The following is a 461,373-nucleotide window of genomic DNA, read 5'->3' on the forward strand; positions in this document are numbered from 1 at the left end:
GCACAATGCAACGGTGGCCAGCAAATCAACCTGGGATGGGTTAAAAGCAGCCGTTGATGCCGGAACCTCTTTGGAAAATCCTTTGACGGCGTTTAATGATGCATACAGTGGATCGAGTTCGCAGTATGCCTCCGAAGTTAACTGGGGCACTAAGTCTGAAGCCATGTTGGCTGGGGCATTCGGTGCGGCAGTTAACAATCGATACGGTGAGTTTTTAGAACAGTACGCCGATGATTTTAAACAGGAAGCATACAGCGAAGGGCAGAGAATGGGATTGACCCCGATTCAAAGTCAAGTGTTCGCTCAAGCTTTCAATGAAGGTTTGGCGGGGCGCGTATTCAACTCTGAAGACTCATCGAGTTGGTCGCCTGAAATGCTAGGTCTAAGGGAGCAAATGCTAAATGAGTATCGTCAAAAGGATGAGAGTGGCGCTTACATTTCTGACAGTGTGTCCGAAGAAGATAAAGCATTTGTGGATAAGCAGATAGCGGTGATCTCAAATGCATCGCTTGCGGGAGATTATGCTCAGAACAACTTGATCGATATTAGGGCTTATAACCAGGCATCAGGAAGGAACTGAAAATAGAAGGTAGCCAGCTTGTGGTTGGCTGGCTATTTTTTTGGCTTTTTGGGATACCTTGGATAAAAGCCATCAAAAAACGAATAGAGCTTATACCAATACCATTTTTCTTCAATGCTCAAAGTTCTACCCGAATCTTTAACTTGGCTAATCAAGAATCTAATTCCAGTGCAAATAGCTAAGAAAAAGAGTCCCAAGCCAACAATTGTCCAACTCGCTTGCCAATATGCGATTGCTAAAAGCATAGTGGTGATGGTTATAAGTCCGATAGGACTAGCAGTTGCTTTAAATCCCAGGTAGCTGAAAAAAAACATGGTGCAGAACAGAAATGGCAAAGCCGCGAACTTGGCAGATGCCGTTAATATTTCTGATGGAAAAAAATGAGCCGCAGCCAAAGTCGCCAGAAAAAGCCCCAGTGATATAACCCAGCAGCGTGCTGGTAAAGATTTAAGTAAGTTTGTCATCTTAGTACTCTCAAAGTACACGGGCGGTGCACAATCAAATCATGCATCAGCATGTTAGTTCTCAAAAAGTGCTCTAGTGGTTTGCTCGGCCATAATCTCGCACACAGGACATTTAAGCTGAATGCGCTGTTGAGATACCGTCAAATACAGACTGCCGCATCGACACCGGCGTAAGGATGCTAGCTGTGATCTTAAATCACGAGCTAGAACCCAACCTTCATTAATGGTTAGTTTTTTCCAGGGGATCTCAGATGGAAGATCTGCTTCTTCCCTTGCAACCAAGTACGCATCGTAAGCCTTCATCAAAGCATCAATATTTAATTGCTTGTAGACATTATCACCACCAATATTGACATAAAGCGCCATCAGCAGGGAGCCTTCAACTAGGGCTCTTCTGCTTTTAACAATGGCATCAGATTCTGGTAATTGACCAGGACAAGGTGACTTGCCAGTCACTTCTTTGTGCAGCCTTCTGATAATGTGGATTGGCAAACCAGTATCGAGCGCGATGATCGTTGTTCGAAATCCGTATTTAATAAGCAGTGAGGCTCGGGTAAACAGCTCACTTTTGGACAGGTTATCAATCATGCATCCCCCTTGTTGTTTAGGGTTGATAATAAATAAGCGATTCTTGGGATACCTGTGCCTTTGCTCTTCACCATCTCAATCAGTTGGCTTTGGTTACCCCTTGGTTGAAACAGCATGAATGATGAGGTCGCCACTCGTTGCAGGTCGTCAACACCGGCATTAATCAGTGCATCCACCACATCGCGTGTAAGTCCAAAGCGCAAGACAGCCTCTTGCGGATCAATGCGCGCTAATTCGCGTGCTGCGTGCAGGTACGCCAAATTTAATTGATAGAAGTCTTGTTGATTGGTTGTCATTGACGGACCTCCAGTTCATGTAAAATATTGCGATAGATAGAAAGCACTCTTTGCCCATACCAGCGTGCACGCTCTTCGTTCCAACTGTGATAGCGGCCTATGCCAAGCTCTAAATCATTTGGTGAAGACTTGATTGCTTCGGCCAAAATACTGGAGCCGACCGTAAGGTTTGTGATGGGGTCTAGCAGTTCCGCTGCTGAGCTCACCCGATGCCCATGCCAATGCAAATTGATTTGCATAAGGCCAATATCGAGCTGATATTTTTCAGTCTCTTGCAGTGCTTGGTTTAACAGTTTCTCTGCTTCTGTCTTAGATTTGGCGTAGGTTGCGTTTGAACCATTGCGAATTGCGTATGGCCATGGACTGGTCATGTTGAGACCACGATGTGAGGCCGACTCAGCCAAGGCAACGGCGTAGAGCATGACTGGATCAATACCAACGCTTTGTGCTGCTTTTTCCCACTGATAGCCCGGAAACGCATAGACTGAAGTGCTTGCGGACATGGCTATCACTAGGGCAATGGTTTTTGATTTAATCGTTTTCATTTTTGTCCTCTAATTGATTTCCGAGAAGCGCCTGAATGGCTTTCGGGCTTATTCTTTTCAAAGGCACTGCGATAAAGTCGGTGATGCCTCTTGTATAAACTTGTGCTGCTTTTGACCAGTCGCCCACGGCAACCGGCGCTTGCATATCAAACCCTTTTTGCTGGTTCTGATGGTCTGCAATACCTTGTAATAGCCTTGGGTATTCACCCACTTCGTCCCGCAACAAGTAAGCCTGGTAGCGTGTTAAAAACTCTTTTTGTTTAAAGGGGTATTCCCTGTCATCTACCTTGCAGAGTTCAACCCATCCCCCCATGTCTGAAATAACGCGGTGAATAAGCGCATCGTCAAACATCACGGATGTCCAAGCGCCAACCTGACGAACAGCCTTGTCAACTTTGTTCCAAGCAACCATGGCTCTTGAACCCGAGTTACCATCGATATGCTTGATGACGTCAGCGGGCTTTGGAAAAAATTGCCCAGTATCCGGTGATTGAATATGCCGAGTCAGACCGATTCGCACTTCTTCAATGCTATAAGCACGAAGGGCTTCAAATGCGATGGATAGCAATTGTGGTGATACGCTTTTGCCATACATGGCCCAAGCAGCTCCCCAAACTTCAGCAAACTCGCGTTTATCAACCTCCTGCACTTGAACGAACCTCCCGAATACCTGGTCCGGCCCAGCTTTCAGCAATGCGGCGATTGCTTTCTTCAATGTTCAACTGGTGATTGCTGCCCTTTAGGCTCGTCGATGATTGCTGTACTTCATCAATGCGAACGTACTCGTCTTCCCATTGGCGGTTTAAAAGCCAGTTATGTGGCATAGGGGTCTTAGTCCGATCTTGATACTGCAATCGGTTGTCTCGTTGCTCTTTCCAGCGTGTTAGCACTTCCAAGGCGAGTTCATGGTCTTCATTGAGGCCCATGCGTAGCCATTCTTCTTTGGCTTTCGCTTTTTTTTCTTTGCGTATTTGTACATCCCAGAAGTCTTCAAACTGTATGTAGTCAACAGTTTTAACTGTTGGTTTATTGCTTCTCTCAGAGTCATCCGACCGTTGAGAGTCCCTTACCGGGTTGCCATCAGGCATAAACAATGATGAAAATTCTTCTGGTAGCCGAGCTTGAAAAGCGGCAAGAGATTTCAAAAGCGATGCCATACCAATGAAGTCGGCAGGTACATCTTTAAGCAACCGAAAGGCTGCTTTACCTTGGTTCGGGTTTTCGATTGGGTTGTGCTTCAGAAAGCTCCGAATCAAAGTCCAACCGGATTCCTCGCAACGAATGAGGAACTGATCTTGTTCTAACTCCTTTAGAGCCTTGGCAACCTGTTGCTCATCCCAGTTCAAGTCAGAAGCAACGTAACCAATCGGCAGTCGAAAGCAGCCAAGCAAATTACAATGTGGGCATGTAAGCAAATACAGTCCTAGCAACTTCGCTGAGTCACTCCAGGACAAAACGTTTTGCTTTAGCCAAAAGCGGGTATAGACCTTGCCATAGTCACGCATGGAGGAACTCGCTTTTGTGTTTACGTAAAATGCTGACCATTATTTGCCCTTAATCCTACTGGTTACTGGCTTTCAGCTCGCTTGGGCATGCGGGATAGATGTCCGGTCTTAACTGAGATCGGGTTACCTGTCCTTGCGTAGCTTGTTCGATGGATAAAACGAATTCAGCGGGAACACGCCCTGATTTATTCAACCAAAACCAGACGTTTTGCTGTTTTGAGTTGATGGCTCGTGCTAATGCTGATTGCCCGCCGACCAAGTCAATGGCACGGCGGAGATGTTTTTGTGTCGTGTTGAACACTTCCATACCGTCTCCTGTTACAATAATAACTGTTACAAGATTGAATGTTACAGTTTAAACTGTAGATTAGTCAACAGTTAAAATTGTTGAAAGGCTACAGTTTTATTTGTAGAATACGGGCTTATGAAAACTTTATCCGAACGACTAAACCATGCCTTGCAGCTTACTGGGGTGACTCAGTCTGAGTTGGCTCGTCGCATTGGTATCAAACAGCAGTCGATCAGCCAGATTTGCTCTGGTAAATCGGCTAGGTCTCGTTACACCATGCAGATCGCGGAGGCGCTTCGCGTGAATGCTCATTGGCTCGCCACAGGTGATGGCGAGATTGGCTTGGGAGTCGGTAATGTAGAAGTCGGGCCTGACATTAAGGGAAGAATTCCTCTCATTAACTGGGTTCAGGCCGGTGATTGGACTGAAATAGCGGAGGGATTTGCCCATGAAGATGCTGAGGAGTGGCGTGAAGTCACTGGGAAAGCACATGAGGGTTGTTTCGCACTTCGCGTAAAAGGCGACAGTATGGAAAATCCAAGCGGAAAAAAATCCATACCTGAGGGGGCAGTGATCGTTGTTGATCCTGAGTTACCTTATTCTTCAGGTTCATTGGTTGTTGCGCGTTTGGATGATTCGAAAGAAGCAACCTTTAAGCAGTTAGTTATTGATGGTGAACAGAAGTACCTAAAACCTTTGAACCCGCAATACCCTGCAATACCGATCAACGGCAACTGCACCATCATCGGTGTAGTACGACAAGCTATCATCGATTTCTGGTAGCGAAGGAATTTGTGGTTTAGCCACAGCTGTTCATGAGCTGAAGAAGCAACGATTGCAAACAGCTACAACTGAGCATTGGCGCACGCTGAGAGTAAATGATAGCCGATTAGATAACCATTGATTGTTTATAAAGTCAAGATCAGCGAAAATAGCGGCCAATTACGATTAACACGACGGATTTGACAAGCGAAGAACTGAAAAGAGAGTACTTCCAAAAGTGTGTACAAATCCGTGTACAAACTAAAAGAATTTATACATGGCAAACCAAGATTTTCTCAATGAAATCAATAAGCGAAGGACCTTTGCTATCATCTCCCACCCTGACGCAGGTAAAACCACCATTACTGAAAAAGTATTACTGTTTGGACAAGCTATCCAGCGTGCAGGGACGGTAAAAGGTCGTGGCTCAAACCAACACGCCAAGTCAGACTGGATGGAAATGGAAAAGCAACGTGGTATTTCGATTACAACGTCGGTGATGCAATTTCCTTATCATGATTGTTTAGTTAACTTACTGGATACGCCAGGCCATGAAGACTTCTCTGAAGATACCTACCGTACATTGACGGCGGTTGACTGCTGCTTGATGGTCATTGATTCAGGTAAAGGGGTTGAGGATAGAACACGTAAATTGATGGAAGTGACGCGTCTACGTGATACACCTATCCTGACTTTTATGAATAAACTTGACCGTGATATTCGCGATCCAATGGAATTGATGGATGAAGTTGAAAATGAACTGAATATCGCGTGTTGTCCAATCACATGGCCTATTGGTTGCGGTAAATTATTTAAAGGCGTTTATCACCTCTTACGTGATGAAACCATCTTATATCAAACAGGTCAGGGCCATACCATCCAAGAAGTCCGTATTATTAAAGGGCTAGATAATCCTGAATTAGATAAAGTGGTCGGTGATGAGCTGGCGGCTCAATTACGTGATGAGTTAGAGCTGGTAAAAGGGGCTTCTCATGAATTTGATCATGAGGCTTTCTTGGAGGGTGAGTTAACCCCAGTCTTCTTTGGTACTGCATTGGGTAACTTTGGTGTTGACCATATGCTTGATGGCTTAGTGCAATGGGCGCCAGCCCCTCAGCCTCGTCAAACAGATGTGCGTAAAGTTGAAGCGACCGAAGAGAAATTTACAGGTTTCGTCTTCAAAATTCAGGCGAATATGGATCCAAAACATCGTGACCGCGTGGCTTTCATGCGTATTGTTTCAGGTACTTATGAAAAAGGCATGAAGTTGCGTCAGGTACGCATTAAAAAAGATGTCGTCATTTCGGATGCATTGACCTTTATGGCGGGTGATCGTTCACATGTTGAAAACGCTTATGCAGGTGACATTATTGGTTTGCATAATCATGGAACGATTCAAATTGGTGATACTTTTACACAAGGTGAAGATCTGAAATTTACCGGTATTCCAAACTTTGCACCTGAATTATTCCGTCGCATTCGTCTGCGTGATCCATTAAAGCAAAAACAGCTGCTAAAAGGCTTAGTCCAGCTATCTGAAGAAGGTGCTGTTCAGGTTTTCCGTCCGCTAACCAATAACGATTTAATCGTTGGGGCTGTCGGTGTGTTGCAGTTTGACGTTGTTGTTGCACGCTTAAAAAGCGAATACAACGTTGAAGCTATCTATGAGGCGGTCAACGTATCAACAGCGCGTTGGGTCGAGTGTGATGATGCGAAGAAATTTGAGGAATTTAAGCGTAAGAATGAGCAAAACCTCGCACTTGATGGCGGCGATAACCTTTCTTATATCGCACCCACAATGGTAAACCTCAATCTGACCAGCGAACGCTACCCAGATGTAAAATTCCGTAAAACTCGCGAGCATTAATTTTTCCTAATCGCTCAGCCCACTACGAAAATGCCTTTTTTTGTAGTGGGTTTTCCCAAACTAAGCATCTATTTTCGAATACTCTCCTGTTTTTTTATCTAAATATTGCAGATTGCTCTGTCTTTTACGTTTATCTACTTTATTTAAAGGTGTTTTTCCCATAGTCTATAGTTATCAATTGTAATATAAGTGTCGTTAATTGATTTAATGGCTTGTCTGCCATATTTGACGATAATGCTTTTATTTCAATATTTAAAATCGCAGTAGAGTCGATAAGGAAGGTTCCGATGAAAAATTTAGCACTGTTACGTTCTTTCATTGTCATTGGATTAAGTGGTGCTCTGTTTGCATGTAGTTCATCAGCAAACTCTCCATTAAAAGAGCAGGCCTCTGAAACGTGGGATAGCGCGGTGAAAACGGCTGATATAGCAGGAAAAGACACCAGTGAAGCGATTTCTAGTGGTGTGAATAGTGCCGATAACTACATGGATGACTCCTCTATCACTGCTCAGGTCAAAAGTAAGCTACTGACAACCAGTGGCATAGACAGTAATTCTATTTCAGTGAAAACCGTCAAAGGGGTTGTTTACCTTTCTGGTTTTGTCAAATCCGCTGACCAGATTGATAAGGTTGTACAAGTCGTATCAAGGGTTAATGGTGTAAAATCGGTACAAAACGGTTTAGTCGTAGCAAATTAATGGATATATAATTGGCGTAAATCACTCAAATAGTCGTCTATTGAGTTCATTAATCCGCTAACATTATTCGCTAATAGTCGAAAACTGGATCTCTTGGTGAGGTTCAGTTTTTGTATTATTGATAAGTATAAATTGATTTAATTAGCGATAGTGCCGAAGTGTATTGCAGTATTGGGATGCAGAGAGGATCTGTCAGGAGACATATATGGGAAAACATGTATCAGTGACACTTGGCAGCATTGAACCTTTAGCTTTTTACGATGAACTCAATAAAGGTAAGACTGCCCTTATTTGTGAGGGAGGCGGTCAACGTGGTATTTTCACCGCAGGTGTATTGGATGAGTTCTTAAAAACAGGCTTTAATCCATTTGATATCATGATTGGTACTTCGGCAGGGGCGCAAAACCTTTCTGCGTATATTTGTGGTCAATATGGCTACGCTCGGCGGGTTATTACCCGTTATACAACAAGCCCACTCTTTTTTAATCCCTTACGTTTTATTCGAGGTGGTCATCTTATTGATTTAGATTGGCTGGTTGAAAGCACCTCGAAAGAGCTACCATTACAGATCAAATCTGGGATTGAATTGATGGAAGCGGGGCGCGAATTCTATATGGGAGCCAGCCGTAGTGATGACTTTGAAGCCGAATTTTTGAAACCTAACGCTGATACATGGTTAGATATCATTCGTGCTTCTAGTGCTATTCCGGGCTTTTATCGGATGGGCGTCGAATTTGAAGGCACTCTCTATCATGATGGAGGGATTAGTGCGGCGATCCCTGTTGAAGAAGCATACCGTCGTGGCGCTGATACGATTGTGGTGATCCGTACTGTTCCTTCTCAGATGTATTTTACCCCCGAATGGGTGAAGAGAATGACGCGTTGGCTGGAGGGTGAAAAATATGGCTTACAGCGAATGGCTGCTATGCTAAAAGTTCATCTAAAAAGCTATCGCCGGACACAGGAGTTTATTGAAAACCCACCGGGAGACTTACAGATTTTTGAAATCTATCCTTCCACGCCACTAAAAAGTAGTGCATTAGGGAGCCGGTTGTCAGCGCTTAATCAGGACTATCATTTAGGGCGTCGCTGTGGGCGCTACTTTATTGCTGCATTAGGCCATTGTTTTACAATGAATAACAATGGATTAAATCGCTTTAGCTTTGAAAGCGCCGCCCATGAAGAAATACAGATTGCAGAAGATTACGCGGAAGCGATCTTTGATGCTAAACATGATGTTGAGTTAGTTGCTCAACGTAAAGCCAAAAAGGCAACGGATACGGCACAGGCGATGATGACGGGAGCCATGATGGCTGCAAACGAGGAGTCGGAGCAACCGCTGAATAAAAAAAATGACTAACCGATTTATTGATACCCATTGCCACTTTGATTTTCCACCTTTTGTTGGTGCGATTGATGAAAGCCTCTGCTTAGCGGAAAAGGCAGGGGTTACGGATATTATTATTCCGGCGGTCAGTGTTGATAATTTTGAGCGAGTTTGGCATTTAGCTCAGCGATACTCACAGCTGCATGCGGCTATTGGCTTTCATCCTCTGTACTTGAATCTCTTCCAAGAACAACATATGGAGACAATGATAGGTTATTTACAACAGAATCACGCTAAGTGTGTTGCTATTGGCGAGATTGGTCTTGATCTCTATATGCAAGAACCGTTGTTTGATTTACAGCAGCAAGTGTTAATCGCCCAACTAAAATTAGCTAAGCAGTTTGATCTGCCAGTCATCTTACATTCGCGTAAAAGTCATGACCCGCTGGCTGCATTGTTACGTCGCTACCCTGTACCTGCATGCGGTGTTATTCATGGTTTTGCAGGCAGCCTATCACAAGCTCAAGCATTTATTAAATTAGGCTATTTCATTGGTGTTGGCGGTACCATTACTTATGAAAGAGCAAATAAAACACGTCAAGCGATCGCCAAATTACCCCTAACCTCATTGGTATTTGAAACCGATGCCCCAGATATGCCTGTGTCTGGCTTTCAAGGTGAGCCAAATCGTCCTGAGCGTATTCAACAGATTTTTCAGTCGTTATGTGAACTACGCCACGAAAGTCCCGATGAAATTGCGCAGCAACTTTACATAAATAGCCTATCATTATTTAATCTGTTCAAATAAAAGCCAGATGCATTCACTGTTTTTATGAGAGGTAAATTTTATCTGGCTAGCTTATTCCCTGCATTTTTTCACCTCATTATTCTCTCTTTTTGTGCTTTTCAGATTATGTCGATAACTAAATGTGATTTTAATCACAAGAATTGAATTTTTGTTACTTATTACACTATGTATTTGTGACGAAGATTGCGGGTTCTTGGAAGGGACTAGGTATAATCATCGCACAAAGAGTCAAGGGAACTTACCAGTTTCCTTTCTACATCAATCTAGCATTAAGTGAACAGGGATACTTCCATGCAACTCATTATGAGTCTGGTTGGGATGGCAGTACTGATTGGTATTGCCGTACTATTCTCCAGCAATCGTCGAGCGATTAAACTCCGTACTGTTGGCGGGGCTTTTCTTATACAGATCGCTATCGGTGCATTTGTACTTTATGTACCAGCAGGTCGTCGCGTATTACAAGGGATGTCAGATGGCGTTTCTAAAGTTATTAGTTACGGCCAAGATGGCATGAATTTTATTTTTGGCGGCCTTGTTTCCGACAAAATGTTTGAACTGTTTGGCGGTGGTGGATTTGTTTTCGCTTTACGTGTTCTGCCAATCATTGTGTTCTTCTCTTCATTGATCGCGGTTCTTTATTACCTCGGTATTATGCAACTAGTCATCAAAGTATTGGGTGGCGGCTTGCAAAAAGTGCTTGGTACCTCCAGAACGGAATCTTTATCTGCTACAGCGAATATCTTTGTTGGGCAGACAGAGGCACCATTAGTTGTACGTCCTTATATCTCGACCATGACCAATTCCGAATTATTTGCGGTTATGTGTGGTGGTTTGGCTTCTGTAGCAGGCTCTGTATTGGCCGGTTATGCGCAAATGGGTGTTCCAATGGAATACTTGATTGCTGCATCGTTTATGGCGGCTCCGGGAGGATTACTGTTCGCTAAATTGCTTGTACCCGAAACTGAGGAAGTGCGTGATAACGTTAATGCGACAGAGTTGGTTGCTGAAGATGAGCGCCCAGCAAACCTGATCGATGCAGCTGCTTCAGGTGCTGCTTCGGGGATGCAATTGGCCTTGAACGTAGGTGCAATGTTATTGGCATTTATCGCCTTGATCGCTCTAATTAACGGTATTTTAGGCGGTGTTGGTGGCTTGTTCCATTATCCACAACTTTCTTTGGAATTAATTCTGGGATGGGTATTTGCGCCGATAGCTTATTTGATTGGTGTGCCATGGAGTGAAGCAACAGTTGCCGGTTCGTTTATTGGTCAAAAAGTGGTTGTTAACGAATTTGTTGCCTTTATGAATTTCGGTGAATACATGAAACCGGATGCAGATGTTCTTGCGGCAGGCAAACAGGTACTTTCCGATCATACTAAAGCGATCATTTCATTTGCACTGTGTGGTTTTGCTAACTTATCTTCGGTGGCTATTTTACTTGGTGGTTTAGGTGGTATGGCACCAAATCGTCGTAGTGATGTCGCCCGTTTAGGAATGAAAGCTGTTCTGGCGGGTACGCTCTCTAACTTAATGAGTGCGACTATTGCGGGCTTCTTCTTAACACTTGCAATAATTTAATCTCTCGTTTTTTGAGGAAGGGCAAATGCCCTTTCTCTTTCATTATTTTCAGTTATATTCTTTCTTCTTTTTATTTCATACCGTCAATTTTGAACTACGCTTAATCAAGTGTATTGATGGCATTGGAAGGCTAAAAAAGACATAAAAAAGCCATTTGAGAGAATAAAACTGAGACTAAATAGCGTATAATTGCGATATTGTTCACATATTTGTATTTAACAATGTAACGTTCAGGCAATTAATGTGATTTGTAGCACACAAAATAGCCGAGTTCCATGGTCAAATAGCGATAAATTAGCTGCTATGGACTGCTAGTTCTCAGAGTGAATGTGCTCTAGGGTATTGTGCGGTGAGAAGGAATTCAGCTGCTACATTCGGGTTTTCGAGTAGCATCTTTAAGGAACCAAGCCCGCTCGCCAACAAAGAACGTGTTGTTCTGACAGAATTCACAACGTTGGAGAGTTTTTTATGACTGATTTAACTGCTGCTGCGCAACGCGCGCTGAATCTGATGGATTTAACCACCCTCAATGATGACGATACCGATGAAAAAGTGATCGCGTTGTGTCATCAAGCAAAAAGCCCAGCAGGCCAAACTGCGGCTATCTGTATCTACCCTCGTTTTATTCCTGTTGCACGTAAAGCACTGCGTGAGCAAGGTACGCCCGAAGTGCGTATCGCAACAGTCACTAACTTCCCGCATGGAAATGATGACATCGAGATAGCGTTGGCGGAAACACGTGCTGCTATTGCTTATGGTGCAGATGAAGTTGATGTGGTTTTCCCTTATCGAGCGTTGATGGCTGGTAATGAAAAAATTGGTTTTGATTTAGTGAAAGCGTGCAAAGATGCTTGCGCGGCAGCCAATGTCCTTCTGAAAGTGATTATTGAAACCGGCGAATTAAAAGATCCTGCACTGATTCGCAAAGCTTCTGAAATCTCAATTAAAGCGGGTGCGGACTTTATTAAAACCTCCACAGGTAAAGTACCGGTGAATGCCACTCTTGAAAGTGCTGAAATCATGATGCAAGTGATCCATGATATGGGCGTAGCGAAAACCGTTGGTTTTAAACCGGCGGGTGGCGTTCGTACTGCTGAAGAAGCTGCTCAATATTTAGCATTAGCAGATAGAATTTTAGGTAAAGACTGGGTCGATGCTCGCCATTTCCGTTTTGGCGCATCAAGTTTATTAGCTAATCTGTTGAATACACTTGGTTTTGAGACTAAAAAATCAAGCAGTAACTATTAATAATAGTGTGATTAAGCGATTACCTAGATTCTGTTTGAATTAAGGAGCATACCGTGTTTCTGGCACAAGAAATTATCCGTAAAAAACGTGATGGTAAAGTACTGAGTGAAGAAGAAATTCGTTTCTTTATCAATGGAGTACGAGATAATTCTGTTTCTGAAGGTCAGATAGCCGCATTGGCAATGACCATCTATTTTAATGATATGACAATGGCTGAACGTGTTGCATTAACATTGGCAATGCGTGATTCAGGCACTGTACTAAACTGGAAATCACTCAATTTAAATGGCCCTCTCGTTGATAAACATTCAACTGGCGGGGTTGGTGATGTGACCTCTTTGATGTTAGGCCCAATGGTTGCTGCGTGTGGTGGCTATGTGCCGATGATTTCGGGGCGTGGCTTGGGCCATACCGGAGGAACGCTGGATAAGCTTGAAGCGATTCCTAATTTTGATATTTTCCCAGATGATGAGCGTTTCCGTGACATTATCAAAAATGTTGGGGTTGCGATTATCGGGCAGACAAACTCACTGGCACCCGCTGATAAACGTTTTTATGCAACGCGTGATATCACTGCAACAGTTGATTCTATTCCACTGATTACCGCATCTATTTTAGGCAAAAAATTAGCTGAAGGTCTTGATGCCTTAGTGATGGACGTCAAAGTGGGGTCAGGTGCCTTTATGCCAACTTATGAAAAATCAGAGCAGTTGGCTGAGTCTATCGTACAGGTGGCTAATGGTGCGGGTTGTAAAACAACGGCTTTATTGACCGACATGAACGAAGTACTTGCTTCAAGTGCGGGTAATGCCGTTGAAGTCCGCGAAGCGGTGCAATTTTTAACCGGCGAATACCGGAACCCTCGTTTGTACGAAGTCACGATGGCGCTGTGTGTTGAAATGCTTGTATCCGGATCCTTGGCTGCAAATAGAGAAGAAGCTCGCCAGAAATTGCAGGCGGTGTTGGATAATGGACAAGCCGCAGAGATTTTTGGTCGTATGGTGGCGGCTCAAAAAGGCCCAACTGATTTCGTTGAAAACTATAACAAGTATTTACCAACAGCCGTATTGCACAAAGCCGTGTATGCGGAGAAATCCGGTATTGTGACGGCAATGGACACCCGTGCGCTGGGTATGTCTGTGGTGACATTAGGTGGTGGTCGTCGTAAAGCAACTGACTCGATTGATTATAGTGTTGGTTTAAGCGATATCGCGGCACTGGGAACTTCCGTTGATAGCCAAACGCCATTAGCGATTATTCATGCAAATAGTGAAAAAGCATGGGAAGATGCAGCAAAAGAAGTACGTGCTGCTATGGTTATTGGTGATAAAAAACCAGAAGTTTCACCAATGGTTTACCGCCAAATCAGTGAATAATTGACAAATAAGTTTTATCAGTGGCACTTCCCTATAGGGAATGATGACGCAGGAGAGAAGTTATGAAACGTACATTTATTATGGTGTTGGATTCTTTTGGGATTGGTGCAGCAGGTGATGCGCACAAATTTAATGATGAAGGTTCAAACACATTAGGCCATATTGCAGATGCCTGTGCGCGTGGTGATGCAGATAAAGGCCGTAAGGGGCCGCTGCATTTGCCTAACTTAACCAAACTGGGTCTGGGTAAAGCAGCTGAAGAGTCTTGCGGTAAATTCCCAGCAGGCCTTGATCCTAATGCAGAGATCATCGGTGCTTACGCTTATGCGAGTGAAATTTCTTCAGGCAAAGATACACCATCCGGTCACTGGGAAATCGCGGGTGTGCCTGTACTCTTTGACTGGGGGTATTTCGCAGATGAAGAAAACAGCTTCCCACAAGAGTTGTTAGATATCATTGTGAAGCGTGCTAACTTGCCTGGTTATTTAGGTAATTGCCACTCTTCAGGTACCGTGATCTTGGATAAATTGGGTGAAGAGCACATGAAAACGGGTAAACCGATTTTCTACACCTCAGCTGACTCCGTATTCCAAATCGCCTGTCATGAAGAGACTTATGGTCTAGACAAACTGTATGAGCTATGTGAAATCGCTCGTGAAGAGTTGACAAATGGCGGCTACAACATTGGTCGTGTTATCGCGCGTCCATTCATTGGCGACAAAGCAGGCAGTTTTGAGCGTACGGGTAACCGTCATGACTTAGCCGTTGAGCCACCATCACCAACCATATTGCAAAAATTAGTTGAAGAGAAACAAGGTGAAGTTGTTTCTATCGGTAAAATTGCGGATATCTATGCACATGTAGGTATCACTAAGAAGGTGAAAGCAACAGGTATTGATGCTCTGTTCGATGCCACCGTGAAAGAAATGCAACAGGCGGGTGATAAGACGATTGTGTTCACTAACTTTGTTGATTTCGACTCTGCTTATGGACACCGTCGTGATGTACCCGGTTATGCAGCAGCATTAGAACTCTTTGACCGTCGTTTACCAGAACTGATGGAATTGGTCAAAGAAGATGACATCTTGATCTTAACCGCGGACCATGGCTGTGACCCAACTTGGCATGGTACTGACCATACTCGTGAGCACATTCCCGTTCTCATTTATGGTCCGAAAGTCAAACCCGGCTTTTTAGGTCATCGCGAAACATTCGCGGATATCGGTCAAACCGTCGCTAAATATTTCGACCTCTCACCGATGGAATACGGCAAACCAATGCTGTAATTGGTTAACATAAATATAAATAAGGCAGGAAACTGCCTTATTTATTGTTGATGGTATTGGGTCATTTGCCGTAGACAGCGAGTATTATCAGTCGCTACTATTATCAGGTAATGATGTTAAACTTTTCAATTTAATGATTTATAAGGAATAATAATAATGGCAACGCCTCATATTAATGCAGAAATGGGTGATTTTGCTGACGTCGTATTGATGCCAGGAGACCCGCTGCGTGCGAAATATATCGCTGAAACTTTCCTCGAAGACGTGCGTCAGGTGAATAATGTTCGCGGTATGTTAGGCTTCACGGGCACTTACAAAGGTCGTAAGATCTCCGTGATGGGTCACGGAATGGGTATTCCTTCTTGCTCTATCTATGCGAAAGAGTTAATCACTGATTTTGGTGTCAAAGTGATTATTCGTGTTGGTTCATGTGGTGCAGTAATGGATGATGTGAAACTGCGTGATGTCGTTATCGGTATGGGTGCCTGTACTGATTCAAAAGTGAACCGTCAACGTTTTAAAGATCACGATTTCGCGGCGATTGCAGACTATGAACTGGTGCATAATGCCGTTGAAGCGGCGAAGGCGAAAAATGTCAATGTTCGTGTCGGTAACTTATTCTCTGCTGATCTGTTCTACTCGCCAGATCCCGATATGTTCAAAGTCATGGAAAAATACGGCATTTTGGGTGTTGAGATGGAAGCTGCTGGTATTTATGGTGTGGCAGCGGAATTCGGCGCGCGTGCATTAACAATCTGTACCGTTTCCGATCATATCAAAACCGGTGAGCAAACCACCTCTGCGGAGCGTCAAACAACGTTCAACGAAATGATTGAAATCGCATTGGATTCCGTTCTATTAGGCGATAAATAATCATCCAGTGATTTCTTATTGGATCATGCCACGTCTATCACGTGGCATTTTTTTGGGGAAAGAGCAAGAGAAGTGTATGACATTCAAATTGGCGTGATTACTTGCGGTTTTTATTAATTCTACTCATCATAATTGCGTCGACATACTGTCCATCGCGAAAAGCGTAATCACGCATCACACCTTCTTGCTCAAAACCAAATTTTTTATAGAGCCCCAACCCATTGTCGTTAGTCGCATAGACTTCTAATTCAATGCGATGAATATTTAACCAGTTATCACAATAGTCGACCATCACTTGCATCAGCGCAGAACCAATTCCTTTTCCTTGATGCATCTCACTGACGGTAATGCCAAAACTGGCGACATGTTTACGTCGTTGCTGACTTGGTTGATGGATGGTGAGGATCCCAACGACAGTATTATCAAGAGTCGCAACAAAATGAGTGACGAGAGGATCATTTGCAGTTAGACGAGCTTCCCATGTTTTGAGCGAAGGGTAAGGGAGCTGTAATGTATTAGCGTACGCTGAATAATCAGCATGCATTTGTGTGACGGCTGGAATATCGTCTAAGGTTGCTCTACGGATCACGATGTCATTCATAATGTTATGTCTCTTTTTTATTGGAAAACAATACCATTAATCATATAAGCCGTCAGAGAGTCAAACGGTTATATGTAAAAACTTTTGTAAGACAATGTGTTGGGTAAATAAAGGGGGAACAATCCCCCTTCAATAGCTACGGTGTCATCGTAAAGACTTTCGGGTTTTTCCCCAGATATTGGTTGGCGATACGGTTAATATCGTCAACTTGTAATTGGCGAATAATCGCTTGCTGTTGATTTAAGCGCTGATATTGTCGGTCATCAGAGGCAATTTGCGCTAATGCTTCAGTCCAATAACCTGAGCTATCGGTTATTTGGGCGTGTTCTGTGAGCCAAATATTTTTTGCTTCAGTCAGCTCTTGGCCGGTGACACCTGATTGGCGTAACTGATGAATGGTTTTTTGGGCGATTTGATTCATTTCCTCAGTACGTTCTGGGGAGGTGGTAAAATTAAGCCGCGCAAAATAGTAGGGTTGCGGTTTTTTGGCAAGCAGTTGTGAGAAACCGAGAGCATAGATACCACTGGCTTTTTCGCGCAGTTCACCGCGTAGGCGTTGACTCACAATGGTATCTAACAATTGCATGGCAAGTTGATCTTGCTGTGTCCATTGTGCAGGAGCCGCAAACTGGATGCTGACCATACTCTTATCGCTACTACTAATTGGATAGCGTTTATTAAAGCTCTCCATTTTGGGCATGATCCCTTGGTCTCGCCAAGCCAGTTTTTGATTGCTGGTGGGAATTGATGCGACCCATTGTTCCAACGATGATTTTAATTCTCGCTTATTGATGGCACCACTGATGATGAGTGTCATATCGGCAGTAGAATCCAACAGTTGGCGATTAGCCTGTTGCAGCTGACCTGCGGTAAAATTTTTCCAGCCACCTTGTGGATCAATGACTAATAACGCGCCATTTTGATAACTTTCTTTATTAATGTTATCAAGGAAAGTACGTTCAACAGGGGTTTTAGTGAGATTCAAAGCAAAAGACTGTTTTTGTTGTTCTAATTTTTCACCGCTAAACTGTGGTGAAGTCAGTTTTAGATGTAGTAATTGCAGCGCGGTGTCTAGGTTATCAATAGGTGTTTTGCCTCGAAAACCGTGGGTCAGTAATTCGCTATAAGGGCGAATTGAGATTTGGTTTTGTTTGGCGAGTAAGGCTAAATCGCGCGCACTGTATTCAGCATAACCACTGCTTTCAGGGAGCTTTAACGCCCAATCAGTCAACCCTGCCGTTTGAGGCGTTTCGAGAGAACGGCCACCGGGTAGCTGTAAGTTGAACTGAATATCTTCTTTAAGGTGATTATCTGCTTTAACAATGACCTTAATGCCATTGCTCAGTTGCCAGTGCTCAGTTTTAGCGACGGGGAGGTCACTTTGCTCGAGGATAGAGCCTTTGGGAATTGGCGGTAGTTGCAGTGTGATGGCTTGAGAGCGTAGGGTGAATGGCCCCGGTGAACTTAGACGAGTATTTTGCCACTGCTCACTAAAGTCCGCATGATTGACTTTCGTTGCGTCAGTATCAGGACCAATGAGCGCTAAGCGTGGTGAGGCTTCATTTAAAAAGTTCGCCACGTGCAGCTGTAAATCTTGCGGTTTAACTTTCCCAATAAGCTGGTAGCTTTTATCCAATTGTTGGCGTTTATTCCACATTGGCATGTCATATTCAAGTGCGGTGGTTAATTGACCCGCTAAATAGTCGTTGCCATAGCGCTGTTCTGAAGCGGCCTGCTGGCTAAGTTTTTTTAAGATATTTTGTCGAGCGCTATCAAGCTCCTCTTGGGTCACAGGCTCAGTTGCTAATCGCTGTAGCTCGGTAAATAAAACCTGAGTGGCCCCCAGATAATCCTCTCCTTTAGGGTGGATAATCATTAATTGTTGTAAGCGCTGGTTATCTAGCATTGAGCCTTGTTCATTGATACTAATCGCAGGTAATACGCCATTATCCACTAAAACAGAGAAACGCTGATTTAAAATGGCGAGCCATAGGCTGTCCAGTAAATCTTCGTATTGCCCTTCTCGTGTATTGAGAGGTGCGATAATGTCTTTCTGCAAAGCAAACTGGACATAACGGGCACCTTGCTCTTTATCAAACACCGGTTGGACGAGCAGAAAATTAGCGTGAACAAATTGTTTCCACTCTGGATTATCTTGAGACAGGCTCTTTGGTTTTGGCATGGCGAAAAGCTGATTGATTTCGTCACGTACGGTGGATTGATTGAAATCGCCAATCACCAACAGGGTCATACGTTGTGGTTGATACCAAGTTGTATAATACTCTTTTGCCAGCGCGATTGGAGCTTGGCGTACGATATCCAGTGAACCGATCGGATTGCGTTCGGCGTAGCGGCTGCCGTGGTAGCGTAAATGTTCGAGACTATTATTGATGCGATAGCCCATCCCTTGACGCAAACGCCACTCTTCAATAATCACGGGGCGTTCCTTTTCAAACGCGTCTTCATCAAATGAGATATTGGAGGCCCAATCCGCCATTACCTGTAGGGCGATTGAAACTTGTGCTGGTGTGGCCTCGGGTAAAGACAACTTATACAGTGTTGAGTTGAGGCTCGTGATCGCATTGACATGACTGCCCAGTTTCAGACCCTGTTGCTCTAATTGTTTAAAACCGGTAGTGCCCGGAAAATGTTTGGTGCCTTTAAAGGCCATGTGCTCAGTAAAATGCGCAAGTCCGAGTTGTTCTTCATTCTCTTGCAAAGAACCACTTTTTACTAGCAAACGCAGTTCAACACCCGGCTGAGAGCGTTGTAATAAATAAACGTTGAGACCATTATCAAGCTGATAATGGTGTAAATCCGTTCGAACAGGTAATAAATCGTGTCCGCTGAGATTGGAAGCTGCGGGCATCCCACAACCAATGAGGCTTAGGCCAACAAACGTGATGAGTACGATGTTACGAAGCATATTCAGGGGTTCCTGTGGTTATGTTGGCGCGAGTTGGCGCTTCTTGCAGAGGAATAATCTGTTCAGCAACTTGTGACAGAAAACGTTGATGAGTGACGAGTACAATCGCGCTGTCTGGCAGCTCATGCTTAATGAGTTGAATCAGCTCAAGAGCACTGTTTTCATCAAGGGCTGAAGTTGTTTCATCCAACAGCAGTAATTTGGGGCGATTAAGTAACAAGCGTGCAAACATAAGGCGTTGCTGTTCACCACCCGATAATCGGTTGTGCCAATCGGTTTCTAAATTTAACTGATAATGCAACTTGCCTAACCCGACCTTACTGAGTACTTGCTTAAAGTCGGTTTCAGTGAATTGAGCAATATCTTGAGGGTATGCCAGTAAGCAGTCCAATCGGCTAGTAGGAAGATAAAGGCGTTGGGGGATCCACATTAGGCTGTTTGTGCGTTTAATTGTGCCAGTAAAGAAGGGCCAATGACCACTCAACGTGCGTAGCAACGTTGATTTACCAATACCGGAGCGACCTGAAATTAAGGTCAGTTCACCTTGTTTAGCGGTTAAATTAACCTGCTCAATTAAGGTGCGATTATCTGAGGTGGTCACTTTAACCGCAGCATTAAGCGCCGGTTGCTCTTCGATAAGCTGAACATCTGCTGCTTTGTCATTTTCTAATAGGATCACAAAATTGTATAAACGTGATACCGTCGCTTGCCATGCCGCTATCTCTTTATAGGCAAAAATAAACCAGCCTAATGAGGTCGCCACACTGCTGAAGGCTTGGCGTAATTGCATCAAGCCACCTAACATAATTTCGCCAGCAAGAAATTTAGGTAATGCGAGTAAGACTGGAGCCAGTGCTGTCACCTGTTGATAACCAACGGTATAAAACGAAAGATTGCGTTCACAGCGGATCAATCGGTTCCAGTTACGCATAATTTCACCAAAGCGATGCATTAACTCTTTTTTATCTTGTTGTTCACCACGTTGTCCCGCGATAGCATCGCCGTGATGGCGGCAATGAATTAACGCGCTACGGTAATCCGCTTCACGGCGTTGTTTATCCATGTTTAAACGACGCAAAGGGAAGCCAATCCATTGTGTTAAGGCGATACCAATAAGCGTGTAAATAATACAAGCCCAAAACATATAACCGGGAATAGACCAATCCGTGCCCACTAAGTTGAATGAGAGGCTGCCTGACAGTGTCCAAAGAATGGTGGCAAAGGAGACCAGTGTTAACATTGAATGCAGGAAGGTGACCAGCAAATTCAGTGTCGACTCAATCAGTAAACGAATATCTTCTGCAATACGTTGATCGGGGTTATCTGGCTCTTGTGAGGTTAACCGTAGCATATAGTGTTTACTGTTTGGAGACAGCCAGCGATTGAGAACGACCTCTGTCATGCCTTTACGCCAACGGATAATCAGCATTTGCTTGAGATAGTTCCCCATAACGACGACGAAAATTAATCCGCTGACTAACACCACAAAATATTGCAAGAGGCCATAGAGCGCCTGGCCATCAAATTTTTGTAACGCATTATAGAAATCACCGTTCCACATGTTCATTTTGACATTGAACCAGACCGATGACAGGGTTAGCCCCAGTGAGGCGGCAAGCAGTAGCCAGCAGAAAAGGGCAGTACGCTGCCCCCAAAAAGGTTTAACTAAATAGAAAAATTGTTTCAGTGTCTTCATGACGTTCTTCGTATTGTTGTTGTAATTGGCTCACATAGCTAACAAGATTTAAAGGTCGTAATTGATTTGTAGCCAGAACTGGCGACCCGGATCGTAAGATTTCAACACCCTATCTTCGAACACAAAACGGTCCGCGATATTTTTGTTGTTCAAGATATTGTTCACTTCCACAGAGAAGCCAAATCCATAGGCAAAATCAGGTTTCCAGCCAAGACGGGTATCCCATGTATATTTACTAGCAAAATGCTGTTTGCTGTATTTGCGAACTTGCCCATATTCAGGATCAAATGCATAGGCATTGTCATAGCGAACGGCTTGGTCGCGAGCTCCCCACCATTGCAGGCGGTTATACCAAGTGAGATCATAATCATCCCAAACACTGGTCAGTTCTAGGTTAAACTTAAATGGAGAGTTAAAGCTGGTTGACGGTAATTTTGAAGCATCGATGACTTTACCGTCATACCATACTTTGTTGAGATTAACTTTATTGGCTGGGTCAAACGAGTTATAGCCCGCATCTTTTGGCGTATTACTTTCACTTTGCTGCCATGTCAGTGAGGCAGTCATCACATGAGAAGCTTCTGCCCACTCCCAAGGTTGGCTGTTATTAACGGAAAGTGTCACGGTGTCGTGTGAACTACGACCGCCATTATCAAAGGTACGAATGCTACGTTTATCAAAGTCGCGAGTATCGTATTTGGTGCGTGTTCTGACCTCATCATAACCTTCACGGTGTACATACTGTAAACGCCATGTGGTTGATAGGATCTCCTGTTGCAGCGCAAGGGTTAGCTCATCGTTATAAGGGGTTTTAAGTGAATCCAGTCCTTCATAATCTTTTTTGTTATCCCAATCGTTTTTATTCGGATCAAGCGAGCAGGGGGCAAACTCACCATAGCTATTACATAATTGCATACCATCATTTTGTGCACCATATAAGGCATAGGTTAGCATTGAGCGGCCGTAATAACGGTTTGCACCTGCAATAATCTGTGTTTTGCCATCGCCAAAAACATCATAGTTACCGGATAAGCGGGGCGCTATATTGGTACGATTAACGAAGTCGTCGCGATCTAAACGGATCCCTGGACGAATGGTTAACTTGCCATATTGAATATTGTCATCAAGGAATAAGGCGTAATTAGTGTAGTCGGCAGCGTGGTTTCCTGCTTGGAAACGAGTAACATTGCTGAGGTAACCGTTATACATGCCATTGTTATCTATGCTACCCGTGTAGGTATAGCGGAAGTAGTCTTTATCTCGTCGATAAGTGCCTTTGGTGTAATTGAGCTCTGCGCCTAAAGTGGGTTTATGAGTGAGGCCTAACCCATCTTCCATAGCATTAAAGCGCATCACACTTTTTAAGCCATGATTTTTCTGTTTTGAGGTGAGATCGCCTAAACCACCGCTGCTACTTTCCGCGGTTTCATAGGTGGTATAATCAATAGCACGGACGGTGAGCGAATACTTCTGGTCATCTGTACGATCATCTTTGAGTGTTTGGGTGTTAGCGGTTAACTCGAATTGGCCAATATCAAATTGATGTTTAAAAACCGCAGTAAAACCAAGACCATCATGGGTTGAATCATAACCTGAATTCATCACTGAGGCTGAAAATAGGCGGCTATCGTAAGAAGCATAGTTAGCTGAGAGATCCAACGTACTTTTATCGGAGAGATCGAGTGAATATTTCAGGAAGTAGTTATCCGATGTGCGGTGCTGCTTCTTCTCACCTGAAGCGAAATCAACCATTTTCACTTGATTATTTTCATCAAAGATAACGGAATCCCCTCCCGTTACCGTCATTGGTATCGTGGAACTGCGGCGTGATGCTGAAAATACAATCCCTGAATTTTCACTGACACCTAATTCAAACCAACCCCCAAAATCATCTTTATCGTAGCGATTCTGGAAACGAGCAGGGTTAGCGGTATCATTTTTGGTCGTATCGATTCCGAGTGCGGGGTCATGGAATAAGTTGTTCCAGCCTGAACGTGTTAACCGGTAATAAGCGTGAGCGCTGTTTTCACCTTGCCAGCGGCGGCTATTCACCTCAACGGTTCCTCCCGTAAAGCCCCCAAATTCAACAGGAATGTTATTATCATACACCGCCATGCTATCGATAAGACGGCTATCGATATAGATCCCTTGATCGCTACTGCTTAAGCGAGTGGCTGTTTCACCAAGGCCACTATCTGCGGGATCAAAATCATTGTTGAAGCTCACACCATCAAGGCGATAAGCGTTTTGATAACTGCTCGAACCATGAATTGAAATACGTGAAGGCTTGATTTCCCCTTGGTTCATTGAGTTGCTGTCATTATTGGCAAATTGCACTGCTGGGTTGGTTTTCATCAGATCCGTAATATTGCCATCACCCGTGTTACGCTGGCTGATCTCTTCCGAGGTCACATATTGTGGGGCAGACATCACATCGGTTGCTGGGTGATTTTGCACGACACCAGAAACTTGTGTTTCGGGAAGCACTAAGGTGCCTTGATTCAGGTTTTGTGGGCGAATAACAAACACCCCGTTATCACTAACCAACTCTAATCCACTACCGATAAGTATTTTTTGTAATGCGGTTTGTGCGGTGTATTGGCCTGATAATGATGGAGCACGTAGCCCATTGAGTTGGCTTTTGTCATAGAGGAGTTGAAGGTTTCCTTGCTGACTAATTTGTGCGACGGAAGTTGCGAGAGGTTGTTCCGGAAGTGAAAAAACAACTTCTTGAGCAATAGCGGAATGACAGCTTATCGCACTACTGATAGCGACAAGTAGCGCAACAGGCTGAAACCGTTTGTGGGTGAATCGAGTAGACATGCATATCCCTTATTCTTAAGCGGCACCAAAAAAGTGCTAAAAATGGCAAATAGTGCGTATTTGCTTAAGAAGAGGGTGAAATGAGAATTATCCTCACCTGTAAATCGAAATAATTTTCATTTATTTTTTTTGTTCTGAATAATCAGTATGTTATTTTTATCTTGATAGATAACCTGCACGGGTAAAAGTATAGGCAGAGCTTGGAAAAATTGTTCCGGTTGACGTAGATTGATCCTTCCTGAAATTTTGCTCTGTGCGAGCGTTGAAGGCGAAAGTTCAACATTCACCGTTGAATAAGCTTTCAGCTCAGTGAGCACGTCAGCTAAGGGTTTATCGGTAAAACTCAGTTCACCGAAGCGCCATCTTGCAACGTCTAAAGGGGATATTTTCTGGACAGTGATTGTGCTGTTTATCGTTGGACTTATTGCGCTATCTCCCGCAAATAAGTAAGTGGCTTCTTGGGCTTCTCCTGTTTTCAGACTCACGATGCCTTTACTGACGCTCACGGTGACTTGTTGGTGATGTCTATCCACTTCAAATTCCGTCCCGACGACTCGAATGCGCCTTTCATCGGCCAAAATCACAAAAGGGCGATAGGGATTAGATTTAACCTTGAAGTAAGCACGCCCTTTTTCTAAATAAACTTGGCGAATTTCGGTTTCATAGGCCACACGCACCTGGGTTTGACGGTTTAAAAAGAGTGTTGAGCCGTCTGATAATGTCACTTCTTTTGGCTCATTAGTGGCTGCAAGTGTCATATTGTTGAGCATCATTGAAGGTAAGTGGCTATAAGGCAAGAATAAAATAGTCACAATAAACAATGCGGCGAGTGTATTGCCCAATGGACGCCAAAGGCGAAAGAAAGGGCGTTTTTTAGGTGATACCTCCACAGATGCAGGACGAGGCATCGAATCAAACTCACGCCAAACCTCTGCCATTGCCTCATAGGCTTTTGCATGCTCAGGGGATGCATTTAACCAAATAGTAAATTGTTTTACCTGCTCGGCACTCATTTGTTGACTATGCTGGCGAGTAAACCACAGTGCTGCTTGCTCATCAACAGAATCCAATGCATCCGGTTCGGAGGGGGATGTGTGTGTCATTAATTATTATTGCTCTGATTATCAAGGTGCTTTTTACAGTGTAGCAAAGCCGCGGCGATATGCTTTTCAACCATACTGATGGAGATCTCCATACGCTCAGCTATTTCGCTTTGCGATAAACCATCAAATCGATAAAGCAAAAAGGCTTCACGTCTTCGCGGAGGAAGCGAGTCGATTGCTTCACTAAGCCGTTGTATACGCTGTTGATGCTCCAATATTTCACTAGGATCATCTTGGGTCGCCTCAAGATTATGCTCCAGTAAGGCTTCATCGATATCAGTTTCTGATTTTGCTAGCCGTTGATGACGTCGCCAATGATCGATCAACACATGATTGGCGATTTTAAACAAGTAAGCACGGCTTTCTTTTATCGGAGATTGCTCTTTTCGATTAAGCCATAGTGTAAACACATCCTGTGATAAATCATCAGCATCATTGCTATTACCGAGTCGATTGCGGAAAAAGCGGACAAGCTGGCTATAAGTTGACTGATATGCCCCGCTAATTTTTCGGGCAAGAGATTTATCGATAGTCATTTTTCGCTGGTGTCAAAAAGTTAACATTACGCATTTATACGTAATAAAGGATTTGCTCAAATTACTTTATTGTATTAATTCAAATAGATATTTTAATTATGAGTTATTATTAATAATAATGAATATCATTTTTGTTTGTATTATGCCTATAATCTGCAAAAAATAAAGTCGTGAGGCAGAATATGAGCAGTATCGCGGGCAATCTAGAGCGCCCGATTTTCCGTCCACTGGGCGGTTTGTTTTTAAGTCTTTTTTTCCACGGAACACTTGCAGTGATTTTTATAGGTTGGTTAACGACAACCCTTCCTAAAACGGGGGTGTTACCACCAGCAATATCATTGCAATTAGGGGTTTATCAGCTTGAGCAGCACTCAGAGCCTGAAGTGAACCATGCACCTAAACAGCAAATGGTGACGCGTGAGGAAGTTTTACCGGAACTTGTTGAAAAAACGGAAAAACTACCTGAAACCCCTTTAGTCGATAATGGCACCTTGACCAAGGTGAGTGAACAAAAACGCCCACCCAAAAAGCAGCAGCCACAAGTTAAAAAAGTGGTTGAAGAAGCACCGTTAAATACTCAAGAATCCGCAGTGACGTCAATGCCCACAGCCGGCAGTGCATCCAATAGTCGTGCTAATTTTTCGAGTAATGCTTCTGCCGCGGTGAGTGGACACCAAGGTTGGCACAGTGAAGTTCATCAGCGTTTAGCGAAAGCAAAACGTTATCCAAGGGCGGCCTTGCGCTTTCGCTCAATGGGGGTGTCTCAGGTTAAAGTGACGGTTGACCGTCAAGGTGAAGTGATTAGTGCCAGCTTGATTAATTCATCGGGAACCAAAATTCTCGACAAAGAAGCGTTGGCAACAATTAATCGTGCAGCGCCTTTTCCTGTACCACCAGAAACTTTACTGATTGATGGTAAAGTTGAATTCATCGCCCCTATCGTATTTGATACTAAATCCATTTAATCATTTCGCTGAGGAAAACGCCCTCAGCGATTTGTATGATCGAATTAATGTTCGGGGGGTTTAGGTTTATTGGGTTTGCTTTTAGCCCGTCGCTTCTTAGGTCGATAAGGCCTATGTTCTGGTTTCTTTTTCTCTGAGTGAGCTCTTTTCGATGCAGTTGGCTGCATGTTATCGTCCTCTTCAGTACCACTGTCTTCATCAACCACTAACTGTGGTGGGGTATTCTTTCCTTTCTTTTTCTTGGAACGGAAGAGTGTGTTGGCGAGCACAAACCCAATGCATAGCGCGAATAAAATGAAAAAACGTAACACGTTAGTGCTGTTATCTGCCTGCTGGATTTCTGTGGTTAAAAGTTCTGTATCGATAGTAAGACGTAGGTAGCCTTTCGGTTCTTCTTGACCAAGAATAGGTACCACTAATTGATATTGAAAAGGTTGAGTAGATTGAGCGCTATCGATAGCGAGGCGTTCTCGTACAGAAACGGATTCTCCTGCACTGGCGATTAATGTGCCTCCAGCCGAATAAATACTGGCATCCAAAATATATTTGTCTTTCGTCACATTCTTTAAATTGGCGATAATTCGTTCTCGATTAAAATCTTTGCTGCCGGAAACGATATAATCGGATAAGCTGAATGCCACTTGTTCAGCCAAAACACGCGTTAATTGTTTAAACTGTTCAACTCTGCTTTGATTTTGGCTAGTACCTAAATAGGATATGCCTTGCATTAATAGGGCTATTAATGCCACGCAGATAACGATGATCACTGTTTTGTGAAGCTTAAATGTTAGTTTCATAGAAATCACTAAGGGCTCTTTATCTATTCTCTGGCATCATGTTGCCAGAGCTTACACAGATAGGGTAGTTTTGGAACGTATTTTTATTATAAAAAGTTGAGTCGATTACAGGAGCTAATTTTCATGTCAACGAGTTTGACCTATTGCTATTTACCCGATGAAATTCAGAAGTGGCCTGGATTGCCACTGTCGCTGAGCGGGGAGGAAGTGATGCCTTTAGATTACCGTGCAGGCGATAGTGGTTGGTTATTGTATGGGCGTGGCTTGGATAAAGCGCGGATCAGTGATTTTCAACAGCGCTTAGGAATAGCAATTGTCATTGTTTCATCATGGCGAATTGATGACTATCAAGTCGTCAGAATTGCAGGAAGCATCACTCCTCGTATCAAAAAATTAGCCGATGAAAGCTTATTGGATGTCGTGCCTCTTGGACAAATTCCACGTTTACGTTCACCGGGGTTGTTATTGATGGATATGGATTCCACCGCAATCCAAATCGAGTGTATTGATGAAATTGCTCGTTTATATGGTGTCGGTGATCAAGTTTCTGAGGTCACTGAACGTGCAATGCAAGGCGAACTCGATTTCACTGAAAGTTTAAGGGCGCGGGTTGCGTTACTTAAAGGGGCTGACGTGATGATTTTGCAACAAGTCATGGACTCCCTGCCATTAATGCCCGGCCTAACAAGCCTTGTGCGTAAATTACAGGCAATGGATTGGCATGTTGCAATTGCATCCGGAGGGTTTACTTTCTTTGCGGATAACCTACGCCAGCAACTCAAACTGGTCGCTGCCGTGGCTAACCAACTGGAAATTAAAGATGGTAAGTTAACCGGTAAAGTGAAAGGGCCTATTGTTGATGCGAAATTTAAGGCTCAAACATTAGTTAAATTGGCTGAGCGCTTAGACATTCCGATAGAACAAACTGTGGCTATCGGTGATGGTGCGAATGACCTAAAAATGTTACGTAAAGCAGGTCTGGGGATTGCTTATCATGCAAAACCTAAAGTCTATGCGCGTGCCAAAGTGGCTATCCGTCACGCCGATTTGATGGGGGTGATGTGTGTGTTAAGTGGTGGGCTGAAGCATGAGGAACGCTAATATTCGCCCTATTTAGCGTCGTGGTACGGTTATCCACACCCGCCTAGTCGCATACTTAAATAGGTGGCTAGGGGGGAAGAACGTTTGATACCTATCCACAACATACACTATTTAGAAAAGATGAGTTGTGGGGGAACACATACTGATAACTTAAAATGCAATGTGTGATGGCGGTATAGCATCGACGATTAAGACGGTTATCTGTGAAGGTAAAAATAAGTTGATGATTTAGCGTACTATCGGCTTAAAAGGACACGTTTTTAGGTTGTTATAAGTCGTAAACAGGCTAAATATGTAGGGTACAGACTTTTGAATTAAAAGCAGTTGGTTAAAAGGGATAATAGGAGCAATATTGTGGCAAAAGGTGCAAAAAGGGCGTTTGTCTGTAATGAATGTGGTGCGGATTATCCACGCTGGCAAGGGCAATGCAGTGCTTGCCACGCATGGAATACCATCACAGAAGTGCGCCTCGCCTCAAGTCATTCATCTCCACGTAATGACCGCTTAACAGGGTACGCTGGCAATGCCGCGGGTGTCAGCCGCGTGCAAAAGCTATCCGAAATTAGCCTTGAAGAGTTACCTCGTTTTACCACGGGTTTTAAAGAGTTTGACCGTGTGCTTGGTGGTGGTGTTGTGCCTGGTAGCGCGATTTTAATTGGCGGAAACCCAGGGGCTGGTAAAAGTACCTTGTTGCTACAGACAATGTGCTTACTATCACGAGAGATGAAAACGCTTTATGTGACGGGAGAAGAGTCTCTGCAACAGGTTGCCATGCGTGCCCACCGTCTAGGGCTACCCACTGACTCCCTGAACATGCTGTCTGAAACCAGTATCGAACAAATCTGTTTAACTGCCGAACAAGAACAACCCAAATTGATGGTGATTGACTCAATTCAAGTGATGCATATGGCAGATATCCAATCTTCTCCGGGCAGTGTTGCACAGGTTCGAGAAACCGCAGCTTACCTTACCCGTTTTGCCAAAACCCGAGGTGTCGCTATTATTATGGTAGGCCATGTGACAAAAGATGGCTCTTTAGCGGGACCGAAAGTGTTAGAACACTGTATCGACTGTTCGATTATGCTGGATGGTGATGCCGATAATCGTTTCCGTACCTTACGTAGCCATAAAAACCGGTTTGGTGCGGTGAATGAACTCGGTGTGTTTGCCATGACGGAACAAGGCTTAAAAGAAGTGAATAACCCTTCTGCCATTTTCTTGAGTCGTGGTGATGAAATTACATCGGGTAGTTCAGTTATGGTTGTGTGGGAAGGCACTCGCCCATTGCTGGTGGAAATTCAGGCGTTGGTTGATCACTCTATGATGTCAAACCCTCGTCGAGTGGCGGTTGGGCTTGAACAAAATCGTTTAGCCATTTTATTAGCGGTTCTGCATCGGCATGGTGGTTTACAAATGTCCGATCAAGACGTGTTCGTTAATGTGGTTGGTGGCGTTAAGGTGACAGAAACCAGTGCAGACTTGGCATTACTCCTTTCTTTAGTCTCCAGTTTTCGTGACCGGCCTTTACCAAGAGATTTGGTGGTATTTGGTGAGGTTGGGCTTGCTGGTGAGATCCGTCCAGTACCCAGTGGGCAGGAGCGAATTTCTGAGGCGGCAAAACACGGTTTTAAACGCGCGATTGTGCCTCATGCCAATATGCCTAAAAAGCTACCTCCAGATATGAAAGTGTATGGTGTGAAAAAGTTGTCCGATGCTTTAAGCGTGATGGATGAATTTGAATAAGAGATTAAGCATCATTGACATTTTTACGTTGTTAAATAGAACGTTATCTCGCAGTAATACTGTCGTAATACCTAGTTGTAGGCCGTGTTATTGAAAGCATATAAGGAAATTAAATGGCTGAATTTGACTATCTTAAGAATGCAATTAAGCAAGCGGGTTATACTCTACAGCAAGTTGCCGATGCCTCTGATATGACCAAAGGTTATCTCAGCCAGCTTATCAACAATAAAATTAAAAGCCCAAGTGCGCAAAAAATTGCGGCACTCCATCGTTTTCTGGGGTTGGAATATCCCAATAAACAAAAAATCATTGGGGTCGTCTTTGGTAAGTTTTATCCTTTGCATACAGGTCATATCTACCTGATACAACGTGCGTGCAGTCAAGTCGATGAACTGCATGTTATTCTTTGTCATGATGAACCGCGCGATAAAGATTTGTTTGTGAATAGTTCTATGTCACAACAACCTACGGTGAGCGACCGCCTACGTTGGTTATTACAAACATTCAAATACCAAAAAAATATTCATATCCATTCATTTGATGAGCAGGGGATAGAACCTTATCCACATGGTTGGGAAGTGTGGAGTGAGGGCATGCTCGGGTTTTTGAAAAAACAGAATATCCACCCAAGTTTTATCTACTCAGGTGAAAAAAATGATGCGCCAAGGTACAAAAAATATTTAGGCATAGAAACGATTTTAATCGACCCTGAGCGTACCTTTATGAATATTAGCGGTAATCAGATCCGTCAGGCACCTTTTCGCTACTGGGATTATATTCCAACAGAAGTCAAACCCTTCTTTGTGCGTAAAGTTGCCATACTCGGTGGAGAATCGAGCGGCAAGTCCACATTAGTGAATAAATTGGCTAATATTTTTAATACGACTAGCGCATGGGAATTTGGACGAGACTATGTTTTTTCCCACCTCGGTGGTGATGAGATGGCATTGCAATATTCTGACTATGACAAAATTGCGTTAGGTCATGCTCAATATATTGATTTTGCTGTTAAATATGCCAATAAGGTCGCATTTATCGATACCGATTTTATTACGACACAGGCTTTTTGTAAGCGCTACGAAGGAAAAGAACATCCTTTTGTTCAGGCTCTAATTGATGAATACCGTTTTGATTTAGTCATCTTATTGGAAAACAACACTCCATGGGTGGCCGATGGGTTACGTAGCTTAGGCAGTGAAAAAGATCGGCAAGAATTCCAAGCATTGCTGATTGAAATGCTAAAGAAAAATCATGTTGAGTTTGTTCGAGTTGAATCACCCGACTACGACAGCCGTTTTCTAACCTGTATCTCGTTAGTTCAGCAATTATTGATGTTAGATGAGTGAGCCTATTCATCGCTAAGTTAGAGTAATGACACAAATACCCCATTATTGAGGTATTTGTGTTGGTCAATCATGCGTGACTATTTGCTCATACGCTTGTATTTCATACGATGAGGCTGTAGTGCTTCTGCACCTAAGGTGCGTTTTTTGTAATCTTCATATTCAGAGAAGTTACCTTCAAAGAAGGTGATGTTGCCTTCATCTTGATAATCAATAATATGTGTTGCAATACGGTCAAGGAACCAACGGTCATGCGAGATAACCATGGCACAGGCAGGGAACTCTAACAGGGCGTTTTCTAACGCACGCAATGTTTCAACATCGAGGTCGTTGGTTGGTTCATCGAGTAACAGGACGTTACCGCCAACTTGTAGCAGTTTCGCTAAGTGTAGACGACCACGTTCCCCGCCGGATAACTCCCCAACACGTTTTCCTTGGTCAACGCCTTTAAAGTTAAAACGGCCAACATATGCACGGCTTGGGATCTCAAAGTTGCCGATACGCATAATATCTTGCCCGTTAGAGATCTCTTCCCAAACCGTTTTACTATCGTCCATTGCATCACGGAACTGATCAACGGAAGCAATCTTCACCGTATCACCAAGCGTGATAGTCCCTGAGTCAGGTTGTTCTTGGCCTGAGATCATGCGGAATAGGGTTGATTTACCCGCACCGTTCGGACCGATAATACCGACGATTGCACCTTTAGGAATAGAGAAACTCAGATTATCGATGAGAACTCGGTCACCATAGGATTTGGATAAATTCTCAACATCGATAACTTTATCCCCCAAGCGTGGACCAGGTGGAATAAAGAGTTCGCTAGTTTCATTACGTTTTTGGTATTCAACACTGTTAAGCTCTTCAAAGCGAGCCAAACGTGCTTTTCCTTTAGCCTGACGGCCTTTTGGATTCTGGCGGATCCACTCGAGTTCTTTCTCGATCGATTTACGGCGAGCAGCTTCAGTAGAGGCTTCTTGTGCTAGACGTTGATCTTTTTGTTCCAACCAAGATGAATAATTGCCTTCCCATGGAATACCTTCTCCACGGTCAAGCTCAAGGATCCAACCTGCAACGTTATCAAGGAAGTAACGGTCGTGGGTGATCGCGACGACGGTGCCTTCGTAGTCGTGCAGGAAACGTTCTAGCCAGCCGACGGATTCAGCATCCAAGTGGTTAGTTGGCTCATCAAGGAGCAACATATCGGGTTTTTCTAGCAGCAGTCGGCAGATAGCAACACGGCGACGTTCACCACCCGATAAGTTTTCAATTTTTGCATCCCAAGCTGGTAAACGTAAAGCATCGGCCGCACGTTCCAGTTGGTTATCTAAGTTATGCCCATCGTGTGCCGCGATAATGGCTTCTAATTCGCCTTGCTCTTTAGCTAATTTATCAAAATCAGCATCAGGATCCGCATAAGCGGCATACACTTCGTCTAAACGCGTCAAGGCATTTTTGACTTCTGAAACGGCTTCTTCAACCGCTTCGCGAACAGTATGCTCAGGATTGAGCTTAGGTTCCTGTGGAAGATAGCCAATTTTAATGCCTGGTTGAGGACGTGCTTCACCTTCGATATCGGTATCAATACCTGCCATGATACGCAGTAATGTAGATTTACCAGCACCATTGAGACCTAAAACACCAATCTTTGCTCCAGGAAAGAAGCTTAGAGAAATATTTTTCAAAATATGACGCTTCGGCGGAACAATTTTTCCAACCCGATGCATTGAGTAAACGTATTGAGCCAATTTATTTTACCTATTGTTTTATAAATGAAAGTTCAATATTCGATAGCGCTTTTCGCATACAAATAACGCTCTTATACCCTTATTATACCTTAGGTAGCGTTTGCTGCCGTAAGCTTTACGTCCTATCTGCAAATTTTTCTGAGTCTCACTCTAATTGTTCCTCACTTTAAGTCAATAGTTGTCTATTTCTAGGCTAAAAGTGTGCTTCAACAAGGGGGAATTTGGTTAGGCGTTAGATAACGGCGCATTGTGAGTAAACAGTTTATGTCCAGAAGTGAACTGACGTGAAATTTAAGATAAGTAAAGTTAAAACAGCCATTACTTAATTCTTTTATCAATATAGAAGAGAGATCTTGAAAATATAATTTGAGTGTATCACGACTATTTATACAGAGCAGTGATAAGCGTTTGATGTATTTCAGCCAAGCGCAATAAAGCTATTTGGTAATAAGTTCTAAATATAGCTAGCCTGTATTAATTATCATTTTATAGCGGAATGATTACCGCTATAAAATAAATGTTTGATAGGTTACTTATCGAGTAGGCAGGGAAGATGAAGGCACACCTAAATTAATCACATCTGATTTTTTTTGTGTAAGTTCATTTTTAACATCATGGCTAGATATTTTTTTATCGGTTCTTTCTGAGGTACCTGTAAATACGCCACCTTTCTTGATTGTTAAGTTTTTAGTTTGGCAGATACCATCTAACTGGCCATTCTCTAAGATATCAAGATCTTCAGATACGCATAACCCTTTCATTTTGCCATTGATTGAGATCGTTTGAGCATAAATTTCGCCTTCGACAACCCCTTCTTTTTGGATGGTCACAACACCATTATTACTGCGTATACTGCCTTTTATATGACCAAATACTTGAATGTCATCATCCAAAATAAAATCGCCAGATATTTTACAACTACTTGAAATGGAGGTGCTTTTTCTTGGTGCGGGTGTTTGAGGTAATTTTTCTTCTTTTGGCTCAATAACCTCTTTCTTGTAGGCGATTTCATCAGTTTTCACTGGTTCGACTAAATTATCTTTATTTTTTTTTGTAAACATCCGTTTATTCCTTGTAGAGAGTATATAAAAAATAATGAAGAATATGATTAAAAAAGGCAAAGATACAATAGACCAATAGACATCCATTAATGTATATATTAATAGATAGGCCCATCCGCACCCTAAAATAGAAAAAAATAAGTTTTTGAAGTCCATATCCCTATCCCATTTTAAAAGGGTAATTGATTATTCTAAATGAGCCTCGCATTGTTAAAATTGAATCATTTTCTGTCTAACGACTTAGATTATTTAACAACAAAGTCTAATGTTTGTCCATTTTTTACCAAAAGTAATACTCTTTTTTAGAGTATCGTGTATCTTGTGTTTAGCGTTAAATTTTGTGTTAGGTTAATTTTTTTATTAATTATTTGTTTGTATGCGTTTTTTCAGTATTTTACAGTATTAGATGTTTATGCTAATAGAAATAATTTTTTACATAAAATCTGATTGAGTATACATGACTTTATTCTAATTAATTCAGTTGATTAGATTATTTTTTGATGGGTATTTGGGCTTATCAAAAGATCATTTATATGGGTGATCGTGACTTCAGGAACACTCTGGTTGTTTTTAACTCTAAGATTTTGTTTGATAAGAGTAAGCTTAACAGGTTTATATCAGTTATAGTTATCATGGTCAAAAACTCAGCGTGTTGCAGGAATAGGGAAGTATTAAGCATGAAAAAATTGTTGATGGCAGCCCCGATTGCCATGATGTTGGTGTCCACAACAGTATGGGCAGACTCTCTACAAGCACAAAGAGAGCGTTACCAAGCCATCAAACAAGCTTGGGATGCTAAACAAATGGATGAGGTAGAGCGTCTATTGCCTACGCTACAAGAGTATCCATTATATCCTTATTTAGAATATCGAGAGCTGACCCAAGATCTCGATATTATTTCACCGAGCCAAGTGCAGGCTTTTATTGATTCACACCCAACGTTGCCAGTCGCAAAAACATTAAAAAATCGTTTTGTGAATGAGTTGGCTCGCCGTCAGGAGTGGAAGTCCTTGCTGGCATTTAGCCCCGAGGAACCAAAACCCGCCGAGGCAAAATGTAATTATTATTATGCGAATTGGGCTACGGGGAATAAAAGCCTAGCATGGCAAGGCGCTGAAAAATCTTGGTTAAATGGGCGTTCGATGCCCGCCGCCTGTGATAAGTTATTTAATGAGTGGGAAAAGGCAGGCTATTTAACGCCAGAAATGATCCTTGAGCGGATCCACCTAGCGATTGATGCTGGGAACACATCAATGGCCGCTTATCTCGCTAAACGGCTTCCCCTAAACTATAAAACAATTGGTGATGCATTAGTTAAATTACAAAATGATCCTGCTTCAGTGACTCAGTTTGCGAAAACGATGACGCCAACAGATTTTTCTCGTCAGGCAACAATCGCAGGTTTTAACCGTTATGCTCGCCAATCACCGGATGAAGCACGCGCTGCATTAAGAGGGATCAGCAGTGCGCAAAAAATGAATATGGCGGAAACACAAAAGCTGAAAGATAGTATCGCTTGGCAATATATGGGGGATGTTACGCCAGAACAAGCCAATTGGCGTGATGAAGTGATCAGTGAAACTGATTCAACGGCTTTAAAAGAGCGTCGAGTGCGTTTAGCGCTTGGTACGGGTGATAAAGCAGGGGTCGCTAAATGGCTAAAACAGCTACCTACTGATGCGAAGAATAAAGAAGAGTGGCAGTATTGGCAGGCGATCACACTCATCGATGAAGGTAAAAAAGCCGAGGGTGAAACGATACTGCGTCAGCTCATGGATGGGAGAGGTTTCTATCCGATGGTCGCTGCTCAAAAATTAAATACAGAATATCCTCTGTATATTAAAACGGCGGAAAAACCAGACAGTAATCTCGATAAGTTAGCTGAGATTCAACGGGTTAAAGAGTTAATGTATTGGGAGATGGATAATCTAGCGCGAACCGAGTGGGTTAGCTTAGTCGCTTCACGCCCCGTGAATCAGCAAGAGCAACTTGCGCGTTATGCTTTTAATCATAATTGGGCGGATTTAAGCGTACAAGCGACGATCACAGGCAAGTTATGGAATCATTTGGAAGAGCGTTTCCCATTAGCATGGGAAAAAGAGTTCGAACGCCACACCAAAGATAAAACGGTCTCTAAGAGTTATGCGATGGCCATTGCCCGTCAAGAAAGTGCTTGGAACCCACAAGCTCGCTCGCCAGTTGGCGCAACGGGCCTTATGCAGTTGATGCCCGCAACCGCTAAGCACACCGTACAAAAACAAGGTATTAGTGGCTATGTGAATACAAGCCAACTGACGAACCCAGTGAAAAATATTGAGATTGGTACGGCTTACTTAGAGGATGTTTATCAGCAATTCTCTAACAACCGTATTTTATCGAGTGCGGCTTATAATGCTGGCCCATCAAGGGTGACTCGCTGGTTAGGTAACAGCGGTGGGCGTCTTGATGCTGTTGCCTTTGTAGAGAGTATCCCTTTCTCTGAAACACGGGGCTACGTGAAGAATGTATTGTCATACGACGTTTTCTATCGTTACTTTATGGGGCAAAGTGGTCCTGTATTGACCGATAGTGAGTGGTTAATGAAGTATTAAGAGGTTTTACAGGTGATTTGCTGAATAATGTGTTATCATTTGTACTAGTTAAATAGTATGGTTGGATAACATGACTGCAAATCACCTGAATGACCCCGCACTCACGACTGATGAGAACGATGATTGGCAACGCTTCGTTAAGTTACTTCAGCTCGCGTTTGAGCAAGACTTGCAACATCCTATTTTACAGTTGTTGCTGACCCCTGATGAACGCACAGCGCTTGCCACCCGAGTACGCATTGTTCAGGAGTTGATGCGTGGTGAAATGAGTCAAAGAGAATTAAAAAATGAACTCGGTGTTGGTATTGCAACCATAACACGAGGTTCAAATAGTTTAAAATCTGCGCCGCAATCGGTGAAAGTGTGGCTAGAGGAACAATTACTTAAATAATCAAAGAGCTAACTAATAATACCAAATTAAATAATTTGGCCTGCATGAGTTATGTATGCGTGATGAAACCCTGTGTTGCCACAATCATTTATTTAATTTGTGTTATTCATCATATCAAATAGGGGCAAAGACTGCCCCTATTGTTATTTTTTCGTTATAATTAATCTTCTATCTGGTTTAGCTCTTTATAAATTTCATGCTTAATGGGAACCAGCGCCAGTATCAGTGCTTGTTGGTAGACACTTGTGCGTGTTAGCACCCCGTTAGTAAAGAATCCGATAGCACCACCTTGCTGCTTAATGTTATCGATGCCCGTTAAATCGGCCATTTCTTCACCAAGTTCACGTCCTTCTCGAATACCCGCAAGAATTTTTTCTGGGATCATAATACTTGCTGAACGTGATTCTCCACGGATTTGTTTATGTTCAATAACAATCCACGCAAAAGTCATGTCCTCATCAATTCCCGCTTCAATGCCGACCCAAAAATCGGCTTCAGGGCGGACTTGTCTTGATGCCATTACGCGTTGCCTTGCTCCAGTACGGGTTTCATTATTACCGATAGGTTGCTGTGGAACGCTGCTATCAACGTTAATATCTTCTATCTGATAACTGCCAGGCCCAAAAACAGCATCGAAAGCAAGATGAATCGCTTTAATTTTGGCAGGATTAGTCGTTGCAGCTATAACTTGGTACATTAATTATTTTCCTTTGAACACATAATTCGCAAAGTAATAACGGAACACATCTATGTTACAGGTTTATCTTGTTCGCCATGGCGAAACTGAATGGAACGTAGCTCGCCGTATACAGGGCCAATCTGACAGCCCTCTCACGGCCACTGGACGTCTGCAAGCAAGGCAAGTTGCCGAAAGAATTAAATCAGAAGGCATTACCCATATTATCACTAGTGATATGGGACGCACACGCGAAACTGCACAAATAATTGCGGATGTTTGCGGTGGGGAAATTATCATAGAACCGCGACTTCGTGAACTCAATATGGGTGTTCTTGAACAGAGAAAAATAGATAGTCTGACGGAACAAGAAGAGCAATGGCGTAAAAGCCTGATTGATGGCACTGAAGGCGGGCGCATTCCTGAAGGTGAATCGATGGAGGAACTCTATCAGCGCATGTTTGCTGCGTTGAATAGCTGCCTTGAGCTGCCAGAGGGCAGTAAACCTTTATTAGTCAGTCATGGTATCGCATTGAGTACATTATTAAGTCGTATTTTAGGTGTACCAGCCTATTCAGAACGCCGGTTGCGTTTACGTAACTGTTCCATCTCACGGGTCGATTATCAAAACAGCCCTTGGCTCGCGAATGGATGGATTGTTGAAAGCACGGGAGAAATCACTCATCTTACTCAGCCAGCTTTAGATGAGCAGCAAGCCTAGCAAAGAGCGTCAATATTTGGAGTTTCAACAAGGAGATACTCTGAACAATTCAAATCGTAGCTAGCGTGATATCAAAAAAGCTACAGTTTGAATAATGATGATGAGTACATTGAAACTCCAAATAATTAGCGTTTTATTGGCACATAATAATCAAAAGCCGCGACATGTGATTTGGGGTCATCATGGTGATGGTTTAGATCACGGAGTTCGGCATTTTTAATTTTGTAATGTTCGATATCATAGCCAGGTCGACGTGTGATATTGAGTTTAGGCAGATAAATGCCATAAATTTGATATAAAAACTCTTGCATCGCCGAACGTGTTGCTTCGCCACTAAAGCTAAATTTGACATATTCCCCCGCGGGGATAGTCAGATGAGTATATTCTGCATTATTAAAGCTGGCATCTTCGGGTTTAACCGCGGTTGTGTAGAACACCGTTTGCTCATCTTCTTTTTCAGTATTATGGATAGCATGGTGCAAGCCAAAAACTTCTGAAGCGATAGATGTAGTATGCTCTAAATAATAATGCCAAAATGTTTGACGCATTTCTGAACAAGCCGTTGACCACTCTTCTAAAGAATAAGAACAACTCTGCTCTAGTCCAACTAAAGGTTGTTCAGGCATAACGACAAATTCATGATCTAAATGCTTATGCTCATCTAAGATAATTGGCGGGCAAATGCCTGTCGCGCACCATTCATCACTGCGGCGATAGTAGGCTGGAGTGATATTAAACTGTTTCTTAAATGCTCGCGTAAAGGTTTGTTGTGAGTCAAAACGATACTGTAAAGCAATATCAAGAATTGGACGGCTGGTGAGGCGTAACGCAACGGCAGCGCGAGAGAGTCTACGGGCACGAATGTAGGCACCAATCGCTTGGTCGGTAACGTCTTTAAACATCCGTTGTAAGTGCCATTTAGAATAACCGGCTTTTGCAGCAACATTATCGAGTGATAGAGGTTTATCTAGGTTATCATCGATCCAGCGTAGAAGGTCACGAATAATATTTGTTTGATCCATGTATATCCCTAGTCAGTAAGACTTAAAAAACAGATATAGGTTATCAAGGAACGCCTATTCTATATCAAGTTAACCCTTTCGTTTATAGTAAAAGAGTTGTATTTGCCATTTAGTTGCAAAGAAAATGATTAACTTCTTTTATAGTTGTCATATTTCATACCGCAAGTCCGTTGATAATAATCTATCTGCAATTCAAATCAGTTAGAGTATATAATAAGCGAGACTAAGCCTTCTGGTTGATAAGGAAACCTGTATGCATTTTTGCAAGCTGAAACACCTATTATTGGCATCACTGCTGTCGACATTGCCTTTCGCGTCATTCGCGGAAGAAATTGGTTCAGTCGATACCGTTTTCAAAATATTTGGCCCTGACCATAAAATTGTTGTCGAAGCTTTTGATGATCCCGATGTTGATAATGTCACCTGCTATCTCAGCCGCTCGAAAACGGGAGGCATCAAAGGTGGGCTAGGTTTAGCTGAGGATACTTCTGATGCGGCAATTTCTTGTCAGCAAGTAGGCCCGATTGAGTTGAATGAGCGTATCAAACGTTCTCCGAAAAAAGCGCATGTCGTATTTCAAAAACGAACCTCATTAGTGTTCAAAAAACTCCAAGTGGTACGTTTTTATGACCCTAAGCGTAATGCGCTAATCTATTTAACGTATTCGGATAAAATGATCGACGGATCACCTAAAAATGCACTCAGCGCAGTGCCAATTATGCCGTGGTAAATACCGGTTAAAATATTTGGGCTTAAAAAACAAAAAACCGGCGATTAAGCCGGTTTATTTTTTCTGTGCAGGGTGACTTATTCGTCTAAATCACCACAGAAGCGGTAACCTTCACCATGAATTGTTGCGATAATTTCTGGTGTATCAGGTGTTGATTCGAAATGCTTACGAATACGACGAATAGTCACGTCAACAGTTCTATCATGGGGTTTCAACTCACGGCCGGTCATTTTTTTCAATAAATCGGCACGAGTTTGAATTTTTCCTGGGTTTTCACAGAAATGCAACATCGCACGGAATTCACTACGCGGTAACTTGTAGTGCTCGCCTGCTGGGCTAATCAGTGAACGGCTATTAATGTCAAGTTCCCAGCCATTAAACTTATAGCTTTCAACTAAGCGACGCTCTTCCGTACCCCCCGCTAAATTCATAGTGCGAGAAAGTAGGTTACGCGCACGAATTGTTAATTCACGCGGGTTAAATGGTTTGGTGATGTAATCATCGGCACCAATTTCAAGGCCAAGGATCTTATCGACTTCGTTATCACGACCGGTTAGGAACATTAGCGCAATACTTTCTTGTTCACGTAATTCACGAGCAAGAAGGAGGCCATTTTTGCCAGGCAAGTTAATATCCATGATAACAAGATTGATGTCATGTTCGGACAGAACATTGTGCATCTCTTCGCCATCAGTCGCTTCATGGACAACATAGCCTTCAGCTTCAAAAATGCTTTTTAGTGTATTGCGTGTGACAATCTCATCTTCAACAATCAAAATGTGTGGGGTCTGCATATTTGCTACCTAAAGTTTTAAAATAAAATAGTGAACTCATAGAACGCTTCCAAATTAGGTGGTTTTGATTTTGTTTTTGCTGGAAAAACGCGTCTATGGGTTATAAATATGTCTTTGAGTCAACGTTATTTTGTCGCCTCTGTTGTTATCAGATTCAAAAATGAATCAAAATTTAGGCACTTTCCCAACGTTGGGCTGTTAACAGCAATATAACAGCTAATACTTCATTTACCACCTAAAAAAATAACTTTTGTTGATACATATCAAAATCAATTGTAGCACGTTAACAAAATTTGTTAGGAAGAAAATCTTACAAATTCAGTAGATGTTTAACTATCAGATAAAGAGCAAAATACGCCCCGTTTTTATTTTTACTCATTGAGTGAATTAATCCAATAAGTCACCATCTGTCCTGATATTTCTTTAAAATAACGCATAAATATTTTATATCGCCAATTGTTGGTTTTTTGGATTTAAAAATTGACAAAATGTGGTATTGAGTCGTGTTGTCATTAAGTTTTGTTGAAGAGATAGCATAATTTTTGATAAGTAAAATAACCAGTAATCTGTTTTTTGGGTAAATAAATTTGACATTTCTTTATAATTGCTTTAACCGTATAGGGAGAAAGTAACGAATCAAGAGACAGACAGAAATTTATGCGTAACATCAGCCTGACTACGATTATTATTACCACCACCGTAACCACAGGAAACGGGGCGGGCTGACGCATCCAAAAAATAAAAAATGAAAAAGCCCGCGTCCAATCAGATGCGGGCTTTTTTTTGGTGTTAAATCAGGAGAGAAATACCATGCGTGTGCTTAAATTTGGCGGTACTTCGGTTGCAAATGACGAACGAGTACTTAATGTTGCTGACATCGCTGAGAGTAAATTGGCCGATGGGCAGGTGGCTTTGGTGTTATCCGCACCAGCAAAAATCACTAACCATTTGGTCGCAATGATTGATAAAACGGTTGCAGGTCAGGATGTCATCACGCATGTGAATGATGCAGAAATGATTTTTGCAAACTTACTAAAAGGATTGAAAGAAAAACAACCCGGTTTTGATTACGACAGACTGAAAAAACTCACCGAACAAGAATTTGCACAAATCAAACAAGTACTGCATGGTATTACTCTTCTAGGCCAATGCCCTGATAGCATTAATGCTTCCATCATTTGTCGTGGTGAAAAACTCTCCATTGCTATCATGGAATCTGTGTTAAAAGCACGCGGACACAAAGTGACAGTGATTAACCCTGTCGAACGTTTATTGGCAGTTGGCCATTACCTTGAATCAACAGTTGATATCAATGAATCAACTAAGCGTATTGCAGAATTAAATATCCCGAAAGACCACTTTGTATTGATGGCGGGTTTTACCGCGGGTAATGATAAAGGCGAACTGGTGGTATTAGGACGCAATGGTTCTGATTATTCTGCCGCTGTTTTAGCGGCTTGTTTACGGGCGGCCTGTTGTGAGATCTGGACCGATGTGGATGGGGTGTATACCTGTGACCCTCGTTTAGTGCCTGATGCGCGTTTATTAAAAGGGATGTCTTACCAAGAAGCAATGGAACTGTCCTACTTTGGTGCAAAAGTTCTTCACCCACGCACCATCGCGCCAATCGCACAATTCCAAATTCCTTGCCTGATTAAAAATACCACTAACCCAAGTGCTCCGGGGACTTTGATTGGCGATGGTCAAACGGATGAAAGTACACCAGTTAAAGGGATCACGAATCTTAATAACATGGCAATGATCAACGTTTCGGGTCCTGGCATGAAAGGGATGGTTGGCATGGCAGCTCGTATTTTCTCAGTCATGTCGCGTAAAGGGATCTCAGTGGTCTTGATTACTCAGTCATCATCCGAATACAGCATTAGTTTCTGTGTGCCACAAGGTGAATTAGTGCGAGCACGCGCAGCACTGGAAGAAGAGTTCTATTTAGAATTAAAAGACGGTGTCTTGGATCCTCTTGATGTCATGGAGCAGCTGGCGATTATTTCTGTAGTGGGAGATGGGATGCGTACCCTTAAAGGGATATCAGCACGTTTCTTTTCAGCTTTAACACGCGGAAATATAAATATTGTTGCGATTGCGCAAGGTTCATCTGAACGCTCCATTTCAGCGGTCATCGCGAATGAGGCGGCAACAACGGCAGTTCGTTTATGCCATCAAATGCTATTTAATGCAGAGCAGGTGATAGAAGCCTTTATCATTGGGGTAGGGGGGGTTGGAAATGCATTGATTGAACAGATCCATCGCCAACAACAATGGTTAAAGCAAAAACATATTGATTTACGTGTGTGCGGAATTGCTAACTCAAGAGCCATGCTAACCAATATGCAAGGCATCTCTCTTGATAATTGGAAAGAAGAACTTGCACAAGCGACAGAACCCTTTAGCTTAAGTCGTTTGATCAGACTTGAACGTGAATATCACTTTCTCAATCCTGTGATTATCGATTGTACCTCTAACCAAGAGATTGCCGAGCAGTATGTGAATTTCTTAAAAGATGGTTTTAACGTGGTCACGCCTAATAAAAAAGCCAACACGTTATCGATGGATTATTACCGCCAACTACGTTCAGCGTGTGAAGTATCAAAACGTAAGTTCCTTTATGACACTAACGTTGGTGCAGGTTTGCCGGTGATTGAAAACTTACAGAATCTTCTGAATGCGGGTGATGAGCTGGTGCACTTTAGTGGAATTCTCTCTGGCTCACTATCCTTTATCTTTGGTAAGTTAGATGAAGGTATGTCTCTGTCTGAGGCAACAACATTAGCGAAAGAGAAAGGATTTACTGAGCCTGACCCACGTGATGACTTATCCGGTATGGATGTTGCTCGTAAACTGTTGATCCTTGCTCGTGAAGCGGGCTATCAATTAGAGCTAGACGATATTGAAATTGATGCGGTATTACCTGCTGAGTTTGATAGCAGTGGCAGTGTTGCTGAATTTATGGCTCGTTTACCACAGCTCAACCAACAATTTGCAGAACGTATAAAAGCCGCAGAAGCGGAAGAAAAAGTGTTACGCTATGTTGGGTTGATAGAGGAAGGACGTTGCCAAGTAAAAATTGTTGCCGTTGATGGCAATGATCCACTCTTTAAAGTCAAGAATGGCGAAAACGCATTGGCTTTCTATACACGCTATTACCAACCAATACCTTTAGTTCTAAGAGGCTATGGTGCAGGTAATGATGTTACCGCTGCCGGCGTATTTGCAGATATGTTGCGTACCCTATCATGGAAATTGGGAGTCTGATAAGTGATTAAAGTTTATGCGCCCGCTTCAATTGGTAATGTTAGTGTCGGGTTTGATGTATTAGGGGCGGCAGTATCGCCAGTAGATGGAACTCTGTTAGGCGATTGTGTCACTGTTGAAGCAGCCGAAAGCTTTTCTTTGACCAATAAAGGACGCTTTGTTGCAAAATTACCCAAAAAGAGTGAGCACAATATTGTTTACCAGTGCTGGGAATTGTTTTGTGAACGTCTTGGTAAACCGCTTAATGTTGCGATGACGCTCGAAAAAAATATGCCTATTGGCTCTGGTTTAGGTTCAAGTGCATGTTCTGTTGTTGCTGCACTGATGGCATTGAATGAGTTTGCAGGGCAACCTTTTGATGAGACCACCCTATTAAGCATGATGGGCGAGTTGGAAGGACGTATTTCAGGCAGCGTACATTACGATAACGTCGCCCCTTGCTTTCTTGGGGGACTACAGCTGATTATTGAGCAAAATGGAATAATTTCTCAGCCAGTTCCTGCATTTGATAACTGGTATTGGGTCATGGCTTACCCAGGGATTAAAGTCTCTACCGCAGAGGCTCGTGCTATTTTGCCTAATAGTTATCCACGTCATGATATTGTGAATCATGGCCGTTACCTATCTGGTTTTATTCACGCGTGTCATACTCATCAGCCACAGCTGGCTGTAACGATGATCCAAGATGTGGTTGCAGAGCCTTACCGCACTCAACTGCTTCCTGGTTTCGCTGAAGCACGCAAAAATGCGTATGAGATAGGTGCATTAGCCTGTGGTATTTCCGGATCAGGCCCCACACTATTTGCTATCTGCGATGACAAAAATATTGCCGAGAAAATGGCAGATTATCTACAACAACATTACGTTCAAAATGATGAAGGCTTTGTGCATATCTGCCGTTTGGATCTCACAGGGGCAAGGACAATAGGGTAAAGAATGAAACTGTATAACTTAAAAGATAATAGCGAACAAGTTAGCTTCGCACAGGCAGTAAAACAGGGACTTGGCAAACAACAAGGCCTATTTTTCCCGCAAGATCTACCTGAATTTAGCGCCACTGAAATTGACGAGTTACTAAAATTAGATTTTGTCACTCGTAGTAGCCGCATTTTGACGGCATTTATTGGTGATGAAATCCCAGAAGCTGAGCTCGCGTCCCGAGTGAAAGAGGCGTTTACATTCCCAGCACCTGTGACGCAAGTTGAGCAAGATGTGGCAACACTTGAGCTCTACCATGGTCCAACATTAGCATTTAAAGATTTTGGTGGGCGTTTTATGGCTCAGGCGTTAGGTCAAGTTGCAGGCGATCAACCTGTCACTATTCTAACGGCCACTTCAGGTGATACGGGGGCTGCGGTTGCACACGCTTTTTACCGTTTAAATAACGTCCAAGTCGTTATTTTATATCCTGAAGGCAAGATCAGCCCACTGCAAGAAAAGCTATTTTGTACACTGGGTGAAAATATTCATACTGTTGCAATTAAAGATGACTTTGATGCTTGCCAAGCGTTGGTTAAACAATCTTTTGATGATGAAGAGCTAAAAAAAGCACTGCACTTAAACTCTGCTAACTCAATCAATATTAGTCGTTTGCTAGCACAGATTTGTTATTACTTTGAAGCCGTGGCTCAGATCCCTGCGGAAAAACGTGAGCAATTAGTTATCTCCGTGCCAAGCGGTAACTTTGGTGATTTAACCGCGGGGTTACTGGCGAAATCGATGGGGCTACCGGTTAAACGCTTTATTGCTGCAACGAACGTGAATGATACGGTTCCTCGCTATCTTGAAGAGGGGCAATGGAAACCACATCAAACGGTTGCAACCTTATCGAATGCGATGGATGTTAGCCAACCTAATAACTGGCCTCGTATTGAAGAGCTATTCCGTCGTAAAGGCTGGTCGCTTCAACAACTTGGCCATGGTGTCGTGACCGATGACGTGACAAAAGACACTGTCCGTGAATTAGATAAAAAAGGCTATGTATCTGAGCCTCATGCTGCTGTTGCTTATCGCGTATTGCGTGATCAGTTACAAGATGGGGAGTATGGCCTGTTTTTAGGTACTGCACATCCAGCTAAGTTTAAAGAAAGTGTAGAAGAGATTTTGAATAAACCGCTGCCTTTGCCACAAGCCTTGGCTGAGCGTGCAGAGTTACCTTTGTTATCCCATTTCTTGCCTTCAGACTTTGCTAAGTTGAGGGCCTTCTTAATGGAACGTGCACCTAAATAATCGCGTTATGATGAAGCGGAAGCTATTAGCTTCCGTTTCTATTTTTATTCGTCTCATAACGTGATAAAGATAAATTGAAATCAACATAAGTTACAAAGGTCAGGCGATTGAGTGAGCCAGCTAACTCGCCGGTTAAAGGATTTAATTGATAGAACGACGGGCGCTAGCACCATTCAAACCATCTCGACCACCGTTTGGTCCACCGAGGCCACCACGTCCGCCTTCACCACCTTCAGGGCCAGCATCACCGCCGTTACCCCCATTCCCACTCCCTGAGCCATTTCCACCGTTACCCCCATTCCCGCCATTGCCGCCATTCCCGCCATTACCCCCATTGCCATTTCCAGTGCCGTTGCCGCCATTGCCACCGTTACCGTAGCCATCGCCATTTCCTCCTCGGCCACCATTACCCCCATTAATACCGCCGCTCCCGCCATTTCCGCCGTTACCATTGCTGCCTAGTTGTGCATTACCGCCATCGCCGCCATCACCATTTCCTAAACCACTGCCACCATTCCCGCCATTGGCACCGTTTCCGCCATGTCCGCCATTTCCTTGTTTACTGCTATTAAGGTAAAAAATATTGTTATCGCTTGAGATAGCATGTTGAGGGTGAAAGAGCAGCTGTGAGGACACGCGGTTAAAAGAGTGGCTTGGTATTGAGGTTGATACAACAAAAGCAGTGCAGACTATGAGAAATAATTCTTTGGGCATAATTATCCTCCAATCCCCCTTCGTTATTGAAGGGGGATGATCAAGTAAAGTTAGGTCGTCAGCAGATTAGTTGCCATTACCGCCATTACCACCGTTGCCGCCGTTGCCACCATTACCGCCATTGCCACCACTTCCGCCATTACCCCCGTTACCGCCATGACCACCATGGCCACTTTGTCCTAAATATTGACTTGATCCAGAGATTGGATCTGAAAGCATCTCAAGAGCGTTATATTGAAAAACCGAGGCCAAAGATAAAGTAGGGATAAATACAGAAGCAATAAGGATACATTTTATTTTCATATAATTTTCTCTTCGTTAAATGAATTAAATAAACTGCTAACTCAGTTTATGTGTTCATTTATATTTATCAATTTTAACTTGCCATTATGATGGTGTGTTTTTATATTTCTTTGATTTTTATGTTTTTTAGTTTTTAATTAATAGTTTGGTTGAGTATTTTTATTTAAATGATATAAATTATATTTATGTTTTATTGGGTGATAGCATTTTGCGGAAGGGCATTTCTGTATTTGACAACGATGGTATTGTCAGGGCATTGAGTTTAATGAATGGGGGCATTTCTTGAAATAGAATCAGCTGTCTCTGGGCTGTATTTGCAACAAGAGACAGCAAGATGGAAAGCGCGATTTAAATATCGTTTTCTAAGATAAGCTCAATCGTTTTTAGCTCGTCTGCGGTGAATTGGCGGTTTCTTATTATGCCAAGAGCATCATCAATTTGGCTGATTCGGCTAGCGCCAATGAGCACTGAGGTGATGCGATCGTGACGTAAAAGCCAAGCAAGTGCCATTTGGCTCAGTTTTTGCTGACGACTCAACGCTAATTCATTGAGTTTTTTCACCTTCGTTATTACCGCGGAGGTGAGCCTTTCAGGTGGCAAAGAGGGGTTGTTCGCGGCGCGAGAATCAGCAGGGATACCGTTTAAGTAACGATCTGTCAGTATTCCTCCAGCTAAAGGGGAGTAAGCTATAGAACCGACCCCTTCATCTTCCAGTACATCAAGTAGCCCTTCTTCCGGATCTCTGACGAGCATGGAGTACTTGGGTTGGTGAATAAGACAAGGGGTACCAAGCTGATTCAGAATATCAATGGCGTCTTTGGCAAGATCGGCGGGGTAGTTGGAGATCCCGACATACAATGCCTTACCTTGACGCACGATCAAATCTAATGCGCCCATGGTTTCTTCGAGTGGGGTGTCTGGATCAGGGCGATGATGATAAAAGATATCAACATAATCTAAGCCCATGCGTTTTAGGCTTTGATTGAGACTGGCGATTAAATATTTTTTACTTCCCCAATCACCATAAGGGCCATCCCACATGGTAAACCCAGCTTTAGATGAAATGATCATCTCATCTCGGTAAGGTAAAAAGTCTTGTTGGAGAAGGCGGCCGAATAGGCTTTCTGCCGACCCAGGGGGAGGACCATAATTATTGGCGAGATCGAAATGAGTAATGCCATGATCAAATGCATGCCTTAGCATGGCTCTGCAATTATCTGGGGATTTATTGTCGCCAAAATTGTGCCAAAGACCTAAAGAAATAAGAGGAAGCCTTAAACCGCTGCGGCCACACAAGCGATACTCCATATCAGTATAACGATCTGTATTTGCAATATAAGGCATACATCACCTCCAAAATGGTTGGCATAGAGACCAAAGCCATATTGTCACAAAAGATATCAGCGCTCTGGTGAATCAATGCTAATTTTTGAGCAAAGTGAAAGTTTTTAGCAAATCTGTGATGGAGGATGAAAAATACACAATATTGGCGATAAGTTGCACAAGGTGATCAGGACTGGTGACCACCTTTGCTTTGAGGAATTAGTGCTGTTCAGGGCGAGTAAAGACTAGCTCATTCCCTTTAGATTGGCTTTCATCGAATTGATAGCCTTCAAGATTAAAATCAACCAATTGTTCTGTTTTGGTGAGTTTATTTTGGATAATAAAGCGGCTCATCAAGCCACGTGCTTTTTTAGCATAGAAACTAATGACTTTATATTTGCCATTTTTTTCATCGAGAAAGACAGGTTTTATCATCGTCGCGTCTAATTTTTTGACGTTGACTGATTTGAAGTACTCATCAGAAGCAAGGTTAACCAAGACCTGATCACCTTGGGCTGAAAGCGCTTTATTGAGCTGATTTGTGATGATATCACCCCAAAATTCATACAAGTCCTTACCGCGAGGATTTTTCAAGCGAGTGCCCATTTCGAGCCGATAAGGTTGCATTAAATCGAGCGGACGTAGCAGTCCATACAGTCCAGATAAAATACGTAAGTGTTGTTGTGCAAAAGCGAAGTCTTGCTCAGAGAATGTTTCGGCCTGCATACCCGTATATACATCACCTTTAAATGCTAATATCGCTTGGCGTGCATTATCTGGCGTAAAATCGGCATGCCACTCACCAAAACGTGCCGCATTTAAGCCTGCAAGTTTATCACTAATTTTCATTAAACTTGAGATATCGGCAGGGGAAAGCTGACGGCAAACGTCAATCAGTTGCTGAGATTCATGCAGTAACTCAGGCTGGGTGAAAGTTTTTGTTGCTAGTGGGCTTTCATAATCTAAAGTTTTGGCGGGTGAAATCGTGATGAGCATGACAAGTTCCCTATAATAAAATGACTATTACCACTTTAGCAAAAATTGATCTTAAATGGCTAATTGATGAGATAAGTAAAAACAATTTTCCTATTTCATCGGGCTATGATTAGCTGGATAAGAAGCTAAAAGGATTCAGTTTTAATTTTTGAAGCGAAAACGATTGCATATCAGTTAGTTGCTTTATAATAGTTTTAGTCGCTTGCAGCAACTCGGATGCGTGATATTATCATTGTACGGTGCGGCGTTTGCCTCAATTCCTTTATAACAACGAGATTAAAGAAATGACCGATAAATTAACCTCCTTACGTAGTCTAACCACCGTTGTTGCTGATACTGGCGATATTGAAGCGATGAAGCTTTATAAACCACAAGATGCGACAACTAACCCTTCTTTGATTCTGAATGCAGCACAAATTCCTGAATATCGTAAGCTTATTGACGAAGCTGTCGAGTGGGCTCGTAAGCAAAGCAATCACCGCGAACAGCAGGTTATTGATGCTTGTGACAAACTAGCCGTTAATATCGGTTTGGAAATTCTAAAATTAGTTCCGGGCCGTGTTTCAACTGAAGTTGATGCACGTCTGTCTTACGATGAAGAAGCGTGTATTGCTAAAGCGCGTCGCCTGATCAAGTTGTACAACGAAGCGGGTATCAGCAATGATCGTATTCTGATTAAACTGGCTTCAACTTGGCAGGGTATCCGTGCCGCAGAGAAACTGGAAAAAGAAGGTATTAACTGTAACCTAACATTGTTATTCTCTTTTGCTCAGGCTCGTGCGTGTGCTGAAGCTGGCGTTTACCTGATCTCTCCATTTGTGGGTCGTATCCTTGATTGGTACAAAGCGAATAGCGACAAAAAAGAATTTGCGCCACATGAAGATCCAGGCGTTATTTCAGTCACTGAAATCTATAACTACTATAAAGCACATGGCTACAAAACAGTGGTTATGGGTGCTAGCTTCCGTAACGTAGGGGAAATTCTGGAATTGGCAGGTTGTGATCGCCTAACGATTTCTCCAGCATTACTGAAAGAGCTATCAGAAGCACAAGGTGAGGTGGTACGTAAACTTGTTGATTCAGGTAAAACTGCTGAGCCAGAAGCTAAACTGACCGAATCTGAGTTCTATTGGCAGCATAACCAAGATCCGATGGCGGTAGATAAACTGGCTGAAGGTATCCGTAAGTTTGCCATTGACCAAGAAAAACTGGAAAAAATGATCGCAGACTTGCTGTAATTCTGCTGTTATTTTAACGAAACCCAGCCATAGGCTGGGTTTTTTGCGTTATAGGGGAAAACGGCATTGATGCTTTGTTACTCGCAGCGGTATCCGTTCCAACATATAAGGGAGAGTGACTCGTGAACAGTTGCGTTTGAATATGGTGAGGATTTCATTTTTATCGGCATAACAAGCAGTACTACAACCTTTAAGCATTTTATTATTGCTATCAATTCCACATTTTCTTTTAACTTTACCATTATAGCGATATGTAGCACTGAAACCTGTTACCTCACGTGATATTATAGGTCCATCATGGGTATCATGATGACTATTCACGTTATGAGAATAAGCATTTTATAGGTTATTTATTGAGGTTGGTATGGATGAATTGCGCATAGGTTTGGTTTCGGTTTCTGACCGTGCTTCAAGTGGTATTTATGAAGATAAAGGTATTCCCTCTTTGGAAGCATGGCTTGCAAAAGCGTTAACAACGCCTTTTCGTATTGAAACTCGCCTGATCCCTGATGAGCAAATCATGATTGAGCAGACGTTGTGTGAGTTGGTGGATGAATTTGCTTGCCATTTAGTTTTAACGACCGGAGGAACTGGACCTGCTCGTCGCGATGTCACTCCCGATGCCACATTAGCGATTGCGGACCGTGAAATGCCCGGCTTTGGTGAGCAAATGCGTCAAATTAGCTTGAAGTTTGTACCAACAGCCATCCTTTCCCGCCAAGTCGGGGCGATACGCAATCAAGCATTAATTTTGAATTTGCCTGGTCAACCGAAAGCGATAGCAGAAACATTGGAAGGATTGAAAGATGCTGAAGGGAATGTGATGGTATCAGGGATTTTTGCTAGCGTTCCCTATTGCATTCAACTTCTTGATGGGCCATATGTGGAAACAGACCCTGCGGTTGTTAAGGCTTTTAGGCCGAAGTCAGCGATCCGTAGTGAATGATTGCTAGGTCAGGTGAGGCTAGCTCACCTGACAGCTATTCCTTTAAAATCAGTGACGTTGCCCTATAGGCAAAATGGTTTTGCCATATTGCTCATTCAATACCTCAGCCATGGCCAAGTAAAATGCACTTGCGCCACATATTATCCCTTCATAACCCGCAATGGTTAACAGCGTTGCATTATTCGTTAAATTACCGATTGCGAGTAATGCAAACAGTACGGTGAGGCTAGCAAAGATGAATTGCAGGGCGAAATTAGCTCTGAATGTTCCAAGGAACATAAAGAAGGTAAAGATACCCCAAATGAGTAAGTAAATACCTAAGAAGTCTGGAGACGTTGCTTCAGCTAAACCCATTGTTGGCAAAAATAGTAAGCCAACTAATGTTAACCAAAACATGCCATATGAACTAAATGCAGTTGCGCCAAACGTATTTCCTTTTTTATATTCAATAAGTCCGGCAATCACCTGAGCAATACCACCATAAAAAATTCCCATGCTCAAAATAACCGATGAGAGAGGGAAAAAACCTGCATTATGGAGATTAAGCAGAATTGTTGTCATACCAAAGCCCAATAAACCAAGTGGACCCGGATTAGCAATAGCGCTAGATTGCATATAACCTCTGGTTAAAAATCATTAATATTCAATAAGATATAAAGTAACTCCGCCAGCTGTTCTCAGTTGGCGGCGAATAATACGCAGTTTTTATTGTTGAAACAATGATCAAAAGACAGTTTTTTTTGCAAAAAATATGAAATTTTTTTAAGTCGTCCCCTTGATGAATGAATTTACGACCCCATCTTTACAGCATCACTCGTGATCAATCGAATTATTGCATAAAGCAAAAAAATTGAGTCTCGGAGTAAAAACTCCCTTGAAAATGAAATATTGAGCCTCATATAGATTGATATCGAAATTGAATAGAAAGAATTCCTTTGGAGGCGTTTTAGATGGGTAAAATTATTGGTATCGACTTGGGTACAACTAACTCATGCGTTGCAATTATGGATGGCACAACTGCTCGTGTTCTAGAGAACAGCGAGGGTGATCGTACTACTCCTTCCATCATTGCGTACACACAAGACGGTGAAATTTTGGTCGGTCAGCCAGCAAAACGTCAGGCAGTGACCAACCCAGAAAATACATTGTTTGCGATCAAACGTTTGATCGGTCGTCGTTTCCAAGACGAAGAAGTTCAGCGCGACGTTTCTATCATGCCATACAAAATTATTGCGGCAGATAACGGTGACGCTTGGTTAGATGTGAAAGGCCAAAAAATGGCTCCACCACAAGTTTCAGCTGAAGTTCTGAAAAAAATGAAAAAAACAGCAGAAGATTACTTGGGTGAACCAGTAACAGAAGCTGTTATTACCGTACCAGCCTACTTTAACGATGCTCAGCGTCAAGCAACTAAAGATGCGGGCCGTATCGCTGGTTTAGATGTTAAGCGTATTATCAACGAACCCACAGCAGCTGCATTGGCTTATGGTTTAGATAAAGAAATCGGTAACCGTACTATTGCGGTTTACGACTTAGGTGGTGGTACCTTTGACCTGTCAATCATTGAGATTGATGAAGTTGACGGCGAAAAAACGTATGAAGTGCTAGCGACCAATGGTGATACTCACTTAGGTGGTGAAGACTTTGATAACCGTTTGATCAACTACTTAGTTGAAGAGTTCAAGAAAGAGCAAGGTGTTGACCTACGCAATGATCCGCTGGCAATGCAACGTCTGAAAGAAGCGGCAGAGAAAGCGAAAATCGAACTTTCTTCAGCACAACAAACAGATGTGAACCTGCCGTACATTACTGCGGATGCAACGGGTCCTAAACACATGAACATTAAAGTGACTCGTGCAAAATTAGAGTCACTGGTAGAAGATTTAGTTAAACGCACCATGGAGCCGGTTAAAGTTGCTCTACAGGATGCGGGTCTGAATGTGAATGATATCAGCGATGTTATTTTAGTTGGTGGTCAGATTCGTATGCCAATGGTTCAAAAAGCTGTTGCTGATTTCTTCGGTAAAGAACCACGTAAAGATGTTAACCCAGATGAAGCAGTTGCTATTGGTGCCGCTGTTCAAGGTGGTGTATTAGCTGGTGATGTTAAAGACGTTCTGTTACTTGACGTGACTCCACTGTCTTTAGGTATCGAAACGATGGGTGGCGTGATGACGTCGTTAATTCCGAAGAACACCACTATCCCTACTAAACATAGCCAAGTGTTCTCAACAGCGGAAGATAACCAAGCAGCGGTGACTATTCATGTTCTGCAAGGTGAGCGTAAACGTGCAAGTGATAACAAATCATTAGGCCAGTTTAACTTAGATGGTATTCAGCCTGCTCCACGTGGCATGCCGCAAATTGAAGTGACATTTGATATCGATGCTGATGGTATCTTGCATGTATCAGCAAAAGATAAAAACAGTGGTCGCGAGCAAAACATTACCATTAAGGCTTCTTCTGGTCTAAATGACGAGGAAATCGAAAAAATGGTACGTGACGCGGAAGCGAACGCAGAAGCTGACCGTAAATTTGAAGAGTTAGTTCAAGTTCGTAACCAAGCTGACCAGTTGATTCATGGTACTCGTAAACAAATCGAAGAAGCTGGCGACAAGCTGCCTGCTGAAGATAAAGAAAACATTGAAAAAGCAACATCTGAGCTGGAAGCGGTAAGTAAAGGCGAAGATAAAGCAGAAATCGAAGCGAAGATTCAAGCTTTGGTCACTGCTTCTGCTAAACTTCTGGAAATTGCACAGCAACAAGCTCAGGCTGGCTCAGCGAATGCAGGCGCAGAAGCTAAGAAAGATGACGATGTCGTTGATGCGGAATTCGAAGAAGTTAACGATAAAGATAAAAAATAATGCCCTTAGCGGGCGCAGTGACCTTGCTAATGGTTATTAATGGTTACTGATACCGAACACGGGCGTCGAGGAAACTCTACGCCCGTGTCGGCATGTTAAGGGTAAAATAAATGGCAAAAAGAGATTTTTATGAGGTATTAGGCCTCGAAAAAAATGCTTCTGATAAAGATATCAAACGCGCATATAAGCGTTTAGCGATGAAGTATCATCCTGACCGTAATCAGGATAAAAAAGATGAAGCAGAAGTTAAATTTAAAGAGATAAAAGAAGCTTACGAAGTCCTTTCTGATGAGCAGAAACGCGCAGCCTATGACCAATATGGTCATGCAGCCTTTGAACAAGGTGGCTTTGGCGGCGGCGGCGGCGGTGGTTTTGGCGGCGGTGCGGACTTTAGCGATATCTTTGGTGACGTCTTCGGTGATATTTTTGGAGGCGGCCGCAGACAGCAGCGCCCAAGCCGTGGTTCTGATTTACAATACAACATGGAACTGACTCTTGAGGAGGCTGTCCGTGGAGTGACCAAAGAGATCCGTATTCCAACGTTGGAAACTTGTGATATTTGCCATGGTAGTGGTGCTAAACCCGGAACGAGTGCTGATACTTGCCCAACTTGTCATGGTATGGGACAAGTCCACATGCGTCAGGGATTCTTTTCGGTACAACAGCCTTGTCCTACGTGTCATGGCCGCGGTAAGGTCATTAAAGATCCGTGCAACAAGTGTCATGGTCATGGACGTGTTGAGCGCTATAAAACATTATCCGTTAAAATTCCAGCGGGTGTAGATACTGGCGACCGTGTTCGTTTGTCTGGTGAAGGTGAAGCAGGCGAAAATGGTGCACCAGCAGGCGATTTATTCGTTCAAGTGCATGTATTACCACACAATATTTTTGAGCGTGAAGGTAATAACCTGCATTGTGAAGTTCCGATTAACTTTGCAATTGCGGCATTGGGCGGAGAAATTGAAGTCCCAACTCTTGATGGACGTGTAAAACTCAAAATCCCTGCGGAAACGCAAACGGGCAAGATTTTCCGTATGAAAGGTAAAGGCGTGAAATCCGTTCGTGGTGGGTTACAAGGTGATTTGATGTGTCACATTGTGGTTGAAACGCCAGTTAAGTTAAATGAGAAACAAAAAGAGTTACTCAAAGAGTTTGGTGAGTCACTAGGTGGTAGCAGCGGTGAAAAAAATAGTCCGCGCACAAAAAGTTTTTTAGACGGTGTTAAAAAATTCTTTGATGACCTGACTAATAAATAATTGAAAATGCCCGCTAGCTGCGGGTATTTTTTTATCAGTGATTATAATTGCTGATTAGCTAGCCAGCTTTGCAAGTAATACACCGGATAGAATGACTAAGCATGCAATAATTCGCATCATATTAAATTTTTCTTTTAAGAAAACGATGGATAAAAACATTGCGAAAAGTACGCTGGTTTCTCTGATGGCTGCCACTAACACAATAGAGGCTTGGCTCATAGCCCAGATGGCAATGCCATAACTTATCAGCTGCATTAGCCCTCCCATTAGTCCAGAACGCCAATACTGCCTAATACCTTGAAATAATGTTGTTTTGTATTTTATTATGCCGGGAATGATGAGCACTATCCCATTGAGTAAAAATAGCCATAACGTATAAATAATCGGATCTTCACTGGCACGAGAGCCTTGCCCATCTGATAAGGTATAACAGGCAGTGAAAAACGCGGTACATAATGCGTAAAATAGTGCTTTTCCCTTGATATTAAAGGTAAATTTTTTACCTGCAAATGCAATAATCACCACACCACTTATAATCAATAAAATACCTAGAAAACCAGATAATGAAAGCATCTCATTAAAAATGATGAGGCTGAGTAATGCGGTAATCAGTGGGGCGGAACCACGGGAAATCGGGTAAATCTGCCCTAAATCACCATGTGTGTATGCTTGGCTCAAAAAATAGGTATAGCCAATATGAAAAATGACAGACAAAGTTAACCAAGGTAGGGCATTAACGGGAGGCAGTCCAAGTAGAAATAGGGCCGGTAGCGTTAATACTCCTGAAAAAAAGGCGACCATGACGAGGCCAAAAAAACGATCGTTACCAAATTTAACTAAAGCATTCCAACACGCGTGACAAAATGCGGCAAATAATACAGCCAGTAAGATAGTCGTCGTCATAAGAAAATAGCATTTATTTAAAATAGTTACCCAGTATTGCGTAATGGAACATTTTTGTGAAGCGCTTCGAGAAGCTTCTCTTTTTTTTGCAAACCAAAATACAGGTTTACGAGCCTATACGCACAAAAACAGTCTTGTCTAAAAATCGCCTCGTTACACAGCAAAAGTCGTTTATTTTAGCTAAAGAAACTGAATCGAGTCTGCTGCTGAAAAAAGAAAAAGATAAAATCAAAATAATTTATTTATACTTAAATTTAACGATAATTTAGCAAAAAGAGTGAGCAATTTCGCATATTATTCGGTAATGTCGATCTATTATTGATAAATAAACGACTTTTTACGAATTAATGATTAGCATAATATTAACACTCTATTTATTTTGGGGTTAAACATATGACAGCAATCATCCGTAAATTTTTAAGGTTAGAAGCAGCAGGAGGGCTACTCCTAATTATTGCTGCCATAGTCGCATTAATTATGGCGAATTCGCCAGCTCAGGGGCTATATCAGCAATTTTTAGATATCCCTATTTCCGTGAAAATTTCATCACTAGAACTAGATAAACCGTTAATTTTATGGGTTAACGATTTTTTGATGGCTATTTTCTTTCTCGTTGTGGGCCTTGAAGTTAAACGAGAGTTACTTGAAGGTTCATTAGCGGGGAAAGACAAAGCGATTTTTCCCGCGATTGCAGCATTAGGGGGAATGTTAGCTCCTGCGTTAATTTATTTATTATTTAACGGTGCAGATGAGGTCACTCGCCAAGGTTGGGCAATACCCGCAGCAACAGACATTGCTTTTGCATTGGGTGTAATGGCTCTATTAGGGAAGCGGGTACCAACAGAACTGAAAGTCTTTTTGTTAGCTTTGGCGATCATTGATGACCTTGGTGTCATTGTGATTATTGCTTTTTTCTACACGAGCTCATTATCGCTAGTTGTGCTTGGCCTAGCCGCTTTGTGTGTTGCCTTATTGGTCTTCATGAATTGGCGAAGAGTTGAAAATACCGCAGCATATTTAGTCATTGGACTGATTCTTTGGGTATGTATTCTCAAGTCTGGAGTTCATGCAACGCTTGCTGGTGTTATCGTTGGATTCTTGATTCCGCTGCGTGGTACTAACAATACCAAACCATCAGAAGAACTCGAACATGTGCTACATCCATGGGTCGCTTACATGATTCTACCTATCTTTGCTTTTGCAAATTCAGGAGTACAATTAAACGGCGTCACATTCGATGGATTAATAAGCACATTACCTTTGGGGATCGCTGCGGGCTTATTATTTGGTAAACCATTAGGTATTTTTCTGTTTAGCTGGATTTCGGTAAAACTTGGGTTTGCGAAGTTACCTGAGTCTATCAATTTAAAACAGGTATTTGCCGTTTCAGTCTTATGTGGAATCGGTTTTACTATGTCTATTTTTATTACAGGACTCGCATTTGACGGGCTCGATGATAGCTATAGCACCTATTCAAGACTGGGAATTTTGATTGGATCAACACTCGCTGCGTTTTTAGGTTATTTTTTATTAAGAGTAGTCTTACCGAAGATTCAACAAAAGTAACTATTGTCTGAATTCCGATAATTTCAGAAATAAATAGTAAGAATTCCCGAGTTAATGGACTATGATATACCCACAACACGCATTGTTCGTGTTGTGGGTATTTCCATAATAACTCCTGCAAAAGGGGCAGAGAAAAACAGTATGGTCAGTATTGATTATTATTGGCGGTACAGAAGGAATCGATATGCGGGTTTCACATCTTAATTTTAATCATCTTTATTATTTTTGGCATGTATGTAAAGAAGGTTCTGTCGTTGGGGCAGCCGAAGCGCTGTATTTAACGCCTCAAACGATTACCGGACAGATAAAAGCATTAGAAGAACGATTAGGTGGCAAGTTATTTAAGCGTCAAGGGCGTGGATTAGTTCCATCGGAGCTTGGGCAACTCATTTTTCGCTACGCAGATAAAATGTTTATGTTAAGCCAAGAGATGCTTGACATAGTTAACTACAGTCGAGAATCAAACCTTTTGTTTGATGTTGGCGTTGCCGATGCGTTATCAAAACAATTAGTCAGTCGCGTTTTAGAAACTGCTGTCGTTGAACATGAACAGATTCATCTACGCTGTTTTGAATCGACGCACGAAATGTTACTCGAACAACTGAGCCAACATAAATTGGATATGATTTTATCGGATTGTCCAGTGGACTCATCACAGCAGGAAGGTTTATTTTCTGTGAAGTTAGGCGAATGCAGCGTCAGTTTCTTCTGCCGTCAACCCATACCTAAGAAACCTTTTCCTGAATGTCTAGAAGAACGTCGTTTATTAATACCGGGTCGCCGTTCAATGTTGGGACGCCACTTATTGACTTGGATCCGTAATAAGAATTTGCAAGTTGAAGTACTGGGTGAATTTGATGATGCTGCGTTAATGAAAGCCTTTGGTGTGTCTCATAATGCAATCTTTGTGGCGCCATCATTATATGCCGCGGATATTTTGGAAGGTGAGGATGTTATCGAACTAGGCAGGTTAGATAGCGTTAAAGAAGAGTATTTTGTGATTTTTGCAGAACGTATGATCCAACATCCAGCCGTTCAGCGTGTCTGTAATAAAGATTTTTCCAATTTATTCTCTGCACCATTTGATAAACTTGAGAAAAAAGTATGACAGACAAAAAAACCGGCAAGAGCCGGTTTTTTTAGCTAATCAAGAAGCAATATTACATCGCTTTGATTTGAGCTGCTAAGTTAGCTTTATGACGAGCAGCTTTATTTTTGTGGATCAGGCCTTTAGTGGCGTGACGATCAACAATAGGTTGCATGTCATTGAATGCTTTCTGAGCTGCTTCTTTATCGCCAGCTGCGATCGCAAAGTAAACTTTCTTGATAAAAGTACGCACCATAGAACGACGGCTAGCGTTATGCTGACGACGTTTCTCAGATTGTATAGCGCGTTTCTTAGCTGATTTGATATTAGCCAAGGTCCAACTCCCAAATGTATTCTATTGAGGACAATTCAAAGGTCGAGGAATATGCCCTTTCGGCCTTCATTTGTCAATGGATTTGTGCAAATAAACGTCGTGTACATCGACGCATGTGCGGTTGTGAATGGTGCAAGATTCTACCAGCAAATGCTAGAGGAATACAGATCTTCACACGAAAAAAAGCGTATTTGATGACACATAATAAAAAAAATTTTTACTGAAAAAATTTTTGAGGTGAAGATAATAGCGACGGGTATGATTATTGAACAAAAATTGGTTATTTGTTATCCATTGATAACAATAGGTTGCATAAGTCTGTACGAAAGTCAGAAAAATTTACGATTTTTCGAGACCTCAGCGCAATTTTGTTGTATTGATAATCCATTGGTTATCCCTATATTTTGATCTTTATATTCGCGATAGAGAATTTTGACCAGTTAAAAGTCATTAAGCAGTACGGTTTATCTGGGCCAAAAGCTCCCTTTAAGTGATATTTTGATCAAAAAATGGCGATTGAATGCAACCTTTTACGAACTTGGGTTAACCTTAAGCGTCGTACAAGGTATAATCCAGCAATTTCCTCGGTATTGAGCCTGTTATGGAGCTAATTCGCGGTATACAAAATATCCGGGCGCACCATCATGGTTGCGTGCTGACTATTGGTAATTTTGATGGTGTCCATCGTGGGCATCAGGCTTTACTTCAAAATTTGAAGCAAAAAGGTGAGCAGTTGGGGTTACCCACTGTTGTGATGATTTTTGAACCACAACCTCTTGAGTTTTTTATCGGTGACAAAGCACCTGCTCGTCTGACTCGTTTACGAGATAAAGTGAAATACTTGGCTGATAGTGGGATTGACTACCTACTATGTGTTGAGTTCAATCAACACTTTGCCTCTTTAACACCCGATGAGTTTGTTGCAGAGTTACTGGTAAAAAAACTGGGCGTGAAATATCTCGCTATTGGCGATGATTTTCGTTTTGGCAAGAATCGCATGGGAGATTTTGCTTTCCTACAGCAAGCAGGCGATCAGTATGGATTTGAAGTCGCGGATACTGAAAGTTTTTGTGATTCAGGGCTACGTATCAGTAGTACTGCGATTCGCAAAGCAATACAAGATAACGATCTGGCATTAGCGGAAACGTTATTAGGCCACCCATATCGTATCAGTGGACGCGTTGTTCATGGAAATCAACTTGGGCGTACTATTGGTTTCCCGACGGCTAATTTGCCGTTAAAACGATTAGTCACACCAGTGACGGGTGTGTATGCTGTAGAAGTTTATGGTTTAGGGGATAAGCCTCTACCCGGCGTGGCAAATATTGGTACTAGACCAACAGTATCTGGTAAAGGCCAACAATTAGAAGTTCATCTAATTGATGCCAATATGGATTTATATGGACGTCATATTGATGTCGTGTTACGTAAGAAGTTACGTGACGAACAGCGGTTTGCTTCATTAGACGCGCTTAAGGAGCAAATTGCTAAAGATGTGATTGTGGCTAGAGATTACTTAGCTGCAACGAATGTCAGATAATTTAGCGGAAAAATGGAACTGAGAATCGATGAGTGACTATAAAAATACCCTGAATCTACCAGAAACAGGGTTTCCAATGCGTGGCGATCTCGCTAAACGCGAACCACAAATGTTAGAACGTTGGTACAAAGAAGGTTTGTATCAAGCTATCCGTCAGGCAAAATTAGGTAAGAAAACGTTTATTTTGCATGATGGCCCTCCGTATGCTAACGGTAGTATTCATATTGGTCACTCAGTTAACAAAATTCTCAAAGACATTATTATTAAATCCAAAGGGTTGGCGGGATATGATTCCCCATACATCCCTGGTTGGGATTGCCATGGTTTACCTATTGAACATAAAGTTGAGCAAATAGTCGGTAAGCCAGGGGAAAAAGTTTCCGCCGCTGAATTTCGCGCACAATGCCGTCAATATGCGAAAGAGCAAATTGAAGGCCAAAAAGCTGACTTTATTCGCCTTGGTGTTTTGGGTGAGTGGGATAAGCCGTATCTGACGATGGACTTCAAAACAGAAGCAAACATTATCAGAGCCTTAGGGAAAACTATCGCGAATGGTCATCTAGTGAAAGGGGCAAAACCTGTTCACTGGTGTACAGCTTGTGGTTCTTCACTCGCCGAAGCAGAAGTGGAATACTATGATAAAACGTCACCCTCTATCTTTGTGCGCTTCCCTGCGATAGATAGTCATGCGGTGTACGAAAAATTCGGTGTGGCGGGCGATAAAACGCCAGCGTTAGTTATTTGGACAACAACGCCTTGGACGTTACCCGCGAACCGCGCTATCTCACTGAACCCTGAGTTTAAATACCAGTTGGTTGAAGCCAATGGCGAAGTAGTTATCCTTGCTGCTGATCTCGTTGAAGATGTCATGAAAACAGCGGGCATTGAGTCTTGGAAGGTGCTGGGTGAATGTGAAGGTAGTGCCCTTGAATTATTGCGCTTCCAGCATCCATTTATGGGCTTTGATGTTCCTGCTATCTTAGGTGATCACGTAACCTTAGATGCAGGTACAGGGGCAGTACATACTGCGCCGGGACATGGTCCTGAAGACTATGTCGTCGGTCAAAAATATGGTCTAGAAACGGCGAACCCAGTCGGTCCCGATGGTTGCTTCCTTGCGAACACATACCCAACATTAGATGGTGTGTTCATCTTCAAGGCTAACGATGTCATTGTTGAATTACTCAAAGAAAAAGGCGCATTGCTGTATAAGCAAGCAATTTCACATAGCTATCCATGCTGCTGGCGTCACAAAACGCCGGTTATTTTCCGTGCTACACCACAATGGTTTATTGGCATGGATAAAAACGGTTTACGTGAGCAATCATTAAAAGAGATTGATATCGTTCAGTGGATCCCTGGTTGGGGTCGTGCACGTATTGAAGCCATGGTTGAAAATCGCCCTGACTGGTGTATCTCTCGTCAGCGTACTTGGGGTACCCCGATGTCGCTGTTCGTGCATAAAGACACTGAAGAGCTACATCCTCGCACGTTGGAGTTGATGGAAGAAGTCGCTAAACGTGTTGAAGTGGATGGTATCCAAGCATGGTGGGATCTGGATCCAGCAGAACTATTAGGTGATGAAGCTGAAATCTACCGTAAAGTGCCAGACACATTAGACGTATGGTTTGACTCAGGGTCGACCCACTTTGCCGTTGTGGATGCGCGCCCAGAGTATCATGGTAACTCAGCCGACATGTACCTTGAAGGTTCAGACCAACATCGTGGCTGGTTTATGTCGTCATTAATGCTGTCAACAGCGATGAAAGGTAAAGCACCTTATCGTCAAGTACTGACGCATGGTTTTACTGTCGATGGTCAAGGCCGTAAGATGTCCAAATCTTTAGGCAATACGATCAGTCCACAGGATGTGATGAATAAACTGGGTGCGGATATTTTACGTTTATGGGTAGCATCAACAGATTACACTGGTGAAATTGCAGTGTCTGATGAAATCTTAAAACGTGCCGCTGATTCTTACCGCCGTATTCGTAACACCGCGCGCTTCTTACTTGCTAACTTAAATGGCTTTAATCCTGAAACGGATATGGTGAAGCCTGAAGAGATGGTGACGTTGGATAGATGGGCGGTGGGACGTGCGCTAGAAGCACAAAAAGAGATCACAAAAGCGTATGATGAATATGATTTCTTATCCGTCATTCAGCGTTTAATGCATTTCTGTTCTATCGAAATGGGCTCTTTCTATCTGGATATCATTAAAGATCGCCAATATACTGCGAAAAGTGACAGCTTAGCGCGTCGTAGCTGCCAAACTGCACTATTCCATATTGCGGAAGCGCTTGTTCGTTGGATTGCACCTGTGCTTTCTTTCACCGCGGATGAAATATGGAACGAATTGCCGGGTGAGCGTGCTAAGTTTGTATTAACTGAAGAATGGTATGATGCCTTGTTTGGCTTAGCGGCATCTGAAGAGATGAACGATGACTTCTGGGCTGAATTGCTCGCTGTTCGTGGTGAAGTGAACAAAGTTCTTGAACAAGCTCGTGCGGATAAACACATTGGTGGTTCGTTAGAAGCCTCTGTTGTCTTGTATGCAGATAAAGATCTAGCCGCTAAACTGAACAGTTTATCAGATGAATTACGCTTTGTTCTTTTGACCTCTCAAGCTTCCGTTGTTGATATTGCGTCAGCGCCAGCGGATGCACAGGCGTCTGAACTGAGTGGTTTAAAAATTGGCTTTAGCAAAGCTTCCGGTGAGAAATGTCCTCGCTGTTGGCATTATGCTAATGATGTAGGTTCCGTTGCGGATCACCCTGAACTGTGTGGTCGCTGTGTCACTAACGTAGCCGGAAACGGTGAAATACGTAAATTTGCATAATGAAGAAACCTATTTGTTCTACTGGATTGCGCTGGCTGTGGTTAACCGTTGTATTGATAGCATTGGATTTAGGCATCAAACAGTTAGTCTTGAAAGAGATGACGCTGTATGATGCGCATCCAGTCATGCCTTATCTCAATTTAATGTATGCACAGAACTTCGGTGCTGCATTTAGCTTTCTCGCTGATGAGGGCGGCTGGCAACGCTGGTTCTTTGCTGGGGTAGCCATCGCGATATCTATCATCCTAATGGTGATGATGTATCGCCAAAGTGCGCAAAAACGCTTAAGCAATATTGCGTATGCGCTAATTATCAGTGGAGCAATTGGTAATCTTAGTGACCGGTTGATGCACGGTTTCGTTGTCGATTATATTGATTTTTATATTGGTAATTGGCATTACCCAACATTCAACCTTGCAGATATTACGATTTGTATTGGTGCTGCTTTAGTGATCTTAGAGGGTTTCTTACCGGATAAGGACAAAAAGAAAGCAAATTAACTGATATAATAACCCTCAGCCCGGTTTTGCCGGGCTGATTTTTATCATAGCAAAATAGGTTCGATTTATGTCTACTCAGGTACAACCGCACAGTGCCGTATTACTGCATTTCACCTTGAAATTAGAAGATGGTTCAACGGCGGATTCTTCACTTAGTCAGGGGAAACCTGCATTATTTAGTTTAGGTAATGGCTCGCTTTCTCCTGAATTAGAAGCGCAGCTATTGGGGCTAAATGTCGGTGAGAAGAAAAGTTTTTCTTTGCCAGGAGATACCGTATTCGGTAAGCATAATCCTGATTTAATTCAATACTTTTCATTACGTGATTTCACTGAAACAGGGATACCTGAGATAGGGACTATTATGCTTTTTTCTGCAATGAATGGCAGTGAAATGCCAGGGGTAGTAAAATCAATAGAAGGTGAGTCAGTCACTATTGATTTTAATCACCCGTTAGCAGAGCAAGAAATCACTTTTGATATTGAAGTACTTGAAATTGACCCGCAATTGGAGAGTCAAAATGCAAATATTAATGGCTAACCCTCGTGGCTTTTGTGCAGGGGTAGACCGCGCAATCAGTATTGTAGAAAGAGCACTTGAGCTTTATGGTGCCCCTATTTATGTACGTCATGAAGTGGTTCATAACCGTTATGTGGTGGATGATCTACGTCAGCGCGGTGCTATTTTTATTGAAGAGATCTCTGAAGTACCCGATGGTTCTATCCTTATTTTTTCCGCTCACGGTGTTTCACAAGCGATCCGCCAAGAAGCACGTTCACGTGATTTAACGATGCTATTTGATGCTACCTGCCCATTGGTCACGAAAGTGCATATGGAAGTAGCGCGTGCGAGCCGAAAAGGCAAAGAAGCCATCTTGATTGGTCATGCAGGTCATCCTGAAGTTGAAGGTACCATGGGGCAGTATAACAACCCTGAAGGTGGAATGTACCTTGTTGAGTGCCCAGAAGATGTTTGGAAACTACAAGTGAAAGATGAAAACAACTTGTGTTTTATGACGCAAACAACGCTTTCTGTTGATGATACCTCAGATGTTATCGATGCTTTAACACAACGTTTTCCAAGTATTGTTGGACCACGTAAAGATGATATTTGCTATGCGACAACTAACCGACAAGAAGCCGCCCGTGAACTTGCCGAACGTGCTGACATTGTGCTGGTTGTTGGCTCGAAAAACTCATCGAACTCAAACCGCTTGGCAGAGTTAGCCTCTCGGATGAAAAAGCCGGCTTATCTAATTGATGGCGCAGAAGATATTAAAACTGAGTGGCTATCTGATAAAAATATTATCGGTTTAACAGCGGGAGCTTCGGCGCCGGATATTCTAGTTCGTCAGGTTATCGATAAGCTTCAAGAACTTGGTGCGAATGAGGTAGTGGAACTACAAGGCCGTGAAGAAAACATCGTGTTTGAAGTGCCTAAAGAGCTACGTGTTGAAGTCAAACAAATTAGCTAAGGCGAGTGATCTTAGCGACTAATAATACCTCTGATCTGCTGATTGAAAGCAGCTCAGAGGAAGGCATCGTTTTGGAGTCTTCAGTCGTGTCTAATAATACCGACCATTCAGTTAATGTACTCTCTGTTTTTGATTTTGATGGCACATTAACGTACCACGATAGTTTTATCCCATTTTTGAAGTTTGTTTTTGGCAAATACCGTTTTTCTCGCAAGATTATTAAATTAGTTTTACCGACTCTGCAATGCGCGAGAAGAAAGCTTACCCGTGATGAATTAAAAGAAGTGCTAATTAAAACCTTTCTGACTGGGGTTGATGAAAAATGGCTGAGAGAAAAAGCAGAGCAATTTTGTGAAATTTATTGGCCTAAACTAATGCGCCCTGAAGGGGTGTTAGGTGTTGCCGCTGAAGTAGAGAGCGGTGCTGAGGTGACGATTTGTTCTGCCTCCCCTTCTTTGGTGCTTAAACCTTTTGCCAGAAGACTGGGAATAAAACTGATTAGTACCGAACTTGAAATTGTCGATGGGAAATTAACCGGTAACCTTGTTGGACAAAACTGTCGTCGAGAACAAAAAGTTAAACGCTTAGAACAAGTGTATGGTGATTTAACCCAGTATCATTTACGCGCTTGGGGGGATACTCGTGGGGATTTTGAATTATTGCAAGCCGCTCAAGATGCGCATTGGCGTCATTTCCATAAAAAGCATTATCACTACAAGCACCGACAGGTAGTCGCGAAAGATTAATGGCACTACTTACCAGCCTATTGAGAAGTCATTTTCAACAGGCTGATAATTTTGCTTCAAAGTGATTACACTAGAGTTTCTTCTTCTTTGGCAATAGCACACTGGCCATCACGCCTAACGCTAACACACCAAGCACAACCCATAAGCTCATGTTTGTTGAAATGCTATAGCCATGCTGCCACAAGTGATCTGTTGCATTTAAGCCCAGTTTAATTGCGATAAAAAACAGCAGTATGACAACGGCTTTTTCGAGATAGACCAAATATTGTTTTAGTGCTTCAAGCACAAAATAGAGTGTACGTAGACCGAGTATGGCAAACATCATCGCGCTGTAAACAATTAATGGCTCACGGCTGACTGCAATAATTGCAGGCACAGAATCAAAGGCAAACATGACATCCGATAATTCAATAATCGCGACACACAACAGTAGTGGAGTCGCGTAATAGGTTGCTTTACTGTTTCTCCCTATCATGATGTCTTTATTTTCAGGTTTACTGAGCTCAGTATCGACCTCTTTTTGGGTGAGTAAAAAAGCATGCCCTTGAATTTTAGGCCATAAAGGAAAAAAGCGTTTAACCAAACGATAGGCAAGATGTTGGGAGTAATCTTCGATCTTCTCTTCCACTTTTTGATTTTTTAGCATCATTACAGCTGACCATGCAACAACGAGTGCAAAAATCATTTCAACATAAGGCCCTAAGCTGAGAAGTCCTGTACCGATGGCGACAAAAATACCTCGAAAGACCATTGCCCCGATAACTCCCCAGTACAAAATGCGATGTCGATAATGATCTGGTACCGAGAACCATGAAAAGATAGCCATCATTAAAAATAAGTTATCTATAGAAAGGACTTTTTCTAGTACGTAGCCGGTAATAAATAAACTAGCGGTTTCTGAGCCATGATGAAAATATAAGAATGCTGCAAAAGCCATCGCAATCAGAATCCAAAAAAGGGACCAGAAAATGGCATTTTTGAGTGTAATGGGGCGGTCGGAACGGTGCATGAATAAATCGATCGCAATCGCTGCGATGGCTAATATCACAAAGACCGTAACGGTTTCTGTGGGAAAGCCAATATGTGTGGAAACCATAATAATCCCTAAACAATGGTAATACCTAATAAGCTTAATCCTGTTATGACAAGATGCACAACCATTTTTCTATCTAGCTCACATTTTTAGCATGTCTTGCCGAAACAGGAGTGACAACTTTTTCTGATAATTTCTCGTTGTTATACGCTTTTGTTAATAATTCATGATTAGAACTAGCACAGTATCAAGAGGCTCGTTAAGCTATGTCACAATGATTTTTCAAATGACCATGCTGTGAGAAGATGCGATGGCTTATCGAGCCATACAATCACAGCGAAACGGCTAAAAAGGATATGAAATGACGCATTCGACGGTACGAGTTGCAATTGTTGGTGCAGGTGGGCGTATGGGACGCCAGCTGATTCAAGCTGCACAGAATCAAGAAGGGATACAGTTAGGTGCTGCAATTGAGCGAGAAGGTTCATCTTTGATTGGAACCGATGCGGGTGAACTCGCGGGAGTGGGTAAATTGGGTATCTCTGTTGTTGATAGCTTGGATAAAGTGGTCAATGATTTTGATGTTGTGATTGATTTCACTCGCCCTGAAGGAACATTGTGTTATTTGGCATTTTGTCGCACACATCAAAAAGCCATGGTAATAGGGACTACGGGGTTTGATGAACAGGGTAAACAAGCGATAGCAGATGCCGCTAAATCTATCCCTATTGTTTTTGCCGCAAACTTTAGTGTTGGGGTTAACTTAGTGCTGAAATTGCTAGAAAAAGCGGCGAAAGTGATGGGAGATTACACCGATATTGAAATTATAGAAGCGCATCATCGACACAAAGTTGATGCTCCTTCAGGGACTGCACTCGCAATGGGGGAATCGATCGCTACCGCACTGGGTAAAGACCTTAAGGATTGTGCTGTGTATACCCGAGAAGGCTATACAGGTGAACGTGAAGCAGGAACAATTGGTTTTGCGACCGTGCGTGCGGGAGATATTGTTGGAGAACATACTGCAATGTTTGCTGATATTGGCGAGCGTGTGGAGATTACTCACAAGGCATCCAGTCGAATGACTTTTGCTAATGGGGCAATTAGAGCTTCTGGATGGGTAGTGTCTCAAAAATCAGGGTTATATAACATGAAAGATGTGCTTAACTTGGAAGATTTGTAGTTTTATATCGCTATATATTGATTGCAAATCATGGTGTTATTGTTATATGTGTTATGATTTGCAATCTATGATTCTATTTTGTCTTATTTGTTGTGTTTATCTCTGTTTTCCTACCTAAGTTTCTGTCTTTTGTTTAAAAAATAAACTTTTATTATCTTTCTTTCAGTATTACCATAACTTATTCAGTTAATTTAGTTTGCAACCGTTTACGTTGTTATTATGGCTGCTGGTTTTAATGCTCATTCCAGTAAAAATCAGGCTGATAAGCAAAAAAGTAAGAAAAAAATGAAAAAAATGTGTTTTTTTCTAGACAAGACTCCATCTCATCATTAGAATGCGCGCAATTTGCCAAAAATTTGCTTAAAAACGCATTTTGGCATTGATTTAGATCCTCAAATCTGAATTAATATGCACTAATTGTGATTTATTATTCCCTGGAGGGTGTTTTGATTAAGTCAGCTATACTGGTTCTCGAAGACGGAACCGAATTCCACGGGCGCGCCATTGGTGCTGAAGGGGCCGCTGTTGGAGAAGTCGTTTTCAATACGTCAATGACCGGATATCAAGAAATAATTACCGACCCTTCCTATTCCCGCCAAATTGTTACTCTCACCTATCCCCATATTGGTAATGTCGGCACTAATGCCGATGACGAAGAATCCCCAGAAGTTCATGCACAAGGTTTGATAATTCGTGATCTGCCATTGGTTTACAGTAACTTTCGCGGTCAGGAAGGCCTATCAGAATACCTGAAACGTCATAATGTCGTTGCGATTGCCGATATTGATACGCGTAAACTGACACGTTTACTCAGAGAGAAAGGTGCTCAAAACGGCTGTATTATCGCGGGGGATAACCCTGATGCGGCACTGGCATTAGAAAAAGCTCGCGCATTTTCGGGTTTAAACGGTTTAGATTTAGCAAAAGAAGTCTGTACCAAAGAGGCTTACAGCTGGACTCAAGGCTCTTGGACGTTAAAAGACGGGCAACTCAGTGCAAAAAGTGAAGATGAGCTGCCATTGCATGTTGTTGCCTATGATTTCGGGGCTAAGCGTAATATTTTACGTATGCTAGTTGACCGCGGTTGTCGATTGACTGTCGTGCCAGCAACAACTCCAGCGGACGTTGTATTAGCGATGGATCCAGATGGTATTTTCTTATCAAATGGACCTGGTGACCCTGCGCCTTGTGATTATGCTATCAAAGCGATTCAAGATTTCTTAAACACAGAAATACCTGTTTTCGGTATCTGCTTAGGACATCAGTTACTGGCGCTTGCGAGCGGTGCAAGCACCATGAAAATGAAGTTTGGTCATCACGGTGCTAACCATCCTGTTAAAGATTTAGATCAGAATGTCGTGATGATCACGGCGCAAAACCACGGTTTTGCCGTTGATGAGTCAACATTACCCGATACATTACGCGTGACACACAAGTCATTGTTTGATGGCACTCTGCAAGGTATTCATCGTACAGATAAGCCTGCTTTCAGCTTCCAAGGGCACCCTGAAGCAAGTTCTGGTCCTCATGATGCGGCTAAATTGTTCGATCACTTCATTGAATTGATTCATGAATATCGCCAGAACCAACCTCGTCATAACGCAAAATAATCGGGAGCAGAAAAATGCCAAAACGTACAGATATAAAAAGTATTCTGATTCTAGGGGCTGGCCCGATTGTTATCGGCCAAGCATGTGAATTTGACTATTCAGGTGCACAAGCGTGTAAAGCACTACGCGAAGAAGGCTATCGCGTGATTTTAGTCAACTCAAACCCTGCCACCATCATGACTGACCCTGAAATGGCCGATGCAACCTATATTGAGCCGATTCATTGGGAAGTTGTGCGTAAGATCATCGAAAAGGAACGCCCTGATGCTGTCTTGCCTACTATGGGCGGGCAAACGGCGCTTAACTGTGCACTTGAGCTTGAGCGCAAAGGTGTATTAGAAGAGTTCGGTGTGACAATGATTGGTGCAACCGCGGACGCGATTGATAAGGCGGAAGATCGCCAACGTTTTGATAAGGCAATGAAAAAAATTGGCTTAGAGACGGCGCGTTCAGGTATCGCACACAATATGGAAGAAGCCTATGCAGTGGCTGAAGATGTCGGATTCCCTTGTATTATTCGTCCTTCATTTACGATGGGGGGAACCGGTGGAGGGATTGCCTACAACCGTGAAGAATTCGAAGAAATCTGTACGCGTGGTCTTGATCTCTCACCAACCAATGAGCTACTCATTGATGAATCGCTGATTGGCTGGAAAGAGTACGAAATGGAAGTTGTACGTGATAAAAATGATAACTGCATTATTGTTTGTTCGATTGAAAACTTTGATGCAATGGGGATCCATACCGGTGACTCAATTACCGTTGCACCAGCACAGACGCTAACGGATAAAGAATACCAAATCATGCGTGATGCATCGATGGCAGTGTTGCGTGAAATTGGTGTTGAAACAGGGGGATCTAACGTTCAGTTCTCTGTCAATCCCAAAAATGGTCGCTTGATTGTTATTGAAATGAACCCTCGTGTGTCACGTTCTTCTGCATTGGCTTCTAAGGCGACAGGTTTTCCTATCGCAAAAATCGCAGCCAAACTTGCGGTTGGCTATACTCTCGATGAACTCATGAATGATATTACTGGTGGCCGTACACCGGCATCATTCGAACCTTCTATTGACTATGTTGTGACAAAAATACCTCGCTTTAATTTTGAAAAATTTGCGGGTACCAATGACCGTCTGACAACGCAGATGAAATCAGTCGGTGAGGTCATGGCAATTGGACGCACATTCCAAGAGTCTATGCAAAAAGCATTACGTGGCCTTGAAGTCGGTGCGACGGGCTTTGATCCCAAAGTCAGTCAAGATGACCCAGAAGCGTTAACACGTATTCGTCGCGAACTGAAAGACGCTGGCGCTGAGCGTATTTGGTATATTGCAGATGCCTTCCGTGCAGGTCTTTCTGTTGATGGGATCTTTAATTTAACCAATATCGACCGCTGGTTCTTAGTCCAAATCGAAGAGTTGGTTCGCTTAGAAGAACAAGTCACCGAACAAGGCGTGAATGGGCTGAATAAAGACTTTTTACGTGTGCTTAAACGTAAAGGTTTTGCGGATGCTCGACTAGCGAAACTGGTTGGTGTCTCTGAAGCGGAATTACGCAAATTACGCCAAGGTTATGGCCTACATCCTGTTTATAAGCGTGTTGATACCTGTGCGGCTGAGTTTGCGACGGACACGGCTTATATGTACTCCACGTATGAAGATGAGTGTGAATCGAACCCGAACACAGATAAGCCAAAAGTGATGGTGCTGGGGGGCGGTCCAAATAGGATTGGTCAAGGGATTGAGTTCGATTACTGCTGTGTTCATGCCTCATTAGCACTGCGTGAAGATGGCTATGAAACCATTATGGTTAACTGTAATCCGGAAACTGTTTCAACGGACTACGATACGTCAGACCGCTTGTATTTTGAGCCTGTCACATTAGAAGATGTGCTGGAAATTGTCCGTATTGAACAGCCTAAAGGGGTGATTGTTCAGTATGGTGGACAAACGCCACTCAAACTGGCTCGTGCGTTAGAAGCGGCTGGTGTCCCTGTAATTGGAACAAGTCCAGACGCGATTGACCGAGCAGAAGACCGTGAACGTTTCCAGCAAGCCGTTAACCGTTTGAATCTGAAACAGCCGCAAAATGCGACCGTTGTGACGATCGAACAAGCAATTGAAAAAGCAGCAGGTATCGGTTATCCGCTGGTGGTACGCCCATCTTATGTCCTCGGTGGTCGTGCAATGGAAATTGTTTATGATGAATCGGATTTACGTCGTTACTTCCAAACGGCGGTTAGCGTTTCTAACGATGCACCTGTGTTACTTGACCGTTTCCTTGATGATGCGGTCGAAGTCGATGTCGATGCAATTTGTGATGGCGAAACCGTTTTGATTGGCGGCATCATGGAGCATATCGAACAAGCGGGTGTTCACTCTGGTGATTCAGCATGTTCACTACCTGCTTATACGTTAAGTCAAGAAATTCAAGATGTGATGCGTGAGCAAGTACGCAGCCTAGCCTTTGAATTGCGTGTTCGTGGTTTGATGAACGTACAGTTTGCAGTCAAAAATAACGAAGTCTATCTAATAGAAGTTAACCCTCGTGCTGCTCGAACCGTACCGTTTGTATCTAAAGCGACGGGCGTTCCTTTGGCAAAAGTGGCTGCTCGTGTCATGGTTGGACAATCACTCACAGAGCAAGGTGTGACTAAAGAGATTATTCCTCCTTACTATTCAGTGAAAGAAGTGGTTTTACCTTTCAATAAATTCCAAGGCGTGGATCCTATTTTAGGGCCAGAGATGCGTTCAACGGGTGAAGTCATGGGGGTTGGTCGTACATTTGCGGAAGCCTTTGCTAAAGCGATGTTAGGCAGTAACTCAACGATGAAAAAATCAGGTCGCGCATTGTTATCCGTTCGTGAAGGTGACAAAACTCGCGTGGTGGATTTAGCCGCTAAATTGCTGAAGCATGGTTTTGAGCTCGATGCAACTCACGGTACAGCGATTGTATTAGGGGAAGCGGGCATTAATCCGCGCTTGGTAAATAAAGTACATGAAGGCCGCCCACATATTCAAGACCGTATCAAAAATGGCGAATATGATTATATTGTTAACACCACGGCTGGCCGACAAGCGATTGAAGATTCTAAATTAATCCGTCGTAGCGCATTACAATATAAAGTGCATTATGACACAACGTTAAACGGTGGTTTTGCAACAACCATGTCGTTAAGTGCTGACCCTACAGAGAAAGTTATCTCAGTTCAGGAAATGCACGCGTTGATTAAATAAGACGAATCAACTTAGTTTAAAGCCCTGTACTTGAAGTGACAGGGCTTTTTTGTTGTTGGTATAACGTTATTGTGTCGCGTTTCTGTGCTTTAATATTTTGTATTCAATATCTTTTATCCATGAAAGCTTGAGATCATGGAATTGTTGGTCAGCGGCATAGAGCGCAGCGCCTCGTAGCGATAACTCTCGTAGGTCATTTTGTGGGATATTAGCGACACTCATTTCTCGGTTATATTGGCGAAATGATTCTATTTTATTATCACAATAGCCCAGTGCGGCCTCGGCGATTTGGTTGGCAGGTTGATTGTAGTGACTTGCGATCGTAAAAGCGTATTGGTCAATGCAAGCTTTCGCTTCTTCTGCTTTCTCATACCCTGGCGTGCTTGGTTCTCCCGTCTCTAGAGTATTTGCGAATACCAGCGTAGAAGGTAGTAAAAGCAATCCTATCAATATTGCTTTCAGGCTCATTAATTTCACCATTATTATTCAATGTGGGTCATTTGGCAGAAATTATAATCAGTGCGTTTGTGAAGATAAAGAGAATCCCAAATACACCAACAGATAAAATTATTTTCAAAAAAGATTGACTCTCACGTTACGTGAGGCACTAACCTGCACATCCATCACAGGAGAATTGATATGCTATTTCAAGTGGGTGAAATTGCACAAAAAACTGGGCTAACCATTCGCACGCTTCATCATTATGAAGAAATAGGATTATTAGTTCCAACTGCGAGAACCGATGCGGGTTATCGACTCTATAACGTACAGTGTCTCGAACGTTTGACGCAAATTCAAATGTTAAGACAGGTGGGCGTTAAACTTAAAGACATCGGTGAGATCTTAGATGGCCAGAGTGGGGATATGGCGCAAATGCTTCAGGAGCGTATTTGCTCTCTTTCTGAACAAATAAAACAGGCAGAGAAGTTACGCTATCGACTAGAGCAACTGCAATTACAAATGCGGACAGGTAATGTGCTCACTCAGGCTGATTGGTTTTCTATTTTGGAGATGATGTCTATGTACGACAAATATTTTACACCGAAAGAGTTAGAACAAATGCCTCTGTATACGGATCAGACGCTAAAAAATCAAGCGTGGCAGCAACGTGTAGCAACCGTTAAAAGCCTTATGCAAGAAGGTGTTGCCGTTGATTCTGAACAAGTACGCCAAATATCAGCAGAGTGGATGGTTGCCCTAGAACGTGATACTGGGGGTAACCCTGAGTTTTTTGCAAGATTGAATAAAATTCATTTATCCGATAATGAATTTGCAGCGTCATCCGGTATTACTGAAGAGATGATTGACTATGTCGCGAAAGGCTTTAGTGAGCATCAGTTGGCTATTTTTAAACCTTATCTGACAGCATCACAATTTGCTTTTGTGGAAGAACATTATTTCGAATCAGGAAAAGTATGGCCTGAGCTGATCGCTGGACTATATACTGCGAAACACGCAGGAATATCGCCAGAATCGCCAGAAGTACAGGCATTGGCACAAACATGGCTAACGATGTTTAACCAATTTACGGGAGGAGATCCTGAACTACAGGAGAAAATTCGTCAAATCTATCGAGAAAATCCGGTTATTTCACAGGGAACTTGGATGACTCCTGAAATTGGTCAGTACCTATTTGAGGCTTTAACCCGTTCTTTTACTCAAGCATAACCCTCTTATTATTTACCGCCTCATGATGAGGCGGTTTTTTTGATTATTCGGACTTATTATTCAGGGCCTTACGATGTTTCCAATACATCATAATTGACCCTATGAGCCCGCCAACCAACAAAAGCACAGGGAGGATCATGAGGGCACTGAGAACGATCTGCTCATGTTGTTTCACAAAAGGGATCTGATTCAGTACATAGCCTAATGTCACAATAATACCAACCCAGAGCAATCCACTTAGCCAATTAAAGAGTTGAAAACGTCGATGGCTTAACTCAGATAACCCTGCTAATACAGGTAATAATGTGCGCACGAAAGCTAAAAATCGGCCAATCAGCAAAGCATAAAGCCCTTGTTTATGAAACATATGGTTGGCTTTATGGTGATATTCTTGAGGGATTTGCGATAACCAACGTTTGACAACGTTTGTTTCACTCAACCATCGCCCTTGAAGAAAACCGAGCCAGCAACCGAGGCTTGCCGCTGTTGTGAGCAGTAAAACAGTTGGAATAAAGTGCAGTACACCCTTTGCGATGAGGGCGCCCGAAAGAATTAACAGGGTGTCACCGGGTAAAAAAGCGGCAGGGAGTACCCCATTTTCTAATACAATGACAACGAAGAGAACGGTATAAATAACCCAAAGTACTTCTGGATTGGAGAGTTTAAGGAAATCGTGATGCCAGAGTGCCAGTACGATTTCGCGTAGTACTTCCATAATAGTTCCTGTCTATCTGCGAAAAAGCGAATTCTTTTCTATATTACAGGAAAAAAACGTAGCCAGTTTGATTTGTTTACTAAATTAAGCAGATTAGTGGATAAATAACCGCGTTGAATATGCACACTTTCATGTAGAAATAAGCATCATGAAAGTGTGAAAAATAGTTATAGGCTACGTTCAAACGCTTTTTTTAGGTCTTCAATTAAATCTTGAGGATGCTCAAGGCCAACATGAATACGGAACAATGTTCCTTCATTGAAATTGACATCATATTGGCGCATACCGAGTAAATCTTCTTTTTGATATCCGAGAATCAGTGATTCATAGCCACCCCACGAATAACCCATCTTAAAATGGTTAAGATGATTCAAAAAGCTCTCGAACTGTTCTTGAGATAAACGTGATTTTAATTGAAAAGAGAATAAGCCATTACTGCCATTAAAATCACGTACAAAAAAGGTGTGTCCAGGACAAGAAGGCAGAGCAGGATGGAAAACACGATCAACTTCTGGCTGTTGTTCTAGCCACTGAGCGATAGCGAGACCATTTGCCTCATGTTGTTTTAGCCGAGTGGCTAATGTATGTAAGCCCCGACCCGCCATATACACCGTATCAGGGTCAGCAGTTTGCCCGAGTAAATAGGAGTTTTCACGTAAGGTATCGATACAGCGTTCATTGGCAACCGCAACACCTAACATGCCATCAGAATGGCCATTGATGTATTTAGTGGCGGATTGTATTGAGATATCGATGCCTAACAAAAGCGGTTTCAGTAATACGCCAGCAGCCCAAGTATTATCAATCATAATAATAATATCCGATGATTTCTGGCGAACTGCGTTCACGATAGCGGGAAGATCATGGATTTCCATCGTAATAGAGCTTGGCGCTTCGAGAAAAACAATGCGTGTATTAGGGCGAATGAGTTCAGCGATATTCGCCCCGATCATAGGGTCGAAATAGTCTGTATCAACATTGAATTTAGTGAGTATCTTATCACAAAAGTTTTGTGTTGGATCATAAGCAGAACCCGTCACTAGTATGTGATCGCCTGAGGAGATAAAGGATAAGATCGCATTGTTGATCGCCGCGGCACCAGAAGGATACAACACGGCACCTGCACCACATTCTAGCTCAGTCATAGCTTCTTGGAAGGCAAAGTGAGTTTGTGTGCCTCGACGACCATAGAAAAGCACCGATTTTGCCCTATTGCGCGTCGCGTGCTGCTTTTCTTCAAGTGTATTGAAGATGACGGAGGAAGTACGCTGAATAATAGGGTTAACCCCTTTTTGCGTATAAGTCGGATTTCTGCCTAGATGCACGAGTTGTGTTTCAGGTCTAATCTTTGCCATATTGAGTCCTTTAACTTGTACTGAGCGATAGGAAACTAAAAAGATTCATTGAACTTAAATGATTTTGTTGAAGATGTACAAGCGTAAAGACTGAATCGGATTTTTTTTCATGTCAGTGCGTAATAGTCTTGTTCTTATTAAGGGCTTTTTTGTGAAAGGACAAAGAATACGAAAAAAATATTGAATAGTAATGATAATTACTATCAATTCGCGCTGTGTTTGATATTATCTGCACCGTCTTTTGAAAAAAGAGAACAATTGGGCGAGTGAATTTCGCTTTTATAGGTTAGTCGGTGAGCGTGAAATCATCGGCACGAATTTATTAATAGAACACAGAAAAAGAGAGTATAAGGCCAACTGATGCGTAAACTAACAGCTTCTATTCTATTGGCGATAGGCCTGATGGGAACAGCAAGTGCTGAAACCACACCAGCAACAACCCCAACGTCTGCCCAAACGACACCAGCCGCTGCGGCGCCTGCGACAACGAATCCATCGTCTTCAACGCCAGCAAATAATGCACCGGAAACACAAAATCCAGCTACGGCAGAAAATACAACAACACCGACCGTGAGTGAAAGTGTTGAAATTACTACGGATAACCAAGGTGGTTTTGATAAAGACTTATCAGTTTGGGGAATGTACCAAAACGCCGATAATGTTGTGAAAACCGTTATGATTGGTTTGGTATTAGCGTCAGTTATCACATGGGCGTTATTCTTTTCCAAAGGAATAGAACTGCTGGCGGCACGTCGTCGTTTAAAAGCTGAAGTAAAACAGTTAAGAGAAGTGAAATCTTTAGATGAAGCAATGAGTGTTGCTAAAGACTTTAAGTCGAACAGCGTAACACTTTTCCTGCTTAAGCAAGCGGTTCTAGAAAGAACATTGTCAGCTCAAAGCACGGATCTCGCTGGAATTAAGGAGCGCACAGGGTTCCGCCTTGAGCGTTCTATTGCGGCGGTTAGCCGCCATATGGGACGCGGGAATGGTTATTTAGCAACAATAGGGGCCATCTCACCCTTTGTTGGACTGTTTGGTACTGTTTGGGGGATCATGAACAGCTTCATTGGTATCGCTCACTCACAAACTACTAACCTCGCTGTTGTTGCTCCAGGGATTGCAGAAGCACTATTAGCGACAGCAATCGGTTTGATCGCCGCAATTCCAGCGGTTGTTATTTATAACATTTTCGCCAGAATGATTAATAACTACCGTGGCCAAGTTGGTGATGTAGCTGCCCAAGCTGCTCTACTCTTAGGCCGCGATCTGGATCTGGCAAATAGCAAAGCAAGGTAACGATTATGGCAATGCGTTTAGGTGACGAACAAGACGATAGTGGTGAAATGCACGAGATTAACGTAACACCATTTATTGATGTTATGTTAGTCCTGCTGATTATCTTCATGGTTGCTGCACCACTAGCAACAGTAGATATCAAAGTTGACTTGCCTGCTTCGACAGCGAAACCGCAACCGCGCCCAGAGAAACCGGTATTCCTCACGGTAAAAGCGGATAGCCAACTATTTATTGGTGACCAAGCTGTTAGCAAAGAGCAGTTAGCATCATCACTTGATATCGCAACGAATGCGAATAAAGAAACCACGATCTTCTTCCAAGCGGATAAAAGTGTTGATTATGAAACGATGATGGATGTGATGAATGCATTACGTCAGTCAGGGTATCTGAAAATTGGTTTAGTTGGGATGGAAGCCGCATCTCCTAAATAATCAATGAGTAGGCATCCTTCAAAATGCAATGAACTGAGATTGCTAACAAAGCGGGAAAACGTGATTTTCCCGCTTTGTGCTATCAAGCGAACACCATAAACTGATTTTCATTATGCGTAATGGTCATTTTTGACGTGCTGCTTGCATCTGACAGGGTTATTAACCCGCTGGCAGCGCTATCAGTATGATGTTTTTATCATATCAGCTATCACATGACGGTTAAGCTTAAAGCTCACAACGAGTCCTTATCCAACATCACGATACTCACCCACCGCTTTTTATCTTAGCAACTACCAACCCTATTTACCTACCGTATAAGAAATAAGGTGAAGGAGGAATGGTAATAAGGCTCTGTTAGAGCCTTATTTATACACTGGATAGTTAATTCGTTGCCTCATGTAAATGAGCAATAATGAGATCCGCAATTTTTGGATTGAGTAGAGGGGGCGTTTCATGACCCATACCCTCAATAATGACTAGTTTTGCATTAGCAATATTATTAGCAATATCTTGGCCAGCAGCTAACGGAAATAGCGGATCAATAGAGCCATGAATAACTAAAGTTGGTGTGTCAATGTGCTGAATATAAGGTCGCAGATCGCCAGTTACAGCAACTGCGACAATTTGGCGTTTAGTGCCTTCAGGTGAATAGTTGCGTTTCAGAGCCTGTAGCAAATAGTCACGGTAATAGTTTTCATCGAATGGGCAGATCGAGGAACTGACCCGCTGGAAAAATGCCAGTTGCCCAGATAAATAAGCGTCTAAATTTTCTTGAGGGTTGGCACTTGGGCTAATGAGCATCTGCATGACATCAGGCTCACTTTGTGGGAGTTCTGGGTTACCTGTTGATGACATAATTGCGCAGAGGGATAATGTACGTTCAGGGTATTTAGCTGCAACCAGTTGCGCGATCATTCCTCCCATTGAGCGTCCAATAATATGCGCTTTATTAATAGATAACTTATTGAGTAATTGGACAATATCCTCAGCCATATCTAGCAAAGTATAAGGAATAGCAAATTGTTCCTTATTTTGCATTTTTTCAATGAGTGCGCCGAGATTAATAGAGGGAAAGTTATCCAAATGGGGGGATAAACCGGCATCTCGATTATCAATACGCAAGATATAAAAACCCGCATCGGCAACTTGCTGGCAAAAGTCATCCGTCCAGCTAATATTATGCCCCCCTAAACCAGGAATTAGTACGACAGCAGGGTTTTTGGGAATGCCAAATGAATCATAAAAAAGTACTGTTTCAGCGTTTGTTATCATTTTATTTCCAATTTTGTGAATTTTGTACTGCTTATGCCGTAATTTCACTGAAAATACTAGCCATAATAATGAGTAAAGATTATCAAGAATTAAAGGTAAACTCTATCGTAGTCATCTTTTAAATCAGGATAATATTTTTAGTTAATGGCCTTTTTGACGATGTGAGTTAGTAATATCAAAAGGACGCTGACGAATAACAATGCAGAAACAATAAGATTTGTATCTAAGCTATTTAATAGAACAACGACACCGCCTAAAGCAGAACCTAGTGCAATACCCGCATTAAAAAATGAAATGTATAAGGAACCTGTAATTTCGATAGGGTGAAACTATGCACTATCATCCATGTCATTAAGGTGGCGGAAACACCACCATAAGCAACACCCCATATGATCACTGTTGCTCCTCCAGACTTAAAATATTATACGAAATTGCAAATATATTGGGTCAAGGGCAGCAGCGACCAAAAGGGTTACTAAGGTCGACAGTACCTGTTGCATTCGGAAAACGTTTTATGATGCCAATAGTGCGATGTTATTTAGAACGATGGGCAGAAGTGGAGGTCGATATCGATTTTAATGATGACAATCGTTTAGTTAGAAAAGTACTCGCTCCGCATCGTCTGATAACTTGTGCTAAACCTCATTACATACAAGAACATGGTATGCCAGAGGACTTACAACCACTAAATACCATAACTGACTAATTTTTCGACATAAGGGATATAACGTTCCATGGCAATTTAAAATTAATTCAAATTTACAATCATATATGCCTAAAGGGCGTTTGGTTTTAAATGATACTGAGGCCATTTTATCTGCCTGGATTGAGGGACAGGGTATTTGCCAACTAGGGGCTTTTCTTGCCAGTGAGGAGATTAAAAAAGGGCGTTTGCTTCCTGCTCTAAACGAATTTTGCAAACCTGAATCCCCTATTTGTGCGTTATACCCCACAAAGCGCTATCTGCCTCCCAAAGTTAGCCAGTTCTTATCATTATTTGACGAGTATTGGCAAGGTAGAGCGATTTGGGAGTGATAGAGGAGCAAAAAACTAAGCTATTTTTTCTGTTAACACGCATAACGTATTGCGAGTAACGATTAGTTTTTTGAATTAATACTCCAGCTTTATAACAAGTTAAATATTGAGATGAGTGTCTTTTTTTGTGTATTAAATCTCATTTTTTGGTTCGATTTTTCACTAAGTGATTATTAAAAATAAACTATATCTTTATTATGAGGTTATTTAGCTTTGTTTAAATTTAAGTGATAACACTTAAGTTTTTATTATTGGCTGATTATTAGTCTTTATGGCAATATTGTAACCTTATGTTTTTTATGACTAAAAAAAATCTACTCTTATTGTTTTTGATATTCACTATATTTATCCATGACAAGTGTTATCAAGTAGAATAAGTAATAAAATAAATTAGATTAATATTTGTGCACATGATGATATATGGATAAATAAATCTAACAATTAAATTTAAAACTATTATCTATATAAGAAGAGTTAATTGAATAATTAGCTTTGTAACATTTTCAAGAAATGGATAATTATGTAAATTATTTTTAAAAATATATATTTATTTTTTTATTTTGAAATTGATTTATATAACCTATTGATTTAAGTATAAAAAATATGACTCCCACAAAATTTAAGTTAAATGAAAAAAACACTTGCGCAACAATTATGTTGGGTTATAATGCCTTCAATAACATTTAGAAATACTTTTAAACACTTTTCATGATTCAATTTTTTTATTTCTATTCGCCAAACTAGGGAAAAATAAAATAAGATTGATATCTTGAGTTTATAAAAATGATTTATATAGCACTATTTTTTGACTTATCAATGAATCGTTTTTTTAAGTAGATAAATGTTATTACTGAGGTCAAATGGGCTGACTTCAGACTACGCATAGCATGCAACGCCGGTAACACGGCAATTTCATATTATACTCCTCTATTATAGATAAAATAAGACTACACATTCCTGCGTTATCTCTGATAACGCTTTTTTTTTCTTAAAATACACATATAAAACAACAGGGTAGCTATTATTAATCTGTTGTCTGCTATATTGATGACTCACTGAAGGCGATGGCATCGGCGTGTCCATGAAGCGGTATGTCACTTGTTGAAAAGCGGTTTCAAGTCGCAAAAATCGAACGCGTGCAGGCCTATAAGTAGTGCAAATTATTTGTAACATATCACTTCACGAATTCAATTATCGGAGTATGATGTGATCCATATCTGCTGTGGGGACGAGGCGTTATTTTCTTACTGCTGCTGGCGTAGCTTTAAGGGATAGTGTGCATACAATACAACAGCGGAATTCTCTGCCAGGTACTGGCGCGAATGATTTGGAAGTTAAAATGACTTGGTCTGAGTTTAAATCTCACTATCTCATCCGTTTTTGGAAACCTCTACCGGCAGTTATTGCTGCGGGTATCTTATCGACATACTACTTTGGATTAACAGGAACATTTTGGGCCGTCACAGGTGAATTTACCCGTTGGGGTGGACATATTCTACAGTTATTTGGGGCCGAACCTGAAAACTGGGGATATTTTAAAGTGATCGGTTTATCGGGTAGCCCATTAGAGAGAATCGATGGCGTTATGATTATCGGGATGTTTGCTGGTTGTTTTGCAGCAGCATTATGGGCAAATAACGTTAAATTACGTATGCCACAACATCGTATTCGTATTTTTCAAGCGATTATTGGTGGCATCATTGCTGGTTTTGGGGCACGTTTAGCAATGGGATGTAATTTAGCCGCATTCTTTACAGGCATTCCCCAGTTCTCGCTGCATGCATGGTATTTTGCCATTGCAACGGCGGCAGGATCTTACTTTGGTGCGAAATTCACTTTAATGCCAATGTTTAGGATCCCAATTAATCTGAAAAAAGTATCGGCTGCTTCACCACTCACTCAGCGAGCAGATGTTGCCAAAAAACGCTTTAAGTTAGGCATGATAATCTTTTCCTTAGCGATCGCATGGGGCTTCTATACCTTATGGGATTCTCCTGTATTAGGCATTGCTATCTTATGCGGTATCGGTTTTGGTTTGCTGATTGAACGAGCTCAAATTTGTTTTACTTCCGCTTTTCGTGATTTATGGATCACTGGAAGAACCCATATGGCAAAGGCGATCATTATAGGTATGGCCGTAAGTGCAATAGGTATTTTTAGCTATGTACAATTAGGTGCAACGCCAAAAATTTTATGGGCAGGACCTAACGCCGTCATCGGTGGGTTATTATTTGGATTCGGTATCGTGCTAGCAGGAGGGTGTGAAACGGGATGGATGTATCGTGCCGTTGAAGGACAAGTTCACTATTGGTGGGTCGGTTTTGGCAACATAATCGGAGCCACGATCCTTGCCTACTATTGGGATGATTTAGGCCCTTGGTTGGCAACCGACTTTGATAAAGTGAACCTATTGGAAACCTTCGGCCCACAAGGTGGGTTAGCGGTGACTTATTTATTATTAGCAATAGCGTTTATCTTAATGCTGGTGTGGGAAAAGTACTTTTTCCGTAAGCGCGGGCAAAAACAGGTTGCAGCATCAGCGGAGGTTGTATGAGCCATAAAGAAATCATTCCAGATTATCGATTAGATATGGTGGGAGAACCTTGTCCCTACCCAGCTGTCGCGACGTTAGAAGCCATGCCATCGCTAAAAAAAGGGGAAATATTGGAAGTGGTCAGCGATTGCCCACAATCCATCAATAATATTCCTTTAGATGCGAAAAATTATGGTTATACCGTGCTGGACATACAACAGGATGGACCGACTATTCGCTATTTAATCCAAAAATAGCCATACTTCAAGTTGCAGCGTTGTAGGTTGCTTTGTGACCCTAGCCATCTATTTATAGGTGTGACTAGGGTTACCACGGGTAGGCGGCCTTGCTGCAACGCGAATTATTGAGACCTCGCACTGCTGACTTCAGTTTTTGACTCCCTCACACTGAGATTATAAGTATTCTGAGTTAGGTTATTCATCGCGCATTCGCTTATGACAACTCTTCCTGCCAGCTAGTTAAATCAAGCACTAATTCACACTCATCATCGACATAATCCCCCGTCGGGATAAAGCCAAGTTTCTTATAGAATTCAAATGGGCTTTCTTCACCTTCACCACAACTATTATAAAGTCGTGGATAGCCTTTCTTTTTTAAATAGCGGATCACTTGGATTAAGGCTTCACGACCAAATCCAAGTTTTTGATAAGGTTCAGCTATCATAAAACGCCATAGCATAATTCCATCATATTCAAGCTCATCATCGTCTAACCCTGAATGCAACATAATAAAACCCACAGGGACATCATCAGCATAAATGCCGCGATACCACGCACAGTCTGAAAACTGAGCTTCAACAATGGAGTAGGCATTATCTGCCACCATGCTGCGTTGCGCTTCACTCAGTGTATGGCTGAGCAGGCAAATTTCAGAAAAATTATCTGCCGTTATTTTTTGCAGTGTGACAAGTGAATGTTCATCCACTTCCGGTTCGATGTGCTCTTTCATAGCAATTCCTGCGATTGATGTTTAACCTTATTCAATAGCTTGCATTATTTGTTTAATTATTTTTTTTTAACAAATAAAAATGTCAGCTATTTTGTTATCAAGATGTAATTCAATTCACCAGAGATTCGGTAGGCAGTCAATGACTTAATGATGGCAATGTTAGCGAGGTCTAAAAAGTGATGGCAACACAGTGTGATATGTGATGCCATCAGTTGATATGGCGTCGATTAATGCTCTGCTTCACCACCAAGAACATCAATAAGGCGTGCAATGAGCGCACTGAGTTCCCCAGTCATTAGGACATAATCGGCGTCAAAACGTTGGGCATAATCTTCTTTACCGATATCATCGTTTTGTTCTTTTAATGTATCACTGAATTTTAGCCTTTTCAGAGAGCCATCATCAGACAGCATAAACTGAATGCGCTCTTCCCAATCTAAAGCCAATTTGGTGACTAGCTTTCCGGCTTCAATATGTGTCGCAATTTCATCTGAAATGAGCTCTTGCTTTTTACAGCGAATGATACCGCCTTCTTCTAAGAGCGCTTTTAATTCAGCTTCATCCATAACAGCAAAGCCTTGAGGAAGTGAGCCTGAGCGGATCCACTCGGTTAAAGTCAACTCAATAGGATCTTTGAATGTTAATGGTACAACAGGTAATGAGCCTAAACTTTTACGGAGCAAGGCTAAATTATCTTCAGCACGTTTGGCACTAGCAGCGTCAACGATGATGAGTTGATTGACCGTATCAATCCATATATAGGTTTTATTGTATTTGCTGAATGCTCTAGGCAATAAAGAGTGGACGACTTCGTCTTTAAGCGCGTCTTTTTCCGTTTTTTTCAGTTTTCGCCCTTGGTCGGCTTCAAGCTTTTCAATTTTTTCTTGTAATTCTTGCTTGATCACAGGGGAAGGCAACATTTTTTCTTCTTTTTTAGCACAAATCAGAATTTGATTGCCAGCAGCATGGGTCAGTGAATCTGAGCCTTTCATAGGTGACACCCAGCCTGTTTTCATCATGTCTTGGCTACCACATGGATGATAGGCGAGAGGGGCAAGTTGTCTCTCTAGATCGTCAGCACTTAGCGCCAAATCACGATTCAGACGATAGACCAATATATTCTTGAACCACATGAAAAACCTACCTTTGTTGATGGATGACCTATTTTAGCCGGTGGCTATGATAACGAATTGTCGATTATTTAGCGAAAAAAAATGCTTTTATGCATCATTTGTTATGTTATTAGGCCTCAATTTTATAGCTAATCGCTTGAAATTGATAATGTATACAGGCAATGATACAGAAAACAGCTAAGCAGTGAGGGTGAAGATGAGAATTGGCATTGACCTTGGTGGCACCAAAATTGAAGTGATTGCATTGGAAGATAATGGTGACACACTTTTTAGGAAGCGAGTTGCAACGCCTAGAGGTAATTATCGTGCAACATTAGATGCGATTGCGGGATTAGTGAATGACGCAGAAATGGCAACAGGAAAGAGAGGTCGCGTAGGGGTCGGTATCCCAGGCACCTTATCCCCTGTCACTGGAAAAGTGAAAAATGCCAATTCCACTTGGCTTAATGGCCAATTTTTTGATGCCGACCTCGCGAATATCCTTGAAAGGCCAGTTAAAGTTGCCAATGACGCTAATTGCCTTGCTGTCTCAGAGGCGGTGGATGGCGCCGGAAAAGGCGCGCCTGTTGTATTTGCTGTGATTATTGGTACCGGATGTGGAGCGGGTATCGCAATTAATGGACAAGTGCATTCAGGGGGAAATGGCGTTGCAGGAGAGTGGGGGCATAACCCATTACCTTGGCAGAACAGTCAAGACTTCGCGTTTTTGCAAGACGAGCAATGTTATTGCGGATTAACAGGTTGTACTGAACAGTTTGTATCCGGTACTGGGTTTATGGCGGATTATCGCAAGCTCTCCGGCGATACGAAAACAGGCGCTGACATTATCACATTGATGAAAGCAGGTGACCCACATGCCATAACGGCAATGGATAACTACCAATCTCGTCTAGCTAGGGCATTAGCACAAGCCATTAATATGTTAGACCCTGACGTGATTGTTTTAGGTGGTGGAATGAGTAATGTTGAGGGGTTATATCACTCATTGCCTACACGAGTGAAAAATTGGGTATTTGGTCGTGAATGCGATACGCCGATTCGACAAGCGATTCATGGTGACTCAAGCGGTGTCCGAGGCGCCGCGTGGCTTTGGCCTAAGTAGTGACTATCGTCATTTATTCTGTGACTTATCTAGAATTAAACACGTCTAATTAAGATAAACGGTGACTTCAATTTATAAGAAGGGCATTGTTGATTATCACTTATCGAAATACGAACTGGTTAGCCTATCGACAAGTATGAAGATGTGCTAGCCCTATTTTGGCACACAGCACTGGCAACGATTATTTTACATCAATCAACGTAAGGGGAATTACGGTGAATAACATTTTTAAATTATCTGCTTTAGCATTGTTCGTGACATTGAATGTCAATGCCGCGACAGTCGATTTACGTGTGATGGAAACTTCCGACATACATAGTAATTTGATTGATTTTGATTACTATAAGGATAAGCCGACTGAGCAATTTGGTTTAGTACGAACAGCAAGTTTAATTAAAGCCGCAAAAGGCGAGGTGACGAATGCGGTATTAGTGGATAACGGTGACCTGATTCAAGGTAGTCCTTTAGCAGATTATATGGCGGCCAAAGGGCTTGAAAATGGAGAGTCTCACCCAGCTCATAGCCTGATGAATACGATGGGATACACCGTCGGTAACTTTGGTAATCATGAGTTTAACTTTGGCTTAGACTATCTTAAAAAGGCGATTGCAGGGGCTAAGTTCCCTTATGTTAACGCAAATATTATTGATGCTAAGACAGGCGAAAATTACTTCACACCTTATATTATTGTTGATACGCCCGTTAAGGATCGAGACGGTAAGCGTCATAATTTAAAAATCGGTTATATTGGCTTTGTTCCTCCACAAATTATGATTTGGGATAAGCCAAACCTGACAGGCAAGGTGACCGTCAATGATATCACTGAGACCGCGAAAAAATTTGTGCCTCAGATGAAAAAGGAAGGGGCGGACTTGGTTGTGGCAATTCCGCATTCAGGCTTTTCACAAGAGCCATATAAAGCGATGGCAGAGAACTCCGTTTACTATCTCAGTGAAGTGCCGGGTATCGATGCCATTATGTTTGGTCACTCTCACGGTGTATTCCCAAGTAAAGATTTTGAAAATATCAAAGGCGTTGATATTGAAAAAGGAACCGTTAATGGTATCCCAGCCGTTATGCCTGGTCAGTGGGGGGATCACCTTGGCGTCGTTGACTTGGTGTTAAGCAATGATAAAGGACGTTGGGAAGTGCTTAAAGCAAATGCTCATGCCCGCCCTGTCTACGACAAAGCCAATAAAAAACCGCTAGTCGAACGAGATGACGAGTTGGCTAAAATTATCGATAAGCCTCACAACGATACACGTCAATTTGTGGGGAAAATGATCGGTAAAGCTTCTGATAACATGTATAGCTATTTGGCATTAGTACAGAGTGATCCGACGGTACAGATTGTCAATGATGCTCAAACTGATTATACAAAGCATTATATTCAAGGTGACCCTGATTTAGCGGATCTTCCTGTACTTTCTGCCGCCGCGCCATTTAAAGTTGGTGGTCGTAAAAATGCGCCAGATGAATTTGTTGAGGTTGAAAAAGGGGACCTTACTTTCCGCAATGCGGCTGACTTGTATCTATATCCAAATACTTTAGTCGTAGTGAAGGCAACAGGCGCCGAAGTCGTTGAGTGGCTAGAATGTTCCGCTGGGATGTTTAACCGTATTGACCCTCAATCAACCTCACCTCAAAACTTGATCAATTGGGAAGGATTCAGAACTTATAACTTTGATACTATCAGCGGGATTAATTACCAAATCGATCTTACCGAACCTGCAAAATATGACGTAGATTGCCAACCAGTTAATTCACAGGCTAATAGGATCAAAAATGTTACTTATCAAGGCAAACCCATTGATCCAAAGGCCACTTTCTTAGTCGCAACCAATAACTATCGTGCATACGGCGGTAAGTTTGCAGGTACAGGTGATAGCCATATCGCATTCGCTTCCCCAGATGAAAATCGTTCAGTATTGGCATCTTACATTGCTAAAATTTCCAAAGAACAAGGTGAGGTGAAAAGTAAAGCCGATAATAATTGGTCTTTCTTACCGATTAAAAGTGATAAAGCACTCGATATTCGTTTTGAAACATCTCAAAGTGATAAAGCCGCAAAATTTATTCAACAGACGGCACAGTATCCTTTAGAAAAAGTAGGAAATGATGATATTGGTTTTGCTATTTACAAAATTAATTTAAATGGAAAATAACTAAGTATCGATTTTAGTATTATTATTAAAAACTAATCATCAAAACCCCCTTTATTATTAAACTGGATTTAATAATAGGGGGTTAATATTTTTGTTTGCTCAATAAAAAGAAGAACATTCAAATAAACTAACTGAGTCATACAAACTTGGTAACTAAATATTGATATACGACAAAATGGTTAGTCTAATTATGTATTGTCATACATATTATATCCAGATAAAAATGAATAACGTAATTTTGTTCATGTTGTTTATAGATAAATAAAATTGATTTGTTATTAAAGTCTAGCTCTGACAAGATTAAATAATTAATCATGTTAGTTATTATTGATATATCTTTATGGCGATTGTTTTCTCTAAAAAATAGATCGTAAAAAGAATGTGCTTTATTGATTATCTAAAATAAAGGAATAGAAATTATCGTCTGATAAAGGTTCTATTTTTGTCAGTAGTTATATTGCCTTGCAGTATTTTCCACTTATTAAAGGCATTTTTTTGATTTTTACTGTCAATAAATGATGGTTATATTGTGATGTTGTGTTAAAGGAGGGGGGTTATTTGAAGTAAGATAGTGATGAGGATAATCTAAAAATGTAATTAAGATAATATATATTAAAGTATAAAATTGATGTTTTATGATAAAAATGTCGTTTTTTCAATTTAAATCGGAATTATAAACCTTTAGTTGGGGTTTAAAACTGAGTGTTTAGATGTTAATTCTGGATTGTTTGCAAAGGTTAACATTATGTTTTTATTGTGGTTGTTTATTTTAGAGTGGGGTTAATAAAATATATTACTCGCAAAAATCCACCTACTCTTTAGTGAGTGATGTTATTTGTTTTTAAACTATGAATGCGTAATATATTAGTCAAGCACTGATCTGAATCAAAGCATGAATAATAAATTCTAAATTCAGAGGTACTCTTACATGGAAATTGAAAAATACAAATATTCATTGTCTGTTGGACAACGAATTAAATCGTTAAGATTACAAAATGGTTGGAGCGGTGAAACGCTTGGTAAAATAACTGGAATAAGCCAACAACAAATTTCACGATTTGAACGCGGAATAAATAGAATAGATGTTGAATCATTAGCAAAATTTGCTAATGCATTTAATGTGGATATCGTAGTTTTATTATCTGATTACGACAAGACAATTTACGATAAGAATATATTTATTGCGAACACTTTAATTATCTAATTTTTTGGAATGTAGTTCTAAATGGATTTAGCCCTATATGTGTAGTTAGTCATCCTTATTTTTAATAATCAAGGATTGGAATTGTTTTATCTTACAAAGGTTAAATATGAAAAAATCACTTTTAGTTTTATTCATTGCATCGTCAATTTCAGCATCAGCATTAGCTGCGGATGGTACTATTACGTTCAACGGTGAAATTACATCTACAACCTGTGATGTGACAACAGGTAATGGTGGTGACTTCACTGTAACGCTGCCAACTGTATCAACAACAGCATTGAATGCAGCAGGTGCGACAGCAGGAAACACCTCATTCACTATCGACTTAGCTAACTGTAGCGTTAGTGGTGTTGATGTTGCTGCTAACTTCGAAAGCCTAAGTTCTGGCGATGCTGTAACAGGTAATCTTATTCCTACCGTTGCACCCGCTAACGTACAGATTGGTCTAGCTGACCAAGCAGGTAACTTAGCGAAAGTAAATGGTGCGCCAGTTGGTAACCAGCCAATTGTTAATGGTGCTGCAACACTGGCATACCAAGCATTTTACTATGCGAAAGATGTTGTAACCGCGCCAGGTGCGGTAACAGCACAAGTTAACTATACATTGACTTATCCATAAGAAGTTAATTCTGTCAGAGGAAATTATTCCTCTGACAGATCAATAAAAAATTAAATTATTACAATTTTAAGTAGGATTAGGTCATTATGATAACTAGGCTGCCTATAATAAATAAATTAATTTTATTTATTTCATTATTCATTGTATCAACATCACTTTATGCCAGCGTTATTATCAATGGAACGAGGGTTATATATAATGAAAAAGCGAAAAGTAAAACAGTACAGTTGGTCAATGATAATAAATGGCCTGCTTTAGTACAAGTTTGGTTAGATACTGGAGATCCTAATGAGTTACCTGAAAATATTAAAACACCATTTTCAATTACTCCACCAATATTTAAAATGTCTCCAGGTGCAGGTCAAAATTTAAGATTAACTTATTTGGGAGGCGCATTACCTAAAGATAGAGAATCTATTTTTTACCTCAATGTGTTGGAAGTTCCTCCAGAAAATGAAGAGACAACTTCACTAAATAAAAACACAATGCAAATTGCAATTAGGTCTAGAATTAAATTATTTTATCGACCTACAGATGTTAAAGTACCAGCACAGATAAATGAAAAACTTTCTTTCTCATTAAAGAAAACATCAAAAGGTAATGAGTTATTGATAAAGAATAATTCTCCATGGTTTATTACATTCCAAACTGTCACTTTATCTGATGGGAATAGAAAGCTAAATTTAGAAGGTAATATGGTTGCGCCATTCTCTGATATTTATCTTAATCGTGGAAATGGTGTGGCAATACCCAATGAGTTTATGAATGCAAAAAAAATTAGCTACTCAGTCATTAATGATTATGGTGGCTTAGATTCCTACGAGTCTAATTTATAATAAATGGTATTGCTATGAAAATAAAATTAATTTTTATAATGGTATACTTATCCTTAGGGTATGGTAGGGTTGCATTAGCGGTAGAAGAAAACCAAAGTGAAAAGAAATATTCTTATAATGAAGGTTTCTTAATTGGTAATGCTAAAGATATATCAATAGATAAATTATCAGAAGACCAGATCACGCCTGGAGACTGGTTTGTTGATGTGTATTTAAATAACGAGTTTATTTATAATAAAGAAGTTAGATTTTATGAAAATAGCAAAGGACGAGTGGTTCCCTGTTTAACCAAAGAAGATATTGATAGCTTTAATATAAAACCTGAATATTTAGGTTTAATAACCACTGATGGTGCATGTGAAGATTTAAATGCGTTGTCAAAAGATGTCCAAGTTAATTTAAAGCAAGAAGTCCTACGCTTAGATATTTTAATTCCTCAAGTCATGGTGGAGCATTCTGCGCGCGGCTTTGTGCCTATCAGTGCTTTGAATGAAGGTATCCCTGCTTTCTTTATGAACTATAACCTGAATGGATATAGTAGTCGTAGTCATGGGGAAGATGAACATTCTGCTTATGGAAATATATCAGCAGGGCTTAATCTAGGTTTGTTTAGAATTCGCCATCAATCTAACTTGCAATACAATCAAGATGATAAATTTCAACACGAAAGCATTAGGACTTATGTTCAACGAGCAATCCCACAAATAGAAAGCGAATTAACTATTGGCCAATCATTTACAGATGGAAGCTTATTCGATAGCTTTTCATACACAGGCGCTGAATTAGCGACTGACAATCGAATGCGCCCACAGTCAATGCAAGGTTTTGCGCCAACCGTCAGAGGGGTGGCGAATAGTAACGCTAGAGTTAGAGTTATTCAAAATGGTTTTGTGATATACGAAACAAATGTTTCTCCGGGTGAATTTACGATCAATGATCTCTATGCAACGGGTTATGGCGGCGATTTAACGGTTGAAGTTACAGAGGCTAATGGCAGTGTTTCTACATTTATTGTTCCGTTCTCTACGGTACCTGGATTATTAAGACCTGGGCAAATCGACTACAGTATTGTGAGTGGTAAATTACGCGGCGATAATACTTCTTCTGATATTTTTGTTCAGTCTACCCTGAAATATGGTTTGAGTAATATTTTCACGCCATTTGCTGGAGTACAGTACAGCAATAAATACCAATCTGGATTATTGGGTTTTGCTGTTAATACTCAAATTGGTGCCTTTAGTTTTGATATGGCAAGCTCAAAAGCTGAATTAGATAATAATCATACCTATAATGGCGCACGTGCACGTATAACATGGAATAAAGACATTAATGCGACAGGCACAAATATCGCTTTAGCAGGTTATCGCTATGAGTCACAAAACTATTTAAGTTTATATGAAGCGAGTTCTTATCGTGATAGCTATTTATATAGCGGTGGCACGATTAATCCAAGGCGTTCTCAATATATATTAACGGTTAATCAGAATTTAGCTGATTATGGAACGATGTATATCAGCGGCTCTTTGCAAACTTGGCGTGATGATTTGCCTGATACTAAGCAATTGCAAGCCGGTTATATGAATAACTTTAAAGGTATTGGCTATAGCTTTACCTATATCAAAATGTACCGAAATAATGAAGAGGGTGGTGATAATAACTACATGTTTAACGTGTCAGTGCCATTCTCACTTTGGTATCCAGAACAGAATACGTTATTGAGTAGTTCAATCACTCGTTCAGACTCAGATAATCGTTGGGCAAATAACACCACGATTAGTAGTTCTTTTGGTGAAGATAATTCTATTTCGTGGAATGCTACAGCAAGCAATGTTGGTAACTCAAATAGTAGTTTTTCAGGCAATATTCAAAAGGATTTTTCTTCTGCATCGGTTAATGCCGGTTATTCTCAAGGACATGATTTTAAATCCCTCTCAATGGGCGCGAGTGGTGCACTCGTTGTATATGAGGGCGGGGTTATTCCGTCTCGTTATTTAAGTGATACTTTTGCTATTGTAGAAGCTGATGAAGCGGAAGGTGCGGCAGTATCTTCATGGAGTAATATTGTGATTAATGGTAATGGGCAAGCAGTAGTCCCTTCATTAGTCCCTTATCAATACAACACACTTTATCTTAATACTGAAAATATGAGTACGGATATTGATCTTGATAATAACTTAATCAAAGTTGCTCCTTATGCCGGATCTGCTGTTCTCGTGAAATTTGATACGAAGAAAGGTAATAACATTACTTATCGAATTACATTGCAAGATAAAAACGCAGTACCCTTTGGCGCTGATATTTATGATGAAAATAACAATAAAATTGGTTTAGTTGGACAAGGCGGTTTAGTTCATTTTAATTCTCAATCTGAACAAGGCACTGTTTTTGTTAAATGGGGTGAAGATAGTAATCAACGTTGTAAATTTGATTATCGTATCTCGGATAATAATTCTATTTCAGAATCCATTTGTTATTTCTATTGAGGTTAACATGAATATTAACCGTAAATATAAAGTTGCGTTGCTTTCAAGTTTAATGTCTACTCCTTTTGTTGCTAATGCAATTTGTACGATGGAGACTTATATTAGACCAAATCCTGCGATACATGTTGGAACATCAGATCCAGTTTCTATTTATGGTTTACAGTTTCAACCAGCAGGAACAACGTTAGCAACAAGTTATATATCAGCGGCACAAATGGCAGCAACGCATGGCTTGAGTCCTGAGCAAGTTCTATTTCGTTGTGCGGCCGCTGATGCGACTAGGATATTCGAAGGTTATTATATGTTTAGAGCATATTATTCGAATTTAACACCTGCGCAAAATATTAATGGTATTCCTTATTGGCCAATATCAGTTGTTTACGCCAATAATACTTATACTGCAACTTCAGGGGTCGATTATGAGTTTTTTTTAGGGAATGGAATTAGCGCGACGACGGCATTCCCTAACCAGCCTAATTGGTCAAAAAGAATCGGTTATGATGTTGACCCAGCAAACCCAAATTTTATTCTTGTTAAAGCAAAACATTTTTCGGGTGTGACCAACCATCAAATTCGTTCTAAAGTGCCCATCACTGCTAATGGATTTGATGCTACGATCCCAAATGAATCAAGAGCCTTTGTCTTTTTTAAAGGGCCAGGAATCAATGATACCATGGTATCGAATGGAGGGAATGGCGCTCCACATACGCCGGGATCATTTTTTAATATTGGACAAAATGCAGCCAGCACAACAGCGGTTAATTCGTGTACCGTAGAAAGAAATACGTCAAATGTGAATTTAGGGAGCCACGCTGGAAATTCGCTTCCTTCAACCCCTGTCAATTTCTCTGTGACAGTAAAATGTGATACCGGCGCTGCAAATATTCGATATGGTTTTGCTCCCGGTATGGAAAATATAAATCAAAATATTACCGATGTATTACTGCTTGATCCGAATATTGGTTCAACAGCGAAAGGTGTTGCTATTGAAATTTTAGATGCAAACACGAATAGAGTCCCTTTATTGAGTTTATCCGCAAATGGTGGGCAAATTTCAAATAATAATAATTGGAAGCCATTACCCATTCCTCCTTCGGGTACTTCAACATCGACTGTGGATGTCAATTTTTCAGCCCGTATTGTAAAACATGGTAGTGAAGAAATAACACCGGGTATTGTAAGAAGTAAAGCGACTTTTATGCTGAATCAAAATTAAAATTTTTCTTTTACTGATGAACACACTTTTATTTTGGCTTTATTTATGTATTTAAACTTATAGCATTAGGGAGGGATTGTGATGGGGCTTAAACGTATATTTTTATTAATAGGTATTACATTATTATTTTTTACGGGGCTGGCGAATGCCGCTTGTGTAAGAATGAATGGTGGTATCTCAGGTGGACCCATTATTCTTGGTTCTAAAGTGGATTTATATATTTATGGATTGGAATTTCAACCAGCAGGGACGCAACTTTATATTGAGTCATTTTCCAATGCCAATATGGCCTCTTTAATGGGAAAAACATTAGAAACCGTCGTGTTTCAATGTGATATAACGGATGCAGATAATATATTTGAAATGTATTACTTGCCTAGTGGAGCTATTGATAATGGCAACTATCTGTTTATCGCTAATGGTATTAAATATTGGGCCGTAAGGGCACCTGAATTAAGCTTTCAAATGTTTTTAGGAATGAATAAATCGGTTGATAATCAGTATGATAATAGAGTAAGTAGACGAAAAATAGGCTATGAAGTCGATCCTGTCAATAGCAATAAAATAAATATCAAAATGAAACATTTTTCAGGCGTGACCTTGGAACAAGCCCGTTCGACTGCTGCTGCCAACTCGAACTCATATACATCAATTGCAGGATTTGATCGCGGCGCAATAGGCTTTTCTGGGCCGGGTATCAATGCCGCTCAAGGGAATGCTGGGTTTCCTAGCGCTGGGAGTTATTTACCTATTCGTATGAGGCCTGTTGGGGCTCGAGTCGTATCAACATGTGGTTTGAGTGCCGTACAATCGACGGTGAATTTAGGAAGGCATTCTGCTGCTGATATTCCTTCTATTCCTGTGCCATTTTCATTTACATTAAAATGCCAAAGAGGCGCAAGAATTAGCTATGGATTTGCACCTGGGGAAGAAAATAGAGTAAAGAATGAAACGAACTATTTGTTATTAGATCCTAATTTAGGTTCAACAGCAACTGGCATAGCCATTGAAATCTTAACGTCTTCAGGGGTTCGTAATAATTTACTAAATTTAGGTGTTGTAGGAGGGCAAATTCCGGCGACTAATAATTGGACTCGCGTGCCAATTCCAACGACAGGGGCTGCAACGCATGAAGTTCAACTGAATTTTTTAGCTCGCTTTGTTCCCTACGGTGGTGTTCCAATTACACCCGGTAGAGCGAATAGCAAAATGACGATAATGTTAAATACCAATTAGTTAAGATGATGAATTATAACGATAAAATAATGTCGTCAATAGAGTTGAAAGAGTTAGCCAACTATCGCTAACTCTTTCAAAAAAATACTACGTTAATCATAAGTAATATTGAGGGTCGGTTTATTGTTAAATTGGTTATATTCCACTTTGACATAATCAGAGCTAAGTTGCTTGGCGTTCTTGAGTGAACTAGTTTTAGTCAAGTTTTTACCATTGCGATAACATTCTAGGTTAATTTGCTCACTATTTGACACGGTGACTTCACAGAGCGGTTCATAGACATAACCCACAAAGGTAATCGTGCCTCCACCTATTTTGTTTGTTGCGGCATGAGAGAAAGTGAAACTAGAAATGAGTACAGCAGTAACAGTAACAATTAAAGATAAACGTTTCATTAGCATCTACCCCCTAGTTGGAACTAGCGCTACTTTAATAACACGGATAGCGCGTTACGAATTCTCATCTCTAAGTTTAGTTCAGTTACGAGTAAAAAATATGACATGTACTAAAGAAACATCGATTTTCTTTAGCATATTTTGTTTTTGAGTGATTTCTAACCGAGATAGGCAGGCGGGAGTGATATATAAAAATTCGTAAAATGAATCTTAATTGGATTTTTAATCTGTATGTATCCCGTATTTAGTGGGTTTGACGAGGCTTGGTGGGCGGTTTTTGCTTTTATATTTGGGCGTAAATATTCAGTGATAAAAGTTATTGATGACAACATTTTGAGTATTAAATAGAAACCGCCCAAATTTTATCATTTTTGAATCCCTTGGTGTTGGTTGGCATTGCAAAGTTGTAGCGATTTAATGTAGAAGGTGATTAGCCCCTATTTATAACAAATAGGGGCATTTTTTATTATCGTTTTATAATGAATTACTTGAAGATTTTGAAGCGTTCTTCATCATCCATAAAGTCTTTATCACCTGCTGGGGCATTGATTGAACCAAATACCATTTGAGCACGTAATACCCAGCTATCCGGTGTTCCCCATTCTTTTTGAACTTGGTTATCAATTAATGGGTTATAGTGCTGTAGTGATGCACCGACATTTTCTTGTGCTAATGCCGTCCAGACCGCAAATTGCGCAATACCACTTGCTTGTTCAGACCAAATAGGGAAGTTGTCAGCGTAGAGTGGGAACTGCTCTTGCAGGCTTTTAACGACATCCATATCTTCAAAGAATAAAATAGAGCCAGCACCCGCAGCGAAACTGTCTATTTTTTGTTCTGTTGCCGCGAAAGCTTTTTCAGGAACAATTGTACGCAAGATTTCTTTGGTGAGATTCCACAATTTTTTATGCTCTGCACCAAATAAAATGACGACACGTGATGTTTGAGAGTTAAAAGAAGAAGGTGAATGTTTCACTGCTTCTTTAATTAATTTTGTAACGTGTTCCTCAGAAACAGGTAATGCATCGCCGAGGTTGTAAATAGTACGGCGGTTTTTAATCATTTCGATAAATGCATTTGACATTTGAGTCTCCTAGCTATTTGTTAGCGCACGGCATTATATTAAACGTTTCAGAAGCCGTTATTCGTTAGTTGAGTATTACTATAGCGTTGTGGCGAAAAAATCATAGAAAAAAAAATTAACGATAAGGTTCAAATTTTTCGCTCTAGTGTATGCTGGATTAATGATGTTTTAAATCAATATGATATGTTTTGTTGCTTTGGTTTGAAACCCTATTTTGGAGAGTGCTTTGAATGTTCGGTGAGTGAAATTGAAAGAGGTTTATGCCGTCAGGAATAGGTATAACCATATGTAATCTATCGTTATACCTGACATTTTTTATTTGAGAGTAGATAAAGGCTGAACAATTTGTATTTTTGTGCCACCAAAATTGTCCTGAATATAATTTTTAACCGCGTCGGTATGATAAAGTTCAGCTAGTTTATTAAAGGCTGGGTTATCTTTATTTTCTGTTTTAACGACGAGTACATTGATCATATTGTTAATACTACCATCATTTTGTTCTCTAAATAATGAATCTTTAAGTGCATTTAAGCCACCTTCTTGTGCAGCGGTATTTCCAATAACAGCAATATCGACATCAGGTAATGCTCGTGGACCATGAGCATACTTAATTTGTTTAAATTCGAGTTGTTTAGGATTTTCAACAATATCATTAACTGACCCTGTGGCTTGGTTAAAGTCTGGTTTTAATGTAATAAGTTGAGATTTTTGCAACAATAATAATGCTCTAGCATGATTTGCAGTATCATTGGGAATTGCAACTAATGCTTTATTAGGTATCTCTTCTAGCGTTTTATATTTCGAGGAATAAATGGCCATAGGTTCAAAGTAAGTAGTTGTAATCGCCGCGAGTTGATGGTGGTGATTTTGATTGAAATCTTTTAAAAATCCCCAAGATTGAAAGGCATTAACATCAACATCGCCATCAATAGTCGCTATATTCAGTGTGACACCATCATCTATAATCTTAACATCGATATCTAATCCCGCATCTTTAGCTGCCTGAGATTGAGCGATAAATCGCCAAATATCAGCATCGCTTCCATGGCTACCAATAATGATTTTTTGCTTCTCTTGTGAATTCGTTTTATCAGTTTCTGTCGTTTTATTTTCATCTGAACAAGCACTCATGATGGCAACAGAAAATGTTAACAACAATACAGCGAGCTTTTTCATTTTTTTACCCTATTCGTTATTTATTTCTTTATCTAATCAGAATAAATAAGTGTTTTTGAAATAACATTTTATAAAAATAAACAACTTTTAGTTATATGAAATTAATTAAGATAGGTTATATCGATATGTTTTTAAGTTATTTTTAGCCTTTTTTATATATGGTATTTATTTATATCAGTGTGGATGAAAAAACCACTATTATGATAATTAAATATTAATAGGAATTATTATGTCATCATATCAATTACCCATTATCGATCTTCGTGAGTTAGATAATCCGGAAACACAAAAACATTTTTATCAAAAGCTACGTTTTATCGCTCGTGAAATAGGCTTTTTTTATCTTGTTGGTCACGCTATTCCAGTCGAACAACGAGAGGATTTGCTTGTTAATATGAAACGGTTTTTTGCCTTACCGAAAACAGAAAAAGACAAGATAAACATGAGCCACTCAAGGCATTTTCGTGGTTATACGGCCTCAACGCAGGAGAATACCCGAAACCAGCCTGATTATCGGGAACAAATTGATATTGGGGAAGAACTGCCAGCATTAGCACTCACAGAGCAGGACCCTATTTGGTGGAATTTACAAGGCCCTAACCAATGGCCTGAAACACTACCTGAATTGAAAACAGCGGCGTTAGCGTGGCAATCAGCCATGAGAGACATTGCTGTGAAATTAATCAGAGCGTTTCTTGTGGCATTGGAATTACCTGAGAATAGTTTTGATCAGATTATTGCCGAGCCTGCTCAACATTTATTAAAGTTGATTCATTATCCGGCACGGGATGACCAAAATGAAGGTGGGCAAGGAGTTGGAGCGCATAAGGATGCGGGAATACTCACATTATTATGGCAAGATAATATTGGGGGATTACAAGTCGAAACAGATAATGGTTGGGTCGATGTTGCTCCGTTAGAAAATGCTTTCGTTGTCAACATTGGAGAAGTGTTTGAATTGGCAACCAACGGTTATTTACGCGCAAACGTACATCAAGTTGTTAGGCAAAAGAATAGTGTTTCACGTTATTCGATTGCTTATTTCATCACGCCAAGTGTTTTTGCCGATGAAGTACCATTATTGCCATTACCCCATTATCTTGCTCAACAAGCATTGGGGCCAGAGAGTGATCCCTTGAATCCAATGTTTACCAATCTAGGAAAAAATGCAATTAAAGGGCGATTACGCTCACATTTATCGGTCACACGTCAGTTTTATCCGGAAGAATACGAGCAAATTGTTAAAAATAGCAATATCTTATGATGTACTCAGTATAAAGCTGTAGATTGATCTTATTGGAGTACAACGATGTCAAGTCGCTATTATAAAAAAGAATTAAATGGACACACACTGTCACCAGAAACATTGATGATGAGTTATGGATATGATCCTGAACTATCCGAAGGGGCCATTAAACCTCCTGTTTTTCTAACCTCAACTTTTGTATTTAAAACAGCTCAGGAAGGAAAAGACTTTTTCAATATGGTTAGTGGGCGCACACCTACACCCGATAACCAAAAACAGGGGCTAGTCTATTCACGCTTCAATCATCCTAATAGTGAGATTGTTGAAGATAGGCTTGCCTTATATGAAGGTGCTGAAAGCGCTGCGCTCTTTTCGTCAGGCATGTCTGCAATTACAACGTGTTTACTGGCATTTCTCAAACCAGGCGATGTGTTATTACATTCTCAGCCCCTGTATGGTGGCACAGAAACCTTATTTTTGAATACGCTAGCTCGATTTGGGATAACGCCAGTGGCATTCCAAAATGGGTGCGATGCGGAGTCTATTCGAGAGGTGATTAACGGTATCGATCCTGAAAAAAGGATTGCGGCGATTTATATCGAAACGCCGTCTAATCCATTAAATACGTTAGTTGGTATTCACTTACTTAGTGAGATAGCGCAAGAAATTGCTCAAACACGACAAAGTGAAAAACCGCTACTGATCTGTGATAACACGTTATTGGGACCTATATTTCAGAAGCCTTTAGCGCTGGGTGCCGATTTAAGTGTGTATTCACTCACTAAATATGTCGGCGGGCATTCGGATTTGGTTGCGGGGGGCGTCGTTGGACGCCGTGAATTACTTGATAAAGTGCGAGCACAACGCAATGCAATTGGCACTCAACTTGACCCTCATTCAAGTTGGATGATAGGACGTTCATTAGAAACGTTGCAATTAAGAATGGAAAAAGCCAATGACAATGCTCAGCAACTTGCTACTTTTTTACACCAGCATCCAAAAGTAAAAAAGGTGCATTACCCTGCGTTTCTGGCCGAGGAAAGTGCGGAGTATCAAGTTTACTCGGCGCAATGTTCGGGAGCCGGTTCAACGTTTTCTATCAATGTTGGGGATAATGAGGAAGATGCGTTTAACTTTCTGAACCACCTTGCGTTATTTAAATTAGCGGTGAGTTTAGGTGGCACGGAGTCGTTAGCATGCCATCCTGCTTCAACGACACATTCAGGTATTGCGGAATCTGTTCGTCGCTCCATTGGTATTGAGAGTAATTTAGTACGCTTATCTGTCGGTATTGAAAATGTGAATGACTTAAAAGAAGCATTATCACAGGCATTAGAGGCGATTTAAACGTAACGGCAGCAGAGGCTATTGGCCTCTGCTGAGATAGTGATGTTGCGCACTACAGCTGTGCGATCAGTTAACTCTAAATTGACTCGGTAATTCACTAAAGCCAAACCCATTGGTTTTCTTCACGGTGATTTGAACTGGGATCCGCTCTTTCATCGCTTCGACATGGCTGATCACCCCAATCGTTTTTCCAGAGGCATTGAGACTTTCTAATGCATCTAACGCAATATCCAACGTTTCTGGATCGAGAGTACCAAAGCCTTCATCCAGAAATAGCGATTCGAGTTGTGTTTTGCTACTCACCATATCAGAGAGCGCGAGTGCGAGCGCTAGGCTGACAAGGAAGCTTTCCCCACCTGAAAGCGTTTTAATATCTCTCACAGTATCAGCTTGCCAACCATCAATGACTTGTAACTCAAGATCAGCATTATGATTGCGCTTTAGCAAATAGCGGCCATGCAGTTTATCGAGTCGTAAATTAGCCAGTGAAATGAGACAGTCGAAGGTGAGCCCTTGAGCGTAACGACGGAACTTATCACCGTCAGCGGAACCAATAAGTTCGGTTAGATAGCCCCAATCATCGTAGCGAGATTGGCTGTCTGCAATTTCTTGCAGCAAACCTCGTTGTTGATGACGTTGTTGTCTATCAGCCTCAAGCTGACTGAAAATTTGCCCTTGTTGTTTATTGAGGTTTTTGATCTCTTCATCAAGTTTGGCTATCTCTTGTTGCCATTTTTCTGGGCTGGCCTCGGTAAATGTTTCAGGTTTCTGATTTAAATGTTCTGATAACGTTAGTTCACCTTCTGTATAGCGTGTTTGCGCCTGTAGTCGTGACTGCTCTAGCTTCTGTTGTAACTGTTCAAGTTGAAGTTTTTCATCAGAAGATAATAAGGCGCCTAAGAATTCTTGTTGTGTCGCGAATGGACTCATGGAGAGCACAGTATCGAAAGCCTGTTGAGCGTTGGCTAATAGAGGCTGATTTTTAGTGATTGCGCCTTCAATTTCAGTTTGGCTACCTTTGAGCGATGCAATCGCTTTTTCACAGTGGCTGATTTGCTCTGTGAGCTGTTGCTTATGTTGAGTCAGTTTGTCTTGCTGTGCCTGAAGTTGGGCGACAAACGTTGTAATGGGCTGCCCATCTAATAATTGTTGGCGCATAGCTTGCTTTTGTTGTAGCGTTAATTTTAATTGTTGTAGCTGCTGGCAGGTGCTCTCTAGTCGTTTATTTAAGTCAGCCTGCTGTGCCATTTGCGCTTGTAAGGTTGCTGCATTGACGGCAATTTTCTTTGCTATCTCTTGAGCTGCTTGCCTTTGTTGTTCATACCGTTGGCCTCGCTGTTCTAATACAGCAAAACGGTTATCAAAACTTTCGTTGATGGGCAGATCAAAGTCAGCCAGTGCAATGTGTAATTGCTGCTTTTGCTCATGTTGACGTTGCTGCTGTATGTTCAGCTCGGTTTGTGTTTCATTGATAAGTTGATGTAAGTGCTTAATACGTTCGATAACCAAGGCAAGTGCCGATTGCTGTTGTTTATTTAAAGACTGTTTTTCATGTAATTGATATTTTAGTTGTTGATATTTGCGTTCAAGGACAGCGAAATCCTGCAACAATTGTTGTTGTATGGCGAGTTGTTGCTGAAGCTCAGCAATGAATTGTTCAACAACAACATCTGTCATCTCTAATTGAGGCGCTAAGGCTTGTTGGCAAGCGGTTACCCATTGCTGGTGTAAGTTGCCTTCTTGGGCAATTAATTGTTGTTGTGATCTTTGGTTCTCAGCTTGACGCTGGATTTCTTGTTGTTTCAGTGAATGCTGGGCCATCTGCGTTTGCTTTAACTCTTCCAATTGCTTGGTTAGCTCAGCTAATCGCTGTTCCGTTTGCGTCGGCGCAATGGCTTGATACTGTTCAATGGAAGGATGCTCAGTCGACCCGCACAAAGGACAAGGCTCGCCCGAGAGTAATTGCTGCCGTTCCTTTTCCAAACTGACGATTTTTTGTTCTAAGCGTAACCGTGCAGTCAAGTCTGCTAAATGTGGCTGAAGATGATTAATTTGTGTTTCAGTGAGTTGAATTTGTTGTTCAGCTTGAGAGATAGACTGAGTAATTTCATCTTGTTGGCTTTGTTTTTGCTTTAATTGTTTCTGTTGTTCCTGCCATTGCGATAATAATAAAGGCAATAGTTGGGCATGTTGCAATCTTGTTCGCAGCTGTTCTATTGCGTGATTAAGCTGCTCAACGTCGTGTTTGTTCTGCCACGCTAAATAGTGTACTTCAACTGCTTGATAGGTCATCGTCTCTTGTTCGAGCTGTTGTTGAGTTTGCGTATTTTGCTCAACTTGCTGCTGTTGCTCGGCGGACAAGGTTAACTGCTCTTGCGTTAAAGCTTGATGTTTTTGTTTTAATGCCAGTACGCGTTGATTTAACTCATCAATAGAGTGGCCTTGTTGGCGCCATAATCCAATTTGTTGCAGAATGCGGGCATCTTGTGCATTTTGTTCTAGGTAATGCTGAATGTGTTGTTGTTCTGTATTTGCCAGTTTAGCCTGCTGTTGGGCATCGGAAATTAAGGCCTGTTTTGAACGATATTCAGCTTGATCTTGTGCTTGTTGCTCTGAAACTTCCCTAATCTGCTGATGTAAATGAGCGATCTCATTGTCCAGAGGGCGAACTTGACTATCGATCAACAAGGTTTGTTGCTGCACGTAAGCTTGATGTTGCTTGTCTTTATCTTGTGCCTGCGTGAGCTGCATTTGCAACGGGGTGAGTTGTTGGTGTTGATGTTCGATATGCTGTAAAAGCTGGCGCTGTTTTTCAGTGAGTTCATTCAGGGATTGTTGTTGGCGCTCTAAATCTAGCCATAGCGGTCGCATACTCTCTGCTGGTAAGTTGTTTGCCAGTTTTTTTAGTTTAGGCTGTGCATCGTTGTAGGCTTGTTCTGCCTGTTGTTTTTCATATTGTAATTGGCTCAAACGCGCCGCCAATTGTTGCCGACGTTGCTGCCAATATAAGGCCTGTTGATATTGGGCGCGTGTATCATTTAGCTGGCTTTCTTGGCTAGCCAAATGCGTTTGCTGGGCGACGAATGCTTGATGTTCACTCTCGGTAAGTAAATGAATGCTTTGTGCGCGAGTTTTTAACAGCTCTAAATCATGTTTAACTTGCTTATGCTGACGGTAGATATAGCTGGACACTTGGCTATAAATCTCGGTTCCTGTGATCTCTTCTAATAAGTCAGCGCGTTCTTTTTCGCTAGCATTTAAGAAGGCGGCAAAATCACCCTGTGATAATAAGATCGATTTGGTAAAACGTTCAAAATCGAGTCCTGTCACCTGAATGATTTTTTCTCTTACCTCACTGATTTTCTCAGCAATAATTTTACCGTCATCGCTAGTTGCTAACTCCGCTTTTGGAGATTGCAGCTTACCTTCAGGTTTATTACCCGCTCGGCGTTGACTCCAAAATGCGCGATAAGCAATACCTTTTACTTCAAATTCAACCTCAGCCAAGCAGTCACCAGTATGACGTGTCATGAGTTCGTTTTGGCTGGCAGATAAAGTGCTCAAGCGAGGCGTTTGATGGTAGAGCGCCAAACAAATAGCATCCAGCAATGTTGTTTTGCCTGCTCCTGTTGGGCCAGTAATCGCAAACAGTCCCTGACTAGCAAACGGTTCTTGGGTAAAGTCTATTTTCCATTCGCCTTTAAGGGAGTTAATATTTTTTAAACGTAAGCTCAAGATTTTCATGCGTCTCCCTCTAATTCAGCGCGTAGTGCTTCGCAGGATTGCCTAAAGAGTAATAATAGGCGTTGTTCCTTCTCTTTATCGTCCAACGCTTCCTCTGCTAAACGACGTAAAAAAACCTCTTCTACAGTGAGCTCATTTAAGGTTTCATTGGCTATCGTCACAGACTGACCTTGTTGTTTACGCGCACGGCGTAATAAAACCACCTCAACAGGCAAATCCTTGACTAAGACCTCTATACGTTGTTGGATATCCGCAAGATAGTCTTGCGATGCGACTTCAATATCTAACCAAATAGGTGGGGTGTCAGGCGTATGTTTTAATGTCTTTAATTGCTTTTCAATGTCAGCAAGTGAGCCTTTTAATGTTTGTAGTGGCTGAAATAGAGGAATAGGGAGCTGACAAATTTGTGAGATTTGATGGCCGTCAAACTCCACCATACAGACACTTTTTTGTTGCTGAGCCTCATCAAAACTTAGAGCAATAGGAGAGCCAGAGTAACGGATATGTTGCTGTCCCCCAATCGTTTGTGGGCGGTGAATATGCCCTAATGCGATGTAATCAGCAGGAGGAAATGCGCCGGAAGGGAATGCATCCAAGCTACCAATATAGATATCGCGCACAGAATCGGACACTTCGGCGCCGACAACCGTTAGGTGGCCAGTGGCAATAATAGGGATATCTAATCCGAGTGATGCCCGTTGTTGTACTGCTAGTTGATAGCTATTTTGGTAATACTCGCTAATCGCGGTCTGTAGTGATAGCTGTTTTTCTTCGCTGCTTTGTCCTGCCACGCTCAATTGAATATCTCTTGGTCGTAGAAAAGGAATGGCACAAAGTAGTGCCCCAGGTTGGCCTTGTGCATTTTTTAAGGTGATCACCTGTGGATGGCTGCCAGAGGTGACAACCTGGGTATTTAAATACGCAAGCAACGAGCTGGTTTCGTTTAAGACCGAAACGGAATCATGATTACCACTCAGTATGACTAGCTGGCAGCCAGTTTGTTGGAGTGACACAACGAATTGGTTGTAAAGTTCTCTCGCATAGCTAGGCGGGGAGCCTGTGTCAAAAATATCTCCGGCAACGATCACGGCATTCACTTGGTATTGTTTAACTTGCTCAATCAGCCAAGTTAAAAAGTGTTGATGCTCAACAGCTCGGTTTTTGGTGAAAAAATATTGGCCAAGGTGCCAGTCGGAGGTATGAATGATACGCATAAGGGCTGATTCCTGCTGCTTGATAGAGTTGCGATGATGAGTATACCTTATTAGAGGTCGTTAATGGCAATATCAGAACAAATAGCGAATTGAGTGGGAAGAGATGTTAGGCATATTGCCCAGTAGATGATGATGCCGTATGAAGATAAATCCATTCACGGCATTATGTATGACAAGTTTATTTCACTAAAATGACAATTTACCACTAATATAGAAAAGAGTCGTGTCATTGGATGACAGGATTCATAATTCTGTCATAAAAGTGACGCATAATGGTTTCACTTTTAATAATCTCTTCTTATTTACAGGATTAATCATGGCAAGACGCATTCTAGTTGTTGAAGATGAAGCGCCCATCCGAGAAATGGTTTGTTTTGTACTGGAGCAGAATGGTTTTCAGTCTATTGAAGCTGATGATTATGATTCCGCGATTGCGCAGTTGGTTGACCCATTACCTGACCTAGTTCTATTGGATTGGATGATCCCAGGCGGATCCGGTATTCAAGTGATTAAGCACATGAAACGTGACAGTGATACTCGCGATGTTCCTGTGATGATGCTAACAGCAAGGGGAGAAGAAGAAGATCGCGTAAAGGGATTGGAAGTTGGTGCAGATGACTATCTAATCAAGCCTTTTTCGCCTAAAGAGTTAGTCGCGCGAGTAAAAGCCATTTTACGCCGTATTTCGCCAATGGCGACTGAAGATATTATTGAAATGAATGGGTTAACACTCGACCCAACGTCTCACCGCGTTAGCAGTAACGATGTGCCTATTGATATGGGGCCAACGGAATATAAATTATTGCATTTCTTTATGACTCACCCCGAACGCGTATATAGCCGTGAACAGTTACTCAATTATGTGTGGGGGGCGAATGTGTATGTTGAAGATAGAACGGTTGATGTTCATATTCGTCGTCTCAGAAAAGCATTAGAGACGGAAGGGCATGATAAAATGGTTCAAACGGTTCGTGGCACTGGCTATCGCTTTTCAGTGCGCTACTGAGAAATAACAGGAGATTCCAGTTTGCTTGAACGCTTATCATGGAAGCAGCTAGTTTGGGGGCTGTTTTTATTTATCTTACCAGCCTTAATATTGTCTATTTTCATCGGCCATCTAGCATGGCTTTTAGTGATTTCATTGGCGGCGGCCTTAATTTGGCATAGCTATAACCTGATGAAGCTTTCATATTGGTTATGGCTTGATCGCAGTATGCTTCCACCTGATGGCAAAGGGGGGTGGGAACCCATATTTTATGGCATCTACCAACTTCAACAACGAAACCGTAAACGCCGTCGTGAATTAGGCCAATTGATTAAACGCTTTCGCAGTGGGGCAGAGTCTTTACCGGATGCGGTTGTGATGATGACTCTTGAAGGTAACATTTTTTGGTGTAATCGGCATGCCCAGCACCTATTAGGTTTTCGTTGGCCGGAAGATAGCGGGCAACCTATTTTTAATTTATTGCGCTATCCTGACTTTAGTCGGTATTTCACGTTACAAAATTATGAGCAAGCGTTAACGATAGAGTTAAACAGTGGCGCTATTGTCGAATTTCGTATCTTGCCTTATAGCGAAGACCAGCTCCTAATGGTGGCTCGTGATGTCACTGAAAAGCGTCGCTTAGAAAAATCGCGTAGAGATTTCTTTGCGAACGTTAGTCATGAGCTACGGACACCGTTGACAGTCATTCAAGGTTATCTTGAAGTATTGGAAGACCAAGAAAATACTTCTCCGGCAAATAAAAAAGCCTTGATGGTGATGCAAGAGCAAGCACATCGGATGGATAATTTAGTGAAACAATTACTGCAATTATCTCGTATTGAAGTCGCGCCTCATATCAATTTAGATGAACAAGTGAATATTCCGGTCATTTTAAAAATGATAGAGCAGGAGGCAATAAGTTTAAGCCAAGGCCGACAGCAATTGGTATTTTCAGTGGATGAAAAGTTACGTGTTTATGGTAATGAAGAGCAATTACGTAGTGCGGTAGCGAACCTTGTCTATAATGCCATTATGCACACACCGGAAGGGACGACAATTCGTGTAGGTTGGCAAAAAACACATAATGGCGCGCGCTTTAGTGTGACAGATAATGGTGCAGGGATCCCCGCAGAGCATATTCCTCGCTTAACGGAACGTTTTTATCGTGTTGATAAAGCGAGGTCTCGCCAAACTGGTGGGGGGACGGGATTAGGTCTTGCTATCGTTAAGCATGCTTTGCAGCATCATAACAGCCAGTTAGTGATAACCAGTCAGTTAGGCAAGGGGAGTGAATTCTCATTTACCTTACCGCCAGTGTTAATTGTCGTAGATAAAAAGGCGAATAAAACAGCATAAAGAGGTCATGATTACCCGACTAAAAGCGGCATACAGCCGCTTGAGGTTGTTGACAAAGTGGGATAAAAACGTAGTTTTTCCCGCTTTGTGTTATCAGCCGAAAATCAATAAATTGATTTCCTCGTTTATTTTCAAAACCTACTCGACTTGTCGCCAAACATCATAGGTTTGTCAGCCGTCTGAAGCGGCATACAGCCGCTTTTACTGTTCTTGTACTCTAGAAAGCCAGTCTTTATATATTAGGCGTTCTTTCGGTATATGAGGCAATGTTTCTATATTCCATTGATTTATATTAAAAACATACTCAATTACTACAGAAATGCCTATTTTTATCTAGCAATCTCGAATTAGATATCATTAAACTCGAAGGAGAGTTGAGTGTTTATTGGTTGTTTTTTATTCAAATCATATAGCGCATATTGTTACTTTACTGACAGTAATCACTAGTTATAAAAAATACTTTAGAGTTTTATTCTTGTTTTTCGCTTTGCTCTTGCCTTTTTTCCCTATAAAAGTTTTACTTGTAGCCAGTTATTGGCGATTTTTTCTGTTTTTTGATTTTTAATCTTGCCTGATGTGATAAAACATACAGATTGTATTGTTTATCATCTTGTTAATTAGAATTCTATACCGCCACTTATAATTCAAAGAGTTACTTATTAGTGACTCTATATTTATTAACATTGTTACATAGATTCAACATAAAATATGGCTCATCGTTTAACATCCAGAGATATTCTTGCTTTAGGTTTTATGACCTTTGCGCTTTTTGTGGGGGCTGGAAATATCATATTTCCGCCTATGGTTGGTTTACAAGCAGGTGAACAAGTTTGGACGGCTGCATTAGGGTTCCTTGTTACAGGTGTCGGTCTCCCCGTTTTAACGGTCGTGGCATTAGCCAAAGTTGGAGGGGGCATTGAGGCACTGAGTACTCCAGTAGGAAAAACAGCAGGCTTATTGCTAGCGGTTGTCGCTTACCTCTCTGTGGGACCTTTATTTGCCACGCCACGTACTGCTACAGTGTCTTATAAAGTGGGTATTGCACCATTATTGGGTGGTGAATCTGACATCTCATTATTGATTTACAGCGCAATTTACTTTGTTTTGGTTATTGGTATTTCACTGTATCCAGGCAAGTTATTAGATAGTGTTGGGCATATATTGGCACCGGTCAAAATGCTTGCTTTGGCCATTTTAGGGGTTGCGGCAGTATTGTGGCCAGCGGGTCAACCAATACCATCAACGGATGAATATCGAGAGATGGCATTTTCGAATGGTTTCATTAACGGTTATCTAACGATGGACACATTGGGTGCAATGGTGTTCGGTATCGTTATCGTTAATGCAGCCCGTTCACGCGGTATTGAGAATTCGTCGTTGTTGACGCGCTATACCATGTGGGCAGGTTTGATTGCGGGTCTATTGTTGACACTGGTTTATCTATCCCTATTTAAATTGGGCGAAAATAGCGCTTCTATTATCCCAAACCCACAGGATGGTGCGGATATTTTGCATGCCTATGTTCAGTATACATTTGGTAATTACGGTAGCTTTTTCCTTGCGGTACTGATTTTTGTTGCCTGTATGGTGACTGCTGTTGGGCTGACTTGTGCTTGCGCAGAGTTCTTTAGTCGATATGTCCCCATTTCTTATCGCACATTAGTACTCATACTGGGGGTGTTTTCCATGGTGGTCTCTAACCTTGGTTTGAGTAAATTGATTGCCTTTTCAGTGCCTGTGCTTGTCGCGATTTATCCTCCATGTATTGTTTTGATCTTACTCAGCTTCACATTGAAATGGTGGCGTAATCCAAGTGTGGTCATTGCTCCTACGATGTTAACCAGTTTTATTGTTGGGTTAGTGGGGGCTGCCAAAGCTTCTGAGCATTTGAAAACCTATATTCCTGATTGGATGACGGCTATCCCACTATATCAGCAAGATTTAGCGTGGCTGTTGCCCTCTGTGATTGTGTTAGCTGTCGCGGCAGTGTGTGACCGAATGATTGAGCCAAGTAAGGCGCATAAACCTGTTTAATGACGAAAGGATTCACAGTAAAAAGGAGCCATTAGGCTCCTTTTTACTGTTAAATATAAGCTATCGGTAAAATTGACTTACACGTCAGTTATTTCATCATATTCCCCATGAATACCGTATGTTGAGAACTGAAGCTGTGTTGGTTGAGGAATATTCGCTGTTGATTTTGTTGAGGCGCAAGGCGCTAGATGATTGAGCTGTTCTTGGGTGACCTCTGAAGCGTACTGCTTAATTTTATGAAGATTGAACACCTTACCGTTTTCAAATTCTGTCATCACATGGTTGATAATGTTATTGCCAAGGGTTGTGATGATGGTATTGATCTCTTTTGTCATATTTTGTGCATTTTCACGCTTTTGGCTTTCTGTGAGCCCTTGTGTATTAAAATCGATGGTTTTAATCGCCTTATTATATGAATTCATTGCGACATGATATGCGGTGTAGGGAGAACTATCTTTTAAATTAATATGTTCATCGGTTAATTCAAATTTGGTTATCACCGCATCTAACACTTTACTTTTTATTTGTTCGATTTCTACGGGTGTCAGCGTAATGGCCGTAGATTGGTGATTGGCTCTCCATTCTTCAATCGTAGCACACACTGCTGTATTGATAGTCCTAGCTATAGCGAGTGATCTTTCCAGCTGAGCATGTTGCTGACGTCCTTCTTCCATCAGGATTTGAACGATTTGGTTGTTTGATTGATATCGCGAATGAATTTTTCCTTCTTGATGACTCTTCGGTTGTTTTAAGTGTGAGAGTATATCCATCATTCTAAGGGTTCTTTGCGGGTGTTTAAGTCTATCTAATTTATTGACACTTTTAAGTTGTGCCTTAAGTTCACGTCTAACACCTTTTATTAATTCGGAATTGCTATGCTGTTGATAATCAGTCAGTAATTTTTCTTTATTAAAATGAATAAAACGGCCATTTAATGGGAATGTATAAGATTCATTTGTATTGCTGATACTGTCAACGTGGTTGGGCTGTAATCTCTGAGGGGATGAGTCTGCTGAACTTTTCGTTGAGCGAGTATTATGATTAGTGAAAACAAGGGCGGAAGGAGCCTCGTTTTTTGGAAATGTGTTGATCATAATAATTCCTTTGTTAATTGTATATTATGGAATTATATGAAACGCTGAATAAGCGTCTTTCAAAAAAAGAGACACGTTCCTCTTGGAAGATGAATCAATAACCGCAAAGGGATGTTCTGATCTCTAATATTAAAAAGCGGGATGGCTCCCGCTTGAGGTTGTTGACAAAGTGGGATAAAAGCGTGGTTTTTCCCCACTTTGTGTTATCAGCCGAAAATCAATAAATTGATTTTCCTCGTTTATTTTCAATAACCTATTCGACTTGCTGCCAAACATAATAGGTTTGGCAGCAGTCTAAAGCGGGATGGCTCCCGCTTTTTTGGAGAAGATTAATTCACGCCAACAGCACTTCCTGCTGGACGGCGAACATCGTTGGAACCGTAAATATAGCCTTGGCGAACTTTACCTGAGACGGCTGCGTCATTACCTGAGGAGTCTGTTTTAGCGCCTTTCGCATCCGGCACAGGCACCATAATTAGCTCAGCAGCTCCCCATGGCGTTTGTTCAACCATTTTATAGCCCATTTTATCGAGTAAGGCTAAGCTATCTTTAGATACTCCTCGTTCTTCATAGTAAACCTCGTCTGGTAACCATTGATGATGAATACGTGGTGCATTAACGGCTTCTTGAGGAGGCATGCCATGGTCGATAATGTTCAATGCAGTTTGTAATGTGATGGATATGATCCGTGAGCCGCCAGGAGAGCCTAGCACAAGGTATACATTGCTATCTTTTGTCACGATGGTTGGGCTCATTGATGACAATGGTCGTTTACCCGGAGCAATCGAATTTCTTTCCCCTTGGACTAATCCATACAGATTTTTTTCACCAACTTTAGTCGTGAAATCATCCATTTCATCATTTAAGAAAAAGCCCGTACCCGGTGGGATGACTACAGAACCGAAGCGACCATTAATGGTATAAGTCGTGGATACCGCATTGCCTTTATCATCGACCACAGAGTAGTGAGTGGTTTCAGGTTTTTCGTGAGGCCCGACACCCGGCTGCACTTGTGTTGATGGTGTCGCTTGACCTGGTTTGATCTCTTTGCGTAGCTCGTCAGCGTAGGCTTTACTTAACAATTTATCCGTTGGATTCTTAACGAAGGCAGGGTCGCCTAAGAAGGTATTTCTATCCATATAGGCATGGCGCATCGCTTCAGTTAGTGTATGGATATATTCTGCCGAGTTAAAACCCATTTCTTTGAGGTCATAGCCTTCTAAGATGTTGAGCGTTTGGCAGATCGTCACTCCCCCTGAGCTTGGTGGCGGTGCTGAAATGAACTTATAGCCGCGATAGGTACAGCTAACAGGGGTGGTATCGGTGATTGTATAATTAGCGAAATCTTTAGCGGTGAGTATTCCGCCGTTCTTTTTCGATGCTTCCTCAACAATTTTCGGGATCTCTCCTTCATAAAAGGCGCTAGGGCCTTCTTTAGCAATTTTTTCGAGGGTATTTGCTAGGTCAGTTTGAACGAGCAAATCACCGGGTTGGAAAGGGCTACCATCCGGTTTTAAAAAGATACGCGCGACTTCAGGGTCCTGCTTAAATCGTTCAGTGGTTGTATCGAGAACATCGGTATCCGCCCGTGTTAAAACAAAGCCCTCTCGGGCTAATTTAATGGCGGGTGCCATCACTTGCTGGCGGCTCATTGAACCGTATTTTTCGAGCGCGTAATCAAGCCCTTTTACTGTTCCGGGGACGCCAGATGCTAAGTAACCGTAAAGACTTGCGCCTTCTATTAAGTTGCCATTGTTATCTAAGTACATATTGGCGCTAGCCGCATCAGGGGCAGTTTCACGGAAATTGATAAAAATATCTTTACCATCAGCAAGGTGGAGAGTCATAAAACCGCCTCCACCAATATTACCGCAGCATGGGTTTACGACCGCTTGAGCGTAACCTACAGCCACGGCAGCATCGACAGCATTCCCACCTGAATTAAGAATATCAGCGCCAATTTGAGAGGCTAAGTGCTGGGAAGATACCACCATCCCTTTTTTGGCTTCCACTGCTGGCTCTGAGGCTGCAAACAGCTGAGGTGAGATAAGTAGCGAAAGTAATAAGGCAGAAGGGCGCCATGATGTTTTTATCATTCGTATCTCCCGATAATTAAAATAGTATAGGGTTATTATGATGTTGTGTAACACAAATGACTAAATGGGTCGATTTGTTAATCAATTGTGTATTTTATGTATAGCACAAAATAGATGAGCAGGCCGAGAGATCGGTATGAGAATATGATTAAAATGAGAGGAAATAAATTTTATTCTCGAGCCTAGAGAAGGGAAGAGTAGAGCCCTAGGCGAGAGCTCTACCGAAGTGAGTTAACTTATTTTGCATTGAATAATGCGATGTGGATCCAACCATTGTTCGTCAGCACTAGTGGTGATTGCTGCGATTTTTCAGCGCGTTCTTGGGCTGATTTGATTTGTGGGTATGCGGCGATGACTTTTTCATTTTTAGCCCATGGCGCAACATCTTCAATTTTTTGTTTGAAGTTAGCGATAGAAATTTTTTGCCCGCCACGTTCAGCTGGCTCAGTAAAGTTGGTCACTTCCGTTACAACGAGTTTACCTGTACAGAAACTCCCGCGTCCTGAAAATTCAGCCTTGGTTTCATCAAAGAATTTTTGACCTTCATTAGTCAGTGTAAATTCAACGCCCTCACCTGATTTTTCTTTGCCCCACATATCCTTGATGACAATTTCTTTTTCTGATTTATTTAATAGCCCAGCATCAACTAAACTGTTTAATTGTTCTATTTTTGTCGCATTTGATTGTGCTAAAAACCCCGCAGGAAAGGCTCCTGTATTAATACAAATAGCCGGTTTAGTATCGAGATAATCTTGAATAGACTTTTTGAAATTACTTTCAGAAGCAGTTTGGTTATTATCGCAGCCAGCGAGGAAAGTCGCTGCAATAGCAAGAGAAGCTAACATTTTAAATTTCATTGTATTCCTATCCTAATCGACTTACGTATATTTATTGCTGTTATAAAGATCATTATAACGACTATGATGACGATATTTTTGTAACTATTTGATATAAAAATAATTTACGTATCGAGATATAGATGATTAACAGACTTACCCCAAAAATATCATTAAATTCAATAAGGCTTATTCAATAGTGAATGTAACTATTTGTTGATAAATGTAACCATATTATAAATATTCACCACATGAAAGTATGAGGCGCTATATATCATTTGATATATGGTTTTTTATCTTCAATTGAGAATTTTCTGGTCTGAGATATTTAAAAAAGGAAGAAAAAACAGAAGGAAATAACAGGGAAAATGAGAACGATACCTAAAAGGCCAGCATAAAATTATGCTGGCCCATAAAAACTGAAAAGATCTAATTACAGACCCGTTGCGTTTTTAGTCAGGTAGTCTGCAACACCTTTAGGAGATGCATTCATACCTTCTTTACCTTTTTCCCACTGAGCTGGGCAAACATCACCGTGCTCTTCGTGGAATTGCAGCGCATCAACCATACGCAGCATTTCATCGATGTTACGGCCTAGTGGCAGGTCGTTAACGACTTGGTGGCGAACAACACCATTTTTATCGACTAAGAAAGAACCACGCAGAGCAACACCTGCTTCTGGGTGTTCAATGCCGTAAGCTTTCATAATTTCGCGTTTGATATCAGCAACCATTGGGTATTTAACTTCACCAATACCACCGTTATCAACCGGTGTTTTACGCCATGCGTTGTGAACGAATTCAGAGTCAAAAGAAACACCAACGATTTCAACGCCGCGTTTTTTGAATTCATCATAACGATGATCGAATGCGATCAACTCAGAAGGGCAAACGAAAGTGAAGTCCATTGGCCAGAAGAAGATCACTGCTGGGCGGCCGTTTAGGTGTTTTTTCAGGTTGAAGTTATCAACAATTTCACCGTTACCTAGAACAGCTGCTGCGGTAAAATCAGGGGCTTGACGTGTTACCAGAACCATAATTTACTCCTATGAGTGTTAATTAAAGGTTTTATACCCATAATAATGTAAACTGCTTAGGTGTGGGGTTCACTAAACTCCCTGCGCACTCAATGGTGCTGTTAGGGGGCGTGGTTATTTTCCGCCTACAAGCAGCTCAAAATATTTGGGCTATATCTCAAGAGAGAATATGAAATTCCCTACAAAGAATAAAGGTATAAATACCAATCGTTGTGATAGTTTTTACCTATTGATTGTAACAATTTATCAGATTAATAACAATAAGATAGTTTGATTGTTGTGAAGTGCAAGCTTAAATTTTGCATTGATATTAATAGGTTTTTTAATTTATTGATCTTTATAACTAAATTAATATTGATAGATGATATTTATTGATGTTGTGACTCTTTTCTACTCTTGAATTACGTCATAGCCGCGTTTTATGAAATCATTCAGTTCTTGATTGCTTCTACTATGTCTGATGCTGAATTTATTAGCAGTTTAATTTATTGATAAAAATACATTAGCGAAGCATAGAGGTATACGAATGATTGGTAAAATAGTCTCAGAGTCTGTTATGACGCCCAAAAGCGCCCACATCGCTCAGACAAAAAGCCACCGTCCAACGGCTAAACCTGTGAATCAGGTGAGTCAAAACGCGACCGTTAGGAGCCGCGGATATCACAATACTATGGTGGTCAGTAATACCTTATCCGTCGCGCCGAATATCATTAAATTAAAAAATAATAATGAGACGTTTAGTTTACCCTCGAAGAATGCGGTTATTTATAGTCCATTTGGTCATCAAGATATGATTTGCCAAGCATTGAGAATCAATACACCTAGAGTTTTGAAAAATAAAGCCGCATTACCCTTATTGAGCTCGAAATTATTGCGTCCGATGCTGCAAGAATCGGTGAGGGAATTTAAAAAAAGTGAGCTACAGGGAAAGTTAAAGAATGGGGCTGTTTATGACCAAAAATTGACTCCTTTAATTGCAGAGCATGGGCTTGCAACGATACATGATGCGATTTTACAAGGTGGTATAGCGCTCAATAAGAATGCAGTGACTGTATTGGGGGAATATAAGGCATTGAACCAATTGCAGTTAGAGTTAAAGTCATCACAAAAAATAGACACAATTTATGTTATTGGGCATGGTGAAGCAGGGCAGCCTTATCTCTATGAAACGAGCAAAATAGGTTGTCGGCAAAAACATATTGCAGATGTGATGAAGGAAATCTATGCATCACTAGGCAATAAAATCGCCAGCAATGTAAAAATTAAATTGACTGCTTGTGAAAGCGCCGATGCTGAGAGACTTGACTCATTTAACCAATTAACACAAAAAAAGCGAATTGATAAAAATCATACTCATTCACTAGCTGCTCACGCCAAAATAGAAGCCCAAAAAGTCGTGCCAGAAGCTCGCATCTATGGCTATCACGGTATTGGGATCTCAAGAGGCAGTGATTACCTTTCTAAGGCTCAATGTTTAGATTCTGATTTTGATAGTAAAACGGGGCAGGTAACTCATTGGGTGAATGCAAAATCCGTTCGGGAAACGTTTTAATCGAACATTCATTTATGGCTATTATTTTTGCGAAATCATGTAACGGCTTGTCATGGCATGAGGGTGTCTAAGAAAAGCGTGAGTTTTTCACAAGCGCCATCATTTGCGGGTAAAACTGGAAAAAAATTTTTTCAAGTTGCGCATATTGCAATAAAAAATCGTCATATGAACCACTAAGTGCTTGTAATTTTGGTCGTCTGCGAGCCATACCATTTAATGATTTACCAATGTAGGCTTTATCTGCATAGCGCGTTAGCCAGTGCTGCGGCCAAAGAAACTCATTCAGCTCCTGAAACTTTTCAGGAGTATGGGAGAGGTTTGGCTCTATTTGATGGCGAGCATAATGAATAAAGTCAGTTAGGTTAATATGCGGTTCAACCTTAGACCAATGCAAAGACAGAAAATGATCCCATACGAGATCTAACGTGATTGGTGCGACTCGCCGGTAATCCGTTCTGAATAGCAGACGCGCCTCTTTGACCAAAGGGTGCGAATCCGTTGCCTTATCAACAGCTCGGTGCATCATGATACCCGCAACAACATCTGGCGCATACAGGCCTTCAGGGTTGCCACGTACAAAATCAGCCATGATATTGCCGAGTAATGAGGAGTTAGCGGTATAAGCCAAGTGTAAATGAGCGAGAAAGTTCATGATCCTTATCATATACCTGATGCTTAACAAATTATAGTGATGTTCGTTGTTTAAACATTGTTTGAGCTACCTACGGTTATCTGTTTTGCAGTGTCAATGAGTGGTAAGCCGCTTTGTCATTAGGTATTGACGAACAAAAGAGAACGATAATAGCCCCTTTAGAGAAACAGGGAATAGGGCTACTTTGCTAAATATTTGTTAAATGTGGGGAGTTTTTTCAGCAAAAATACGCTTATTTCTTGCGCCTTTGAGTGCTCAGCACTAGACTAGTCGCCTGTTTTTTTAGATTGAAGTTAAGACAATGCGTGTTTCTGATTTTACTTTTGAGTTACCTGAAGAATTAATTGCCCACTATCCTCAAGCGCAGCGAAGCGCATGCAGGCTGCTTAGCCTTGATGGCCCAACGGGGCAGCTCACGCATGGCATTTTTACCGATATTCTTGAGAAATTGGAGCCGGGTGACTTGCTCGTTTTTAACAATACTCGTGTTATTCCAGCAAGGCTATTTGGCCGTAAGGCGAGTGGTGGTAAAATCGAAATGCTCGTTGAAAGAATGTTAGATGAGCACCGCGTGCTTGCGCATATCAGAGCTTCTAAAGCACCAAAAGAAGGTGCTGAGCTGATTTTAGGTGAAGACGAAAGCGTCAAGGCGACCATGGTCGCTCGTCATGATACATTGTTTGAAGTGCAATTTGATGATGAGCGTGACGTGCTGAGTATCCTCAATCAAATTGGTCATATGCCGTTACCTCCTTATATCGATCGTCCAGACGAAGAAGCCGATAAAGAATTATATCAAACTGTTTATAGTCAGCGCCCTGGTGCTGTTGCGGCACCAACAGCGGGATTACATTTTGATGAGCCTTTGCTGGAAGCATTGCGTGAAAAAGGTGTGGAAATGGCGTTTGTCACATTGCATGTAGGTGCAGGTACGTTCCAGCCCGTGCGAGTCGATACCATTGAAGATCATGTCATGCATTCAGAATATGCGGAAGTTCCCCAAGATGTTGTCGATGCGGTATTGGCTTGTAAGGCCCGAGGTAATCGCGTTATTGCGGTAGGAACGACATCCGTCCGCTCATTGGAAAGTGCGGCTCAAGCCAGTAAAGACACTTTAATCGCACCTTTTTTTGATGATACGCAAATCTTTATTTATCCAGGTTATGAATATCAAGTGATTGATGCGTTGATTACTAACTTTCATCTACCAGAATCGACATTAATTATGTTGGTTTCTGCCTTTGCAGGATACCAACATACTATGCAAGCTTACAAAGAAGCGGTAGCACAACAGTACCGTTTCTTTAGTTATGGTGATGCTATGTTTATCACCCGTAATCCCGATGCTCGTTTAGAGCAGATTGGAGAGTCGTTTGATTTAGGCGATGGCAACGCCACTAGCCTGTAAAGTTAATATCAGCATCGGACTGTTTTTCTGGTGCTAGGAGAAATAAACGTGAAATATGAATTACACACCACGGATGGCAATGCACGTCGTGGTCGTTTAGTGTTTGAACGCGGAGTCGTAGAAACGCCGGCATTTATGCCTGTGGGTACCTATGGTACGGTCAAGGGAATGACGCCTGAAGAAGTACAAGAAACGGGCGCTCAAATCCTACTTGGGAATACCTTTCATCTCTGGTTACGCCCAGGGCAAGAGATTATGAAATTGCATGGGGATTTACATGATTTCATGCAGTGGCAAGGGCCGATCTTGACAGATTCAGGCGGCTTTCAAGTCTTTAGTCTCGGCGCTATGCGTAAAATTAAAGAGGAAGGTGTGCATTTTCGCAATCCAATCAATGGCGAAAAAGTCTTCTTAAGCCCAGAAAAATCGATGGAAATTCAGTACGATCTTGGCTCGGACATCGTCATGATTTTTGATGAGTGTACGCCATATCCCGCGGATTGGGATTATGCAAAAACATCCATGGAGATGTCTTTACGTTGGGCCGCGCGTAGCCGTCAACGTTTTGACGAATTAAACAACAAGAATGCGTTGTTTGGCATTATCCAAGGGAGTGTTTACGAAGATTTACGTGATATTTCGGTTAAGGGGCTGGTAGAAATTGGTTTTGATGGGTACGCTGTAGGCGGCCTCGCGGTGGGTGAGCCAAAAGAAGATATGCACCGTATTTTAGAGCATGTATGTCCACAGATTCCAGTTGATAAACCCCGTTATCTTATGGGTGTCGGTAAACCTGAAGATTTAGTCGAAGGTGTACGCCGTGGTATCGATATGTTCGATTGTGTGATGCCAACTCGAAATGCACGAAATGGACATTTATTTGTCACTAATGGCGTGGTAAAAATTCGTAATGCGAAGTATAAATCAGATACTTCAACACTCGATCCGGAATGTGATTGTTATACTTGCCGCCATTATAGCCGAGCTTATTTACATCATCTCGACCGTTGTAATGAAATTCTTGGCGCAAGACTAAATACCATTCATAATTTACGTTATTATCAGCGTTTGATGGCTGGCATTCGTCAAGCGATTGAAGAGGGTAACTTTGAACTGTTTGCCCAAGATTTTTACCAGAAGATTGGCAAAAGCCAACCTTCTTTAAATATGGAATGAATTTAAGTGCCAAATAGGCTTAATCTGTGTAGCATATTAAGCCTTGCTGTACTTATGTTTTAAATAGCGTTCAATAACAATGAGGAAAGTTGAATGAGTTTTTTTATTTCTGAAGCAGCGGCATCTGCAGGCGCTCCAGCACAGGGTAGCCCGTACACGATGGTCATTATGCTCGTCGTTTTCGCCCTGATCTTCTATTTTATGATCCTACGTCCACAGCAAAAACGTGCTAAAGAGCACCGTAAGCTGATGGAATCCATTACGAAGGGTGATGAAGTTTTGACAACGGGTGGTTTGATCGGACGTGTAACCAAAGTTTCTGAAACAGGCTATGTTGTTCTTGAACTCAGTGAGAACACTGAAGTAACTATCAAACGTGATTTCGTTGCTGCTGTTTTACCTAAAGGCACAATGAAAGCTATTTAATTTCTGATTTTCCCGAAGGGAACTGCCGTGCTAAACCGTTATCCTTTGTGGAAGTATCTGATGCTGATCGCTGCGATCCTCATCGGTCTGCTTTATGCGCTTCCAAACCTATATGGTGAGGATCCGGCTGTTCAGATCACTGGCGTGCGGGGAACCGCCGCCAATGAACAAACGCTGATCCAAGTCCAAAAAACGTTAGAAAAAGACAATATCCAAAGCAAGTCTATTGCCTTGGAAAATGGGGCTGTATTAGCCCGATTCAACAACTCAGATATTCAGTTGCGCGCTCGTGAAGCTTTAGTTAGCGCCTTGGGTGATCAATACGTTGTTGCATTAAACCTTGCACCTGCAACACCGAAATGGCTTGAAATGATCGGTGGTGAGCCGATGAAACTCGGCCTTGACTTGCGTGGTGGGGTTCACTTCCTAATGGAAGTTGATATGGACACTGCATTAGGTAAATTGCAGGAACAAAACATGGACGGTATACGTAATGACTTGCGCCAAGCAGGCATTCCGTACTCTTCTATCCGTAAAGGCGACAATTACAGCGTTGAAGTCCGTTTCCGTAACGCTGATGACCGTAGCCTAGCAGAGAAAACATTGGCTCGTAAATTCCAAGACTTAGTGTTTTCTGATGGTGGCAATAATACCATGACTGCTGTCATGACGGATGAGCGTCTACGTGAGGCTCGTAACTATGCCGTATCTCAAAACATTACTATCATTCGTAACCGTGTGAACCAATTAGGGGTTGCAGAACCTTTAGTTCAGCGTCAAGGTGCGGAGCGTATTGTTGTTGAGTTACCGGGTATTCAAGATACCGCCCGTGCTAAAGAAATTTTAGGTGCAACAGCAACCCTAGAGTTCCGTTTAGTCAACCAAAGCGTTGATCCATCGGCTGCTGAAAGTGGACGTGTGCCTGGTGATTCCGAAGTTAAGTATGATCGAAATGGCGTGCCTTACGTGTTGTATAAGCGTGTTATTTTGACCGGTGACCATATCACTGACTCAACTTCAGGCGGTGATGAAAACGGTGCACCTCAAGTTAGCATCGGTTTGGATAGTGCTGGTGGCTCTATCATGTCTGATTTTACTCGTGATAATCAGGGTAAACTCATGGCAACCCTGTTTGTTGAATATAAAGACAGTGGTAAACGAGATGCCGAAGGCCGCGCTATCTTGATGAAAGATGAGAAAGTGATTAACGCTGCGAACATTTCAGCGCGTTTCGGTAGTCAATTCCGTATCACCGGTATCAATGATCCAAATGAAGCACGCCAGTTATCATTGCTGTTACGTGCGGGTGCGTTAATTGCACCAATCCAAATCGTTGAAGAGCGTACCATTGGTCCAACGCTTGGTTTGCAGAATATTGAACAAGGTTTGAAAGCGTGTTTGGCAGGCCTATTAGCATCAATTCTATTTATGATTATTTACTATCGTAAGTTTGGTTTGATTGCCAGTACTGCACTATTTGCAAACTTGATCATGATTGTTGGTGTGATGTCGCTGTTACCGGGTGCAACACTGACAATGCCTGGTATTGCGGGGATTGTGTTGACCCTTGCCGTTGCCGTTGATGCGAACGTTTTGATTAACGAACGTATCAAAGAAGAATTGCGTAATGGGCGTTCCGTCCAGCAATCTATTCATGAAGGTTATAAAGGCGCATTCTCAAGTATTATTGACGCAAACCTGACTACGCTTATCACTGCCATTATTCTGTATGCAGTGGGAACCGGGTCAATCAAAGGCTTTGCAATTACGACAGCTATCGGTGTCGCCACCTCTATGTTTACAGCCATTATCGGTACACGTGCTATCGTGAACCTGCTATATGGTGGTAAGCGTATCAACAAGCTGTCAATTTAAGGAGCACGTTGTGGCACAGGATTATACTGTTGAACAATTGAACTATGGCCGTAAAGTCTATGACTTTATGCGCTGGGACAACGTTGCCTTTGGGATTTCTATCGTACTGCTGATCGCATCTTTTGTGGTCATCGGGGTTAAAGGGTTCAACTGGGGACTTGATTTCACGGGGGGGACGGTAATCGAGATCAACCTGAGTCAGCCTGCTGACTTGGATAAGATTCGTGATAGTCTTTCTAATACGGACCACAAAGACCCTCTGATCCAAAACTTTGGTAGTAGCCGTGACATTATGATCCGTCTACCCCCTATCGAAGGTGTGGCGGGTCAAGAAGTTGGTAAAGAGATCATCACTATCATCAATAAAAATGTTGATGAACAGGCGACAGTTAAGCGGATTGAGTTTGTGGGGCCAAGTGTTGGCGCTGAATTGGCTCAAACAGGCGCACTGGCATTGTTAACCGCGCTTATCTGTATTCTGATTTATGTTGGTTTCCGCTTTGAATGGCGTCTTGCTGCGGGTGCGGTATTAGCACTTGCCCATGACGTTATCATTACATTAGGTATCTTATCGTTATTCCATATTGAGATCGATATGACGATTGTTGCGTCATTGATGTCTGTTATTGGTTATTCACTGAACGACAGTATCGTAGTATCTGACCGTATTCGTGAAAATTTCCGTAAGATCCGTCGCGGTACACCTTATGAAATCATGAACGTCTCTCTTACCCAAACATTAAGCCGTACCATTATGACATCTGCAACCACATTACTGGTGGTTTTGATGCTGTATATATTTGGTGGCGCAATGTTAGAAGGCTTCTCATTGGTAATGTTGATTGGTGTCACTATTGGTACTATCTCATCTATCTATGTTGCTTCTGCATTAGCATTGAAGATGGGAATGAGACGTGAGCATTTACTTCCTCCTAAAGTTGAGAAAGAAGGTGCAGACCAAGAGTCTTTACTGCCTTAATCTGATTTAGCAGAAGGCCTATCATGCTAGTAGGCCAATTAACGCTATCTTTTGGATTTTGAAAAGCGAGCTAAAAACGTGAAACACCCCGTTAGACTGCAAATGTACAGTCTGCGGGGTGTTTTTTATTGAGCTCTGGGTTACACTGTTTACCCGAAATAAGAATCAGGAAACACTATGCACTGCCCATTTTGCTCAGCTGTAGATACGAAAGTAATTGACTCGCGTCTAGTTGGTGAAGGCTCTCAAGTGCGCAGGCGCCGTCAATGTCTGCTTTGCCATGAACGCTTCACCACCTTTGAAGTGGCTGAACTTGTTATGCCACGGGTAATTAAAAGTGATGAAATACGTGAACCGTTTGATGAAGAAAAACTTAGCCGAGGCATGCAAAAAGCCTTGGAAAAACGCCCTGTAAGTGCAGATGCGGTTGAACAGGCGATTATTTCTATCAAATCACAACTCCGTGCAACGGGTGAAAGAGAAATCCCTTCTAAATTGATTGGTAATTTAGTGATGGATGAGTTGAAAAAGTTGGATAAAGTCGCTTATATCCGTTTTGCCTCGGTTTACCGCAGTTTTGAAGATGTGCGGGAATTTGGCGAAGAAATCGCTAAATTACAGGATTAATAACATGATTGAACAAGACCGCATCTACATGGCGCGGGCGCTTGAGCTTGCCCAAAAAGGTCGTTTTACTACGTCACCAAACCCAAATGTTGGCTGTGTTATTGTACGTGATGGCGAAATTGTGGGTGAAGGCTACCACCAGAAGGCTGGGGAGCCTCACGCTGAAGTTCATGCTTTGCGTATGGCAGGGGAAAACGCAAAAGGTGCAACCGCCTATGTCACATTAGAGCCGTGTAGCCATCATGGTCGCACACCACCTTGTGCTGAAGCTTTAATTAAAGCCGGTGTTAGCCGTGTTGTGGCCGCTATGCAAGACCCTAACCCACAAGTTGCAGGTCGTGGCCTATATATGCTGTCTCAAGCCGGTATCGAAACGGCCAGTGGGGTTTTGATGGAGCAAGCTGAGCGATTAAATCAAGGCTTTCTCAAGCGCATGCGTACAGCATTCCCTTATGTTCAATTGAAACTGGCAGCCTCTCTTGATGGTAAGACAGCGCTTGCCTCTGGCGAAAGTAAATGGATTACCTCTGCCGCTGCTCGGCAGGATGTTCAAGTATTGCGAGCGCAGGCAAGCGCCATCTTAAGTACCAGCAGTACCGTATTAGCAGATGATCCTTCTTTGACTGTTCGATGGAATGAGTTACCAGAAAATATACAAACTATTTACCCAGAAAAGACGGTACGTCAGCCTATTCGAATTGTGTTGGATCAGCAGAACAAAGTCACGGCAGAGCATAAGGTGACTCAATTATCAGGTGAATGTTGGCTTGTACGCCCACAACCTGACGTCGATGCCGTATGGCAGGGGCAAGTTGAACAATTAGCGATACCCAGTGACGACAATGGCATTGATTTAGTGATTCTGATGATGCAGCTCGCTAAGCGTAATGTGAACAGTATATGGGTAGAAGCAGGACCAACACTAGCCGGATCGTTACTTAAGCTCGGTTTAGTGGATGAGCTTATTGTTTATATTGCACCTAAACTGCTAGGCGATACCGCGCACGGATTAGTCAATTTTCCGGCCCTTGCGCATTTGTCTGATGCGCCAAAATTTGCATTTACGGATGTGCAAAAGGTTGGTGATGATCTACGTGTTAGACTACGTCCCGTGTGGTAATAAAAGTTTTTTATCGTTTTGCTAAAATTCAACCACGCGATTAATGAAAGAATGTGATAAAATCCGCGCCCCACGGGTTGTATACTGTTCATCATTCGAGGTGCAGCTCGGTAATAAGTGAAAGCGTCGCTAGATGTATAGTTCGCTGTATGACTAGGGCGAATGGGGTTCTTACCGTAGGTAAGGTAAAACGCTGCAACCTGAAGCATGACGAGTATAATTAATATTAAAGGAAGGCTATGAACGTAATTAAAGGTGTTGTTGCCGCGCCACAAGCGCGTGTCGCCATTGCAATCGCTCGTTTTAACAACTTTATTAATGATAGTCTGCTGGACGGTGCTGTTGATGCTTTAGAGCGTATCGGCCAAGTTTCTCAAGACAACATTACTGTTGTGTGGGTACCGGGGGCTTATGAGCTACCACTAACAGTTAAGGCGTTAGCTGAAACGAAAAAATATGATGCAGTCATTGCGTTAGGCACGGTTATCCGTGGTGGAACCGCCCATTTCGAGTTTGTTGCAGGAGAGTGTAGCTCAGGCCTATCTCATGTAGCAATGAACAGTGAAATTCCTGTCACTTTTGGTGTTCTGACCACAGAGAATATTGAGCAAGCGATTGAACGCGCTGGCACTAAAGCTGGTAACAAAGGTGCTGAAGCAGCACTGACAGCATTAGAAATGATTAATGTACTTAAAGCTGTAAAAGGCTGATTTAGTTTTTATTTAAGGGGAATCTTGTGAAACCTGCTGCTCGTCGCCGCGCTCGTGAGTGTGCTGTGCAAGCCATCTATTCATGGCAATTATCCGGTAATAACGTTTCCGATGTGGAATATGAATTTATTGCTGAACAGGACATGTCTGACGTTGACGTTATTTATTTTCGTGAACTGTTATCTGGAGTAGCGAATAACGCTGCGAAATTGGATCAACTCATGGCTCCTTTCTTATCTCGCCAACTCGAAGAGCTGGGACAGGTAGAGAAAGCGATTTTACGTGTTGCTATGTATGAACTTAGCTACCGTGAAGATGTCCCTTATAAAGTTGCTATTAATGAAGGCATTGAACTTGCTAAAGTATTCGGTGCAGAAGATAGCCATAAATTTGTTAATGGTGTACTTGATAAGGCTGCGCCAGCTGTTCGTCGTAAAAAATAAACATTGATCAGGGTTCCCTCCTGTAATACTACAGTAGTAATGAGGTAGGCTGGGTTCCAGCCTATCTTTATATTTTATGCGTATGTATCCATGATAAATATGATACTAGGCATAGCGAAAATGGAAAAGCTACCATGTCATATGGCGAATTTGACCTCATCGCACGTTTCTTTAACCGTCAAACTACCAATCGACGGGATGTGAATATCGGTATTGGTGATGACTGTGCGTTGATGACCATACCAGAAAAACAGCAGCTTGCTGTCAGTACTGATACACTGGTTTCTGGTATTCATTTCCTACCTGAAATTTCCCCTGCGGATCTAGCCTACAAATCATTAGCCTCTAATTTAAGTGATCTTGCTGCGATGGGGGCGGATCCTGCTTGGGTTTCACTGGCGATTACATTACCTCATGTTGACCTCCATTGGTTAGAGCAATTCAGTGATAGCTTGTTTGAGCAGATTAATTATTACGGTATGCAGTTAATTGGTGGAGACACCACGCGTGGCCCGATGAGTTTAACTTATACGGTACATGGCTTAGTGCCACATGGAAAAGCGTTGTCACGGTCAGGGGCTCGTAATGGAGACTGGATATATGTGACGGGGACACTGGGTGATAGCGCTGCCGGTCTAGCAATATTGCAGGGCAGGTTAGATATCCAAGATGAAAAGCAAAAAGCATGGTTACTGGGACGCCATTTGCGTCCTCAGCCACGTATTTTGCAAGGCCAAGCATTACGCAATCTGGCCTCTTCCGCCATTGATATTTCAGATGGATTAATTTCCGATCTAAACCATATCTTGAAAGCTAGCGGCTGTGGTGCACGTATTAATCTTGATGCATTACCACTTTCTGAAGCATTACAGCAAAACTGTTCCGTAGAGCAAGCGCGTATTTGGTCTCTCAGTGGCGGCGAGGATTATGAGCTTTGTTTCACAGTTCCTGAGATAAACCGTGGTGCACTCGAAATGGCACTAGCGCATACCGGTGCCAACTTTACTTGTATTGGGCAGATCAAACCGCAATCTGAGGGGATCAGTTATTATTGTGATAATCAGGTTGTAGATGTGGCATTAAAAGGATTTGATCATTTTGTATTAGAAAATATTGATAATTAATCCTAGATAATAACGCATAAAAAAATCAGCCCGTGTCAGTCATTGTCACGGGCTTTTTTATTATTATTGATCGCAATAGATCGTTATAAAGGGATCTTGAATCCATAAAATATTTTATTTTATATTTTGCTGGCAAAATAATGCTGAGATAATTTATATAAAAGAATAAACAGGCTTATTAGTATAAATACTTACATATGAAGAGGGGGATTAAGTATTCTTTAAGTGTATGAATAAAAAGTCATTTTTTATTCATAAAAGAAAGCTGCCAAAAGGCAGCTAAAACAAAAATGAGGCGTAGATCTCATATAAATATGAGATATTTATGTCAATATTGACAAAATTCTTATGAGGGTAAATAGATGTTAAATCCATACTGAACTTTATTTGAGATAAAAGCAAGATCCTTTTTAAAAGAAATTTGCTTGAAATTGATCTAACTAATGATCCCGCTAATTTTATACTGAGATATTAAAAAATATGAGTGCAATTCAACATTAAATCACAGAGGGAATAGGATGAAGTACCAAGAAAAAACAGGTATTGCTTGTTACCCTAACAATACCTGTCTATTTTAGACACTACAGTTTTTGTTGATACTGCTCGATAGCGTTCAGAATGCCTTGGCTATCTAAACCGAGATCTGCAATAAGCTCATCTTGACTACCTTGAGGAATAAAGAAGTCAGGTAATCCAAGGTTTAATACGGGGATCATCTTGCGCTCGCGCATCAGAAATTCGTTAATACCACTACCCGCACCACCCATGATGGCATTCTCTTCTAGCGTCACTAACATTTCATGACTATTTGCCATTTCCAAAATTAATTCTTCATCCAATGGTTTCACAAAACGCATATCAACCACGGTTGCATTAAGTTCTTCAGCGGCAACTAATGCATGCTTGAGCAAAGTACCAAAGCAGAGGATCGCCACCTTCTCACCTTGGCGTCGAATGACTCCTTTACCAATCGGCAGGGTTTCGAGAGGTTGAAGCTCAGCACCTGTTCCTGTTCCTCGAGGATAGCGAACAGCACTTGGGCCTTCTTTATAGTGGTAGCCTGTATGCAGCATTTGACGACATTCATTTTCATCACTTGGCGTCATGATCACCAATGTTGGGATACAACGGAGATAGGAGATATCAAAAGCACCTTGATGAGTCTGACCATCTGCACCAACAATCCCAGCACGATCAATAGCAAATAAAACAGGCACTTTTTGGATCGCGATATCGTGGATCACTTGGTCGTAGCCGCGTTGTAGGAAAGTGGAGTAAATTGCAACAATAGGATTGTAGCCTCCGATAGCTAAGCCAGCAGCAAAGGTCACCGCATGCTGTTCGGCGATAGCAACGTCAAAGTACTGGTCGGGGTACTCTTTTGAAAAACGCACCATACCGGAACCTTCACGCATTGCAGGTGTGATCGCCATGAGTTTGCTATCATTCTGTGCTTCATCACACAGCCAATCGCCAAAAATTTTAGAGAATGTAGGCCCCGTTTCTTTACTTTTAGGTAAAGTAAAAGTGCTAGGGTCAAATTTAGGCACAGCATGCCAGCTAATTGGATCTTTTTCGGCTGGTTCATAGCCACGACCTTTTTTGGTCATGATATGTAAGAACTGAGGGCCTTTTAGATCGCGCATATTTTTCAGCGTCTGTACGAGCGCAACAACATCATGACCATCAACTGGACCGATGTAGTTAAAACCAAGCTCTTCAAACATGGTGCCTGGAACAACCATACCTTTGATATGCTCTTCGGTTTTCTTTAAGAGCTCTTTAATCGGCGGCATGTTCGAGAACACTTTTTTTCCACCTTCACGTAAGGTGGTATAAAGCTTGCCAGAAAGTAAATGCGCAAGGTGATTATTAAGTGCTCCAACATTCTCAGAAATAGACATTTCATTGTCATTAAGAATGACTAACATATCCGGCGCGACATCACCAGCATGGTTCATCGCTTCAAAAGCCATGCCGGCAGTAATTGCGCCGTCACCAATCACACAGACGGTTTTACGATTCCTATCTTCTTTTTCAGCGGCAATAGCCATACCTAAGCCGGCACTGATTGAAGTTGATGAGTGGCCGACACTGAGTACGTCATATTCACTTTCATCACGCCAAGGAAAGGGATGTAAGCCATTTTTTTGGCGAATGGTATCGATACGATCGCGGCGTCCCGTCAAAATTTTATGTGGGTAGGCTTGATGACCGACATCCCAAACGAGGTTATCGAAAGGGGTTTTATAGACATAATGTAATGCGACGGTGAGTTCAACGGCGCCTAAACCAGAGGCAAAATGACCGCTAGATCGACCAACACTACTAAGTAAAAATTGCCTGAGTTCATCACATAGCTTAGGCAGGCTTTCTTTCGGTAGCAAACGAAGCTCTTCCGGTGTTTCTGCCAGCGCTAGTGTTGGATACTTAGCGATATCAATACTCATTAGGGGCTCACTACTATTATAATTGTTAAAAGGTAATATACTCGTCATATATCCAGTTGCCGCATTGTTGACTAGGCCCAACCCTATGGGGCATCTAGTTTGCGGTGCTGTTAGCGACTTATTGGTTGTTCGCTCAGCGGTACTACGAATTATTTAGAGTATAACGCTGGGTAATCCCAGCGTTCGAATTCAGCTATTATGCCACTTTTATCATCATACGTCTGAATGTAAAGTGGCTTTATATAAGATCAGCTTTTACGCTCGATAATGAAATTAGCTAATGCGATTAAGGTTTGCGTATTATAGCCTTGTGCTTCAATGACTTTTAAGGCTTCAAGGGCATTAAAATAAAGTTCACGCGCTTTTTCTTGAGCTGCTTCAAGCCCCAGTAATGAGGGATAAGTGCTCTTTTCATGCTCTGCATCTGCACCTTGACGCTTACCTGTGATTTCGCTGTCACCAATGACATCTAGAATGTCGTCTTGTACTTGAAATGCCAGACCGATAGCTTCAGCATAATGATCTAAAGCAGATAATATTTGATAGCCGTTATCTCCAGCGGCATAGGCGCCCATGCGAATGGCCGCTCGTATGAGTGCACCTGTTTTATGTTGATGAATTTGCTCTAGTTCCGCAAGGCCGACACGTTTACCTTCAGCTTCAAGATCAAGGGCTTGTCCACCGCACATGCCTGCTAAACCACTGGCATAAGCCAGCTCTGACAGCATGGCAATCCGATCTTTATCAGTGACATCTGGCATGGGGGCGGAGGAAAGTAATTGGAATGCTAATGTTTGTAGCGCATCGCCGGCTAAAATCGCATTTCCTTCACCAAATTTTATATGGCATGTCGGTTGCCCACGGCGTAAATCATCATCATCCATCGCTGGGAGATCATCATGAATGAGTGAATAGGCATGAATACATTCAACCGCCGCCGCTGGTGCATCAAGATTAATGGTCTCGACACCAAGCATACTTCCTACAGTATAGGTTAAAAATGGGCGTAGGCGCTTACCACCGAGCAATGCGCCATGCTTCATCGCAGCAGCAAGCGGTAAATGTGAGAAAGGAAGCGCATCCAAAGCATCTAATAGATATTGGTTAACTCGCTCATACGCTTGTTGTTGTTGTACTATGAAGCTATTAAGGTGTTGTTCAGACATAATTTATTCGGTATCTGGTGAAAAATCATCAAGTGCTTTATTTTCATCATCGCTAAGGAGAATTTGAACGCGTTGTTCAGCCTGTTGGAGGACTTTTTGCCCTTGTTTAGCGATTTGAATGCCTCGTTCAAATTCATTGAGAGCATCTTCAAGTGGTAGTGAGCCAGACTCAAGGCGAGAAACAATTTCCTCAAGTTCTTTGAGTGAGTTTTCGAAGCTAACTACTGGTACTTGTTGAGATTTTTCTTTAGCCATCTTTCTTCAACCACAAATATTCAATCATTCAATCAAGGGATTATATTCATTTAGCAGACTAGCGTAGTCTCGCTACGGATACAATTTATTCTTAGTGTTTTTAGATTCAACACACAAGATAGTGCTATAATACGCTTCTTTATTGACAATTGGTAACCTGTACGTGTGTCACTTTTAAAATACGTGCGCTGGCCCCTATAACATTAACATGCTGCTATTATGAAGTTTATCATTAAGTTATTCCCAGAAATTACGATTAAAAGCCAAACCGTTAGGCTACGTTTTATTAAGATCCTCACCAGCAATATCCGTAATGTCCTCAAACCATTAGGCGAAGAAATCGCGGTTGTCCGTCATTGGGATAACATCGAAGTGCGTGTTAAAGGGGAAACAAAGCACGACGAAATTTGTGACATGCTGACTCGAATCCCTGGTATTCACCATATTTTAGAAGTTGAAGAAAAACCGTTTACTAGCCTACATCATATTTATGAAATGGCGCATGAGGCATACGGTGCATTACTAGAAAACAAAACCTTTTGTGTTCGCGTAAAACGCAGAGGGAAGCACGAATTTACATCGATTGAAGCGGAACGCTACATCGGTGGTGGCTTAAATCAACATATTTCATCTGCAAAAGTGAAATTAACCGATCCTGATCTCACCGTGCATTTGGAGATCGAAGACGAAAACTTGATCCTCGTGAAAGCGCGTTATGAAGGTATTGGCGGTTTCCCAATTGGTACTCAAGAAGATGTACTGTCGCTGATTTCAGGTGGTTTTGACTCAGGCGTTTCCAGTTATATGTTGATGCGCCGAGGCTGTCGAGTGCACTACTGTTTCTTTAACTTAGGCGGTGCAGCCCACGAAATTGGCGTTAAACAAATAGCCCACTATTTATGGAACCGCTTTGGCAGTTCACATAAAGTTCGCTTTATTGCGGTTAATTTTGAACCTGTTGTGGCAGAAATCCTTGAAAAAGTTGATGATGGCCAAATGGGAGTGGTACTGAAGCGCATGATGGTACGCGCAGCTTCTAAAGTCGCCGAACGTTATGGTGTACAAGCGATTGTCACTGGCGAGGCATTAGGACAAGTATCAAGCCAAACACTGACCAATTTACGTTTGATTGATAATGCTTCAGATACGTTGGTATTGCGTCCTCTGATTTCTCATGACAAAGAGCATATCATCAAACTAGCTCGCCAAATCGGTACTGAGGATTTTGCTAAAACGATGCCTGAATATTGTGGCGTGATTTCGAAAAGTCCTACCGTTAAAGCGGTTAAAGCGAGAATTGAAGCAGAAGAAGCAAATTTTGATTTCAGTATTTTAGACGATGTGGTTGAACACGCACAAAATATTGATATCCGCCAGATTGCACAAGAAAGTCGCGAACAAGTGACAGAAGTGGAAATGGTGAGTGAGCTTTCACCAGACAATGAAATCATTTTAGATATTCGCTCTGTGGATGAGCATGAAGATAATCCATTGTCGATCGAGGGAATTGAAATTAAACATATTCCATTCTATCGACTGGGAACGCAGTTTGGTGATTTACCAAAAGAAAAGACTTATTTACTGTACTGTGATCGTGGTGTGATGAGTCGCTTGCAAGCGCTGTATCTGCAAGAACAAGGCTTTAGTAATGTGAAAGTCTATCGCCCGTAACTCGCTACGTTCTATAAGATAAAAGCCGATCCCGCTACGCTGTTTCGGCTTTTTGTCATTACTGCTCTAAGTAATCATTAATCCCATTAGGTAAAATTAATTGAGATGCAACCTTGCCAGCGATATCACGGCCAACTAGCAACTCAATCAATTTTAAGGCGAAATCAAAGGTAGTTGCAGGACCTTGACTGGTTAATAGATTCACTCGCTCATCAAAATACACTCGTTTATCAACCCATTTATTGGCTGCAATCTGATCTTGTAGGGTTGGGAAACATGTCATATTCCCCATGGGAAATAATTGATGATATTCCAATACCAGCGCAGGTGCGGCGCAGATTGCGGCAACAATTTTGCCATCAAGATGCATACGTCTTACTTTTTCAATGACGAGAGGGCTATTTTGGAAGGCCTCTGCACCTTTTAATCCACCCGGAAGCACAATTGCATCGAAAGGATCATCGGCAACCCTAATTAAAGGCGTATCAGCGATGATTTTGAGTCCTCTCGACGCTGTTATATTAACAGAGCCATCATCAGTCACGCTGGCTAAAGTTACTTTAATACCTGCTCTAACTAATAGATCGGCTGTAGTGACTGTCTCTATTTCTTCACTACCATTGGCGATGCATATCAGCACGGAAACCGTCATTTTTTTCTTCTCGCTGTTTAACTAAATGGTATAAACGATCGTTCTCAGGAGTATGAAGCCCGTGAGCTCTCGCTTGTTTAATCAGGTAGCCAGTAATGTAATCAATCTCTGTACGGCGTTTATTACGGATATCTTGCAGCATTGAAGAGTAGTTATTGGCTGTATTGTGAATGATGCCATAAATATAATTAACGAGCTGAGTTTTATCGGTATGTAGCCCTTCAATTGCCATCACTTGGCAAATCTCATCGATGAGCGTATTGATTTGTTCTGGATGATTAAGTAAATCACCATTTTTACAATCATAAAGGATGGTTAATGGGTTAATAACACAATTTGCAGCCAGTTTTCGCCAACACGTATTTAAAATTTGGTTATGCCATGCAACATCCGGTAGGGCTTCATGCAAAATATCGGCAATCGGATAGTAATTTTCAGCAAGTGAATTGATGGCACCAATATGGGTTATGCCGTTCGCAACATGAAAAACCTGATTATTTTCTTGCCACGCAGCGTGGGTGGTCACGCCCGATAAAAAAGGATGCCGTAAAGGGCCTAATTCCTCAAGCGTTCCCATGCCGTTATGCAGTAATAAAATTGGACAGGACTCGGGGATATTATGAAGCAAAGGGAGTAAGGCATCGGACACTTGCCATGCTTTTAAACAGACAATAACGAGTTCACTATTATGTAAGTGATTAAGGTTGTTACAAGGGATTAATTCACGAAAAATACGCCCGTCAGGCTCATTAACATCAACAAATATATCGGATTGAGCGATACGTAACCATCCTTGAATATCATGCCCTTGTTCAGCTAATGCGGCAACCCACAGCTTGCCGATGGCACCACAACCTATAAGCGTTATTTTCATATTTCCCCTATGAATCATTTCTTCTAAGCTTGTAAGAATATAACGATATAGACATATGTAAACTCATATTTCCAGTATAGTACTTTTGCTGTCAATAGAAAGCAGCTATCATGCATCGCATTGATTATCAGGAGGTCATAACTATGCCATCATTTGATATTGTATCTGAAGTAGAAATGAATGAAGTCCGCAATGCGGTTGAAAATGCTAATCGTGAATTAACCACTCGCTGGGATTTTAAAAATGTGACGGCGAGCTTCGAACTTAATGAAAAAAGCGAATCAATTAAGGTCACTAGTGAGTCAGACTTTCAAGTTCAGCAGCTATTAGACATTTTACGTGAAAAAATGGCAAAACGTGGTATTGATGGTGCTGTATTGAATGTCCCTGATGACATTGTGCATAGTGGTAAAACATACAGTGTTGAAGTGACCCTAAAGCAGGGAATTGATACTGCCACAGCCAAAAAAATCGTGAAGCTAATTAAAGATAGTAAATTGAAAGTACAGGCACAGATCCAAGGGGAGCAAGTGAGAGTAACCGGTAAATCACGTGATGATTTGCAATCGGTAATGGCGCTCGTCCGTTCTGGTAATTTAGGCCAGCCATTCCAATTTACTAACTTCCGAGACTAACACGTAAAAAAGCCCACAGCATTTATCGTTGTGGGCTATAGCGATTATATTTGGTCTTTGATGATAGACTCGAGTTGTTCTCGGGAGGTCAATTTTCTATCCACTTTCACATAGACGCCCATTTCATCAGGGATAATCGCGGCCTCAAGTACACCGGGTTGAGATAAGAGCAGTGCTTGTAACTTAGCGGTATTTTTAAATTGAGGTGGTAACACAAGGCGAATACTGCTGACATAAGGTGGTTGCTTCATGGTTAAGCTAACAACAAACCAAATGGCTGTTACTGCTAATCCACCGATAAATACCGCGGCTGCGCCATCTATATCATATAACCAACCGCCGAGTATCCCTCCGATAGCGACACCTAGAAATTGGCTGGTGGAGTAAACCCCCATTGCGGTACCTTTATAACCTGCGGGAGCTTCTTTACTGATTAAAGAAGGAAGGATCGCCTCCATAATATTAAAGGCAACAAAAAACAGTTGTAAGCCAACGAAAATCACCCACAAATGGCTTCCTGACAGCCATAAGGTTATTTCAGCTAAAGCCAGTATCACAATACAGAATAAAAACACTTGCTTCATTTTTCGGTGTTTTTCAGCGTAGATGATAAAGGGAAGCACTGAAACAAAAGCGACCAGCATGGTGATAAGGTAAGCTTTCCAATGGTCTTTGGCTAGGTATCCCGCATCGCTCATCATTAAAGGTAAAGCGACGAAGCTGGACATGAGCAAGGTGTGTAAGCTTAAGATGCCTAAGTTGAGTTTCAATAATTGCGGGTGAGTAATGACCGCCCGTAAATTTCCTTTAACAAAAGCGGATTCTCGGTTAGTAATATGCTGGCGGCTATTCGGTACAACAAACAGGGTAACGATGATAGCGCCTCCTGCTAATAGGGTGATTCCCCAAAATAGCCCGCTTAAGCCAATCCAATGAGTGATGATCGGGCCTAATACTAAGGCAATAGCGAAAGTGATACCAAAGCTAATTCCTAAAAAAGCCATTGCTTTGGTTCGATTCTGCTCACGCGTTAAATCGGAAAGTAATGCCATAACGGCGGCAGAAATAGCGCCAGCACCTTGCAAGGCTCGGCCAATAATAATGCCCCATATGGAATCACTGAGAGCGGCAATCACACTACCAATAATAAAGATAACTAGCCCAATAATAATTAAGGGCTTACGACCAATTTTATCCGACATTAAACCAAACGGTATCTGAAAGATAGCTTGGCTTAAGCCATAAATACCAATCGCTAGGCCTACCAAAAATTCTGATGAGTCCTTAAGATGAATACCATAGCTGGTCAAAATGGGTAATACCATAAACATCCCTAACATACGTAGGGAGAAAACTGAACCCAACCCCCATGTAGCACGGAGTTCGGAGGTGGTCATTTTGTTATCTTTCATAAATACTCGTCATACTTCAAGCTGTAGCTGTGTTGGCTTCATTCACTAACCCTGGTCAGTTATGAATGTATTTATCTAGGAATTAGTCACATTTTGCCTTATTACAACAAATTAGAATATTGTTAGTTATTATTTTGAGCATAGAAAGGCATTATCTCGCTATGCTAGGCGTGAATAAGCGGGTATTAAAACATAAAAGTTATTCGATAGGGTAGGTCGATTCGTCAAATAAAAACGTTCGAAAACATGGTGACTAAATGAAACGGCAGGACTAGCCTGCCGTTAGAGTAACTGCGTGTTAGAATTTATCTAACTAAAGCTATAACAGTATCGGTTGAAACTGTTGGATCAACTGACATCATGACACTCAACGATGTGATAGCCACAATGGAGAAGATAAACAGTTTGCGAGCCCAAACACGGTCATCATTTTCGGTTTTAAATCCGGAGATTGCCATGCCAAGCCACCAAAGACTAACAGCCGCACCAACAACTAAATATTTATAACCAGCGTATCCGCTGATAGCTAACATCAGTGTGGCGACCATAAATGCCAAGATATATAAGAAGATATGGGTTTTAGCCACAGAGATCCCCTTAATAACAGGCAAAACAGGAATATTGGCTGCTTTATAGTCTTTAAAACGGAAAATCGCGATAGCATACGAATGTGGCATCTGCCACAAACTGAAGATCAATAACAGAATCAATGCACCGGTATCGAACTCATTTGTGACGGCACAGTAACCAATAACAGGAGGTGCTGCACCAGATAAACTGCCAATTAGCGTGCCATAGACTGATTTACGTTTCATATATAGGCTATAGATACCTACATAAACGATGAAACCAATCACCGCAAGGAGCATTGCCAGAGCATTCGCTGCTACAAGAAGTAGCAGCATGCCAGCAATACCTAATGCAGCGGCGTAAATCAGGCTAATCTTCGGGTCAATCAGCCCTTTAACTAAAGGGCGATTCTTCGTTCTTTCCATGATACGGTCGATATCACGGTCGATATAGTTGTTAAAAACACAACCAGAAGCCACGACCAGTGATACACCCAGCAAAGTCGCAATAAACAGCGGATAATCAATCGTGCCTTTTGAGGCAAGTAGAAAACCGCCGATCACAGAAATTAGATTTCCGAAAATAATTCCTGGCTTGGTCACTTGCAGGTATTGCTTAAACATATCGGCAACTCTTTAGTCGAGCATCATATTGATGTTCAGGTTGTACATAATCCACAGAGAGCCAACAACAACGATACCGATGATTAGCATAGTGAACAGAAATGCAATCAGGTTCCAGCGCTCATCTGATGATGTATTCATGTGCAGGAAACAGACTAAGTGTACAAGGATCTGCACAACTGCCATACCGACAACAGTCCAAAGGATAGCGGCTTGTGATGCAGTACCTTCCATCACCATCCAGAATGGGATCACTGTCAGGATGACGGATAGAATAAAGCCAATCAGGTATGTTTTAACGCTACCGTGGCTTGCTCCAGTGTGAGCATCTTTTGCATGACTCATTTAAATAGCCCCCAGAAGATAAACAACGGTAAATACACAAATCCAAACAACGTCTAAGAAGTGCCAGAATAAGCTAAGGCAGTTCAAACGCGTTTTGTTCACGTCAGTTAGGCCACGACGAGTGACTTGAATCATCATAACGATAATCCAGATCAAACCTGCTGTTACGTGCAGACCATGTGTTGCAACTAAAGCAAAGAAACCTGATAGGAAACCGCTACGGTCAGGACCCAGTCCTTCAGCGATCAGTTCATGGAACTCGTACACTTCCATGATAACGAACCCAAGGCCTAGCAGGAAGGTTGCGAATAGCCATAAGTTGACTGCTGGGATTTTCCCTTTATGCATCGCAATCATTGCGAAGCCATAGGTAATACTACTGAATAAAAGTAAGAATGTTTCACCCAGAACGAATTTCAGGCTGAAAATATCTTTACCTTCAGGACCACCAGCGGTGCCATCGGCTAGAACAACATAAGTTGCAAACAAGCAAGCAAATAGAATCAGGTCGCTCATTATGTAGAGCCAGAAACCAAATACCTTTGTCCCACCTGCATCATGGTGCCCATGCTCTGCATGGGCTAAGTTTTGATTAGTCATTGTATTAGTTGACATCGTTCACACCTGCCTTACGTAAGTCTTCAAAGTGCTTATTCTCGATTTCTTCGATTTCAGCCACAGGTACGTAATAATCAACATCTTCGTCGAAGCTTTTTGCAATCCAAGTAACAATCATGCCAGCGAAACCAACGATTGCGAGCCACCAGATGTGCCAGATCATCGCGAAACCTAAAACCAAGCTAAATGCCGCGATAATCACGCCAGCGCCGGTATTTTTCGGCATATGAATTTCTTCATATGAAGCAGGTTTCTTATGAGCGATGCCTTTTTCTTTCATATCCCACCAAGCATCACGCGTTTGAACGTTAGGTTCAATAGCGAAGTTGTAGAATGGTGGTGGAGAAGAAGTTGCCCACTCCAGAGTACGTCCGCCCCATGGGTCTCCGGTTAAGTCACGGTTAGCATGACGATCACGGATACTCACGATGATTTGGATAACTTGGCATGCAATACCAATTGCGATTAGACCTGCACCGCAAGCCGCTGCAACCAGCATACCGTGGTACGTTGGGTCAATGTTTTGGCTTAAACGACGAGTCATACCCATAAAGCCAAGGATATACAACGGCATAAATGCTAAGAAGAAACCAACAATCCAGAACCAGAAGGCACGAACGCCCCATTTCTCATTCAGCGTGAAGCCGTAAGCTTTCGGGAACCAGTAAGTCATACCAGCGAAACATCCGAATACCACACCACCAATGATAACGTTATGGAAGTGAGCAATCAGGAATAAGCTGTTGTGTAGAACGAAGTTTGCACCAGGTACAGCAAGTAGAACCCCAGTCATACCACCAACAGAGAAGGTGATAATGAAGCCGACAGTCCATAGCATCGGTGATTTGAACTCAATACGACCTTGGTACATGGTAAACAGCCAGTTGAAGATCTTAACCCCAGTTGGGATTGCGATAATCATCGTAGCGATACCGAAGAAGGCGTTGACGTTTGCCCCCGAGCCCATCGTAAAGAAGTGGTGCAACCATACAATGAACGACATAACGGTAATAACGATAGTTGCCCATACCAGAGAGGTATAGCCAAACAAACGTTTTTTCGAGAAGGTTGCTGCAATTTCTGAGAATACACCAAATACAGGTAGAACAAGGATATACACCTCAGGGTGACCCCAAGCCCAAATCAGGTTGATGTACATCATCATGTTGCCGCCCATATCGTTAGTGAAGAAATGGGTACCTAGATAACGGTCTAAAGTCAGTAGTGTGATGGTGACTGTTAAGATAGGGAATGCTGCAACGATCAGTACGTTAGTACAGAGTGCTGCCCAGCTGAATACTGGCATTTTCATCATCGACATACCCGGTGCACGCATACGGATAATTGTCGCGATAAAGTTAACCCCTGTTAATAGTGTACCAATACCGGATATTTGGAGACTCCATATCCAATAATCGACCCCGACACCAGGGTTGTACTCCAAGCCAGATAAAGGCGGATAAGCTAACCAACCTGTCTGTGCGAATTCACCCACCCCTAAAGAGATGTTAATCAGCACAACACCGACAACGAAGAACCAGAAGCTCAGTGAGTTCAGGAATGGGAACGCAACATCACGTGCACCAATTTGCAGAGGAACAACAAGGTTCATCAGACCGACAACAAATGGTGTTGCCATGAAGAAAATCATGATAACGCCGTGTGCGGTAAAAATTTGGTCATAGTGATGAGGATTCAAGAACCCTTCTTGACCAGCAGAAGCAAGTACCTGCTGACCACGCATCATGATGGCATCCGCGAAACCACGGAACAACATGACCATTGCAACAATGATGTACATGACACCAATTTTTTTGTGGTCAACAGAGGTTAACCACTCTTTCCACAACCACTTCCATTTACCGAAGTAGGTGATCGCACCTAGAAGCGCAAGGCCGCCGAGAATGATACAAATCAATGTCACGACGACAATTGGCTCATGGAGCGGAATAGCATCTAGTGTTAATTTTCCGAACATGCCCTTATTCCTCAGCGCCTGTATGAGCATTATGGCTCATATGCATAGATTGACCTGCGGCTTCATCTTTCTTGTCCGCAGGAGCGTGACCTTTATGGTGCTCATGACCAAACTTGAGAATGATGTCTTCATACAGATTTGGTTTCACGCTAGAGAAGTAGGTAACAGGAACATTCATGCTAGGCTTAGCGACTTCGTCGAAAGCTTGCATTGTATCCATAGTTTTAGGTGAAGCTTTTACCTTTTGTACCCACTCATCAAAACCTTGACGATCAGGTGTTGCAATAGCATTAAACTTCATGTCAGAGAATCCATGACCACTATAGCTTGCTGAGAAGCCTTTGTAGGTACCAGGTTCGTTGGCAATTAAGTGAAGTTTAGTTTGCATACCTGCCATCGCATAGATTTGGCCACCTAAAGATGGAATGAAGAACGAGTTCATCACCGAATCAGATGTGATTTTGAAGTTGATTGGCACACCGGTAGGGAATGCTATTTCGTTAACTGTTGCAATACCTTGCTCTGGATAGATGAAAATCCATTTCCAGTCAGCGGAAATAACTTCAATTGTGACAGGTTCCTGATCACTGACTAATGGCTGATATGGATCAAGCTCATGAGTCGTTTTCCAAGTGATTGTACCTAGAATAATGATAATGATGATAGGAACAGTCCAGCAGACTAACTCAATTTTATTTGAGTGAGCCCAGTTAGGACGGTAAGTTGCTGATTTATTGGATTCACGATATTTTCTAGCAAAAATAAACGCCATGAAAATAACGGGAATGACAACAACCAGCATTAAGCCGATTGCAATAAGAATCAGCTCTTTTTGTTTAACGCCAACGGCGCCTTTAGGGTCCATCAACACCATATCGCAACCACCTAATAATAAGGTAGCGACAACAAGTGAGAGTGCCCCAATGCTTTTTTTGTAGTTCATAAGTCTCATCCACGACCCCAAATGACAAAGATTCTAATTGTCGTTTCATCAGTGGGGGCATTCTACGGTAAGGTTATGTGAGTGTAAACAATTGTAAGGTAAAGAAACGGGATTGTTAGCTCTTTATGTTAATATGATCACATGTGAAGAACTTATGATTAAATAGTTAAAAGTCATGCAGATTATAGGTATATTTTGCTAAAACAGGACTAATACTAAAATATCTTTGTCTTTTTTCAAAGAAAAATATATACAAAAATGAGCAAAAATTAAAACAACTGATCTGATTGTTAAATAAAATGGTAGGTGAAAATACGGCTTTTAACGCCGATAAGAGGCTTGAGGCCATCTTATCGGCTAAAACAACTAAGAAAAATTGTTATTTTCTTGAAAAGAAAAGAGAGTTTTTAAATTTTTCTACAGTTAAATATAAACACTTAGAATGTATATTTTAATGTATAAATGATTGCGTCTTGATAAAAATCATCGCCTAGCTTATTGTCAGCATAGCGGTATTGCACACCCGCAGCTAAGTGTGGTGTTGCATTCCACCAAAAGGCGAGAGCACCATTGACGCCGTCACGCCCACCGTTGCCGTAGCGCTTATGACGAGCAAATTCCATTTCATGCCAGTTAGTGATCATGAAATCTTCTTCAAACATCTTGAAGCCATAACCTGCAACCCAACCAACCACATAGCCGTTATTGCCTGAGTAGAAAGTTTGGTCAACATAATGTAATGCAACGAATGGTTTGAACCACAGATCACCGAATGAAGTGTTGTAGCCTAAGCCATATAATGTGTTGACTTCATGGAAATTGCCGCCATATTTAGCACCTGGCATTGACCAAGTACCGTAAACATGACCATAAACGTTAAAGCCACTATCGCCTAGATAGAAACGACCTGTCGTTTTGATGGTGTAACGTTGGTTACGGCCAGGCTCAGTACGACGTTTGTGGAATGGATTTTCGACATCAAAAAATCCATACAATTCACCCCAATTAAAGTTAGCTCCGCCTTCTAACTCAATGTAGGCAAAATCTTTTTTGCGAGTGGTGTTTTCTGATTTAGTTTCGGTGCGGTGAGACCAGTCTAAATAATTGACATTGATGTCCGCGAAACCATTCTGATAGCCAAGAAAGTCGTCAGCATTTGCCGTCCCAGCTAAAGACGCAAGTGCAGCGACGCAGAGAAGTTGTTTTTTCATGATATATTATTTTCGTTTGAGTATTAACGATATTTATTTGTTATTCAGCCATAAGGCTGATTAGCCCTTAACGTGTGAGATATTAGGCTTTTAATTTGTAATTAAAAAATATATTTCATTAAATAGGTGATATGCATCACGCTATGAAGGTAGGGATATCAATATTTGCTAGTCAGATCTAATTTAAAAGGTCAAGAAAAAACCCGAAATGAATTAATTTCACTTCGGGATGATTGATTGAGTTAATAATTTATTTCTTAACTATCTTGCGTACTGCAAAGAAGTCGAGACAGCCACCAATGATTAAACTGAGTGCGCCAATACTTGCGCCTGTATTGAAAATGAAATTCTTATATTCAGGTAAGGCAAGCCAAAGGGATATTTGATTGGTGAATAAGTAAATTTTGACTGTAGCAAACGAGGTAACTAATAGTGTTAATAGCCATAGCGCTAATATAGCAATTGCGGTTAAGAGGATATAAACGGCAATTTTATAAGCTTGTGGATACAGCTCCCTGCGTTGGAATAACCCAGTGGTTTGCGTATAGCTCAACGAGGTTTTACAGGCAAGTAAGAGCAGAATACTGGGCACCGAAACAACAATAGAAATCAGATAGAAGGTTGGCCAGCCGTAAGAAAGAACAACAATACTGGCAACAGGGCCTATATACACTCGAGCAATAGCCGAAAGTGCAGAGAGTAAAGCGAATTGTGTTGCAGATAATGACTTATTACATAGAGTCATGAGTAATGCCACGAACGCCGCGGTTCCCATTCCTGAAAAAATATTTTCGATAACAATGATTGAACCCATACTGATAATGTTTGGTGGTGTGACCGCAAGGAACCAATAGCCGATATTTGAGGCGCCTTGCAAAATACCAAACACCAATAAGGCGTTAAATAGGCTCATGTTCTTCATTAGGTAACCGCCAAACAATGCCCCGAAGATGGTTGCTGCCATACCGACAGTTTTATTGACCGCAGCAACTTCACTTAAGGTAAAGCCAAGGCCACTCAATAAGAAGTTAGTACTAAGCGCCATCACAAATGCATCACCCATCTTATAGAATACTAATAATAAGAGGACTAGCCAGGCATTGTTGCGGCTAAAAAACTCGGCAAGCGGTTTATAAATCGCATCTTTCAGTGAGGTTGGCGGGGTACCACTATCTTCTGGTTCTTTGGCGAGCAGAGTCGCAAAAACACCAATGAGCATCAGCCCTGCCATCACCATATAAAGTTGTTGCCATGTGAGGAATTTATCTGCCATCCATAATGCTAGCCCACCAGACACCAGCATACTGATGCGATAACCCATCACTGAGACTGCGGCACCAAAGCCTCGTTCTTCCGCGCTGAGCAGGTCCGTCTTATAGGCATCAAAGACAATATCTTGTGAGGCAGAACAAAAAGCGACCATAACAGCCAGCGCTGCTAGCCACCATAGATGGTCTGATGGATTCATAAAACCCATTGCACCGATACTGAAAATAAGCAGGATTTGTGTGGTCAGTAACCATCCTCTACGCCGGCCAAGAAAGGGCGGGGTATACCGATCCATCATTGGAGACCAAAGAAACTTTAATACATAAGCTTGACCAACCAGTGAAAAAAAACCAATCGTTTTAATATCGATATTTTCAACCGTTAACCAAGCTTGTAGCGTGCCAGCAGTCAGTGCTAACGGAAGGCCGGATACAAAACCTAATAGGATTAAAATGACTGAATTGGGTAAAAAAGCACGGGACATAATCTTCCTATGATTGGTTATGAGCTAAATAAAAGGCTTTCCGTTATTGAATAATGGTGAAGGCGCTATTCACCGTTTCATTAAGTGCCTATTCTATAGAGATAGGCACTTAATGTATGACAAAACATCGTCTCGAATCATTATCGAGCGTTTTGTTTGATAAATTGGGTCAATTCTTGATCATTAGCCATATCGTTGATCAGATCAGTGAGTGCAAGATTGATCGCTTTTTCAATTTTATCGTTGCTAGCACCCAGTAATTCTTGGTTATTGTAATTACGTGTGAATGTCCGTGATTTGGTGGAACCATTCGGTGCCGTTGCGGTAACCGTTACGCTAGAATTCACGGTAATATTATGGCGTAAACTGCCTTCACTGACTTGGGCGTTTAATTGGTTCAGTTGAACGACCAAGTTGACATTGGCAGGAGATGACACCATGAAGCCGCGAGCAGCCATTTGTTTTTCAACCGCTTCTTGCATTAAATAGCGTGGATCACGGGAAGGGGACAGTACCACCAAACTTCCATTACGGTTGATTTCTGTCAGTGCTTTTGAAGGCCGACTATCTACGCTGCTAACACTAATTGCGGTTGCATTCAGCGTCGGATTTCGTGCTGGCAAAGTAATCTTGGGTTCGAGTGATAAAGTATTACTGCTTGTTGCACAACCAGCTAGAAGAAATAGTGCAAAAAGAGGAAAACAAAGTTTTCTTAACATAATTTTTTCCAGTTCATCTTTCCTAATTGGGGTTGTTCCGTTATGGTGCAACCTAACGAACCCTTATACATTTAACTAGGGTTATAGTTTCACCCTGACGGGTTTTCTGAAAGGTTAGACAACCATTTCGAGAAAAATTCGTCAAAGTGGTAGTTATCATATCATTGTAGCGCGATTGTCCTCTATCACTACAAAAAAAGATAACAAAACGTCAATGGTGGTTGAACAAAGGAGTGATTTTTATGGGGATTGATGCACCGCTAAATATGCAATCACATATTCAGCAAAAGCTGCATGCAGCCTTTGAACCCGCTTATCTTGAAGTGATCAATGAAAGCGATCAACATAATGTTCCTGCGGGCTCAGAAAGCCACTTTAAAGTGGTTTTGGTCAGTGAAAAATTTGAAAACAAACGTATGGTTGGCCGTCATCGTGAAATTTATGCTATTTTGGCAGATGAATTAGCGGGAAGTATCCATGCTTTAGCGCTACATACTTATACCCCTTCAGAGTGGCATAATTTAGCGGATACGGCACTGAATTCTCCTGCATGTCGTGGTGGCGGTAAAATAAACAGCTGATTGATTCGCTGTTTGACTGTTATTATGATGAGACGATTTATGTCATTTTATGAATGTTGGCATTAATATCGATGTATGTTTTTTCCCCAATTTGCTTGGGGAGTGCTTTTTTTAGTCGGAAAAGTCACAAATAAAGAGGAATAATCGCTTCTTTTATCAGCTTTTCTCGACTCGGGGCATCTGCATCGGTATAATGTCGCGTCTAATTTTCAGTAAGGTTTCGGGACGCTTCTGATATCAGGGATGACCGTTGTGTAAGCAACGCCCCCGGTTCTGGAAGGGAGAAGGTCATTATGATTTAATGGCTTAACTCTGGAGTAGACCGATCACTAAGATTTTTTTTGAGGTAAGAAGATGCAAGTTTCTGTTGAAACGACTCAAGGCCTTGGGCGTCGTGTAACAATCACCGTTCCTGCTGCCGATATTGAAAAAGCAGTAAACAGCGAGCTGGTTAACGTCGCGAAGAAAGTACGTGTTGATGGCTTCCGTAAAGGAAAAGTGCCAATGAACATCGTTAAACAGCGTTACGGCGCGTCTGTTATGCAAGACGTTCTGGGCGATGTGATGCAACGTAACTTCATCAACGCAATCATTGAACAAAAAATCAATCCAGCCGGTGCACCTAGCTACAAGCCTGAAATGCTGGAAGATGGTAAAGATTTTGTTTACTCAGTTGAATTCGAAGTCTATCCAGAAATCGAACTAAAAGGTCTGGAAACTATCGAAGTAGAAAAACCAGTTGTTACTGTTAAAGATGAAGATCTTGAAAACATGCTGGAAACGCTACGTAAACAACAAGCTCAGTGGAAAGAAACATCTGAAGCCGCAGCGGCTGATTCGCGTATCACAATTAACTTCACGGGTTCAATCGATGGTGAAGAATTTGAAGGCGGCAAAGCAGAAGATTTCGCACTAGTTATGGGCGAAGGTCGTATGATCCCTGGTTTTGAAGATGGCATCGTTGGCCACAAAGCGGGTGAAGAATTCGATATCGAAGTTAATTTCCCAGAAGATTACCACGCTGAAAACCTGAAAGGTAAAGCAGCGAAGTTTGCTATCGTTCTGAAGAAAGTTGAACAGCGTGAACTGCCAGAATTCACTGAAGAATTCATCAAGCGTTTCGGTATTGCTGACGGCACTTTAGACGGTCTGCGCGCGGAAGTGCGTAAAAACATGGAACGCGAACTGAAAAATGCGGTACGTAACCGTATTAAAGCTCAGGTTCTGGATGGTTTGGTTAATGCGAATGACATCGAAGTTCCAGCTGCGGTGGTTGATGGTGAGATCGATGTTCTGCGTCGTCAAGCTGCACAACGTTTCGGTGGTAACGAGAAACAAGCGATGGAACTGCCTCGTGAGCTGTTCGAAGAACAAGCGAAACGTCGCGTTGTTATCGGCCTACTGTTAGGTGAAGTGATCAATTCGAACGAACTGAAAGCTGATGAAGATCGCGTTAAAGTTCTGATTGAAGAAATGGCTTCAGCTTATGAAGATCCAACTGAAGTTATCGAATACTACAGCAAAAACAATGAGCTGATGAATAGCGTTCGTAACTTAGCTCTTGAAGAACAAGCGGTTGAGAAAATTCTGGAAGTGGCTAAAGTGACTGAAAAAGAAACTAACTTCAATGAACTGATGAACCAAGTTCAAGCTGGTTAATTTCGTTTTATCCGCGTTATAAATAAAAAACCCGTGGCGTATGCTGCGGGTTTTTTGTCAATGATATCGGCGTCATCTCTCAGATTAGGTTGATAGCGTGGTACGCTTATGTTCAAGGTATACCGTGATTTTTGTTCCTCGAGCACCTGAGTATCTACCTTAATATCGAGCTAATTTTTAGAGGACAAGCGAAGATAGTCTTGAAAATAACATTTTCGCCCTAATTTTATTATAAATGTTGCTGTATATTCTAATTATATCGGCTGTTAGGCTGGGTGAATCTTACAGAACAAATCCGTGAATCCTTACAGACTTGTGTTAAACTATTTTACAGTGAGTCTTGTTTTCTACAGCATAATTCATCTCATTAATGCACACTTCTTTGAGGGTCTTTAGGCTAAACACAAAGAAATAATCAAATGAGATAGCAGTGAAAATATGTGAGATAGATAATTTTTAAAGACAAACTGTTTGTTTGCTGCTTAGAATGCGTAAAAGTCGAACAAACAGCAAATTTAGGCGCAAGCACCAGAAAGTTTTTAATAGGAGATTTCGATGTCATATTTTGGCGGTCAGGAAAATCTAGCATCCCAAATGGCACTCGTGCCAATGGTCATTGAGCAGACCTCTCGGGGTGAACGTTCATACGATATTTATTCACGTCTGTTAAAAGAACGTATTATCTTCCTGACAGGTCAGGTGGAAGATCATATGGCGAACTTAATTGTCGCACAGATGCTATTTTTGGAAGCAGAAAATCCAGAAAAAGATATCCAGCTTTACATCAACTCCCCAGGTGGCGTGATTACAGCAGGTATGTCCATCTATGACACAATGCAATTTATTAAACCTGATGTTAGTACGATCTGTATGGGACAAGCTTGTTCTATGGGATCATTCTTGCTAGCTGCGGGGACTAAAGGTAAACGCTTCTGCCTACCAAATTCTCGCGTGATGATCCACCAACCACTCGGTGGTTATCAAGGACAAGCGACCGATATCGAAATTCACGCTCAGGAAATTCTGAAAGTGAAAGCGCGCATGAATGAGTTAATGGCATTGCACACTGGTAAGCCTGTCGAAGAAATCAATCGTGACACAGAGCGCGATCGTTTCTTGTCTGCAAATGAAGCTAAAGAGTATGGTTTGGTTGACCATATTTATACTAGCCGTTAATTAACTAAGGTTTATACATACTTAATTAATATCAAAGAAATTTATTCCTCCGTTTTATCGCGCAAGATAGTGAATAAACGGGGGAAAATTGACGATAAGTGAGGTCAACTGATGACAGATAAGCGCAAAGAGGGGTCAGGTAAACTGTTGTACTGCTCTTTCTGCGGAAAAAGTCAGCATGAAGTCCGCAAGCTGATTGCCGGTCCGTCAGTCTATATTTGTGATGAATGTGTCGATTTATGCCTCGATATCATCCGTGAAGAGATCAAAGAACTGGCTCCTCATCGTGAGCGTAGTGCATTACCTACCCCACATGAGATCAGAGAGCATCTTGATGATTATGTGATAGGTCAAGAACAGGCGAAAAAAGTATTGGCTGTCGCCGTCTATAATCACTACAAGCGATTACGGAATGGTGATACAACCAGCGAAGGTGTTGAGCTTGGTAAAAGTAACATTTTGCTGATTGGTCCAACAGGCAGCGGTAAAACATTGCTGGCTGAAACCCTTGCTCGTTACTTGGATGTGCCTTTCACGATGGCAGATGCCACCACCTTAACCGAAGCGGGTTATGTTGGTGAAGATGTTGAAAACATCATCCAAAAATTACTGCAAAAATGTGACTACGATGTAGAAAAAGCGCAACGTGGTATTGTTTATATCGATGAAATTGACAAAATTTCACGTAAATCTGATAACCCTTCAATTACCCGTGATGTTTCAGGTGAAGGGGTACAACAAGCGTTGTTGAAACTGATTGAAGGGACAATTGCAGCCGTTCCACCTCAAGGTGGTCGTAAGCATCCTCAGCAAGAGTTCTTACAGGTTGATACCTCTAAGATCTTATTTATCTGTGGAGGTGCTTTTGCGGGGCTCGATAAAGTGATCGGTCAGCGTTTAAATACGCGTTCAGGTATTGGTTTTGCTGCTGAGGTTAAAGGTGAATCCGAGAAAATTACTGAAGGTGAATTGTTAGCACAAACAGAGCCTGAAGATCTGATCAAATTTGGTTTGATCCCTGAGTTTATCGGTCGTTTGCCAGTGGTGGCAACTTTAACGGAATTGAGTGAAGAGGCGCTTATTCAGATCCTTCAAGAACCCAAAAATGCGCTAACTAAACAGTACCAAGCGCTATTTAGCCTTGAAGGGACAGAATTAGAGTTCCGTGAAGAAGCGTTAAAAGCGATTGCTAAAAAAGCAATGGCTCGTAAAACGGGGGCTCGTGGTTTACGTTCTATTGTTGAAGCGGCATTGCTAAATACAATGTATGACCTGCCTTCTATGGATAATGTAGAAAAAGTCGTTGTTGATGAAAATGTCATTAATGAACAATCAGAACCATTACTGATCTACAGCAAACCTGATGCTCAAGCCTCCGGTGATAATTAACGCCTAGGATTTAGCAACGACAAGTTATGAGTGAAATGAGGGTTCCTCCCTCATTTCATTTTTATCTTCAAGTACCCATTGAATGCTAAAATCTTATCCCCATATAGTTTATATTCTGAGTGTGGTTTCTTTGCTTTTTAAATACACTTTTTTAAGCAATAGTTGGAAACCCTTAAACTAGCGCAAGCTAAACGAAGAGAGAGCTTTATGAATCCTGAGCGTTCCGAACGCATTGAAATACCTGTATTGCCTCTGCGTGATGTAGTGGTGTACCCACATATGGTGATCCCACTGTTTGTTGGACGTGAAAAATCCATTCACAGTCTGGAAGCAGCGATGGATCATGACAAGCAAGTAATGCTGGTAGCCCAAAAAGAGGCCTCAACTGATGAGCCTGGGGTTAATGATTTATTTTCTGTTGGTACCGTAGCTTCAGTTATTCAAATGCTGAAATTGCCCGATGGGACAGTTAAAGTATTAGTTGAAGGCTTAAGAAGAGCGCGTATAAGCAGCTTAACTGACAATGGCGAGTATTTCTTAGCACAAGCAGAATATTTGCAGCCTGAAGCTGTGAAACAAGCTGAAGATGCAGATGATTTTTACAATGAAGATAGCGCTCAAGCTAAAGTCGCAGAACTTCTTGATGAAAAAGAGCAAGAGGTTCTTTATCGCACTATTGTCAATCAGTTCGAAAGCTATATTAAACTGAATAAAAAAATTCCACCTGAAGTTTTGACATCGCTGCATTCGATTGAACAAGATCAACTCGATAAATTAGCGGATACCATAGCGTCTCATATGCCACTTAAATTGGCAGATAAACAACGTGTGTTAGAGATGGCGAATGTTGCTGAGCGTGTTGAATTCCTGATGGCCATGATGGAATCTGAAACTGAGCTGTTGCAAGTTGAGAAACGCATCCGTAACCGTGTCAAAAAGCAGATGGAAAAAAGCCAACGCGAATATTATTTGAATGAGCAAATGAAAGCGATTCAAAAAGAGCTTGGTGAAATGGATGATGCGCCCGATGAATACGAAGCGCTGAAACGCAAAATTGAAGAAGCAAAAATGCCAAAAGAGGCTCATGAGAAAGCTGAAGCAGAATTGCAAAAGCTAAAAATGATGTCTCCAATGTCAGCAGAAGCCACAGTAGTGCGTAGCTACATTGATTGGATGGTTCAGGTACCATGGCATGCTCGTAGCAAAGTGAAAAAAGACCTTGTTAAGGCGCAAGAAGTACTAGATACAGACCATTATGGCCTAGAGCGTGTTAAGGAACGTATCCTAGAGTATCTGGCGGTACAAAGCCGTGTCAGTAAGATTAAAGGCCCAATCCTATGTTTGGTTGGACCACCAGGGGTAGGTAAAACCTCACTTGGTCAATCTATCGCAAAAGCAACAGGCCGTCAGTACACTCGCATGGCATTAGGTGGCGTACGTGATGAAGCGGAAATTCGTGGTCACCGCCGTACCTATATCGGTTCTATGCCGGGTAAACTGATCCAGAAAATGGCAAAAGTTGGAGTGAAAAACCCGCTGTTCCTGTTAGATGAGATTGATAAAATGTCTTCTGACATGCGAGGTGATCCTGCTTCTGCATTACTCGAGGTGTTAGATCCTGAGCAAAACGTCGCATTTAACGATCATTATTTGGAAGTTGATTACGATCTTTCTGATGTGATGTTTGTGGCTACGTCTAACTCGATGAATATTCCTGCGCCATTGCTCGATCGTATGGAAGTTATTCGTCTGTCTGGCTATACAGAAGATGAGAAATTAAATATCGCTAAGCAGCATTTGCTGCCGAAGCAAATCCAACGCAACGCATTGAAAAAGAATGAGCTAACGATTGATGATAGTGCACTCATTGGCATTATCCGTTACTACACTCGTGAAGCGGGTGTCCGTGGTTTAGAGCGTGAAATTTCGAAACTGTGTCGTAAAGCGGTTAAGTCCTTATTAATGGATAAGAAGCTGAAACATATCGAAATTAATGCTGATAACCTGAAGGATTTCTTAGGTGTTCGTAAGTTTGATTATGGTCAAGCCGATACGGAAAACCGTGTAGGTCAAGTCACCGGATTGGCGTGGACCGAGGTCGGCGGTGACTTGTTAACGATTGAGACAGCTTGTGTACCTGGTAAAGGTAAGCTCACTTATACTGGTTCATTAGGTGAAGTGATGCAAGAATCTATTCAAGCTGCGTTGACTGTTGTTCGAGCTCGAGCAGAAAAACTGGGCATCAATAGCGATTTCTATGAGAAACGCGATATTCATGTTCACGTACCTGAAGGTGCGACACCGAAAGATGGCCCAAGTGCAGGTATTGCTATGTCAACGGCCTTAGTTTCCTGCTTAACAGGTAATCCTGTTAAAGCGGATGTCGCAATGACAGGTGAAATTACGCTAAGAGGTCTTGTATTACCAATTGGTGGACTGAAAGAAAAATTACTTGCAGCACATCGTGGTGGTATTAAAACGGTATTAATTCCATTTGAGAACAAACGTGATTTGGAAGAAATTCCAGAAAATGTGATTGCTGATTTGGAAATTCACCCTGTTAAAACTATTGAGGAAGTCCTCTCTTTGGCATTAGCGAACCCGCCATTTGGTGTGGAAATCGTAAAAAATAAGTCAAAAAGAGTGAGCTGAATCAAGAAGTTTGCATAAAAGTATGGCTGATAACCTATTTAGGGGTTGTCAGCCTTTTTTTTCGTCGCTAATTTAACGATGATTCTGATAATTATTTGGATGTAATCTGTTCTCTTGCCATTGGCATTCAGGATTGATATAACGGCTGCATCATTAATTAGCTTAATAGCCTAATTAAGATCATAGTCAAAACTAATATGGGGATGATAAGAGTGAATAAGTCTCAACTGATTGATCAAATCGCTTCTGAAGCGAATATTTCTAAAGCTGCAGCTGGCCGTGTTGTTGATGCGTTTGTTGCATCAGTCACTAGTTCACTGAGCAAAGGTGATGATGTTGCTTTAGTTGGCTTTGGTACATTCACCGTTCGTGAACGTGCCGCTCGCACAGGACGTAACCCACAAACAGGTAAAGAGATTAAGATCGCTGCGGCGAAAGTACCTGCTTTCCGTCCGGGTAAAGGTTTAAAAGACGCAGTTAATAGCTAATTCAGTTTTATTTTGGGATTGTTTTATTTTTTTTCAAAACACTCACTGACTGAAAATTATTAATCAGCTAATATAGAGGCGCATCATGGAAATGGTGCGCTTTTTTTTCAATCTGAGTTAAGATTAGCGTATTATTAGGAAATTGAATTTAACAAAGCGGAGTTAAGCCTTTTTATGATGGACAATCTACGCACGAAGGTGAACAGTCCTTTTATCAAACTGATACTGGCTATCATTATCCTGTCATTCGTGCTGACAGGGGTTGCTGGTTACATGATTGGCGGTACAAGTAATGATGCTGCTGAAGTAAATGGGCAGCCAATTAGCAGGGAGCAACTACAACAGGCTTTCGCACAAGAGCGTCAATCTTTACAAGAATATTTGGGAGATAAGTTTTCTGAAGTTGCGGGTAATGAAGAAAGCATGAAATTATTACGCCGACAAGCTTTGGATAACTTGATTAATAACGAATTAATCAATCAGTACGCTAATGAGTTAAATCTGTCAGCGAGTGATGCTCAGATAGAAAGAGCCATTTTTGCTATGTCGATTTTCCAAACGAATGGGAAATTTGATAGTGAAAAATACCGTAATATTTTAAGCCAGTACAATGTCAATGCGGATAATTTCGCGGCGCAAATTCGTACTGACTTAGTGCGTGCTCAATTGGCTAAGGCATTTACTGGTAGTGACTTTGCTTTACCTTCAGAAGTGAAAAATTACGCTGAATTATTTTTGCAAGAACGTGAAATTCGTACAGCGACCCTGTCATTAGCTGATATTGAAGCTAAACAGACTGCGACTGAAGATGAATTAAAAGATTACTACAATGCGAATCAGAACAGTTTTATCTCTCCTGAAAAAGTTCAGGTCAGCTATGTTGAGATTGATGCCGCTTCTCTACCTGAACTGACCGTTTCTGATGCAGAAATAAAAACTTATTATGATCAAAATCTGAAAAATTATACTCAGGCTCAGCAAAACCACTACAGTATGATTCAGGTTGCTTCAGAGAAAGAAGCGAATGAAATCCTTGATCAGCTAAAAGCGGGGGCGCAATTCGACGTGTTAGCCTCTGAGAAATCAACGGATAAGTTTAGTGCCGGCAATAAAGGTGTGATCGGGTGGATGGAAGAAGCCTCAACACCCGCTGAGATTGCGAATGCGAAATTAACTGAGAAAGGGCAACTTTCTGCGCCGATCAAGTCTGGCTCAAACTTTGTTATCTTCCGTTTAGATGATATTAAGCCTGAAAGCACGAAACCTTTCGATGAAGTCAAAGATTCGATTAAGACGACGTTAACGCAAGATAAAAATGTTAAACAGTTTTATGACTTGCAACAAAAAGTCAGTGAAGCAGCGACGAATGACAATGAGTCTTTAGCGTCAGTAGAAGAGGTATCAGGCTTAAAAGTGGTAACCACCGACTGGTTTGATAAAAATAATCCACCGGCCGCTTTAAACTTCCCTAAAGTCATTAACGAAATATTTAGTGAGCGTTTAGTGGATAAAAATGGTTCAACGGGGATTAACTCGGATGTGATTAATGTTGAAGGTGACCGTGCGTTTGTCGTCCGTGTTACCCAATATAAGCCGGAACAAACTGAATCATTCGAAACCGTTAAATCTCAAATCGAAGCATTAGTTAAACGTAAAAAAGCAGATGCTGAGCTGAAAGCAGAAGGCGATAAATTAGTCGCTGCACTGAAAGAAGGTAAAGGCGAGGCTGCATTGAGCGCTGCTAATGTTAAGTTTACTGCTCCTGAAACCGTTTCTCGTATGATGCCTCAAACACCAATTATTGGTGCAGCAATGGCGATGGCGAAACCAAGCGAAGGTAAGGTGACTTATACGACGGCTCGAGATGCACAAGATAACTTAGTCATTATTCAGCTTGATAAAGTGATCCCAGGTAAAGCGTCTGATGAAGAGCTAGCCCAACTGACCAAAGAGTACCAAGGTATGATGGGCAGTGCGGTAAATGAAGCGTTGATGCTTAACTTGCGTGAGAAAGCCAAAGTTGAAGTATTGAACCTCGAGTAATTTGAGACGCTGTTCGCAATTACAATTGTAATTGAATCTATCTTAAGGCCACCTTTGGGTGGCCTTTCTTATTTCTGTTAAGCGAAAACAGCGTTTGTCTTTTGATTTTGGCATTGTGCTATCTCAATTTAAAACAGGAGAAAGCCAATGACATGGATGAAATCTATAAAGCAGTCACTAGGGAGTATCGTCGTCATTTCCTCGATGTTGATGTGTTCACACGCAGTATTAGCTAAAAAAATCGAGCCTGATAAGACGATGACAAACAAACATTTTCAAGAAGAAAAAACATTACCAGCGGGTGTCGATGACATCGCCCAAGTTAATATTAATCAGGCTAGTGCAGAAGAATTAGCAAAAAAGCTTCATGGTATTGGTATACAAAAGGCAAAGGCAATTGTTGAGTATAGAAATACATATGGGGCATTTAATACTATTGAAAATATTTTAGAGGTGCGTGGAATAGGGCCTGCATTTTTAGAAAAAAACCGAAGTAAATTGACCTTATAACAAGTGGAGTGCTCACATTAATATGTGAGCACTTCATACCGTGAAATGGGTGATATGAATCATGTTTATGAACAGGCTCTTTTTGTATTACTCATATTTTGTTAAATAAATAATTTGATGTGTATCACATAAAATAGATTATTTCAGCAAGAGCCATAATTATTTGTTATGTTTTTGTAAACAGAGGCAACTGGTCGGAGTAGTTATGGCAACGCAAATTAAAGTTAGAGGTTACCACATTGATGTTTTCCAGCATGTTAATAATGCACGCTATCTTGAGTTCTATGAGTCAGATCGTTGGGCTTGGATGGAGCAACATGATTTCATTGGATGGGCCCTGAAGAAAAAGCTGACAATGGCTGCGGTTAATATCAATGTGAACTATTTTCATGGTGCAGTCATTGGTGATGAATTAGTCGTGACTACACGTATTGAGAAAATTGGTGCTAGAAGTGCGGTATGTTATCAGCAAATAATTCGTGAACGACAAGGAAAGAAAGAGGTTGTTTCTGATGCAATGGTGACTTTTGTATTTATTGATTTATCGTTAAATAAAGCCATTAGTATTGATGGTGAGTTACTCGAAAAACTTGAATTGTTGTCACAAGCTAACGCTGAAGCGTTTGTTGACGCTTAACGCATTCAAGGGGGCCGGAAAGAGTACTCTTTTCTAGCCCCCTTATATTCAGGTAACTAGATGAGTTTAGTCATTTTTTTGAGTGAAGATAACACAGTTTCTTTATCGCTCAAGTAGTCGTTTAAGCCCTTACTGCGAAGATGGCATGCAGCGCACTCTCCACAGCCGTCTCCTTGTATGCCGTTATAGCAAGTCAGAGTTTCTTGTCGTATTGTGTCTAAATGACCATAAAAATCAGCTAAAGCCCAAGTTTGCGCTTTATTTAACCACATCAACGGTGTTTCAAAACGAATGTCTTTCGCCAGTCCTAGATTGACGGCATGATTAAGTGCGGTGACAAATTCATCTCGACAGTCAGGGTAGCCCGAGAAGTCCGTTTCACAAACCCCGGTGATAACGGCTTCCGCTTGCACTTGGTAGGCATAGATGGCAGCTAGCGTTAAAAAAAGAATATTTCGCCCCGGAACAAATGTACTGGGTAACCCGCTAGACTCACTTTCTTGATAGTCAGGCACTGGAATATTATCACGAGTTAGACTGCTCACTGCGAGTTCATTGAGGAGAGTGACATCAAGCACCTTGTGTGCAGTTGCTCCAAGTGAATGGCTGAGCTTTTGGGCCACTTCAATCTCAAAGCGATGACGTTGCCCATAATCAAAAGTGACACAATGGACTTCATCATAAGTTTTTAACGCTTGGATGAGGCAAGTCGTCGAGTCTTGACCACCACTGAAGACAACAACAGCGCGTTTCATAAATATTCCTCTTACTCCAACAAAAATGAATATACAGGTTGCTATAGCGCCATGTTAATGGTGCTAGCCTTTGATGGATAGCGGTATTTTTGTCTTTTAACACAGATTGATAAATTATTTATGCTGTTGTCAGTCTATTTAGGTAAAATAATTCTATTATATAGCCGTAACCGTGACATTTTTTTATAAATATTAAGAGAGCAAATATGTTAGATAAGATAGATAAAAAGTTACTTCGCTTGCTGCAAAATGACAGCAGTCTATCTTTGAATGCACTTGCAGAAGCGGTGAATTTAACATCAACACCTTGTTGGAAAAGGCTAAAACGCTTAGAAGATGAGGGATATATTCGGAGTAAAGTCACGTTACTCGACGGCGAAAAGTTAGGCTTGGGCTTAACCGTTATCGTGATGATCAAAACTCAGCATCACAACAGCGAGTGGTATGAGCAATTTGTTTCTTTTGTTAGTCAGCTTCCAGAGGTACTTATGTTTTATCGCATGGCTGGGGAGTATGACTATCTTATGCAAGTTGAAGTCAAAGATATGAAATCCTATGACTTATTTTATAAAAAGTTAGTTAATGGTGTTCATGGGCTTATTGATGTAACCTCTAGTTTTGCAATGGAAAAAATCAAGTATACTACGGTGTTACCTATCCCTGATTAATGGTATTACGCCTATTTTTCTTAAGCATTTGCACCATTAGGATGCCACACCATGGCAAATATTAAATCTTATTCAAGGCAGTAATTCAGTGCGATTATTTTCACAACTTGGCTGGTATTTTTTGAGTGAATGGCGACGCTATATTGGTGCGGTTTGCTTTTTAATCATTATAGCTATCTTACAGCTTGTTCCACCGCGACTTGTGGGTATCGTTGTGGATGGGATTAGCAATCAAACCATGGCTACAACTCAGTTAGTGTCGTATGTGGCATTGATGTTATTCATTGCTGTTGTTGTATACGGTCTTCGTTATGTCTGGCGTATTTGGTTATTTGGTGCGTCTTATAAGCTAGCGGTGCAATTACGACAAAAATTTTACCGTCAATTAAGCCTACAAAATCAATCTTTCTATCAAAGATACCGAACAGGAGATTTGATTGCTCGAACCACTAATGATGTTGACCGAGTGGTATTTGCTGCGGGTGAAGGAGTGCTCACATTTGTTGACTCATTAGTTATGGGCTGTGCTGTATTGGTCATGATGAGCGTGGAAATTAGTTGGCAACTAACATTATTAGCATTGATTCCAATGCCTATTATGGCGTTAGTGATTAAACGTTATGGTGATCAATTACATCATCGATTTAAACATGCTCAAGGTGCATTCTCTTCATTAAATAATCATGCACAAGAGAGCTTAACCAGCATTCGCATGATAAAGGCTTTTGGCCTTGAGGATCATCAATCAAATCAGTTCGAACAAGTCGCGACTGAGGCGGGTCGACGCAATATGCATGTCGCTAGAGTTGATGCCCGTTTTGACCCGACGATTTTTATTGCTATCGGTATGGCAAACCTCTTGGCTATCGCTGGGGGGAGTTGGATGGTGCTGCATGACACGCTGACTCTCGGTGAACTCACTAGCTTTGTCATGTATTTGGGATTAATGATTTGGCCTATGCTAGCGTTGGCATGGATGTTTAACATCGTTGAACGTGGTAGCGCAGCCTATAGCCGTATCCGTGCTTTACTGGATGAACCTATAGACATTGAAGATGGTCAGCAATCTCTTCTAGGCGAAAGAGGAGAATTACAGGCGCATATTAAGGCGTTTTGTTATCCAGAAGCGGAACGGGTCGCGCTTCATGATATTCATTTCACACTCCCACCCGGTCAGTTTTTGGGAATTTGCGGACCAACAGGTTCAGGCAAATCAACACTACTTGCATTAATTCAGCGTCAATTCGATGTGACTGAAGGGGAAATCCACTACCAAGGTAAGCCGCTGCCTGAGATTCGCTTAAATGAATGGCGAAGTCGATTAGCTGTTGTGAATCAATCTCCTTTTTTATTTTCTGATACTGTGGCAGGGAATATCGCATTAGGTAGTCCACAAGCAACAATAGAGCAAATTGAGGAAGCGGCACGTATTGCTTGCGTGCATGATGATATCCTGAGGTTACCGGAAGGTTACCAAACACAGGTTGGTGAGCGAGGCGTTATGTTGTCTGGGGGACAAAAACAGCGGCTCTCGATTGCACGAGCTATTTTGCAAAATGCAGAAATTTTAATTTTAGATGATGCTCTCTCGGCTGTTGATGGGCAGACGGAACATGCTATTTTACAAAACTTGAGCCGTTGGCGTGAAGGCAAGACATTGATTATTACTGCACATCGTCTATCTGCATTAGTTGAGGCTGATAATATTTTAGTCTTGTCCCAAGGAAGTATTGTGTCTGAAGGTATTCATTCAACACTCACTGTTCAACCGGGTTGGTATAAAGATATGTATCATTATCAACAAATTGAAGCGGCTTTGGATGGTGATTTATGAGTCAGAAAAAACCACTATGGCCAGCCTTAAAACGTCTACTAAGCTATGGAAAAGCGCATCGTAGTACGATGACATTGGCTATTATCATGCTATGGGTTGCTGCGGCCGCCGAAGTGAGTGGACCTTTGTTGATTAGTTATTTCATTGACAACATGGTTGCCAAGAAACAAATCATTATGCCACTCACAATATATCTAGCGGTTGGCTTTGTGCTATTGCAGGTTATTGCAGCACTTCTTCATTATTATCAAACTATCTTATTCAATAAATCAGCGGTAGGTGTTGTACAGACTTTACGTACCGATGTTATGAATTCGGCGTTAAGACAACCGTTGAGTGCTTTTGATAAACAGCCTGTAGGACAAATTATTTCTCGCGTGACTAATGACACAGAGGTCATTAAAGATCTATTTGTGACCGTCGTACCCACTGTGTTTCGTAGCTTAGCGCTAATTTGTGCCATGTTAGTTGCTATGTTTACTCTGGAATGGCGTATGGCTTTGGTCGCCATTATGATCTTTCCTGCGATAGTGGTCGTGATGCTTATCTATCAAAAATTGAGTACACCCATTGTCCGTCGAGTGCGTTCTTATCTTGCCGATATTAATAATGGATTTAATGAAGTGATTAATGGCATGACGGTTATTCAGCAATTTCGCCAACAAGCTCGATTTGGTGAGAAAATGCTTGAAGCAAGCCAAGATCACTATCTCGCGAGAATGAAAGCACTAAAACTCGATGGGGTGTTATTGCGTCCCCTATTAAGTTTAATTTCCGCGTCAGTGCTTTGCGGATTGCTACTTTTATTCGGTTTTGATGGTACAGCGACCATTGGGGTGGGGGTGCTCTATGCCTTTATCAACTACCTTGGCCGCTTAAATGAGCCATTAATTGAGCTGACTTCCCAGCAATCGATGTTGCAGCAAGCTGTGGTCTCAGGGGAACGCGTATTTGAGTTAATGGATAGCCCGAAACAAGGTTATGGCGAGAATGTACAGCCATTACAGGGAGGGGCTATCGATATTCAAGATTTATCATTTGCTTACCGCGAAGATAAAAAAGTCTTAACAGATATTAATCTTCATGTGCCTGAGAATAGCTTTGTTGCGCTTGTTGGGCATACAGGAAGCGGTAAAAGTACCATCGCAAACCTAATTATGGGGTATTACCCTTGGCAACAAGGTGAAATCCTACTCGATGGTAGACCGTTACACTCTCTATCTCACCAAGTTTTACGTAATGGCATCGCAATGGTGCAACAAGATCCGGTCGTACTCGCGGCTTCCTTCTTTGATAATGTTGCGTTAGGGCGTGATGTAACACAAGAAAAAGTTTGGCAAGTATTAGAAACTGTACAGCTAGCTGAGCACGTTCGTTTACTTCCTGATGGCTTGGATTCATTATTGGGTGAACAAGGAAATACACTGTCAGTTGGGCAAAGACAGCTGTTAGCCATGGCGCGAGTATTAGTGGTAACACCGAAAATACTGATCCTTGATGAGGCAACAGCGAATATTGATTCAGGAACGGAGCAGTCGATCCAAAAAGCACTGCGTATTATTCGCCAGACAACTACGCTAGTTGTTATTGCCCATCGATTATCCACGATAGTCGATGCCGATCAAATTGTTGTGCTTCATCGTGGTGCAATTGTTGAAAAAGGAAAGCACACTCAATTACTGCAACAAAAAGGGCGCTATTACCAAATGTATCAACTTCAGCAGGTTGGTGAATCGCTCAATTTACATGATGATGTTGAGCCTGAAACAATATTGAACTGATTATTTTGCACACTTTTAATGCATAAGAAAAAAGCCACTCGAGAGAGTGGCTTTTTTTTTGCCATTACTGTTTGAATTATAAGCCTAATTAATTTTGGCATGTTATTTGCCTTAAGGTTTTTGCAATCAGTGATGTTGCTATCGCGCACCTTTAGCTGAATCGGCAGGGGATCATATTATCCGGAGGGAAAATGAAATATATCATCGCAATCATTAAGCCTTTTAAGTTGGATGAAGTAAGAGAAGCGCTTTCAGATATAGGTATACAAGGTCTGACTATTACTGAAGTCCGTGGTTTTGGTCGTCAAAAGGGGCATTCTGAGCTGTATCGTGGCGCAGAATATACGGTGGATTTCTTACCTAAGGTGCGACTCGAAGTCGCTGTTTCAGATGAATTTTCAGAACAGGTCATTGAATCGATAGAAAAAGCGGCGAATACAGGCCAGGTTGGCGATGGGAAGATATTTGTATTCGACCTTGAGCAAGCCATACGTATCCGCACGAGTGAGAAACAAGACGATGCACTATAGGAGAACAGCGATGAGTAAATTGTTTCAGGTTTTATGTTGGTTATTTATAGCGAGTTTTCCTGTGAATGTGTTTGCTGCTGAGGACGGTGTAGATAAAGCCGACAATGCATTTATGATGGTTTGTACTGCATTGGTCTTATTTATGATCATTCCTGGTATCGCTTTATTTTATGGCGGATTACTGAGAAGCAAAAACGTATTGTCACTTATGGCTCAAACGATGGTTATTTTTGCTCTCGTTTCGGTCATTTGGGTGATATATGGTTATAGCTTGTCCTTTAGTGAAGGAAATGATTTTTTCGGTGGATTAAGCCAATTTATGCTTAAAGGAATTAGCGTCGAAAGCTTAGCAGCAACGATCCCACAATTTGTTCATGTGGCATTCCAAGGGGCTTTTGCCAGTTTAACGGTTGCGCTGGTGGTTGGTGCTTTAGGCGAAAGGGTTAAATTTTCAGCCATACTGATATTTGCTTTTATTTGGACAACCTTTGCTTATTTACCTATGGCTCATATGGTATGGGGCGGGGGATTACTTGCCCAAGATGGCGCACTGGATTTTGCGGGGGGAACGGTTGTTCATATTAATGCAGCAGTCGCTGGGCTTGTTGGTGCTTACTTACTTGGAAAAAGAACGGGTTTCGGAAAAGAAGCCATAAAACCCCATAACTTGCCGATGGTATTTATGGGAACGGCGATCTTATTTATTGGTTGGTTCGGTTTTAATGCTGGGTCTGCTGGAAGTGCGAATTCTATTGCAGCTTTGGCCTTTATTAATACCGTTGTAGCGGCATCCGGCGCAATTTTATCTTGGGTACTTGCGGAGTGGGTGTTTAGAGATAAACCGTCATTATTGGGGGCTTGTTCTGGCTGTTTAGCTGGATTAGTCGGCATCACACCGGCAGCCGGTACGGTTGGAATTGCTGGCGCATTGGTAATAGGCCTAATATCTGGGGTTGCTGGATTATGGGGGGTGGTCGTTTTAAAACGTTGGTTAAAAGTCGACGATGTATGTGATGTTTTTGGCGTACACGGTGTTTGTGGCGTAGTTGGTTGCTTATTAACAGGCGTATTTACCTCTGCAACATTAGGGGGGTTAGGTTATGCCGAGGGAGTGACAATGCTTAAACAAGTTGGTGTTCAGGCATTTAGCATACTAATCTGTGTGATTTGGACTGCAATTGTCGCTTATTTGGCATTTTTGATAGCGGATAAACTAACAGGTTTACGTGTTGAGGTTGAACAAGAAAGAGAGGGACTCGATATTACCTATCATGGTGAGAGTGCTTATAATTAACTTGTATTTATATGATGTTAGTTAGTACTCACATTATATATACCCAATAAGAATGGCAGATCAATAGATTCTGCCATTCAAACATGGAAAATACTCTTCTCACAATAATAATGAAGAGCTGTGACGCATGAACGAATAGGGTTTTAATATAAAAGGATAAGATAAGAGGTGAGCTTTCTATCTTACCCTATTTAGTTAGTGAGTACTTGCGTTGGTTTACCTGCCAATTAACGCGGCTTTCTTTTACGGATCACCCCTTCTTGGACCGCTGTTGCTACTAGCTCCCCACTTTGGTTATAAATTTGTCCTTTAACAAACCCACGGCCTCCAGAGGCTGAAGGACTCTCTATAGCATAGAGTAGCCAGTCATCAATTTTAAAGGGGCGGTGGTACCACATAGAATGGTCAATTGTGGCAACCTGTAAGTCTCTCTCCATAAAGCCACGGCCATGTGGTTGGAGCGTTGCGGGGAGAAAATTATAGTCAGACGCATAGCCCAATAAATAATTATGTAATGATGGAATATCAGGCAATTGCCCTTTCGCTTTAAACCAAATATAGCGAAACGGTTCCTGTGGGGGAGTGTCGAAAGGACTATAAAACTCGATTGGACGAAACTCAAAAGGGTTTGGGCGCAAAGCATACTTTTTAACAGATTCGGGTAACTGAGTAGCCAAACGCTGAATGATGTCATCTTGAGAGATTAATGTTTCTGGTGATGGGACTTCAGGCATTAAATTTTGATGGTTAAATCCATCCTCTTGGGATTGGAAAGATGCCGTCATAAAAAAGATAGGCTTACCATGTTGTATTGCACTGACTCGTCGTGTGCTAAAACTGCCGCCATCTCTTAATATCTCTACATCATAAACAATTGGGCGCTGGCTATCACCTGGGCGTAAGAAGTAGCTATGGAATGAATTAATTAAGCGATCTTCAGGAATGGTTTGTTCTGCCGCATACATGGCTTGGCCAACGACTTGCCCACCGAAAACTTGAGGTAGTCCGAGATCTTCACTTTGACCACGAAAAATACCTTCTTCAATCTTTTCCAATTCTAATAGGCTGATTAAATTTTGTAATTCTGGACTCATAGCAACCTTGAATATTGATTAATAAATATCAGATGATTGTATTTTCCCATTAATACATAAAAATAGGTAGACTGTTTTTGTGTTATCGATTTTACGTCGCAAAGTGATGAGGATAGCGGCTTGCGACTTGAAACACCTTATTGCCTAGGCTGAATATGACTTTTTTATGAAATTTATATCTTGATATGCGCAGTTACATTTTGAGATAGTATTTTATTGATAGTTATTTTTGGCTATAATCTGATCTTTGGTGGTTAAAAATTACAACTAAAATGAAATAATGTAAATATCCTCTGATAACAAATTGTTTTTTAGGCAATTATTATGAAATTAAACCTATTTATCATTAGCTTTATCGCGTTGGCTTTTTTAGGGGGGTGTGAAGGTAATAATAATAAAGCGAATGAGACAAAGTTAGGTCATCACAGTCATCCAACGAAAAAGAGTGTGGATGCGAAGGTTATCAAGGGGCAAATGGTTATCCCGCAACAAGCGGTATTGCCTGGAAATGCATTAATTACGGTGACCTTAGCTGATATTTCTATCGCTGAGTTACCTGATTTGATTTTGGCGCAAAAATATTATCAAGTAAAAGAGAAGCAATTTGTCTTTCCTTTTGAACTGAGCTACCAAAAGGATGAAGTACGTCAGAATGCACATCTTGCGCTAAGAGCTACGGTGTCTGTTGATGGTGATTTATGGTTTGTTTCAAAGGCTGAAAGTATAGTGATGAATGATGGCGTCACAAATAATATTCAATTAGTACTTGAGCCTACGAAATAATTGAGTCTATTTTTATCAAGCTTAATAGTGATTTGCTATTGTGTAATAAACCAGCACTTAACAGCGCTTTCCTTGCTATTTTAGTCATCATCAAGCATAATGCCACCTGCTTTTTAGGAAGCAATCAATGGGGGCTCTGTTGGTTCTCCCGCAACGCTAACTTGTTAACTAGGTCAGGTCCGGAAGGAAGCAGCCATGGCAGGGGATGTGTGTGCCGGGATGTCGCTGGCAGGGCTCCCACCCAATCATAAGCCGTTCACTTATCTTTCTTCCATTTATCCCTTATTATTTTTTAGTCTTATATACAACTAAAAATGATATTCATAATACAAGTGTAAGTTATGGATTATTCATTTTGGCGACGAATGGGATAGCTCGACCATTATTTATAGGGCGCTACAAATTTTTATGAATAAACATTGCACTATTGTTTAAGCATTAAAAGCTAAATCTATCTAGTGGGCAACGATTATGTTTAGATAAGTAAAGTCTATGTAGAATGGTGATATTTTTTTGTAATAATTAATAAATTAAAGTCAATACACACATTAAGCCGATAAAATAAATTACCGGCTATAACCAGTTATTATCTGAGCATATTAATAAGTAGTTATCTAACAAATTTCCAAACAGAGGCTGGAATTTTGTCATAAAGTTTATTCATAGTGAGTTCTGCAAGACGGTGATCTGCGGCTGAGTAAAATAGTTCCAGCTCGTCTTCAGAAAGCTCATACTTATTTTTTTCAATAACACGCTCAAGTGTATCGATGGTTGTGCATTTTCTTAAACGCATCAGATAATCAGTTTTGGTCATAATACCCTTTCTTTTATTGATAATTAAAAATCTTTATAACATGCTATGTTATAGTTTATTTAGTGGTGAATAATATCTTTAGGTCTTGCTTGCAGGGCATTTTAAATCATCATCAAGTACAGCGACAAGATTTTGATTCATACTCTGCCAGTCAATAATTTCACTTAACGTTATTACCGGACTACCGAATAAATCGTAAGTCTCGTCAAGATACTCTTCTACTAATGATATAACGAGATTATCTTTTGGATGTTTGATCTTATATTGCCATACAAAGGCGGCTATATGTTCAATAAGCTCATTGAGCCGTACACTTTGTGGTGAGCTTAAATCATTTATCCAATGTGTATTTGTTTTCTGTAAGCTTGAAATTGCTTCTCTATTCAAACTGTTACACAAGTATTTTAACTCTGATATATCATAATTTTTGGGTGAATATTCATCCATAATCACCTCCGCAGGCGAGACTAACCTTTGCTATGTGTATTTCTATATCAAAATAATCGAGTACAAACTAAATAACACACCTTGATAATTAACTTAAGTATTTATTAATCAATATCTTAGGTTATATAAAATTGTAAAAAATAGGTGTAGTTTTTTAGAATTATCAATAATTATATCTGTAATATTCAAATACGGGCTAGCAGCGCTAACAGTTTTCGCTGTGCTAATAATATAGCACTTTTATTACATAAGTCACCACCTGACTGGTGTTTTTTTTCAAAAATAAAAGTATCCCTAGGCCTTTTTGTGCTATTTATATCGATTAAACACAATTCTGGGGGAGTTTTATATCAGATTAGCAGTACTTTTCGTTTGTTTACAAAAAATCACGATCAATTTAACTTAAAAAGCGATCTGCAAAATAATCTTAAAATATTTTTTTAACAATATAGGTTTGGTATTAACGGCTATTGAATATGATATCAATATTGATAAGTATAATTAATTTTTGGTACTAAATAAGTAATACCTACCGATTAATCGGTAGGTACATAAAGAAAAATTATTTTATAGGTAAAGATTCAATGTAACGCCTGGCTTTAGATCTGCCATTTTGACCCCAGAATTCCAACTCATTAAATCATTGAGCTTAATTCCATGTCTTTTGGCTATACTATAATAAGAATCGCCTTTCTTTACTTTATACGTTTTGGATTTACGCTTATTTGATGCAGGTGCACTGCCTTTTATCTTAAGGGTTTGTCCTGGATAGATATTCGCCGTTTTCATCCCATTAAGTTGTTTAATACTCTTACTGGTGGTATTGAACTTTTTAGCAATACTTGCGATCGATTCTCCTTTAACAACTTTATGAGTAAAGCCATTAGTTTGTGGTGCTGATCGTTTAAGTTGGTTTTGAGCAACAGCAGTACGAATATTATTTAAAACGGCTTGGTCAGAAAGCGATAATTTAAGTTGCTCTGCTTTTGCCGTAGGCAACATAATATAATGAGGACCATTTGGTGATGTTACACCACGCTTATAACCTGAGTTATATGTTTTTAGTGATTCCTCTGAGATACCTGTTAATTCTGCTGCTTGGGTTAAGGTAATTTGTTGCCCTACATCAACCTGAGTTAATGCGCGACTTCTATTACTGCGTGGTAATTTGACTTGATATCTTTCAGGGTTTCTTAATACTTGGCTGAGCGCTAATATTTTAGGGACATACTGTTTAGTTTCTTTTGGTAAGGACAACGACCAAAAATCCGTCGGTAATCCAGCGGCTTGGTTCTTTTTGATCGCATTCAACACACATCCTTCACCACAGTTATAAGCAGCCAGTGTGAGTTCCCAATCATGGCCAAACATAATATTTAAATTTTCGAGCAAATCAAAAGCAGCCTTAGTCGATGTCACGAGATCACGACGCTCATCGACCCACTGGTCTTGTTTTAATCCGTAAGAGCGGGCAGTGATAGGAACAATTTGCCAAAGACCTGCTGCTTGTGCCGGAGAGGTTGCTTTTGGATTGAAGGAACTTTCTATAATAGGAATTAAGGCCAATTCCATTGGTAAGTTACGTGCATTGACTTCGTCTACGATCCAATACATATAAGGTTCTGCCCTTAATGTGACATCGTAGAGAAAACTTTGTTTTGTATAATAATTGCTGGCTTGTTCCCTGATGATTGAATTATCAGGTATATCCATCTTCAGCTCATCACTGATATAACCCCAAAGATCACTATCTATTGTTGAGGTTTGTCTACTTGCTGCCTGATTATGTGGAGCAACGCTTTCTATAGTGTGGTTTGCTGAAGACTTGTTCTGCTTGGTTTTTTGTGGTGAAGCTTGGCATCCGGCCAGCAGAACAATGGCGATAATCGTCGCTATTGTCTTCATTGTGTCAATATTCTTTGTTTTATGTGTAAAAGTCGAACAATAATACTTATCCGACACAAAGAAGACAATAATTAAACGTTAATAATGATCTTTTAATTGACGTAAAACGGTAAAAACGGCCCTAAGTGGTGGGTTTGCTTGATTTATATTTAACTTGTTTTGCAGCTCGGCATTATCGCACTGTAGAAAAATATTTATTTTTCGTTCAGTTTTGAGTGTGGTTGGCACAGTAGCTTGCTGTTTACTGCGTTTAGCTGCGACTTCTTCTTGGTATTGGCTAATTTGTTGGTTTTCAGGCCAAATATGATGCGCAAACTTAAGGTTAGATTGGGTGTATTCATGTGCACAACAGATGAGTGTTTCATCGGGCAGGGCGGCTATTTTTTGGATTGATTGATACATTTGCTCTGGTGTACCTTCAAATATTCTGCCACAGCCACCTGAGAACAAGGTATCCCCACAAAAGAGATAAGGAGCGTGATAAAAAGCAATATGACCAAGTGTATGTCCCGGTAGACCGATAATTTTAAAATCAAAATTATCGATTTTGACACTATCACCATCACTGACTAATTCTGTCGCTCCTTTTACTTGCGTTTCTTGGGGACCAAAAACAGGAAGATCACGAAATACTTTCAGAATACCTTTTACACCGCCAGTATGGTCATTATGATGATGGGTGAGTAAGATAGCGATAGGAGTCAACTTTTTTGCTGACAATATTTCGAGGACGGGTTCTGACTCTGAGGGGTCAACAATGATACACTGTTGATTAGCATCCGTAAGAATCCAAATGTAGTTATCGTTTAAAGCAGGAACTCGTATTAACTCCATAATGACCTCTACTCTATATTGTGATTAAGGGGAATTTCGATGAAGCCAGCGCGTATTGAAAAAAAACGCCAGATGCCTGTAAGTTGGTCTGATATCCCATTCGGGAGGCAATACCGCCAAGCCCTACAATATCAGCTTCGTCCTTGGTGGCCAAAAATGTTTGGCTTTCATTTGCTTAAGTTAGGACATCTAAGCACTGAGATCGATACTGAAGAGTGCATGATATCGCATCAGTTTAGTGTAGGGAATGATGACCCTCGTTTCCATGTTCTTGCAGAATCCCAAGCTCTTCCTTTTATTAATAAATCTATTGATGCATGCTTAATGTCACATGTATTGGCCTATAGCCATGACCCTCACTGGATGCTACGTGAAGTGGATCGCCTATTAGTTGATGATGGTTGGTTAATTATTTCAGGCTTTAATCCATTTAGCTTATTAGGCCTTGGGAAAATGGTGCCATTTCTTCGTAAACAACAGCCTTATTGTAGTCGTCTATTTCCAACGTTAAGGGTATTCGATTGGCTTAGTCTATTAAATTATGAAGTGCTTTATCATTGTAATTGTCAGGTATTTCCGTGGCACAGCCCTAACAATTGGTTGAATCAACGTATTGGGGGGATTGGGACATTGAATGTGATTGTGGCACGAAAGCGTACTTATCCATTAACGCCAACATTACTAAAATTTAAACAGCCCAAAGTGAAAATAAGTACCGCATTAGGTGCCACAAAACGTATGTCGGATCGCTCAAAGAACTCATAGCATGCAAAAGAATATAATGTATGCGCTGAGCTGTATTTCGTCCAAATAATATAGGCGAGTTAACATTTAACTTTGAGCTGGTTGGTAACCTGTATCTTCTTGAGTTGGTGACTCTGCTGCTTGTCGAGCGAGCTCATCACATTTTTCATTTTCAGGATGGCCTGCATGGCCTTTTACCCAACGCCAGTCGATCTTATGGCGAGTGATAGCCGCATCTAGGCGTTTCCAAAGGTCTACATTGACGACAGGAGATTTATCTGCTTTACGCCATTGACGCCGTTTCCAATTATGTATCCACTGAGTAATCCCTTGGCGAACATATTGGCTATCGGTGGTTAAAATGATATCGCATGGGCGTTTTAAAGATTCGAGGGCGACAATAGCAGCCAGTAGCTCCATACGGTTATTCGTCGTTAAAAAAAAGCCTTCACTGAGCGTTTTTTCATGTTGTTGGTAACGAAGAAGAACACCATACCCCCCTGGGCCTGGATTACCCAGACAAGAACCATCCGTGAAAATTTCTACCTGCTTTGTCATTTCTGTTAAACTCTACCTTATTCATCAATCTCTAGTTTGACACAAAAACCCATTATGAGCACGGCGATAACAAGACAAATTGTCCTCGATACCGAAACCACCGGTATGAATAAGTTAGGCGTTCATTATGAAGGCCATAATATTATTGAAATTGGTGCGGTTGAGGTCATCAATCGTAGGCTGACTGGCCGTAATTTTCACGTCTACATTAAACCAAATCGGTTAGTGGATCCTGAAGCGTTTGAAGTGCATGGTATCAGTGATGAATTTTTGCAGGATAAACCGACTTTTGCTGATATTGCTGATGAATTCCTTGAGTTTATTCGCGGTGCTGAACTCATTATCCATAACGCTCCCTTTGATATTGGTTTTATGGATTATGAATTTGCTAAATTAAATAGAGGCATACCACCTACCGCTGATTTTTGCCAGATAACCGATAGTTTAGTGCTTGCTCGACAAATATTTCCAGGTAAAAGAAATAATTTGGATGCTTTGTGTGATCGTTATTTGATTGATAATACTAAGCGTACACTGCATGGCGCTTTATTGGATGCTGAGATCCTTTCCGACGTGTATTTAGCGATGACGGGGGGACAGACATCTTTAGCTTTTTCTATGGAAGCAGACACATCGAATGAAAGCTATGTTGAAGAGGTACAACGCATCGAGCGTCCAACGAGTGGCTTAAAAGTGCTTTATGCGACCGATGAAGAGCTTATTGAGCATGAAAAACGACTTGATATCGTAGATAAGAAAGGGGGGAAACCTTGTCTTTGGCGACAATCTCCAGATGAGGAAGAGACTATTCATTAGTCTTTATTCGCTTTTGAGGCTAAAAACTGTTCAACTGTACGATTTTTCAAGAAAAAGTATTGACTGGCATGGTAAGTATTCGTAATATGCATCTCGTTCCCTAGAGGGACATTCGGAGCGGTAGTTCAGTTGGTTAGAATACCTGCCTGTCACGCAGGGGGTCGCGGGTTCGAGTCCCGTCCGTTCCGCCAAATATCGAAGCCCTGACTCTTAGAGTCAGGGCTTTTTGTTTTTATGCTTTTTAACCTTTTAAAAAAACACGTCAAAGAAAAATCCGTCATAAAAGTAGTGATAGGAGTACTCTTGATATCTCAATCTGTGTTCATGACGATTTCTCAGCTAGTCAGTAATAAAGTTTATGAAACAGAGAACGAAGCCTTGAGATAAGACTGTTATTACGCGTAAGCAGTTTATAAATCTAAATAAACAGATGAAAGCTAATATGACATTAATGATAGCTGTTGAGGTATGACTATAACTAAATTAATTAGATAATTTTAATTCCCGTCCTTTTGTGTGGGTCATTTGGCTTTACAATCTATGAGTACTTCCCATCCTGAATAGCTTAAATCGATTTAATTCTCTTTTTGTTGGCGATATAAACTATCTCGTTAAATAATCTATAAATCACTTACTCATCTCCTTATGACTTTAAGATTACTTTTTTGTTATTGATAATAATAATAGTTTTCAATTTAAATTATTTTTAAAATTCAAATTTTACTTTTCGTTTAATTTTGTCTATTTTTGATGCTCGCTATGAGTATGTTTAATTTTCAAATAACAAATAAACACAATCAGGTATATTCACTTTTTTTGCATATTTATATTATTTGAATTAATAGTGATTTTTCAATATTTAGAAATTAACTAAAAATTAACACGTTTGTTTTTAATTATGGTGATTGTTATTTTAAAAGCGACGATGAAATCGTGGTGAGTATTATTAGTATAATCAAAAGATAAAGTTAACTATTGAAGGTGACTTATCTGATATTTGAAGATTTGTTATTATTTTTAAAAACAGACCTGGTTTTGTATCTATATGAAAAATATGTTATTTTTTCTTTCCAGTTACTTTATTAGAGATATTTAATTAATTAATTAATTTATATTTTTACTAAAAATTATGACTATTTGTTAAATTTAAAACTTTCATCTTTATTTGCGTCTTAATTGGTGTTTTTGTGGTTAAAAAAACCATTTTATATGGATGCTCATAAAAAGGAATGCAGTTAAAGCCAGCTATATAGCTAGCTTTTATGATATTTAATTTACTCTCCATTGGTGTATCTGGTGGTTGTTTGTACTGCTAGCTGGGATGGATTAGGTTTGATTTTGCGTGAATGCTCAAGTAAATTAATGGGCATTGATTCAGTGGTAACGCATAATACAATATTATTTATTCATATATCCTTAAAGTTGCATAAAATGTCTAGAGAATAGGTTTTTTATTCGATTTTTAGTCGGTTTTTAAATGAATTGGTTTTCTAAGGGTATCAGTTTTTATTAGTTATCTTCGTTCGTTATATTTATTTTAATACTGTTTGAGTAGTAAGGTTAATTAATTTAATGCATGGAGAAAAATAGTGAGAGTAGGTGCGGTGCAAATGCCGAAAAATAAACTCAATGATTCAAAAACTGTTTTTACCAAAGCGATTGGAGAAGAAATACATAAATTACGTAAAGAACGTTTGATGACCGGAAAGGAGCTAGCTAAGGTAGTTAATGTCTCCCAACAACAAATATCACGCTATGAATGTGGGGTTTGTAATATAACAATAGATACATTGATTGTTATTTTAAACGCATTAAATGTTTCATTAACTGATTTCTTTAATCAGGTCTTTTTACGGGTATTCGAAAAGGAAAAGAAAATCAGTGTACAGTACCACAATGTATTTAGTTCTTCTGAGCAGTCTGAAGAATTAAAAAAACAGCTAGAAACTTTTTCTCGGTATGATCAAACTAACTTATGGGGTTAGTTATTTTCTATTAATTATTTTATATCACCATTCTTTTTTATTTAAAGTTTTTTAAATTATTTATCTTTAAATAATTAGGAATAAACACGTCTGAAGGATTGTGAATACATTCCTATTTTTTAAGTACGATATATTTATATTGCAGAGGCAATCATGAAAAAAATTATTTTAGCAACCTTAATTTCTGGCGCAATGAGTGCATCCGCTTTTGCTGTGGATGCAGGAAAAGGGACAGTAACTTTCACGGGGGCTATCATTGAAGCACCATGCTCAATCGCTCCAGGAGATGAAAGCCAAACTATTGATTTAGGACAGGTTTCTAATGTTACCCTACAGAAAGGTGGTATGTCCGCAGCTCAGCCTTTTGAGATCCATCTCGAAGGTTGCACGTTGAACGCAGAATATAAAGATAAAGATGGCGTTACCCAAAAATATAACAATATGGTTGAAGTGAAATTTGAAGGTACAGAGTGGGTAAACAATGGTAGCAATACTGGATTAATTCAAATTACAGGTGATGCGTCTGGTGCAGGTATTGTATTGATGAATAAATCAGGTGCAAAAATCAATATCAATGATTCAACCGTTGAGCGTGCTTATACCTCAGGTAATAACATTTTGAGTTTTCAAGCTGCGCTACAAGGTATGTCAGATGCGACTGTTGTTCCGGGTAGTTTCCAAGCTGTGACCAACTTTACATTGGCCTATAACTAATCGTTATTGTCAATGAAGTATTCCCCTAAGTCACTTCGTGATTAGGGGAAATATAAAAGAGGGGGAACTCGGTTATGAAAGCTATTTTAGTTATGTTACTTGTTAGTCAATTTGCCACTTTACCGAGTGTACAAGCACAAGCTTCCACACTATGGGGAAGTGTCAACATGAATGGCAGTATTGTCGATTCTGCATGTGCTATTGATACCGGTTCTTATGAACAGGTTGTCGACATGGGAATATTACCCGTTGGAACAATACGCCAACAAGGACAAGGTCCTGTTCACCCTTTCTCTATTACGCTAATTGGTTGCACTTTAGTGCCATATACCGGTTCTCCTTGGCAAGCTTTTACGGTGACTTTTGACGGTCCTGCTTCTGGTAATTGGTTTACGGTGTCGGGAGATGCGCGTGGCGTTGCTCTGTTATTACAAGATGCAGATGGGAAGCCTATTTATCCAGGGAAGTCCACAGAGAAACAAACTATCGCACCGGGAAATACTGTACTGAATTATGGGTTAAGGCTAGTTGCCGATAAAGAGCCTTTACGTCCGGGGCAATATCAAAGCGCACTGCGTTTTAAGCTGGATTATTACTAATAATAAAAAGTCATTTTTTCTTTTTAGCTTACGTTTTTCCTGAACCTGATTTTTAGGGATGTTATTTATGTCTTCTTCACGACCTGTATTTTTTCGCCTTAGTCGCTTAGGCCTAGCCATTGTTTTTTCATTCTATGGTCTATCAACGCCATTGTGGGCAACTGAGACAATTGAATTCAATACGGATGTGCTAGATCTAGAAGATAAAAATAACATTGATCTAGAGCAGTTCTCTCGTGCGGGTTACATCATGCCGGGGACCTATTCTTTAACATTAAAGGTAAATGGCGAGCAGTTTTCAGAAGTATCAGTGCCTTTTTATCCCCCTGAAGATGATCCACAAGGTAGTACAGCTTGTATATCGCCAGAGGTAGCGGATCAATTTGGATTGACTTCATCGGCAAAAAAAGAGTTGGCATGGTGGCATGACGGACAGTGTCTGACAGCAAGTAGTTTACCAGGGATGCAAATCCATGGTGATTTAGCTACCTCGTCATTATACGTGAGTATCCCACAAGCTTATCTCGAATTCACTGCGCCTAACTGGGATCCACCATCGCGTTGGGATGAGGGAATTGCTGCGTTGATGCTGGACTATAACATTAATGGTAATGCCAATAATTCATATAACGGTGGTCACGATAGTTATGCGTTAAATGGAAATGGTATTGTAGGGGTGAACTTAGGGGCTTGGCGCTTTCGCGCTGATTGGCAAGGTCGTTTAAATCATGCGACTGGTTCTGGTGATTCGGTTAATAAAGACTTTGACTGGAATCGGTTTTATGCCTATCGCGCATTGCCGTCACTCGCTGCTAAATTGGTATTAGGGGAGGATTACCTCGTTTCTAATATCTTTGATTCATTTCGTTTTATTGGCGCCAGTGTGCGTTCTGAATTGAATATGCTCCCGCCAAATTTGCGTGGTTATGCACCAGAAGTGACAGGTATCGCAAAAACAAATGCGACGGTAATAGTTAGCCAGCAAGGGCGAGTGTTGTACGAAACACAAGTCGCTCCTGGGCCGTTTCGTATTCAGGATTTGAGTGATGCTGTTAGTGGCAAACTCGATATCACAGTTAAAGAACAAGATGGTACAACTCAAGACTTTCAAATAGATACAGCTAGCTTGCCTTATTTAACGCGTCCGGGGCAAATACAATACAAATTAGCATTAGGCCAGCCAACTAATTATCAGCGTCACAGTGAAGGGGATTCTTTTGTCACGGGTGAATTTTCGTGGGGAGTCAACAATGGCTGGTCACTATTTGGCGGTAGCCTGAATAGTAAAAATTACAATGCCGTATCGCTGGGTATTGGGCGTGATTTATTGGCATTTGGAGCTTTATCTTTCGATGTTACTCAATCTTTTGCTCGATTACCAAATATGGGGAATTTAAGCGGAGGTTCTTACCGTATTAATTACTCTAAACGTTTTGAGGCGATTGATAGCACTATTCAATTTGCAGGTTATCGCTTTTCCGAGCGTGACTTTATGTCGATGTCTGATTTCTTAAATGCACTGAAAACCGGTGAGCGTTATGGAGGGAGTAAAGAGTTATATACGATATCGCTGAATAAAAATTTCGGCGAGTTAGGAATGTCGTTATACCTCAACTATAACCACCAAACTTATTGGGATCAGCCGGATAATGATTATTACAGCATTATGCTGTCGAAATATATGGATATTGGTTCACTTAAAAATATCAGTGTTAACTTATCGGCAAACCGCAGTGTTTATAACGGTGTCAAGGATGACAGTATATATCTATCGACCTCATTCCCCTTAAGTAACGGCGCCAACGTAGGGTATTCGCTGAATAGTAGTCGCTACGATACGACAAATCGGGCGACCTATTACGACCGAATCAATGATCGAACGACATACCAGTTGAGTGCCGGGAGTAGCAAAAAAGGAGGAACGGGGAGTGCATTTATCACCCATCAAGCTGATATCGCACGTTTAACGGCTAATGTGAGTTATATGCATAACCAATATAGTGCATTTGGTCTATCAATGAGCGGTGGAATGACTTTTACCCCAGAGGGAAGCGGACTTCATCGTGTTAATACATTAGGAGGAACGCGAATGTTAGTCGATACCGATGGTGTTTCGGATGTACCGATCAAAGGGATAGGTGCACCGATCACCTCGAATATGTTTGGTAAAGCCATTGTTGGTGATGTGAGTAGTTACTACCGTAGTAAGGCTCAAATTGATTTAAATGCATTACCAGACAATGTAGAAGCACAGCAGTCGGTAGTACAAGCTACGCTCACAGAAGGCGCTGTAGGTTATCGTCATTTTGCTGTGGTATCAGGACAAAAAGCGATGACTGTACTGCGATTGCCTGATGGTAGCCACCCGCCATTCGGCGCTCAAATACAAAACAGTAAAGCGCAAAACACAGGAATTGTGGGTGATTCTGGAAGTGCTTATATCAGTGGTATTAACCCTCAGAGTGTGATGACTGTGACATGGGGAGAAGATAAGGCTTGCCAGATCACTTTTCCTATTCAGTTAGGTTCTTTACAGGAAGCATTACTACTGCCGTGTATTCCGACAACGTTACCAGCATCAACAGTGATAGCGAAAAGATAGTTTTATTCAGCACAAGAATAGCCTAATTCACGAAAAGCATGGCTCAAGAGAGAACACAGAAATAAAAGGTAAATAACTATGCAATTAACGATTTCTTATCGTACAACCATGGGGTTAATTGGTTTGGCATTATTTAGCAGCACAGCTTATTCCGCGGTATCGATGGATAGGACTCGGGTTATTTTTGATGGTGGACAAAAGTCAATCTCACTCAATATTTCAAATAACAACAAACAGTTACCATATTTAGCGCAAGGGTGGATTGAAAATGCGGAAGGGCAGAAGATCCAATCGCCATTAGTTGTATTACCGCCCGTACAGCGTATAGAGCCAGGTAAATCAAGCCAAGTAAAAATTGAAGCATTACCTGCTATTAATTCGTTACCTCAAGATCGTGAGTCTTTATTTTAATTTACGAGAAATACCGCCAAAAAGCGATAAACCAAACACATTACAAATTGCTCTGCAAACACGAGTGAAGCTGTTTTATCGACCTAAAGCGATAATACCTGAAAAAAACGGTGCGCCATGGCAAGACAAATTAACCTTAGATAAACAAGGTGAACGTTATATCGTGAAAAATCCCACACCGTATTACGTCACGATTATTAATGCGACAACTAATGGCAAAGCATCGGATGGTAAAGATTTTACACCAGTCATGGTGCCACCGTTTGGACAGGATGATTTAGGCATCAGCGCTAATCAATTAGGAAATAATCCCGTACTGACTTACATCAATGATTATGGTGGACGCCCTAATTTGACCTTCCGCTGTCAGGTGTCGAGCTGTCAGGTTGTTCCAAATGGTAAAAGCGAATAATTCGAGTAAGCACCCGACTGACGGTGCCCATATTGAAGGAGTGCGCATGACAGACTTACAAAGAAAAAACGTTTTCCGATACGGCTTACTTCTAGCGATGTTTAGCAGCACCGTCAGTTTATCAGGCATGGCGGCGGATAATAATGGCAATCTCTATCGGCCAGTAGATAACTGGAATGTCGATGGACAGCATGGTGTGTTGTACGTGTCTGGTTCATTAACGGAAAGCCCATGTCGGCTAGCGATGACATCTAGTTACCAATCAGTTGAGATGGGGAATTTGGATACCAGTACCTTGCAGCATAATGGTAGAGGAGCACCCGTACCGTTTCAGATTGAGTTAGAGGACTGTTTAGAAACAGAGACTCGTTTAGATAATGTACAAACGGGAATGACAGCATGGAGCTCCAGTCAACCAGCAGTCAAAATTCGTTTTTTAGCAGATAGTGTGCCATCAATGCCGGATATCGCTCGTGTCAATGGGGTAAAAGGATTGGGGCTGGCTATCACGACACCAAATGGTTCACTGCTACCTTTGGGGTTAGAAAGTGAGCCACAGTTATTGCCTTCAGGGCAAAGTCAGTTGACCTATTACGTGACGCCGGTGAGAACGGGGCAGCTTGTGCCGGGGGCGTATTCGGCGCTGATTGCATTTGAAATGTTGTACGAGTAGGAGTGGTCATCATTATGACAATGAGACGATGTCGACTGCCGAAAGTGCTGGCAACCAGTCTGTTGATGAGCAGTTTGATGCTGTGTTCAGCGGCGACCCTTGCAGAAACCTATACCTTAACCGTGAAGGTCACGGTAGTTGAGAAGACCTGTGATATCTACGGGCCTGACGGGATTGGACAGCCCATCAATGTGGCGATGGGCGACCTGATCATAAAAAACATCGATGGGGTTAGCTACGGAAAAACTGACATTCCGTATACTCTAAGTTGCGACGATGCAGCAAGTAATCCAGCCTTAAAACTGAAATTTGATGGCCCCCGCATGAGTGGCCAAGCGGCGAATGTGTTGTCCACCTCGGACCAGAACTTAGGATTACGCCTTATGGCGGGTAACAGTAATCTGAATTTAGGCGTCTGGCGTCATTTTAATTATAGCACTCAGCCAACCCTTAGTGTGATACCGATTGGCAGTGGGACTGGGGGGATTAATGACGGTCAGATGACTGCATCCGCGACGTTGAGTGTGGAGTATCAATAATGATGAACCGACAAGCTAAGATATCTGCAATGGCATTATGGCTAAGCGGCTTGATGCCGCTGACGACGTATGCGGTAGATGTGAACTTTACCGCCAACTTAATCCAAAACCCGCCGTGTGATGTGGCGGGGCCGGACGGGGTTGACCAGCCGATCCGCGTGCCGTTTGGCGAGGTGGGGATCACCAAGGTTAATGGCGAAAACTATCGCCAAGACTTTACCTTGACGCTGAGTTGCGGAACAGGGCTTGGGAATGCCGTGGCGTTATATCTTGAGTATCGCGGGATGGTCGCGGAGAGTTTTGATAATAAAGCCTTGCAAGCTAGTCAGACCGGGTTGGGGGTTCGATTATACCATCAAGGGGTCGTCATACCACCTAACACAGGGACACCGATAACGATGTCGGATAATGGCGTTGCAACTTTACCCTTGTATGCGGTGCCAGTGAAGGATACTGACCCGTCTGCAATGTTATATGAAGGGAATTTTACCGCGACGGCCAGTGTGGAGATGAATTACCCATGAGGATATTCAATCACAAGAGAACTTTCTGGATGTCGATGAGTGCAATACTGTGGTGTTGCAGTTTTCTACCGTCAGTGGCTCAGGCGGCGAACAGTAATGATATTCAGTACAGTGGAACGTTGATTGCGTTGCCGTGCACGGTTGACCCGAATTATGAGAACTTCGGAGTTGACTTTGGGGGCAATATTAATTCAAAGGATTTGCTGAATGGACAACGTCGTTATAGCAAGGAAGACATCCAATTTCATTTGACGGATTGTGATACTTCTTTGGGAAATAGTATTGCAGTGAAATTTAGCGGTGTTTCGACGACCGACAATGGATTACTGAATGTGGATGCTGGAAGTCAGGCTAGTGGGATTGCGATAGGTCTTGAAACCCCGAGTGGTGTAGCGTTACCCATTAATAACACTCAGGTAGAGCCTTTAATGCCGATAAAAAAAGGGGATATGACGATACGGTTACGGTCATATATACAGGCAGTGGAAGACGCAACGGTAGAGAGCATTCAGCCGGGTTTTTTTACGGCGACGCTGACGTATATGTTGATATATCAGTGAAGCGATGCTCCATTTTACGGGGTAGAGACGGGGTGTTTTCTATCAGGCTAGTGCAAGACTATATACGTCAATGCTCGCTAAGGTTTAGTAGTGATTTATTTGCCATCTATTGCTTAGTATTTATCTCACAATAACAGTTTAAGCGGTGGCAAATTTCTTGGTATTCAATTTCAAAATAGATTTCGTTGATGAGTATTCATTATCAAGCGACACAAGGAATCCATAAATGCGCATTCAGTTAGCTCTTTTGCTATTCACTTTTCCATTAACTTCTATTGGGGCATCTTACTTCAATCAGAACAATACTCCGCAAAGAGCAATAGGATATAGTGAAGGGTCTTTTTCAATATTTGGAACAGTATATAAAATCCAAGATAATATTGATCGGCGTCCTATAACCGATTCTGTTGGGTATGATTCTGGAGTTATGTCCGCTGAAAGTTATGGCTACTCCGGTGGAGCAGTGACTATTGATGCTAAATACAATACGCTTTCTAACGTATCAGGAGGATCATCATGTTATTTGTATGGAACTCTATACTTTTCTGAGTCTGACGGCTGGTATGATTACAGTTACGGGCATATGCGTTGGGATATGTCTGGTGATGTATTTTATGATCCCAATCTGTATATAAAGGTTGATAAACCATGTAATCAAGCTATTTTATCCGATTTACCGACAGTTAATATTCCATTACCAAGCATCAACAAATTTTATATTTGGCGGGGTATATCTGGTATATGTGCCAATCGGTCTTGCACTAATGGAAGTTATAATCATACTCGGGTTTTACCTCGTAATGGGTCTATGACTGCTTTGGCAAATGTAATCGCTTGCACATCAAATACAGTCAACAGTTCTACTTGCCGGTCTTTATTTTATAATACTGTACGTGGCACTGATATTCCTTCTGGGTTAATTCCTGACATCCCAGCTGTATGTAATGTGAATTTACCTGATCTGAACTTTGGAACTGTAGGCATGAATGACTGGGCTGGAAACATGGCTCAATCTATAGGCTCAGTATCTTGTACAAAGGATGCATCTATTACCTTTACTGTGGTTGGTGGAGATTCAGTTAAACTGGGCCCTTTTAATGCTTCTATTGGTATAAATGGGAAATTAGGCGGGTCATCGATCGTTAATACGGGGATAGGGGAAGTGACATTCACAATTGATGGACAGCTAAAATCGTCTACAGGGAGTGTTACAGCAGGGGAATATCAAACAAGTGTTGTAGTAATAGGTACAATTAATTGAAATGCATCTTACAATAAATAATAAAGCGACATCAATTTCATTGCTATTTACAAATTGAGTGATGCCATTTGCTCTAATTTTGGATATGCAGGTGCTATCAACGGTATTTTTATTTAGAGAAATGAGTGCATATTAGGCTAATCTTATAAGTAATAGCTACAGAAAGTGAATATGTTCCCATTTCTCAGAAAGTTACTGGACTTATGAAAATTTGGAGTAGTATAGTTAATTTGGTTACCAAGTCATAGGTGATATATTACCTCATAAAAAAACAGGTGACATTTATTGCAAAACGTATAAAACGATTTTTAAGTGCTGAACTTAAACTTGAAGCGACTCAATTTGTCATTGATTAAAATTGTTCCGCGGCCGAAGCTGCCAATGCCATGGGCGTGGGTAAATCAACCATTGAATAATGGGGTCGGCAACTCAAAAACGAGCGTAAAGGTATTTCGCCAAAAGCATCGGCAATGACACCAGAACAAGTTGAAATTCGTGCACTAAAAAAGAAAATTGCTCATCTCGAAAAGCATGACGAGCTCTTAAAGAAGGCTACTTTTCTGGTGATGTCAGACTCCCTGAACAACTTGCGATAATTAAAAAACTGAGCCAAAGCTACCGTATTCAAATATTATGTAGCGTGTTTAGTATTAAACTCTTTTCATATCACAATCCAGTGAATCGGTAAAAATACCCCCAGCGTAATTATTTTTAGCTTCCATAAAAGCGACAAAATATCATTGTGTACTTTTAATTAAACTAAAGTGATGGAAATATAATTTATATATTGGGAATTAGAATGGTTATTTCACTTTGTTAATGATGTGAATTATTTAAATTTGTATATTTTATGATGCTATTTTTATCGGTAATTTAATGAGCTAATAAATTATTAATGATTAATATAATTAAATATAAGTCAATGTAACTGAAATATGCCATGGTTATTTTAAAGGAAATGATTAATTTACTTTTATCTTGTTTGATAAAAAACGTATTCTTCCCTAAAAATAAACTTGGAGGTTTATGTATGTCATTGAATATAGAATTAAAAAACCAATTGGAATCATCTATACTTGATTTAAATCTGCCTGAAAATCCCTATTTTAAATCTCTGACTTCTGGTGAAATGACCCATGAACAATTTTTAAATAGCCAATTAGAATTTGCACCGATGGTTTATTTTTTCAGTAGGCCAATGGCACAAATTATAGCCAATATATCCGATCCTATTTCACGAATTGCCTTGGTGGGGAATCTTTGGGAAGAACACGGTCAAGGTGTTAAGGAAAATGTGCATGGAAATACAATCATAACTTTAATCGAACGTTTAGGTGGTGATATATCCAGTATTGATTTACAGAACCCCCCACCTAATGCTCGGATCTTTAATGAAGCATTACGTGGAGTTTCTTCTTTTTGTGATTTTCGTTTTGCTGCTTCTATGTATGCGGGTATTGAGAGAACATTTGTTGATGTATCGTGCATGATATTTGAAGCGATAGCTAAAGAGGGTTGGCTTCCAGAAGATAAGATCACCCATTATGGCTTACATCGAGAACTGGATATTGAACACTCGGAAGATTTTTTGAAAGTTGTCAATCAATATTGGGATGAACCAAAATATCAATTTATGATTAAAGAAGGTATCAAATTTGGCTGCCAATTATTTGCTAATGCGTATGTTGGTTTTTATCGGAGCATGAGTAAGTAGCTCCAAGGATATTTATTATGCTTAGTAATATAGGTTAAATGTAGAATCTGGCTATTTATGAGCATGGATATTTATTATCATAAATAGCCGATTTTGGTTTGTATATGGCTAACCACTAATATAGTGAGGTTCTGTGCTCATGATATTTCTCAATGAGAACTATATTGGTGGTATTTTGTTTTAAACTCCCCATATAACAATCCACTGAATCGGTAAAAAGATGGAATAAACACCCCACCGCAATTGCTTTTAATTTCCATGATGGCAGTAAAAATATCATCACATACGCGATAGCTGCCCAACCAGTATGTAACGGATGGAAACCAATACCGCAGCGATTAGGATCAAAAATCGGATCGGCCAGTAAATGATCTAAATCGATCGCCATGGTTGCTATCATCAATAATGCCGCTAATTTCCAATTTTTTCGCCAAAATAGATAGCCAAATAAGATTGGCACTAAAAAATGAAAACCGTAGTGCACGATATTGCGAAAAATTTCAAATGCCACAATTAAACCTCTAATGCATTATTTTATTTATTAGCAGATATCTCTTCTTCATGCTTATCTGCCTTGGATTATTCAGTGCGTTTGAGCTAAATGTACTCATTTTCTGGTGGCTAGTGGGCTGCTATTGTATCGAGATTATAACCAAGTCGTATAACGAAAGGGGATTTTTTGTTTCGATATGTAGAGTACATGTTTATCTCCTATCTAATCAGCCAATTTTTCATAGCAAAATTTGTCAATAATCACTATTGTTATCTCTAAATGCATAAGAAGCATAAATCACCTTGATCCCTGATGGTAAACTCAGGTTTAATAAGGGTAATGAATTGCGCAAAAAACTCATCTTTAAGTGATATTTTGCGCAATGGAAAGGATTCAGCTCTGAAATGGCTTAATTTATTGACGATTCGCGGGCACAAATGTAGCGAATAATTGCTGTATGGAGCAAATTGCGTTAGTTTCATAGTTTGCCTATGAAAAAGTGCAATAATTCCGTATTGCGTTGTGAAAATTGGTTTAAGTACGTTTTTATCCGACCTGGAGTATACTAATGACGACTCGTAAAACCCTTGCTAATGCTATCCGCTTTCTAAGTATGGATGCGGTTCAAAAAGCAAAATCAGGGCACCCTGGCGCGCCTATGGGCATGGCCGATATTGCTGAAGTTCTGTGGCGTGACTATATGAATCATAACCCAGCAGATCCACACTGGGCTAACCGTGACCGTTTTGTTCTCTCTAATGGCCATGGTTCAATGCTGATCTATAGCTTGCTGCATCTGACGGGTTATGACTTATCTATCGATGAGCTAAAAAACTTCCGTCAACTCCACTCTAAGACACCAGGCCACCCTGAATATGGCTATACTCCAGGCGTTGAAACCACCACAGGTCCATTAGGGCAAGGTATTGCAAACGCAGTCGGTTTTGCTATCGCTGAACGCACTTTAGCGGCGCAATTTAACCGCCCAGGCCATGACATCGTCGACCATCACACTTATGTGTTCATGGGTGATGGTTGTATGATGGAAGGTATCTCACACGAAGTGTGCTCTCTAGCAGGGACACTGAAATTAAATAAACTGATTGCGTTTTATGATGACAACGGTATCTCTATCGACGGTCATGTACAAGGTTGGTTTACTGATGATACCGCAGCACGTTTTGAAGCTTATGGCTGGCATGTTATTCGTGATATCGATGGTCACGATGCCGATCAAATTCATGCTGCTGTCACAGAAGCACAGCGCGAAACAGATAAACCAACGCTGATTATGTGTAAAACCGTGATCGGTTTTGGTTCCCCAAATAAAGCAGGTACAGAATCTGTTCACGGTGCACCATTAGGTGATGCCGAAATTGCGGCAACACGTAAAAATCTAGACTGGCAGTATGGTCCATTCGAAATCCCACAAGATATCTATCAAGCATGGGATGCCCGTCAAGCTGGTAAAGAAAAACAAGCGGCTTGGAATGATAAGTTCGCCGCTTACGCAAAAGCCTTCCCTGAATTAGCTGAAGAATTTACTCGCCGTATGGCGGGTGAATTGCCTGCTAATTTTGATGCAGAAGCGAAGAAATTTATTGAAAATCTGCAAGCAAATCCTGCCAACATCGCTAGCCGTAAAGCGTCACAAAATGCTTTAGAAGCCTTTGGTAAAGTCTTGCCTGAGTTCTTAGGTGGTTCTGCTGACTTAGCACCAAGTAACTTGACTATGTGGTCTGGCTCTAAACCATTGAATGAAGACAAAGCGGGTAACTACATCCATTATGGTGTACGTGAATTCGGTATGTCAGCAATCATGAATGGTATTGCTTTACATGGTGGATTTGTTCCTTATGGTGCAACATTCCTCATGTTCGTTGAATATGCACGCAATGCTGTGCGTATGGCTGCATTGATGAAAGTGCGTAGTATCTTTGTTTATACTCACGACTCTATCGGTCTGGGTGAAGATGGCCCAACTCACCAACCTGTTGAGCAATTAGCTAGCTTACGTGTAACGCCTAATATGAATACATGGCGTCCATGTGACCAAGTTGAATCTGCTGTCGCATGGAAATACGCTATCGAGCGTAAAGATGGCCCAAGTGCGCTGATCTTCTCTCGCCAAAATCTGGAGCAGCAACCACGTACTGCTAAGCAATTAGCGGAGATCGAGAAAGGGGCTTATATCCTGAAAGATAGCGATGGCCAGCCGGAGCTTATCTTTATCGCGACAGGTTCAGAAGTTGAGTTAGCAGTGAAAGCCGCTGACCAACTGACTGGCGAAGGCCGTAAAGTACGTGTTGTTTCAATGCCTTCAACCGAGGTATTTGATAAACAAGACGCGGCATACCGTGAAGCCGTTCTACCATCAAGTGTGACTAAGCGTGTTGCTATTGAAGCAGGCATTGCAGATTACTGGTTCAAATATACAGGTCTCAATGGGGCTATCGTTGGTATGCATACATTTGGTGAATCAGCACCTGCTGAAGAACTATTCAAAGAGTTCGGTATCACTGTTGAAAGCGCAGTGAAAGCTGCTAAGTCATTGCTGAAGTAATTATTTTACGACCTAATTACGGGTCGTAAGAAAGAGTGAAATACGCCCTTACATCAATTTTGCTGTAGGGGCGTTGTTTTTTTGTGCATTTCATGTGTTTTGACTATTGCGTTCTGTGCCTATATCCCTTAATCTAATTCTTAAATAGCTGAACCGTTTCAGTTGCTGTGGTCAATAAGCTAAAAAATTTCAAAAGTGTCGAGTGAAGCACATTTTTGATGTTTGACCGTTAAAATCAGCAGTAGAGTTTGTGTGAGTCAGTTATCCTTATCAGCCGTGTGATTTTGTTGAAATTCAAGGTGTAGGATGCCAATAAAAGTGGCGATTAACGGCTTCGGTCGGATCGGACGGAGTGTACTAAGGGCTTTATATGAGTCTGGGCGACGTGCTGAAATTACGGTTGTCGCGGTTAATGAGCTGGCAAGCCCTGAAGGGATTGCGCATTTGCTGAAGTATGACTCAAGCCATGGTCGCTTTGCTTGGGATGTCCGCCTTAGCGGTTCGCTGTTGCAGGTCGGCGATGACAATATTCGTCTCTTTCATCAACCTGATATCAGTTCGCTACCTTGGAAAGAACTTGGAGTTGATGTTGTGCTTGACTGTAGTGGGGCATTCGGTTCTCGCGCAGATGGCTTAGCTCACCTCGATGCGGGCGCTAAAAAAGTGCTCTTCTCCCATCCTGGCTCGGATGATCTTGATGCGACAGTTGTCTATGGCGTTAATCATGATAGTCTAACAATTGACGATAAAATTATTTCAAACGCATCTTGTACCACAAACTGTATTATTCCGATCATTAAACTGTTAGATGATGCGTTCGGTATTGAGTCAGGCACGGTAACAACAATCCATGCATCAATGAATGATCAGCCTGTTATCGATGCTTATCATCATGACCTAAGAAGAACGCGAGCTGCCAGCCAATCAATTATTCCGGTTGATACTAAGCTAGCAGCGGGTATTACGCGAATTTTTCCAAAATTTCAAAATCATTTTGAGGCGATATCGGTACGTGTACCGACAACCAATGTGACAGCCATTGATTTGAGTGTTACCGTGCACAGTGATGTTAGCGTAGCAACGGTAAACCAACTCTTGCGAAGCGCCGCGCATGGACATTTTCGTGGTATAGTAGACTATACTGAATTACCGTTAGTCTCGATGGATTTTAATCATGATCCGCACAGTGCGATTGTTGATGGCACACAAACGAGAGTGAGCGGTAAGCATTTAATTAAAACCCTTGTTTGGTGTGATAACGAATGGGGGTTTGCTAACCGGATGCTAGATACAACTTTAGCGATGGCAGCAACAGGTTTCAACTAATTAACGGCTGACAGACGGTAGGGTAGACTATGACCCACACAGCCATTAATGAAAACTTTATAGAGAATCAACAAGAGGATTCACCATGTCTGTAATTAAGATGACCGATTTGGACCTAGCGGGTAAACGCGTTTTCATCCGTTCTGACCTAAACGTTCCTGTAAAAGATGGCAAAGTTACTTCTGATGCACGTATCCGTGCTTCATTACCAACAATTGAAACTGCTCTCAAGCAAGGTGCTAAAGTCATGGTCACATCTCACCTCGGTCGTCCGACTGAAGGCGAGTATAATGAAGAATTTTCACTGCAACCTGTTGTTGACTATCTGGCTGAAAAGATTGATTACCCGGTTCGTTTAGTCAAAGACTATTTAGGTGGCGTGGATATCGCGGAAGGCGAGTTAGTCGTTTTGGAAAACGTTCGCTTCAATAAAGGCGAGAAAAAAGACGATGAAACGCTGTCAAAACAGTATGCTGCACTGTGTGATGTTTATGTCATGGATGCTTTTGGTACCGCTCACCGTGCTCAAGCGTCAACGCATGGCGTTGCTAAATTCTCGCCAGTTGCTTGTGCTGGTCCTCTACTCAGCGCTGAACTTGAAGCATTAGGTAAAGCACTGGATAACCCTGCTCGCCCAATGGTGGCGATTGTCGGTGGTTCAAAAGTATCGACAAAACTGACCGTTTTAGATTCACTCTCTAAAATTGCCGATCAATTAATTGTGGGTGGTGGTATTGCAAACACCTTTATTGCCGCTGAAGGTAATAATGTTGGTCGCTCTTTATATGAAGCGGATCTGATCCCAGAAGCGAAAAAATTATTGGCAAACTGCCATATTCCAGTACCGACTGATGTCCGTGTAGCAACGGAGTTCTCTGAAACTGCGGAAGCGACATTAAAATCAAGTACTAAAATTAAAGATGATGAGCAGATCCTCGACTTAGGTGACGAGTCTGCTGAGCGTCTGGCTGAAATTCTGAAAAATGCTAAAACCATTCTGTGGAATGGCCCAGTTGGTGTTTTTGAATTCCCTAACTTCCGTAAAGGAACCGAAATCGTTGCACGTGCAATCGCTGATAGTGAAGCTTTCTCTATCGCGGGTGGTGGTGACACATTAGCGGCTATCGATTTATTCGGTATTGCGGATAAGATTTCATACATTTCAACAGGCGGCGGTGCATTCCTTGAATTCGTTGAAGGTAAAAAACTGCCGGCGGTTGTGATGCTGGAAGAACGTGCTAAAGCGTAATTAATTTGTCATGAACAACAGGCTGCGTAGGCAGCCTGTTTAACACAGGACCTTTTCAAATGTCTAAAATTTTTGATTTTGTAAAACCGGGTGTTCTCACAGGTGATGATGTACAGAAAGTTTTCGCAGTTGCCAAAGAAAATAACTTCGCATTGCCAGCGGTGAACTGTGTCGGTACAGACTCAATTAATGCCGTACTTGAAGCGGCAGCGAAAGTACGTGCTCCAGTTATTGTTCAGTTTTCTAACGGCGGTGCGGCTTTTATCGCGGGTAAAGGCTTGAAAGCAGAAGGGCAACAAGCGGCTATTTTAGGTTCCATTTCAGGTGCTCAACATGTCCATCAAATGGCTGAGCATTATGGTGTTCCTGTGATCCTGCATACTGACCACTGTGCACGTAAATTGCTGCCATGGATTGATGGTTTGCTAGACGCAGGTGAAAAACACTATGCGAAAACCGGTAAGCCTCTGTTCTCTTCACACATGATTGACTTGTCTGAAGAAACTCTGGAAGAAAATATCGAGATCTGTGCTAAATATCTGGCTCGTATGGCGAAAATCGATATGACGCTGGAAATCGAACTGGGTTGTACTGGTGGTGAAGAAGACGGTGTTGATAACACCGGTATGGATAGCTCTGCGCTGTACACTCAACCAGAAGACGTTGCTTACGCGTATGAGAAACTGAGCGCAATCAGCCCTCGTTTCACTATCGCCGCTTCTTTCGGTAACGTTCACGGTGTTTATAAGCCAGGTAACGTCCAGTTAACGCCAAAAATTCTACGTAACTCACAGGACTATGTTTCTGAGAAATTTAATCTGCCTCACAACAGCCTAGACTTTGTTTTCCACGGTGGTTCTGGCTCAAGCGCTGCTGAAATCAAAGAAGCGGTTAGCTACGGTGTTATCAAAATGAACATCGATACAGATACTCAGTGGGCAACTTGGGAAGGTATCCTGAACTACTACAAAAAGAACGAAGGTTATCTGCAAGGTCAGTTGGGTAACCCAGAAGGTGATGACAAGCCTAACAAAAAATACTATGACCCACGCGTATGGCTGCGTAAAGGTCAAGAATCCATGGTTGTTCGTTTAGAGCAAGCGTTCAAAGAACTGAACTGCGTTGACGTTCTATAATTGTGCTTAGGCTTGGTTAACCAAGCTAATCGCTAAATCAATCCCTCAGTAGGGTTATCTTACTGGGGGATTTTTGTATTTTTGAGCACTGAAACTAAATGTATAACAAGCTAAGATGGAAGTTATTATTTTTTATTTGTTATAAAGGAGATATTTGAGTGAGTCGATGGATCCAGAATTTTTTAATCGCTATTGTTGGTGTCTTATCAATAGGTTGTTCAGTGGCAGGTAACAACGATAGGCTCGTCTATAAATTTGAAAATGATGAGTTTATTTTAGAAAAAGAGTGTGTTTCTGTACTTCAATTGGGACATTCACAGTTAAAAAATGACTATGTTTTGAATATTGAGATCAATAGAACACCTAAATGTTCGGAAAGATTTAATTCTCTTCTGAGTAAAAATATTGGTAAAAAGGTATCTCTTTACTTCGGTGTAAATAAAATTTCTCAAACGTATATCGCAGGGGAAATACAATCTGAAAATGGATATAGACAGGCATTTTCGGATAAAAAAGTAATAAATAATATTTTAGAAAGTTATGGACGAAATGCTAAAAACTAAAAGAAATCACGTTGTACTTCTTTTAGTTTTATATAGTTAAATAATGAATTATTTAGGGAAGCTTATACTGACCGTGATAGGTACTGAATGTGATTTTATGCGTATACTTGCAGTTCCACCACCAGTAGCTTCAATAAGATAAGCTCCTGGTCCCACTGTATTAACCGTTTTCATTCCACTAGATATTGGATATTTAATCTCCACATCAAATGATGACTCTAAGTTTGATGAATTATTAAAATTAACGGTATACGAATGGGGAGTATTGGTAATTTCATTTGGCATACTTGTGAGGAGATCTTTCCACGCACTCCATATCCCTGGCATTGCAATAATACCTGTTGACCGTATAGGCCCTGAATAACCACATGGACTTTGTCTTTCCCTTGCGACTCTGGCTCTATCTAAACTCGCCATAATCATGCTTTTTTTCATATTCCTGAATTGCGCAAATCTTTGACTGTAAATTCTTAAAGCATCCGTCTTATCACCACTATTGATCGCTTTCATTTATTCTTGAAAATTTTTCTCTTTAAGGTACGGACAATTCTTTTCACCACAAACAAGATAAACATTGTTCTTTAATGCATCCTTGACTTCAGGCGGCCAGCTTGCTGGGATGAAGTCATGATTAACTTGTACATCATTGAACTCCCATGCTTTTGAATGTGGATCCCAGTGTGTATCAGGTATATGAGGTATACCACTATTACAATTATAGGGGGCGTAGCTAGGTCGAATAGGGTGTCTTTTCATTTGAAATTCCTTTTATTTATTCCATTAACTATTTAAATTTATTAGATATTATTTTTAATAAACAAATAAAATAGTAGCCATGAAATTGCATAGAGTAAATAAACGAAATTTGTTTATATGTCATAGGAAAGCTGCATCGTAATGACGTTTACGATGCAGCAAAAAAGCATTTATAACGAACGTGGTGTTCCTTGGTGGAAACGGAGCTGCCATTGGTTGTGCTGATTTTTGCTCCAAATCGATGAGCGTAGTGTTTGTTTAATAGGTATCCCATTATCAAGTTGAAAACTTAAATAGGTGATGAGCACTGTATTCGCATCTATCTGTGCACATTGGAAATTTTCGGAGTGAATTTCCAATAAATTATTAGCTTGAGTGAGGGCTAAAAGTGTCTCTGTTTTATCGGCGCTCACACCAGAGCGGCAAAATTCTAAAAACGCTGGGTGCAGAATATTTTCAAGAAATTCTAAATTATCTCTATTTGAATAATGGTGTAGCTTTTTTTCTAGTGTGATTAGGTGATCAAAGAGTTTCTGCATATCATGTTCTTTATCAAAGTTGTTCAAATTGTCGTGCTAGGCGTTCAGCTAGCGTTAAAACCACTTCTGAATTGCCATGGACATGCAGAGCAATTTCCATCTCCTCTGCATCTGGAAAGCCTTCTTGTGCAGTCAGTATACGATGCTGTGGTAGCTTAGCTCGCAGTGGTAATAAACTGATGCCAAGGCCATCGGTAATGGCGCTTTGAATACCAGCAAGGCTTGTGCAAGTATAGGTAATATGCCAAGGGCGCTGTTCAATATCCAGTAAGCGGAACATATCGTTACGATACAAGCCATTTTCAGGGAAAACAATCAAAGGCAAAGAATCGGCATTAACATGTTGATTATTAGCGCTTGTTAGCCAACATAAAGGTTCTGGCCAATGATAATGGCTCTTAAATTCACCTTTTCGTTGCTTCACGATAATTAAATCGAGTTCACCTTGCTGGTATCGTTGATGAAGTTGGCGGCTTAAACCACTGGTAACCTCTAAACGAATGTTCGGGTGGTCACGCATAAACGTCGCAAGGGTTGGTGTAACTTGCCCAGAAGCAAAATCTTCAGGGAAACCAAGACGTAACGTTTGGATCACCGCATTGCCTGTAATTTTCATAAAAAACATATCATTGAGTGCGATAATTTTTTTGGCATAACTGAACAGGATTTCACCTGTTTCAGTTAATGTGAGCATTCGATGGGCGCGTATCAATAAAGGCTGGCCCACTAAGGCTTCTAAGCGCTGGATCTGTTGGCTCAGAGTGGATTGAGTCGAGTTTAAATGTTGTGAAGCTACAGTGAAGCTGCCGGTCTCTGCCACCGCAATAAAAGTTTTAAGTAAGACCAAATTTAATAACGTATTCATTTTATAGATACCTGGAATTTGAATATTTAATTTTTAAATAGCATATATTTTCAGTAGATTAAATAGATTGCAGAGGAGGGGTACAATGAAAACACTATTTTTGCCAGCCAAATGGCTAGGCTATATGTTAGTTATTCTTAGTATATCATTGATATTTATTGTTAAATCATTTGCACAGGCAAATTCATCATCTCTAGTCGCTTTGGCTGAAAAAGGGGATTTGCCGGCGGTTACCCAAGCTATTCAACAAGGAGCAGATATTGAGCAACGAGACTTACGTTTGCGTACTCCCTTAATGGCGGCAACACATGCTAATCAAATCGAGGTGGCTCAATTTTTAATTGAACAAGGTGCCAATGTGAATGCACGCGATGCAATACAAGATTCCCCTTATTTGTATGCAGGGGCTAGGGGATTACAGGAAATTTTAGAAATGACCCTAGCCCATGGCGCGGATTTGAAAAGCACTAACCGCTATGGTGGAACAGCATTAATTCCTGCCGCAGAGCGCGGGCATGTAAAAACGGTACAAACTTTAATTGATGCGGGAGTCGACGTTAATCATGTAAACAGATTAGGCTGGACGGCTCTGATAGAGGCAATCATACTGGGTGATGGTAGTGAAAAATATGCGGCTATTGTGACTCAATTGATCAAGGGTGGCGCCGATGTCAATTTAGCGGACGCTTCAGGAAAATCTCCGTTAGCGTTGGCCAAGCAAAAGGGTTATGACAATCTAGTTGAAATTCTTGAAAATTCAGGAGCTAAGTAATGTTAGATAAACAGTTTTTGCGACAAGCAATTTCACTGGCTAAAGAAAATGTTAAAACGGGCGGCCGTCCCTTCGGAGCCGTGATTGTTTGTGATGGTAAAGTCATTGCAACAGGGGTTAATCAGATGCTTGAATTGTGTGATCCCACAGCGCATGCAGAGCTAATGGCTTTAAGACAAGCAGGGGAGATCCTTCAGCGCACTCGATTAGAGGATTGTGTGGTCTATGCGAGCGGACAACCATGCCCAATGTGTTTAGCGGCAATGCGTATGGCAGGGATTTCACGAATTATTTACGCTTATTCAAATCAAGATGCAGAGCCATTTGGCTTATCAACAGAAGCAATTGCACAGGCACTTAGAGTGGAGCCACAACAGCAAAGCGGACTGACTTTTGTACAATTAAAGCCAGAAAATGAAACGCAATCAGCACTTTATACTTTTTGGCGGGAACAACAACATTAATGAGTGAACGTCAAACAGCATCGCTGGGTTTAGTACTGACAATCGTATTGGTCGGGATTAATTTAAGGCCGTTTATGACCGGCCCCGGCCCACTGATTGATGGCATTATGCAAACGACGGGGATGACTTATCAAGGTATTTCATTACTCACCTTATTGCCTATGCTATTAATGGGAATAGGAGCCTTAATTGTTCCTGCGCTTAACCAAAGGCTGGGAGAGCGCTTAGGTATTAGTCTGGCAATGTTATTGTTGTTCATCGGTTCCTTATGCCGCTTATTTGTTGCTGACAGTGCGCAATTGCTCATAACGGCTTTTATTTGTGGTGTCGGAGCCGCTTATATTCAAGCCGTTTTTCCTGGATTAATTAAATTACGTTTTCCACAAAAAATGGCCGCAATGACAGGGCTTTATTCGGCGATGTTGATGGCAGGGGGAGCAATAGGTGCACAATTAACTCCCCTTATTGCTAATTTCTCATGTCATGAAGCGATACCATCTTGCACTCATGAGTCTGGTCATTGGCAAGCCGCTTTAGCGTGGATGGCATTACCCGCTTTATTTGCTTTATTCGCCATTATTGCCAATATACGCTCTTCAGCTTCTCATCAACATGCTGGAAAAGGGGCAGTTTTGCAGTTTTTAACAAAACCAAGAGCATGGTTGCTTATGGTTGGCTTTGGTCTTGTTAATGCGGGATATGGTTCAGTCGTAACATGGTTAGCCCCCTTTTTTATTGAACAAGGTATGAGTAGTGCAAAAAGTGGTTCACTTGTCGCTTTATTGAGTGTATTTCAAGCATTATCGGCTTTGTTAATCCCTGTTTTAGCTTCCCATAATATTGATCGTCGATTTTGGTTGGTGGTAACGCTATGTAGCCAAGCAATTGGTTTTGCAGGTTTAGTGGTATTTCCTCATTCAGTGCCTTTTTTATGGGTTTGTTTAATCGGTATAGGGCTGGGTGGGTGTTTTGCACTAAGTATTATTACGTCTCTTGATCATTTGCCTCATCCTGCAAGCGCTGGCGCGTTAACCTCTCTGATGCAAGCTGGTGGATTTATTATTGCGGCCTTTGGTCCTTTCTTTGCCGCATGGCTACATGAAATCAGCCAAAGTTTCGCTTGGGTATGGGGCGCACATATCTTAATGATATTAATAACATTATTTCTTTTTTTGCGTCTTAATCCAAAACATTACGCTAAGCTATTCAGTATCAAATAGGTTTTAATGCACAAATTGCAAATGATAATGATTGTTATTTTCTTGTTTCTTTGACAAGATAGCAGGCACATAGCCTTTGTTTCGAAAAAGATCATGCAGCAGTGTTCTGAAGACAAACTTAATCAAGCTCATTCCCATCGTGAAGATTACTCGATTGGTGCTTTTATCAGGATCAGTCGTGGTGAGTTTGTGATCCCGCATGATCTTGGGATTGATGAAGAACAACAGGCAGGCCTGAAGTTAGTGGCCATACATCAAGGTGCAATGGGTTGTCGTAGCAGCTCTGGACATAATGTCGAAGTGAATTCACCCTCATTGATACTCTCTGGCAGCCAGAAAAGCTATCAGTTATGCAACCTGTTTCGCGCCTGCCAACCAATGAAATATACAATGATTGATATTTCACCTGAGTGGCTTGAACAGCATCAATTAGTTTTGCCTGATAGCTGCTATCCCTCTCATAAAGCTCAACTACGCCATTTCGCGATCCCTGCGAGTGTATTAGCGATGACGCAGCAGCTATTTACTTGTCCAACCCATCCTTCGTTACACCAACTTTATTTAGGTGCCAAGGTAACTGAAATTACTGCGCTGTGTTTACATCATTTTTTACATGAGCCAGTACAAACAGCCCCAAAATTACGCCAACGTGAGATTGATAATCTACACATGGCAAAAGCTATTTTGATGCAAGAGTTAGAATCCCCTCCAAGTTTGGATGTATTAGCTAAGCGTGTTGGCATGAATACGCGTAAGTTGACCCAAGGCTTCCGCCAGTTATTTGGTAATAGTATTTATGGTTGGTTACAGGAGTATCGTTTAGATACCGCGTATCAATTGTTAACGGTGCATGACGCCAACATTTCGACCATCGCCTATCAGGTTGGTTATACCCCAGCCCATTTCTCTGTTGCATTTCGTAAGCGTTTTGGTCTCTCGCCAAATCAACTCAAAAAACGTTAGTTGTTGCCGGATAGCGATAGACAAAATCCGGCATTCGAAAGTAACCAATCCCATAAATTGCTAAATTGATAACAATTATCATTTAACTTTTTAGGGTAGAAAATGTTGTCTGTTCATCACTCTCAGCGCTTATCAGGGCTCAAATTAGCGCCCTGTGCATTGTTTTTGGCAACTGCACCGTGGGCCTTTTCAGTCGGGGCAGAAGAAAGCTCTCAATCTAAACATGATGTTATGCAAGTCACTACCCTATCGAGTGTTGATGATGACTATGTTGAGCCGGGTGTCACTACATTAGGAAAAATAGCCTTAAAGCCAAGAGAAGTGGCGCAATCGGTCAGTGTGATTGATCGTGAACAAATCGAAAAACAAAACTTACAAACGCTTGATGACGTTATGCAAAGGGCGACAGGGGTGACAAGTGCCCCTTATGTGAAGTTGACTACCGCTTATTATGTGCGCGGCTTCCAGATTGACTCTTTTGAAATTGATGGTGTTCCGGCATTGCTCGGTAATATGGCCAGCTCTCCACAGGATATGGCGGTCTATGAGCGTGTTGAGATTTTACGTGGCTCCAATGGGTTGCTTCACGGTATGGGCAACCCTGCTGCGACAGTCAATATGGTACGTAAGCATGCGCCAAAAGAGGACATGGCAAAACTCAGTTTAACGGCCGGGAGTTGGAATCGTTATCGGGGTGAGGCCGATGTAGGTGGCTTGCTTAATGAGTCGGGGAGTGTTCGCGGACGCTTTGTTATGGCATGGGAAGATAAAGATTTCTTCTATGATGTTTCCGATCAGAAGACGCGTTTAATGTATGCCACTGTTGATGCCGACCTAACGCCGGACACGTTGCTGCGGGTAGGAGCGCAATATCAAACAATCGATTCAGTAACCAATATGGCAGGAGTGCCGATGGGGAAAGATGGTAGCGATTTACATCTACCTCGTAAAACCTATCTTGATGTGGATTGGGATCGTTTTAAATGGGATACCACCCGTACTTTTGCCGCCATTGAACACCAAATCAACGATGATTGGCAGTATAAGCTCAATACCGAATATCAGCACGTTAATGCAAGGCTTATTTATGCGGGGGCATGGGGAAATATCGACCCTGAAACAGGGGATGGAGCCATGCTAATGGGAGGCGCGTATAAATTCCGCAACGAACAAATCAGCCTGGATACAAGCTTAAATGGCAAGGTTGAAGGTTGGGGGCAAAAACATGATGTGATCATGGGCGTGAATTATTCTCATGCGAGTGAAAAACAGTATAGCGCTGAGTTTGACCCTGCACTGAATGTTCCGGTGAATGTTTATCGTTGGGATCCCCATAGTGTGCCTAAGCCTAAAATAGGCCAATACAGTTCACCCGGAGCAACCAAGACGACCCAAAAAGGCGTATATGGGATGGGCAGAATTAAGGTTGTGGAGCCTGTAACGGTGATTATTGGTGCGCGTGATAGTTGGTGGGAACTGAAATCACCAAGCGCTAAATTCACGGAAAATGGCCGTATCACGCCATACGGTGGTGTGATTTGGGATTTTGCAAAAGATTGGTCTTGGTATAGCAGCTATTCAACCGTGTATCAGCCACAAACGGCGAAAACGTGGAGTGGCAAAATGCTTAAGCCTGTGGAAGGGCAAACGTTGGAAACAGGGATTAAGGCGGGGTTGCTTAATGGCAGCGTAAACTTATCTGGTGCGGTGTATCAAATAGATATTAAAAATAACCCTCAAATAGATCCGGATCATCCAACTGGTGGTTTCGATAACTACTTTATCAGCGGTGGAAAGGTTCGTAGTCAGGGTTTTGAATTAGAAGGTGTTGGCTACATTACCCCATTTTGGGATGTCTCTGTTGGTTATACTTACACCGATACCAAGTATCGTGATGATAGCCAAAATAAAGGGAATGCTTATAACACCTTAACCCCACGTCATATGCTACGGGTTTGGACAAATTATGACCTTCCTTGGGATGAGCGTAAATGGAGCGTTGGTGGTGGTATGCAAGCACAAAGTGCCTATAGCACGACCAACGGCAATGTCACCTTACGCCAAGGGGGCTATGCGCTGTTTAATGCACGTTTAGGTTATCAAATTGATGAAACGTGGACAGCAGCCGTTAATCTAAATAACATATTTGATCGTCGCTACTATTCCGGGTTGTTCTCACCGCAATGGAATAACCGTTATGGCGACCCTCGCAATGTGATGTTGACGGTAAAGGCTGATTTTTAATGAAATTAGTCAGTGTCATCGCAGTCATTGGTACTTTGATTGGGGGAGTCGTGCTCTCCCTATCATTAGCCCAGCTATACCCTTCCGTTGATCCATTAAACCGCCTTTATGGCGCTGTTTTCCTTTCGGTTTTTATCACTATAGGCATGTTTGTCTACAGTTTAACGGCCCAAGGGTGGCAGCAAATGTTGTTGCGCAGTTATGGATGGTGGCCAATTCCATTGTTAATACTGTTTTGGCAGGGGGGATTATGACGGTACCTCTTATACGCCGGATGTCTAATTTGCATCGTAGTGCGGGGGCATTTTTAGGTGTTTTTTTATTTGTGATCATGTTGAGTGGTACTTGGAGCTTAGGCAGCGACGCCTTGCGTCTTTGGTGGAATAAAGCCCCGCTTTCGGGCGAGCACTTACCATTATCGCAATTATTAGCACGACAGCCTGACTCAACATTAGTGCAGCTACCTCAACCTGCTAATCCGACGATCACGTTTTGCCTTGGAATAGGGCAATGTGATAACAGCTATAGCGCAATATCTGGCCAGCCTTTAGTGCAAAATACACCCGCAATGTGGTTGGTAACTTTGCATAAGAGCCTCTTTATGGATTTCCCCGGACGCATTTTTGTCAGCCTATTTGGTTTTGCACTAGCAGTACTCTTAATCAGTGGCTTTATTATTAACCGACGTAAGCTAGCTTCCATGATGCAGATACCGCGTCGGCGAAATTTACGTTTATTGATCCATGATCTCCATAATGGGTTGGGGTTATGGTGTTACCCATGGCTAATTCTGTTTGCTGTCACGGGAGCATTATCAGGGGTAGGCGCTTTAGGTACCGTTGGGCTGGCAAGCAGTGTCAATCCTGATCATCCTCAATTAGTGATGCAACAATTGATGGGGGATTTTCGAGAGATAGCCAGCCAGCCGCCTACACAAGGCCGCTACCAACCCGAGCAAGTTCTCACATTGCTTGAACAATCCTATCCATCATTCACACCTCAAATATTAATGCGCCGCGATAACGTGTTGATTGTGGGGGGCGTGCGGGCAGGGCAACCCAGTAGTGCGAATTTTGAACAATACCGTTTCGATTTGCATAAAGGGCAGCTAACGGGCATTCGAGACTCTTCTGAGCAGGCATTTTGGACTCGTGCTTTTATCAGTATCCAGCCACTGCATTATGGTCAATATCAATGGCTACCGAAACTCGACATGGTGTTGAGTGTTTTACATTTTATTGCTGGCTTTAGCGGCTGTGTATTGGTCGCAAGTGGGTTGGCAATGTGGTGCTGGCGACACTCAGATTCACCTATTTCAGGGGTAATAGTGGGATGTTGTGGCGGATTGTTGTTGTCAACGAGCGGATTACTTGTCGTGATGTCCTTGTCATTCTCATTGCCAATGCGTGTATTTTTTCTATTTTGGGGCGCCATTTGGGTCATGTGTATGGTGGTTAAGCATAGACGCCAGATGTTGATTCTGATTGCCTCATTATCTGCTTTGCTATTTTTCATCGCGTTAGCTTGTTCCCTATGGCAACAGCCGGCCTACTTGACTCGAATTAATTTCATCTTGCTGTTTTGTGGCGTATTTTTGTTATTAGCACTTGTATGTGTTGCGAAATTGTCCGCACCACAAAAAAGTGATCGGAGTGGATATGAAAGATCTATTACAGAATAAACAGTTAGTCGTGACCTTAGGGTTATTATATCTTGCACAAGGCATTCCAATGGGCGTTGCAATGGATGCGTTGCCGACATTTTTACGCCATGATGGCAGTGAGCTGAGTGTATTAGCTTTTTTACCCTTAGTTGGACTACCTTGGGTGATTAAATTCCTCTGGGCACCTTTTGTTGATAACCATTGGGGAAAGACATTAGGACGTCGTAAAAGTTGGATCATTCCAATGCAAGTGGTGGTCACTGTGAGCATGTTTTCACTCAGTGTGATTGGGTTTTCTGTGGAAAATGCTATCGCGTGTGTAGCATTACTTTGTCTTTCCTCTTTAGCGAGTGCAACCCAAGATATTGCCACAGATGGAATGGCGGCAGAGCAAGTCAATAGCGCAATGCTATCTAAAATTAATGCGATACAGATAGCGGGGGTGATGGCTGGCTTTTTTATTGGCGGCGCAGGCTTGATGATGATGAGCGACTCTTTAGGCCAACATATGTCATTGGCAATTTTGGCGTGCGTACCATTATTGAGCTTATTGTTTATTGCGGTATGCCCACTGAAAAAAACACAGACAAGCGTTGTCGCTGAAAAAGCAAGTCTGTTAAACACCTTTAAACGGCGTGGTGCTCCTCGATTATTATTATTAACACTGCTATCCGCTGTCACTGCTGTTTCAGGGTTTGGATTGGCTAAACTATTCCTCAATGATGCAGGCTGGTCTTTAGCGGAGATCGGCAAAATGGGGATGGCTGGTGGAATGGTAACCTTGATATTAGGATGCGGCGGTGGCGCATGGCTGATTGGTAAGATAGGTGTTTGGCGGGCCTTTTCATTCGGTTTACTGTTTGCACTGCTATCCTCTTTACTTTGGATGGTGCAATCAGTGAATGGTGTGATGATGGGGTTAGTGGCGACATGTATCGTTCTTGGTTCCTTGTCAGCAGGTATTACCTCTGTTGCTATCATGACCGCAGGCATGCAGTTTGCATCACGTTACCATCAAGCAGGCACAGATATGACCGCAGTGCAAAGCACTCGTGATATTGGTGAATTAGCGAGTTCAATGATGCTCGTGGGGTTGACCGCTGCAATAGGGTATTCAGGCGGCTTTATGTTGGGGGCTGGTATCGCTTTTGTCGCATTGCTGGTTACCTTTTCACATTACCGTTATATGCAACGATTGAAAACAGAAGAAGCCGCTTAAGTCAGGCTTAAAACTCTCCTGCCTATAAAGGCAGGAGAGGGACATTAAAATCGATAAGTAAAATCTACCGTGAAGGTTCGTCCAGGAGCAGGCATTAAACTCAATGCCATTGGATCAACATAATATTCGTTGGTTAAGTTAGTTACCGTTAAATTAATATCTGCATTTGGATTAAACTGATAGTTCGCATAGGCATCGTAGGTGACTGTCGACAAATAAATTAATTGTGTTCCTGTCATACCCACTGTATGCCAATTCTGGTTCAATTTATGCGTTGGTCCACTATTATAAATACGGCGTACGCCAATATCTAAGTTACGCTCCTCTAATAATCTTACGCCAAGTGTAGTGTTAATCGTGTATTTGGGGGGATTAGTCAAATTAACTAATGAAGTACCAAAGCCACCATTGACGCAATTAGGTGTGTTTGGGTCACCATAGGCATAACCACGAATACGACTCGCGGTTGTGGCGTCACAAGTCTTTGCTTCTAAGTAGTAGTTTCCAGAGACATCCGCATAGAAGCGACCCTGATCGTAAGAGAGGTGATATTCGATCCCTGAAGTTTTATACAGGTCGACGTTTTCAATAAGCCATGATGAATTATTTGGATGGTAACCACGCGTGATCATATTGTGCAAATCACTTTTAAACCAAGCAACTTTCGCAGCCATCTTATCATCACTTGTTAGCATTGAATGTTGGACGGTGGAAGCCCCGATCTCCAAAACTTTATTTTTTTCGGGTTTTAAATCAGCCGCAGGAACAGAAGTCCAATTGCCAAGAGTTGATTCAAAAATACTTGGGTTTTTAACGGCCTCGCTATATTTCACATATAACTGGCTAGTGTCATCTAAATGAAATGCAATACCGACTTGTGGGCTAAAGTCGCGTCCATGACGTTCCATTGGTTTGGTATAAGCGTATTCGGTTGTGACTTCTTTTTTCAAGATAGCTTGCTCTGGTGGACGAGGATCGCGCTCAAAGTCATCGAAATCATATTTATCGCCTAGGGTACTATTGGCATAAGGTGTATTTTTTAATGAGTCCAAGGTGTAATGACCTTGTTCATCAGGCCACCATTCCATATACCAACTTTCGGGCCATTTTTGGAAAAATTCCCCATTCTTTTTCAGGCGGGCAAACGTATATTCTTGAGTACGTGATTTTGCCGCGTAAGCGGTACTATTTCTATCTCGCACATTATATTCGGTATAGCGACCACCAACTTGAAGTGTTAGCCAGTTTACGGGTTTATATTCCAACGAACTGGAAAGACTGTACTCTTTGCGAACGCCGCTACGTAAGAAACGGTTTTTCTGCAAGTTTTCTTTTAAAATAGGGGAGTTAGGTCCTGTATCTTCATGTTGAAAAGAACCGCCAAGGGTTAAATTAAATTCACCAAAACGGCTTTCAAACGTAGAGCGATTGGTTAAGTTAACGCCATAGCGATCAGCTCGAATATCCGATAATAAGCCTTGTTTGTACTCTTCATTTTGTGGATCAGGTAGCTGTTCTGTTGATAAATCAAACACAGGAACATTACCGATGTTAGCATTGTACATACGGCTCACTGAGCGTGTATACCAAAACTCCGATGTGAGGTTGAGCCAGTCATTATCAGGGTTAAAATTGTGTTTTGCCGATAAAGCATCAATGGTTATTTTACTAGGAACAAACTGTGTTGATTCACCTTTGCTGTTCGGGGCCATAATCATTGAAGGCATAATTTCCCCCCAACTTGCGTCATAACGGCGATAAATCAGCTCCAGTTTTTGATTTTCAGTTAGCTCTCCCATCCCTTTGAGCAGCCAAGACTCACTTCGGCTATGTGTATCAAGTACCTCTTTACCAGCAGGAAACGCTTCGATCACTGCGGCTGTCGTCATTCCTGTGCCGCCGGTTGTCGAATAATGTGCTTTTTCGTAGCGATCAGCACCATGCTTACCAGCAAAGTAGTTACCCTGTTTACGATAAGCGTAAGCTGCAAGGAGTTGGTAGCGATCTTGGTCAGTTGCCATCGCTACACTGCCGAATCGACTGTTCATATTCGGCCATTGATTTGCATCGTCGCTATCTTTGATTTTTGTATAAAACCCTGAGCGTTCTGAAACGGTATTATTTGCCATCCCACCTCTTAAACGAACACCAAACGTTTCGCCTTTAGGGATCACGTCAGCGGGTTGTAATGTGGTTACACGCACTGCTCCACCAATAGCGCCAGCCCCATCAGTGGCAAGCGTAGGGCCTTTGTCGATGCTAACTTGACTAATCAAATCGGGGTCTAAATAACTCCGCTGCTGTACACCCGCATAGCCTCGATAAACATCGATTGATTGTTGTGTTCCATCAACAATAATAGGCACGCGGCTTTGACCTTGTAGACCCCGAATATTAACATCAAGGGCGCCACCGTTACGAATATCACCTAGATGCACCCCACTGACGCCACGTAAGAAATCAGCGGAGGAATTCCCTCGAAATCTTTCAACTGTTTTTCCATCGATATAAGAGGAAGAGCCGAGCTGTAAATAAGGGAACTCGGCATCCAACTCTTTTTGTGATTTTGCTGAAACTTTTAGTGGGCCTAATTGCGTTATGTCTTGAGTTGAGACTTGGGTTTCAGCGTAAGCAACCATCATTCCGCTTGCCATAAACGGACTAACACCAATAATTAATTTAAGAAGCCGAGAAACAGGCCTCATGGAATGTTTATTCATGACGATTATTATTTAAAGTTAATTGGTAATACGATTGTAAATAATAATTATTATCATTCAATTAATTAACTAATCATTAACATTAAAAGGCGAGTTTGTACTAACATATTGATTATAAAAAATTATAAACATAGGTAATTTACATTTAGGCAGGCGATATAATTACATAATTTTTGTTGGGATATTAAAAATATAGCTAGGCACAATGAATAATGGACGAATTGATTGCGAATTAGCGTGTATCCCCGACCGATAGAGGGGTGACAGCATTAATTCAGAGGTAAGGAACTCGCATAGGCATGGTTAAATGCGTAAGGGAGAGGGAGGAGGGGGAATGTGAATCATATAAAAAAGGCACCGTGCTATACGGTGCCTCGTTGATTCATTATTGTAATAAAGGTTATGCAGTGACTGCTAGTACTTGGTGCATAACAGGGTGGAATTTACGCTTGAAGTAAATTAACCCATGACCTTCTTCTCTTACAATAATCTGCTTTATCTCAACCAAGTAAACAGAATGCGTACCAATATCTTGCACTTGGGTAATTTCGCCTTCTAGATTCGCTAGAGCATCTTTCAAGAGTGGTTGCTGCAAAATACCTCTATCCCAGACACTCCAAGCAAAACGCTCTTCCATCGTCGAGCCTTTCATTCCAGCGAAGTGGCAAGCCATTTCTTCTTGTTCATGGTTAAGCACGTTGACACACAGGCGGCCATTTTCTTGAAAGACCGCATTCATAGCACTGTTGCGGTTAACGCATACCATCAAAGTGGGTGGCGTGTCCGTGACGGAACAGACTGCTGTTGCCGTAATACCGCAACAACCGGCAGTACCATCCGTGGTGACAATGTTAACGGCTGCACCAAGACTTGCCATCGCATCTCTGAAACGTAGGCGATGTTCATTTTCTAAAGACATATTGACCTCCTGCTGCCGATTACTTCAGCAGCGAATCTAACTGATTAATATCATTGTTGTTATGTAAATGTGGGCGTTTCCAGCCATGCTGATCGTAATCAGACAGACAGCGGTCAACCATATCGGTCATTGCCTTCATGTTACCTGAACCATATGCATGTCGTAGACATTGCAGACGAATTTCGTCTTGGCTACCTGCATAGTTAATTTCGTACAGTTCATGACGTCCACCGAACTCACTACCAATCGCATCCCACATGAGTTTTAAGATCTTGATACGTTCTACATGATCCATGCCGTTAGAGCCACGCACATATTTTGCCAGATACTTATCAATTTCTGGATTGTTCATGTCTTTCACGCTAGAAGGTAGATATATCAAACCACTCGTTACGTTACTTTCGATGATATTCTTAATTTTTGTATAGGCCATTGGTGCCATTACTCGATACGTTTGAATCGCTTGAGTATCTGGTAAATATGCACCGCCTTCCCACGCTTTTGCTTCTGAAGTCATTGCATCGGTCAGTGACCAGAATAAATTACGCCATGCAACCACTTCACCTAAGTCTGCTTGTACGCCTCGGAAATCGATAACGCCTGTACATTCAAGGCTTTTTTGTAATAAACCAGTGATAAAATCTAGTTTGACAGCTAAACGTACACAAGCTTGTAATGGGAATAAACGTGCAAAACCACCTTGTACAGCCCAATTACGCGCACGATCGAAATCACGATAAATTAAGACGTTTTCCCAAGGGATCAGAACATGATCCATCACTAATATCGCATCATTTTCATCAAAACGACTTGATAATGGGTAGTCAAAAGGTGCGCCTGTTGCACCTGCAACTAATTCATAGGATGCGCGTGAAATGAGTTTCACTCCATCGGCATCCATTGGCGCGACAAACATCAATGCAAAATCAGGGTTATCTCCCATAACTTGTGCGGAACCAAAACCGATGAAGTTATAGTGAGTCAAAGCCGAGTTGGTCGCGACCACTTTTGCGCCGCTGACGATGATACCTGCATCAGTTTCTTTTTCCAGTTTGATGTAGACATCTTTTACTTCATCGGCGGGTTTATGGCGGTCGATAGGTGGATTTACGATCGCATGGTTAAAATACAGCCCACTTTCTTGAATACGTTTGTACCAATGACGCGCATTGTCAGCAAATTGACCGTAATACTCAGGGTTAGCGCCTAAACAACTGGCGAATGCCGCCTTATAGTCTGGAGTGCGTCCCATCCATCCATAGCTTTGGCGTGACCAATCGGCAATTGCATCGCGTTGTTGGCGTAATTCATCGGCACTTTTGGCGAAGCGGAAGAATTTGTGGGTATAGCCGCCGTTTCCGGTGTCGGTTCCCCAGCAAAGCTGGTCATGAGTTGCTTTATCATGGAGTGCATCATATAACTGTCCTATCGAAGCGGCTGAATTACGAAATGCAGGATGAGTGGTGACATCTTTTACACGCTCACCATAAATATAAATCTCGCGGCCATCTTGCAGGCTTTTTAGGTATTCTTGGCCAGTGAATGGACGTTTGGCATCTGAGCGAAAATCTTCTGGTTTCATGTCTACCTCGTTATCTCACAAAGAGCGCCGGCGTATAATTGGGTACATAGGTTCGCTGGCATCTAAGTTATGTTAATTTTATGTTTATTTTGTGTTTCTTAATTGAAGCCTGTTCTTTGAAGATAGGAAAGAGATTTTAGAAAGAATCACTGGTACTTTTCGTTGAAACTGAAGATTTATGATAATAATGTGATCATTGTAGTGTTTTTTATCTTAATGAAATAAGCTTTATTTTTATAATTATCTTTATATTCATGTAGTTAGAATTCATTAATTGTTTAATAAATTTAAAAATTACATTAATTTTTGATAAAATTTTATACTACTTAGGTTCCCTTTTATCCCATAAAATAGATATAAAAGTACTTTTCCTATATTTCAAATAGGCTTGTTTGTTGAATAGTGGGTAAGTGAGAATAACGAAATAGGCTAACAAAAAGTTGCTAATGTGTGGTTAAAAATTATTCGAATATTTTCAGTTAAAGCGTACTTAATATCGAAATGTCATGTTCGATATTAAGTACGCTTCTTTTAAATAAAAGGGGTTAGGCGATATGATTCTTTTTCGATAAAGCGTCTATAGATTCATTGATTAAGTTGCCAATGTGTAAGTAATTATCCATATTTTTATCTCCATTTCTAAAACAAATTTTAGATTTGATTTCCGAGTATGAGCCTAGAATGCTTGTTGGCTGTTCATTATTTGCTTTAAGAATTGCCATTTGATGGCTCACGGGAAAATTAATCAATGAAGCTGAGATAAAGTTATCAGGGCATTTTGTTGATGAAACAATCAGTAAATTTAAAGACATAGATTCCAATTGTGAAAAAAGTACTTCAGATTTATCAATAGTTAAGTTTAAGTTGATGCTAGGATCACTACTTAAGACGGCTTCGGTAATATAAGAAATAAAATACTCTGGTAATGAATCAGAAATACCAACATGGAATATTTTTACATTATTGTTTGTTGATTGTTGAGCGATTTTTTTAATTTCCTCTATTTCTTTCAAAATAATTTTACTGTGCTCTAAAATTTGTAATCCTAATGGTGTGAAATTAACTCGACGTGTTGTTCTTTCTAATAAAAAACACCCTAGATAATGTTCAAGCTTTCCGATTTGAATACTTAGTGTTGGTTGAGCAACATTGCAGTATTGTGCGGCCTTTTTAAAGTTAAGAAACTTTCCTAATGCATCTAAATATTCAAGATCTCTAATGTTCATTTTTTGCCTCTGCTGTCATTTAAAATAAAATATGATTTGTTATTTTATGAATTTTTTAAAATAGTCCATTAATAACATTAAATGAAAAGTTGTTAACTTAACGACACAATGAGATAACCACTTTTATGAATTATTGTTGACTTAACTGATAACTAAACTTATTCATTATGAAATCTCAAGCTAGTCTATTTACTTTATAATAAACAAGATTTTCACTCATTGGCGTGCTTATTTATCTGGTAACAAAACATATCTCTTATAATTAGCAATAGTTTGCACTAATAGAAAAAATAAACTCTATCATTAATAAGTTAGTTATTCTTTTATGATGAAAATCCAATCCTGATTTTATGAAAATATAGTTTTTAAATTAACTATCAAAAAAATAGAAAGTAATATCTATACTCGCACGTTAAATTGAAAATCAGACTGCTGATTGGATTTAGTTGATTCATAAAAGAGTTATCGTATGAATATATTCATATAACTAGATAACTTCCACATGATCTTTTATCCAACGATGAAACTGATAACCAAAAGTTTGATGCTGTCGACTATATTCAAAGAATGCTTTCATATACCCCATTTTGTCACCACAATCATGAGAACGTCCTTTTATATGATAACCTTCAATCGCGTGTGTTTTCAGTAACATTGAAAGCGCATCTGTTAACTGGATCTCACCACTTACCCCAATAGGTGTTTTTTCTAATAATGGCCAAATATGTTTACTTAAAATATAACGACCAACAATAGCGAGATTTGATGGAGCATTATCTTTTTTTGGTTTTTCTATAATTGCGGAGATATCATGAAAGCGGTCACTCTCGTCACCGTTTCGGTGACAATCGACAATACCATAACTTTCCACATGCTCTATATTGACTCGCTCAATTAATATCTGACTTTTGCCTGTTGAGTAAAAACGGTCAATCATTTCAGGTAAATTATCAGATTCATAATTACAGTCATATTCATTAATAATGACATCGGGCAATACAACGATAAAGTCGTTATCACCAATCAATGGCTTTGCGCATAATATTGCATGTCCTAAGCCACTTGAACAGCCTTGTCTCACATGCATTATCTTTATACTTTTGGGGCAAATGCCCTCGATTTCATTTAATAATTGCTGCTTTCCTTTTTGTTCTAACAATGATTTCAACTCAAAACAAGTATCAAAATGATTCTCAATGGAATGTTTAGATGAATGAGTAACAAAGATAATTTCATTGATACCGGCCATATAACATTCTTTTATTATGTACTGTATAATAGGTTTATCTACAAGGGGTAACATCTCTTTAGGTATTGCTTTTGTTGCAGGCAGCATGCGAGTACCTAAACCCGCAACAGGTATTACTGCTTTTAACATAAATAATCCTTAGTAAATAAAATATTTATTATAATTTGTTCTGGTTGAAATGGTTCTCAACGAGCACAGTTTTTTAGCTTTCTAATAGCAATAATTAGATAGCGGGTTTAAAGATATTTTTTTGTTTGATTGCCTCCTAGTTTTTTGGCTTGATATAAAGCAATATCAGCATTTTTCAATAATACCTTTAAATGGGACCCATGTAGTGGATATTGAGCAACACCGATACTAATACTTATATTGGATATCTTTATGGCTAAGTAATGGTATGAATAGCAATTCATACGATTAACTAGGTTTAAAAAGATGTAATCGGCATTTTGATGACTATTAATCATTAATGCAAATTCATCCCCACCAAGCCGAGCTAAAATGGCGTCGCTAGGCAAAAGTTTTTTAATATTTGTGGCCATTTTCTTTAATAAGTAATCACCGTACTGATGACCTAACGTATCATTTACACGCTTAAAGCCATCAATATCAATAATTGCTAAGTAAAAGCTTTCTATGTTATTTTTTATTGATTTTATCTTTTCATTTGCCTTTTTATAAAATCCATATCTATTGAGTACCTTTGTTAAAGAATCATGATTAACTTGGAAAAGTAATTTATTGTTGTTCGCTATTAATCTAGTCACTTCAACGAATGTTATGCAATATCTAAATTGGCTATCTCCCTTTATATTTGTTTTTATTAATTTCGTGATAAACACTAGCTTTTTATTGTTTTTGTTTATAAAAAACAGTTCCTTTTCAAAGTCGTTATAACGGAAAATATCATAACTATTATTCTTTTCTAATATAAGATGGTCCGTTTTTATTTTTATTTTATATCCCATGATTTCATCATGGGTATAGTGGTTATGCGTTAAAAAAAGTTCACTAGCGTAAACTATTTCTCCATATTTATTAATCAGCAGCATCATGACTGCTTGATTTGTGATTGAATTTAATGGAATAGCTTTGTTTTTAACTAATAGGTTTTTTTTAATGTCAAACATAACGATGAGCGTTTTTCTTTATTTAAATAAAGCATAACGAAATATAAATATATCCTCAGTGGCATTTTCATTCCATAAAACGGGAACTGATTTATTACCACCTTGGGTTATTAACCACTGAGTATAAAGCCCTTCTAAAATGCTAGCACTAGCTCTTCGCCATTTTTTATTTACAGATGTTGGTGCATGAGGCCATGCACAATGCATAATTAATAACTCGCTATTTGCGGGGGCCATCTTCACAAAGCCCCAATTAAACATCTCTAAAACAGTATTAATGTTTTTCTCAAGCTGACTTAATGTATTTGAGTTTTCAATAGTATGTAACTCACCAAGTTGTTGTCCTATTTTTCTTAATGTTTTACAACCTTCATTGGTTTCTCCAGATGAAAATTCAATAAATAAAAAATTAATTAAATCATGCCAGCCTGTCTTATAACCGCGCTGTAGATAACTATCTTGGTCAAAGATCATTTTTATTTTCCTAGTATATCGTTGTCGAATAAATATTTAAAGTAAATATTTGCTTTTGTTTCGTTGTAATTACCAAAAGTATTGTAGCTTACATTAGCGCCGATAAATGACGATGGTGAAACTTTATAATTAGTGTCAAAATTAATGGAGTAACTGAATCCTTTTTCACTGGATTTTTCATATACGTAATCTATATATTCATCATTCTGAGAATAATTTTTTAACTCTGCCTGATATCGCTTATCAGTGGGATAATAATCCGCGCTATTAGAAGAATATGATTGATAGCCTAATGTAGAGTTTAATTTTAATGATAATTTATCTATCGTTTGTTCATAAGAAACGGGTAAAGAAATCGCAATATATCTTTGAGGACTAAAGTAACCTGCTTGCCCTAAGGTATAGTGATTTAGGTTTTTATCAAATCCCATATAATGAACGTTCGCGCCAAACTTTAATGATTTATCCTTTTTATTTATGCCATAAATGTAAGTGCCCGTATTTAAATCAATGGATTGGTTATTAGGCACTTGTGTACCAATATATTTATTAATGGCCACTTTTGCATATGCACCATATTGGCTGTCATCCCAAGCATATTGTGTTGAAACGGCGTTACGGGTGACTGCTCCCCACTTTCTCCCTGTTGTGCTATCTATGAGTCCACTATAGGAAAGGAGACTGTCTGTAACGGCTCTTCGCTCTGCACCAAAAGTTAATCGACTGTTTGGTGACGTTTCGAGCATCCATTCTGCCCCACCCACCAAAGAAACAATTACGCCATCGCTATTGGTATGCCCGAAATCGAATTGGAAGTTATCACCTTTGAGCATCATGCTTGATTCTAAGCCTTGTATTGCACGCTCATTAATCTCATCGGCATGTAAATCATTTCGCAAATCACTTTCTACCAAGCTACGTCTATTCGCACGCGTCAAAGCACCACTCCCCACGAGACTGGCATTTTCTGCGGGGGTTTTACCTGAGCTCATCATCGAGGGCGAAACATTTAGCGCTAATTTCACATCATCAAATAATGGTAGTGAGAGTGTGACTGTTTCTTTGAGCTCAGTTAATTGACTTAGCCCCGACTCCCCTGAATGACGGGTAAACTGTACTTCACTATTTATCGATACAGATGTTTTTTGCCGCAAATCTGCCAACAACGTTTCGATGTGATTGAGTTGCTCTTTTTGCCGATTATTTTGATAGCGATAAGTCTGCATTTCCCCAGATAAGGGATGATTGATAGGCAAATAAGTGAGATTTTTTTGTGGTTGAACTAATCCCCATTGTGCGGTTTTTAATAATTTTATAGCTTGGTTATTATCCCCTGTAAGTTGCGCGAGACGTGCAGATAGAACGATATAATCGGTATGGTCCGTCGGCTTGATATCAGCAAAGTATTTCTTCGCTTCTGTAATGTTTTTATTGCTAATTGCTAAGTTGACTAAACCAATTAATGCTTCTTGGTTTTTGGGGGAAATGGACAAAATATAGCGATAAATATCGGTTGCTTGGTCTGATTGGCCATTGGCTTGATAAATACGCGCTGTACTTAGGAGTAACTTGCTGTTATTAGGGTCATTTTTTATTTCTGGTGCTAATATTTGCCAAGCTTCATTCAAATAGCCATTTTCACGAAATGAGTCCGCTTGTTCACTGAGATAGCTTATTCTGATATTGCTGATTTCTTTTTCACTCATCGCACTCAGTAAAGCAGGGGTATTCATTAAGCTTTCTGCTTCAGAGTAGTAACCTAAGCGACGTAAAATAAGAATCTGCTGTGTATAATCTTTTAAGTTTCCCTGGGGGGTTGCCGATAAATTTTGACGAATAATATTAACGGCTTGTTGGCTGTCGCCGGCATCCATATATAGCTGAGCAAGACGGCCAATATCACTGGGATTATCTGGTAATGTATTGATATTATGTCTCAATGTATTTAAAGCGGCATTATAGTTGCCATTATCAATGTAATGTTGAGCAATATCGATTTGCTTATTTAATGTAGCCCGTTTTTTGAGTGTGATGATTTCATCGCTCTGAAATTCAGTCGGAATTTTATTAATTAAAATGAGTACATTATTCCACTGGTTCTGTTCAGATTCCCAAATGAGAGCGCTATGCCAAGTTGCTGCTGACGGATAGTTAGCAACTAGATTATTCATCATGGCATTGGCTTTTTCGAGCTCACCTTTTTTCATTAACACTCGAGCATAGTCTAAGGTTAGCCAAGCATTTTGAGGTGCTTTCACAAGGGCGTTCTTAAGAATATGTTCAGCCTCACTGATTAAACCGTTATCGAGCGCCTTTGCCGCACTTTGTCGGTGTTGTTCACTGGTATCTATTTTTTGTTGGTAAGCATGACGCTCAGCAGGCGGTAATGACTGTAGTAATTGTTCAAATTCAGCATATTTTTTTTGCTCTGCAAACACCCAAATTAACTGCTCTTTTATTAATTTGTTATTAGGGTATTTTTTATCAAGCTGCTGATACAGTGATTCTGCACTGGAATAATCTTTTTTTGCTCGATAAAGTTGTCCGCGAAATAAATCAAGGGTGATGAGTTGTTGTGTATCACTGGCATGAGTTTCATTGATTAATATCAATGCCTTATCATACTGCTTACTGCGTATTAATTGTTTCACAGTATCGATTGCTGAATAATAGCCCATATTTTGAGCATCTTTTAGCCATTGTGTTTTCTTATGTTCTTTTGTGTTATTTGCCGCTTCAGTCAGTAGTTTTTCTGCTTGTTGGTAATCTTTTTGATGTAATGCCACGTAACCAAGTCCTGCGATAGCATCAACTTTTTTAGGATCCTTCATCAAAACAGCGGTAAATTTCTGTTTAGCTTGAGCAATGTGCCCTTTATTTAGTAAGGAAAATCCTGAAAGGGTCTCGTTATTTCCAACACGACTGTGATAATACTCCATTACGCTATCATCCTTTGGCGATAAACTAATAAAATTCTGATACAGGGGTAAATCCTGTTCATTAGGTTGCAGCCAAAGTAGAGCCTGCTTAAGTGAATGAATCACAACTTCATTTTTATTTTCAATTTGAAAGAGTTTTTGTATTCCTTCGCGTCGTGTTTTTTCCTGATAGGTTAATACAGTCGCTAGAATACGTTGCGCTTTAAAATCAGAAGGGGAGTGCTGTACTCTTTCGGTTAATGCTAAAATCGCTTTATCTAAATGCGCTTTACTGCCAGCGAGTGTTTCATAGTATTCTAATGCAAGATCACCAGTAGGTGGATGATTGGCAAATAGCTTATCGTAAGCTTGTATAGCTTGCTTGATATGACCATTTTTCGCCCATTCACGAGCCTGTTGTAAGGATTCAGGCGAGATATCTTTATGGGGATCGAGGCGCATGAGCTTGACTATTCTCTGATCATTCGGAGAATATTTTTTAATTTATTGATCCAGAGGATAGCTTCTTGTTTTTTTCCCTGTTGAATTTTGTAATGGGACATTAAATATAATGCCTCGATGTTATATTGTTCAATGGCAAAAACTTTGTATAAAGCATCGTAAGCAAGAGGATAATTCGATTTGCTATGCCAATAATTTGCTTTTTCTAAAAGCATTTTGATGGCGACTTCATTTTCTAATGAATTAGCCAATATTGATAATGAATATGTTCCACATAACAAAGTGATAAGTGTGTTTATTAATAAATTAACTTTCATATTCCCTTTTCACCTTTGTCAGACGTTTGGATTCATGTTGTTTAAATTTATTATATAAATATAAGCTAATGAATAATAATGAACTAAACAATATAACCATTAATAAGAATAAATGTTGGCTAAAAAACCATAGAACTAATCTATGCGGAGGAAGTTCTCCAGATAAAAATGATGGATTAATGCTTAAGTTTTTAATACTGTCAGCGTCACTGAATAAGAGAATGTCACCCGCATCGAGCGGCTGTCTTTCCGATTTTTTGATATCATTATAAAGCTTATTTAACTGTTCTGTATTTGTTGCAGTCAAAATTGTCACAACTTTATTTGAAGACCATGGGGATTGAAAACTGAGTATGCCTCGCCACTGATGAGTATTTGATAGAAAATCACTCACTATTTCGAATTGATTTTTCCACTCACCTAAAAGCAGTAGTTTTACTTTTTTGAATAACGAAGGTGAAATAATATTTAGATTTCCATTGCTATAGTGATAGGAGGTTCCTTTCATGAGCGATGTTACTGCTGGAATGTCTTTTATTTTAGCAATAACAATGATATTTGAATTTTTTAATTTACTATGTGATTTTTGAGTATCACTCAGTATAGTTAAATGACTAACGGGAAAACCAGTAATACGACCTGATTTCTCCATGAGTTGTAACATTAAAACAATATCTTCTTTTTCCGGTTGTCTGTTCAATAACAGAACGGTATCTGAGAGATCTGCATATTTAGTGTATGGAAATAATCCATTTAAAAACCAATGTGTATTAGGTAACTCGCCAAAATGAGATGCATCGCTAAGATCAATAGTTGAGTTTGTGAGTATTTGATTAACAAAACTCGCATTATTGATAATGTCACAAGCGATATTTTCATCGGTCTTAATATTGAAGTAAAAGCTGAGTTTATTTTCACCAATCAAACCTGAGTTATCAAGGTAGAGCATAGTACTGTTTTTTTGATTATGACCGAAGAAATCAGTAATTGCAGTAATGACACTATTTTTATGAGCAGAAATATTTTTTAAAAATTGATAGTTTAGGGCAATTGTTAATATCGAATTATTCATATCTACCCAATTTTTTTTATCGAAAGAATAATTGATTTGTACTGGGATTTTATTCCCCGTTAACATGAAGGTATCAGGAGGAACTTGAAAAGTAATATTCTTTTCCTCCAGTAAAAACAGTCGAGATTGCAACGCATCATTCGTTTTCATTATTTGGCTAAAAGGAATAGATTTTTTGAGTGGGAGCCAATTAGGGGCATCATAAGCTAATCGATTTTTAGAACGATAAGCGGGAACGTGTAAATGGTCGCTATCGCCATCGGGTAAATCCTCAGTGAAAAGCTGGTAAGCTGCTTGTCGTAACTCTTCTGCATTACGCCCACTTACGACTAAAATTTTATATTTTTGATTGATAGGATTATCAATAATTTTTAAATGCGGACCATCGGAATGCGCAAAGGATAAACCCGCAATCATTTCATTGGTTGTTGTAAATAAAACAGCATGCTTTTCAGGGATTTGGTCCAAATAAACATGAAAGTGATTCTCTTTTTCTTCGCTTTTGATCCCAAAAATAGAAGCAACGATTGCTGAGGCGGCTAAAATATCTGGATTAGGCGAGGCGGAATAAACAAACGCAAGTTCGTTTTTATTAATTTTTAGCGGATCTAAAAAGGGTCGAGGGAAGTCCATTAGGGATTTTCGTGTATTCATGAGTATCCCTTGCATCGCCATAATGCTTGAAGGTGATATTTTGAGAGTTACATTTTTTAGATCTGGGCGCTGACATGTCCATTCGTTGTTAATAATGTCATCATTACTAATGATTTGAAAATTAAGGTTATTTTTTGAGGATAAAACCGTGTTTGCTATTTTAAAAGTAAAAATAGCCTCATCTTTGCCAATTTGAGATAGCGGTATTGCACCTAACGATTGATCATTTAAAGTGACCTGTAAGTTATCTTTTTCAATATTCTCAGCGCTATCGATGGAAAGGACGAGCTGCATTTCTGCATGAGTTGCAATAAAATCATAAGGGAGCGTGAAACTGATCCCTGATTGCAGAGTATCGCCATTTAAAGTGACACCATGCGTTAATCCCATTTTTTTTAATGAAATTTCTTCTGCTGTAGTCTCAATCGCCTCTGTGTTATTCGCTAAATTATCATCTAATAAAAATGCTAATTGAGAGGGCAATTTATTATTTTCATCACTAAGTTCTACAGCAAAAATAGCCGTAGTATGGGTCAGTAATGTATAGGCGATAAGCAAAAGCTTAAGATAGTTAAACATGTTGCCGCTCTTCATTATTCTGTTTTGAAAGAAGAATCGAGTTATCCAATATTTTTTTATTTCTGCGGATAATAAATAATTCAAATGCGCATTGCAGGACATCTATAAACGATCTTAATGGCTTATCAGTAGGACTAAGAGGGGAAAACCAAGCATCTGCACGAGTTAAAACAACACGTACAACATCTCGCCGGACCGTATTGGTTAAATGATCAAATTCTAGACGTAGTTTTTGCTCGTCAACCCAAGCTTTTTTAATGGGAATTAATGCACTTTCCTTACCGATTCCAATTGCAATTTGTGTGATAACCCCTCGTTTATGGTGATGCTCAAGGGGTAAATGAAGTCTTGCGCCACTCATGGATAAATCTATTGAGTGAGTTTCAATATGACTGCCATCAGCAAAGCATACAGTAACAGGAATTGATGCTGGAACCCGAGTAGCACGACGTAATTGTTTCGTTTCTTTTGCCACAGAGATTGATGCTAAAACAATCAGCAAACTATAAATAGCCCAGGTAAGATTGATAATGATGACGCCATCGTCAATGTCTTTATAGATACCTACAATCCATTTAAAGGAGGCAATACTAATTCCAGATAATAGGAGTAAAGCGACAATAATCAGTGGACGGACAGCACGATGATCAAAGTAATTTTTATCTGTCAGGTCGCCTTTATCTGTGACGTTAAATTTGCCCAGTTTAGGGGATATTAAACTCATTAAGGTTGGTGGTATTAAATGAAATGCCATGACTGTTTCATAAATTTCCCCCCAAAATGAATAACGATAGTGACCAACCAGTTTTGAATTCACGTAGTTTGATGTGATCAAATGAGGTAAGGCGTAGGAAAATATTAAAGTAGCCGATGATGAAATGATATTTAGGCTAAATAAAATGAAAACGAGTGGCGATAAGAGGAAGATAGCTCTAGGTAATCCATATTGGAAATGTAGCATTGCGTTTAAATAACAAATGCGTTGTACAAATGTTAGTCCTCTGCCAAGCAGTGGATTATCAATACGAAATATTTGTGTCATTCCTCTAGCCCAGCGGATACGTTGATTAATATGTAAAGTTAATCTTTCAGTCGCTAAGCCAGCAGAAAGTGGAATATTTAAAAATGCCGTATTCCAGCCTTTACGCTGTAATTTAAGGGCGGTATGAGCATCTTCAGTAACCGTTTCAACTGCAAATCCGTTTGTCTCTTTGAGTGCACTACGGCGAATAACTGCACATGAACCACAAAAGAACGCAGCATTCCAATTATCATTACCCTGTTGTACTGGCCCATAAAAAAGGGCACCTTCATGTGGGACTCTTTTGGCTGCTGTTAAATTACGTTCAAAAGGATCTTTAGAATAAAAATAATGCGGGGTCTGTATTAGAGCGAGTTTTTCATCTGCTAAGAAGGCACCTACAGTTGCTTGTAAAAACACCCGAGTTGCAACATGGTCGCAATCAAAAATACAGATCAGTTCACCGCTGGTTTTTGTTAATGCGTGGTTTAGGTTTCCTGCTTTTGCATGGCTATTATCAGGACGGATGATATAACCAACATTAATATCCTCTGCGAGTTGGCGGAATTCACTTCGTTTTCCATCATCTAATATATAAATATTTAATTTGTCTTTAGGGTATTCGATGCATTGAGCAGCAAGTGCCGTATCTTTAACAATATCAATGTGTTCATTATAGGTAGGGATAAACAAATCAACAGTTGGCCATAATGAAGTATCCTTTGGCAATGGCACTATTTTTCTTTGTAATGGCCAATATGTTTGAATATAACCGAATAATAAAATGGTGAGTGAATAAAGCTCCGCGATAAATAGCAATGAACCTAAAAATAATTCTAGATATGAATCAAAATAGAGTGTTGTTGTCGCTCTCCACCAAACATAACGTGAAGTGCAAAGTAATGAAACTAAGATCATCATGAGTTGCGTTTTTTTGTTTTTAATTCTGCCAATACAAAATATAAATGCAACCAAAACTCCACCTAATATAAATTGCTTATCACTATCTAGAGGGATAATGATTAATAGAAAAAATAAAACTATAAAAAATGCAGATATTAAGAGGTTGCGTATTTTTTGCATATAGCTAACTCATAATGAAGTTATATTATATTTAATGTCTTTTATTTCTTGCTAATGCTTGAAAAAAGGTCACTAAGAATAACTATTCGCTCAAGGTGTGGCTCTGATGCTACAGGATTATGATAATAGTTATGCTTATAATCCATAAAGTGATCAAGTTCAGGTTGTGCGGACTGATTGCTATCTGTTTTTTCTTGAGTAAGAGATGTGGCTTCCTCTTTTATATTCTCAGATAATACAGGTTCTTTTTTTGTCGTTATATTTGATAATGTTTTCTCATTGTTGGAATGATTTTTCTCCTCTATTTCAAGAAAGGCGAAATTATCCATTTTAAGTTGGCGGCTTAATGAATTTAGATCATCGTACATAGTTAACCTTACCCTAAAAATAACCAAAGCAATTACTCATTTAATGGATGATTTTTACCATGGTCTTTTAGGTAAATCATCTTATTTTGATATAATATTTAGTTATAATATTGGATAAATTGCTTTGATTGATAATATGTAAACAATCTATAGAGATACATTATAGAATTCGGAGACTTGATTTTTAAATATGATGTAATTGTGAAATTTGGATAAATAGTATTTATTGGTTCTTTTAAAATCAATAGCTATTTTGAATAAATAAAATAGCTGAAAATATATATTGAAAAAATCTAAATTATGATTTATATACGACAATAATTGATAATTTAATATTAGATTAATTATTAATCATCTTTGATTGTTTTTATGACGATATATATAAAATGAAAATATCAAGATTTTTTTGTTATAGACAATCTATCTTTCTCGTTTGTTAAGTCATGGATTGGCTAATGAATGTTTTTATCACGCCATTGGCTTGGTGAATCACCCACTAAGCGATTAAAGAAACGCGCAAAGTAGGCGGGATCTTTAAAGCCTAATTGGTAAGCAATTTCTGATACAGGACTGTCACAAAATAATAGCATGCGTTTCGCTTCTCGTAATATGCGGTCAAAAATTAATCGCTTAGGCGGTCGGTTAGCGAATCGCCGACACATATCTTTGAGTCGAGACTCGGTAACACCGAGTTTATTTGCGTATTCAGGAATAGAAAGATGCTCATGGTAGTGTGAGTCAATGAGTTGATTGAAACGTTGAAAGAGATGATGCTCTCCTCTCACTCCACTGATAGGGTGATCGTCAAGTGGGATCGAACGTAAGAGAAAAGTAAATAAAGCTTGTGCTAAAGAGGATAAGACTTGGTCTCGGCCTGCGTAACTATTTGCGGATTCGCGAGCCATCAATGCCCAGTAATGACGAAAAGTTTCTAGATCATCCGGTTTATCAGCAACAGATAAACAAATCGCTGGTATTGCAACGATATCTGGATTTGCGGGGTAGAGGGACTCTAATAATGGCGTTATGAGATCTTGCCTAACAGTAAGCACATGTCCGTCAGTATCTTCTTGAGTAAAAAAAGCATGGGGTACAGAAGGGGGCGTGAGAATAAATAATGGTGCTTGAACAGAATAACGTTGTTCATCAAGCTGTAATGTAATATGACCTGTTTCCAGATAATGGAGTTGGAAAAAGCCATCATGTCGGTGAGCTTGCATATCGCGGCCAAAAAACGCCGCCATATTACCGAATGTTTGGTAATGAACATCATCATTCCCTTGTGTCTCATCATAATCTTTGCTGATATCGATATTAGTTATTAATGATGACACGACCATGTTCTCCCATTGTTCTGTTCAATTAGAGCCGCACGGTATCATCGCGCGGCTCTAATCTTTTTCGTTATCTTAAATATTAAGGTGTTGCTCTAGGGCGTGAATTTTTCATTGGTATCAATACTACCAGTATAGCTCCGATTACCAGTAAACCCGCGACAAAATAGAGTCCGGAGTTGAAGCTACCTGTTTGATCCTTCAACCAACCGATTAAGAGTGGGCTAACCGCGGAACCAATATTACCTGTCGCGTTAATAACGGCAATACCAACAGCACGCGCGCGTAAACTAATAGATTGATCTGGGGTTGTCCAGAATACTGCCATAGCTGTAAATGACCCCGTCGATGCCATGATGATACCAATAAGTTGAATGACGGGATGATGCGTTAAGGCTGCCAATACCCAACCTGCTGCGGCAAATAGGTAAGGAAGTGCCGTGTGCATTTTACGCTCTTGTAACCTATCAGAGCGCCGACTCCAATAAATCATTCCCAATATGGTACAGAACTGAGGAATCGCAGTAAGTAAGCCGATCATGGCATTACTACTACCTTCGTTAAAGCTCTGCATAATTTGTGGTGTCCAGATATTAATTGCGCTGAGTGTATTCGTCAGGCAGAAATAAGCCACAGTGTACATCAGAACGACAGGCGTAAAAATCTCTCTCCATAAGCTTTTATTTTGCAATGCAGTATGGCTTTTTGAACCATGTGGTTGGATAAGCTCTAACTTATCTTGTTCCATCATCTCTTGGAGGCTTTCTTTGTCTTCTTTGGTCAACCATTTGGCTTTTTCTGGTGAATCATCCAGATAGAACCAAACAAGTACACCTAAGATGACAGATGGGAAACCTTCTAGTAGGAACAGCCACTGCCAGCCTTTGAGGTCAAAGATGCCATCCATTTCGAGAATATAGCCAGATGCAAGGGAGCCAAATGCCATTGTGACAGGCATTGCGACCATGAATAAGGCGTTCGCTCGCGCACGGAAGTAAGCAGGGAACCAGTAGGTTAGATAGACCAGAATACCCGGTAAGAAGCCTGCTTCAGCCACCCCTACTAGCATTCGTAGGATATAGAGACTTGTCGGTCCGGTTGCAAACATGGTGGCTGTTGATGCGATCCCCCACAGCACCATAATGGTTGCGATCCAACGACGTGCACCGACAATACCCAACATAATATTACTTGGGATGCCAAATATGACATAGGTTGCATAAAACAGTGTGGCTGCAAGACCAAACATGGTGGATGTTAGGCCAATATCTTTCCCCATGGTTAAGCCAGCAAAACCAATATTAATACGATCGAGGAAAGAGAAAACAAAGAGTACGAATAAAAATACAATCAATCGACGGAATAACTTTTTAATAACGCGTTGTTGTGGCTCAGTCAAATTCTTATGCTGCTCAGCAGGGTTTGGTTCAGCAACGTTGGATAATTTGCTCATTTGTAAATCCCTCATTTATATGCATTTTATGCTGTTATGGGTACAAAAGGCTCTGAGGCAGCCATTAAATATGTCTGCCCTGTCGGCACATTGGTTGTTAATGTTGTTTTTCTTATGCCATTTATTGTGTATTTGTAGGGTAATAAAAATTACATCAATAAAATGACATAAGAAGTCTTTACTACTGTATTAGCACTCATTAATACACGCTTGGTGTATTGGATGTAACCTCAGTAACGGTATTGCCAAAGCGAGCTGCGAGTGCTTCTGCACCACGAGCTAACAATGTTGTATCAACACCCACCGCAACAAATAGTGCACCTAATTTTAAATAATGTTCAGCAACATCAGGTGCTGCCATTAAAATACCGGGTGCAATGCCCGCTGCGCGAATTTGTACGATCGCTTTTTCGATCACAGCTTTAACATCAGGGTGGTTTGGATTACCTGAATAGCCCATATCAGCGCTAAGATCAGCAGGGCCGATAAAGACACCATCAATGCCTTCAACTTGCAAAATTTCTGACAGGTTATTGATCGCTTCACGAGTTTCAACCTGTACAATGACGCACATCTCATCATTGGCACGTTGCAGGTAATCAGGAATACGATTCCAGCGAGATGCCCGTGCTAAAGCACTGCCAACGCCACGGATCCCAGCAGGCGGGTAGCGTGTTGCACGCACAGCTTGCTTGGCTTGCTCCGCATTCTGTACCATTGGCAGTAATAACGTCTGTGCACCAATATCTAATAGCTGTTTAATGATCACCGGATCATTCCAAGGCGGACGAACGACCGGTTGTGATGGATAAGGGGCAATCGCTTGTAACTGAGTTAAGATGGTTTGCACATTATTAGGTGCGTGTTCACCATCAATCAGCAGCCAGTCGAAGCCAGCTCCCGCAACAAGCTCTGCACTGTATGAACTGCATAATCCCAGCCATAAGCCAATTTGTGGTCGACCTTCTTTTAGGGCATGTTTAAATGAATTTTGTAGGATATCCACGGTATCTCCTTAGACAAATCGGCAACTAACAGAACCCATCACACCATAATCCACATGAAATACATCCCCTTTACGAGCAGGCACTGGGCGAGTAAATGAACCACCTAGAATGATTTGTCCTGCTTCAAGTTGCACATTATGCGGAGCCAATTTATTCGCCAGCCAAGCCACACCATTTGCTGGATGGTTCAGTACTGCGGCAGCGACACCGGATTCTTCAATGACACCGTTACGATAGAGTAACGCGCTGATCCAACGTAAATCGAGATCACGTGGTTTGATCGGTCTGCCCCCTAAGATGACCGCGGCATTTGCTGCGTTATCTGAGATCGTATCAAACACTTTGCGTGGGCGTTTTGTTTCAGGGTCAATACCATGGCAGCGAGCATCAATCAGCTCCAGAGCCGGTATGACATAGTCTGTGGCGTTATAAACATCAAACAGCGTACAATTGGGTCCACTTAATGGTTTCGCTAAAACGAAAGCTAATTCAACCTCAATACGTGGAACAATAAAGCGATCGGTTGGAATTTCACAGCCATCGTCAAAAAACATATCATCAAGAAGTGCACCGTAGTCTGGCTCATCAATCTGAGAGCTAGCCTGCATCGCTTTAGATGTTAAGCCGATTTTATGGCCTTTTAGAGAACGTCCTTCAGCGATTTTTAAGCCAACCCACTCACGTTGAATCGCATAAGCATCTTCAATCGTTATTTGTGGGTGATCCAATGATATCTGACGGATCTGTTCACGTGTTTTCTCAGCCTGATTAAGTCGCTGTGCAACTTGCGATATGATATCTTTTTGTAACATGCGAGTATTGCTCCTGTTGAACTCTGCTTACCACGCAAGCAATGTAGGGCGCTTTCTAACCCGCACTGCCCTTATGGCAGTGCGGTAATCTGTCAAAATTCAATTAGTTAGTCGACAGCCCACCAAAGCAGAGATATTTCACTTCCAGATAGTCTTCAATTCCGTAACGTGAACCTTCACGCCCCAGTCCTGACTGCTTAATGCCACCAAATGGGGCAACTTCATTTGAAATAATGCCTTCATTAATACCGACCATGCCGCTTTCCAGTGCTTCTGCAACACGGTAGATACGGCCGATATCTCTAGAATAGAAATAAGAGGCTAGGCCAAATTCGGTATCATTTGCTAAATCAATAGCGTCTTGCTCATCGCGGAACTTAAACAATGGTGCTAAAGGCCCAAAAGTTTCTTCTTTGGCGACGACCATGGCTTCAGTGACATCAGCTAATACAGTGGGTTCAAAGAATAAACCGCCTAGTGATGCCGGTTTTCCGCCTGTGAGTACACGAGCACCTTTCGAGACGGCATCGGCAATGTGTTCAGTCACCTTATCGACAGCCGCTTGATTAATCAGAGGGCCTTGCTGTGAATCGGCTTGATTGGCTGGGCCTATTTTCAGCTCATTGACAGCTTTTGCGAGGCGTTTGGCAAACTCATCATAAATGCCTTCTTGGACTAAGATACGGTTAGCACAGACACAAGTTTGTCCACTATTACGGAATTTAGCGGCTAACGCGCCTTGTACAGCGGCATCTAGATCAGCGTCATCAAAGACAATGAAAGGCGCATTTCCACCGAGTTCTAATGAAAGTTTTTTGACGGTATCGGCACATTGTGCCATCAACAACTTACCTACGCGGGTTGAACCCGTGAACGTTAATTTGCGAACGATTGGACTGGATGTCAAAACCCCACCAATGGCTTTTGCATCAGTACCAGGAACAATATTAAACACCCCAGCAGGGATACCGGCTTCCTCACCGAGTGCAGCTAGCGCTAATGCAGATAACGGTGTTTCAGCGGCAGGTTTAAGTACCATAGTACAACCCGCTGCCAGTGCTGGGCCGACTTTACGAGTGATCATGGCATTTGGGAAGTTCCATGGCGTTATCGCGGCGACCACACCAACGGGTTGTTTAATCGTGACTAAACGGCGACCGGGTAGTGGTGATGGAATGGTTTCACCATAAACGCGTTTACCTTCCTCAGCGAACCATTCAATAAAGCTTGCACCATAGGCAATTTCACCCATTGATTCAGTGAGGGATTTGCCTTGCTCCCAGCTAAGTAATTCAGCAAGTTCTTTTTGATTATCCATCATCAATTGGAACCATTTATTCAGAATTTGGCTACGTTCTTTGGCGCTTTTAGCTCGCCATGCTGGCAGGGCTTTTTCAGCGGCATCAATGGCTTGTTGGGTTTCCGCTGCGCCTACATTACTGACTTTTGCAATGATTTCACCGTTTGCTGGGTTAGTGACATCGAATTGGCTATTATCGCTGGCATTAACCCATTGACCGTTGATGTAAGCCTGCTGGCGGAATAAGGTAGAATTGACATTAATACTCATTTTTCTTTTTTCTCCGAAGGCACTGATATTAACTGTGAGCGGACATTTTTGGCCGAAAAACGTTGGCTTGTGAAACTTAATCCGGCACAGACAGCCATAACCAGCGCCATAGCAAATGGGGATTCATCCTGTAGAACAGAAACAGCAACACTCGCTAGCGCCGCCAATGCAAATTGTATTGAAATAGCAAGAGCACTGGCGCTGCCAGCAATCTTTCCTCGATGCTGCAATAACAGTGACAAACTGTTTGTACCGATAGCATTCACCATCGATAAGAACAGCACGACCAGAATAACAATAATAGGCAGGCTTTGCTGGTAGAAAATGAGTAGAAATAACCCAAACAGCAATTGAGCTCCACTTTGTAGACAGAGTATGCGAGTTAAACTGTAAACCTTGAGTAATCTTACATTCAGCAGTAATACCGCTATCATGCCGAGAATATTACAGCCAAATAATAAGCCGTAATGCTGTTCCGAGACCCCAAAATAATTAATATAGACAAAAGGGGATCCACTAATAAAAGCGAACATGCCTGCAAAAGAGAAAGCCATAGTGCCAATAATGCTTAGCGCTTCTCTGTCACTCAGCACTTGCGCATAATTATGGAATGCAACGCGGAGTAAGTTTTGAGATGCCTCTTGATGCGGCAGTGTTTCAGGGAGTAAGAAAAAAATACAACAAGTGGAACAAAGTCCTATCAGCGCAAGAAGATAGAAGATCACTTGCCATTGATAGTGAATTAATAAAAAACCACCGAGTAGCGGCGCTAGCAGCGGGGCGATCATGGTGACTAGCGTCATCAGCGACAAGACTTTAGGGAGTTCAGCCGTAGGATAAACATCTCTTGCGATCGCTCGAGCCATGACAATGGCGGCTCCACTTCCAAAGGCTTGTAATGCACGGAATGCAATTAAGGTATTAGCCGATGAAGCTTGCGCACAGAGTAAACTCGCGAGTGTAAAAATAATGAGGCCACTTAACAGCATCTTACGACGACCGAGAAGATCACTGAGTGGCCCATAAAACAGCATACCAATACAGAAGCCTGCAAAAAAAGCGCCGAGCGTATATTGCATCTGTCCTTGAGTCGCATGGAGATCATTCCCCATTTGCGGTAATGCGGGCAGATACATATCTATCGATAATGGTCCAAATGCTACTAATGAACCTAATAATGGAATTAAGTAGCGAGGAATCTGTCTATCGAACGCAGCTGGCATCATGCTTCCTTATTTAAAGAGAGCGTGAACATTGTTTTGTTTGTAATTCAAAACAGGATCAAGCTCTTCCATAGTCAATGACAAAGCAAGATATCTCTCATTCATAAGCTGAGCGAAGTGCTCTTTGATGAGTGAAAATAACATCTGGCCTGTTTTCTCTCGATCTTCAAGTGAACGTCCAGCGCCAATCTTGAGTGTCATATGGACGAAAGCGTAGTCATGCTGACCATCGGCCATCTGCCAAGTATCTAACCAAATAGCACGGCTACGGATCCCGCCTAAAGGGAAAATACCTGTTCCAGCTAATGCACTGTTTACCTTAGCAAATAGCTCAGGTAGATTGGCTTGATCACGAATATTGTCTGTACATTCAGCAATAAAATGCGGCATGATCACTCCTTACGCATTCGCTTCTTGTTTATCAGTGATATAACTTGGCAGAGGGAATATGGCATTGATTTGCCCAGTTCCTGAACTTGCAAACAAATCAGTTAACACTTCCACTTTTTCAGCGTATTTATCCCAGCCCAGCATGCCCAATAGCATTACGGTATCGTGCATATGGCCTTCGCCATAACAGTAGTCGGCATATTCAGGCAACATTTTACAGAACTCTTCAAAACGGCCTTCACGCCATAATTTGACAACGCGCTTATCCATCTGCTCATCAAATTCACGGGTATAATTATTCATGCCTTCTTCTGCACGATGGTCATCAATAAAACGATGGGATAGTGAACCACTCGCAAATACTGCAACAGTACCATCATATTTTTCGATGGCAGTGAGTACCGCTTCACCTAACTTACGGCTGGATTCAAAACTATGGGAGGTACAAAAGGCAGAAATAGAGATCACTTTAAAATGACGATCGCTATTCATATAACGCATAGGAACTAACGTTGCATATTCCAATGTTAAGCTTGGAATTTCATGTGATTGAGCACGAACACCTAATTTACGCGCCTCTTCACCGATCATACGTCCGAGCTCTGAGTTACCATCGTACTCATATTCCATATCGCGAATGAAATGAGGGAGCTCATTACTGGTGTAAATCCCTTTAAAGTGATCAGCACAGTTAATATGGTAAGCGCTGTTTACTAACCAGTGAGTATCAAAAACAATAATAGTATCAACACCAAGTTCGCGGCAACGACGGCTGATTTCTTTGTGACCATCAATAGCGGATTGACGGCAGCCGTGGTGTTTGCCGGGTAATTCTGACAAGTACATGGATGGAACATGTGTTATTTTTGCCGCAAGTGCTAATTTACCCATAAGTTTTTACCTCCCCCGTCGTATTTCGAGCTGTAGCAAAAAAATGAATTTGCATAACTACAGCTCGAACTATTTAGGGCACAAGTTAAATTAAATATTTATTATTGAATTACCAATAATTTAATTATCTCAATGAATTAAACACCCCAACGAGGAATATTATGATCCCCGAAGGAAATACAAACGTTCTTCATTTCTGCAAAAACTTCAAAGCTATATTCACCGCCTTCACGGCCTACACCTGAGGCTTTAACGCCACCAAATGGTTGACGCAGGTCACGTACGTTTTGGGTATTAACAAACACCATACCGGCTTCAATGCTGCGAGATAAACGTAAGATCTTGCTGACATCTTGTGTCCAAATATAAGAGGCTAAGCCATACTCAACATCATTAGCCATGCGTAAACCGTCTTCTTCTGACTTGAATGGAATTAAGCAAGCGACAGGGCCAAATATTTCTTCTTGAGCAACACGCATACGGTTATCGACATCGGCCAATACAGTAGGTCGTAAGAAATTCCCATTTTTCAGATGAGCAGGTAGATCGGTTGGCTTATCAGGGCCTCCTGCTAATAAGGTTGCACCTTCTTCCACGCCAAGACGGATATAGCCAGAAACCTTGTTCCAATGCTGTTCGCTGATCAGTGCACCCACTTGAGTTTTGGGATCGGTAGGGTCACCAACGATAAGGCGGTTAGCGCGCTCTGCAAAACGTTTAACAAATTCTGGATAGATACTTTCTTGGATAAAGATACGTGAGCCAGCAGTACAGCGTTCACCATTAATTGAGAAAATGGTAAATAGGGCAGCATCGAGTGCACGTTCGATATCAGCATCTTCAAATACGAGAACAGGAGATTTACCACCCAGTTCCATGGAGTATTTTTTCAGACCCGCATTTTGCATAATTAAACGGCCTGTCGCTGTGCCACCAGTGAAGGAAACAGCACGAACATCATGGTGTTTGACCAACGCATCACCGGCAGTGCTACCATAGCCTTGTACCACGTTAAGTACGCCAGCAGGAATACCCGCTTCTAGTGCTAATTCACCCAAACGGTTTGCAGATAAAGGTGATAGCTCCGACATTTTCAGAACGGCGGTATTCCCTAAAGCTAAGCAAGGTGCGGTTTTCCATGTGGCCGTCATAAATGGCACGTTCCATGGTGAAATTAATGCACATACACCGACAGGTTGAATCAGCGTGTAGTTCATCATTTTATCGTCAACAGGATAGGTGCGACCGTTCATCTGTTGGCAAACTTCAGCAAAAAATTCAAAGTTATGTGAAGCTCGTGGGATCAATACGTTCTTAGTCTGATGAATTGGTAGACCTGTATCCTGTGTTTCCATTTCTGCAATTTCAGGCACGTTTTGATCGATTAATTCACCTAAGCGGCGCATTAAGCGAGCGCGCTCTTTCATCGGCGTATTAGCCCATTTAGGGAATGCTTCTTTGGCGGCAGCAACGGCTTGATTGATTTCATCTTGTCCACCTGAAGCAACTTCTGCTAGTACTTCACCTGTTGCTGGGTTGGTGGTTTCGAAATAGTCTTTGCTGGCAACATTTTTGCCATTAATCCAATGATTAATCTTAGTCATTACAACGTTCCTCATATTCTTTCTCGCTGACAATATAATTAATCAGCCGGCCTACACCCTCAACTTCAACGATCACTTCATCACCAGGCACAACATCGGAAAGTCCTTTTGGCGTTCCTGTTGCTATCATGTCACCCGGTTGAAGTGTCATAAAATCACTTAGGTAGGAAATTAAAAATGGAATATTGAAAATGAGATCAGCCGTCGTCCCTTTTTGACGCAGTTCTCCATTAACATAGGTATAAAGCGCAAGATTGTGCGGATCTTTAATCTGATCTTTGTCGATAACCCATGGTCCAATTGGCGTTAAAGTGTCACGACTCTTGACGCGAAGATTTGGACGGTAGTAGTTTTCTAAATAGTCACGGATCGCATAGTCGTTACACACGGTATAGCCTGCAACATAATCCATCGCGTCTTCTTGCGATACCTTATGTGCCGCTTTGCCAATCACGACAACGAGTTCTGATTCGTAGTGCATGTATTCGACATTATCAGGGCGAACTGAGACTTGACGGTGACCTGTTAACGTATTGTCTGCTTTGATAAAAATGAGTGGTTCTTCAGGTGGCTTAAAGTCTAATTCAGTCGCATGGTCAGCATAATTCAGGCCAAGGGCGAACAGTGTTCCTCTGACCGGTGGTAGCCATTCAACATGTGCGTCATCACCTGCAATGACTTGGCCATTGGGTAATGTGATCTCTTCATTATCGCCAACAGTGACTGAATACTCAGTACCTTGATAACGGATTTTAGCATGCTTCATTATTGTCCTCCCGCCGCGACAACTTTATTGCGTAAGCTTGGAAAGCCCTCTGCTTGAACAGTAACTTCATCACCTGGTTGGATAGTGATACGTTGATGAGGGGTTCCCATCAGAATCACATCACCTTCTTTTAAAGTTGCAAATTCGCTGAGTGCGGCAACTAATTCACTGGCATCGCGAACGAGATCTTTGGTTGACCAACGATCGGCTTCTTTACCATTGATAAGCGTGATGATGTCTATTGGTGCTGCTAAAGCGGTTTGAATCATTTCCCCAATAGGGCAGAAACTATCACAGCATTTTGCTTTGATAGCTGGGCGATAAAATGACTCCTCTGGGAGACTAACTTCGTTCGCTAGCGCAAAGCCTGCAATATAATTTTTGGCTTCAGATTGACTGACTTTACGTGCATTTTTACCAATAATGAGTGCCAGTGTTGCACCACTTTGCACCACTTCACCCGCAGGATGTAAAATATTATCCCCTGAGTTAATTCGAGTATTACGCGGTTTTATAAACCACACCGGTGTTTTTGGTGGGGTTTTATAAGGGGCTTGCCCGAATGCCTCATGCCAGTGTTCCACTTGGCTTTGATGATTGAGGGCAACGGCAAAAACGGTGCCTTTCATTGACAACTCCTTATTAGAAAAACAAAGATTTTGAATGATTGTTAATATATTAATAATGTATTAATTTGGAATTGGCAATAGGTGAACTGAATTGTTAATTTTAATTGTGATCTCTTTAACATATTCGGATTTTTTTCATGTAACCCTTTAATATTCAGGGTTTTGATATTTTTTTTGATTTTTTATTGTAACTTTTTATTAACTTTTTGTGAGTAAGGTGGATTATTTACTCATTAATATTTTAGGGTTTTTCTTTGTGATTGTTATTTTACCGTGCTAACCTTGGTTCTAAGTAGATAGAATAGGCTATCACTGAAAAAATTTGCGGTGTTAAGGCGCAATATCTAGTCCAATACCAACCTATTGGTATTAAATAAACATTTTAGAGTGGTGAGTTTTAGACTTATGCATGAATCATTGACAATTGCATTATTACAGGCAAGAGAGACCGCGATGGGGTTCTTTCGACCTATTTTAAAGTCATATAATTTGACTGAACAGCAATGGCGTATTATCCGAGTACTTGCTGATAAACGCTCTATCGATTTCCATGAGTTATCAGTTAAAACCTGCATTCTGCGTCCTAGTTTGACGGGTATTTTGACTCGTATGGAGCGAGAAGGCTTAATTTTTCGCTTAAAACCACTCAATGATCAGCGCAAACTCTATGTTTCTCTGACGCCTGGTGGTCAGACGCTATATGACAAAGCACGGCAAGAAGTGGAAGAAGGTTATCAAAAAATTGAGCAGGCATTTTCTCATGAAAAAATGCAGCAATTAACGGCCCTGTTAGATGAATTAATTGCTTTAGAAAGCCCTGATTACAGTAATATGGCTGATAAAAAAGAGAGTGCCTAAAATCGTCGTGTCGCTCTACTTATGGTAGCGTGTAAAAATCACTAGCCCCTTAATCAAGTTATGCTCGATTAAGGGGCTATTTTTAGTTATCTAACGCACGTAGCGATTATTTGCCTAATAAATGCAAGAAGTGAATGTGTTTTTCGTACTGGTCGAGAATATCATGAATAACCTGTTCTTTGGTCCAGCCCATCACATCATAATCCTGCCCACCTTCTTTAAGGTGAACTTCAGCGCGGTAATATTTTTGCTCTTCGCTTTTCTCATCATCACTATCTGTTCCCATGCCAGAAAGCGCAAAAGAAGGTTGGACATAGTAGCGCAAGCGAACTTCATATAGGAAATTCATGTCTTCGCCTAAATCAACTTCAAAGCCAATTCTGTCATCTTTATCATCATAGATATGACAAGTTGTATTCTGTTTCGCAAGCTCTTCAGAAACCATCTCCATTGAAGGATGAACGACCTCACCAAGGAAACGTTTAACCTGATTACGTTTTGGGAAATAAGCGATATTACGCAAACGGCGTTGCCATGGAATAGGGTTACGGCTTGCGGTTGGTGCGATTGTCGCAAGTTGCTGGCTATCACGCTTATAAGCACCAACACGTAATGCTTTGAATAGACCATAGATTGCCACTAAAAGTACCATCGCGAAAGGCAAGGCACTTGCAATGGTTAAGGTTTGTAAGGCTTGTAAACCACCTGCGAGTAATAACGTAATGGCCACGACGCCCATTAACCCAGCCCAGAAGATCCTCTGCCAAACCGGTGTATTTGAATCCCCACCTGACGCTAAAGTATCGACAACCATTGCACCTGAGTCTGCGGATGTGACGAAAAACACAATGACCATCAGCATGGCAAAAAATGATAATACGGTAGAGAATGGGAAGTAAGTTAAAAACTCAAATAGTGCGAGGGATACATCCGACTGCACGGTTTCTGCTAATTTAACTGCATCTTGGTTTTTGATTAGATTGATCGCAGAGTTACCAAAGAATGTCATCCACATCAATGTAAAACCAGCAGGAACGAATAAGACGCCGGTGACGAATTCACGGATAGTACGTCCACGTGAAATTCGAGCAATAAACATCCCAACAAATGGAGACCAAGATAACCACCATCCCCAATAAAGTAATGTCCAGCCACCAAGCCAATCGCTCGATTTAGGTTCATAGGCATATAAATTAAAGGTTTTATTTACAATTTCGGATAGATAGCCACCCGTATTTTCTACAAATGATTTAAGTAATAAAACCGTTGGTCCCAGAGAGAGTACCAGTAGCATCAATATAAAGGCTAAACCTAAGTTTAATTCAGAGAGAATACGGATCCCTTTATCAAGACCAGAGACTACTGAAAGTGTTGCAAGACCAGTAAAAAGAACAATTAAAACAACTTGTACTGTCGGATTAACAGGTAAACCAAACAAATGATTCATACCCGCATTAACCTGCAACACACCAAATCCTAGTGATGTTGCGACGCCGAAAACGGTCCCCACGACAGCAAAAATATCAACAAAATGGCCGATCGGTCCATAGATACGCTCACCGATAATTGGATATAACGCAGAGCGTAATGTTAGCGGTAGCCCATGGCGGTAACTAAAAAAGGCTAAGATCAGCGCAACAATGGCATAGATTGCCCATGCATGTAGACCCCAGTGGAAGAAGGTCAAGCGCATGGCTTCTTTTGCGGCTTCGACGGTTTGAGGGTCACCAACAGGCGGATTGAGATAGTGCATTACAGGTTCTGCAACGCCAAAGAACATCAATCCAATCCCCATCCCCGCAGAAAAAAGCATAGCAAACCATGAAACATAGCTAAAATTGGGCTGCGCATGATCAGGTCCCAGTTTTATCTGTCCATAACGAGAGAGTCCCAGATAAGTCACACTCAAAAGAACGATAGCTACGGCTAAAATATAGAACCAGCTAGCATTATTGAAGAGGTTTTGTTGAAGATGACTTAGATGAGATTCTGCTATTTCAGGCATGAGGGCAGCAAAGCCGACAATCACCAAAATAACGAAAGCAGAGGTATAAAACACGGGAGGACTAATTTTTGAGCGAAATTTTTTCGAATCAGTACTATTTTGACTCATAACGACCTTCTTTGATTTTATTTTTGGCATACCAATAAATGAGCTGAGTATGCGGTGAGCTGTCCTTCTTAATGAACCAATGAAATTACGAAAGGGTCCCAATTGGGAAACGATAGAAAGAACAATAATGAAACAGTTTATAGAGATAGCGAAATGACAGATAGTTGACTGAGTTTGCTATCGATATTTTTTGACAGTTAATACCCCATTTGCAAAAAAACAGGCAGATATACTGCCATACGCCAAGATTAATTTCAAATAAACAGAAAATAGTGCTATTTTTCATGACAAATATAGTCTTATAAATCACATTATTAACTGTAATCATTGTTATGTTTTTGACTATTTAACAAAAAGTTAGATAAAACCCTCAGAAACGTTAATTAAGTTAACGTTGTTCATCCGATAATATGCAAAAAACAGCAAGATGAGCGAATATTGCGACCCCTTTATAGGGAATGGGGAGCAAACGTTTTTAACGTAGCTGGCTATCTTTACTCCCTCGACGATTATATCCGCTAAACGTTGCAGTTTTATTATCGAATATATTTTGGCAGGTTATACACAATTGAACGCCAGGAAGAGCCTGACGACGTGCAATAGGGATAGGTTCCCCGCATTCTAGGCAAAACTTAGCGCTTTCCCCTGTATGAAGTTGATTTCGTGCCTTAGTAATAGCGTCATTCAGTGTTGCGTCGATTTGTTCTTGAACCGCATTTTCATTAGCCCAACCATTAGCCATAATCGCCTCGTACAAAAAAGCATCACTTCAACTAATCATAGAGGCGAAAATAGAAAATTCAAGGGAGTAGAAGCTATGTTAATGATAGAACCATATAGATATGTGCCATTCCGTCCTCATCATAGCTATCTCCCTGAGTGTGGTAGCCTAAGGCCTCATAAAAAGCGATCGCAGTGTGCTGTGCGGATAACTCAATAGATTGGAACTGGTGCTCTTTGGCATATTGCTCAACAAACATCATGAGCTTACGACCAAGGCCTTTACCTCTATGTTGCTTGAGAACAGCGACTCTACCCACTTTGATGACCTTATGGGGGTATAAAATACAGCGCAGCACTGCAACGGGAGTATGGTCTATATAGAGTACGACGTGTAGCGCGTTGTCATCATATTCATCAACATCAATGTCAGCTGGGAAACCTTGTTCATGAGTAAACACCTGTTGACGTAGCTGAAAGGCATGATTGACAAGTTCCGGATAGGCATAGCCAACGCTATATTTTACTTGCATATTGTCCTCTATTGCTAAATGAGTCGTTTATATTATCGAGATTTGAAGCGTTATAGCAGTATGGAGATAGAATACATACGATTTTTGTGCTCTCTATATTACAAGACTAGAGCACATAAAAAGCAGGCCGATGGAGGCCTGCTTTGAGGAAATAGAGTCAATGAGTAGATGATTACTTATTTTCTGATTTTAACTCTTCAGTCTTACTTTTAGCATCAGTGGCTAGCTCATCGGCTTTATTAATTGCATCGGTTTTCAGTTGTTGACTTTTTTCGGTGATTTTATCATTTGTTTCTGAAATTTTGTCTTTTGTTGACTCAGTGATTTCATCTGCTTTTTTGTCGGCAGCTTCTTTTAGCTCTTTGGTCTTATCTGACAATTCATTTGCTTTTTCTGTCGCTTGTTTTTCAAGTTCATCGGCTTTCTGTGTAGCGCTATCTTTGAGGTCAGCGGCTTTTTGTTCACCTGACTCTTTTAGTTCTTTCGCTTTGTCGGACAGCTCATTCGCTTTTTCTGACGCTTGTTTTTCAAGTTCATCGGCTTTTTCTGTTGCCTTTTCTTTGATTTCAGCGGCTTTCTGTTCACCTGACTCTTTTATCTGCTCTACTTTTTCTTCAGCTTGCTTCATCGTTTGGTCTTTTTTTGATGAATCATCACAACCCGCTGCCATAGTGATAATACCTGCTAGAATAAGAGAGCCAAGCATTTTCTTTTTCATAAACATTTCCTTTAGCATGTGTGAGTGGATACGGACTGACTATAAGTAGCATGATATAAATATAACTCATATTTTTAAAAATTAAAAATCAGTTGGTTCTGAATGTTTAAATTAAAGAATTAAAAGAAAAATTATAACGAAAAATAAAATGAAAGCTTTAATGTCTCATATCAATATTTTTCTTAATATTAGAAATGCGATTGGTGATTTAGCTATAATTGAACTCTAGTATTAATCGGCAGTTAGAGAGTTATCTTTTTATTAAACGAAAATTAAGACAACCATAGGAATGCTAAAGGAAGTATTATATGAGTTATTACTATATGCTTGTTATTGTTAAGTTTATGATTGGTTTTGCTATTGTTCTTACTCATATGAATTTGTCGGGGAAAACCCAACTCTCTCAAATGACACCGATCGATTTTATTGGGAACTTTGTTTTAGGTGGGATCATCGGCGGTGTGATTTATAGCGATACGATCCCACTGTATCAGTATATTATTATACTGCTTATCGGCGTTTCATTTATTTCAGGGCTAAATTATTTAACCAAAAAATTTAACTTTATTCGTAATGTGACTATAGGTAATCCGATTCCCATTATTAGCAAGGGAAATTTCATCATGGAAAATATATTAGAAAAGGGAAATAAAATTGATATCTTGAATATATCATCAAAAATTCATGCACAAGGTGTGCACTCATTTCAAGAAATCTATTATGCACAGATTGAACCGGATGGGCAGTTAACCGTCATTTGTGATCCTACCAATATGCCATCTGTTATTGTTATGAAAGACGGTATTGCCAGAATCAATGAATTGAAGTCAGTAGAGAAAGATGAAGATTGGTTAGCCCAGCAAATGGCTAAGCGGGGAATTGAACATCCAGAATTGGTATTTCTTGCTGAATTTTGGCAAGGGGAAGTGAAATTCATCTTACAAGATGGAAAAATAAAGTAATCAGAAGAAACGCAAACATAAACATGAAGAGCCTTATGGCTCTTCATGTTGTGTACGGCTATTTTTTCAAATCATCATACAACATTAAAGATGACTTTTGCTCTGGATCGCCAATGTAGCGTGGCTGTGGTACAAACTCATGACTAAATAGACTTCTTTGCGGTATATAACCCTGATAGTTAAAACCAGCAAGATCAGACCATGAATAAATAAAATCCATAGTACTATAAGGCCTATCGGTTTTATCGTTTAAATTAAATTGATGATTTTGTAACCATTCTGGTGATTGCCATACTAGGAAAGGTACATTATAGATAACACGAGTTGGCTTACCTTCACTGCGCCCTAAAGTTTCATGAGGCGGTGTATCAAATACATCTTCACCATGATCAGAGAAAAAGACTAAAAACCCATTTTCTTTTGATGAGTCGAAATCCTTAATTAAAGATGAAACAATGTAGTCATTATAATGCTGTGCATTATCATAAGCATTGTAATCAGCAACCTCATTCTCTTTTAGGTTACTAGGAACTAGATTATCTCTATCTTTAAATACCGCTTTATCTTCAGGGTAACGGAATTCATAACGCATATGAGTGCCGAGCAAGTGAACAACGATAAATTTCTTTTCTGCGGGATCTGCCAGCGCTTCTTTAAATGGCGCTAGCACCACTTCATCATAAATACGTGAGCTTTGAGCCATATCGTTATTCAAATAATATTGCTTATCGGTTTGGCGAGAAAAGGCGGTTAGTAACGTATTTCGCTCAGTCATCGTTTGCTGGTTAGTAATCCAGAATGTTTTAAACCCTGCTTGTTTCATCATATTTATGATTGAAGGGCGTGAATTAAACAGTTCAGGTTCAGTCTGAGAAGCAAAGGTCAAAATTTGTTGTAGAGCTTCAATAGTATAAGGGCGAGAACTCACAACATCTGTAAAGACAGATAAATTATCTGGATAATGTTGTTTTAATTGTTCTAGCTCTGGGGTTGTTTGGCGTGGGTAGCCATATAAACTCATCCTATCACGGCTTGTTGATTCGCCAATAACGAGAACAAACGTTCTTGGGGTATTTCCGTTAGCATCGATGAAGTTTTCCAATGGTGGGATTTTGCTATTATCACGAATCAGCTCTTCCATATTGGCTAATTGGTTTTTATAGAGGAAATAACCACTAACAAACTGCCAAGGTGCAGCATAAGCAAGTTTGCTATTGACATAAGACATCACATTTGCGATTGGCCTATCTTGCTTAATTCCTTTGTTATAATAAGGAATTGCAAATAAGACTGTCAGCACCAATAACGAAACTAATAATCTCGCCGGTACAGGCATTGAGACTGGTTTAAGTCTCGTCCATAAGAAAATAGCCACAAGAGTGTAGAGAAGAATAGCGGCAATAACTTTAAAGCTAATGTACTGTTGTAAAAATTCACCGGCTTCGTTGGTATTTGTTTCAAACATAACGAACATCACGCTTTGTGATATTTGATGTCCATATACAACAAAATACGCCAGTGCGACGACAGATGAAAGCCAAAGAATAATACCGATAAGACCAGCAACTAATTTGATGCGTTGTGGAAAGAACAGGGCGGGCACTAACCAAAGCGTACTGTACAGTAAAGAATCTCTTAATCCGATGGTATTGCTTTGTCCGGTGATAACAACATAAATTTGCAATAAAGAGGAGAAGTACCAAAAATAAATAAGCAGCCAGAACAAGGCTGACCAACTAAATTTTTTCGTGTGCGTAGAATTAACCATATTTAATTGAACTCTTATACTCGTTATGCTGGGCGATTGAGAAGAAATGTCAAAAATCGTTTTTTAGATATTATCTTCGAATTTAAGTTCAATAAAATAATTAGCTAATAATTGATTTAGACTTGGTTGATGTTTGGTTATCAATCATCCAAAAAACACTATCAAAAAAAGAATAGCTTCATCGATTACGCTTATGTTTAACGGGGTGTTGATTGATGATTTCGTTTAAGAGGGGGATAGGTGCGGGTACAAGGAAGAATAAAAATGAATAGATTGAGCTAAAAGTTAAATGAAGCACGCCATTCAAACTAACATCATTGACCAACATGTGATATATAGGAGTTTATGTAATTCTAGGTGATCAGAGGGTGAAGGAAAAATGTCAGATAACGCATTTATTGTTTTTCTGAAATCATCCTTATTTATTCGATTAGTCATATCAATACTCATCATTGTTGATGGGTATATGATCATTAAGCCTGTGTTAGGTGCCTATACATACTATATTGATTGGCGAACCAATGGCTTCACTGAGTGGCTTAAATCTCTCGGCTTTATGAAATTGTTGGATATTCCCCGCTTTCTATTAGGAATATCTTTAGTCTTTTTATCATTTTTTATGATCAACGGTGCGCGAATAGCCTGGGTTTTTTCACTGTTGCTATTAGCCATTATTTCATTTGTTGATTTAAAAATTGCAACGGAAAATGTGCATCAAGGCTACTTCTCATTAGCGCTATTTATCGCTCTTAGTGTATTTTGGAAACGCTATCATCATCACAGCTTAACGAGTGCAGGCTTTGTCGCAATAACCTGTATTATCGCTTTGTTGCTCTATTCTATTTTTGGCACGCTTTATATTGGTGATGAATTTTTGCCTGTGGTTAAAGATGGATCGACCGCATTTTATTTTGCTTTAGTCTGTATGACGACGGTTGGTTTTGGCGATATTGTTCCTGTTTCAACAGATGCTCGGGTATTTACGGTCACTGTTATTATTCTTGGTATTACCATTTTTACAACATCAGTGGTTTATGTGGTTGGGTTACTCGCTAAGGGAACAAAGGAAATTGTTCGTAAGAGGTTTTCTTATATGAAAAATCATTATGTTGTTATCGGTAGTACACCGATGGCGGTAAGTGTTTATCAAGGACTCAAAAGCCGAGAACTGCCTGTTGCGGTTATTTGTCAAGAGAGCCATCGAACACACTATCCTGAGAAGGATAATATTGTGACGGGGGATCCGACAAGCACTGAGCTATTAGCTGAATCCAATGTTAAACAGGCTAAATACGTTTTAATCATGACGGATAGTGATGCTTTGAGTACTTTCGCTTTATTAGGTGTGAAACAGCTAGCGAAGGAAGGGGTAAAAACCATTGTATTGGTTAACCAAGAAAGCAATATGGATAAAATTCGTCTACTTAACCCTGATATGCTGTTTTCATTATCTTCACTCGGGGGAGAAGTTTTGATGAAGGTGCTTTGCGGTGAAACAATATCGAATGAAAGTATTAGTGATATTCTGTTAAATAAAGTGGTGAAAAGCCAATAGCACCGAGCAACTAACAGGAACAATATACTATGCTAACTGCCGAGAAAATCAGTTGTCAGCGGCAAGATAGAGTGCTTTTTCAGCAGCTTAATTTTACTGTGCAACCAGGGCAAATTCTCCAAGTCGAAGGACCGAATGGCGCAGGAAAAACGACGTTATTACGCATGATAGCTGGACTTTTAAAGCCCGATGAAGGTGACATCTTATGGGAAAAGCAATCTATTCATCAGTTAAAAGAAGATTTTACTCGTCAATTACTCTATTTAGGGCATAAACCCGCCGTCAAATCATTACTCACTCCTTATGAAAACCTTCAGTTTTACTATCAAATGCATCATAAACATGCTGCGGGAGAGGGTTTATGGTCTGCTTTAGAAGAAGTGTCTCTGATAGGCTATGAAGATATTCCTGTCGGTCAATTATCTGCTGGGCAACAGCGTCGAGTTAATTTAGCAAGACTATGGCTAAGTGAATCCCCTTTATGGGTATTAGATGAACCTTTTACAGCGATTGATGTGGCGGGAGTAAAACGCTTAACGGAACGCTTTCATCAACATGCAGAGCAGGGGGGAATAATTCTATTCACTTCCCATCAAGCGATGTCGGGACACTTTGGAACGTTAAAACTGACAGGCGGGTATGAATAATGTTTTGGTTAGTCTTCAGAAGAGAGCTAAAAATAGCGTTTAGAAGTTTTTCGGAATTAGTGAACCCTCTATGGTTTTTCCTTATTGTGATTACATTATTTCCTTTAAGTATTGGGCCTGAGCCTCAGTTACTTTCACGTATTGCCGTAGGGATCTTTTGGGTCGCAGCCATCCTTTCCTCATTACTTTCACTTGAGCGTCTATTTAAGGATGACTATTTGGATGGTTCATTAGAGCAACTATTGTTAGCCCCCCATCCACTTTTTATAACGGTACTCGCGAAAGTGATTGCACACTGGTGTGTAACGGGGGTTCCCTTAATTTTATTATCACCTATTGCTGCATTGATGCTCTCTTTTGATGCGAGCACGCTATTAGTACTCGCAGGAACCTTATTACTTGGTACGCCTATTTTGAGTTTTATTGGGGCGATCGGTGCCGCCTTAACGGTATCTCTGAAAAAGGGCGGGGTGCTTGTCAGTTTACTTGTGTTGCCTTTATATATTCCCGTGCTTATTTATGCAACCGGAACAATGGAAGCTTATAGTTTTAATATGCCACTAAATAGCTATTTAGCTATTTTGGCTGCTTTGTTAGCCGCGAGTGTCACCCTTTCTCCCATCGCAATTGCCGCGGCATTAAAGCTTAATGTGAGTAATAGCTAATAGCCCAGTTAATATATCAAGTCGTCAACATATGCTAGGTCATTGGAATATTTTTATTTATCTAGCATGTGTTGTTATATCTAATTTGTAATAAGTTGTGTCTTTTATATATATTCTTAAGTTAACGTTAACATTTGCAATGCGTTATTTTTTATCTAATTGAATATTAATATATTTTCATTGTTTTATCTCATTGTGCTCGCTTGTGAAAAAGACTTTAAATATTGCGGGTTAGATGTATAATTTAAAGTGTGTTAAAAATATAAAGGATATATCAATGGATAATAGAGAACTAAATAGTATTGTTTCGTTATATTTTAAAAATTTGAGGAAAAAAAATGGAATGACTGGCTACCAATTAGCGAAAAAGCTTGGTTTGAGCCAGCAGCAACTTTCTCGTTATGAAACGGGTAAAGTGAATTATAATATCACGTTGATTAATCAATTAATGATAGAGTTAAACGGTGATTGGGCTGATTTTATAGCTAAAACTGTTAACGTTAACAATCAGATTGTGACTGAAAAAACGATAGAAGAGAATAATATATATCTGAAGGTTCTTAATAAAACACCGAAATACTATTGGTCATAACGTTATATCATTAACTAATTTTATCTTTGCTTGTCTTCTTAAATGGGTAATACTTTGAATGCAGTTTTCAGTACCGCATTATGGCAATAATTTATCGGATTCTATCGGGCATTAATTTTAATCTAGAGTGCATAATCACATGGATTAAAATACGTTATTTACGTGAGATGTATAAATACTGTTGAATTTCACATTACCCAACAGCTCATTCATTACAACAAAGTAAGAGTGGTTTTTTATTCGTTACATAATGGATGAGCTGAAATTTTTTATAGAACAGTTAATCTAATCTCATTTCTATTTGATGCACATCAAGCTAAACCTTTCTTATAAAAAGCAAACATAAAGTAATCTTAACTAATCAAAAGAAATGATAAGCACATAGCTCAAATGTAACGGCTATAAACTAATTTTGATTTATGCCGCCATTGTATTATTAAAAGGAAGCGAGTATTTCGCCATTCAAACATTTTTATCTTATCTTTCTTTTGCACACGTCACGCTTTTCAAACCTTATTTATAAAAATTAAGCCAATCAGTCTCTGTTCTTCCTGAGTGCTCATCTGCTCTATTGGACTTTCCGTGCTCTATCTTTTTAGTAAGCAAGTATTAGCCATGAATTATGGCTAATATATTGTTGTAGGGGATCGCGGGAAAACTTAACGCGCTTTCTGTTGTACATAGGTTATGGTCAGAAAAATCCTAAAAAAATGTTTGAATATGAGTAATAACACCTATAAGGAGTACTTTTACTGAGCAAATAGATAATTACTAGGTTTATTTTTGAACAAATTAATCATTATCGGAGTAATTTTTCTGTTTGAATATTGTTGTTTATGTCTAAATGTAAATATAAAACCTTATTTTTAAAAAGGTTATACATATATCTTCTTGTTAATGTTGATTTTTTTGCTTTTTTGTCTTCTGTCTTTGTTAAGAATACTTATTTTAATAGCTTTCCACTTTCTATTTATGGGTTTTGATTATCGAAATCGATTATACAAATTTACATGTTAGTTTTACTATCTCCCCACAATAAATTTTGAGCGTGAATTTGATTTATCCATTAAAGTATTTCAAAAATCATATTTATTCTTATATAGGGTAAGGTTTATGGATTATCTGGCAGATGAAATAAATAAAAAAATCGGGGCGTATATAAGAAGAATAAGGAAAGAAAAAAACTATTCGGGTTACCAGCTAGCTACAATGTTAAATGTTAGTCAACAGCAAGTTTCTCGTTATGAAACCGGCCAGACAAAACTTACTTTTGAAATGGTAGATGGCATACTGCTGGCATTAAATAAAACATGGAAAGATTTGTTTAATGCAGTAATGGATGAGCATGATAACGAAAGAATTAAAGATGCGATAAAAAAAGATAGGGTTTACTATCATATCTTAAATAATGTCTCCAATAAAATTTGGAACTGATTATAACTATTAGGTTTTTCAAATCATATATTTTTTAATAATGACCTTAGGGTAGATGCTTATTTTTATATCCTATGTGTTTTGATCCATTAATCGTTTAGTAAATAGAATGATTATCATGGTTTTTTATTGTATTTAATAAAGAATCCTGATGACAGTATTCTTTATGCTATGCAATTAATTTTTTTGTGTAATAGATAAAAATAGAGAGAATAATATGTTTAATAAAAAAGTGACGTCAATCGTGCTTTCATCATTAATTGCAGCTTCTTTTGCCACAGTGGCGAATGCTGAGACTCGTACTGCTCAAGCAACTGCAACTTGGCAAGCAACAGCGATTAAAGATACAACGAGCATGTTAGTTGTAACTCCATTAAAAAGCCTAACCTTTAATTATGCTGAAGGTCAAAAAAGCTTTAACCAACAAAATGGTGCGTTCGACATTGCTATTCAAGGGCAAGCAGGCGCAACAGATTTTAAATTAGCATCAAAGATTGTTGCTAATACATTAGCAAGAACGACGGATGATTCTAAACTCACTGTTGGTGTTAAATGGAATGGTGAAGACCTTAGTAAAACAACAGACACAGTATTGATTGATACTTCAAAAAATCTGACATCTGGATTAGATAACTTAGCTGCTGATGGTATTTTCAATGGCTCTGAGCGTGCAACTGACCGTGGTGAATTTACATTCGTTATCGCGGGTGCTGAATCAGAAGGTGCAGCAGCTGACTTTAATTCACTCACTGATGGTACTTGGGATGGCGATGTAAAAGTTCAATTTACTGCTACGTGGGATGGTGATTTTTCTCCTGTTGAGCCGGCTCCAGAAGCATAATTGTTGATTCGCTTAGTCTATTAATTAACTGACACGATAAAGATAATATAAGGATATAGTATCTTTATCGTCTTTCTTTTTAAATTATTTATTATGATAAAGAAAACAACTGTAGCCGCAATATTATTATCATTATTACCATTGAAAAATAGTTTGGCTGTTAATGTCGGTAATATTACTGAAATTATTGACTCAAGCCAAGATACATTAGCCAAAGAAGTCGAAAATACAGTTAATACAGCAAGATTAGTGAATTTAACTATCGAAAAAATAGATTCGCCTTTAGATAATGGAAAAGTAGTATCAGTAACTGATCCTAATGAAATATTATCAACACCTGCCAATTTAATTTTACCAGGAAATGCTAAAGATGTATTTAAAATTATTTATCAAGGGCCAAAAGACGATAAAGAACGTTATTATCGCTTAAATTGGAAAGACGATCCTATTGGAGAAAGCACGGCAACAAAAAGCGCGAAATCTGCATCGGCGACGACTTCAGCAACAATTAGTACCATACTTGTCGTATCGCCTAGAATAGAAAAATTCAATTATAAATATGCAAACTCACAGATTTCTAATACAGGAAATAGTACGTTTCGAGTTGTTGCATCTGGTCCTTGTTTAGCATCAAAACAAAAAAGTGGTGTAGATGGGATATGTCGAGAGCGTTATTACTTGATGCCTAATTTAGCGGTGAAATTACAATTTGTCGATCTCACAAATAAGAAATCTAGTGTAGGTATTTGGCACAAAGGAGAGTTCATTGTTGTCAAATAATGAATAATAGGCTTTAATCATGCGTAAGAGTGTTCTTGCTATATCAATAATGAGTATTATTTTTTCCAATCCTATTAATGCTAATGACATAAAAAGCATTAAAATTGGTGGGTATATTATTCCTCCTGCATTTGTTATGGCCTTAGAGGAAGGCATGTCTGTGCCAGTATTCTTACGATTAAACGATGCGGCTAGTAGCAATCAAAGCGAAGATAAAATTGCCGATGCAGTTATTGTTATTGAACATGATAAAATAAAATTAGCAAGTATTCATCTTATTGATTCAACACAAGGACCACAATTAAATAGCTTACTTATCGAAACATTAGAAAAGAAGAATAATGTATTTTTTGACGAAAACAGTGATATTTCTATTGATAGTAATGCGACTTTGAAATTGAATATATCTTCATTTAACTTATCTCTAGATGTAGATAAAGCAGCATTCTCCCCTAAAGAGCGCGTTAGACGATTTTCACTTGGTGATTCGTCAGTAAATAGGTTTTCAGCCGTTGCCAATTATGATTTGGGGGTTTTCCAAAGCCATGTAAAGAACGCAAAAAACTCATCCAGCAGCTATTTCAATTTAGATACGTTATTTGCCGCTGCCGAGCATCATATAAATATTAATGCTTCAGCTTATAGTATTGGCAAGTCAAATTCTAACGTAGAGCTTTATCGGGCTATGTATGAGCGTGATTTTAATGGTCTTCGCTTTGCATTAGGTCTGATGAGTACATGGAATTTACAGTCTATTGCCAGTTTAACAACGCTAAGTAGTAGTAAAATTTATGCGGCATCAATTGGTAATCACTCATCAAGTGTTGTGGCAAATAAACAGCAATCGCTAACACCGATATATGCGTTTTTAAATAGTCCTGGTGAGGTTCGAATTTATCGGCAGGGCAAGTTATTAAATATCCAAAATTTCCCGATGGGTAACTATGAGGTTGATACGAGTGTATTACCTTATGGTATTTATGATGTCACCATTGAAACGGTTGTAGATGGCAAAGTGGTAACGACACAGAACCAAACGATTAATAAGTCATTCGGAGCGATAGGACGAAATTTCGATAAAACAAACTGGGAATTATACGGCGGCTATGTTGATTTTGATAAAAAATATTATGTCAGAAATGAAAATTCCCATAGCCAATCACCAGAAAAGAGTTATTTATTAGGTATCTCTATTGCTAGAAGTTTTCCGGTACTGTCCGGTTTAAGCTTAACGATGTCTAATTATGGTTTTGACAAATTTTTTGTTAATGAAACCAGTATCAATGTGGCTTTAAATGAGTACATCTCTCTTTCATGGCAAGGCATGATGGAAAATCATGGTAGCCATAGAAATATTGGAACTGTTTCTCTGACGATACCTGAAGGATACGGTTCTCTATGGGCATCAAGAGAAAAAACAGTTATTAAAGGCGATTTACCCCTTTATGACGCGGATAGCTATTCCTATGGTGGTACTTTCAATTTTGACAAAATTATTGATCGAGCAGGGACTTTTACTATCAGTAATACCAAAGACCGTCGTGTAGGCAGCGATTCAATTAACTATGAATATGGCAATACATTATTTTCTGGTCGTTATGGTACGGTTGGATTAAGAGCTGGCGTTCAACGTTATCATTATGATAACCAAAGCAGTACAAACGAAAAATACATTAATCTCGATTTCTCATTGCCCCTATCGACTTGGTTAAGCACGGGGGGTTCATCGACCAATGGTAATATCAAAGCTAATATTTATGCGAATAAGAACTTTGAAGATTCACCAATTACAAATGCAGGGCTTTCTGTTTCGAAGTTAGTCCGTGACAAGAATAATGGCGAGTCTGATTTTTCTACATTAGCTTATGCTTCTTACGATATGAAATATAACTCAGGAACGATCACAGTTAATCGTCCTGATGGTGATAGGCTAAATGGTAATTTAACATCTAGAGGTTCTATTGCTTATAGTGATGGCACGATCATGCCTAGTGGTCAACAAGGTAAATCAGGGATCATTATAAATTCAGCGATCACGGGTAATGGCAGCATGGTTGCAAAAGTTAACGGTCAAAATTATCCAATTAGTGGGAAAAATACGTTTATTCCACTATCGCCATATTCAGATTATGAGATTCAATTAATGAATGATGGGAAATCTAAAGATAGTTTTGACATTATTTCAGGAAGAAATAAGTCTGTGACATTATATCCGGGTAACATCGCTTTCTATCAACCCGAAGTTAGGCAACTCGTCACCGTCTTTGGTCGACTCAAATCACCTGACGGTGAATTTATTAAATATGCTTCAATTCGTAATCATATTGGTAGAACAAGAACCGATAAGAACGGTGAATTTTCAATGGATGTCGATGTTCGTTATCCTGTCATTTCTCTCTTACAAGATGATGAAAAAACAATTTGTGAGGCAGATTTAAATTTAGAAGGTGCACGCGGTGCTTTGTGGGTTGGTGATGTCACCTGCGAACCTCAATCATCTCTTGCAAAAAGATAGTGAGAATTTTAAATGAATAAAAATATACTTTTTATATTTTTCATTTGCTCCATATTAAATGGTTTAACAAGTGTGACTGCTATTGGGGCGAATGTGTCTAATAGCTATGTTTTTATAGAAAACAACGTTGACAATGAATTTTTTATTACCCCAAGAACAACAGACCCGCGTTTCTCGGGATCGAATAAATATACTCGATATTCTGGTGATTCACAGCGAAGTTTAGGGTATATGGGATATGTGAATACTGGAATTGTCGCGAATCGTAATATTGATATTTGGTTAGAAAACTCGCAAATAGATAGACCTTTTACGGGAAACCGATGTATGCGGGGTTATTGCAATGATAATAGCGGGTATTGGCCAGCTCAGTATCTTGGTAAAGATGGCGCGTATAAAATCGTACAGAGTAATACGAATGGCCAGTCCAATTATGCTCGAGGCATATTCAGTGATTCTGCATATCAATATTTTCTCACATTACCTGTTGGTTCAGCAGAGACATACAGTTATCGAGCTTGTATGACCACGACAGATTACGATCCAAGTAAGGGGGAGTCTTGTCGAAGTGTTGGGGGGAACATTATTGCTTCTCATGAATTTAATATTACGAAATCAGGTCATATCAAATTAACGTCAACGGGGGCGTTACAAGAAATTTTTATTGATAGTAATGGTAACCCAAGCATTGGTCTTGGTTCTCAATTTTGCCGTATAGGTATTATTGGTAATCAAAATGGGATTATTTGCCAAGTTATAGATCATGAAACAAAAGGCGATATATTTAATAATATTCGTCTGAGTTTAAAAATAAATTCAACACTAATACCGTTTACACCAGCCGCAAACAGTATTCTGATAGGCCCTGATGATGGGACAAATCGGTGGTATAATTATAATACAACATATCAAGCAAACTATTATTTTCAAAATAGTAATAAGCATGTATCTATTTTTTTATCGAACACTTTTTTGAAATTACTAATATCTAGAGGTATTGATTTTACTAATAGCCAAGAGTTTTTTACCTTTTCATTTACAAATACTGCGGTACCTGAATCAGGCTATTATGAATTTACACCTTCCAATATGCTAATTATTAAACCTAGAGATTATGGAATTAGCATTATACCAACAGATTTTAACCCGAAGCAGTCTAAAACAGGAAAGGTTGGAAATGATGAACCTCCTATTGAATTTAATTACATTGTGACGACAAGTGGCCCAAGACAGGCGGATTCAATTACAGCAAAAGTCGATGGTCCAACGATAACCTTAAAAGGACGAACATATTGCCTTTTCTCTTCGGATGATGACAAATTCAAAGTGCCTTTTTCTGCTTATTTATCATTTAAAAATGAAAATGGCTCACAGTCTTCTTATCGAGCAAATTGCGATAGTAATGAAATATCACTGAAAAATGCATTTTGGGAAGAAACGCCATGGGATAAACCTAATCAAGATTTAGGCTCTTTTTATAGAACTCATTTAGATCTATCGTTTCCCATGAATGATTCCAACTCATTTTTTACATTAGATGGTATTGATTGGCTCGGAACAGTGTCTGCTAGCGGAACGGTAGTCGTGAAAGCCATTTGGACAGGTCCAGATATTCAATAGTACTGTTCGAGAATCGTGTTATCTCTTATGTTTGAATAAATACACTGACTTTAATTTAGTGTGGTCAATGATATGCTAAAAAACAATGGTCATTCTTTACTGGGCAGCCTATTTTTTATGGCGTTACTCTTATTCTATAAGCAGGCTTATGGGCTATACATTGATGCTGATATTTCCTCTATAGAATCAGGTGAGACGTTTTTGTCGAAGTCATATGTTAATGATACAAAAACAACTAACTTATATAGCTTTAGTGCATATAAGATTGATAAACCAGGGAACGATGAAGTTGGAGAAGAAATCAGTAATGGAGAGATTATTTTTACACCCTTAAAGAAAATTTTACTACCGGGAGAACGGGAGTTTTTTAAAATATTTTATCGTGGAAAAGAAGATGACCAAGAACGTTATTACAAAATTATTATCAGTGAAACGCCATTTGAAGTAAAAAATTCTGGGGCACAAAAAAAGCAGCCATTATTCTATCCAACGATAAGCTTAGAAACCTATCTAGTAGTAAGGCCTAAAAATCCTAATTTCAAATATGACTTTAGGCAAAATGAAGGTGTGTTAAAAAATACGGGTAATACCTATTTTAGAGTCATTTTACATGATAATTGTGAATCTAATGAAGATGATATTCCTTATGTACTCTACTTGTTACCCCAACAGGCGTATCGGGACGCAAGATTAAAAAAGAAAAGCCATAAATACATTGTTGCTTTTGATAAATATTATCCAATAGGCAATTGTGATTAATATTAAACTCACCCAAACATTGCAATTTATGGGAAAGTTAGTTTGGAGATCGCCATATATTAAAACAAATAATACATGGCGTTCATACTCACTCACTTTCATTTGTTCGATAACTAGGCGCCAAAATTGGGAGTAATGATATCAATCGCGTCTGTACAGATAGCATCGACACCCCATGCTAAAAGCTGAGAGGCACGAACAGGAGAGTTAACCGTATATACTAAAATATATAATCCAAAGTCTTTTAGTTGCTTAATGCGTTTTTCATCGAGTAATTCGTGATTTAAATGGATTGATAGACAATCAAGGTGTGTTATTAGCGCTTGCCAATCTTCTCGCCATTCATCTAATAACAATCCTCTTGGTAGTTCAGGTGCTGCTTGCTGAGCGGCTTCTAATGCTTCAATGGAAAAAGAGGAAAGTAAAGGCGCTGTTTGTTTTTGCCATAATTGACGTGCGGCTAGTGCAACAACTCTTCCTGTTTCTGATTCTAAATTTTCGGTTGGTTTTATTTCGATATTTGCCATCATTCCATATTGCTGGCAACGTGCTGCAACCTGAGAGAGTAATGGTAATGGCTCACCTGCAAATATTTGACCAAACCAACTTCCTGCATCAATTTTTGACAGTTGTTCCCAATCTAACTCACCCGCGATACCTTGGCCATTGCTTGTACGTTCAAGCGTATCATCATGGAGTAAAAATATTTGTTTGTCTTGAGATAGTTTTGCATCAAATTCAATCATTGTATGACCGAAACTAGCACCAACATCAATAGCTGCAAGGGTATTCTCTGGTGCTAGCATACCACCACCACGGTGAGCGACAATTTTAGGATAGGGCCAAGATTTCATATATTTTGTCCATCGGCTATTAAAGGTGAAAAAGAGAATTGCTTTTCAGGTAAGTATAATCATAACGTTTAGTTTATTAACTAACGAACAATCTTTTAGACTCGATATATGATATTCATGAAAAGCACAGATGAATAGTGCATCTTTTTGCGAGTGTATTCAAAGGCGAATGAGTATATTTTGGTTAAAAATAGCTAAAAATAAGGTCGTTGCCATCATCCGCGTGTCGCGTTATTTTAAGTGCTCATTTATATTTGTCTAAGTTGGAAAATTAGATGCATTTACTATCAAGTCACTTCAAGTATTCATTATTGCCCTCTGATTTCCTTTTGCCAAATGAGCATGTGTACTGTAGGCAGATAAGTTTCGAGATAACCGACATTGATGAAACAGATTTTACTTTTCATCAAGTCGCATTGCCATTAGCCTTCAATAATATGGTTCCTAAACGCAGGTGTGAGTATTTAGCAGGGCGGATCTGTGCAAAAATGGCATTAAAGCAGTATAAAACGGAAGAGCATTACGAAATTATCAGCAATCCTGATAGAAGTCCTTGTTGGCCAAATGGGATCATTGGTTCAATTACCCATACAGAATCGATAGCAGCTGCCTGTATAGCGAGTGAGTCTACACATACCAATATTGGTATTGATTGTGAAAAAGTTATAAGTTCTGATTTATGTAAAGAAATTGAGCATCAAGTTTTGGTCGCTCATGAATTCGATATCTATAGAAAAATAAAATTTCCAAAGGAATTATTTGTTACATTAATTTTTTCTGCAAAAGAGTCAATATTTAAATCTCTTTATAAAGACGTTAGGGAGGTTTTTGATTTTAATACAGCCATGTTGATTGAATTGACCCATGATAATTTGAAATTTGTTTTAACAAAAAAGCTTGCTAAGAGATGGAATGTGGGAGATGAAATAAATATTCAATATAGAGTTATCGATAATCATGTTTTTACATCGAATAATATCAAAATGGTAGAGTAGCTAGAGTAATAAAAAGATAAATGAAAGAGATAATTCGAGCCTATGATAACCTAATAGCTGTAATTAATAAGGTTTATTATTTTTGTTGATAAACTGTTTCTTTAACGAAAATTTTCCTGCCTAAGAATAGATAAACATTTAAAATTAACGCTTAAGAAATCCCACACAAACATAAAGTATATTTTATGTTCTTATCTACACCACTTTTATTTTATCAGATCTAGATCTGATTTTTTTCACTCTAAGATAATTCCTAAACAAATCCCCGTCAAATCCTCAATCTAAATTAAACTTATAAATCAACTAGTTGTAATGATGGTGCTTAAAGGTAATACGCACTTATTGCTAATTTGACATAAGTTTACAAGCATGCTAAAAGAAATGAATGTGATTATCATTATTATTATCATTTGCAAAAACATTAATAAAAGTGCTGATTTTAATGAGGGGACTATTGGATTATTTTGGGCGGTAGCTAGGTTTTTCGTTGTAACATTTCATTAACAATAATAATAGTTTCATCATGTTTATATGGATATGATGGAACATAAAAATAAAAAATTTAGCGCGTTATACGCAAGGATATGTCAAATCATTAATATTAATCTGTTAGATGTATTTACTTGTTCCGCTTATATATATATTTAAACTCTATTATTTAATTAAGTCTTAAAATATAAAGATAGCCTTTGCAGGTGAGTTTTTATATATAACTATAATATAGCATTTTGAATTTACTATATAATTTATCAACTACATATTAGGTGTCTATTAAAAATGAATAAAGTTAAATTTAAATTTAAATTAAGCTCTCTTAGCTTACTTCTCATTTGTTGTTCTAGCTCATTGAGTGTCGCGAATGAGATAGATAAAAAAAACAATACAGAAAATACGGATAACCTAGAAAATTCTGATGAAATAGTTGTAATAGGTGAAAGGTTTAATCGTAGAGCTGTTGAGACCGGTGCTAGTATTAATATCATCACAGCTAAAGAATTAGAGAAACGTCCCGATTTATATTCGCTAACACAAATACTTAAACAGACACCAAATATAATTGATACGGGGTTAGGTAATGAATTACCGACCATTAGAGGTATCGATGGCTCAGTATCTCCTGGCGCGATGGCGTTTTTTACTGGTGCAAGACCACGTATAAATGTCCAAATTGATGGACGGACTTCAAACTACAATGAATTGGCTTTTGGTACCAAATCTTTATGGGACATGAAGCAAGTGGAAGTGTATCGCGGTCCTCAAAGTTATGCTCATGGGCGTAATGCTATTGCAGGTGCAATAGTGATGCAAAGTAAAGATCCGATAAATGAATATGAAAGTGCGGTAAAAGTAGATTATGGAAATCAGCATCGTCGACAATATGCTGCCATGGTCTCTGGGCCTGTTGTTGATGAAGAGTTATTATTCCGTCTAAGTGTTGATAGGCAAGAGAGAAAATCATATGAAAAATTGGCTGATTACTATCCTGCTGGTGATTCGAGTAAATTCGAAGCGACAACGACTCGAGCTAAATTGGTATGGTTACCTTCAGCATTACCTGATTTCTACACTTCTTACACTTTTTCCCATATTGACTCTCGGGCACCGCAAGGCGAATTTAAATCTAATACGGTAGCGGATACATACCGTGCTGTATTCCAAATTAGATCGGCTACAAACATTTGGGATATGGGATACCAAATAAACGATAACTGGAAATTTGAAAATAAAGCAATTTATACAAATTATATTCAGGACCGTTATTCACTACCCACAGGGGGACCTGCAAGGGTTGAAGGCCATGAAACACAAATTGAGCCGATATTAAAATTTGATAATGGAAGCTATAGAGGGCTGCTTGGGCTATTTTATTTTAATGCGCCTCAGGATGAGCGAGTATTACTCGTGGTTCCAAATTCATATAAAGATAAGACGACGACAAAGGCAGTTTATGGTGAGCTAACATTTGAGCCAGTACAAAATATTGAAGTAAACATATCTACACGTTATGAGCAAGAAGAACACTCACGAACTGGGGGAAGTCTTTTTGCCGTGAACTACAAAGATAAAGAAAATATCTTCTTACCAAAATTTGATGTTGCATATTTAATCAGTAATGATCAACGTGTCGGGGCTAAGGTTGCAAGGGGATATAATCCTGGGGGAGCCGGCATTTCATTTCAACCTCCATTTGCAACATATGAATATGATGCTGAATATGTATGGAACTACGAGCTCTACCATAGATGGATCTCTGACGATAAGCGCCTTAGTGTCAATACCAATATATTCTATAATGATTATAAAGACTTACAAGTGCCATACTATAATATTTCAGGCAATACGGTCGTTGATAATGCGAATAAAGCGATAACATATGGAGCAGAACTAAATATTAATTGGTTAGCTACCGATGAACTAAATTTATACGCAGGTCTTGGGTTACTCAAAACTAAGATCAAAGAATATAAAGAAAATGAAAGTTATGAAAATAATAAATTAAGTCGCTCACCAAGTTATACATTAAATTTAGGGGGGAGTTATGAACTACCAAGGGGATTTGAGGTGGGGGCTAACGTAAATTACACAGGCGATTATTATTCCTCTGTATCAAATAGTAAAGAGTCAAAAATTAATGCCTATTCACAGGCTAATGCATATTTAGCTTATAATTTTAAATATGGAAGAGTAGCACTTTACGCTGATAATACTTTTGATTCAGATAAAAAAGTGAAAGTTATTACAGGTGGATATACAACATATCAACAGCCGCGAGTCGTAGGTATTACGGCTGAATTAAAATTCTAACTCATTAAGAAAAATGGTGTGATTTAAAATCACACCATAAAATAAATTCTTATTTTCATAAATCACACATTACTGTCAACTCTATAAGGTTAATATAGATGGATTACCGTTCAGATTCTAGGGATACCTTTCCTATGTCTGATATGCAAACAGCATATTGGATGAGTATAACTGATTATACACAAAAGAATAATTCAAGAATCCAATACTATTGTGAGTATAATCTAACAGAATTGAATTTAGAAAAATTTAAGCAGTCATGGGACAAGGTGTTAGAAAGGCATGACATGCTTAGTGCTGTAGCACTAAATAATGGACAGCAAACAATAATAAAATACCCTAAAGAAATTCACTATATTGATATTAGAGATTTAAAAAAGGATGAGAAAATAAATTATTATATATCATTAAGAAATGAAGTTTCACATAAGAAATTTAATTGTTGTGAAGGCCCACAGTATAATATTTATTTAATTGAGGATGATGAGTTCACAAAATTCATACTGCATTTAAATATGTGGGCTATAGATGCTTACAGTGTGAATATTATACTTTCAGATTTGGCTAGGTTTTATTTTTCAGAAGAGAATATGGCTAATATTAGCTATAACTATAAAAGTTATCTACAAGACTTTTATTCTAAAAAAGAAGATGTTGTTGATAACGAGATTTTAGATTACTGGTATAGCCGCCTAGGTCACACAAGTTTCCCACCTAACTTACCTATCAAAACCATTCAAAATAATAAAGGTCAAATTAATAACTTTTCACAATTAGAAAAAAAACTTAGTAATAAAGATGTCGATATTCTAAAAAAAAGAGCACGCGAGCTTAATACCAATATAGACATTTTGTTACTAAGTATTTTTTGTGAAGTCATTAATTATTGGAATGACTCAAATAAATTTTGTATAAATATTCCCACATTTTCACGGCCATTTTATAATAAAGAAATAAATGATATAGCTGGAGAGTTCTCATCATATCTAATATTAAATCTAGACCTTCCTACAGGAACAGCCTTTAAAGATAGAGTTAATTATATACATAAACAGTATATTGATGACTTAAATTTTTCCCAAGTGTCGAGTAATAAAATATTAAGACATATATCACAAAGAAATAATCAGTCATCTATCAACATATATCCCGTCGTATTTACATTGAGTCATGGGCTAGATAAATTAAGAGATGATATTAAATACAAGTTATTTGGTGATTTAAAATATGATATATCACATACACCAAATGTAAAGTTAGACTGTCGGCATGAGTTTTATCAAGGTGCATTGACCATTAAATGGGATTACGATAAAAATCATTATGCCGATAATTGCATAGAGAGCATGTTCGAAATATTTATTAATCTAGTCACTGCTATTATTAGTGATACTTATGAAGAATATATCCATAAAGAAAATGTTGTCGGTCTCCCGATTAAACAAAAAGAAAAAAGATATGAAATAAATAATAATAGAGTAGGCTATTCAAGTAATTCTATTTTTAGACAATTTTCAGAAATGATGGAAAGCTCATCATGTCAAGATGAGGATGCACTTATTTGTGAAACAAAAAAAATCACCTACCAAGAAATGTACAAACAAGTATGTGTATTAGGTGGACATTTAAGTAAACTGATTAATCAGAACAAAAATAGTAAAAAGATAATTGCAATATTATTACCAAAAAGTTGCGAGCAGATAATTTGTGTTTGGGGAATATTAGCTTCAGGGTGTACATATCTACCATTAGATCTTGAGCAGCCTAAAAGTCGAGTTTTTGATATTTTAGAAGATGCAAAACCAGACCTCATTATTATAAATAATGAAACAGAAGACTTAATAAGTCAGAGTATAAATATAAAAACTTTCAATATCGAAAAAAATAAAATGGTTATTGAAAGTGAGTATATACCATTGGCAGGAACACTACCGGGCTATTCTGTATCAGAAGAAGATCTTATTTATATCATGTATACATCTGGTACTACAGGTGTGCCCAAAGGGGTAATGGTAAATAATAAAGGCGTTAATAATGCGATAGATTACTCTATAAAAAAACTAATAAATTTTTCTGAAAGGCCGATCGTATTAGGGGTATCAGCATTACATCACGATATGTCAGTATTTGATACATTGGCAACTTTTATACAAAAAGGTGTACTAATACTACCTAAAGAAAATAAAAGAAAAGATCCTGAAGAGTGGTCTAATATTATAAAAAAATATAACGTTAACTATATTGTTTCAGTTCCCGCGATTATTGATATGCTATTTACCTGGTGTGAATTTAAAGGATATACATTAGATAGCATAAAAAATATTATAATGGGAGGGGATTGGATACCGACTAATATTCTAAAAAGAATAGAGAAATATTGCTCAACTAATGTTGTTGCATATAGTGTAGGTGGTCCTACAGAAACAACTATGTGGAATATCACAAACAGAATTAAAGATGAAGAAAGCTGGTTAAGTGTACCATACGGATATCCAATTCAAAACTGCTCATATTATATATTAAATGAGCAATTGATAGAAGTTCCTGATTGGGTTATCGGTGAAATGTATTGTGGAGGAGTGTCATTGGCACAAGGCTACATGAATGATCCCAAACGTACAGCAGAAAAGTTTATTATTCACCCAATAACGAAAGAACGACTATACAATACCGGTGACCTCGGGCTATATCATCCTGATGGCAGAATAGAATTTATAGGAAGAAAGGATGGGCAGGTAAAAATAAAAGGAGTCAGAGTTGAATGTGGTGAAGTACAGAAAAAACTAGAAGAGTTTATCGAAGTTAGCCGAGCTATTGTCTATTTATATAAAGGAAGTTTGACGGCGGCATTAGTATTGCGTCCTAATATCCCGAAAATCAATGATAATGAACTATATCAACGTAGCAAAGAAGTATTGCCAGTAAGTATGTTACCTTCATTATGGATTCAGTTGTATGAGTTGCCGTTAACTAAGAATCAAAAAGTAGATTATCAAAAGTTAACTCTCATCACCGAAGATTATTTAAAGTCAGCGAAGGGGAAGTTAAAAAATAAAGATGAAAGCATGAAAACAAAACAAGAAGTCATGCTCTGTGAGATTTGGGAAGGATTGTTAAATAAAAAAATAGAAAATAAAAATGATAGTTTCTTTTCACTTGGTGGAGATTCGTTATTATTAATAAGTCTTTCAACAGAAATATTTAATCACTTCTCTGTCCAAATACCTTTCGCTAAATTATTAATGAACCTAAAAATAGATGAACAAATTCATTTAATCAAAGAATTGCAAAGCAAAACGAATGATAAAAATAAAATAGCACATATAGATTTAAGTGAATATCCATTACTTCCCAACCAAGAAGACATATGGTTGGCAGAAAAATTGTCATCGGGAAAAATCAAGTTCAGAATTGTTTTTGGGTTAAAATCTAATAAAAAACTAGAAGAAAATAAACTTAAAAATGCGTTAGAATACTTAAGAAGTCATCATATTGCGCTTTCACTACTCTTTTCTCTAACGTCTAAGGGATTGAGCCAATATGTTGATAAAAACAAACCTTTACCAATTTATTATGAGAAGGTTATTGATGAATCATCTTTAATAAGTAAAATTCGAGAAATTGAAAATAGTGAATTCGATTTGTTTAATGAATATGCTTGGCGAGTACACCTGATTCCTTTATCTAATGGAAAACAAATTTATCTTTTTAATTTCCATCATATTATTTTTGATGGATGGTCTGTAAAACTGTTTTTTAATCAACTTGAAAATGTCTACAATAATATTAACAAAGTGATAAAGCTTGATATAAATTATGTTGATTACGTTTATTGGAAGAAAAATAAGCTATTAAAAGAAGAGAATGAAAATATTAAATATTGGGAAGGTGTCATTAAGGATGGTGTGCACTTAATTGAGGTGAACAATCAGGATAAACCTGAGTCAATGATAGAGGAATCAACAATACCCAAAGATATTTCTGAGTTATTAAATAAGTTTTGCCACCAGAAAAATACGACTCCATTTATTGTGTTATTTAGTATCTTTCAATTAACTCTTGCTAGCATATACCAAAAAGAAAATTTCTTTGTAGGCATTTCTGATTCGGGAAGAGACCATCCGGATACAGAGTCTATGTTAGGACTTTTTATACATAATCCTATATTTAAAGTGAGTGGAGTCTCAAGAATATCCCTTAATGATATGGTTAAAAAAGTACAAGAAGACTATTCAGATGTCATTAAGTATCCAATGCCATCACTTTCTAAGATTATAAAAACATTAGGGGGGATAGGAAGAAGAAATGGATTCAATGATTTCTGTCAAGCATGCTTTATCATGCAACCAAATTATAGTGACGAACTATTTTTTGGTGATGCTAAAATGGAAAAACTAAATATCGTGAGTAATGAAGTAAGATTAATTTATGAAATGTCGTGTTGGCAGGGTAAAAGCAATGAACTTACTGTAATGTTAAATTACGATAAAACAAAATCAACCTCCCATGAAGCAAAAAAATTATTAGCTACCTATGTATTAAATATCCAAAAGCTACTTGTAAATCCTGATAGTACTACTGTGTGGATTAAATAAATATTAACTCATCAAATTGTGTTACTCCATAAAGGGGATAAACGGATGTCATACTTATATACTAAAACAGAAAAAATAATATCAGAATTGTGGGAAGAATTAGAGGTAGCGAATAATGATAGAGAAAACAACTTTTTTGCCAGCGGTGGTGATTCAATTTCACTCATCAGATTAAGCATTCTCATAAAAGAGAGATTTGGTGTTGATGTTGGAATTAGTGAGTTATTACAGTATCCATTATTGCATGATATGGCTAATTATATAGATTCACAGATAAAAACAATTATACCCGAATGTCATAAGCAAATATTCAATAAAGATTCTGTAATACCATTAAGCTCATCACAAAGAGGTATTTGGTACCAAATGGAATTAGATTCAGAGAAAGAAAATAAACATTTTAATATTCCATTAGTGTTTAGAGTTTTAGGAAGAGTAGACATCACTAGATTGAACTATAGCTTTAAAGAAATAATTAAAAGGCATAGAGTAATAAACTCATCTATTAGCGATACTAATGGCTATCCAGGTATCTTACTGAAAGAGAATGAGATAAAAATAAGCGTTATTGATGTTTCCGAACTTAGCAATAATGAAAAAGAAGAAAAGTTCAGTGAAATAAAATTCAAAGAACAAAATAAAGTCATAGACATAAAATCTGGTCCTCTATTTTTTGTGTCAATAATAAAGTATTCTGAAGAACTTTATTATATGTTTATAACAAGCCATCATATGATATTTGATGGTGTTTCATATGATATTTTATTAAAAGAATTAATTGAGATTTATCAAGGAAATCAATTAGAAGATCTAAAGTTAGATTATTTAGACTATGCTATCTGGGAAAATAGTGATGAATATCAATCTTACTTAGAGGATGGATTAACTTACTGGCAGTTAAGACTTGATAGCTTTAGGCCAATGGAGTTACCATATAAATATATAACATCATCAACTGAAAAAGATAATTCATCACTATTTTTTGACTTAACGGCTGAGCAAGTGAGTGAATTAAACGTGTTAGCTAGAAAGCATAACACAACATTATATACAGTATTTGTAGTCGTATTGCAGATTGTTTTAAATGAATTTAAAACAACAGGTGATATCGCTTTTGGTACCTATGTTTCCAATCGTCATTTAGCTGAATTTAACAGTGTCATTGGTAACTTTGTAAATCCTTTATTATTAAGATTTGATTATAATGAAGAACACACTATCTCTAATGCGTTAAGAGCAACTCATGATCAAATAACACAGGACTTTATCAGACAACATATTCCATTTGAATCAATAGTGAAAAAAATGAATCCTGACAGAAAAAAAGGTGAACACTCACTATTTGAGTTTACTTTTATTTATAATAATTCTATTTTTGAAGGTAAATATGAAAATGAATACTTATCAATTGAGTCTTGTAACCATCAACTTGAAGAGCTTGAAACGAATAGAACAGATATCGAGTTTTGGGTAAGGCCCAACTTAAAATCTGGAGGCTTTCAGTGTGAATTAAATATACAGGTTAATAAAGTTAATAAACGATTTGCAAAAATACTCTTAGAGAGTATAAATCATATTTTAATTAATTTTATAGAGCAACACAGTGACACTACTTTAAATGAGTTAGCACTTTTTCCTAGCTCATATGAATATTCTGAATTACATAGTTCTGCCTATGAATTTAATAACTATCCATTAACTCAGTTAATTAGAGATAATGCAAGTAAAAGCCCCAACAAGATAGCTATTGTTGATGGTGATATCGAGTATAGTTACGCTTACCTTGAGGAGAAAAGTAATTGTATTGCGAGAGGTTTAAATGAATTGAAATCTACGCCTTCTCCTATCATTGGTGTACTTTTACCTTATGGGATAGATTTGGTCATCAGTTGTTTATCGATATTAAAATGTGGTGGTATTATATTTTTATTAGATATTAATGAATCGTCGGAGAGAATTGAAAGTATATTAGATGAATCTGAGTGTAAATTTATTATTACCAATAGTGATTTATTAGACGATATTAATAATGATACGCCTTGCTTATTAATCAATGAGTTGCTTTCAAATTGTAATAGAAATGCAGAAGAAGCCTTTAATATTAAAGAAACATTGGTTACATATATGATACATACATCAGGCTCTTCAGGTAACGCTAAATTATTATTAAACAAACGATATGGTTTGCTTAATAGAATATATTGGTTTAATGAACTTAACCCATTTTATGATGATGATAAGTTTTTATTGAAAACATCGGTTAGTTTCGTTGATTTTTATGCTGAACTCTTTTTGCCTTTAGTCTTGGGGAAAATTCTATATATTGCTAATGATGATATAAGAAGACACCCAGAAGATTTAATTGCTTATATCATTAAGAATAACATTAATAATATTACATTAACGCCGTCAGTTATTTTGGAAATGTATAGAGTACTGCAAGAAAACAATATTTATATAATGGCAATAAGGAAACTTATTTCTAGTGGTGAAGTACTTAGCTTAAATGTTGTAAATAAAATTAAAAAATACATTCCTAAAGCTAAGGTTTTTAATATATACGGTTCTTCAGAAATGAGTGCCGATTTAACCTGCTATAATGTTATTGAGAATGAAAAAAATGAAATTATTCCGGCAGGTAAGCTTGTTTTTAATAGTAAAGCTATGATTGTTAATAAAAAAGAAAAGCCTATAGCTAAAGGGTTAGTTGGAGAATTGTGGGTAACAGGCAGTATTTTATGTGACGGATACTTAAAAGCTAATGCTAAACAAAGAGATAATTTTTTTTATAACAATGATGAGTTATGGTATAAAACGGGGGATTACGCATATTTGAATAGTAAAAATGAACTCGTTATTATAGGCCGCAAAGATGATAGGAAGAAAGTTCGTGGTATTTTGATTGATTTGAAAGAAATTGATCGTGTTCTATTATCATGTGATGGTGTTAGGCAATGTTTATCTTCAATAGTAACAGATTCTAACGATGAAAAAATATTAGCTGTTTTACTGGAATTATCAGATGGACGGGATAAAGAATATGTTTACGCTCAATTAAATAAAAAACTACCAAAAACACATATTCCTAGTTTAATGGTATCAATAAATAAAATTCCCACTTTACTAGGCGGCAAGATAGATAAAATAGCATGTACTACAATATTACAAGATTCACGTTACAAAAATGAGTTAACAGCAAAAGATATTATTCCTGAAACTCTAATAGAACAAGAATTAGAGCAGATATGGAAATCGCTATTAGGATTTGATGGCAGAATAAGTATAGATCAGAACTTTTTTAGATTAGGCGGTCATTCATTATTAGCAAGTAGATTGTTAAGTATTGTTAGAACAAAATTCAGTATAGATATAAATTTATCAGATATATTTGATTTTCCGACAATAAAAGGGATAGCAAGCTTAATATCTGAAAGCGAAAAGGATAGTGTCAATATCGATAAGATTCACTCTGAAAATAATCTATATGACTTATCATTTAATCAGCAAAGGCTATTCTACTTGCAAAGTATAGAACCTAAATCTATTAGCTATAATATGACTTTTTCATTAACTATGATAGGTCATGTTGATTTATCAAAATTGACTTTCTCATTAAATGAGCTAATTAATAGGCACGATGCGTTGAGAAGTCGTTTTATTGAAGTTGTTGATGATAAAGGTATTAGTGAATTTAAAGTTTTCGTTAATGACTCTGGATATATTTTTCCTATTTATAAAGTTGTAGGACAGCGTGATTTTGAGCAGGCAATAAAAGATGAACTGTATGAACAGCATCATATTCCTTTTGATTTATCACAATCACCATTAATGCGAGTCACGTTAATAGACACTAAACAGGAAAAAAGTGCAATTGTCATTTGTATGCACCATATTATAGCAGATGGATGGTCTATCGCTATTTTGTTTAAGGAGCTAAGTGAGTTATATAATGGAAAAATCTTAAAATCATTACCTTACCGTCATGTTGATTATGCTAATTGGTTAAATAATAGGATTAGCGAGGATAGTCGAAAATCAACTTTAAAAAAATTCTGGAAAAATTACCTTCAGAATGATAAAGGCGGCAAGCTTTTTAATAAAGATATAAGTAGTGACCGTAATATCTCTAAAGTAGTTAGAAGACGTTGTTCATTAAATATTAATGAAATAATAGATTCGAATTATAAAAATTTAAATATTGATCCTTATGATATTATACTGACGACTTTTGCTTGTGTACTGGCAGTCTGGAAAAACGTTAATCATTATTTTATTGGTACGGTTTCCGCTGGGCGACACCTACATTCAGAAAGCGAAAATATTCTTGGTTTTTTAGCTAATACTATTCCAGTTAAAATTGATATAGATCCGAATCTAGGATTTAATGAGATATTATTATCTTTAGTCTCTGAAAGAAGAAACTTATTAAAGTATCAAGATCTACCTTTTGATGAAATTGTGAATAGTGCAAGCACAAGAAAAATGGGAGATGGAATATCTTCTTTAATGCAAGTTATGTGTGTTCACCAAAATATAGATTATAGGGATTTAGATATACAAGGTGTTGATACTCATGTTGAAGCTTATTTAGGTGAAAGTGAAGCTAAGTTTGAATTGGTTTTACAAACAGCTCAGATAGATAGTCGCACTTTAGATATTCTTGTCGAATATAATGATTCATTTTTTAAAGAATCTGAACTCGTTAAGCTAATTGATATGTTGTTAATGTTACTGAATAGCATTTCTAAAAATGAAAAATTGATAGATATTAAATTAAATAAAAGAAATGCAGCATATCAAAAGACAGGGGATATTGATATACCTAAATGCTTTCCTAAAACATTACCGGAATTTCTCAAATTAACGGCTAAAAATCACTCAACAAACGGAATTACTATTATTGATGACTACGGCACGACTTTTATATCGTACAATGAATTATATGAAAAAAGTTTTCAGTTTGCTAAAAAACTAAATAATTCAGGACTTAAAAGTGGTGATGTGATTATTTTAATACCTGAAAAATATAATGAATATTTTTGCTTATTGTGGGGAGCTATATTAGCTAGAGTTATTCCTATCACGGTTGCTAAACCACTTGATTTTGAAAGTGATGATAATTGCTATAAATTAATAGATGCTTGTAGACTATTTGATTACTCGCCGATAGTCACTAATGGTGAATTGGTGAGTGAAATGACAACGCTATGCCAAAGACATAAGAAGATTAAATTTTTAAATATTCAGTTATCTGCTCAGAATAAAGATTTTAAATTAATAGAACCATTACCTGAAGATACAGCATTCTATCAACTGACGTCTGGGAGCACCGGAAAATCTAAAGCGATTAATCAACGTCATGAAGCGTTAGCTTCATACGTATTTTTAAGTGGCCATGCTCGTGACTACAATGAGAAGAATATTTTATTAAACTGGCTACCAATGGATCATATCGGTCCTCTTTGGTTATATCATATGAGAGCCGTTTGCGTTGGTAGCAACCAAATCCATATCTCAACGCCACTAATCCTAGAAAAACCATTGTTATGGTTAGAATTGATATCAAAATATCAAGTGACTCATAGCTGGGCACCGAATTTTGCATATAAGCTCGTTATAAATGAGATGAATAAATCTTTTGATTCTAATTTATCTATTGATCTTTCTAGTTTGAAGGAGCTAGTCACTGGGGGGGAAATGGTTTCTGGGCTAACACTGAAAAGTTTTAGTCAATTGCTTAAGCCATTGGGATTAAATTCAGGTGTGTTAACTCCAAGCTTCGGGATGGCTGAAAGTTGTACATGTATTACGTATGGACATGAAGATGATCCTGAAATATCAATTAACTGTCTCAATTTTAATGAGCAGCATAGTATTCAGGCTGGCTCAAGCTTATTTACATCTTTGGGAAAGGTCATTCCGGGCGTAGAAATAAGAATTGTTGATGATACAAATAGTGTATTAGAGGAATTTCAGGTAGGCCATTACCAAATCAGAGGCCCAAATGTGACGAATGGTTATTATAAGCAGAAAGATTTAAACAACTCTGTATTTACTGAAGATGGTTGGTTTGATAGCGGTGATAATGGCTTTATTGCAAACGGTAATTTGTATCTTGTTGGGCGAACAAAAGAAATGTTAATAGCTAATGGTAAAAATTATTTTTGCCACGAGATTGAAGAACAGTTGGAGCAAATAAAAGGAATTGAAAGTACTTATATTGCAGCATTTAGCATAAAAAAAGATGATCAAGAAGAGATAGTTGTCTGTTATGTTCCTAATGGCCGAGTGGCAGTAGATGTCATTAATACTGAAATCTCACAGTTATTATTTAAGAGTATAGGATTATATATCAACAAAATTATACCTCTTCAGAAGCGTTTCTTTCTGAAAACAACAAGTGGAAAGATTCAAAGAGCCAAAATGGCTCAAAAATATGTTGATGGCGAGCTAACAGCAATTACTCAATCTAATTCTGATAGGCTAAATCTAATTAATTTAGATTGGGTTGTCACTGAGCATACAGAAAATCTACAGAATATGAAATGGTTATCGGTAGGTGATGCTATTGATACACATAAAAATATTAAGAATATACCTTTGAGTGAATTGCAAAAATCATTAGAAACGAATAGTTATAACGGTATTATATTTGGAAGAACTATATGTGAAAATGAAGGTGACTTACTTGAATTTATTGATTTAATTATTAATGAAAATACGCTAAAAGATATCACTCTATGTTGTGTTACTGATAACGAGCAAATGGCAGGGTTAATCTACGGTTTATTAACGAGTATATCGTCTGAGAGTTCACTAAAACATAATATTGTAATACAAAAAAAATCTTCATTAGATTTGATTTTTCCTAAAAACTTAGATTCTGGTTGGTATAAGCAAAGGCATCAATATCAGTTAGAAAAGTTAACTGATATTAATGTTGGGAATATCAGAAATATATCAAATATAAAAAATACTGAACCTGATGATTATGTGGTAATCACAGGCGCAGGTGGCGCTATTGCTCAGTTAATTATAAAAGAGATAATGCCTCTGTATAAGAATATAATCCTTATCGGCAGAAGTGATGAACCTGAGTACGTAATTAAGAATAGAGATAAATTAACTTGGATTAAAACAGATTGTAGTGATTTGAAAAGTTTAATAGTAACATTTAAATCTTTTTTACATAAAAAGCCACCTAAATATGTATATCACTTAGCCGGTATTTTTGAACCTTCTTTTTTAAAAGAGATTTCTGTAGAAAAGCTTAATAAATCAAGAATACCTAAGGTGTTTGCAATAGAAAATCTACGCAAAACAATGTCTATTTTGTATCCCACGTCTTGTAAAAATATACAGTTTAAACTTTTTGGCTCAGTGGCGGTATTCAAAAGCTCTCCAATGCTAGGACCTTATATTGCTGCTAATAGCGAGTTATTAGGGTATGCCCAAGATAAAAGAAATAATGGTTATTCTATGTCATGGATTGGTTGGAGTGCTTGGGAAGGGATAGGAATGGGGAAAGGACAAGATAGAGACCTTTTACATGAAATAGGCCTACAGTTAGTTGATAAAACAGAGGGAATTAATGTATTAATGTCAATTAAAGATCAAAATAAAGATTTTTTAATTGGCATAAGTAATAGATCTAGTTTAGAAGAGGTAGCCATTAGTCCTTCAGTTAATGAAGAGAGAAGTATCGACAATACTTTGGCTAGTTTAATAAAGTCTATTCTATCTATAGATGATGTTAACTTTAATGATAATTTCTTTGAGTTGGGGCTAACCTCAATCGATCTAACAAGACTTCATCGCTCTATAAATAACACTCTTAATATCAATATTAGCTTAGTTGATATATTACAGTTTTCAACTCTCCGTAAACTTTCAACGCATATTATCCAATTAATAGCTGAAAATGATGAATAAATAAATCTTGTTTAAGTTAATACATGATTAATTTAAATGATAATGCAATGAATCGTTTATGCGTAATAATTATTGAGGAAAAAAGATGAAATATAGCAGCAATGATATTGCGATAGTTTCAATGGCAGGGAGATACCCAAATAATATTAAGGTTCCTGAGCTGTGGGAGCTTCTACTTAATGGTGGCACTACTATATCTGATATCGCTATCGAAGAGTTAGAGAAATCAGAACATGCTGATGTGTGCCACGATATAAGTTACGTCGCAAAATGTGGAATGCTACATGAAAAAGACATGTTTGATGCTGACTTATTCAAAATGAATAGATTAGAAGCAATGTTAACAGATCCACAGCAGCGCTTATTTATGACGTGCTGTTTAGAAGCATTAGATTTAGCTGGGCTGCCATATCCTACAGAGTCAGGATTTAAAACGGGCGTCTTTGCTACAAGCACGATCAATACATATTTAATTCTGAATATCTTTAAGTCTAACGAGTTTCTGAGTCGAGATAAAATGCAAATTTTGTTGGCAAACGAAAAAGATTTTATATCTTCTAGGGTCGCTTACAAATTAAACCTAACTGGTCCTGCTATCACAATTCAGTCTGCATGTTCTAGCTCTTTAGTCGCAATACATGAAGCGTGTGGCTATTTAAGAAGGGGAGAAATCGATTTTGCACTTGCCGGGGGAGCATCGCTCCCCACGGTGAGCAAGACGGGGTATCTATTTACACCCGGTGGAGCTGTATCTTCTGATGGTCAATGCAAAGTCTTTGATGAAAAGGCAGATGGCACAATATTTACCGATGGCGTTGGGGTGATTACCTTATGCCGTTTATCGGATGCTATCGCACATGGATTTAATATTTATGCGGTTATTAAAGGAAGTGCGATAAATAATAATGGTAACGATAGCTTGAATATAGCAGCTCCAAGCATACATGGACAATCCGAGGTGATCAAAGCTGCTTTTAAAGCCGCTAAAGTTAACCCAGATGATATTGATTTTATTGAAGCGCATGGCACAGGAACATATCTTGGTGACCCTATTGAGGTTAAAGCGTTAAGTACGGCTTTTGCTACAACGAAAAGGCAGTATTGTGCTTTAGGCTCCATAAAATCAAATGTAGGGCATACGGATACAACAAGTGGGGTTACGGGGATAATTAAAGCGGCTTTAGCGATAAAAAATAGAATATTACCGGCGACTATAAATTATACTAAAGCTAATCCTCAACTGGATATAGCCAATACCCCATTCTTTATTTGTGATAATAATTACCAGTTTAAAGCAGAAAAAGAAATTTTATATGGAGGAGTTAGCTCTTTTGGTTTTGGGGGAACGAATGCACATGCTATTTTAGCTTCAGCACCAAAGGATTACCTTCCAAATGAGTTAGTTATATCTAAGACAAAATGCAAACATAAATTGCTGTTATGGTCAGACCGTAGTGAAAGCGCATTAAGGGAATACGTCAACAAAACGATAAACTCTTTTAAGAGGTATAATGATAGTGAGCTCAATGCAATAGCGTATACATTAGGGCTATGCCGACATGAATATGCTTATCGAACATATGCAGTCACAGACTCAATACAAGCGACTCATTATGCCCCTGAAATGACATACCATAGAAAAGCGCTTGAAAAAAATAAGGTTGTATTTTTGTTTCCTGGACAAGGCACTGATTTTGTTGATGTATACACAACATTATATGAGGAGAATGAATTATTTAGGAATAGTGTTGATACGCTTAGCCAGAAGTTTGAACCTTATTTGGAGGAAGATATTCGTAAGATCCTATTTCCAAGCGAGGATATAAGAGATGAAGCTTTGGAGAAAAGTATTCAAACTAAATGGGCTCAGCCAGCACTGTTTATTATTTCAACAAGTTTAAGTCAGGTTCTGCAATCTTATGAGATAACTCCTGATTATCTGATGGGGCACAGTTTAGGTGAGCTATCAGCTGCGTATATTGCGGGAGCCTTTAATGAGGATGATGCTGTCAAATGTATTGCCACTAGGGCGTTATTAATGAATGACACCCCCGAAGGAATGATGCTGGTCATATTTTCTAATCATGAAATCTTTCATATCTTCCCAGAAGAAATCAAAAATAAGTTAGATATTGCAGCTATTAATAGTCCAACACAATTTGTGATCTCAGGTAAAGCTGATGATATTAATATGGCGATAAGCTATTTGAATGAGCTTGAAATAAAAAGTAAACCTTTAGATGTCAAAAAAGGCTTTCATAGCAAATTAATGAATAACATTATCGATAAGTGGAAAGAATATTTATTACAAGTGAACTTCAAGAAAATGACTATTCCTATAGTATCAAATTTGACAGGTGAAATACTAACAAAGAATACATTAACTAATAGTGAATATTGGATAAAACATTTAAGAGAAACTGTTCATTTTTCAGATGGTATCAATAGCTTAACACAACATATATTAGAGAGAGAATGTGCCCCTATATTTATTGATTTATCAGCTAAGAACGCTTTAACGGCTATTTCATTGATGAATAACAAAGATATTTATACTGTTTCAGTATCGAATAGGGGCCATGGTGTTGAGCAAAAAAATATTTTAAATGCCCTTGGGGAAATATGGTCATTGGGGGTCAATGTGAATTTTTCGGATTTCATTCCAAAGAGTTATGTCGTAGAGCTACCTGTCGCTAATTTAGATTCTAAAAGTTATTGGATTGTTCCTGATAATACAGAAATAGAACCGCAGCCCGTCAATTCGAGTAATAATAAATCAAAATTAATAAAATCAAGGGATGAGCTCGAAGAACTATCGCTAATGATCTGGAGAAAAGTCATTATAAATAATGACATTACTAAACAAGATGATTTTTTCTTATTAGGAGGCGATTCTCTCCAAGCATTAGAAATAACACGAGAGTATAAAAATCATGGCGTAATAGTAAACTTATCAGACATATTATCTTACTCTAACATAAAAGATTTAGTTGAGCATATTTATTTAAGTAAAGAAAAAAATGAAGAAGAACAGGAGCAGGATAAAGATATAAAAGATGTTATTGATACTGATGATATGTCAAATATATTTAAGCAGCTAAATTTAGATTGATGCTGTTTTATAGTGTGAATATTCTATCTTATATAAGGTAAATAATGGAAAATATTATCCGCAATTACTTAAAAGAATTATTAGATATCAATGTAGATGAAGTAAAAAATGACTCTAACTTGATAGAGTTTGGCCTCAATTCTTTAGCGTTGATGTTTATACTAGGAAAGTTGGCTGAATTAACTAAGAAAAAATTTGAATATGCCGAGTTTGTTAGTAGTCCTACCATTAATGATTGGTTAAAAATAATTGAAAATCATAACTAATATTTAAATAGTTTATTAAGATGAAGGCTAATATATGAATACTATAATAGATGACCTACCATTTGTTTCGTATAGCCAATCAAGGATAGAAAGGTATAGGAAAAAAGGATATTGGTTAGGTGAAACGTTAATCGACTTTTTAAAAAATTGTACTCGGAAATATGCAAATAATATTGCACTTGTTGACAATGATAGAGAGTTAACATATGCGGAGCTATTTAAATACTCATCTATATTTGGTAGCTATTTAATAAGGAAAGGGATACGTAAAGATGATTTTATTTTAGTACAATCACCTAATGTATTAGAGTACTTTATTATTGTTTTTGGCATTTTTTATGCAGGAGCCAGACCAATTTTTTGTCTGAATGGGTATGGAGAATACGAAGTTGAAAATATAATTAATACGAGTAATGCTATAGGATATATTAAATATTCAAATGGAAAGTCAAATGAATGCTCCCATATTCATTTCATGAATAAATGTAATAGCCTAAAATATGCAGAAGTCATTGACTCATCTTTAATTTCAAAATTAATGAGAGAAAAAAACAATGGTATATTAGATTATAACGACGTTAGTCCTGAATCAGTAGCATTTCTATTATTATCTGGAGGAACAACCGATATTCCCAAACTTATCCCACGTACACATGATGATTATTTATATTCAGTAAGAGAAAGCGCTAAAATATGTGGGTTAAATGAAAAAACAAAAATATTATTGGTGTTACCTGTTTCTCATAATTTTCCAATGAGTTCACCAGGTTTTCTTGGTGTTTTTTATGCAGGTGCAACGGTTTATTTAAGTGAGTCTTCTGCTCCTGAGATTTGTTTTCCTTTAATAGAAAAACATAAAATAAACCAAGTATCATTAGTGCCATCATTGGTTATTCTTTGGCTTAATTCAAGTTGTTATGATCAGTTTGATTTATCTAGCCTTAATATAGTACAAGTAGGAGGTGCGAAATTTTTACCAGAAATTGCTAGAGATTTTATCAATAAATTTAATGTAACATTACAACAAGTGTATGGAATGGCGGAAGGATTAGTTAACTATACACGATTAGATGATGACCTAGAAACAATACTATACACTCAAGGTAAAAAAATATCACAAGATGATAAAATATTAATTGTTAATGAGAATGGTGAAGAATTAAAATTAGGAGAAATAGGACAAATTATTACTCAAGGACCTTATACAATAAATAGTTATTATAATTTACCTAGCGTTAATAAGATTGCTTTTACAGATGATGGTTACTATAAAACTGGGGATATAGGATATCTCGATAGTAACTTAAATATTGTCGTCACGGGAAGATTAAAAGAAATCATTAATAAGGGGGGGGAGAAAATCTCACCAAGTGAAATTGAGTCATTACTTATAGACCATCCATCGATTAAAGATGTTTCTGTTGTTGGTATTCCAGATTATTTGCTGGGTGAAAAAATAAAAGCGTATATAATTACTTTTAGCGAAGAGATATTAACACTTCAGCAAATTAGAAAATATTTATTAGATAAAAGTGTTGTATGGCATAAGCTCCCAGATCAAATTGAAGTCGTTTCCTCATTTGAATATACCTTAGTTGGAAAGATAAATAAAAAAGCTATTCGTTAAGCCGTGTTTTTTGGTATGAAACGATAATATTAATAACAATACGGATCTTAATAAGATGGAAAGAAAATTAAATAAATTGCAAGTTGCATATGTATTGGGAAGGCAAAATTATTTGCCATTAGGCGGCGTTGCTATGCACGATTTTAGAGAATATCGAGGAGATGTGGATCTTGATGTTTTTAAAAATTGCTTAAGAGAGGTAGTAGAAAAGCATAATGCATTGAGAATCGTTATTGACCATAAAAAATTTTCACAGAAGGAAAGTACAGATTTAGATCTAAACTTAAAAATAATAGATTATCAAAATGATATAAAGACAGAGACATTATCAAAGATAGAACAACTTAGAGAGCAGGTTTCTCATTATAAACATGAATCGAATAAATCACCTTGGGGGGTGTGGTTTATTCAATTAAATAAAAAGTTAGATGTTGATTATCATACTGTTATTTTATTTAGTTTCGATGGGTTAATTTTAGATGGTTATTCTATATCTTCAATTATAAATGAAATTCTAATTTTATATAGAAAAAATAAAACCGGTATAGAGTCAGTTCCCCCTCAAGTTAGCAGTAATTTATTAGATTGTGATAACCTTTTTAAAGTTAAAGATATCGATAAAGCATATTGGCTAAAAAAGTTAGAAGGAATAAGTAAAATTAGCTTTCCATGGAAGACCAATTTAGAAGAAATTCCTAGTTCAAGATATAAAAGATCTAATATTGTAATTAAAAAAAATAGATGGGATGAGTTATCTGGCTACGCGAAAAAAAATGCTATTTTTCCTAACTCCTTAATAAACACTATAATTTTGAAATCATTATGCACATTAAGTGAACGTGAAGATATTTATGTGGGTTTACCTATCTCCTTTTCTATTTACAATAAGGAGTTATCAAATTTATCAACAATCATTCCGCTATATTACAGAACTAATGATGATTCATTAGTCAATAATGTTAAAAATATACAATCTGACACCATGAATGGATTAAATCATATCTCATATTCAGGGATAGAGATTGCTAGAGAGTTATGCAGTAAATTTAAAAATAGCATACCATTTCCTATCGTTATTACTAATGCCCTTTCTTGGAAAGTCGAACCATATGACTCAAATTTTTATTACCATTCTGGATTAACGCAAACACCTCAAGTGGCATTAGATATAAGAATACAGCTCACTAATACGCGTAATTTATCGATAGATTTTGATTTTGCAGTTTCCGCTATATCAGAAAGTTTAATTAATGATTTAATGTTGTTAATAAATAAAGAAATAAAACTAATAACTAGTTAATTGATGGTGATTTGTTCTATATAACACAATTTTAAAATCCTAGTGGAGTTATAATTATGCTTAATAAAGAAAAAAAACAAGATAATATACAGGAAATATTTATACCATCTCAAATGCAAAAAGCATTAATAAACTCTGCTATCACCGGTAGTAATCTGGAGTTATATGTTGAACAGTCTCATTTAAGAGTTACAGGCAATTTTAAAATAGATTTATTCGAAGAATCATGGCGTTTATTAATAGAAAGACATGATTGTTTAAGATCTGCTTTTTTGTGGGAACAACTGAAAGATATTCATCAAGTTATTTTAAATAAATTCTCTTTTAAAGTTAATGTAAAAGATATAAAGGGATATTCACACTCAGAGCAAATGGATATAATCAATGATTATATAGAATATGATGCTAAAAAAGGTTTTGATTTTAAAGTCCCACCATTGATGCGAATAACTGTTTTTATATTAGGAGAAAACACATTTGATATCATATTAACAATTCATCATGCTATTATAGATGGATGGTCAATCCAAATACTAACTAAAGAATTTACAAAAATTTATCAAGCACTATCAAATGGAAGTTTCCTAGAACTGTCGGAACCTGTCAGTTTTAAAAAGTATATTAATTGGTATAGAAAGTTAGATTTCAATCAAGCCAATTTATTCTGGGATAAAAAAATCGCAATGCTTGAGCTGGTATCAAAATTTCCGCTATCTATGAAGCCTCAAACTATCACTAATCATGAAAAAATATTCGGGAAAAAGGTATTATATATTGAAGAGGAAGTTACAGAGGGAATATTGGCATTTTGTGCGCGATGTGGAATAACTGAAAATTCTTTTGTTTCAGCGACATGGTCAATACTGCTAAGTTTATTATGTTCCATTGATAAAGTTGTATTTGGAAGTGTGGTATCTCAAAGACCTATTGATTTGGTGAGAGGAAATGAAATCGTTGGTCCTCTAATTAACAGTATCCCAATCATTATTGGTGTAGATGATAGACAAAACATAACTGATTTTTTAAAGTATGTACAAAATGAATTAATGGAAAGCTATAGCTATTCTTATTTACCTATCAATGAGATTTTAGAAAAAGTAGGAAGAATAGAAAGTAATAATAAAATAGATCAAAAATTGTTTGACACAATTGTGAGTGTAGAAAAACACTTTAAAGATACCACTCAAAATAAAGGCAATCTTTTAGGTTTAGATTTTAAATTTATAGATCAGCCAACACGAGTTGATTTTCCTATCGTGTTCAAGTGTAATTTGTATAAACTGGAGCTAGTTTATTTTAGTCATTATTTAGCTGATGACTATGCAGATAATATAGTTTCGATATTTTTGAAATTAATGAGAGCTATAATATTAAGTCCTAACCTAACGATTAGGGAGTTATTGCAGGACTTATCCAATTCATATCCTAAGTTAAAAGGGGAGAATCTTCCTCATCAACTAAGCTTAAATCAAGAAATACATTTAAATGCTAAGTTAAATCCTTATAAAAACGCTATTTCTGATGAGTTTAACACATATACGTATTTGGCGCTTTCAGAGAAGATAAAAAGTATAGCGTATAAACTAGCTATTAAAAAAGGTGAAGTAATAGGCGTTTACCAGGAAAGGGGAATCGATTCATTTCTTAGTATGCTTGCTATTCTTGAGTGCGGAGGTTGCTATTTACCTTTAGATATATCTTATCCACCTGAAAGATTAAGATATATAGTCAAAGATTCTAAGATAGGAAGAATAATTACTACCAATAGTACTGATAGAATATTTGAAAATATTGAATATATTTTTATTAATGACCTAAAATTGGTTGATAGTTCTATCGAAAATAGAGAAATAGTATTGGATTTAGATAATTCTGATGTCGCCTATATTATCTATACATCTGGTTCTACAGGAACCCCTAAAGGGGCAATTAATACCTATCATGGCATGAGATCATTGGTTACAAGCTGTAAGAACATAATGAATAATCAGATGAAGTTTGCTCAAACGATGCAATTTTCATCAATAAACTTTGATGCATCAATCTTAGAGCTTGTTTTATCCGTCGTTAGTTGTAGCTGTTTAAATATTATCCCTGAAGAAAAAAGACAGGACTTAAGTCAACTAGTTAAGTATATAAATGATAAAAGAATACAATTTGCATTTTTACCTCCTATCATTATTACTCATCTCGATAAAAATGAACTCAATGAGTTAGATATGTTATTAACAGGCGGGGATGTTTGCCCTGTTAACTTTGCTAGTGATTGGATAACTGAACCCTCTAAATCATTCTATAACCTATATGGCCCTACTGAAGCCTCTATAATGGCGACATACAACCCAATTCATGAAACTAAAAATTCATTATCCTTAGGTTATCCTTTACCAAATACGGAAATTAAAATTATTGATAATGAGGGTAATCTTTTACCTGCGGGGGTTGTTGGAGAAATTTTAATCATAGGTGAAGGGGTTGGTTTAGGTTATCTACATAACCAAGATTTAACCTCTCGAAATTTTAAATATGGAGGTTATTGTACAGGAGACTTGGCATACTATGATTGTGATAATATGCTGTATTTTATGGGAAGAAATGATGAGCAAGTTCAAATTAGAGGTTTCAGAGTTGAGCTTGGAGAGATAGAAAATATTATTAGAAAAAGCTTTAATTTTCAAGATGCTGTTATTATTTCAGAAAATGTATTAAATAATACAAAACTCTATTTATTTTTACTCTCTTCGGAGGGTAAAAACATAGATTTAAAAGAAATAAAACATGTTCTTAGGCCTATATTACCTAGCTATATGATCCCCAGTGAATTACACCTTATAGAAAATTGGCCAGTTACTATTAATAAAAAGATCGATCGTGCTAAATTAAAGGAAATGTATTGTACATCTAGAGTAAAACGTCAGACTTTATGTGATGGTAAAAAAACAGAGTTTGAAGAGGCCGTTATTAATGAAATCGCTGAAACTTTAAGAATTAATACTGATATCATTTCAAGTTTTGATGATTTTTTTGAAATAGGCGGAAATTCTTTAACTCTTACCACATTAATATTAAGGCTAAATAAAAAATTCAAGATGGATCTACCATTCCAACTTGTATATGACAATAGCCGTATAGGTGAACTCGCGAAGCGGATCGAAGAGCTAAACAATAGCGATATTAAAAATAATCAGCAGAACATAACTTCTGATTGTATTCTTGATGATTCGATAGCGACTAATTATTTATTGCCAATGGAAAATGTCAGTTCGCCTAAGAAAATATTATTAACAGGTAGTACGGGATTTGTCGGTGTTTACTTCATTAAGGAGCTTATTGAAAATACGTCCGCTGATATATATTGTTTAGTTAGAGGCGATGATGTTAATAATGCTACACGTAGAGTTCATGACAATCTGATCAACTATAATTTGTTCTCACAGAATGATCTAAAACGAATATTGATAGTCTTAGGGGATTTTTCAATATCAAATTTTGGAATAGAAGACAAATTATATAATAAATTATCTAAGGAAATTGATAGTATTATCCATTGTGGTGCGAATGTTAACTTGGCCAATACCTATTCTAGAATGTCGGGTGCAAATGTAAATGGTTCATTAAATATTATTAAATTTGCTACACATATTAAGTTAAAGCCTATACATCATATATCAACAGTTTCAGTGCTTGCTGGAATTATTGGGAAAGTTGATATTATCCATGAGTCTAAAATGCTATCCGAAGATATGTTACCGGAAAATGGCTATATTAGAAGTAAGTGGGCTTCTGAAAAAATGATGGATAATGCACGAAAAAAAGGTGTTCCTATAAACATTTATAGGCTACCAAGAGTATGGGGAGATTCATCTACAGGTCAATTAAATCCTAATGACTCTTTACTTATGCTTTTGTCTGCATCAATTGAAATTAAAAAATTCCCATTATTACCGGATGCATTTTTATCTTATATTATACCTGTAGACTATTGTGTAACAGCGATTAATATGATCAGTAAGGAAATTAAAGGGGTAGGCAAAAACTATCATGTTTTATATCCACAAAATATATCATTAAATAAGATAGTAAATAAAATAAGAGAAAAGGGAATAGAGTTAAACGCTGTTCTAATGGAAGAGTGGTTGGATACATTAAAAAAGTATGCTAGTGAGATTAATAGTAGTATGGTTATTAAATCTGCGGCATCATTCTCTCTTGGGTTTATACATGACATTTTAAACTCTAAATTTACACAGTTGGATAATGGAAATGTTATTAATGATATTAAGTTAGAAGAAATAGAAATTTCTAATGATGTCTTTGATAAATATATTGAATTTTTAATTTATTTTTCGAAACGTAATCGTTCTTATAACTAAAAATATTAAGTGAGATATGATGATTAATAGTTCTGTTTTTCCATATCATTTTAAAAGTAAGGCTAATGCTGTTATTGATCTTGTTTGTTTTCCTTCAGCAGGTGGTAATGCTGCTATGTATAATAAATGGAATGATATAACACCTGATTGGTTAAATATTTGCCCTGTAGAATATCCTGGCCATGGTAGTCGGCTGAAAGAAGCACTCGTGAATGACCCTGAAATAATAATTGATGAAATTACAAATGGTATTATCAATAAATGTGATAAAAAGATCGCTGTATTTGGGCACAGTGTCGGTAGTATTATTGCCTTACAAGTCATTAAGCAATTGCAAAAACAAAATAATGATAATCCATTAGAGTTAATTATTTTAAGTGGCAGACCGGAAACCTCAATGTTATCCCGTAGGCCAAAAGGGTATCACTTATTACCTAAAGAGGAGTTTTTAAAGGTTATTTCGGTTTATGAAGGTATACCTGAAGAGTTAATTAATAATCCTGAGATCCTTGATTTTTTCTTGCCAATATTAAGAAATGATTTTCAGCTAAATGATAAATTATCTGATGTTCCACCCATCTCAATTGACATTCCTGTAATGGCATTTTATGGAGAAAGAGACTCTGAAATTATAAATCATGACGCTATTAATAAGTGGGCAACTTATACAACGGAATGGTTAGGTAGTTATACATTTCCTGGTGGGCACTTTTACTTAAATCAGCCAGTAGTCAGAAAAATGTTATTGGATACGATTGTTACTAGACTCAAGAATATTCTTGAAATTTAATTTCTTTATTCATTGAGTTATAAACTTAATTTCGATTCAATTCTTTACTAGAAATAAGGTAAGCATGATGAATTATAATGATATATTTCTTCCTGTGAAGAAAAAAATATCTGCTTCTATTTTTTGGGCTTCTATCGCTCAAGTGTTAAAATTAAGCATATGGCTAAATTTAATATGGGTATTATATGAGTTAATGTCAGTAGATAAAAACTTTCCTTTTTTATCTATAACCTCCTTACTTGTAATTAGCATTATTTTTTATACATTAAGAATATATGCACATGATAAATCCCATTATGCAGCATTTGAGCTGGAAGAGATATTACGTACCAAACTAGTCAATAAAATTAACCAACTACCTATAGAAACAGTGAGAAATATAGGAGGGGGAAATCTAGTTAAAGTTCTCATCGATGATATTAAAGAGTTACATGCATTTGTTGCTGACGCGCCACCATTAAAAGCGGAAGCTTTTATTACACCGATATTTACATTAATAGTTTTGTTTATTTTTAATTGGTTTTTTGCCTGTATTGTTCTTGTTACGACATTAGTAACTTTTTTCTTATTATCTTTTATTATGAAAAAAGGAAAGCTAATGAAGGAGAACTATAATAATGCAACGGTTCAAATTAATAGCAGGATTATTGAGTATATTCAAGGCATGAGTGCCGTTAGAACTTTTGATGCAGGTGAAGGTTCATTTATTCAATATCAAAAAGCATTGGAAAATTATTGTCGCGTTATTTTTGACTGGTTACAATCCATGCGCTTATCCGCAAAAATAGCTAGAAGTTTATTTTCTGCCATGCCTATCAGCCTTATTCTTGTTATTGGGTTAACAATTGCACAGTATAATGAACAAGTTTCATTTATCACTAGCTTTTGCTTTCTTCTTCTTGCCGTTGGTATCGCGGAAAGTATTCATCCTATCATGGGGCTATTTCAAATTATTCAAAAATCTAAAGCTTCAATAGAGCGTATCTTTGAAGTTGAAAATCTACCTATATTATCTATTCCGTTAGATCCTAAAGTTCCAGAAAATAATGAAATTATACTTAAACAGGTTGGGTTTTCTTATGAAGAAACAGATAAAACACTTTCGGATATTAATTTAAGGATCCCTGAGAAATCTTTTACTGTTCTTATTGGTGCTTCTGGCTCAGGTAAAACCACTTTAGTCAATATGATACCTAGATTTTTTGATGCCACTGAAGGTGAGGTTTTATTGGGAGGGGTTAATATAAAAGATATTCATTATCAGGAATTAATGTCTCGAATTTCATTTGTGTTTCAAGATAATTTTTTATTTTCATGCTCGATTGCCGATAATATTCGTTATGGCTTACATGATATATCTGATGAAGACGTGATTGAAGCAGCCAAGAAAGCTGAAATTCATGATTTTATAATGAGGCTACCTGAGAAATATGACACGCTAGTTGGGGAACGAGGCCAGCTATTATCCGGAGGGCAGAAGCAGAGAATTACCATTGCAAGAACCTTCTTACAGGATAGGCCAATCATCATTTTAGATGAGCCAACGGCATTTTCAGACGCAAGAAACGAATTTTTGTTATTGAAGGCGTTTTCAAGGTTAATTGAATTAAATAAAACCGTCATTATGGTGACTCATCGACTATCAACAGTGACCGATGCAGACCAAATTATTTTTTTAGAGAAAGGAACGATAAAAGCTCAAGGTAAACATAATGAGTTAATAGAGCATTGTGCTGATTATCAGGCTTTATGGGATGAATATAAAAAAGCAAAAAATTGGTCAATTCCTACAGATCATGGAGTAAACAATGAAAAACTATATTAATAAAAGTACAAGAGAGACAAAATCATTGTTTAAAACATATGTAGGATTACTCAACGCCGCGGGGAAACAGAAAAAAATATTTATTCAAAGCTTGGTGTATACCACGATATCATCATGTCTTTTTGGCATTTCTTTAGTTTTATTATATCCCTTGTTTGAAGCAATAGATGCAAAGGATAGCGTATCCGTTAGTATTCACTTATCACTGGTCATTATACTATTGGTGGCTAGTTTTACGTTTAAGATGCTGTCAGAACGTTATGACGCGGATGGATACTCAACACTTGCAGTGACTGAGTTAAGAGAAAAGTTAGGTGATAAACTAAGGCATATCTCAATCGAATATCTTAACCAGTTTAGGTCTGGTGAGATTAATTATGTTTTGATGCAAAGCGTAAATGAGGCTGCGGTATATACCTTTATGCTACTGAATATCATAATCACTGGTGTTGTCATTCCTTTATCAGCAGCGATAGCTCTGTTGTTTTATAGTTGGCAGCTATCCTTGATTATGTTTTTAGTGTTTCCTATGGCAATCCCATTATATTTATGGCGTAGAAAAGCGTATCGCAGAGGCTTTAGTATTTTAGCTGAAGCCAATTCTAAATTAAAAGGTGAGGCTGTAGAGTTTATTCAAGGGCTAGAAGTCTTAAAATCGACGGGACAACATGAGGAAAAATTAAATCAATTTATTAAAGTTGCTAAAGATGTCGCAAATATTTTACGTATTGGTACAAAAAAAGGAGAAAAACCTAATTTAATCATTACAATAGCGATTCAAACAGGATTAATATTGATTATATCTGTCGGTGCTTATCTCGTTAATGTTGGTCATATTTCCTATTTACTTCTTGCTTGTGTGTTATTAGTGATTGCTAGGTCTACTGATGTTTTGAATTTCTTTGTACAAATGTCATCAATGCTAGAATCACTCGTTATAGGTTATGAAAAGTTACAAGAGCTACTGAATGCACCTTCATTACCAGAGAAAATATCACCTATAATGCCAAGTCGTTATGATATCGAATTTGATAAGGTTGATTTTTCATACAAAGGTCTTGATAGAAATGTTCTTGAAAATATTTCTTTTCGTATTCCAGAGAACGGTCTGACCGCGCTTGTTGGCGCAAGTGGGTGCGGAAAAACAACCATTACCAAACTTATTTTACGATTTGCTGATGTAACATCTGGCAGTATTAAAATTGGTGGCATTGATATTCGTGATTTATCTCAAAAACAACTGATGAGTTTAGTTTCAGTTGTGTTTCAAGACGTTTATCTGTTTCAAGATACCATAATGAATAATATTCGAATGGCCAAAATATCAGCCACAGATGAAGAAATCATCGAAGTTTGTAAGCAAGCTAATTGTCATGATTTTATTCAAAAATTTAAACATGGGTATCATACGCAATTAACGGATTTTGGTAAAAGTCTATCGGGTGGTGAAAGGCAACGTATTTCTATTGCTCGTGCTATCTTAAAAAATGCGCCTATCCTTATTTTAGATGAGCCTACAGCTGCTCTTGATACTCAAAATGAAATTGCCGTACAGAACGTTATTAATCGCTTAGTGCAAGGGAAAACCGTATTAGTTATTGCACATCGTATTTCAACTATTGTTGCTGCTAATCAAATTTTAGTAATAGATGATGGTCAGGTTGCTGAGCAAGGAACTCATAGTGAATTATTACAATTAAAAAGAATTTATTCCGAGTTTTGGAATTTACAACAAATTTAATCTATTTCTTTCCATTATATTGAATAAATTATTTAGATAACTAAATCGATTATTTAATTCATTTTTAAATGTTAGCTATATCTCTATGAGGTATTTATGCAAAAGAAAATGCTACCTTTGTCATTTGTTTGTTTGTTAATAACTGTTTTTTTAGATCAAATTGGTTTATTTCTAATATATCCTATTATTCCCTCTCTACTAGAATCTGTTACTCATGATTCTGTCATTGACAATGCTATTATCGGTGGGTGGTTATTAGCCACTTTTGGTATTATGCAATTTATTTTTGCCCCGATCATGGGAGCGATATCTGATAAGTTTGGGCGTAAGCCTGTGCTAATTGTATGCTTTGTTGTTTTTACTCTAGATTATTTTTTATATGCCATTAGTCATAATCTTTATTTATTATTTGTAGCGAGGATCATTGCTGGTATTGCAGGCTCTTCTATTATCGTTTCATTAGCCAGTGTTGCTGATATGAGTGATGAAAGAAGTAAAATGCAAAATTATGGTTTTCTTTTTGGTATCATGAGCCTAGGAATAGTTGTAGGGCCAGCAATCGCATCGATCGCCGTTCAATATGGTGTAAGAGTGCCTTTTTTTGTTGCCTGTATACTTAGTTTTATTGGCTTATTATGTGTAATCTTTTTATTTAAAGAAACGTTACCTATAGAAAAACGAAGGGCATTTAAACTCCATAATCCGTTCTCGTCAATTATCTACTTTTTTAAGTATAAAGGATTAGTTTATTTATTTATTGCAAATATTGTTTTTATGTTTGCTGTACAGTTCCCAACAACATTATGGCCATTTTTTACGAAATATCGTTTTGAATGGGATGATGTGAAAATTGCTACGTCCTTTGTGATTATTGGATTAGGCGGACTATTTGCACAAACGGTATTACTCAAAATAGTCAGAGTTTTTCTAAGCGATCAAAAAATTCCGTTATTAGGTTTTTTATTATTTATTATAGGGCTAATCAGTATTGCATTCTCAACGAGTGTAGTCGCTTTGTATATCGCTATCATTCTCTATAGTTTTTCTAGCATAAGTAACTCTTCCATTGTAAGTCTCTTTTCTTCGCAAGTTTCTGATTCGGAGCAAGGACAGCTAATGGGGGCTTTATCGTCTATCAGTAGTTTTTGGGCTGTATTGGGACCGCTGTGTGCAACGAATATGTATTATTATTCAGCGAATCTTTCTTTACCTAGTAGTGATGGTTATCCTTTTGTTTTTTCAGCTATATTGGTTTTGATTTGTATTCTTCCTCTTTCTATAGGGCTAAAAAATGCTTATTCAATGAATCATTCATTACAACAGGATGAGGATTTTCATCAATGAATAATAACAATATAAAAGAGGTTCCTGCAAAATTCTGGGCTTTATTTTTTAGTCTATATTCAACCCAATATATTGGTATTAGCTTTTTATCCATAGTGCTTATTTTGATATTACGTGAGAATGGGGCTTCATTAGATAAATTAAGTCTTATTCCGCTGATGTCATTACCCATTGCATTTAAAGCTTTGTGGGCTCCATTTATAGATAAGCATCTAAAAACAAACACGGGCCATTATCGTAATTGGCTGTTAGTTGCACAATTTTTAATGATTTCTTGCTTATTTATTATTTCTTTTGTTGATCCTTTGCATGAATTTTCATTGATTTTATTGGTTATTTTTATCTTTTCATTTATGACAGCAACGCAAGACCTTGCTTTATCAGGGCTGATTTGTAATATTTTTGATGCAAAGGACCGCTATCTCATTTCAAGCGTCAAAAGTGGCGGATCTATGTTTGGAAATATTATTGGTGGGGGAGTGGTTTTATTATTATATCCTTATATCGACTGGAATGGATGCATGTTATTTCTTTCGGTGATACTCGCTATCACTTGGCTTCAAGTATGGTTTTTTAATGAATATCAATATGAAAGAAAGAAAAATATAAATGAAAGAGTTGATAAAGATTATTGGAAAAGCTTATTTACCATTTGGAAAGGAAAAAAACGATGGTTAGCTTTTTTAATTATCTTACCATTTGGAATTTTACCTTCATATAATTTAATGTCACCTGCGCTCATTGATAGTGGTTGGTCTTTACCTGAAATTGCAATTTTATTGAAACTTTTTGGTTCTATCATTAGTCTAATCGCCATTTTCTTGAGTTCTAAGGTAGTAAAAAAATTAACAAGACGCAGAAGATTAGTGTATTCGACGGGGCTTCATTCATGTTGTCTACTTTCGTTTATTCCTATCTCGATGGGATATAACAGTCCTATGTTAGTTTACTCGGCATTTTTTCTCTATTATTTAAGCTTACCCTTTGTTTTTATTTCCATATCCACCATTATTATGGATAACGTTGCTGATGCTTTAGCTCCAGCGACAGCCTATAATGCGCAAGCAGCCATAGGATTTATTTTTGGTTTTGTTGTGGTTTCATTAAGTTTTTATCTATCTCAAACATGGGGATATTCTATTGTCACTATTGGTTCTATCTTAATTGCCTTTTTGGCAACCCTATTAGCAACTAAAGCTGTTAAGTGATTATTTTAATAATCTATAACACGTAATAAAACACAACGAATTTGGTGCGTAAAAATGACTGAAAATTTTTCGATTAAATCTTTATTTGAACCTAGTGATTATAATATTAATCAGGCATTAGATTATTGTATTAGTGATTTTCTAGCTCAAAGTGACGAAGTGGGTTGTTTTAATAAACAAGAGATTGATAATTTTTTTTCGACTTTAAAAATTCCAGAAAACACAGCAAATATGGATGATTATATCAAAGATATTAAAGAAATTATCATTCCTATGTGCTCCCATTTAGCTAATCCAAGTTATTTAGGGCATATGACAAGCCCATTACCTTGGTTTATTCCCCAGATAGGTAGGCTTATTCAATCATTAAATCAAAATATGGTTAAGATGGAAACGAGTCGGGGGCTAACACTATTAGAGCGTCAATTACTTAGGTTGCTTCACCAAGAAATTTTTCATTTTAATGATGATTTTTATTTTGATGTAAACAAGGATTTTAGTAAAACGACAGGTATTTTTACTAGTGGTGGCACTATGGCGAATTTAACCGCTATGTGGGGAGCTGTCAGCCAAGTAAAACAGAGTGGGGTCAATAAAATTGCAGTAATAGGCTCAGAATTAATGCATTATTCTTTCGATAAAGCCTCATCACTTTTAGGTGTTGAGCTCTATCGCATACCTGTAGATCACCAAAATCAAATTGTGGTTACTGAATTAGAGCAACAAATTAAAAAATGCCGCGCTGAGGGAATGACTATCGCTGCATTAGTTGCAATCGCCGGTACGACGGATTTTGGCTCGATAGACCCATTACATCAAATTGCTGAATTGGGGAGAAAATATCATATTCATGTTCATGTAGATGCTGCATGGGCTGGCGCATTTATTTTAAGTAAACAACATGTGTCTTTATTATCTGGTATTGAGAGAGCGGATTCAGTCACTATTGATGGACATAAGCAGATGTTTATGCCGATTGGAACAGGAATGTTATTTTTTAAGGATCCTCAATTTTCTCAAAATATCGTACATACCGCGCCCTATGCTGTTCGTCGCACGTCTCTTGATCAAGGAAGGTTTACTTTAGAAGGCACACGCCCTGCAAATATGCTTTATCTTCATGCTTGCCTGCATTTAATTGGTAAAAATGGATATGATGAAATTTTTAGTGTGGCTTTAAATAATATTAAAATTTTAGCTAAGCATATACAGGAAAATCCATGCTTTGAATTATTGAATGATCCTAAAATTAATATATTGAGTTATAGATATATACCGAGGATTTTCAGAAATAAAATGATGACACCAGAAGATAACATAATAATAAATCATTTTAATTATCAGTTACAAAAAGAGCAGCGGAATAAAGGAACAAGTTTTGTTTCTAGAAGTATTAGGAAATTTTCACAGCATGATAATCAAGAGCTTGTTTTCTTAAGAGTCGTTATTCTTAATCCTAATGTTAATGAAGAACATATGGTTTATATGCTTGAAGATCAAATTGAGATAGCAAAACAATTAGAGTCTTATCTTATGGCAGCAAGCTAATTACTATGAGTGTTATCTTGAAAAGATATGATAAGTCAACGTTAATTTTATGTCTAATGGAGCATACTTTCTTGTTATGAAAGGAAATACGGTAACAATAAACTCAATCAGAATATTCATTGATAATAATAAAATGAGTGTGTTTCAGTGGAAGGTGATTATTATCTGTTTTTTTATCGTGATGTTAGATGGATTTGATATTTCTATAGTCGCTTATTTAGCCCCAGTGCTAAAAAAAGAAATGGGCCTTTCCTCTAATGACCTTTCTTATTTATTTGTTTCTGGTGTTTTGGGGCTGATGCTGGGAAGTATGATTTTCGGGCCTATAGCGGACAAATGTGGAAGAAAAAAAATACTGATTATTTCAACTTTTTTATATGGATTTGGGGCTATTCTATGTGGATTATCAAGGTAAACGCGCAGCGATCTCATAAATTTCTTTACTTTCTGCTGCACGGATAGGAATAAGCAGGTCAGGGGTTTTGAGGGTAGTGATATCGCGTAATCCAATATAAGGAAAGACATGCGACTCCAAACTCTTTAAAACCTTTTCACTGTGTGATTCAGACCATTTTTTATTGCTGGCATGCCATTGTCTTGCGATGGTTTCAAAAGAGAGATTTGCATCAGAAGCTGCTTTAGCCACACGTTTTTGTTCGCACGGGTCAATACCGTCAGCAATCAACTTTCTTGCTTCATCACGTTTTAAACGCGCCTCTGATAAAGAGACATCAGGGTATAAACCCAATGCTAAGGTTTTCTCTTTACCTAAATGGCGGTAGCGTAACCGCCAGTATTTAGAACCGTTGGTGTGAACCAATAAGTGCAGACCTGCACCATCGGTTAATTTATAGGATTTCACATCGGGTTTAGCCGCCCGAATTTTAGCGTCAGTCAGTGCCATAGTGAGCTTCCTGAAAGATAAAGTGGGTACAAAATTCTATCGAACTAGTGTATACCCGCAATTGTACCCGCACAATGGGGTTGATGTGGGTAGAATCGAGTAGAATTCAGTGGAGTTGAAACTTTGGGAGAGTGTTGATTTTAGCGGGCTTTACAAACAAAAACAGACGTCGGTTGACGTCTGTTGATAATAAGGTGGTGCCCGGACTCGGAATCGAACCAAGGACACGGGGATTTTCAATCCCCTGCTCTACCGACTGAGCTATCCGGGCAACGAGGCGTATTAAACCTGATTTCACTGTGGGAGTCAAGGTGAATTCAAAAAACTTTCTATCAGATGCGCTTTTTTTCAACATGTTAGCCAACGATTGAACAATTAGCATAATAAAAAGACAATGAAATAAAAAACACTCGAAAGCGCTAGGCTTAAACGAGTGTTTTCTGTTCATACAATGACAAGGTTAGCGACGATAATTTTTTTGCGCTTTATTAACTTTGATTAGATAGTTACGCGATTCGGCTGCTGGGTGTTTTGTTGACAACGTTTCATAGACTTCACCAGGTTCCAATTGATTAATTTTTTGTGCAGCGGTCTTTTTATCGCTATGGAAGACTCTTAGTACGCTATCTGCACCGCCATTATAGGCCGTGATGACAGCATAACGGCGTGAGGTTGCATTTTGAATGTCGCCTAAATAACTGTTTTGTAAAATTGCCAAGTAAGCTGTACCGGTATCGATATTTTTTTCTGGATCGAAGAGGTAACTACGGCTTGGTACACCTGATTTACCTTGGGAACGGAAAACATCTTTTCCTGCCGTGTTTGGCATAATCTGCATTAGACCTAAGGCATCAGAACGGCTGACTGCATAGGGGTTAAAGCTCGATTCGATTTGCATAATGGCTAAAATAAGCGATTCATCGACACCATATTTAACCGAAGCCTTTTTGATAAATGGCAGGTATTTATGGGCACGTTTATCAAGGTGGTTAGGGACGAGTTGCATCGTGACAGACCAGACAACATTCATTCCTGACTGCCGGCGCTGCATTTTATTATTAATTAGATAATCAGCGTATTTAGTTGCACGCCATTCCCAGCGAATGGGTTCGCCAGTATTATCTAATACCTGACCAAATAAGAACGGCTCTTTACTGTGAGGAATATCGTTAATATCTGAGTATAGGTCAATGGAGTTTGGATCATCACCCATTAATAAGGTTGTGATGATGGCTTTTTTCAGATGTTCTGAAGGCTCTACGGCGGAAATGGTTTCAACTGTGATAGTCCCTTCATCAAAGTTTATGTGGCTCCGAGTACGATACTCATCTGTATATTTCACATAGTCTTTAGGACCGGCAATAAGAACTTCTTTGATCCCCCAAATATTTTCGATATTGTGGGCAAATTGCCCCATAAGAATATCGAACCCATTGGTGTCTTTCACATAGTTAGGATTAAAATCAGATTCTTTCTTGCTGGAGCAGGAGATGAGTAGAGGCACCAGCAGTGTTAGGGCTAACAGTTTTTTCATACATTCCACAGTATTCAAGCTAATGGTCTACCGAATAACAGGTAGACCGATTGATTATTTTTCAGGTGTATAGCCGTCGATATGGATATCGTGTCCTTCAAATAGGAACTTTATCATCTCTTGTTCCAGCATTTTACGATCATCAGGGTTCATCGTATTCAATTTTTTTTCGTTGATCAGCATGGTTTGTTTGGCCATCCATTGACCCCAAGCTTCTTTGGAAATTTCATTAAAAATACGTTTTCCTAGCTCACCCGGATATAGCTGAAAATCTTGTCCTTCAGCATCACGTTGTAAAAAAGTACAAAAAATTGTTCTACTCATTATTGTTTCCTCAGAATATCAGGCGGCACGGCAAGCTGTTGAAGTAAGCTTTCAACCGGCGCAGCTAGGCCGATTGTTGCACCGAGATTTAAGTTATACCAAAGTCCTTTGCCTTCATCCATGGCTGAAGTAAATGCCTGAATATTAACTTTAACAGGAATAATATCCAGATGAAAATGGCTGAAAGTGTGGCGAAACGCAATTAATTGTTCTGGAGTGTCATGTTTGATCCCCGTTTGCGCCAGCCATTCATGCATTTGTTGCTGTGTTTCGAATTGCGGGAAAGCAAATAAGCCTCCCCAGATACCTGACGGTGGACGTTGTTCCAACCAAACCTGTTCTCCGTGTTGCAGAATGAGGAACCAAGCCGTTTTTTCAGGAATTTTTTGTTTCGGTTTTTTACCCGGATAGTTTTGCCATGAATGGTTGGCGTATGCGACGCAGCCTAACTGTAGTGGGCATAATTCACATTTAGGCTTACTACGGGTACATACCATGGCGCCTAAATCCATCATGGCTTGGTTAAAGAATTGCACGCCTTCGTTGGGGGTGACTTTAGCGCTGATTTCCCATAGGCGATTTTCCACTTCTTTTTTTCCCGGCCATCCTTCAATAGCATAGCAACGAGCAAGTACTCGTTTAACATTACCATCAAGAATTGGGTAGTGCTGTTGTTGTGATAGCGACAAGATAGCGCCTGCTGTTGAACGGCCAACTCCGGGAAGAGCGACAACGTCATCAAATGAAGTTGGGAATTGACCATGAAAACGTTCAGCAATCACTTTTGCGGCTTTATGTAAATTTCGTGCACGAGCATAGTAACCAAGACCCGTCCAAAGGTGTAATACCTCATCGAGGGGGGCATTTGCGAGCGCGATGACATCAGGAAAACGGCTGATAAACTTTTCAAAATAGGGGATAACCGTACTTACTTGGGTTTGTTGCAGCATGACTTCGGAAAGCCAGACATGATAGGACGTCTTTTCTTTTTGCCATGGCAAAGTTTTACGTCCATATTTGTGATACCAGTTAAGCACGGCGAGCGAAAATTGTTGAGCTTCCATTGAGTATATTGTTTTTATCGGTAGTTCTATTAAAAGTCAGTGATGCTCAGGATTGCAACATAGACCGAACACACTGTAAACCGCTTATTGTGTGCTAGAGTGTAAAGTTATCCAATTTTCACCTGTAACTTTGGTGGAGTTTTGATAAACTCCCTGCTCTTTAATATATACTCGCTATGCTGCACGGATGTTGGACTTTGTTTGGCTACCTTGTTGAGCTAGCTTAGTGGTGTCGCTATCTGCGCACTTTGAGATATCGGTGTTAGCCTCTCAGTGGACTGAGGGAATTAGAGTATGCAATCTATTTTATTCGTTGTGCTACTGATACATGGAAGAGAGTAGACAGATACAGTCATGTTTCGCTTATTTACTTGATTAGGCAATTAATTCGTAGAATTTTTATATTATGATCAATAACGTCATCTCCCCAGAATATAATGAAGAAGGGCGGGTTATGCGCCGCGTTCGCAGCTTTGTTCGTCGCCAAGGGCGTTTGACGCAACGCCAAGAAGATGCGCTACAAAGTGAATGGGCGGCAATGGGTATCGATTTTGTCGCACAGCCTTTAGATCTTGCAACGGTTTTTAATAATCAAAACCCTGTTGTGTTAGAGATAGGTTTTGGGATGGGAGCCTCTTTGGTCACTATGGCTTCACAAAACCCTGAAAAAAACTTTCTTGGGATTGAAGTTCATGCGCCGGGGGTTGGAGCATGTCTTGCTTTAGCAAAAGAAGAGAATGTGACTAATTTGCGTGTGATGTGCCATGACGCAATTGAAGTTTTGGACCGTATGATCCCAGATGAGAGCTTATCGATGGTTCAGTTATTTTTCCCAGATCCATGGCACAAGGCGAAACATAATAAACGTCGTATCGTTCAGGGGCCTTTTGCTGATAAGATCCGCACAAAACTTGCTGTAGGTGGGGTTTTTCATATGGCAACGGATTGGGAGCCTTATGCAGAGCATATGTTGGAAGTGATGACTCATGCGCAAGGGTATAAAAACTTATCAGCATCTGGTGATTATGTTCCTCGTCCAGCAACACGACCAGAAACAAAATTTGAAAAGCGTGGCCAGCGATTAGGGCACGGTGTATGGGATTTAATGTTTGAGAGGACAAAATAATGGCTAAGCAACAACGTAGTCGTCGTTTACGCAAAAAATTACGTATTGATGAATTCCAAGAGTTAGGGTTTATCGTAAAATGGAGTTTTGAAGAAGGCACTCCAATTGAAGAAGTAGATCGTGCTGTTGATGCACTGATTGCGGAAGCGATTGAACCGAATGGCTTAGCATTCGAAGCGAGTGGCTATATGAGCTGGGAAGGTATTGTTTGCTTGCAAAAAATTGGTAAGTGTACCGAAGAACACCGTGCAATCGTGGAAAATTGGCTGAAATCAAAAGGCATGAAAGATATCGTTGTGTCTGAACTATTTGATGTTTGGTGGGAATAAGTTCTTAACTAGGTAATCAATTTATTTGGTTTCCTCGTTTTACGAACTCTAACGGTTGTTACGACCAAAGGCATCCTTAATGGATGCCTTTGTTTTCTGGAGTAAAGCGCAGTGAGTCGTCTGTTTTCTAATCAATTATTGAATGATATTTTAGATCAAGTGCGACCATTGATTGGTCAAGGTGCAGTTGCCGATTACATTCCTGCATTAGCGAAAGTCTCTCCTCATCAATTGGGGATTGCGGTGCACACCGCAGAAGGTGAGACTTTTATGGCAGGAGATGCTCAAACTCGTTTTTCGATCCAATCGATTTCCAAAGTGCTTAGTTTGACTTTGGCGATGACGCGCTATGAAGAAGATGAAATTTGGAGTCGAGTTGGGAAAGAGCCCTCGGGTTTACCTTTCAATTCCTTGATCCAAATCGAAATGGAAAAAGGTATTCCGCGTAACCCGTTTATTAATGCAGGGGCTATCGTGATTACGGATATGTTGCAATCACGGCTAAGTGCACCGAAACAACGTATGCTGGAGTTTGTCAGAAAACTGGCTTGCGAACCAGATATTAGCTATGACCTTGAGGTTGCGCGTTCAGAACTTGAGCATGCAAGCCGAAATGCCGCAATTGCTTTTTTAATGAAATCCTTTGGTAATTTTGAGAATAATGTCCTTACAGTTCTCGAAACTTACTTTCATTATTGTTCTCTCAGTATGAACTGTGTAGAGCTAGCGCGCTGTTTCTCTTATTTGACTGCGCAAGGGGTTTCAGCTTGCTCGGTTGACCCGATTATTACGCCATTACAATCACGGCAAATTAATGCGTTAATGATGACTTGTGGTATGTATGATGGCTCTGGTGAGTTTGCTTTTCGTATTGGCATGCCAGGAAAATCCGGTGTTGGCGGTGGGATCGTCTGCATTGTACCGAATCAGTTCTCTGTGGCGGTATGGGCGCCCGAGCTAGATTCCGCAGGGAACTCGCTGGTGGGGTGTGCAGCGTTAGAATTATTATCAAAACGAATTGGTCGTTCAGTGTTCTAGTTATCACCAAAGATAAAACGATCGAATAGGAGTTACTATGTTACGCCGTACTTTAATTGCATTCTCATTATTGGCTTGTGCAACCAGTCAGGCCGCTGACTACAAATGTTCAGTGACACCTAAGGATGATATCTTTATGACTCCTGAAAATGTGCAAGTTATCGGACGCAGTGGTGATTTGAAAATCACTCCAAATGGTGATGTGACCCTTAATGGTCAAAGCATTACGTTGACTGAACAGCAAAGGCAGCAGGCTATTCGTTACCAAACGGCTGTTCGCAATGATCTTCCATGGATTAAACAGGAAACCCAGCAGAAACTGTCTGTATCAAAAAATACGCTCGATAAAGTGGTCATACGCGTTATCGGAGAAGATAGTAATGTACGTAAGCGCCTCTCAAAATTAGAAAATGACCTTAATGGGCAGATCAACCAAGTGATCGAAACTCGCCCAAATGGCTATGCTTTTCACCATGACGCAATAAATAAAGTTGAAACTCAAGGGCGTCAATTAGTGAATGATAGCTTAGGGGGAATATTACAAGACAGTATTAATGAAATGGGGCGTAAACAGCTACTCTCAGGTGGAGATAGCAGTAAGGCCTTACAAGGACTGCTTGGAAACCTAGGTGGCTTGCAGCAAGACTTAGAAGCAGAATGGAAAAAGCAAGAGAATAGTTTCCAACAATTTGGCCAGCAAGTTTGCGGCAAAGTGACATCGTTGGAACAACAACGAATTGCCTTGATGAATGCGCTTAAGTAAAAACGGAATAGGCGTTTTTTAAGTCATATTAAATTGTTAGGTAGCCGTGTTTTTTATCGCATTGCTGCCTTCTATTATCTTTATTGCAAAAATGTGATGTTTTTATCAATAATAATAATCAAAATGAAATTGATTCTTATTTAATTGACTTATTAACAACTCACTCTAGAATGCGAGTTTGGTTTAGCGACTTAACTGGTATTGTTTATATGAAAAAATTCATTCCTGCTGTACTTGTTTCCTTACTTTCTTTTTCCGCGCCGTATGCACTGAGTGCAGAATCGACAGTTTTTACGCCAAATGCCGTCATTGCACAAGGCACTGAAAAAGTGAATATCAAACATGTGTCTGGAGAAACTGAAGTGAATAAAGCGCCACAGAAAGTGGTTTTATTCGATTTCGGTATCTATGATTCCATGCAAAAGCTAGGATTAGGCGATAAAGTGGTGGCTTTGCCGACAGGGAATGCACCTGAATATGTGAAAGGCAGTATTCCAACAACGATGCAAAATGCAGGTGGGATGAAGCAGCCTGACTTGGATAAAATTGCTGAATTGAAGCCTGATCTTATCGTGATTACAGGCCGTCAAGGCAAATCTTATGAAGCGTTATCGAAGATTGCACCAACAGTTAATTTAGGGACAGATAGCAAGCATTATATTGATTCAGTTAAAGCAAATATCAATCTAATTGGTGAGCTTTATGGCAATCAAAAAGCGGTAGAAGAACAGTTGGCACAACTGGATAAGTCGATTGCTGCTGCACAAGAAAAAGCGAAACAATCGAAATCTAACGTGTTAGTACTGCTACACAATGATGGCAAGTTAATCCCGAATAATCAAAGTGTTGTTTATGATGTTGTGAAAGCACAACGTGTTGAGCTTCCTGCTCCTGCTGAGGTTGATAAAGCTAAGCGCCGCGTTGTTGATACCAAAACGATAGCACAAGCAAATCCTGATGTGATTTTAATTGTGGATCGTAGCGAAGCAATTGGGGCCGGTAAGCTGGATAAAACGGTTTTTGAAGATCAAAACATTCAAGAAACGAAAGCATATAAAAATGGTAAGATCACCTACCTTAAATCGGATCTGTGGTATTTATCCGGTGGGGGCTTAGTGAGTTTGACCGAACAAGTCAACGAAGTTGCCAAGGCATTATAAGGATAGAAACCCACGACATGCGTGGGTTTTTTTATATTGGCTGAAAGGGGTTATTCTTCACTAAGAAAAAGTTCTAATAATGAATTTAGAAATAATTTACCGTGTTCGGTCATCTGCCACTCATGCTCAGTTTCGGTGATATAACCTTTAGCAATCGCTTCATCAATTGAGCTTCTTACTACAGATTCAGCTAATCCAGTATACTCACTAAATTCACATCTAGGCATCGCTTCTAATAACCGAAAGCGGTTCATAAAGTATTCAAACGGCCTCTCTTGGTTAGCAACGTCATAGGATTTTTGTAAATAACGTCCTTCCATATAGCCGCGAGGGTGCTTGGTTTTGATCGTGCGCAAGATACGCCCATCTGAGAATGAAACCTTACCATGAGCACCACAGCCGATACCAAGGTAATCACCAAACCGCCAATAATTAAGGTTATGTTCACATTGAAAACCAGGCTTAGCATAAGCTGAAGTTTCATATTGTTCATAGCCGGCGGCGATTAATAATTTATGACCTTCTGAGTAAATATCCCACAAGGTATCATCATCCGGTAGCGTTGGGGGACGAGAACCAAACTGTGTATTGGGTTCGATAGTCAATTGATACCAAGATAGATGAGGTGGCGCTAATTCAATCGCTTGGCGTAAATCCGATAACCCTTCATCTCGGGTTTGTGAAGGTAACCCATGCATTAAATCTAAGTTAAAACTACGTAGATTGAGTTGGGTTGCGAGCTTAGCTGCCCGCTTAGCTTCTTCGGCACCATGGATCCGTCCTAGTGTGATTAGTTTATCGTTACCAAAGCTTTGTACGCCTATTGAGATTCGGTTGATACCGGCTTTTTGATAACCTGAAAAACGATCCGCCTCTACGGTTCCGGGATTGGCCTCCATCGTGACTTCAGCATCTGGAGAAAGGTTAACGCGTTGTCGTACACCGTCCATGAGTGATTGCATTGACTCGGCACTTAAGAGACTCGGGGTGCCACCACCAATAAAAATAGTTTTGATGGTGCGATCACCGATTAATTTGGCGTCATTTTCTAAATCATGTAATAGGTGCTCAACATACTCTTGTTGGGGGATCTCCCCCTTCAGAGTATGTGAGTTAAAATCACAATATGGGCACTTTTGTACACACCAAGGAATATGGATATACAGACTAAGAGGGGGGAGCTTAAGCATTTTTGAGTGCATCCAATAGCATTGCTAACGCTTTACCTCGGTGTGAAACAGCTTGTTTTTCAGCTTTAGTGAGTTCGGCTGAAGTACAATTCAGTTCGGGAACATAAAAAATAGGGTCATAGCCAAAACCCCCTTGTCCACAAGGCTTATGGGTAATCACTCCTTGCCAGCGACCATGAAACACCAGTGGCGTTGGGTCTTCTGCATGGCGTAGATACACTAACACACAATTAAATTGTGCCTGACGTTGGCCATCAGGCACTGATTTCATGGCATCCAGTAATTTATGCAGGTTTTGTTCATCACTGGCATCTTCTCCAGCATAGCGTGCGGAGTAGATGCCAGGTGCACCACCGAGGGCATCTACTGAGATACCTGAATCATCAGCAATCGCTGGAAGCCCTGTGTGTTTAGATGCATGACGAGCTTTTAAGAGCGCATTTTCAATGAATGTTAGCCCTGTTTCCTCAACAGACTCTACACCGAGTGAAGTTTGGGCAACAATATCCATACCAAAATCACGTAGTAGGTCTGCAAGTTCATTCACTTTTCCCGGATTGCCGGTTGCTAAAACAACTTTTTGCATTATTAATGACTCTTTATTACATCACACCGATAGAGTAGAGAATACCCGTCAATGTTGGGTCAATCATGAGTGACACATCTAAACGCAGATAATTTAGAGCAATCAAGATAAACATCACAATCATTGCAGAGAAATCTAACCCACCCATTGCAGGGATGATACGACGGATTGGCGCCATTAAAGGCTCTGTTAATTGGTACAGTAGGTAATCAACAGAGTTGCGGCCTTGGCTCACCCAGCTCATGATGGCTCTGATTAAAATCATCCAAAAGATCAGTTTACCTGCATAGGTTAATAACAAAATAATACCAATAGGAATGACGGTGATCCCGAGAATTGGCAATGTGTTTGTGAGTGATAAACTGACAACGATGCTCACTAGCGCTAAGATAAATGCAACCACAACAGATGCGGTATCGATAGGGCCAATAGCAGGAATAAGACGACGCAATGGTATAACAATAGGCTTAGTTATCTTTGCCACAAACTGTGAGAACGGGTTGTAATAATCGGCTCGTACCCACTGCATCCATACACGTAGCAGCAGAACAAAAATATAAAGTTGAATAAGAGTTGTTACGACAAAAAGTAAGGTCTGCATGTCTCGTCCCACTGTTAATTAAAAAAGTTTTTCCATTTCTTCTGCTCGTGAGATAGCACTCTGCATGGCTTTTGCTACCGTTTGCGGAAGACCTTGATCATAAAATTGAGCCAATGCCATTGCGGTTGTTCCCCCTTTCGAGGTGACTTGCTCACGCAAAGTGGCAAAGGCGGTATCATTCTGTGATTTGGCGAGTGCAATCGCACCTTCAGCGGCATCTAAAACTAATTGGCGTGCTTGTTCTGCACTATAACCGAGCTTTTCAGCCTCTTGCTGCATAGATTCCATAAACAGGAAAAAGTAGGCTGGTGAGCTACCTGTGATTGCAATAATACGGTTAATTTCTTGCTCTTGTTCACACCAAATCGTTGAGCCAACACTCTGCATCAACTGTTCTGCGAATTGTTTGTCTTCTGCGTTAATATGACTTTCAGTAAACAAACCACTCACACCTTTACCAACCAGTGACGGTGTATTTGGCATAATGCGCACTAATTGTAATGGCTGAGCTAAATAATCAGAGTAACGATGGGCAGGGATCCCCGCGGCAATGGTCAGTACCAGCTTCTGGCTAAAATCAACCTCTTTTTGTAACGGTTGGCAGACCTCTTCCATCATTTGTGGTTTGACTGCGAGTACCACCACATCGGCTTGTTGTACTGCTGACAAATTATCACTATGACTAATAACACCATATTGTTCGGCAATCTTATCGCGGCGAGTCGGTGTTGGTGAGCAGACGGTGATCATCGAGGCTGGATAGCCATGGTTAACCAGTCCCGCAATAATAGCGTGGGCCATGTTTCCGGCCCCAATAAAGGCAATTTTGCGATGTTGCATGCTGTTCTCCTTATACATTGTGATAGTCACGGGCACCAAAAATCGCTGTTCCGATTCGAACAAGGGTTGAACCACAATGGATAGCGGCGGTCATATCATCAGTCATTCCCATCGACAAAGTATCAACGCTAGGGTAGTGAATTTGTAATTGTTTATAGGCTTGCTCCATTTTGCGAAAGGCTTCGCATTGGCGTTGATAGTCGGTTTCGGGAGCTGGAATTGTCATCAAACCACGAAAAACTAAATTTGGCATTTGGCTAACTTGCTTCGCCAGATCAGCCAATTGCTCTAATTTTATGCCTGATTTGCTATTTTCATCACTGATATTAATTTGGATTAATACATTTAATGGTGCTTTAGTGCTTGGTCGTTGATCATTAAGACGCTGGGCGATTTTCTGCCGATCTAAGGTATGGAACCAGTCAAAATGTTCAGCAACGAGGCGGCTCTTATTGGATTGTAATGGGCCGATAAAGTGCCACACAAGATCTTGCCTATCCGCAAAAAATTGTATTTTCTCAACACCTTCTTGAACATAATTTTCACCGAACTGACGCTGTCCAGCCTCAATTGCCGCCAAAATGGCGTCACAAGGCTTGGTTTTACTGACAGCAAGCAGTGTTATGTCTTGTGAAGAGCGATGGCATTCAGCAGCCGCTCGTTCAATGCGAGCTTTTACATCAGAGATATTACTTTGAATGGTCATTATTCTGTTCAATTACATTAGGTGGATAATCATAATCCCCATAGTGTAAAGCATATTGCTCGATAACGGCACCTTTGCGTGTATAGATTGAAAAAAATTACATTTCGAAAGAAAACGGTCATCTTAAAGGTGCTGTTCAAACCAACTTTCTAAGATAACAACTGCGGAAGCGGAATCCACTTTACCTTTACTCAGTGCTCGGTAGCCACCGCGCTCAAAGAGTTCCGCTTTTGCCGCAACGGTAGAAAGGCGTTCGTCATGCAATTCGACTTTGACGCCAAAGCGGCCATGAATACGATTGGCAAAGTTACGTGCTTGGCTGGTGACCAGTTGCTCGGTACCATCCATATTTAAAGGCAGGCCAACAATCACCAATTGGGGTTGCCATTCTTTCAATAGTTTTTCTATTTGTTGCCAATCAGGGCGTCCATCATTGGCTTTTAGTGAGGCGAGCGAACGAGCTGTTCCTGTAATTTCTTGCCCTACGGCGACACCGATACTTTTAGTACCAAAATCAAAGGCGATAAGTGTTCTGCTCGACATTATGCGTGTCCTGCTTGCATAGAAATAGTATGAATGTTAATCCCTAGCAGATTTGCCGCTGCCTGCCAGCGATCTTTGATGGGGGTATCAAACACTAATTCAGGGATAGCCTCAACCGTTAGCCAACTATTTTCCATGATTTCACTTTCCAGTTGGCCTGGCTCCCAACTGGCATAACCCAGTGCGACGAGTGATTGCATTGGATGCTGATCATTACCTAGCGTTTCTAAAATATCTTTGGACGTTGTCACCATCATATTGTCATTGAGGTGCAAACTTGAAGCAAAGCCTTTAATTGGTGTATGAAGAATAAAACCATGTTCTTCCGCGACAGGGCCACCAGCAATCACCGGTTTTGCTAGGTTGCTCGCATTAGTACTCGTTGAAATGGTGATTTCTAATTTTTCGAGCATAGCGCTGACGGAAAAATCATCAATTGGTTTATTAATGACAATTCCCATCGCACCCTTTTCATTGTGCTCGCACACATAAACAACGGATTGCTCAAAATAAGGGTCGGTGAGTGTTGGCATTGCTATCAAAAAATGGTTCTGTAAGTTCATAACTATTTGGCTTATAACCTCTTTTAGTCGATATTTTGAAGAAAAGACCTATTGTAGGTCTTTTCTTATAAGTAGAGTGCTACTTTTTGATATCACGCTCAATTGCGTCCATCAACATACCTGTAATCGATATATTGTAAGCGGCTTCAATTTCGCGCGCACAGGTTGGGCTGGTGACGTTAATTTCAGTCAGTCTGTCACCAATAATATCCAAACCAACAAAGTATAAGCCTTTTGCTTTCAATGTTGGTGCAACAGCACGGGCGATTGCCCAATCACTTTCACTTAATGGGCGTGCTTCACCTCGGCCACCAGCCGCTAAGTTTCCTCGTGTTTCCCCTTGTGCGGGAATACGGGCGAGACAGTAAGGTACTGGTTCTCCATCAACGACGAGTACGCGTTTATCGCCATCTTTAATCGCGGGAAGATAGTTCTGAGCCATGCAATAACGTGTCGCATGTTCGGTGAGCGTTTCAATAATCACGCCAACGTTAGGATCATCTTGTTTCAAGCGGAAAATAGAAGCTCCACCCATACCATCAAGAGGCTTGAAGATGACATCGCCGTGTTTTTGATGGAATTCGCGTAATTGTTTAGCATTACGAGTCACAAGCGTGTCAGGCGTTAACTCTGGGAACCACGCAGTAAACAGCTTTTCATTACAGTCACGTAAGCTTTGTGGCTTATTGACGATCAGTGCACCAGCCTGTTCTGCTCTTTCAAGAATATAGGTGGCGTAGATGAACTCTGTGTCGAAAGGTGGATCCTTACGCATGAGAATGGCGTCTAGATCACCAAGCGCAATATCTTGCTCAGATGTAAACTGATACCAATTATTTGGGTTTTCTTCGACCGTGACCGTTTTTGTTGTTGCGCGCGCTTCACCTTGATACAGATAGAGGTCGTTCATCTCCATATAATGGATTTCATAACCACGACGTTGAGCTTCCAGCATCATAGCAAAACTAGTATCTTTTTTGATTTTAATGGATGAAATTGGATCCATTACTATACCGAGCTTGATCATTTTTTCTCCTTAACCTAGATCACCTAGGCGCACTTGCAGTGCAGTGATTGCAGTGAGCGCAGTCGTTTCAGTTCTTAATACCCTTGGCCCAAGTAAAATATCAGTAAATTGATAATTTGCTGTCATGGCGATTTCGTCTTCACTCAGCCCACCTTCAGGGCCGATTAACAGTCGAACTTTATTTAATTCGGCCGGTAATGTATTGATGCTTTGTGTTGCTCTTGGGTGCAAATTCACTTTAAACGCCCCATCATTTTCAGCGCACCATGTCTCAAGTGACTGAATAGGCCGAATTTCTGGTATACGGTTGCGGCCACATTGCTCACAGGCGGCAATAGCAATTTTTTGCCATTGTTGTAATTTTTTTTCAAATCTTTCCGCATCAAGTCGAACACCGCAACGTTCAGATAATAAAGGCGTGATTGTATTAACACCCAGTTCTACTGATTTTTGAATCGTAAATTCCATTTTTTCTCCGCGAGAGATCACTTGCCCAAGGTGTAAATCCAATGGAGACTCTCTGTCATCAAGATGACCGCTGATGACATCGACGGAGACTTTCTTTTTTGTGGCTTCTACTATTTCAGCGCAAAATACCTGATTACTGCCATCAAACAGTTCCAGTTTTTGGCCAGCGGTCATACGAAGTACGCGCCCGACATGATTGGCTGCATCATCGCCAAGAGCGATTGTTGTGTTAATGTGTAGTGGCTCTGGGTGATAAATGCGTGGGATGCGCATAAGGTTTCCTTAAAAATACAAGGTTAAAATACCGATAACAAAGTGAAAATATGGGGGGGAAATCCCCAAAAACAAGGTTAGTGTCTTAGTTTATCGTGATCTCATAAATTTTTGTAGTCTGGTTTGAGTTGTATTTGTTGAGTGAATAGCCGTCAACTATGCAAAGCTATGTAGAATTATAATGGATAAAGCGAGCATTTTTGTCGGAATAATAGTGTAGGGGGAACCATAAAGTTACGGTATATTCATCTATGACTCCATAAGGGAATAAGGAGAACATGTGATATTACTTGTTGAAAGGCTCTACCAAAAAATTATCCATAATTTATCTATATTATCGTTTGGTTATATTGATAGTGTTATGGCACCTATTTTTTCATTTTTTACCGTATGTCGAAATTATTTTTGTCCCATAAGAACAGGTGTCGGTGTTGAAGGTTATTTTTTATTAAATACATGTGGTTATAAACTTTTACTCTTGCTTTTTATCCTTGTTTTATCAGTAAAAATCACACGATGGATTCTAAAGAATATACCTGTTAAGTATTTTAATGAGAATGAAATTAATATTAGTAGTAAATGGTTGTATTTAGTCTATTTACATTTGGTTGTGAGTGTTTTTTTATTTAATCATGAAGTGATTTTAATTATTTTATTGAGTGTTTTTTATAATTTAATTGTTAGTTTGTTTATTATTGATATTAAAATAGGTTATTTACCGGATGTGTTAACTTATCCCTTACTATGGATAGGCTTGCTGTATCAAACATGTGCTTCTCAAGGCAATGTCGTTTCAGCAATTTATGCCGTGGTGGTCAGTTACCTCTCTATTATGTTGATAACCACTATGGTGGAAAAAATTCGGCAATCCCCACAAATGGGGAGAGGCGATTTTAAGCTTATAGCCGCTTGCGCTGCATGGTTGGGCCTTATGGATTTACCTAAGTTTTTTGCTTTGGCAGCGGGCCTTGGTTGTGCTTATTATGGGGGTGTTTATCTCTTTTATCGGCATAAAACAATCACCCATATTCCATTTGGCCCTGCAATTATTATCAGCGCAAATTATTGGTTATTTTTTCTGTTGATAAACTCATGACTCATCGATGCTACAAATGAGTGACTTATCATTGATTTTCAGCCACTAAAGAATCTAAAAAATGCTGCCATTTTTTCGGCTCACCTAAGTAGTTCTGTAGTGGAATGCGTAGCCATTTATCCGATTGTTTTATGAGTAAAGTAGGGAACCCTGACGAGTTTGATTGTGTCAGTAATTGGCGGCTATGCTGAATGTGACAATGCAGCTTTTCACCTGTGAATTGTGCATAGTCTGAAAGATATTGTGTGGTATCTAACCCAATTTCCCGTGCGATTTCTGATAATATTTTAGGGTCGCTGATATGGCGCCCAGAAATATAATGCGCTTGCTGTACGGCTTGCAACATAGCAAGTGCTTGATGCTGTTTTTCGGCCGCCAGTATTGCTAACAACGGAGGGGCTGAGTCAAGTATGAGGTCAGGCTCATGCAACATGGCTAAATAACCCTCACCAAAAGTTTGCCCTGTCATGGCTGCAATACGTTTATCGGACTGGATGATATGTTCACGAAATTGGCTATCCATCTGTAGGCGTGAAGTGCCAGCGAGCATACCTCCACCATGTAGTGCTAAAGCAATATCAGGATGGGTATTGGCAATTTGGATAAGTGGTGAAGCACCATAGCACCAGCCACACAGGGGGTCATAAATATAATGTAAAGTGATTTTATTCATCGGTCATCCTTAGGTTTTGTTTGGTTTGATTGGTCTATTTTTATGGGAATAGACCAATCAAAATGAGCTTATTGTGGCCACTGCATCTCGCCTTTAATAACTTTAGCGCTTAGTTCTAAACTCGATTTGTCATCAAGATTTGGGTAAGCCTGTTCCATTTTACTCGTTAACATTTTGGCATCCTGACTTTGTTCAGCCATTGTTTCAAAAGTCTTTAAATAATTTTGGGTAAAGGTGACTGACGTTAGATCCCTTTTTGAATTTCCTGTAAAGTGCCCCGGTACAACAATCTTAGGGTTCAAAGCCTGAATATTTTCTAACGTTTGTTGCCAATGTTGGCGTGACTCTTTGGTTTGCGTATCTGCAACCCAAACGTGAATGTTGTCCGAGACAACGACACCACCGACAACAGCCTTCAGTGATGGGATCCAAACATAAGTACGTTCAGGGGCTGGGCCATCACTTCCTTTAATCAATAATGTTTCACCTTCGATAGTAAAACGGTCTCCTTGTATTACATCGGGAACAATGAGAGCTGTTGGCGCTTCATCTTTCAGTATTGTCCGCCAGTACGCGAGTTTACTCTCTTTTGACGCTTTGATAGCTTCGACAGTTTCTTGGGTTGCGACCACTTTTGCATCGGGAAACGCTTTAATAATGGTGTCTAACCCAAAGTAATAATCAGGGTCAGAATGGCTGATATAAATGGTTGTTAGCGTTTTATTGAGCGCTTTGATTTGGTTAACAAGCGCTTGAGCATCGTTTTTTTGGAATTGCGCGTCTATTAGTATCACTTCTTTATCGCCGCTAATGATTTCAGAAGAGACAGGGAAGATGCTGTTATTTCCGGGATTATACACATCCAGTTTTAGTGTTGCGGCTTGGGTAAATGCGGTCGTTAGTGTAACGAATGCCGTTAGAGCGACGGTGCGGAGTTTCATTCTTTATTCCTCATTATTATCTTTGTTTCGTGTTTGGTTCGATGAGATGTATATTAAATTGCAATAATGATGAGAAAAACGTCATAATTAGCAAATATTTGTTGCATAAATCGGTCAAATAGATGGATAGACTCACAGCGGTTCAAGTGTTTATTAGTATTGTTGAGCAGGGCAGTATGAGTGGTGCTGCTGATAAATTGGATATGTCGAGGGCAATGGTAACTCGCTATTTGGCTGAAATGGAGCAGTGGGCGGGAGTACGCTTGTTAAATCGCACGACAAGAAGATTAAGTTTAACATCGGCTGGTGAGGGCGTTTATCAGCAAGCGTTAAAATTGAATGCACTTTCTCAGACGTTACCTGTTCAACAACAGCATGATGCGAATCAGCTATCAGGGTTAGTGCGTATTAGTTGCGCCCAATCTATTGCCAGTCAGGCCCTCTCGGTTGCGATAACGGAGTTTTTACACTCTTATCCGAATATGGCAATTGACCTCAGTGTGACGAATAAATCGGTGAACCTGATTGAAGAGCGCATTGATGTTGCGATACGAATTACTAACCAATTAGAACCCAGTCTGATCGCCAAGCCACTTTCAACTTGCCATTCTGTGGTGTGTGCTGCGCCATCTTACTTAAAAGATAAAAAACTCCCTACTAAACCAGAGGATCTAGCGCCCTTAGAGTGTCTAACTTACCATTTTTTTGGTCGTAGCCTTTGGCATTTTGAAAAAGCGAATGAGCCTTTTTCTGTATTGGTCGGGGGGCGTCTCAGTGCCGATGAATCTGTCTTTTTAGCGCAAGCGGCGCTAAATGGGGCGGGAATTACACTGCAACCTTATTTGTCCGTCAAAAAATATCTGGAGTCAGGCGAGTTAATTCAACTATTGCCTGATTACCAACCTCAGCCGTTAGGTATTTATGCAGTATATGCTAGCCGTCAAAACATGCCGACAACATTAAGAGCCGTATTGGATTTTCTGGGTCATTGGTTTGCCACTTCTGAATATTGGTTGTCATTGATGCAGCAACGCGGCGCTTAAATCACGCTCAGTTTGAGCAAATGACGCTTTTAAATATTGAGTGAAGATATCAGAGAGTTGTGATGACGGGCGATGAACCGGCTTAATGAAACTCACAGTAAAAGGAATTGAAAAACTTAATGGGCGAATAATTAATTTACCTGCGGACTGCTGGTGGAAATCCAATGCTGTTATTGGATTCACGATAGAAATACCAATGCCTTTGAGAACCATTGCACAGATAGAGGATGCAGAATGAGTTTCCATCACCATTTTTCTTTCGATTTGATGTTGGGTAAAAATGGTATCGATCAGTTGCCGATAGCTATCTGTCAGCGAAAGACTAATAAAAGGTTGATGCAGAAAATCAGTAGGCGTTAGCATTCCTTTCTTTTCAAGAGGGTGTCCTGCTGGCAATACACACACTTCATTAAGTGACCCTAATGTGAGTTGTTCGGTACCCGGAGGGGGTTGTAAATGCTCAGTTAAACCAAAATCATAACGCTGTGCAGAGAGCCATTCTTCCAGAATCGGAGATTCTTGTGGGATCACGGTAAGACTGACGTCTGGGTAATCAGCCATGAAGGTTTGACATACATTTGGCAGTAAAGATTGAGCAAAAGCCGGTAAGCAAATAACCGAGAGCTGTGTATTATCAAAGCGTCGGATCGTTTGTGCTGAATTTTTTATTCGCTCTAAGCCATAATATGAACGTTCAACTTCTTCAAAAAAACGTAGCCCTTGTGCTGTAGGGCGTAATCGGCCTTTGATACGATCAAATAATTTAAATTGTAGTAGGTGTTCTAGGCGAGCCAACTCTCGACTAATCGTCGGCTGTGAAGTGTTCAGCAATAACGCGGCTTCCGTCAGATTTGGGGTGGTCATAACTGCACGAAAAATTTCAAGGTGTCGCCAAGAGAGAGTTTGCATAGTGTATTGACCATCCTATATCAGAAATGAATAGATTTTAGCAAAATAGATATTTTTTTTCCCTGCCTTTCTCTGAATAATGGAACGATAGAATAAAAATTTATCGGCGAGAAAAACATGACCTCATTTGCAAGCACCACAAGCTCATATTTAACACCTGAAAATTTAATCTCCTTACCTGAGCAGTTCGGTACACCTGTATGGGTATACGATAGTTCAGTGATTATTGAACGTATCAATCAATTGAAAATCTTTGATACCGTGCGTTTCGCTCAAAAGGCATGTTCAAACATCCATATTCTACGACTAATGCGTGAGCAGGGCGTTAAAGTTGATTCTGTTTCACTGGGTGAAATAGAGCGTGCGCTTGTGGCGGGTTTTCAAGCGGGTCGTGAAAATGCAGAAATTGTGTTTACGGCTGATGTGCTCGATAGAGCGACGTTGGCTCGAGTGACTGAGCTGGATATTCCGGTCAATGCTGGCTCTATTGATATGTTAAGCCAAATTGGTGAGAAAAAAGCGGGTCATCCAGTTTGGTTACGCATTAATCCAGGTTTCGGTCATGGTCACTCACAAAAAACCAATACAGGTGGTGAAAATAGTAAACATGGTATTTGGCATCAAGATCTGCCTGAAGCTCTTGCCCAAATTCGTCGTTATAACCTGTCGTTAGTTGGTTTACATATGCATATTGGCTCAGGGGTTGACTATCAACATTTAGCGAATGTCTGTGATGCAATGGTTGAGCAAGTCGTGTCATCGGGTGTGGATATTCAGGCTATTTCAGCGGGTGGTGGATTATCAACGCCATATCGGGAAGAAGATGAGTTGATCGATGTCCAGCATTATTTCAGCTTATGGAATCGTGCTCGTCAACGTATTGAGCAGCATTTAGGCCATACCGTTGAATTGGAAATAGAACCGGGGCGTTATTTAGTGGCAGAGTCTGGTGTGTTACTCGCAGAGGTTAGGGCAGTTAAACACATGGGGAGCCGCTATTATGTGTTAGTGGATAGTGGTTTTAATGATTTAATGCGTCCAGCCATGTATGGAAGCTATCATCATATTTCAGTCCTGCCTGCGGATGGGCGTTCGCTGGATAATGCACCACAAAAAGAAGCGATTATCGCTGGGCCTTTGTGTGAGTCAGGCGATGTATTTACTCAACAAGAAGGCGGCATGGTGGAAACGCGTTTATTACCAGAAGTGCAAGTTGGTGATTATTTAGTGTTTCATGACACCGGTGCATACGGTGCTTCAATGTCTTCTAACTACAACAGTCGCCCATTATTACCCGAAGTGCTACTCGTTAATGGTAAACCAAAACTTATTCGTCGCCGTCAAACCATCGAAGAGTTATTGGCGTTAGAGCTTTAATTCTTTTTGATTTGGATACTACCTTGATTGGTAGTATCCGCTGTACTTATTATGTATTCAGTGAGAAGAAGTCTGTATGGAGACATTTATGCACACATGCTCACTAATTGCTAAGCACTCCATTGTGCTTAAGAAATCTGTTGAGCTGAATGGAAAATACAAAAATTAGGCAATTAAATTGTTGGTTAATGTTTCTTGACCGAGAAAAAACTCGTTGATAATAAAATAAAGGAAACTAAATTCTAGGTTGATATGGGTGTAAACGCGGGGATATATCCAGTATTTACGGGTATCAACAAGATTGGTTGGATATTGTTAATAGAATAGACTTTGACATAAACAAAAATAGTATGTCGCTAGCCATAGTGATTTTAAGTGATTTAGAATGATTAAAACCACTATGACAATGTAATACTAGTTTTAGCTATTAGTGTTGGCTTTGTGATGCAATGCTTGCTAACGTCGCCATCATCGTCGAGAAAAAGAATAAGAAAAATATCACAGAAAATACAACTGTAATAATAAAATAAATTAATCCAGCTCTATTCCAGGTTTCTTGTACTTTCATGAAGGTTTCTGCTGAATCATAATCACCATTTTTCCAAGCCCATTCATTACCTTTGAACCCACAAACAAACATCCATATTAGATTAAAGAATGGAATTAGCATTAATAACGGCAAGTACGATTTATTTCCAAACCCCCATATGATATTGAACATAAATGCACCCCAGTTCCAACGCTTAATTCCCTCTGGTACTTCTTTATTCGAATAAGACATTTTATATCTCCAGTTCTAAAAATGATAATAATTGATTTCACTAACCATAGTAAAAATAGTCTCGTATTCTAATATAAGAAATTCTTAAGTTAAATTTATTTGTGTAATAATAATGTTACTAAAGATGTAATTACGCTTTAGTGGAGATATTTATCGTTGGATAGTGACAGTGGCGAGGCGGTTTGATGAAAAATAATAAAAAACTAGCCCAATATTAAGGGCTAGTTTTTGTCTAATTTAAAATAACCTAATTAAGCAGCTTGTTTCTTTTTAGCTTGCTTGTCATTTTCACCTTCAGTATGAGGATTTTTTGTACTAGCTGTTCCCAATGCTTCAAAATCAAATTCATCAACATTGATGGTACGTAGACGGCTAGCCTCAGCCTTGCGCAGAATATCTGCTTCTTCTTGGGTGATAATATTTTCAGGCAACATTTGCTCAGCTAATTTATCTAAGCGAGTGAAGCTGAATTTACGTTCTTTCAAGCGACAAATTCGTTCAAAAATAGGTTCTGCCGCGATAATGTCATACAGTGCCTGATTCACTAAACCATGAGGGTTATGCTCTGTTGGTGTCAGATACTGCCCACGGCCAATTCGGTCGCGGGTTTCAGACGGTTCCATTAGCAGTTGTGCTAATTTATGGTCAAGGCGATCCGATGGCGCTGACATAGCACGACCTGTAGGGAATAACGTAATACGCATCAAGCCTGCAACCATTCTATTTGGGAAGTTTTTCAATAAATCGTCCATCGCTTTTTCAGACTGATACAGACAATCTTCCACGGCCCATTTGACTAATGGTAAATCCGCTTTTTGACGTCCTTCATCTTCATAGCGCTTCAGTGTCGCGGTCGCCAAATAGAGATGGCTCAGAATATCACCTAAACGGGCTGAGATTCGTTCACGACGTTTCAAGCTTCCTCCTAGCACCGCCATAGAAATGTCAGCGAGTAGAGCAAGGTTTGCACTTTGGCGATTTAACATCTGATAGTAGCGACGTGTCTCATCTTTTGTTGGGGCACTACTTCCACGACCATTGGTTAAACCTAACCAGAAGCTGCGGAATTGGTTACTAATAACGTGACCAATATGACCAAACACGGCTTTATCAAATTTATGTAGATTATTATCTTGAGCTGCGGCCATCTCTTCCAGTACATAAGGATGACAACGAATTGCGCCTTGGCCAAAGATGATCATGCTACGGGTTAAAATATTCGCACCCTCAACGGTAATGGCAATAGGAGCACCTTGATAAGCTCTACCGACAAAGTTAGATGGACCAAGACAGATACCTTTACCACCGGTAATATCCATTGCATCAATCACTGAGTGTTGTCCTCGGTGAGTACAGTGATATTTAACGATAGCAGAGAGAACCGCAGGTTTTTCGCCTAACATAATACCAGAGGTAATTAATGTCGCCGCTGCATCCATTAGGTAGGAGTTACCCGCGATACGTGCGAGAGGTTCTTCAATACCTTCCATTTTACCGATAGGTAATTTAAATTGACGACGGATATAGGCATAAGCTCCCGTTGCCATTGCAATGCTTTTTAAGCTACCCGTTGAGTTGGATGGCAGAGTAATACCACGGCCAACAGATAGACATTCAACCAGCATGCGCCAGCCTTGCCCTGCCATTTTTGGACCACCAATGATGTAATCGATAGGAACAAAAATATCTTTTCCACGAGTAGGTCCATTCATAAACGGAATATTCAGTGGGAAGTGGCGATGGCCAATTTCAACACCTGGGGTATTGGTTGGAATCAAGGCACAAGTGATCCCTAATTGTTTTTCACCCCCCAGTAAGCGATCAGGGTCTGACAATTTAAATGCAAGTCCAAGTACTGTTGCGATAGGCGCAAGCGTGATATAGCGCTTGTTCCAGCTTAGGCGCATACCTAAAACTTGTTCACCTTGCCATTCTCCCATACAAACCACGCCTGTATCAGGAATGGCGCCTGCATCGGAGCCAGCTTCAGGGCTTGTTAGTGCGAAACAAGGGATCTCTTCACCGGTCGCCAGACCCGGTAAGTAGCGCTGTTTCTGCTCTTCGGTACCGTAATGCTGTAGTAACTCACCGGGACCAAGGGAGTTAGGTACACCGACAGTAATAGCAAGAATACCTGAAACACCAGCCAGTTTTTGTAGGACTTGAGATTGCGCATAGGCGGAAAACTCAAGGCCACCGTATTCTTTTTTGATGATCATGGCAAAGAAGCGGTGATCACGTAAATATTGCCAAACTTCAGGAGGAAGATCAGACAATTCATGACTGACAGCAAAATCATTAACCATGCCACAAACGGTTTCAACGGGGCCGTCTATGAAGGCTTGCTCTTCAGCCGTTAGCTGAGGTTTAGGGTAATTATGTAATTTATTCCAATCAGGCGCACCGCGGAAAAGGTCGCCTTCCCACCAAGTGGTTCCAGCATCGATAGCTTCCTTTTCGGTACGAGACATCGGAGGCATCACTTTTTGGAACATTTTCAGGGCGCGAGCTGAAAATAGTGATTGGCGCACTGGCGTAAAGACAAATGGAAATAAGACTAGCGCAACTGGTAGCAGCATCCAGTAACTCCAGATATCGAGTACGCCCATCACTGCGGTATAGGCAAGTAACAGTACAGTGCTAAGCGCCAATGATGTTTTGTGGTAGCAGAGAATACCAATTAATACGAGAAATAGAATGATACTGAGTAGGGTCATAGGAAAACTCCTGTATACTTGTAAGAGGTCTGACCTGTTGTTTATCTAATCTATAACCTTTAATAAAGAATTAGCAACACATTTACATCTTAATTACAACTTGGCTCACAAAATCACCAAGTAACGCCCTGTAACAGTTTCAGAAAAGAAGAAATAACGTCGTAAAAAAGCGTCAAAGCGATAAAAAGGGATAAAAAGCACGGATTAGTGCTAAATGCTTAAATCAAACATAATCAGATGTAGAAAGAAAATGTACCCTGTGTAACAATCTGAGGAGTAAAGATTAATTACCTATCTTCAGGCCGTTTATCACGGCTCAGAAACCGTTAAATTTAAGGGGAAATCTCATGTATCAAGATCTGATCCGTGGTGAGCTATCAGAAGCAGCCGATACGTTGGCAAAATTCCTTAGTGATGATGCAAATATTCAGGCTATTCAACAGGCTGCTGTATTATTAGCAGACTCCTTTAAAGCGGGGGGGAAAGTCCTGTCATGCGGTAATGGCGGATCTCACTGTGATGCTATGCACTTTGCTGAGGAGCTAACAGGACGCTATCGTGAAAATCGTCCGGGCTATCCAGCTATCGCGATTTCTGACGTGAGCCATTTATCTTGTGTCAGTAATGATTTTGGTTATGAATATGTATTCTCTCGCTTTATTGAAGCTGTCGGTAAAGAAGGAGATGTTCTTCTTGGGATCTCAACCTCAGGCAATTCAGGCAACATCATTAAAGCAATTAGTGCTGCTCGTGAAAAAGGCATGAAAGTGATTACGTTAACTGGGAAAGATGGCGGCAAGATGGCGGGGAGCGCCGATATTGAGATTCGCGTGCCACATTTTGGTTATGCAGATCGTATTCAGGAAATTCATATTAAAGTGATTCATATCCTGATCCAATTGATTGAAAAAGAGATGGTTAAATAATTCTCTGGCAAGAGAGGGTCTTAAAATGTGCGAGTTACTTGGCATGAGCGCAAATGTGCCAACAGATATTAACTTTAGTCTCAGTGGACTGATATCCCGAGGGGGGCAAACAGGCCCACACAAAGATGGTTGGGGGATCACGTTTTATGAGGGGCTAGGGTGTCGTACGTTTAAAGATCCTCAACCGAGTTTTATGTCTCCAGTCGCACGTTTTGTACAGGAATACCCGATTAAATCGGAAACGGTAGTCGCACATATTCGCCAAGCAAATCGTGGAGACGTTACATTAGCCAACACGCATCCTTTTACACGAGAGTTGTGGGGACGTAATTGGACTTACGCTCATAATGGGCAATTAAAAGGTTATCGCTCGCTGAATACAGGGAATTACCGGCCTATTGGTGAAACTGATAGTGAAAAAGCATTTTGTTGGCTGTTAAACCAACTCGCCATGAAATACCCGCGAACCCCCGCTAATTGGCCTGCTGTTTTTCGTTTTATTGCGATTTTAGCTGAACAATTACGCCGTAAAGGCGTATTTAACATGCTATTGTCTGACGGGCGTTATTTAATGGCTTTTTGCTCCACTAACCTTTACTGGATCACGCGTAAGGCACCGTTTGGTAAAGCGAAATTACTCGATCAGGATGTTGAGATTGATTTTGAAAGTTGCACAACACCCACGGATATTGTTTCGGTGATAGCTACCCAGCCACTTACTGGAAATGAAAGTTGGCATAAAATTGAGCCGGGTAGTTTTGTGCTATTTCACCTCGGCCAGCGTATATTGTGATCGAAGTCTCAATAACTTATCTTGTGTTTCTGGCAAGCTATTAACGGCATATTTTCCTGATGTAACAGAGATTTGTGCGGGCTTGCCTACATCATGAAAGTAATCATAAGCAGGTTTTAATTGCTGCCAGAAAGCGTAATGGCTTGAGTTTCGATGAAGTAACATATTTTCTTTTGTCATGCGAAAAGGATAGATGCTGACATCAATAGTGTTTTGACCATTTTTAAAAGCGGTTTCAACAGCTTGATAAATTTCACTCATATATTTATCGGTCATTGCATAGCATCCAACAGACACGCAGTCACCATGTATCATAAGGTAGTTACCTTCATAGCCTTGCGCTCGATCGAACTCGTTAGGGAATCCTAAATTGATAGATCGGTAATACCGACTGTTTGGATTAAGTTGAGAAGCGGTTATTTGATAGAATCCCTCGGGACTTTTTAAATCACCTTCTAGCTTTTTCGGACCTAGCCCGCCAGAAAACTTACAAATTGGGTAAGTTTTAGACAGATTATACTTCCCATTTGGCGCTTTTTTATAGAGTTCTAATATGCCTTCTTGCTTAAATATTTGAATAAAGAGGGTCGAATCTTGTTGGTTAATCGTTTTACTATTAAGTAAAAATGAATGATTATTCGCTTCAGCAACGAGAGCTTGTAGAGAAAATAGGATAAAACTAAAGCTAATAAAGGTATTTTTTTTCATGCTTAAGCCAAATAAGGTTGAGTTTTTTTGTTTAAAAAAAATCATTTTAGCGATATTTTAAACGAGCAGATAGTGATTTGATATAGTCCATTAATAATTTAGTGATGAATCGATATTGTGTGAAAAACGGACAGCGTTCGATAAATGTGAGCTAAAACCTCGTTTATTACGAATGATTGCAAGAAAAATTGAAAATTTATTGTTATTTGCTTGAGCTAAGTCACTTGAATATCCGGACAGAAGTCGGGGGAACTGGTAAAATTACGAACGGCAGAATAAGAGAATAGTGTCAAAATATCGAGAGAATTATTTGCTTGAGTTATGGGAGTAACTTGAGCTGTTTTTATTTACTGAGTCGCTATGGTCCTTCACCGGATCATTAGCTTAGGGTTAACTTAGAAACTTGTGCAGATCTTATGATTAAAATTAAAAAAGGCCTCAACCTTCCTATTGCAGGTGAGCCAGCCCAAGTAATAGAAGACGGCCCGAAAATTCAACACGTAGCATTGCTAGGTGAAGAATATGTCGGAATGCGTCCTTCTATGCTGGTGAAAGAAGGTGAGCACGTAAAAAAAGGGCAGGTTCTTTTTGAAGATAAAAAGAATCCAGGAGTGTTATTCACTAGCCCAGCCTGCGGTAAAATTATTGCGATTCATCGTGGTGAGCGTCGTGTCCTCCAATCCGTTGTTATTGAAATTGATGGTGACGAACAAGAGACCTTTGCTTCTTACAATAGGGATGAATTGGCAAGTTTGACTCGTGAACAAGTCGAAGAAAACTTGGTTAAATCAGGCTTATGGACAGCATTAAGAACCCGTCCATTCAGCCGTTCACCTGAACTAGGCACCTCGCCTGCCGCTATTTTTGTGACAGCAATGGATACCAATCCACTGGCGGCTGATCCGCTGGTTGTCATCCGTGCTCAGCAAGAAGCCTTTAATGACGGGTTAACCGTTCTGTGTCATTTGACTGAAGGTAAAGTGCATGTATGTCATGGTGCAGGGGATTTACCTAAGTCTAGTAATCATCCGCAAGTCGCTTATAGCGAATTTGCTGGCCCTCACCCAGCAGGGTTAGTTGGTACTCACATTCATTTTCTGGAGCCTGTCAGCATTCAGAAAAAGGTATGGCATCTTAATTATCAGGACGTGATTGCATTTGGGAAGTTATTCACTACAGGTTATCTATATACTGATCGCGTAGTATCACTTGCCGGCCCTCAGGTTGAAAAACCCCGTTTGATTAAAACACGTCTTGGCGCTGATCTGTATGAATTAACCAAAGGTCAACTCAAAGCAGGCGAAAACCGCATTATCTCTGGCTCTGTGCTATGGGGCGTAACCTGTGATGAAGCGCATCATTATTTAGGGCGTTTTCATAATCAGATCACCGTGTTACGTGAAGGTCGTGAGAAAGAGTTGTTTGGTTGGATTTGGCCTGGTTTCAATAAATTCACTATCACCCGTACAACCGTTGGGCATTTCTTGAAAAATAAACGCTTTAATTTCACCACAACGATGAATGGTGGAGAGCGTTCAATGGTGCCAATTGGTAACTATGAGCGGGTAATGCCTCTCGATATTATGATAACCCACCTCCTACGTGACCTCCTTTCTGGAGATACGGATTCTTCTCAGGAATTGGGATGTCTAGAGTTGGATGAAGAAGATCTGGGGCTGTGTACTTATGTATGTCCGGCCAAGTATGAATATGGCCCAGTACTTCGTGATGTACTCACCAAGATTGAGTTAGAAGGGTAATTCCATGGGGTTGAAAAATTTATTTGAAAAGAATGAGCATCATTTTGAGCCTGGTGGAAAGTTAGAAAAACTCTATCCATTATTTGAAGCTGTTTCGACAGTTTTCTATACACCAGGTACCGTCACCAAAGGTCGCTCTCACGTTCGTGACACGATAGACCTTAAACGTATGATGATCCTTGTTTGGTTAGCGGTGTTCCCTGCAATGTTTTGGGGAATGTATAATGTAGGAAACCAAGCTATTCCTGCTCTTTATCACTTATATAGTGGTGCTGAGTTACAGCAAGTATTGGCTGGAGACTGGCATTATCGTGTTGCTCAGTTCTTAGGTGCATCCATTACGCCTGATGCAGGTTGGGGAAGTAAAATGCTGCTTGGTGCAGTGTATTTCCTGCCTATCTACGCGGTTGTTTTTGCGGTTGGTGGTTTTTGGGAAATTCTGTTTTCTCTTATCCGTGGCCATGAAATCAACGAAGGTTTCTTTATATCCTCCATTCTGTTCGCATTAATTGTTCCGCCTACCATTCCATTATGGCAGGCAGCATTAGGGATTACATTTGGTGTGGTGATAGCGAAAGAAATTTTCGGTGGTACAGGGCGTAACTTCCTTAACCCTGCACTTGCTGGACGTGCTTTCTTATTCTTTGCTTACCCCGCTCAAATTTCTGGGGACTTAGTTTGGACGGCTGCTGATGGTTTCTCTGGTGCAACGCCACTTTCTCAGTGGGCGACTGGCGGTGAACATGCTCTAATGAATACAGTATCAGGTGAACCTATCACTTGGATGCAAGCATTCTTAGGCAATATGCCTGGTTCTATTGGTGAAGTTTCCACATTGATGATTTTTATCGGTGGTGCATTCATCATTTTCTTCCGTATTGCTTCATGGCGTATCGTTGCTGGTGTTATGGCTGGTATGATCGCGATGTCTTATCTCTTTAACTTTATCGGTTCGGATACAAACCCTCTCTTTGCAATGCCATGGTACTGGCATATGGTCTTAGGTGGTTTTGCGTTTGGGATGATCTTTATGGCGACAGACCCTGTTTCTGCCTCTTTCACAGATAAAGGTAAGTGGGCTTACGGTATTTTGATCGGTGTTATGTGTGTGCTTATCCGTGTTGCAAACCCTGCATATCCGGAAGGTATGATGCTAGCAATCCTGTTCGCCAACTTGTTTGCTCCTCTGTTTGACTATCTGGTCGTTCAAGCAAATATTAAACGGAGAAAAGCCCGTGGCTAATGAAAAAACAACCAATAAAGATAGCGTCGGCAGAACGTTCATAGTCGTTTTTATTCTATGTCTAGTGTGTTCTATCGTCGTAGCGGGTTCTGCTGTAGGTTTAAAGTCTAAACAGCAAGAACAAATTTTATTAGATACGCAACGGAATATTTTAAGTGTTGCTGGTCTCTTACAACCGAAGATGACAGCGGAAGAAGTGCAAAAAATTTATGGCGAACGTATTGAGCCTAAATTATTGAACTTCAAAACTAATGAACTTTCCGACAGCACCAGTCGCTATGATCTTAATAGCGAATTGCGCAGTGAAGAAACGAGCATTGCACTTTCACCTGCTGAAGACATTGCGAAAATTCGTCGTCGTGCAAACAGTGCTGAGATTTATCTTGTCAAAGATGATCAAGGTAAAGTTTCACAAATTATTCTACCTGTTTATGGCTCAGGGCTGTGGTCTGTCATGTATGCCTTCGTTGCAGTCGACATTGATGGCGTAACTTCACGTGGTATTACTTATTACTCTCACGGTGAAACACCGGGTCTAGGGGGGGAAGTTGATAACCCACAATGGAAAGCTCAGTGGCCGGGTAAAAAACTCTTTAATGAGCAGGGTGTTCCTGCGATAAAAATTGTTCGTAGTGGCTCAACAGATAGCCCTTATGGTATCGATGGCCTTTCAGGTGCAACGCTAACTTCAAACGGTATTCAACACATGTTTGATTTTTGGTTAGGCGACAACGGCTTTGGTCCGTTCCTGAAAAAAGTTCGTGAAGGAGCGCTGAATAATGGCTGATTCTAAAGAAGTAAAACGCGTACTGCTTGGGCCTTTGTTTGATAACAACCCAATCGCACTACAGATTCTTGGTGTATGTTCTGCATTAGCAGTAACAACCAAGCTGGAAACGGCTGTAGTGATGACGATTGCAGTAACTTTGGTCACTGCATTTTCTAACTTTTTTATCTCATTAATTCGTAACTATATTCCAAATAGTGTGCGGATTATCGTTCAGATGGCAATTATTGCTTCTTTGGTTATTGTTGTTGACCAAATTTTGCGAGCCTATGCGTATGAGATCTCCAAACAGCTCTCTGTATTCGTTGGTCTTATCATTACAAACTGTATTGTTATGGGACGTGCTGAAGCTTACGCAATGAAAGCGCCACCTGTAGAAAGCTTTATGGATGGTATTGGTAATGGCCTCGGTTATGGTGTTATTCTGATCCTCGTTGGTTTTTTACGTGAACTATTTGGTTCAGGCAAACTGTTTGGTATTACCGTTATGGAATCATTGCAAAATGGTGGTTGGTACATGCCTAACGGTCTGTTCCTATTAGCACCTAGTGCATTCTTTATCATTGGTATGCTGATTTGGGGACTACGTACCTTGAAACCGGCTCAGGTAGAGAAGGATTAAGTCTATGGAACATTATATTAGCCTGTTCGTAAAAGCGATATTTATTGAAAATATGGCGTTGGCATTCTTCCTCGGTATGTGTACGTTTTTGGCGGTATCGAAGAATGTTAAAACTGCATTCGGTTTAGGTATTGCAGTGACGGTTGTCTTGGGTATTTCAGTACCAGCAAACAACCTAGTGTATAACCTAGTTCTACGTGATGGGGCACTGGTTGAGGGAGTTGATTTATCTTTCCTTAACTTCATTACCTTTATCGGGGTTATTGCTGCACTCGTACAAATTCTGGAAATGATTCTAGATCGTTATTTCCCGTCACTTTATAACGCATTAGGTATCTTCCTGCCGTTGATTACCGTTAACTGTGCAATCTTTGGTGGCGTCTCTTTCATGGCTCAGCGTGATTATAACTTTAGCGAATCTATCGTATATGGATTTGGCTCAGGTATCGGCTGGATGTTAGCGATCGTGTTGTTAGCATCAATTCGTGAAAAGATGAAATATTCAGATGTTCCGGCGGGTCTGAAAGGCTTAGGTATTACCTTTGTCACCACCGGTTTGATGGCACTGGGCTTTATGTCCTTCTCCGGTGTGCAGCTATAAAGGCGAGAAGAATTCATGGATATTATTATTCTAGGCGTAGTGATGTTTACCCTGATTGTCTTGGCGCTAACAGGTTTAATCCTGTTTGCTAAGTCCAAGTTAGTCAATACAGGGAACATCAAAGTTGAAGTTAACGGCGATCCTGATAAGAGCTTTGAAGCTCCAGCGGGTGATAAGCTGTTAGGTATGTTATCTAACCAAGGGATCTTTGTTTCATCTGCTTGTGGTGGTGGTGGTTCATGTGGACAATGCCGCGTGCACATTAAAGAAGGTGGCGGTGATATTCTGCCGACCGAGCTTTCCCACATTAACAAACGTGAAGCAAAAGAAGGTTGCCGTTTAGCCTGTCAGGTGAACGTCAAACAAGATCTAAAAATTGAATTACCTGAAGAAATTTTTGGTGTTAAGAAATGGGAATGTGAAGTTATCTCTAATGATAATAAAGCAACTTTCATTAAAGAACTGAAATTGAAAATTCCTGATGGTGAAGTTGTACCATTCCGTGCAGGTGGATACATTCAGATTGAATGCCCGCCACACGTGGTGAAATATGAAGATTTTGATGTACCAGAGGAATACCGTGAAGATTGGGATAAATTCAATCTATTCCGTTATGTTTCTGAGGTAAAAGAGCCTACGGTTCGAGCTTATTCAATGGCGAACTACCCAGAAGAGCACGGTATTATTATGTTAAACGTGCGTATTGCAACACCTCCACCACGTAATCCAGATGTTCCACCAGGGATCATGTCTTCTTATATTTGGTCGTTGAAACCAGGTGATAAAGTGACTATTTCGGGTCCATTTGGTGAATTCTTCGCGAAAGAGACGGATGCAGAAATGGTCTTCATCGGTGGTGGTGCTGGTATGGCACCAATGCGTTCACATATCTTCGATCAATTAAAACGTTTAGATTCTAAGCGTAAGATCAGTTTCTGGTACGGCGCACGTTCTAAACGTGAAATGTTCTATACAGAAGATTTCGATCAATTAGCCGCTGAACACGAAAATTTCACTTGGAATGTTGCACTTTCCGATGCAATGCCGGAAGATAATTGGGATGGTTATACAGGATTTATTCATAATGTTCTGTATGAAAACTACTTGAAAGATCACCCCGCACCAGAAGATTGTGAATTCTATATGTGTGGACCTCCAATGATGAACGCAGCAGTTATCAAGATGCTCAAAGATCTTGGTGTGGAGGATGAAAACATCTTACTGGATGATTTCGGTGGTTAAGTAACCCTTAGTTGTTTGTATATACTTACATAGTTGAGGTGCAGTTAGGTGACAAGAGAATGAGTGTCTAAGAACAGGTTAATTCCTGTGACTAGTGCGAATGAACGTAGTCAGCAACACGGCAATCAACAATATGATGAGTATAGCGCCCGCTTATGTGGGCGCTTATTATTGAAGCAGAGAAAATTATGCTGAACAGAAAAGTGATAACTCCAGTGCTGCTGTTTGCAGCAACACTATTATTGGCGGCTTGCGGCGGACCTGAACAAGCTAACCTTCAGGGGCAGACGATGGGAACTTACTATTCCATCAAATATGTGGCTGATTCTTCCTCTCCAAGTAGTGAATCAATCCAAGCAGAGATAGATAAACGTTTGGAAGAAGTGAATGACCAAATGTCAACTTATCGTCCTGACTCGGAATTAAGCCGTTTCAACCAGTTCAAAGAAGTTAATGTTCCTTTTCCTGTTTCAGCTGCAACAGCAAAAGTGGTGAAAGAAGCCATTCGTATTAATGAGTTAACTAATGGGGCGCTGGATGTCACGGTTGGTCCTTTAGTTAATTTGTGGGGATTTGGTCCTGAGGGGCGAGTCACCAAAGCACCAACAGACAGTGAATTAGAAAAACGTCGTGCATGGGTTGGCATAGAGAAATTATCTGTACAAGGTAATAATCTGATTAAAACGATCCCTGAGCTTTATGTCGATTTATCTTCTATCGCGAAAGGTTATGGTGTCGATGTCGTTGCTGAGTATTTAGAGTCAGTCAATATTAATAACTATATGGTTGATATTGGTGGTGAAGTCCGTACGAAAGGGAAAAATGGTAAAGATGCTCCTTGGCGTATTGCGATTGAAAAGCCGACGACTGATGGGGTGAATCAAACCGCTCAGGAAGTGATCGAACCGGGTGATATGTCTATAGCGACATCGGGCGATTACCGTAACTATTTTGAACAAGATGGTGTCCGTTTTTCCCATACTATCGATCCAAAAACAGGGATGCCAATTAAACATAATTTGGTATCAATAACGGTACTTGCTCCAACTTGCATGAGTGCGGACGGTTTATCGACAGGACTTAATGTGCTCGGACCCGTTGAGGGTTTTGCCTTAGCTGAAAAGCTGGATATTCCTGTGTTTATGATCATCAAGACAGAAAAAGGTTTCGAAGAGCGTTACACTAAGGCATTCGAGCCATTTTTACAGAAAAAGCAGTAATTAGGAGGGTGTAAGAATGCTAAATGTTTTTATTGCAGCTTTCGTCCTGTTCCTACTGGCATTTCTCGGTATGTCACTTGGGTACATTATTAAGCGCAAGAGCATTCAAGGTAGCTGTGGTGGATTAAGCAGCATTGGTGTTGAAAAAGTGTGTGATTGCCCAGAGCCTTGTGATGCACGTAAGAAGCGTATGGCACGGGAAGAGGCTCGCCAAAAGGCACTTGAAAAACACCGTATTATTTAAAATCTGATAAGTATAATGATGGCCTTAGCTGTGAACTGTCACAGTTAAGGCTTATTTTTTATTTAGAGGCTATGCATTAGAGTTGATGCTCATAGCGTTAGGCTACTTTGATAAAGCAAGTTAAGAACTACTTACTGATTGCGTCTTTAAAGCTTTTAGGGGAATCAACCATCACCGCATCTGCGCCAATGTCTTTGGCTAATTGATAATCTTCCATACTATTGACACCAAATAGAACAATATGGGCTTGGCCATTTTTTCTAAAACAATCAATAGCTTCTTTATCCCATGATAATGTGGCAGGTGAGCGAGCCTCGCCTAATGTGTATTTCTCCACGACCTCGACTTTACGGTGTAATTCAAAGCCATACCAACGTGATTTAGATTGTCTATCGGTGGGGGCTGAACAATGATGATTCATAGCGCTATTAGCTAAGATGGTACGTGTTTCATCACGGCCTTCAAAGGTATTAATTTTATCGGAGCGTTTGGTTAAGGCTTTGATGAATGCATCATTAGTTGAATAAAAGCGCGTATTTTTAAACGCATTATTTTTTTCAAGTAATGCATAAATAATATCGGCTTGCGTGGTTGGGTCTGCATCAGGGGATTTTAAATCAACATAAAATTGCGTGTTAGGGTATTTTTTTAATACGGATTCGAGTGTTGGGATCGTTGTTTGCAGTATGGGTAATTGACGATGATGTTTTTTGTTAAATTGCTCAGCGGCATTGAATGTGGCGAGTTGTTGTGCGGTGTACTGAGATATTAGCCCCTTTTGCGCGGTTAAGGCTTCTAAGTTACTCGGCCTATATAAAACAACGTGTTTATCTTTGGTCAGTTGGGCGGTTATCCAAATGATGTCAGCATTATTTTGTTTGGCGAGCTCAATTGCGTAAAGTGTATTCTCAGGCGCATCCGCAGTACCTGCCCGATGAGCAACAATTTGTAGCGAGTGGGCGAAACAACTTTGGCTGGAAAGAATTAACAAACCAGCGAATATCCCTTTTTTAATATATGGTGTTGTTATTTTTATCATATGTATTACCTGTAATAATTATCTCAATAAGTTAAATTGAATTCAGCGAACCCTTTTTGTAATACTTTTCTGGCTTCTTGTAAGTAGTACTTGATTGAATTAGGACTAACTTTTAATTGCGCCGCAATCTGTTGGTAGGTCATTCCTTCAAATTGGGCTAGCCGATAGGCTTGCTCAATGATTGTCGGTAGCTTAGCAAGTTGTTCAAACATGCGTTGCAACTGCTCCTCTAGTACCAATTGTGTTTCCAAGTGCCACTCAGGCTCAGGCTCCACCAGCAGATTGAGATATTTAGCTTCTATGTGTTGTCGACGATAAAAATTGGCAATATTGCGTTGTGCCAGCGTGTACATAAATGCTTTTGGAAAGTGTAGAGTTTGGCAGCGATTTGTTTCAATCGTATGAACAAAGACATCTTGTAAAATTTCACTTGCGATATCGTCGTTAGGGGTGCGAGCAAGAATATACCTAAGGAGATCAGGGGCATATTGCTGAAAGAGACGCTGTTCTTCTATTCGTGAGGTACTATTAGTAGAGAAAATTGGTGTAGTCATAAATAAAAATAATAATTATTATCATTTTTATTTTAAAGTCAATTATGGACCCTCAAAAAAGAGAGTCCATCCGCGATATTAAAAATATTTGGTGATACTTAAACGTACATCTCGACCCACACCGGATACGGATTCGCCAAGATATGGATAATAATCTTGATCGAAAAGGTTAGTTGCAGTAACTCTGATCTCTGTATCAGAAATAAATTCAGGATTCCACTGCGCAAATGCGCCATACAGCGCATAGCCTTTGGATTTTGGGTATCCCCATGAGTCGGCTTTAGGGTCTCTATCTGCGGGTGAACGGACTTGATGTCCGACAAAGTCACCTGTTACACCAAAATGAGTATGCCATTGCGGTAATTTGTAACCTAACATGACATGTAAGGTATCGGGTGGAATTTCACCTATCCATGTTTTTTGTCCAAACCAGGGGTCACGAGGAGAGGCATCACGTTCACCTTTGATTGTGGAATAGGCCATTTTACCGAAAAGATTAGGACTATCATAAAATAGCTCAATCTCTAAGCCTTCAATGGTGTAGCCGGGTAAATTACGATAGTTCGAAAGGGGTCTCTCGCAATCGCCTATACCGTATTTTTTTGCCTCACAATATTCACCACGGCGACGAAATATCTCATCTTTTCCTCTATTACGAAATAGCGTGGTACGTATTTGTAACTGGTCATCCGCTTGTATGACTTGGTCGAAGTCGACGATTGCACCCAAACGAATTCCATGCATACGTTCTTTACCTAGATTGCGGCTGCTGCCGGTTAAACTGCTATTAGCGAATTGCACTTCATACTGTTCATCAATAACAGGTGCACGCCATGTACGGCTAATATCACCAAAAAGCGTGAGGTTAGGTGTTGTTTTCCAAAGGAGCCCCAAATGAGGCGAGATACCACTATAAGTGACGGAACGATAATCATGGCCGATGAGAGGGTCTTGCTCCATATAGGTTGCAGCTAAATTACCTTTACCCTTGTTGGTAACATAATCGTAGCGTACGCCCGGAGTGATTGTTAGCCTATTCCAAGTTATTGCATCTTGGATATATGCGCTGGTGGTTTCTTGGACTCCAGCAGGCATAAATTGCGGTTGAAAATAACCATAATTATATTCAGGCTTATTGGCTTTTCCTGCATCGAACATCAAAATGCCACGATCATTCTTATGCCATCTTGCACCAATGGTAACTTGGTGTTCTAACCTCCCCGTATCGAAGACACTTTCATTATGAATATCAAAGAGTTGATCTGTATAGTTAACCCAGCTTTTATTACCTAGGCTGGACGTTAAGAATTTAGACGCATTTTCTGGTCTAGTGTCATGCTGCTTGGTTTTTGACCATGCGTATGTGGCTGTTAGATTGATCAAATCACTATTTTCAGGGATAAAATTCCACTTCACGCTGTAGTTTTGATCTTGCTGATCTCGCTGTACCAATTTACGTTTGATCGCACCATCAAAGCCATATTGGTCGATCTCTCTTTGTGTTGGTGTGCTCAGTTCATCTCGTTTTGCAGCCCAAGGCACTAAGTTATCCGATTCTGAGCGCATTGCAGATAAACTGAGAGTGTGCTGGTCATTGAGGTAAATATTGCTTTTAATTAAATAAGATAATTGATCTGATTGAGAAAAACCGAATCGGCTCCCATCAGGACGACGTAAATCATCCCCTTTTCTTTTGCTGACATACAATAAGCCATCGGCAATCCCATTAAGCGTTTTGCCATATAAGGCTGAACTATAAATATTTTGACGGTCGTTGGTGTGATAGCTGTATTTAAACATCGCTCCGAAATGCTGTCCTGTCCGTAACAGGTCTTCAGGATCTTTGGTGGTGATTTTGACGGTTCCACCAAAGCCGCCATTGCCGTCCATAATGTTATGTGGACCTTTATCAACATCGATACGTTTGATGAGTTCAGGTTCGATAAACACTGAACCTTGGCGGTATTTTTCAAAGCCCTTGGGCGCATCATCAAGAGTGACTTTAACGTCTTCCATATCTCCCATCCCCCAAATATTGAGTGTTTGCCCTCCAGGGCGAGGGGAACCGGATGATGAGACTCCCGGTAACTGATCGACTAGCTCGGCCAGATTATTGGCTTGGGTACGTTCGATATCTTTTAATTTAAGCACTGAGCTGCCTGCGCCAACACTTGAATTTAAATGACCAACAACAGATAGGGCTGGAAATTGAATGGGTTGATCTTGTTCTTGTTTGTGCGATGCCTCAAGAACGGTTTCTGCTCCGTCCGCAGAGGCTGCTGTGGTAGCGATCAGTAAACTCGCAAAGGAGAGACGATTGAGCCTAGACAAAAAGGCACGTGTTGGTTTATCTATTTTTACTTGCTGAGTGGAATTTTTATTCATTATATTCTCGATAATTCACCATTCTTATCAATATCTACTATTAGTCGTTTGAGAACGTTTTTCCGGTAATGAAAATGATAATTATTTTTATATTGACGGTTTTTTTGAGGAATAATTGCACACCTAATAAATAAACTGTATATTTAAACAGTATCTATTCGGTGAGATTGTAATGCGTAAAATAATTCATATTGATATGGACTGCTTTTATGCCGCAATAGAAATGCGTGACGACCCTAGTCTACGTAATGTTCCTATTGCCGTGGGGGGGAGTGCTGAGCGTCGTGGTGTAATTAGTACAGCCAACTATGAGGCAAGGCGCTACGGTGTACATAGTGCCATGTCAACAGCGGTTGCATTAAGGTTATGTCCCCATCTAAAAGTTCTACCGGGTAGGATGGCTCTCTATAAAGAAACGTCTTTGCATATCCATAAAATTTTTTCTCGTTATACCGATTTAATTGAGCCCCTGTCATGGGATGAAGCCTATTTAGATGTGACAGATAGCCAATACTGTCATGGCTCAGCAACACTGATTGCTGAGGCTATTCGTCAGCAAATTTTTGATGAGCTACAGCTGACTGCTTCAGCAGGGATCGCACCAATAAAATTTTTAGCCAAAATTGCTTCGGATTTAAATAAACCCAATGGGCAGTTTGTCATCACACCTCAACGTTTACCGGAGTTTGTGTTGTCATTACCGTTGAAAAAAATTCCGGGGGTTGGCAAAGTCACGGCGCAAAAGTTATCAGATATGGGATTGGAAACGTGTGCGGATGTGCAACATTATGATGCTGTCACTTTAATTAAAGCAATGGGGAAGTTTGGGCAGGTCTTATGGGAACGCTGCCATGGTATTGATGAACGGCCCGTTAATCCTGATAGATTGCGTAAATCTGTGGGGGTTGAACGGACTCTGGTGAAGGATATTTATCACTGGGAGGAGTGTTTGCCATTATTGGATAAGTTATATGAAGAGTTGGAAATCAGGCTGACAAAAGTAAAACCTGACCGGCGTATTGCACGCCAAGGCGTAAAAATAAAATTTAATGATTTCCAGCAAACAACTCAGGAACATATTTATCCAATACTCGATAAGCAAGACCTTGTACTTTTGGCTAAACAGGTTTGGGAAAATCGTCGCGAAAATCGAGGGGTTAGGCTGGTTGGTTTGCATGTGACTTTGCAAAGCCCACAATTAGAAAGGCAATTATTGTTAGAACTTTAAAGTACCCGCCCCAGTAGAGCGGATACTTTGATTAGCCGTCGTTCATTAGCCTTTAACTGGGATTGCTTTTAGAACCGCAGTCAATAGTTTCCAGTATTCACCAACACTTGCGATATGGACACGCTCATCGGGTGAGTGCGCACCACGAATGGTTGGTCCAATAGAAACCATATCCATGTCAGGGTAAGGTTTTTTGAATAGACCACATTCAAGGCCTGCATGGATCACCATAACATTCGGCACCTTACCAAACAGTTTTTGATAAGTTTCACTCACGAGATGCATAACGGGGGAATTTGCATCGGGTTGCCAGCCTGGGTAGCTGCCTTCTGCACGGTATTTAGCTTGCGCCAGTTGACTCACAGAGGTGAGCATATTCACAACATAGTTTTTGCCACTATCGATTAAGGAGCGAACTAAGAAGATCACTTCTGCTTTCTCTTCTGTCATGGTAACAACGCCTTCATTGAGCGATGTCTCCACTACGCCTTTCGCCACATCACTCATGCGGATCACCCCATTTGGTGCGGCGTTTAAGAAGAATACAAAGCGTTTTTGACACTCTTCAGTGAGTGCCGTTAATGTTGTTTGAGTTTCTTCTAATAGCAGAACTAAGTTGGGTTCAACAACAGCGAGTTCATTTTGCAAGATAGCTTCATAACGCGCTCTGAGTGCGGTTAATTCAGCAACTTTATCTGCGGCTATCGCAATAACGACATGTCCTTCACGTGGAATGGCATTACGAACTGTGCCTCCTGTAAATTCTAGCAGTTTCAAGCCTAGCTCTTCTTGGTGCCCAGCAAGGAAACGCGCTAACAATTTATTGGCATTACCTAAACCTAAATGGACATCACCACCAGAGTGTCCGCCTTTTAGGCCTTTTAATGTCAGGGTAAAGGTTTTGTAACCTTGTGGTATCGCTTCGCGAGTCAGATCAAATGTAGCTGTGAAATCCACACCGCCAGCGCAACCCATATAGATTTCGCCTTCTTCTTCTGAGTCAGTATTGATCAAAATATCAGCTTGTAGCCATCCTGCTTGTAGACCAAAAGCGCCATCCATACCGGTTTCTTCAGTCATGGTTAATAGCACTTCAAGTGGCCCATGCTCAACGCTGTCATCAGCTAAGACGGCGAGGGCAGATGCCATGCCAATACCATTGTCGGCACCTAAGGTTGTCCCTTCAGCAGTAACCCATTCACCATTCACGTAAGGACGGATAGGGTCTTTGGTAAAGTCATGGACAGTGTCATTATTTTTCTGTGGAACCATATCAAGATGGGCTTGCAGAACAACAGGCTTACGATTTTCATAACCAGAGGTCGCGGGTTTGCGGATCAAAATATTACCCACTTGATCACGTTCTACATGAAACCCTTTTTGTTTTGACCATTCGATAATGTGTGTTGCTAGCGCTTCTTCATGGTGAGAAGGATGGGGAATTGAACAAATTTTGGCAAAAATATCCCATAATGGCTGTGGTGACAATTTGGCTAGTTCAGACACGTTGGATCTCCTTAAGCGACTTTGGTCTTATCTATTTTTAGCAACTTATTCTGCTTAAAAGGCGTAGCACAGATATTCAGGCCACACGATTAATTTTCTCAGCATACACCTAATTGTTATAAATAGTCAGTGCAAATAATATTAATTCATCACAATTATCCGTTTTTGCTGGTTTTTGCTGCGTCAAATCACTATAATCTCGCGCAACCTTTTTTCCGCAAGACACATTTCAGTATTACTCAGTAGTCGGGACCCGAATTTTATGAGCGAAAAATATGTCGTAACGTGGGATATGTTGCAAATACATGCCCGTAAACTCGCACAACGTTTATTACCTGTAGACCAATGGACCGGTATTATCGCGGTTAGCCGCGGTGGTCTTGTTCCAGGCGCACTTCTTGCACGCGAACTTGGTATCCGTCATGTTGATACTGTGTGCATCTCAAGCTATGACCATGATAACCAGCGTGAATTGAATGTGATTAAACGCGCTGAAGGTGATGGTGAAGGTTTCATTGTCATCGATGATCTTGTTGATACTGGTGGTACCGCAAAAGCTATTCGTGAGATGTACCCGAAAGCACACTTTGTCACGATTTTCGCTAAACCTGCGGGTCGTCCATTAGTGGATGATTACGTCGTCGATATCCCACAAAACACATGGATTGAACAGCCATGGGATATGGGGGTTGTATTTGTTAAACCTCTGTGTGAACAAGAAAAATAAACTTTTATTGTTTTGAGTTAGATCTAAATGATAGGTAAAAATAACGCTAATATAGGGTGAGAATCCCTTTATACATTATGCTTAAAACATTATTACCTAATAAAATTCAATACAAAACGATAAGATAAGGGGATGCGATGGCATTCCCTTTTTATTTAGATCAACCAACAGGTTATTAGGATGACTCAACAAAATCTCTCCGAAAAACTGTTCAAACCAAAAGTTAGGCAGGTTGAAACATCGACACTCGTTTCTTATTCAGCCTATAGTGCGCCTATCATCAATAACCATTCTGTATTGAGTGGCTCGCAGCATGCCGGCTGGTATCGCATGATTAATCGTTTATTGTGGATTTGGCGAGGCATAGATGCGTTAGAAATTGAAGAGGTGTTGAGCCGTATTGCGGTAACTGACGCTGAACGAAGTGATGATAATTTGCTTGATACAGTCATTGGTAACCGCCGAGGAAACTGGTGTTTTGAATGGTCTCATCAAGCGATGCAATGGCAACAAAAAGCGTTGCAGTTTGAAGGTGGAGAAGCGGCAAGTAAAGCATGGTTACGCGCCGCGAATTTATACAGTATTGCCGCCTATCCTTTCATAAAAGGCGATGAATTAGCCGATCAAGCGGTCTTATTAGCCTGTAAAGCGTATGACAGCGCAGCACAATTTTCTCGTTATAAGTTGAAAAAAATCGCATTTAAGGTTGATGGTAATAAAGAAGTTTGTGGTTTTTTACACATACCTTCAACTGGGCAAGGTCCTTATCCAACGGTGATGGTATGTGGAACTCTCGATAGTTTACAAATCGACTATTGCCGTTTTTTCCGTGATTATCTTGAGCCGCTCGGCATTGCGATGCTGACATTGGATATGCCATCAATAGGTTATTCCATTAAATATAAGCTATCTCAAGAGACCAGTGCCTTACATGAGCAAGTCGTGCGTCAATTAGATACCATTCCATGGATCGACCATACACGTTTTGGGCTGGTTGGATTACGCTTTGGGGCAAATATAGCCTTAAGGCTAGCTTATATGTGTCCTGAAAAAATTAAAGCGGTTGGGGTATTAGGTCCTATCGTGCATAGTTTATTGCATGAAGATAAATATCAGCGGGATATTCCGCGTATGGAATTGGACGTTTTTGCTAGCCGTTTAGGTATCTATCACGTTGACGGTGCAGCGTTACGTCATGAGCTAAGTTGCTATTCACTGAAAAACCAAGGATTGTTAGGGCGGCGCTGCCGAGTACCTATGATGTCAGTATATTGGAAAGGTGACATTTATAGCCCTAAAGCGGAATCGGATTTGATTATGCGCTCATCAATGGACGGTCATATGCTAACTTTACCCACAACACCGATTTTTGTGAATTATCAAAAAGCACTCAGCGAAACGGTTGATTGGTTAAAAAGTAAAATAGTTTAATTTTATTTAATGACTTGATTATTTTTTAACTTTTGCTAAAAAGGGATCTTCTCAAAAAGGAGATCCTTACATGGCGTTACCTAATGATTACTCTAATGGAAAGTATTTAAAAAAGTTTGCGGCTTTAGGACCTTATCTACGAGAAAAGCAATGTGTCGACGGTTGCTATTTTTTCGATAGTCTCACTGTTTGTGTTAATGTCAATATTGCGCCGGAAAAGCGTGAATTTTGGGGATGGTGGATGCTGCTATCGCCAAATGATAATGGATTTGAATATTCATACCATTTTGGTCTGTATAATAGCCAAGGTAATTGGCAAGCAAAGACCTTAAAAGACAATACAACCATTGATACTATTGAACAGAATCTCATCGCCTTTCACCAATCTCTTTCAAAACAGCTTGCGGAATTAGAGCTCTCTTTGTTTCCTTCTGCAAAAATGGCAGAATTTAAGCTGGAATTAAGCGTATAAAATTGTTTTAAACTAACTTTTGTTTAATTTAGCGTTATGCCTGTTGGCATAACGCGCTCCAGCTGATAAAAATAATAGCTAGTTTGTGTTTCTTTAATCTTAATGGCAGAAAAATGATGAAAAATAGCCAGACACTTGTTGTTAAATTAGGCACCAGTGTGTTGACAGGGGGTTCACGTCGATTGAATCAAGCGCATATCGTCGAGCTAGTCAGGCAATGCGCACAGCAATATGAAAAAGGGCACCGTATTATTATCGTGACATCGGGGGCAATAGCAGCGGGTCGCGAACATCTTAATTATCCCGAACTTCCCGCAACGATTGCATCGAAGCAGCTTCTGGCCGCAGTAGGGCAGAGCCGTCTTATTCAATTATGGGAAAGGTTATTCTCCATTTATGGCATCCATATTGGGCAAATGTTATTAACGCGTGCCGACCTCGAAGATAGAGAACGCTTTTTGAATGCGCGAGATACATTGCAAGCGCTGCTGGATAATGGCATTGTGCCCGTTATCAATGAAAATGATGCAGTCGCAACAGCAGAAATTAAAGTTGGGGATAATGATAATTTATCCGCCCTTGCTGCAATTCTTGGAGATGCAGATAAGTTACTACTATTAACGGATATTGAAGGATTATTTGATTCAGATCCTCGCAGTAATCCAAATGCTAAATTGATCCCTGAAGTGTATGGAATCAATGATGAGCTACGAGAAATGGCAGGCGGAAGTGTTACTGGCCTTGGTACAGGCGGTATGGCCACTAAGCTACAAGCCGCGGATGTGGCAGGAAGAGCCGGAATCGATGTCATCATTGCAGCGGGTAATAAACCTGATGTGATTAGTGCCGTTATTGAAAATATACCGGTAGGAACGCGCTTTTATGGGCAGAAAAACCCAATGGAAAACCGCAAACGCTGGATTTTCGGCGCACCTGCTGCTGGCGATATATATATCGATGACGGTGCACAACTAGCCATTTTAGAAAAAGGCAGTTCCCTGCTTCCAAAAGGGATCAAGAAAATCGAAGGTGACTTTTCTCGTGGTGCCGTCGTGCGAATACGCAACATGGCCGGCAAAGACCTTGCTCATGGGGTAAGTCATTATAATAGTGATGCATTAAGAATGATTGCGGGTCATCATTCACAAGAGATAGGCCGCATACTTGGGTATGAACACGGCTCTGTTGCAGTCCACCGCGATGATATGATAGTGGGTTAATTATGTTAGAACAAATGGGAAAAGCGGCTCGTGAAGCCTCATGGCAACTCGCTCAATTAAATACCACACAGAAAAATGCGGTGTTAGAGCAGATAGCTGATCTGCTGGAACAAGAAAGTCGTGTCATTCTTGAGGCGAATAAAAAAGATATTGAACAAGCACAGGCAACGGGTATGTCGCCTGCATTACAAGATCGCTTATTACTGACATCTGAACGTTTAAAAAATATAGCTTCTGATGTGAGAAAAGTTTGCCAATTAGCAGATCCTGTAGGACAAATTATTGATGGAAACCAACTTGATAATGGCCTAAATCTTCAGCGTCGTCGTGTGCCATTAGGGGTGATTGGTGTTATCTATGAAGCGCGTCCAAATGTCACTGTTGATGTTGCGGCATTATGTTTAAAAACAGGTAATGCAGCGATCTTACGAGGTGGTAAAGAAACTCACAATACCAATTTGGCTATCACGGAAGTGATCCAAAAAGCACTGAAAAATTGTGGGATATCCGCAAATGCGATCCAAGCGATTAATAATCCTGATCGTGAACTAGTGACTCAATTACTTAAATTAGATCGTTATGTGGATATGCTAATACCTCGTGGCGGAGCAGGTTTGCATAAATTATGTCGTGAACAATCAACGATCCCTGTTATTACAGGGGGCATTGGTGTTTGCCATACTTTTGTTGATGAGTCAGTGAATTTTGATAAAGCCATTGATGTGCTGATTAACGCTAAAGTTCAGCGCCCAAGTGCTTGTAACTCACTGGAAACAGTACTTGTTCACGAAAAAATTGCGGGTGATTTTTTACCACTACTGAGCCAAAAAATGGCGGAGCAACAGGTGACTCTGCATGCCAGCCAACAAGCGATGCCGTATTTACAAAATGGCCCAGCGAAAGTGGTTGCTGTCACGCCTGAAAATTTAGTGGACGAGTGGTTATCTCTTGACCTTAACGTTGAGGTGGTTGCTGGAATTGATGCTGCAATTAATCATATTCGCACTTATGGTACCGCGCATTCAGATGCCATTTTAACGGAGTCGATTAATCAAGCAGATTACTTTGTACAGCGTGTTGATTCAGCCGCAGTATATGTGAATGCGAGCACAAGATTTACCGATGGTGGGCAGTTTGGGTTAGGGGCTGAGGTAGCGGTAAGTACACAAAAACTTCATTCTCGAGGGCCGATGGGATTGGATGCGTTGACCACCTATAAATGGATTGGTTACGGCGACTTCCTGAACCGAGCTTAATAATTCAATAACAATAATTAGGCCACACTTAGCGTGTGGCTTTGTTTTTATGATGATTTGCCATTTTTAGACTGAGCCATTAAATCTATAACAAGTGGCACATGTACCATAATAATGATGACGATGGGATGAATGCAGATGTTTTACCTTATAGGTCCAAGAGGTTCAGGAAAAACTACAATCGGAAAAAAATTGGCTGAACAGAAATCGTGCCAATTCGTTGATACTGATAAATTAATCGTTGAGCGAGCAGGAAGCAGTATTGCACAGATTGTAGAACAATATGGCTGGGAACACTTTCGTCATTTAGAAAGTGAAGTATTAAAATCAATCTCGCACTCAGACACCGTCGTTTCAACGGGAGGCGGTATTATTTTATTAAAAGAAAATCAACGTGTCATGCGTACGAATGGAACGGTTATCTATCTAAGTGCTACACCTGAGATTTTAGCCGCGAGACTTGCCGCAGAACCTCAAGCAGAGCAACGACCAAGTCTGACAGGGAAATCGATACTAGAAGAGATAGAAGAGGTCATGTCACAAAGAGAGTCTCTTTATCGGGAGACGGCACACTATGTGATTGATGCAGGGTTGCCGATTGAATCAATTATTCATCAATTAACTCAGTTTGATAAATAATATTGTTCTGAATGGTATTTTAGGAATAAAACACTTAGTTTTATACGGGTTTTTACGACATAATCATCCGCTTAAGTGATAAATGAAATCAAATAATAGGGATTTATTATGCTGGCAAACATGCTGAGGACAGTACTTAGATTTTTATTTCGAGTCCGCTTAGTTGGGGATGAAAAAGCGCTCTACCAAGACAAATGCTTAATTACACCAAATCATGTTTCATTTCTTGATGGTGTGTTGGTCGCGCTATTTTTACCGATTAAGCCAGTATTTGCAGTTTATTCTACGTTCGCAACACCAAGAATGATCAAACTGCTAAAACCTTATGTTGATATTGTTCCTCTTGACCCTGCAAACCCTTTAGGCATACGTCAGTTAGTTAAAGAAGTTGAAAAAGGCCGTCCGATAGTGATATTTCCGGAAGGGCGTATTTCGGTGCATGGCTCTTTGATGAAAATATATGATGGTGCTGCGTTTGTCGCTGCCAAATCCGGTGCAAAAGTTGTGCCTATTCGTATTGAAGGGGCGGAACGTAGTCACTTTAGCCGTTTAAAAGGCATCATTCCCCTTAAATGGTTTCCTAAAATTACCCTGCATATTTTACCTGCTGAAATGATTCCGATGCCAGAAGCGCCTAAAGCGGTTGAGCGTCGTCATTTAGCGGGTGTTCACTTATATCACATCATGAAATCAGCACGTATGGCTTGTCGCCCTCAAGTCACACTGGTTGAAGAATTTATTGATAGCGTAAAACGTTTTGGACGCCGTGCACCTTGTATTGAAGACATTAATTTTAAAGAAGATAATTACCAAGGATTGTTAAAGAAATCATTAGGTGTAGGGAGAATCATTGAGCGCTATACCCATGAAAATGAGCGTATCGGTTTATTATTGCCAAATACAACAGTAACGGCAGCCGCTATTTTTGGGGCATTAATGCGTGGGCGAGTGCCTGCGATGCTCAATTACACGGCGGGTAGTCATGGTATCAGTAATGCACTCAAAGCTTCTCAAGCTAAAGTTGTCTTTACATCACGGAAGTTCCTTGAAAAAGGGAATTTGACCCATATTCCTGAGCAGGTCACCGAGGCGAATTGGATTTATCTTGAAGATTTAAAAGATACGGTCACGCTGCGGGATAAACTCTGGATCGTTAAACACTTATTGATGCCAGCGAAAGCGGTGATACCGCGTAAAGCCGATGATGAAGCTATCGTCCTGTTTACTTCAGGTTCAGAAGGAACACCTAAAGGGGTGGTACATAGCCATGCAAGTTTGATGGCGAATGTGGAACAAATCAAAACGATCGCTGACTTTACACCACGTGATCGTTTTATGTCATCATTGCCCCTATTTCATGCTTTCGGCTTAACGGTTGGGCTGTTTATTCCACTGTTTTCTGGTAGCCGAGTCTTTCTTTACCCCAGCCCATTGCATTATCGAATCATTCCTGAATTGGTTTACGACAAAAATTGCACTGTTCTATTTGGTACATCAACGTTTTTAGCTAATTACGCACGTTTTGCTCATCAATATGATTTTGCAAGATTACGTTATGTCGTTGCTGGGGCTGAAAAATTGTCGGATAGCACTAAGAAAATTTGGTTCGACAAGTTTGGTATCCGTATTCTTGAAGGTTATGGTGTTACAGAATGCGCTCCGATTGTCTCTATCAATGTGCCAATGGCCTCTAAAGAAGGAACAGTAGGGCAAATATTGCCGCAAATGGAATCTCGCATTATCCCTATTTCAGGCATTGAAAATGGGGGGAAATTACAATTAAAAGGCCCTAATATCATGAAAGGGTATTTGCGTGTTGAGGCACCGGGCATTCTTGAAGCGCCATCAGCGGAAAACCAACATGGGGAACAAGAAAAAGGTTGGTATGACACGGGGGATATCGTTGTACTTGATGAGCTTAATTATTGCACTATTAAAGGCCGCGTAAAACGATTTGCAAAACTCGCGGGAGAAATGGTATCCCTCGAAAGCATTGAACAGATGGTCCTGAGTTTGTCCCCTAATGCACATCATGCTGTTGTCACTAAACCTGATAGCAGTAAAGGTGAAGCTTTAGTTCTGTTTACGACGGATAAAGACCTCGATAGAAGCGCACTTTCTTCTGCCGCTAAAAGTAAAGGCTTAACGGAATTGGCCGTTCCCCGTGATATTCGTTTGGTGAAAGAGCTACCTGTACTCGGTTCCGGTAAAACAGACTTTGTGACACTGAAACAAATGGCGTTAGAGGATTGATGATATGCAAGAAATGAATGCGCCATTGATGAGTCGAGGAATGAAGGCTGTGCTAACGTCACAGTTTTTATCCGCTTTTGCCGATAACGCGTTGTTATTTGCCATTTTAGCGCAGTTAAAAGCTGAGTTTTACCCTGAATGGAGCCATCCAATACTACAAATGGTATTTGTATTTACTTATATCATTTTGGCACCGTTTGTTGGTCAAGTTGCCGATCGCTTTTCTAAAGGGCGTGTCATGTTGTTCTCAAACCTATTTAAATTTTTAGGGGCTTTGGGGATCTGTTTAGGGCTTAACCCATTTCTTTGTTATGGGTTGGTTGGGATTGGTGCGGCTTCTTACTCACCAGCAAAATACGGTATTTTAGGTGAATTGACCGGTGGTGATAATTTAGTGAAGGCCAATGGCGTGATGGAAGCATCAACTATCGCGGCCATTTTGATTGGTTCTGTCGTCGGTGGTATTTTATCGGATATTAGCCTTATTTTAGCGTTGGGTACCTGTACGGTATTGTACGCATTAGCGGTGATTGCCAACTTCTATATTCCGCATTTAGTTGCAGCTCGCCCAGGTAAAGGCTGGCATTTTAAGAAGCTTTTCACCGATTTTGTCTCTGCTTGCCGTACACTTTGGGCAAACCAAGAAAGCCGTTTCTCACTGGTGGGAACCAGTATGTTTTGGGGCGCGGGCGTCACATTACGTTTTTTACTGGTGGCTTGGGTACCGTTTGCATTAGGTCTACAAGATAACGCAACGCCAACCTATCTTAATGCCGCTGTTGCCGTTGGGATTGTGGTTGGTGCTGGGGTGGCTGCTAAATTCATTACATTAAAAACGGTGTCACGCTGTATTCCTGCTGGGGTAGTCATTGGTATCATGGTGGTATTACTTGCGTTACAAACCAATCTCTTACCATCCTATGCTATCTTAGCGGTACTCGGTATTTTTGGCGGGCTATTTGTCGTTCCTCTTAATGCGTTATTGCAGGAAAAAGGCAAGGAAACCGTTGGGGCTGGTAACGCGATTGCAGTGCAAAACCTTGGTGAAAATAGTGCAATGCTAATTATGTTAGGATTATATTCCCTAGCCATGAAAGCAGGATTATCCGTTATTAGTGTTGGTGTCGGTTTTGGTAGCGTATTTGCTATAGCGATTGCGGGTTTATGGGTTTGGGATCGCGCACGCAAAAAGTAATTATCCGAAGGTAAAAATCACATGATAAATGAAAGTTATCTCGAAACATTGAGTATTCAGCTTGCTGAAGTCCTCAAAAAACAAGGTAAAACGATTACTTGTGCAGAATCATGTACTGGCGGATGGATTGCTAAGGTATTGACGGATATTGCGGGTAGTTCGGATTACTTTCATAGAGGATTTGTGACTTACAGTAATGAAGCAAAGCATCAAATGATTGGTGTGACAAATGAGTCACTGCAAAAATTTGGGGCAGTGAGTGAGCAAGTGGTTTCTGAAATGGCACTCGGTGCTTTAACTGAAGCTGCTGCTGATTTGGCGATTTCAGTGAGTGGCATAGCAGGTCCAGGTGGCGGAAGTGACGCTAAACCGGTGGGAACGGTTTGGTTCGGTTTCGCCCAAAAAAACGCTACAGGCAGAGCTCATGTGACGGTTAAGCACTGTATATTCCAAGGTGATAGAAATTCTGTACGTTTACAATCAACAGCTTATGCACTTGAAACACTTTTACAAATCATAAGTGAAAAATCTTCTTGATACTGTATGATTATACAGTATACTTAGCATTAACAAACCGAATTCAATCGTTCTATTTGCAGTGGGTAACTTCACTGCATCAAAGGGAGTGAACATGGCTATCGATGAAAACAAACAAAAAGCATTAGCAGCAGCGCTAGGTCAAATTGAAAAGCAATTTGGTAAAGGCTCTATCATGCGTCTTGGCGAAGATCGCTCAATGGATGTTGAAACTATCTCAACGGGTTCTTTATCTCTTGATGTCGCTTTAGGTGCTGGTGGTCTGCCGCTGGGGCGTATTGTTGAAATCTATGGGCCTGAATCTTCTGGTAAAACAACACTGACACTGCAAGTTATTGCAGCCGCACAACGCAGTGGTAAAACATGTGCATTTATCGATGCTGAACATGCTCTCGACCCTATTTATGCAAAAAAATTAGGCGTTGATATTGATAACCTGCTGTGTTCTCAGCCTGATACCGGTGAGCAAGCACTGGAAATCTGTGATGCGTTGACGCGCTCAGGGGCTGTTGATGTCATCATTGTTGACTCCGTTGCAGCATTAACACCAAAAGCTGAAATTGAAGGTGAAATTGGTGACTCTCATATGGGCTTAGCTGCTCGTATGATGAGCCAAGCAATGCGTAAATTAGCGGGTAACTTGAAAAACTCAAATACGCTGTTGATCTTCATTAACCAAATTCGTATGAAGATTGGTGTTATGTTTGGTAACCCTGAAACGACAACGGGCGGTAATGCTCTCAAATTCTATGCTTCCGTACGTTTAGATATTCGCCGTATTGGTGCTGTGAAAAATGGTGAAGAGATTGTTGGTAGCGAAACGCGTGTTAAAGTCGTTAAAAACAAAGTCGCTGCACCATTTAAACAAGCTGAATTCCAAATCCTGTACGGTGAAGGGATTAACACCTACGGTGAATTAATTGATTTAGGTGTTAAGCATAAATTGATTGAAAAAGCCGGTGCTTGGTATAGCTATAACGGTGATAAAATTGGTCAAGGGAAAGCGAATGCAACAATATATCTGAAAGAGCACCCTGAAGCGGCCGAAGAAATTGATAAAAAACTGCGTGAAATGCTACTAACTCACACTGGTGAATTTAGCAGTGCAGCCACTGATTACATCAGTGAAGCCGAAGAAAATGAATCGCCTGAAGAATTTTAATATTGATTCATTGGTTTGATAAATAAGCAGATTATTAACGCCACTCCAAAAAAGAGTGGCGTTTTTTATTTTTCATTTGCACTATATTGGGAGTAAACAATAGTTTTCCAGTGGAAAAATAGCCAACTGAAAGGTATAAACATACTTTCAGAAAATACTCAGACGCTTTACAATGAAAGCCACGAATGGATGTATCTATACTTTAAAACGCTCAAGTTGCAGTTAAGTGACCAAATAGGCAATAGGAACATTCATCAATGTGTGACTAATGCGAATGAATGTCATCAACTGTACTGAAACTTACAGTATGAAGAGTATAAATTTTACTTCTACGCAAAGAGACTTTATCTTATCAGTCACTTTTTAATCGGAGAGTTGATTAGAGGTGATGTTACATTCCATCTCAACAATTCGTAATTCAGTTTCCAGCTTGAAATCGGGATAAATATGAGTAAAAGCACCGCTGAGATCCGTCAAGCGTTTCTCGACTTTTTTCATACAAAAGGTCATCAGGTGGTAAGTAGCAGTTCGCTAGTACCAAATAATGACCCAACATTATTGTTCACTAACGCAGGGATGAACCAGTTCAAAGATGTATTTCTTGGTCTGGATAAAAGAGCATATTCCCGAGCGACTACGGCACAAAGATGTGTGCGAGCAGGTGGTAAACATAACGATTTAGAAAACGTTGGCTACACAGCCCGTCACCATACTTTTTTTGAAATGCTCGGTAACTTTAGCTTTGGCGATTACTTCAAACATGATGCGATCAAATTTGCTTGGGAGCTATTAACTGGAAAAGAGTGGTTTAACCTACCAAAAGAGAAATTGTGGGTTACCGTGTATGAAACCGATGATGAAGCCTATGAAATTTGGAACAAAGAAGTCGGAATTCCAGTTGAACGCATTATTCGTATAGGCGACAACAAAGGTGCACCATACGCCTCTGATAACTTCTGGCAGATGGGGGATACTGGTCCTTGTGGCCCATGCACCGAAATTTTCTATGACCATGGTGAGCATATCTGGGGTGGGCCTCCAGGAAGTCCTGAAGAAGACGGCGATCGCTATATTGAAATTTGGAACATCGTCTTCATGCAGTTTAACCGTCAATCAGATGGCACGATGGAACCATTACCTAAGCCATCTGTGGATACCGGTATGGGGCTTGAACGTATTGCGGCTGTATTGCAGCATGTTAACTCTAACTATGATATCGATATTTTCCGCGACCTTATCGCTGCGGCTGCAAAGGCTACAGGTGCTAGCGACCTATCAAATAAATCACTTCGTGTTATTGCTGACCATATTCGCTCTTGTGCATTCCTCGTGAGTGATGGCGTCATCCCATCGAATGAAGGCCGTGGTTATGTATTGCGCCGGATTATTCGCCGTGCTGTACGTCATGGCTATATGCTAGGGGCAAAAGAGACCTTTTTCTACAAGCTGGTTGCTCCACTGATTAAAGTGATGGGATCAGCAGCAGATGAACTTGCTCGTCAACAAGCTATGGTTGAAAAAGTGCTTAAAACGGAAGAGGAGCAATTTGCACGTACATTAGAGCGTGGTCTTCAATTATTAGATGAAGAACTTGCGGCTCTTAAAGGTGACACCTTAGATGGCGAAACTGCGTTCCGTTTATATGATACTTATGGTTTCCCTATCGATCTTACCGCGGATGTTTGCCGTGAGCGTAACATCAAAGTTGATGAAGAAGGCTTTGAGCGCGCAATGGAAGATCAGCGCCGCCGTGCAAGAGAGTCGAGTGGTTTTGGTACCGACTATAATTCGTTAATTAAGGTTGAAAAACACAGCGAATTTTCTGGTTATGCCTATAATGAACAATTAGCCACTATCACTGCTATCTATAAAGATGGCCAGTCAGTAGATTCCCTGAATGCTGGTGAAGAAGGTCTTGTGATCCTTGATAAGACTGCATTCTATGCTGAATCGGGTGGTCAAGTTGGCGATACGGGTGTACTGCGTAATGAGAGTGGTCATTTTACTGTCACTGATACACAAAAATATGGTCAGGCAATTGGTCATATTGGTCAGGTAGAGTCTGGCTCACTAGTCATTAACCACCGTATAGATGCTAAAATTGATGTGAAAAGACGTGATGCAATACGCCTTAATCACTCAGCAACTCACCTGTTGCATGCGGCATTACGCCAAGTACTTGGTGATCATGTATCACAGAAAGGCTCTTTAGTTAACGATAAATATCTCCGCTTTGATTTTTCACACTTTGAAGCAATGACACCTGCACAATTACGCGCAGTGGAAGACATTGTTAACGCACAAATTCGTAAGAACACACCAATTGAAACGGAACTTATGGATTTAGAAAGTGCAAAAGAAAAAGGTGCGATGGCATTATTCGGTGAAAAATACGAAGAACGTGTACGTGTTCTGAGTATGGGCGATTTTTCTATCGAACTTTGTGGTGGGACACATGCAAGCCGTACTGGTGATATCGGTTTATTCCGCATCACCAGTGAATCAGGTACGGCTGCGGGGGTTCGTCGTATTGAAGCTGTCACAGGGGAAGGCGCGATTGAAAGCGTACATAACCAATCTGATCAGTTGAATGCGATAGCTCACCTCTTAAAAGGTGATATGAATAGCTTAGTTGAAAAAGTTAAGTCTGCATTGGAAAAATCTCGCCAATTAGAAAAAGAGATTTTGCAACTAAAAGATCAACAAGCATCCCAAGAAAGTGCTTCACTTAGTAGTAAAGCAAAAGATATTAAAGGGATTAAATTACTTGTTAGCCAATTAAGTAACACTGAACCTAAGCTTTTGAGAACGATGGTTGATGATCTCAAAAATCAGTTGAAATCGGCGATTATCGTGCTTTCAACAACGAGTGGTGATAAAGTCAGTGTAATTGTTGGTGTAACTAATGATTTGACTGCTAAAATAAAAGCGGGTGATTTGATATCATATGTTGCACAGCAAGTCGGTGGTAAAGGTGGTGGGCGCCCAGACATGGCTCAAGCTGGTGGTACGGATGTGAGTGCGTTACCAGCGGCGATGGCCAGTGTAGAAGAGTGGGTTAACTCACGACTATAAGCGCTGATTAGGTTGCCTCATGCACCGTGAGGCAACTTTATCTGTTGCAACGTTGTTAATATGTTGTGGGTAGTGTTATATTTTGTACGTATATAATTAAAATGATTGCCTTGATGGCATCGATGCTTTAGGTGTATATCATTGCTTTACGTTTTCACGGTGTGTGATGGACAATAGCGGGGGAAACCTAGAGACCCGACTCTTTTAATATTTCAAGGAGCAAAGAATGCTTATTCTGACTCGTCGAGTTGGTGAAACACTCATGATAGGCGATGAGGTAACAGTTACTGTACTGGGAGTAAAAGGCAATCAAGTTCGTATTGGTGTCAATGCCCCAAAAGAAGTTTCTGTTCACCGTGAAGAAATTTATCAACGGATCCAGGCTGAAAAGACTCAACCAGATAATCAATAATAATGAATAAGCGTCCATATCTTGAACCACACAGCAAAGATGGACGCTTGTCTTTCATTTGACCTCATTCTTAACCCCACTATATTTTAATTGATTCGGCCTTCAAGCGAGTGGTTTAACTTACCACGATACCAATTTGATGCTTATCGTTGATAACTTCCTCTCTAGCTTCTCAATTTGAACGCAGCGCTGACTATTTTTCGAGAATTCATTTTTCAATTCATCATTTTTTATCGGGTAAAATTTTGTGAAATTACCCCGTGATGAATCCGATTTTCGGTGCTAAACTAATCATCTTGCTTGTGAAATGTGCAAACAGTCATTATAAACCAAAAAGTTTGGAAAAATTGTTTGACTTCTAAAGCTAGGAAAGTAATATGTGCGCCACACAGAGACGAGATGTTCAAAACAAATCGTCTGTGACTAAAAACGGTGAGGTGGCCGAGAGGCTGAAGGCGCTCCCCTGCTAAGGGAGTATGCGGTCAAAAGCTGCATCGAGGGTTCGAATCCCTCCCTCACCGCCATTTTAGATAGCTGCATCCGTAGCTCAGCTGGATAGAGTACTCGGCTACGAACCGAGCGGTCGGAGGTTCGAATCCTCCCGGATGCACCATATTTAACCCTATGAGTAAAACTGGTGGGGTTGGTTTTTAGTTTTTAGCAACTAAAAAAAAGCAGTAGTTATGAAGTGTAGAGTTTGATATTGTAATGCATCCGTAGCTCAGCTGGATAGAGTACTCGGCTACGAACCGAGCGGTCGGAGGTTCGAATCCTCCCGGATGCACCATCTTCAGCTAGTCCTTGTCTAGTGTATCAAAATTTCCTTTATCAAAACGATGGCTAATTATTGAATCAACGATTCAATGAACGAATTAAGCATCCGTAGCTCAGCTGGATAGAGTACTCGGCTACGAACCGAGCGGTCGGAGGTTCGAATCCTCCCGGATGCACCAGAACAAGAAGCTCCTCATAGAGGGGCTTTTTTTTCGTCTATCAATCAGATTTATCATAATTCGATGTTATTCCAAATGCGTATCTTATATAAACCACACATCTAAGCAGCGACAATTTCCTTCATTTACGCTAAAGTAAGCTTCTTACTAAAATAAAATTACATCACAGGCGGGAGGTCGATTTGATCCCGGACGTATCTAAAGCGCTCTCATGGTTAGAGGCGCACCCAGAAGCACTGAATGGTATTCAACGTGGTATCGAACGTGAAACATTACGTGTTACTCCGAAAGGTTCTATTGCTGAAACTTTGCATCCGGAAGAATTGGGGAAAGCATTAACACATAAATGGATCACGACAGATTTTGCTGAGTCTTTACTTGAGTTCATTACACCTGTGGATAAAAGTACTAGGCACAGTTTGGCTTTTCTTAGGGATTTACACCGTTATACGGCTCGTCATCTGCACAATGAAAGGATGTGGCCATTAAGCATGCCTTGTTTTATCGAAAACGAAGATAAAATAACGCTTGCTCAATACGGTACATCGAATGTAGGCCGCTTCAAAAACTTATATCGTGAAGGGCTAAAAAACCGTTATGGCGCATTAATGCAGACCATTGCTGGTGTTCATTATAATTTTTCATTGCCAATTGAATTTTGGCAGGCGTGGGCAGGTGTTAAAGATGCACAGAGCGGTAAAGCGCAAATTTCTGATGGTTATTTACGCCTGATTAGAAACTATTATCGCTTTGGCTGGGTGATCCCTTATTTATTTGGGGCATCTCCTGCTATTTGTGGCTCATTCCTTAAAGATAGAGAGACTAAATTAACCTTTGAAAAGACAGCTACGGGAACGTATTACTTACCTTATGCGACGTCGTTAAGAATGAGTGATTTAGGCTATACGAATAAGTCTCAGAGCGATTTAAACATTACCTTTAATGATTTAGATAGCTATGTGGCTGGTTTGAAAAAAGCGATTTATAAGCCGTCTGAGGAATTTGCCGCGCTAGGTGTGAAAAAAGCAGGTAAGTATATTCAATTGAACACCAATGTGTTGCAGATTGAAAACGAGCTGTATGCCCCCATTCGACCTAAGCGTGTGCCAAAAGGTGATGAGTCACCATCTGATGCATTGTTGCGCGGTGGTATTGAGTACATTGAAGTTCGTGCGTTGGATATTAACCCGTTTAGCGCGATTGGGGTTGATGAGACGCAAACGCGCTTCCTAGACCTGTTTTTGATTTGGTGCGTGTTAGCTGATGCACCAGCAATGAATGCTCAAGAATTAGATTGCAGTCGCCAGAACTGGAACCGCGTGATCCTTGAAGGGCGTAAACCGGGTCAAGTTATCGGTATTGGTTGTGGTAGTGAAATGAAACCATTGGTGGAAGTAGGGCAGCAGTTATTTGATGACTTAATCCGTGTTGCTGAAGTCCTCGATACCTGTTGTGATGCCAAATATCAGGAAGTTTGTCACCAATTTATTTCAATGTTTGAAGATCCAACTCGGACGTATTCTGCATTAGTGATGGATAAAATGGTTGAACAAGGTATTGGTGGCTACGGATTAGAATTAGCTGAAAAATACTATGCGCAATTGGTTAGTGAACCTTACGAAGTGATTACCGAAGCTCAGTTTGAAGCTGCTCGATTAGCTTCCATAGAAAAACAGGCTATGATAGAGAAAGATGAAACTGAAAGCTTTGAGGATTATTTGCGGAGGCATGCAGGGCGCTAAAAGAAAATGGCCACAGCGAAGTGGCCAAATATAAAATCTCTTAGAGAATTAGGGATGATAACAAATTTGCGCGTCTTTCATAGATTAAGACTCAGCGATTGCCAAATAGTTTCATTTATTTTGCAAATAAAATAATTTTTTTTCAGGAGGTCAATAAATGCCGTTATTAGACAGTTTTACTGTAGATCATACGCGTATGGCTGCGCCTGCGGTTCGTGTAGCAAAAACGATGAAAACACCTAGCGGAGACACGATTACCGTTTTCGATCTGCGCTTCACCGTGCCTAACAAGGAAGCCATGTCTGAAAAAGGCACTCATACCCTTGAACATCTATTTGCAGGGTTTATGCGAGACCATCTCAATGGCAATGGTGTTGAGATTATTGATATCTCTCCAATGGGGTGCCGTACTGGGTTTTACATGAGCTTAATTGGTGCACCTGATGAGCAACGTGTTGCCGATGCTTGGAAAAGTGCAATGCAAGATGTATTAAAAGTGCAAGATCAGAATAAGATCCCAGAGCTGAATATTTTTCAGTGTGGCACGTATAAGATGCATTCACTAGACGAAGCTCAACAAATTGCACGCAATGTCCTAGCGTCAGAAATTCGAATTAACAAAAATGATGAACTTGCATTACCGGCTGAAAAGCTGACTGAACTGCATGTTTAAATAACGTTAATGCAACAAACTGCACCTAACTTGTTAGCGAATAACACATTAAGGTGCAGTTTTTTTATTGATGTTTAATGAGCTTCAGATGTAGAAGCATTCGTTGCGATAGGGGTAATTTTGACTTGCTTAATAATATTATCGCTAATGAGCAGGACCTCAACTAAATAGTGTGAAATGACGATTTTTTCTTGCAGCTCAGGGATATCGCCAATCGCTTCTAACACCATACCATTCACTGTTCTCGGCCCATCGACAGGAAGGTGCCAATCAAAGGCTTTGTTCAAGTCACGAATATTTGCCGTACCATCAACGAGTACACTACCATCGCTTTGCGGTAAAACTTCTTCAGACAATGAAGGGGACATCGACGTGGTAAAATCGCCGACGATTTCCTCAAGGATATCTTCAACCGTAATCAGCCCTTGAATCTCACCATACTCATCAACAATGATGCCTATTTTTTCTTTATTATGTTGGAAGTTTATTAGCTGAGTACTTAGTGGCGTACTATTTGGAATAAAGTAGATACTGTCGGCTGCTTTGATCAAATTCTGCTTGGTAAACTCCCGTTTCTCCATCATCAAACGATAGGCTTCACGGACACGCAAAATTCCAATCGCATCATCAAGGGAGTCACGATACAGCACGATGCGGCCATGAGGTGAGTGGGTCAGTTGCCGAATGATAGATTTCCAATCATCATTAACATCAATACCGACGATCTCATTCCTTGGTAGCATAATGTCGCCAACAGTCACTTTTTCAAGATCTAAAATCGACAACAGCATGTCTTGATTTCGTCTGCTGAGTTTAGCTTTTGACTCATTAACGATGGTTCTCAGTTCATCTTTACTGACTGCATCACTGCGTATTACAGGGGGTTTTATGCCACAAAGAAACATAAATAATAATGTTATTTTGTTGAAGGCCCAAACCACTGGCAGCATAATTTTTTGTAGAGGTTTTAAAATATAGCTGCTTGGGAAAGCAATTTTTTCTGGGTATAAAGCCGCGATAGTCTTAGGCATCACTTCAGCAAAGACTAATATCACAAAGGTTAAAATACCCGTGGCAATTGCGACACCCGCATTGCCATATAGGCGCATACCAACAATAGTCGCTAGGGATGAGGCAACAATATTGATTAGGTTATTGCCGATAAGAATCAAACTAATGAGTTTATCGGGGTGACGAAGTAATTTTTCGACACGTTTTGCTGACCGGTTACCTTGTTTGGCAAGGTGCTTTAAGCGGTAGCGATTCAGCGTCATCATACCTGTCTCTGACGCAGAAAAATATGCGGACATGATAATTAAAATGATTAATATAATGATGAGCGTACCGGTAGATACGTGATCCAAAACTAGGTTCCTTATACTGTGTAGATAAGATGATTTTATTCGTCTTAGCGTTAAGATACCAGAATTTGTTGCATCAACCGGTTGCCAAAGAATGCCATTGTTAGAATAAAGGCTCCAGCGACGTGGAAAAATAGAACTCGCTTCCCTCTCCAGCCACCGTGGAAATGGCCCCACAGTAAAATAATATAGACGAACCAAGCGATAACCGATAAGACAGATTTATGGATATTCTCTTTATCAAAGATATTATCCATATAAATAAAGCCTGTGCATAAGGTTAAGGTGAGTAGGATCACACCAACTTGGGTGATATGGAACATTTTGCGCTCAATGACCATCATAGGCGGCATATCTGAACTAAATTTCAGGGTTTTATTCTTTAGTTGAAAGTCTATGAGTGCAACTTGGAATGCATATAGTGCAGCGATTAAGAGTGTCGCATAACTCAGTAACGCTAAACCAATATGAATGAAGAGGGGGACACTGCCTTCTAGGTGGGTGATAAACTCACCGGGCATAATGGTGGATAACATTAAATTGATGACAGCAAAACTATAGACAATCGGCGTCAAATACCAAGCTTTGCCCTTATAAGCCACGACGGTCATAATAATACACATGAGTAAACTCACGGCGGAACCTAAGTTTAATAATGTGAGGTTTTGTCCTTCATCACCACGAAAAATCAGTAACTTTAGCGTTATTGCATGAGTTATCAGTGCAATAACGGCCAATAAAAGGGCTAGTCGGCGATAGACAGGTTGTTTTCGAACCTGGCCGGGTACGATCAGCGATAGGCTGAATAGGTATGTACAAACTGCTATGACTGCAAATACTGGCATAGTATAGTGTCGTTATTCATTTTAAGTGGATTATATTGTGTAGTATAACTCGTGGAGCTGCTGGCTCCAACCATTGGTACAGTTAATAAGCCTCTTCTTAATCGTTAATCGCATGATAAGAGCGCCTCTCACGGAGTATGACTGTTCATTTTATGATTGAAATCTGATTTTACTATTCAGTCAGTCAAATCAATACTAACAGAGTGAAGCGAATAAACGTCAGGTGTGATACACTGTGGCGAAAAATTTCGGCGTTGGTTTCAGTTGTGGCTGTCATCGGTTATGCACCTTTGAAAAATAATGAGTGAGTGTTGTCTAAATTAGCCATTGCGTACTTGTATTTTTAAGTATCAATAACCAGATAGAGTGTTGACAGTAGGCCCATAAACAGAATTGAGTTAAGACATATGTTTGATAATTTAACTGACAGACTATCGCGCACTTTGCGCAACATCAGCGGGCGTGGGCGTCTGACTGATGAGAATATTAAAGATACATTGCGTGAAGTTCGTATGGCTTTGCTGGAGGCAGACGTAGCGCTTCCCGTTGTCCGTGAATTTATTCAAAAAGTAAAAGAAAGCGCTGTTGGCCAAGATGTCAATAAAAGCTTAACTCCAGGTCAAGAGTTCATCAAAATTGTTCAGAATGAACTGACCAAAGCCATGGGTGATGAAAACCATCAACTTAACCTCTCGGCGCAGCCACCAGCGGTTGTCTTGATGGCTGGTTTGCAAGGTGCGGGTAAAACCACAAGCGTTGCAAAACTGGGTAAGCTTTTAAAAGAGAAACAAAAGAAAAAAGTTTTAGTGGTCTCTGCTGACGTTTATCGCCCAGCAGCGATTAAACAGCTAGAGACATTGGCAGAAACGGTTGGTATTGATTTTTTCCCTTCAGATGCCAAAGAAAAACCCGCAGCAATCGTACAGAAAGCTTTAAAACACGCTCAGCTACAGTTCTATGATGTGTTGTTGGTGGATACCGCAGGTCGTTTACACGTTGATGAAGCGATGATGGACGAAATTAAAGAGGTCCATCGCATTATCAATCCTGTAGAAACCCTGTTTGTTGTTGATGCGATGACAGGTCAAGATGCCGCGAATACGGCTAAAGCTTTTAATGAAGCGCTACCGCTTACTGGGGTGGTGTTGACGAAAGTTGATGGTGATGCGCGTGGTGGTGCGGCTTTATCCATTCGCTCAATTACAGGTAAGCCAATCAAATTCTTAGGGGTTGGTGAAAAAACGGATGCTTTAGAACCTTTCCACCCAGAACGTGTAGCGTCCCGTATTTTAGGTATGGGAGATGTGTTATCTCTTATTGAAGAGATCGAACACAAAGTTGACCGCGATCAGGCAGAAAAACTTGCTAAAAAGCTGAAAACAGGTGACGGTTTTGATTTAAATGACTTTTTAAGTCAGTTAAAACAGATGCGCAATATGGGCGGCATGGCGAGTATGATGAGCAAGATACCTGGAATGTCTCAAGTTCCAGATGCTGTTAAGTCGCAAATGGATGATAAAATCACTATCCGAATGGAAGCGATAATCAATTCAATGACGCGTAAAGAACGTGAAAAACCTGAAATTATCAAGGGGTCACGTAAACGTCGTATTGCCGCTGGTTCAGGTACGAGTGTTCAAGAAGTCAACCGCCTTTTGAAGCAATTTGATGATATGCAACGCATGATGAAAAAGATGAAAAAAGGCGGTCTTGCCAAGATGATGCGTGGCATGAAAGGAATGATGCCTCCGGGTTTTCCGGGGCGTTAAGCAACAAAGCTAGAAAGAATATGCACTTTTGATTGATTTTTACGTCAAAGCGAGTAAAATTTTCGGGCTTTTTATATGACAGCCGGACTCTATCCCTCGATGGAGTCTGGTTGTTTTATTAACTAATGAGGATGTTATGGTAACAATTCGTTTATCTCGTGGCGGCGCAAAAAAGCGTCCGTTCTACCAAATCGTTGTAACCGATAGCCGCAATGCGCGTGACGGTCGTTTCATCGAGCGTGTTGGTTTCTTCAACCCAATCGCTTCAGGTCAAGCAGAAGAACTGCGTTTAGACTTGGATCGTGTTGAGCACTGGGTTGGTAAAGGCGCAACTATTTCTGACCGTGTTGCACAACTGGTCAAACAAGCTAAAAAAGCAGCTTAATCTGTCACGGTGGTAACTATGGGCAAGCAAGTAAATCTAGCGACTCCTACTCACCCAATCGTCTTGGGGAAATTAGGCGCTGCATATGGAATTCGTGGTTGGCTCAAAGTTTTTTCCTCCACCGAACATGCTGAAAGTATTTTTGATTATCAGCCTTGGTTTATTCAACGTTCAGGTCAGTGGCAACATGTGGAACTGGAAGATTGGAAACACCATAACAAAGATATCATTATTAAACTTAAAGGGGTCGATGACCGCGATGCAGCAACGTTGTTAACTAATTTTGAAATAGTCGTTGATTCAACGCAACTTCCTGAATTAGATAATGATGAATATTACTGGAAAGACCTTATGGGCTGCCAAGTAGTGACACTGCAAGGTTATGATCTCGGGACCATCACCGATATGATGGAAACCGGTTCTAATGATGTCATTGTGATTAAGGCAAATCTAAAAGATGCATTTGGCATCAAGGAGCGGCTGGTTCCGTTTCTTGATGGGCAGGTTATCAAGAAAGTCGATCTTAAATCTAAACTCATTGAAGTTGATTGGGATCCTGGTTTTTAAATCTCCGGTTGAACGGTTTTAATGAGTGGGACTAAATAATGTGGATTGGTGTAATTAGCCTGTTTCCCGAAATGTTCCGCGCAATAACCGAGTACGGGGTAACTGGTCGGGCAGTGAAAAATGGCCTACTGTCTGTCGAGTGTTGGAATCCACGCGATTTCACTCACGATAAACATAAGACAGTTGATGATCGCCCCTATGGTGGTGGTCCAGGCATGCTGATGATGGTGCAACCTTTAAAGGATGCTATCAACACAGCAAGAACTGAGGCAGGTGAGGGTGCGAAAGTTATTTATCTGTCACCTCAGGGACGCAAACTCAGCCAAGAGGGGGTTTGCGAATTGGCAACGAATGAGAAGCTAATTCTTGTTTGTGGTCGATATGAAGGCATTGATGAGCGAATCATTCAAACCGAAATTGATGAAGAATGGTCAATCGGTGATTATGTTCTCAGTGGTGGGGAACTCCCCGCGATGGTGTTGATTGACTCGGTGTCTCGGTTTATTCCGGGAGTACTTGGTCATCAAGCTTCTGCACAAGAAGACTCTTTTGCAGAGGGACTACTTGATTGTCCACACTATACCCGTCCTGAAGTGTTAGACGGCATGCAAGTACCTGATGTTTTATTATCCGGTAACCATGCAAAGATAGATAGCTGGCGTATGAAACAATCACTTGGCCGTACCTGGCTTAGAAGACCTGAGCTTCTGGAAAGCCTAGCTCTGACTGACGAGCAGAGGATGTTGCTGACTGAATTTCAAAATGAATATTGGTCTGAGCAACAAGTGAATCCAGACAATTAAAATAATTGTCTAACATATATCAGTTTACCTAGGGTAAGAGAATTATTATGAGCAACATTATTAAACAACTTGAACAAGAGCAGATGAAGCAGGACGTACCTTCATTCCGTCAGGGTGATACTGTGGAAGTTAAGGTATGGGTCGTAGAAGGCTCTAAAAAACGTCTGCAGGCATTTGAGGGCGTGGTTATTGCTATTCGTAATCGCGGTCTGCACTCTGCATTCACTGTTCGTAAAATTTCTAACGGCGAAGGTGTTGAGCGTGTATTCCAAACTCACTCTCCAGTCGTAGATAGCATCACTGTTAAACGTCGTGGTGCCGTTCGCAGAGCTAAACTGTACTACCTGCGTGAGCGTTCTGGTAAGGCAGCTCGTATTAAAGAGCGTCTGAACGCCAAGTAATACGCTTTCGCTACATCCGAAAGAATATAAGGCCCGCCCCAGTGCGGGCCTTTATATCTCTGTCATCTTTCGGCCCGTACATTGCTGGTTGCACTCCTTCTGCTATATCAATCCCTCAATATCTCACTTATACACAGCTTACCGGCAACATGGACAGATAAGAGTGATCCTTTTCAACAATCATTAAGGATTCCGATTCTTATTTATTAAGATATTATTAATTTGATCTGTCTCATTTCATACTATTACCAAATTGTAAACTTATGATTACACTCTCTTTCTGTTTGTATGTTTTTTGAGCGTTAATAAAAGAGGTGGATATTTTATTATTTGCTTTTTCAATTGGTTATCTGTGTGTTCATTTTTATTTACATCGCTGTAATTATTTTACATTTTTGGATTGTAATCTTTACGTTCCATGGTATGTTATTAACCAGCACACAAACACAATATATAAACAGTTAAGCAGGTAATAAAAATGATCATGCAAAAAGATGTACTCAATAATGTGAATATTCGTGATGAACAGGTATTAATTACACCTGAGGCTCTAAAACAAAAATTTCCACTGAGTCACAGCAACCTGCATGCCATCGCGGCTTCGCGTAAAGTCATTGCTGATATTATTCATCAACGCGACCCACGCTTACTCGTGGTATGTGGCCCTTGTTCTATTCATGATGTCGATGCGGCTATTGAATACGGTCAACGTTTACAGAAACTTGCTGCTGAATTGAATGACAGTTTATATATTGTGATGCGTGTTTATTTTGAAAAACCTCGTACAACTGTTGGCTGGAAAGGTTTAATTAGCGACCCATTAATGGATGGTTCGTTTGATATGGAAAAAGGCTTACATATTGCTCGCGACTTGCTGACAAACCTTGTTAATATGGGGCTACCTTTGGCGACAGAGGCTTTGGATCCTAATAATCCTCAGTACTTAGGTGATCTTTTCAGTTGGTCTGCCATTGGTGCAAGAACAACAGAATCGCAAACACACCGTGAAATGGCATCGGGTCTATCAATGCCTGTAGGATTTAAAAATGGTACCGACGGTAGCTTATCGACAGCGATTAATGCGATGAAAGCGGCGTCTATGCCTCACCGTTTTATGGGAATTAATCAATCAGGTCAAGTGAGTTTGTTGCATACAAAAGGCAATGAAAATGGACATGTTATTTTGCGTGGCGGTAAAACACCAAACTATAGCCCAGAAGATATTGCTGCCTGTGAAGCTGAAATGCGTAAAGCTGGACTTGAACCGTCATTGATGGTTGATTGTAGCCACGGTAACTCGAATAAAGATTTCAGGCGTCAACCGTTGGTTGTTGACTCTATCATCGAGCAAATTACTCATGGAAATAAGTCAATAACCGGTATTATGTTAGAAAGCCATTTACATGAAGGCAATCAAAGTTCTGAACAGCCACGTAGCGAAATGAAATATGGCGTGTCAGTGACCGATGCTTGCATTGATTGGGAAACAACCGAAACAGTATTGCGTAAGCTCCATCATGCATTGCAGCCAGTGCTTGACGAACGTGCTGAAAAATTTGAAATTGCAAGTTGATACAAGGTATAGGTATGTCTGCTGAATTATCTCATCTGAGAGAACAAATTGATGAGGTTGATAAATCGTTATTAGATTTGTTGGCTAAACGCTTACAACTGGTTGCTGAAGTCGGTGAAGTCAAAAGCCAACATGGTTTGCCTATTTATGTCCCTGAGCGAGAGTCAAGCATGTTGGCTGCTCGCCGCCAAGAAGCAGAACGGATGGGGATACCGCCTGATTTAATAGAAGATATTCTTCGCCGCGTGATGAGAGAATCTTACGCTCGCGAAAATGATAAAGGATTTAAAACCCTGAAACCTGATGCTGGCCCAATTGTGATTGTGGGTGGTGATGGCAAAATGGGGCGCTTGTTTAATCGTTTACTGACACTCTCAGGTTATCAAGTTAAAACGCTGGGTGAACAGGATTGGGCGCAAGCAGAGTCAATTCTTTCTGGTGCTAGCGTTGTTATTATCAGTGTACCGATTCATTTGACAGTACAGGTAATTGAACGACTGCCAAAATTGGATAAAGAAACAGTCCTCATAGATATTGCATCGATTAAAGATAAGCCTTTAAAAGCGATGTTAGCAGCGCATGCAGGACCTGTTTTAGGCTTACACCCCATGTTTGGTCCTGATGTAGGAAGTGTTGCTAAACAAGTATTTGCCTTTTGTGATGGCCGAGATAGCGAGTCTTACCAGTGGTTCCTAGAGCAATTACAGGTTTGGGGAGCCCGCTTGAAAAAGATTACAGCCAGTGATCATGACCGTAATATGAGTTTTATTCAGGCGTTGCGCCATTTTACAACTTTTACGTATGGTCAAAATTTAGCGCAGGAACATGTGGATCTACAGCAGTTGTTAGAGTTGTCATCGCCTATATATCGCTTGGAACTGGCAATGGTTGGGCGTCTATTTGCTCAAGACCCTCAATTGTACGCTGATATTATTATGTCATCTGATGAAAATATTGAATTAATTCGCCGTTACTATCAGTTACTCGGCCAATCTATAGAGATGCTCGAACGTAAAGATAAGGCCGAATTTATTCGACAATTTAATGAAGTAAGCGATTGGTTCGGGGAAGATGCTCACCATTTTATGAAAGAAAGCCAATCGCTGTTGCAAAGAGCCAACGACAACCGCAAGTAGTTTTTAAAAATGGCTCCTATATAAGGAGTCATTTTTATGTGTCGTCAAAAATTCGCCGCAATTTACCTACCTGACCTTTACCATCTACACGTAATTTCACTTATTTTGATTTTTTGTAATTAAAAATACTGCACTCATTTACTTGTATAGTTATTTATATTGCTATTTTTTAATAATATCTGTTTATAGAGTGAATATTTATAAATTAAACGATTTAACTGATAAAGTTAGTGAATAATTTACCGATATTAATTCTCATAAAGTGACAGTTTTATCGGTGAGGAATCTATGTCTTTGAAGGATATGAAAATTAGCGCAAAATTATCCATTGCGTTCGCTTTCTTTATTTTACTTATATTAGTGAGTTCGGCGTTTTCTTTCGTCAGCTTGAACAAAGCCAACAACGGTATTCAAACAATCATCTATAAAGATTATCCAATGACTGTTAGAGCTAATCAGCTAATGGATAATTTTTATTCTTATATTGGCATACAGGAGTTGATACTTCTGGATGATCGAGATAGCGATAGGCGTCGAAATGAACTAAAAAAAATTAGTTCAAACGTCGCCCAGCTTTTGAAGGAATTAGATGAAAACGCAATGGATGAGCCCTCTAAAGAGGGGCTAATTCAGATCCGTGATGTTCGTCAGCGCTTTCTACAATCTCAGGCTCGCTTAAATGAATTCTTAAATAATAACAATCGCAGTGCTGCTATTGATGAGATGATGAATAATACGTCAGCTATTCAACGTGAGTACCGTGAAAGAGTTCAAAACTTCATCGAAGTTCAGAATAGACGCATGCAAGCAGCTGCTGGGGTTGTAGAGAGTAATTATAATTTTAATAAATGGTTATTAGCGACTCTTGTGATTATTAGCATTGCAACAGGCTGTGGTATGGGCTGGTTTATTGCACAATCGATCACACGCCCATTGAGCCAAGCCGTTGGTTTTGCTCAAGCGATAGCATCGGGAGACCTAACACAACATGTTGCAGCCAGATATCGCGATGAAACAGGTATACTATTACAAGCGTTAGTTGAAATGAAAACACGCTTACTTGAGATAGTTAGAGAAGTTCAACATGGCTCCGAGAGTATTTCAGCTGCCGCAGGCCAAATTGTGGCAGGAAACCAAAACCTAGCGGCAAGAACAGAAGAGCAGGCGACATCCGTAGAAGAAACGGCGAGTTCTATGGAGCAAATTACATCCACGGTACAAAATACCGCTGATCATACCCATCAAGCGACGCAGCTTGCGGCAGATACTGCTGTTGCTGTAACCAAAAATGGGCGAATGATGAATCAAGTGACAGAAAAAATGCGGGTTATTCATTCTTCATCAAGCCAGATGACAGATATCATTAATCTCATTGATTCGATCGCATTCCAAACCAATATTCTTGCTTTAAACGCTTCTGTTGAAGCCGCAAGGGCTGGTGAGCATGGGCGTGGTTTTGCCGTTGTTGCAGGTGAAGTGAGACTATTAGCGCAAAAAAGTGCGAATTCAGCGAATGATATTCGAGGCCTTATTGAAAATTCTCTCGCTCAGACGAAGGAAGGCATGGAATTAGTTGAACATGTTGAATCTCAAATTAATGACATGGTTAAAAATGTCGATGAAATCGATCAACGTTTGCAAGAAATAGGCCAAGCAAGCCATGAGCAAAGTTCGGGGATCTTGCAAATCAATAGTGCAGTTGGGCAGCTTGATGCGACAACGCAGCAAAATGCGAGTTTAGTGGAAGAATCCGTTGCCGCAGCGGCGTCACTTAATGAACAAGCATTGCACCTTAAACAATTGGTGAACTATTTCCGTATCGACTATTGCAAATAGATAACATTATTAAATCAAAATAATGGTGTTATTGATGATGTCATTGAAATAGGTTGGTGATGATATAAAGCCAGTGTGTATTGACTGGCTTTATATTTTGCAATGTCACTCGATTATGGCGCGATTTTCTCGGGTTCAACAGGAACGATATTTTCAGAAGGGTAGCAACCAAGAACTTTAATAGAACGTGTAATGGCTGATAACTCTTTTAATGCCTGTTGCATATTCCCAGAACGTAGGTTGGCATGCACATCTATATAAAACATCTCTTCCCAAGGTTTGCCATTGATAGGACGAGACTCGAGCTTACTCATGATAATCTTATTATTTTTTAAGATGATAAGTGCATCAACAAGGGCACCTGCTTGTTGGCCTGTTGTGATAAGTAATGTGGTTTTTGCAGGTACTTGCTCTGTAACTTCAATGGATTGTTGAGCAACGACAATAAAACGCGTCATGTTAATTTGCTGATTAGCTAAATTATGCTCGAGAACCTGTAAACCATACAAGGCACCACCCGCTTCGCTACCGAGCGCTGCAACATGCGGTGAGTTTTGTTGGGCGACATTTTGCATCGCGGTTGAAGTGCTATCACAGTATTCAATTTTCCAATGTGGGAACTGAGCTAAATATTGACTGCATTGTTGGAATGGCTGCGGATGACTATAAACCGTTTCTATTTTACTGAGATCAGTGCCCCCAACGGTAAGCAGGCAGTGATTGATGGGGAGACGAATTTCACCCACAATCGATAATGTGGTGTTTTGCAATAGATCATACACATCATTGATTGCACCTGAGCTAGTATTCTCTATTGGTAAAATACCATAATCGGCTTGGCCACTTTCAACGAGAGAGAAAATATCTTGGAATTTATGGCAACTACACTCAACCAATTGGTCAAAATGACGAGCTGAATATTGGCGTGCAGCAATATGAGAATAAGAACCTTTAGGGCCTAAAAATGCGAAACGCGCAGAGTCATTGGGTGTTAAGTTTAAATATTGCTGCAAGATGGCTTGCTGCGTAAGTACGGAATCTTCAATGATCATTTGAAAGAGACGTGTCACATAAAAACCATCTAACCCTAGTGGTTTAGCTTTATTAATCAACACATCTAATAATTGACGTTCACGTTCTTTATCCCGTATTGGGCGGTTATCTTCTAATTTTGTCTGTGCAACTTCAACGGCATATCCACGCCTTTTGGCTAGGAGTTCGAGAAGTTCGCTGTCCAATTGGCTAATTTTTTTTCGTATCTTCAGTAAATTAGTGCTGTTATCCATCCTACCCGCCCTATAAAACATCGCTGAAACAAAAAAGCCCCCTAATTTAGGGGGCTTGCAAATCTTGTCATCTTTTCTTTCTCAAACGACAAAAGCCCCTAATAGGAGTGGCTAAAGCTAAAGAAAGAAAAGAAAACAAAATTCATATGCATAATAATATCACCATTGTTTGTCTAGTCTTTAAATAGACCTGATACAAGAGCAGATGTCAACAAAAAAGAAGCTGTTCAACTAAAAACGCGCCTATGGTAGGCGCGTTGGCAAGGTTTCAAGATAAGTTTGTAGATAATATAAAATTATAACGTAACGAGGTTCGCTTCTTTTACACTATTGCTGGCTCTTCTTGATTCTCCTTTATGTTGCACTTTATTAAGTTGTCTTTCGAGTTTGTTAATCAATTCATTTATGGCAACGTACATATCTTCATGTTTTGCGCTAGCAACGAGTTTTCCTGTGGCTGTTTTAATATTGGCATCTACCATAAAACCTTGTGGTTCTTTTGATAAGACAACATGAGGACTAATTAAATTGACTTGCCATTTTTCAAGTTTAGTCAGACGGCTTTCAATGTGATCTCGGATAGCTGGGGTAATATCCATTTGTTTGCTAGTTATGTTCACTATCATATAGTTACCTCTCATTGTTTCCGCCTTTGATGTATTCAGAATACTGACTATTTATCTAAAAAACTTGACATAGATCACACTTGAAGAATGCAGTTACACTTCGTGATCTGAACTGTGATTCAGGATAAAAAAGAAAGGGAAAGGGATTGCCAAGTTAAGGTTCTTGGGCGAAACTGAAATAGTTGACTATCAATACGGTTAATAGTCGGTACTCTTTTTGGGTTAAAATTCGCAATTGGCGTAAAATGCGAAAAATACTCTGGAAAATCAACAGAACCGAATTTATTTCGGGATGAACCTATCTTTATCACGCCATACTGGAATAAAAAAAACAGCAGCCGAGGCTGCCGTTTTCAATCGTTACTGACTAGCGTTAGTTTGCATTGGCGGCGAGTAAGCTATTAACTTTATTAGCTTCGACATCTAACCCCATCTGCTTATAAGCTATTTCCATATATTTTAGTGCGTTATAGGTAGCTTCAGTATCTGGGTAATCCCTTAACATTTGTTGCGCACGATTGACAACCGCGACATAAGCCCCGCGTTTGTTGTAGTATTCAATGACAGAAAGGTCAAACCTTGCTAAGCGATCTTTTAAATAAACAAGACGTTTACTAGCATCGTTAGCATAGAGGCTGTTAGGATAATAGCGAACTAACTGACTAAAATCTTTGAAGGCAACACGTGCATGTTGAGGATCTCTGTCTGAACGGTCGATACCAAAGAAACCTTGCAGTGCACTGTCATCAAGTGCCATTGCCGTTAACCCGCGCATATAAAGAACATAGTCAATATTTGGGTGAGTTGGGTTTAAACGCATAAAACGGTCAATTGCTGCTATCGCCATTGGTAGCTCAGCTGATTTATAATAAGCATAAATCAGATCTAATTGCACCTGTTGTGCGTAAGGGCCAAATGGATAACGGTTATCCAATGCTTCCAGTTGTTTGATGGCTGCTTTGTAGTTACCATCCTGCAACTTTTGCTGACCAATACTGTACATTTCAGCCGGAGTGCTATCAGGGCTGACTTCATTATTGCTGGAGCATCCGGTGAGTACCAGGCTCAACGTGGCAGCAGCCACCAGATATTTTATACGTATCATCACGTGTTGGTTATCCTCTGAGTGTTTCGAGGGAGACTATCCGTAAGGCTCCCGGCAAAATTCGAGTTACAATAGCATACATTTTAAATAAAACGGCACTGCCGTCAAAACACAAACACTAAAAAAGTAGATTAATTTATGGCTCAACAAGTACAACTTAATGCAACTGTTGCTGAATCACAGCTCGGTCAACGTTTAGATCAGGCTTTAGCGGAATTGTTCCCTGATTATTCGCGTTCACGTATAAAAGAGTGGATTTTAGATGATAGAGTGCAGGTTAATGGGAAAGTTATCAATAAGCCAAAGGAAAAAGTTTTAGGCGGAGAAGAAATTTTAGTTGATGCATTAATTGAAGAGGACAATCGTTGGGAGCCACAAGATATTCCTCTTGATATCGTTTATGAAGACGATGATATTCTCGTGATTAATAAGCCTCGTGGATTAGTTGTACACCCTGGCGCAGGAAATCCAGATGGCACGATATTAAATGCCTTATTGTATCGTTACCCTGAGATTGCCGATGTGCCACGAGCAGGTATTGTGCATCGCTTAGATAAAGACACAACAGGGCTGATGGTTGTGGCAAAAACAGTTCCTGCACAAACTCGTTTAGTTGAGTCGTTACAATTACGTGAAATTACACGTGAATATGAAGCGGTTGCGGTTGGCAGAATGACGGCTGGCGGCATGGTGGAAGAGCCTATCTCACGGCATCCGACTAAACGCACACATATGGCTGTTCATCCAATGGGAAAACCCGCATTGACACACTATAGGGTTATGGAGCACTTTAGGGCTCATACACGTTTGCGTCTACGCTTAGAAACCGGTAGAACACACCAAATTCGTGTCCATATGGCACATATCAATCATCCTCTTATTGGTGATCCTCTGTATGGTGGGCGTCCACGTCCGTTAAAAGGGGCGAGTGAAGCATTTTTTGAGGTGATGCGTAAATTTGACCGTCAAGCGCTGCATGCCACGATGCTTCGGTTGTATCACCCAATTTCTGGTATTCAAATGGAGTGGCATGCGCCTCTGCCAGATGATATGGTTGAGCTTATTGAAGCCTTAAAAGCAGACTATCAACTGCACAAAGACGATATGGATTGGTAATGAACTCATTGATTTTTCCTGACTGGCCACAACCTAAAAAGGTCTCATGCTGTAGCACCACACGTATTGGTGGGGTCAGCTCATCTCCATTTGATAGCCTAAATTTGGGTGATCATGTTGGTGATGAGCCAATGGCCGTCAGTGAAAATCGTTACCGCCTTCAGGCATTAGCAGGGTTGCCACAACAGCCGTTATGGCTCGAACAAGTCCATGGTACAAAAGTATTATGCTTAGATGGCAGCGACATTGAAAATAAACAAGCTGATGCCGTTTACACTCATCAAACGGGCGTTGTTTGTGCCATCATGACGGCAGATTGTCTGCCGGTTCTCTTTTGTAGTCAGGATGGACAAGAAGTTGCCGCTGCTCATGCCGGATGGCGTGGGTTATGCGATGGTGTTCTTGAAAATACAGTTGCTCAGTTTTCGTGCCCCAAAAATCAAATTATGGCTTGGCTAGGCCCTGCAATTGGCCCCAGCAAATTTGAAGTCGGGCCAGAGGTCAGAGACGCTTTTATCAAGCAGTCAACTGAGCTGGCCGCAGGTTTTGCTATTCATGGCGACAAATTTTTAGCGGATATCTATTTATTGGCACGTAAAAAGTTGCAAGCCGTTGGCGTAACTTCAATTTATGGTGGGGAGTTTTGTACCGTGAGTGACAAAAACAGATTTTACTCCTACCGTCGTGAGGGAAAAACGGGGCGCATGGCCTCATTAATATGGGTAAATAACTAGTGTTTAGAGAGTTGTTCTGAATTAACCCATATGGATGAAATAATTCATTTATAAACTTGAATAAATAAAAATAGACCTCATCTATTCTCCAGAAGCAATTTTAATCTCATTTTTAGTGGAGGTGTTATGCGTCTGGATCGTTTAACTAATAAATTCCAGCAAGCTCTCGCTGACGCCCAGTCATTAGCCCTTGGGCGCGAAAACCAGTTTATTGAACCTATTCATTTATTAAGTGCACTGTTTAATCAAGAAGGTGGCTCTGTACGACCTCTTTTGACAACGGTGGGTGTCAATGTCGGGCAGTTGCAACAAAAAATTGAAGAAGCGCTTTCGCGTTTACCGCAAGTGCAAGGGGTTGCCGGTGATGTGCAGCCTTCAAGTGATTTGATCCGTCATTTAAATTTATGTGATCAACTAGCACAAAAAAATGGTGATGAATTTATCTCCTCTGAATTATTTCTTCTTGCAGCTTTAGAAGCGAATACATCACTTGCGGATATGCTTAAAGCAGCCGGTGTAAATAAAGCGAATTTAAATAAGGCAATAGAACAAATGCGTGGTGGCGAAAAAGTGAATGACCAAGGTGCTGAAGACCAGCGCCAAGCGTTAAAGAAATTTACTGTTGACCTGACAGAGCGTGCGGAACAAGGCAAGTTAGACCCAGTGATTGGTCGTGATGAAGAAATTCGCCGTACTATTCAGGTATTACAGCGTCGTACAAAGAACAACCCTGTGCTGATTGGTGAGCCTGGCGTTGGTAAAACCGCGATCGTTGAAGGATTAGCGCAACGTATTGTGAATGGTGAAGTGCCTGAAGGTCTGAAAAACAAGCGTGTTTTATCCTTAGATATGGGAGCCTTAATCGCAGGTGCTAAATACCGTGGTGAGTTTGAAGAGCGTTTAAAAGGCGTACTGAGTGACCTTGCTAAGCAAGAAGGTAATGTCATTCTGTTTATTGATGAATTGCATACCATGGTTGGTGCGGGTAAAGCGGACGGTGCCATGGATGCGGGGAACATGTTGAAACCTGCATTAGCACGCGGTGAATTACACTGTGTGGGGGCAACAACACTTGATGAGTATCGTCAATATATAGAAAAAGATCCGGCTTTAGAACGTCGATTCCAAAAAGTGTATGTTGCAGAGCCAAGCGTTGAAGACACAATCGCTATTTTACGTGGTCTGAAAGAGCGCTATGAGTTGCACCACCATGTGCAGATTACGGACCCAGCAATCGTCGCAGCGGCAACGTTATCTCATCGCTATATTACGGATCGTATGTTACCGGATAAAGCGATTGACTTAATTGATGAAGCTGGTGCGAGTTTGCGTATGCAAATGGACTCGAAACCTGAATCGCTTGACCGTTTAGAGCGCCGTATCATTCAGCTCAAATTGGAACAGCAAGCCCTGAAAAAAGAGTCCGATGACGCGAGTAAGAAACGTCTTGATATGCTCGAAGAAGAGTTAGCGGAAAAAGAGCGTGAATATTCTTCATTAGAAGAAGAATGGAAAGCAGAGAAAGCGTCATTAACAGGTACACAGCATATAAAAGCCGAGTTAGAGAACGCACGCTACGAAATGGAGAAAGCACGTCGTAGTGGTGACCTCGGAAAAATGTCTGAACTGCAATATGGCCGTATTCCTGAGTTGGAAAAACAGTTAGATGCAGCGACTAAAGCAGAAAATAAGAGTATGAAACTTCTGCGAAATAAAGTGACTGATGTCGAAATCGCTGAAATTCTAGCTCGTTGGACTGGTATACCTGTTTCTCGTATGTTGGAAAGCGAAAGAGAAAAACTATTACGTATGGAACAGCAATTACACCAGCGCGTAATAGGCCAAGATGAAGCGGTAGTTGCGGTATCGAACGCTATTCGTCGTAGCCGTGCAGGTTTGTCAGACCCTAATCGCCCAATAGGTTCATTTATGTTCTTGGGGCCAACAGGGGTTGGTAAAACGGAATTATGTAAAGCACTGGCAAACTTTATGTTTGATAGTGATGATGCGATGGTTCGTATCGATATGTCTGAGTTTATGGAAAAACATGCCGTTTCACGTTTAGTGGGGGCTCCTCCAGGATATGTGGGGTATGAAGAAGGTGGTTATCTAACTGAAGCCGTTAGACGTCGCCCTTATTCTGTTATTCTCTTGGATGAAGTCGAAAAAGCACACCCAGATGTCTTTAATATATTATTACAGGTATTGGATGATGGGCGCTTAACGGATGGCCAAGGTCGTACGGTCGACTTCCGTAATACCGTTATTATTATGACATCAAACCTCGGTTCTGATTTGATTCAAGAACGTTTTGGTACTATCGGTTATTCAGAAATGAAAGATATGGTTATGGAGGTTGTCGCACATAGCTTTAGACCTGAATTTATTAACCGTATCGATGAAGTGGTCGTGTTCCATCCATTAGGTAAAGAACATATTACAAACATTGCGAATATCCAGCTTGGTCGTTTATATAAACGTCTTGAAGAACACGGCTATGAAGTTACCGCATCATCTGCGGCATTGGAAAAAATTGGTGAAGCAGGGTTTGACCCAATCTTTGGTGCTCGTCCATTGAAAAGAGCAATCCAACAAGAGATTGAAAACCCTCTGGCGCAAGAAATATTGTCAGGTAAATTGATCCCAGGTAAACCAATAGTCTTAGATGTGGAGAATGATGAGATAGTCGCTAAACAGTAACTATTCGCTTTTCAATTAGGTAATAGAATCCAAGGCGGCCTTAGGGTCGCCTTTTTATCACCTTTTTTCATGAAAAGAGGCCCTTTTTGCTATAAAAATGCACCAAAAGTGTAAAAAATAATCAGTCGTCAAATTTTTTTAAAAAAAGACTTGCTAGAATTTTCTGACTCCCTATAATGCGCCTCCACTGACCGACGATGAGCCAACACAGAATGTGATGGCAAGCCCAAAAGGCTAACGACGGCAGACGAGAGAATCTGAAAAGATAAGCGAAAAAAAAGCTTGACTCTCGATGAGGAAAGCGTAATATACGCCACCTCGCGACAACGACCTAAACGGTTAATATCGAAAGATAAAGTCGCAACGCTCTTTAACAATTTATCAGACAATCTGTGTGGGCACTCACAGGACACTATCAAAAAAATATTTGATTTTAAGTCTTGAAGAGTGACTAACACGTTAATTCATATATGAACTAACAATGTGCAATTCGATTGTGGAAGGATAACGCGAAGGCGAGTGAGCATTTCCGAGACAGTACTGAGGTGCGGCGAGGAAAGCGGAGCGAAGCCGACAAAGTTAGCCGAACAGAAGCGAATTGATAAACAGTTTAATTCTTTGAGCATCAGACTACTTTTAATTGAAGAGTTTGATCATGGCTCAGATTGAACGCTGGCGGCAGGCCTAACACATGCAAGTCGAGCGGTAACAGGGGAAGCTTGCTTCTCGCTGACGAGCGGCGGACGGGTGAGTAATGTATGGGGATCTGCCCGATAGAGGGGGATAACTACTGGAAACGGTGGCTAATACCGCATAATCTCTAAGGAGCAAAGCAGGGGACCTTCGGGCCTTGCGCTATCGGATGAACCCATATGGGATTAGCTAGTAGGTGGGGTAATGGCTCACCTAGGCGACGATCCCTAGCTGGTCTGAGAGGATGATCAGCCACACTGGGACTGAGACACGGCCCAGACTCCTACGGGAGGCAGCAGTGGGGAATATTGCACAATGGGCGCAAGCCTGATGCAGCCATGCCGCGTGTATGAAGAAGGCCCTAGGGTTGTAAAGTACTTTCAGTCGGGAGGAAGGCGTTGATGCTAATATCATCAACGATTGACGTTACCGACAGAAGAAGCACCGGCTAACTCCGTGCCAGCAGCCGCGGTAATACGGAGGGTGCAAGCGTTAATCGGAATTACTGGGCGTAAAGCGCACGCAGGCGGTTGATTAAGTTAGATGTGAAATCCCCGGGCTTAACCTGGGAATGGCATCTAAGACTGGTCAGCTAGAGTCTTGTAGAGGGGGGTAGAATTCCATGTGTAGCGGTGAAATGCGTAGAGATGTGGAGGAATACCGGTGGCGAAGGCGGCCCCCTGGACAAAGACTGACGCTCAGGTGCGAAAGCGTGGGGAGCAAACAGGATTAGATACCCTGGTAGTCCACGCTGTAAACGATGTCGATTTGGAGGTTGTGCCCTTGAGGTGTGGCTTCCGGAGCTAACGCGTTAAATCGACCGCCTGGGGAGTACGGCCGCAAGGTTAAAACTCAAATGAATTGACGGGGGCCCGCACAAGCGGTGGAGCATGTGGTTTAATTCGATGCAACGCGAAGAACCTTACCTACTCTTGACATCCAGAGAACTTAGCAGAGATGCTTTGGTGCCTTCGGGAACTCTGAGACAGGTGCTGCATGGCTGTCGTCAGCTCGTGTTGTGAAATGTTGGGTTAAGTCCCGCAACGAGCGCAACCCTTATCCTTTGTTGCCAGCGATTCGGTCGGGAACTCAAAGGAGACTGCCGGTGATAAACCGGAGGAAGGTGGGGATGACGTCAAGTCATCATGGCCCTTACGAGTAGGGCTACACACGTGCTACAATGGCGTATACAAAGAGAAGCGACCTCGCGAGAGCAAGCGGAACTCATAAAGTACGTCGTAGTCCGGATTGGAGTCTGCAACTCGACTCCATGAAGTCGGAATCGCTAGTAATCGTAGATCAGAATGCTACGGTGAATACGTTCCCGGGCCTTGTACACACCGCCCGTCACACCATGGGAGTGGGTTGCAAAAGAAGTAGGTAGCTTAACCTTCGGGAGGGCGCTTACCACTTTGTGATCCATGACTGGGGTGAAGTCGTAACAAGGTAACCGTAGGGGAACCTGCGGTTGGATCACCTCCTTACCATTGAAGTGTTCTTGTGAAGTGTTCACACAGATTGTCTGATGAAATAGAGTCAACGGTATCAATAGGCTTGTAGCTCAGGTGGTTAGAGCGCACCCCTGATAAGGGTGAGGTCGGTGGTTCAAGTCCACTCAGGCCTACCACTTTTTGCTTATGCTGCGTTGTAGCTTAGCTCGTTTACCTGCGTAAACGTCGCCAAGACTACGCCTTGCCTAAGAAAAAAGACCTTCCGAAGACGCGAACCGCGTAAAGAAGAAGATAATTGGTACTGTCAAACCTGTTATGGGGCTATAGCTCAGCTGGGAGAGCGCCTGCCTTGCACGCAGGAGGTCAGCGGTTCGATCCCGCTTAGCTCCACCATAATACTTTTGAATTATTCAGAATAGATTAGTTATAGTCTATTGCGAATAATTATGCTCTTTAACAATCTGGAACAAGCTGAAAATTGAAACAACGCACATTGTTTATCGCTTAAACAATGTGAGAGTCTCTCAAAAATCTCAACGCGAATGCTGTTTTGTCATGATGGCAACTGTAATGAGCGAGCAGTGTGAAATTCAAGGCGGACAGCGCACAGCAAGCGCAGCGTACATTGGTACGTGAGCATTGCGAGCACTGCCCAACGCAGAAGTTCACCACGCGCAGCCATTACCGGTCAGAACGACACGAAAAGACACCTTCGGGTTGTGAGGTTAAGCGACTAAGCGTACACGGTGGATGCCTAGGCAATCAGAGGCGATGAAGGACGTGCTAATCTGCGAAAAGCGTCGGTAAGGTGATATGAACCGCTATAGCCGACGATGTCCGAATGGGGAAACCCAGTGCAATTCGTTGCACTATCGTTTGATGAATCCATAGTCAAACGAGGCGAACCGAGGGAACTGAAACATCTCAGTACCTCGAGGAAAAGAAATCAACCGAGATTCCCCTAGTAGCGGCGAGCGAACGGGGAGCAGCCCAGAGTCTTAATCAGCATCAGCATCAGGAGAACGGTCTGGAAAGTCCGGCAGTAAAGGGTGATAGCCCCGTATCCGAAGGTGTTGGTGTTGTGAACTCGACGAGTAGGGCGGGACACGTGTTATCCTGTCTGAATATGGGGGGACCATCCTCCAAGGCTAAATACTCCTGATTGACCGATAGTGAACCAGTACCGTGAGGGAAAGGCGAAAAGAACCCCGGCGAGGGGAGTGAAATAGAACCTGAAACCGTGTACGTACAAGCAGTGGGAGCACCTTTTAGGTGTGACTGCGTACCTTTTGTATAATGGGTCAGCGACTTATATTCTGTAGCAAGGTTAACCGTATAGGGGAGCCGTAGGGAAACCGAGTCTTAACTGGGCGAATAAGTTGCAGGGTATAGACCCGAAACCCGGTGATCTAGCCATGGGCAGGTTGAAGGTTGGGTAACACTAACTGGAGGACCGAACCGACTAATGTTGAAAAATTAGCGGATGACTTGTGGCTGGGGGTGAAAGGCCAATCAAACCGGGAGATAGCTGGTTCTCCCCGAAAGCTATTTAGGTAGCGCCTCGTGAACTCATCTTCGGGGGTAGAGCACTGTTTCGGCTAGGGGGTCATCCCGACTTACCAACCCGATGCAAACTACGAATACCGAAGAATGTTATCACGGGAGACACACGGCGGGTGCTAACGTTCGTCGTGAAGAGGGAAACAACCCAGACCGCCAGCTAAGGTCCCAAAGTCATGGTTAAGTGGGAAACGAAGTGGGAAGGCTCAGACAGCCAGGATGTTGGCTTAGAAGCAGCCATCATTTAAAGAAAGCGTAATAGCTCACTGGTCGAGTCGGCCTGCGCGGAAGATGTAACGGGGCTAAACCATGCACCGAAGCTGCGGCAGCGACATGTAAATGTTGTTGGGTAGGGGAGCGTTCTGTAAGCCTGTGAAGGTGTGCTGTGAGGCATGCTGGAGGTATCAGAAGTGCGAATGCTGACATAAGTAACGATAATGCGGGTGAAAAACCCGCACGCCGGAAGACCAAGGGTTCCTGTCCAACGTTAATCGGGGCAGGGTGAGTCGACCCCTAAGGCGAGGCAGAAATGCGTAGTCGATGGGAAACAGGTTAATATTCCTGTACTGGTGATAATTGCGATGGGGGGACGGAGAAGGCTAGGCTGGCCGGGCGACGGTTGTCCCGGTTTAAGGATGTAGGCAGGTGAATTAGGCAAATCCGGTTCACTACATGCTGAGGTCTGATGACGAGTCACTACGGTGGCGAAGTAGCTCATGCCCCGCTTCCAGGAAAAGCCTCTAAGCTCTAGATTATCATTAATCGTACCCCAAACCGACACAGGTGGTCAGGTAGAGAATACTCAGGCGCTTGAGAGAACTCGGGTGAAGGAACTAGGCAAAATGGTGCCGTAACTTCGGGAGAAGGCACGCTGGCGCTAGGTGAAGTCCCTCGCGGATGGAGCTGAAGCCAGTCGCAGATACCAGCTGGCTGCAACTGTTTATTAAAAACACAGCACTGTGCAAACACGAAAGTGGACGTATACGGTGTGACGCCTGCCCGGTGCTGGAAGGTTAATTGATGGGGTTATCCGTAAGGAGAAGCTCTTGATCGAAGCCCCAGTAAACGGCGGCCGTAACTATAACGGTCCTAAGGTAGCGAAATTCCTTGTCGGGTAAGTTCCGACCTGCACGAATGGCGTAATGATGGCCAGGCTGTCTCCACCCGAGACTCAGTGAAATTGAACTCGCTGTGAAGATGCAGTGTACCCGCGGCAAGACGGAAAGACCCCGTGAACCTTTACTATAGCTTGACACTGAACATTGAGCCTTGATGTGTAGGATAGGTGGGAGGCTTTGAAGTGTGGACGCCAGTCTGCATGGAGCCAACCTTGAAATACCACCCTTTAATGTTTGATGTTCTAACGTGGCCCCATAATCTGGGGTGCGGACAGTGTCTGGTGGGTAGTTTGACTGGGGCGGTCTCCTCCCAAAGAGTAACGGAGGAGCACGAAGGTTGGCTAAGCATGGTCGGACATCATGCGGTTAGTGCAAAGGCATAAGCCAGCTTGACTGCGAGAGTGACGGCTCGAGCAGGTACGAAAGTAGGTCTTAGTGATCCGGTGGTTCTGAATGGAAGGGCCATCGCTCAACGGATAAAAGGTACTCCGGGGATAACAGGCTGATACCGCCCAAGAGTTCATATCGACGGCGGTGTTTGGCACCTCGATGTCGGCTCATCACATCCTGGGGCTGAAGTAGGTCCCAAGGGTATGGCTGTTCGCCATTTAAAGTGGTACGCGAGCTGGGTTTAGAACGTCGTGAGACAGTTCGGTCCCTATCTGCCGTGGGCGTTGGAAGATTGAAAGGGGCTGCTCCTAGTACGAGAGGACCGGAGTGGACGCACCACTGGTGTTCGGGTTGTCATGCCAATGGCACTGCCCGGTAGCTAAGTGCGGAAGAGATAACCGCTGAAAGCATCTAAGCGGGAAACTTGCCTTGAGATGAGTCTTCCCTGACTCTTTAAGGGTCCTAAAGGAACGTTTAAGACTAAGACGTTGATAGGCTGGGTGTGTAAGCGTAGCGATACGTTGAGCTAACCAGTACTAATGAACCGTGAGGCTTAACCTGACAACACCGAAGGTGTTTTAGAGAGAACGTTGTGAAGCGCACGCAGAGTGTGAGAAATTAGCTTGTTCAAGATTGCTGTTCTGGTTGGTGCAAGCCGACGGGAACGAAAACCGAATTTGTCTGGCGGCAATAGCGCGGTGGTCCCACCTGACCCCATGCCGAACTCAGCAGTGAAACGCCGTAGCGCCGATGGTAGTGTGGGGTCTCCCCATGTGAGAGTAGGGAACTGCCAGACATTAAATTAAAGACTTATTGCGAAGCGATAAGCAGCCGTTAGGCGAAAGAATAGTGGAGCGGTAGTTCAGTTGGTTAGAATACCTGCCTGTCACGCAGGGGGTCGCGGGTTCGAGTCCCGTCCGTTCCGCCACTTATTAAGCCCCGTGAGATTTCTCACGGGGCTTTTTACTATTTGTAAAATCAGTTTTGCTCTGCAATTTCTTTGCTCATGCTTTCCTTATTTAGCCGTTATAGTGAATGATAAAGAGGCATCTTGTAATATTCTATAAATCACTCAAAAATGGTTAGTATACAGTCATTATAAGGGGGGTTAGTCTTAACTTCATAAGATATAACATGATAGCTTTGATATACTACAAGCCATGTCGTTTCTAAACTTGTTAGAATACGGTTAACTTCTCATTTTTGTAGGGATTTAAAACGTGGCGAAAAGAACCTATTCTGTTAGATATATTGCAGGTCAACCCGCTAAACGTATCCAACCCATGCCTGTACATATGTTAGGAGAATCACTACCCGTCGGATTACCTTTATTTGCAGCAGGTGAAACCTTAGATGTTCTGACATGGAATATTTATAAGCAACAGCGTCCAAATTGGAAGATTGTGCTAGATGAGCTTGTTAAAGGTAAAAAGCTGATCCTACTGCAAGAAGCACAAATGTCCCCAGAGCTTGTTTCATTTGCGGCATCGCATCAATTAATTGCAGACCAAGTGCCTGCTTTGCCTTTCTCTCCGCATCCTGCTGGCGTAATGACACTTGCGACTTCTCATCCTATATATTGTTGTCCACTACGAGAAAAAGAGCCTTTATTGCGTTTAGCAAAATCTGCATTAATAACGGTGTATCCGCTGCCGAATGGAAAGCATCTGATGGTGGCGAATGTACATGCGATTAACTTTAGTTTTGGGGTCGATGTTTACACACGACAATTAAGTAAATTAGGTGACCACATTGCTAAACATGTTGGTCCTGTATTGCTAGCTGGTGACTTTAATGCTTGGAGTCGGCAAAGAGTGAATGCATTAAAACGCTTTGTGAGGAGTGTTGGGTTAAAAGAAGTTGGCTATGATCATGACCAACGAACTAAAGCCTTTGGAAGACCTTTAGATTATTTATTTTATAGAGGGCTGAAGGTAAAGGATAGCTACGTTACAAATACCGATGCTTCGGACCATAACCCGATTATAACTCAATTTGAACTCGTTTAGTTTTATTGGCGTTAACCGTCTCTTTTTCTAATTGTTATTTTCACCTTATACTTTAGTGGTGTTCTTATTATGAAGAAGTGAGTTTAATATCTTCAACTCTTCTTTATAGCACTTTTCTCGATAGACTCGTTACCCCGATTAAGAAACCGGTTAGTAATAGTCAAGTTAATATTGATAAGAGCAAAAAATAGCTCCCCCATCCCGTTCATTGCTGCATCTCGAATCTTTTATCGTAAAGGTATCATTAAACCAATTACTGCCAATACAGAGACGATTTGGCTATTGATATTTGAGATAGGGATTAACGGCATATTGCGATTATAAAGAGATATATAGAGTAATAGATAAGCAACACTATCTTATTATCCATAATATTGGAGATGAAAAAATTTTATAAGATGTATTATTTCATTGTTAAATTGTTGGTCGTTACAGAGGGGGTAATAAACAAATCTAAAAAAGAATATTATTATTTCATTAAGTGATAAATTATATGATTAATTATAATTAAATTGATTCTCCATCGGTTGATATATTTATCATTGTGATTAATATATATTTTTTAAATTAACATTAATTGCCAAATATATGAGTGGCGAATTATTGAATATCAGCTATATTTACTTAGTCATACGCTGTCTATTTAAAAACTATTTAAATATAGGTGGTTAATAATATGAAAAATATCATAATAGTTGGTGGTGGGACAGGTGGTACAATGTTAGCCAACATCTTAGCTAGGAAATTAAATAGCGATATTTTTGCTAAGAAAATAAAAATAACATTAGTTACTGATAATCCTATTCATTATTACAAACCTGCCTTTATGTATATAGCATTTAATTTGTTTTTTAAAGATGAGCTAAGTCGTCATGAGCGTTCATTATTAAGGCCAGAAATAGATTTGGTTATCGATAAAATCGATGCATTTGATTTTAAAAATAAAGAGTTAAAATCACGTAGTGGTAAAGTTTTAAATTATGATTATCTTGTTATTGCAACAGGATGTGTTCCTAGACCGGATAGAATTGAAGGATTAAAAGAAATAGGTCATCATTTTTATGCTTATGATCCCGCGAGAAAATTAGCCGATCAATTATCTAAAATTGAAAAAGGTCGGATTTTTATAACGGTATCTTTTCCTGAAACACCGAATGTCCCTCATCAATGCGGTATTGCGCCCATGGAAACAACGCTTATGCTAGATGAATTTTTACGTAAGCGGCGTGTGAGAGATAATATTGAGATTGTCTATACTTACCCTACAGTATCTCAATTATTACGTAATTGTCTTTTCCTTCAACAACCTGTTTGTGAAGCGATTCCTGAAATTTTTAATATAAAGAATATTAAATCTCAACGTGGCTTTACTTTAAGTAAAGTTGACCCAGATAAAAAGGTCGCTTATTCAAAAGAAGGTGATGAACAGCCTTTTGATATTTTAATTAGTACGCCGCCAATTACTGCGGTAGAAGCCGTCGTGAATACAGGTTTAAGTGAACATAATAATGGTGAAGGTTGGTTGCCAACTGATCATGAAACGCTACAAGTTTACGGTACGGAAGGTGTCTATGTTATTGGTGACACTGTTGATTTACCCATAAGTAAGGCGGGCGGTAGCTGCCATAATCAGGCTGCAATTATCGCTGATAATATCGTTGGCGAATTGACTTACGGTTACCCAGCGGCAATTTATGACGGCCGAGTTCAAGCTGTTGCACAAATGGGGCTAAATGCAGGGATGCCTTTACAGTACGACTATAAACATGATGTGTTGCCGATACCTGCGACTAAAGTGGGGGGATTGCTCCGAAATGGTTTCAATAGGGGAATTTATTGGGCTGCTATTCGTGGATTAGTGTAGGAGGGTCATGATGATGTCAAATGAAAATACACAAGCGAAACTTATTGAATTACTTAATTCAGAGTCTGCGGATCATTTAGCTGAAAAAATTTCACCACTTCTACATTTAAAACGTTTGGACAATATTGTTGACCTGTTGTCTTTACTGTCTGACCTTGTGGATATTCTCGATTTAGGCACAGTTGAAAAATTAGCTAATTCATTTGAAGACACGTTAACGCCGGTTTGGGAGTTAGGAACAGCGTATAACATGGCTAAGATGGAAGCTATTTATGATAATAAAGATCAAAGTTTTCGTTCGGTTTATAGCTTATTAAAAGATCCAAATACATTACGGGGAGTGAGCATCCTATTAAGGACCTTGCAGATTATGGGGTCTAGGATACCTCAATCCAGTGACAAGTAATTTTAGGAGAGTGGTATGAGCTTAGATACAAAAAATGCATTTGATACTCGTATAATACACAGCTTTTATAACCAGAGGGAAAATAAAGGTTCATTAATACCACCTATATACCAAACTGCAACCTATTCGTTTAAAGATGCAGAAGAGGGAGCAGCTTGTTTTAGTGGTGAGAAAGAAGGTTTTATCTACACAAGAATTAATAACCCAACCTTAGATTTATTAGAAAAGAGAATTGCTGATTTAGAAGAGGGAGAAGCCGCGATTGTGTTTTCTTCAGGTATGGGGGCCATTACGTCAACTTTTTGGTCTTTAATGAATCCTGGGGATGAATTGTTGGTCGATATGACTGTTTATGGTTGTACTTATTCTTTCTTTCATCACGGATTGGAACGATTTGGTGTTCGTGTGCGTCATATTGATATGAGCAACCTTGAAACTGTAGCGCAATCAATCAGCGAAAATACGCGCATGATATTCTTTGAATCACCCGCTAACCCTGATATGCGTTTAGTGGATATAAAAGCCGTCAGTGAGCTAGCTAAAAAAAATAATATCATGGTCGTCGTGGATAATACGTATTGTACCCCTTACTTACAAAAGCCAATAACATTAGGTGTTGATATTGTTATTCACTCGCTGACTAAGTACATGAGTGGCCATGGTGATGTCGTCGCTGGCGCAGTGATTACGACAAAAGAGATAGCCAAACAAATTAGGTTAGTTGGCCTAAAAGATATGACAGGGGCATGTTTATCGCCACATGATGCGAGTTTGATTATACGCGGGATGAAAACGTTACCTATTCGCATGGAGCGTATAGTGAAAAATGCTCAGCGAATCGCACAATATTTAGAATCCCATCCGCAGATTGAGTTTGTGGTCTACCCTGGTTTAAATAGCTTTAAACAGTATGAATTGGCCTGCCGGCAGATGAAGCTGCCAGGTGGGATGATAGCATGCGAAATAAAAGGTGGGATTGAATCAGGTAAGCGTTTTTTAAACCGCTTAAATCTGTTTTCTCGGGCTGTAAGTTTAGGGGATTGTGAATCTCTAGCACAGCATCCCGCCAGTATGACTCATTCGACGTATACACCTGAAGAACGGTTATTTTATGGCATTAGTGATGGCTTAATTAGATTATCGATTGGGTTGGAAGACGTTAATGATTTGATAGCAGACCTTGATCAAGCTCTGCAATTAGAAAGTTAAAAGAAAACGCCCCTGAAGTTTAGCAGGGGCGTTATTTGATGTTGTGTTCTATTTAATGCGCTATGGTTAATTGTTATTTGTTTGGTTATGTTGGAATGAACGCATAATAAAATAGGCGACAGTGAGTATTACAACCCAAATACAGCCAACCAGTAAAGCCACTTGTGTTTCTTTAAAGAAGCCAAGTAATGCGATAACAAATACCATAAATGCAATTGTTATTGCAGGACCTATTGGCCAGAATGGCACTGGGAATTTAAGTTTCTTAACGTCTTCTTTGCTCATTTGTCGGCGCATCGCAACTTGCGAAAGCAAGATCATTAACCATACCCAGACAGTTGCAAAAGTCGCAATTGACGCAATAATCACGAAAATTCGCTCAGGTAGAAGGTAATTTAGATAGACACCGAGGAGCATGACAACGGACATCACAAGCACGGTCACCCAAGGTACACCATTGCGGGTGAGTTTAGTGAAAACTCTTGGGGCTTGCTTATCTTGAGCCATACCATACATCATTCGACCCGCACCAAAAATATCACTGTTAATGGCGGAAATCGCCGCGGTAATCACCACGATATTAAGTATGTTGGCAGCAGAAGTAATATTTAAGCTAGAAAAAATTTGTACGAATGGACTGCCATTTTGCCCGATTTGGTTCCATGGGTAGATGCACATTAAAATAAAGAGTGTTAATCCATAGAATAACAAGATACGAATCGGCACGGCATTGATTGCTTTTGGGATGGTTTTTTCTGGGTTTTGTGCTTCACTTGCTGTGATACCAATGACTTCAATACCACCAAATGCAAACATGACAATAGCTAAAGAAGCGATGACACCCGCGATGCCATTCGGCATGAAACCCCCGTGTTCCCAGAGGTTTTGAATACCAACAGCATGGTCAGTTTCTTTGCCAAAACCATAAAACATTAAGAACGCACCACCGACAATCATTGCAATGATCGCCGTGACTTTCACGATGGATAACCAGAATTCTAGCTCGCCGAATATTTTAACGTGGCATAGGTTTAGTGCACCAATAAATAACACAATGCTTAGCACCCATATCCATTGGTCTACATGCGGGAACCAAAAGCCCATATACATACCGAAAGCGGTGATATCCGCTAGGCAGACAACAAGCATTTCGAAAACATAGTTCCAACCAGTTAAAAAGCCAGCTAGTGGGCCCATATAATGGCTTGCATAGTGGGAAAATGAGCCTGGAACAGGGTTATGAACAGCCATTTCACCGAGCGCGCGCATGACCATAAAAACGGCGGCCCCACCAATCATATAAGCAATTAAAACGGCTGGGCCTGCTGCTTGTATCGCTGAAGCAGAACCATAAAACAGGCCGGTACCAATCGCTGACCCTAAAGCCATAAAGCGAATGTGTCTGACACTCAATCCCTTTCTGAGTTGATTTGTTTTACTACTTTGCATTTTGTTTCCTGTCTTAAAATTACCGAATATTGTTCCGGTTTTTTCTCTATTAGATGCACTTTGTTGAAACCAAGCTGATTACATTACCATAAAGCGTATGGTTCGCGGGATAGATATCTTGCAATATACGCGCCATACACCAAATTATATGAGGTTCACGGGGCGAAAAGATTTTGAACGAATAACGCGTGCAGTTGAATGGGACATTCTCGTTGTCGTTCGCATGCAACTTGCATGCGTTAGAGTATATAATACGCATGAAGCTGACAATGCTAGAGAGAATTATGAAATACCCAATTAATGAAATTTTTCAAACGTTACAAGGGGAAGGTGTGTTTACTGGCGTTCCCGCCGTATTTATTCGCTTACAAGGCTGTCCTGTGGGATGTAGCTGGTGTGATACAAAACATACTTGGGATAAAGACGCTGACAAAGAAACAACCCTTGGCGATATCGTCGTGAAAACGATGGATACAGATTCATGGTCGTTGGCCAATAGCCATGAATTGATTGCTCTTATGCATAAGCAAGGGTATACGGCAAAACATATTGTCATTACGGGTGGCGAGCCATGTATTTATGACCTCGTACCTCTGACGACGGAATTAGAAAACCAAGGTTATCAATGCCAAATTGAAACCAGTGGTACGTATCCTATTCAATGTTCCAGTCAAACCTGGGTGACGGTGTCGCCAAAAGTGGCTATGAAAGGTGGGTTACAGGTACTGACGGAGTCAATCAATCGAGCGAATGAAATCAAGCATCCAGTTGCGCGTGAAAAAGATATTGAAGAGTTGGATAATTTATTATCAAAACGCACAGAAAAAAGTGCTGCGGTTGTTGCGTTACAGCCGATTAGCCAAAAAAGCGCAGCCACTAAGCTATGTATTGATACCTGTATTGCGCGCAATTGGCGACTTTCCATTCAAACACACAAATATCTCAATATCGCCTGATGTGCCGCGATGTTCACGGCATATCAGTGAATGACTATTCGCCGCGATAAATACATCCAGCATTACAGGTTTCTTTCACCGTTACGGCGCTTAATAAAGGTAATAGGGGTTTGGTTTTATGCCAAATCCAACTTGCCAAGACTTCACTGGTTGGGTTTTCGAGGCCTTCAATATCATTTAAATAATAGTGATCGAGCTGATCTAAAATTGGCTTAAACGCTTCTTTAACATCACTAAAATCAATTAGCCAGCCTGTTTTCTCATCGATTTCACCTGTGAGCTCTAGTCTCACCATGAAAGAATGTCCATGGAGGCGCCCGCATTTGTGACCTTCAGGAACATAAGGAAGCCTATGGGCTGCTTCAAAATGAAAATCTTTATAGATACTTGTTCTCATAACCAACTCCGTATAAATCAAAACGCAGTGTATTCTACTGAAATTTGTGCTCGGAGCATCTTATTTTATCGAATTATTGCTAACCATTTTTATGAGTATGATTCACTAGCTATTTTCATTAGGCTTTTTAGCTATTAGTTATGGCGATCGTTTCTTATCCCGTTTAGCAAGGGTGTTATAACCTGACAAACTATCGGGGTAGTAATTTTAGATAAGCAACTCTGGGGTTATAGAATAATGACAAAAAAACAGTCTCCCATATCGGCATTGCCAATATCGGTGGAACAACTTTCACGTTTGCAGACGGCTGTCGATGACTTTTCATCTCACCAACTCGCTTGGTTGTCTGGTTATTTGTGGGGAATGGTTAATCAAAATACAGTCACTAACGTGCCTATGAGTGCTGAAGTACCACAAGATGAAACTATTACGATTATTTCAGCTTCACAAACAGGGAATGCTCGACGTTTGTCTGAGCAACTGAGAGAACGACTCATAAGTGAAAAACTGAATGTCAACTTAGTTAACGCGGGAGATTATAAATTTAAACAAATCTCACAAGAAAAAGTGTTAGTCATCGTAGCATCAACTCAAGGAGAGGGAGAGCCAGCCGAAGAAGCGGTTGCTTTATATAAGTACTTGCATTCTAAAAAGGCACCCAATTTGAGTGGTACGGTATATGCTGTTTTTGCTTTAGGTGATTCTTCTTATGAAAAGTTTTGCCAAGCAGGGAAAGATTTTGATACTCAATTATCGCAATTAGGCGCGACATCATTGCTTGAGAGGATTGATGCAGATGTCGAGTATCAATCCATCGCTGAAGCATGGATTGAGGATTTGACGCAGCGCCTTAAAGAGCGAGTGCCTACGCAAAGTGATCAGCAATTGGTGGTAACCCAAGCGGGCAGTGTTGATGAAATACATTCATCGCCTTATACAAAGACAGCGCCTCTGACCGCGTCATTACTCGTCAATCAAAAAATTACTGGGCGTGGATCGCTAAAAGATGTTCGTCATATTGAAATAGACCTTGGCGATTCAGGGTTACGTTATCAACCGGGAGATGCTCTAGGTGTGTGGTTCGATAATGATTCAGCCCTTGTCGATGAATTGATAGGCTTATTATGGCTGACAGGTGATGAACCAGTTCAGGTGGCTGAACAATCATATCCATTACGTGATGCATTGATACACCATTTAGAATTGACTCAAAACACACATCTAATTGTTGAAAAATATGCCAATTTAGCAAAAGACGATGCATTACTTGGTTTGATCAGCGATAAACAAGCACTGTTACATTACGCTCAGACAACCCCTATTGTTGATATGGTTAGGCAGGCTGCTTCTCAGCCGACAGCCCAAGAGTTTGTTGATATTCTTCGGCCGATTACTCCAAGACTGTATTCAATTGCCTCTTCACAAGCGGAAACAGAGGATGAAGTACATGTCACTGTAGGGGTTGTACGTTATGACATTGATGGACGAGCTCGTACGGGTGGCGCTTCTGGTTTTTTAGCTGATCGCCTTAAAGAAGGTGACGAGGTACGTATATTCATTGAACATAATGATAACTTTCGCCTTCCAGCTGACACCTCGAAACCCGTCATTATGATAGGCCCAGGAACCGGTATCGCTCCATTTAGAGCCTTTATGCAGCAACGTGATAATGAACAAGCGACGGGTAAAAACTGGTTGTTTTTTGGTAATCCTCACTTTGTTGAAGATTTTCTCTATCAAGTGGAATGGCAGCGCTATGTCAAAGATGGCTTATTGACCAACATTTCATTAGCTTGGTCTCGAGATCAAGCCCAAAAAGTTTATGTACAGGATAAGTTACGCGAACAAGGGGAAGAGGTATGGCGCTGGATTGAAGATGGCGCACATATTTACGTCTGCGGCGATGCGAATCACATGGCACGTGATGTGGAACATGCGTTGTTGGATATTATTAGCCAATACGGCAACATGGATAGTGAATCGGCAGATGAGTTTTTGAGTGAGCTGCGCGTAGAGCGCCGGTATCAGAGGGATGTCTACTAATGAGCGATAAAAAATACGGGCCTTTGGTCGTAGAAGGCAAACTGGCTGATAGTGAGCGTATGAAAAATAATAGTCATTATCTGCGTGGAACTATCAAAGAAGACCTTAAAAATGGGCTGAGTGGGGGTTTTGAGGGGGATAACTTTCTGCTCATTCGCTTCCACGGTATGTATCAGCAAGATGATCGCGATATTCGCGCGGAACGGGCGGAGCAAAAATTAGAACCTCGCCATGCGATGATGCTACGCTGCAGATTACCAGGTGGAATTATTACGCCAAAGCAATGGTTGGACATCGATAGATTCGCCTCTGAGCATACGTTGTACGGTAGCGTGCGTATTACTAATCGGCAGACCTTTCAATTTCATGGCATTTTAAAAGGGGATGTCAAGCCAGCGCATCAGATGTTACATCACGTCGGGTTGGATGCCTTAGCAACGGCCAATGATGTCAACCGTAATGTGTTATGTACATCTAACCCTGTGCAGTCTGAGTTGCATCAGCAGGCGTATGAATGGGCAAAAAAAATATCGGAGCATCTATTGCCTAAAACCAATGCTTATGCGGAGATTTGGCTTGATAAAGAGAAAGTCGAAACCACAGATGAAGAGCCTATATTAGGGAAAACCTATTTACCGAGAAAATTCAAAACATCGGTAGTGATCCCACCCTTAAATGATGTAGATCTACATGCTAACGACATGAATTTCATAGCGATCGCTGAAAATGGTGAGCTTATCGGTTTTAACGTACTGGTTGGTGGTGGTCTAGCCATGACTCATGGTGATACAGCGACTTTTCCACGGTTAGCCAGTGAGTTCGGGTTTATTTATTTGAAGGATACGTTAGCTGTTGCGGAAGCGATTGTGACGACTCAGCGCGACTGGGGAAATCGTACTGAACGTAAAAACGCCAAAACAAAATACACTCTTGAACGGGTTGGTGTAGAAACATTTAAGCAAGAAGTAGAACGGCGTTCGGGAGTGATATTTGAAGCCATTAGGCCTTATCAATTTACTCAACGTGGTGATCAAATTGGTTGGCTAAAAGGGATAGATAATCATTGGCATTTAACGTTATTTATTGAAAATGGCCGCCTGATTGATTTACCTAATAAGCCCCTAAAGACAGGTGTAGCAGAAATTGCAAAAATTCATCAAGGGGATTTTCGTTTAACGGCAAACCAAAATTTAATTGTTGCTGGTGTACCTGAAACGGAAAAAGCCCGTATTGAGGCGATTGCCCGTGAACATGGTTTGATGAGTGCAGAAGTGACTGCGCAGCGTGAAAACTCAATGGCTTGTGTTTCTTTCCCAACGTGTCCACTGGCGATGGCAGAGGCCGAGCGTTTTTTACCTGAATTTGTCACTGAGGTTGAAAAAATCATGCAATCACACGGCATTGGTGATGAGCATATTGTTTTACGCGTTACGGGGTGCCCAAATGGATGTGGTCGAGCAATGCTGGCGGAAGTTGGGCTCGTGGGTAAAGCACTCGACAGATACAATTTACATTTAGGGGGAAACCGGATTGGTACTCGCATTCCTCGTATGTATCGTGAAAACATTAGTTCAGCCGAAATTTTATCTCTTTTAGATACCTTGATTGGTGATTGGGCTAGAGGGCGTCAAGCACAAGAAGGATTTGGTGATTTCTTAATACGCACGGATGTGGTGAAGCCGGTGCTGAACTCTGCGGTTGATTTCTATGAGGTTAAGGAGGCCGTATGAGCCAGCTTGAACTCGCTGAGGTATTAAAATTAGACAAAGCAGAACAAGACGAGTATTTATCTGCATTTAATGCCCAGTTAGAAAAATATGATGCTATCAAACGAATCGAATGGGCAATGAACCATTTACCTACAGCGTTTGTATTGTCATCGAGTTTTGGAATACAAGCCGCTTTAACGCTACATATGGTCACTCAAGTCATTCCTGATATTCCAGTGATCCTCACCGATACAGGGTATCTTTTCCCTGAAACCTATCGTTTTATTGAGGAATTGACGGAAAGGCTGAGGTTAAATTTGCATGTTTACCGTTCGCCATTGTCTCCTGCTTGGCAAGAGGCTGTTTATGGGCGCTTATGGGAACAAGGACTATCAGGAATCGAGCAATATAATCAAATCAATAAAGTTGAGCCGATGAACCGTGCTTTGCAGGAATTGAAAGCACAAAGCTGGTTTTCTGGATTACGTAGAGAGCAGTCGGCGAGTCGTGCTATGTTGCCAGTATTGAATATAGGTAAAGGGATATTTAAAGTCTTACCTGTTATTGATTGGAATAATCGGCAAGTACATGAGTATCTGACACAGCATAACCTACCTTATCATCCATTGTGGGAACAAGGATATTTGTCCGTGGGGGATACCCACACCACTCGAAAATGGGAACCGGGTATGAGTGAAGAAGAAACCCGCTTCTTTGGTTTAAAGAGAGAATGTGGGCTTCATGAAGGTTAAGCGATATCAATATATTGAGTGGCTGACTACTAAATTAGCCACTCAATATCATCATTAATCTATTCTAGAATAAGTATTTAAATCTCACTCTTGTGCCGTAACGATCTTTGTCGCTATTTTTCACTTCAATATCTTTTCCATCAATGACTGAATAGTATGCCCCGATATAAATTTTAAAATTATTCATATCAAGTATATCCGGTAACTCATAAGAGGTATAAAGGGTATGAATATCATATTTGCCAGGACCAAAGATGACTTCATTATCAATATTGTTATCATAATTTAATGCATAGGATTTGATGTCATTATGAGCGTAGATATACCCTAACTGTAAACGACGCCATAGAATATTTGCACCTGTCGTAAAATCAGTTTCATGACTGGCATCTAAATAGGCGGTATTCCAATTTATCGTCAAGCCATTGGTTGGATCATTTTTTAAATTATTCCAGCCCAATGTTAAGCCATAGCCATTGCGTTTAGACTGATCTTTAAATTGGCCTGTGTTTTTATCTTCATAACCATAGGCATTATTCACGATATTGCTTTCTAGCGCAGCAGCAATTTTAAAGCTATCTTTTTCCCAAGCGATAACAGGACGGACATAGACAACATTCTTTTTATTAATCAGTTTTCGTCCGTGGTACTCACTATTGCTAAAGATACTGGTACCATCTTCAATAAGCAGGTTTGTTTCGAAATACCAATTGTCATATTTCGTATTAAACATCATGCTGCCGCCGCTATTGGTTCTTCCTCGACCTTCTTTCATCATATAAATGTAGCCAAACCCATCGCTATAGGTGTCATTGGCGGTATTGCCTGAATACTCAACAAAGGTATCTTGATTTAATGGGAACATATCATAGGCTTCATAGCGACCTAGCTTTATTTGCCAACTCTCTTTTTTACCAAAATGAAATTCAGCATCATCTAAGCTCACATCTCCATCAATTTTAGCGAGAGGTTGGACAGAAAAACCCGCATAGTTTTTATTATCTAATACTCGTTCACCATCTAAACCGATTAGAATTCGTCCATTGATTCCCCATTTATCATAGTCACCAAAATCTTTGTCTTTTCCTGCTTGGGTATTAATTGAAGTAAGTTGTCCTTTTTTACTAGCAATATCTGTATTAAATTCGACATCACCATACAACTTAAGGGTTCCATATTGACTATTGGTTTCAATTAAATTAGGCGCTTCAGATGTTTTTTTAGTCACTATTTGTTGGTCATTAGCTGGTTGACTAATCGTAGCATTATTCTTTAATACATTTTCTAAATGGGCAGCTTTTTGTTCAGCAAGTTCGGCTCTTTTTTCAGCTGCAAGGGTTCGTTGTTCTAATAGGGCTAAACGTTGTTCTATTGATAGAGAGTTTGTATTAGCTAAGGTTATTGTTGGTACAGTTAATCCCAAGCTAATAGCAATAGCGAGTAGTTTCATATTCATTCTTTATTCCTTTTATACCTAAGTGGGAAATATATTTCCCACTTGATATTTTATTATTGGAGTAGTGTCTGTATATTTATTTCAGTCAATGAATTTACTTCCAGATCTGCTTCGGGTAATAACCCTTCAGCGATAATACCAATAGCATAAATCCCTGCTTTCTTTAGAGATTGTATTCCTGCTATTGAATCTTCAAAGCCAACACAAAATTCTACGGGGACATGAATAAGTTGTGCTGCCTTTAAAAATATTTCTGGGTCAGGCTTTCCTTTTGCTAAGGATTTAGGGTCAACAATAGCTTGAAAATAACTATCAATATTTAATTTCTTTAATATTGTTGGTGCATTCTGAGATGCTGAAGCGATAACACAAGGAATATTGTATTGATAGGCCTGTTCAATTAATTCTAACACACCAGGTAAAATATCTTTTGGCGTAATGTTATCCAATAACTTCACATAGTAGTTATTTTTTCTTTCTGATAATTCACTTTTCTCTTGAGCAGAAAAAAGGTTTTGCTTATTACCATAATTTAATATTTTATCTAATGATTCTGTTCGGCTAATACCTTTTAAGGTTTGATTGAACTCTTCATTAATGTCAATACCAATTTCATTCGCTAATTTCTTCCATGCTAAATAGTGATAGCCAGCAGTATCCACAATAACGCCATCTAAATCGAATATCAGACCTTTAACCATTAGTTTTATCCTCATTGAAGTTTAAACAAAAAGCCGTGTTATCAATAAGGTGATATTGATGATGATTAATGGATATTATGCAGGCTTTATCGCTCGTAACAGTAATGTCATTATGAGTTAGGTTAATGTGATACAAAACATTTTGATGGTTTAAATGGAAACTCAGTCTCTGCCATTGGTTTGGCAATGATGGTGTAATATTGAGAGTATCTTGACGAATATCCACACCCGCATAAGCCATAATCGTGGTATTTAACGTTGCGGCCATGACACCGGTATGAATTCCTTCAGCAGTTGTTCCACCTTGAATATCATTGTAGTCTGAATATAAGGCATCCTGATAAAGTTTCCATGACAGGTCATGTCTTTGTATTTGTTCGGCTAAATAGGCATGAACAATACGAGATAACGTTGAACCATGAGACGTTCGTTCAAGATAATACTGAAGGTTTTTTTCAGCGAAATCGTCAGACAATGAGTAGCCTAGAGACTCAATTAAGAATTTGACGGTCGCTTTATCTAGATTATTAAATAACATCAGCGTATCGGCTTGTTTAGCGACTTTAAAATCATCGGCTGACTTATTTTCTTTACGCAATATCCGATCCATACGATAAATATTGCCATATTTTTGGCGATAGCTTTCCCAATCCAATTCATTCAACGAAAAGTAACCTGAAAATTGTTCAATCACTTCATCTTGATTAAGCGTAACGGCCAGTTGGGTTCTAATATGGTTAAGTTGCTGAATGAGATCTGCATCAAAGCCCAATTCAGTGAATTTATGGGTAAAGTGGCTATTGCTATACAGTGTCACTATTTCATTAAATAGCCATGCGACCATTAAATTGGTATAGGCATTATCTTTTAAACCACCTTCTTGTGAGTCAGAATATTTTTCATGGAATTCATCAGGTCCCATAACGCCACTAATATGAAAACGCTGATCTCGTTCATCAAATTGGCATAGGCTTACCCAAAATAAGGTAATTTCATTGAGTAATTCTAAACCGTAATCCGCCATAAATTGATGATCAAGAGTATTGCGCCAATATAGCCAGACGTTGTAAGCAATCGCTAATGAAACATGGCGTTGACGGCAACTATGATCCGGATCCCATTGTCCAGAGAGTGGATTGAGATGTAGCACTTGTGTTTGTTCACTACCATCATGCCCTGATTGCCATGGGAACATGGCTCCTTGAAAACCTGCCGCTTTGGCTGCTGAACGCGCCGTTTCTAAACGATGATAACGATAGAGTAAAAGTTGGCGAGCGGTGTTAGGAAAATGCATGATATAAAAAGGCAGTATGAAAATTTCATCCCAGAAAATATGCCCTCTATAGGCTTCGCCGTGTAAGCCTCTTGCTGTTACAGATACATCTAATTGATGTTTTTCATTACTAAATGGTGAAGCCGATGCAAGCAGATGGTAGGTGTGTAAACGCAACAATTTTTGCGTCATTAAATCGCCTGAAACAACAATATCAGCGCTATTCCATAAGCTTGCCCATGCTTGTTTAGTCTCTAATAATTGCGCTTTTAAGGTTGGAAGTTGCCAGTTTACAATCTCATGCCAATGATGTGGGTAGGCGGTAGAGGTTGTCATAGCAACACATTTTTCTAATGTATAGCTGATATTTTGTTTGGCATTAAAAGTAATTGTTTGATCAACCACGGATTCAGAAACATGGCAAACAATGTCTTTGTTTGTAAAAAAATCACCATAAATATTTGAGGTCAAACCTATCCCTATTTTTGACTGATTTGTTTCTGCTAATAGGTAAGCTGTTTGTTGTTTTGCACCTGTTTTTAACACATGGTAATGATGTTGATTAAGACTACGATAACGTTCCACTCCGGCATTAACCGTATTTCCTTCTAATCTGGTGACTACGGTTATTTCCGCGGAGAAATTTAATGGCGTAAATTGGTAGTGAAGACAATAGTGGGACATATCCGCCATATTGGTAAACTTGAAGCAGCGAATACTCAATTGCTTTCCATCCGCAGTTTCAATCAGCCAATCAGATGACATCACTCCGGTTTTCATGTCTAAATGACGGGTGAGGCGGTGAGTCGTTACGTTATTAGGATGAATATAATCAGAGTCACCGATTCTAAGGGAGATAAATTGTCCATTCGGCGCATTAACGAAATCTTCATTAATAACTTGATGATCACCTATTTGGGATGTTGCTTGATTATATAATCCTGCCACATAGGTTGCTGGGTAGTAATTTTCGCTGGCGGTCATTTCAGGTAATGTGCCGCGTAGTCCGATATAACCATTTGCAACAGTTAATAGTGACTCTTGGCAATATTCATCTTTACCTGACGTTAGCCCTGAATATTCGATAGACCATGTAAATTCATTTTCTTTATCAGCTAATTTTTCTGCTATATTCGTTAACTGATTTAATGAGTTCGTTTTTTCTATAATAAAGGGAGAGTTAAACGTCTCAGAGAAAAAATTTGCTAAGTTAATTGTTTTATTATCTTTTGTTTTAATAATAGCATTTTTTTCAGCATCCTGATCAAAAGGAGGAGCTATAATACCTCCATGCATCAGAGGAAAGTCATTTTTTATTTTTTCAACAACGTTTAACCAGTCATGATAAGTATTATTTAAAAAATCAAATGAGTAATGTTGTTTTTTATTTTTGTCTTCAACAGACACGCTGATATCTGAAAAAATAATAAGTAAGTAATTCATAATAAACCTTAAATTTAATGATACATTAATTAGCTTGTAGCGTGCCTTTTCTTTCTTTATAGCGATAGGCAATAATCGTTAACCCAATCGGAACGATAATAGAAACAATCATGGCAAATAGATAAACTAACCAATAAGTAGGCTGTATCGATAAAATGCCAGGTAAACCACCAACGCCAATACCATTTGATAACACATGATTTAAACCGCAAATCAACCCCGCAAGCGCGGATCCAATCATTGCGCATAGCATTGGAAATCCATATTTTAAGTTAACCCCATACATGGCGGGTTCGGTGACACCTAAATAAGCCGAGATAGCCGCAGGAATAGTAATTTCATGTTCATTGACTTTACGACTGACAATGATAATACCAACAACCGCAGATGCTTGAGCAATATTAGAGAGCGCAATAATTGGCCAAATAGGTGTACCGCCATAGCTCTGAGTCATTTGTAGATCAATGGCTAAGGTTGTGTGATGTAATCCGGTAATCACCATTGGCGAATAGAAGAAACCAAAGATAGCAGAGCCAATAGGGGCGAAGTCACCTAACATTAATAATTTGATTATTTCAGCGATACCATTACCGATCCCTCTGCCTATTGGGCCTAAAATAACATGGGCAACAAAAACAGAAACAATTAGGGTAACGATTGGAACAATAACCAATTTTAAATAATCGGGGATATAACGGCGTAAGCGGGTTTCAAACCAACCTAAAAATAATCCAGCCAAAATAGAAGGAATGACTTGAGCTTGATAGCCTACTTTCGCAATGGTAAATAATCCAAAGTTCCAAATATCAGGCACTTGGGAACCTAAATTATAGGCATTCATCAGCTGAGGTGACACTAATGTAATACCAAGTACTAAACCGAGAGCTGGGGTACCCCCCATTTTTTTAGTACTAGACCAACAAATACTCACGGGTAAAAAATGGAATATCGCTTCACAAGGTAACCATAGAAATTCATAGATAGGTTGTAGCCAAGGATAAAAATAGGTTAATGGTTTATTTTCTGATATCGGCATTTCACCGATGACATTGCGTAAACCTAAAAGTAAGCCCCCACAAATTAAAATTGGTAATAAAGGAACAAATATTTCGGCCAAATTAGCTATCAGCCTTTGCCAAAAGCTCATGTTTTTTTTTGCGTCAGATTTAACCTCATCTTTGCTTTTTGTTTTTAACTCTAAACAATTAGAAAGTGTTTTATAGTAGCTTTCAACTTCTATACCAATAATAACTTGAAATTGACCTGCATTATTAAAACAGCCTTTAACAAAAGGAATTTGTTTTATTTTATCTATATCAGCAAGATTGGGATCATTAAGGACAAAGCGTAACCTTGTTAAGCAGTGAGAAACACTAATGATATTATTTTTACCGCCAATCAGCACAATAAGCTCTTCAATGGCTTTTAAATCTTTGGCACTAGACATATTCATTTTCTCGTGATGGTTTCGTTTTTTTTAATATATATCGTTATTTGACTTATTCAAACGGGAACGTTCCCATAACTAGACGATGATCACATGTCATAATCATTAATTATTGAAAATTATTAATTTAAGCTGTCGCTAGAAATAATGATTTTTTGAGGGGGAATTGTTTCTTTTTGCATTTTGATCAATATATTAGCTGCTTCTTTCCCACTTTCTCTAAAACCTAAACGGTAAAACTTAGTTTGAGGAAATAAAAATGTCAGTAAGTCGTTGCGACCAATACAGGCAACATCAATATGCGTCATTTTTTGTTCAGACAAATATTTTTGAACGCCAAATGCTAAAGAATCTGTTGCGCATAAGATAGCTTGTGGGGATGTCGTGACTATTTCTTTAGCGAGCAGGTAACCACTTTGATAATTTAGCTCACCTAGACGTGCATGAGGGGTTAAATGATGCTGTTCGCAATATTGTAAGTAGGATTGATAACGAAGTAAGCCCGTTGTTTCATCATGAATATTGATCCCAACATAACTGATTTTGTCATGTTTCTTTTGTCCATGAAAATAATGCATTAAGTTTTTAACTGCATTGTCATCGTCGTGACAGATTGAAACAAACCCTTCTAATGGTCGTGCAATGACCACCATTTTTTGCTTCCACTCGACCAATTTATTGGTATCTATACCTGAAAAAGCGAAGAGCACAATACCGTCAACTTTTTGACGAGCAAGCATTTTCAAATGTTCTTCTATTTTCTCTTGCTTAAACTGGGTTTCTAAAATAATCGGGTCGATATTATTTTCATAGAAAATAGGTAGCATGGAGCTGACAGCTTGGTTTTCTGCATAAGAATCTAGACGAGTCATGATGATGCCAAAAGAACGATTTGAGTATCCTCGCATCGCACGAGCCGATTTTGATGGCGTAAATTGATATTTTTTGATTATTTGATTAACTTTTTGTCGAGTTTCTTCATTAACCATTGGATCTTGATTAATGACACGTGAAACCGTTGATTTACCTACACCGCACAATTTTGCTATATCATTGATGGTTAATTTTTTTTTATCAGTATTTATCATGATGTTTCGTCTTAATTGGCTGAATACTTATAAAGGCTAAATAATTTATATTTTTGTTCTATTGATGATCTTAGTCTAACTCATTTTTTTCAAGATATTTGTATAAAAGAAGCGATCAACATCCGTTATCACCCTTCTCCGTATTCACTGACCTATTTGGTCTCTGCCATTGACTCAGTAATGACTTATTCCTTTGCGTTACATCTAATGAATTTTTGGCATTTCATAACCCAACTTGCACGCCATATAGTCAATTTAAATCGTTGTCATAAAAAAGTGATATAACACCGGAAGAGTAAGATGGAATATTTACCGTTATTTGTGGATCTGCGATCCCGTAAAGTTGTGCTAGTTGGCGGTGGTGATGTTGCGGCACGTAAAGCTGAGCTGTTACTGAAAGTCGATGCAGCGCTTATGGTCATATCTCCTACATTAAGTCCGGTTTTACAACGTCTTTATGAGCAAAAAAAATTTATCTGGGTTAAGGAAGAGTATCATTTTTCTCATATCGAAAAGGCTTATCTAGTGATCGCTGCAACAGACCAACCTGCATTGAATGAGAAAGTTTTTCATGATGCGGAGTCACAACAAATTTTAGTTAATGTTGTGGATGAGAAACCATTATGTTCTTTCATTGTTCCGTCAATTATTGACAGAGACCCTGTCGTTATCGCCATCTCATCTGGGGGAACAGCGCCGGTTCTTGCTCGCTTATTGCGTGAAAAACTTGAAGCCATGTTGCCGAATTCGTTAGGGCATATGGCAAAAATAGCAGGGCGGTGGCGAGAAAAAGTCAAATCATCGATAACGAGCATGCGCGAACGAAAACGCTTTTGGGAAAAAAGCTTTAATGGTCGTTTTGCCTCGTTAGTTGAAAAAGGTCAACTCCTTGAAGCCGAACAGCAATTAGAGAAGCAATTATCTGAAAGGGATAATAGCGGCGAACTTATTCTAGTAGGCGCAGGGCCTGGTGATGCGGGCTTGTTGACGTTAAAAGGCTTGCAAGTTGTACAAAACGCGGACGTTGTTTTATATGACAACTTAGTCAGTGAGGAAGTACTTGATTTAGTGCGACGAGATGCGGACAAAATCTGTGTCGGAAAGCGAGCTCATCATCACTCGGTTTCACAAGAAGAAACGAATGCATTAATCGTCAAATTGGCTAAACAAGGAAAAAAAGTTGTTCGATTAAAGGGGGGGGATCCGTTTATTTTCGGGCGAGGTGGTGAAGAGCTTCAGGTTGCGGCAGAAGCTCAAATTCCTTTCCAAGTGGTTCCTGGTATTACAGCCGCGATTGGTGCAACCGCCTATGCGGGGATCCCGCTTACACATAGAGAACATGCTCAAAGCGTCACGTTTATCACGGGTCATTGCAAAAATAATGGTAACGACCTTGACTGGCCAGCGCTGGCTAGCGGACATCAAACATTAGCTATCTATATGGGAACGGTAAAAGCTGAATATATCAGTAAACAACTGATTGAATTTGGACGTTCCCCAAACACACCTGTTGCGGTCATTGGTTGCGGAACACGCAATAATCAGCAGGTGCTTAGCGGGCAGTTACATGAATTAGAGACACTTGCTCAGCAAGCACCTTCCCCTGCTTTATTGGTGATTGGCGAGGTTGTTGCATTGCATCAACAATTAGCTTGGTTTGGTCATCATGGCGTGGAAAACAGATGGCGTTCCGCCGTGCTGGAATTGGCTTAAAAGGAGGCCATCATGAATGAAAAACGATTGACTCATTTGCAGCAACTGGAAGCCGAAAGCATTCATATTTTACGTGAAGTCGCGGCTGAGTTTGCAAACCCGGTAATGCTTTATTCAATAGGCAAAGATTCATCCGTCATGCTTCATCTAGCGCGAAAAGCGTTTTATCCGAGTAAATTGCCATTTCCGCTGTTACATGTTGATACTGGGTGGAAGTTCCGTGAAATGTATGAGTTTCGCGATAAAACAGCGAAAAATTATGGGTTTGAGCTTTTAGTTTATCGTAATCCAGAAGGGGCTAAACTGGGGATCAATCCATTCATACATGGTAGTGCAAAGCATACTGATATCATGAAAACAGAAGGATTGAAGCAAGCGCTCGATAAATATGGTTTTGATGCGGCATTTGGCGGTGCAAGACGTGATGAAGAAAAGTCACGAGCAAAAGAAAGAATTTATTCTTTTAGAGACCGCTCTCATCGCTGGGATCCCAAAAACCAACGCCCTGAGTTATGGCATAACTACAATGGACAAATAAATAAAGGTGAAAGTATACGTGTCTTTCCTTTATCAAACTGGACTGAACTGGATATTTGGCAATATATCTATTTGGAAAATATCGACATCGTTCCCCTTTATTTTGCGAAAGAACGCCCTGTGTTGGAGCGTGATGGCACATTATTAATGGTCGATGACGACCGTATTGACTTACAAGCGGGCGAAGTCATTGCTAAACGTAAAGTCCGTTTTCGCACTTTAGGATGTTGGCCATTAACTGGAGCCGTTGAATCACAGGCAGAAACATTACCTGAGATTATCGAGGAAATGCTGATATCGACAACCAGTGAGCGTCAAGGCCGATTAATTGATAGCGATCAGTCAGCATCAATGGAGCAAAAAAAGCGCCAAGGGTATTTTTAAGGGGGGAAACGTTATGGCAGATGTCGCATACAATGAAACAATTGCGGAGCAAATCAAGCAACAAGGTGGTGTGGAAGCTTATTTGTTAGCGCAACAGGAGAAAGGGCTATTACGTTTCCTGACTTGCGGGAATGTGGATGATGGTAAAAGTACGCTCATTGGTCGCTTACTTCATGACACACGGCAAATTTATGAAGATCAACTTTCTGTTCTGCAAAATGACAGTAAACGTATAGGAACACAGGGGGAAAAGTTAGATCTTGCGTTGCTGGTGGATGGTCTTGCAGCTGAACGTGAGCAAGGCATCACTATTGATGTCGCATATCGCTATTTCTCCACGCAAAAGCGTAAATTTATTATTGCAGATACGCCTGGGCATGAGCAATATACCCGAAATATGGCAACGGGCGCATCGACATGCTCACTTTCTATTTTGTTGATCGATGCTCGAAAAGGTGTTCAAGAGCAAACGCGGCGTCATAGCTTTATCAGCACATTGCTGGGTATCCGCCATTTAGTGGTTGCCGTCAATAAAATGGATTTGATGGACTATAGCGAAAGCGTATTCGAAAAAATTAAACAAGATTATCAGTCTTTTGCGACTGAGTTGCCTATCGACCTTAATGTATGGTTTGTGCCCATTTCGGCACTTGATGGCGATAATATTGTTAATAAAAGTCACAATCTACCTTGGTATCAAGGTGAGACGTTACTGCAAATTTTAGAGAATGTTCAGGTTCAGCAAAAAGCCTCAGAGCAAGCATTACGTTTTCCCGTTCAATATGTGAATAGGCCTAACCTTGATTTTAGAGGTTATAGCGGCACCTTATCTTCAGGAATAATTCATATTGGGCAGTCTGTTAAAGTACTTCCTTCTGGGCAGTTATCGCGAATCAAAGATATTGTCACTTTCGAGGGTTCACAACATTTTGCAATACCCGGTGAAGCCATCACGTTGGTCTTGGAAGATGATATTGATATTAGTCGCGGAGATTTAATTGTTGCCGAGGATGATACGCTAACAAGCACGCGTCAAGCGCTTATCGATGTTGTTTGGATGTCAGAACAACCATTGGTGCAGGGACAGCAGTTAGATATCAAAATTGCAGGCAAAAGAAGTCGAGCGAAGGTAGAAAATATTCAATATCAAGTTGATGTGAATAATTTGACGCAAAAGGTCGCGACTGAGTTACCGCTAAATAGTATTGGCCTTGTTGAATTCTCGTTTGATGAACCCCTGTTATTGGATAATTATCAACATAATGCGGATACCGGCGGCATGATCTTAATTGATAGGTTAACGAATGTTACAGCAGGCGCGGGGCTCGTTCGTGAAATTAAAGCAGATTTCATTGGGCAAGATGATCACTTTAGTGAATTTGAAATCGAGCTGAACAAGTTAATTAGGCGCCATTTCCCTCACTGGGGAGCTCGTGATTTGCTGGGTGGAAAATAACTATCATGGATTTGATTAATGAACATATTGTGTGGCATCCACATGCCATTACGCGTCAATTTAGAGAGCGAGCGAATGGCCATAAGGGGGCAGTGCTATGGTTTACGGGGCTGTCTGGCTCAGGTAAGTCAACATTGGCTGGTGCAATTGAACAAACATTAGCCGAGATGGAGATTAAGACTTACTTGCTTGATGGTGATAACGTACGCCATGGATTATGCCGAGACCTTGGTTTTAGCGAGGAAGATCGGCAAGAGAATATTCGACGCATTGGCGAAGTGGCTAAGCTGATGGTTGATGCTGGACTGATAGTTGCGACAGCGTTTATATCTCCTTATCGAGAGGACAGACAACGGGTTCGTGAATTGTTTGAAGCAAATCAATTTTTTGAATTGCACGTAGCAACACCAGTAGACATCTGTGAACAACGCGATCCAAAAGGGCTGTATAAGCAAGCGAGAGAGGGGAAGATAACGCATTTTACAGGGATTGATTCTCCGTATCAGGAGCCATTACAGCCGGAGTTACGCATTGATGGACGGCAGCCCATCGCTGATTCAATAACGCAAATTCTCCACCTGCTGAAAACTCAACAAGTTATTAAAACCTAATCTGTTATTCTCAAAAAGATGTTGCTGAATGGCCTTGAGTAGCATCTTTTCATCAACGACGCCGTTAAATCACATTTAATGGTATCTTCTTTTTACTTTCACGCTGATAAAATAACCTTTTTCTATTAAGATGTTGCACGAAAGTACAATCAATATTGTATTGGCGCTCGTATTTTTGTTGGCAAATTTCACTTGGATTGGTAATAGTGATTTTTATGATTCAAGGTACCCTATAATTTGCTAGTGAGAAACGGAACAAAAACAGCGTGATCAACACTAAGTTGAGTGAATTTTAATCATATAATATGTGATTTACTCTGACTTTTATGACATTACTTTCTTCTTAGTAGCGTCATGAGCTGAGTTATGGGATGATTAGCAAATCATTTCAGGGGGCAGAATGGGCAAATTAACGCTTCTATTAATCGCAGTATTAGCTTGGACGCAATATTCTCTATGGTTAGGAAAAAATGGTATCCATGATTATGTGCGAGTAAAAGACGATGTTGCAGCGCAAGAAATTATCAATTCTCGCTTAAAAGTGCGTAATGAGCAGTTATTTGCTGAAATTAATGACCTAAACGATGGTCAAGATGCGATTGAAGAACGAGCTCGCACAGAACTCGGAATGATCAAACCTGGCGAATCATTTTATAGAATGGTCAAAGAAAGTAATAATCAGAAAGCATCTAATAATCAATAAATAACGTATTTGCTCATGAATTATTATCGCGATTGGCCATTAATTTCGATGTAAGATCCAACATAATGAATAACTCAATCATTGGGGAAAACCCGCAAATTGTTGCAATAATTCCCGCGGCAGGTATTGGCAGCCGTATGAATGCTGATTGCCCAAAACAGTATTTACAAGTCGCAGGGAAAACAATCATTGAACACACGATTAGTGCATTGTTACTCAACCCTAGCGTCACCCATATCGTTGTCGCACTCAGCCCGGATGATGATTATTTTGCTAAGCTTGATATTGCACAAGATCCGCGAGTGACCACAGTAAACGGTGGAAAAGAGCGCGCGGACTCAGTGATGGCGGGGTTAAACCTTTTAGCCAAAAACGAAAGCATGCAAAATAAGTGGGTGTTGGTGCATGACGCAGCACGTCCTTGTTTGCATCAAGATGATTTAAATAAAATTATTCAGCTATCAACAAAAGAGTGTTGTGGCGGAATTCTTGCTGCGCCTGTTAGAGACACAATGAAGCGGAGTTTTAAAACGTCTGCTCTTATTGATCATACAGTTGAACGTGAAGCATTATGGCATGCATTAACCCCACAGTTTTTTCCATTATTGTTATTGCGGGATTGTTTAAGTAAAGCTTTGAAAGAAAATGCGGTTATCACAGATGAAGCCTCTGCCCTTGAATATTGTGGTTATCAACCTGTATTGGTTTCAGGGCGTTCAGATAACTTAAAAGTGACCAGACCAGAAGATCTTGCTCTGGCAGAATTTTATCTTTCTAAAATGAAATAAAAGGAATAAATCATGAGAGTTGGGCACGGGTTCGATGTACATAAGTTCGGTGGTGATGGTCCCATCATTATTGGTGGGGTTCGTATTCCATATGAACAAGGTTTATTAGCTCACTCTGACGGTGATGTTGTATTACATGCAGTAACGGATGCAATTTTAGGGGCTGCTGCACTCGGGGATATTGGTAAATTATTCCCAGATACCGATCCGGCCTATAAAGGTGCTGATAGCCGTGTGCTACTAAAAGAAGCTTATCGTCATGTACGTGCAAAAGGTTACAGTATCGGTAATATTGATGTCACTATCATGGCACAAGCCCCTAAAATGCTGCCACATATTCCACAAATGCGTGTCAATATTGCAGAAGACCTAGAATGCCATATGGATGACATTAATGTTAAAGCGACGACAACTGAACAATTAGGTTTTGTTGGTCGTAAAGAAGGTATTGCATGTGCTGCGGTAGTATTACTTGTTAAAGATAATGGTAGTGAAAATCATGAATGTACAGTACCTGCATGGTAAGCCGCTATCATTCGGTAAACTAAAAAGTCAGCCTGAAGACTTCATCGTTAAGGAAAACTTAGGTTTTGAGCTTGATGGAGAAGGCGAGCATGTTATGGTTCGTGTTGAAAAGATTGGCTATAACACGCTATTTGTTGCCGAGCAGCTCGCTAAGTTCGCAAAAATTTCAGCAAGAGCAGTAAGCTATGCTGGCTTAAAAGATCGCAATGCGATGACGGAACAATGGTTCTGTTTGCAGATGCCAGGTAAAGAAACACCTGATTTTTCTTTGTGGCAACTTGATGGCTGTCGAGTGATTGCGACAACGAGACAAAAAAGAAAATTGCGCATTGGCACCTTGAAAGGAAACCAATTTGAATTGACCATTCGGGAGATTTCGGATCCTGACGATGTCGAATTGCGTTTACAGAAAATAGCAGAGCAAGGCGTTCCTAACTATTTTGGTGAACAACGCTTTGGTCGAGATGGACAGAATTTAACTCAAGCGTTACGCTGGGCAAATCAAGAAATTACTGTTCGTGAGCGCAACAAACGAAGCTTTTATCTGTCAGCTGCACGCAGTGCGATGTTTAACCACGTGACGAGTGAGCGTATTGCGAACCAGACCGTCAATCAAGTGTTATTAGGTGATGCTCTTCAATTGACAGGGCGTGGCAGTTGGTTTGTGGCAACGACAGAAGAATTTTCTTCATTACAACCCCGAGTTGATACATTTGAACTTAGCATCACGGCACCTTTGCCCGGTGATGGTGAATTAGGTACGCAAGAAGATGCGCTAGCCTTTGAGACAGGTTGCTTAGAGAATTATCGCGCCTTGATAACATTGATGAAAACGGAACGGGTATCCTCAACACGTAGGGCGATGATGATGAAACCTCAAAACCTTCAATGGCAATGGGTTGATCAAACGACATTAAAAATGAGTTTTTTCCTTAATTCGGGAAGTTTTGCAACGAGCGTGGTGCGAGAACTTATTAATCAGGATAGTGCCGATGCTGAAAATTTTATTGAGTAACGACGATGGCGTGACAGCCCCTGGTATCCAAACACTGGCAGCTGCTTTACGCCAATATTATCAGGTGCAAGTGATTGCACCTGATCGTAATCGTAGTGGTGCATCAAACGCATTAACTTTAGATAAACCTTTAAGGATCCAAACACTGGCTAATGGTGACCTTTCAGTACAAGAAGGTACGCCGACAGATTGTGTTTATATTGGTGTTAACAAAGTGGTGAGACCAAGGCCTGATATTGTTGTATCTGGTATTAACTGTGGTCCTAACCTTGGGGATGATGTCATTTACTCAGGTACCGTTGCGGCAGCGACGGAAGGTCGACACTTAGGTTTACCTTCCATAGCAGTTTCTCTTGATGGTGACACGCATTTTGAAACCGCCGCAAAAGTGACTTGTGACATATTGGCATTGTTACAAAAAAATCCATTGCGAGCAGGCAATATATTGAATATCAATGTACCTGATATTCCTTACAATGAAGTGAAAGGGATTAAAGTCACTCGTTGTGGCAGTCGTCATGCCGCCTCTGAGGTTTACAATCTCGAAGATCCTAAAGGTAATATGCTGTATTGGCTTGGGCCAGTGGGGGAGATCCGCGATGCAGGGCCTGGTACCGATTTTGAGGCGGTATCGCAAGGTTATGTCTCCATTACGCCTTTACAAGTGGATTTAACAGCTTATAAAGCACATTCATTGATTGAAGAGTGGCTAGAGAAATCAGGAGTGAAAGTAGAATGAAAACAGGGCTCATGAAAGAACTATTGGCACAGTTACGCCAACAGGGAATTCACGATGAGCGCCTATTAGACGCTTTATCACGAGTTCCGCGTGAACGTTTTGTGGATGAAGCGCTTTCACATAAGGCCTATGATAACATCCCATTACCTATAGGTTATGGGCAAACTATTTCTCAGCCTTATATTGTTGCTAAAATGACCGCATTGCTTGCGGTTACACCGCAAGATCATGTTTTAGAAATAGGCACAGGTTCTGGCTATCAAACGGCTGTTTTAGCGCATTTAGCGGATCATGTTTTTTCAGTCGAAAGGGTGAAGAGTTTACAATGGACGGCGAAACGCCGTTTTAAACAACTTGATTTGCATAATATCTCTACTCGTCACGGTGATGGTTGGGAAGGATGGCAATCAAAAGGGCCTTTTGATGCGATTATCGTCACCGCAGCACCCAGTGAAATTCCTCCTCGGCTATTACAGCAATTAAAAGAAGGTGGACGTTTAGTTTTACCTGTTGGGGATAAAGACCAAGCCCTCAAGTTGATTATTCGTCGAGGAAATGATTATCACGCAAATGTCATAGAGAAAGTGCGCTTTGTTCCTTTAGTTTCAGGTGACTTAGCTTAGCGATTTAGTGGCGATGATCTTCGACAAAATATGACCTTGACTGCTCTAAAACTGAGTAAGTCGCATTTTCTATTAAGTCATAATCTCAAATTGTTATATTTTTGATATATTTGGCTTGTTCAATAATTTATATTTCTGTTTTAATAAGCCAAATACTTTTCGTTTAAGAGTTTTAATGTTCTAAATAATTCAAGCTGTAGCTAGGTGATGCAGGGCCTATAAAAGAGGTGACCTATGCGCATAAACCTAGTTAACAATGCTGCAACTTGAAGTATGATGAGAATAATAGGCTCGAATGTTTTACTGACGCAAATTTAGTTGTGATGTCAGATTTTTCTTCACGGGAGAAGATGCATGAAAATTGTTAGCCCAATAAACAGAATTCGATGGGCGGTGATCTTTTCATTTGGCGGGGCATTACTGGCTGGATGTTCAACTCCGTACCATACAGCAGCGCCGATTACTAGCGTAAATGAAGGTCAAGGAAATCAATCAAGTCAACAAACAGTTCAAAGAACACCATCAAGCAATAGTGGTGGGACGAGTATTGCGATGCCTTCTTCACGGCCTAATTTGTCTGCAAATTCTTCATCATCTGTTCGCACGTCGGCCCCAGTGAATATGGATGGACAAGGCCGTATTATCTATAACCGTGACTATGGCAGTATTTCAAAAGGCAGTTATAGCGGTAGTACTTACACGGTACAGCGTGGCGATACGTTATTCTACATAGCGTATATAACGGGCAATGATTTCCGTGAGTTAGCATCGAAAAACAATATTCCAGAGCCTTATAGCCTAAATGTTGGGCAGGTGATCAATATTGGTAATGGAAATGTGAACTCAAACGGACAATTAGCATCAAATTCATCAAATAGTAACCAGCAACCGGTTGATCTTCGAACAACTAATGCGTATCCTGCAAATGGAAGCGGTCAAAATACGGGTAAAATGTTGCCTAATAATAAGAAGCCTGCAACGCAAGTTTCTACAGCAACAACCTCGACTGCTTCTACAACTTCTACGACGACAGCAAGCAGTACAAATAGCTCATCGATAAAATGGCGCTGGCCAGCAGAAGGGAAAATGATAGAAGGTTTCTCTGATGCGCAAGGTGGAAATAAAGGCATTGATATTGCCGGTTCACGAGGCCAACCTGTACTCGCTGCTGCTCCCGGTAAAGTGGTATACGCAGGAAATGCACTACGTGGATATGGAAATCTTATAATAATAAAACATAACGATGACTACCTAAGTGCTTACGCGCATAACGATACGTTACTTGTGCGTGATCAGCAGGATGTCGCTGCTGGGCAAAAAATTGCAACTATGGGTAGCACCGGTACAAGCTCGGTTAGGCTACATTTTGAAATTCGTTACAAGGGAAAATCAGTAAACCCGCTGCGCTACTTACCGCAGCGATAAACTGGGCAGAATGCAATGACATTCTGTCCTCATTATCAAGGGTAGGAGTCACTGATGAGCCAAAGTTCGCTGAAAGCTAACGAGTTATACAATGACCTCGACGACAGCATGATGGATGATGCTTTTGATGAGAGTCAATTCAAAGAAGAGGATCTGGTTGCAGAACTAGACGATGAAATGGACTTATTCCAGAGCACGAATTTGCGTGTTCTGGATGCAACCCAAATTTATCTCAGTGAAATTGGATTCTCTCCGCTCCTGACAGCTGAAGAAGAAGTTTTCTATGCTAGGAGAGCCTTGCGTGGTGACATTGCTTCACGTCAACGCATGATAGAAAGTAATCTTCGCTTAGTTGTTAAGATCTCTCGACGTTATAATAATCGGGGCCTAGCATTACTTGATCTCATTGAGGAAGGTAATCTAGGGTTAATTCGCGCAGTTGAAAAATTTGATCCTGAAAAAGGTTTCCGTTTTTCAACATATGCGACGTGGTGGATACGCCAGACGATTGAACGTGCCATCATGAATCAAACCAGAACCATCCGCCTCCCTATTCATATCGTCAAAGAGCTCAATATTTACCTTCGAACCGCCCGAGAATTAGCGCAAAAACTTGATCATGAGCCTAGCGCTGAAGAAATCGCCGAACAGTTAGATAAGCCAGTAGAAGATGTTAGTCGTATGCTACGTTTAAATGAACGTATTACCTCGGTTGATACGCCTATTGCCGGTGATTCTGAAAAATCTTTACTTGAGGTTCTATCTGATGAGAATGAATCAGGCCCAGAACATACAATTCAAGATAACAACTTAAAAGAAAACATTGTGAAGTGGTTATTTGAATTGAATCCTAAACAGCGTGAAGTATTAGCACGACGTTTTGGTTTATTGGGTTATGAGGCAGAAACGCTCGAAGAGGTTGGTCGAGAAATTGGATTAACACGGGAAAGAGTACGTCAGATTCAAGTGGAAGGGTTAAGAAGGTTAAAAGATATTTTACAAGGTGAGGATCTTTCTTTGGAAGCCTTATTTAATATGTAAAAATCGTTAACAGTAGATTATCAAAGCCCTCAGCGACAAACTGAGGGCTTTCTTTTTATGGATAATATGTCAAAAGAGGTTTGTCACCTTAGGCTTTATATTGGCGCACCACTATGAAATTTGAAATCATTATCGGGAGACAGAATAAGCTGTGCTTCGATAATACCGAACATTTTAACGCGGTCACTGATATCTGTTTTACTGATAGATTGTGCTAGTTGCAGATAATCTTGATAGTGTCTCGCTTCCGAACGCAATAATGAGACGTAGAAATTAGCTAAATCATCATCTAAAAAAGGGGCTAGCTTAGCAAAGCGTTCACATGATCGGGCTTCAATATAAGCACCAATGATCAGTTTATCGACCAATGTTTGCGGCTCATGCCCACTCATATGGCTAAACAGACCTTTAGCATAACGGCTTGCTGTTATGCCATCATAAGGAATATTTCGTTGGTGCATAATTTCTAACACTTGATAAAAATGATGAAGTTCCTCTTTAATCAAGAGTACCATTTTATCAATTAAATCTTGGCTATAAGGAGACTGTTTTCTTGCTAGGATCTGTTTTGATACTTGGTTTTTATGCTTTAAAGTATCAACATTTCCTATACGATCGTAGGCAAAGTCCTCATAAGGTTTAAACCAAGCAAGCAGTGTCGCGGCACTCTCTTTATCAACGGCATATTTACGGATCAAAAACATTGCGCTTTGCGCCGCTTTTAATTCACATAAAAGGTGGTCTTTTAAGAGTATAGGTAAACTTTCAGGCTCACTTGCTTTTTTAACCCAACTATCAGGCGTTTCACAATGTAAAAACGCGCTGATAGGCGCCAGTAGCTCAGCGTGATCTTGCATACTACTTATCCATTTCCTTTAAACGATATAACCAATCTAATGCTTGTTTCGGTGTTAATCTATCAGGGTCGATAGTCTCTAATGCACTGAGAACTGGTGACGGTTCTTCAGGCGCTAAAAAGCTTAATTGTGCGCTATCAACATGGCTAGCATTGGTATTATTGGAAATGAACTCTAGCTCTTTAAGTTTTTGTTTCGCGCGTTTAATGACCTCTTTAGGCACGCCCGCAAGAGAAGCAACAGCGAGACCATAACTTTTGCTTGCCGCTCCTTCTTGAACATTATGCATAAAGGCAATGGTGTCACCATGTTCCATCGCATCTAGATGGATATTAACAGCACCTTCTAATTTCTCAGGTAGTGTTGTTAATTCAAAATAATGGGTTGCAAATAAGGTCATCGATTTTATACGATTGACTAAATTTTCTGCACAAGCCCAAGCTAGAGATAGACCATCGTAAGTTGATGTTCCACGGCCAATCTCATCCATAAGGACCAAACTGTGTTCAGTCGCATTATGTAAAATATTAGCGGTTTCGGTCATTTCAACCATAAAAGTAGAACGCCCAGAGGCTAAATCATCTGAAGCACCAACGCGCGTAAAAATACGGTCTACAGGGCCAATAACGGCTTTAGTCGCGGGAACAAAGCTACCAATATAAGCAAGCAAAGTAATCAACGCAGTTTGGCGCATATAGGTACTTTTACCCCCCATATTGGGCCCTGTGATGATGAGGAGCCGGCGTTGCGGAGACAGCGAAAGCGGATTAGAGATAAATGGCTCGCTGAGTACTTGCTCTACGACAGGGTGACGACCTTCAGTAATATGAATGCCCGGTTTATCTGTCAGTTGTGGGCAAGTGTAGCCAAGCGTTTCAGCTCGTTCTGCTAAGTTGTTCAATACATCTAGTTCAGCTAGTGCTTCCGCACTGATTTGCAAATTGGCTAAATGGGGCAAAAGCATATCGAATAGCTCATCGTAAAGCGCTTTTTCAATCGCTAATGCTTTGCTTTTCGATGTTAGTACTTTGTCTTCGTACTCTTTTAATTCGGGAATAATATACCGTTCAGCGTTTTTCAGCGTTTGGCGGCGTACATAATGAATAGGGACTAAATGGCTCTGACCTCGACTAACTTGAATAAAATATCCATGCACCGCATTGTAGCCAACTTTTAGCGTATCAATGCCGAGCTTTTCTTTCTCTCGAATTTCCAGTCTATCAAGGTAATCTGTTGCTCCATCAGCAAGCGCTCTCCACTCATCCAGCTCACTGTTATAGCCGGGGGCAATAACACCGCCGTCACGTACGAGCACTGGGGGGGCATCAATAATAGCGCGTTGTAACAGATCTTGTAATTCATCAAACTGATTAATACGTTTTTGTAAGCTTTGTAAATATTCGCTGTTGGATTGGCTGAGAATTTGATGAATTTCGTGGTATTGCTCAAAAGCGTGGCGCATACGCGCTAAATCACGGGGACGAGCTGAACGTAATGCTAATCGTGCGAGTACACGCTCTAAATCACCAATTTGGCGAAGTAGGGGCTGTAATAACTCAAAGCCACACTGTTGTAGCGCCGTGATAGCCTGTTGACGATTATTAAGGGTTTGAATATGACGTAACGGTGTATGTAGCCAGCGTTTTAGCATACGACTCCCCATTGGGGTTACACATAGGTCTAAAATGGCTGCTAATGTATTTTCTGTTCCACCCGATAAATTTTGGGTGATTTCGAGATTACGGCGCGTTGCCGCGTCAAGAATAACACTATCGGATTGCCTTTCCATGATAATGCTACGGATATGGGGCAGTGCAGTGCGTTGTGTATCTTTAACATATTGAAGAAGACAGCCTGCTGCTCGTAGCGCTCTGGAAGCATTTTCAACACCAAAACCAATAAGGTCTTTTGTGCCGAATTGTAGACCTAACTGCTGCTTCGCTGTCTCTAATTCAAATTCCCATAAAGGACGACGACGCAGCCCTTTACAGTTCTCAATCAGAGTCATACTGGTAAAGTCTTCAGGATAGAGTAACTCAGCAGGACGAGTGCGTTGTAATTCAGCTTGTAAGGCCTCTTCATCATCGATCTCACTGATCATAAACCGGCCTGAAGTAATATCTAAGGTGGCAAAGCCATAACCCTGTGGCTCTTGCCAAATTGCAGCCAGTAAATTGTCCTGACGCTCATTCAGTAATGCTTCATCAGTAATTGTTCCTGGGGTCACAATACGTACAACTTTTCGTTCAACAGGCCCTTTACTGGTTGCTGGGTCGCCTATTTGCTCACAGATTGCAACAGATTCACCCATTTGCACTAATTTTGCCAAATAGTTTTCCGCGGCGTGGTGCGGAACTCCCGCCATAGGTATAGGCTGACCCGCAGTTTGCCCACGCTTAGTCAGCGAAATATCTAATAATTGAGACGCCTTTTTGGCATCATCAAAGAAAAGCTCGTAAAAATCTCCCATACGATAGAACAGCAGTATATCGGGATGTTGTGCTTTTAGTTTTAAATACTGCTGCATCATTGGTGTATGGGATTCGAAATTTTGGTTGTCAGTCATAGCATTATCTGTTGTTACTTAATGAGTTTATGGAGTTTTACGAGTATTATTACCTGATTGCATTTTACTTATCACTGTTACAGTATCACAGAGTTAGCCCAATTAGTGATTCAGCGTTGGCCTATTGTATAACGTCTTGTTAGAAATTCATCCGCAAACATGGATATGAGTAAAAATTTAGGAAAAGATTCGCAGAAATTAGGCTAAGAGAAAAAGAGTCTGTGCCAATTTGGCATGACTCTACCTCAAATTGTACGTTGTCTCTCTCGTGAATGTTCGGAGAAAATGGCTGTTTTTAACCAGTAATAGCCTTAAATTTTATGTTTAAGTGTATTTAAAAATTAGCCACTTTACCCGTGAGCTTATCTTCCGTTACCAGTGGTTGAAATTTATTCATCTGAATATAACGAGTCTAATGAAGAGCGCAATTTATGCGCAAGCTCTGGGGCGACATATTTCCCCGTAATGATTTCAATATATGAGGCACTATCATGTGATTCAGCTTGAGTAATAGCTAAGTCAAGTTCATCACAGCAAGTGACTTTTTGACAATACCAACCATGGCAGCCGAGTGCCGCAGGTAATTGAGCATAATTCCACTGAGCAATATCATTGAAATAAGCATCGGGATTTTTACATATGAGTCGCTCGAAGAGGTATCCATCGTTATTAATGATGAAGATGATGGGTTTTAATCCAAAACGGGCAAACTGACAGATTTCTTGTGCGGTTAATTGGTGTGCACCTTCTCCTGTGATTAATACGACCCGACGATGCGGTGCAGCTAAAGCAGCTCCAAATGCAGCGGCAGTAGACCATCCGATAGACCCCCATAATGCTTGGTTATAGAATTGAGCGTTTTTCGGAAGTTGTGCAGAGAGTAATCCCATTAATGACGTCCCTGTATCAGTAATAATAATATCGTTCTCTTGAAACATTTTTTCCAATCGAGAGTAGAGGTATTCAGCTGATATTAATTCATTATCGGTGACGGGGGTCTCACCTAAAGGTTGAACACTAGGGGGCATTTGATGGAAAACAGGGATTTGTTCTTGCAAAGCGTTAAGCACATCTTTCATATAAACGTGAGGGTAGTGATTAGGACCAATATTGACATGATCTGGCATAATGCTGATATGGTTTTCGACGGGAATATCCGCGGTAAAACAGCCTGTATTCATATCCGTCATCATGACGCCAATACTCATAATGCAATCACTACTTTCAACATATTCATAAACATGTTGATTCATTAATTTACCATAGTAGGCTCCCATATAATTGGGGGTTGTTTCACTTAATACTCCTTTATCCATAATCATAGAAGCATAAGGCAGATTGGATTTAGTGATTAGGGATAACACGGCATTTTCGAGCCCTAAACGCGCAATTAAAATCCCTGGGAGTACACTTATTTTTTTACTGTTTGTCAGCTTATTTAAGATAGCGGTAATTACGACAGCCAAATTTTCCTGATGACTTTTGGGGGTACTTATCGCTGGTGGGTATGGCATATCTGTATGGATTGCCATTTGTGCATAATCGGCTGGAATGCCAATATAAACAGGCCTACGCTCAGATAAAGCGCATGTAATTAATCGTTTTACTTCCTCGACACAATTTTCAGGGGTAAGAATTGCCTGTGCACAGCTCAATGGCTGATACATTTTATAGAATAGAGTATGGTCACTATGGCCGAGTGAATGATGAATTAATTTTTGGCTTTGTAACATTCGACTTGAAGGCATGCCCACGAGATGAAAAATAGGCAAATATTCGGCATAAGAACCTGCAATGGCATTAATCGCACTTAATTCACCAACACCAAATGTTGTTGAGAGTGCAGCGATACCTTTTACTCGGGCATAACCATCTGCGGCATAGGCAGCATTTAATTCATTACAACAACCAACCCAGCGTAGTTCGTTATGCTCACAGACAGCATCATTAATTGGAAATGAATAATCTCCAGCAATACCAAAAATGTCACTAATACCTAAATCATAGAGCTGCGATAATAAATACTGTATAACTGTTTTTTTCACTTTTCTCTCCATTAATTATTTAATAATGGTTAATAAGCAGTCTTTTGTGGACGGTTTCAATATGAGTTATTCGATGTGATCCGCGTTGTATAAATGAAATAATATAATAAAGCGTAAAATATAAATTAGGAGGTAATCTTTTGTTTGTTAAGTACTAATAATATTTCTATTCTTGAAAGGAGCGTACAGATATGATGGTGTGTGTCATTGACAAAAAACACGTAACTTATTAGTGTCCTAGAAAATATAAATCAATTAATTTTTAGGATGGCTTGACGATGAATAGATTGAAGGTTTTATTTTTATCTTTAGCCTTATTAAGTCCAATCGCTTTTGGTGCAACGGAGATTAATTATACTAAATCTCTTTATTTAAAATTTGCTGGCACAGTAAATGTTGTCATGAACGATGGTGTATCGGCAGATTATGTAAAAGCTATTTCTCAAAAGGCAGATGAGAAAGGGGCCGAGTATTTTGTTATCACTTCCATTGAATCTGAAGGAAGCGGTAATGATGTCTCTGTTACAGCAAGCTTATACAAAAAATAGAAATGATAAGTAGTCGCATCTAATAATATATTTTTACTATATAGTATGGTGTTGTTCTATATATAGAATAGAAACTCTTTTGTATATCGTATTTTTCAGAGAATAAAAAACGCCTTTAGAATAAAAAGGCGTTTTCATTAATAATGGTGAGTAAAATTGGACAGTTGCTGTTAATAAAAATTAATTTTGCGCAGCGATAACCATAATTTCCACAAGCACTTGTTCTCTCGCCATATTCGCTTCCACTGCCGCACGTGCAGGACTATACTCAGCTGGCATCCAAGATTCCCAAACCGTATTAAATGCAGCAAAGTCACGCTTCATATCCTTAATCCATACTTGAGCAGAAAGGATTCGAGTTTTATGACTATGACTCGCAGCTAGCAAAGCATCTATTTTTGCGAGAACTTCTTGGGTTTGAGAGGTAATATCACCAGATAAATCAGTTGGAACTTGCCCTGATAAATAAACTAAACCTGCATATTCAACGCTATCTGCTAAACGTGGTTTGGGATTATTACGCTTTATCATATTTGTATTACCTTGTTAATCCAGTTAAAGAGATTGGTGAAGTTTTTCCTGAAATTAATTGATTAAGGATCTCTGCACTTCCCGCTGCTAATGTAAAGCCTAGACTACCATGGCCAATATTTAGCCAAAGATTATCGTATTCAGTTTTACCTAACATAGGGGGGCCTTTGGGGGTCGATGGGCGCAATCCGCACCATGTTTCGGCATCATCGAGGTGCGTCAATTCAGGAAAGGTTTTGCTTATAATATTTTTTAGCGCAAGAATACGGTTATCACGTAACCCTAATTTATCATAGCCAATATCTACCATTGCTGCGATACGAAGCTGTTGATTTAATTTTGCGTAAACAATTTTATTACCGTAATCAGTAACATTAATCTTTGGTACGATGTGTTCTTTTTCTGGGTAGGGAATTGAAAGACTATATCCCTTTAGACCAAGCATAGGTACATGAATACCTAGTGGACGTAATAATTCTCTACTTCCATTACCTGCACAAACAATGACATCATCACCAAGAATAGTGCCTTGATTAGTTATAACACCTGTGATTCTTTGTTTATTTTTAATAAATGAAAACACAGCATGTTGTAAACAGAGTTTAAAATCAGCTTGAGTTGATAAGAATTGCAGTAAATTTTTACAGAATAAGTAGCAATCTGCACTTTCATCATCAGGCGCATAAATTGCTCCCTTGAGTTGTGATTGGATATTCTTTAGTGAAGGCTCTAATTCAGTAATTTCAGCAGGAGTTAATACTTTTTGAAATTGGCTATCAATATTTTCACAAGCTTTATTAAAGCTTTTTTGTTCGCGGTGAATAATTAACTTCCCTGATTTTTCCCAAGCAAAATCACCAATATCACCATTGGTTCGCCAACTATTCATTATTTCTTGGCTGAGTAATGATAAGCGAAGCTGGTGAGCACCATTAATTTTATTAGTCTTTCGGTTACAAGCGAGGGTAAATTGGGTTAGCCACGCCCATTGTTGAAGGGAAAATTGAATTTTTAAATTTAAAGGGGAGTCATCCTTTCCCATCCAACTTAAACCTTGTAATGGCACTCCTGCATCCGCTAAAGGTGCAACATAACGATAGCTAAGTTGCCCACCATTGGCAAAACTGGTTTGCATGCCGACATCAGATTCTGATTCTAATAACGTGACGGCATGACCCGCTTTTATTAAAGCATATGCGGTACTGAGACCAATAACACCTGCACCAATCACCACCACATGTTTTTTCATAATTATCCGCAACCAATAATAACAGGAGAGTTATTATTTAACGGCGAATAAGTTAACTAAACAATTGAGTTTTCATTGCAGGAGTATAACTTTTGGTTAACTACTTTATTTCTTTTTTCTAGGGTCAGTGACAACGTGTTTACATAATTTTGGGCGGCTTTGGTCAAGGGCCTATCTGCACGATGAAATACTGAAACGGCTAAATGTAGATCCTCTTTCAATGGATGGATCATCGATTTTGGTAATGTGTGTTCAGCAGAGAAAATATCCGTAATACTGCAACCTAATCCAGCACGAACAAACTCAGCGGCCATGTGATAAGTATGTACGCTAATATTAGAAACAGAAAATTCATGGTATTGCTGTAATAATTGAGCAAGAGAGTCTGAACCTGGATGGATCCAGCGATTTTGGTCAATATCAGCTAATGAAATCGGCCCTTGGTGCTGTTGGTGATCAACATAAACGAGTGGTATTTCGGCGATAGGTAATACCGTAATACCGCCTTCAATGGATAAATTGAAACCAATACCAATATCTAAGTCTTGCTGAGTTAATAACTGCATAATATCGACAGTATGGTGGGTACCAATTGTCAATTTAATGTTCGGATGTTTTTTTATGAACAGCGCTGTCACTTCAGGAACTAAATTCAGACCAAGGCTTGGTAAACAACCTATCGCCAATTTCCCTTGAGGGTTTTTGGATAAATTTTGTGCTAATATTCTTAGGCGATCTAAATTTCGATAAACTTCTTTTGCTTCATCAAAGAGCAGTAAAGCTTCATCCGTGGGTAATAATTTACCTCTAATTCGTTGAAATAATACTAACCCTAATTGTTGCTCTGCATGTTTTAGCGCTTTACTGGCAGCTGGCTGTGAAATGTGCAAAACTTCCGCTGCACGAGTTAAAGAACCACAAGTCATTACAGCATAAAAGATATCAAGATGTCTTAATTTCATTCTATGTAGCCTACCTACTATTCATTTTGTAGGCATTCTAACGGATAAATAAAAAATAATCAGATAACTGAGTCAATGAATTATTGAATTGTCGGTAATAAGTGCAATTTATAGCGAGGAAAAAGCGAAGTGGTGAACTTCCTCATCTATTTTTTACTATGGGAAGCTCACCAAAGAGAAGCGAATTATTAAGTGAAGTAAGTACCGATCTCAATAAATATTTTGATCAAAATACTGTTTGAAATATCCACAATAAATGCACCTACCATAGGAACAACGAGAAAGGCTTTATGTGAAGGACCAAATGCTTTTGTCACCGTTTGCATATTTGCAATGGCGGTTGGCGTAGCACCCATTCCAAAACCACAATGACCAGCACTAATAACGGCGGCATCATAATCTTTACCCATCATTTTGAAGGTAACAAAGCAGGCAAATAATACCATGACAACAGTTTGCACAGCGATGATGATTAATACAGGTCCAGCCATACTTGCTAACTGTCCAAATTTTAATGACATTAATGCCATTGCTAAGAACAGTGATAAGGAAACGCTACCTAATACATCGACAGTAGGTTCAAATACTTCATGTTTAAATACATGAGCCAGGATATTACGGATAATAATACCTACGAATAAGCACCATACAAAGGTCGGTAATTGTAGGATAGTATCTTTAAATAACGCACTAATATAACCACCAACGACGATACAGATAATCAGCATTGAAATTGTTTCAATGACATTATTGGCGTTAATTTTTCTCTGGACACTGGGTTGCTCAAAAGCCTCAACGATAGTGTCACGTTCTTGCTCTGTTGCCTTAGGGATTGTCACTTTTTTCAATAAGTGGCGTGCAACTGGCCCCCCAACAAGTCCACCGAGAACTAATCCAAGTGTTGCGCATGCCATAGCGAGTTCTACCGCGCCCGTAACACCATACTTATCCGCTAGAATTGGTCCCCAAGCACCTGCGTTACCATGACCACCAGTCAAAGTAATTGAACCCGCAATTAACCCAATAAATGGATTTTCATTCATCATAACAGCCATACCCATACCAACGGTATTTTGTATAGCAATGAGGATTGTTACAGCAATAGTGAGTAGTACCAAGGGTTTTCCGCCTTTAATCAGCCGAGAAAAGTCGGAGCTTAAGCCGATAGACGAGAAAAAGGCGATCATCAATAAACTCTGTAATGATGAGTCAAAAGTGAAAGTGTATCCTGACGTTTTATCAACGATTAACAGAATAATAGCAACAATAAAACCTCCCACAACCGCTTCGGGAATATGGTTTTTTTGTAGGAATGGGGTAAATTTGACAACAAACATCCCAATCAATAGCGCGATACATGCGACTAATAATGTATAACTGGCATCTAGGATCATTATTTTTACCTCTATTAGTTTACCAGATTTTTCACTATAACAATTTAACATTAGTGAAAAATTAAATTACTTTGGTTAACTAATATTTAACAATGAGTTTTGTTTGGGTATCCATAACTTTTAGTTAATAGAGAGATAATTTAGAGGTTATTTCACACAGTAAATATGAAAAGATTAAGGCAAATGGAATGGGGTATATTTCGTGATAGGCCTAATCGCATGCGGTTTTGACATAATACTGTATAAATTGAAAAATAAAAAAAGTATAAATAATCATCAATTTTATACGGTGGGTTGGCTGTAATAAGAAGATATTGAGTAATTTAAAGAAGTGTGATGTGTGACATAAAACAGTCTTGTTGTTTTCCTTTATTTCGTTGCTTATCGAAGCGTTTATTTTTGGCTGAACTACTCTGTTCGTAGATAAACAACGGAGAAAAATATGATAGCTGTAATATTTGAAGTGAGTCATCAATTTCCTAGTTCTGTTTTTTTTAATCTCTGATAAACGTTATTGTTCGATAATTTAATCATTTGCGCGTATTGCTGATAGGCGAGTGTAACTGTACAGTAGGGGCATCAATTGTCGGATTAAGTAACGCCACACCACACAAAATCAATTTTGTTTCATGCTCTGTTAGATCGTAACGACTTACTGTTAGTTCATTCGCTGCGAAAACCACTAATTTAGACATAGTAACCTCGATGCAGGTTTATAACTCGCTGTACTAATAGTAAAGGTTTTGCGTTTTTCAACTGGACTTTTTATATTTTCCTATGGATTGTTTGATTTTTATTTTCCACCAGCCAAATCGATAAAGCTTCCCGTCACATAAGATGCCTCATCAGATAATAACCATGCGATAGCTTGGGCAACCTCTTCTGGTTTTCCTCCGCGCTTCATCGGTAGACTATCTTTAATCCGATTGACTCGGGCTGCCTCACCACCATCGGCATGCATGTCAGTATAAATAAATCCAGGACGAACGGCATTGACGCGAATACCCTGTCCGGCGACTTCGATAGATAGACCAATAGTCATTGTATCGATGGCACCTTTTGATGCTGCATAGTCCACATATTCATGTGGAGAGCCAAGGCGAGATGCGGCAGAAGAAACATTAACAATAGCGCCACCTTGGCCACCATGAACAAACGCCATACGTTTCACTGCTTCACGCGCACAGATAAAACTACCACTGACATTAGTTGCAAACATTCGGGCTAAACGCTGTGCATCTAACTGCTCTATTGATGCTTGAGGCATTATTATTCCAGCGTTGTTAACTAACCCTGAAATGGGACCTAATTCTTTATCGATCTGCTGAAACAACATCATAACTTGTTCTTCTTGAGAGATATCAGCCTGTACTGCGATAGCGGTACCTCCTGAATGGCGAATGATTTCTAAAACTTCATGAGCACAGTCTTTGCGGACGCGGTATCCGATACAAACTTTATGGCCTTTGCTTGCTAAATATATTGCTGTTGCTCGACCTATGCCACGATCGCCGCCAGTTATCAAAGTAATATTATTTTTCATGTTTTATTCACCTAATTTTAATCTTATTTTTTTCTTATTTGTCATCATTAAGGCCACAATGTACAGGCTAAATAGCGACATGACGAAAAAACTACCTTTTCCCATAATTCGAGCAATAAGCCACTAACAAATGCTTCTAATGAGAGTCCAAGCACTACTATTTTTAACGATCGAGCAGAATACTCATATTAGGTAACAGAATCGTCTCCGCAATGCTAAAGGTCACTGAGCCTCCCTTACCAGAGTGGAATTGTCGCGTCGTTGAACCCAAACAGTATCTAGGAGACTGCAAAAATCAACGCTCTAATTGTAATTCGTTGATCAGGTTGTACTTTCGCTAACAACGGTACCAGATAAAACTGCGATATCAGTATAGTAATAGCGTCTGTGACTAAAATAACAGTCACCAAATCTGCCGCATGCCAGTATCTAGAGACAATAAATATTGCGGTATGAATGACTCTATTTGTGTGTAAATCAGCTAACAGGGGACATTGCAAATTAGCACTATGATATAAACCTTATCTTTCAAGATGATGCAAGCCACCTGCTGGGCTCCCAGATCTTCATCAGATAGTTTTTTACATTACAGTGCTCAGCGTTTTTCTTGCATGAATGCTTAACAGTGCAAAAAGCAGAAAAGGGATGTAGAAGAGAGTAGTGAGCAGAAAGGTGATTTTTTGCGAACTCAGGTCAAAAATAATGCCGATAAGCCGTCCACTGATTGCTGCAATATTGACGATTCAGAATGATGCGCCAATGGCGCATCAATGCACCGATTTTTATTCAGAATAATATTTTTGAGTATTTAACCAAAATGTTGAAATATCTCCGAGAGTTATTGATGAATCTTCGGTGGCTAATGGTATAATATCATGATTAATATAAGTATTTTTTTGATTCTTAGATGAAGTCATTCCCGGTTTTTCAGCTAAAGCTGTAGTACTTAGGTTCAGTTTATTCAATATTTCTATGATTAATTTACCTGCATGTGGTGGGTTATATATTTTCACCAATTATGACCTTCTATCCGTTTTTAAAATGATATTGCCACTACCTAACGCTAAATGGATAGAACTTATCATTAAAAATATGATTGTTTTTTGATAGGCATTTATGAGAGTGGGCGGGTTGTTTTTAGTCGCTAACTCACCTGTTTGACATAATGGATCTTATCGGTGCCGAAAAATTGGACATTTCAGGTGGAGCCTTAAGCTAAATTACGCTATTCTATTTTTCTTAATGATTTGTCAAAAGGATTAGCGTCATGTCAGAGAAAGATACCCCAGATATGAGCGAATGCCTGCACGTTTCCTATTACCACCCTCAATGGGATGAAAAAGGAAAATGCCATTGGAAAGGGGTTGGGCTTCAACACCAATCCCTTAATCCAGAAGCCAAATGCATTGTGCCTCCAACTAAAATTATCCCAGTCATTTTTTTGCCTGGGGTGATGGGCAGTAATTTGAAGTCATCCGGTGGTGAAATTAAAGCGGGAGAACAGATTTGGCGAGGGGATAACGATATTGAAGTCTATTTAGACTGGGCTAACTTGAAAGGAGTGAAGAGGCGAGAGTTATTGAACCCTAAAACCACAACGGTCGATAACGGTGGGGTTATTAATTCAAAAGTATATTCGTTAATTACGGATGATGGTCAAGGAGATTATGGAACCTTACTTCAACCACGAAAAGAGCGGGGTTGGGGCGAAATTCTTAATTTTAGTTATGGGAATACATTGAGTGTGCTTCAAGGCGCGTTGTTAGATGATTGGCAAAAAGCCGCCAGACGGCGTGCTGATGGAAAAACGGAGTTCAGCGACAATCCGAAAGAGAATGGCATTGTGCGTCAGTTATGCAATACTGTGTTAGGCACCGAAGATGAAAACGAAGATTGTCTGACTGAAGAAGAAGCTAGTCATTTTTTGAATTTTCTCTATCCTTTGCATGTGTTTGGGTATAACTGGTTGGAAGATAATGCCGTCTCTGCTGCCAAGTTGGTGGAGTATATAGATAAAACCCTCCGATATTACCAAAGCCAAGATGGACACGGACATGGTCTTGCGATTGAAAAAGTGATTTTAGTCACTCATTCCATGGGAGGATTAGTGGCTCGTTATGCCATGAATCCGCCAGACGATGCCGAATTTAAAGGGTGTCAGGATAAGGTGTTAGGCGTTGTTCATGGCGTCATTCCGGATTTGGGGTCACCTGCCGCCTATCGCCGGATGAAAGTGGGTGGAAAACAAGAAGGATTGGCGGGCATTGTCATGGGCAAGTCTGCCGAAGAATTGATGCCGGTATTAGCCCGCGCCCCTGCGCCTTTACAGTTATTACCTGCGCCAAACTATACCAGTAATGCCCATGGAATGGGGGGGTTCAGTGTTGAAAAAGGGAATGCTGATGGGAGTGATTTAGCCTTGCCCCAAAAAGGCGACCCGTTTGGGGAGATTTATCTGAATAAAACCTTATGGTGGCGGTTGTATGAGTCCGATATCCTTGATAAAGAGGAAGCGGTTAGCCAAAATAATTGGGAAGAGTATGTTATTTTAATGAGGAAAAAAGTCCGAAGTTTTATTTCATCATTAAATGTTGCTGGTTATCATCCTAATACCTATGCATTTTATGGGTATACAAAGCCTTCCGATGGCTCCGTCAAGTGGCATATCACGTCAATCACGTACCCGAAAGATATGCATGACAGCGATAAAAAAATTCCCAATAACTACCGTGAAGTGCCTTTACCGTTTAACCGCTCCCGTCTTTATGAATTAAAAGCCTCAAATTCTGCGGGGGATGGTACGGTTCCTGTGGAATCCTTGAAAACAATCCAGCGACAAAACGGGCAGTTGATTAAAAGTGTGTTAGCCACGAATGTTGACCATCAAGGGGCTTATGAAGTCAAAAACCTTGACGATATTCATCAACGCCCTGCATTGCAATTTACCCTGCGTGCTATCGCTAAAATGGTTCAAGAGGTGCCTGCATGTTGATGAAGACCGCGTTACGCGCAATCAGCTTTTCTTTAGGCGTGGTTTTTTTTATTCCAACGTTGTATGCAAATCCCATTGTTAAAAAGGACGCTGTTATGGTTGAACCATTATTTTCGAAAACAAAACCGCAATGTGCGGGAATTTATGTGGTGGATGTTCCTGAGTCTTTTAATAATGGCACGCATAAAGCCACGTATGATGATTTTGATATTGAAAGCCAATTTATTTACCCGCCTGCATTTAAACAGCGTATTGCATTGCGTGAAGAAGCGCTTAGGAATCAAAAAACCAGTCAGAAAAATGCCCCTGCGTTGAAAGAAGTTATTCAGCTTCCCGACAATCAAGGGGTAATCTTTGATAAAAATCAAAGTGGAACAGATGATTCTTACCGAACATTAGAGGCTCATGTGTATATCAACCATATAGCCTTTATTATAACTATCGATATTCTTGATTTGTCCGCCCCTAAATATGCTAAAGATAGAGATGATTATTTAAGTTATGGATTTGCTGAGTTTAAATTGAATGACAAACCCTCTAAATTAGCGGCAATGCGTTCGTTGATTTCGCGATTAAGCGGGCGGTTAGATCATGATATTCCAACCGATAAAGGGTGGTGTATTCCTAATGGATTTATTGCGGATGATGGTAGAGAGCATGATATTGTTGTCGGATTCAGTTATAAAAACGATGATTTTCAATTCGATATAAATACATATAATACTTTTATGGCTAATGGTGACTCATTATTTAAGCGTAGTGCTGCTATTAATGATGAAGTAAAAAATTTTCATATGAAAATATTAAAAAAAGAAGCTTTAAATATTAATGGTATTCAAACGGAAGCTTTATTTTTTAAAGGTGTTCAGCCGTATGAAAAAAATAACTTACAAGTTTATGATTTTTTTCTCATTGGAAATGAAATGATTGCAAGTAAAATCAAACCTATAGTGAAGCTTGAAATTGATAGTCAATATTTACAGACGCGCTATAGCGAAGCTCAAATGGTCGAAATTTGGGATCGGATTATAGGTTCTCTACGTTATAAACCGAACGCGTTTTAATGTTTTTCTGTGCGGCAATGATTGTCTCGTTATCGCTCATATTTAACATAAATATGCTTGCATGCCCTACTACTGTAGCTCCAATTGAGTAATGTCACTTTTTGCGGCATAAAGGAGTAAACCTTTTGCCGCGATAAGGACATTCAAAATCACCTGTTTGACATAATAGATCTTATCGGTGCCGAAAAATTGGACATCTCAGGTGGAACCTTAAGCTAGATTTCGCTATCTTTTTTATTAAGGAAAATTCGAGAGGATTAGCGTCATGTCAGAGAAAGATACCCCAGAAGCCGACGAATACCAACACGTTTCCTATTACCCTCTAAATGGAATGAAAAGGGAAAAACCTGCGCCTTTACAGTTATTACCTGCGCCAAACTATACCAGTAATGCCCATGGAATGGCGTGGTTTAGTATTGAAAAAGGGAATGCTGATGGCAGTGATTTAGTCTTACCCCAAAAAGGCGACCCGTTTGGGGAGATTTATCTGAATAAAACCTTATGGTGGCGGTTGTATGAGTCTGACATCATTGATAAAGAGGAAGCGGTTAGCCAAAATAATTGGGAAGAGTATGTTATTTTAATGAGGAAAAAAGTCCGAAGTTTTATTTCATCATTAAATGTTGCTGGTTATCATCCTAATACCTATGCGTTTTATGGGCATACAAAGCCTTCCGATGGCTCCGTCAAGTGGCATATCACGTCAATTACGTACCCGAAAGATATGCATGACAGCGATAAAACAATCCCCAATAACTACCGTGAAGTGCCTTTGCCGTTTAACCGCTCCCGTTTTTATGAGTTAAAAGCCTCAAATTCTGCGGGGGATGGTACGGTTCCTGTGGAATCCTTGAAAACAATCCAGCGTCAAAATGGGCAGTTGATTAAAAGCGTGTTGGCAACGGATGTCGACCATCAAGGGGCTTATGAAGTCAAAAACCTTGACGATATTCATCAACGCCCTGCGTTAAAATTTACCCTGCGTGCTATCGCTAAAATGGTTCAAGAGGTGCCTGCATGTTGATGAAGACCGCGTTGCGCGCAATCAGCTTTTCTTTAGGCGTGGTGTTTTTTATTCCAACGTTGTATGCAAATCCCATTGTTAAAAAGGACGCTGTTATGGTTGAACCGTTATTTTCGAAAACAAAACCGCAATGTGCGGGAATTTATGTGGTGGATGTCCCCGAATCGTTTAATAACGGGACACATAAAGCTAAGTACGATGATTTTGATATTGAAAGCCAATTTATTTACCCGCCTGCATTCAAGCAACGTATTGCATTACGTGAAGAAGCGCTTAGGAATCAAAAAACCAGTCAGAAAAATGCTCCAGCATTGAAAGAAGTTATTCAGCTTCCCGACAATCAAGGGGTAATCTTTGATAAAAATCAAAGTGGAACAGATGATTCTTACCGAACATTAGAGGCTCATGTGTATATCAACCATATAGCCTTTATTATAACTATCGATATTCTTGATTTATCCGCCCCTAAATATGCCAAAGATAGAGATGATTATTTAAGCTATGGATTTGCTGAGTTTAAATTGAATGACAAACCCTCTAAATTAGCGTCAATGCGTTCGTTGATTTCGCGATTAAGCGGGCGGTTAGATCATGATATTCCAACCGATAAAGGGTGGTGTATTCCTAATGGATTTATTGCGGATGATGGAGGTCAACATAAAATAGAGGTCGGATTTAGTTATGAAAACGACGATTTACTCTTTGGAATCAATGCTAACAATACGATGATTGATAATAGTGACACTCTTTTTGGTCGAAGTGATGCAATTAATGACGCATTGAAAGCGTCAAGCATGAAAACCTTAAAAAAATATGCGTCTATGGTAAATGGTATTCCATTTGAAGCATGGCTTTTTGATGGCACTCAAAATTATGAACAGAAAACGCGACAGGTCTATGACTTCATACTCTATGCTAATGAATCTGTTGCCTCAACATCAAAGCTATTAGCAACAATAGGATTAAATAGTAAACGAAAACAAACTCGCTATAGTGAAGCTCAAATGGTCGAAATCTGGGATCGGATTATAGGCTCTCTACGTTATAAACCGAACGCGTTTTAATGTTTTTCTGTGCGGCAATGATTGTCTCGTTATCGCTCATATTTAACACAAATATGCTTGCATGCCCTACTACTGTAGCTCCAATTGAGTAATGTCTCTTTTTGCGGCATAAAGGAGTAAACCTTTTGCCGCGATAAGGACATTCAAAATCACCTGTTTGACATAATGGATCTTATCGGTGCCGAAAAATTGGACATCTCAGGTGGAACCTTAAGCTAGATTTCTCTATCTTTTTTATTAAGGAAAATTCGAGAGGATTAGCGTCATGTCAGAGAAAGATACCCCAGAAGCCGACGAATACCAATACGTTTCCTATTACCCTCTAAATGGAATGAAAAGGGAAAAACCTGCACCTTTACAGCTATTACCCGCACCAAACTATACCAGTAATGCCCATGGAATGGCGTGGTTTAGTGTTGAAAAAGGGAATGCTGATGGCAGTGATTTAGCCTTGCCCCAAAAAGGCGACCCGTTTGGGGAAATTTACCTGAATAAAACCTTATGGTGGCGGTTGTATGAGTCTGACATCATTGATAAAGAGGAGTCCATTAGTCGGGAAAATTGGTTGGCTTATTTTAATTTAATGGAGAAACCAGTAAGAAAGTTTATTTCATCATTAAATGTTGCTGGTTATCACCCCAACACCTATGCGTTTTATGGGCATACAAAGCCTTCCGATGGCTCCGTCAAGTGGCATATCACGTCAATTACGTACCCGAAAGATATGCATGACAGCGATAAAAAAATTCCCAATAACTACCGTGAAGTGCCTTTGCCGTTTAACCGCTCCCGTCTTTATGAATTAAAAGCCTCAAATTCTGCGGGGGATGGTACGGTTCCTGTGGAATCCTTGAAAACAATCCAGCGACAAAACGGGCAGTCCATTAAAAGTGTGTTAGCCACGAATGTTGACCATCAAGGGGCTTATGAAGTCAAAAACCTTGACGATATTCATCAACGCCCTGCGTTAAAATTTACCCTGCGTGCTATCGCTAAAATGGTTCAAGAGGTGCCTGCATGTTGATGAAGACCGCGTTGCGCGCAATCTGCTTTTCTTTAGGCGTGGTGTTTTTTATTCCAACGTTGTATGCAAATCCCATTGTTAAAAAGGACGCTGTTATGGTTGAACCGTTATTTTCGGAAATAAAACCGCAATGTGCGGGAATTTATGTGGTGGATGTCCCCGAATCGTTTAATAACGGGACACATAAAGCTAAGTACGATGATTTTGATATCGAAAGCCAATTTATTTACCCGCCGGCATTCAAGCAACGTATTGCATTACGTGAAGAAGCGCTTAGGAATCAAAAAACCAGTCAGAAAAATGCCCCTGCGTTGAAAGAAGTTATTCAGCTTCCCGATAATCAAGGGGTCATCTTTGATAGAAATATACCAGGACAAGATGATTTAGGTCGGGTATTAGAAGCCCATGTGTACCTCAATCATATCGCTTTTATTATTACAACTGAAATACTTGACCTTTCATCGGATAAATATACAGAAAGGAAGAAAATATATATTAATGCAGGGTTTACAGAAGCTGAAATGAATGACAAACCGACTAAATTAGCGGCAATGCGTTCGTTGATTTCGCGATTAAGCGGTTGGTTAGATCATGATATTCCAACCGATAAAGGGTGGTGTATTCCTAATGGCTTTATTGCGGATGATGGAGGTCAACATAAAATAGAGGTCGGATTTAGTTATGAAAACGACGATTTACTCTTTGGAATCAATGCTAACAATACGATGATTGATAATAGTGACACTCTTTTTGGTCGAAGTGATGCAATTAATGACGCATTGAAAGCGTCAAGCATGAAAACCTTAAAAAAATATGCGTCTATGGTAAATGGTATTCCATTTGAAGCATGGCTTTTTGATGGCACTCAAAATTATGAACAGAAAACGCGACAGGTCTATGACTTCATACTCTATGCTAATGAATCTGTTGCCTCAACATCAAAGCTATTAGCAACAATAGGATTAAATAGTAAACGAAAACAAACTCGCTATAGTGAAGCTCAAATGGTCGAAATCTGGGATCGGATTATAGGCTCTCTACGTTATAAACCGAACGCGTTTTAATGTTTTTCTGTGCGGCAATGATTGTCTCGTTATCGCTCATATTTAACACAAATATGCTTGCATGCCCTACTACTGTAGCTCCAATTGAGTAATGTCTCTTTTTGCGGCATAAAGGAGTAAACCTTTTGCCGCGATAAGGACATTCAAAATCACCTGTTTGACATAATGGATCTTATCGGTGCCGAAAAATTGGACATTTCAGGTGGAACCTTAAGCTAGATTTCTCTATCTTTTTTATTAAGGAAAATTCGAGAGGATTAGCGTCATGTCAGAGAAAGATACCCCAGAAGCCGACGAATACCAATACGTTTCCTATTACCCTCTAAATGGAATGAAAAGGGAAAAACCTGCACCTTTACAGCTATTACCCGCGCCAAACTATACCAGTAATGCCCATGGAATGGCGTGGTTTAGTGTTGAAAAAGGGAATGCTGATGGCAGTGATTTAGTCTTACCCCAAAAAGGCGACCCGTTTGGGGAGATTTATCTGAATAAAACCTTATGGTGGCGGTTGTATGAGTCTGACATCATTGATAAAGATGAATTGGTGAGTCGGGAAAACTGGTCTGAATATAGCGACCTTATGGACAACAAAGTAAGAAAATTCATTTTTTCATTGCATGAAGTAGGTTATCACCCCAATACCTATGTCTTTTATGGGCACACAAAACCGTCTGATGGCTCCGTCAAGTGGCATATCACGTCAATCACGTACCCGAAAGATATGCATGACAGCGATAAAAAAATTCCCAATAACTACCGTGAAGTGCCTTTACCGTTTAACCGCTCCCGTCTTTATGAATTAAAAGCCTCAAATTCTGCGGGGGATGGTACGGTTCCTGTGGAATCCTTGAAAACAATCCAGCGACAAAACGGGCAGTTGATTAAAAGTGTGTTAGCCACGAATGTTGACCATCAAGGGGCTTATGAAGTCAAAAACCTTGACGATATTCATCAACGCCCTGCATTGCAATTTACCCTGCGTGCTATCGCTAAAATGGTTCAAGAGGTGCCTGCATGTTGATGAAGACCGCGTTACGCGCAATCAGCTTTTCTTTAGGCGTGGTGTTTTTTATTCCAACGTTGTATGCAAATCCCATTGTTAAAAAGGACGCTGTTATGGTTGAACCATTATTTTCGAAAACAAAACCGCAATGTGCGGGAATTTATGTGGTGGATGTTCCTGAGTCTTTTAATAATGGCACGCATAAAGCCACGTATGATGATTTTGATATCGAAAGCCAATTTATTTACCCGCCGGCATTCAAGCAACGTATTGCATTACGTGAAGAGGCGCTTAGGAATCAAAAAACCAGTCAGAAAAATGCCCCTGCGTTGAAAGAAGTTATTCAGCTCCCCGATAATCAAGGGGTCATCTTTGATAAAAACCAAAGTGGTTCAGATGATATATATCGTCAATTAGAGGCTCATGTATATCTTAATCAAATCGCTTTTATTATTACTTCAGACTTTAGAGATTTTTCGGATAAAAAGCATGAAGAGCGAAAAAAACAATATTTAGCTAGAGGTTTTACTGAGGCGGAATCAAATCAGAAACCCTCTAAATTAGCGGCAATGCGTTCGTTGATTTCGCGATTAAGTGGGCGGTTAGATCATGATATTCCAACCGATAAAGGGTGGTGTATTCCTAATGGCTTTATTGCGGATGATGGAGGTCAACATAAAATAGAGGTCGGATTTAGTTATGAAAACGACGATTTACTCTTTGGAATCAATGCTAACAATACGATGATTGATAATAGTGACACTCTTTTTGGTCGAAGTGATGCAATTAATGACGCATTGAAAGCGTCAAGCATGAAAACCTTAAAAAAATATGCGTCTATGGTAAATGGTATTCCATTTGAAGCATGGCTTTTTGATGGCACTCAAAATTATGAACAGAAAACGCGACAGGTCTATGACTTCATACTCTATGCTAATGAATCTGTTGCCTCAACATCAAAGCTATTAGCAACAATAGGATTAAATAGTAAACGAAAACAAACTCGCTATAGTGAAGCTCAAATGGTCGAAATCTGGGATCGGATTATAGGCTCTCTACGTTATAAACCGAACGCGTTTTAATGTTTTTCTGTGCGGCAATGATTGTCTCGTTATCGCTCATATTTAACATAAATATGCTTGCATGCCCTACTACTGTAGCTCCAATTGAGTAATGTCACTTTTTGCGGCATAAAGGAGTAAACCTTTTTCCGGATAAGGACATTCAAAATCACCTGTTTGACATAATGGATCTTATCGGTGCCGAAAAATTGGACATCCCAGATGGAACCTTAAGCTAGATTTCGCTATCTTTTTTATTAAGGAAAATTCGAGAGGATTAGCGTCATGTCAGAGAAAGATACCCCAGAAGCCGACGAATACCAACACGTTTCCTATTACCCTCTAAATGGAATGAAAAGGGGAAATTTAGTTTTTTTAGATAAAAGTGGGTTATAGATAGAAAGTAACCAAAAACCTTCTTGACTTTAAGCTATGCGCTCGCTTAAGTGGCAAATATTCCCGTAAAGTCTGTTGTGCCTGTTTAGATTGGAGCGAACGCCGTTTCCATTTAGGTGGCTATATCGGCGCTGCGTTATTTACACTTTACCAATCTAAAGGTTGGTTAACTCGGCATATAGGTTATCGTGAAGTGACGATTAACGAAAAAGGCTATGCTGCTTTTAAGACCCATTTTGGCATTTAAGTTGTTTCTCTAATCCATTAATAATAAGTTCAAGGCCAAATAAAAAGGCGGGTTCTGCTCCTTGATTATCTAATAACTCGATAGCTTGTCGTAGTAATGGGGGCATAGTATCTGTGGTAGGGTGTTCTCGTTCTTCTTTAGCTGCTTGATGCTCTTGATCTTCTAATACACAGCCTAAAGTAAAATGGCCAACGGCACTAAGTGCGTACAATGCGTCCTCTAAAGAAAAACCTTGCTGACATAAAAATGCGAGTTGTTTTTCGATAGTGTCATACTGTTTTGTTGTTGGTCTTGTCCCTAAATGTACTTTTGCCCCATCACGATGGCTTAATAAAGCACATCGAAAACTTTTAGCGTTATTACGTAGGAATTCTTGCCAGCTTTCTCCTTCTAAAGGACAAAAATGCGTATGGTGCCTATCTAACATTTCAATGGCTAATTCATCGAGTAAAGCCCGTTTATTTTTTACGTGCCAATATAATGTAGGCTGTTCTACACCCAATTTTTGAGCCAGTTTACGCGTTGTTAGCCCCTCTATTCCAACCTCATTAAGTAGCTCTAGTGCACTATCAATGACTTTGCTTTTATCTAATCTAGACATTATTAACTCCTAATTTATGATTGACACTCTATCACTGATAGAGTTATTTTACCACTCCCTATCAGTGATAGAGTTGAGTGAAATGAACAAATCAGCAAAGATTGCATTGGTAATTACGTTACTCGATGCCATGGGGATTGGCCTTATTATGCCAGTCTTACCCACCTTATTACGTGAATTTATTGCGCCAGAAAATATTGCCAATCATTTTGGTGTGTTGTTGGCTTTATATGCATTAATGCAAGTTATTTTTGCACCTTGGCTTGGAAAGATGTCTGACCGATTTGGTCGTCGTCCCATTTTATTATTATCACTCCTTGGTGCGTCTTTGGATTATTTATTATTGGCTTTTTCAAGCGCGCTTTGGATGTTGTATTTAGGGCGTCTATTATCAGGAATTACGGGAGCGACTGGAGCCGTCGCCGCATCAGTAATAGCAGATACCACGTCATCTTCTGAACGAGTGAAATGGTTTGGTAGGTTAGGGGCAAGTTTTGGTATTGGACTCATAGCTGGCCCCATTATTGGTGGATTAGCGGGGGATATTTCACCCCATAGCCCATTTTTTATTGCCGCATTTTTAAATATAACGACTTTCTTCTTTGTCATGATTCACTTCAATGAAACTGGAAAAACTGCGGAAGATGCCAATCTTAATAAAGATAAAGAGGCCGTGATTAAATCCGGTTCCGTGTCTATGACGCTCTTTAAAACGATGCCAATTTTACTGGTCATCTATTTTTCAGCCCAATTGATTGGACAAATTCCAGCAACAGTATGGGTGCTGTTTACTGAGAATCGCTTTGGTTGGAACAGTATGATGGTTGGTTTTTCATTGGCTGGACTTGGTTGTTTACATGCTCTATTTCAAGCATTTATAACTGGAAAAATTGCCAAAAAGTGGGGGGAGAAAACAACGGTACTTGTAGGATTTATTGCAGATAGTAGCGCTTTTATTTTTTTAGCATTTATTTCAGAAGGATGGCTAATTTTTCCTGTTTTAATTCTGCTTGCTGGCGGGGGGATTTCATTACCAGCATTACAGGGGGCGATGTCGGTTCAAGCAAATCATCACCAGCAAGGTGCATTACAAGGGTTATTAGTCAGTTTGACGAATGCAAGTGGTGTTATCGGTCCTTTAATGTTTGCGCTTATTTATAATCAAACTCTCGCTATTTGGGATGGTTGGGTTTGGCTAATAGGATTGATGCTCTATTTGATTATCATTTTATTGTCGATAAGCTATATGCCAAAGCGTGCAAATGCACTTTAAGCATTAATATGCAGAAAATCTGCGCTTAATCATTCAAAGAATGGCACGATTTGAGATTTATTATGGTGTGTTTTTTTGTGAAATCAGTAAGGGCAATGCATGTTCTTCTCCCCAGCTTTTGAGTAACAACAGAATAGGTTTTAGAGATTGACCTTTTTCTGTCAGGCTATACTCAACTTTTGGGGGGACGACAGGAAAGACTTCTCGGTGAATTAATCCCGCTGATTCCAACTCGTGTAATTGTTTGGTGAGTATACGATGAGTCATAAATTTGAGGCGACGTTGTTATTCCTTAAACCTCAACGTTTGGTCAGTAAGCTAGTAAAGGGTCATGCCTTTCCCTTTACCATCAATCAGTTTTAATGAAGCTTCGACGGGCAGCCATCATATTCATAAGTATCATAGCGAGGTTTTTTACAGTACTCATTATGTGCCTATATATCAAAAATGTACGTACTTGTTAAAGAGGTAGTATTGGTTATGATATCAACTTTCCCATTGTTATTGCTGTTATTGATAGGATAAAAGTTATGTCAATCATTGATGTCGCTATGAAACGTTATTCAACAAAATCATTTGATCCAACTAAAACCATTTCTGATGATGTGGTTGAAAAACTTAAACAGTTGTTAAGATACAGCCCTTCTAGTGTTAATATCCAACCTTGGTATTTTATTATTGCGCAAAGCAGTGACGCTAAACAACGCATGGCAAAATCAACAGCAGCTAATTATGCGTTTAATACTCCAAAAATACTTGATGCGTCTCATGTCATCTTATTCTGTAGCAAAACTAACGTTGATACAGCTTATATGAATAAGATACTTGAACAAGAAGCATTCGATGGCCGTTATGCATTAGATGAACATAAAACGATGATGGCAGGAGCAAGGGATTTCTTTGTGAATTATCATCGAAATACGCAAAAAGACTTGTCTCAATGGCTGAAAAATCAAACTTTTATTAACTTAGGAAGCTTTTTAATGGGGGCTGCTGCGTTAGGTGTGGATGCAGTACCAATGGAAGGTATGGATTTTGCTATTCTTGATCGCGAATTTACGCTGACTGAACAAGGGTTAGAGCCTATTGCGATGGTTGCTTTAGGATACCGTGCTGTCGATGATTTTAATGCTGAGTTAACCAAGTCGCGTTTACCTGAAAAAGAGATCATGACCGTTATTTAAATAAACATAACTCTTCTTTAATGTAAAAGGTAAGTCATTAATATGAATTACCTTTTTGTTTTTTTAGTGAATGACGCGATAAGTCATGTAGCGTGTAAAAGTTATCTGTTTTTAGATGCATTATTATTTATTGTTCTTTTTTATCATGTGTTTTTATTATTTATATTTCTGTTATCATCTATTAAAGATGATTTAGATTTAATTTATTCTGTTTTCATCAATATAAAATGTTTTAACAGTCTGTTATTTTAAGATGGCTAAATTTTATTATTTTAATTTAATGGTTTTAAATTTTAAAAAATAGATTAAAATTTTAAACGTATTAAAGATAAAAAACGAAACCTGTTCTCTTTTAGATAAAAGCGTTTTATTCAAAAAATGACCAGCAATGTTATTATTTTAATACTTATTCTAATAAAAATATCTTCTCAGCTGTGATTAGATTATGCCTGTGTTCATTGGCAGTGAAGGATACCGTTGTTGATGATGTTATTATGATAATTACGTTCATCGTCAGCAACAATAGCAACGTCTTTTATGTATTTATCTCATAGAGCCATAGTTATTATTGGAGTTGTAAGATGAAAAAAACGATCCGCCAAGTGACATTCGATTTATTACGTGAATTGGATATCACGACTATTTTTGGAAATCCTGGCTCGACAGAAGAAACATTCCTTAAAGATTTTCCGAGCGATTTTCGTTATATCCAAACTTTACAGGAAGCCTCAGCCGTTGCGGCAGCTGATGGTTATGCGCAAGCGACACGTAAAGTTGCTTTAGTCAACGTGCATACCTCCGCTGGACTGAGTAATGCAATGAGTAACATCTTAACGGCTTATATGAATAGAACGCCACTCATTGTCACTGCGGGTAACCAAACTCGTGAAATGTTACTTATGGAACCATGGCTGACAAATATTGAACCGGAAACCTTACCTAAACCATGGGTTAAATGGAGCTATCAACCTGCACGGGCGGAAGATGTTCCCGCGGCATTTATGCGTGCATACGCAATGGCGCTTCAACCACCGGCAGGCCCTGTTTTTTTATCGATTCCTCTGGATGATTGGGACAAAGCGGCTTTAGAAGAGCACGCCGTTGTGCGTTCTATACCACAGCGTATCGGTTATGACCCTGTACGTTTGGAAGAGTTTGCTGATGCTATCATGGCTGCCAAAAATCCGGTTTTGATTTATGGTTCAGCGATTGCTCGTGGGCAAGGATGGGATGCAGGTATCAAACTTGCTGAAAAATTAAATATCCCTGTTTGGGCCGCCCCAGCTTCAGAACGTCCTGCTTTTCCTGAGACTCATCCTCTTTATGCGGGAGGGTTACCATTTGCGATTAAACCTTTATCAGAAAAGTTGCAAGGGCATGACTTAGCGGTGGTCATTGGTGCGCCTGTTTTTCGTTATTATCCTTATGTATCAGGTCATTATATTCCTGAAGGGTTACGTTTATTGCATATAACGGATGATCCTATTGAAATAGGCAGAGCGCCAGTCGGAGACAGTCTTTTAAGTGATGCAGTCTTAGCGATTGAAGGTTTAACTGAGCTTGTTAGCCCAAGAACGGCCCCATCACAAACAATTATTAAACAAACCCATAATATGGCTCCACATCCAGCAGCCGTTGAGCCAGAAACGCAGCAATCTGTATTGAGCGCAGCAGCGTTATTTCGAACCTTGAGAGCTGTTTCTCCAAAAGAAACAATCTTGGTGGAAGAATCGCCATCTAATTTAGGCGAATTACATCGTGAATGGCCGATAGAGACTCCTGATTCTTTTTATACTTTTGCGAGTGGATCTTTGGGATGGAATTTACCTGCGAGTGTCGGTATTGCTCTTGGAGAGAAGGATAGTGGTCGTAATAGGCCTGTAATGGCAATTATTGGCGATGGTTCAATGCAATATTCCATTCAAGGGCTTTGGAGTGCAGCGCAACAGCAATTACCCATTATATTTGTGATCCCTAAAAATGATGAATACGCCATTTTGAAATCATTTTCGGTATTAGAGCAAACGCCGGGAGTGCCGGGTCTTGATATCCCAGGGCTGGATATTGTTTCATTAGCGAAAGGTTATGGTTGTTCTGCCGTTAGGGCTGAAACAATAGAACAGGTTAAAGCCGCATGTGAGGACGCATTTAAGCGGGAGGGGCCTACGGTGATTGAAGTTCCTATTTTGCCTTCAATTCCCCCATTGATTTAACCAATAACAGCGTGTTTTTATGCATTAAATCTCTTAATCTCCCTCTTAAAGTTGTTGTTTAACTTTAAGAGGGAGCTTTATTTTTGAAAAGGATGACTGAGTAAATAAATTAAATTTAAGTATAATGGCGTTATGTTATTTTTTTAAACTTAACAAAAAGTCATGATAAATAGCGATAAACTGATTTTTTTGCTCTGCAATTTGTTTAATATTTTTTGCATGTATTGCAATATGCATGAACCAGCCATTTAGTAAGTTTTTTAGCACGTCATCACTGTAATCTTTCAGCTGATGTTGTTGAATTAATTCACCGATAATTGCATTGACCCGACCTGAAGTATATTCCAGATTCATTTTTTCGAGCTCATTCCAACCAATGACAGGCATGACTTCTTGAATAGGAATAAGTGTATGATTATTAGCAATAATATAATCAAGGTAGCACTCAAAAACACGTTCTAAAGCTGACCAACCATCCATTAAATCTACGTTTGTTGTGATGTAATTATCAATAATAGTGAGTTGTTGTTTATAGCAAGCACAGAGCAGCTGCTTTTTATTTTTAAAGTGGTGATAAAAAGCACCTTTGGTTACCAAGGCTTTTGCTGAAATCTCATCGATTGAAACCGTTTGATAGCCTTTTTCTACAAATAAGATTCGTGCTGAATCTACCAGTAATTGGTGAGTGCTTTTAAAATTTTTTTGTTGCTGATTTCTATTTTCCATGATAGATATAAAAATAACATACCGACAGTATGTTAATAATATCACGATGGTATAGCCGTGACAATCTTGAAAGCATTTAGGTTATTTTATGTATATTGAACAGCACTCTCGCTATCAAAATAAAGCCAATAGCATCCAATTACGATGGGACGATGAACAGTTTCATATAACTGTTATTAAAGATGTTTTATTATGGATAGAGCATAATCTAGATCAATCTTTATTGCTTGATGATGTTGCAAATAAAGCCGGTTATACTAAGTGGTATTTTCAGCGCTTATTCAAAAAAGTGACGGGAATCACTTTAGCGGCTTATATTAGAGCTCGTCGTTTGACTAAAGCGGCTGTGGAGCTAAGGTTAACTAAAAAGACGATTTTAGAAATAGCGCTAAAATACCAATTTGATTCACAGCAATCTTTTACTCGCCGATTTAAATATATTTTTAAGGTTACTCCAAGTTGTTATCGACGAAATAAATTGTGGAATTTGGATGCTATGCAGCCTCCTATTAACTTTGATATTAACTACTTAGCTATTCCGCAAATTGTTGATTGTCTACCATACACTTTATATGTTAAAGACTATCAATATTTGTCTTCACTCGATGAAGTTGGGTTGTTGCATGAAAGTATCAGAGAAACATTTTGGGCTGATTTTTTTAAATCCACTAATTTAAAAATAAAAGAATGCTATGTGCTGATCGACTACCAAAAAACGGAAAAGAGGTCACACATGGTGCAGGTTTTTTATCAAATAGGATTAAAGGCAACAGATTCTATCGTTGATAAGAAAGAATTTAGGGAAATTAATTTACCAAGTGGTAAGTACGCTAAATTCTCATTTAAAGGTTCTTTAGCTGAGTATCGTGATTTTAACTTAAATCTTTACCTTTACTCGCTTCCTTCTTTAGGGTTATTTCGCCGTGAGGGGGAGGATATTGAAAAGTATATTAATCAAAAAGAAAATGTTGAATTTCCCTTAAATGACATTGAAATCGAATATTTTGTTCCTATCTATTAAGTTACCAAATCATTTTATTCTTTGTTTTTTATACACATGAGTAATCTGAGCTGTTATCAACAATCACTGTTAAAAATGAGATTATATGTCAAAAAAATTGATTAACCCTGATGCTGTTTTTAATTCATTACAGTATGGATTTAGCCAAGCGATTGAAACTCAAGGTTCACGTCAAATTTTTCTTTCAGGGCAAGTTGGCGTTGATGCAAACCAGCGTACTGTTGCAGGAGGAATGTATGAGCAAACCATCCAATCGATTGAAAATATTAAGCATGTTTTAAAAGCGGCGAACGGAACGTTAGATGATGTTGTTATGTTACGAATTTATATTAAGCAAGGTGCTGATAGCGAAGAAGAACAACAAGCGATATCTCAGGCTCTAAAAGAGAAATTCACGTCGACACCTCCTGCTTCATCATGGATTATTGTCACAGGATTATCACTACCTGAGTGGTTGATTGAAATTGAAGCACATGCAGTGCTCAATTAAAAAGGATAACCGGTAATATTTGATTATCGGTTTTTACTAATCTAAACCATAGCTAGTGATATCTCCGCCAATCATCCAATAATGATGAGTGGTGATAAATATATCGACCGGTATCTCAAAAATGGAATTTCACACTAAAGTTAAATTGCCCACCAAAACTGAATCTAACGTTTAAGATTACCCTCAAAAATAGTGTTAAATAATGAGCATTAAACAAATGGAAATGGATAAGACTATTCAGTTAATAATTTCCACTCATAAATGGAAATAATGTGTCTGCACAGTTTCTAATGATTTTCCTATTCTGAAAATGCTGTCGTTAGATTTAATGCTCATATTTTTTTGTACCAAGATATGAGGTTTGCATTGTCATTAACTTGGAAATTTATTATGTCAAATAAGTTATCTATTTGGGCGGCATCATTGATGTTTGCTAGTACTGCTGTGATAGCGTCGCCTCAATTTGCTTGGGTTGGTACATATAGCCCTAATGGGGAAGGGGTATACCGCTTTAATGTGGATAATCAAACAGGTCAATTAAGTCATAAAATATTAGCGGCTCCACTTACCAATGCAGCACAGTTGGTATTATCAAATAATGGCACAGTGCTTTATGCCGGAAGTGAAGTTGAAAAAGGTACGATTCATGCATGGAAAATCCATCAGGATGGTTCTCTGCAAGCAATAAATCAGGTTTCATCGGGGGGAGATGGCCCCGTTTATTTATCCATAACACCGGATGGCAGTCATTTATTAGTGGCTAACTATCATAGTGGTGTAATATCTGTTCTTCCTATCCGTGAAGATGGTGGCTTATTACCCGCAAGTGATGTTATTCAACATCATGGGCCAGCGGGGGCCGCATATCCTGAAGCTGCGGTTGAAGGCAGTTTTGCAATGAGTGACCATAATGGCCCTCATGCACATATGATATCAGCCGATCCCTCGGGACAATATGTCTTGACGACAGATTTAGGGTTAGATCGTATTTACCAATATAAGTTTGATGCTAAAAATGGCAAATTAATCCCTAATGACCCCCCGTATATTATGGCGTCATCTAAAGGTGCAGGTCCTCGCCACTTTATTTTTTCAAAAATAGGTGAGCGAGTTTGGTTAGTGAATGAAGAAGCCTCGACATTAACACAATATCAATTTGATAAACAAAAAGGGACATTAAAAGAAGGTTTAACTGTATCGACATTACCTGAAAATTATAAGGGAACAAATTTTATTTCAGGGATAGTTGAAAGCCGAGATGGTAAACATTTATATATTGGAAATCGTTTACATAACAGTATTGCGCATTTTAATGTCAATGCAGATGGTTCGTTAAGTCAAGCAAAACAAACGTGGACACGAGGTGATTATCCTAGAACCTTAACGTTATCTCCTGATGGCAAATATTTATATGTAATGAACCAACGTAGCGATAATATCACCCGATTTAAGGTGATGCCTAATACAGGGGAGCTTGTCTTTGTCGATGATTACCTACCTATTGGCGCGCCTTCACAAATGGTTATGAATGAGACAAAATAGCACGAGTGAGATTAATGGGTAATGCTTATGAACGTTACCCATATTATTTTTTCTGAGGAATAGCAATGTCTGGCGTAAAATTTGGTGATGAACGTTTTCGAAGTGCTACGGGAAATAATAAGCGCTTATCAAGATTTGAAATTAATGAAATTAAGCATGCTATTGAAATTGAAAACTCAAAGAGTAAACGCAAAGGTAAAAAACCAAAATTACCTCAAGTGGTGCGTTTTCACTGCGGTTGTAACTGTTTTGTGGTTAAAGTTGATTGAACAGCACCCAGCTATTGCCGAGTGCTGAAAGTGATTAATGTTTAACTAATGTGGAGAAGTAATACACGAGTGGTACAGCTAAAACCCATAGGCTAATTGGGATTTCTCGCCATTTTCCAGCAACCGCTTTAATCAGAATATAAAAGAGTAACCCACCGGCAATACCGGTACCAAAGCTATTCGCGATTAACGTGATCATTACCATTAGCAAAACCGGTAAACCGTCAGTAAAGTTGGCAAGGTCGACTTTACGTAAACCACTGAACATGTTTAAACCAATCAAAATCAGTGCGGGTGCAGTGGCTTGAGCAGGGATCATTAGAGCAATGGGGGTAAATAACAGCATTAAGAAGAACATAAAGGCTGCTGCCAGTGCTGTTAAACCTGTTTTACCTCCCGCTTCCGCGGCTGCTGACGATTCGATCAAAGCCGTTGCTGCGGGAATACCAACCCAAGGCCCTAAAGCTGCGGCAATAGAATCGACAATAAAGGGACGGTTTATATTAGGCATATTGCCTTCTTTATCGAGTAAGCCTGCTTCACCGCCAACGGCAAGAGTGGTTCCCATGGTTGAAAAGAATTCGGCGGCAAAGAATACAAATAAAAAAGGAAGAAACGCGATATTCAAAGCACCAATTAAATCAACTTCACCAAATACTGGAGCAACCGAATGAGGAATACCAAAAAAGCTATCAGGTAATTTTGTCACGCCAAAAGGAATGCCAACAATGGTAGCGAAAAGTATTGCCCATAAGATAGCTCCCGGTATACGTCTAGCTTGTAATGCAATCGCTAAAAAGAAACCTGCTAATGCTACAAGTGCACCGGGTGATAAAAAGTCTCCCAACATCAACGCATTTGTTTTGGGATTAGCCAGAACTAAACCTGCATTACGAAATCCTAGAACGGCAACAAATAGGCCGATAGAGGCGGTTAATCCCAGTTTGATTGATTGAGGAACCGACCGTGTCACGACTTCACGTAAACCGAACTTTGTGAGCAAGAAAAATAAAATTCCTGACCAACAAGCAATACCTAAACCAATTTGCCAATTGATCCCTTCGCTACCTGCGAGAGTAATGCCAACCAGTACAGAGCCACCGATCCCTGGACCGACAATAAAAGGCAGATTGGCATAAAACGCCATGAGTAAGCTGGCAAGTACAAATACGATAATGGTTCCTGTTGTGGCGGCTCCTTTATCCATTCCTCCTGCGGCAAGTAGCCCAGGGATCACAACTAACAAATAGGCTGCCGCGAGGAAGCCTGTGATGCCTGCCAAAAATTCGCTTCTGATACTGCTACCACGCGAGTGCAACGCAAAACGTTTTTCTAACCAACTCCCTGATGTTGGCTTTTGAAGCATGTTGTCAGCCATTAGTTGGCTCTCCTATCATTTATTATTGTGTTTGTATTCGTGTTCATTCGATTCAATGACCGCATTAACAATTTCACGAGTCGTGCCATCGGTAAGTCCGAGATCCGTTAAATGAGGGCCTGCATTACAGGCAAGGCAAGTGCCTTCGATTGCTTTGAAAACGCGATAAGGAGGTTCCCAGTCTGCAATCTTACTACTAAGCTCACGTAACTGGCGAAACTGTTCTGCGAGTTGATGAGCAGGTAAATCTGACAACATACCCGCGATCGGCATCGCAACGTGGGCTAATACTTTCCCATCCTGAACTAATGCCATTCCACCACCGCTTTCAATCAGCAAGTTAGCAGCTTGAGCCATATCATTAGCATCACGACCGAGTACAACTAAATTATGAGAATCATGGGAGTAGCTAGTGGCAATTGCTCCTCGTAGTTCTCCCCATCCTTCTAATAATGCTATTTGTGGTTTGGCATCATGGCGACCATGGCGATGTTGAACGCGAATTAAACTAAAGCCACTCGGTAGTTGCACTTTGCCATCATTGATTTGCACATCGATTTCACCCCATTGTGTGAAACGAGCGCCTCGAATATGGCGTAAGCGAGCACTGCCATTGACGATATTTTTAATGTGTAATTGGCAGTCCTCGGCCGAGATTGGTGATAAATGCATGGTATCTCTTGGCGGGAGCACATCTTGGCTCGTGGCGAGAGGCGTTAATAACTGACCATCCTCAGCGATTTGTTGGCCTGCGACATAAACGCGTTGTGCTTTGAGCTGTTTGAGGGAGTCAAAGATGACCAGATCCGCACGGCGTCCAGCTGCAATTAAGCCTAGGTCATTACGTTGTAAACGAATGGCGGCATTTAAGGTAGCAAAACGTAAGACGTCAGTTGCTTGCATACCCTGTTCAATTAATAGGTTGAGTAAGGCAATAATGCCACCTTTTTCAATTAAAATATCTGGTGGAACATCATCAGTACATACAGTGATTTGTGATGAAAGATGCGGTAATTGCTGGAGTGCGGCAACAATTTCAGGTAATAAATACGGATGTGAGCCACGGATCTCAAGCGTTAGCCCAGCACGCAGTTTTTCTAAGGCATCTTCTGCTGAAGTGAGCTCATGATCGGAGGTGACCCCAGCCGCTAGATATGCTTGTAAGTCGGCACCTTTTAGCCCTCTTGCATGTCCTTCAATCAACTTACCGCAATTTAAACCAGCGTGTAAGATCTCCTCCATGCGCTCGCTGCCATGAAGTACACCAAACATATCCATTACCTCAGCGACGCCATGGATTTCAGGCCAACTCAACATCGTTGACATTTCTTTGCCCGCGAAATCAGCGCCAGACATTTCTAAGCCAGGTGTTGAAGGAACGGAAGAGGGGGCGGCAACCATAACATGTAATGGTAAATGACGGCTTGCCTCGATTGCGTAGCGAACCCCCTCTAAACCAAGTACATTCGCCAGTTCATGAGGATCCCAAAATACGGCGGTGGTTCCTTGAGTGAGAACAATTTCAGCGTAGCGTACAGGCGGAAGATGGGAGCTCTCTAGATGAACGTGAGTATCAATCAGTCCGGGAGAGATAAAATATCCGTTGAGATTATGCACTTCATTTGCATCGAGGCGACTACCTGTAGGATGAACACTGGCAATCAAAGAATCGATAATACCAATATCAGCAGGGCGAATTTCACCCGTCACCATATCAACGATATTGGCTTGTGTTAGGAGGAGATCAAAGGGAATTTCACCTTTGGCTGCTTGTATTGCGCGGCGTCTGCTGTAGTCAGTTACACTCATAAATCACCATCAATAAAAGATTATTGGTTTGTACTTTATGAGCAACGCAAACGTTTGCCAAGATGATAAAACTTATCAGATCATAAGAAAGGGTTATAATGATAATTATCCTATTGAATTCAGTTAGGCATTATATTTGTTAAATAAATATATTTAACAATACGTTACCTAAAAATAGAGTGTGTACTGATAACATGGCAGAACCTTGGCAGCGTCTACCCGCATTAACGTTAAAGCAAATACAATATTTCGTGACATTGGCTCATTTACGTCATTTTACTGATACAGCCAGTCGATTAGCGATTAGTCAGCCAGCGTTGAGTAGTGCACTGCGTCAAATTGAAAATGTTATTGGCGGTAAATTGATTAACCGTACAGCATCTTCGGTCACACTCACTGAATTGGGGGCGGCGATTTTACCGCATGCTGAACGTATTTTGAGTGTGTCGCATCGTGCTTTTAGCGATATCCAACAAATTATTGAGGAAGGGGGAGACGGTACGTTGCGTATTGGGTTAGTTCCTTCCGTTAGCTCATTATTATTTCCTAATGTTCCTACTCAGCTAAATTTACATTTTCCTCGGCTTAATGTTGAATTCTACGATAAGACAAATGATTCACTCGTTTCTCAGTTAATGAATAATGAAATCGATTTTGGCGTAGGGGTCCTTGACAGTTCAGTGCCTCGTGAACTGCAACTCTTTACATTGCAAGATGATCCTTTCGTTGCCGTTGTTCACCGCGAAGATATATTAGCAAATGGTTTTCATCTCCCTTGGAAAATGCTAAATAATCGTGATATCGCGGTATTCTCTAAGGGGAATATTCAACGTTTGGTCTTAGCGACCATCGAAAGCCATCGTTTGAAGCTAAATGTGCGTTATCAAGTCGATTATATTGAAACTCTTTATGGGCTAGTTCGTTCTAAATTAGCGGTAGCTATCCTCCCTCAGCTCTATACGGCTCACTTACGTGAGCCTGATTTGGTTGTGCTACAGTTACAACAGCCCGCACTGACACGCACTGTATCGTTGATGAGAACCAGTCAAGTATTAACGCCAATGGTCGAGTCGGCATTTATGGTATTACTCAAGACATTAAAAGATAACCCTATAAATAGTTAGTAGGTAACTGAGGAAGTGGATTCTTTGTCACTGTCTTGTGAAGCGACATAAATTAATACTAAAAGCACCGTGACAAAAAAACGAAATGCACTAGGTACACTATTCCATTGTTTAGACATCCACATTGCAAACCATTCACCACCGATAGACATAAAAAGTGTCTGCCATAATACAAAGGCGAGTGTTAGGCCAATAATAGCCATATTTTTACTCCGATTAAAAATGGCAGCACTTTTGTTTCTGTTTTGAAAAAGTCTAATTCCACCCCACCAACAAATTAAAGATGAAATAATTTCAAGCATAATAATAGTAATGTAAGCAAAATGATGAAGTATTGGGGAGTCGATGGCACGATATTTAATAGTCGCATTATAAAATATTGAATCCATCGTTAAAACATGTTGTATAAAAGTAAAATTAATATTGTAATCTGTTAAGTTATTGAATGCAGATAATGAAATAAAAAAGGCTATGGCGCAAACACATAATGATTTAGAAACTCGAATTATCATATTTCCCCTTGAAAATAATTATTCTTATAATGTTTATGTCTATTTTTAAAATAGCATTTTGATATTTTATTGACGATTGTTTGTTGTCAATATCAGATGAAATGTATATTTGTATCAATGGGTTAAATAAATTATGGGAAGGTATGGAAATGAGGAATGTTTATCTGTAGATAGTTAATTGTGTGAGTAATTAAAAGTAAAAGTATCAAACATAAAAATGTACTTAAATTGAGTGCAGAGGTTTGTGTTTTATGCTGCAAAAAGAATGAATGGTGTATTTTTATTTGTTGATGGCGTATGTTATTTAGATGTTTGTAAAATCCATTTCGTTGTTAGAATAAATCATTTTAAGAGTATACTTAAAAGGTAACCAGAGTATTCTTATGTGAAATAAGCGTAGTAAACTAATAATGGTTATTAGTCCAAGATGTATTTTCTTATAGGAATAACAAAATGAATTCAAAGTTAAAGTCGTTTCTTGGCATGATCGTTATGTCTATTTTGCTGATGTTTTCTTCTATTGTCAGCGGCCAGAGTGTGATTGAGAAGAAATCACAAGCAGAAGTATTAGATTTAGTTTTTATACTCGATAAAAGTGGTTCAATGTCAGGCTTTGAATCGGATACGATTGGCGGCTTTAATAGTGTATTAACAGAAAATCGTAATAAAAAAGGGGATGTTTTTATTACGACGGTTTTGTTTAATGATAAAACCACATTACTACACAATAGAGAACCTATTAATAAGGTTTCAAATTTAACACTAGAAGACTATAAAGTTGGCAGTAACACTGCTTTGCTAGATGCGGTTGGCGATACGATTATCAAAATGCAAGAAAACCGTAAATTAACGAAGAATAATAATGTCCTGTTTGTCATTATTACTGATGGTGAAGAAAATAGTAGCCGTAAATACAGTCAAGATAAGATTAAATCGATGATTAAGTCGGCGGAGATCGAAGATAAATGGGACTTCATCTTTCTCGGTGCCAATATGGATGCCATTGTAGCCGCTGATAATATTGGTATTAGCAGGTCAAAAGCAACATCTTACGTACAAGATGATGTGGGTTACGATAAAGCTTATAAAGCGGTAAATAATGCCGTTGAGTCAAAGAAAAAAGCTGCACCAATATCAGAGGAGTGGAAAAAGGATGTTGAAGCCGATGCGATGGATCGCGCTAAAAAATAGAGTAGCAAGAGGTTAAGGCTACCAATAAGCGGTATATATACCCCCAATGAAGTTTATTGGGGGTATTTTTTGCACTAATCTTTCGTTGGGATATGGCGAAGCAATGCCTCGAGTGGCTCAACAATCGCAATCACTAATTCATCCTGTAACTCAGCACTCTTTTCTAACTGCTGAGCCATGGCTGCTTTACGGCTGGTTGTTAGGGGGGTATTGGCTGTGTAATGCTCAATTAACTCGATGCCTATTGTGGACAATTGCTCCACATTTTCAGCAACAGGCGCTAAACGTGCTAAATTGACGTTTTGCTTTATCAGCTGTTGCACCTGTGGAATGTTATTGTGCCAACGTTTTAATTTATGTGTTAACCACTGGGCAGTCACTTGATCATCGGGTTTAGCGATCAATGTATCAATATGTTGTTTAAAAGCTCTTGCTTGCATACTTTCGGCGGGCAAAGCATCAACAAACCGGTTCAGTGGTTCGTATTGATGATATTGATTTTCACGGAATTTCAAATGGTGACGCGTATAATAATGCGCAGGCTCTACAGATTCAGATAAGATGATTAAAGGTTCAATATCAACCCCATTTGCTAATCGTGTAAATTCACGCGCTGTTTGTGCGTGTTGTTGTAAACCGACAGAGAGGGTGGACCAAGCATCTGCTGCATGCAGACGACGGTACATATCATTTTCATTATTGACATCTTTTGCTGACCATAAACGCTCTGAAACCGCAAAGGCTCGTGGCCACAACTTAGTATCAATGATCGGTGCGCGAATATTTTCCGCCCATAAAGCAATTTCTCCCCCGAGAATATTCGGCATTTTATTGCTGTCAGGGGTTGTTGGTGCAATACCTTTGGGGATTGCGGTTAATTGAGAGCCTATTGTTGGATAGCGTGCATTGCCAATAATCGTGTAGCCACTCAGCTTTCCATTGGTTAATGTAACGACTGGACGAGTTTCTCCCATCCAAGTATCTACAAAAAAGCTGACTTGTTGTGGTGAGCGCCATTCAATTTTATTGATAGCTCGTCGTGATTTACCTGCAAAATCAATAAATCCACGCCAGCCATCCACTCCTTTTATTAACGTGAAGCTACCTTTTACTGGGCTGCCTTTAAGCCTTTCAATTTCAAATTGCCAACTTTGGAATTGTTCACCTTGTTTAACATTGATATCTACAGTAAATGGCTGAGGTAATATTTCATTGCGATAATGATAAGCTGCACTTTGCGATTGATCGAGATAGAAGCCCGTCGACAAGAGTCCTTTAAACCCCTCTTGAGCACTATGCCCGAGTGAGTCTTGCCCTTGCCATGATTGAATGACAATATTTTTTGATAACGTAGGATGCTGTATTTCATCCCAGCCAACCATTTTACGGTTATGATGGGTTAATATCTGTTCAAGGCGTTGATTGAAATAAGCTTGTAGCGCATGGGTATCTTTTAAATTATTTTTTCGCATGAACTCTTGAATGGATGGATTATTTTGCCATTGTGTTGGGTCGACTTCATCACCACCAATGTGGATATATTCGTCAGGGAAAATGGTGGCTAACTCACCAATGAGTGCATCGGTAAATTGATAGACGCTCTCTTGGGTTGGGTTGAGCAGGGGAGGGTGAACCCCCCAATGGCGTTGCATTTGGTATGGACCCGCGGCACTGATTAGTTCTGGATATGCAACCGCAATAGCGGAGGCATGACCTGGAAAATCAATTTCTGGTACGACACGAATACCTCGTTCTTTAGCATACTCAACAACTTGGCGCATTTGATCTTGTGTGTAATATTGACCGTCACTGGCGAGCTGTTGCAGTTTTGGATAACGAAGCGATTCAAAACGCCATCCTTGATCATCGGTTAAATGCCAATGAAATACGTTGAATTTTGCGGCTGCCATACCATCGATTTGCCGCAAGATATCGTTGATCGGAAGAAAGTGTCTCGAAGAATCCAGCATCACACCACGCCAACTAAATCTCGGATTATCATTAATGCTCAACAGTGGCACAAACGTATTTTCGCCATCCGTTTGGATCAATTGCAATAAGGTTTCCATTCCTCTCATAGCACCAAAACGAGTCGCAGCTTTGATGGTGGCACCGTTATCATCGGTAATGATTTGATAGCTTTCGTCCATTTCAATAGTGGGTAATTCGGCTACTTTTTTCTCGATGAAAATTTTGATAGGTGCATGGCTATTTTTTGCTTGATGTGGCGTTAATTGCCAGCCTGTTTGGATCTCTATTCTATCGCGCCAACGACGTACCGCGTCATCTAAATCATCACCTTCAATATAAATATCGAGTTCATTATTCAGTAGCCATTTTCCATTCGCATTTTTTATTTCAATCTGCTGAGGCCAAGGCATTAAGGGCAATTCAGAGATTGATTGAGCACCACTTGGTAACGCATAAATCAGTGAAGAGATGACGATAGCAGACGTAAGTTTGTTAATCATAGAGATCCCTTATTATTCGTAATAGTGAATGCTATTTTGAACACAAATAAAGCTATGAAGTCCAACTTAGTTGATGAGGAGATGACATGGCTCACACTATTTTTTTGATGCGAATTAAGTGCGGAAGGTAATATTAAATCTAGATAATTGATTTTTATTGTTTATTTTTTGTATGGAATGTAGGAAGGAAAGTGATGTATTTTCATCGACAATGAGTTTACCGCGGAAGTATTAATTCTCCCGCGATAGATTAAGGCTTAACGGGGTTGTTTGAGTGCCTCAAACATGCCTTGAGCGAGATACTCTGACGTATTTTGAATACCGGGCACAACAAAATAGTAACCGCCACCAAAAGGTTTAATATAACGCTCAAGTGGCTCGCCATTAAGGCGTTTTTGGGTATCAATAAAACCGGTTTTAAGATTTTTTTGATATGAAACAAAGATTAGCCCCATATCGAGTAGCCCATTAGTTGTTAAACCAAGAGAATAGCTATAGCTACGGCGCCTTAATTTAGCCGTATAACGCTCAGGGTTGCGAGGCTCAGCACGGCGCATATGAGAATCAAACAATATGCGATCGCCATGAGGATCTTTAGCAAATTCAGGATCGTCATGTTCCTGCTTCATACCAATAGGCGCGCCGCTATCTTTATGACGACCAAAGTCGTTTTCTTGGTCTTCGAGGGGCGTTCTATCCCAAAATTCAAGATTAAACCGGATAAGGCGCACTGCTTGATAAGTGCCACCAACACACCATTTAGGTTCTTTGTTATCCTCTGTGACCCAAATCAATTCATTCATCAGTTGGCTATCGCTGGTTGGGGCATTGCCAGTGCCATCTTTGAAACCAAATAAATTGATTGGCGTTGAGTGGTTATCAATATCTCGTGAAGGTAAAAAACCATCTATTTTCCAGATAGGGAACATCAACGGAGCGGTATGGCGCAAGAGATCGCGTAATGCATAGATGACACTTTCTTGGCTATTGGCGCAAATTTGTAAACTAATATCCCCGCCACACCATTGCTGTTCCAGTCTATCATTGGGGAAGCTTGTCATTTCAACAAGGTAACGAGGCTTGATTTTATCCAAACCAAATCGAGCATCGAATAGGCTATGACCTAATGAAACGGTAACAGTCAAGGAATCAGGTTGGAGGTTGCTCCCAAGAATACCGGATTCGGCTGGTGGCATACGATCATTGTGAGTGTTAGGTGCTTTTTGTACTTGTGTGAGATAGGCAATCCTATCTGTCAAAATTTCAAACAGTTTTTGTAATTTATCAAGTGAGTCGGCAGTGACATTAAAGGCAATAAATGAAGCATTTTTTTGTTCTGGCGTTAATACCCCTGCTTGATGTAAACCTTCATAAGGGATGGTTTTCTCATAGGAAGATTGGCATTGGTTTTGACGAGTATTTGCTGCCAGGGTTGGGGCTGCTGCCATAAAGCTGCCAACAGCTAAGGTTTTTAGTGCATTACGTCGAGAAAAGCTAATTGACGTAGCATGGTTATATGATTTCGCCTTCATGGCTTGTTACCTCAATACTTGTAATACACATCAACACCGAGCTGATATCGAAGTTGTGCAAGATCTTCAGCCTGTTGTGTTAATACAGAATAAAGCGCCATCATGTCTTTTTTATCAAACTGCTTATAACTCTGATAATGATTAGGTGTTAATTGATATGGTTTGATAATACGATAGGCTTCTAGGTAATTATCTTGGATGCGCTGAAGTTGTTTTGGCTCGATAAAAGGAGCCAGTACGTTGATCACTTCTTGTGAGCCACGTAGATTTGCAGCAATATCCGTTAAATCAGATTGGCTATAGATATTTTCTTTGCCAGCCATTTTGGTTTCTAGAATCATCTCAATAAAATCTGCCGATGCTTGAACCAATTTGGGGATTTCAATATTTTCAGTGGCAACCCGCTTTTGCAAATCTTGTGCTTTCATGAGTAATTCATCGGTTGCACGCATCGCAGCGGTATTATCTTTGCGATCAAATAATTGATATTCAACGAGATGAAAACCAGTAAAACGATAATCTTTTTCTTTATCAAGAAAATAGTCAGCCCTTGCATTGATTATGCGGTCAGTATTACCAAATAGAATGATGATAGGACGAACGGATTCATAATATTGATGAGCTTGGATGTAAGCTCGCTCGGCTGCGGTTAAATCACCGACTTTAAGGCTGCTCTTTAAGATTTCTAACTGAGAAACCATGTCCTGTAATTGAGTACGCGTATAGTCTAAATAGGCTCTGATAGCAGGATGATATTTTTCAGGGGTTGGGATATCCCCCTTAGCGATAATGATATCATCACCCGTTTGTACTGGGGACCTCAATGCTTTGGCCAGCGCAGAGGTAGGCATCGCCATCATTAAAACTAAGCTTATACCCAATAGTATTGGTGTAGATATTCTTGTATTACGCATGTTTTTTACCTCGAGAAAACAGCGTGATAACGATAATCCAATAAAGCACAAATGTAATAACACTTAACCATATAGGCTGTGACCGATAAGCAAAGAAAGAAGAAATAAAGTTACCGGCAATATTTGAGTCATCAAGCAAAGCCGTGGTATCCCATGCAGGATAAATTAAAAATTCAGGGATAGGATAATCGTATTCAATGAATAAGTTAGCGCTTTCTTCAACCCCTTTGAGTAAGAGAGAGAGGGCAAGAAATAATAGAATGACGCCTGTCGCTTTAAAAAATATCTTCCATGAAACAAAACGATTAGTGAGTAAGAAGGCATAGAGTGTCAAACCTGCAATTAAAATACCGGCAGCAACTTCTATCGTAAATTCGGAGGCATTTTCAGCATTTAATGACATGATAAAACTAGACAGGAAGACAACAATTTCACTTCCTTCGCGAGCAATGGCAATGGCAATAATCAGCGTAGCTCCCCACCAATTGTGGTGTGCTGCATTACGGCTAATACCCGATTCAATTTCAGATTTTAAGGACCGACCATGTTTATTCATCCAATATACCATTTGGACGATCAAAACACAGGCAAGCAATTCCATAAAGATCATAAATAGAGATTGACCCGTATCATCGAGAACGTTAAAAACACCATAAATCAATAGTGCTAATAGAACAGAAACGATAAGGCCGAGGGCAACTCCCCCCCATAAAAACTTCATGCCATTGCGAGAGTCAGGATGGTGTTTTATCCAGGCATAAATAATGCCAATGACTAGCAATGCTTCAAAGCTTTCTCGCCAGACAACAAATAGAACTTGCCCCATAATTTATCCTTCTATTTCGCGATGATCTCACCTTTTGGGTGAGACAGGTGGAAATCATCAAAAAAGGTATAACTTCCCGGTTTTAGGGGAGCAATAACCACAACAGAGCTAGCTCCCGGCGCGAGAACTTTTTCTTTACGCAATTGTGTGCTTTCAAACTCAGCGGGTTCAGTTCCTGTGTTAGTTATTTTGATACGAATAATCGTTTTTGCAGGAACTTCAAGCACACGTGGGATTAAATCACCGTTCTTCATTTCTAATTCAACGGTAAATTTTTCTGCTGCGAAAGCCGCATTGGGTATGAGTGCTGAAAATAGCAAAAGGGCTAAACTTAGTAATGTTTTCATTTTATTGGCTCTAAACATAACGACAAATAAAAGGGCTATACGCAGCAATTAAGCAGCGGCTAGCCCTGAAATGATATACCCGTTATATTGCAAGTCGCAGCGTTGTTGACTCCTTTCTGTACACGGGGGGATCGTTTCTAGCTATTTCCCGTGTTTCATATGCTTGTCGTTTTGCCGCGTCGAGAATAACGCTGAGTATCGATTTGTGGGTTAGTAGCTACCTTTTCGGCCTACACCCGCATAGTCAAACTCCCATGAAACTTCAAAAGGTTTGAACCATGGAGCTACCCCTGTTTCTTTATCAATATGGCGCCCAAATGCGACTTGTTTATTATGGGATGGCGGATAGATCTTATAGGTGACTTGGTATTTACCGTTGCCATCCAATTTGATGTTTTGACCATAATGAGGGCCATCACTAGCGACCATCGGCATGAATGTGCCTGTTTGAGTTTGTGGCTTATCGCCGAGTTTTTTGACTGTGTATTCGATAGTGAGGTATGGGATCCAATCACCTTCAGCAAATCCATTTGGATTATCCTCAACCGCATGGATATCTGCTTCTAAATGGATATCTGCTTTATCGGCAGCAAGGTGGGACATCCCTTGATGGCCTTCTTCTGTATCCATTGTTATTGGTTGAAGATAAACCCCTTGAATCTCCATTCCATCTTTAATGATAGGTTGTCCTAAAGGATATTCTTGAGCAAAAGCAGTGATTGAGAATAAAGCTAAACCCGAAACAGCTGCTTGATAAGCGAGTTTCATCGTCTTGTCCTTACCATTATTTATTATTGGAACGCAATGATAATCATTATTATTCATGCTGTTCAAGTTAAAGTTTGAGGCCAAAAATTTAATTTATAGCCAAATATATGAAAAGTTTTAGAAAAATAGTTACAGTAGGAAAGTTATTATTTTTTGAAAAATATCTTTTGAGCCAAAATGTATTCAGCTTATTGATTATATGTCACGATAAATTGAACAGAGTTTATTTATTATTAGCCTACGAATAAATAAAGGTGTAAAGCATGCAAAAACGTTATCTTGATTGTACCGCTTCTGAAATATCGCGCATGAATAAAAAGGCGTTATTAGAAGCCATTAAGGGGAGTGAAGGGCGTCTTTTGGTTTCTGAAACCATTGGTACGATACAGCCTGTTTTAATGAATGTGACAAATGCGGAGCTTGCCGCAAGTCAAGGGGCGGATATTTTATTATTGAATATTTTTGATGTTGATAATCCGGTTGTGCAAGGTCTCCCTTCAAATATAGAACCACAAGAGATTATCCGGACTTTAAAACACCTTACAGGTCGAGCCATTGGCGTAAATCTGGAACCTGTTCCTGCGGGGTTTAATAATCCCAATCAGGATGTGCAGTGGAAGATTTCTGAAGGCCGTTTAGCCACGGTAAAAAACGCAATAAAATTAAAGGAGATGGGCGTTGACATTATTGTGCTAACGGGCAATCCAGGTAATGGAGTCACCAATCAAGAAATCAATTTAAGTCTAAAAGAATTAAAAGCGGTTGTTGGTGAAGAGGTCATTTTAATTACCGGAAAAATGCACGCTGCTGGTGTTCTCAATGAGTCAGCAGAGCAGTTGATTACAGAAGTTGATATTCGAAGTTTTATTGATAGCGGTGCCGATGTGATCCTTTTGCCCGCACCGGGAACGGTACCCGGTATTTCAGCTGAATTTGTGCAAAGGATGGTGGCTTACTGTCATTCTCAAGGTGTATTAACAATGACAGCGATTGGAACATCACAAGAAGGCGCTGATTTACAAACCATCCGTCAAATTGCGTTGATGTGCAAAATGGCAGGAACAGATCTACATCATATTGGTGATTCAGGCTATAACGGTATTGCATTACCTGAAAACATTCTTAATTATGGCATTGTTATTCGTGGTGTGAGACACACTTACTCGCGTATTGCTCGTTCGATTAATCGTTAATCAATCATATTTTGCAATCCGAATCACATCATCTGACGGTGTGATTCGGATTATTTCTATTAGCTATCTATTTGTTATTTAAACATTTTAAAATGGTGTTTGATTAATCAAATTGGAACAATATGGATTTTAAAAATCGACTTTTATTAACGTTCCTTGTCGACGTAAAACCAAAGATAGCTGTCCTTTGGGTAATGTATTGATCAAATGTTGCACTTTGACTAAAGCCTTTGTTGGGTATGAAACCCCATTGAGACTCATTAAAACATCCCCATTTTGAATAGGGTATTTAGCGAGGGTATCCTCATTATTATAAAAGAATTCAATATTGTTATTAAACATCCGGATATTTATTTTTCTAATATCCTGCAATTCTTTCTCTGGGGATTTATGACTATTATAGCAGATGAGCATTCTATCTGGCGATAATAGATATTTATCAAATGAAGCTAATGCAGACATGCCAATAGCATAAGCATTATTATTATTTTCAGCAAATTTTTGGTCGATGAGTGTAGTATCATTTAATTGAACTTGCTGAATTCGATACAGATCTTCTTTTTTGTTATTCACACCAGAAAAATCGATGGTAATTGCATTATCAAATTGTTCTATTTTTTCCATCTTATTGATTTTATTTTCTTTTAGATAATCTAAAAATTCAGAAGACAAATAGCTCACTTTGGATCCAGTATCTAATTTAACATTCACATAGGTCTTATCATCAAAGTAAGCATTGAAAGAGGGAGCTCCAAGCGTGTAATCATCATATGTAATACACTGCTCATAGTTATTGATATTAGGAGGATTATCATAGAGCGTTAATACTTTATTTTTGTTATCGATTTCCCAATTTAATCGTCTAAAAATATCAATACCGAGTATCCCTGAAATATTTTCGCCTACCATTTGTGATAGCAGGCTAAGATCATTTGCAGCCCAGAAGTCTCCGCCATTAAAGTACTTTTCCCCAATATAAAAGGAAATGGGATTAACAAAATTAACGTCCGCCATTTTTTTATTATCACTGACAGTTTTTACGACATTAAAGTATTTTTGATAAAAGGCGGGTGGTGCATCAAGGTTGCTTGTTAATTTGTTGACCAAGGATTGATCAATAACAGATGTTGATGAGCCAGTGTCTAATAAAAATGTGTATTTCTCACCATTTATCGTGACGGGAACTAAAATATAATCAACATACTGGTCTTGAAAAGCGTTAACAAGTATAGGGTCATGGTTTTTTATCGTGTTAGAGCAACCCGTTATCATTAATAACGCTAGGTAACTTATTATTTTATTGGATTTTTTTACCAAGACAGGCTCCTTGTTTTGCATTGTTTACCCTATAATCTTATGATCTATCACACAATGAAATAATAGCTTTTTATACGAATAAATTTATAAACGAGAACTCAATAATCAATACTTTTTAGCATTAGTTACACGATTAAATTTCCGCTAAATATAAATTTTAGTTCGATTTTTTTTATACTTTATTCTATCTCATTTTATTAACACTCATCATTTTTCGTATAAATAAGCTTATTTTTTAACTCGTTATCGTGCTGACTAAGGATGTTTTATTCTCGTTATAGACAGAGTTACGATCAATTAAGGGGAGGTTATCTCGCGGAAAGATTTTCAGAATAGAACGATCATCTATCGGACGGCTAATGTGATCACTACAGATGAACTGCGAATTGAGCCGCTATAAGAGTCTATGGCTCTGCTGAAAAAGCGATTTATAGCGCTAAAATATACGTCAGGTAAAACTCGGCTCATTTTTAACCCAATAACAGACGTGAGTTAAGTCGCAAAATACCAATCCGGCGCCAAAAATTGGCTTCATGTCACTTGGTTGCCCAAATGAAAAAAATGCTACAGTTAAGATGATTATTTATTAATATCATTGATATAGCGGATATTGCCTTCGAATTCTGGATAAAGCCAAGTAAAGAATAGAATTACCCCAATAGCGATAAGCACAGTTGCGGCTAAGCACAAAACTAAAGCCCATGAAAGCGGTAAAATTGTGACCAAAAATAGCCATAACATCAATGAAATTCCTAAAACGATGATGGTCAAAATCATGCAATATATATTTTCTGACCTTCTCTTTGATGGTGCAAATTTAAATGTTTGTGGGTCTATACCGAGTTTAGTGAATACACGTTGGTTGATTTTGATATCAGGAATTCTCGCAAGCCCTTTAAGTAGCGCTTTGAGCATCAATTTTCTTTTTTCTACTGGAGAGAAGGGGGAATAGTTAATCCAATTTTCGATGGGTAATTTATATTCTTTACTCTCATTTGAGGCGTTTTTATACTGAAAAACAAGATAGTTAGGACTATATCTACCGCCTGTTTCGATATGAACAACATATTCAGAGCAAATATTTTCCCAGAGTATTTCAACGTTCATGTTTGGATATGGATCACAAATAAAGCGAAATCCGTTATTATCGATAGAAAAATAACTAACAGTTTTATTAAATCGTTTTAGTAGAGTATAAAATGAAACTAATAGGACGATCTCAATAGTGACAAAAAGGAACCTTCCTGAGATAACATTCCATAGAATAAGAGAAGTCAATGCACATATTAAAGTACAAAATAGCCATATAAAATAAGTAAATGTTTGATTACCATGTCCAATGATCGATCCTATAGGAAGTTTTAATTCATTAGGTAATGGGTAAGCCATTGTTTCTAAATGGGTGTAATGACGATGTTCGTTGCGAGTACTATTATCACGATTCCGACTATCAGTGCTAACAATATGACGGTTGTCGCTATCGTGGTTTCTATTTCGACTTTTGTTTTTACGTTTTTTGTTATTGTATTTTTTCATTTTCTAAAGGCGAGTCGTTGTAATCAATTATTTTCAGTGAATTCAAATGGTAACATAAGCTAAATTTTGTAGCTATCAACAAGAAAGGCGCTCATGGTTTTTGGCTTTATATCGACAAAATCCGCCAAGCATAAATCGTTTAATAAAAATAGTTTTATAGATAAAAATTTATACAATTCCTACTATACTTCAGGTAAAATCCAGCCCATTTTTTAAAACAATAAAAGAAGTGAGTTATGTCGCAAAATACTAATCCGGTGCCAAAAATTGGCTTCGTTTCACTTGGCTGCCCGAAAAATCTTGTTGATTCTGAGCGCATCCTGACTGAACTACGTACGGATGGCTATCAAGTCGTACCAAGTTATGATGATGCTGATTTGGTTATTGTTAATACTTGCGGTTTTATTGATAGTGCGGTTCAAGAATCGCTTGAAGCGATTGGTGAAGCATTAAATGAAAACGGCAAAGTAATTGTGACTGGATGTCTTGGCGCTAAAGAAAATCAAATTCGCGAAGTTCATCCTAAAGTGCTGGAAATCACAGGTCCTCATAGCTATGAACAAGTTCTCAATCATGTTCATCACTATGTACCAAAGCCAGAACATGATCCTTTCCTAAGTTTAGTTCCTGAGCAAGGTGTTAAATTAACACCAAAACATTATGCCTACCTTAAAATTTCAGAAGGTTGTAATCACCGTTGTACATTCTGCATTATTCCATCAATGCGTGGTGACTTAGATAGTCGTGCTATCGGGGATGTATTAAATGAAGCAAAGCGCTTGGTTGAATCAGGGGTTAAAGAATTATTAGTGATCTCTCAAGATACTTCTGCTTATGGTGTTGATGTTAAGCATCGCATGGGGTTTTGGGATGGTAAACCGGTAAAAACCAGTATGGTTGGATTATGTGAACAGCTCGCATCACTTGGCGTGTGGGTACGTTTGCATTATGTCTACCCATACCCACATGTTGATGATGTCATTCCTTTAATGGCGGAAGGTAAAGTACTTCCTTATTTGGATATTCCATTACAGCACGCGAGTCCAAAGATTTTAAAGTTAATGAAGCGTCCTGGGGCAGTAGAAAGAACTCTCGAACGCATCAAGCGTTGGCGGGAAATCTGCCCTGAATTAACGTTACGTTCGACCTTTATTGTGGGCTTCCCCGGCGAAACGGAAGACGATTTCCAAATGTTGCTCGATTTCTTGCAAGAGGCTCGTCTTGATCGCGTAGGTTGCTTTAAATATAGTCCAGTTGAAGGGGCGAAAGCGAACGAACTTTCTGATCAAGTTCCTGAGGATGTTAAAGAAGAGCGTTATCATCGTTTTATGCAATTGCAGCAACAGATTTCAACCGAAAGATTACAAGAAAAAATAGGCCGCCGTTTACCAGTAATGATTGATGAAGTCGATGATGAAGGCGCGATTGGTCGTAGTATGGCTGATGCTCCTGAGATTGATGGTATGGTTTATTTGAATGGTGAATTCGGAGTGAAACCCGGTGATGTTGTTAACGTGTTGATTGAACACGCTGATGAGTATGACCTCTGGGGGTCGATCGTTAACGAATAACCCGCACATCAACAGTAAAGTGCCCTAATCGTTGGAATGTCAATCACTGGGGCATTTTACTCTTATCGGATAAGTAAGAAATCGTTTTATCTCAGCGACAGTAATAATCTCTGATTTGGATATGTCCTGACTTTTTGTTCTAGATCAATAGATAAAAATCTATCAATAGATTATTTGATTTGAGATATTAAAATTTAATAAAAAATAGACATAATCAAAGTATAACTTATCGGTGTATAAGGATGGCTATGTCTGTTGATTTTTCATCTCCAGTGATTTTTCCTGAACAGGAAGAGATAGCAAGAACTATTTCATCCGACGTGTTAATTGATATTGCGAGTCTTGCTATCGAAAAGGGTTTGTCACCTATCAACGATTTGGTAATAGATACTGCATTAATCGAACCTTATGGTGAGATGCTGTGGTCCAATCGTATTTGGAAGAACTCCTTTTTCATTCACAATATTTTAGCAACCTGTGACATGCAGGAAACCCCACTTAGCTTGTTTAAGCATCCAATCAAATGGCAGGGAACCTTTTATTATCTCGCGCCTATTCTTAGTGAAAATGAAACTCTCGTTGCCATCATTATTTTGGCATCTCAGACGGTAAATAACACCCTTCTTCTTGCGTTAACCCAATCGATCGCCCGTGAAATCAGTGAAAAAATTAAGTGTCACCTTCAGATGCAGGATATGACTTTTGATAATTGTGCCGCTACCTGCGTTAGAGGACTGAATATTCATGAAATTGAAAAATCAGCAATTATTGAGGCTGCTAAGCTATGTAACGGAAAAATTCAGCAAATGTACCAAGTGCTGAATATGGGAAGAACGACTCTCTGGCGTAAGTTGAAGCAGTATGATATCGACATCAAGGAATATAAGTAGCAATTCGATGCAGCGGTTTCACGCCATTAGAAGAGGGGGAAATAGGTTTGATAACATCAGTCTTCTTAACAAGCTTAAAAGGATCATTTTGGGTTAATGCTAGCAGGTATTGTTGCGCATCATTGGGCTGACTTGTGTTGAGGCTTGCGATGGTTGAACATTATGCTGACTTTAAAACATCGCAAGCCGTATCGTTTATTTATGCAGAAATAGGCGCCCCAATAGTTAATGTTTCTGTTGCAACGGATAGCGTTAATTTTGCATTTTCGGGAATTTCATCAATTTTCTCACCAAGATTGACTAAAATGGGGATCCCCATTTTGGTTGCAATAATACAGGTGTGTGAATAAGGGGACCCCTGAGCGAGAGCAATTCCGACCACGTTAGCGTTGTTATAGTGCAGTAATTCTGAAGGACCTAAGTGATGAGTCAGAAGGATTGTCGGCTCAGAAAGCACCAAAGGGGAGGAGGATGCCGACGATATTGACATAAGTAGCTGGTTTTTTAAGTCATCAATATCAATAAATCGCGCTTGCAAATAGTCATCATCGAGTTGTTGGTACTGTTCTGATATTTCACTAAATACTTGGGATATGGCATCATAGGCCGTTATCGATTCATGTTCTATTTTTTGCTTAATGGAATCGATAAGATCATCGTCATCTAATAATACACTGTGGCCATGAAAAATATTGGCAATCTCTTTTCCATAAGTCTCAGCGAGTGAATCAGCTAGGGTATTTAACTGTCTTTGTAGTCTTTTAATGGCTTGAGTTGCCGTCTCTAGCTCATGTTTACTGCCTTGATAAGAGGAAGTGCAAAGTTTGCTATTTTCAGGGATATGATAGGCAAATCCGGTTACGGAAGGAACATAAGCGGCTTTTCCTATCAGTGAATTCGCATTTGATGTGCTGATATTATCACCAAAGTGTTGTTGTGCCAGTTGATTAAATGCGTCGATAGCTTCTTGGCTATCCACTCCTTCTGCAATAAGCCTAATTTTATCCCCTTGATGAACCTGTAATAGCGCGATTTGGTTCATGCTTTTAGCATCCGCACGCTTTTCGTTGTTTTGTAATTCCAGTTTTGCTTTAAAACCTGAAAGTAATGTTGCCAATTTAGCCGCAGGGCGAATATGAAGTCCTGAAGGATTCTGTACCAACCATTCCGTCATCATGGCTTTTTCAGAGAAGCTGCTAGGCGCTGGTGTTTCTTTCTCTGTTATGTCGTTAGCCTCATTCAATTGCTGTTGTTTTGGATAAAGCGCTTGGCGTGCTTCATTTAAAATTGTATCAATTGACGCACCAGTAGATGCAGAGGCCGTGATAGCAATGGCTCCTTCGACTAAAGGTGCACTGCACAAATGCACTTTTTTTGCCAATTCAGCGTCAATGAGGTCGAGAGCAGTTTCTGCACTGAGTAATGCGCTACCTAAGTCCATTAATAAAATAATCGCTGTAGCATCTGCTAGGGTTTCGATCGCCTCCATGACTTTCACTGCATCTGTACCAATAGGGTGGGTGTCATCATCAACACCCGCCGCAGTGATTATCTGACAATGCTGTTTATTCTGTATCTGTTCTGCGAGTTGGAGCACCCCATCAGCAAGCAATTTGCTATGAGAAACAATAATGAGACCAATCATATTCTTCTCCTCTGGTGAGTCTTAGCGGCGATAGATATCGATTTATAATAAGTAATGTTACGAAAAAAAGAGAGAGCTTCTGCTGATATTTAGCAATAAAGATTAAGACACTTACAAATCACAAATAATTTAACGAATATTCTTAATAATGACGATGGCATAGCCATTTGGAGACAAAATGTTTTATTTCACTTTAGATGTAATATTAAAGTTTCCAACTAATGAATATCGTCATTTAAAAATGAAGGGAGGGTAAAATTATTGACTAACGATTGATGTTAAGATATCGATTTTGAACTGTTTTTTTATACTAAGTGAATTTTCAGATAATAACATTTCACAAAGCGGTAACTTAGTTTTAAAATTAATGGTTGTAACTTGTACGGCCATGATTAATATTACTTAGTGATATAGAAATAATATGCGAAATAATTTCATCACGTAAGTAATAATTTTTCTAAGTAAGATTACGATATAAGCGAAGAAGGCTGTACGTTGTAAGTAAACAGACGACAGCCTATGCCATTAATCTAGCCATATAAATGAACTATAGTGATTAAAGCTGTAAAATCTTAATATTTGAAATAAAACTATATTAAATAGTTAAATTTTCTGATTAATTAATAGCTAAATTAATTTTATCTACAGTAATCATTGATGAACAATGAGTTCATAAATTCCTAGAGTATGTATTTATATACTCATATTCTTGTATTAATTGCGGTAACGATTTTATACCGAGTTTTGTATAAATATTTGATCGGTGTACTTCAACGGTTCTAGGGGAAAGGGCTAATTTTTCAGCGGTTTCCTTGCTTGTATTGCCTTCAAGGATCATGTCCATGATCTCTTTTTCTCGATTGGAAAGCCGATCAAATTTATCGGTTAATTTGTTGTATTTATTGAGTTCTGCATGTTCACTAACAAAGTGTTCCATCGCATTGTTTATCGCATGGACGATATCAGAATCTTTAAATGGGAATGAAAAGAAATCAAAGGCACCAGATTTAAAACTTTCACGGCAAAGTTCTACGGATGGTTTTTCGGAGAGGACGATAAATGGGATAATACCGAGTGAGCCGTCGATATTATTCAATCTGCCAATATGGTTATTTTCATTGTTTAAGAATATTAATACACACTCTTTAGCTCCTTCTTCTTGAGGGTACGTATAATTACTTGTAAATAACGTTTCGTCATTATAGAACTTAAAATTAAAACCAAAAGATTCCATCATTAGTTTCAGTTTATTCTTAATGACATTATCATTTTCTATGATTACGTGAATGGTGTTATTCATCACCATACTCCTGTTACACTGATTTGATATTCATATAATTTTGAAAAAATAGGTAGAACCAGATGGCTAAGTAAGCCAATGGTAATATTTTCTTGCTAATTTTTTAGTTTTATTATTAATGTATTTACAGACCTTAATTTATATTATATTTCACAGCTAGGTAAATTTAATATAAAAGTAGAAATAATGGTTAACGTTTGTGTCAGTGAGTAAGAATTAATAAATGACTGACAAAATAATAAGTATTTACACTTACTTTTTATTAACTACATCAAATATTACTGACATGTTATAAAAATTTTTTATGTAATGGAACGATAATATCGTAAAATAGTAGTCATAAAAAGCCTTATTGCTAGATTTTAGTATAGTTTCATTCGTGATAATAACAAGGTTATTTAATCACTCCTGTAGGTGATTTTTATCTTTATCATGTTAGAATTTTTATTTATTAATATCTGGCTGAGTGAAAATACTTAATGGCTTCTTTAAAAGATGTAGCTCGACTTGCTAATGTTTCACTAATGACCGTGTCAAGAGCTATCAATAATCCCGAGCTGCTGAAACCTGAGACGCTTAAGCAGGTGCAGCAAGCCATTCAAACATTAAATTATGTTCCTGATTTTTCGGCTAGAAAAATTCGAGGGAAAGGCTCGAAAATATCTACCGTGGGTGTTTTAGCGCTTGATACAGCGACGACACCATACTCAGTCGAGGTCATTCTTTCAATAGAACAGACAGCAAGGCAATTTGGCTGGAGTAGTTTTGTGGTTAACATCACATCAAATGAAGACAATGAACGAGCCGTAAGGCAATTATTGTCTCAGCGGCCGGATGGTATTATTTATACAACGATGGGATTACGTGAAGTCACTATTCCAGAAGGACTGCATAAAAGTCATTTAGTGCTGGCGAATTGCATCGACCCTCAAAATCGTTTTCCTGCCTATATTCCTGATGACTACAATGGTCAATATCAGGCGATATGTCGGCTGATTGAAAAAGGTTATAGAAAACCCCTTTGTTTATATATTCCGCAAGAAACAGTGGCAGGAAAAACGCGTAGAGAGGCTGTGGAGTCTGCATGGCGTTGTGCTGGTCTACGGGAGGAGTCCTTAAAGCAGTATCATTTAGCATTAGGGGATGAACACTATCGTGATGTGATTGATCTTATCAATCGACATTGCAAGCAAGCGAAACCTGATTTTGATGTGGTGGTTTGTGGTAATGACCGTATTGCTTTTTTAACTTATCAAGTTTTACTGAGTAAAGGGTTACGTATCCCAGAGGATGTTGCTGTATTAGGCTATGACAATATGATCGGTGTAGGAGAGCTATTTTATCCGCCATTAAGCACCGTTGTATTGCCGCATTATCAATTAGGGCAACAAGCCGCATTACATATTATTGAGCAAAGGAAAAATAATGGGACACAATATGTCTCTTGTGATTTACTCGATAGGGAATCTCTTTAACGAGATAGGATCGCTCTGATATCAGCGATCCTCGCAGGTCATATCATTCAGCGACACTTTTTAGTGGCCACAATGTTCCTTTGATCAACTTTGCACTTTGGTTAATTGTAAACAGTGTCAAAGCCCGCTCGCCTTCTTGTGGATAAATTCGACTGGTAAAACACATTTCACCTTCATTAATAAATACTTCAAGGCTCGATCTATCAATAAAAGCACGTATGGTGAGATAGCGAGTTTGTGGGAGTGGGGCGCTACGGTAATCGCTGATGATATGTTCAGGATAGTGGCGGGATAAGGTTAATTGCTGTGTCTGTCCATCAATAAAAAACTGTGTACCGTTACCAAGCCAAAAACCAAATTTTTCAGCGGGACTGTTTTGTAAATCCCAAATTAATTCAATTTCACACGCGATAGCATCATGGTAAATCGGCAGCGTGCTATTTTTTTCCAGTGTACAAGCGGAGAGGTTAACCGCTTGTTGTCTTAATGATTGTAACTCTTTGATCGGATTGACCAGCACCTTTCCTTGGGCGTTTAACGTTAATTCTCTAGGTACAGTAAAGCTGCCTGCCCAGCCGTGCGCTTTTGTTGGCATATGGCTCTCCCACATATCCATCCACGCGATAGCAATACGGCGGCCATCTTCAGCTAAAAAAGTTTGTGGCGCATAAAAATCATGACCAAAATCGATTTCAGCAAAATGATTGGTTATTTCATAAGATTGATCGGGCGCCCAATTCCCGACGAGATAACCATTTTGAAAGCGATTTCGATATTGATGCCCAGATGGTTTTTTTCCTTGAGGAGAAAATAGTGTGATGAATTGCTCGCCTAACGGGAAAAAGTCAGGGCATTCCCACATATAAACATTTTTATCGTCTGTTTTAGCCAGTATTTGGTACTCTTCAGGCCAGTTCAGTAAGTCATCGGTGCTAAAGAGCAAAATTTGTCCTTGATCGAGACTATCTCTTGCGCCAACAACCATCCACCAGCGTGAATCCTGAAACCAAACTTTAGGGTCTCGAAAATGCATGTAACCTTCAGGCGAAGGGATCACGACGCCGTGTTTTTCAAAATGAATACCATCATGACTTATGGCCAAACATTGCGCTTGATAGATTTGGCTGTCATCTCCTGCATTGGATAACCAAATATGGCCAGTATAAAATAAGTATAACTTGCCTTCATCACTGACGGCTGATCCTGAAAAGCATCCATCACGATCATATTCATCACCAGGAGCAAGCGCGATAGGTTGATGTGACCAGTGGATCATATCTTTACTTGTCGCATGTCCCCAATGCATAGGTCCCCAGTCAGCGCTGTAAGGATGATGCTGGTAGAATGCATGATATAACCCATCATGATAAATGAGCCCATTAGGATCATTCAGCCAGCCGGCGTAGGTTGCAAGATGATATTCAGGATAAAACTGCCTGTTGAGAGATTGTCTCGCTATTTCAAGTGCTATCGATGCTTGGTGAATACGCTGTTTCATCATGGTTCCTTTCGTTACTAATGATTTCTATCTATACAATCGTTGTGGAATATTGGGTTATTTAATGGAGTGTGATTCGTATCATGTGATGGTGTGACCTAACGCACGCGTTACGAACTGTTTTTTATTTATACTCAATACAAATCATGTTAACGTTAACAAAAAGCAGTTTCTAGCATTAATTTGTTTTAATTGTGATGATTGCTAGTTGAGTCACTCATTGTCGAGATGGAGAGCCTATGAAAGTTTGGTCTTTAGGAGATGCAGTCGTTGATTTAATTCCTTTGCACAGTATGCAATATGAAGCTTGTGCTGGTGGCGCTCCTGTCAATGTTGCAGCGGGAGTTGCTAAGCTAGGACAGCCTAGCGGTTTTATTGGACGTGTTGGTGAAGATGCTTTTGGCCATTTTATGCAAAAGACGTTATTTGATATGGGGGTCGATACCCGTGCGATGGAATTTGATGAAAAATATCATACCAGCACCGTTTTAGTGTCTTTACAAGAAAATGGGGAACGTGAATTTTCTTTTTTAGTCTCGCCGTCGGCGGATCAGTTCTTAAGTCATAAAAATCTACCTGCATTTGAAAAAGCGATATTGCATTTTTGCTCATTGGCACTGGTGCATCCTGTGTGTCGCACTTCATTAACTGCGGCTATTGAGCAACTTAAACAAGCGGGGGGATTACTCAGTTTTGATATTAATATTCGTCCTCAAATGTGGTCAGATCCTATTGAAATGCATACAAGGGTCGACCAATTTGCTTATCAGGCGGATATACTGAAACTTTCAGAAGAAGAACTGTTGTGGTTGGTTGATGATCTTAGCTTAGATAATGCCATCGAGAAGCTTAAACGGTATCCTGCTCGTTTGAAAGTTATCACTCAGGGAGCCAAAGGCTGCATCGTTTTGACGCATAACCAACAAATAGGTATGAGTGCATTTCGGGTTGAAAGTGTTGATACCACAGGGGCGGGAGATGCATTTATGGCAGGACTGCTTGCAGCGATTGCTCAGGCTGGGTTAAGTGATAATGAGGAATATTTGATGAATATTATCACTCAAGCTACTGCTTGTGGGGCGCTAGCAACGACGCGTAAGGGGGCAATAAGTGCGGCGCCAACGCAGAAAGAGTTAACTCTGTTTATTAATCAGCAACCACCATTACATATTCGAGAGCTTTAAAACTAAGACTATATTAATGTGAATAGTGATGTTAATTAATTCAAATTAATAGATAAAAGCGTATGATACTGGCAGTAAAATTTTATCTGTAAAACATCTATTTTGGATTAATTATGCTACTAAGATCAGGGGTAGTATTAGCTAT

The 461,373-nt window shown here is 40.1% G+C and carries 386 protein-coding genes, 9 tRNA genes, 3 rRNA genes, 1 other RNA gene, 5 pseudogenes and 2 other annotated features (2 of these 406 only partly in view); of the genes and pseudogenes, 243 read left to right on the plus strand and 161 right to left on the minus strand.

The genetic code is table 11. The features are described from left to right. Positions 1-580 carry the 3' portion of a conjugal transfer protein TraG N-terminal domain-containing protein gene (locus P2E05_RS03190; protein WP_004249396.1) on the plus strand. The gene continues 2,990 nt to the left of window position 1, outside the view, so the window shows 580 of its 3,570 coding nt (coding positions 2,991-3,570); its start codon lies beyond the left edge, outside the window; the stop codon is at positions 578-580. Between the two features lie 32 nt (positions 581-612). On the opposite strand, the gene eexS is transcribed toward P2E05_RS03190, so the two are convergent. From eexS to P2E05_RS03225, 7 genes are read right to left on the minus strand one after another with little or no spacing between them, the layout of a single operon-like run. Further along, entirely contained in the window at positions 613-1,044 is a 432-nt protein-coding gene (gene eexS, locus P2E05_RS03195; protein ID WP_004249397.1) for an entry exclusion protein EexS, read from the minus strand. Positions 1,045-1,098: 54 nt separating this feature from the next. Then, complete coding sequence (locus P2E05_RS03200) at positions 1,099-1,632, minus strand: FlhC family transcriptional regulator (protein WP_004249399.1); 534 nt, start codon at positions 1,630-1,632, stop codon at positions 1,099-1,101. Next, positions 1,629-1,928, minus strand: a complete 300-nt coding sequence (locus P2E05_RS03205; protein WP_000210563.1) for a flagellar transcriptional regulator FlhD — start codon at positions 1,926-1,928, stop codon at positions 1,629-1,631. Before P2E05_RS03205 ends, P2E05_RS03200 begins: the two co-directional genes overlap by 4 nt. Continuing rightward, complete coding sequence (locus tag P2E05_RS03210; RefSeq protein WP_004249402.1) at positions 1,925-2,473, minus strand: lytic transglycosylase domain-containing protein; 549 nt, start codon at positions 2,471-2,473, stop codon at positions 1,925-1,927. The genes P2E05_RS03205 and P2E05_RS03210 overlap by 4 nt, the downstream gene beginning before the upstream one ends. After that, entirely contained in the window at positions 2,460-3,122 is a 663-nt protein-coding gene (locus P2E05_RS03215) for a DUF6475 domain-containing protein (RefSeq protein WP_004249403.1), read from the minus strand. Before P2E05_RS03215 ends, P2E05_RS03210 begins: the two co-directional genes overlap by 14 nt. Further along, positions 3,109-3,978, minus strand: a complete 870-nt coding sequence (locus tag P2E05_RS03220) for a hypothetical protein (RefSeq protein WP_004249404.1) — start codon at positions 3,976-3,978, stop codon at positions 3,109-3,111. Before P2E05_RS03220 ends, P2E05_RS03215 begins: the two co-directional genes overlap by 14 nt. Before the next feature lie 55 nt (positions 3,979-4,033). Then, on the minus strand, positions 4,034-4,285 hold the full coding sequence (locus tag P2E05_RS03225; protein ID WP_004249406.1) for a helix-turn-helix domain-containing protein: 252 nt from the start codon (positions 4,283-4,285) through the stop codon (positions 4,034-4,036). Between the two features lie 117 nt (positions 4,286-4,402). On the opposite strand from P2E05_RS03225, the gene P2E05_RS03230 reads away from it, so the two are divergent. The 10 genes from P2E05_RS03230 (at position 4,403) to deoD (ending at position 16,090) form a co-directional block, all read left to right on the plus strand. Then, on the plus strand, positions 4,403-5,050 hold the full coding sequence (locus tag P2E05_RS03230; protein WP_000854920.1) for a LexA family protein: 648 nt from the start codon (positions 4,403-4,405) through the stop codon (positions 5,048-5,050). A gap of 256 nt (positions 5,051-5,306) precedes the next feature. Beyond that, positions 5,307-6,896: a peptide chain release factor 3 gene (gene prfC / locus P2E05_RS03235; protein WP_154622164.1), complete on the plus strand. Its 1,590-nt coding sequence runs from the start codon at positions 5,307-5,309 to the stop codon at positions 6,894-6,896. Between the two features lie 287 nt (positions 6,897-7,183). Then, positions 7,184-7,594: a BON domain-containing protein gene (locus P2E05_RS03240; protein WP_154622163.1), complete on the plus strand. Its 411-nt coding sequence runs from the start codon at positions 7,184-7,186 to the stop codon at positions 7,592-7,594. 205 nt (positions 7,595-7,799) lie between these two features. Beyond that, the gene (locus P2E05_RS03245) at positions 7,800-8,954 is read left to right on the plus strand and encodes a patatin-like phospholipase family protein (protein ID WP_154622162.1); all 1,155 of its coding nucleotides are present in this window, start codon (positions 7,800-7,802) and stop codon (positions 8,952-8,954) included. Further along, entirely contained in the window at positions 8,947-9,729 is a 783-nt protein-coding gene (locus tag P2E05_RS03250; protein ID WP_272657677.1) for a TatD family hydrolase, read from the plus strand. Before P2E05_RS03245 ends, P2E05_RS03250 begins: the two co-directional genes overlap by 8 nt. Before the next feature lie 303 nt (positions 9,730-10,032). Then, positions 10,033-11,307, plus strand: a complete 1,275-nt coding sequence (locus P2E05_RS03255) for a NupC/NupG family nucleoside CNT transporter (RefSeq protein ID WP_195848137.1) — start codon at positions 10,033-10,035, stop codon at positions 11,305-11,307. 468 nt (positions 11,308-11,775) lie between these two features. Continuing rightward, positions 11,776-12,555: a deoxyribose-phosphate aldolase gene (deoC, locus tag P2E05_RS03260; protein ID WP_154622159.1), complete on the plus strand. Its 780-nt coding sequence runs from the start codon at positions 11,776-11,778 to the stop codon at positions 12,553-12,555. Positions 12,556-12,608: 53 nt separating this feature from the next. Beyond that, complete coding sequence (deoA, locus tag P2E05_RS03265) at positions 12,609-13,931, plus strand: thymidine phosphorylase (RefSeq protein WP_196713780.1); 1,323 nt, start codon at positions 12,609-12,611, stop codon at positions 13,929-13,931. 62 nt (positions 13,932-13,993) lie between these two features. Further along, the gene (deoB, locus tag P2E05_RS03270; protein ID WP_154622158.1) at positions 13,994-15,217 is read left to right on the plus strand and encodes a phosphopentomutase; all 1,224 of its coding nucleotides are present in this window, start codon (positions 13,994-13,996) and stop codon (positions 15,215-15,217) included. 156 nt (positions 15,218-15,373) lie between these two features. Then, positions 15,374-16,090, plus strand: coding sequence for a purine-nucleoside phosphorylase (deoD, locus tag P2E05_RS03275; protein ID WP_004926652.1), 717 nt, complete (start codon positions 15,374-15,376; stop codon positions 16,088-16,090). 97 nt (positions 16,091-16,187) lie between these two features. Here the strand turns inward: deoD and P2E05_RS03280 are convergent, their stop codons facing one another. From P2E05_RS03280 to P2E05_RS03305, 6 genes are all read right to left on the minus strand, one after another. Beyond that, positions 16,188-16,691 carry a GNAT family N-acetyltransferase gene (locus tag P2E05_RS03280; RefSeq protein WP_154622157.1) on the minus strand — a complete coding sequence of 168 codons (504 nt, stop codon included), beginning with the start codon at positions 16,689-16,691 and terminating at the stop codon, positions 16,188-16,190. Positions 16,692-16,827: 136 nt separating this feature from the next. Beyond that, a complete protein-coding gene (locus tag P2E05_RS03285) occupies positions 16,828-19,617 on the minus strand; it encodes a M16 family metallopeptidase (RefSeq protein ID WP_269723376.1) in 2,790 nt (929 codons plus the stop codon). Further along, entirely contained in the window at positions 19,607-21,313 is a 1,707-nt protein-coding gene (locus tag P2E05_RS03290; RefSeq protein WP_276123005.1) for an ABC transporter ATP-binding protein/permease, read from the minus strand. The genes P2E05_RS03285 and P2E05_RS03290 overlap by 11 nt, the downstream gene beginning before the upstream one ends. A gap of 48 nt (positions 21,314-21,361) precedes the next feature. After that, positions 21,362-24,136, minus strand: a complete 2,775-nt coding sequence (locus P2E05_RS03295) for a secretin and TonB N-terminal domain-containing protein (RefSeq protein ID WP_163860674.1) — start codon at positions 24,134-24,136, stop codon at positions 21,362-21,364. A gap of 116 nt (positions 24,137-24,252) precedes the next feature. Then, positions 24,253-25,239: a FecR family protein gene (locus P2E05_RS03300; protein WP_163860675.1), complete on the minus strand. Its 987-nt coding sequence runs from the start codon at positions 25,237-25,239 to the stop codon at positions 24,253-24,255. Beyond that, positions 25,239-25,775 (minus strand): RNA polymerase sigma factor, encoded by a 537-nt coding sequence (locus P2E05_RS03305; RefSeq protein WP_154622152.1) that lies wholly within the window; start codon positions 25,773-25,775, stop codon positions 25,239-25,241. Before P2E05_RS03305 ends, P2E05_RS03300 begins: the two co-directional genes overlap by 1 nt. Positions 25,776-25,957: 182 nt before the next feature. On the opposite strand from P2E05_RS03305, the gene P2E05_RS03310 reads away from it, so the two are divergent. Continuing rightward, on the plus strand, positions 25,958-26,740 hold the full coding sequence (locus P2E05_RS03310) for an energy transducer TonB (RefSeq protein WP_249999832.1): 783 nt from the start codon (positions 25,958-25,960) through the stop codon (positions 26,738-26,740). A 44-nt stretch (positions 26,741-26,784) separates the two neighbouring features. Here the strand turns inward: P2E05_RS03310 and P2E05_RS03315 are convergent, their stop codons facing one another. Further along, positions 26,785-27,537, minus strand: a complete 753-nt coding sequence (locus P2E05_RS03315; RefSeq protein WP_154623549.1) for an AhpA/YtjB family protein — start codon at positions 27,535-27,537, stop codon at positions 26,785-26,787. A 123-nt stretch (positions 27,538-27,660) separates the two neighbouring features. Here P2E05_RS03315 and serB point away from each other — a divergent pair, with 123 nt between their 5' ends. The 3 genes from serB (at position 27,661) to nadR (ending at position 31,727) form a co-directional block, all read left to right on the plus strand. Further along, positions 27,661-28,638, plus strand: coding sequence for a phosphoserine phosphatase (gene serB, locus P2E05_RS03320; protein WP_154623550.1), 978 nt, complete (start codon positions 27,661-27,663; stop codon positions 28,636-28,638). 354 nt (positions 28,639-28,992) lie between these two features. Beyond that, the gene (radA, locus tag P2E05_RS03325) at positions 28,993-30,381 is read left to right on the plus strand and encodes a DNA repair protein RadA (protein WP_163860677.1); all 1,389 of its coding nucleotides are present in this window, start codon (positions 28,993-28,995) and stop codon (positions 30,379-30,381) included. Between the two features lie 113 nt (positions 30,382-30,494). Beyond that, on the plus strand, positions 30,495-31,727 hold the full coding sequence (gene nadR / locus P2E05_RS03330) for a multifunctional transcriptional regulator/nicotinamide-nucleotide adenylyltransferase/ribosylnicotinamide kinase NadR (RefSeq protein WP_154623552.1): 1,233 nt from the start codon (positions 30,495-30,497) through the stop codon (positions 31,725-31,727). A 77-nt stretch (positions 31,728-31,804) separates the two neighbouring features. On the opposite strand, the gene ettA is transcribed toward nadR, so the two are convergent. Then, the gene (gene ettA, locus P2E05_RS03335) at positions 31,805-33,472 is read right to left on the minus strand and encodes an energy-dependent translational throttle protein EttA (protein ID WP_276123006.1); all 1,668 of its coding nucleotides are present in this window, start codon (positions 33,470-33,472) and stop codon (positions 31,805-31,807) included. A 533-nt stretch (positions 33,473-34,005) separates the two neighbouring features. Continuing rightward, positions 34,006-34,533 carry a bactofilin family protein gene (locus P2E05_RS03340; RefSeq protein WP_231131827.1) on the minus strand — a complete coding sequence of 176 codons (528 nt, stop codon included), beginning with the start codon at positions 34,531-34,533 and terminating at the stop codon, positions 34,006-34,008. A 677-nt stretch (positions 34,534-35,210) separates the two neighbouring features. On the opposite strand from P2E05_RS03340, the gene sltY reads away from it, so the two are divergent. Together sltY and trpR are read left to right on the plus strand one after the other, a co-directional pair. After that, a complete protein-coding gene (gene sltY / locus P2E05_RS03345; protein ID WP_272657672.1) occupies positions 35,211-37,124 on the plus strand; it encodes a murein transglycosylase in 1,914 nt (637 codons plus the stop codon). Positions 37,125-37,194: 70 nt separating this feature from the next. Then, positions 37,195-37,515 (plus strand): trp operon repressor, encoded by a 321-nt coding sequence (trpR, locus tag P2E05_RS03350; RefSeq protein ID WP_154622197.1) that lies wholly within the window; start codon positions 37,195-37,197, stop codon positions 37,513-37,515. Positions 37,516-37,675: 160 nt separating this feature from the next. Here trpR and yjjX read toward each other — a convergent pair whose 3' ends face one another. After that, positions 37,676-38,212 carry an inosine/xanthosine triphosphatase gene (gene yjjX, locus P2E05_RS03355; RefSeq protein ID WP_154622196.1) on the minus strand — a complete coding sequence of 179 codons (537 nt, stop codon included), beginning with the start codon at positions 38,210-38,212 and terminating at the stop codon, positions 37,676-37,678. Positions 38,213-38,264: 52 nt separating this feature from the next. Here yjjX and gpmB point away from each other — a divergent pair, with 52 nt between their 5' ends. After that, on the plus strand, positions 38,265-38,912 hold the full coding sequence (gpmB, locus tag P2E05_RS03360; protein WP_154622195.1) for a 2,3-diphosphoglycerate-dependent phosphoglycerate mutase GpmB: 648 nt from the start codon (positions 38,265-38,267) through the stop codon (positions 38,910-38,912). Between the two features lie 125 nt (positions 38,913-39,037). On the opposite strand, the gene robA is transcribed toward gpmB, so the two are convergent. After that, positions 39,038-39,934 (minus strand): MDR efflux pump AcrAB transcriptional activator RobA, encoded by an 897-nt coding sequence (gene robA / locus P2E05_RS03365; protein WP_154622194.1) that lies wholly within the window; start codon positions 39,932-39,934, stop codon positions 39,038-39,040. Between the two features lie 253 nt (positions 39,935-40,187). Between robA and creA the strand changes: the two genes are divergently transcribed. Continuing rightward, positions 40,188-40,664, plus strand: a complete 477-nt coding sequence (gene creA, locus P2E05_RS03370; RefSeq protein WP_154622193.1) for a protein CreA — start codon at positions 40,188-40,190, stop codon at positions 40,662-40,664. A 77-nt stretch (positions 40,665-40,741) separates the two neighbouring features. Here the strand turns inward: creA and arcA are convergent, their stop codons facing one another. After that, positions 40,742-41,458, minus strand: a complete 717-nt coding sequence (gene arcA, locus P2E05_RS03375; RefSeq protein ID WP_004926714.1) for a two-component system response regulator ArcA — start codon at positions 41,456-41,458, stop codon at positions 40,742-40,744. A 657-nt stretch (positions 41,459-42,115) separates the two neighbouring features. Between arcA and thrL the strand changes: the two genes are divergently transcribed. The 4 genes from thrL to thrC all read left to right on the plus strand — a co-directional run bounded on the left by thrL (position 42,116) and on the right by thrC (position 46,957). After that, positions 42,116-42,184: a thr operon leader peptide gene (thrL, locus tag P2E05_RS21900; RefSeq protein WP_071599685.1), complete on the plus strand. Its 69-nt coding sequence runs from the start codon at positions 42,116-42,118 to the stop codon at positions 42,182-42,184. Beyond that, positions 42,123-42,244, plus strand: a sequence feature (Thr leader region). (Overlaps the previous gene by 62 nt.) A 24-nt stretch (positions 42,245-42,268) precedes the next feature. Further along, positions 42,269-44,728 (plus strand): bifunctional aspartate kinase/homoserine dehydrogenase I, encoded by a 2,460-nt coding sequence (gene thrA / locus P2E05_RS03380; protein ID WP_272657671.1) that lies wholly within the window; start codon positions 42,269-42,271, stop codon positions 44,726-44,728. A 3-nt stretch (positions 44,729-44,731) separates the two neighbouring features. Further along, a complete protein-coding gene (gene thrB, locus P2E05_RS03385) occupies positions 44,732-45,661 on the plus strand; it encodes a homoserine kinase (RefSeq protein ID WP_163860683.1) in 930 nt (309 codons plus the stop codon). Between the two features lie 3 nt (positions 45,662-45,664). Beyond that, complete coding sequence (gene thrC / locus P2E05_RS03390; RefSeq protein ID WP_272657669.1) at positions 45,665-46,957, plus strand: threonine synthase; 1,293 nt, start codon at positions 45,665-45,667, stop codon at positions 46,955-46,957. A 141-nt stretch (positions 46,958-47,098) separates the two neighbouring features. On the opposite strand, the gene P2E05_RS03395 is transcribed toward thrC, so the two are convergent. The 4 genes from P2E05_RS03395 to yaaA form a co-directional block, all read right to left on the minus strand. Continuing rightward, complete coding sequence (locus P2E05_RS03395) at positions 47,099-47,671, minus strand: hypothetical protein (RefSeq protein ID WP_154622190.1); 573 nt, start codon at positions 47,669-47,671, stop codon at positions 47,099-47,101. Positions 47,672-47,737: 66 nt separating this feature from the next. Further along, on the minus strand, positions 47,738-47,974 hold the full coding sequence (locus tag P2E05_RS03400) for a hypothetical protein (RefSeq protein WP_154622189.1): 237 nt from the start codon (positions 47,972-47,974) through the stop codon (positions 47,738-47,740). A gap of 348 nt (positions 47,975-48,322) precedes the next feature. Further along, complete coding sequence (locus P2E05_RS03405; RefSeq protein ID WP_154622017.1) at positions 48,323-49,318, minus strand: aldo/keto reductase; 996 nt, start codon at positions 49,316-49,318, stop codon at positions 48,323-48,325. A gap of 198 nt (positions 49,319-49,516) precedes the next feature. Beyond that, positions 49,517-50,293 (minus strand): peroxide stress protein YaaA, encoded by a 777-nt coding sequence (gene yaaA / locus P2E05_RS03410; protein ID WP_154622018.1) that lies wholly within the window; start codon positions 50,291-50,293, stop codon positions 49,517-49,519. 284 nt (positions 50,294-50,577) lie between these two features. Between yaaA and tal the strand changes: the two genes are divergently transcribed. Then, positions 50,578-51,531 carry a transaldolase gene (tal, locus tag P2E05_RS03415; RefSeq protein ID WP_154622019.1) on the plus strand — a complete coding sequence of 318 codons (954 nt, stop codon included), beginning with the start codon at positions 50,578-50,580 and terminating at the stop codon, positions 51,529-51,531. 364 nt (positions 51,532-51,895) lie between these two features. Then, positions 51,896-52,477, plus strand: a complete 582-nt coding sequence (gene mog, locus P2E05_RS03420; protein ID WP_154622020.1) for a molybdopterin adenylyltransferase — start codon at positions 51,896-51,898, stop codon at positions 52,475-52,477. Between the two features lie 48 nt (positions 52,478-52,525). On the opposite strand, the gene satP is transcribed toward mog, so the two are convergent. Next, positions 52,526-53,092, minus strand: a complete 567-nt coding sequence (gene satP / locus P2E05_RS03425) for an acetate uptake transporter (RefSeq protein ID WP_154622021.1) — start codon at positions 53,090-53,092, stop codon at positions 52,526-52,528. Positions 53,093-53,427: 335 nt separating this feature from the next. On the opposite strand from satP, the gene dnaK reads away from it, so the two are divergent. Continuing rightward, positions 53,428-55,341, plus strand: a complete 1,914-nt coding sequence (gene dnaK, locus P2E05_RS03430; RefSeq protein WP_154622435.1) for a molecular chaperone DnaK — start codon at positions 53,428-53,430, stop codon at positions 55,339-55,341. 110 nt (positions 55,342-55,451) lie between these two features. Beyond that, positions 55,452-56,597 (plus strand): molecular chaperone DnaJ, encoded by a 1,146-nt coding sequence (gene dnaJ / locus P2E05_RS03435; RefSeq protein WP_163860687.1) that lies wholly within the window; start codon positions 55,452-55,454, stop codon positions 56,595-56,597. Between the two features lie 54 nt (positions 56,598-56,651). On the opposite strand, the gene P2E05_RS03440 is transcribed toward dnaJ, so the two are convergent. Next, positions 56,652-57,500 (minus strand): EamA family transporter, encoded by an 849-nt coding sequence (locus tag P2E05_RS03440; protein WP_247046875.1) that lies wholly within the window; start codon positions 57,498-57,500, stop codon positions 56,652-56,654. Between the two features lie 393 nt (positions 57,501-57,893). Between P2E05_RS03440 and nhaA the strand changes: the two genes are divergently transcribed. Both nhaA and nhaR read left to right on the plus strand, forming a co-directional pair. Further along, complete coding sequence (nhaA, locus tag P2E05_RS03445) at positions 57,894-59,066, plus strand: Na+/H+ antiporter NhaA (RefSeq protein ID WP_272657667.1); 1,173 nt, start codon at positions 57,894-57,896, stop codon at positions 59,064-59,066. 184 nt (positions 59,067-59,250) lie between these two features. Further along, the gene (gene nhaR, locus P2E05_RS03450) at positions 59,251-60,174 is read left to right on the plus strand and encodes a transcriptional activator NhaR (RefSeq protein ID WP_154622431.1); all 924 of its coding nucleotides are present in this window, start codon (positions 59,251-59,253) and stop codon (positions 60,172-60,174) included. 52 nt (positions 60,175-60,226) lie between these two features. On the opposite strand, the gene rpsT is transcribed toward nhaR, so the two are convergent. Beyond that, positions 60,227-60,487, minus strand: a complete 261-nt coding sequence (gene rpsT, locus P2E05_RS03455; protein ID WP_154622430.1) for a 30S ribosomal protein S20 — start codon at positions 60,485-60,487, stop codon at positions 60,227-60,229. A 601-nt stretch (positions 60,488-61,088) separates the two neighbouring features. Here rpsT and ribF point away from each other — a divergent pair. The 6 genes from ribF to P2E05_RS03485 all read left to right on the plus strand — a co-directional run bounded on the left by ribF (position 61,089) and on the right by P2E05_RS03485 (position 67,584). Further along, positions 61,089-62,027 carry a bifunctional riboflavin kinase/FAD synthetase gene (gene ribF / locus P2E05_RS03460; protein WP_154622429.1) on the plus strand — a complete coding sequence of 313 codons (939 nt, stop codon included), beginning with the start codon at positions 61,089-61,091 and terminating at the stop codon, positions 62,025-62,027. A gap of 28 nt (positions 62,028-62,055) precedes the next feature. Then, complete coding sequence (gene ileS, locus P2E05_RS03465; RefSeq protein WP_154622428.1) at positions 62,056-64,866, plus strand: isoleucine--tRNA ligase; 2,811 nt, start codon at positions 62,056-62,058, stop codon at positions 64,864-64,866. Continuing rightward, positions 64,866-65,366 carry a signal peptidase II gene (gene lspA / locus P2E05_RS03470; protein WP_272578203.1) on the plus strand — a complete coding sequence of 167 codons (501 nt, stop codon included), beginning with the start codon at positions 64,866-64,868 and terminating at the stop codon, positions 65,364-65,366. The genes ileS and lspA overlap by 1 nt, the downstream gene beginning before the upstream one ends. A 67-nt stretch (positions 65,367-65,433) precedes the next feature. After that, positions 65,434-65,904: an FKBP-type peptidyl-prolyl cis-trans isomerase gene (gene fkpB / locus P2E05_RS03475; RefSeq protein WP_154622426.1), complete on the plus strand. Its 471-nt coding sequence runs from the start codon at positions 65,434-65,436 to the stop codon at positions 65,902-65,904. Beyond that, positions 65,885-66,838: a 4-hydroxy-3-methylbut-2-enyl diphosphate reductase gene (gene ispH, locus P2E05_RS03480; RefSeq protein ID WP_154622425.1), complete on the plus strand. Its 954-nt coding sequence runs from the start codon at positions 65,885-65,887 to the stop codon at positions 66,836-66,838. The genes fkpB and ispH overlap by 20 nt, the downstream gene beginning before the upstream one ends. An 86-nt stretch (positions 66,839-66,924) precedes the next feature. Continuing rightward, on the plus strand, positions 66,925-67,584 hold the full coding sequence (locus tag P2E05_RS03485; RefSeq protein WP_247046870.1) for an HAD family hydrolase: 660 nt from the start codon (positions 66,925-66,927) through the stop codon (positions 67,582-67,584). A 70-nt stretch (positions 67,585-67,654) separates the two neighbouring features. Here the strand turns inward: P2E05_RS03485 and P2E05_RS03490 are convergent, their stop codons facing one another. Next, positions 67,655-68,680: a TerC/Alx family metal homeostasis membrane protein gene (locus P2E05_RS03490; protein ID WP_163860691.1), complete on the minus strand. Its 1,026-nt coding sequence runs from the start codon at positions 68,678-68,680 to the stop codon at positions 67,655-67,657. A 298-nt stretch (positions 68,681-68,978) separates the two neighbouring features. Here P2E05_RS03490 and dapB point away from each other — a divergent pair, with 298 nt between their 5' ends. The 3 genes from dapB (at position 68,979) to carB (ending at position 74,646) form a co-directional block, all read left to right on the plus strand. Next, the gene (dapB, locus tag P2E05_RS03495; RefSeq protein ID WP_154622423.1) at positions 68,979-69,800 is read left to right on the plus strand and encodes a 4-hydroxy-tetrahydrodipicolinate reductase; all 822 of its coding nucleotides are present in this window, start codon (positions 68,979-68,981) and stop codon (positions 69,798-69,800) included. Positions 69,801-70,246: 446 nt separating this feature from the next. Beyond that, positions 70,247-71,410, plus strand: a complete 1,164-nt coding sequence (carA, locus tag P2E05_RS03500) for a glutamine-hydrolyzing carbamoyl-phosphate synthase small subunit (RefSeq protein ID WP_154622422.1) — start codon at positions 70,247-70,249, stop codon at positions 71,408-71,410. 14 nt (positions 71,411-71,424) lie between these two features. Beyond that, complete coding sequence (carB, locus tag P2E05_RS03505; protein ID WP_154622421.1) at positions 71,425-74,646, plus strand: carbamoyl-phosphate synthase large subunit; 3,222 nt, start codon at positions 71,425-71,427, stop codon at positions 74,644-74,646. A gap of 66 nt (positions 74,647-74,712) precedes the next feature. Here the strand turns inward: carB and P2E05_RS03510 are convergent, their stop codons facing one another. Then, positions 74,713-75,114, minus strand: a complete 402-nt coding sequence (locus P2E05_RS03510; protein WP_154622420.1) for a hypothetical protein — start codon at positions 75,112-75,114, stop codon at positions 74,713-74,715. 171 nt (positions 75,115-75,285) lie between these two features. Between P2E05_RS03510 and P2E05_RS03515 the strand changes: the two genes are divergently transcribed. After that, on the plus strand, positions 75,286-76,314 hold the full coding sequence (locus P2E05_RS03515; RefSeq protein WP_272657665.1) for a MerR family transcriptional regulator: 1,029 nt from the start codon (positions 75,286-75,288) through the stop codon (positions 76,312-76,314). A 43-nt stretch (positions 76,315-76,357) separates the two neighbouring features. Here P2E05_RS03515 and P2E05_RS03520 read toward each other — a convergent pair whose 3' ends face one another. After that, a complete protein-coding gene (locus tag P2E05_RS03520; RefSeq protein WP_154622418.1) occupies positions 76,358-77,029 on the minus strand; it encodes a DedA family protein in 672 nt (223 codons plus the stop codon). A gap of 167 nt (positions 77,030-77,196) precedes the next feature. Next, complete coding sequence (metC, locus tag P2E05_RS03525) at positions 77,197-78,384, minus strand: cystathionine beta-lyase (protein WP_249999855.1); 1,188 nt, start codon at positions 78,382-78,384, stop codon at positions 77,197-77,199. A 360-nt stretch (positions 78,385-78,744) separates the two neighbouring features. Here metC and exbB point away from each other — a divergent pair, with 360 nt between their 5' ends. Next, the gene (exbB, locus tag P2E05_RS03530) at positions 78,745-79,680 is read left to right on the plus strand and encodes a tonB-system energizer ExbB (protein ID WP_154622416.1); all 936 of its coding nucleotides are present in this window, start codon (positions 78,745-78,747) and stop codon (positions 79,678-79,680) included. Between the two features lie 5 nt (positions 79,681-79,685). Further along, the gene (exbD, locus tag P2E05_RS03535; protein ID WP_154622415.1) at positions 79,686-80,111 is read left to right on the plus strand and encodes a TonB system transport protein ExbD; all 426 of its coding nucleotides are present in this window, start codon (positions 79,686-79,688) and stop codon (positions 80,109-80,111) included. A 381-nt stretch (positions 80,112-80,492) separates the two neighbouring features. Here the strand turns inward: exbD and P2E05_RS03540 are convergent, their stop codons facing one another. Then, the gene (locus P2E05_RS03540) at positions 80,493-81,383 is read right to left on the minus strand and encodes an alpha/beta fold hydrolase (protein ID WP_163860695.1); all 891 of its coding nucleotides are present in this window, start codon (positions 81,381-81,383) and stop codon (positions 80,493-80,495) included. Between the two features lie 514 nt (positions 81,384-81,897). On the opposite strand from P2E05_RS03540, the gene P2E05_RS03545 reads away from it, so the two are divergent. From P2E05_RS03545 to yedF, 4 genes are all read left to right on the plus strand, one after another. Further along, complete coding sequence (locus tag P2E05_RS03545) at positions 81,898-82,089, plus strand: hypothetical protein (RefSeq protein WP_163860696.1); 192 nt, start codon at positions 81,898-81,900, stop codon at positions 82,087-82,089. A 41-nt stretch (positions 82,090-82,130) separates the two neighbouring features. Further along, positions 82,131-82,418, plus strand: coding sequence for a LysR substrate-binding domain-containing protein (locus P2E05_RS21905; RefSeq protein WP_420794208.1), 288 nt, complete (start codon positions 82,131-82,133; stop codon positions 82,416-82,418). A 1,339-nt stretch (positions 82,419-83,757) separates the two neighbouring features. Further along, a complete protein-coding gene (yedE, locus tag P2E05_RS03550; protein ID WP_154622318.1) occupies positions 83,758-84,972 on the plus strand; it encodes a selenium metabolism membrane protein YedE/FdhT in 1,215 nt (404 codons plus the stop codon). Beyond that, positions 84,969-85,208 carry a sulfurtransferase-like selenium metabolism protein YedF gene (gene yedF, locus P2E05_RS03555; RefSeq protein ID WP_004926886.1) on the plus strand — a complete coding sequence of 80 codons (240 nt, stop codon included), beginning with the start codon at positions 84,969-84,971 and terminating at the stop codon, positions 85,206-85,208. The genes yedE and yedF overlap by 4 nt, the downstream gene beginning before the upstream one ends. Positions 85,209-85,404: 196 nt before the next feature. Here yedF and P2E05_RS03560 read toward each other — a convergent pair whose 3' ends face one another. Both P2E05_RS03560 and rdgC read right to left on the minus strand, forming a co-directional pair. Next, positions 85,405-85,920 carry a GNAT family N-acetyltransferase gene (locus P2E05_RS03560; RefSeq protein WP_276123007.1) on the minus strand — a complete coding sequence of 172 codons (516 nt, stop codon included), beginning with the start codon at positions 85,918-85,920 and terminating at the stop codon, positions 85,405-85,407. 227 nt (positions 85,921-86,147) lie between these two features. Beyond that, positions 86,148-87,053 (minus strand): recombination-associated protein RdgC, encoded by a 906-nt coding sequence (rdgC, locus tag P2E05_RS03565; RefSeq protein ID WP_196713791.1) that lies wholly within the window; start codon positions 87,051-87,053, stop codon positions 86,148-86,150. Between the two features lie 196 nt (positions 87,054-87,249). Between rdgC and mak the strand changes: the two genes are divergently transcribed. The 8 genes from mak to P2E05_RS03605 all read left to right on the plus strand — a co-directional run bounded on the left by mak (position 87,250) and on the right by P2E05_RS03605 (position 97,914). Next, on the plus strand, positions 87,250-88,155 hold the full coding sequence (gene mak / locus P2E05_RS03570; protein WP_154622315.1) for a fructokinase: 906 nt from the start codon (positions 87,250-87,252) through the stop codon (positions 88,153-88,155). Between the two features lie 215 nt (positions 88,156-88,370). Next, positions 88,371-90,320, plus strand: coding sequence for a bifunctional 2',3'-cyclic-nucleotide 2'-phosphodiesterase/3'-nucleotidase (locus P2E05_RS03575; protein ID WP_247047809.1), 1,950 nt, complete (start codon positions 88,371-88,373; stop codon positions 90,318-90,320). A 928-nt stretch (positions 90,321-91,248) separates the two neighbouring features. Further along, on the plus strand, positions 91,249-91,524 hold the full coding sequence (locus P2E05_RS03580) for a helix-turn-helix domain-containing protein (RefSeq protein WP_154622577.1): 276 nt from the start codon (positions 91,249-91,251) through the stop codon (positions 91,522-91,524). Between the two features lie 106 nt (positions 91,525-91,630). Further along, positions 91,631-92,143: a fimbrial protein gene (locus P2E05_RS03585; RefSeq protein ID WP_154622576.1), complete on the plus strand. Its 513-nt coding sequence runs from the start codon at positions 91,631-91,633 to the stop codon at positions 92,141-92,143. An 86-nt stretch (positions 92,144-92,229) separates the two neighbouring features. Further along, positions 92,230-92,979 carry a fimbrial biogenesis chaperone gene (locus P2E05_RS03590; RefSeq protein ID WP_276123008.1) on the plus strand — a complete coding sequence of 250 codons (750 nt, stop codon included), beginning with the start codon at positions 92,230-92,232 and terminating at the stop codon, positions 92,977-92,979. Between the two features lie 14 nt (positions 92,980-92,993). After that, complete coding sequence (locus tag P2E05_RS03595; RefSeq protein ID WP_163860700.1) at positions 92,994-95,462, plus strand: fimbria/pilus outer membrane usher protein; 2,469 nt, start codon at positions 92,994-92,996, stop codon at positions 95,460-95,462. A 7-nt stretch (positions 95,463-95,469) separates the two neighbouring features. Then, positions 95,470-96,678: a fimbrial protein gene (locus tag P2E05_RS03600; RefSeq protein ID WP_163860701.1), complete on the plus strand. Its 1,209-nt coding sequence runs from the start codon at positions 95,470-95,472 to the stop codon at positions 96,676-96,678. Between the two features lie 81 nt (positions 96,679-96,759). Continuing rightward, positions 96,760-97,914 carry a fimbrial protein gene (locus P2E05_RS03605; RefSeq protein ID WP_272657694.1) on the plus strand — a complete coding sequence of 385 codons (1,155 nt, stop codon included), beginning with the start codon at positions 96,760-96,762 and terminating at the stop codon, positions 97,912-97,914. Positions 97,915-98,006: 92 nt separating this feature from the next. Here P2E05_RS03605 and P2E05_RS03610 read toward each other — a convergent pair whose 3' ends face one another. The 3 genes from P2E05_RS03610 to P2E05_RS03620 all read right to left on the minus strand — a co-directional run bounded on the left by P2E05_RS03610 (position 98,007) and on the right by P2E05_RS03620 (position 100,569). Beyond that, complete coding sequence (locus P2E05_RS03610) at positions 98,007-98,309, minus strand: hypothetical protein (protein ID WP_154622321.1); 303 nt, start codon at positions 98,307-98,309, stop codon at positions 98,007-98,009. Between the two features lie 484 nt (positions 98,310-98,793). Further along, positions 98,794-99,393 (minus strand): nitroreductase family protein, encoded by a 600-nt coding sequence (locus P2E05_RS03615; protein ID WP_154622320.1) that lies wholly within the window; start codon positions 99,391-99,393, stop codon positions 98,794-98,796. A gap of 315 nt (positions 99,394-99,708) precedes the next feature. Then, positions 99,709-100,569 carry a MetQ/NlpA family ABC transporter substrate-binding protein gene (locus tag P2E05_RS03620; RefSeq protein WP_154622319.1) on the minus strand — a complete coding sequence of 287 codons (861 nt, stop codon included), beginning with the start codon at positions 100,567-100,569 and terminating at the stop codon, positions 99,709-99,711. Positions 100,570-100,798: 229 nt separating this feature from the next. On the opposite strand from P2E05_RS03620, the gene P2E05_RS03625 reads away from it, so the two are divergent. Beyond that, positions 100,799-101,833 carry an isopenicillin N synthase family dioxygenase gene (locus P2E05_RS03625; protein ID WP_154624274.1) on the plus strand — a complete coding sequence of 345 codons (1,035 nt, stop codon included), beginning with the start codon at positions 100,799-100,801 and terminating at the stop codon, positions 101,831-101,833. A gap of 45 nt (positions 101,834-101,878) precedes the next feature. Continuing rightward, positions 101,879-103,162 (plus strand): cystathionine gamma-synthase family protein, encoded by a 1,284-nt coding sequence (locus P2E05_RS03630; RefSeq protein WP_196713796.1) that lies wholly within the window; start codon positions 101,879-101,881, stop codon positions 103,160-103,162. Between the two features lie 66 nt (positions 103,163-103,228). On the opposite strand, the gene P2E05_RS03635 is transcribed toward P2E05_RS03630, so the two are convergent. After that, a complete protein-coding gene (locus tag P2E05_RS03635) occupies positions 103,229-106,906 on the minus strand; it encodes an AAA family ATPase (RefSeq protein ID WP_276123009.1) in 3,678 nt (1,225 codons plus the stop codon). Beyond that, positions 106,903-108,120, minus strand: a complete 1,218-nt coding sequence (gene sbcD, locus P2E05_RS03640) for an exonuclease subunit SbcD (protein ID WP_154624271.1) — start codon at positions 108,118-108,120, stop codon at positions 106,903-106,905. Before sbcD ends, P2E05_RS03635 begins: the two co-directional genes overlap by 4 nt. 316 nt (positions 108,121-108,436) lie before the next feature. Here sbcD and phoB point away from each other — a divergent pair, with 316 nt between their 5' ends. From phoB to brnQ, 3 genes are all read left to right on the plus strand, one after another. After that, positions 108,437-109,126, plus strand: a complete 690-nt coding sequence (gene phoB / locus P2E05_RS03645) for a phosphate regulon transcriptional regulator PhoB (protein ID WP_154624270.1) — start codon at positions 108,437-108,439, stop codon at positions 109,124-109,126. A 21-nt stretch (positions 109,127-109,147) separates the two neighbouring features. Continuing rightward, positions 109,148-110,461: a phosphate regulon sensor histidine kinase PhoR gene (phoR, locus tag P2E05_RS03650; protein ID WP_154624269.1), complete on the plus strand. Its 1,314-nt coding sequence runs from the start codon at positions 109,148-109,150 to the stop codon at positions 110,459-110,461. A 708-nt stretch (positions 110,462-111,169) separates the two neighbouring features. Next, positions 111,170-112,495: a branched-chain amino acid transport system II carrier protein gene (brnQ, locus tag P2E05_RS03655; protein ID WP_154624268.1), complete on the plus strand. Its 1,326-nt coding sequence runs from the start codon at positions 111,170-111,172 to the stop codon at positions 112,493-112,495. 77 nt (positions 112,496-112,572) lie between these two features. On the opposite strand, the gene P2E05_RS03660 is transcribed toward brnQ, so the two are convergent. The 4 genes from P2E05_RS03660 to P2E05_RS03675 form a co-directional block, all read right to left on the minus strand. Then, the gene (locus P2E05_RS03660; protein ID WP_272657658.1) at positions 112,573-113,589 is read right to left on the minus strand and encodes a hypothetical protein; all 1,017 of its coding nucleotides are present in this window, start codon (positions 113,587-113,589) and stop codon (positions 112,573-112,575) included. 329 nt (positions 113,590-113,918) lie between these two features. Continuing rightward, on the minus strand, positions 113,919-115,685 hold the full coding sequence (ggt, locus tag P2E05_RS03665) for a gamma-glutamyltransferase (protein ID WP_272657657.1): 1,767 nt from the start codon (positions 115,683-115,685) through the stop codon (positions 113,919-113,921). 236 nt (positions 115,686-115,921) lie between these two features. Then, positions 115,922-116,542 carry a hypothetical protein gene (locus tag P2E05_RS03670; protein WP_163860704.1) on the minus strand — a complete coding sequence of 207 codons (621 nt, stop codon included), beginning with the start codon at positions 116,540-116,542 and terminating at the stop codon, positions 115,922-115,924. Positions 116,543-116,954: 412 nt separating this feature from the next. Then, positions 116,955-117,557, minus strand: a complete 603-nt coding sequence (locus P2E05_RS03675; RefSeq protein ID WP_154624264.1) for a peroxiredoxin C — start codon at positions 117,555-117,557, stop codon at positions 116,955-116,957. Positions 117,558-118,083: 526 nt separating this feature from the next. Between P2E05_RS03675 and P2E05_RS03680 the strand changes: the two genes are divergently transcribed. After that, on the plus strand, positions 118,084-119,109 hold the full coding sequence (locus tag P2E05_RS03680; protein ID WP_272657656.1) for a hypothetical protein: 1,026 nt from the start codon (positions 118,084-118,086) through the stop codon (positions 119,107-119,109). Between the two features lie 67 nt (positions 119,110-119,176). On the opposite strand, the gene P2E05_RS03685 is transcribed toward P2E05_RS03680, so the two are convergent. Beyond that, positions 119,177-119,761, minus strand: coding sequence for an ACP phosphodiesterase (locus tag P2E05_RS03685; RefSeq protein WP_154624262.1), 585 nt, complete (start codon positions 119,759-119,761; stop codon positions 119,177-119,179). A 301-nt stretch (positions 119,762-120,062) separates the two neighbouring features. Here P2E05_RS03685 and queA point away from each other — a divergent pair, with 301 nt between their 5' ends. The 10 genes from queA to thiL all read left to right on the plus strand — a co-directional run bounded on the left by queA (position 120,063) and on the right by thiL (position 129,649). Further along, entirely contained in the window at positions 120,063-121,169 is a 1,107-nt protein-coding gene (gene queA / locus P2E05_RS03690; RefSeq protein WP_154624261.1) for a tRNA preQ1(34) S-adenosylmethionine ribosyltransferase-isomerase QueA, read from the plus strand. Positions 121,170-121,217: 48 nt separating this feature from the next. Then, positions 121,218-122,345: a tRNA guanosine(34) transglycosylase Tgt gene (gene tgt, locus P2E05_RS03695; RefSeq protein WP_272657655.1), complete on the plus strand. Its 1,128-nt coding sequence runs from the start codon at positions 121,218-121,220 to the stop codon at positions 122,343-122,345. 93 nt (positions 122,346-122,438) lie between these two features. Continuing rightward, positions 122,439-122,771 carry a preprotein translocase subunit YajC gene (gene yajC, locus P2E05_RS03700; protein WP_004905542.1) on the plus strand — a complete coding sequence of 111 codons (333 nt, stop codon included), beginning with the start codon at positions 122,439-122,441 and terminating at the stop codon, positions 122,769-122,771. A gap of 27 nt (positions 122,772-122,798) precedes the next feature. Continuing rightward, positions 122,799-124,646 (plus strand): protein translocase subunit SecD, encoded by a 1,848-nt coding sequence (gene secD / locus P2E05_RS03705; RefSeq protein WP_163860708.1) that lies wholly within the window; start codon positions 122,799-122,801, stop codon positions 124,644-124,646. Positions 124,647-124,656: 10 nt separating this feature from the next. Further along, positions 124,657-125,625, plus strand: coding sequence for a protein translocase subunit SecF (gene secF, locus P2E05_RS03710; RefSeq protein WP_163860709.1), 969 nt, complete (start codon positions 124,657-124,659; stop codon positions 125,623-125,625). 177 nt (positions 125,626-125,802) lie between these two features. Beyond that, complete coding sequence (gene nrdR, locus P2E05_RS03715) at positions 125,803-126,252, plus strand: transcriptional regulator NrdR (RefSeq protein WP_154624258.1); 450 nt, start codon at positions 125,803-125,805, stop codon at positions 126,250-126,252. A gap of 4 nt (positions 126,253-126,256) precedes the next feature. After that, on the plus strand, positions 126,257-127,372 hold the full coding sequence (ribD, locus tag P2E05_RS03720) for a bifunctional diaminohydroxyphosphoribosylaminopyrimidine deaminase/5-amino-6-(5-phosphoribosylamino)uracil reductase RibD (protein ID WP_154624257.1): 1,116 nt from the start codon (positions 126,257-126,259) through the stop codon (positions 127,370-127,372). A 239-nt stretch (positions 127,373-127,611) separates the two neighbouring features. Next, positions 127,612-128,082, plus strand: a complete 471-nt coding sequence (ribE, locus tag P2E05_RS03725) for a 6,7-dimethyl-8-ribityllumazine synthase (RefSeq protein WP_154624256.1) — start codon at positions 127,612-127,614, stop codon at positions 128,080-128,082. A gap of 26 nt (positions 128,083-128,108) precedes the next feature. After that, on the plus strand, positions 128,109-128,525 hold the full coding sequence (gene nusB, locus P2E05_RS03730) for a transcription antitermination factor NusB (protein ID WP_163860710.1): 417 nt from the start codon (positions 128,109-128,111) through the stop codon (positions 128,523-128,525). A gap of 134 nt (positions 128,526-128,659) precedes the next feature. Beyond that, positions 128,660-129,649, plus strand: coding sequence for a thiamine-phosphate kinase (gene thiL, locus P2E05_RS03735; protein WP_154624255.1), 990 nt, complete (start codon positions 128,660-128,662; stop codon positions 129,647-129,649). Between the two features lie 581 nt (positions 129,650-130,230). On the opposite strand, the gene dxs is transcribed toward thiL, so the two are convergent. The 3 genes from dxs to xseB form a co-directional block, all read right to left on the minus strand. Then, on the minus strand, positions 130,231-132,099 hold the full coding sequence (dxs, locus tag P2E05_RS03740; protein ID WP_154622802.1) for a 1-deoxy-D-xylulose-5-phosphate synthase: 1,869 nt from the start codon (positions 132,097-132,099) through the stop codon (positions 130,231-130,233). A 248-nt stretch (positions 132,100-132,347) separates the two neighbouring features. Then, positions 132,348-133,265, minus strand: coding sequence for a (2E,6E)-farnesyl diphosphate synthase (gene ispA, locus P2E05_RS03745; protein WP_276123010.1), 918 nt, complete (start codon positions 133,263-133,265; stop codon positions 132,348-132,350). A gap of 3 nt (positions 133,266-133,268) precedes the next feature. Beyond that, entirely contained in the window at positions 133,269-133,520 is a 252-nt protein-coding gene (gene xseB / locus P2E05_RS03750) for an exodeoxyribonuclease VII small subunit (RefSeq protein ID WP_004926992.1), read from the minus strand. Positions 133,521-133,739: 219 nt separating this feature from the next. Here xseB and thiI point away from each other — a divergent pair, with 219 nt between their 5' ends. Next, positions 133,740-135,191 (plus strand): tRNA uracil 4-sulfurtransferase ThiI, encoded by a 1,452-nt coding sequence (thiI, locus tag P2E05_RS03755; RefSeq protein WP_154622800.1) that lies wholly within the window; start codon positions 133,740-133,742, stop codon positions 135,189-135,191. 58 nt (positions 135,192-135,249) lie between these two features. On the opposite strand, the gene yajL is transcribed toward thiI, so the two are convergent. Together yajL and panE are read right to left on the minus strand one after the other, a co-directional pair. Next, the gene (gene yajL / locus P2E05_RS03760; protein ID WP_154622799.1) at positions 135,250-135,843 is read right to left on the minus strand and encodes a protein deglycase YajL; all 594 of its coding nucleotides are present in this window, start codon (positions 135,841-135,843) and stop codon (positions 135,250-135,252) included. Next, positions 135,806-136,717 carry a 2-dehydropantoate 2-reductase gene (gene panE / locus P2E05_RS03765; protein ID WP_154622798.1) on the minus strand — a complete coding sequence of 304 codons (912 nt, stop codon included), beginning with the start codon at positions 136,715-136,717 and terminating at the stop codon, positions 135,806-135,808. Before panE ends, yajL begins: the two co-directional genes overlap by 38 nt. 143 nt (positions 136,718-136,860) lie before the next feature. Here panE and P2E05_RS03770 point away from each other — a divergent pair, with 143 nt between their 5' ends. Next, positions 136,861-137,352 carry a YajQ family cyclic di-GMP-binding protein gene (locus tag P2E05_RS03770; RefSeq protein ID WP_154622797.1) on the plus strand — a complete coding sequence of 164 codons (492 nt, stop codon included), beginning with the start codon at positions 136,861-136,863 and terminating at the stop codon, positions 137,350-137,352. A 44-nt stretch (positions 137,353-137,396) separates the two neighbouring features. Here P2E05_RS03770 and P2E05_RS03775 read toward each other — a convergent pair whose 3' ends face one another. The 9 genes from P2E05_RS03775 to P2E05_RS03815 form a co-directional block, all read right to left on the minus strand. Further along, positions 137,397-138,764, minus strand: a complete 1,368-nt coding sequence (locus P2E05_RS03775; protein ID WP_163860712.1) for an MFS transporter — start codon at positions 138,762-138,764, stop codon at positions 137,397-137,399. A 305-nt stretch (positions 138,765-139,069) separates the two neighbouring features. Beyond that, positions 139,070-139,957 (minus strand): heme o synthase, encoded by an 888-nt coding sequence (cyoE, locus tag P2E05_RS03780; RefSeq protein WP_070926781.1) that lies wholly within the window; start codon positions 139,955-139,957, stop codon positions 139,070-139,072. A gap of 12 nt (positions 139,958-139,969) precedes the next feature. Further along, the gene (locus P2E05_RS03785; RefSeq protein ID WP_154622795.1) at positions 139,970-140,302 is read right to left on the minus strand and encodes a cytochrome o ubiquinol oxidase subunit IV; all 333 of its coding nucleotides are present in this window, start codon (positions 140,300-140,302) and stop codon (positions 139,970-139,972) included. Further along, on the minus strand, positions 140,303-140,917 hold the full coding sequence (locus P2E05_RS03790) for a cytochrome o ubiquinol oxidase subunit III (RefSeq protein ID WP_154622794.1): 615 nt from the start codon (positions 140,915-140,917) through the stop codon (positions 140,303-140,305). After that, a complete protein-coding gene (cyoB, locus tag P2E05_RS03795; RefSeq protein ID WP_154622793.1) occupies positions 140,907-142,898 on the minus strand; it encodes a cytochrome o ubiquinol oxidase subunit I in 1,992 nt (663 codons plus the stop codon). Before cyoB ends, P2E05_RS03790 begins: the two co-directional genes overlap by 11 nt. A gap of 4 nt (positions 142,899-142,902) precedes the next feature. Next, positions 142,903-143,850: a cytochrome o ubiquinol oxidase subunit II gene (gene cyoA / locus P2E05_RS03800; protein ID WP_154622792.1), complete on the minus strand. Its 948-nt coding sequence runs from the start codon at positions 143,848-143,850 to the stop codon at positions 142,903-142,905. A 428-nt stretch (positions 143,851-144,278) separates the two neighbouring features. Continuing rightward, positions 144,279-145,052, minus strand: coding sequence for an outer membrane protein OmpK (locus P2E05_RS03805; RefSeq protein ID WP_196713806.1), 774 nt, complete (start codon positions 145,050-145,052; stop codon positions 144,279-144,281). A gap of 250 nt (positions 145,053-145,302) precedes the next feature. After that, entirely contained in the window at positions 145,303-146,805 is a 1,503-nt protein-coding gene (locus P2E05_RS03810) for an AmpG family muropeptide MFS transporter (protein WP_247046979.1), read from the minus strand. 140 nt (positions 146,806-146,945) lie between these two features. Continuing rightward, positions 146,946-147,524: a YajG family lipoprotein gene (locus P2E05_RS03815; protein WP_154622410.1), complete on the minus strand. Its 579-nt coding sequence runs from the start codon at positions 147,522-147,524 to the stop codon at positions 146,946-146,948. A 242-nt stretch (positions 147,525-147,766) separates the two neighbouring features. Between P2E05_RS03815 and bolA the strand changes: the two genes are divergently transcribed. The 9 genes from bolA to P2E05_RS03860 all read left to right on the plus strand — a co-directional run bounded on the left by bolA (position 147,767) and on the right by P2E05_RS03860 (position 158,659). Beyond that, entirely contained in the window at positions 147,767-148,105 is a 339-nt protein-coding gene (bolA, locus tag P2E05_RS03820) for a transcriptional regulator BolA (RefSeq protein ID WP_154622409.1), read from the plus strand. 354 nt (positions 148,106-148,459) lie between these two features. Then, a complete protein-coding gene (gene tig / locus P2E05_RS03825) occupies positions 148,460-149,764 on the plus strand; it encodes a trigger factor (RefSeq protein WP_154622408.1) in 1,305 nt (434 codons plus the stop codon). A 555-nt stretch (positions 149,765-150,319) separates the two neighbouring features. After that, positions 150,320-150,940, plus strand: coding sequence for an ATP-dependent Clp endopeptidase proteolytic subunit ClpP (gene clpP, locus P2E05_RS03830; protein ID WP_154622407.1), 621 nt, complete (start codon positions 150,320-150,322; stop codon positions 150,938-150,940). Between the two features lie 111 nt (positions 150,941-151,051). Beyond that, positions 151,052-152,329, plus strand: coding sequence for an ATP-dependent protease ATP-binding subunit ClpX (gene clpX, locus P2E05_RS03835; RefSeq protein ID WP_154622406.1), 1,278 nt, complete (start codon positions 151,052-151,054; stop codon positions 152,327-152,329). 207 nt (positions 152,330-152,536) lie between these two features. Next, positions 152,537-154,981 (plus strand): endopeptidase La, encoded by a 2,445-nt coding sequence (gene lon, locus P2E05_RS03840; protein WP_154622405.1) that lies wholly within the window; start codon positions 152,537-152,539, stop codon positions 154,979-154,981. A 212-nt stretch (positions 154,982-155,193) separates the two neighbouring features. Continuing rightward, positions 155,194-155,469, plus strand: a complete 276-nt coding sequence (gene hupB, locus P2E05_RS03845) for a nucleoid-associated protein HU-beta (RefSeq protein ID WP_196713809.1) — start codon at positions 155,194-155,196, stop codon at positions 155,467-155,469. Between the two features lie 174 nt (positions 155,470-155,643). After that, a complete protein-coding gene (gene ppiD, locus P2E05_RS03850; RefSeq protein ID WP_154622403.1) occupies positions 155,644-157,512 on the plus strand; it encodes a peptidylprolyl isomerase in 1,869 nt (622 codons plus the stop codon). 147 nt (positions 157,513-157,659) lie between these two features. Then, positions 157,660-158,022 carry a ComEA family DNA-binding protein gene (locus tag P2E05_RS03855; RefSeq protein ID WP_276123011.1) on the plus strand — a complete coding sequence of 121 codons (363 nt, stop codon included), beginning with the start codon at positions 157,660-157,662 and terminating at the stop codon, positions 158,020-158,022. A 205-nt stretch (positions 158,023-158,227) separates the two neighbouring features. Continuing rightward, complete coding sequence (locus P2E05_RS03860) at positions 158,228-158,659, plus strand: acyl-CoA thioesterase (RefSeq protein ID WP_154622401.1); 432 nt, start codon at positions 158,228-158,230, stop codon at positions 158,657-158,659. A gap of 56 nt (positions 158,660-158,715) precedes the next feature. Here the strand turns inward: P2E05_RS03860 and queC are convergent, their stop codons facing one another. Beyond that, positions 158,716-159,414 (minus strand): 7-cyano-7-deazaguanine synthase QueC, encoded by a 699-nt coding sequence (queC, locus tag P2E05_RS03865; protein ID WP_154622400.1) that lies wholly within the window; start codon positions 159,412-159,414, stop codon positions 158,716-158,718. Positions 159,415-159,620: 206 nt separating this feature from the next. On the opposite strand from queC, the gene P2E05_RS03870 reads away from it, so the two are divergent. The 5 genes from P2E05_RS03870 to amtB all read left to right on the plus strand — a co-directional run bounded on the left by P2E05_RS03870 (position 159,621) and on the right by amtB (position 165,521). Further along, a complete protein-coding gene (locus P2E05_RS03870; protein WP_163860717.1) occupies positions 159,621-160,082 on the plus strand; it encodes an Lrp/AsnC family transcriptional regulator in 462 nt (153 codons plus the stop codon). 88 nt (positions 160,083-160,170) lie between these two features. Then, positions 160,171-161,916, plus strand: a complete 1,746-nt coding sequence (locus tag P2E05_RS03875) for a SmdA family multidrug ABC transporter permease/ATP-binding protein (RefSeq protein ID WP_276123012.1) — start codon at positions 160,171-160,173, stop codon at positions 161,914-161,916. Next, a complete protein-coding gene (locus P2E05_RS03880) occupies positions 161,913-163,697 on the plus strand; it encodes a SmdB family multidrug efflux ABC transporter permease/ATP-binding protein (RefSeq protein ID WP_276123013.1) in 1,785 nt (594 codons plus the stop codon). The genes P2E05_RS03875 and P2E05_RS03880 overlap by 4 nt, the downstream gene beginning before the upstream one ends. A 191-nt stretch (positions 163,698-163,888) precedes the next feature. Next, positions 163,889-164,227, plus strand: a complete 339-nt coding sequence (locus tag P2E05_RS03885) for a P-II family nitrogen regulator (RefSeq protein ID WP_154622397.1) — start codon at positions 163,889-163,891, stop codon at positions 164,225-164,227. Positions 164,228-164,237: 10 nt separating this feature from the next. Continuing rightward, positions 164,238-165,521: an ammonium transporter AmtB gene (amtB, locus tag P2E05_RS03890; protein ID WP_276123014.1), complete on the plus strand. Its 1,284-nt coding sequence runs from the start codon at positions 164,238-164,240 to the stop codon at positions 165,519-165,521. Between the two features lie 227 nt (positions 165,522-165,748). Here the strand turns inward: amtB and tesB are convergent, their stop codons facing one another. After that, a complete protein-coding gene (tesB, locus tag P2E05_RS03895) occupies positions 165,749-166,615 on the minus strand; it encodes an acyl-CoA thioesterase II (protein WP_276123015.1) in 867 nt (288 codons plus the stop codon). 324 nt (positions 166,616-166,939) lie between these two features. Between tesB and P2E05_RS03900 the strand changes: the two genes are divergently transcribed. Both P2E05_RS03900 and ffs read left to right on the plus strand, forming a co-directional pair. Continuing rightward, complete coding sequence (locus P2E05_RS03900) at positions 166,940-167,398, plus strand: YbaY family lipoprotein (RefSeq protein ID WP_196713815.1); 459 nt, start codon at positions 166,940-166,942, stop codon at positions 167,396-167,398. A gap of 137 nt (positions 167,399-167,535) precedes the next feature. Continuing rightward, positions 167,536-167,632, plus strand: an RNA gene (gene ffs / locus P2E05_RS03905) — signal recognition particle sRNA small type. A 376-nt stretch (positions 167,633-168,008) separates the two neighbouring features. Here the strand turns inward: ffs and P2E05_RS03910 are convergent. From P2E05_RS03910 to gloB, 4 genes are all read right to left on the minus strand, one after another. Continuing rightward, positions 168,009-168,212 (minus strand): HHA domain-containing protein, encoded by a 204-nt coding sequence (locus tag P2E05_RS03910; RefSeq protein WP_004927064.1) that lies wholly within the window; start codon positions 168,210-168,212, stop codon positions 168,009-168,011. A gap of 78 nt (positions 168,213-168,290) precedes the next feature. Further along, entirely contained in the window at positions 168,291-168,659 is a 369-nt protein-coding gene (gene tomB / locus P2E05_RS03915) for an Hha toxicity modulator TomB (RefSeq protein ID WP_154635730.1), read from the minus strand. A gap of 567 nt (positions 168,660-169,226) precedes the next feature. Beyond that, entirely contained in the window at positions 169,227-170,564 is a 1,338-nt protein-coding gene (mltD, locus tag P2E05_RS03920; protein ID WP_154624041.1) for a murein transglycosylase D, read from the minus strand. Positions 170,565-170,642: 78 nt separating this feature from the next. Continuing rightward, positions 170,643-171,398: a hydroxyacylglutathione hydrolase gene (gloB, locus tag P2E05_RS03925; protein ID WP_154624042.1), complete on the minus strand. Its 756-nt coding sequence runs from the start codon at positions 171,396-171,398 to the stop codon at positions 170,643-170,645. A 39-nt stretch (positions 171,399-171,437) separates the two neighbouring features. Between gloB and P2E05_RS03930 the strand changes: the two genes are divergently transcribed. Further along, on the plus strand, positions 171,438-172,163 hold the full coding sequence (locus P2E05_RS03930; protein WP_154624043.1) for a class I SAM-dependent methyltransferase: 726 nt from the start codon (positions 171,438-171,440) through the stop codon (positions 172,161-172,163). A 66-nt stretch (positions 172,164-172,229) separates the two neighbouring features. On the opposite strand, the gene rnhA is transcribed toward P2E05_RS03930, so the two are convergent. Beyond that, positions 172,230-172,700 carry a ribonuclease HI gene (gene rnhA / locus P2E05_RS03935; protein WP_154624044.1) on the minus strand — a complete coding sequence of 157 codons (471 nt, stop codon included), beginning with the start codon at positions 172,698-172,700 and terminating at the stop codon, positions 172,230-172,232. Positions 172,701-172,754: 54 nt separating this feature from the next. Here rnhA and dnaQ point away from each other — a divergent pair, with 54 nt between their 5' ends. The 14 genes and pseudogenes from dnaQ (at position 172,755) to P2E05_RS04005 (ending at position 185,510) form a co-directional block, all read left to right on the plus strand. Next, complete coding sequence (gene dnaQ / locus P2E05_RS03940; protein WP_154624045.1) at positions 172,755-173,516, plus strand: DNA polymerase III subunit epsilon; 762 nt, start codon at positions 172,755-172,757, stop codon at positions 173,514-173,516. 114 nt (positions 173,517-173,630) lie between these two features. Then, positions 173,631-173,707 (plus strand) — tRNA-Asp (locus tag P2E05_RS03945). A 1,398-nt stretch (positions 173,708-175,105) separates the two neighbouring features. Beyond that, positions 175,106-175,501 (plus strand): helix-turn-helix domain-containing protein, encoded by a 396-nt coding sequence (locus tag P2E05_RS03950; RefSeq protein ID WP_163860720.1) that lies wholly within the window; start codon positions 175,106-175,108, stop codon positions 175,499-175,501. Positions 175,502-175,654: 153 nt separating this feature from the next. Beyond that, complete coding sequence (locus P2E05_RS03955; RefSeq protein ID WP_249999885.1) at positions 175,655-176,215, plus strand: fimbrial protein; 561 nt, start codon at positions 175,655-175,657, stop codon at positions 176,213-176,215. Between the two features lie 74 nt (positions 176,216-176,289). After that, the gene (locus P2E05_RS03960; RefSeq protein ID WP_004927221.1) at positions 176,290-176,814 is read left to right on the plus strand and encodes a fimbrial protein; all 525 of its coding nucleotides are present in this window, start codon (positions 176,290-176,292) and stop codon (positions 176,812-176,814) included. 67 nt (positions 176,815-176,881) lie between these two features. Next, positions 176,882-179,416, plus strand: a complete 2,535-nt coding sequence (locus P2E05_RS03965) for an outer membrane usher protein (RefSeq protein ID WP_251465124.1) — start codon at positions 176,882-176,884, stop codon at positions 179,414-179,416. Positions 179,417-179,494: 78 nt separating this feature from the next. Then, positions 179,495-180,239 (plus strand): annotated as a pseudogene (locus P2E05_RS03970) (fimbria/pilus periplasmic chaperone). Continuing rightward, on the plus strand, positions 180,223-180,912 hold the full coding sequence (locus P2E05_RS03975; protein WP_004927229.1) for a fimbrial protein: 690 nt from the start codon (positions 180,223-180,225) through the stop codon (positions 180,910-180,912). Before P2E05_RS03970 ends, P2E05_RS03975 begins: the two are co-directional and overlap by 17 nt. Before the next feature lie 14 nt (positions 180,913-180,926). After that, positions 180,927-181,451: a fimbrial protein gene (locus P2E05_RS03980; RefSeq protein ID WP_223854850.1), complete on the plus strand. Its 525-nt coding sequence runs from the start codon at positions 180,927-180,929 to the stop codon at positions 181,449-181,451. Between the two features lie 122 nt (positions 181,452-181,573). Next, positions 181,574-181,975, plus strand: a complete 402-nt coding sequence (locus tag P2E05_RS03985; RefSeq protein ID WP_276123016.1) for a fimbrial protein — start codon at positions 181,574-181,576, stop codon at positions 181,973-181,975. Positions 181,976-182,010: 35 nt separating this feature from the next. Further along, on the plus strand, positions 182,011-182,535 hold the full coding sequence (locus P2E05_RS03990; RefSeq protein ID WP_225829620.1) for a fimbrial protein: 525 nt from the start codon (positions 182,011-182,013) through the stop codon (positions 182,533-182,535). Between the two features lie 226 nt (positions 182,536-182,761). Further along, positions 182,762-183,796, plus strand: coding sequence for a hypothetical protein (locus P2E05_RS03995; protein WP_154624418.1), 1,035 nt, complete (start codon positions 182,762-182,764; stop codon positions 183,794-183,796). 284 nt (positions 183,797-184,080) lie between these two features. After that, positions 184,081-184,463, plus strand: a pseudogene (locus tag P2E05_RS04000) (transposase); the annotation flags it as partial. Positions 184,464-184,826: 363 nt separating this feature from the next. Next, entirely contained in the window at positions 184,827-185,510 is a 684-nt protein-coding gene (locus P2E05_RS04005) for a TenA family transcriptional regulator (protein WP_163860723.1), read from the plus strand. A 115-nt stretch (positions 185,511-185,625) separates the two neighbouring features. Here the strand turns inward: P2E05_RS04005 and P2E05_RS04010 are convergent, their stop codons facing one another. Then, a complete protein-coding gene (locus P2E05_RS04010) occupies positions 185,626-186,021 on the minus strand; it encodes a DUF6122 family protein (protein ID WP_163860724.1) in 396 nt (131 codons plus the stop codon). Positions 186,022-186,571: 550 nt separating this feature from the next. Here P2E05_RS04010 and tkt point away from each other — a divergent pair. The 5 genes from tkt to P2E05_RS04035 all read left to right on the plus strand — a co-directional run bounded on the left by tkt (position 186,572) and on the right by P2E05_RS04035 (position 192,840). Continuing rightward, positions 186,572-188,566 (plus strand): transketolase, encoded by a 1,995-nt coding sequence (tkt, locus tag P2E05_RS04015; protein ID WP_163860725.1) that lies wholly within the window; start codon positions 186,572-186,574, stop codon positions 188,564-188,566. A 306-nt stretch (positions 188,567-188,872) separates the two neighbouring features. Continuing rightward, complete coding sequence (gene epd, locus P2E05_RS04020) at positions 188,873-189,892, plus strand: erythrose-4-phosphate dehydrogenase (RefSeq protein ID WP_154623658.1); 1,020 nt, start codon at positions 188,873-188,875, stop codon at positions 189,890-189,892. A gap of 85 nt (positions 189,893-189,977) precedes the next feature. Next, entirely contained in the window at positions 189,978-191,141 is a 1,164-nt protein-coding gene (pgk, locus tag P2E05_RS04025) for a phosphoglycerate kinase (RefSeq protein WP_154623657.1), read from the plus strand. 59 nt (positions 191,142-191,200) lie between these two features. Further along, positions 191,201-192,277, plus strand: coding sequence for a class II fructose-bisphosphate aldolase (fbaA, locus tag P2E05_RS04030; RefSeq protein WP_004927260.1), 1,077 nt, complete (start codon positions 191,201-191,203; stop codon positions 192,275-192,277). A 158-nt stretch (positions 192,278-192,435) separates the two neighbouring features. Next, entirely contained in the window at positions 192,436-192,840 is a 405-nt protein-coding gene (locus P2E05_RS04035; RefSeq protein ID WP_004927262.1) for a hypothetical protein, read from the plus strand. Between the two features lie 48 nt (positions 192,841-192,888). Here P2E05_RS04035 and P2E05_RS04040 read toward each other — a convergent pair whose 3' ends face one another. The 4 genes from P2E05_RS04040 to P2E05_RS04055 all read right to left on the minus strand — a co-directional run bounded on the left by P2E05_RS04040 (position 192,889) and on the right by P2E05_RS04055 (position 195,000). Further along, positions 192,889-193,350, minus strand: coding sequence for a colicin Z C-terminal domain-related protein (locus tag P2E05_RS04040; protein WP_230086012.1), 462 nt, complete (start codon positions 193,348-193,350; stop codon positions 192,889-192,891). Then, positions 193,351-193,596 (minus strand): hypothetical protein, encoded by a 246-nt coding sequence (locus P2E05_RS04045; RefSeq protein ID WP_249999902.1) that lies wholly within the window; start codon positions 193,594-193,596, stop codon positions 193,351-193,353. Between the two features lie 170 nt (positions 193,597-193,766). Next, positions 193,767-194,135, minus strand: coding sequence for a DUF4440 domain-containing protein (locus P2E05_RS04050; protein ID WP_230085794.1), 369 nt, complete (start codon positions 194,133-194,135; stop codon positions 193,767-193,769). 13 nt (positions 194,136-194,148) lie between these two features. Beyond that, complete coding sequence (locus P2E05_RS04055; RefSeq protein ID WP_272657644.1) at positions 194,149-195,000, minus strand: LysR substrate-binding domain-containing protein; 852 nt, start codon at positions 194,998-195,000, stop codon at positions 194,149-194,151. Positions 195,001-195,085: 85 nt separating this feature from the next. Here P2E05_RS04055 and P2E05_RS04060 point away from each other — a divergent pair, with 85 nt between their 5' ends. From P2E05_RS04060 to P2E05_RS04095, 8 genes are all read left to right on the plus strand, one after another. Beyond that, a complete protein-coding gene (locus P2E05_RS04060; protein WP_154622647.1) occupies positions 195,086-195,772 on the plus strand; it encodes an ankyrin repeat domain-containing protein in 687 nt (228 codons plus the stop codon). Next, a complete protein-coding gene (locus P2E05_RS04065) occupies positions 195,772-196,236 on the plus strand; it encodes a nucleoside deaminase (protein ID WP_154622648.1) in 465 nt (154 codons plus the stop codon). The genes P2E05_RS04060 and P2E05_RS04065 overlap by 1 nt, the downstream gene beginning before the upstream one ends. Then, the gene (locus P2E05_RS04070) at positions 196,236-197,456 is read left to right on the plus strand and encodes a cyanate transporter (RefSeq protein WP_251465144.1); all 1,221 of its coding nucleotides are present in this window, start codon (positions 196,236-196,238) and stop codon (positions 197,454-197,456) included. Before P2E05_RS04065 ends, P2E05_RS04070 begins: the two co-directional genes overlap by 1 nt. A 93-nt stretch (positions 197,457-197,549) precedes the next feature. After that, positions 197,550-198,419 (plus strand): helix-turn-helix domain-containing protein, encoded by an 870-nt coding sequence (locus P2E05_RS04075; RefSeq protein WP_154622650.1) that lies wholly within the window; start codon positions 197,550-197,552, stop codon positions 198,417-198,419. Between the two features lie 102 nt (positions 198,420-198,521). Next, a complete protein-coding gene (locus P2E05_RS04080; RefSeq protein WP_154622651.1) occupies positions 198,522-200,663 on the plus strand; it encodes a TonB-dependent siderophore receptor in 2,142 nt (713 codons plus the stop codon). Next, positions 200,663-200,917 carry a hypothetical protein gene (locus P2E05_RS21610; protein ID WP_154622652.1) on the plus strand — a complete coding sequence of 85 codons (255 nt, stop codon included), beginning with the start codon at positions 200,663-200,665 and terminating at the stop codon, positions 200,915-200,917. The genes P2E05_RS04080 and P2E05_RS21610 overlap by 1 nt, the downstream gene beginning before the upstream one ends. Continuing rightward, positions 200,914-202,344, plus strand: a complete 1,431-nt coding sequence (locus P2E05_RS04090; RefSeq protein WP_272657641.1) for a PepSY-associated TM helix domain-containing protein — start codon at positions 200,914-200,916, stop codon at positions 202,342-202,344. The genes P2E05_RS21610 and P2E05_RS04090 overlap by 4 nt, the downstream gene beginning before the upstream one ends. After that, positions 202,322-203,545, plus strand: a complete 1,224-nt coding sequence (locus P2E05_RS04095; protein WP_247047364.1) for a RhtX/FptX family siderophore transporter — start codon at positions 202,322-202,324, stop codon at positions 203,543-203,545. Before P2E05_RS04090 ends, P2E05_RS04095 begins: the two co-directional genes overlap by 23 nt. Before the next feature lie 44 nt (positions 203,546-203,589). Here P2E05_RS04095 and P2E05_RS04100 read toward each other — a convergent pair whose 3' ends face one another. The 23 genes from P2E05_RS04100 to P2E05_RS04210 form a co-directional block, all read right to left on the minus strand. After that, a complete protein-coding gene (locus P2E05_RS04100) occupies positions 203,590-206,265 on the minus strand; it encodes a TonB-dependent receptor domain-containing protein (RefSeq protein ID WP_154622655.1) in 2,676 nt (891 codons plus the stop codon). A 400-nt stretch (positions 206,266-206,665) separates the two neighbouring features. After that, entirely contained in the window at positions 206,666-207,184 is a 519-nt protein-coding gene (gene hpaC, locus P2E05_RS04105; RefSeq protein WP_154622656.1) for a 4-hydroxyphenylacetate 3-monooxygenase, reductase component, read from the minus strand. A gap of 19 nt (positions 207,185-207,203) precedes the next feature. Next, positions 207,204-208,766, minus strand: coding sequence for a 4-hydroxyphenylacetate 3-monooxygenase, oxygenase component (gene hpaB, locus P2E05_RS04110; protein WP_154622657.1), 1,563 nt, complete (start codon positions 208,764-208,766; stop codon positions 207,204-207,206). A gap of 545 nt (positions 208,767-209,311) precedes the next feature. Next, positions 209,312-209,992: a LysR family transcriptional regulator gene (locus P2E05_RS04115; RefSeq protein WP_154635622.1), complete on the minus strand. Its 681-nt coding sequence runs from the start codon at positions 209,990-209,992 to the stop codon at positions 209,312-209,314. A 487-nt stretch (positions 209,993-210,479) separates the two neighbouring features. Beyond that, positions 210,480-211,370: a UTP--glucose-1-phosphate uridylyltransferase GalU gene (galU, locus tag P2E05_RS04120; RefSeq protein WP_154635623.1), complete on the minus strand. Its 891-nt coding sequence runs from the start codon at positions 211,368-211,370 to the stop codon at positions 210,480-210,482. 107 nt (positions 211,371-211,477) lie between these two features. Beyond that, positions 211,478-212,371 (minus strand): GGDEF domain-containing protein, encoded by an 894-nt coding sequence (locus tag P2E05_RS04125; protein WP_276123017.1) that lies wholly within the window; start codon positions 212,369-212,371, stop codon positions 211,478-211,480. A gap of 18 nt (positions 212,372-212,389) precedes the next feature. Continuing rightward, on the minus strand, positions 212,390-212,845 hold the full coding sequence (gene bcsD / locus P2E05_RS04130; RefSeq protein WP_154622188.1) for a cellulose biosynthesis protein BcsD: 456 nt from the start codon (positions 212,843-212,845) through the stop codon (positions 212,390-212,392). Between the two features lie 2 nt (positions 212,846-212,847). Then, positions 212,848-216,225 (minus strand): cellulose synthase subunit BcsC-related outer membrane protein, encoded by a 3,378-nt coding sequence (locus P2E05_RS04135; RefSeq protein WP_276123018.1) that lies wholly within the window; start codon positions 216,223-216,225, stop codon positions 212,848-212,850. An 8-nt stretch (positions 216,226-216,233) separates the two neighbouring features. Further along, positions 216,234-216,542 (minus strand): hypothetical protein, encoded by a 309-nt coding sequence (locus P2E05_RS04140; protein ID WP_276123019.1) that lies wholly within the window; start codon positions 216,540-216,542, stop codon positions 216,234-216,236. Continuing rightward, positions 216,532-218,847 (minus strand): cellulose biosynthesis cyclic di-GMP-binding regulatory protein BcsB, encoded by a 2,316-nt coding sequence (locus tag P2E05_RS04145; RefSeq protein WP_272677632.1) that lies wholly within the window; start codon positions 218,845-218,847, stop codon positions 216,532-216,534. The genes P2E05_RS04140 and P2E05_RS04145 overlap by 11 nt, the downstream gene beginning before the upstream one ends. Further along, positions 218,840-220,951 (minus strand): UDP-forming cellulose synthase catalytic subunit, encoded by a 2,112-nt coding sequence (bcsA, locus tag P2E05_RS04150; RefSeq protein ID WP_272657633.1) that lies wholly within the window; start codon positions 220,949-220,951, stop codon positions 218,840-218,842. Before bcsA ends, P2E05_RS04145 begins: the two co-directional genes overlap by 8 nt. A 41-nt stretch (positions 220,952-220,992) precedes the next feature. After that, a complete protein-coding gene (locus tag P2E05_RS04155) occupies positions 220,993-221,319 on the minus strand; it encodes a hypothetical protein (protein WP_154635628.1) in 327 nt (108 codons plus the stop codon). Positions 221,320-221,771: 452 nt separating this feature from the next. After that, positions 221,772-222,659: a 4-hydroxyphenylacetate catabolism regulatory protein HpaA gene (gene hpaA / locus P2E05_RS04160; RefSeq protein ID WP_154623382.1), complete on the minus strand. Its 888-nt coding sequence runs from the start codon at positions 222,657-222,659 to the stop codon at positions 221,772-221,774. A gap of 76 nt (positions 222,660-222,735) precedes the next feature. After that, positions 222,736-224,106 carry a 4-hydroxyphenylacetate permease gene (gene hpaX / locus P2E05_RS04165; protein ID WP_154623383.1) on the minus strand — a complete coding sequence of 457 codons (1,371 nt, stop codon included), beginning with the start codon at positions 224,104-224,106 and terminating at the stop codon, positions 222,736-222,738. Between the two features lie 199 nt (positions 224,107-224,305). Beyond that, positions 224,306-225,112, minus strand: a complete 807-nt coding sequence (gene hpaI / locus P2E05_RS04170; RefSeq protein WP_163860738.1) for a 4-hydroxy-2-oxoheptanedioate aldolase — start codon at positions 225,110-225,112, stop codon at positions 224,306-224,308. 9 nt (positions 225,113-225,121) lie between these two features. Next, entirely contained in the window at positions 225,122-225,925 is an 804-nt protein-coding gene (gene hpaH, locus P2E05_RS04175) for a 2-oxo-hept-4-ene-1,7-dioate hydratase (protein ID WP_154623384.1), read from the minus strand. Positions 225,926-226,028: 103 nt separating this feature from the next. Continuing rightward, the gene (locus P2E05_RS04180) at positions 226,029-227,495 is read right to left on the minus strand and encodes an NAD-dependent succinate-semialdehyde dehydrogenase (protein ID WP_276123020.1); all 1,467 of its coding nucleotides are present in this window, start codon (positions 227,493-227,495) and stop codon (positions 226,029-226,031) included. Next, a complete protein-coding gene (locus P2E05_RS04185; RefSeq protein ID WP_154623386.1) occupies positions 227,492-228,718 on the minus strand; it encodes a Bcr/CflA family multidrug efflux MFS transporter in 1,227 nt (408 codons plus the stop codon). Before P2E05_RS04185 ends, P2E05_RS04180 begins: the two co-directional genes overlap by 4 nt. A gap of 9 nt (positions 228,719-228,727) precedes the next feature. Next, on the minus strand, positions 228,728-229,108 hold the full coding sequence (locus P2E05_RS04190) for a 5-carboxymethyl-2-hydroxymuconate Delta-isomerase (protein WP_154623387.1): 381 nt from the start codon (positions 229,106-229,108) through the stop codon (positions 228,728-228,730). A 9-nt stretch (positions 229,109-229,117) separates the two neighbouring features. Next, a complete protein-coding gene (gene hpaD / locus P2E05_RS04195) occupies positions 229,118-229,999 on the minus strand; it encodes a 3,4-dihydroxyphenylacetate 2,3-dioxygenase (protein ID WP_154623388.1) in 882 nt (293 codons plus the stop codon). A gap of 137 nt (positions 230,000-230,136) precedes the next feature. Continuing rightward, positions 230,137-231,603 (minus strand): 5-carboxymethyl-2-hydroxymuconate semialdehyde dehydrogenase, encoded by a 1,467-nt coding sequence (gene hpaE, locus P2E05_RS04200; protein WP_154623389.1) that lies wholly within the window; start codon positions 231,601-231,603, stop codon positions 230,137-230,139. After that, the gene (locus P2E05_RS04205) at positions 231,596-232,369 is read right to left on the minus strand and encodes a fumarylacetoacetate hydrolase family protein (protein ID WP_154623390.1); all 774 of its coding nucleotides are present in this window, start codon (positions 232,367-232,369) and stop codon (positions 231,596-231,598) included. The genes hpaE and P2E05_RS04205 overlap by 8 nt, the downstream gene beginning before the upstream one ends. After that, complete coding sequence (locus P2E05_RS04210; RefSeq protein WP_154623391.1) at positions 232,369-232,998, minus strand: fumarylacetoacetate hydrolase family protein; 630 nt, start codon at positions 232,996-232,998, stop codon at positions 232,369-232,371. Before P2E05_RS04210 ends, P2E05_RS04205 begins: the two co-directional genes overlap by 1 nt. Before the next feature lie 405 nt (positions 232,999-233,403). Here P2E05_RS04210 and hpaR point away from each other — a divergent pair, with 405 nt between their 5' ends. Then, positions 233,404-233,856, plus strand: coding sequence for a homoprotocatechuate degradation operon regulator HpaR (hpaR, locus tag P2E05_RS04215; RefSeq protein ID WP_154623326.1), 453 nt, complete (start codon positions 233,404-233,406; stop codon positions 233,854-233,856). A 106-nt stretch (positions 233,857-233,962) separates the two neighbouring features. On the opposite strand, the gene P2E05_RS04220 is transcribed toward hpaR, so the two are convergent. The 4 genes from P2E05_RS04220 to P2E05_RS04235 all read right to left on the minus strand — a co-directional run bounded on the left by P2E05_RS04220 (position 233,963) and on the right by P2E05_RS04235 (position 237,940). After that, on the minus strand, positions 233,963-235,969 hold the full coding sequence (locus P2E05_RS04220; protein WP_276123021.1) for a BCCT family transporter: 2,007 nt from the start codon (positions 235,967-235,969) through the stop codon (positions 233,963-233,965). Between the two features lie 475 nt (positions 235,970-236,444). Further along, positions 236,445-236,711, minus strand: a complete 267-nt coding sequence (locus P2E05_RS04225) for a DksA/TraR family C4-type zinc finger protein (RefSeq protein WP_154623328.1) — start codon at positions 236,709-236,711, stop codon at positions 236,445-236,447. 73 nt (positions 236,712-236,784) lie between these two features. Further along, positions 236,785-237,222 (minus strand): GNAT family N-acetyltransferase, encoded by a 438-nt coding sequence (locus tag P2E05_RS04230; RefSeq protein WP_276123022.1) that lies wholly within the window; start codon positions 237,220-237,222, stop codon positions 236,785-236,787. Between the two features lie 172 nt (positions 237,223-237,394). Continuing rightward, positions 237,395-237,940: a hypothetical protein gene (locus P2E05_RS04235; RefSeq protein ID WP_154623330.1), complete on the minus strand. Its 546-nt coding sequence runs from the start codon at positions 237,938-237,940 to the stop codon at positions 237,395-237,397. 308 nt (positions 237,941-238,248) lie between these two features. On the opposite strand from P2E05_RS04235, the gene P2E05_RS04240 reads away from it, so the two are divergent. After that, positions 238,249-238,902, plus strand: a complete 654-nt coding sequence (locus tag P2E05_RS04240) for a DUF421 domain-containing protein (RefSeq protein WP_272657629.1) — start codon at positions 238,249-238,251, stop codon at positions 238,900-238,902. Between the two features lie 58 nt (positions 238,903-238,960). Here P2E05_RS04240 and cptA read toward each other — a convergent pair whose 3' ends face one another. Beyond that, positions 238,961-240,670 (minus strand): phosphoethanolamine transferase CptA, encoded by a 1,710-nt coding sequence (cptA, locus tag P2E05_RS04245; protein WP_154621790.1) that lies wholly within the window; start codon positions 240,668-240,670, stop codon positions 238,961-238,963. A gap of 379 nt (positions 240,671-241,049) precedes the next feature. On the opposite strand from cptA, the gene P2E05_RS04250 reads away from it, so the two are divergent. The 10 genes from P2E05_RS04250 (at position 241,050) to P2E05_RS04295 (ending at position 252,078) form a co-directional block, all read left to right on the plus strand. After that, entirely contained in the window at positions 241,050-242,225 is a 1,176-nt protein-coding gene (locus tag P2E05_RS04250; protein WP_154621791.1) for an ion channel, read from the plus strand. Between the two features lie 29 nt (positions 242,226-242,254). Then, positions 242,255-242,872, plus strand: coding sequence for a cytochrome c biogenesis heme-transporting ATPase CcmA (ccmA, locus tag P2E05_RS04255; RefSeq protein WP_154621792.1), 618 nt, complete (start codon positions 242,255-242,257; stop codon positions 242,870-242,872). Continuing rightward, positions 242,872-243,537 carry a heme exporter protein CcmB gene (gene ccmB, locus P2E05_RS04260; protein WP_154621793.1) on the plus strand — a complete coding sequence of 222 codons (666 nt, stop codon included), beginning with the start codon at positions 242,872-242,874 and terminating at the stop codon, positions 243,535-243,537. Before ccmA ends, ccmB begins: the two co-directional genes overlap by 1 nt. A 277-nt stretch (positions 243,538-243,814) precedes the next feature. After that, positions 243,815-244,129, plus strand: coding sequence for a helix-turn-helix domain-containing protein (locus P2E05_RS04265; protein ID WP_154635646.1), 315 nt, complete (start codon positions 243,815-243,817; stop codon positions 244,127-244,129). A gap of 1,113 nt (positions 244,130-245,242) precedes the next feature. Continuing rightward, positions 245,243-245,563, plus strand: coding sequence for a helix-turn-helix domain-containing protein (locus P2E05_RS04270; RefSeq protein WP_154635647.1), 321 nt, complete (start codon positions 245,243-245,245; stop codon positions 245,561-245,563). Positions 245,564-245,780: 217 nt separating this feature from the next. Continuing rightward, positions 245,781-246,404, plus strand: coding sequence for a common pilus major fimbrillin subunit EcpA (ecpA, locus tag P2E05_RS04275; RefSeq protein WP_154623300.1), 624 nt, complete (start codon positions 245,781-245,783; stop codon positions 246,402-246,404). A 93-nt stretch (positions 246,405-246,497) separates the two neighbouring features. Beyond that, entirely contained in the window at positions 246,498-247,184 is a 687-nt protein-coding gene (locus P2E05_RS04280; protein WP_154623299.1) for a hypothetical protein, read from the plus strand. A 19-nt stretch (positions 247,185-247,203) separates the two neighbouring features. Continuing rightward, entirely contained in the window at positions 247,204-249,699 is a 2,496-nt protein-coding gene (locus tag P2E05_RS04285) for a TcfC E-set like domain-containing protein (protein WP_272657627.1), read from the plus strand. Positions 249,700-249,711: 12 nt separating this feature from the next. Beyond that, positions 249,712-251,319: a fimbrial protein gene (locus P2E05_RS04290; protein WP_230085829.1), complete on the plus strand. Its 1,608-nt coding sequence runs from the start codon at positions 249,712-249,714 to the stop codon at positions 251,317-251,319. A gap of 72 nt (positions 251,320-251,391) precedes the next feature. Then, entirely contained in the window at positions 251,392-252,078 is a 687-nt protein-coding gene (locus P2E05_RS04295; RefSeq protein ID WP_195848161.1) for a fimbrial protein, read from the plus strand. A gap of 113 nt (positions 252,079-252,191) precedes the next feature. Here the strand turns inward: P2E05_RS04295 and ugpQ are convergent, their stop codons facing one another. Then, positions 252,192-252,932: a glycerophosphodiester phosphodiesterase gene (gene ugpQ, locus P2E05_RS04300; protein ID WP_154623297.1), complete on the minus strand. Its 741-nt coding sequence runs from the start codon at positions 252,930-252,932 to the stop codon at positions 252,192-252,194. A 275-nt stretch (positions 252,933-253,207) separates the two neighbouring features. Here ugpQ and P2E05_RS04305 point away from each other — a divergent pair, with 275 nt between their 5' ends. The 16 genes from P2E05_RS04305 to P2E05_RS04380 all read left to right on the plus strand — a co-directional run bounded on the left by P2E05_RS04305 (position 253,208) and on the right by P2E05_RS04380 (position 288,808). Then, positions 253,208-253,927 (plus strand): 4'-phosphopantetheinyl transferase family protein, encoded by a 720-nt coding sequence (locus P2E05_RS04305; protein WP_154635648.1) that lies wholly within the window; start codon positions 253,208-253,210, stop codon positions 253,925-253,927. 777 nt (positions 253,928-254,704) lie between these two features. Continuing rightward, positions 254,705-256,732: a TonB-dependent receptor gene (locus tag P2E05_RS04310; protein ID WP_272657625.1), complete on the plus strand. Its 2,028-nt coding sequence runs from the start codon at positions 254,705-254,707 to the stop codon at positions 256,730-256,732. Positions 256,733-256,830: 98 nt separating this feature from the next. Then, the gene (locus P2E05_RS04315) at positions 256,831-261,327 is read left to right on the plus strand and encodes an amino acid adenylation domain-containing protein (protein WP_272657624.1); all 4,497 of its coding nucleotides are present in this window, start codon (positions 256,831-256,833) and stop codon (positions 261,325-261,327) included. Positions 261,328-261,372: 45 nt separating this feature from the next. After that, a complete protein-coding gene (locus P2E05_RS04320; protein WP_272677635.1) occupies positions 261,373-269,259 on the plus strand; it encodes a condensation domain-containing protein in 7,887 nt (2,628 codons plus the stop codon). Between the two features lie 85 nt (positions 269,260-269,344). Then, the gene (locus P2E05_RS04325; RefSeq protein ID WP_272657622.1) at positions 269,345-272,371 is read left to right on the plus strand and encodes a beta-ketoacyl synthase N-terminal-like domain-containing protein; all 3,027 of its coding nucleotides are present in this window, start codon (positions 269,345-269,347) and stop codon (positions 272,369-272,371) included. Positions 272,372-272,415: 44 nt separating this feature from the next. Then, positions 272,416-272,637, plus strand: a complete 222-nt coding sequence (locus P2E05_RS04330) for a phosphopantetheine-binding protein (protein ID WP_272657621.1) — start codon at positions 272,416-272,418, stop codon at positions 272,635-272,637. 34 nt (positions 272,638-272,671) lie between these two features. After that, positions 272,672-274,264, plus strand: a complete 1,593-nt coding sequence (locus P2E05_RS04335) for a (2,3-dihydroxybenzoyl)adenylate synthase (protein WP_272657620.1) — start codon at positions 272,672-272,674, stop codon at positions 274,262-274,264. 55 nt (positions 274,265-274,319) lie between these two features. Continuing rightward, the gene (locus P2E05_RS04340) at positions 274,320-275,564 is read left to right on the plus strand and encodes a condensation domain-containing protein (RefSeq protein WP_272657619.1); all 1,245 of its coding nucleotides are present in this window, start codon (positions 274,320-274,322) and stop codon (positions 275,562-275,564) included. Between the two features lie 56 nt (positions 275,565-275,620). Continuing rightward, complete coding sequence (locus P2E05_RS04345) at positions 275,621-279,937, plus strand: non-ribosomal peptide synthetase (RefSeq protein ID WP_272657618.1); 4,317 nt, start codon at positions 275,621-275,623, stop codon at positions 279,935-279,937. 16 nt (positions 279,938-279,953) lie between these two features. Then, positions 279,954-280,727 carry a thioesterase II family protein gene (locus P2E05_RS04350; RefSeq protein WP_272657617.1) on the plus strand — a complete coding sequence of 258 codons (774 nt, stop codon included), beginning with the start codon at positions 279,954-279,956 and terminating at the stop codon, positions 280,725-280,727. 64 nt (positions 280,728-280,791) lie between these two features. Then, the gene (locus P2E05_RS04355) at positions 280,792-282,552 is read left to right on the plus strand and encodes an ABC transporter ATP-binding protein (RefSeq protein ID WP_251465175.1); all 1,761 of its coding nucleotides are present in this window, start codon (positions 280,792-280,794) and stop codon (positions 282,550-282,552) included. Then, positions 282,536-284,293: an ABC transporter ATP-binding protein gene (locus P2E05_RS04360; RefSeq protein WP_272657615.1), complete on the plus strand. Its 1,758-nt coding sequence runs from the start codon at positions 282,536-282,538 to the stop codon at positions 284,291-284,293. Before P2E05_RS04355 ends, P2E05_RS04360 begins: the two co-directional genes overlap by 17 nt. 96 nt (positions 284,294-284,389) lie before the next feature. After that, positions 284,390-285,637, plus strand: a complete 1,248-nt coding sequence (locus P2E05_RS04365; RefSeq protein ID WP_154635767.1) for an MFS transporter — start codon at positions 284,390-284,392, stop codon at positions 285,635-285,637. Beyond that, on the plus strand, positions 285,634-286,845 hold the full coding sequence (locus P2E05_RS04370; protein ID WP_272657614.1) for an MFS transporter: 1,212 nt from the start codon (positions 285,634-285,636) through the stop codon (positions 286,843-286,845). Before P2E05_RS04365 ends, P2E05_RS04370 begins: the two co-directional genes overlap by 4 nt. A 54-nt stretch (positions 286,846-286,899) precedes the next feature. Then, positions 286,900-288,393: an aminotransferase class V-fold PLP-dependent enzyme gene (locus P2E05_RS04375; protein WP_163860753.1), complete on the plus strand. Its 1,494-nt coding sequence runs from the start codon at positions 286,900-286,902 to the stop codon at positions 288,391-288,393. 133 nt (positions 288,394-288,526) lie between these two features. Next, positions 288,527-288,808: an MFS transporter gene (locus tag P2E05_RS04380; RefSeq protein ID WP_276123099.1), complete on the plus strand. Its 282-nt coding sequence runs from the start codon at positions 288,527-288,529 to the stop codon at positions 288,806-288,808. Here the strand turns inward: P2E05_RS04380 and P2E05_RS04385 are convergent. From P2E05_RS04385 to mutY, 5 genes and pseudogenes are all read right to left on the minus strand, one after another. Further along, positions 288,806-289,297 (minus strand): annotated as a pseudogene (locus P2E05_RS04385) (tyrosine-type recombinase/integrase); the annotation flags it as partial. The gene P2E05_RS04380 and the pseudogene P2E05_RS04385 overlap by 3 nt on opposite strands. Positions 289,298-289,492: 195 nt before the next feature. Further along, positions 289,493-289,568, minus strand: a tRNA-Phe gene (locus tag P2E05_RS04390). A gap of 189 nt (positions 289,569-289,757) precedes the next feature. Then, positions 289,758-290,831, minus strand: a complete 1,074-nt coding sequence (gene mltC / locus P2E05_RS04395) for a membrane-bound lytic murein transglycosylase MltC (protein WP_276123023.1) — start codon at positions 290,829-290,831, stop codon at positions 289,758-289,760. Positions 290,832-290,885: 54 nt separating this feature from the next. Next, complete coding sequence (locus P2E05_RS04400; protein WP_154624074.1) at positions 290,886-291,155, minus strand: oxidative damage protection protein; 270 nt, start codon at positions 291,153-291,155, stop codon at positions 290,886-290,888. Continuing rightward, positions 291,155-292,219 carry an A/G-specific adenine glycosylase gene (gene mutY / locus P2E05_RS04405; protein WP_272657996.1) on the minus strand — a complete coding sequence of 355 codons (1,065 nt, stop codon included), beginning with the start codon at positions 292,217-292,219 and terminating at the stop codon, positions 291,155-291,157. Before mutY ends, P2E05_RS04400 begins: the two co-directional genes overlap by 1 nt. A gap of 406 nt (positions 292,220-292,625) precedes the next feature. Here mutY and trmB point away from each other — a divergent pair, with 406 nt between their 5' ends. The 5 genes from trmB to P2E05_RS04430 all read left to right on the plus strand — a co-directional run bounded on the left by trmB (position 292,626) and on the right by P2E05_RS04430 (position 296,635). Further along, positions 292,626-293,345: a tRNA (guanosine(46)-N7)-methyltransferase TrmB gene (gene trmB, locus P2E05_RS04410; RefSeq protein ID WP_272657997.1), complete on the plus strand. Its 720-nt coding sequence runs from the start codon at positions 292,626-292,628 to the stop codon at positions 293,343-293,345. Continuing rightward, positions 293,345-293,674, plus strand: coding sequence for a YggL family protein (locus P2E05_RS04415; RefSeq protein WP_163860759.1), 330 nt, complete (start codon positions 293,345-293,347; stop codon positions 293,672-293,674). Before trmB ends, P2E05_RS04415 begins: the two co-directional genes overlap by 1 nt. A 111-nt stretch (positions 293,675-293,785) precedes the next feature. Next, complete coding sequence (gene glsB, locus P2E05_RS04420; RefSeq protein ID WP_196713847.1) at positions 293,786-294,712, plus strand: glutaminase B; 927 nt, start codon at positions 293,786-293,788, stop codon at positions 294,710-294,712. Between the two features lie 37 nt (positions 294,713-294,749). Then, entirely contained in the window at positions 294,750-295,475 is a 726-nt protein-coding gene (locus tag P2E05_RS04425) for a DUF2884 family protein (protein ID WP_154624078.1), read from the plus strand. A gap of 209 nt (positions 295,476-295,684) precedes the next feature. Next, positions 295,685-296,635 carry a siderophore ABC transporter substrate-binding protein gene (locus P2E05_RS04430; RefSeq protein WP_272657998.1) on the plus strand — a complete coding sequence of 317 codons (951 nt, stop codon included), beginning with the start codon at positions 295,685-295,687 and terminating at the stop codon, positions 296,633-296,635. 50 nt (positions 296,636-296,685) lie between these two features. Here the strand turns inward: P2E05_RS04430 and hemW are convergent, their stop codons facing one another. The 9 genes from hemW to rsmE form a co-directional block, all read right to left on the minus strand. Beyond that, a complete protein-coding gene (gene hemW, locus P2E05_RS04435; RefSeq protein WP_154624080.1) occupies positions 296,686-297,825 on the minus strand; it encodes a radical SAM family heme chaperone HemW in 1,140 nt (379 codons plus the stop codon). Next, positions 297,818-298,411 carry an XTP/dITP diphosphatase gene (locus P2E05_RS04440; RefSeq protein WP_154624081.1) on the minus strand — a complete coding sequence of 198 codons (594 nt, stop codon included), beginning with the start codon at positions 298,409-298,411 and terminating at the stop codon, positions 297,818-297,820. The genes hemW and P2E05_RS04440 overlap by 8 nt, the downstream gene beginning before the upstream one ends. A gap of 16 nt (positions 298,412-298,427) precedes the next feature. After that, on the minus strand, positions 298,428-299,012 hold the full coding sequence (locus P2E05_RS04445; RefSeq protein WP_154624082.1) for a YggT family protein: 585 nt from the start codon (positions 299,010-299,012) through the stop codon (positions 298,428-298,430). Between the two features lie 18 nt (positions 299,013-299,030). Further along, positions 299,031-299,852 (minus strand): pyrroline-5-carboxylate reductase, encoded by an 822-nt coding sequence (proC, locus tag P2E05_RS04450; RefSeq protein ID WP_154624083.1) that lies wholly within the window; start codon positions 299,850-299,852, stop codon positions 299,031-299,033. Between the two features lie 10 nt (positions 299,853-299,862). After that, complete coding sequence (locus P2E05_RS04455) at positions 299,863-300,558, minus strand: YggS family pyridoxal phosphate-dependent enzyme (RefSeq protein WP_154624084.1); 696 nt, start codon at positions 300,556-300,558, stop codon at positions 299,863-299,865. A 123-nt stretch (positions 300,559-300,681) separates the two neighbouring features. After that, entirely contained in the window at positions 300,682-301,101 is a 420-nt protein-coding gene (gene ruvX / locus P2E05_RS04460) for a Holliday junction resolvase RuvX (protein WP_272657999.1), read from the minus strand. Next, positions 301,101-301,664, minus strand: coding sequence for a YqgE/AlgH family protein (locus P2E05_RS04465; RefSeq protein WP_154624086.1), 564 nt, complete (start codon positions 301,662-301,664; stop codon positions 301,101-301,103). Before P2E05_RS04465 ends, ruvX begins: the two co-directional genes overlap by 1 nt. Before the next feature lie 79 nt (positions 301,665-301,743). Beyond that, the gene (gene gshB / locus P2E05_RS04470; protein ID WP_154624087.1) at positions 301,744-302,691 is read right to left on the minus strand and encodes a glutathione synthase; all 948 of its coding nucleotides are present in this window, start codon (positions 302,689-302,691) and stop codon (positions 301,744-301,746) included. Positions 302,692-302,700: 9 nt separating this feature from the next. Next, positions 302,701-303,432 (minus strand): 16S rRNA (uracil(1498)-N(3))-methyltransferase, encoded by a 732-nt coding sequence (rsmE, locus tag P2E05_RS04475; RefSeq protein WP_154624088.1) that lies wholly within the window; start codon positions 303,430-303,432, stop codon positions 302,701-302,703. Between the two features lie 280 nt (positions 303,433-303,712). On the opposite strand from rsmE, the gene P2E05_RS04480 reads away from it, so the two are divergent. Continuing rightward, complete coding sequence (locus tag P2E05_RS04480) at positions 303,713-304,528, plus strand: prepilin peptidase (RefSeq protein WP_276123024.1); 816 nt, start codon at positions 303,713-303,715, stop codon at positions 304,526-304,528. Between the two features lie 28 nt (positions 304,529-304,556). On the opposite strand, the gene P2E05_RS04485 is transcribed toward P2E05_RS04480, so the two are convergent. Continuing rightward, on the minus strand, positions 304,557-305,201 hold the full coding sequence (locus P2E05_RS04485; protein WP_154623972.1) for a DsbA family protein: 645 nt from the start codon (positions 305,199-305,201) through the stop codon (positions 304,557-304,559). A gap of 68 nt (positions 305,202-305,269) precedes the next feature. Next, positions 305,270-306,142 carry an MBL fold metallo-hydrolase gene (locus P2E05_RS04490; protein WP_276123025.1) on the minus strand — a complete coding sequence of 291 codons (873 nt, stop codon included), beginning with the start codon at positions 306,140-306,142 and terminating at the stop codon, positions 305,270-305,272. Positions 306,143-306,264: 122 nt separating this feature from the next. On the opposite strand from P2E05_RS04490, the gene P2E05_RS04495 reads away from it, so the two are divergent. Next, a complete protein-coding gene (locus P2E05_RS04495; protein WP_154623970.1) occupies positions 306,265-307,185 on the plus strand; it encodes a LysR family transcriptional regulator in 921 nt (306 codons plus the stop codon). On the opposite strand, the gene P2E05_RS04500 is transcribed toward P2E05_RS04495, so the two are convergent. Continuing rightward, positions 307,159-308,094, minus strand: a complete 936-nt coding sequence (locus tag P2E05_RS04500; protein WP_154623969.1) for a LysR family transcriptional regulator — start codon at positions 308,092-308,094, stop codon at positions 307,159-307,161. The two genes, P2E05_RS04495 and P2E05_RS04500, sit on opposite strands and share 27 nt — an antisense overlap. Positions 308,095-308,211: 117 nt before the next feature. Between P2E05_RS04500 and lysA the strand changes: the two genes are divergently transcribed. Continuing rightward, positions 308,212-309,471 (plus strand): diaminopimelate decarboxylase, encoded by a 1,260-nt coding sequence (lysA, locus tag P2E05_RS04505; protein WP_247046753.1) that lies wholly within the window; start codon positions 308,212-308,214, stop codon positions 309,469-309,471. 427 nt (positions 309,472-309,898) lie between these two features. Here the strand turns inward: lysA and P2E05_RS04510 are convergent, their stop codons facing one another. Next, on the minus strand, positions 309,899-310,252 hold the full coding sequence (locus tag P2E05_RS04510) for a ribonuclease G (RefSeq protein WP_154623967.1): 354 nt from the start codon (positions 310,250-310,252) through the stop codon (positions 309,899-309,901). 251 nt (positions 310,253-310,503) lie between these two features. Beyond that, positions 310,504-312,969, minus strand: a complete 2,466-nt coding sequence (gene fadE, locus P2E05_RS04515) for an acyl-CoA dehydrogenase FadE (protein ID WP_154623966.1) — start codon at positions 312,967-312,969, stop codon at positions 310,504-310,506. Between the two features lie 347 nt (positions 312,970-313,316). Between fadE and lpcA the strand changes: the two genes are divergently transcribed. Both lpcA and P2E05_RS04525 read left to right on the plus strand, forming a co-directional pair. Continuing rightward, entirely contained in the window at positions 313,317-313,895 is a 579-nt protein-coding gene (gene lpcA / locus P2E05_RS04520; protein WP_154623965.1) for a D-sedoheptulose 7-phosphate isomerase, read from the plus strand. A 25-nt stretch (positions 313,896-313,920) separates the two neighbouring features. Next, positions 313,921-314,688, plus strand: coding sequence for a class II glutamine amidotransferase (locus tag P2E05_RS04525; protein ID WP_154623964.1), 768 nt, complete (start codon positions 313,921-313,923; stop codon positions 314,686-314,688). Here P2E05_RS04525 and P2E05_RS04530 read toward each other — a convergent pair. Continuing rightward, on the minus strand, positions 314,659-315,396 hold the full coding sequence (locus tag P2E05_RS04530; RefSeq protein WP_163860763.1) for a L,D-transpeptidase family protein: 738 nt from the start codon (positions 315,394-315,396) through the stop codon (positions 314,659-314,661). The genes P2E05_RS04525 and P2E05_RS04530 overlap by 30 nt on opposite strands. Before the next feature lie 416 nt (positions 315,397-315,812). Between P2E05_RS04530 and P2E05_RS04535 the strand changes: the two genes are divergently transcribed. From P2E05_RS04535 to nqrM, 9 genes are all read left to right on the plus strand, one after another. Next, positions 315,813-317,156: a Na(+)-translocating NADH-quinone reductase subunit A gene (locus P2E05_RS04535; protein WP_154623962.1), complete on the plus strand. Its 1,344-nt coding sequence runs from the start codon at positions 315,813-315,815 to the stop codon at positions 317,154-317,156. Positions 317,157-317,160: 4 nt separating this feature from the next. Next, positions 317,161-318,399 (plus strand): NADH:ubiquinone reductase (Na(+)-transporting) subunit B, encoded by a 1,239-nt coding sequence (locus P2E05_RS04540; RefSeq protein WP_154623961.1) that lies wholly within the window; start codon positions 317,161-317,163, stop codon positions 318,397-318,399. Then, the gene (locus P2E05_RS04545) at positions 318,392-319,186 is read left to right on the plus strand and encodes a Na(+)-translocating NADH-quinone reductase subunit C (protein WP_163860764.1); all 795 of its coding nucleotides are present in this window, start codon (positions 318,392-318,394) and stop codon (positions 319,184-319,186) included. The genes P2E05_RS04540 and P2E05_RS04545 overlap by 8 nt, the downstream gene beginning before the upstream one ends. Then, complete coding sequence (locus P2E05_RS04550) at positions 319,179-319,808, plus strand: NADH:ubiquinone reductase (Na(+)-transporting) subunit D (protein ID WP_154623959.1); 630 nt, start codon at positions 319,179-319,181, stop codon at positions 319,806-319,808. The genes P2E05_RS04545 and P2E05_RS04550 overlap by 8 nt, the downstream gene beginning before the upstream one ends. Before the next feature lie 4 nt (positions 319,809-319,812). Then, entirely contained in the window at positions 319,813-320,409 is a 597-nt protein-coding gene (gene nqrE / locus P2E05_RS04555; protein ID WP_154623958.1) for an NADH:ubiquinone reductase (Na(+)-transporting) subunit E, read from the plus strand. A 15-nt stretch (positions 320,410-320,424) separates the two neighbouring features. Continuing rightward, on the plus strand, positions 320,425-321,651 hold the full coding sequence (gene nqrF / locus P2E05_RS04560; RefSeq protein WP_154623957.1) for an NADH:ubiquinone reductase (Na(+)-transporting) subunit F: 1,227 nt from the start codon (positions 320,425-320,427) through the stop codon (positions 321,649-321,651). Positions 321,652-321,714: 63 nt separating this feature from the next. Further along, positions 321,715-321,846, plus strand: coding sequence for a hypothetical protein (locus P2E05_RS21615; protein ID WP_255427370.1), 132 nt, complete (start codon positions 321,715-321,717; stop codon positions 321,844-321,846). Next, positions 321,840-322,871 carry an FAD:protein FMN transferase gene (locus P2E05_RS04570; RefSeq protein WP_154623956.1) on the plus strand — a complete coding sequence of 344 codons (1,032 nt, stop codon included), beginning with the start codon at positions 321,840-321,842 and terminating at the stop codon, positions 322,869-322,871. The genes P2E05_RS21615 and P2E05_RS04570 overlap by 7 nt, the downstream gene beginning before the upstream one ends. Before the next feature lie 16 nt (positions 322,872-322,887). Continuing rightward, positions 322,888-323,115 (plus strand): (Na+)-NQR maturation NqrM, encoded by a 228-nt coding sequence (nqrM, locus tag P2E05_RS04575; protein ID WP_004923200.1) that lies wholly within the window; start codon positions 322,888-322,890, stop codon positions 323,113-323,115. Positions 323,116-323,242: 127 nt separating this feature from the next. Here the strand turns inward: nqrM and P2E05_RS04580 are convergent, their stop codons facing one another. The 3 genes from P2E05_RS04580 to P2E05_RS04590 all read right to left on the minus strand — a co-directional run bounded on the left by P2E05_RS04580 (position 323,243) and on the right by P2E05_RS04590 (position 327,093). Next, complete coding sequence (locus P2E05_RS04580; RefSeq protein ID WP_154623955.1) at positions 323,243-324,154, minus strand: glycerophosphodiester phosphodiesterase family protein; 912 nt, start codon at positions 324,152-324,154, stop codon at positions 323,243-323,245. A gap of 23 nt (positions 324,155-324,177) precedes the next feature. Further along, on the minus strand, positions 324,178-324,708 hold the full coding sequence (locus P2E05_RS04585; protein WP_154623973.1) for an RNA polymerase sigma factor: 531 nt from the start codon (positions 324,706-324,708) through the stop codon (positions 324,178-324,180). A gap of 78 nt (positions 324,709-324,786) precedes the next feature. After that, complete coding sequence (locus tag P2E05_RS04590) at positions 324,787-327,093, minus strand: TonB-dependent hemoglobin/transferrin/lactoferrin family receptor (protein ID WP_250000050.1); 2,307 nt, start codon at positions 327,091-327,093, stop codon at positions 324,787-324,789. Between the two features lie 172 nt (positions 327,094-327,265). Here P2E05_RS04590 and dinB point away from each other — a divergent pair, with 172 nt between their 5' ends. Continuing rightward, complete coding sequence (dinB, locus tag P2E05_RS04595) at positions 327,266-328,321, plus strand: DNA polymerase IV (RefSeq protein ID WP_272658001.1); 1,056 nt, start codon at positions 327,266-327,268, stop codon at positions 328,319-328,321. Positions 328,322-328,366: 45 nt separating this feature from the next. Here the strand turns inward: dinB and pepD are convergent, their stop codons facing one another. After that, positions 328,367-329,827, minus strand: a complete 1,461-nt coding sequence (gene pepD / locus P2E05_RS04600; protein WP_163860768.1) for a beta-Ala-His dipeptidase — start codon at positions 329,825-329,827, stop codon at positions 328,367-328,369. 262 nt (positions 329,828-330,089) lie between these two features. Here pepD and gpt point away from each other — a divergent pair, with 262 nt between their 5' ends. The 18 genes from gpt to luxS all read left to right on the plus strand — a co-directional run bounded on the left by gpt (position 330,090) and on the right by luxS (position 347,574). Continuing rightward, positions 330,090-330,554, plus strand: coding sequence for a xanthine phosphoribosyltransferase (gene gpt, locus P2E05_RS04605; RefSeq protein ID WP_154625101.1), 465 nt, complete (start codon positions 330,090-330,092; stop codon positions 330,552-330,554). A gap of 180 nt (positions 330,555-330,734) precedes the next feature. After that, complete coding sequence (frsA, locus tag P2E05_RS04610; protein WP_154625102.1) at positions 330,735-331,985, plus strand: esterase FrsA; 1,251 nt, start codon at positions 330,735-330,737, stop codon at positions 331,983-331,985. 70 nt (positions 331,986-332,055) lie between these two features. After that, positions 332,056-332,457 carry a sigma factor-binding protein Crl gene (gene crl / locus P2E05_RS04615; protein ID WP_154625103.1) on the plus strand — a complete coding sequence of 134 codons (402 nt, stop codon included), beginning with the start codon at positions 332,056-332,058 and terminating at the stop codon, positions 332,455-332,457. Positions 332,458-332,573: 116 nt separating this feature from the next. Next, positions 332,574-333,677: a glutamate 5-kinase gene (proB, locus tag P2E05_RS04620; protein ID WP_154625122.1), complete on the plus strand. Its 1,104-nt coding sequence runs from the start codon at positions 332,574-332,576 to the stop codon at positions 333,675-333,677. 2 nt (positions 333,678-333,679) lie between these two features. After that, entirely contained in the window at positions 333,680-334,933 is a 1,254-nt protein-coding gene (gene proA, locus P2E05_RS04625) for a glutamate-5-semialdehyde dehydrogenase (protein ID WP_163860770.1), read from the plus strand. Between the two features lie 138 nt (positions 334,934-335,071). Then, entirely contained in the window at positions 335,072-335,572 is a 501-nt protein-coding gene (gene aroL, locus P2E05_RS04630) for a shikimate kinase AroL (protein ID WP_154625105.1), read from the plus strand. A 108-nt stretch (positions 335,573-335,680) separates the two neighbouring features. Continuing rightward, positions 335,681-337,825 carry a bifunctional acyl-ACP--phospholipid O-acyltransferase/long-chain-fatty-acid--ACP ligase gene (aas, locus tag P2E05_RS04635; RefSeq protein ID WP_276123026.1) on the plus strand — a complete coding sequence of 715 codons (2,145 nt, stop codon included), beginning with the start codon at positions 335,681-335,683 and terminating at the stop codon, positions 337,823-337,825. 4 nt (positions 337,826-337,829) lie between these two features. Beyond that, positions 337,830-339,020 carry a lysophospholipid transporter LplT gene (gene lplT, locus P2E05_RS04640; RefSeq protein WP_154625107.1) on the plus strand — a complete coding sequence of 397 codons (1,191 nt, stop codon included), beginning with the start codon at positions 337,830-337,832 and terminating at the stop codon, positions 339,018-339,020. Positions 339,021-339,041: 21 nt separating this feature from the next. Further along, complete coding sequence (gene pncC / locus P2E05_RS04645; protein WP_163860771.1) at positions 339,042-339,557, plus strand: nicotinamide-nucleotide amidase; 516 nt, start codon at positions 339,042-339,044, stop codon at positions 339,555-339,557. Positions 339,558-339,651: 94 nt separating this feature from the next. Beyond that, positions 339,652-340,719, plus strand: a complete 1,068-nt coding sequence (gene recA, locus P2E05_RS04650) for a recombinase RecA (RefSeq protein ID WP_154625109.1) — start codon at positions 339,652-339,654, stop codon at positions 340,717-340,719. 447 nt (positions 340,720-341,166) lie between these two features. Beyond that, complete coding sequence (gene alaS, locus P2E05_RS04655) at positions 341,167-343,794, plus strand: alanine--tRNA ligase (protein WP_250000060.1); 2,628 nt, start codon at positions 341,167-341,169, stop codon at positions 343,792-343,794. A gap of 226 nt (positions 343,795-344,020) precedes the next feature. Further along, the gene (csrA, locus tag P2E05_RS04660) at positions 344,021-344,206 is read left to right on the plus strand and encodes a carbon storage regulator CsrA (protein ID WP_004264815.1); all 186 of its coding nucleotides are present in this window, start codon (positions 344,021-344,023) and stop codon (positions 344,204-344,206) included. Positions 344,207-344,637: 431 nt separating this feature from the next. Continuing rightward, positions 344,638-344,730 (plus strand) — tRNA-Ser (locus P2E05_RS04665). A 12-nt stretch (positions 344,731-344,742) separates the two neighbouring features. Then, positions 344,743-344,819, plus strand: a tRNA-Arg gene (locus P2E05_RS04670). Positions 344,820-344,916: 97 nt separating this feature from the next. Next, positions 344,917-344,993, plus strand: a tRNA-Arg gene (locus P2E05_RS04675). A gap of 89 nt (positions 344,994-345,082) precedes the next feature. Further along, positions 345,083-345,159: transfer RNA gene (locus P2E05_RS04680), tRNA-Arg, on the plus strand. Between the two features lie 182 nt (positions 345,160-345,341). Next, complete coding sequence (gene gshA, locus P2E05_RS04685) at positions 345,342-346,901, plus strand: glutamate--cysteine ligase (RefSeq protein ID WP_154625111.1); 1,560 nt, start codon at positions 345,342-345,344, stop codon at positions 346,899-346,901. Between the two features lie 157 nt (positions 346,902-347,058). Beyond that, a complete protein-coding gene (gene luxS, locus P2E05_RS04690; protein WP_154625112.1) occupies positions 347,059-347,574 on the plus strand; it encodes an S-ribosylhomocysteine lyase in 516 nt (171 codons plus the stop codon). A gap of 74 nt (positions 347,575-347,648) precedes the next feature. Here the strand turns inward: luxS and P2E05_RS04695 are convergent, their stop codons facing one another. Both P2E05_RS04695 and P2E05_RS04700 read right to left on the minus strand, forming a co-directional pair. Continuing rightward, positions 347,649-348,938: a CNNM domain-containing protein gene (locus P2E05_RS04695; RefSeq protein ID WP_163860772.1), complete on the minus strand. Its 1,290-nt coding sequence runs from the start codon at positions 348,936-348,938 to the stop codon at positions 347,649-347,651. A gap of 50 nt (positions 348,939-348,988) precedes the next feature. After that, on the minus strand, positions 348,989-349,780 hold the full coding sequence (locus tag P2E05_RS04700; RefSeq protein ID WP_154625114.1) for a cytochrome C assembly family protein: 792 nt from the start codon (positions 349,778-349,780) through the stop codon (positions 348,989-348,991). 407 nt (positions 349,781-350,187) lie between these two features. Here P2E05_RS04700 and ffh point away from each other — a divergent pair, with 407 nt between their 5' ends. From ffh to P2E05_RS04740, 8 genes are all read left to right on the plus strand, one after another. After that, positions 350,188-351,549: a signal recognition particle protein gene (gene ffh / locus P2E05_RS04705; protein WP_154625115.1), complete on the plus strand. Its 1,362-nt coding sequence runs from the start codon at positions 350,188-350,190 to the stop codon at positions 351,547-351,549. Between the two features lie 136 nt (positions 351,550-351,685). After that, complete coding sequence (gene rpsP / locus P2E05_RS04710) at positions 351,686-351,934, plus strand: 30S ribosomal protein S16 (RefSeq protein ID WP_154625116.1); 249 nt, start codon at positions 351,686-351,688, stop codon at positions 351,932-351,934. A gap of 18 nt (positions 351,935-351,952) precedes the next feature. Then, positions 351,953-352,501 carry a ribosome maturation factor RimM gene (rimM, locus tag P2E05_RS04715; RefSeq protein ID WP_154625117.1) on the plus strand — a complete coding sequence of 183 codons (549 nt, stop codon included), beginning with the start codon at positions 351,953-351,955 and terminating at the stop codon, positions 352,499-352,501. 38 nt (positions 352,502-352,539) lie between these two features. Further along, positions 352,540-353,304, plus strand: coding sequence for a tRNA (guanosine(37)-N1)-methyltransferase TrmD (gene trmD / locus P2E05_RS04720; RefSeq protein ID WP_154625118.1), 765 nt, complete (start codon positions 352,540-352,542; stop codon positions 353,302-353,304). A gap of 47 nt (positions 353,305-353,351) precedes the next feature. Next, positions 353,352-353,705, plus strand: a complete 354-nt coding sequence (rplS, locus tag P2E05_RS04725) for a 50S ribosomal protein L19 (RefSeq protein WP_154625119.1) — start codon at positions 353,352-353,354, stop codon at positions 353,703-353,705. 478 nt (positions 353,706-354,183) lie between these two features. Further along, the gene (locus tag P2E05_RS04730; protein WP_269723313.1) at positions 354,184-355,278 is read left to right on the plus strand and encodes a 3-deoxy-7-phosphoheptulonate synthase; all 1,095 of its coding nucleotides are present in this window, start codon (positions 354,184-354,186) and stop codon (positions 355,276-355,278) included. Between the two features lie 14 nt (positions 355,279-355,292). Next, complete coding sequence (tyrA, locus tag P2E05_RS04735) at positions 355,293-356,414, plus strand: bifunctional chorismate mutase/prephenate dehydrogenase (protein ID WP_272658002.1); 1,122 nt, start codon at positions 355,293-355,295, stop codon at positions 356,412-356,414. A gap of 288 nt (positions 356,415-356,702) precedes the next feature. Further along, positions 356,703-358,250 (plus strand): methyl-accepting chemotaxis protein, encoded by a 1,548-nt coding sequence (locus P2E05_RS04740; protein ID WP_154635771.1) that lies wholly within the window; start codon positions 356,703-356,705, stop codon positions 358,248-358,250. Between the two features lie 113 nt (positions 358,251-358,363). On the opposite strand, the gene pheA is transcribed toward P2E05_RS04740, so the two are convergent. The 3 genes from pheA to bamD all read right to left on the minus strand — a co-directional run bounded on the left by pheA (position 358,364) and on the right by bamD (position 361,267). Then, the gene (pheA, locus tag P2E05_RS04745; protein WP_167520911.1) at positions 358,364-359,536 is read right to left on the minus strand and encodes a bifunctional chorismate mutase/prephenate dehydratase; all 1,173 of its coding nucleotides are present in this window, start codon (positions 359,534-359,536) and stop codon (positions 358,364-358,366) included. Between the two features lie 27 nt (positions 359,537-359,563). Next, positions 359,564-359,692, minus strand: a sequence feature (Phe leader region). Between the two features lie 140 nt (positions 359,693-359,832). Beyond that, complete coding sequence (raiA, locus tag P2E05_RS04750) at positions 359,833-360,162, minus strand: ribosome-associated translation inhibitor RaiA (protein WP_154624347.1); 330 nt, start codon at positions 360,160-360,162, stop codon at positions 359,833-359,835. 373 nt (positions 360,163-360,535) lie between these two features. After that, positions 360,536-361,267, minus strand: coding sequence for an outer membrane protein assembly factor BamD (gene bamD, locus P2E05_RS04755; protein WP_276123100.1), 732 nt, complete (start codon positions 361,265-361,267; stop codon positions 360,536-360,538). A 138-nt stretch (positions 361,268-361,405) separates the two neighbouring features. On the opposite strand from bamD, the gene rluD reads away from it, so the two are divergent. The 13 genes from rluD (at position 361,406) to megL (ending at position 376,517) form a co-directional block, all read left to right on the plus strand. After that, on the plus strand, positions 361,406-362,383 hold the full coding sequence (rluD, locus tag P2E05_RS04760; RefSeq protein ID WP_154624346.1) for a 23S rRNA pseudouridine(1911/1915/1917) synthase RluD: 978 nt from the start codon (positions 361,406-361,408) through the stop codon (positions 362,381-362,383). Next, positions 362,383-363,117 carry a purine nucleoside phosphorylase YfiH gene (gene yfiH, locus P2E05_RS04765; protein WP_251463684.1) on the plus strand — a complete coding sequence of 245 codons (735 nt, stop codon included), beginning with the start codon at positions 362,383-362,385 and terminating at the stop codon, positions 363,115-363,117. Before rluD ends, yfiH begins: the two co-directional genes overlap by 1 nt. Before the next feature lie 126 nt (positions 363,118-363,243). Then, positions 363,244-365,817, plus strand: coding sequence for an ATP-dependent chaperone ClpB (clpB, locus tag P2E05_RS04770; protein WP_154624344.1), 2,574 nt, complete (start codon positions 363,244-363,246; stop codon positions 365,815-365,817). Between the two features lie 637 nt (positions 365,818-366,454). Then, positions 366,455-367,994: ribosomal RNA gene (locus tag P2E05_RS04775) — 16S ribosomal RNA — on the plus strand. A 66-nt stretch (positions 367,995-368,060) separates the two neighbouring features. Further along, positions 368,061-368,137, plus strand: a tRNA-Ile gene (locus P2E05_RS04780). Positions 368,138-368,278: 141 nt separating this feature from the next. Further along, positions 368,279-368,354 (plus strand) — tRNA-Ala (locus tag P2E05_RS04785). A gap of 330 nt (positions 368,355-368,684) precedes the next feature. Next, positions 368,685-371,590: ribosomal RNA gene (locus P2E05_RS04790) — 23S ribosomal RNA — on the plus strand. A gap of 119 nt (positions 371,591-371,709) precedes the next feature. Continuing rightward, positions 371,710-371,825: ribosomal RNA gene (gene rrf, locus P2E05_RS04795) — 5S ribosomal RNA — on the plus strand. The 16S, 23S and 5S rRNA genes sit together here with 3 tRNA genes alongside, the layout of an rRNA operon. Before the next feature lie 55 nt (positions 371,826-371,880). Beyond that, positions 371,881-371,957, plus strand: a tRNA-Asp gene (locus tag P2E05_RS04800). A gap of 292 nt (positions 371,958-372,249) precedes the next feature. After that, on the plus strand, positions 372,250-373,038 hold the full coding sequence (locus P2E05_RS04805; protein ID WP_163860776.1) for an endonuclease/exonuclease/phosphatase family protein: 789 nt from the start codon (positions 372,250-372,252) through the stop codon (positions 373,036-373,038). A 676-nt stretch (positions 373,039-373,714) separates the two neighbouring features. Next, positions 373,715-374,902, plus strand: a complete 1,188-nt coding sequence (locus P2E05_RS04810; protein WP_154635562.1) for an NAD(P)/FAD-dependent oxidoreductase — start codon at positions 373,715-373,717, stop codon at positions 374,900-374,902. A 13-nt stretch (positions 374,903-374,915) separates the two neighbouring features. Then, complete coding sequence (locus tag P2E05_RS04815) at positions 374,916-375,308, plus strand: hypothetical protein (RefSeq protein ID WP_154623490.1); 393 nt, start codon at positions 374,916-374,918, stop codon at positions 375,306-375,308. Positions 375,309-375,323: 15 nt separating this feature from the next. Next, entirely contained in the window at positions 375,324-376,517 is a 1,194-nt protein-coding gene (megL, locus tag P2E05_RS04820; RefSeq protein ID WP_154623488.1) for a methionine gamma-lyase, read from the plus strand. Between the two features lie 66 nt (positions 376,518-376,583). On the opposite strand, the gene P2E05_RS04825 is transcribed toward megL, so the two are convergent. After that, on the minus strand, positions 376,584-377,966 hold the full coding sequence (locus P2E05_RS04825; protein ID WP_154623487.1) for an amino acid permease: 1,383 nt from the start codon (positions 377,964-377,966) through the stop codon (positions 376,584-376,586). 284 nt (positions 377,967-378,250) lie between these two features. Between P2E05_RS04825 and queE the strand changes: the two genes are divergently transcribed. Next, positions 378,251-378,922, plus strand: a complete 672-nt coding sequence (queE, locus tag P2E05_RS04830; protein ID WP_154623486.1) for a 7-carboxy-7-deazaguanine synthase QueE — start codon at positions 378,251-378,253, stop codon at positions 378,920-378,922. Between the two features lie 34 nt (positions 378,923-378,956). Here queE and queD read toward each other — a convergent pair whose 3' ends face one another. Beyond that, complete coding sequence (gene queD / locus P2E05_RS04835) at positions 378,957-379,319, minus strand: 6-carboxytetrahydropterin synthase QueD (protein WP_154623485.1); 363 nt, start codon at positions 379,317-379,319, stop codon at positions 378,957-378,959. A 237-nt stretch (positions 379,320-379,556) separates the two neighbouring features. Between queD and cysJ the strand changes: the two genes are divergently transcribed. From cysJ to P2E05_RS04850, 3 genes are read left to right on the plus strand one after another with little or no spacing between them, the layout of a single operon-like run. Beyond that, positions 379,557-381,362 (plus strand): NADPH-dependent assimilatory sulfite reductase flavoprotein subunit, encoded by a 1,806-nt coding sequence (cysJ, locus tag P2E05_RS04840; protein ID WP_251463686.1) that lies wholly within the window; start codon positions 379,557-379,559, stop codon positions 381,360-381,362. Beyond that, positions 381,362-383,092, plus strand: coding sequence for an assimilatory sulfite reductase (NADPH) hemoprotein subunit (gene cysI, locus P2E05_RS04845; protein WP_276123027.1), 1,731 nt, complete (start codon positions 381,362-381,364; stop codon positions 383,090-383,092). Before cysJ ends, cysI begins: the two co-directional genes overlap by 1 nt. Then, positions 383,089-383,823, plus strand: a complete 735-nt coding sequence (locus P2E05_RS04850; protein WP_154623482.1) for a phosphoadenylyl-sulfate reductase — start codon at positions 383,089-383,091, stop codon at positions 383,821-383,823. The genes cysI and P2E05_RS04850 overlap by 4 nt, the downstream gene beginning before the upstream one ends. A gap of 64 nt (positions 383,824-383,887) precedes the next feature. Here P2E05_RS04850 and P2E05_RS04855 read toward each other — a convergent pair whose 3' ends face one another. The 5 genes from P2E05_RS04855 to treR form a co-directional block, all read right to left on the minus strand. Then, entirely contained in the window at positions 383,888-385,279 is a 1,392-nt protein-coding gene (locus tag P2E05_RS04855; protein ID WP_276123028.1) for a carbohydrate porin, read from the minus strand. A 53-nt stretch (positions 385,280-385,332) separates the two neighbouring features. Next, positions 385,333-385,980, minus strand: coding sequence for a beta-phosphoglucomutase (pgmB, locus tag P2E05_RS04860; RefSeq protein WP_251463692.1), 648 nt, complete (start codon positions 385,978-385,980; stop codon positions 385,333-385,335). After that, the gene (locus P2E05_RS04865; protein WP_276123030.1) at positions 385,973-388,696 is read right to left on the minus strand and encodes a glycoside hydrolase family 65 protein; all 2,724 of its coding nucleotides are present in this window, start codon (positions 388,694-388,696) and stop codon (positions 385,973-385,975) included. Before P2E05_RS04865 ends, pgmB begins: the two co-directional genes overlap by 8 nt. A gap of 25 nt (positions 388,697-388,721) precedes the next feature. After that, positions 388,722-390,143 carry a PTS trehalose transporter subunit IIBC gene (gene treB / locus P2E05_RS04870; RefSeq protein ID WP_154635559.1) on the minus strand — a complete coding sequence of 474 codons (1,422 nt, stop codon included), beginning with the start codon at positions 390,141-390,143 and terminating at the stop codon, positions 388,722-388,724. Between the two features lie 122 nt (positions 390,144-390,265). Continuing rightward, entirely contained in the window at positions 390,266-391,231 is a 966-nt protein-coding gene (gene treR, locus P2E05_RS04875) for a trehalose operon repressor TreR (RefSeq protein WP_154622372.1), read from the minus strand. A gap of 300 nt (positions 391,232-391,531) precedes the next feature. On the opposite strand from treR, the gene cysG reads away from it, so the two are divergent. The 12 genes from cysG to rpoS all read left to right on the plus strand — a co-directional run bounded on the left by cysG (position 391,532) and on the right by rpoS (position 402,791). Then, the gene (gene cysG / locus P2E05_RS04880; RefSeq protein WP_154622371.1) at positions 391,532-392,944 is read left to right on the plus strand and encodes a siroheme synthase CysG; all 1,413 of its coding nucleotides are present in this window, start codon (positions 391,532-391,534) and stop codon (positions 392,942-392,944) included. 12 nt (positions 392,945-392,956) lie between these two features. Next, on the plus strand, positions 392,957-393,865 hold the full coding sequence (gene cysD, locus P2E05_RS04885; protein ID WP_154622370.1) for a sulfate adenylyltransferase subunit CysD: 909 nt from the start codon (positions 392,957-392,959) through the stop codon (positions 393,863-393,865). A 13-nt stretch (positions 393,866-393,878) separates the two neighbouring features. Further along, positions 393,879-395,321 carry a sulfate adenylyltransferase subunit CysN gene (gene cysN / locus P2E05_RS04890; RefSeq protein WP_163860783.1) on the plus strand — a complete coding sequence of 481 codons (1,443 nt, stop codon included), beginning with the start codon at positions 393,879-393,881 and terminating at the stop codon, positions 395,319-395,321. Positions 395,322-395,326: 5 nt separating this feature from the next. Continuing rightward, positions 395,327-395,932 (plus strand): adenylyl-sulfate kinase, encoded by a 606-nt coding sequence (gene cysC, locus P2E05_RS04895; RefSeq protein WP_163860784.1) that lies wholly within the window; start codon positions 395,327-395,329, stop codon positions 395,930-395,932. 400 nt (positions 395,933-396,332) lie between these two features. Next, positions 396,333-396,635 (plus strand): cell division protein FtsB, encoded by a 303-nt coding sequence (gene ftsB, locus P2E05_RS04900; protein ID WP_154622367.1) that lies wholly within the window; start codon positions 396,333-396,335, stop codon positions 396,633-396,635. A gap of 65 nt (positions 396,636-396,700) precedes the next feature. Then, a complete protein-coding gene (gene ispD, locus P2E05_RS04905) occupies positions 396,701-397,423 on the plus strand; it encodes a 2-C-methyl-D-erythritol 4-phosphate cytidylyltransferase (protein WP_154622366.1) in 723 nt (240 codons plus the stop codon). 12 nt (positions 397,424-397,435) lie between these two features. Beyond that, positions 397,436-397,948, plus strand: a complete 513-nt coding sequence (gene ispF / locus P2E05_RS04910; protein WP_154622365.1) for a 2-C-methyl-D-erythritol 2,4-cyclodiphosphate synthase — start codon at positions 397,436-397,438, stop codon at positions 397,946-397,948. Beyond that, positions 397,914-398,963: a tRNA pseudouridine(13) synthase TruD gene (gene truD, locus P2E05_RS04915; RefSeq protein WP_272658075.1), complete on the plus strand. Its 1,050-nt coding sequence runs from the start codon at positions 397,914-397,916 to the stop codon at positions 398,961-398,963. Before ispF ends, truD begins: the two co-directional genes overlap by 35 nt. Then, positions 398,941-399,702: a 5'/3'-nucleotidase SurE gene (gene surE, locus P2E05_RS04920; protein ID WP_163860786.1), complete on the plus strand. Its 762-nt coding sequence runs from the start codon at positions 398,941-398,943 to the stop codon at positions 399,700-399,702. The genes truD and surE overlap by 23 nt, the downstream gene beginning before the upstream one ends. Continuing rightward, positions 399,699-400,325, plus strand: coding sequence for a protein-L-isoaspartate(D-aspartate) O-methyltransferase (locus P2E05_RS04925; RefSeq protein WP_154622362.1), 627 nt, complete (start codon positions 399,699-399,701; stop codon positions 400,323-400,325). The genes surE and P2E05_RS04925 overlap by 4 nt, the downstream gene beginning before the upstream one ends. A gap of 354 nt (positions 400,326-400,679) precedes the next feature. Next, a complete protein-coding gene (gene nlpD, locus P2E05_RS04930) occupies positions 400,680-401,750 on the plus strand; it encodes a murein hydrolase activator NlpD (protein ID WP_163860787.1) in 1,071 nt (356 codons plus the stop codon). Between the two features lie 54 nt (positions 401,751-401,804). Continuing rightward, entirely contained in the window at positions 401,805-402,791 is a 987-nt protein-coding gene (rpoS, locus tag P2E05_RS04935; RefSeq protein ID WP_154622360.1) for an RNA polymerase sigma factor RpoS, read from the plus strand. Between the two features lie 95 nt (positions 402,792-402,886). Here the strand turns inward: rpoS and miaE are convergent, their stop codons facing one another. The 3 genes from miaE to P2E05_RS04950 form a co-directional block, all read right to left on the minus strand. Next, a complete protein-coding gene (miaE, locus tag P2E05_RS04940) occupies positions 402,887-403,648 on the minus strand; it encodes a tRNA isopentenyl-2-thiomethyl-A-37 hydroxylase MiaE (protein WP_154622359.1) in 762 nt (253 codons plus the stop codon). A gap of 1 nt (position 403,649) precedes the next feature. Then, entirely contained in the window at positions 403,650-406,214 is a 2,565-nt protein-coding gene (gene mutS, locus P2E05_RS04945; RefSeq protein WP_154622358.1) for a DNA mismatch repair protein MutS, read from the minus strand. A gap of 389 nt (positions 406,215-406,603) precedes the next feature. Then, positions 406,604-408,259 carry an alpha-keto acid decarboxylase family protein gene (locus P2E05_RS04950; RefSeq protein WP_272658076.1) on the minus strand — a complete coding sequence of 552 codons (1,656 nt, stop codon included), beginning with the start codon at positions 408,257-408,259 and terminating at the stop codon, positions 406,604-406,606. A gap of 278 nt (positions 408,260-408,537) precedes the next feature. Between P2E05_RS04950 and P2E05_RS04955 the strand changes: the two genes are divergently transcribed. Then, entirely contained in the window at positions 408,538-408,807 is a 270-nt protein-coding gene (locus P2E05_RS04955) for a DUF1471 domain-containing protein (RefSeq protein ID WP_154635558.1), read from the plus strand. A 180-nt stretch (positions 408,808-408,987) separates the two neighbouring features. On the opposite strand, the gene P2E05_RS04960 is transcribed toward P2E05_RS04955, so the two are convergent. The 7 genes from P2E05_RS04960 to P2E05_RS04990 form a co-directional block, all read right to left on the minus strand. Next, complete coding sequence (locus tag P2E05_RS04960; protein WP_154623291.1) at positions 408,988-409,338, minus strand: RidA family protein; 351 nt, start codon at positions 409,336-409,338, stop codon at positions 408,988-408,990. Between the two features lie 7 nt (positions 409,339-409,345). Then, complete coding sequence (locus P2E05_RS04965) at positions 409,346-410,587, minus strand: D-amino acid dehydrogenase (RefSeq protein ID WP_272658077.1); 1,242 nt, start codon at positions 410,585-410,587, stop codon at positions 409,346-409,348. A gap of 56 nt (positions 410,588-410,643) precedes the next feature. After that, positions 410,644-411,549: a LysR family transcriptional regulator gene (locus tag P2E05_RS04970; RefSeq protein ID WP_154623289.1), complete on the minus strand. Its 906-nt coding sequence runs from the start codon at positions 411,547-411,549 to the stop codon at positions 410,644-410,646. 188 nt (positions 411,550-411,737) lie between these two features. Beyond that, a complete protein-coding gene (gene gltS / locus P2E05_RS04975) occupies positions 411,738-412,943 on the minus strand; it encodes a sodium/glutamate symporter (protein WP_272658078.1) in 1,206 nt (401 codons plus the stop codon). A 530-nt stretch (positions 412,944-413,473) separates the two neighbouring features. Continuing rightward, positions 413,474-413,638, minus strand: coding sequence for a replication initiation protein (locus P2E05_RS21620; RefSeq protein WP_250000086.1), 165 nt, complete (start codon positions 413,636-413,638; stop codon positions 413,474-413,476). Between the two features lie 98 nt (positions 413,639-413,736). Then, a complete protein-coding gene (locus tag P2E05_RS04985) occupies positions 413,737-414,486 on the minus strand; it encodes an SDR family oxidoreductase (RefSeq protein ID WP_272658079.1) in 750 nt (249 codons plus the stop codon). Between the two features lie 782 nt (positions 414,487-415,268). Continuing rightward, complete coding sequence (locus P2E05_RS04990) at positions 415,269-415,499, minus strand: hypothetical protein (RefSeq protein ID WP_272658080.1); 231 nt, start codon at positions 415,497-415,499, stop codon at positions 415,269-415,271. Positions 415,500-415,753: 254 nt separating this feature from the next. Between P2E05_RS04990 and P2E05_RS04995 the strand changes: the two genes are divergently transcribed. The 9 genes and pseudogenes from P2E05_RS04995 to P2E05_RS05035 all read left to right on the plus strand — a co-directional run. Then, positions 415,754-417,478 carry a lipase family alpha/beta hydrolase gene (locus tag P2E05_RS04995; protein ID WP_276123031.1) on the plus strand — a complete coding sequence of 575 codons (1,725 nt, stop codon included), beginning with the start codon at positions 415,754-415,756 and terminating at the stop codon, positions 417,476-417,478. Further along, complete coding sequence (locus tag P2E05_RS05000) at positions 417,472-418,542, plus strand: T6SS immunity protein Tli4 family protein (protein ID WP_250000095.1); 1,071 nt, start codon at positions 417,472-417,474, stop codon at positions 418,540-418,542. The genes P2E05_RS04995 and P2E05_RS05000 overlap by 7 nt, the downstream gene beginning before the upstream one ends. Before the next feature lie 265 nt (positions 418,543-418,807). Further along, complete coding sequence (locus P2E05_RS05005; protein ID WP_276123032.1) at positions 418,808-419,566, plus strand: acetyltransferase; 759 nt, start codon at positions 418,808-418,810, stop codon at positions 419,564-419,566. Beyond that, entirely contained in the window at positions 419,560-420,630 is a 1,071-nt protein-coding gene (locus tag P2E05_RS05010; protein ID WP_276123033.1) for a T6SS immunity protein Tli4 family protein, read from the plus strand. Before P2E05_RS05005 ends, P2E05_RS05010 begins: the two co-directional genes overlap by 7 nt. Before the next feature lie 265 nt (positions 420,631-420,895). Then, the gene (locus P2E05_RS05015; protein ID WP_276123034.1) at positions 420,896-421,654 is read left to right on the plus strand and encodes an acetyltransferase; all 759 of its coding nucleotides are present in this window, start codon (positions 420,896-420,898) and stop codon (positions 421,652-421,654) included. Next, positions 421,648-422,718, plus strand: coding sequence for a T6SS immunity protein Tli4 family protein (locus tag P2E05_RS05020; RefSeq protein ID WP_276123035.1), 1,071 nt, complete (start codon positions 421,648-421,650; stop codon positions 422,716-422,718). Before P2E05_RS05015 ends, P2E05_RS05020 begins: the two co-directional genes overlap by 7 nt. A 265-nt stretch (positions 422,719-422,983) precedes the next feature. Next, a complete protein-coding gene (locus tag P2E05_RS05025) occupies positions 422,984-423,742 on the plus strand; it encodes an acetyltransferase (protein WP_276123036.1) in 759 nt (252 codons plus the stop codon). Continuing rightward, a complete protein-coding gene (locus P2E05_RS05030) occupies positions 423,736-424,806 on the plus strand; it encodes a T6SS immunity protein Tli4 family protein (RefSeq protein ID WP_276123037.1) in 1,071 nt (356 codons plus the stop codon). Before P2E05_RS05025 ends, P2E05_RS05030 begins: the two co-directional genes overlap by 7 nt. A gap of 430 nt (positions 424,807-425,236) precedes the next feature. Beyond that, a pseudogene (locus tag P2E05_RS05035) lies at positions 425,237-425,428 on the plus strand (transcriptional regulator); the annotation flags it as partial. Here the strand turns inward: P2E05_RS05035 and tetR are convergent. Continuing rightward, positions 425,406-426,029: a tetracycline resistance transcriptional repressor TetR gene (tetR, locus tag P2E05_RS05040; RefSeq protein WP_272658018.1), complete on the minus strand. Its 624-nt coding sequence runs from the start codon at positions 426,027-426,029 to the stop codon at positions 425,406-425,408. The pseudogene P2E05_RS05035 and the gene tetR overlap by 23 nt on opposite strands. A gap of 82 nt (positions 426,030-426,111) precedes the next feature. On the opposite strand from tetR, the gene tet reads away from it, so the two are divergent. Then, positions 426,112-427,302 carry a Tet(A)/Tet(B)/Tet(C) family tetracycline efflux MFS transporter gene (gene tet, locus P2E05_RS05045; RefSeq protein ID WP_272658019.1) on the plus strand — a complete coding sequence of 397 codons (1,191 nt, stop codon included), beginning with the start codon at positions 426,112-426,114 and terminating at the stop codon, positions 427,300-427,302. A gap of 60 nt (positions 427,303-427,362) precedes the next feature. Here the strand turns inward: tet and P2E05_RS21910 are convergent. Next, a pseudogene (locus tag P2E05_RS21910) lies at positions 427,363-427,569 on the minus strand (winged helix-turn-helix transcriptional regulator); the annotation flags it as partial. 263 nt (positions 427,570-427,832) lie between these two features. Here P2E05_RS21910 and nfsB point away from each other — a divergent pair. Together nfsB and mdlC are read left to right on the plus strand one after the other, a co-directional pair. Then, a complete protein-coding gene (nfsB, locus tag P2E05_RS05055) occupies positions 427,833-428,486 on the plus strand; it encodes an oxygen-insensitive NAD(P)H nitroreductase (protein WP_154623990.1) in 654 nt (217 codons plus the stop codon). A 581-nt stretch (positions 428,487-429,067) separates the two neighbouring features. After that, positions 429,068-430,699 carry a benzoylformate decarboxylase gene (gene mdlC / locus P2E05_RS05060; RefSeq protein WP_272658021.1) on the plus strand — a complete coding sequence of 544 codons (1,632 nt, stop codon included), beginning with the start codon at positions 429,068-429,070 and terminating at the stop codon, positions 430,697-430,699. Between the two features lie 135 nt (positions 430,700-430,834). On the opposite strand, the gene P2E05_RS05065 is transcribed toward mdlC, so the two are convergent. Next, positions 430,835-431,425 (minus strand): TetR family transcriptional regulator, encoded by a 591-nt coding sequence (locus P2E05_RS05065; protein WP_272658022.1) that lies wholly within the window; start codon positions 431,423-431,425, stop codon positions 430,835-430,837. An 88-nt stretch (positions 431,426-431,513) separates the two neighbouring features. Here P2E05_RS05065 and P2E05_RS05070 point away from each other — a divergent pair, with 88 nt between their 5' ends. The 4 genes from P2E05_RS05070 (at position 431,514) to P2E05_RS05085 (ending at position 434,747) form a co-directional block, all read left to right on the plus strand. Next, positions 431,514-432,446, plus strand: coding sequence for a helix-turn-helix domain-containing protein (locus P2E05_RS05070; RefSeq protein ID WP_154623111.1), 933 nt, complete (start codon positions 431,514-431,516; stop codon positions 432,444-432,446). An 85-nt stretch (positions 432,447-432,531) separates the two neighbouring features. Continuing rightward, positions 432,532-432,936, plus strand: coding sequence for a RidA family protein (locus tag P2E05_RS05075; RefSeq protein ID WP_154623109.1), 405 nt, complete (start codon positions 432,532-432,534; stop codon positions 432,934-432,936). A gap of 390 nt (positions 432,937-433,326) precedes the next feature. After that, entirely contained in the window at positions 433,327-434,478 is a 1,152-nt protein-coding gene (locus tag P2E05_RS05080) for a lactonase family protein (protein WP_420794207.1), read from the plus strand. A 65-nt stretch (positions 434,479-434,543) separates the two neighbouring features. Continuing rightward, positions 434,544-434,747 (plus strand): hypothetical protein, encoded by a 204-nt coding sequence (locus P2E05_RS05085; RefSeq protein WP_163860799.1) that lies wholly within the window; start codon positions 434,544-434,546, stop codon positions 434,745-434,747. A gap of 34 nt (positions 434,748-434,781) precedes the next feature. Here the strand turns inward: P2E05_RS05085 and P2E05_RS05090 are convergent, their stop codons facing one another. Together P2E05_RS05090 and P2E05_RS05095 are read right to left on the minus strand one after the other, a co-directional pair. After that, positions 434,782-436,125, minus strand: coding sequence for an NCS2 family permease (locus P2E05_RS05090; protein ID WP_154623103.1), 1,344 nt, complete (start codon positions 436,123-436,125; stop codon positions 434,782-434,784). A 15-nt stretch (positions 436,126-436,140) separates the two neighbouring features. After that, positions 436,141-437,934, minus strand: a complete 1,794-nt coding sequence (locus P2E05_RS05095) for an adenine deaminase (RefSeq protein ID WP_154623101.1) — start codon at positions 437,932-437,934, stop codon at positions 436,141-436,143. A 194-nt stretch (positions 437,935-438,128) separates the two neighbouring features. Here P2E05_RS05095 and P2E05_RS05100 point away from each other — a divergent pair, with 194 nt between their 5' ends. Then, positions 438,129-439,058, plus strand: a complete 930-nt coding sequence (locus P2E05_RS05100; RefSeq protein WP_163860801.1) for a LysR family transcriptional regulator — start codon at positions 438,129-438,131, stop codon at positions 439,056-439,058. On the opposite strand, the gene P2E05_RS05105 is transcribed toward P2E05_RS05100, so the two are convergent. Beyond that, the gene (locus P2E05_RS05105; protein WP_272658023.1) at positions 439,055-439,570 is read right to left on the minus strand and encodes a DUF2165 family protein; all 516 of its coding nucleotides are present in this window, start codon (positions 439,568-439,570) and stop codon (positions 439,055-439,057) included. The genes P2E05_RS05100 and P2E05_RS05105 overlap by 4 nt on opposite strands. A gap of 453 nt (positions 439,571-440,023) precedes the next feature. Between P2E05_RS05105 and P2E05_RS05110 the strand changes: the two genes are divergently transcribed. Further along, the gene (locus P2E05_RS05110) at positions 440,024-440,761 is read left to right on the plus strand and encodes a vWA domain-containing protein (RefSeq protein ID WP_196713451.1); all 738 of its coding nucleotides are present in this window, start codon (positions 440,024-440,026) and stop codon (positions 440,759-440,761) included. Between the two features lie 74 nt (positions 440,762-440,835). Here the strand turns inward: P2E05_RS05110 and P2E05_RS05115 are convergent, their stop codons facing one another. The 6 genes from P2E05_RS05115 to P2E05_RS05140 all read right to left on the minus strand — a co-directional run bounded on the left by P2E05_RS05115 (position 440,836) and on the right by P2E05_RS05140 (position 447,619). Further along, the gene (locus P2E05_RS05115; RefSeq protein WP_272658024.1) at positions 440,836-443,232 is read right to left on the minus strand and encodes a beta-N-acetylhexosaminidase; all 2,397 of its coding nucleotides are present in this window, start codon (positions 443,230-443,232) and stop codon (positions 440,836-440,838) included. Positions 443,233-443,489: 257 nt separating this feature from the next. Continuing rightward, on the minus strand, positions 443,490-444,764 hold the full coding sequence (gene efeB, locus P2E05_RS05120) for an iron uptake transporter deferrochelatase/peroxidase subunit (protein ID WP_250000120.1): 1,275 nt from the start codon (positions 444,762-444,764) through the stop codon (positions 443,490-443,492). Positions 444,765-444,775: 11 nt separating this feature from the next. Beyond that, positions 444,776-445,678 (minus strand): EfeM/EfeO family lipoprotein, encoded by a 903-nt coding sequence (locus P2E05_RS05125; protein WP_250000122.1) that lies wholly within the window; start codon positions 445,676-445,678, stop codon positions 444,776-444,778. After that, positions 445,671-446,504 (minus strand): FTR1 family iron permease, encoded by an 834-nt coding sequence (locus P2E05_RS05130; RefSeq protein WP_163860807.1) that lies wholly within the window; start codon positions 446,502-446,504, stop codon positions 445,671-445,673. The genes P2E05_RS05125 and P2E05_RS05130 overlap by 8 nt, the downstream gene beginning before the upstream one ends. A gap of 11 nt (positions 446,505-446,515) precedes the next feature. Beyond that, on the minus strand, positions 446,516-446,851 hold the full coding sequence (locus tag P2E05_RS05135) for a cupredoxin domain-containing protein (protein ID WP_154625014.1): 336 nt from the start codon (positions 446,849-446,851) through the stop codon (positions 446,516-446,518). A 210-nt stretch (positions 446,852-447,061) separates the two neighbouring features. Beyond that, a complete protein-coding gene (locus tag P2E05_RS05140; protein WP_154625015.1) occupies positions 447,062-447,619 on the minus strand; it encodes an iron transporter in 558 nt (185 codons plus the stop codon). 263 nt (positions 447,620-447,882) lie between these two features. Here P2E05_RS05140 and P2E05_RS05145 point away from each other — a divergent pair, with 263 nt between their 5' ends. Then, positions 447,883-448,812 (plus strand): haloacid dehalogenase-like hydrolase, encoded by a 930-nt coding sequence (locus P2E05_RS05145; protein ID WP_154625016.1) that lies wholly within the window; start codon positions 447,883-447,885, stop codon positions 448,810-448,812. A gap of 129 nt (positions 448,813-448,941) precedes the next feature. On the opposite strand, the gene P2E05_RS05150 is transcribed toward P2E05_RS05145, so the two are convergent. Continuing rightward, a complete protein-coding gene (locus P2E05_RS05150) occupies positions 448,942-450,150 on the minus strand; it encodes a retropepsin-like aspartic protease (protein ID WP_154635724.1) in 1,209 nt (402 codons plus the stop codon). A gap of 558 nt (positions 450,151-450,708) precedes the next feature. Continuing rightward, positions 450,709-451,665 carry a hypothetical protein gene (locus P2E05_RS05155; RefSeq protein WP_272658026.1) on the minus strand — a complete coding sequence of 319 codons (957 nt, stop codon included), beginning with the start codon at positions 451,663-451,665 and terminating at the stop codon, positions 450,709-450,711. 236 nt (positions 451,666-451,901) lie between these two features. On the opposite strand from P2E05_RS05155, the gene rimO reads away from it, so the two are divergent. Both rimO and P2E05_RS05165 read left to right on the plus strand, forming a co-directional pair. After that, a complete protein-coding gene (gene rimO, locus P2E05_RS05160; protein ID WP_154622567.1) occupies positions 451,902-453,236 on the plus strand; it encodes a 30S ribosomal protein S12 methylthiotransferase RimO in 1,335 nt (444 codons plus the stop codon). 242 nt (positions 453,237-453,478) lie between these two features. After that, a complete protein-coding gene (locus P2E05_RS05165) occupies positions 453,479-454,126 on the plus strand; it encodes a helix-turn-helix domain-containing protein (protein ID WP_230085792.1) in 648 nt (215 codons plus the stop codon). A gap of 199 nt (positions 454,127-454,325) precedes the next feature. On the opposite strand, the gene dhaM is transcribed toward P2E05_RS05165, so the two are convergent. Together dhaM and P2E05_RS21630 are read right to left on the minus strand one after the other, a co-directional pair. Further along, positions 454,326-455,771: a dihydroxyacetone kinase phosphoryl donor subunit DhaM gene (dhaM, locus tag P2E05_RS05170; RefSeq protein ID WP_272658027.1), complete on the minus strand. Its 1,446-nt coding sequence runs from the start codon at positions 455,769-455,771 to the stop codon at positions 454,326-454,328. Positions 455,772-456,441: 670 nt separating this feature from the next. Next, positions 456,442-457,071 carry a response regulator transcription factor gene (locus P2E05_RS21630; protein ID WP_154635725.1) on the minus strand — a complete coding sequence of 210 codons (630 nt, stop codon included), beginning with the start codon at positions 457,069-457,071 and terminating at the stop codon, positions 456,442-456,444. Positions 457,072-457,550: 479 nt separating this feature from the next. On the opposite strand from P2E05_RS21630, the gene P2E05_RS05180 reads away from it, so the two are divergent. Continuing rightward, positions 457,551-458,546, plus strand: coding sequence for a LacI family DNA-binding transcriptional regulator (locus P2E05_RS05180; protein ID WP_163860812.1), 996 nt, complete (start codon positions 457,551-457,553; stop codon positions 458,544-458,546). A gap of 43 nt (positions 458,547-458,589) precedes the next feature. Here the strand turns inward: P2E05_RS05180 and P2E05_RS05185 are convergent, their stop codons facing one another. Then, positions 458,590-460,044 (minus strand): glycoside hydrolase family 32 protein, encoded by a 1,455-nt coding sequence (locus P2E05_RS05185; RefSeq protein ID WP_269204879.1) that lies wholly within the window; start codon positions 460,042-460,044, stop codon positions 458,590-458,592. Positions 460,045-460,283: 239 nt separating this feature from the next. Here P2E05_RS05185 and P2E05_RS05190 point away from each other — a divergent pair, with 239 nt between their 5' ends. Next, entirely contained in the window at positions 460,284-461,228 is a 945-nt protein-coding gene (locus P2E05_RS05190) for an aminoimidazole riboside kinase (protein ID WP_272658028.1), read from the plus strand. 113 nt (positions 461,229-461,341) lie between these two features. Then, positions 461,342-461,373, plus strand: the beginning of a protein-coding gene (gene rarD / locus P2E05_RS05195) for an EamA family transporter RarD (RefSeq protein WP_272658029.1). The gene runs 895 nt beyond the window's last position; the window shows 32 of its 927 coding nt (coding positions 1-32); its start codon is at positions 461,342-461,344; its stop codon lies beyond the right edge, outside the window.

It is taken from the genome of Providencia stuartii (assembly GCF_029277985.1).
GTDB classification, from domain to species: domain Bacteria; phylum Pseudomonadota; class Gammaproteobacteria; order Enterobacterales; family Enterobacteriaceae; genus Providencia; species Providencia zhejiangensis.

Bases quoted from the DNA above. Each gene is read 5' to 3' on its own strand.
- trmB (WP_272657997.1), top strand. From the start codon at position 292,626: ATGATCAATAACGTCATCTCCCCAGAATATAATGAAGAAGGGCGGGTT.
- P2E05_RS04370 (WP_272657614.1), top strand. From the start codon at position 285,634: ATGAATAATAACAATATAAAAGAGGTTCCTGCAAAATTCTGGGCTTTA.
- clpB (WP_154624344.1), top strand. From the start codon at position 363,244: ATGCGTCTGGATCGTTTAACTAATAAATTCCAGCAAGCTCTCGCTGAC.
- trmD (WP_154625118.1), top strand. From the start codon at position 352,540: ATGTGGATTGGTGTAATTAGCCTGTTTCCCGAAATGTTCCGCGCAATA.
- P2E05_RS04380 (WP_276123099.1), top strand. From the start codon at position 288,527: ATGAGTGTGTTTCAGTGGAAGGTGATTATTATCTGTTTTTTTATCGTG.
- cptA (WP_154621790.1), bottom strand. From the start codon at position 240,670: ATGGTTAATTCTACGCACACGAAAAAATTTAGTTGGTCAGCCTTGTTC.
- nqrE (WP_154623958.1), top strand. From the start codon at position 319,813: ATGGAACATTATATTAGCCTGTTCGTAAAAGCGATATTTATTGAAAAT.
- xseB (WP_004926992.1), bottom strand. From the start codon at position 133,520: ATGGCTAAAGAAAAATCTCAACAAGTACCAGTAGTTAGCTTCGAAAAC.
- clpP (WP_154622407.1), top strand. From the start codon at position 150,320: ATGTCATATTTTGGCGGTCAGGAAAATCTAGCATCCCAAATGGCACTC.
- P2E05_RS04510 (WP_154623967.1), bottom strand. From the start codon at position 310,252: ATGTCTTATTCGAATAAAGAAGTACCAGAGGGAATTAAGCGTTGGAAC.
- aas (WP_276123026.1), top strand. From the start codon at position 335,681: ATGCTGGCAAACATGCTGAGGACAGTACTTAGATTTTTATTTCGAGTC.
- P2E05_RS03855 (WP_276123011.1), top strand. From the start codon at position 157,660: ATGACATGGATGAAATCTATAAAGCAGTCACTAGGGAGTATCGTCGTC.
- P2E05_RS03625 (WP_154624274.1), top strand. From the start codon at position 100,799: ATGTCATCATATCAATTACCCATTATCGATCTTCGTGAGTTAGATAAT.
- yajL (WP_154622799.1), bottom strand. From the start codon at position 135,843: ATGACGGTTTCCGTGCTGATATGCATCGCCAATGGTAGTGAAGAAATA.
- P2E05_RS05100 (WP_163860801.1), top strand. From the start codon at position 438,129: ATGGCAGAACCTTGGCAGCGTCTACCCGCATTAACGTTAAAGCAAATA.
- tetR (WP_272658018.1), bottom strand. From the start codon at position 426,029: ATGTCTAGATTAGATAAAAGCAAAGTCATTGATAGTGCACTAGAGCTA.
- lpcA (WP_154623965.1), top strand. From the start codon at position 313,317: ATGTATCAAGATCTGATCCGTGGTGAGCTATCAGAAGCAGCCGATACG.
- P2E05_RS04365 (WP_154635767.1), top strand. From the start codon at position 284,390: ATGCAAAAGAAAATGCTACCTTTGTCATTTGTTTGTTTGTTAATAACT.
- P2E05_RS04235 (WP_154623330.1), bottom strand. From the start codon at position 237,940: ATGAAAAAGAAAATGCTTGGCTCTCTTATTCTAGCAGGTATTATCACT.
- hpaE (WP_154623389.1), bottom strand. From the start codon at position 231,603: ATGACTAAGATTAATCATTGGATTAATGGCAAAAATGTTGCCAGCAAA.
- P2E05_RS03790 (WP_154622794.1), bottom strand. From the start codon at position 140,917: ATGTCAACTAATACAATGACTAATCAAAACTTAGCCCATGCAGAGCAT.
- P2E05_RS04050 (WP_230085794.1), bottom strand. From the start codon at position 194,135: ATGCAGAAACTCTTTGATCACCTAATCACACTAGAAAAAAAGCTACAC.
- P2E05_RS04225 (WP_154623328.1), bottom strand. From the start codon at position 236,711: ATGGCTAATGGTTGGGCTAATGAAAATGCGGTTCAAGAACAAATCGAC.
- ugpQ (WP_154623297.1), bottom strand. From the start codon at position 252,932: ATGAAATCTTGGCCCTATCCTAAAATTGTCGCTCACCGTGGTGGTGGT.
- P2E05_RS03670 (WP_163860704.1), bottom strand. From the start codon at position 116,542: ATGAAATTTAAAATGTTAGCTTCTCTTGCTATTGCAGCGACTTTCCTC.
- P2E05_RS03910 (WP_004927064.1), bottom strand. From the start codon at position 168,212: ATGACCAAAACTGATTATCTGATGCGTTTAAGAAAATGCACAACCATC.
- P2E05_RS05010 (WP_276123033.1), top strand. From the start codon at position 419,560: ATGTTGATGAAGACCGCGTTGCGCGCAATCAGCTTTTCTTTAGGCGTG.
- thrA (WP_272657671.1), top strand. From the start codon at position 42,269: ATGCGTGTGCTTAAATTTGGCGGTACTTCGGTTGCAAATGACGAACGA.
- P2E05_RS03340 (WP_231131827.1), bottom strand. From the start codon at position 34,533: ATGTTTACAAAAAAAAATAAAGATAATTTAGTCGAACCAGTGAAAACT.
- deoD (WP_004926652.1), top strand. From the start codon at position 15,374: ATGGCAACGCCTCATATTAATGCAGAAATGGGTGATTTTGCTGACGTC.
- treB (WP_154635559.1), bottom strand. From the start codon at position 390,143: ATGTCTAGTGCCAAAGATTTAAAAGCCATTGAAGAGCTTATTGTGCTG.
- P2E05_RS04995 (WP_276123031.1), top strand. From the start codon at position 415,754: ATGTCAGAGAAAGATACCCCAGATATGAGCGAATGCCTGCACGTTTCC.
- P2E05_RS05110 (WP_196713451.1), top strand. From the start codon at position 440,024: ATGAATTCAAAGTTAAAGTCGTTTCTTGGCATGATCGTTATGTCTATT.
- P2E05_RS04135 (WP_276123018.1), bottom strand. From the start codon at position 216,225: ATGCGCCTCGATCCCCATAAAGATATCTCGCCTGAATCCTTACAACAG.
- P2E05_RS03805 (WP_196713806.1), bottom strand. From the start codon at position 145,052: ATGAAAAAACAACTTCTCTGCGTCGCTGCACTTGCGTCTTTAGCTGGG.
- P2E05_RS03610 (WP_154622321.1), bottom strand. From the start codon at position 98,309: ATGAAACGTTTATCTTTAATTGTTACTGTTACTGCTGTACTCATTTCT.
- P2E05_RS04180 (WP_276123020.1), bottom strand. From the start codon at position 227,495: ATGAGTATTAATGTCAATTCTACCTTATTCCGCCAGCAGGCTTACATC.
- P2E05_RS03285 (WP_269723376.1), bottom strand. From the start codon at position 19,617: ATGCTTCGTAACATCGTACTCATCACGTTTGTTGGCCTAAGCCTCATT.
- P2E05_RS04355 (WP_251465175.1), top strand. From the start codon at position 280,792: ATGATGAATTATAATGATATATTTCTTCCTGTGAAGAAAAAAATATCT.
- P2E05_RS04810 (WP_154635562.1), top strand. From the start codon at position 373,715: ATGAAAAATATCATAATAGTTGGTGGTGGGACAGGTGGTACAATGTTA.
- P2E05_RS04865 (WP_276123030.1), bottom strand. From the start codon at position 388,696: ATGAATTACTTACTTATTATTTTTTCAGATATCAGCGTGTCTGTTGAA.
- efeB (WP_250000120.1), bottom strand. From the start codon at position 444,764: ATGAAGGCGAAATCATATAACCATGCTACGTCAATTAGCTTTTCTCGA.
- hemW (WP_154624080.1), bottom strand. From the start codon at position 297,825: ATGCTTAAGCTCCCCCCTCTTAGTCTGTATATCCATATTCCTTGGTGT.
- P2E05_RS04315 (WP_272657624.1), top strand. From the start codon at position 256,831: ATGGATTACCGTTCAGATTCTAGGGATACCTTTCCTATGTCTGATATG.
- gshB (WP_154624087.1), bottom strand. From the start codon at position 302,691: ATGATCAAGCTCGGTATAGTAATGGATCCAATTTCATCCATTAAAATC.
- P2E05_RS04115 (WP_154635622.1), bottom strand. From the start codon at position 209,992: ATGAACATTAGAGATCTTGAATATTTAGATGCATTAGGAAAGTTTCTT.
- P2E05_RS04500 (WP_154623969.1), bottom strand. From the start codon at position 308,094: ATGCAAACTCTCTCTTGGCGACACCTTGAAATTTTTCGTGCAGTTATG.
- P2E05_RS03205 (WP_000210563.1), bottom strand. From the start codon at position 1,928: ATGACAACCAATCAACAAGACTTCTATCAATTAAATTTGGCGTACCTG.
- P2E05_RS05135 (WP_154625014.1), bottom strand. From the start codon at position 446,851: ATGAAAACATTACTAAGTTTAGCCCTTTTGCTATTTTCAGCACTCATA.
- P2E05_RS04310 (WP_272657625.1), top strand. From the start codon at position 254,705: ATGAATAAAGTTAAATTTAAATTTAAATTAAGCTCTCTTAGCTTACTT.
- P2E05_RS03620 (WP_154622319.1), bottom strand. From the start codon at position 100,569: ATGAAAAAGCTCGCTGTATTGTTGTTAACATTTTCTGTTGCCATCATG.
- P2E05_RS04140 (WP_276123019.1), bottom strand. From the start codon at position 216,542: ATGAAAGTTAATTTATTAATAAACACACTTATCACTTTGTTATGTGGA.
- P2E05_RS04125 (WP_276123017.1), bottom strand. From the start codon at position 212,371: ATGTTTGACATTAAAAAAAACCTATTAGTTAAAAACAAAGCTATTCCA.
- P2E05_RS03300 (WP_163860675.1), bottom strand. From the start codon at position 25,239: ATGACACACACATCCCCCTCCGAACCGGATGCATTGGATTCTGTTGAT.
- nqrM (WP_004923200.1), top strand. From the start codon at position 322,888: ATGCTAAATGTTTTTATTGCAGCTTTCGTCCTGTTCCTACTGGCATTT.
- P2E05_RS04855 (WP_276123028.1), bottom strand. From the start codon at position 385,279: ATGAATATGAAACTACTCGCTATTGCTATTAGCTTGGGATTAACTGTA.
- gloB (WP_154624042.1), bottom strand. From the start codon at position 171,398: ATGGAGTTAATACGAGTTCCTGCTTTAAACGATAACTACATTTGGATT.
- gltS (WP_272658078.1), bottom strand. From the start codon at position 412,943: ATGATCCTAGATGCCAGTTATACATTATTAGTCGCATGTATCGCGCTA.
- bcsA (WP_272657633.1), bottom strand. From the start codon at position 220,951: ATGCAAAAAATACGCAACCTCTTAATATCTGCATTTTTTATAGTTTTA.
- tig (WP_154622408.1), top strand. From the start codon at position 148,460: ATGCAAGTTTCTGTTGAAACGACTCAAGGCCTTGGGCGTCGTGTAACA.
- ispF (WP_154622365.1), top strand. From the start codon at position 397,436: ATGAGAGTTGGGCACGGGTTCGATGTACATAAGTTCGGTGGTGATGGT.
- recA (WP_154625109.1), top strand. From the start codon at position 339,652: ATGGCTATCGATGAAAACAAACAAAAAGCATTAGCAGCAGCGCTAGGT.
- ispA (WP_276123010.1), bottom strand. From the start codon at position 133,265: ATGTCTGAACAACACCTTAATAGCTTCATAGTACAACAACAACAAGCG.
- satP (WP_154622021.1), bottom strand. From the start codon at position 53,092: ATGCAATCTAGCGCTATTGCTAATCCGGGTCCACTTGGTTTATTGGGC.
- bamD (WP_276123100.1), bottom strand. From the start codon at position 361,267: ATGATACGTATAAAATATCTGGTGGCTGCTGCCACGTTGAGCCTGGTA.
- dxs (WP_154622802.1), bottom strand. From the start codon at position 132,099: ATGAGTATTGATATCGCTAAGTATCCAACACTAGCGCTGGCAGAAACA.
- yaaA (WP_154622018.1), bottom strand. From the start codon at position 50,293: ATGCTCATCACGATTTCACCCGCCAAAACTTTAGATTATGAAAGCCCA.
- P2E05_RS04100 (WP_154622655.1), bottom strand. From the start codon at position 206,265: ATGAATAAACATTCCATGAGGCCTGTTTCTCGGCTTCTTAAATTAATT.
- P2E05_RS05145 (WP_154625016.1), top strand. From the start codon at position 447,883: ATGCAAAAACGTTATCTTGATTGTACCGCTTCTGAAATATCGCGCATG.
- robA (WP_154622194.1), bottom strand. From the start codon at position 39,934: ATGGATCAAACAAATATTATTCGTGACCTTCTACGCTGGATCGATGAT.
- nlpD (WP_163860787.1), top strand. From the start codon at position 400,680: ATGAAAATTGTTAGCCCAATAAACAGAATTCGATGGGCGGTGATCTTT.
- mltC (WP_276123023.1), bottom strand. From the start codon at position 290,831: ATGAAAAAACTGTTAGCCCTAACACTGCTGGTGCCTCTACTCATCTCC.
- P2E05_RS04540 (WP_154623961.1), top strand. From the start codon at position 317,161: ATGGGGTTGAAAAATTTATTTGAAAAGAATGAGCATCATTTTGAGCCT.
- P2E05_RS05095 (WP_154623101.1), bottom strand. From the start codon at position 437,934: ATGAGTGTAACTGACTACAGCAGACGCCGCGCAATACAAGCAGCCAAA.
- ruvX (WP_272657999.1), bottom strand. From the start codon at position 301,101: ATGTCGAGCAGAACACTTATCGCCTTTGATTTTGGTACTAAAAGTATC.
- dnaQ (WP_154624045.1), top strand. From the start codon at position 172,755: ATGAGCACGGCGATAACAAGACAAATTGTCCTCGATACCGAAACCACC.
- tyrA (WP_272658002.1), top strand. From the start codon at position 355,293: ATGTCTGCTGAATTATCTCATCTGAGAGAACAAATTGATGAGGTTGAT.
- P2E05_RS03630 (WP_196713796.1), top strand. From the start codon at position 101,879: ATGTCAAGTCGCTATTATAAAAAAGAATTAAATGGACACACACTGTCA.
- fadE (WP_154623966.1), bottom strand. From the start codon at position 312,969: ATGACCCTACTCAGTATCATTCTATTTCTCGTATTAATTGGTATTCTC.
- fbaA (WP_004927260.1), top strand. From the start codon at position 191,201: ATGTCTAAAATTTTTGATTTTGTAAAACCGGGTGTTCTCACAGGTGAT.
- P2E05_RS03315 (WP_154623549.1), bottom strand. From the start codon at position 27,537: ATGAAACTAACATTTAAGCTTCACAAAACAGTGATCATCGTTATCTGC.
- yajC (WP_004905542.1), top strand. From the start codon at position 122,439: ATGAGTTTTTTTATTTCTGAAGCAGCGGCATCTGCAGGCGCTCCAGCA.
- P2E05_RS04700 (WP_154625114.1), bottom strand. From the start codon at position 349,780: ATGCCAGTATTTGCAGTCATAGCAGTTTGTACATACCTATTCAGCCTA.
- P2E05_RS04925 (WP_154622362.1), top strand. From the start codon at position 399,699: ATGAAAACAGGGCTCATGAAAGAACTATTGGCACAGTTACGCCAACAG.
- P2E05_RS05065 (WP_272658022.1), bottom strand. From the start codon at position 431,425: ATGGAAAATAGAAATCAGCAACAAAAAAATTTTAAAAGCACTCACCAA.
- fkpB (WP_154622426.1), top strand. From the start codon at position 65,434: ATGTCTACTCAGGTACAACCGCACAGTGCCGTATTACTGCATTTCACC.
- P2E05_RS05000 (WP_250000095.1), top strand. From the start codon at position 417,472: ATGTTGATGAAGACCGCGTTACGCGCAATCAGCTTTTCTTTAGGCGTG.
- lspA (WP_272578203.1), top strand. From the start codon at position 64,866: ATGAAGAAACCTATTTGTTCTACTGGATTGCGCTGGCTGTGGTTAACC.
- cysC (WP_163860784.1), top strand. From the start codon at position 395,327: ATGGATTTGATTAATGAACATATTGTGTGGCATCCACATGCCATTACG.
- pncC (WP_163860771.1), top strand. From the start codon at position 339,042: ATGATAAATGAAAGTTATCTCGAAACATTGAGTATTCAGCTTGCTGAA.
- P2E05_RS04095 (WP_247047364.1), top strand. From the start codon at position 202,322: ATGAAAGATCTATTACAGAATAAACAGTTAGTCGTGACCTTAGGGTTA.
- ccmA (WP_154621792.1), top strand. From the start codon at position 242,255: ATGCTAACTGCCGAGAAAATCAGTTGTCAGCGGCAAGATAGAGTGCTT.
- P2E05_RS04145 (WP_272677632.1), bottom strand. From the start codon at position 218,847: ATGTTTAACTATCTTAAGCTTTTGCTTATCGCCTATACATTACTGACC.
- P2E05_RS03815 (WP_154622410.1), bottom strand. From the start codon at position 147,524: ATGTTAAGAAAACTTTGTTTTCCTCTTTTTGCACTATTTCTTCTAGCT.
- P2E05_RS04205 (WP_154623390.1), bottom strand. From the start codon at position 232,369: ATGAAGCATGCTAAAATCCGTTATCAAGGTACTGAGTATTCAGTCACT.
- P2E05_RS04190 (WP_154623387.1), bottom strand. From the start codon at position 229,108: ATGCCGCATTTTATTGCTGAATGTACAGACAATATTCGTGATCAAGCC.
- P2E05_RS05190 (WP_272658028.1), top strand. From the start codon at position 460,284: ATGAAAGTTTGGTCTTTAGGAGATGCAGTCGTTGATTTAATTCCTTTG.
- proB (WP_154625122.1), top strand. From the start codon at position 332,574: ATGAAAAATAGCCAGACACTTGTTGTTAAATTAGGCACCAGTGTGTTG.
- P2E05_RS04415 (WP_163860759.1), top strand. From the start codon at position 293,345: ATGGCTAAGCAACAACGTAGTCGTCGTTTACGCAAAAAATTACGTATT.
- ccmB (WP_154621793.1), top strand. From the start codon at position 242,872: ATGTTTTGGTTAGTCTTCAGAAGAGAGCTAAAAATAGCGTTTAGAAGT.
- P2E05_RS04305 (WP_154635648.1), top strand. From the start codon at position 253,208: ATGCATTTACTATCAAGTCACTTCAAGTATTCATTATTGCCCTCTGAT.
- eexS (WP_004249397.1), bottom strand. From the start codon at position 1,044: ATGACAAACTTACTTAAATCTTTACCAGCACGCTGCTGGGTTATATCA.
- P2E05_RS04210 (WP_154623391.1), bottom strand. From the start codon at position 232,998: ATGAAAGGCACCGTTTTTGCCGTTGCCCTCAATCATCAAAGCCAAGTG.
- P2E05_RS05130 (WP_163860807.1), bottom strand. From the start codon at position 446,504: ATGGGGCAAGTTCTATTTGTTGTCTGGCGAGAAAGCTTTGAAGCATTG.
- P2E05_RS03785 (WP_154622795.1), bottom strand. From the start codon at position 140,302: ATGAGTCATGCAAAAGATGCTCACACTGGAGCAAGCCACGGTAGCGTT.
- P2E05_RS04155 (WP_154635628.1), bottom strand. From the start codon at position 221,319: ATGTACGATGATCTAAATTCATTAAGCCGCCAACTTAAAATGGATAAT.
- alaS (WP_250000060.1), top strand. From the start codon at position 341,167: ATGAGTAAAAGCACCGCTGAGATCCGTCAAGCGTTTCTCGACTTTTTT.
- dinB (WP_272658001.1), top strand. From the start codon at position 327,266: ATGCGTAAAATAATTCATATTGATATGGACTGCTTTTATGCCGCAATA.
- queD (WP_154623485.1), bottom strand. From the start codon at position 379,319: ATGAGAACAAGTATCTATAAAGATTTTCATTTTGAAGCAGCCCATAGG.
- miaE (WP_154622359.1), bottom strand. From the start codon at position 403,648: ATGCAAGATCACGCTGAGCTACTGGCGCCTATCAGCGCGTTTTTACAT.
- P2E05_RS03660 (WP_272657658.1), bottom strand. From the start codon at position 113,589: ATGATCAACACATTTCCAAAAAACGAGGCTCCTTCCGCCCTTGTTTTC.
- P2E05_RS04455 (WP_154624084.1), bottom strand. From the start codon at position 300,558: ATGACCATTCAAAGTAATATCTCTGATGTAAAAGCTCGCATTGAACGA.
- P2E05_RS03255 (WP_195848137.1), top strand. From the start codon at position 10,033: ATGAGTCTGGTTGGGATGGCAGTACTGATTGGTATTGCCGTACTATTC.
- rnhA (WP_154624044.1), bottom strand. From the start codon at position 172,700: ATGACAAAGCAGGTAGAAATTTTCACGGATGGTTCTTGTCTGGGTAAT.
- serB (WP_154623550.1), top strand. From the start codon at position 27,661: ATGTCAACGAGTTTGACCTATTGCTATTTACCCGATGAAATTCAGAAG.
- exbD (WP_154622415.1), top strand. From the start codon at position 79,686: ATGGCAATGCGTTTAGGTGACGAACAAGACGATAGTGGTGAAATGCAC.
- P2E05_RS04585 (WP_154623973.1), bottom strand. From the start codon at position 324,708: ATGACTACACCAATTTTCTCTACTAATAGTACCTCACGAATAGAAGAA.
- P2E05_RS05030 (WP_276123037.1), top strand. From the start codon at position 423,736: ATGTTGATGAAGACCGCGTTACGCGCAATCAGCTTTTCTTTAGGCGTG.
- lplT (WP_154625107.1), top strand. From the start codon at position 337,830: ATGCAAGAAATGAATGCGCCATTGATGAGTCGAGGAATGAAGGCTGTG.
- cysD (WP_154622370.1), top strand. From the start codon at position 392,957: ATGAATGAAAAACGATTGACTCATTTGCAGCAACTGGAAGCCGAAAGC.
- P2E05_RS03885 (WP_154622397.1), top strand. From the start codon at position 163,889: ATGAAATATATCATCGCAATCATTAAGCCTTTTAAGTTGGATGAAGTA.
- nhaA (WP_272657667.1), top strand. From the start codon at position 57,894: ATGACAGCAATCATCCGTAAATTTTTAAGGTTAGAAGCAGCAGGAGGG.
- P2E05_RS03240 (WP_154622163.1), top strand. From the start codon at position 7,184: ATGAAAAATTTAGCACTGTTACGTTCTTTCATTGTCATTGGATTAAGT.
- P2E05_RS04090 (WP_272657641.1), top strand. From the start codon at position 200,914: ATGACGGTACCTCTTATACGCCGGATGTCTAATTTGCATCGTAGTGCG.
- P2E05_RS03860 (WP_154622401.1), top strand. From the start codon at position 158,228: ATGGCAACGCAAATTAAAGTTAGAGGTTACCACATTGATGTTTTCCAG.
- P2E05_RS05105 (WP_272658023.1), bottom strand. From the start codon at position 439,570: ATGATAATTCGAGTTTCTAAATCATTATGTGTTTGCGCCATAGCCTTT.
- ribF (WP_154622429.1), top strand. From the start codon at position 61,089: ATGGAGCTAATTCGCGGTATACAAAATATCCGGGCGCACCATCATGGT.
- P2E05_RS03200 (WP_004249399.1), bottom strand. From the start codon at position 1,632: ATGATTGATAACCTGTCCAAAAGTGAGCTGTTTACCCGAGCCTCACTG.
- P2E05_RS04330 (WP_272657621.1), top strand. From the start codon at position 272,416: ATGGAAAATATTATCCGCAATTACTTAAAAGAATTATTAGATATCAAT.
- P2E05_RS04495 (WP_154623970.1), top strand. From the start codon at position 306,265: ATGGATAGACTCACAGCGGTTCAAGTGTTTATTAGTATTGTTGAGCAG.
- cyoB (WP_154622793.1), bottom strand. From the start codon at position 142,898: ATGTTCGGAAAATTAACACTAGATGCTATTCCGCTCCATGAGCCAATT.
- P2E05_RS04485 (WP_154623972.1), bottom strand. From the start codon at position 305,201: ATGAATAAAATCACTTTACATTATATTTATGACCCCCTGTGTGGCTGG.
- P2E05_RS03245 (WP_154622162.1), top strand. From the start codon at position 7,800: ATGGGAAAACATGTATCAGTGACACTTGGCAGCATTGAACCTTTAGCT.
- P2E05_RS04440 (WP_154624081.1), bottom strand. From the start codon at position 298,411: ATGCAAAAAGTTGTTTTAGCAACCGGCAATCCGGGAAAAGTGAATGAA.
- dnaK (WP_154622435.1), top strand. From the start codon at position 53,428: ATGGGTAAAATTATTGGTATCGACTTGGGTACAACTAACTCATGCGTT.
- yjjX (WP_154622196.1), bottom strand. From the start codon at position 38,212: ATGTACCAAGTTATAGCTGCAACGACTAATCCTGCCAAAATTAAAGCG.
- P2E05_RS05015 (WP_276123034.1), top strand. From the start codon at position 420,896: ATGTCAGAGAAAGATACCCCAGAAGCCGACGAATACCAATACGTTTCC.
- deoC (WP_154622159.1), top strand. From the start codon at position 11,776: ATGACTGATTTAACTGCTGCTGCGCAACGCGCGCTGAATCTGATGGAT.
- surE (WP_163860786.1), top strand. From the start codon at position 398,941: ATGCTGAAAATTTTATTGAGTAACGACGATGGCGTGACAGCCCCTGGT.
- trpR (WP_154622197.1), top strand. From the start codon at position 37,195: ATGACTGCAAATCACCTGAATGACCCCGCACTCACGACTGATGAGAAC.
- luxS (WP_154625112.1), top strand. From the start codon at position 347,059: ATGCCGTTATTAGACAGTTTTACTGTAGATCATACGCGTATGGCTGCG.
- P2E05_RS04550 (WP_154623959.1), top strand. From the start codon at position 319,179: ATGGCTGATTCTAAAGAAGTAAAACGCGTACTGCTTGGGCCTTTGTTT.
- P2E05_RS04970 (WP_154623289.1), bottom strand. From the start codon at position 411,549: ATGAAATTAAGACATCTTGATATCTTTTATGCTGTAATGACTTGTGGT.
- cyoA (WP_154622792.1), bottom strand. From the start codon at position 143,850: ATGAGACTTATGAACTACAAAAAAAGCATTGGGGCACTCTCACTTGTT.
- P2E05_RS04955 (WP_154635558.1), top strand. From the start codon at position 408,538: ATGAATAGATTGAAGGTTTTATTTTTATCTTTAGCCTTATTAAGTCCA.
- gpt (WP_154625101.1), top strand. From the start codon at position 330,090: ATGAGCGAAAAATATGTCGTAACGTGGGATATGTTGCAAATACATGCC.
- galU (WP_154635623.1), bottom strand. From the start codon at position 211,370: ATGTTAAAAGCAGTAATACCTGTTGCGGGTTTAGGTACTCGCATGCTG.
- P2E05_RS04335 (WP_272657620.1), top strand. From the start codon at position 272,672: ATGAATACTATAATAGATGACCTACCATTTGTTTCGTATAGCCAATCA.
- P2E05_RS03995 (WP_154624418.1), top strand. From the start codon at position 182,762: ATGCGCATTCAGTTAGCTCTTTTGCTATTCACTTTTCCATTAACTTCT.
- nadR (WP_154623552.1), top strand. From the start codon at position 30,495: ATGGCTGAATTTGACTATCTTAAGAATGCAATTAAGCAAGCGGGTTAT.
- dnaJ (WP_163860687.1), top strand. From the start codon at position 55,452: ATGGCAAAAAGAGATTTTTATGAGGTATTAGGCCTCGAAAAAAATGCT.
- P2E05_RS04040 (WP_230086012.1), bottom strand. From the start codon at position 193,350: ATGAAAGCGATCAATAGTGGTGATAAGACGGATGCTTTAAGAATTTAC.
- P2E05_RS05075 (WP_154623109.1), top strand. From the start codon at position 432,532: ATGTCAAAAAAATTGATTAACCCTGATGCTGTTTTTAATTCATTACAG.
- sltY (WP_272657672.1), top strand. From the start codon at position 35,211: ATGAAAAAATTGTTGATGGCAGCCCCGATTGCCATGATGTTGGTGTCC.
- mltD (WP_154624041.1), bottom strand. From the start codon at position 170,564: ATGAAGACAATAGCGACGATTATCGCCATTGTTCTGCTGGCCGGATGC.
- P2E05_RS04490 (WP_276123025.1), bottom strand. From the start codon at position 306,142: ATGAAACTCCGCACCGTCGCTCTAACGGCATTCGTTACACTAACGACC.
- P2E05_RS04525 (WP_154623964.1), top strand. From the start codon at position 313,921: ATGTGCGAGTTACTTGGCATGAGCGCAAATGTGCCAACAGATATTAAC.
- creA (WP_154622193.1), top strand. From the start codon at position 40,188: ATGCATTTTTGCAAGCTGAAACACCTATTATTGGCATCACTGCTGTCG.
- P2E05_RS05025 (WP_276123036.1), top strand. From the start codon at position 422,984: ATGTCAGAGAAAGATACCCCAGAAGCCGACGAATACCAATACGTTTCC.
- yfiH (WP_251463684.1), top strand. From the start codon at position 362,383: ATGAACTCATTGATTTTTCCTGACTGGCCACAACCTAAAAAGGTCTCA.
- pgk (WP_154623657.1), top strand. From the start codon at position 189,978: ATGTCTGTAATTAAGATGACCGATTTGGACCTAGCGGGTAAACGCGTT.
- pheA (WP_167520911.1), bottom strand. From the start codon at position 359,536: ATGGATAACAGCACTAATTTACTGAAGATACGAAAAAAAATTAGCCAA.
- P2E05_RS03510 (WP_154622420.1), bottom strand. From the start codon at position 75,114: ATGAGCCTGAAAGCAATATTGATAGGATTGCTTTTACTACCTTCTACG.
- P2E05_RS03295 (WP_163860674.1), bottom strand. From the start codon at position 24,136: ATGTCTACTCGATTCACCCACAAACGGTTTCAGCCTGTTGCGCTACTT.
- nfsB (WP_154623990.1), top strand. From the start codon at position 427,833: ATGTCAATCATTGATGTCGCTATGAAACGTTATTCAACAAAATCATTT.
- P2E05_RS03220 (WP_004249404.1), bottom strand. From the start codon at position 3,978: ATGCGTGACTATGGCAAGGTCTATACCCGCTTTTGGCTAAAGCAAAAC.
- pgmB (WP_251463692.1), bottom strand. From the start codon at position 385,980: ATGGTTAAAGGTCTGATATTCGATTTAGATGGCGTTATTGTGGATACT.
- P2E05_RS04075 (WP_154622650.1), top strand. From the start codon at position 197,550: ATGCAGCAGTGTTCTGAAGACAAACTTAATCAAGCTCATTCCCATCGT.
- P2E05_RS03900 (WP_196713815.1), top strand. From the start codon at position 166,940: ATGAAATTAAACCTATTTATCATTAGCTTTATCGCGTTGGCTTTTTTA.
- P2E05_RS03290 (WP_276123005.1), bottom strand. From the start codon at position 21,313: ATGAAGACACTGAAACAATTTTTCTATTTAGTTAAACCTTTTTGGGGG.
- P2E05_RS03680 (WP_272657656.1), top strand. From the start codon at position 118,084: ATGATTGGTAAAATAGTCTCAGAGTCTGTTATGACGCCCAAAAGCGCC.
- P2E05_RS04005 (WP_163860723.1), top strand. From the start codon at position 184,827: ATGTCATTGAATATAGAATTAAAAAACCAATTGGAATCATCTATACTT.
- P2E05_RS03965 (WP_251465124.1), top strand. From the start codon at position 176,882: ATGTCTTCTTCACGACCTGTATTTTTTCGCCTTAGTCGCTTAGGCCTA.
- hpaH (WP_154623384.1), bottom strand. From the start codon at position 225,925: ATGTTACAAAAAGATATCATATCGCAAGTTGCACAGCGACTTAATCAG.
- dapB (WP_154622423.1), top strand. From the start codon at position 68,979: ATGACGCATTCGACGGTACGAGTTGCAATTGTTGGTGCAGGTGGGCGT.
- proA (WP_163860770.1), top strand. From the start codon at position 333,680: ATGTTAGAACAAATGGGAAAAGCGGCTCGTGAAGCCTCATGGCAACTC.
- ffh (WP_154625115.1), top strand. From the start codon at position 350,188: ATGTTTGATAATTTAACTGACAGACTATCGCGCACTTTGCGCAACATC.
- P2E05_RS04580 (WP_154623955.1), bottom strand. From the start codon at position 324,154: ATGATAAAAATAACAACACCATATATTAAAAAAGGGATATTCGCTGGT.
- rdgC (WP_196713791.1), bottom strand. From the start codon at position 87,053: ATGTGGTTCAAGAATATATTGGTCTATCGTCTGAATCGTGATTTGGCG.
- cysI (WP_276123027.1), top strand. From the start codon at position 381,362: ATGAGCGATAAAAAATACGGGCCTTTGGTCGTAGAAGGCAAACTGGCT.
- P2E05_RS04220 (WP_276123021.1), bottom strand. From the start codon at position 235,969: ATGAGTCAAAATAGTACTGATTCGAAAAAATTTCGCTCAAAAATTAGT.
- P2E05_RS03880 (WP_276123013.1), top strand. From the start codon at position 161,913: ATGAGTCAGAAAAAACCACTATGGCCAGCCTTAAAACGTCTACTAAGC.
- P2E05_RS03600 (WP_163860701.1), top strand. From the start codon at position 95,470: ATGAATATTAACCGTAAATATAAAGTTGCGTTGCTTTCAAGTTTAATG.
- nrdR (WP_154624258.1), top strand. From the start codon at position 125,803: ATGCACTGCCCATTTTGCTCAGCTGTAGATACGAAAGTAATTGACTCG.
- P2E05_RS04465 (WP_154624086.1), bottom strand. From the start codon at position 301,664: ATGAACTTACAGAACCATTTTTTGATAGCAATGCCAACACTCACCGAC.
- lysA (WP_247046753.1), top strand. From the start codon at position 308,212: ATGACCTCATTTGCAAGCACCACAAGCTCATATTTAACACCTGAAAAT.
- mog (WP_154622020.1), top strand. From the start codon at position 51,896: ATGGATGAATTGCGCATAGGTTTGGTTTCGGTTTCTGACCGTGCTTCA.
- P2E05_RS03210 (WP_004249402.1), bottom strand. From the start codon at position 2,473: ATGAAAACGATTAAATCAAAAACCATTGCCCTAGTGATAGCCATGTCC.
- P2E05_RS05150 (WP_154635724.1), bottom strand. From the start codon at position 450,150: ATGCAAAACAAGGAGCCTGTCTTGGTAAAAAAATCCAATAAAATAATA.
- aroL (WP_154625105.1), top strand. From the start codon at position 335,072: ATGTTTTACCTTATAGGTCCAAGAGGTTCAGGAAAAACTACAATCGGA.
- P2E05_RS03770 (WP_154622797.1), top strand. From the start codon at position 136,861: ATGCCATCATTTGATATTGTATCTGAAGTAGAAATGAATGAAGTCCGC.
- dhaM (WP_272658027.1), bottom strand. From the start codon at position 455,771: ATGATTGGTCTCATTATTGTTTCTCATAGCAAATTGCTTGCTGATGGG.
- P2E05_RS03870 (WP_163860717.1), top strand. From the start codon at position 159,621: ATGTTAGATAAGATAGATAAAAAGTTACTTCGCTTGCTGCAAAATGAC.
- P2E05_RS05165 (WP_230085792.1), top strand. From the start codon at position 453,479: ATGGCTATGTCTGTTGATTTTTCATCTCCAGTGATTTTTCCTGAACAG.
- crl (WP_154625103.1), top strand. From the start codon at position 332,056: ATGGCGTTACCTAATGATTACTCTAATGGAAAGTATTTAAAAAAGTTT.
- thrC (WP_272657669.1), top strand. From the start codon at position 45,665: ATGAAACTGTATAACTTAAAAGATAATAGCGAACAAGTTAGCTTCGCA.
- amtB (WP_276123014.1), top strand. From the start codon at position 164,238: ATGAGTAAATTGTTTCAGGTTTTATGTTGGTTATTTATAGCGAGTTTT.
- P2E05_RS04060 (WP_154622647.1), top strand. From the start codon at position 195,086: ATGAAAACACTATTTTTGCCAGCCAAATGGCTAGGCTATATGTTAGTT.
- P2E05_RS04320 (WP_272677635.1), top strand. From the start codon at position 261,373: ATGTCATACTTATATACTAAAACAGAAAAAATAATATCAGAATTGTGG.
- deoB (WP_154622158.1), top strand. From the start codon at position 13,994: ATGAAACGTACATTTATTATGGTGTTGGATTCTTTTGGGATTGGTGCA.
- P2E05_RS03615 (WP_154622320.1), bottom strand. From the start codon at position 99,393: ATGTCAAATGCATTTATCGAAATGATTAAAAACCGCCGTACTATTTAC.
- P2E05_RS05185 (WP_269204879.1), bottom strand. From the start codon at position 460,044: ATGAAACAGCGTATTCACCAAGCATCGATAGCACTTGAAATAGCGAGA.
- queE (WP_154623486.1), top strand. From the start codon at position 378,251: ATGAAATACCCAATTAATGAAATTTTTCAAACGTTACAAGGGGAAGGT.
- ileS (WP_154622428.1), top strand. From the start codon at position 62,056: ATGAGTGACTATAAAAATACCCTGAATCTACCAGAAACAGGGTTTCCA.
- P2E05_RS04375 (WP_163860753.1), top strand. From the start codon at position 286,900: ATGACTGAAAATTTTTCGATTAAATCTTTATTTGAACCTAGTGATTAT.
- P2E05_RS03685 (WP_154624262.1), bottom strand. From the start codon at position 119,761: ATGAACTTTCTCGCTCATTTACACTTGGCTTATACCGCTAACTCCTCA.
- P2E05_RS05085 (WP_163860799.1), top strand. From the start codon at position 434,544: ATGTCTGGCGTAAAATTTGGTGATGAACGTTTTCGAAGTGCTACGGGA.
- P2E05_RS04250 (WP_154621791.1), top strand. From the start codon at position 241,050: ATGTCAGATAACGCATTTATTGTTTTTCTGAAATCATCCTTATTTATT.
- P2E05_RS04270 (WP_154635647.1), top strand. From the start codon at position 245,243: ATGGATTATCTGGCAGATGAAATAAATAAAAAAATCGGGGCGTATATA.
- P2E05_RS04850 (WP_154623482.1), top strand. From the start codon at position 383,089: ATGAGCCAGCTTGAACTCGCTGAGGTATTAAAATTAGACAAAGCAGAA.
- P2E05_RS04425 (WP_154624078.1), top strand. From the start codon at position 294,750: ATGTTACGCCGTACTTTAATTGCATTCTCATTATTGGCTTGTGCAACC.
- P2E05_RS03545 (WP_163860696.1), top strand. From the start codon at position 81,898: ATGATGCCAATAGTGCGATGTTATTTAGAACGATGGGCAGAAGTGGAG.
- P2E05_RS03595 (WP_163860700.1), top strand. From the start codon at position 92,994: ATGAAAATAAAATTAATTTTTATAATGGTATACTTATCCTTAGGGTAT.
- P2E05_RS03580 (WP_154622577.1), top strand. From the start codon at position 91,249: ATGGAAATTGAAAAATACAAATATTCATTGTCTGTTGGACAACGAATT.
- P2E05_RS05070 (WP_154623111.1), top strand. From the start codon at position 431,514: ATGTATATTGAACAGCACTCTCGCTATCAAAATAAAGCCAATAGCATC.
- P2E05_RS05080 (WP_420794207.1), top strand. From the start codon at position 433,327: ATGTCAAATAAGTTATCTATTTGGGCGGCATCATTGATGTTTGCTAGT.
- mdlC (WP_272658021.1), top strand. From the start codon at position 429,068: ATGAAAAAAACGATCCGCCAAGTGACATTCGATTTATTACGTGAATTG.
- hpaA (WP_154623382.1), bottom strand. From the start codon at position 222,659: ATGGTCGTGTCATCATTAATAACTAATATCGATATCAGCAAAGATTAT.
- P2E05_RS03305 (WP_154622152.1), bottom strand. From the start codon at position 25,775: ATGACTATCGATAAATCTCTTGCCCGAAAAATTAGCGGGGCATATCAG.
- P2E05_RS03515 (WP_272657665.1), top strand. From the start codon at position 75,286: ATGCTATTTCAAGTGGGTGAAATTGCACAAAAAACTGGGCTAACCATT.
- P2E05_RS03395 (WP_154622190.1), bottom strand. From the start codon at position 47,671: ATGCCCAAAGAATTATTTCTCATAGTCTGCACTGCTTTTGTTGTATCA.
- bcsD (WP_154622188.1), bottom strand. From the start codon at position 212,845: ATGATCTTTGACCAAGATAGTTATCTACAGCGCGGTTATAAGACAGGC.
- ribD (WP_154624257.1), top strand. From the start codon at position 126,257: ATGATTGAACAAGACCGCATCTACATGGCGCGGGCGCTTGAGCTTGCC.
- P2E05_RS04345 (WP_272657618.1), top strand. From the start codon at position 275,621: ATGCTTAATAAAGAAAAAAAACAAGATAATATACAGGAAATATTTATA.
- tet (WP_272658019.1), top strand. From the start codon at position 426,112: ATGAACAAATCAGCAAAGATTGCATTGGTAATTACGTTACTCGATGCC.
- P2E05_RS04535 (WP_154623962.1), top strand. From the start codon at position 315,813: ATGATTAAAATTAAAAAAGGCCTCAACCTTCCTATTGCAGGTGAGCCA.
- P2E05_RS03280 (WP_154622157.1), bottom strand. From the start codon at position 16,691: ATGAATGACATCGTGATCCGTAGAGCAACCTTAGACGATATTCCAGCC.
- P2E05_RS04590 (WP_250000050.1), bottom strand. From the start codon at position 327,093: ATGAATAAAAATTCCACTCAGCAAGTAAAAATAGATAAACCAACACGT.
- nhaR (WP_154622431.1), top strand. From the start codon at position 59,251: ATGCGGGTTTCACATCTTAATTTTAATCATCTTTATTATTTTTGGCAT.
- P2E05_RS04065 (WP_154622648.1), top strand. From the start codon at position 195,772: ATGTTAGATAAACAGTTTTTGCGACAAGCAATTTCACTGGCTAAAGAA.
- yedF (WP_004926886.1), top strand. From the start codon at position 84,969: ATGAGCCATAAAGAAATCATTCCAGATTATCGATTAGATATGGTGGGA.
- tal (WP_154622019.1), top strand. From the start codon at position 50,578: ATGACCGATAAATTAACCTCCTTACGTAGTCTAACCACCGTTGTTGCT.
- P2E05_RS03675 (WP_154624264.1), bottom strand. From the start codon at position 117,557: ATGGTTCTGGTAACACGTCAAGCCCCTGATTTTACCGCAGCAGCTGTT.
- tesB (WP_276123015.1), bottom strand. From the start codon at position 166,615: ATGAGTCCAGAATTACAAAATTTAATCAGCCTATTAGAATTGGAAAAG.
- clpX (WP_154622406.1), top strand. From the start codon at position 151,052: ATGACAGATAAGCGCAAAGAGGGGTCAGGTAAACTGTTGTACTGCTCT.
- prfC (WP_154622164.1), top strand. From the start codon at position 5,307: ATGGCAAACCAAGATTTTCTCAATGAAATCAATAAGCGAAGGACCTTT.
- raiA (WP_154624347.1), bottom strand. From the start codon at position 360,162: ATGATAGTGAACATAACTAGCAAACAAATGGATATTACCCCAGCTATC.
- P2E05_RS04530 (WP_163860763.1), bottom strand. From the start codon at position 315,396: ATGAAAAAAAATACCTTTATTAGCTTTAGTTTTATCCTATTTTCTCTA.
- hpaR (WP_154623326.1), top strand. From the start codon at position 233,404: ATGCATGAATCATTGACAATTGCATTATTACAGGCAAGAGAGACCGCG.
- P2E05_RS03520 (WP_154622418.1), bottom strand. From the start codon at position 77,029: ATGGAAGTACTACGCGAAATCGTACTGGCACTCTGGCATCACGATTTC.
- phoB (WP_154624270.1), top strand. From the start codon at position 108,437: ATGGCAAGACGCATTCTAGTTGTTGAAGATGAAGCGCCCATCCGAGAA.
- P2E05_RS04240 (WP_272657629.1), top strand. From the start codon at position 238,249: ATGAGTTATTACTATATGCTTGTTATTGTTAAGTTTATGATTGGTTTT.
- P2E05_RS03960 (WP_004927221.1), top strand. From the start codon at position 176,290: ATGAAAGCTATTTTAGTTATGTTACTTGTTAGTCAATTTGCCACTTTA.
- P2E05_RS03440 (WP_247046875.1), bottom strand. From the start codon at position 57,500: ATGACGACGACTATCTTACTGGCTGTATTATTTGCCGCATTTTGTCAC.
- P2E05_RS04815 (WP_154623490.1), top strand. From the start codon at position 374,916: ATGTCAAATGAAAATACACAAGCGAAACTTATTGAATTACTTAATTCA.
- treR (WP_154622372.1), bottom strand. From the start codon at position 391,231: ATGATAAATACTGATAAAAAAAAATTAACCATCAATGATATAGCAAAA.
- queC (WP_154622400.1), bottom strand. From the start codon at position 159,414: ATGAAACGCGCTGTTGTTGTCTTCAGTGGTGGTCAAGACTCGACGACT.
- P2E05_RS05005 (WP_276123032.1), top strand. From the start codon at position 418,808: ATGTCAGAGAAAGATACCCCAGAAGCCGACGAATACCAACACGTTTCC.
- ribE (WP_154624256.1), top strand. From the start codon at position 127,612: ATGAACGTAATTAAAGGTGTTGTTGCCGCGCCACAAGCGCGTGTCGCC.
- P2E05_RS05125 (WP_250000122.1), bottom strand. From the start codon at position 445,678: ATGCGTAATACAAGAATATCTACACCAATACTATTGGGTATAAGCTTA.
- rimO (WP_154622567.1), top strand. From the start codon at position 451,902: ATGTCGCAAAATACTAATCCGGTGCCAAAAATTGGCTTCGTTTCACTT.
- epd (WP_154623658.1), top strand. From the start codon at position 188,873: ATGCCAATAAAAGTGGCGATTAACGGCTTCGGTCGGATCGGACGGAGT.
- P2E05_RS04825 (WP_154623487.1), bottom strand. From the start codon at position 377,966: ATGCAAAGTAGTAAAACAAATCAACTCAGAAAGGGATTGAGTGTCAGA.
- P2E05_RS21610 (WP_154622652.1), top strand. From the start codon at position 200,663: ATGAAATTAGTCAGTGTCATCGCAGTCATTGGTACTTTGATTGGGGGA.
- hpaB (WP_154622657.1), bottom strand. From the start codon at position 208,766: ATGAAACCAGAAGATTTTCGCTCAGATGCCAAACGTCCATTCACTGGC.
- P2E05_RS21620 (WP_250000086.1), bottom strand. From the start codon at position 413,638: ATGTCTAAATTAGTGGTTTTCGCAGCGAATGAACTAACAGTAAGTCGT.
- P2E05_RS04070 (WP_251465144.1), top strand. From the start codon at position 196,236: ATGAGTGAACGTCAAACAGCATCGCTGGGTTTAGTACTGACAATCGTA.
- sbcD (WP_154624271.1), bottom strand. From the start codon at position 108,120: ATGCGTATCATTCATACCTCCGACTGGCACCTTGGCCAATATTTTTTC.
- ispH (WP_154622425.1), top strand. From the start codon at position 65,885: ATGCAAATATTAATGGCTAACCCTCGTGGCTTTTGTGCAGGGGTAGAC.
- ftsB (WP_154622367.1), top strand. From the start codon at position 396,333: ATGGGCAAATTAACGCTTCTATTAATCGCAGTATTAGCTTGGACGCAA.
- P2E05_RS03990 (WP_225829620.1), top strand. From the start codon at position 182,011: ATGAGTGCAATACTGTGGTGTTGCAGTTTTCTACCGTCAGTGGCTCAG.
- frsA (WP_154625102.1), top strand. From the start codon at position 330,735: ATGACTCAACAAAATCTCTCCGAAAAACTGTTCAAACCAAAAGTTAGG.
- P2E05_RS03605 (WP_272657694.1), top strand. From the start codon at position 96,760: ATGGGGCTTAAACGTATATTTTTATTAATAGGTATTACATTATTATTT.
- P2E05_RS04400 (WP_154624074.1), bottom strand. From the start codon at position 291,155: ATGAGTAGAACAATTTTTTGTACTTTTTTACAACGTGATGCTGAAGGA.
- ecpA (WP_154623300.1), top strand. From the start codon at position 245,781: ATGTTTAATAAAAAAGTGACGTCAATCGTGCTTTCATCATTAATTGCA.
- P2E05_RS05180 (WP_163860812.1), top strand. From the start codon at position 457,551: ATGGCTTCTTTAAAAGATGTAGCTCGACTTGCTAATGTTTCACTAATG.
- P2E05_RS21630 (WP_154635725.1), bottom strand. From the start codon at position 457,071: ATGAATAACACCATTCACGTAATCATAGAAAATGATAATGTCATTAAG.
- P2E05_RS04350 (WP_272657617.1), top strand. From the start codon at position 279,954: ATGATGATTAATAGTTCTGTTTTTCCATATCATTTTAAAAGTAAGGCT.
- P2E05_RS04230 (WP_276123022.1), bottom strand. From the start codon at position 237,222: ATGCAAGTAAAATATAGCGTTGGCTATGCCTATCCGGAACTTGTCAAT.
- P2E05_RS04265 (WP_154635646.1), top strand. From the start codon at position 243,815: ATGGATAATAGAGAACTAAATAGTATTGTTTCGTTATATTTTAAAAAT.
- P2E05_RS04340 (WP_272657619.1), top strand. From the start codon at position 274,320: ATGGAAAGAAAATTAAATAAATTGCAAGTTGCATATGTATTGGGAAGG.
- rpoS (WP_154622360.1), top strand. From the start codon at position 401,805: ATGAGCCAAAGTTCGCTGAAAGCTAACGAGTTATACAATGACCTCGAC.
- hpaC (WP_154622656.1), bottom strand. From the start codon at position 207,184: ATGTCTTTAGAAAATGAACATCGCCTACGTTTCAGAGATGCGATGGCA.
- tkt (WP_163860725.1), top strand. From the start codon at position 186,572: ATGACGACTCGTAAAACCCTTGCTAATGCTATCCGCTTTCTAAGTATG.
- P2E05_RS03980 (WP_223854850.1), top strand. From the start codon at position 180,927: ATGACAATGAGACGATGTCGACTGCCGAAAGTGCTGGCAACCAGTCTG.
- arcA (WP_004926714.1), bottom strand. From the start codon at position 41,458: ATGCAGACCCCACACATTTTGATTGTTGAAGATGAGATTGTCACACGC.
- P2E05_RS04965 (WP_272658077.1), bottom strand. From the start codon at position 410,587: ATGAAAAAACATGTGGTGGTGATTGGTGCAGGTGTTATTGGTCTCAGT.
- mutY (WP_272657996.1), bottom strand. From the start codon at position 292,219: ATGGAAGCTCAACAATTTTCGCTCGCCGTGCTTAACTGGTATCACAAA.
- P2E05_RS04740 (WP_154635771.1), top strand. From the start codon at position 356,703: ATGTCTTTGAAGGATATGAAAATTAGCGCAAAATTATCCATTGCGTTC.
- P2E05_RS05090 (WP_154623103.1), bottom strand. From the start codon at position 436,125: ATGGCTGACAACATGCTTCAAAAGCCAACATCAGGGAGTTGGTTAGAA.
- P2E05_RS04295 (WP_195848161.1), top strand. From the start codon at position 251,392: ATGCTAAAAAACAATGGTCATTCTTTACTGGGCAGCCTATTTTTTATG.
- P2E05_RS03930 (WP_154624043.1), top strand. From the start codon at position 171,438: ATGAAGCCAGCGCGTATTGAAAAAAAACGCCAGATGCCTGTAAGTTGG.
- brnQ (WP_154624268.1), top strand. From the start codon at position 111,170: ATGGCTCATCGTTTAACATCCAGAGATATTCTTGCTTTAGGTTTTATG.
- P2E05_RS03490 (WP_163860691.1), bottom strand. From the start codon at position 68,680: ATGGTTTCCACACATATTGGCTTTCCCACAGAAACCGTTACGGTCTTT.
- nqrF (WP_154623957.1), top strand. From the start codon at position 320,425: ATGGATATTATTATTCTAGGCGTAGTGATGTTTACCCTGATTGTCTTG.
- carB (WP_154622421.1), top strand. From the start codon at position 71,425: ATGCCAAAACGTACAGATATAAAAAGTATTCTGATTCTAGGGGCTGGC.
- P2E05_RS04430 (WP_272657998.1), top strand. From the start codon at position 295,685: ATGAAAAAATTCATTCCTGCTGTACTTGTTTCCTTACTTTCTTTTTCC.
- ppiD (WP_154622403.1), top strand. From the start codon at position 155,644: ATGATGGACAATCTACGCACGAAGGTGAACAGTCCTTTTATCAAACTG.
- P2E05_RS03540 (WP_163860695.1), bottom strand. From the start codon at position 81,383: ATGATAACAAACGCTGAAACAGTACTTTTTTATGATTCATTTGGCATT.
- P2E05_RS03560 (WP_276123007.1), bottom strand. From the start codon at position 85,920: ATGAAAGAGCACATCGAACCGGAAGTGGATGAACATTCACTTGTCACA.
- P2E05_RS04360 (WP_272657615.1), top strand. From the start codon at position 282,536: ATGAAAAACTATATTAATAAAAGTACAAGAGAGACAAAATCATTGTTT.
- exbB (WP_154622416.1), top strand. From the start codon at position 78,745: ATGCGTAAACTAACAGCTTCTATTCTATTGGCGATAGGCCTGATGGGA.
- hpaD (WP_154623388.1), bottom strand. From the start codon at position 229,999: ATGGGTAAATTAGCACTTGCGGCAAAAATAACACATGTTCCATCCATG.
- P2E05_RS03230 (WP_000854920.1), top strand. From the start codon at position 4,403: ATGAAAACTTTATCCGAACGACTAAACCATGCCTTGCAGCTTACTGGG.
- P2E05_RS04985 (WP_272658079.1), bottom strand. From the start codon at position 414,486: ATGAAAAATAATATTACTTTGATAACTGGCGGCGATCGTGGCATAGGT.
- P2E05_RS03405 (WP_154622017.1), bottom strand. From the start codon at position 49,318: ATGCCTTATATTGCAAATACAGATCGTTATACTGATATGGAGTATCGC.
- P2E05_RS04055 (WP_272657644.1), bottom strand. From the start codon at position 195,000: ATGAATACGTTATTAAATTTGGTCTTACTTAAAACTTTTATTGCGGTG.
- P2E05_RS04570 (WP_154623956.1), top strand. From the start codon at position 321,840: ATGCTGAACAGAAAAGTGATAACTCCAGTGCTGCTGTTTGCAGCAACA.
- rsmE (WP_154624088.1), bottom strand. From the start codon at position 303,432: ATGCGCATCCCACGCATTTATCACCCAGAGCCACTACACATTAACACA.
- P2E05_RS03810 (WP_247046979.1), bottom strand. From the start codon at position 146,805: ATGTCCCGTGCTTTTTTACCCAATTCAGTCATTTTAATCCTATTAGGT.
- rplS (WP_154625119.1), top strand. From the start codon at position 353,352: ATGAGCAACATTATTAAACAACTTGAACAAGAGCAGATGAAGCAGGAC.
- P2E05_RS05115 (WP_272658024.1), bottom strand. From the start codon at position 443,232: ATGATTAACAAACTTACGTCTGCTATCGTCATCTCTTCACTGATTTAT.
- rluD (WP_154624346.1), top strand. From the start codon at position 361,406: ATGGCTCAACAAGTACAACTTAATGCAACTGTTGCTGAATCACAGCTC.
- gpmB (WP_154622195.1), top strand. From the start codon at position 38,265: ATGTTACAGGTTTATCTTGTTCGCCATGGCGAAACTGAATGGAACGTA.
- P2E05_RS05020 (WP_276123035.1), top strand. From the start codon at position 421,648: ATGTTGATGAAGACCGCGTTGCGCGCAATCTGCTTTTCTTTAGGCGTG.
- ggt (WP_272657657.1), bottom strand. From the start codon at position 115,685: ATGATAAAAACATCATGGCGCCCTTCTGCCTTATTACTTTCGCTACTT.
- P2E05_RS04285 (WP_272657627.1), top strand. From the start codon at position 247,204: ATGCGTAAGAGTGTTCTTGCTATATCAATAATGAGTATTATTTTTTCC.
- metC (WP_249999855.1), bottom strand. From the start codon at position 78,384: ATGGCAAAGATTAGACCTGAAACACAACTCGTGCATCTAGGCAGAAAT.
- cysJ (WP_251463686.1), top strand. From the start codon at position 379,557: ATGACAAAAAAACAGTCTCCCATATCGGCATTGCCAATATCGGTGGAA.
- proC (WP_154624083.1), bottom strand. From the start codon at position 299,852: ATGCAACATCGCAAAATTGCCTTTATTGGGGCCGGAAACATGGCCCAC.
- panE (WP_154622798.1), bottom strand. From the start codon at position 136,717: ATGAAAATAACGCTTATAGGTTGTGGTGCCATCGGCAAGCTGTGGGTT.
- tomB (WP_154635730.1), bottom strand. From the start codon at position 168,659: ATGGATGAATATTCACCCAAAAATTATGATATATCAGAGTTAAAATAC.
- csrA (WP_004264815.1), top strand. From the start codon at position 344,021: ATGCTTATTCTGACTCGTCGAGTTGGTGAAACACTCATGATAGGCGAT.
- P2E05_RS03955 (WP_249999885.1), top strand. From the start codon at position 175,655: ATGAAAAAAATTATTTTAGCAACCTTAATTTCTGGCGCAATGAGTGCA.
- P2E05_RS04080 (WP_154622651.1), top strand. From the start codon at position 198,522: ATGTTGTCTGTTCATCACTCTCAGCGCTTATCAGGGCTCAAATTAGCG.
- thiI (WP_154622800.1), top strand. From the start codon at position 133,740: ATGAAGTTTATCATTAAGTTATTCCCAGAAATTACGATTAAAAGCCAA.
- P2E05_RS03310 (WP_249999832.1), top strand. From the start codon at position 25,958: ATGAGCAGTATCGCGGGCAATCTAGAGCGCCCGATTTTCCGTCCACTG.
- P2E05_RS04280 (WP_154623299.1), top strand. From the start codon at position 246,498: ATGATAAAGAAAACAACTGTAGCCGCAATATTATTATCATTATTACCA.
- P2E05_RS04960 (WP_154623291.1), bottom strand. From the start codon at position 409,338: ATGATAAAGCGTAATAATCCCAAACCACGTTTAGCAGATAGCGTTGAA.
- P2E05_RS05140 (WP_154625015.1), bottom strand. From the start codon at position 447,619: ATGAAACTCGCTTATCAAGCAGCTGTTTCGGGTTTAGCTTTATTCTCA.
- megL (WP_154623488.1), top strand. From the start codon at position 375,324: ATGAGCTTAGATACAAAAAATGCATTTGATACTCGTATAATACACAGC.
- P2E05_RS03585 (WP_154622576.1), top strand. From the start codon at position 91,631: ATGAAAAAATCACTTTTAGTTTTATTCATTGCATCGTCAATTTCAGCA.
- P2E05_RS03975 (WP_004927229.1), top strand. From the start codon at position 180,223: ATGGTAAAAGCGAATAATTCGAGTAAGCACCCGACTGACGGTGCCCAT.
- mutS (WP_154622358.1), bottom strand. From the start codon at position 406,214: ATGACTGACAACCAAAATTTCGAATCCCATACACCAATGATGCAGCAG.
- P2E05_RS03225 (WP_004249406.1), bottom strand. From the start codon at position 4,285: ATGGAAGTGTTCAACACGACACAAAAACATCTCCGCCGTGCCATTGAC.
- P2E05_RS03775 (WP_163860712.1), bottom strand. From the start codon at position 138,764: ATGAAAGATAACAAAATGACCACCTCCGAACTCCGTGCTACATGGGGG.
- cyoE (WP_070926781.1), bottom strand. From the start codon at position 139,957: ATGTTTAAGCAATACCTGCAAGTGACCAAGCCAGGAATTATTTTCGGA.
- P2E05_RS04445 (WP_154624082.1), bottom strand. From the start codon at position 299,012: ATGCAGACCTTACTTTTTGTCGTAACAACTCTTATTCAACTTTATATT.
- P2E05_RS04290 (WP_230085829.1), top strand. From the start codon at position 249,712: ATGAATAAAAATATACTTTTTATATTTTTCATTTGCTCCATATTAAAT.
- P2E05_RS05155 (WP_272658026.1), bottom strand. From the start codon at position 451,665: ATGAAAAAATACAATAACAAAAAACGTAAAAACAAAAGTCGAAATAGA.
- P2E05_RS04325 (WP_272657622.1), top strand. From the start codon at position 269,345: ATGAAATATAGCAGCAATGATATTGCGATAGTTTCAATGGCAGGGAGA.
- rpsP (WP_154625116.1), top strand. From the start codon at position 351,686: ATGGTAACAATTCGTTTATCTCGTGGCGGCGCAAAAAAGCGTCCGTTC.
- yedE (WP_154622318.1), top strand. From the start codon at position 83,758: ATGACTTGGTCTGAGTTTAAATCTCACTATCTCATCCGTTTTTGGAAA.
- ispD (WP_154622366.1), top strand. From the start codon at position 396,701: ATGAATAACTCAATCATTGGGGAAAACCCGCAAATTGTTGCAATAATT.
- cysN (WP_163860783.1), top strand. From the start codon at position 393,879: ATGGCAGATGTCGCATACAATGAAACAATTGCGGAGCAAATCAAGCAA.
- P2E05_RS03400 (WP_154622189.1), bottom strand. From the start codon at position 47,974: ATGAAAATAAAATGTATCCTTATTGCTTCTGTATTTATCCCTACTTTA.
- P2E05_RS04730 (WP_269723313.1), top strand. From the start codon at position 354,184: ATGATCATGCAAAAAGATGTACTCAATAATGTGAATATTCGTGATGAA.
- thiL (WP_154624255.1), top strand. From the start codon at position 128,660: ATGTCATATGGCGAATTTGACCTCATCGCACGTTTCTTTAACCGTCAA.
- mak (WP_154622315.1), top strand. From the start codon at position 87,250: ATGAGAATTGGCATTGACCTTGGTGGCACCAAAATTGAAGTGATTGCA.
- bolA (WP_154622409.1), top strand. From the start codon at position 147,767: ATGGGGATTGATGCACCGCTAAATATGCAATCACATATTCAGCAAAAG.
- P2E05_RS04045 (WP_249999902.1), bottom strand. From the start codon at position 193,596: ATGAAAAGACACCCTATTCGACCTAGCTACGCCCCCTATAATTGTAAT.
- rimM (WP_154625117.1), top strand. From the start codon at position 351,953: ATGGGCAAGCAAGTAAATCTAGCGACTCCTACTCACCCAATCGTCTTG.
- hpaX (WP_154623383.1), bottom strand. From the start codon at position 224,106: ATGAGCAAATTATCCAACGTTGCTGAACCAAACCCTGCTGAGCAGCAT.
- cysG (WP_154622371.1), top strand. From the start codon at position 391,532: ATGGAATATTTACCGTTATTTGTGGATCTGCGATCCCGTAAAGTTGTG.
- queA (WP_154624261.1), top strand. From the start codon at position 120,063: ATGCGTGTTTCTGATTTTACTTTTGAGTTACCTGAAGAATTAATTGCC.
- P2E05_RS03590 (WP_276123008.1), top strand. From the start codon at position 92,230: ATGATAACTAGGCTGCCTATAATAAATAAATTAATTTTATTTATTTCA.
- P2E05_RS03250 (WP_272657677.1), top strand. From the start codon at position 8,947: ATGACTAACCGATTTATTGATACCCATTGCCACTTTGATTTTCCACCT.
- P2E05_RS04185 (WP_154623386.1), bottom strand. From the start codon at position 228,718: ATGCCAGCTGCGTTCGATAGACAGATTCCTCGCTACTTAATTCCATTA.
- P2E05_RS03635 (WP_276123009.1), bottom strand. From the start codon at position 106,906: ATGAAAATCTTGAGCTTACGTTTAAAAAATATTAACTCCCTTAAAGGC.
- lon (WP_154622405.1), top strand. From the start codon at position 152,537: ATGAATCCTGAGCGTTCCGAACGCATTGAAATACCTGTATTGCCTCTG.